At 71.6% G+C, this 440877-nt stretch carries 351 protein-coding genes, 3 tRNA genes, 2 pseudogenes and 2 riboswitches (1 of these 358 cut by a window edge); of the genes and pseudogenes, 208 read left to right on the top strand and 148 right to left on the bottom strand.

Annotated features, from left to right (window positions below; translation table 11 throughout):
- The first annotated feature begins 365 nt into the window (after nt 1-365).
- From ACIBO1_RS04560 to ACIBO1_RS04530, 7 genes are all read left to right on the top strand, one after another.
- A complete protein-coding gene (locus ACIBO1_RS04560; RefSeq protein WP_396741381.1) occupies nt 366-1739 on the top strand; it encodes an ABC transporter substrate-binding protein in 1374 nt (457 codons plus the stop codon).
- 86 nt (nt 1740-1825) lie between these two features.
- A complete protein-coding gene (locus tag ACIBO1_RS04555; protein ID WP_396741379.1) occupies nt 1826-2782 on the top strand; it encodes a carbohydrate ABC transporter permease in 957 nt (318 codons plus the stop codon).
- A 12-nt stretch (nt 2783-2794) separates the two neighbouring features.
- Nucleotides 2795-3682, top strand: coding sequence for a carbohydrate ABC transporter permease (locus tag ACIBO1_RS04550; RefSeq protein WP_396741377.1), 888 nt, complete (start codon nt 2795-2797; stop codon nt 3680-3682).
- A gap of 27 nt (nt 3683-3709) precedes the next feature.
- A complete protein-coding gene (locus ACIBO1_RS04545; RefSeq protein ID WP_396741375.1) occupies nt 3710-5347 on the top strand; it encodes a glycoside hydrolase family 13 protein in 1638 nt (545 codons plus the stop codon).
- 136 nt (nt 5348-5483) lie between these two features.
- A complete protein-coding gene (locus ACIBO1_RS04540; protein WP_396741373.1) occupies nt 5484-8345 on the top strand; it encodes a discoidin domain-containing protein in 2862 nt (953 codons plus the stop codon).
- A gap of 102 nt (nt 8346-8447) precedes the next feature.
- Nucleotides 8448-12734 (top strand): discoidin domain-containing protein, encoded by a 4287-nt coding sequence (locus ACIBO1_RS04535; RefSeq protein ID WP_396741371.1) that lies wholly within the window; start codon nt 8448-8450, stop codon nt 12732-12734.
- Nucleotides 12735-12930: 196 nt separating this feature from the next.
- Nucleotides 12931-13782 carry a Rieske 2Fe-2S domain-containing protein gene (locus tag ACIBO1_RS04530; protein ID WP_396741524.1) on the top strand — a complete coding sequence of 284 codons (852 nt, stop codon included), beginning with the start codon at nt 12931-12933 and terminating at the stop codon, nt 13780-13782.
- A 61-nt stretch (nt 13783-13843) separates the two neighbouring features.
- On the opposite strand, the gene ACIBO1_RS04525 is transcribed toward ACIBO1_RS04530, so the two are convergent.
- The 12 genes from ACIBO1_RS04525 to ACIBO1_RS04470 are packed head-to-tail and all read right to left on the bottom strand — an operon-like array spanning nt 13844 to nt 22830.
- Nucleotides 13844-14959 carry a LysM peptidoglycan-binding domain-containing protein gene (locus ACIBO1_RS04525; RefSeq protein WP_396741369.1) on the bottom strand — a complete coding sequence of 372 codons (1116 nt, stop codon included), beginning with the start codon at nt 14957-14959 and terminating at the stop codon, nt 13844-13846.
- 15 nt (nt 14960-14974) lie between these two features.
- Nucleotides 14975-15400, bottom strand: coding sequence for a pilus assembly protein TadG-related protein (locus ACIBO1_RS04520; RefSeq protein WP_396741367.1), 426 nt, complete (start codon nt 15398-15400; stop codon nt 14975-14977).
- The gene (locus tag ACIBO1_RS04515) at nt 15397-15861 is read right to left on the bottom strand and encodes a TadE/TadG family type IV pilus assembly protein (RefSeq protein WP_396741365.1); all 465 of its coding nucleotides are present in this window, start codon (nt 15859-15861) and stop codon (nt 15397-15399) included. Before ACIBO1_RS04515 ends, ACIBO1_RS04520 begins: the two co-directional genes overlap by 4 nt.
- Nucleotides 15846-16256 carry a TadE/TadG family type IV pilus assembly protein gene (locus tag ACIBO1_RS04510; RefSeq protein ID WP_396741522.1) on the bottom strand — a complete coding sequence of 137 codons (411 nt, stop codon included), beginning with the start codon at nt 16254-16256 and terminating at the stop codon, nt 15846-15848. The genes ACIBO1_RS04515 and ACIBO1_RS04510 overlap by 16 nt, the downstream gene beginning before the upstream one ends.
- 32 nt (nt 16257-16288) lie before the next feature.
- Nucleotides 16289-16516, bottom strand: coding sequence for a hypothetical protein (locus ACIBO1_RS04505; protein WP_396741363.1), 228 nt, complete (start codon nt 16514-16516; stop codon nt 16289-16291).
- Nucleotides 16517-16543: 27 nt separating this feature from the next.
- Nucleotides 16544-17407 carry a type II secretion system F family protein gene (locus tag ACIBO1_RS04500; protein WP_396741361.1) on the bottom strand — a complete coding sequence of 288 codons (864 nt, stop codon included), beginning with the start codon at nt 17405-17407 and terminating at the stop codon, nt 16544-16546.
- A complete protein-coding gene (locus tag ACIBO1_RS04495; protein ID WP_396741359.1) occupies nt 17404-18345 on the bottom strand; it encodes a type II secretion system F family protein in 942 nt (313 codons plus the stop codon). The genes ACIBO1_RS04500 and ACIBO1_RS04495 overlap by 4 nt, the downstream gene beginning before the upstream one ends.
- Nucleotides 18306-19835, bottom strand: coding sequence for a CpaF family protein (locus ACIBO1_RS04490; RefSeq protein ID WP_396741357.1), 1530 nt, complete (start codon nt 19833-19835; stop codon nt 18306-18308). The genes ACIBO1_RS04495 and ACIBO1_RS04490 overlap by 40 nt, the downstream gene beginning before the upstream one ends.
- On the bottom strand, nt 19825-20625 hold the full coding sequence (locus ACIBO1_RS04485; RefSeq protein WP_350697542.1) for a ParA family protein: 801 nt from the start codon (nt 20623-20625) through the stop codon (nt 19825-19827). The genes ACIBO1_RS04490 and ACIBO1_RS04485 overlap by 11 nt, the downstream gene beginning before the upstream one ends.
- 2 nt (nt 20626-20627) lie before the next feature.
- The gene (locus tag ACIBO1_RS04480; protein WP_350697541.1) at nt 20628-21296 is read right to left on the bottom strand and encodes an SAF domain-containing protein; all 669 of its coding nucleotides are present in this window, start codon (nt 21294-21296) and stop codon (nt 20628-20630) included.
- Nucleotides 21293-22228: a hypothetical protein gene (locus ACIBO1_RS04475; protein WP_396741520.1), complete on the bottom strand. Its 936-nt coding sequence runs from the start codon at nt 22226-22228 to the stop codon at nt 21293-21295. Before ACIBO1_RS04475 ends, ACIBO1_RS04480 begins: the two co-directional genes overlap by 4 nt.
- Nucleotides 22229-22257: 29 nt before the next feature.
- Nucleotides 22258-22830 (bottom strand): hypothetical protein, encoded by a 573-nt coding sequence (locus ACIBO1_RS04470; protein WP_396741355.1) that lies wholly within the window; start codon nt 22828-22830, stop codon nt 22258-22260.
- A gap of 706 nt (nt 22831-23536) precedes the next feature.
- On the opposite strand from ACIBO1_RS04470, the gene ACIBO1_RS04465 reads away from it, so the two are divergent.
- Both ACIBO1_RS04465 and ACIBO1_RS04460 read left to right on the top strand, forming a co-directional pair.
- Nucleotides 23537-24238: a prepilin peptidase gene (locus ACIBO1_RS04465; RefSeq protein WP_396741518.1), complete on the top strand. Its 702-nt coding sequence runs from the start codon at nt 23537-23539 to the stop codon at nt 24236-24238.
- 82 nt (nt 24239-24320) lie between these two features.
- Entirely contained in the window at nt 24321-26702 is a 2382-nt protein-coding gene (locus tag ACIBO1_RS04460; protein ID WP_396741353.1) for a glycoside hydrolase family 65 protein, read from the top strand.
- 95 nt (nt 26703-26797) lie between these two features.
- Here the strand turns inward: ACIBO1_RS04460 and ACIBO1_RS04455 are convergent, their stop codons facing one another.
- Both ACIBO1_RS04455 and ACIBO1_RS04450 read right to left on the bottom strand, forming a co-directional pair.
- Nucleotides 26798-27250 (bottom strand): hypothetical protein, encoded by a 453-nt coding sequence (locus ACIBO1_RS04455; protein WP_396741351.1) that lies wholly within the window; start codon nt 27248-27250, stop codon nt 26798-26800.
- Between the two features lie 235 nt (nt 27251-27485).
- Nucleotides 27486-28184 carry a DUF4386 domain-containing protein gene (locus tag ACIBO1_RS04450; protein WP_396741349.1) on the bottom strand — a complete coding sequence of 233 codons (699 nt, stop codon included), beginning with the start codon at nt 28182-28184 and terminating at the stop codon, nt 27486-27488.
- A gap of 229 nt (nt 28185-28413) precedes the next feature.
- Here ACIBO1_RS04450 and ACIBO1_RS04445 point away from each other — a divergent pair, with 229 nt between their 5' ends.
- A complete protein-coding gene (locus ACIBO1_RS04445) occupies nt 28414-29103 on the top strand; it encodes a TetR/AcrR family transcriptional regulator C-terminal domain-containing protein (protein WP_396741347.1) in 690 nt (229 codons plus the stop codon).
- Nucleotides 29104-29115: 12 nt separating this feature from the next.
- Here the strand turns inward: ACIBO1_RS04445 and ACIBO1_RS04440 are convergent, their stop codons facing one another.
- Nucleotides 29116-29874: a hypothetical protein gene (locus ACIBO1_RS04440; RefSeq protein WP_396741345.1), complete on the bottom strand. Its 759-nt coding sequence runs from the start codon at nt 29872-29874 to the stop codon at nt 29116-29118.
- Between the two features lie 500 nt (nt 29875-30374).
- Between ACIBO1_RS04440 and ACIBO1_RS04435 the strand changes: the two genes are divergently transcribed.
- Nucleotides 30375-31460 (top strand): sensor histidine kinase, encoded by a 1086-nt coding sequence (locus tag ACIBO1_RS04435; RefSeq protein WP_396741343.1) that lies wholly within the window; start codon nt 30375-30377, stop codon nt 31458-31460.
- Entirely contained in the window at nt 31457-32131 is a 675-nt protein-coding gene (locus tag ACIBO1_RS04430) for a response regulator (protein ID WP_396741341.1), read from the top strand. The genes ACIBO1_RS04435 and ACIBO1_RS04430 overlap by 4 nt, the downstream gene beginning before the upstream one ends.
- Nucleotides 32132-32157: 26 nt before the next feature.
- On the opposite strand, the gene ACIBO1_RS04425 is transcribed toward ACIBO1_RS04430, so the two are convergent.
- Nucleotides 32158-33069 (bottom strand): UbiA family prenyltransferase, encoded by a 912-nt coding sequence (locus ACIBO1_RS04425; RefSeq protein WP_396741339.1) that lies wholly within the window; start codon nt 33067-33069, stop codon nt 32158-32160.
- 281 nt (nt 33070-33350) lie between these two features.
- Here ACIBO1_RS04425 and ACIBO1_RS04420 point away from each other — a divergent pair, with 281 nt between their 5' ends.
- Nucleotides 33351-33965, top strand: coding sequence for a response regulator transcription factor (locus tag ACIBO1_RS04420; RefSeq protein ID WP_396741337.1), 615 nt, complete (start codon nt 33351-33353; stop codon nt 33963-33965).
- On the opposite strand, the gene ACIBO1_RS04415 is transcribed toward ACIBO1_RS04420, so the two are convergent.
- Genes ACIBO1_RS04415 through ACIBO1_RS04340 form a run of 16 tightly spaced genes read right to left on the bottom strand, consistent with a single transcriptional unit; the run spans nt 33897 to nt 50657 of the window.
- Complete coding sequence (locus ACIBO1_RS04415; protein WP_396741335.1) at nt 33897-34673, bottom strand: 4'-phosphopantetheinyl transferase family protein; 777 nt, start codon at nt 34671-34673, stop codon at nt 33897-33899. The genes ACIBO1_RS04420 and ACIBO1_RS04415 overlap by 69 nt on opposite strands.
- The gene (locus ACIBO1_RS04410; protein WP_396741333.1) at nt 34673-36028 is read right to left on the bottom strand and encodes a condensation domain-containing protein; all 1356 of its coding nucleotides are present in this window, start codon (nt 36026-36028) and stop codon (nt 34673-34675) included. The genes ACIBO1_RS04415 and ACIBO1_RS04410 overlap by 1 nt, the downstream gene beginning before the upstream one ends.
- The gene (locus ACIBO1_RS04405; protein WP_396741331.1) at nt 36016-37374 is read right to left on the bottom strand and encodes an MATE family efflux transporter; all 1359 of its coding nucleotides are present in this window, start codon (nt 37372-37374) and stop codon (nt 36016-36018) included. The genes ACIBO1_RS04410 and ACIBO1_RS04405 overlap by 13 nt, the downstream gene beginning before the upstream one ends.
- Nucleotides 37367-38518 carry an acyl-CoA dehydrogenase family protein gene (locus ACIBO1_RS04400; RefSeq protein WP_396741329.1) on the bottom strand — a complete coding sequence of 384 codons (1152 nt, stop codon included), beginning with the start codon at nt 38516-38518 and terminating at the stop codon, nt 37367-37369. Before ACIBO1_RS04400 ends, ACIBO1_RS04405 begins: the two co-directional genes overlap by 8 nt.
- Nucleotides 38496-39065, bottom strand: a complete 570-nt coding sequence (locus ACIBO1_RS04395; protein WP_396741327.1) for an acyl-CoA dehydrogenase family protein — start codon at nt 39063-39065, stop codon at nt 38496-38498. The genes ACIBO1_RS04400 and ACIBO1_RS04395 overlap by 23 nt, the downstream gene beginning before the upstream one ends.
- Nucleotides 39059-39931, bottom strand: coding sequence for a hypothetical protein (locus ACIBO1_RS04390; RefSeq protein WP_396741325.1), 873 nt, complete (start codon nt 39929-39931; stop codon nt 39059-39061). The genes ACIBO1_RS04395 and ACIBO1_RS04390 overlap by 7 nt, the downstream gene beginning before the upstream one ends.
- Nucleotides 39932-39933: 2 nt before the next feature.
- A complete protein-coding gene (locus ACIBO1_RS04385; protein WP_396741323.1) occupies nt 39934-40224 on the bottom strand; it encodes an acyl carrier protein in 291 nt (96 codons plus the stop codon).
- Nucleotides 40221-41558 (bottom strand): type III PLP-dependent enzyme, encoded by a 1338-nt coding sequence (locus ACIBO1_RS04380; protein WP_396741321.1) that lies wholly within the window; start codon nt 41556-41558, stop codon nt 40221-40223. Before ACIBO1_RS04380 ends, ACIBO1_RS04385 begins: the two co-directional genes overlap by 4 nt.
- Nucleotides 41555-42928, bottom strand: a complete 1374-nt coding sequence (locus ACIBO1_RS04375; RefSeq protein WP_396741319.1) for an ATP-grasp domain-containing protein — start codon at nt 42926-42928, stop codon at nt 41555-41557. Before ACIBO1_RS04375 ends, ACIBO1_RS04380 begins: the two co-directional genes overlap by 4 nt.
- A gap of 5 nt (nt 42929-42933) precedes the next feature.
- Nucleotides 42934-43866, bottom strand: a complete 933-nt coding sequence (locus tag ACIBO1_RS04370) for a 3-oxoacyl-[acyl-carrier-protein] synthase III C-terminal domain-containing protein (RefSeq protein ID WP_396741317.1) — start codon at nt 43864-43866, stop codon at nt 42934-42936.
- Nucleotides 43863-44141 (bottom strand): acyl carrier protein, encoded by a 279-nt coding sequence (locus ACIBO1_RS04365; RefSeq protein WP_350697522.1) that lies wholly within the window; start codon nt 44139-44141, stop codon nt 43863-43865. Before ACIBO1_RS04365 ends, ACIBO1_RS04370 begins: the two co-directional genes overlap by 4 nt.
- 47 nt (nt 44142-44188) lie before the next feature.
- Nucleotides 44189-45874: an acyl-CoA dehydrogenase gene (locus ACIBO1_RS04360; protein ID WP_396741315.1), complete on the bottom strand. Its 1686-nt coding sequence runs from the start codon at nt 45872-45874 to the stop codon at nt 44189-44191.
- Nucleotides 45871-47475 carry an acyl-CoA dehydrogenase family protein gene (locus tag ACIBO1_RS04355; RefSeq protein WP_396741313.1) on the bottom strand — a complete coding sequence of 535 codons (1605 nt, stop codon included), beginning with the start codon at nt 47473-47475 and terminating at the stop codon, nt 45871-45873. Before ACIBO1_RS04355 ends, ACIBO1_RS04360 begins: the two co-directional genes overlap by 4 nt.
- Nucleotides 47472-49244 (bottom strand): fatty acyl-AMP ligase, encoded by a 1773-nt coding sequence (locus tag ACIBO1_RS04350; RefSeq protein ID WP_396741311.1) that lies wholly within the window; start codon nt 49242-49244, stop codon nt 47472-47474. Before ACIBO1_RS04350 ends, ACIBO1_RS04355 begins: the two co-directional genes overlap by 4 nt.
- Entirely contained in the window at nt 49241-49459 is a 219-nt protein-coding gene (locus ACIBO1_RS04345) for a ferredoxin (RefSeq protein WP_396741309.1), read from the bottom strand. Before ACIBO1_RS04345 ends, ACIBO1_RS04350 begins: the two co-directional genes overlap by 4 nt.
- A 4-nt stretch (nt 49460-49463) precedes the next feature.
- Entirely contained in the window at nt 49464-50657 is a 1194-nt protein-coding gene (locus ACIBO1_RS04340; protein ID WP_396741307.1) for a cytochrome P450, read from the bottom strand.
- A 381-nt stretch (nt 50658-51038) separates the two neighbouring features.
- On the opposite strand from ACIBO1_RS04340, the gene ACIBO1_RS04335 reads away from it, so the two are divergent.
- The 8 genes from ACIBO1_RS04335 to ACIBO1_RS04300 all read left to right on the top strand — a co-directional run bounded on the left by ACIBO1_RS04335 (nt 51039) and on the right by ACIBO1_RS04300 (nt 58013).
- Nucleotides 51039-52043 (top strand): endonuclease domain-containing protein, encoded by a 1005-nt coding sequence (locus ACIBO1_RS04335; protein ID WP_396741305.1) that lies wholly within the window; start codon nt 51039-51041, stop codon nt 52041-52043.
- Nucleotides 52030-52722: a hypothetical protein gene (locus tag ACIBO1_RS04330; RefSeq protein WP_396741303.1), complete on the top strand. Its 693-nt coding sequence runs from the start codon at nt 52030-52032 to the stop codon at nt 52720-52722. Before ACIBO1_RS04335 ends, ACIBO1_RS04330 begins: the two co-directional genes overlap by 14 nt.
- On the top strand, nt 52722-55949 hold the full coding sequence (locus ACIBO1_RS04325) for a helicase HerA domain-containing protein (protein ID WP_396741301.1): 3228 nt from the start codon (nt 52722-52724) through the stop codon (nt 55947-55949). The genes ACIBO1_RS04330 and ACIBO1_RS04325 overlap by 1 nt, the downstream gene beginning before the upstream one ends.
- 50 nt (nt 55950-55999) lie before the next feature.
- The gene (locus ACIBO1_RS04320) at nt 56000-56524 is read left to right on the top strand and encodes an SMI1/KNR4 family protein (protein WP_396741299.1); all 525 of its coding nucleotides are present in this window, start codon (nt 56000-56002) and stop codon (nt 56522-56524) included.
- A gap of 78 nt (nt 56525-56602) precedes the next feature.
- Nucleotides 56603-56887: a type II toxin-antitoxin system Phd/YefM family antitoxin gene (locus ACIBO1_RS04315; protein ID WP_396741297.1), complete on the top strand. Its 285-nt coding sequence runs from the start codon at nt 56603-56605 to the stop codon at nt 56885-56887.
- A complete protein-coding gene (locus tag ACIBO1_RS04310) occupies nt 56884-57294 on the top strand; it encodes a type II toxin-antitoxin system VapC family toxin (RefSeq protein ID WP_396741295.1) in 411 nt (136 codons plus the stop codon). The genes ACIBO1_RS04315 and ACIBO1_RS04310 overlap by 4 nt, the downstream gene beginning before the upstream one ends.
- A 150-nt stretch (nt 57295-57444) precedes the next feature.
- Entirely contained in the window at nt 57445-57744 is a 300-nt protein-coding gene (locus ACIBO1_RS04305) for a type II toxin-antitoxin system Phd/YefM family antitoxin (protein ID WP_396741293.1), read from the top strand.
- Nucleotides 57741-58013 (top strand): Txe/YoeB family addiction module toxin, encoded by a 273-nt coding sequence (locus tag ACIBO1_RS04300; protein WP_396741291.1) that lies wholly within the window; start codon nt 57741-57743, stop codon nt 58011-58013. Before ACIBO1_RS04305 ends, ACIBO1_RS04300 begins: the two co-directional genes overlap by 4 nt.
- Nucleotides 58014-58273: 260 nt before the next feature.
- Here the strand turns inward: ACIBO1_RS04300 and ACIBO1_RS04295 are convergent, their stop codons facing one another.
- The 3 genes from ACIBO1_RS04295 to ACIBO1_RS04285 all read right to left on the bottom strand — a co-directional run bounded on the left by ACIBO1_RS04295 (nt 58274) and on the right by ACIBO1_RS04285 (nt 59112).
- On the bottom strand, nt 58274-58585 hold the full coding sequence (locus tag ACIBO1_RS04295; protein ID WP_396741289.1) for a type II toxin-antitoxin system RelE/ParE family toxin: 312 nt from the start codon (nt 58583-58585) through the stop codon (nt 58274-58276).
- Complete coding sequence (locus ACIBO1_RS04290; RefSeq protein WP_396741287.1) at nt 58585-58869, bottom strand: type II toxin-antitoxin system Phd/YefM family antitoxin; 285 nt, start codon at nt 58867-58869, stop codon at nt 58585-58587. Before ACIBO1_RS04290 ends, ACIBO1_RS04295 begins: the two co-directional genes overlap by 1 nt.
- A gap of 171 nt (nt 58870-59040) precedes the next feature.
- A tRNA-Lys gene (locus tag ACIBO1_RS04285) sits at nt 59041-59112 on the bottom strand.
- A gap of 134 nt (nt 59113-59246) precedes the next feature.
- Between ACIBO1_RS04285 and ACIBO1_RS04280 the strand changes: the two genes are divergently transcribed.
- Both ACIBO1_RS04280 and ACIBO1_RS04275 read left to right on the top strand, forming a co-directional pair.
- On the top strand, nt 59247-59732 hold the full coding sequence (locus ACIBO1_RS04280; protein ID WP_396741285.1) for a DUF1772 domain-containing protein: 486 nt from the start codon (nt 59247-59249) through the stop codon (nt 59730-59732).
- A gap of 82 nt (nt 59733-59814) precedes the next feature.
- Entirely contained in the window at nt 59815-60897 is a 1083-nt protein-coding gene (locus ACIBO1_RS04275; protein ID WP_396741283.1) for an NAD-dependent epimerase/dehydratase family protein, read from the top strand.
- A gap of 1 nt (nt 60898) precedes the next feature.
- On the opposite strand, the gene ACIBO1_RS04270 is transcribed toward ACIBO1_RS04275, so the two are convergent.
- From ACIBO1_RS04270 to ACIBO1_RS04250, 5 genes are all read right to left on the bottom strand, one after another.
- A complete protein-coding gene (locus ACIBO1_RS04270; protein ID WP_396741281.1) occupies nt 60899-62128 on the bottom strand; it encodes a hypothetical protein in 1230 nt (409 codons plus the stop codon).
- A gap of 59 nt (nt 62129-62187) precedes the next feature.
- A complete protein-coding gene (locus tag ACIBO1_RS04265; RefSeq protein WP_396741279.1) occupies nt 62188-62880 on the bottom strand; it encodes an ABC transporter permease in 693 nt (230 codons plus the stop codon).
- Nucleotides 62877-63695 (bottom strand): ATP-binding cassette domain-containing protein, encoded by an 819-nt coding sequence (locus ACIBO1_RS04260; RefSeq protein WP_396741277.1) that lies wholly within the window; start codon nt 63693-63695, stop codon nt 62877-62879. The genes ACIBO1_RS04265 and ACIBO1_RS04260 overlap by 4 nt, the downstream gene beginning before the upstream one ends.
- Complete coding sequence (locus ACIBO1_RS04255) at nt 63692-64030, bottom strand: PadR family transcriptional regulator (protein ID WP_117229357.1); 339 nt, start codon at nt 64028-64030, stop codon at nt 63692-63694. Before ACIBO1_RS04255 ends, ACIBO1_RS04260 begins: the two co-directional genes overlap by 4 nt.
- Nucleotides 64031-64124: 94 nt before the next feature.
- A complete protein-coding gene (locus ACIBO1_RS04250; RefSeq protein ID WP_396741275.1) occupies nt 64125-64844 on the bottom strand; it encodes a PP2C family protein-serine/threonine phosphatase in 720 nt (239 codons plus the stop codon).
- Nucleotides 64845-64915: 71 nt separating this feature from the next.
- Between ACIBO1_RS04250 and ACIBO1_RS04245 the strand changes: the two genes are divergently transcribed.
- On the top strand, nt 64916-66049 hold the full coding sequence (locus tag ACIBO1_RS04245; protein ID WP_396741273.1) for an AAA family ATPase: 1134 nt from the start codon (nt 64916-64918) through the stop codon (nt 66047-66049).
- Nucleotides 66050-66095: 46 nt separating this feature from the next.
- Here ACIBO1_RS04245 and ACIBO1_RS04240 read toward each other — a convergent pair whose 3' ends face one another.
- Nucleotides 66096-66638, bottom strand: a complete 543-nt coding sequence (locus tag ACIBO1_RS04240) for a helix-turn-helix domain-containing protein (protein ID WP_396741271.1) — start codon at nt 66636-66638, stop codon at nt 66096-66098.
- A gap of 60 nt (nt 66639-66698) precedes the next feature.
- Here ACIBO1_RS04240 and ACIBO1_RS04235 point away from each other — a divergent pair, with 60 nt between their 5' ends.
- Nucleotides 66699-68123 (top strand): benzoate/H(+) symporter BenE family transporter, encoded by a 1425-nt coding sequence (locus ACIBO1_RS04235; RefSeq protein WP_396741269.1) that lies wholly within the window; start codon nt 66699-66701, stop codon nt 68121-68123.
- A 24-nt stretch (nt 68124-68147) separates the two neighbouring features.
- Here the strand turns inward: ACIBO1_RS04235 and ACIBO1_RS04230 are convergent, their stop codons facing one another.
- The 4 genes from ACIBO1_RS04230 to ACIBO1_RS04215 form a co-directional block, all read right to left on the bottom strand.
- On the bottom strand, nt 68148-68522 hold the full coding sequence (locus ACIBO1_RS04230) for a hypothetical protein (RefSeq protein WP_396741267.1): 375 nt from the start codon (nt 68520-68522) through the stop codon (nt 68148-68150).
- Nucleotides 68523-68754: 232 nt separating this feature from the next.
- The gene (locus tag ACIBO1_RS04225; RefSeq protein WP_396741265.1) at nt 68755-69024 is read right to left on the bottom strand and encodes a hypothetical protein; all 270 of its coding nucleotides are present in this window, start codon (nt 69022-69024) and stop codon (nt 68755-68757) included.
- Nucleotides 69025-69105: 81 nt separating this feature from the next.
- Nucleotides 69106-69579 carry a large conductance mechanosensitive channel protein MscL gene (gene mscL / locus ACIBO1_RS04220; protein ID WP_396741263.1) on the bottom strand — a complete coding sequence of 158 codons (474 nt, stop codon included), beginning with the start codon at nt 69577-69579 and terminating at the stop codon, nt 69106-69108.
- Nucleotides 69580-69618: 39 nt separating this feature from the next.
- On the bottom strand, nt 69619-70299 hold the full coding sequence (locus ACIBO1_RS04215; RefSeq protein WP_396741261.1) for a FadR/GntR family transcriptional regulator: 681 nt from the start codon (nt 70297-70299) through the stop codon (nt 69619-69621).
- Between the two features lie 50 nt (nt 70300-70349).
- Here ACIBO1_RS04215 and ACIBO1_RS04210 point away from each other — a divergent pair, with 50 nt between their 5' ends.
- Nucleotides 70350-71654 carry an MFS transporter gene (locus tag ACIBO1_RS04210; protein ID WP_396741259.1) on the top strand — a complete coding sequence of 435 codons (1305 nt, stop codon included), beginning with the start codon at nt 70350-70352 and terminating at the stop codon, nt 71652-71654.
- A gap of 10 nt (nt 71655-71664) precedes the next feature.
- Here the strand turns inward: ACIBO1_RS04210 and ACIBO1_RS04205 are convergent, their stop codons facing one another.
- The gene (locus tag ACIBO1_RS04205; RefSeq protein ID WP_396741258.1) at nt 71665-72021 is read right to left on the bottom strand and encodes an STAS domain-containing protein; all 357 of its coding nucleotides are present in this window, start codon (nt 72019-72021) and stop codon (nt 71665-71667) included.
- Nucleotides 72022-72186: 165 nt separating this feature from the next.
- On the opposite strand from ACIBO1_RS04205, the gene ACIBO1_RS04200 reads away from it, so the two are divergent.
- From ACIBO1_RS04200 to ACIBO1_RS04175, 6 genes are read left to right on the top strand one after another with little or no spacing between them, the layout of a single operon-like run.
- Entirely contained in the window at nt 72187-73047 is an 861-nt protein-coding gene (locus ACIBO1_RS04200) for an STAS domain-containing protein (RefSeq protein WP_396741256.1), read from the top strand.
- Nucleotides 73047-73463 carry an STAS domain-containing protein gene (locus ACIBO1_RS04195; protein WP_396741254.1) on the top strand — a complete coding sequence of 139 codons (417 nt, stop codon included), beginning with the start codon at nt 73047-73049 and terminating at the stop codon, nt 73461-73463. Before ACIBO1_RS04200 ends, ACIBO1_RS04195 begins: the two co-directional genes overlap by 1 nt.
- Complete coding sequence (locus ACIBO1_RS04190) at nt 73460-73879, top strand: ATP-binding protein (RefSeq protein WP_396741252.1); 420 nt, start codon at nt 73460-73462, stop codon at nt 73877-73879. The genes ACIBO1_RS04195 and ACIBO1_RS04190 overlap by 4 nt, the downstream gene beginning before the upstream one ends.
- Entirely contained in the window at nt 73867-74889 is a 1023-nt protein-coding gene (locus tag ACIBO1_RS04185; RefSeq protein WP_396741250.1) for an ATP-binding SpoIIE family protein phosphatase, read from the top strand. Before ACIBO1_RS04190 ends, ACIBO1_RS04185 begins: the two co-directional genes overlap by 13 nt.
- Nucleotides 74886-76235: an ATP-binding protein gene (locus ACIBO1_RS04180; protein ID WP_396741248.1), complete on the top strand. Its 1350-nt coding sequence runs from the start codon at nt 74886-74888 to the stop codon at nt 76233-76235. Before ACIBO1_RS04185 ends, ACIBO1_RS04180 begins: the two co-directional genes overlap by 4 nt.
- Before the next feature lies 1 nt (nt 76236).
- Nucleotides 76237-77772 carry a SpoIIE family protein phosphatase gene (locus tag ACIBO1_RS04175; RefSeq protein WP_396741246.1) on the top strand — a complete coding sequence of 512 codons (1536 nt, stop codon included), beginning with the start codon at nt 76237-76239 and terminating at the stop codon, nt 77770-77772.
- A gap of 19 nt (nt 77773-77791) precedes the next feature.
- Here ACIBO1_RS04175 and ACIBO1_RS04170 read toward each other — a convergent pair whose 3' ends face one another.
- The gene (locus ACIBO1_RS04170) at nt 77792-78013 is read right to left on the bottom strand and encodes a helix-turn-helix transcriptional regulator (protein WP_396741244.1); all 222 of its coding nucleotides are present in this window, start codon (nt 78011-78013) and stop codon (nt 77792-77794) included.
- A 189-nt stretch (nt 78014-78202) separates the two neighbouring features.
- On the opposite strand from ACIBO1_RS04170, the gene ACIBO1_RS04165 reads away from it, so the two are divergent.
- The 5 genes from ACIBO1_RS04165 to ACIBO1_RS04145 all read left to right on the top strand — a co-directional run bounded on the left by ACIBO1_RS04165 (nt 78203) and on the right by ACIBO1_RS04145 (nt 83485).
- Nucleotides 78203-78475: a flavin reductase gene (locus ACIBO1_RS04165; RefSeq protein ID WP_396741242.1), complete on the top strand. Its 273-nt coding sequence runs from the start codon at nt 78203-78205 to the stop codon at nt 78473-78475.
- Nucleotides 78476-78507: 32 nt separating this feature from the next.
- Nucleotides 78508-79044, top strand: coding sequence for a PadR family transcriptional regulator (locus ACIBO1_RS04160; protein WP_350697485.1), 537 nt, complete (start codon nt 78508-78510; stop codon nt 79042-79044).
- The gene (locus tag ACIBO1_RS04155) at nt 79041-79742 is read left to right on the top strand and encodes an ABC transporter ATP-binding protein (RefSeq protein ID WP_396741240.1); all 702 of its coding nucleotides are present in this window, start codon (nt 79041-79043) and stop codon (nt 79740-79742) included. The genes ACIBO1_RS04160 and ACIBO1_RS04155 overlap by 4 nt, the downstream gene beginning before the upstream one ends.
- The gene (locus ACIBO1_RS04150; RefSeq protein WP_396741238.1) at nt 79739-81262 is read left to right on the top strand and encodes an FtsX-like permease family protein; all 1524 of its coding nucleotides are present in this window, start codon (nt 79739-79741) and stop codon (nt 81260-81262) included. The genes ACIBO1_RS04155 and ACIBO1_RS04150 overlap by 4 nt, the downstream gene beginning before the upstream one ends.
- Nucleotides 81263-81382: 120 nt before the next feature.
- Nucleotides 81383-83485, top strand: a complete 2103-nt coding sequence (locus ACIBO1_RS04145; RefSeq protein WP_396741236.1) for a hypothetical protein — start codon at nt 81383-81385, stop codon at nt 83483-83485.
- A gap of 93 nt (nt 83486-83578) precedes the next feature.
- On the opposite strand, the gene ACIBO1_RS04140 is transcribed toward ACIBO1_RS04145, so the two are convergent.
- Entirely contained in the window at nt 83579-85675 is a 2097-nt protein-coding gene (locus ACIBO1_RS04140) for a S9 family peptidase (protein WP_396741234.1), read from the bottom strand.
- Between the two features lie 83 nt (nt 85676-85758).
- Between ACIBO1_RS04140 and ACIBO1_RS04135 the strand changes: the two genes are divergently transcribed.
- Complete coding sequence (locus ACIBO1_RS04135; RefSeq protein WP_396741232.1) at nt 85759-87102, top strand: FAD-binding oxidoreductase; 1344 nt, start codon at nt 85759-85761, stop codon at nt 87100-87102.
- 10 nt (nt 87103-87112) lie between these two features.
- Here the strand turns inward: ACIBO1_RS04135 and ACIBO1_RS04130 are convergent, their stop codons facing one another.
- The gene (locus tag ACIBO1_RS04130; protein ID WP_396741230.1) at nt 87113-89170 is read right to left on the bottom strand and encodes a SpoIIE family protein phosphatase; all 2058 of its coding nucleotides are present in this window, start codon (nt 89168-89170) and stop codon (nt 87113-87115) included.
- A gap of 177 nt (nt 89171-89347) precedes the next feature.
- Between ACIBO1_RS04130 and ACIBO1_RS04125 the strand changes: the two genes are divergently transcribed.
- Together ACIBO1_RS04125 and ACIBO1_RS04120 are read left to right on the top strand one after the other, a co-directional pair.
- A complete protein-coding gene (locus tag ACIBO1_RS04125) occupies nt 89348-93718 on the top strand; it encodes a HAMP domain-containing protein (RefSeq protein ID WP_396741516.1) in 4371 nt (1456 codons plus the stop codon).
- Entirely contained in the window at nt 93715-94275 is a 561-nt protein-coding gene (locus ACIBO1_RS04120; RefSeq protein WP_396741228.1) for a two-component system response regulator, read from the top strand. Before ACIBO1_RS04125 ends, ACIBO1_RS04120 begins: the two co-directional genes overlap by 4 nt.
- A gap of 102 nt (nt 94276-94377) precedes the next feature.
- Here ACIBO1_RS04120 and ACIBO1_RS04115 read toward each other — a convergent pair whose 3' ends face one another.
- On the bottom strand, nt 94378-94713 hold the full coding sequence (locus tag ACIBO1_RS04115; protein ID WP_396741226.1) for an STAS domain-containing protein: 336 nt from the start codon (nt 94711-94713) through the stop codon (nt 94378-94380).
- Nucleotides 94714-94852: 139 nt separating this feature from the next.
- On the opposite strand from ACIBO1_RS04115, the gene hemL reads away from it, so the two are divergent.
- Genes hemL through ccsB form a run of 6 tightly spaced genes read left to right on the top strand, consistent with a single transcriptional unit; the run spans nt 94853 to nt 101019 of the window.
- The gene (gene hemL, locus ACIBO1_RS04110) at nt 94853-96187 is read left to right on the top strand and encodes a glutamate-1-semialdehyde 2,1-aminomutase (protein ID WP_396741224.1); all 1335 of its coding nucleotides are present in this window, start codon (nt 94853-94855) and stop codon (nt 96185-96187) included.
- A gap of 4 nt (nt 96188-96191) precedes the next feature.
- Complete coding sequence (locus ACIBO1_RS04105) at nt 96192-96839, top strand: histidine phosphatase family protein (RefSeq protein ID WP_131053678.1); 648 nt, start codon at nt 96192-96194, stop codon at nt 96837-96839.
- A gap of 1 nt (nt 96840) precedes the next feature.
- Nucleotides 96841-97419, top strand: a complete 579-nt coding sequence (locus ACIBO1_RS04100; RefSeq protein ID WP_396741222.1) for a TlpA family protein disulfide reductase — start codon at nt 96841-96843, stop codon at nt 97417-97419.
- The gene (locus ACIBO1_RS04095) at nt 97419-98279 is read left to right on the top strand and encodes a cytochrome c biogenesis CcdA family protein (protein ID WP_396741220.1); all 861 of its coding nucleotides are present in this window, start codon (nt 97419-97421) and stop codon (nt 98277-98279) included. Before ACIBO1_RS04100 ends, ACIBO1_RS04095 begins: the two co-directional genes overlap by 1 nt.
- Nucleotides 98279-99958, top strand: coding sequence for a cytochrome c biogenesis protein ResB (locus tag ACIBO1_RS04090; RefSeq protein ID WP_396741218.1), 1680 nt, complete (start codon nt 98279-98281; stop codon nt 99956-99958). Before ACIBO1_RS04095 ends, ACIBO1_RS04090 begins: the two co-directional genes overlap by 1 nt.
- Nucleotides 99958-101019: a c-type cytochrome biogenesis protein CcsB gene (gene ccsB, locus ACIBO1_RS04085; RefSeq protein WP_396741217.1), complete on the top strand. Its 1062-nt coding sequence runs from the start codon at nt 99958-99960 to the stop codon at nt 101017-101019. The genes ACIBO1_RS04090 and ccsB overlap by 1 nt, the downstream gene beginning before the upstream one ends.
- 65 nt (nt 101020-101084) lie before the next feature.
- Here the strand turns inward: ccsB and ACIBO1_RS04080 are convergent, their stop codons facing one another.
- Complete coding sequence (locus ACIBO1_RS04080; RefSeq protein ID WP_396741215.1) at nt 101085-101300, bottom strand: hypothetical protein; 216 nt, start codon at nt 101298-101300, stop codon at nt 101085-101087.
- Nucleotides 101301-101539: 239 nt separating this feature from the next.
- Between ACIBO1_RS04080 and ACIBO1_RS04075 the strand changes: the two genes are divergently transcribed.
- Together ACIBO1_RS04075 and ACIBO1_RS04070 are read left to right on the top strand one after the other, a co-directional pair.
- Complete coding sequence (locus tag ACIBO1_RS04075) at nt 101540-101932, top strand: DUF5753 domain-containing protein (protein WP_396741213.1); 393 nt, start codon at nt 101540-101542, stop codon at nt 101930-101932.
- A complete protein-coding gene (locus tag ACIBO1_RS04070) occupies nt 101920-102111 on the top strand; it encodes a DUF397 domain-containing protein (RefSeq protein ID WP_117229321.1) in 192 nt (63 codons plus the stop codon). Before ACIBO1_RS04075 ends, ACIBO1_RS04070 begins: the two co-directional genes overlap by 13 nt.
- A gap of 62 nt (nt 102112-102173) precedes the next feature.
- Here ACIBO1_RS04070 and ACIBO1_RS04065 read toward each other — a convergent pair whose 3' ends face one another.
- On the bottom strand, nt 102174-103058 hold the full coding sequence (locus ACIBO1_RS04065) for a transglutaminase-like domain-containing protein (protein ID WP_396741210.1): 885 nt from the start codon (nt 103056-103058) through the stop codon (nt 102174-102176).
- A gap of 167 nt (nt 103059-103225) precedes the next feature.
- A complete protein-coding gene (locus ACIBO1_RS04060; RefSeq protein ID WP_396741208.1) occupies nt 103226-104638 on the bottom strand; it encodes a hypothetical protein in 1413 nt (470 codons plus the stop codon).
- A gap of 223 nt (nt 104639-104861) precedes the next feature.
- Between ACIBO1_RS04060 and ACIBO1_RS04055 the strand changes: the two genes are divergently transcribed.
- Nucleotides 104862-106322, top strand: a complete 1461-nt coding sequence (locus tag ACIBO1_RS04055) for a menaquinone biosynthesis decarboxylase (protein WP_396741206.1) — start codon at nt 104862-104864, stop codon at nt 106320-106322.
- Nucleotides 106322-107236, top strand: a complete 915-nt coding sequence (mqnP, locus tag ACIBO1_RS04050; RefSeq protein WP_396741204.1) for a menaquinone biosynthesis prenyltransferase MqnP — start codon at nt 106322-106324, stop codon at nt 107234-107236. Before ACIBO1_RS04055 ends, mqnP begins: the two co-directional genes overlap by 1 nt.
- 84 nt (nt 107237-107320) lie before the next feature.
- Here mqnP and ACIBO1_RS04045 read toward each other — a convergent pair whose 3' ends face one another.
- Nucleotides 107321-108307 carry a terpene synthase gene (locus ACIBO1_RS04045; protein WP_396741202.1) on the bottom strand — a complete coding sequence of 329 codons (987 nt, stop codon included), beginning with the start codon at nt 108305-108307 and terminating at the stop codon, nt 107321-107323.
- 175 nt (nt 108308-108482) lie between these two features.
- On the opposite strand from ACIBO1_RS04045, the gene ACIBO1_RS04040 reads away from it, so the two are divergent.
- Entirely contained in the window at nt 108483-109112 is a 630-nt protein-coding gene (locus tag ACIBO1_RS04040; RefSeq protein WP_396741200.1) for a UbiX family flavin prenyltransferase, read from the top strand.
- A 29-nt stretch (nt 109113-109141) separates the two neighbouring features.
- Here ACIBO1_RS04040 and ACIBO1_RS04035 read toward each other — a convergent pair whose 3' ends face one another.
- A complete protein-coding gene (locus ACIBO1_RS04035; RefSeq protein ID WP_350697461.1) occupies nt 109142-109408 on the bottom strand; it encodes a BldC family transcriptional regulator in 267 nt (88 codons plus the stop codon).
- Nucleotides 109409-109676: 268 nt separating this feature from the next.
- Between ACIBO1_RS04035 and ACIBO1_RS04030 the strand changes: the two genes are divergently transcribed.
- Complete coding sequence (locus tag ACIBO1_RS04030) at nt 109677-110135, top strand: Lrp/AsnC family transcriptional regulator (protein WP_396741198.1); 459 nt, start codon at nt 109677-109679, stop codon at nt 110133-110135.
- A gap of 22 nt (nt 110136-110157) precedes the next feature.
- Nucleotides 110158-111249 (top strand): PLP-dependent cysteine synthase family protein, encoded by a 1092-nt coding sequence (locus ACIBO1_RS04025; protein ID WP_396741196.1) that lies wholly within the window; start codon nt 110158-110160, stop codon nt 111247-111249.
- Between the two features lie 12 nt (nt 111250-111261).
- Here the strand turns inward: ACIBO1_RS04025 and ACIBO1_RS04020 are convergent, their stop codons facing one another.
- The 3 genes from ACIBO1_RS04020 to ACIBO1_RS04010 all read right to left on the bottom strand — a co-directional run bounded on the left by ACIBO1_RS04020 (nt 111262) and on the right by ACIBO1_RS04010 (nt 114169).
- On the bottom strand, nt 111262-111891 hold the full coding sequence (locus ACIBO1_RS04020; protein WP_396741194.1) for a putative glycolipid-binding domain-containing protein: 630 nt from the start codon (nt 111889-111891) through the stop codon (nt 111262-111264).
- 55 nt (nt 111892-111946) lie between these two features.
- The gene (locus ACIBO1_RS04015; protein ID WP_396741192.1) at nt 111947-113575 is read right to left on the bottom strand and encodes a DEAD/DEAH box helicase; all 1629 of its coding nucleotides are present in this window, start codon (nt 113573-113575) and stop codon (nt 111947-111949) included.
- Nucleotides 113576-113761: 186 nt separating this feature from the next.
- Nucleotides 113762-114169 (bottom strand): hypothetical protein, encoded by a 408-nt coding sequence (locus tag ACIBO1_RS04010; RefSeq protein WP_396741190.1) that lies wholly within the window; start codon nt 114167-114169, stop codon nt 113762-113764.
- Nucleotides 114170-114191: 22 nt separating this feature from the next.
- Between ACIBO1_RS04010 and ACIBO1_RS04005 the strand changes: the two genes are divergently transcribed.
- Nucleotides 114192-114872, top strand: a complete 681-nt coding sequence (locus tag ACIBO1_RS04005; protein WP_396741188.1) for a hypothetical protein — start codon at nt 114192-114194, stop codon at nt 114870-114872.
- A 1060-nt stretch (nt 114873-115932) separates the two neighbouring features.
- Here ACIBO1_RS04005 and ACIBO1_RS04000 read toward each other — a convergent pair.
- On the bottom strand, nt 115933-117486 hold the full coding sequence (locus tag ACIBO1_RS04000; RefSeq protein ID WP_396741186.1) for an NlpC/P60 family protein: 1554 nt from the start codon (nt 117484-117486) through the stop codon (nt 115933-115935).
- Between the two features lie 293 nt (nt 117487-117779).
- On the opposite strand from ACIBO1_RS04000, the gene mqnE reads away from it, so the two are divergent.
- The 7 genes from mqnE (at nt 117780) to ACIBO1_RS03965 (ending at nt 125035) form a co-directional block, all read left to right on the top strand.
- Nucleotides 117780-118949 carry an aminofutalosine synthase MqnE gene (mqnE, locus tag ACIBO1_RS03995; protein ID WP_396741184.1) on the top strand — a complete coding sequence of 390 codons (1170 nt, stop codon included), beginning with the start codon at nt 117780-117782 and terminating at the stop codon, nt 118947-118949.
- A gap of 24 nt (nt 118950-118973) precedes the next feature.
- Nucleotides 118974-119396 (top strand): hypothetical protein, encoded by a 423-nt coding sequence (locus ACIBO1_RS03990; RefSeq protein WP_350697453.1) that lies wholly within the window; start codon nt 118974-118976, stop codon nt 119394-119396.
- 76 nt (nt 119397-119472) lie between these two features.
- Complete coding sequence (locus ACIBO1_RS03985; RefSeq protein ID WP_396741182.1) at nt 119473-119814, top strand: DUF4229 domain-containing protein; 342 nt, start codon at nt 119473-119475, stop codon at nt 119812-119814.
- A 142-nt stretch (nt 119815-119956) separates the two neighbouring features.
- Complete coding sequence (locus ACIBO1_RS03980; protein ID WP_396741180.1) at nt 119957-121834, top strand: M14 family zinc carboxypeptidase; 1878 nt, start codon at nt 119957-119959, stop codon at nt 121832-121834.
- 161 nt (nt 121835-121995) lie between these two features.
- A riboswitch (cobalamin riboswitch) is annotated at nt 121996-122056 on the top strand.
- Between the two features lie 107 nt (nt 122057-122163).
- Nucleotides 122164-123099 (top strand): ABC transporter substrate-binding protein, encoded by a 936-nt coding sequence (locus ACIBO1_RS03975; protein WP_396741178.1) that lies wholly within the window; start codon nt 122164-122166, stop codon nt 123097-123099.
- 32 nt (nt 123100-123131) lie between these two features.
- A complete protein-coding gene (locus ACIBO1_RS03970; protein ID WP_396741177.1) occupies nt 123132-124220 on the top strand; it encodes a FecCD family ABC transporter permease in 1089 nt (362 codons plus the stop codon).
- Between the two features lie 50 nt (nt 124221-124270).
- Nucleotides 124271-125035 carry an ABC transporter ATP-binding protein gene (locus tag ACIBO1_RS03965; protein WP_396741514.1) on the top strand — a complete coding sequence of 255 codons (765 nt, stop codon included), beginning with the start codon at nt 124271-124273 and terminating at the stop codon, nt 125033-125035.
- 13 nt (nt 125036-125048) lie between these two features.
- On the opposite strand, the gene ACIBO1_RS03960 is transcribed toward ACIBO1_RS03965, so the two are convergent.
- The 4 genes from ACIBO1_RS03960 to ACIBO1_RS03945 form a co-directional block, all read right to left on the bottom strand.
- Nucleotides 125049-125813, bottom strand: a complete 765-nt coding sequence (locus tag ACIBO1_RS03960; protein ID WP_396741175.1) for a VOC family protein — start codon at nt 125811-125813, stop codon at nt 125049-125051.
- A gap of 96 nt (nt 125814-125909) precedes the next feature.
- Nucleotides 125910-126647 carry an ABC transporter permease gene (locus tag ACIBO1_RS03955; RefSeq protein ID WP_396741173.1) on the bottom strand — a complete coding sequence of 246 codons (738 nt, stop codon included), beginning with the start codon at nt 126645-126647 and terminating at the stop codon, nt 125910-125912.
- 13 nt (nt 126648-126660) lie between these two features.
- Nucleotides 126661-127545 (bottom strand): ABC transporter ATP-binding protein, encoded by an 885-nt coding sequence (locus tag ACIBO1_RS03950; RefSeq protein ID WP_396741171.1) that lies wholly within the window; start codon nt 127543-127545, stop codon nt 126661-126663.
- Between the two features lie 61 nt (nt 127546-127606).
- Entirely contained in the window at nt 127607-129655 is a 2049-nt protein-coding gene (locus tag ACIBO1_RS03945; protein WP_396741169.1) for a HelD family protein, read from the bottom strand.
- Between the two features lie 347 nt (nt 129656-130002).
- Between ACIBO1_RS03945 and ACIBO1_RS03940 the strand changes: the two genes are divergently transcribed.
- Nucleotides 130003-130854 (top strand): menaquinone biosynthetic enzyme MqnA/MqnD family protein, encoded by an 852-nt coding sequence (locus ACIBO1_RS03940; protein ID WP_396741167.1) that lies wholly within the window; start codon nt 130003-130005, stop codon nt 130852-130854.
- Nucleotides 130855-130973: 119 nt separating this feature from the next.
- Here the strand turns inward: ACIBO1_RS03940 and ACIBO1_RS03935 are convergent, their stop codons facing one another.
- Together ACIBO1_RS03935 and ACIBO1_RS03930 are read right to left on the bottom strand one after the other, a co-directional pair.
- Nucleotides 130974-131912, bottom strand: a complete 939-nt coding sequence (locus tag ACIBO1_RS03935) for a serine hydrolase (RefSeq protein ID WP_396741165.1) — start codon at nt 131910-131912, stop codon at nt 130974-130976.
- Nucleotides 131912-132895 (bottom strand): hypothetical protein, encoded by a 984-nt coding sequence (locus ACIBO1_RS03930; RefSeq protein WP_396741163.1) that lies wholly within the window; start codon nt 132893-132895, stop codon nt 131912-131914. The genes ACIBO1_RS03935 and ACIBO1_RS03930 overlap by 1 nt, the downstream gene beginning before the upstream one ends.
- Nucleotides 132896-133255: 360 nt before the next feature.
- Between ACIBO1_RS03930 and paaA the strand changes: the two genes are divergently transcribed.
- The 6 genes from paaA to ACIBO1_RS03900 all read left to right on the top strand — a co-directional run bounded on the left by paaA (nt 133256) and on the right by ACIBO1_RS03900 (nt 137928).
- Nucleotides 133256-134311 carry a 1,2-phenylacetyl-CoA epoxidase subunit PaaA gene (gene paaA, locus ACIBO1_RS03925; protein WP_396741161.1) on the top strand — a complete coding sequence of 352 codons (1056 nt, stop codon included), beginning with the start codon at nt 133256-133258 and terminating at the stop codon, nt 134309-134311.
- The gene (gene paaB, locus ACIBO1_RS03920) at nt 134308-134592 is read left to right on the top strand and encodes a 1,2-phenylacetyl-CoA epoxidase subunit PaaB (RefSeq protein ID WP_396741159.1); all 285 of its coding nucleotides are present in this window, start codon (nt 134308-134310) and stop codon (nt 134590-134592) included. Before paaA ends, paaB begins: the two co-directional genes overlap by 4 nt.
- Entirely contained in the window at nt 134589-135314 is a 726-nt protein-coding gene (gene paaC, locus ACIBO1_RS03915) for a 1,2-phenylacetyl-CoA epoxidase subunit PaaC (RefSeq protein ID WP_396741157.1), read from the top strand. The genes paaB and paaC overlap by 4 nt, the downstream gene beginning before the upstream one ends.
- A 19-nt stretch (nt 135315-135333) precedes the next feature.
- Nucleotides 135334-135810 carry a 1,2-phenylacetyl-CoA epoxidase subunit PaaD gene (paaD, locus tag ACIBO1_RS03910; RefSeq protein WP_396741155.1) on the top strand — a complete coding sequence of 159 codons (477 nt, stop codon included), beginning with the start codon at nt 135334-135336 and terminating at the stop codon, nt 135808-135810.
- A complete protein-coding gene (gene paaE / locus ACIBO1_RS03905) occupies nt 135807-136928 on the top strand; it encodes a 1,2-phenylacetyl-CoA epoxidase subunit PaaE (protein ID WP_396741153.1) in 1122 nt (373 codons plus the stop codon). Before paaD ends, paaE begins: the two co-directional genes overlap by 4 nt.
- A 199-nt stretch (nt 136929-137127) precedes the next feature.
- The gene (locus ACIBO1_RS03900; protein ID WP_396741151.1) at nt 137128-137928 is read left to right on the top strand and encodes an SGNH/GDSL hydrolase family protein; all 801 of its coding nucleotides are present in this window, start codon (nt 137128-137130) and stop codon (nt 137926-137928) included.
- 72 nt (nt 137929-138000) lie between these two features.
- Here ACIBO1_RS03900 and ACIBO1_RS03895 read toward each other — a convergent pair whose 3' ends face one another.
- From ACIBO1_RS03895 to ACIBO1_RS03885, 3 genes are all read right to left on the bottom strand, one after another.
- Nucleotides 138001-138423, bottom strand: a complete 423-nt coding sequence (locus ACIBO1_RS03895) for a hypothetical protein (RefSeq protein WP_396741149.1) — start codon at nt 138421-138423, stop codon at nt 138001-138003.
- Between the two features lie 10 nt (nt 138424-138433).
- Nucleotides 138434-139075, bottom strand: coding sequence for an RloB family protein (locus tag ACIBO1_RS03890; RefSeq protein WP_396741147.1), 642 nt, complete (start codon nt 139073-139075; stop codon nt 138434-138436).
- Nucleotides 139076-139182: 107 nt separating this feature from the next.
- Nucleotides 139183-140415 (bottom strand): ATP/GTP-binding protein, encoded by a 1233-nt coding sequence (locus ACIBO1_RS03885; RefSeq protein WP_396741145.1) that lies wholly within the window; start codon nt 140413-140415, stop codon nt 139183-139185.
- A 176-nt stretch (nt 140416-140591) separates the two neighbouring features.
- On the opposite strand from ACIBO1_RS03885, the gene mqnC reads away from it, so the two are divergent.
- The 20 genes from mqnC (at nt 140592) to ACIBO1_RS03785 (ending at nt 163628) form a co-directional block, all read left to right on the top strand.
- Complete coding sequence (gene mqnC / locus ACIBO1_RS03880; protein WP_396741143.1) at nt 140592-141782, top strand: cyclic dehypoxanthinyl futalosine synthase; 1191 nt, start codon at nt 140592-140594, stop codon at nt 141780-141782.
- A 294-nt stretch (nt 141783-142076) separates the two neighbouring features.
- Entirely contained in the window at nt 142077-143252 is a 1176-nt protein-coding gene (locus ACIBO1_RS03875) for an LPXTG cell wall anchor domain-containing protein (RefSeq protein ID WP_396741141.1), read from the top strand.
- Between the two features lie 150 nt (nt 143253-143402).
- Nucleotides 143403-144110 carry a demethylmenaquinone methyltransferase gene (locus ACIBO1_RS03870; RefSeq protein ID WP_396741139.1) on the top strand — a complete coding sequence of 236 codons (708 nt, stop codon included), beginning with the start codon at nt 143403-143405 and terminating at the stop codon, nt 144108-144110.
- Between the two features lie 76 nt (nt 144111-144186).
- Nucleotides 144187-144393: a hypothetical protein gene (locus ACIBO1_RS03865; protein WP_396741137.1), complete on the top strand. Its 207-nt coding sequence runs from the start codon at nt 144187-144189 to the stop codon at nt 144391-144393.
- A gap of 167 nt (nt 144394-144560) precedes the next feature.
- Nucleotides 144561-145835, top strand: coding sequence for a geranylgeranyl reductase family protein (locus tag ACIBO1_RS03860; protein ID WP_396741135.1), 1275 nt, complete (start codon nt 144561-144563; stop codon nt 145833-145835).
- A gap of 109 nt (nt 145836-145944) precedes the next feature.
- A complete protein-coding gene (locus tag ACIBO1_RS03855; RefSeq protein WP_350697428.1) occupies nt 145945-146310 on the top strand; it encodes an NADH-quinone oxidoreductase subunit A in 366 nt (121 codons plus the stop codon).
- A 13-nt stretch (nt 146311-146323) separates the two neighbouring features.
- Nucleotides 146324-147001 carry an NADH-quinone oxidoreductase subunit B family protein gene (locus ACIBO1_RS03850; RefSeq protein WP_117229654.1) on the top strand — a complete coding sequence of 226 codons (678 nt, stop codon included), beginning with the start codon at nt 146324-146326 and terminating at the stop codon, nt 146999-147001.
- Complete coding sequence (locus ACIBO1_RS03845; RefSeq protein ID WP_396741133.1) at nt 146998-147732, top strand: NADH-quinone oxidoreductase subunit C; 735 nt, start codon at nt 146998-147000, stop codon at nt 147730-147732. Before ACIBO1_RS03850 ends, ACIBO1_RS03845 begins: the two co-directional genes overlap by 4 nt.
- 55 nt (nt 147733-147787) lie before the next feature.
- Nucleotides 147788-149113, top strand: a complete 1326-nt coding sequence (locus ACIBO1_RS03840; protein ID WP_131054079.1) for an NADH-quinone oxidoreductase subunit D — start codon at nt 147788-147790, stop codon at nt 149111-149113.
- Nucleotides 149110-150156, top strand: a complete 1047-nt coding sequence (gene nuoE / locus ACIBO1_RS03835) for an NADH-quinone oxidoreductase subunit NuoE (RefSeq protein ID WP_396741131.1) — start codon at nt 149110-149112, stop codon at nt 150154-150156. Before ACIBO1_RS03840 ends, nuoE begins: the two co-directional genes overlap by 4 nt.
- Nucleotides 150153-151469 (top strand): NADH-quinone oxidoreductase subunit NuoF, encoded by a 1317-nt coding sequence (nuoF, locus tag ACIBO1_RS03830; RefSeq protein WP_396741129.1) that lies wholly within the window; start codon nt 150153-150155, stop codon nt 151467-151469. Before nuoE ends, nuoF begins: the two co-directional genes overlap by 4 nt.
- The gene (locus ACIBO1_RS03825) at nt 151469-153964 is read left to right on the top strand and encodes an NADH-quinone oxidoreductase subunit G (RefSeq protein ID WP_396741127.1); all 2496 of its coding nucleotides are present in this window, start codon (nt 151469-151471) and stop codon (nt 153962-153964) included. The genes nuoF and ACIBO1_RS03825 overlap by 1 nt, the downstream gene beginning before the upstream one ends.
- A gap of 61 nt (nt 153965-154025) precedes the next feature.
- On the top strand, nt 154026-155378 hold the full coding sequence (gene nuoH, locus ACIBO1_RS03820; protein ID WP_396741125.1) for an NADH-quinone oxidoreductase subunit NuoH: 1353 nt from the start codon (nt 154026-154028) through the stop codon (nt 155376-155378).
- 1 nt (nt 155379) lies between these two features.
- On the top strand, nt 155380-156021 hold the full coding sequence (gene nuoI, locus ACIBO1_RS03815) for an NADH-quinone oxidoreductase subunit NuoI (RefSeq protein ID WP_350697422.1): 642 nt from the start codon (nt 155380-155382) through the stop codon (nt 156019-156021).
- Nucleotides 156018-156785, top strand: a complete 768-nt coding sequence (locus tag ACIBO1_RS03810; protein WP_396741123.1) for an NADH-quinone oxidoreductase subunit J — start codon at nt 156018-156020, stop codon at nt 156783-156785. The genes nuoI and ACIBO1_RS03810 overlap by 4 nt, the downstream gene beginning before the upstream one ends.
- A 52-nt stretch (nt 156786-156837) precedes the next feature.
- Entirely contained in the window at nt 156838-157155 is a 318-nt protein-coding gene (gene nuoK, locus ACIBO1_RS03805; RefSeq protein WP_013731028.1) for an NADH-quinone oxidoreductase subunit NuoK, read from the top strand.
- 12 nt (nt 157156-157167) lie between these two features.
- The gene (gene nuoL / locus ACIBO1_RS03800) at nt 157168-159126 is read left to right on the top strand and encodes an NADH-quinone oxidoreductase subunit L (protein WP_387258330.1); all 1959 of its coding nucleotides are present in this window, start codon (nt 157168-157170) and stop codon (nt 159124-159126) included.
- Nucleotides 159127-159205: 79 nt separating this feature from the next.
- Nucleotides 159206-160738, top strand: coding sequence for an NADH-quinone oxidoreductase subunit M (locus ACIBO1_RS03795; protein WP_350697419.1), 1533 nt, complete (start codon nt 159206-159208; stop codon nt 160736-160738).
- A 165-nt stretch (nt 160739-160903) separates the two neighbouring features.
- Nucleotides 160904-162454: an NADH-quinone oxidoreductase subunit NuoN gene (nuoN, locus tag ACIBO1_RS03790; protein ID WP_396741120.1), complete on the top strand. Its 1551-nt coding sequence runs from the start codon at nt 160904-160906 to the stop codon at nt 162452-162454.
- A 106-nt stretch (nt 162455-162560) separates the two neighbouring features.
- Complete coding sequence (locus ACIBO1_RS03785) at nt 162561-163628, top strand: polyprenyl synthetase family protein (protein ID WP_396741118.1); 1068 nt, start codon at nt 162561-162563, stop codon at nt 163626-163628.
- Between the two features lie 46 nt (nt 163629-163674).
- Here the strand turns inward: ACIBO1_RS03785 and ACIBO1_RS03780 are convergent, their stop codons facing one another.
- Nucleotides 163675-164862: an MFS transporter gene (locus tag ACIBO1_RS03780; protein WP_396741116.1), complete on the bottom strand. Its 1188-nt coding sequence runs from the start codon at nt 164860-164862 to the stop codon at nt 163675-163677.
- A gap of 154 nt (nt 164863-165016) precedes the next feature.
- On the opposite strand from ACIBO1_RS03780, the gene ACIBO1_RS03775 reads away from it, so the two are divergent.
- Entirely contained in the window at nt 165017-165799 is a 783-nt protein-coding gene (locus ACIBO1_RS03775; protein WP_350697416.1) for an IclR family transcriptional regulator C-terminal domain-containing protein, read from the top strand.
- Nucleotides 165800-165920: 121 nt separating this feature from the next.
- Here the strand turns inward: ACIBO1_RS03775 and ACIBO1_RS03770 are convergent, their stop codons facing one another.
- The gene (locus ACIBO1_RS03770; protein ID WP_396741114.1) at nt 165921-168044 is read right to left on the bottom strand and encodes a PhoX family protein; all 2124 of its coding nucleotides are present in this window, start codon (nt 168042-168044) and stop codon (nt 165921-165923) included.
- A 243-nt stretch (nt 168045-168287) separates the two neighbouring features.
- Between ACIBO1_RS03770 and ACIBO1_RS03765 the strand changes: the two genes are divergently transcribed.
- Together ACIBO1_RS03765 and ACIBO1_RS03760 are read left to right on the top strand one after the other, a co-directional pair.
- A complete protein-coding gene (locus ACIBO1_RS03765) occupies nt 168288-168782 on the top strand; it encodes a sigma-70 family RNA polymerase sigma factor (protein WP_233527450.1) in 495 nt (164 codons plus the stop codon).
- Nucleotides 168779-169474, top strand: a complete 696-nt coding sequence (locus tag ACIBO1_RS03760) for an anti-sigma factor family protein (protein ID WP_396741112.1) — start codon at nt 168779-168781, stop codon at nt 169472-169474. Before ACIBO1_RS03765 ends, ACIBO1_RS03760 begins: the two co-directional genes overlap by 4 nt.
- A gap of 47 nt (nt 169475-169521) precedes the next feature.
- On the opposite strand, the gene rarD is transcribed toward ACIBO1_RS03760, so the two are convergent.
- The 4 genes from rarD to ACIBO1_RS03740 form a co-directional block, all read right to left on the bottom strand.
- Entirely contained in the window at nt 169522-170457 is a 936-nt protein-coding gene (rarD, locus tag ACIBO1_RS03755) for an EamA family transporter RarD (RefSeq protein ID WP_396741110.1), read from the bottom strand.
- Nucleotides 170454-170951 carry a GNAT family N-acetyltransferase gene (locus ACIBO1_RS03750; RefSeq protein ID WP_396741108.1) on the bottom strand — a complete coding sequence of 166 codons (498 nt, stop codon included), beginning with the start codon at nt 170949-170951 and terminating at the stop codon, nt 170454-170456. Before ACIBO1_RS03750 ends, rarD begins: the two co-directional genes overlap by 4 nt.
- A gap of 126 nt (nt 170952-171077) precedes the next feature.
- Nucleotides 171078-171464, bottom strand: a complete 387-nt coding sequence (locus ACIBO1_RS03745; protein WP_396741106.1) for a phage holin family protein — start codon at nt 171462-171464, stop codon at nt 171078-171080.
- A 45-nt stretch (nt 171465-171509) separates the two neighbouring features.
- Nucleotides 171510-173372, bottom strand: coding sequence for a type VII secretion protein EccE (locus tag ACIBO1_RS03740; protein WP_396741104.1), 1863 nt, complete (start codon nt 173370-173372; stop codon nt 171510-171512).
- Nucleotides 173373-173566: 194 nt separating this feature from the next.
- Between ACIBO1_RS03740 and ACIBO1_RS03735 the strand changes: the two genes are divergently transcribed.
- Both ACIBO1_RS03735 and ACIBO1_RS03730 read left to right on the top strand, forming a co-directional pair.
- A complete protein-coding gene (locus ACIBO1_RS03735) occupies nt 173567-173890 on the top strand; it encodes a WXG100 family type VII secretion target (RefSeq protein WP_396741102.1) in 324 nt (107 codons plus the stop codon).
- A gap of 26 nt (nt 173891-173916) precedes the next feature.
- Complete coding sequence (locus ACIBO1_RS03730; protein WP_350697408.1) at nt 173917-174210, top strand: WXG100 family type VII secretion target; 294 nt, start codon at nt 173917-173919, stop codon at nt 174208-174210.
- Nucleotides 174211-174286: 76 nt separating this feature from the next.
- Here ACIBO1_RS03730 and mycP read toward each other — a convergent pair whose 3' ends face one another.
- The gene (mycP, locus tag ACIBO1_RS03725) at nt 174287-175519 is read right to left on the bottom strand and encodes a type VII secretion-associated serine protease mycosin (RefSeq protein WP_396741099.1); all 1233 of its coding nucleotides are present in this window, start codon (nt 175517-175519) and stop codon (nt 174287-174289) included.
- A gap of 151 nt (nt 175520-175670) precedes the next feature.
- Between mycP and ACIBO1_RS03720 the strand changes: the two genes are divergently transcribed.
- Nucleotides 175671-178973, top strand: a complete 3303-nt coding sequence (locus tag ACIBO1_RS03720; protein ID WP_396741097.1) for an SseB family protein — start codon at nt 175671-175673, stop codon at nt 178971-178973.
- Nucleotides 178970-179335 carry a hypothetical protein gene (locus ACIBO1_RS03715; protein WP_350697405.1) on the top strand — a complete coding sequence of 122 codons (366 nt, stop codon included), beginning with the start codon at nt 178970-178972 and terminating at the stop codon, nt 179333-179335. The genes ACIBO1_RS03720 and ACIBO1_RS03715 overlap by 4 nt, the downstream gene beginning before the upstream one ends.
- Nucleotides 179336-179342: 7 nt before the next feature.
- On the opposite strand, the gene ACIBO1_RS03710 is transcribed toward ACIBO1_RS03715, so the two are convergent.
- From ACIBO1_RS03710 to acs, 3 genes are all read right to left on the bottom strand, one after another.
- Complete coding sequence (locus tag ACIBO1_RS03710; protein ID WP_396741095.1) at nt 179343-180275, bottom strand: alpha/beta fold hydrolase; 933 nt, start codon at nt 180273-180275, stop codon at nt 179343-179345.
- Nucleotides 180276-180396: 121 nt separating this feature from the next.
- The gene (locus tag ACIBO1_RS03705) at nt 180397-182796 is read right to left on the bottom strand and encodes an immune inhibitor A domain-containing protein (protein ID WP_396741512.1); all 2400 of its coding nucleotides are present in this window, start codon (nt 182794-182796) and stop codon (nt 180397-180399) included.
- A 284-nt stretch (nt 182797-183080) separates the two neighbouring features.
- Nucleotides 183081-185075 carry an acetate--CoA ligase gene (acs, locus tag ACIBO1_RS03700; protein WP_396741093.1) on the bottom strand — a complete coding sequence of 665 codons (1995 nt, stop codon included), beginning with the start codon at nt 185073-185075 and terminating at the stop codon, nt 183081-183083.
- A 244-nt stretch (nt 185076-185319) separates the two neighbouring features.
- Between acs and ACIBO1_RS03695 the strand changes: the two genes are divergently transcribed.
- On the top strand, nt 185320-186066 hold the full coding sequence (locus tag ACIBO1_RS03695) for an oxidoreductase (protein WP_396741091.1): 747 nt from the start codon (nt 185320-185322) through the stop codon (nt 186064-186066).
- A gap of 13 nt (nt 186067-186079) precedes the next feature.
- On the opposite strand, the gene ACIBO1_RS03690 is transcribed toward ACIBO1_RS03695, so the two are convergent.
- Nucleotides 186080-186883 (bottom strand): HAD family hydrolase, encoded by an 804-nt coding sequence (locus tag ACIBO1_RS03690; RefSeq protein WP_350697401.1) that lies wholly within the window; start codon nt 186881-186883, stop codon nt 186080-186082.
- Between the two features lie 401 nt (nt 186884-187284).
- Here ACIBO1_RS03690 and ACIBO1_RS03685 point away from each other — a divergent pair, with 401 nt between their 5' ends.
- Nucleotides 187285-188124, top strand: a complete 840-nt coding sequence (locus ACIBO1_RS03685) for a nucleotidyltransferase domain-containing protein (protein WP_396741089.1) — start codon at nt 187285-187287, stop codon at nt 188122-188124.
- On the opposite strand, the gene ACIBO1_RS03680 is transcribed toward ACIBO1_RS03685, so the two are convergent.
- The gene (locus ACIBO1_RS03680; RefSeq protein WP_396741087.1) at nt 188121-189029 is read right to left on the bottom strand and encodes a hypothetical protein; all 909 of its coding nucleotides are present in this window, start codon (nt 189027-189029) and stop codon (nt 188121-188123) included. The two genes, ACIBO1_RS03685 and ACIBO1_RS03680, sit on opposite strands and share 4 nt — an antisense overlap.
- A gap of 309 nt (nt 189030-189338) precedes the next feature.
- On the opposite strand from ACIBO1_RS03680, the gene ssd reads away from it, so the two are divergent.
- From ssd to ACIBO1_RS03645, 7 genes are all read left to right on the top strand, one after another.
- Nucleotides 189339-190391, top strand: a complete 1053-nt coding sequence (ssd, locus tag ACIBO1_RS03675; RefSeq protein ID WP_350700605.1) for a septum site-determining protein Ssd — start codon at nt 189339-189341, stop codon at nt 190389-190391.
- Nucleotides 190388-191587 (top strand): TadA family conjugal transfer-associated ATPase, encoded by a 1200-nt coding sequence (locus ACIBO1_RS03670; protein ID WP_396741085.1) that lies wholly within the window; start codon nt 190388-190390, stop codon nt 191585-191587. Before ssd ends, ACIBO1_RS03670 begins: the two co-directional genes overlap by 4 nt.
- A complete protein-coding gene (locus ACIBO1_RS03665) occupies nt 191584-192786 on the top strand; it encodes a type II secretion system F family protein (protein WP_396741084.1) in 1203 nt (400 codons plus the stop codon). The genes ACIBO1_RS03670 and ACIBO1_RS03665 overlap by 4 nt, the downstream gene beginning before the upstream one ends.
- 23 nt (nt 192787-192809) lie before the next feature.
- Nucleotides 192810-193646 (top strand): type II secretion system F family protein, encoded by an 837-nt coding sequence (locus ACIBO1_RS03660; protein WP_396741509.1) that lies wholly within the window; start codon nt 192810-192812, stop codon nt 193644-193646.
- Nucleotides 193647-193708: 62 nt separating this feature from the next.
- Complete coding sequence (locus ACIBO1_RS03655) at nt 193709-193837, top strand: DUF4244 domain-containing protein (RefSeq protein ID WP_155217386.1); 129 nt, start codon at nt 193709-193711, stop codon at nt 193835-193837.
- Nucleotides 193834-194202 (top strand): TadE family type IV pilus minor pilin, encoded by a 369-nt coding sequence (locus tag ACIBO1_RS03650; RefSeq protein WP_396741083.1) that lies wholly within the window; start codon nt 193834-193836, stop codon nt 194200-194202. The genes ACIBO1_RS03655 and ACIBO1_RS03650 overlap by 4 nt, the downstream gene beginning before the upstream one ends.
- A complete protein-coding gene (locus tag ACIBO1_RS03645; RefSeq protein ID WP_396741082.1) occupies nt 194199-194609 on the top strand; it encodes an Rv3654c family TadE-like protein in 411 nt (136 codons plus the stop codon). The genes ACIBO1_RS03650 and ACIBO1_RS03645 overlap by 4 nt, the downstream gene beginning before the upstream one ends.
- A gap of 195 nt (nt 194610-194804) precedes the next feature.
- Here the strand turns inward: ACIBO1_RS03645 and ACIBO1_RS03640 are convergent, their stop codons facing one another.
- From ACIBO1_RS03640 to ACIBO1_RS03630, 3 genes are all read right to left on the bottom strand, one after another.
- The gene (locus ACIBO1_RS03640; RefSeq protein WP_396741081.1) at nt 194805-195383 is read right to left on the bottom strand and encodes a hypothetical protein; all 579 of its coding nucleotides are present in this window, start codon (nt 195381-195383) and stop codon (nt 194805-194807) included.
- Nucleotides 195384-195454: 71 nt separating this feature from the next.
- The gene (locus ACIBO1_RS03635) at nt 195455-195661 is read right to left on the bottom strand and encodes a hypothetical protein (protein WP_396741080.1); all 207 of its coding nucleotides are present in this window, start codon (nt 195659-195661) and stop codon (nt 195455-195457) included.
- A 109-nt stretch (nt 195662-195770) separates the two neighbouring features.
- Nucleotides 195771-198215 carry a DEAD/DEAH box helicase gene (locus ACIBO1_RS03630; protein WP_396741079.1) on the bottom strand — a complete coding sequence of 815 codons (2445 nt, stop codon included), beginning with the start codon at nt 198213-198215 and terminating at the stop codon, nt 195771-195773.
- A gap of 138 nt (nt 198216-198353) precedes the next feature.
- On the opposite strand from ACIBO1_RS03630, the gene ACIBO1_RS03625 reads away from it, so the two are divergent.
- The 6 genes from ACIBO1_RS03625 to topA all read left to right on the top strand — a co-directional run bounded on the left by ACIBO1_RS03625 (nt 198354) and on the right by topA (nt 206428).
- Entirely contained in the window at nt 198354-198695 is a 342-nt protein-coding gene (locus ACIBO1_RS03625; protein ID WP_396741078.1) for an STAS domain-containing protein, read from the top strand.
- On the top strand, nt 198692-199129 hold the full coding sequence (locus ACIBO1_RS03620; RefSeq protein ID WP_396741077.1) for an ATP-binding protein: 438 nt from the start codon (nt 198692-198694) through the stop codon (nt 199127-199129). The genes ACIBO1_RS03625 and ACIBO1_RS03620 overlap by 4 nt, the downstream gene beginning before the upstream one ends.
- A gap of 385 nt (nt 199130-199514) precedes the next feature.
- Complete coding sequence (locus ACIBO1_RS03615; RefSeq protein WP_396741076.1) at nt 199515-201896, top strand: sodium-translocating pyrophosphatase; 2382 nt, start codon at nt 199515-199517, stop codon at nt 201894-201896.
- A gap of 115 nt (nt 201897-202011) precedes the next feature.
- Nucleotides 202012-202557 carry a hypothetical protein gene (locus tag ACIBO1_RS03610; protein WP_396741075.1) on the top strand — a complete coding sequence of 182 codons (546 nt, stop codon included), beginning with the start codon at nt 202012-202014 and terminating at the stop codon, nt 202555-202557.
- Complete coding sequence (locus ACIBO1_RS03605; protein WP_396741074.1) at nt 202548-203270, top strand: hypothetical protein; 723 nt, start codon at nt 202548-202550, stop codon at nt 203268-203270. The genes ACIBO1_RS03610 and ACIBO1_RS03605 overlap by 10 nt, the downstream gene beginning before the upstream one ends.
- Nucleotides 203271-203572: 302 nt before the next feature.
- A complete protein-coding gene (topA, locus tag ACIBO1_RS03600; RefSeq protein ID WP_396741073.1) occupies nt 203573-206428 on the top strand; it encodes a type I DNA topoisomerase in 2856 nt (951 codons plus the stop codon).
- A 1028-nt stretch (nt 206429-207456) separates the two neighbouring features.
- On the opposite strand, the gene ACIBO1_RS03595 is transcribed toward topA, so the two are convergent.
- On the bottom strand, nt 207457-208785 hold the full coding sequence (locus ACIBO1_RS03595) for a D-arabinono-1,4-lactone oxidase (RefSeq protein ID WP_396741072.1): 1329 nt from the start codon (nt 208783-208785) through the stop codon (nt 207457-207459).
- A gap of 223 nt (nt 208786-209008) precedes the next feature.
- Between ACIBO1_RS03595 and ACIBO1_RS03590 the strand changes: the two genes are divergently transcribed.
- Nucleotides 209009-209656 (top strand): TetR family transcriptional regulator, encoded by a 648-nt coding sequence (locus tag ACIBO1_RS03590; RefSeq protein WP_396741507.1) that lies wholly within the window; start codon nt 209009-209011, stop codon nt 209654-209656.
- A gap of 121 nt (nt 209657-209777) precedes the next feature.
- Here ACIBO1_RS03590 and ACIBO1_RS03585 read toward each other — a convergent pair whose 3' ends face one another.
- Entirely contained in the window at nt 209778-210986 is a 1209-nt protein-coding gene (locus ACIBO1_RS03585; protein ID WP_396741071.1) for an amino acid deaminase/aldolase, read from the bottom strand.
- 400 nt (nt 210987-211386) lie between these two features.
- On the opposite strand from ACIBO1_RS03585, the gene tmk reads away from it, so the two are divergent.
- The 7 genes from tmk to ACIBO1_RS03550 all read left to right on the top strand — a co-directional run bounded on the left by tmk (nt 211387) and on the right by ACIBO1_RS03550 (nt 217944).
- Complete coding sequence (tmk, locus tag ACIBO1_RS03580) at nt 211387-213447, top strand: dTMP kinase (protein ID WP_396741505.1); 2061 nt, start codon at nt 211387-211389, stop codon at nt 213445-213447.
- Nucleotides 213447-214709: a DNA polymerase III subunit delta' gene (locus tag ACIBO1_RS03575; protein ID WP_396741070.1), complete on the top strand. Its 1263-nt coding sequence runs from the start codon at nt 213447-213449 to the stop codon at nt 214707-214709. Before tmk ends, ACIBO1_RS03575 begins: the two co-directional genes overlap by 1 nt.
- A gap of 155 nt (nt 214710-214864) precedes the next feature.
- Nucleotides 214865-215194, top strand: a complete 330-nt coding sequence (locus tag ACIBO1_RS03570) for a YbaB/EbfC family nucleoid-associated protein (RefSeq protein WP_350700299.1) — start codon at nt 214865-214867, stop codon at nt 215192-215194.
- A gap of 1 nt (nt 215195) precedes the next feature.
- A complete protein-coding gene (locus ACIBO1_RS03565; RefSeq protein ID WP_396741069.1) occupies nt 215196-215501 on the top strand; it encodes a hypothetical protein in 306 nt (101 codons plus the stop codon).
- Nucleotides 215501-216196 (top strand): hypothetical protein, encoded by a 696-nt coding sequence (locus ACIBO1_RS03560; protein WP_396741068.1) that lies wholly within the window; start codon nt 215501-215503, stop codon nt 216194-216196. The genes ACIBO1_RS03565 and ACIBO1_RS03560 overlap by 1 nt, the downstream gene beginning before the upstream one ends.
- 331 nt (nt 216197-216527) lie before the next feature.
- Entirely contained in the window at nt 216528-217394 is an 867-nt protein-coding gene (locus ACIBO1_RS03555) for a stage 0 sporulation family protein (protein WP_396741067.1), read from the top strand.
- Between the two features lie 46 nt (nt 217395-217440).
- The gene (locus tag ACIBO1_RS03550; RefSeq protein WP_396741066.1) at nt 217441-217944 is read left to right on the top strand and encodes an AAA family ATPase; all 504 of its coding nucleotides are present in this window, start codon (nt 217441-217443) and stop codon (nt 217942-217944) included.
- Between the two features lie 91 nt (nt 217945-218035).
- Here ACIBO1_RS03550 and ACIBO1_RS03545 read toward each other — a convergent pair whose 3' ends face one another.
- Complete coding sequence (locus tag ACIBO1_RS03545; RefSeq protein WP_396741503.1) at nt 218036-219751, bottom strand: metallophosphoesterase family protein; 1716 nt, start codon at nt 219749-219751, stop codon at nt 218036-218038.
- Nucleotides 219752-219999: 248 nt separating this feature from the next.
- On the opposite strand from ACIBO1_RS03545, the gene ACIBO1_RS03540 reads away from it, so the two are divergent.
- A tRNA-Thr gene (locus ACIBO1_RS03540) sits at nt 220000-220073 on the top strand.
- A 108-nt stretch (nt 220074-220181) separates the two neighbouring features.
- On the opposite strand, the gene ACIBO1_RS03535 is transcribed toward ACIBO1_RS03540, so the two are convergent.
- On the bottom strand, nt 220182-220448 hold the full coding sequence (locus tag ACIBO1_RS03535) for a hypothetical protein (RefSeq protein ID WP_396741065.1): 267 nt from the start codon (nt 220446-220448) through the stop codon (nt 220182-220184).
- Between the two features lie 240 nt (nt 220449-220688).
- Between ACIBO1_RS03535 and ACIBO1_RS03530 the strand changes: the two genes are divergently transcribed.
- The 3 genes from ACIBO1_RS03530 to ACIBO1_RS03520 all read left to right on the top strand — a co-directional run bounded on the left by ACIBO1_RS03530 (nt 220689) and on the right by ACIBO1_RS03520 (nt 222774).
- Nucleotides 220689-220940 carry a helix-turn-helix transcriptional regulator gene (locus ACIBO1_RS03530; protein ID WP_396741064.1) on the top strand — a complete coding sequence of 84 codons (252 nt, stop codon included), beginning with the start codon at nt 220689-220691 and terminating at the stop codon, nt 220938-220940.
- Nucleotides 220937-222163, top strand: coding sequence for a type II toxin-antitoxin system HipA family toxin (locus ACIBO1_RS03525; protein ID WP_396741063.1), 1227 nt, complete (start codon nt 220937-220939; stop codon nt 222161-222163). The genes ACIBO1_RS03530 and ACIBO1_RS03525 overlap by 4 nt, the downstream gene beginning before the upstream one ends.
- A 194-nt stretch (nt 222164-222357) precedes the next feature.
- Nucleotides 222358-222774 carry a VOC family protein gene (locus ACIBO1_RS03520; RefSeq protein ID WP_396741062.1) on the top strand — a complete coding sequence of 139 codons (417 nt, stop codon included), beginning with the start codon at nt 222358-222360 and terminating at the stop codon, nt 222772-222774.
- On the opposite strand, the gene ACIBO1_RS03515 is transcribed toward ACIBO1_RS03520, so the two are convergent.
- Nucleotides 222765-223382: a pyridoxamine 5'-phosphate oxidase family protein gene (locus tag ACIBO1_RS03515; RefSeq protein ID WP_396741061.1), complete on the bottom strand. Its 618-nt coding sequence runs from the start codon at nt 223380-223382 to the stop codon at nt 222765-222767. The genes ACIBO1_RS03520 and ACIBO1_RS03515 overlap by 10 nt on opposite strands.
- A gap of 170 nt (nt 223383-223552) precedes the next feature.
- Here ACIBO1_RS03515 and ACIBO1_RS03510 point away from each other — a divergent pair, with 170 nt between their 5' ends.
- The 3 genes from ACIBO1_RS03510 to ACIBO1_RS03500 are packed head-to-tail and all read left to right on the top strand — an operon-like array spanning nt 223553 to nt 225690.
- On the top strand, nt 223553-224059 hold the full coding sequence (locus ACIBO1_RS03510; RefSeq protein ID WP_396741060.1) for a DUF2231 domain-containing protein: 507 nt from the start codon (nt 223553-223555) through the stop codon (nt 224057-224059).
- Between the two features lie 38 nt (nt 224060-224097).
- The gene (locus ACIBO1_RS03505; RefSeq protein WP_396741501.1) at nt 224098-224574 is read left to right on the top strand and encodes an Hsp20/alpha crystallin family protein; all 477 of its coding nucleotides are present in this window, start codon (nt 224098-224100) and stop codon (nt 224572-224574) included.
- Nucleotides 224575-224583: 9 nt separating this feature from the next.
- On the top strand, nt 224584-225690 hold the full coding sequence (locus ACIBO1_RS03500) for a glycosyltransferase family 9 protein (protein ID WP_396741059.1): 1107 nt from the start codon (nt 224584-224586) through the stop codon (nt 225688-225690).
- 58 nt (nt 225691-225748) lie between these two features.
- Here the strand turns inward: ACIBO1_RS03500 and ACIBO1_RS03495 are convergent, their stop codons facing one another.
- Both ACIBO1_RS03495 and rfaE2 read right to left on the bottom strand, forming a co-directional pair.
- On the bottom strand, nt 225749-226600 hold the full coding sequence (locus ACIBO1_RS03495) for a glycosyltransferase family 2 protein (protein WP_396741058.1): 852 nt from the start codon (nt 226598-226600) through the stop codon (nt 225749-225751).
- Nucleotides 226597-228564, bottom strand: a complete 1968-nt coding sequence (gene rfaE2, locus ACIBO1_RS03490) for a D-glycero-beta-D-manno-heptose 1-phosphate adenylyltransferase (protein WP_396741057.1) — start codon at nt 228562-228564, stop codon at nt 226597-226599. The genes ACIBO1_RS03495 and rfaE2 overlap by 4 nt, the downstream gene beginning before the upstream one ends.
- A 137-nt stretch (nt 228565-228701) precedes the next feature.
- Here rfaE2 and ACIBO1_RS03485 point away from each other — a divergent pair, with 137 nt between their 5' ends.
- Both ACIBO1_RS03485 and ACIBO1_RS03480 read left to right on the top strand, forming a co-directional pair.
- Nucleotides 228702-229250: a type 1 glutamine amidotransferase domain-containing protein gene (locus tag ACIBO1_RS03485; protein ID WP_396741056.1), complete on the top strand. Its 549-nt coding sequence runs from the start codon at nt 228702-228704 to the stop codon at nt 229248-229250.
- Nucleotides 229251-229366: 116 nt separating this feature from the next.
- The gene (locus tag ACIBO1_RS03480) at nt 229367-231043 is read left to right on the top strand and encodes an MDR family MFS transporter (RefSeq protein WP_396741055.1); all 1677 of its coding nucleotides are present in this window, start codon (nt 229367-229369) and stop codon (nt 231041-231043) included.
- A gap of 85 nt (nt 231044-231128) precedes the next feature.
- Here the strand turns inward: ACIBO1_RS03480 and ACIBO1_RS03475 are convergent, their stop codons facing one another.
- From ACIBO1_RS03475 to ACIBO1_RS03450, 6 genes are all read right to left on the bottom strand, one after another.
- Nucleotides 231129-231620, bottom strand: coding sequence for an NUDIX domain-containing protein (locus ACIBO1_RS03475; protein ID WP_396741054.1), 492 nt, complete (start codon nt 231618-231620; stop codon nt 231129-231131).
- 240 nt (nt 231621-231860) lie between these two features.
- Nucleotides 231861-232871 carry an NADPH:quinone reductase gene (locus tag ACIBO1_RS03470; protein WP_396741053.1) on the bottom strand — a complete coding sequence of 337 codons (1011 nt, stop codon included), beginning with the start codon at nt 232869-232871 and terminating at the stop codon, nt 231861-231863.
- Nucleotides 232872-232998: 127 nt separating this feature from the next.
- Entirely contained in the window at nt 232999-233652 is a 654-nt protein-coding gene (locus tag ACIBO1_RS03465; RefSeq protein ID WP_176092394.1) for an HAD family phosphatase, read from the bottom strand.
- Between the two features lie 135 nt (nt 233653-233787).
- Entirely contained in the window at nt 233788-234606 is an 819-nt protein-coding gene (locus ACIBO1_RS03460) for a hypothetical protein (protein WP_176095630.1), read from the bottom strand.
- 48 nt (nt 234607-234654) lie between these two features.
- Nucleotides 234655-235302, bottom strand: coding sequence for an FKBP-type peptidyl-prolyl cis-trans isomerase (locus tag ACIBO1_RS03455; RefSeq protein ID WP_396741052.1), 648 nt, complete (start codon nt 235300-235302; stop codon nt 234655-234657).
- A gap of 189 nt (nt 235303-235491) precedes the next feature.
- Nucleotides 235492-236562: a Ku protein gene (locus ACIBO1_RS03450; protein ID WP_396741051.1), complete on the bottom strand. Its 1071-nt coding sequence runs from the start codon at nt 236560-236562 to the stop codon at nt 235492-235494.
- Between the two features lie 86 nt (nt 236563-236648).
- Between ACIBO1_RS03450 and ligD (ACIBO1_RS03445) the strand changes: the two genes are divergently transcribed.
- Nucleotides 236649-237590: a non-homologous end-joining DNA ligase gene (gene ligD / locus ACIBO1_RS03445; protein ID WP_396741050.1), complete on the top strand. Its 942-nt coding sequence runs from the start codon at nt 236649-236651 to the stop codon at nt 237588-237590.
- Nucleotides 237580-238494, top strand: a complete 915-nt coding sequence (gene ligD, locus ACIBO1_RS03440) for a non-homologous end-joining DNA ligase (protein ID WP_176092398.1) — start codon at nt 237580-237582, stop codon at nt 238492-238494. Before ligD (ACIBO1_RS03445) ends, ligD (ACIBO1_RS03440) begins: the two co-directional genes overlap by 11 nt.
- Before the next feature lie 83 nt (nt 238495-238577).
- Here the strand turns inward: ligD (ACIBO1_RS03440) and ACIBO1_RS03435 are convergent, their stop codons facing one another.
- Complete coding sequence (locus tag ACIBO1_RS03435; RefSeq protein WP_176092399.1) at nt 238578-239573, bottom strand: hypothetical protein; 996 nt, start codon at nt 239571-239573, stop codon at nt 238578-238580.
- Between the two features lie 96 nt (nt 239574-239669).
- Nucleotides 239670-240590, bottom strand: a complete 921-nt coding sequence (locus tag ACIBO1_RS03430; RefSeq protein ID WP_396741049.1) for an aminoglycoside phosphotransferase family protein — start codon at nt 240588-240590, stop codon at nt 239670-239672.
- 49 nt (nt 240591-240639) lie between these two features.
- Here ACIBO1_RS03430 and ACIBO1_RS03425 point away from each other — a divergent pair, with 49 nt between their 5' ends.
- Nucleotides 240640-241392 (top strand): TIGR03089 family protein, encoded by a 753-nt coding sequence (locus ACIBO1_RS03425; protein ID WP_396741048.1) that lies wholly within the window; start codon nt 240640-240642, stop codon nt 241390-241392.
- 27 nt (nt 241393-241419) lie between these two features.
- Here the strand turns inward: ACIBO1_RS03425 and ACIBO1_RS03420 are convergent, their stop codons facing one another.
- Both ACIBO1_RS03420 and ACIBO1_RS03415 read right to left on the bottom strand, forming a co-directional pair.
- Nucleotides 241420-241683, bottom strand: coding sequence for a hypothetical protein (locus ACIBO1_RS03420; protein ID WP_396741047.1), 264 nt, complete (start codon nt 241681-241683; stop codon nt 241420-241422).
- Complete coding sequence (locus ACIBO1_RS03415; protein ID WP_396741046.1) at nt 241680-241973, bottom strand: hypothetical protein; 294 nt, start codon at nt 241971-241973, stop codon at nt 241680-241682. The genes ACIBO1_RS03420 and ACIBO1_RS03415 overlap by 4 nt, the downstream gene beginning before the upstream one ends.
- Before the next feature lie 371 nt (nt 241974-242344).
- Between ACIBO1_RS03415 and ACIBO1_RS03410 the strand changes: the two genes are divergently transcribed.
- Nucleotides 242345-242554, top strand: coding sequence for a winged helix-turn-helix domain-containing protein (locus ACIBO1_RS03410; protein ID WP_396741498.1), 210 nt, complete (start codon nt 242345-242347; stop codon nt 242552-242554).
- A 262-nt stretch (nt 242555-242816) separates the two neighbouring features.
- The gene (gene tcmP / locus ACIBO1_RS03405) at nt 242817-243998 is read left to right on the top strand and encodes a three-Cys-motif partner protein TcmP (protein ID WP_396741045.1); all 1182 of its coding nucleotides are present in this window, start codon (nt 242817-242819) and stop codon (nt 243996-243998) included.
- 25 nt (nt 243999-244023) lie between these two features.
- On the opposite strand, the gene ACIBO1_RS03400 is transcribed toward tcmP, so the two are convergent.
- The gene (locus ACIBO1_RS03400; RefSeq protein ID WP_396741044.1) at nt 244024-244782 is read right to left on the bottom strand and encodes a DUF5131 family protein; all 759 of its coding nucleotides are present in this window, start codon (nt 244780-244782) and stop codon (nt 244024-244026) included.
- A gap of 343 nt (nt 244783-245125) precedes the next feature.
- Nucleotides 245126-246805, bottom strand: coding sequence for a DNA repair helicase XPB (locus ACIBO1_RS03395; RefSeq protein ID WP_396741043.1), 1680 nt, complete (start codon nt 246803-246805; stop codon nt 245126-245128).
- 445 nt (nt 246806-247250) lie between these two features.
- On the opposite strand from ACIBO1_RS03395, the gene ACIBO1_RS03390 reads away from it, so the two are divergent.
- Nucleotides 247251-247490 carry a hypothetical protein gene (locus ACIBO1_RS03390; protein WP_396741042.1) on the top strand — a complete coding sequence of 80 codons (240 nt, stop codon included), beginning with the start codon at nt 247251-247253 and terminating at the stop codon, nt 247488-247490.
- Between the two features lie 63 nt (nt 247491-247553).
- On the opposite strand, the gene ACIBO1_RS03385 is transcribed toward ACIBO1_RS03390, so the two are convergent.
- A complete protein-coding gene (locus tag ACIBO1_RS03385) occupies nt 247554-250025 on the bottom strand; it encodes a helicase-associated domain-containing protein (RefSeq protein WP_396741041.1) in 2472 nt (823 codons plus the stop codon).
- An 83-nt stretch (nt 250026-250108) separates the two neighbouring features.
- Between ACIBO1_RS03385 and ACIBO1_RS03380 the strand changes: the two genes are divergently transcribed.
- Together ACIBO1_RS03380 and ACIBO1_RS03375 are read left to right on the top strand one after the other, a co-directional pair.
- Nucleotides 250109-250732 carry an HAD family hydrolase gene (locus tag ACIBO1_RS03380; RefSeq protein ID WP_396741040.1) on the top strand — a complete coding sequence of 208 codons (624 nt, stop codon included), beginning with the start codon at nt 250109-250111 and terminating at the stop codon, nt 250730-250732.
- 28 nt (nt 250733-250760) lie between these two features.
- Complete coding sequence (locus ACIBO1_RS03375) at nt 250761-251147, top strand: cold shock domain-containing protein (protein WP_350700346.1); 387 nt, start codon at nt 250761-250763, stop codon at nt 251145-251147.
- Here ACIBO1_RS03375 and ACIBO1_RS03370 read toward each other — a convergent pair.
- On the bottom strand, nt 251108-251956 hold the full coding sequence (locus tag ACIBO1_RS03370) for a 1,4-dihydroxy-6-naphthoate synthase (RefSeq protein WP_396741039.1): 849 nt from the start codon (nt 251954-251956) through the stop codon (nt 251108-251110). The two genes, ACIBO1_RS03375 and ACIBO1_RS03370, sit on opposite strands and share 40 nt — an antisense overlap.
- Before the next feature lie 698 nt (nt 251957-252654).
- On the opposite strand from ACIBO1_RS03370, the pseudogene ACIBO1_RS03365 reads away from it, so the two are divergent.
- A pseudogene (locus tag ACIBO1_RS03365) lies at nt 252655-253515 on the top strand (GNAT family N-acetyltransferase); the annotation flags it as partial.
- Nucleotides 253516-253755: 240 nt separating this feature from the next.
- On the opposite strand, the gene ACIBO1_RS03360 reads toward ACIBO1_RS03365, so the two are convergent.
- Both ACIBO1_RS03360 and ACIBO1_RS03355 read right to left on the bottom strand, forming a co-directional pair.
- Nucleotides 253756-254406: a futalosine hydrolase gene (locus ACIBO1_RS03360; RefSeq protein WP_396741038.1), complete on the bottom strand. Its 651-nt coding sequence runs from the start codon at nt 254404-254406 to the stop codon at nt 253756-253758.
- A 257-nt stretch (nt 254407-254663) separates the two neighbouring features.
- Nucleotides 254664-256064: pseudogene (locus ACIBO1_RS03355) on the bottom strand (MFS transporter); the annotation flags it as partial.
- A gap of 87 nt (nt 256065-256151) precedes the next feature.
- Here ACIBO1_RS03355 and ACIBO1_RS03350 point away from each other — a divergent pair.
- Nucleotides 256152-256988: a DUF3027 domain-containing protein gene (locus ACIBO1_RS03350; RefSeq protein WP_396741037.1), complete on the top strand. Its 837-nt coding sequence runs from the start codon at nt 256152-256154 to the stop codon at nt 256986-256988.
- 43 nt (nt 256989-257031) lie between these two features.
- Here ACIBO1_RS03350 and ACIBO1_RS03345 read toward each other — a convergent pair whose 3' ends face one another.
- Nucleotides 257032-257274, bottom strand: coding sequence for a DUF2530 domain-containing protein (locus ACIBO1_RS03345; protein ID WP_396741036.1), 243 nt, complete (start codon nt 257272-257274; stop codon nt 257032-257034).
- A gap of 86 nt (nt 257275-257360) precedes the next feature.
- On the opposite strand from ACIBO1_RS03345, the gene ACIBO1_RS03340 reads away from it, so the two are divergent.
- The 5 genes from ACIBO1_RS03340 (at nt 257361) to thpR (ending at nt 261986) form a co-directional block, all read left to right on the top strand.
- Nucleotides 257361-258836 (top strand): NCS2 family permease, encoded by a 1476-nt coding sequence (locus tag ACIBO1_RS03340; RefSeq protein WP_396741035.1) that lies wholly within the window; start codon nt 257361-257363, stop codon nt 258834-258836.
- Nucleotides 258837-258965: 129 nt separating this feature from the next.
- A complete protein-coding gene (locus ACIBO1_RS03335; RefSeq protein WP_350700359.1) occupies nt 258966-259415 on the top strand; it encodes a MarR family transcriptional regulator in 450 nt (149 codons plus the stop codon).
- A 76-nt stretch (nt 259416-259491) separates the two neighbouring features.
- On the top strand, nt 259492-260769 hold the full coding sequence (locus ACIBO1_RS03330) for an MFS transporter (RefSeq protein ID WP_396741034.1): 1278 nt from the start codon (nt 259492-259494) through the stop codon (nt 260767-260769).
- A 114-nt stretch (nt 260770-260883) separates the two neighbouring features.
- Nucleotides 260884-261387: a hypothetical protein gene (locus ACIBO1_RS03325; RefSeq protein WP_396741033.1), complete on the top strand. Its 504-nt coding sequence runs from the start codon at nt 260884-260886 to the stop codon at nt 261385-261387.
- A 17-nt stretch (nt 261388-261404) separates the two neighbouring features.
- The gene (gene thpR, locus ACIBO1_RS03320; protein ID WP_396741032.1) at nt 261405-261986 is read left to right on the top strand and encodes an RNA 2',3'-cyclic phosphodiesterase; all 582 of its coding nucleotides are present in this window, start codon (nt 261405-261407) and stop codon (nt 261984-261986) included.
- Between the two features lie 42 nt (nt 261987-262028).
- Here thpR and sepH read toward each other — a convergent pair whose 3' ends face one another.
- The 3 genes from sepH to ACIBO1_RS03305 all read right to left on the bottom strand — a co-directional run bounded on the left by sepH (nt 262029) and on the right by ACIBO1_RS03305 (nt 265969).
- Nucleotides 262029-263108 (bottom strand): septation protein SepH, encoded by a 1080-nt coding sequence (gene sepH / locus ACIBO1_RS03315; protein WP_396741031.1) that lies wholly within the window; start codon nt 263106-263108, stop codon nt 262029-262031.
- Between the two features lie 260 nt (nt 263109-263368).
- A complete protein-coding gene (serC, locus tag ACIBO1_RS03310; RefSeq protein WP_396741030.1) occupies nt 263369-264496 on the bottom strand; it encodes a phosphoserine transaminase in 1128 nt (375 codons plus the stop codon).
- Nucleotides 264497-264862: 366 nt separating this feature from the next.
- On the bottom strand, nt 264863-265969 hold the full coding sequence (locus ACIBO1_RS03305; RefSeq protein ID WP_396692183.1) for a citrate synthase 2: 1107 nt from the start codon (nt 265967-265969) through the stop codon (nt 264863-264865).
- A 285-nt stretch (nt 265970-266254) separates the two neighbouring features.
- Between ACIBO1_RS03305 and pdxH the strand changes: the two genes are divergently transcribed.
- From pdxH to ACIBO1_RS03270, 7 genes are all read left to right on the top strand, one after another.
- Nucleotides 266255-266881 (top strand): pyridoxamine 5'-phosphate oxidase, encoded by a 627-nt coding sequence (gene pdxH / locus ACIBO1_RS03300; RefSeq protein WP_396741496.1) that lies wholly within the window; start codon nt 266255-266257, stop codon nt 266879-266881.
- Entirely contained in the window at nt 266878-268218 is a 1341-nt protein-coding gene (locus tag ACIBO1_RS03295) for an MFS transporter (protein WP_396741029.1), read from the top strand. The genes pdxH and ACIBO1_RS03295 overlap by 4 nt, the downstream gene beginning before the upstream one ends.
- 11 nt (nt 268219-268229) lie before the next feature.
- A complete protein-coding gene (locus tag ACIBO1_RS03290; protein ID WP_396741028.1) occupies nt 268230-269159 on the top strand; it encodes an aldose 1-epimerase family protein in 930 nt (309 codons plus the stop codon).
- Between the two features lie 19 nt (nt 269160-269178).
- Complete coding sequence (locus ACIBO1_RS03285) at nt 269179-269781, top strand: nitroreductase family protein (protein ID WP_396741027.1); 603 nt, start codon at nt 269179-269181, stop codon at nt 269779-269781.
- Nucleotides 269782-269972: 191 nt separating this feature from the next.
- The gene (locus ACIBO1_RS03280; protein WP_131055140.1) at nt 269973-270278 is read left to right on the top strand and encodes a type II toxin-antitoxin system VapB family antitoxin; all 306 of its coding nucleotides are present in this window, start codon (nt 269973-269975) and stop codon (nt 270276-270278) included.
- 30 nt (nt 270279-270308) lie between these two features.
- The gene (locus ACIBO1_RS03275) at nt 270309-271469 is read left to right on the top strand and encodes an acyl-CoA dehydrogenase family protein (protein ID WP_396741026.1); all 1161 of its coding nucleotides are present in this window, start codon (nt 270309-270311) and stop codon (nt 271467-271469) included.
- A 115-nt stretch (nt 271470-271584) separates the two neighbouring features.
- Nucleotides 271585-272337, top strand: coding sequence for a DUF4230 domain-containing protein (locus tag ACIBO1_RS03270; protein WP_396741025.1), 753 nt, complete (start codon nt 271585-271587; stop codon nt 272335-272337).
- A gap of 375 nt (nt 272338-272712) precedes the next feature.
- On the opposite strand, the gene ACIBO1_RS03265 is transcribed toward ACIBO1_RS03270, so the two are convergent.
- Complete coding sequence (locus tag ACIBO1_RS03265) at nt 272713-272919, bottom strand: PspC domain-containing protein (protein WP_117230305.1); 207 nt, start codon at nt 272917-272919, stop codon at nt 272713-272715.
- Nucleotides 272920-273489: 570 nt separating this feature from the next.
- On the opposite strand from ACIBO1_RS03265, the gene ACIBO1_RS03260 reads away from it, so the two are divergent.
- From ACIBO1_RS03260 to ACIBO1_RS03235, 6 genes are all read left to right on the top strand, one after another.
- A complete protein-coding gene (locus tag ACIBO1_RS03260) occupies nt 273490-274866 on the top strand; it encodes an L-serine ammonia-lyase (protein ID WP_396741024.1) in 1377 nt (458 codons plus the stop codon).
- Nucleotides 274867-274918: 52 nt separating this feature from the next.
- On the top strand, nt 274919-275746 hold the full coding sequence (locus ACIBO1_RS03255; protein WP_396741023.1) for an ABC transporter permease: 828 nt from the start codon (nt 274919-274921) through the stop codon (nt 275744-275746).
- The gene (locus ACIBO1_RS03250) at nt 275746-276492 is read left to right on the top strand and encodes an ABC transporter ATP-binding protein (RefSeq protein WP_396741022.1); all 747 of its coding nucleotides are present in this window, start codon (nt 275746-275748) and stop codon (nt 276490-276492) included. Before ACIBO1_RS03255 ends, ACIBO1_RS03250 begins: the two co-directional genes overlap by 1 nt.
- Nucleotides 276489-278468, top strand: a complete 1980-nt coding sequence (locus tag ACIBO1_RS03245; RefSeq protein WP_396741021.1) for a DUF5941 domain-containing protein — start codon at nt 276489-276491, stop codon at nt 278466-278468. Before ACIBO1_RS03250 ends, ACIBO1_RS03245 begins: the two co-directional genes overlap by 4 nt.
- 15 nt (nt 278469-278483) lie before the next feature.
- On the top strand, nt 278484-280673 hold the full coding sequence (locus ACIBO1_RS03240) for a CDP-glycerol glycerophosphotransferase family protein (protein WP_396741020.1): 2190 nt from the start codon (nt 278484-278486) through the stop codon (nt 280671-280673).
- A gap of 145 nt (nt 280674-280818) precedes the next feature.
- Entirely contained in the window at nt 280819-282126 is a 1308-nt protein-coding gene (locus ACIBO1_RS03235) for an ABC transporter ATP-binding protein (protein WP_396741019.1), read from the top strand.
- A gap of 98 nt (nt 282127-282224) precedes the next feature.
- On the opposite strand, the gene ACIBO1_RS03230 is transcribed toward ACIBO1_RS03235, so the two are convergent.
- Entirely contained in the window at nt 282225-282560 is a 336-nt protein-coding gene (locus ACIBO1_RS03230) for a hypothetical protein (protein ID WP_396741018.1), read from the bottom strand.
- Between the two features lie 233 nt (nt 282561-282793).
- On the opposite strand from ACIBO1_RS03230, the gene ACIBO1_RS03225 reads away from it, so the two are divergent.
- The 3 genes from ACIBO1_RS03225 to ACIBO1_RS03215 are packed head-to-tail and all read left to right on the top strand — an operon-like array spanning nt 282794 to nt 284293.
- On the top strand, nt 282794-283594 hold the full coding sequence (locus tag ACIBO1_RS03225) for a Scr1 family TA system antitoxin-like transcriptional regulator (protein ID WP_396741017.1): 801 nt from the start codon (nt 282794-282796) through the stop codon (nt 283592-283594).
- Entirely contained in the window at nt 283585-283773 is a 189-nt protein-coding gene (locus tag ACIBO1_RS03220; protein ID WP_396741016.1) for a DUF397 domain-containing protein, read from the top strand. Before ACIBO1_RS03225 ends, ACIBO1_RS03220 begins: the two co-directional genes overlap by 10 nt.
- A gap of 55 nt (nt 283774-283828) precedes the next feature.
- Nucleotides 283829-284293, top strand: a complete 465-nt coding sequence (locus ACIBO1_RS03215) for a DUF4442 domain-containing protein (protein ID WP_350696134.1) — start codon at nt 283829-283831, stop codon at nt 284291-284293.
- 98 nt (nt 284294-284391) lie between these two features.
- On the opposite strand, the gene ACIBO1_RS03210 is transcribed toward ACIBO1_RS03215, so the two are convergent.
- From ACIBO1_RS03210 to ACIBO1_RS03200, 3 genes are read right to left on the bottom strand one after another with little or no spacing between them, the layout of a single operon-like run.
- On the bottom strand, nt 284392-284868 hold the full coding sequence (locus ACIBO1_RS03210) for an SRPBCC domain-containing protein (RefSeq protein WP_396741015.1): 477 nt from the start codon (nt 284866-284868) through the stop codon (nt 284392-284394).
- 22 nt (nt 284869-284890) lie between these two features.
- Nucleotides 284891-285220, bottom strand: a complete 330-nt coding sequence (locus ACIBO1_RS03205; protein WP_131053173.1) for a helix-turn-helix transcriptional regulator — start codon at nt 285218-285220, stop codon at nt 284891-284893.
- Nucleotides 285213-285641, bottom strand: a complete 429-nt coding sequence (locus ACIBO1_RS03200) for an SRPBCC domain-containing protein (RefSeq protein ID WP_396741014.1) — start codon at nt 285639-285641, stop codon at nt 285213-285215. The genes ACIBO1_RS03205 and ACIBO1_RS03200 overlap by 8 nt, the downstream gene beginning before the upstream one ends.
- Before the next feature lie 365 nt (nt 285642-286006).
- On the opposite strand from ACIBO1_RS03200, the gene ACIBO1_RS03195 reads away from it, so the two are divergent.
- Nucleotides 286007-286759 carry a beta-phosphoglucomutase family hydrolase gene (locus ACIBO1_RS03195; RefSeq protein ID WP_396741013.1) on the top strand — a complete coding sequence of 251 codons (753 nt, stop codon included), beginning with the start codon at nt 286007-286009 and terminating at the stop codon, nt 286757-286759.
- Entirely contained in the window at nt 286756-289131 is a 2376-nt protein-coding gene (locus ACIBO1_RS03190; protein ID WP_396741012.1) for a glycoside hydrolase family 65 protein, read from the top strand. The genes ACIBO1_RS03195 and ACIBO1_RS03190 overlap by 4 nt, the downstream gene beginning before the upstream one ends.
- 92 nt (nt 289132-289223) lie before the next feature.
- On the opposite strand, the gene ACIBO1_RS03185 is transcribed toward ACIBO1_RS03190, so the two are convergent.
- On the bottom strand, nt 289224-289403 hold the full coding sequence (locus ACIBO1_RS03185; RefSeq protein WP_396741011.1) for a hypothetical protein: 180 nt from the start codon (nt 289401-289403) through the stop codon (nt 289224-289226).
- A 135-nt stretch (nt 289404-289538) separates the two neighbouring features.
- Here ACIBO1_RS03185 and ACIBO1_RS03180 point away from each other — a divergent pair, with 135 nt between their 5' ends.
- Nucleotides 289539-290210: a dienelactone hydrolase family protein gene (locus tag ACIBO1_RS03180; protein WP_396741010.1), complete on the top strand. Its 672-nt coding sequence runs from the start codon at nt 289539-289541 to the stop codon at nt 290208-290210.
- A gap of 2 nt (nt 290211-290212) precedes the next feature.
- Here ACIBO1_RS03180 and ACIBO1_RS03175 read toward each other — a convergent pair whose 3' ends face one another.
- The 4 genes from ACIBO1_RS03175 to ACIBO1_RS03160 form a co-directional block, all read right to left on the bottom strand.
- On the bottom strand, nt 290213-291391 hold the full coding sequence (locus ACIBO1_RS03175; protein WP_396741009.1) for an AI-2E family transporter: 1179 nt from the start codon (nt 291389-291391) through the stop codon (nt 290213-290215).
- Nucleotides 291392-291515: 124 nt separating this feature from the next.
- Nucleotides 291516-292307, bottom strand: a complete 792-nt coding sequence (locus tag ACIBO1_RS03170) for a hypothetical protein (RefSeq protein WP_396741008.1) — start codon at nt 292305-292307, stop codon at nt 291516-291518.
- A gap of 211 nt (nt 292308-292518) precedes the next feature.
- On the bottom strand, nt 292519-292941 hold the full coding sequence (locus ACIBO1_RS03165; protein WP_396741007.1) for a hypothetical protein: 423 nt from the start codon (nt 292939-292941) through the stop codon (nt 292519-292521).
- A 95-nt stretch (nt 292942-293036) separates the two neighbouring features.
- Nucleotides 293037-293345 carry a helix-turn-helix domain-containing protein gene (locus ACIBO1_RS03160; protein WP_350696112.1) on the bottom strand — a complete coding sequence of 103 codons (309 nt, stop codon included), beginning with the start codon at nt 293343-293345 and terminating at the stop codon, nt 293037-293039.
- 196 nt (nt 293346-293541) lie between these two features.
- Between ACIBO1_RS03160 and ACIBO1_RS03155 the strand changes: the two genes are divergently transcribed.
- Nucleotides 293542-294240: a carbonic anhydrase gene (locus ACIBO1_RS03155; RefSeq protein WP_396741006.1), complete on the top strand. Its 699-nt coding sequence runs from the start codon at nt 293542-293544 to the stop codon at nt 294238-294240.
- A gap of 81 nt (nt 294241-294321) precedes the next feature.
- Here the strand turns inward: ACIBO1_RS03155 and ACIBO1_RS03150 are convergent, their stop codons facing one another.
- The 3 genes from ACIBO1_RS03150 to ACIBO1_RS03140 all read right to left on the bottom strand — a co-directional run bounded on the left by ACIBO1_RS03150 (nt 294322) and on the right by ACIBO1_RS03140 (nt 297792).
- The gene (locus tag ACIBO1_RS03150) at nt 294322-295338 is read right to left on the bottom strand and encodes a coiled-coil domain-containing protein (protein WP_396741005.1); all 1017 of its coding nucleotides are present in this window, start codon (nt 295336-295338) and stop codon (nt 294322-294324) included.
- A 3-nt stretch (nt 295339-295341) separates the two neighbouring features.
- A riboswitch (cyclic di-AMP (ydaO/yuaA leader) is annotated at nt 295342-295473 on the bottom strand.
- Nucleotides 295474-295639: 166 nt separating this feature from the next.
- Nucleotides 295640-297019: a YibE/F family protein gene (locus ACIBO1_RS03145; protein WP_396741004.1), complete on the bottom strand. Its 1380-nt coding sequence runs from the start codon at nt 297017-297019 to the stop codon at nt 295640-295642.
- A gap of 476 nt (nt 297020-297495) precedes the next feature.
- Complete coding sequence (locus ACIBO1_RS03140) at nt 297496-297792, bottom strand: metal-sensitive transcriptional regulator (protein ID WP_117230386.1); 297 nt, start codon at nt 297790-297792, stop codon at nt 297496-297498.
- 118 nt (nt 297793-297910) lie between these two features.
- Between ACIBO1_RS03140 and ACIBO1_RS03135 the strand changes: the two genes are divergently transcribed.
- The 5 genes from ACIBO1_RS03135 to ACIBO1_RS03115 all read left to right on the top strand — a co-directional run bounded on the left by ACIBO1_RS03135 (nt 297911) and on the right by ACIBO1_RS03115 (nt 302346).
- Nucleotides 297911-298120, top strand: coding sequence for a heavy-metal-associated domain-containing protein (locus ACIBO1_RS03135; protein WP_396741003.1), 210 nt, complete (start codon nt 297911-297913; stop codon nt 298118-298120).
- Nucleotides 298121-298145: 25 nt separating this feature from the next.
- On the top strand, nt 298146-299135 hold the full coding sequence (locus ACIBO1_RS03130; protein ID WP_396741002.1) for a hypothetical protein: 990 nt from the start codon (nt 298146-298148) through the stop codon (nt 299133-299135).
- 10 nt (nt 299136-299145) lie between these two features.
- The gene (locus tag ACIBO1_RS03125) at nt 299146-301431 is read left to right on the top strand and encodes a heavy metal translocating P-type ATPase (protein ID WP_396741001.1); all 2286 of its coding nucleotides are present in this window, start codon (nt 299146-299148) and stop codon (nt 301429-301431) included.
- Between the two features lie 41 nt (nt 301432-301472).
- Nucleotides 301473-301646 (top strand): CsbD family protein, encoded by a 174-nt coding sequence (locus tag ACIBO1_RS03120; RefSeq protein ID WP_396692211.1) that lies wholly within the window; start codon nt 301473-301475, stop codon nt 301644-301646.
- A gap of 118 nt (nt 301647-301764) precedes the next feature.
- Nucleotides 301765-302346, top strand: coding sequence for a sigma-70 family RNA polymerase sigma factor (locus tag ACIBO1_RS03115; RefSeq protein WP_396741000.1), 582 nt, complete (start codon nt 301765-301767; stop codon nt 302344-302346).
- Nucleotides 302347-302425: 79 nt separating this feature from the next.
- Here ACIBO1_RS03115 and ACIBO1_RS03110 read toward each other — a convergent pair whose 3' ends face one another.
- The gene (locus tag ACIBO1_RS03110; protein ID WP_396740999.1) at nt 302426-303223 is read right to left on the bottom strand and encodes a zf-HC2 domain-containing protein; all 798 of its coding nucleotides are present in this window, start codon (nt 303221-303223) and stop codon (nt 302426-302428) included.
- Nucleotides 303224-303465: 242 nt separating this feature from the next.
- The gene (locus ACIBO1_RS03105) at nt 303466-305265 is read right to left on the bottom strand and encodes a glycoside hydrolase family 15 protein (protein WP_396740998.1); all 1800 of its coding nucleotides are present in this window, start codon (nt 305263-305265) and stop codon (nt 303466-303468) included.
- A 123-nt stretch (nt 305266-305388) separates the two neighbouring features.
- On the opposite strand from ACIBO1_RS03105, the gene ACIBO1_RS03100 reads away from it, so the two are divergent.
- From ACIBO1_RS03100 to ACIBO1_RS03075, 6 genes are all read left to right on the top strand, one after another.
- Nucleotides 305389-306606 carry a D-arabinono-1,4-lactone oxidase gene (locus ACIBO1_RS03100; RefSeq protein ID WP_396740997.1) on the top strand — a complete coding sequence of 406 codons (1218 nt, stop codon included), beginning with the start codon at nt 305389-305391 and terminating at the stop codon, nt 306604-306606.
- The gene (locus ACIBO1_RS03095) at nt 306606-306983 is read left to right on the top strand and encodes a sensory rhodopsin transducer (protein ID WP_396740996.1); all 378 of its coding nucleotides are present in this window, start codon (nt 306606-306608) and stop codon (nt 306981-306983) included. Before ACIBO1_RS03100 ends, ACIBO1_RS03095 begins: the two co-directional genes overlap by 1 nt.
- A gap of 82 nt (nt 306984-307065) precedes the next feature.
- The gene (locus ACIBO1_RS03090; RefSeq protein ID WP_350696092.1) at nt 307066-307401 is read left to right on the top strand and encodes a YnfA family protein; all 336 of its coding nucleotides are present in this window, start codon (nt 307066-307068) and stop codon (nt 307399-307401) included.
- 16 nt (nt 307402-307417) lie between these two features.
- Nucleotides 307418-308422, top strand: a complete 1005-nt coding sequence (locus tag ACIBO1_RS03085) for a glycosyltransferase (RefSeq protein ID WP_396740995.1) — start codon at nt 307418-307420, stop codon at nt 308420-308422.
- A gap of 207 nt (nt 308423-308629) precedes the next feature.
- Nucleotides 308630-310609, top strand: coding sequence for an ABC transporter ATP-binding protein (locus ACIBO1_RS03080; RefSeq protein WP_396740994.1), 1980 nt, complete (start codon nt 308630-308632; stop codon nt 310607-310609).
- Between the two features lie 91 nt (nt 310610-310700).
- On the top strand, nt 310701-313703 hold the full coding sequence (locus ACIBO1_RS03075) for a fibronectin type III domain-containing protein (RefSeq protein ID WP_396740993.1): 3003 nt from the start codon (nt 310701-310703) through the stop codon (nt 313701-313703).
- On the opposite strand, the gene ACIBO1_RS03070 is transcribed toward ACIBO1_RS03075, so the two are convergent.
- The 3 genes from ACIBO1_RS03070 to ACIBO1_RS03060 all read right to left on the bottom strand — a co-directional run bounded on the left by ACIBO1_RS03070 (nt 313696) and on the right by ACIBO1_RS03060 (nt 316247).
- Entirely contained in the window at nt 313696-314130 is a 435-nt protein-coding gene (locus ACIBO1_RS03070) for a hypothetical protein (protein WP_396740992.1), read from the bottom strand. The two genes, ACIBO1_RS03075 and ACIBO1_RS03070, sit on opposite strands and share 8 nt — an antisense overlap.
- Nucleotides 314131-314632: 502 nt before the next feature.
- Complete coding sequence (locus ACIBO1_RS03065) at nt 314633-315691, bottom strand: hypothetical protein (RefSeq protein ID WP_396740991.1); 1059 nt, start codon at nt 315689-315691, stop codon at nt 314633-314635.
- 16 nt (nt 315692-315707) lie between these two features.
- Nucleotides 315708-316247, bottom strand: coding sequence for a hypothetical protein (locus ACIBO1_RS03060; protein WP_396740990.1), 540 nt, complete (start codon nt 316245-316247; stop codon nt 315708-315710).
- A gap of 182 nt (nt 316248-316429) precedes the next feature.
- On the opposite strand from ACIBO1_RS03060, the gene ACIBO1_RS03055 reads away from it, so the two are divergent.
- Nucleotides 316430-317530, top strand: coding sequence for an L-dopachrome tautomerase-related protein (locus tag ACIBO1_RS03055; protein ID WP_396740989.1), 1101 nt, complete (start codon nt 316430-316432; stop codon nt 317528-317530).
- Nucleotides 317531-317537: 7 nt separating this feature from the next.
- Here ACIBO1_RS03055 and ACIBO1_RS03050 read toward each other — a convergent pair whose 3' ends face one another.
- The 3 genes from ACIBO1_RS03050 to ACIBO1_RS03040 are packed head-to-tail and all read right to left on the bottom strand — an operon-like array spanning nt 317538 to nt 319974.
- Nucleotides 317538-318152, bottom strand: a complete 615-nt coding sequence (locus ACIBO1_RS03050) for a copper resistance protein CopC (protein WP_396740988.1) — start codon at nt 318150-318152, stop codon at nt 317538-317540.
- A gap of 17 nt (nt 318153-318169) precedes the next feature.
- Nucleotides 318170-319387, bottom strand: coding sequence for a Dyp-type peroxidase (locus ACIBO1_RS03045; RefSeq protein ID WP_396740987.1), 1218 nt, complete (start codon nt 319385-319387; stop codon nt 318170-318172).
- Complete coding sequence (locus ACIBO1_RS03040) at nt 319384-319974, bottom strand: copper chaperone PCu(A)C (RefSeq protein ID WP_396740986.1); 591 nt, start codon at nt 319972-319974, stop codon at nt 319384-319386. The genes ACIBO1_RS03045 and ACIBO1_RS03040 overlap by 4 nt, the downstream gene beginning before the upstream one ends.
- A gap of 192 nt (nt 319975-320166) precedes the next feature.
- On the opposite strand from ACIBO1_RS03040, the gene ACIBO1_RS03035 reads away from it, so the two are divergent.
- The 4 genes from ACIBO1_RS03035 to ACIBO1_RS03020 are packed head-to-tail and all read left to right on the top strand — an operon-like array spanning nt 320167 to nt 323269.
- Nucleotides 320167-320592, top strand: a complete 426-nt coding sequence (locus tag ACIBO1_RS03035) for a molybdopterin-binding protein (protein ID WP_396740985.1) — start codon at nt 320167-320169, stop codon at nt 320590-320592.
- Nucleotides 320589-321362 carry a molybdate ABC transporter substrate-binding protein gene (modA, locus tag ACIBO1_RS03030; RefSeq protein WP_396740984.1) on the top strand — a complete coding sequence of 258 codons (774 nt, stop codon included), beginning with the start codon at nt 320589-320591 and terminating at the stop codon, nt 321360-321362. The genes ACIBO1_RS03035 and modA overlap by 4 nt, the downstream gene beginning before the upstream one ends.
- Before the next feature lie 12 nt (nt 321363-321374).
- Nucleotides 321375-322175 carry an ABC transporter permease gene (locus ACIBO1_RS03025; RefSeq protein ID WP_396740983.1) on the top strand — a complete coding sequence of 267 codons (801 nt, stop codon included), beginning with the start codon at nt 321375-321377 and terminating at the stop codon, nt 322173-322175.
- The gene (locus ACIBO1_RS03020) at nt 322172-323269 is read left to right on the top strand and encodes an ABC transporter ATP-binding protein (RefSeq protein ID WP_396740982.1); all 1098 of its coding nucleotides are present in this window, start codon (nt 322172-322174) and stop codon (nt 323267-323269) included. The genes ACIBO1_RS03025 and ACIBO1_RS03020 overlap by 4 nt, the downstream gene beginning before the upstream one ends.
- On the opposite strand, the gene ACIBO1_RS03015 is transcribed toward ACIBO1_RS03020, so the two are convergent.
- The 4 genes from ACIBO1_RS03015 to ACIBO1_RS03000 form a co-directional block, all read right to left on the bottom strand.
- Complete coding sequence (locus ACIBO1_RS03015) at nt 323248-325452, bottom strand: HAD-IC family P-type ATPase (RefSeq protein ID WP_396740981.1); 2205 nt, start codon at nt 325450-325452, stop codon at nt 323248-323250. The two genes, ACIBO1_RS03020 and ACIBO1_RS03015, sit on opposite strands and share 22 nt — an antisense overlap.
- Before the next feature lie 13 nt (nt 325453-325465).
- On the bottom strand, nt 325466-325702 hold the full coding sequence (locus ACIBO1_RS03010; protein WP_396740980.1) for a preprotein translocase YidC: 237 nt from the start codon (nt 325700-325702) through the stop codon (nt 325466-325468).
- A gap of 60 nt (nt 325703-325762) precedes the next feature.
- Nucleotides 325763-325885 carry a 50S ribosomal protein L36 gene (locus ACIBO1_RS03005; protein ID WP_131051346.1) on the bottom strand — a complete coding sequence of 41 codons (123 nt, stop codon included), beginning with the start codon at nt 325883-325885 and terminating at the stop codon, nt 325763-325765.
- A gap of 146 nt (nt 325886-326031) precedes the next feature.
- Nucleotides 326032-327054, bottom strand: coding sequence for an aldo/keto reductase (locus tag ACIBO1_RS03000; protein WP_396740979.1), 1023 nt, complete (start codon nt 327052-327054; stop codon nt 326032-326034).
- Nucleotides 327055-327142: 88 nt separating this feature from the next.
- On the opposite strand from ACIBO1_RS03000, the gene ACIBO1_RS02995 reads away from it, so the two are divergent.
- Nucleotides 327143-327748: a TetR/AcrR family transcriptional regulator gene (locus ACIBO1_RS02995; RefSeq protein ID WP_396740978.1), complete on the top strand. Its 606-nt coding sequence runs from the start codon at nt 327143-327145 to the stop codon at nt 327746-327748.
- 84 nt (nt 327749-327832) lie between these two features.
- On the opposite strand, the gene ACIBO1_RS02990 is transcribed toward ACIBO1_RS02995, so the two are convergent.
- Genes ACIBO1_RS02990 through ACIBO1_RS02975 form a run of 4 tightly spaced genes read right to left on the bottom strand, consistent with a single transcriptional unit; the run spans nt 327833 to nt 330188 of the window.
- Nucleotides 327833-328174 carry a hypothetical protein gene (locus ACIBO1_RS02990; RefSeq protein WP_396740977.1) on the bottom strand — a complete coding sequence of 114 codons (342 nt, stop codon included), beginning with the start codon at nt 328172-328174 and terminating at the stop codon, nt 327833-327835.
- Nucleotides 328171-328596, bottom strand: coding sequence for a DUF202 domain-containing protein (locus ACIBO1_RS02985; protein WP_350696070.1), 426 nt, complete (start codon nt 328594-328596; stop codon nt 328171-328173). Before ACIBO1_RS02985 ends, ACIBO1_RS02990 begins: the two co-directional genes overlap by 4 nt.
- The gene (locus tag ACIBO1_RS02980; protein ID WP_350696068.1) at nt 328593-329315 is read right to left on the bottom strand and encodes a sulfite exporter TauE/SafE family protein; all 723 of its coding nucleotides are present in this window, start codon (nt 329313-329315) and stop codon (nt 328593-328595) included. Before ACIBO1_RS02980 ends, ACIBO1_RS02985 begins: the two co-directional genes overlap by 4 nt.
- 3 nt (nt 329316-329318) lie before the next feature.
- On the bottom strand, nt 329319-330188 hold the full coding sequence (locus ACIBO1_RS02975) for a hypothetical protein (RefSeq protein WP_396740976.1): 870 nt from the start codon (nt 330186-330188) through the stop codon (nt 329319-329321).
- 123 nt (nt 330189-330311) lie between these two features.
- Here ACIBO1_RS02975 and ACIBO1_RS02970 point away from each other — a divergent pair, with 123 nt between their 5' ends.
- The 11 genes from ACIBO1_RS02970 (at nt 330312) to ACIBO1_RS02920 (ending at nt 342123) form a co-directional block, all read left to right on the top strand.
- Complete coding sequence (locus tag ACIBO1_RS02970) at nt 330312-331094, top strand: DeoR/GlpR family DNA-binding transcription regulator (protein ID WP_396740975.1); 783 nt, start codon at nt 330312-330314, stop codon at nt 331092-331094.
- A gap of 435 nt (nt 331095-331529) precedes the next feature.
- A complete protein-coding gene (locus ACIBO1_RS02965) occupies nt 331530-332732 on the top strand; it encodes a mandelate racemase/muconate lactonizing enzyme family protein (RefSeq protein ID WP_396740974.1) in 1203 nt (400 codons plus the stop codon).
- Nucleotides 332729-334189, top strand: coding sequence for an aldehyde dehydrogenase family protein (locus ACIBO1_RS02960; protein WP_396740973.1), 1461 nt, complete (start codon nt 332729-332731; stop codon nt 334187-334189). Before ACIBO1_RS02965 ends, ACIBO1_RS02960 begins: the two co-directional genes overlap by 4 nt.
- 2 nt (nt 334190-334191) lie before the next feature.
- A complete protein-coding gene (locus tag ACIBO1_RS02955; protein ID WP_396740972.1) occupies nt 334192-335298 on the top strand; it encodes a diphosphate--fructose-6-phosphate 1-phosphotransferase in 1107 nt (368 codons plus the stop codon).
- Between the two features lie 23 nt (nt 335299-335321).
- Nucleotides 335322-336617, top strand: coding sequence for an ABC transporter substrate-binding protein (locus ACIBO1_RS02950; protein WP_396740971.1), 1296 nt, complete (start codon nt 335322-335324; stop codon nt 336615-336617).
- Between the two features lie 4 nt (nt 336618-336621).
- Entirely contained in the window at nt 336622-337578 is a 957-nt protein-coding gene (locus ACIBO1_RS02945; protein WP_396692247.1) for a carbohydrate ABC transporter permease, read from the top strand.
- Nucleotides 337575-338426, top strand: coding sequence for a carbohydrate ABC transporter permease (locus ACIBO1_RS02940; RefSeq protein ID WP_396740970.1), 852 nt, complete (start codon nt 337575-337577; stop codon nt 338424-338426). The genes ACIBO1_RS02945 and ACIBO1_RS02940 overlap by 4 nt, the downstream gene beginning before the upstream one ends.
- Nucleotides 338423-339430 (top strand): alcohol dehydrogenase catalytic domain-containing protein, encoded by a 1008-nt coding sequence (locus ACIBO1_RS02935; RefSeq protein ID WP_396740969.1) that lies wholly within the window; start codon nt 338423-338425, stop codon nt 339428-339430. The genes ACIBO1_RS02940 and ACIBO1_RS02935 overlap by 4 nt, the downstream gene beginning before the upstream one ends.
- A complete protein-coding gene (locus tag ACIBO1_RS02930; protein ID WP_396740968.1) occupies nt 339427-340347 on the top strand; it encodes a 2-deoxy-5-keto-D-gluconate 6-phosphate aldolase domain-containing protein in 921 nt (306 codons plus the stop codon). The genes ACIBO1_RS02935 and ACIBO1_RS02930 overlap by 4 nt, the downstream gene beginning before the upstream one ends.
- A gap of 8 nt (nt 340348-340355) precedes the next feature.
- A complete protein-coding gene (locus ACIBO1_RS02925; RefSeq protein WP_396740967.1) occupies nt 340356-341054 on the top strand; it encodes a GntR family transcriptional regulator in 699 nt (232 codons plus the stop codon).
- Complete coding sequence (locus ACIBO1_RS02920; RefSeq protein WP_396740966.1) at nt 341041-342123, top strand: alcohol dehydrogenase catalytic domain-containing protein; 1083 nt, start codon at nt 341041-341043, stop codon at nt 342121-342123. The genes ACIBO1_RS02925 and ACIBO1_RS02920 overlap by 14 nt, the downstream gene beginning before the upstream one ends.
- A 61-nt stretch (nt 342124-342184) precedes the next feature.
- Here ACIBO1_RS02920 and ACIBO1_RS02915 read toward each other — a convergent pair whose 3' ends face one another.
- Both ACIBO1_RS02915 and ACIBO1_RS02910 read right to left on the bottom strand, forming a co-directional pair.
- Nucleotides 342185-342853, bottom strand: a complete 669-nt coding sequence (locus tag ACIBO1_RS02915) for a response regulator (protein ID WP_396740965.1) — start codon at nt 342851-342853, stop codon at nt 342185-342187.
- Nucleotides 342850-344106 carry a sensor histidine kinase gene (locus ACIBO1_RS02910; RefSeq protein WP_396740963.1) on the bottom strand — a complete coding sequence of 419 codons (1257 nt, stop codon included), beginning with the start codon at nt 344104-344106 and terminating at the stop codon, nt 342850-342852. Before ACIBO1_RS02910 ends, ACIBO1_RS02915 begins: the two co-directional genes overlap by 4 nt.
- 147 nt (nt 344107-344253) lie before the next feature.
- Between ACIBO1_RS02910 and ACIBO1_RS02905 the strand changes: the two genes are divergently transcribed.
- From ACIBO1_RS02905 to ACIBO1_RS02885, 5 genes are all read left to right on the top strand, one after another.
- On the top strand, nt 344254-345021 hold the full coding sequence (locus tag ACIBO1_RS02905; RefSeq protein ID WP_396740961.1) for an ABC transporter ATP-binding protein: 768 nt from the start codon (nt 344254-344256) through the stop codon (nt 345019-345021).
- On the top strand, nt 345018-346355 hold the full coding sequence (locus tag ACIBO1_RS02900) for a hypothetical protein (RefSeq protein WP_396740959.1): 1338 nt from the start codon (nt 345018-345020) through the stop codon (nt 346353-346355). Before ACIBO1_RS02905 ends, ACIBO1_RS02900 begins: the two co-directional genes overlap by 4 nt.
- Nucleotides 346352-346930, top strand: coding sequence for a hypothetical protein (locus tag ACIBO1_RS02895; protein ID WP_396740957.1), 579 nt, complete (start codon nt 346352-346354; stop codon nt 346928-346930). Before ACIBO1_RS02900 ends, ACIBO1_RS02895 begins: the two co-directional genes overlap by 4 nt.
- An 870-nt stretch (nt 346931-347800) precedes the next feature.
- A tRNA-Arg gene (locus ACIBO1_RS02890) sits at nt 347801-347873 on the top strand.
- Nucleotides 347874-348148: 275 nt separating this feature from the next.
- On the top strand, nt 348149-348370 hold the full coding sequence (locus tag ACIBO1_RS02885) for a hypothetical protein (protein WP_396741494.1): 222 nt from the start codon (nt 348149-348151) through the stop codon (nt 348368-348370).
- On the opposite strand, the gene ACIBO1_RS02880 is transcribed toward ACIBO1_RS02885, so the two are convergent.
- From ACIBO1_RS02880 to ACIBO1_RS02865, 4 genes are all read right to left on the bottom strand, one after another.
- Complete coding sequence (locus tag ACIBO1_RS02880; protein WP_396740955.1) at nt 348363-348776, bottom strand: hypothetical protein; 414 nt, start codon at nt 348774-348776, stop codon at nt 348363-348365. The genes ACIBO1_RS02885 and ACIBO1_RS02880 overlap by 8 nt on opposite strands.
- 53 nt (nt 348777-348829) lie before the next feature.
- A complete protein-coding gene (locus ACIBO1_RS02875) occupies nt 348830-348967 on the bottom strand; it encodes a hypothetical protein (protein WP_396740953.1) in 138 nt (45 codons plus the stop codon).
- 158 nt (nt 348968-349125) lie between these two features.
- Nucleotides 349126-351336, bottom strand: coding sequence for a hypothetical protein (locus tag ACIBO1_RS02870; protein ID WP_396740951.1), 2211 nt, complete (start codon nt 351334-351336; stop codon nt 349126-349128).
- A 925-nt stretch (nt 351337-352261) separates the two neighbouring features.
- On the bottom strand, nt 352262-367654 hold the full coding sequence (locus ACIBO1_RS02865) for a hypothetical protein (protein WP_396740949.1): 15393 nt from the start codon (nt 367652-367654) through the stop codon (nt 352262-352264).
- A gap of 284 nt (nt 367655-367938) precedes the next feature.
- Here ACIBO1_RS02865 and ACIBO1_RS02860 point away from each other — a divergent pair, with 284 nt between their 5' ends.
- Genes ACIBO1_RS02860 through ACIBO1_RS02850 form a run of 3 tightly spaced genes read left to right on the top strand, consistent with a single transcriptional unit; the run spans nt 367939 to nt 371395 of the window.
- On the top strand, nt 367939-368274 hold the full coding sequence (locus tag ACIBO1_RS02860) for a WXG100 family type VII secretion target (protein ID WP_117229463.1): 336 nt from the start codon (nt 367939-367941) through the stop codon (nt 368272-368274).
- Nucleotides 368275-368310: 36 nt separating this feature from the next.
- Nucleotides 368311-368622, top strand: coding sequence for a WXG100 family type VII secretion target (locus ACIBO1_RS02855; protein WP_147333516.1), 312 nt, complete (start codon nt 368311-368313; stop codon nt 368620-368622).
- Between the two features lie 58 nt (nt 368623-368680).
- Nucleotides 368681-371395, top strand: a complete 2715-nt coding sequence (locus tag ACIBO1_RS02850) for a discoidin domain-containing protein (RefSeq protein ID WP_396740947.1) — start codon at nt 368681-368683, stop codon at nt 371393-371395.
- 10 nt (nt 371396-371405) lie between these two features.
- On the opposite strand, the gene ACIBO1_RS02845 is transcribed toward ACIBO1_RS02850, so the two are convergent.
- Complete coding sequence (locus ACIBO1_RS02845) at nt 371406-373322, bottom strand: WXG100 family type VII secretion target (RefSeq protein WP_396740945.1); 1917 nt, start codon at nt 373320-373322, stop codon at nt 371406-371408.
- The gene (locus ACIBO1_RS02840; protein WP_396740943.1) at nt 373322-373939 is read right to left on the bottom strand and encodes a hypothetical protein; all 618 of its coding nucleotides are present in this window, start codon (nt 373937-373939) and stop codon (nt 373322-373324) included. The genes ACIBO1_RS02845 and ACIBO1_RS02840 overlap by 1 nt, the downstream gene beginning before the upstream one ends.
- Before the next feature lie 148 nt (nt 373940-374087).
- Here ACIBO1_RS02840 and ACIBO1_RS02835 point away from each other — a divergent pair, with 148 nt between their 5' ends.
- The 7 genes from ACIBO1_RS02835 to ACIBO1_RS02805 all read left to right on the top strand — a co-directional run bounded on the left by ACIBO1_RS02835 (nt 374088) and on the right by ACIBO1_RS02805 (nt 434370).
- Nucleotides 374088-374612 (top strand): hypothetical protein, encoded by a 525-nt coding sequence (locus ACIBO1_RS02835; RefSeq protein WP_396740941.1) that lies wholly within the window; start codon nt 374088-374090, stop codon nt 374610-374612.
- Between the two features lie 3 nt (nt 374613-374615).
- Nucleotides 374616-425060 carry a hypothetical protein gene (locus ACIBO1_RS02830; RefSeq protein WP_396740939.1) on the top strand — a complete coding sequence of 16815 codons (50445 nt, stop codon included), beginning with the start codon at nt 374616-374618 and terminating at the stop codon, nt 425058-425060.
- A 64-nt stretch (nt 425061-425124) separates the two neighbouring features.
- Nucleotides 425125-427221 carry a hypothetical protein gene (locus ACIBO1_RS02825; RefSeq protein ID WP_396740937.1) on the top strand — a complete coding sequence of 699 codons (2097 nt, stop codon included), beginning with the start codon at nt 425125-425127 and terminating at the stop codon, nt 427219-427221.
- A 73-nt stretch (nt 427222-427294) separates the two neighbouring features.
- The gene (gene eccCb, locus ACIBO1_RS02820) at nt 427295-431344 is read left to right on the top strand and encodes a type VII secretion protein EccCb (protein ID WP_396740935.1); all 4050 of its coding nucleotides are present in this window, start codon (nt 427295-427297) and stop codon (nt 431342-431344) included.
- Nucleotides 431345-431827: 483 nt separating this feature from the next.
- Nucleotides 431828-432145, top strand: a complete 318-nt coding sequence (locus ACIBO1_RS02815; RefSeq protein ID WP_396740934.1) for a YbaB/EbfC family nucleoid-associated protein — start codon at nt 431828-431830, stop codon at nt 432143-432145.
- Nucleotides 432146-432154: 9 nt separating this feature from the next.
- The gene (locus ACIBO1_RS02810; RefSeq protein ID WP_396740932.1) at nt 432155-432856 is read left to right on the top strand and encodes a hypothetical protein; all 702 of its coding nucleotides are present in this window, start codon (nt 432155-432157) and stop codon (nt 432854-432856) included.
- Between the two features lie 41 nt (nt 432857-432897).
- Nucleotides 432898-434370 carry a hypothetical protein gene (locus ACIBO1_RS02805; protein WP_396740930.1) on the top strand — a complete coding sequence of 491 codons (1473 nt, stop codon included), beginning with the start codon at nt 432898-432900 and terminating at the stop codon, nt 434368-434370.
- 10 nt (nt 434371-434380) lie between these two features.
- On the opposite strand, the gene ACIBO1_RS02800 is transcribed toward ACIBO1_RS02805, so the two are convergent.
- Nucleotides 434381-435079, bottom strand: a complete 699-nt coding sequence (locus ACIBO1_RS02800; RefSeq protein ID WP_396740929.1) for a LuxR C-terminal-related transcriptional regulator — start codon at nt 435077-435079, stop codon at nt 434381-434383.
- A gap of 163 nt (nt 435080-435242) precedes the next feature.
- Between ACIBO1_RS02800 and ACIBO1_RS02795 the strand changes: the two genes are divergently transcribed.
- The 3 genes from ACIBO1_RS02795 to ACIBO1_RS02785 all read left to right on the top strand — a co-directional run.
- Nucleotides 435243-438521, top strand: coding sequence for a hypothetical protein (locus tag ACIBO1_RS02795; RefSeq protein WP_396740927.1), 3279 nt, complete (start codon nt 435243-435245; stop codon nt 438519-438521).
- Nucleotides 438522-438673: 152 nt separating this feature from the next.
- Nucleotides 438674-439228 (top strand): sigma-70 family RNA polymerase sigma factor, encoded by a 555-nt coding sequence (locus ACIBO1_RS02790; RefSeq protein ID WP_396740925.1) that lies wholly within the window; start codon nt 438674-438676, stop codon nt 439226-439228.
- Between the two features lie 57 nt (nt 439229-439285).
- On the top strand, nt 439286-440877 hold the 5' portion of the coding sequence (locus ACIBO1_RS02785) for a S8 family serine peptidase (RefSeq protein WP_396740923.1). Its footprint extends 49 nt past the window's final position; 1592 of the gene's 1641 nt are visible here — the first part of the coding sequence; it begins with the start codon at nt 439286-439288; its stop codon lies off the right edge, out of view.

Below are 440877 nucleotides of genomic sequence, written 5' to 3'. Positions count from 1 at the left end.
CCCGCGCCGGCCGGCGCCCCCCCCCCGGGGGGGGGGGGGGGGCGCCCCGCCCCCCCCCCCCCGCCCGCCCCCCCCGCGCCCCCCGCGGGCCCCCCCCCGGCGGCGGGGGGGCGCCGGCCTCTGTCGTCGTGGTGCCAGCGAGCAGCTGTGTCAGCATCTCTCGACGCAGTGTCGCGGAATTTCATCATCAGATCGAAACCTTGCTGATATGAGTCGCCCTCGCTACAGTGACTCCACTCACACCCGGCCCCCGGTCAGTCACACGGGGTCAGGACACCGATCAGCAGCAGGCATCGCGGCGGTGGCGATCACCGCGGATCAGCGAACTTCACGGCGACACTTCGTTCCCCCGAAGGGATGGACAGATGTCCGTACCGCAGTACCGGAAGGCTGCGGCGTTGGCGCTCGTGGCCGGGCTCAGCCTCACGGCGTGCTCCACCAAGAGCGACGACGCCGGTGACGACGCGAGCGGCAAGGTCACCATCACCGTCGACTGTCAGCCGGTCGGCGCGCAGAAGGAACTGCTCCAGAACTGGAACGCGGACGTCGCCGAGTTCCAGCGGCAGAACCCCGACATCGTGGTCAAGAGCGTCAGCGTCGGCGAGCAGTGCAACAACCCGCCGGACTTCACCGCCCGCCTGGCCGGCGGCACGGTGACCGACGTGTTCTACGGGTACATGACCGACCTCCAGCAGGTGCTCGACTCCGGCCAGGCGATGGACGTCACCGAGTACGCCACCGCCGAGACGATCCCGACCTGGGACAGCGTCGACCCGGCGCTCAAGGAGGTCTTCACCGACGACGGGAAGCTCTACGCCGTCCCGGTGAAGAACTACTCGATGGGCCTGGTCTACAACAAGGCGCTGTTCCAGCAGGCCGGGCTGGACGTGAACAACCCGCCCAAGACGTGGGGCGAAGTCCGGGAGGCGGCCAAGAAGATCTCCGCGTTGGGCAGCGGGATCGCCGGCTACGCCGAGTACAGCGCCGGCAACACCGGCGGCTGGCACTTCACCGCCCTGCTCTATTCGCAGGGCGGCCAGGTGCTGACCGAGGACGGCACGAAGGCCGCCTTCAACAGCCCGCAGGGCCGCCAGGTCCTGCAGAACCTCAAGGACATGCGGTACGGCGACGACAGCATGGGCGACCGCCAGCTGCTCCAGTGGGGCGACCTGCTGACCAACGCCGGCGCGGGCAAGGTCGGCATGTTCGTCGGCGCACCCGACACCACCCAGGCGATCGTCAGCCAGTTCCAGGGCAAGTTCGAGGACTGGGCGATGGCACCGCTGCCCGGCCAGGACGGCACGGCACTGGGCACGCTCGGCGGCGGCGAAGGCTACTTCTTCAAGAAGGACCTCACCCCGGAGCAGGTCAGGGCCGGTCTCAAGTGGATCGCGTACCAGAAGCTGACGCCGGGCAAGGGCCAGCTCGACTACGCCCGGGCCAAGCCGCAGAACTACCCGGTCGGCCTGCCGCAGCCGCTGCTTTTCAGCAACGGCAGCGACGCCCAGAAGCAGGAACTCGAACTGCGCAAGGCGAACGCGAACGTGGACACCGCGAACTTCGCCATCTTCGAGGCGAACCCGGTCCCGATCAAGGGCGAGCCGCGCAACGCGCAGGCAATCTACGCGGTCCTGGACGCCGCGATGTCCGGGGTGCTCACCAACCGCAACGCCGACATCGACGCGCTGCTCAAGACGGCCGAGGAGAAGGTCAACCAACTCCTCGCCGCGCAGGGCTGACCCGCACGGGTGGGGGTCTGGCCCGCGGGCCCCCACCCGCACCACCGCCGTACCACCCAGGTCGTCCCACCCCACCAGGAGTTGCCTTGGCGATCACCGCTGCCCCGGCCGCCACCCGAGCCCCGCGGCGTACCCCCTCACCGGCCCCGGCCGGGCCGGCGCGATCGAGCCTCGGCCGCAAGGTCCGGGACAACCTCACCGGGCACGCGTTCCTGATCGGTGCGGTGCTCTGCTTCGCGGTCTTCTCCTGGCACCCGATGGTCCGGGGCGTGGTGATGAGCTTCCAGCGCACCCGGCGCGGCGAGACCACCTGGGTCGGCTGGGACAACTACCTGCGCATCCTCGACGACCCCAGCTTTTGGACGGCCTGGCAGAACACCTTCTATTTCACCGGCCTCGCGCTCGTCCTCGGGTACGCGGTGCCGTTCTTCGTAGCGATCCTGCTCAACGAGTTCCGGCACGCCCGGGGATACCTGCGGATCCTGGTCTACCTGCCGGTGATGCTGCCGCCCGCATCGGCCCTGTTCCTGTTCAAGTTCTACGCGTACGACCCCGGCGACGCCGGGCTGTTCAACGCGATCCTCAAGGGGCTGGGCCTGCCCACCTCGCAGTGGATGCAGTCCCCGGAGATGACCGTGCCCGCCATGGTCATCGCCTCGACCTGGATGAACATGGGCAGCGCGGTGCTGATCTATCTGGCCGCCCTGCAGAACATCCCGGGTGAGCTGTACGAGGCCGCCGAACTCGACGGCGCCGGGATCTGGCGACGCATCCGGCACGTCACCATCCCGCAGACCCGACTGATCCTCGCCCTGCTGGCGATGCTCCAGATCGTCGCCACCATGCAGCTCTTCATCGAGCCGCTGATCCTGGCCAACGGCGCGGGCGCGGAGGACTCGGCGACCTCGGTCGCGTACCTGATCTATCAGCACGGGTTCTTCCAGAACGACCTCAACGGTGCCGCCGCACTCGGCGTGATCATGCTCGTCGTGCTGGCCGGCTTCTCCGCCGTCTACCTGCGGCTGACCGCGAGACAGGACTAGGACACCGACGCCATGGCACAGGACTCCGGCACCCGTACCCTCATCTCGCAGGCGCAGCTCCGGCGCGGCCCCGGCCGGGCGATCTACTGGACGCTGCTCGCCGTCGTGGTCGTCGGCTTCACGCTGGTCTTCCTCGGCCCGCTCTACTGGATGGTCACCGGCGCGCTCAAGTCCGGCCAGGAGATCGCGCAGACCCCGCCGACGCTGGTCCCGCAGGACCCGCAGTGGCGCAACTACGTCGACGCGTGGCACCACCTGGCCCTGGCCAAGCTGCTGTTCAACACGTTCTACTACGCGGCCGGTGCGGTGCTGTTCCAGCTCGTCTTCGACACCGCCGCGGCGTACTCGCTGTCGAAGCTGCGGCCGGTGCTCGGCTCCGCGATCCTCGGCCTGATGCTGGCCACGCTGATGATCCCGGCGATGGTCCTGATCGTCCCGCAGTACGTGACCGTGATCGACCTGCCGATCCTGAACATCAGCCTGCTCGACTCGCCGTTCGCGATCTGGCTGCCACTGGTCGCCAACGCCTTCAACATCTTCCTACTCAAGCGGTTCTTCGACTCCATTCCGGAGGACCTGATGTCGGCGGCCCTGATGGACGGGGCGACGCCGCTGCGCACCCTGTGGTCGATCGTGCTGCCGATGTCCCGTCCGATCCTCGGCGTGGTCTCGATCTTCGCGGTGACCGCCGTCTGGAAGGACTTCCTCTGGCCGAAGCTGGTCATGCCCTCGCCGGAGACCCGGACGGTCAGTGTCGGCATCTATGCCTTCGCCGGCGGTACCCCGATGAACGTGGTGATCGCCGCCTCGGTGATCGCCGCGATACCGACGGTGGTCATCTTCCTGATCTTCCAACGGAACATCATGTCCGGCCTGACCACCGGCGGACTCAAGGGCTAGCCCCCCAAATGCAGAAAGCAGGTGCTCGTGTCCCCAGCAGACAGCGGTCCGTGGTGGCGAGGCGCGGTGATCTACCAGGTGTACCCCCGGAGCTTCGCCGACGGCAACGGTGACGGCATCGGCGACGTGGCCGGCATCCGATCCCGGCTGGGTCACCTCGCCGCGCTCGGTGTCGACGCGATCTGGTTCAGCCCCTGGTATCCCTCGCCGATGGCCGACGCCGGCTACGACGTGGCCGACTACCGCGACATCGACCCGGTCTTCGGCACGCTGGGTGAGGTGGAGGCGCTGATCGCCGAGGCGCACGCGGTCGGCATCCGGACCATCGTCGACGTGGTGCCGAACCACTGCTCCGACGCGCATCCCTGGTTCCGGGCCGCCCTGGCCGGCGGACCGGACGCCCCCGAGCGGGACCTGTTCTGGTTCCGCCCGGGACGAGGCCCCGACGGAGACCGGCCCCCGACCGACTGGGTCGGCGAGTTCGGCGGCCCCACCTGGACCCGGACCATCGACCCGGACGGCCGCCCCGGTGACTGGTACCTGCACCTGTTCGCCCCGGAGCAGCCGGACTTCAACTGGGACCATCCCCGGGTCCGCGCCGAGTTCGAAGACGTCCTGCGGTTCTGGTTCGACCGGGGGGTGGACGGCATCCGGATCGACTCTGCCGGGCTGCTGGTCAAGGACGCCACGCTGCCCGAGGTGACGGCGGACCGGCCGCACCCGTTCCACGACCTCGACGGGGTGCACGAGATCTACCGGGACTGGCGGCGGATCGCGGACGGGTACCCGGGGGAGCGGGCGCTGATCGGGGAGGTGTGGCTGCCGGACCGGCAGCGGTTCGCCGCCTACCTGCGGCCGGACGAACTGCACGCGGCGTTCAACTTCGACTTCCTCGGCTGCGCCTGGGACGCCGCCGCGCTGCGCGAGAGCATCGACGGCACGCTGCACGCCCACGCGCCGGTCGGCGCGCCGGCCACCTGGGTCCTCTCCAACCACGACGTCACCCGGCACGTCACCCGGTACGGCCGCGCGGACACCACGTTCAGCTTCGCCGCCAAACGCGAGGGCATCCCGACCGACCTGGAACTGGGCACCCGCCGGGCCCGCGCCGCCGCGCTGCTGTCCCTGTCGCTACCCGGCGCCGCCTACGTCTACCAGGGCGAGGAACTGGGGCTGTGGGAGGTCGAGGACATCCCGTACGAGCTGCGCCAGGACCCGATGTGGGAGCGGTCCGGGCGGATCGACCCGGGCCGGGACGGCTGTCGCGTACCCCTGCCGTGGTCCGGTGAGTCGCCGCCGTTCGGCTTCAGTCCGGACGGCGCGCAGGCCACGCCGTGGCTGCCGCAACCGGCCGACTGGAAGGACCGCACCGCCGAGGCGCAGGCCGGCGACGACCGGTCGATGCTGGAGCTGTACAGGGCCGCCATCGCCGTCCGCCGGGCCGAACTGGCGCTCGGCGACGGCCCGATGGCCTGGCTGCCCGCCCCGGACGGGGTGCTGGCGTTCCGGCGGGACCCCGGTTTCGCCTGCGTGGTGAACCTCTCCACGGTGGCGGTGCCGCTGCCGCCGCACACCGAGCGGCTGCTCGCCAGCGGGCCGCTCGACGACGACCTGCTGCCGCCGGACACCGCCGTCTGGCTGCGGACCGCGCCCGAATCCGCCTAGCCCCGCGCCCGGTGTCGGCGGTTCCGTCCCGCCGCCGACACCGGCCACGGGCCGACACCGACGAGGAGGTGACCGCGACACCGGCACCACCACCACGGGGGTACCTGGCCACCTGAGGAAAGGGAGAGCGCCGCTCATGGCCGACCACACCGTCCCGCACCACCCTCACCCACCCGGACACCGGTTCCGTACCGCGCTGGCCGCCCTCACCGGCACCGCCCTCGCCGCCGCGGCCATCACGGTCGTCACCGTCGCCGGGACCGCGACCCCGGCGCGGGCCGCCGGGCTCAGCCCGTTCGACATCGTCGGTCGGGGCGCTACCGTCGCGTTCGTCGAGCACGAGGCCGAGAACGCCGCGCACACCGGCACCCGGATCGGCCCGGACCGCCGCTACGGCACCCTGCCGTCGGAGGCCAGCGGCCGGGAGGCGGTCACTCTCGACGCGGTCGGGGAGTACGTCGAGTTCACCCTCACCGCACCCGCGAACGCGGTGACGTTCCGCTACAGCCTCCCGGACAACGCCGCCGGCACCGGCCGGGACGCCACGATCGACCTGCGGGCCAACGGCACCCTGGTCAAGCCGGTGCCGGTGACCTCGAAGTACGGCTGGTACTACGGCGGTTACCCGTTCAACAACAACCCCGGCGACGTCAACCCGCACCACTTCTACGACGAGGCCCGGACCCTGTTCGGCACCACCTACCCGACCGGCACGAAGATCAGACTCCAAGTCTCGTCGACCGCGCAGTCACCGACGTTCACCATCGACCTGGCCGACTTCGAACTGGTCGCCGCGCCGATCACCAAACCGGCGAACGTGCTCGACGTGGTCACCGACTTCGGTGCCGACCCGACCGGCGCGACCGACTCGACCGCCCGCTTCCAGGCCGCCGTCGACGCCGGAAAGGCCCAGGGGCGTACGGTCTGGATCCCGCCGGGCACCTTCACCCTCTGGGACCACGTGGTGGTCGACGGGGTGACCCTGCGCGGGGCGGGCCCGTGGCACTCGGTGCTCGGCGGCCGGCACCCCACCGACCGCAAGCGGGCCGCCGGCATCTACGGCAAGTACGTCACCGGCGGCGGATACCGGGGCGAGATCCGGCCGCACGAGGCCGGTGGACCCAGCCGCAACGTGGTGCTGCGTGACTTCGCCATCATCGGCGACATCCGGGAAAGGGTCGACGAGGACCAGGTCAACGCCATCGGCGGGGCGATGTCGGACTCGGTGGTGGACAACCTCTGGCTTCAGCACACCAAGGTCGGCGCGTGGATGGACGGGCCGATGGACAACTTCACCATCCGCAACAGCCGGATCCTGGACCAGACCGCCGACGGGGTGAACTTCCACTGGGGAGTCACCAACTCGACGGTGACCAACACCTTCGTCCGCAACACCGGCGACGACGCGCTGGCGATGTGGGCGGACACCGTGCCGAACGTGGGCAACTCGTTCACCCGCAACACCATCAGCGTGACCGTCCTCGCCAACCACCTGGTCACGTACGGCGGCCGGGACATCCGGATCACCGACAACGTGACCGCCGACTCGGTCACCAACGGTGGTGGCATCCACGTGGCCAACCGGTACACCGGGGTGCAGGGGCCGACCGCCGTGGCCGGCACGATCACCGTGGCGCGCAACACCCTGATCCGGAACGGCAACTCCGACTACAACTGGCGGTTCGGGGTCGGCGCGATCTGGTTCTCCGCGTTGAACGAGCCGCTCCAGGGCGCGTCGATCCAGGTCAGCGACACCGACATCCTGGACAGCTCGTACGCGGCGCTGCACTGGATCGAGGGTGCCAGCAGCGGCATCAGCTTCAGCAACGTCCGCATCGACGGCACCGGCACGTACGCGCTCCAGGTGCAGGCACCGAGCCAGGTCTCCTTCACCAACGTACGGGCCACCGGCGTCGCCCAGCCCAACCCGATCCACAACTGCGTGGGCAGCGGCTTCCAGATCACCCAGGGTGCCGGCAACTCCGGTTGGTACACCGCCAACCCTTACTGCGGTCCGTGGCCGGAGCCGCAGTGGGGTGGCGGCCCGACGAGCCCCCCGCCCACCACGCCGCCCCCGACCACCCCGCCGCCCACCACGCCGCCTCCGACCACCCCGCCTCCCGGCGGGAACCTGGCCCAGGGACGGCCGGTCGTCGCGTCCAGCCACAATCAGACCTACCAGGCGGGCAACGCGGTGGACGGCAACGCGGGCACGTACTGGGAGAGCGTCAACAACGCGTTCCCGCAGACGCTCACCGTCGACCTCGGCGCGGCCCGTTCCGTCGACCGGGTCGTGCTCAGGCTGCCGGTCGGCTGGGAACGCCGGACGCAGACGCTGTCCGTACTGGGCTCGACCGACGGCAACTCGTGGAGCACGCTCGCCGCTTCGGCGGGGCGCACCTTCGACCCGGCCACCGGCAACACGGTGTCGATCAACCTGCCCGCCGGTGACCGCCGGTTCGTCCGGCTCGGCGTCGGCGGCAACACCGGTTGGCCGGCGGCGCAGATCGCCGAGTTCGAGGTGTACGGCGGCAGCACCCCGCCGCCGACCACGCCACCGCCCACCACCGGGCCCCCGACCGGGAACCTGGCCCAGGGACGACCGGTCGTGGCGACCAGCCACGTCGACGTGTACGCGGCCGGCAACGCGGTGGACGGCAACGCGGGCACGTACTGGGAGAGCGTCAACAACGCGTTCCCGCAGACGCTCACCGTCGACCTCGGAACCGCCCGTCGGGTGGGTCGGGTGGTGCTCAAGCTGCCACCGTCGTCGGCCTGGCAGACGCGTACCCAGACGGTGTCGGTGCTCGGCTCGACCGACGGCACCACCTGGACCACGCTCGCCGCCTCGGCGGGCCGCACCTTCGACCCGGCCACCGGCAACACTGTGTCGATCGGCCTGTCCACCGGTGACCGCCGGTTCGTGCGGCTCAGCGTCACCGGCAACACCGGCTGGCCCGCGGCGCAGATCGCCGAGTTCGAGGTCCACGCCACCTGACCCGTGGGCGGGCCCCGCACGCCGAAGCGGGGCCCGCCCACGTCGCAAGAGCGCCACCCGGTAACGCCTCTCCACATCCCCGGAAGAAGGTGTCGATCCGCCATGTCCAGATTCCGTACCCGGCTGACCGCCGTGCTCGTCGCGGTCGGTCTCGTCCTCACCGCCGCGCCCGCCCCACCCGCCGCCGCAGCCGGTGGGCCCAACCTGGCCGCCGGTCGCGCGGCCACGGCCAGCAGCGTCAACGGCTCGTTCGTCGCGGCCAACGTCACCGATGGCAACGCCGGCACCTACTGGGAGAGCAGTGGCGCCCTCCCGCAGTGGGTGCAGGTCGACCTCGGCTCCGCCCACTCCGTCGACCAGGTCAAACTGAAGCTGCCGACCGGCTGGGAGGCCCGCACCCAGACGCTGTCGGTGCAGGGCAGCACCACCGGCAGCGCCTTCGCCGCGATCGTCGGTTCGGCGGGCCGTGCCTTCAGCCCGGCCGGCGGCAACACCGTCACCCTCGACTTCCCGGCCACCAGCACCCGGTACGTGCGAATCGCGATCACCGCGAACACCGGCTGGCCCGCCGCGCAGCTTGCCGAGTTGGAGGTGTACGGCGCGGTCGCGTCGTCGGCCAACCTGGCGGCCGGTCGGAGCATGTCCGCCAGCGGCCACGCCGACGTCTACGTCGCCGCCAACGCCAACGACGGCAACCAGGCCAGCTACTGGGAGAGCCCGAACAACGCCCTCCCGCAGTGGATCCAGGTGGACCTGGGCGCCACGGTCACCGTCGACCGGCTGGTGCTCAAGCTGCCCGCCGGGTGGGGCGCGCGCACCCAGACGGTGACCGTGCAGGGCAGCACCACCGGCACGAGCTTCACCACCCTGGTCGCCTCCGCCGGGTACGCCTTCAACCCCGCGGCCAACAACATGGTGACCGTCACCGTCGGCTCGGCCGCGACCCGCTACGTCCGGCTGCTGGTCACCGCGAACACCGGCTGGTCGGCGGGGCAACTGGCCGAGCTGGAGGTGTACGGCCCGGCCACCGGCGACACCCAACCGCCGTCCGCCCCGACGAACCTGGCGTTCACCCAGCCGGGGGGTGGGCAGGTGCGGTTGACGTGGTCGGCGTCGACGGACAACGTCGGGGTGACCGGGTACGACGTGTACGCCAACGGTGCCCTGCGGGCGAGTGTGTCGGGTACGACGCTGACGTACACGGACACGCAGTCGGCGGGTGCGACGGTCTCGTACTTCGTCCGGGCGAAGGATGCGGCGGGCAACGTCTCGGCGAACAGCAACACGGTGACCCGTACCGGCAGCTCCGGCGACACCCAGGCACCCACCGCGCCGACGAACCTGGCGTACACCGAGCCGGGGAGTGGGCAGATCCGGTTGACGTGGTCGGCGTCGACGGACAACGTCGGGGTGACCGGGTACGACGTGTACGCCAACGGTGCCCTGCGGGCGAGTGTGTCGGGTACGACGCTGACGTACACGGACACGCAGTCGGCGGGTGCCACGGTGTCGTACCACGTCCGGGCCAAGGACGCGGCGGGCAACGTCTCGGCCAACAGCAACACCGTGACCCGTGTCGGCAGCACGCCCGGCGGCACCGACCTGGCCGCCGGCAAGCCGGCCACCGCCTCGTCGATGGTGCACGTCTTCGCCGCGGCCAACGCCGTCGACGGCGACGTCACCACCTACTGGGAGGGCGCGCCGGGCGCGTACCCGAGCACGCTGACGGTCGCGCTCGGCGCCAACGCCAGCGTCAGCGCGATCGTGGTGAAGCTGAACCCGGACCCGGCGTGGGGTGCGCGTACCCAGACCTTCTCGGTGCTCGGCCGCGAGCAGTCCGCCACCGGTTTCAGCACGCTGGTCGGCTCGGCGAACTACTCGTTCAGCCCGGCGGGCAGCAACACGGTCACCATCCCGGTCTCGGCGACCGCCGCCGACGTGCGGCTCTCCTTCACCGCCAACACCGGGTCGTCCAACGGGCAGGTCGCCGAACTCCAGGTGATCGGCACCCCGGCACCGAACCCGGACCTCACCGTCACCACGGTGACCTCCGCCCCGGCCAACCCGGTGGAGACCGACCAGCTCACGCTCACCGCCACCGTCCGCAACGCGGGCACCCTGGCCTCCGGCGCGACCACGGTCGATTTCGCCCTGGACGGGACGAAGGTGGGCCAGGCGGCCGTCGGCGCGCTCGCCGCCGGTGCGTCGACGAGCGTGTCGACCACCGTCGCGGCCCGGAACGCGGGCAGTTACCAGCTCAGCGCCACGGTCGATCCGGCGAACACGGTGATCGAGCAGAACGAGGGCAACAACGCGTACACCAACCCGACCCGGCTGACGGTCAGCCCGGTCGCCAGCTCCGACCTGGTCGCCTCGGCGGTCACCTGGTCACCGGGTACGCCGAGCGCGGGCACCACCGTCCGCTTCACGGTGACCCTGCGCAACCAGGGCACCGTCGCCTCGGCGAGTGGGTCGCACGGCATCACGCTGACGGTACTGAACGACGCCGGCACGGTGGTGCGGACGCTCACCGGATCGGTGGGTGGCGGCCTCGGCGCGGGTGCCACGGCGAGCCCGGTCGACCTGGGCACCTGGACGGCGGCCAACGGCCGGTACACCGTCCGGGTGGTGATCACCGCCGATGCCAACGAACTGCCGGTGAAGCGGGCCAACAACACCAGCGAACGTCCGCTGTTCGTGGGACGCGGCGCCAACCTGCCGTACGACCACTACGAGGCCGAGGAGGGCTCGGTCGGCGGCGGTGCCCAGGTCATCGGGCCGAACCGGACCATCGGCGACCTGGCCGGCGAGGCGTCCGGCCGGCGGGCGGTGACCCTCAACACCACCGGCGCGTACGTCGAGTGGACCACCAAGGCACCCGCCAACGCCCTGGTCACCCGCTTCTCCATCCCGGACGCCCCGAACGGCGGCGGGATCACCTCGACGCTGAACATCTATGTCAACGGGGTGCTGCACAAGCCGATCAGCCTCACCTCGAAGCACATCTGGCTGTACGGCGCCGAGGCCAGCCCGAGCGACTCGCCGAGCGCCGGGCCGCCCCGGCACCTCTACGACGAGGCGAACGTGCTGCTCAACTCCACCATCCCGGCCGGCAGCCGGATCCGGTTGCAGAAGGACCCGGCGAACACCACCACGTACGCCGTCGACTTCGTCGACCTGGAGCAGGTGACTCCCCGGGAGAACCCGGACCCGGCGCGGTACCGGGTGCCGAACGGGTTCGGCCATGCCGACGTGCAGAGCGCGTTGGACGCGGTCCGGATGGACACCACCGGCAACCTGGTCGGTGTCTACCTGCCCGCCGGCACGTACGAGACCGCGCAGAAGTTCCAGGTGTACGGCAAGGCGGTGAGGGTCGTCGGGGCCGGCATGTGGTTCACCCGGTTCCAGACGCCGTCGTCGCAGCAGAACACCGACGCCGGGTTCCGGGTGGAGCCGAGCGCCAGCGGGTCGACCTTCTCCCACCTGGCGTTCTTCGGCAACTACACGGTCCGGCAGGACGGTCCGGGCAAGGTCTGGGGCGAACTCAAGGACGTCGACGACCTCACCCTGGACAACGTCTGGGTCGAGCACACGGTCTGCGCGTACTGGGGGGTGAGCGTCAGCGGCCTGAAGATCACCAACAGCCGGTTCCGGAACACCTTCGCCGACGCGGTGAACCTGACCAACGGCAGCACCGACAACCTGGTCAGCAACTCGGAGGGCCGCTCCAACGGCGACGACGCCTTCGCGCTGTTCTCCGCGACCGACCAGGGGGCGTCGACCGGCAACCACGGCAACGTGTTCGAGAACCTGACCGCCACGTTGACCTGGCGGGCGGCCGGGATCGCCGTGTACGGCGGCTACGACAACATGTTCCGCAACCTCTACATCGCGGACATGCTGACGTACTCGGGCATCACCATCAGTTCGCTGGACTTCGGATATCCGTTCGTCGGATTCGGGTCCAGCCCACCGACCCGGTTCGAGAACATCTCGTTGGTCCGGGCCGGTGGCCATTTCTGGGGCGCGCAGACCTTCCCGGCGATCTGGGTGTTCTCCGCGTCCAAGGAGTTCCGGGGCATCCGCGTCAGTGACGTGGACATCGTGGACCCGACCTATTCGGGAATCATGTTCCAGACCAAGTACACGGGCAGCCAACCGGAGAACCCGATCACCGACACGATCTTCACCAACGTGTCGATCAGCGGTGCCCGGCGCAGCGGTGACGCCTTCGACGCCAAGTCGGGCTTCGGGATCTGGGTCAACGAGATGCCCGAGGCGGGTCAGGGCCCGGCGGTCGGCTCGGTCACCTTCACCAACCTGCGGCTGAGCGACAACTGGCAGGACATCCGCAACACCACGTCCACCTTCACCATCAACCGCAACTGACCCATCCGCTCGTCGTCGATCATGGAGTTGTGGTGCAGCTGAATGCCCATAGAAGGGTCAGAACCACCACCACAACTCCATGATCGCCGGGCCGGGGCCGGGGGCGGGGCGGGGGCGGGAGGGCCTGCTACGCGGTCGTCGACGATTCGTCCCGGACGACCGGTTTGCGACCGCGTACGGCGGGAAGTCGGTACGGGTGCGAGCGTTGTTGACGAAAATCGAGCAAGCGTCCGGGCTGGACCGGTTCGGTGACCGGTTGCAGCGAGCGGTGCAGGGTACCCTGCGCGGACAGCGGGTCCGGGACCTGCTGCACGGGGTGTGGCTGGGTCATCCGCTGCATCCGGCGATGGTGCAGGTGCCGGTCGGCTCCTGGATGAGCGCGGCCGTCCTGGACCTGATGCCCGGTCAGCGGCGGGCGGCCACCGCGCTCACCACGATCGGCACGGTGAGCGCGTTGCCGGCGGCTGTCGCCGGGCTCAACGACTGGGCGGCGCTCTCCCGTGACCAGCGTCGGGTCGGCCTGGTGCACGCCGCGTCGAACACCGTCGCGCTGGTCCTCTACTCCGGCTCGGTGGCCGCGCGGTTCTCCGGTCGTCACCAGCTCGGTCGTACGCTCGGCTGGCTCGGGCTCGGTGCCGCCGGAGCCGGCGCGTACCTGGGGGGACATCTGGCGTACAAGCAGGGTGCCCAGGTGAACGTGAGCGTCTCCGACCTGCACCTGATCAGCGACGGCTGGCACTCGGTAGCCGAGATGGCCACGCTGCCGCAGCGGCAACTGGTGACCCGCAAGGTGGACGACGTCTCGGTGATCCTCTATCGGCACGGCGAGGACGTCACCGTGATGCTGGAACGCTGCCCGCACCAGAGCGGCCCGCTCGGCGAGGGCGAGGTCACCGAGATCGACGGCCACGCCTGCGTGGTGTGCCCGTGGCACGGCAGCACCTTCCGCCTCAACGGCGGTGAGGTGGTGCACGGCCCGTCCGGCAACGACCAGCAGACCCTGCCTACCCGGGTGGTCGAGGGACGGGTGGAGGCCCGGCTGCCGTGAGGCGGGCCCGACCGGCGACGGTCTGTCCGCACCGGCCGGACCACCCGGGGCGGTAGGCCCGTCAGTCCTTGCGGTGGCGGCCGACCGGCAGTTCACCGGGCGGACCGCTGCGGACCGGCTGCCGGACGGCGGCGACGGGCACCGGGCGACGCCGCAGGCCCAGCACCGCACCGATCTGCGCCCCGACGATGCTGGCCACGGCGAGCACGGCGGAGATGGCGAGCGGACGGTTCACCCGGTCCGGTTCACCGGCCCGCGCCGCACCCACCGTCACCACCGGCGGGTGCCCCTCCGGTGCCTCGTCGTGTGGTGCCGGTCGCCCCTGCCCAGTGGCGGCGGGAGGCGGCGGCGTGGGCGTGGCGGACTCCGGCTGCTCCGCGTTCGGCGTCGACGGCGTCGGTGTCGATGGCGTCGGCTTCGACGGTGTCGGACGCGACTGCTCGGGCGCGGGACGGGCCTGCGCACCGACCAGGCGGCCGGTGGCGTGCGGCCGGGCACCCTGGTCGTCCGCGTCGGTCGGCAGCGTGATCAGTTGGCCGGGGCGGATCCGGTCCGGGTCCTTCAGTTTGTTGAGCGCGGCCAGCTTCCGATAGTCGTCGAAGTCGTCCAGGTAGCGGTCGGCGACCTTGCCGAGGTAGTCGCCCTTCGCCACCTTGTAGACCGGCGCGTCGGCCGTCGTGCGTTCCGTTCGCGACGTCACCGTCTCGAATGCCGTCGCCGGCCCGGCGAACGACGCGGTGGCGGCCGGCGCGGAGTAGGCGGGGGCGGTGTATGCCGTGGTGGCGGCCGTGGCCGCCGGGCTGGCAGCGATGATCAACGCGACCGAGCCGACCAGGGCCGCCGCCGCCCGCTGCTGCCGACCCATCCCGGGCAGTCGGGGCGCCGGGCGGCGCAGCGACTGCGCGCCCAACTCCACGAGCACCGACAGCGCGAAGGTGGCCCAGCCGAACCAGCCGACGATCGCCAGCGCCCGCAGGAAGAGCTGCCCGTCGTCCCGGCTGGTCAGCGTGGTGCCGATCTCCGCGAGTGTGGGCACGTGGTCCGGAAGTGGGTTGCCGGCGAACGCCAGCAACGCGATCGGACCGCCGACCAGCAGGCCGATCAGCACCACCAGTGCGCCGAATCCGGTCAGCACCCGACCGACCCGCCGTACGGCGGTGCCACCCGATGCGGCCATGGCTACCTTCCTTCCCTAGGGAGCCCCGGTCAGCGCCCGCGCGGTCGCCTCACCGGAGACGGTGACGGTGTTGGAGAAGCCGAAGAGGCCGAGCATGGCCCGGCGGTAGGTGACGGACACCCGTACCCGGATGACGGTCTCGCCGTCGACCACCGGGAAGGTCACGGTGTGACCGGCGGCACCGGCGGCGGCGAGGTAGTCCGCGACGGCCGCTCGGGCCTCGGTCTGGTCGATGCGTTTCGGACCGCCCTCGATGGCGGTCGCCCGGTCGATGGCCTGGCCACCGGTCCGGGCCGCCTCGGCGGCCAGGTTCTCGGCACGTTGCAGCGTGCGGAGCTGACCGGCGCCGTCGAACGCCATGCCGATGATGCCGAGTACGCCGATCATCGCCACCGCGAGGAAGATGCTCACCCGCCCGGCGTCCCCCCGCCCGGCCGTCATCCCCGGCTCCGGTAACGGTCCAACGGCGAGGTGAACGAGGCGGTGATCCGATTCCCGCTCGGCATCCTCAGGGCGGAGATCCTGATGTCCTGGTAGGAAACCGTGCAGGCAATCTGCACGGTGACCGTGGCATCCTGCCCGACGGAACTGCTGAACGCCTGCCCCAAGGTGGTGGGCTGGCCGTCGACCGACCCGCTGAAGGTCACCTCCGGCTGGCCGGTGCAGGCCAAGCCCCGCCAGTCGAGCTGGCTGCGGACCGCGTCGCGGGCCTCGATGCGGGCGGTGCGGGCGTCGCGGGAAATGGAGGCCGCGCGGGCGGCGTCGTGTGCCGCCGCCTCCAGTGCCTCGCTGGCCACGGCGGTACGCCCGGCGACTCCGGCCAGCACCATCATGGCCAGGAACGCGGGCGCCAGGACGGCCACTTCGATCGACACCGAGCCCCGGCTCATGGTGCCGTCCATCGTTCCGCCGTCCCGTGTGCGGTCTGTCGAATGGAGAAGCTGACTCCCGGCACGATCGACAGCGACCGACCGGTCACCGTGCAGGTCACGTCGGTTGCCGTGACGGTGCAGTCCGGTCCCGGGTCGTCCCAGTCGACCAGCCAGTCACCGGCCTGGGTGAGGAAGCGTGCGGCGCGTTCCTCGCCGGCACCCGCCGGGGCCTGGTGGAGCCGCTGTGCGTTGACTCCGCTCTGTGCCGCGTTGAGCGCGGTGGACCTGGCGACGAAGACGGCGGCCACCTGGATCGAGCCGAACAGCAGGATCAGGATCGCCGGCAGCACCACAGCCAGTTCCACCGGGTTGCCGCCGCGTTCGCCGTCACCGGGCGGCCGAGGGTGCCGGATGACCGTGACCATCCGGCACTCGGCGTAGCGGCGGCGGCGCATCGTCATGGGGCCGGCGGTCCGGGGATGCGGCCCATCCAGTTGTTGGCGGCGGTCAGGGCCGCTGCCGTGACCGCCAACGCCACGGTCACCAGGCCGAAGATGATCACGGCGGTCGGTACCGGGCTGTCGCCACGGTCGCCCCGTAGGTGCACAAGCCGCGCCCGCAGCGCGGTCTGCACGTGGGTCAGCCGCACGCCCAGCGCGGCGTTCAGTTCGGTGAGGACGGACATCGGGGCTCCTTCGGTCGAGGTCGTGTGTCAGAGGCGGGCGAGGAACGGATAGATGGCGAAGCCGAGCAGGACGAAGACCAGCAGCGCGCCGGGAATGTCGAGTCGGCTGGTCACCCCCTCGGCCCGGGCCAGGTTGTCGGTGCGGATCTGGTCGCGCAGCGAGTCGGCGCGGCTGCGCAGGGTCTCGTGCACCTGGGCGCCCTCGCTGCCGGACGAACGCATGATCGCGCCGACGTCGCCCAGCTCCGGGATGCCGATCCGGTCGGAGAGGTCGCGGAGTTCGTCCCACGGCGAGTGCATCTGCATCTGGGCCATCCGCAGTGCCTCGGAGATCCGGTCGAAGACCCAGCCCTCGCAGATGGCGGCGGCCCGTTCCAACGACTGCACCGGGCCGTGCGCGGCGGAGAGCTGCAACGCGACCAGGTCCAGATAGGTGCAGACCGCCTGCCGGAACTCGTCCCGGGCCGTCTCGGCGCGGGCGATCAGCGACCGGTGCGCGACCAGCGCGCAGAGCACTGCCAGACCGATGCTGCCCAGCACCGGCACGGTCAGCGGCAGCGAGACGCCCACGGCGAACAGCGTGAAGCCGAGCAGGGCCGGTGCGGCGAGCCCGATCAACGCGGACAGCAGGAGGGAGAGGGCGTACTGCTCGGGAGTGCGGTCGAGCAGGGCCAGTTGCCGGTGCGGCGGACGCAGCCAGCGGGCCAGCCCGGTCAGCCAGTCCAGCCGGCGGTCGGCCGGGGCGAGCCGGGCCGTCCCCGGCGGCTGGTGCAGCCGACGCAGCGCCGGACCGAGCGCCGGGGTCGCCGGGACCAGTTCGCGCACGATCAGGAAGACGCCCAGCCCGACCACGGCACCGCTGAGCACCGCGATGGTGAGGTGCAGGTTCACGCCACCACCTCCCGGGGGTCGGGGGCGGGCAGGAAGCGGGCCGGTCGCGGCGGCTGGCTCATCGACCGTACCCAGGCCAGCAGGCCGACGAAGGCGGCACCGAGCACCGCCATCACCACCTGGCCGAACGGCGTGTCGTACGGCTGCACGTACTCGCGGTTGAGCAGCCCGTACCCGATGGTGGCCAGGGTCATCCCGGTCAGGAAGCGGACCGCGAACCGGGGTTGGGTGCGCTTGGCCTCGATCTCGCGTCGGGTGGCGACCTCGGCGGACGCCGCCGCGGCGATCGAGCCGAGCACGTCACCGAGGCGTTCGCCCCGGTCGGTCAGGTGCAGGATGAGCGCCGCCACCACCTGGTCGCAGACCGGGTCACCGATCTCGTCGGCGAACGCCAGCAGGGCGGAACGGGCCAGCCACCCGGCCTGGAGCCGGGCGGCGAGCAGGCGTACCTCCTCCTGGATCTCCTCCGGAGCGGTGCCGACGGTGCCGATGATCGCCTGTTGGAGACCCTGCCCAGTGGAGGAGACGTCCTTGAGCCGGCGGGTCCACTCGCCGACCGCCTCGATCCGGGCGATCGCCCGCCGTTCCGCCCGGCCGACCGAGAACAGCCAGGGCGTACCGGGTACCGCCACCGCGACCAGCAACCCGACCACCGGCAGCCCGGTCACCAGGAAGGCCAGCGCGCCCGCGACCACCGCGCCGATCAGCAACGCCTGGTGGGTCTGCTGTTCGCGCACGGTGCCGGAGCCGCGCCACAGCCGACTGAGCCCCGGACCCGCGCCGGGTGCCGGACCGGGCGGGCGGCGGGTGCCGACCAGCGCGACGACCGTGAGCACCAGCCCGGCCACGCAGGCCGCCCCGGAGACCACCGCGATGAGTTGGATGTTGTCGAGCACGGTCACCGCCGCCCGAGTCGGGTCTGCTTGGGGCGTCGCCACGCGCCCTGGCCCGCTTCGATCCAGCGGCTCAGCAGCCGGGCGTCGTAGCCCACCCGCAGCAGTTGGTCGCGGATCCGTTCCGGCAGGTGCCGGGGGACGGCCCGGCCGTCCGGGCCGGGCCCGAACACCTGGGTGGTGGTGATGCGGCTGGCCTCGCCGACGCCGAGGACCTCCTCGACGTGCGAGACGAACCGGTGCTTGCGGCCACCGATCCCGGTCTCGTCCTCCACGTTGACATAGACGATCAGGTCGAGGGCGTTGCCCGCCATCCGGCGGGCCTGGTCGACGGTCATCTCCCGGCCGTGCGCCAGCGCCAACTCGATGATCCGTTCGCTCACCCCGCCGGGGGTACGCGCGTGGATCGTGCACATCGACCCCCGGCTGGTGGTCATCGCCTGGAGCATCGGCACGATCTCCCGGGACCGCACCTCGCCGACGATGATCCGCAGCACGCCCATCCGCAGCGAGACGGGAATCAGGTCGGCGATGCTCACCTCACCGGCCGGGCGGCCGTCCGGCCCGCGTTCGCCGTGCCCCTCCCGCGCCTCGAAGCTCATCACCGCCCGGTGCCGCGCGCCGCGCCGAGCCGGCAGCAGCTCCCGGCTCTCCTCCAGCAGCACGTACGGCTCGTCCGGCGGGATCTCGCTCATCAGCGCCCGGATGACGGTGGTCTTACCGGCACCGGCCAGCCCGGCGACCATGATGTTCAGCCCGGCGCGCATCGACGCGCGGAGGAAGTCCCGCAGCAGCGGATCGACCATCTCGTCTAGGTCGCCGCGCGCCCCGGCCAGGTCGTCCAGGGTCACGTCGAGCGTGTTGTGCTTGCGGATCACCGCGTACGGGCGGTGGCTGACCAGGAACACGGCGGCCAACCGGCTGCCGTCGGGCAGTTGCAGGTCCAGGGTGGGCTTCGAGGTGGACAGCGACCGCTCGGTGGCGCCGGCCCGGCGGGCGGCTGCCTGGAGGATCTCCACCAGCTCGTCGTCGCTGTCCGCGATCGGGTCGGCCCAGTCCACGCCGCCGCCGTGCCGGGTGATGCGCACCTGGTCGCAGCCGAGGATGTGCACCTCCTCGATGCTGTCGTCGACGAGCAGCGTCTGGAGCCGCCCGAGACCGGCCAGCTCGGCGGTGACCTGGTCGAGCAGCAGTCGCTCCTCGCCTGCGGCCATCGGCGTACCGGCCCGGCGCACCGAGTCGGCGTACTCGGCGACCAGTTCGACCGCGAGCCGGGCCCGCTCGGTGTCCTCCTCGTCGACGGTGAACTCCCGGCCGCGCTGCCAGCGGGTGAGCCGCTCGCTCAACTCCCGGCGCAGCTCGCGGACGATCTGGAAGTCCACCCGGGGCCGGGGCGGCGGTTCGGGTGCCGTCGGTGCGACGGGGACCGGCATCGGCGGATGGTGCCGCCCGTTGACCGGTGGCAGCGGCGGCGCGGTCGAGGTCGCGCCGGGTGGCAACCGGCGGGGGTCCGACGAGACCGGCTCAAACCGCATCCGGCACCCCCTGGGTCACCGGCCAGGCCAGTCGGGCCCGTCGCCGTTCCAGCAGCGCGCCGACCGGTACCTCCAGGCCCCGGGCCGCGCGCAGCAGCGGTCGGGACGCCCGGACGGTGCCGCCCAGGCTGAGCACCTCGGCGGTACGCGGATCGTGCGGCAACCGGGCGATGACCGGTGTGTGCAACGCCTTGCTGACCTCGGTCTTGCCGTGGCCGCCGCCGACCAGCAGCAGCCGGAGCGTGCCGGGCTGCACCCGGTGCTCGGCGAAGTCCCGTTCGATGGTCTGGATCATGGCGCGGGTGCCGGAGAGGTCGGGCAGTTGTGCCCGGCTCACCACCAGCACCACCGACGCGGCACGCAGCAGCGGCCACGGCGTGCCGACCACGTGCAGCCGTCCACAGTCGACGAGCACGTCGTACGGCGGGTCGCCGTGCTCCAGCCCGCCGAAGTAGTCGGCGAACCGCTGCCAGAGCGGGATGACGCTGCCCGCCTGGGCCGGGTCGACGACGCCGGGCAGCAGCAGTCGCTCGCGCCGGGGCGCGTCCAGGTCGACCAGTTGCGACCAGAACGTCGACTCCAGGCTGCCGTCGCGCAGCTCGCCGACGGCCAGCTCGCCGATGCCCCGGGGGCCGTCGAGCGCACCGCCGAGGTAGCCGGCGAGCACCGAGCCGCCGGCCGGGTCGCACTCGGCGAGCACCAGCCGTCGATGCCAGCTCAACGCGCAGGCCAACGCCGTGGTGGTCACCCCCGGCGAGCCCTTGGCCGAGACCAGCGCGATGATCGCCATGCTCAGGCCGCCTTGGTCAGCACGACCGCGATCCGATCCTGGGCGGCCAGCGCCACCACGGCCGGTACGTCCCGAACGGCCAGGGCCAGATAGACCACGACCTCGTCACGGCCCTCGGTGCTGACCGCGTCGGTGACGGTCGCGGTGAACCGGGTGGCGCTCGACGAGCCACCGCCGCTGCTGTTGCCGTCGTTGTTCGGGGTGCTCACCAGCAGGACCTGGTCGCCGGGGCGGAGCTTCGGTGCGGGGACCTGGGCCGCGCGCAGCCCGAGGGCGAGCTGCTGCTGACCGGGGCCGAGCAGCGGGTCGTCGGTGAGCTGGGCCATGGTCAGCAGCGTCCCCGGGGCGAGCGAGACGGCCGCCCGCATCCCGATCACCTCGGCGAGCCGACCGGACGGCACCGGGTCGAGTCCCTGCCCGCCGGCCACCTGCACGGCCACCAGGTCGTCCGCGCCGATCACGCTGCCCACCTCGACGGTCTGCGCCACCGCCAGGTAGCTGCCGGTGGCGCGGACCGAGGTGATCGCGAACGCGGAGCCCAGGCCGCCGAGGGCGATCAGCAGGACGGCCAGGCCGAGCAGGCCGGGGCGTACCCGGCGCTGCCGGACCACCCGGGGTGGGGCGACCGGCGCGTCCACCGAAGGGTTGCCGTTGCGGGTCGCCACGCTCATCGGGTCACCACCTGAAGCTCGTTGATCTGGATCTCGACCACACCGGTGGTGCGGGTGACGCCGGGGATGGTGCCGCTCCGGTCGCCGCCCCGCCACGTCACGTCCCAGTGCGTCGTCGCCTGCACCTCGTACGTGTCGGCTCTCGGGTAGCCGCTGTGGTAGCCGCAGTCCGGGGACTTCTGGCCGGCGTGCCGACCATCCCGGTCGTACGCGGTGCCCGGGCCGTCGCAGGTGATCTTGACGTCGTTGCCCATGTCCCAGACGACCTCTTTGACCACGGCGCGGATACTGACCGTCAGGCCCCGGTCGGAGGCGGAGGCGGTCAGCGGGCCGAACTGGTTGGGCCCGCGTTCCGCCCACATCCAGACCGGCAGGCCGACCAGGCCGGGCCCGATGCTCTTCCTTGGGGCGACCCTGGCCCGGGGAGCGACGAGGCTGATCGAGGCGAAGGCCCGACGGGCCAACTCCTCCGGGTCCGGCGGGGCCCCGAAGCCCGGTGGTGCCTCGGGCAGTTGGACGACCTCCACCGAGCCGAGATCGCCGCCGTTGCAGGTGCGTGTGTACCACCGGTGACCCTCTTCGGCCTCCGGCTGTGGCTCGCGGAGCTTGTAGTAGCAGCCGTCGTTGCTGTTGAACCAGCCCAACGCCTCGCTGTAGCAGGGGATCGTGCGTCCGTTCCACTGGCAGACGCCACTGCCGCCGCCCCCGTTGTCACCGCCGTTGTTGCCGCCGCCGTTGTTGCCCCCGTTGCCGGGGGTCCCGGGGTCGTCGTCCCAGACGTTGCAGTTCGGCTGGGCGGGTGGGCACTCGGCGCCAGGGTCGGCGTGTGCCGGCACCGCCGGTCCGGTGGTCAGCAGCAGGGCCAGGGCGCTGCCGAGCAGCGCGCGCCGGACCAGCCGGCGAGCGGGACGTGAGCGCCCGGTGTCGTCCACGCACCGGATGGCTCGCGTCGCGTCCGCGGTCAGCACGGCTGGTCCCGGTGGGCGGCGCCGGTGCTGATCAGCCAGCGACCGTCGGGGTAGCGCATGGCGGTGGCGGTGGCCAGGTGTCGGGAGCCCCGGGTGCCGGGCACGGTCTTCTTCTCGTCGGAGCGGTAGACCAGCCGGTAGCCGGTCGCGTCGAGGCAGTCCTGGATCTCCACCGTGGGCGGTGAGGCGTCCAGGTTGATCGAGGTCACGGCGGGGTCGGAGCGGATCGTGCCGGCGCTGACGGCACCGTTGTCGCGGGCCTTGACCAGGCTGAGTCGGACCCGGGTCAGCAGCGGGTCACCGAGGAAGCGGGTCAACTCCGGATGTTGCGGGTCGCTGTGGCGGCTCGCCGTGCGGGAGGCGGTGAGATAGCCGGCGTAAGCCGCCAGCGCCGCCTTCTCGGCGGCCTTCTCCTCGGCGACCCGCTGCGTGTCGGTCGGTGTCCCGTGTCGCTCGGCCGCTGTCGTGGTGGCCGTTTCCTGAGCGCCGCCGCAGGCGGTGGTCGTGCCGACCGCCGCCACCGCGACCAGGCCGGCCGTCCAGCGGCTGAGCTGCCGTGCTCGCACCTTCGTGCCCTCCTCGGTGCTGATCCGGCGACCGCCGTCGCCGGCGTTTCCCAGGCGTGCGGTAGTGCGACCGGAGGGGCTTTCCCCGGTCCTGCCCGAATCGCAGCCGCATTTACCTGTTTAGATCTCTAGAAATGCACTGCCTGGCTGGTGATGCCCCCGTCGACATGGTTGCGCCACGTCCAAGGGGCGAGCATAAGCTGATGCCGGCCGATGCAACAGAGGCAATTCAACCGAACACGCTGGGTCATGAATGGTGGTGGTGTCGGGTGGTTACCGGTAGGTTGCGGGCGTCGGTCGCGACGCCCGGAGCGTCGGGCGGACGCGTACGGTCGGTCGTGCCGAGCCGTCGTTCGTGGAGCGGCCAATCAGCCGTTCGTCATGTGACGGGAAATGGCATGTGGTCCGATCTGTCCCCGGTCATATCGGGCTTGAGTTCGCGCCAATTGCATTCCATGGGAATTGCATCAGTCTCTCCGGCGCGTTTCGGCCGACACTGCGCGAGTGCCGGAGGAGCCCCGGCCCGACGTTCGTTCCACCACCCGCACCGAGCGGACACACTACGGTCCGTGGTGGGGTCGACTGCGGAGTCTGCCGCATGAGCCGGCGCGACCCGAGCCCGGCGCTGCGGGAGCGGGCACCGGCCGAGCACCCACCGCCGCCGGACGCCCCCGCCACCCGTCGGCCGGGTCGGCGCGCCCTGGCCATGCTGGCGATCACCCCGCTGATGCGGTACGCGATCGCGCGGTTCGCCGTACCCGCCGAGGTCGGCAACCGCTCCGGCTGCGACGCCTGCGGCGCTCCGATCAGCCTGGACCGGCCGTGGCCTGCGCTCGGGCCGACCGCCCGCTGCGCCGGATGCGGCGCGCGGGTCGGCGCGCCACCGGGCAGCGTCGAGCTGGTCGCCGTGGCCGTCCTCGCTGGGCTGCTGCTGACCCGCCCGCCGGTCGCCGAGTTCGCCGCTGCCGCGTGGTGGCTGGCCTTCGCGATTCCCCTGGTCTTCGTCGACCTCGCGGTGCATCGGCTGCCGGACCGGCTCACCTGGCCGGCCGCCGCCGGCACCTGGCTGCTGCTCGGCGTCGCCGCGCTGACCGGTGCCGGAGTCGCACCCTGGGGGCGCGCCACCGCCGCCGGGCTCGGGCTGGCCCTCTTCTTCGCGGTCACCACGCTGCTGCTCGGTGCGCGCGGGTTCGGCATCGGGGACGCCAAGCTCGCGCTCAGCGCGGGCGCGTTGCTCGGCTGGTACGGCTGGAGCCTGCTCGTGACGGGACTGCTGCTCGCGCTGGTCCTCTCCGGTCTGGTGGCGCTGGTCCTGCTGGTCACCGGCCGGGCCCGCTGGTCGAGCCACCTGCCGTTCGGGCCGTACCTGGTGCTCGGCACCCTGGGGGCGCTGCTGCTGGTGTGGTGAGCGGGGCGGCTCCTGGTGTGGTGCGGGGGCCGGCGGGGAAATGACGGTCCGCAGGGCTCGTCGTCGCACCCCAGGAGGCGCTGTGCAGAGCACCCCCGACCAGCCGTCACCGGCACCGGACGACCGGTGGCGGATCGTCCGTACCCAGGACGACCTGGACCGGCTCGGCGAGACCGAATCGATCTTCGCGCTGAGCAACGGTTGGGTGGGTTGGCGCGGGACCCTCGACGAAGGCGACCCCTGTGAGATGCCGGGCAGCTACCTCAACGGGTTCCACGAGCGGCGGAAGCTCGACTACCCCGAGGACGGGTACGCCTTCCCGCAGCTCAGCGACACGCTGATCAGCGCGCCGAACGCCGCCCTCGTCCGGCTCTGGGTCGGCGGGGAACCGCTGGACATCCGCACCGGAACGCTGCGCACCCACGAGCAGGTGCTCGACCTGCGGGCCGGGGTGGTGGAACGGGTCACCGAGTGGACCTCGCCCGCCGGGCACGGGGTGCGGATCCGCAGCACCCGGCTGGTGTCGCTGCCGCGTCGCCGGGTGGCCGTCCTGGACTGGACGGTGGAGCCCCTGGACGACGCGGTGGAGCTGCGGATCTGCGCGGACCTGCTGGCCAACGAGCGGGTCCCGGAACGCGCCGACGACCCCCGGGCCGCCTCGACCATCCACGATCCGCTGATCGCCGAGCGGCACCACGCCGACGGCACCGACGGCGTCCTGGTGCACCGCACCGAGCACAGTGACCAGCGGATCGCCGTCGCGGTGGCGCACCGGCTGTCGACCCCCGACGAGATCGCCACCAGCACCGACGCCACCGAGGACCGGATCCGACTCACCCTCACCGGGACGGTCGCGCCCGGCGAGCGGGTACGCCTCACCAAGTACGTGGCGTACGAGTGGACGCCGGTCGCCGGCACCGACACCGACGGACTCGCCGACCAGGTGACCGCCGAGGCGTACGCCGCCCGCGAGGCGGGTTTCGACACCCTGCTCGCCGACCAGCGGGCCGCCCTCGACACCGCCTGGCAGACCGCCGACGTGCTGCTCGACGGTGACGAGGAACTGCAACTGGCGATCCGGTTCGCCATGTTCCACCTGATCCAGGCGGGCCGGCCGGACGACGCGTTGAGCATCCCGGCCAAGGGACTGACCGGTAACGGGTACGACGGACACGTGCTCTGGGACACCGAGCAGTACGTGCTGCCGGTGCTGACGTACGTCGCTCCCGGAGTGGCCCGTTCCGCCCTGCGCTGGCGGTACGCGCACCTGCCCCAGGCGCGGGAACGCGCGGCGGAGCTGCGGCTGACCGGCGCGACCTTCCCGTGGCGGACCATCGGCGGCGAGGAGTGCTCCGGCTACTGGCCTGCCGGCACCGCCGGGCTGCACGTCAACGCCGACATCGCCGACGCGGTGCTGCGCTACGCCGCTGCCACCGGCGACGAGGAGTTCCGGGCCGGGGCCGGACTGGAACTGCTGGTGGAGAGCGCCCGGCTGTGGCACGGTTTCGGGCACTTCACCGACGACGGCGGCTTCCACATCTTCGGCGTCACCGGCCCGGACGAGTACGCCGCACTCGTCGACGACAACGCGTTCACCAACCTGATGGCCCGGCGGAACCTGCGCGGTGCGGCCGACGCCGTCGAGCGGTACCCGGAGGCGGCCGATCGGTTGGGTGTGGACCCGGCCGAGGTGGCCGGTTGGCGGGCGGCCGCCGAGGCGATGGTGCTGCCGTACGACGCCAAGCGCGGGGTGCACCAGCAGGCGGCCGGCTTCACCAGCCAACCGGAGTGGAACTTCGCCGACACCGGGGACGACGACTATCCGCTGCTGCTGAGCTTCCCCTACCTGGAGCTGTACCGCCGTCAGGTGGTCAAGCAGGCCGACCTGGTGCTGGCCATGCTGCGTTGTCCCGGGGAGTTCACCGCCGAGGAGAAGGCGGCCAACTTCGCCTACTACGAGGCGCGTACGGTCCGGGACTCGTCGCTGTCCGCCGCGCCGCAGGCGGTGCTCGCCGCCGAACTGGGTCACCTCGACCTGGCGTACGACCTGTTCGCCGAGTCGGTGTTGCAGGACCTGCTGGACATCGGCGACAAGACGGGCGACGGGCTGCACCTGGCCTCGCTGGGCGGCTCCTGGCTGGCGCTGGTGCAGGGCTTCGGTGGCATGCGCGACGACCGTGAGCTGCTCTCGTTCGATCCCCGGCTGCCGGACCGGATCGACCGGCTGGCGTTCAGCCTGTGCTGGCACGGCCACCGGCTGCTGGTCACCCTCACCGCCGACGAGGCCCGCTACGAACTGCCCGACGCCCCGGCCGACACCACCGTCGACCTGTGGCACCACGGCGAGCAGGTGCGGGTGGTCGCCGGCACCCCGACGCACCGCCCGATGCCGGCAGTGCCGGACTTCGGCGACGAGCCGACCGCACCCCCCGGCCGCCGCCCCACCCGCCGCGCCGCCGCCTGAGCCGGCGCCGCGCAGGGGGTGCGGTGCAGGGGGTGCTGTGTAAGGAAGGGCCCCCTACTAACGCCTCGTGTATAGGAGGGGTCCCTTCCTAACTTCTAGCCACCCGCCATCCGCTGCTGTACGGCGGCCAGGTCGTCGAAGGCGTACGCCCAGTTGTGGCACTTGAAGCTGCGTAGCCCGTCGATCGGCGAGCGGCAGTCGGTGCAGCGGACACCGGGGATGGCGGCGGGCAGCCCGGTGTTGACGTACCGACGGTCGCCGAGGATCACGGTGGCGATCATCGCGGGGTCGTGGACGCCCTTCAGCGCCGAGGCGACGATGTCGTACCAGGTGATCCGGCGACCGCACTTGGGACAGTCCGGCTGGTCACCGCTGACCCAGAGCGGTGCGCCGATGGTGCGCGGCGGCATGCCGAGCAGCTTCTCGATCCGCCGGACGTCGGCCTCCGGGGTGGTCCAGCGGTACCGGCCGGGCAGCGACGCGGGTGAGTCGTAGACGGCCTGGAACAGCGTGGGGTCGACCTCCACGGTCTCGCGTTCACTGGTCATCGGCGTCCCTTCCGGTGGTCGGCGCCCCCACCGTGGTGGCCGGCGGGCGGCGGGCACAACCGGATCAACGACACGGCGGCCCGGCCGGCCCGCGCAAGGGCGCGTCACCGGCCGGGCCGCCGCTCCCCACCCGGGGGCGTCGCGGTGACGGCCACACTCAGGGGGCCGTCGTGACAGCGGCGCTCAGGCGAATGTCGTGACGGCGGCACCCAGGCGGACATCGTGACAGCGGCGCTCAGGCCGGCGTCGTGGCGGCGGCCCGTGCCGGCCCGGTCAGCGCCGACCGCCGTACGCCCCGGATGATCAGGTAGCCGAGGATCCAGAACTCGCCCACGGTTGCCGGGACGACGAGCAGGTCGGCGAGGATCCCGGAACCGGGTACGAGGTACGTGACGAACGCGTTGAGCACGTAGCCGACGCCTCCGGCCACGAGGGTCCAGCCGAGGACGCGGGGCAGCCAGCCGGAGCGGAGCACGCACCAGCCCATCGGGATCAGCCAGAGCCCGAAGAAGATCCCGCCGACCGTCCAGAGGTGACCGCTGACCAGGTACAGCAGTTGCACGGTGGATGCGGCGTCGCCGAACGGTTCGCCGGCCACCTCGACGGCGGTCGCGAGAAGCGCCGCGCTGCCCAGGATGGCGACGGCGTTGACCATGCCGAAGACGGCGATGCTGCCGGCGGCGGTGGCGTCGACGGCGCGGAACAGACGGTAGAACCAGACGGCGGTGAACGTCTGGGCGAGCACCACGAGCAGTTCCAGGGCGATGCCGACGCGGGCGAGGGATTCGTTGCCGACCAGGTGGGCCAGGGTCGCGTCGGGGTCACCGGCGGCGAAGATCCGGGGCCGGACGGTCAGGAAACCCAGTGCGCCGGCGATGGCGAGGCTGAGGTAGAACAACCCGGTCGCGCGGGCGGTGCGGATCAGGGGGTGCATGGGAAGGCTCCTTCGGGATGCGCGTCGGCGCGGCCGGTGTCAGGCCGGCAAGGCGGCGTCGGGTCGGCAAGGCGGCGTCGGGTCGGCAAGGCGGCGTCGAGTCGGAAAGGGCGGCGTCGGGTCGAGCAAGGCAGTGCCGGTCGGGCAAGGCAGTGCCGGGTCGAGAAGGCAGCGGCCTTACGACGTAAGGCAACCATACGATGTAAGGTAGAGGGAAGATGGGGGTCGGATGGGAGCGAGAAGACCTCGGGAGCCGCTGAGCCGGGAGCGCGCCCTCGCGGCGGCGATCGAGCTGGTGGACGCGGAGGGACTGGCCGCGCTGACGATGCGCCGCCTGGCCGCCGGGCTCGGCGTCGAGGCGATGTCGCTCTACTACCACCTGCCGGGCAAGGAGGGACTGCTCGACGGCCTGGTAGAAGCGGTCATCGCCGAGATCGAGGCCGCGACGGAGGTCGCCGACGCGACGGCGGCCGGCGACGACTGGCGTACGCGTCTGCGACAGCGCTTCCTCGCCGCCCGCGCGGTGATGCTGCGCCATCCGTGGGCGCCCGGCCTGCTCGGCTCCCGTCCGACCGTGCCTTCCGGGGTCTACACCTACTACGACCAGATCATCGCCACGTTGCGCGACGGCGGTTTCTCCTACCGCATCGCCCACCGCGCCCTGCACGCGTTCGGCAGTCTCGCGCTCGGCTTCGCCCAGGAGGTGTTCCGCCCGGCGGCGGCCGGTGGGGCGACCGACGTCGAGGTCGCCGAGGCGGAGCTGGCCGCGATGGCCGAGAGGCTGCCCCACCTGACGGCGATGGTGGCCGCCGAGGCGCACGACGCGGACGATCCCACGCTCGGCTGGTGCGACAGCCAGATCGAGTTCGAGTTCACTCTCGACCTGCTCTTCGACGGCCTGGAGCGCGCCCGGGGGTGACGCGGGGAGCGGTCAGAGCGGGAGCAGGTCCTCGGCCAGGCCGCGCTTCACCTGCCACTCGCCCTCCGAGCCGGTCGGCCAGGGAAAGCCGCCGCTGCCGAAGACCTGGTTCAGGTAGGCGACGAACGAGGTGGTCGTCTCGCCGACGAAGAGCCCGTCCACGCACCCGTCGGGCAGCACGAAGCCGTACGGCCCGCCGCCGCTGGTGTTCTCCTTGTGCAGCCGGTCCGGCGCGACCGGCAGCACGAACACCCCGGGTTCCTCGTCGCTCGCCTGCGCCTCCTGCCAGTCGGTCCACTCCTCGTCGTGGTATTCGCGCAGGGACGGCCCGTCGGGGTGGCGGGATCCCTCCAGCTCGATCACCAGCGGGTCGGCCGACGCCGAGTCGGCCCACTCCGGGTGCGTGCCGACCAGCCACACGTCACCCACCAGCCGGACCCAGGAGCACACCGTCATCGGCACCGCGCCGAACCGGTCCCGGAGCCAGTCGGCGTACGCGTCGGCCTGCGCGGTCGGCGGGACGTACGGGCGCGGCACCGGTGTCTGCTCGTCGTCGTTCTCGTGGAACCGGTAGCCGGCGGCGGTCAGCCGCGCCACCACGACCTCGATGTTCTGCCGGGCCCGACGGGCCATCTCGTCGCAGACCGACTGCGCCTCCTCGGCCAGCTCGGGGCGGAGCCGGATGCCGCTGCCCCACTGGTGCAGCTCGTGCCAGACCTGGTCCCGTTGGCCCCTGCGGTAGCGGCTGAGCCACTGCGGCGACGAGTTCATTGCCGCAGCATGGCGTACGCCTCCGACAGTCCGTCGGCTCGGCGCGCCGCGTGGTGGCAGTCGATGTCCACAGGGGACGAAAGGCGGTCCGACGTCGGCATCGTCGGGTGCCTGGTTCCCCCTTTCGGTCAATTGTTGCTCGCCGTTCGACGTGGGGCGATCCGCGATTTGATCGATCCCTTCTCGGGTCGCACACATCGGTTTCCGAATATCTGCCGACCGGTCGGTCCAAAACGGTCTTATCGGCTGCTGCGACCGGTGCTCGACAATCGACGGCCCTGCCTGCGGTCGGCGGCGGTTTGCCGCGGTGGGACCGTCGCTCACTGCGCCCGGGCGGCGACAGTAAGCACGCACCTTGCTTGCTGTGATCCATGTCTCCTGTTAGAGTGAGGACCTCGGGAGCGCTCCCATGAAACAAGCCGGTAATCGGATCCACACGCGGGGACACGTAGTAGGAATATCTGTGGGCCTAATCAGTGGAATCGAATACAGGGAAGCACGTGGGTTATCAGACAAGTACGCACGACGGACTGGCCGAAGAGATCTTTCGGGAGCACCACAGGCGTCTGGAGTCCGCCTCGATCGCGCTGACCCGTAATGCGCCGGTGCTCGGTCAGTTGCGGCGCAACGTCCACGCGATCGTCACCGACGTGGCGGAGCAATTCGATCTGCCGGCGTCGGCGGTCGATCCGTCCGCCGAGGTCGACGACATCGACGAGGTGGTCGATCACGCGCTGCTGCCCACCGAGATCGGTGTGGACCGGGCGCTGCGCAACATCCATCCGATCGAGTCGTTACGGGCCGCCGCGCTGCTGTTCGAGGTCGCGCTGCCGATCATCCTGCGTCGATACGTCATCACCGATCCGGCCCGGGTCGCGGCCATCGCCCTCGCCCTGCACGACGCCATCTCCCGGCGGGTGTCGCTCTCCTCACTGGCGTACGTGAACTACCTGATCGAGAAGTTGCAGGCGTCGCGCCGCGAGGAGCGTCGTCGGATCGCCCGCGACCTGCACGACCGGCTCGGTCACTCGATCGGCCTCTCCCTGCAGAACCTCGACCTGTCCCGCCACTACGGCACGCACGACCGGCCCCGGTCCGACGCCAAGGTCGGCGCCGCGATGCACGAGATGCGGGAGGCGTTGCAGACCGTCCAGGAGTTGACCGCCGAACTGCGCCGCTCGTTCGGCGCGGACGGCATCGAGCCGGCCCTGCGGGGTTACCTCTCGGCCAGCGTGCCGGCCACCATCCGCACCGGACTGACCGTCACCGGCGACGTCAAGGTCATGCCCCGCGAGGTCGGTGAGGAGCTGTACCTCATCCTGCGCGAGGCCGCCCGCAACGCGGTACGGCACGGCGAGGCCACCGAGCTGCGGATCACGATCGTCGCCACGGAGGACGCCATCAACGCCGAGGTGATCGACGACGGTCGTGGCTTCGACCTGATCGACGCGCAGACCGCCGGTTTCGGGCTCCGGTCCATGGCCGAGCGCGCCGACCTGCTCAACGGCCGGTTCACCATCACCTCCGCACCCGGCAGCGGCACCGTTGTCGCGGTCGAGGTGCCGCTCTACGGCTCGGAAGGATGAACACCTCGGACACCATCCGCGTGGTGGTGGTGGACGACCACAACCTGTTCCGCGAGGGCCTCAAGGAGGTGCTCGGCACGGACCCGACCATCCGGATCGTCGGTGAGGGTGGCAGCGGCCCGGAGGCGGTCGAGTTGGTCGTCGCCCACCAGCCGGACGTGCTGTTGCTGGACGTGGAGATGCCCGGGGCGGGGGTCACGGAGACCATCCGGCAGGTGTTGCACCAGCGCCGGGAGGTGCAGATCATCGTGCTCACCATGCACGACGACGCCGAACTGGTCCGTGAGGTGCTGGAGGCGGGTGCCAGCGCGTACATGTTGAAGACGATCCTGCGGGACGAGTTGCTGGCGGCGGTCCGGTCGGTGCGTCGCCCGTCGGCGAACGTCCTGTTGGCGGTCTCGCGTGGCACGGTCGAGCAACTGGACCGCCGACCGCCCGGCTCGGGCGGGTCGGGTACGGCGCTGACCCAGCGGGAGCGGGAGGTCCTGGTCCTCGCCGCGAGCGCGCTGAGCAACCAGCAGATCGCCTCCCGGCTGCACATCACCGAGGCCACCGTGAAACGGCACCTGACCAACGCGTACGCCAAGCTGAACGCGGTGTCCCGGGTGGACGCGATCCGCAAGGCGGTGGCCCGCCGGATCATCTCCGACGGGCAACGGCTCTCCCGCTGACCCGGAGAGACCGGCGGGGTGGTCGCTCAGCTCGCGAGGCACTGGGCGATCACCGTCAGGTGCACCGCGTACTGGGTGACCATGAAGGCCCGGTAGGGACGGCGTCGGCGGCTGCGATCGCCGTGGCTGATCCGGGTCAGCACGCAGACGCCCAGCACCACCGCACCGGCCAGCAGCAGTCCGGCCGCCGGCACCAGGGTCGGCTCGGAGACGGCGACCGTGGCCAGTCCCGCCGCGACGAGCAGCGCGCCGGTGGCGAGCAGCCCCCGCGCGACGCGTTCGGGCAGCACGATCGGCAGGGTGTGCCGACCGGCCAGTCGGTCGCCGGCCACGTCCGGCAGATCCTTGGTCATGCCCACCAAGCCCATCCAGAACGACAGCGCCACGGCCACCGCCGCCGCCCGTGGGTCCGGTACGCCGCCGCCGGCCGCGTGCCAGCCCGCCAGATAGGTGACCAGGCCGCCGGCCACCACCACGCCGACGAAGCCGGGCAGGTTGGCCTTCTGCGGCCGGGGCGCGGCCGAGTAGAGCCAGCCGAGCGCCAGCATGGCCGCCACCAGGACGGCGAAGCCGGGGGAGACCATCAGGCCGAGGGTCATCGCGAGCAGGCTGAGGGCGGCCGCCGCCCCACCGGCGGAGGCGGCGGACAGCGCCCCGGTGGCGAGCGGCCGGGCCGAGCCGTTGTGCCGGTCCTCGGTGCGGTCGCAGAGGCCGTTGAGCAGATAGACCTGCCAGGTGGCGCAGAGCCAGGCCAGCGCGCCGACTGTCAGGTCCCGTACCGCGGTCGGATGAAATGGTGGTGCGGCCAGCAGCGCGCCGGTCAGGAAGCGGAGCTGGAAGACGGCCTGCACCACCGGACGGCTCTCCGAGAATGAGAGGCCGACGACGCGGGACAGCGAACCGCTCGACAGCGGATCCGCAATCGACTGAATAGACATCGGCGCACCTCGAATAGCGACACGGCATTGATGCGTCTATTCTCGGTCAGTCGGGTGGCAATTCGGCTCCGTCAACGACGGCAGATTCGTCTACTACTTTGGTCGTAGACCGTCTGCCACCTTCGCGCGGTGGAACCACCACCTCCGTAGCTACCACTACTGCGGCCATTGCCGGATGTTTATGGTGGCCCTGCGACGCTATTTCAACGAGCGGAAACGAGACGGGGGAAATGGTACAGAAGATGATCTGGCCGGTGATGTCCGCCGGGTACCGGCCGACAATGCCGACCGACGATCTGACGATCGCCGTGGTGGTCGACAACGAGGTGACGCGGCGCGGGGTGGCGGCCGTCGTGCAGCAGGTGCCGAAGGTGCGGTTACGGGCCGGACCGGACGGTGCGGACGTGGTCATCGCCTCGCCCCGGGCCCTCAGCCGTGCCGACACGCTGCGAGGGCACGACGACGGGCGGCAGCACAAACTCCTCGTGCTGCTCGACGAGCCGGACCAGGTCGACATCGTGCGATGGCTGACGCCGGACGGCTACCTCCTGGCCACGGACCTGACGCCGGAATCGCTGCACCGCACGCTGGCGCAGCTGGCCGACGGCCAGGTGGTGGTGCCCGCGGAACTGAGCCGCCACCTGCTCAAGCTGGCCACCGGCCGGACACGGCGGGACCGGGGCCGGGCACCGGTGCTCACCTCCCGGGAGCGGGAGACGTTGGCGCTGCTCGCCGAGGGACTGAGCAACCGGCAGATCGGCCGTCGACTCGGTGTCTCGGAACACGGCGCCAAGCGGCTGGTCGGCAGCATCATGACCAAACTGGACTCACCGAACCGCACGCTCGCCGTGGCGATCGCCCTGCGGGAACGGCTCATCCAGGCCGAACCGGCGTAGCCCCGGCCAGGTCCGCACCAGCACCCGGTAGTCGGCGGTCCCGGTCAACGCTACCGAGGCCAGGTGCCCGTCGCCGAGCGTGAGATCCCGCACCATCCACGGGCCGGGCAGGCCGGTCCCGCCCCGGCAGCGCAGACCGCGACCGTGCGACTGCGATCCGGCGACCCGTACCAGGAGTCCCTGCACCAGCCGCCCACCGCTGGCCTTCACGCAGGCTTCCTTGCGGGTCCAGTAGCGCAGGTACCACCAGTCCCGGGCCGGACCGCGAGCGCGACCGACCCGGGACGCCTCGCCCGGCGGATAGAACCGCGTTGCCAGCCGACCCGACGGAGACGGCGTACCGTCCGGGTCCGGTCGGGCCAGGCGCTCCACGTCGACCCCCACCTCCCGCCCGGTGGTGACCGCCAGCAGGGCCAGGTCGGCCGAGTGGGTCAGGTTGACCTTCGTCTCCGGCCGCCCGAGCAGCGCCGGCTTGCCGTGCCGACCCCGCTGCCAGACCACCTCCTCCGGCGGTACGCCGAGGTAGCCGCCGAGGATCAGTCGGCTGGTGGCGTGCGCGTGGACGTAGCGGCGGCGGTGGCGAGCGTCGCCGAGCCGGTCGGCCCGGCGACGCTCGTGCGGGTCCAGCAGACGGGCCGGATCCGGATCACCGGCGAGTGGACGGCCCAGCGGTATCCGCCAGACGTGGACGACGCCGTCGAGACGCATCACGGTGCTCCGGTGGCCGCCAGGACCCGTTCCTGCGCCGCCACCGTCACCAGCAACTCCTCGATCTCCCGCAGGATCTCGGCGGCGTCGCTGCGGCCGAGCCGGGTGGTGTCGGCCCGTACGGTCAGCTCCAGCCGGTCCGACCCGTCCTCGATCACCTTGAGGAAGAAGGTCAGCTCGTCCACCTCGTACCCGGGACCGAAGGTGAGCCGGCTGGTCGCCTGGGCGGTACGCAGCCGCTCGGCGGTCACCTCCTCGATCCGGCCGGTGTCCGGCCCGACCTGCCGCAGGTCGTTGAAGTAGCAGGACGGGTCGGCGGTGGCGGCCACGGTGCCCCGCAGTGCGCTGATCTCCTGCCGGTCGCTGATCCCGCTGCGGTACGCCTTCATGGCCGTGCCCCAGCAGCTCCGGACCAGCGCGGCGAAGTCCTCGGCGGAGACGTCGATCGTGGCCGGCACGTCCTGCACCAGGTTGCCGACGTAGCCCCGCAGCTCCGGCCGGTGCCGGTTGCCGGCGATCAGGATCATCGGCACCCGGTCGTGGCCGGTACGCCGACCGAGGACCTTCGCGGTGGCCGTGAGCAGCACGACCGAGCTGCCGGTGGCGTACCGGGTGGCGAGGGCGTCCAGGGCCAGCTTGATCGCGCTGGAGCTGAGCGTGGCGACGGCGTACCGGAGGTCCTCCGGCTCGCGGGGCGTGAAGATCGCCGACGGGGCGGTCGTCAACTGCTCCCGCCAGTAGGCCAACGCGCGTTCCTGGACCCGCCGCCCCGGCTCGCTCCGCTCGAACTCGGCCAGCTCGACCGGCTGCATCGCGGGCGGTGGCAGCTCCTCGCCGGCCAGCAGTCGGGCCAGTTCGCCGCCGATCACCCGGGTACCCAGGTAGTCGGTGGCCGCGTGCGACACGCAGGTGATCACCACCCGGGGTGCGCCGTCCAGCACGCCGACGGCGGGCCGGATCGGCCACTCGGTCGTGTGGTCGAAGCGGTGCCCCCGGACCCGTGCCTCAAGGTCGTCGACGAGCGCCCGTGGGTCGGGGTCCTCGGCGGTGGCCTCGCAGATCTCCACCGGCAGCTCACCGGCGGCCATCACCTGCTGCATCAGGTTCCCGTCCGGGTCCCGGTGGAAGAGGGTGCGCAGCGCCTCGTGCCGGCGGACCAGGGCGTCCAGCGCGGCGAGCACGTCGGGCAGGTCCACCCCCTCGGGCACCGGGGTGAAGACCGTCGAGTTGTAGAAGGAGGTGTCCGGCATCTGCCGGTCGATGTCCACCCAGATGCTGCGCTGGCCCAGGGTGGCGGGGGCGAGCACGCCCCGCTCACCGTCGATGCGTACCGCCTGCCGGGTCAGTCGCGCCATGCCGCCGCCTCCTTCTCTTCCTGGTCGTGCTCGGTGGTCTCCGGGGTCGCGGTGCCCGCTCGCCGACGGACGAAGAGGACGGTGGCGACGACGGCGGCGATGCCGAACAGGTTGGCGATCGCGATCGTCCAGTAGAGCGGCTCGGGCCCACCGGCGGACCGGGCCAGGTAGCCGCCGACCGCCACGATGCCGCCGAAGTAGACGACGTTCAGGGCGATCGCGAGCGGCCCGCCACCGACCTGCTCCAGCACCGTGAGCGCGGCGAGGACCAGGCCCATCAGCACGAAGGTGGGCGCGACGATGCCGAGGTAGCGGGACGCCTCGGCGGCCACCGCCGGGTCGGCGGCGGTCACCCGGGCCAGCCAGTCCCGGCCGGTCCAGACCACCAGGGCGCAGACCACGTAGAACGCGGCGGTCACCTGGAGACCGGCGCGCAGCACGCCGGGCATCCGGTGGCTCTCCCCGACGCCCCGGTACTGGTTGGCGACGATCGCGGTGGCCGCGCCGATCGCCACACCGGCGACGATCACCACGCTCTGCACCACGTACGCCACCGCGAAGCCGGACACCACGGTCGCGCCGAAGGCGCTCACCACCCAGGTCAGCGCGAAGTTGCTGGCGAAGATGGCCACGTACGACGCGAAGACCGGCAGGCCCACGCCGGCCAGCAGGCCGAGCAGGTCGGGTCGCCAGGCCAGGGACGTGCCGGGCCGCCACACGCCGGTACGCCACAGCAGGTAGCCACCGAGTGCGCTGCCGACCACGCCGGACGCGGCGATGGCGATCGGCACCGACCACAGGCCCAGGCCCAGCCCGCCGGGCAGGCCGAGCGCGGCCACGCCGACGATCTCCACGGCGGCGGCGGCGAGCAGCACCGCCGCGCCCTCCCGGGGGCGTCCCGCGCCCCGCAGGGTGGCTCCGCAGAGCACCGACCCGAGTCCGAGCAGTGCGGCCAGGCAGACCCATCGGACGAACCACACGAAGTCGCTCTGTGCCACCGCGTCGACCCCGAACAACCGGGCCATCCCGGGGGCGGCCAGACCGAGCAGCAGTAGCACCACGACCGATGCCACGGCACCGATGCGGGCGAACCCGGCCAGCGCCCGGATGCGGCTCTCGGCGTCGTCGCCGCTGAGCGCCGACGCGACCTGGTTCGGTACGGCGAGCCCGGCGTGCAGGGCGATGATCACGAACATGATCGGGGTGAACAACGAGCGGATGTAGAGCGAGTCGTCGCCCATCCGGCTCATCAGGGCGACCACCACGAGCGGGACCAGAACGCCCACCAGGTCGCCGAGAACCATCGGCGAGGCCTGGCGCAGCACCTGGCGGCGGTACTCAGTCATCGTCGAACCTGCCCTTGGTCAGTGCGTGACACACGGTGAGCCGCTGCACGTTGCGGGTGCCCTCCATGAACTCGACCCCCCGTGCGTCGCGGGCCAGCTTGTCCAGCCAGGGATGCGCGAACCGGGAGCCCGGGCCGAGGATCCGCAACGCCTGCTGGGTGGCCTCCTCGGCGAGCTGGGCGGCCTGCGCCTTCGCCGCCGAGGCGTAGTAGCCGTTGCGGGCGTCCCGGTCCACCTCGTGGGCGGCGCGCAGGATCAGTTGGCGTGTGGTGTGTACGCGATGACCCAGCCGGTCCAGCTCGTCCCGACCCCGTCCGGACTGCGATCGAGCATACTCGATGGCCGCACGCGCGATCCCCAACGCGATGGCGGCCACCCCGGGGCGCAGCAGGTTGAACGTCCGCAGGGCGCTCCACATGCCACGCGCCGAGGCCGGCAGGTGGGCGCCGAGGATCCGGCCGGGTGCCACCGGCACGCCGTCGAGGCGGATCGCGCTGATCTGCGCGCCGCGCAGACCGACGGTGTCCAGCGCCTGGGCGTGGTAGCCGGGGGCCGACGTCTCCACCAGCACCGCGACCACCCCGAGCGGCCCCGAGCCGGTACGCGCGAAGACCGTGCCCACCTCGGCGCGGGTCGCGTTGCCGACGTACCGCTTCTCGCCGTGCAGGGTCGCCGACCCGTCCGGCGCCTTGCGCAGCTGGGTGCTCAGCGACATCGCGTCCGAGCCGCGCGCCGGCTCGGTCAGGGCGAAGAACGTCCAGGTGGGACGCGACCGTACCCGCCCGAAGTACCACTCCTGCTGGGCCTCGTCGCCGAGCATCCCGACCAGGACGCCGGAGAGCGAGGCACCCGGTGAGGCGAGGAACATCCCGGCGTCGCCGAAGGCGATCTCCTCGGCGGCGACCACCCGCTCCACGGCGGTGCTGCCGTAGTACGTGTACCTGCCGATCCGCATCGGGTCCGGTTGCAGGTGCGCGGGGATCATCGTCTTGCCCACGTAGTTCACCGCGGGCAGGTCCAGGTGCCGATAGACGGTGTCCGGGTCGCGTTCCAGGTCGAAGGCGTACGGCCGCAGCTCGGCGGCCCACTCCCGGGCGTGCTCGCGCAGCACGCGCAGCCGGTCATCCGGCTCGATGATCGCCATGGTCAACTCCGTCGAGGTACGCGTCGGCCAGCAGTTCGGACAGGTGCGCGATCCCGCCCGGCCCGTCGGTGAGGAAGCCGCCGGCCCCGAGCAGCCGCAGCGACGCGCGGTCGGCGTCGGTGAGCTGCCGGTGCAGGTACGCGGCGAGGGACGGGTCCGGGTCGTGCTCCAGCGCGTCGAGGACCGCGGCGACGCCCTGCTGCTCGGTGACGATCTCGGCGAGACTGCCCTGGACCAGTTGCTGCTGGATCAGCGGCACACCGCCGGTGGTCCGGCCGGTCAGGTACTCCCGGGCCTGGTCGAGCAGCCACTGCGAGACGCCGAGCCGCATCCAGGTCAGGCCGAGCACCCACCCGGCGGGCCGGTTGTCCGTCCCACCGGAGAGATGCTGCCGCTCGGGCGGGCACAACCCGTGTCCGCGCGGCCCGTGCACCGTCTCCGGTGCGTCGGTCGCGGTCACCAGCGCCGTCCAGCCCGCCACCAGTCCGTCCCGGCGGGCGACCGTCCGGCAGTCGGCCAGCGCGACCACCGCCTGTGCGGTCACCACGTCGGGTCCCAGGCGAGCACGTTGAGGTAGCGCAGCACCGGGTCGTACTCGACCAGCACGGTCCGGCCGGTTAGCCGCTGGGCGGTGGTCCAGATGCCAGTGCAGAGCGCGCCCGGTGCGACCCGGTGCACCCGCTCGGCCCGCAACGCGACCTCGGCGGTGACCGGCACGTCGTACCCGGCCACCAGCTCGAACGGACGGCCGTCCCGGGCCGAGATCTCGTCCAGGATGTCGACCAGCAGCGCCGCTGCCGCCGCCGAATCGACCTGGGTGCGCTGGGCGAGCAGCACACCGGCCTCGCCGGGGGCGGTCGGCCGGAAGGCGTACGCCACCGCGACGTCCTCGGCCGGCACCCGCTCGGTCGCGTCCACCTCCCACGGGAGGTTGCGCTGGTCGAGGACGACGAGTGCGGTACGGGCGTCGGCTGCGGCGTCGCGCAGGTGGTCGGCGGCCAGCCGCAGTGCGGTGAACGGCGCGGTGGCGCCCTGGTCGCTGACGCAGAACACGGTCGGTCGTCCGGGTGCCGCCTCGACCAGGTAGCACCCGGCCGAGGCCCGGGAGTCGATGTCCGGCGTGGCGAACGCGAGCACGATCCGGCGCAGCGCGTCCACGCCGGGAGTCAGCTCGGCCACCACCGTCGACGCCATCGTCGTGTACGAGGTGACCTGGGCCTTGGCGAGGAACTCCGGGTCGTAGGAGCGGCCGTAGGCGCCCACCATGTCGGCGAGGTAGCGGTCCAGGCCGTCGTCCTCGATCGGCCCGTTGCCGCGAAAGGTGCGGGCGGCGGACGCCGCCGGCCGGACCGGCAGCTCCCGCAGGAGGCCGGTCCGGTCGGCGGCGAGCCGTGGTGCGACTGTGGTGAACACGGTCAGCGGCTCACGTGCTCGTTGACGTACTCGGAGAGGGTGGTGACGGTCTCGAAGTGCCGCTGCTCCAGGTCGTCCGGGTCGAACTCGGCGCCGAGCTCGTTCTCCAGCTCGAGCAGCAGCTCCAGCACGCTGGTCGAGTCGAGCCCGAGGTCGTCGAAGAGCCGGGTGTCCGGGGTGATGGTGGCGACGTCCCGCTTGAGGACGGCGGCGAGCGCGGTCCGGACGCTGGTCACCACGGCCTCGTCCACCACCGGAGCCTGGGGCTGCCCCTGCACAATCGTCTCGGTCATGACACGCGAATCCTTTCGTTCGAGGGGTGTCCGTTGCTGGTGACGGTCGACACGAGCCGGGCCGGTGCGGCCAGCTCGTCGTGTGTCGGCTGTCGGCTGAGCAGGTCCTCCGGGTCGTCCCGGTGCCGGACCAGGTAGGCGTGTCCCTCGTGGACCAGCACCTCGGCCGGGTAGCCGTGGCTGAGGAAGTGCACGGGGGAGGCGGTCGGCCCGTACGCCCCGGAGCGCAGCACTCCGATGAGGTCGCCGGGACGGACCGTCGGCAGCGGCACGTTCTTGCCGATGGTGTCGTTGGGCGTGCAGAGCGGGCCGGTGACCTGCCACTCCGCCACGGCCGGCTCGGCCGGACGGTTGAGCAGGACCATCGGGTAGTTGCGCTTGACGAAGGAGCCTGTCCCGACGGCCGCCATGTGGTGGTTGGTGCCACCGTCGGCGACGGCGAAGCGCTGGCCCATCGACTCCTTGACGTAGCGGACGCCCACCACGTACACGCCGGCGGGCGCGGTCAGGTACCGGCCCAGCTCCATGATCACGCGGGTGTCCGGGTGCCGGTCGCGGAACGCCGCGACCACCGGATTCACCCGCTCGGCCACCAGGGCCGGGTCGAGGTCGGTCTCGCCCTCGAAGTACGCCACGCCCAGCCCGCCGCCGATGTCGACCATCTCCAGCGGGAAACCGTGCCGCTGCGCCAGCCGCTCGGCGAGGTCCAGGATCCGCGCGGTGTTCTCGGCGATGACCTCCTCGCTGAGGATCCGGGTGCCGAGGTAGGCGTGCACGCCCATCACCCGGACGTTCGACAGGACGCCCAGGTCGGGCGCGGCGAAGAGCTGCGCCTCGTCGATGCCGAACTGACGCGGCTTGCCGCCCATGGTCAGTCCGCCGCCCTTGACCGCGAACTCCGGGTTGACCCGGAGCGCGACCGGCGCGACGACGTCGTGTTCGGCGGCCACCTCGTTGAGCAGTTCCAGCTCGCCGAAGGACTCGACGACCACCGCGTACACCTGCTCACGCAGGCAGGCGGCCAGCTCGTCGCGGCTCTTGCCGGGCCCGAGGAAGATGATGTCCCGGGGTGCCACCCCGGCCCGCCGCGCGGTGATGAGCTCGGTCAGCGACGACACCTCGGCGCACGCGCCGTAGCCGTGCAGCACCGCGCAGACCGACAGGTTGGGGTTGGCCTTCAGCGAGAAGAACATGTCCACGGCGGGGTGCAGCCGGTCCCGCAGGCCCTGGTACTGCCGCCGCAACTGCTCGCCGTCGTAGACGAACATCGGCGTGCCGAATCGCTCGGCCAACTCGGTGATGCCGATGCCCTGCACGTCGTGCTCGGCGGTCATGATCCGGTCCTTTCGGTCAGGCCGGCGACGACGCCGGCCACGTGTTCGTCGAGCTGGCGCACCCGCTCCTCGGTCGGCGCGATGACCAGCGCGTAGAGCCGGCCGTCGAAGCCGCCCTCGCCACCGGCCGCGGCGTTGACCGTGGCGAAGTTGTTCACCAGGACGCCCTCCTCGCCAGCCCGGGTGAGCAGGACGTCGCCGATCGCCCCGTGCAGCCGCTTGAACGGCAGCGGCTCGGGCAGCCGCAGCGGGTACTGCCGGGCCAGCGCCACCCAGCCGGCGGGGACGAAGCGCTCCTGCAACGGGAGCTGGTAGGTGGACATGTTGTTGCGGGCGTTGATCTCGGTGACCGGGAAGAGGCGCTCGTCGTCGCCGACCATCGCGTCCACGCCGACCACCCCGACGTAGCCGTCGGCGTGCAGCCGCTCGCCGAGCAGCCGGGCCGCCTCCCGGATCTCCGCCTCCTGGCGCGCGTCCAGCCGGGCCGGGATGCGGTGTCCCTTGTGCACGCCGGACTCGGTGATCGCCTCCTTGACGAAGTCGAACCGGACGTCGCCGTCGCGCCCCACGGTCATCTGGTAGTTGAGGTCGGCCCGCTTGGCCACGAACTCCTCCACCACCAGGGCGACCCGGTCGGAGCCGGTGGTGCGCGCCTTGCGGCTCACCATCCGGTCCATCTGGTCCAGCCGACGCGGGTCGTCGACCACGACGATGCCCTTGCCGGAGACCCCGTACGCGTCCTTCACCACCACCCGGCGGCCGGCCGCGAGGACCTCCTTGGCCCAGGCCACCGCCGCCGACCACTCGGCGATCGTGACGCAGCCCCGACCGGCCGGCTGCCGCAGGCCCACCTCGTCGGCGACCTGCCGGCTGTAGACCTTGCTGTTGACCGCCTTGCAGGTCTGCGCGGAGCTGCCGGCGATCCGGACGCCGGTGCGGGCGGCGATCTCCTCCTCCAGCACCGAGACGCCGTGCACCGACAGGTACGCGCCCTGCTCCGCCCACTGCGCCATCCGGCCGAGCAGGTCGGAGTCGGCGAGTACGTCCTGGCTGACGGTGTGCTGCGGGTTCTGCGCCGAGACGGTGTGGATCTCCGGGAGCTGGACCCCCAGGCCGGTGAGGAAGGCCAGGTAGTCGGGATCGGGGGCGGCCTTGAGCAGCACCCGGTCACCCGGTCCGGCCAGCAGCAGCGCGAACTCGTCCATCCGGTTCACCACCGCGCTGCCGGAGCCGAACGCCATCCGGGGCAGGCCCGGCTCGTCCTCGCCCCACACGTCCTCCACCTCGAAGTTGCCGAGGAAGACGAAACGCGCCTCCGGGTCGCCGGTCACCGCGGTCTTGAGCCGGGGTATGAACGGTGTGGTCAACATGCCTCCTAGTGCTCGAAGACCATGGCGGAGAAGGTCGCGCCGAGCCCGACGGCGACCATCAGGTAGCGGTCGCCCGGCGCGAGCCGCTCCAGTTCCAGGGCCGTCTGGTAGTTGATGAAGGAGTCGGCGCAGAAGCAGTGGCCGGTCGAGGCGACGTTGTCCAACAGCACCCGGTCCACCGGGTAGCCGAGCTGCTTGCACAGCCGCACCCAGGAGAGCCGGTTCACGTTGTGCGGCAGGATCAGGTCCACGTCGGAGAGCGCGACACCGGCCTGCGCCACCGCCGCCAGGACCACCTCGGCCAGACCGTCCTGATAGATCGCCTCGAACTCGGCGGCCCGCGCGGCGTCCATGCGCAGACCGGCGTTGAACTGCCCGTACGTGCGGGTGGCGTAGCCCAGCAGCCGGTCGTGGTCGCCGCCGAGGCCGACCAGGACGGCGGCCGAACCCTCACCCATGAAGGTGGTGTTCGGGATGAGCTGCGCGGTGGGGGTGAACGCCTTCTCCCCGGCGAAGACCAGGGCCAGCGCGTCCGGGTCGCCGTCGGCGGCCAGCAGCTCACCGGCGAGGTGCACGGCGAGCAGCCCCGACGCGCAGGCGTGCTGGGTGACCGCGAACGAGACCGCGTGCTCCAGGCCGAGCGCGGTGCGGACCTGGTGCAGCGGGTTCTCCGGGTACGGCGCCACGGTCTGCAACGTGCGGGCCTGGAGCACGTACCTGACCTGGCTCTCGCGTCCGGTCAGCGCGGTCAGCTTGCCGGCCGCGTTGATCATCATCTGGGCCAGGTCGCCGTCCGGGTCGTAGCGCACCTCGGACAACCCGTAGAAGCGGCGGAACGTCGCCACCTGCTTCGGGTCCATCGCCAGTTGGGCACCGATCTCCTCGATCGGCACGACCGTCGACGGGAGATAGGCGGAGACCGCCTCGATGGTGGTCACCGGGCACCCGCGGGTTCCTGCTCGGCGATCAGTTCGGTCAGGTGCGCGGTCAGTTCGTCGATGGTCGGGTGGTCCCAGACCAGGGTCTCGCTGAGCCGCATGTCCAGGTGCGTCTCGATGTCGCCGCAGAGGGCGAGCGCATAGACCGAGTCCAGGCCGTACTCGGCGAGGCGGACGGTGGGGTCGATCTCGTCCTCGGGCCGGCGCAGGTACTCCGCGACGCAGCGGGTCAACCAGGAACGCAGGTCGCCCGCGCCCTCGGCGTTGGATGCCATGTGGGTTTCCTTCCTCGGATGGTTGGCGGTGCGGACTGGCTCCCGGGTCACCCCGGCAACGCCCGGCGGGACAGGTCGAAGCTGCGTCGCTCCGCGTGCCGGGCGGCCAGTTCCTGATAGAGCGGCTCGCGGTGGTCGCCGGGGCGGTCGTCGCCCGGACGGCCGAGGCTGCGGGCCAGCCGGTCCAGCGCCGCGGTGACCCAGGCCGGGTCGTCGTCGCGGGCCAGCCAGACGTTCAGGCAGGCCGAGGCGGCGAGCACGGTGGCGTACCGGGCGGGCAGATCGAGCACCTCGACGCGGGCGTCCACGCCCAGGTCCGAGGGGTGCAGCGCGGCTCCCGCCTCGGCGAGGTCACCGAGTTCGGCCCGGAACTGCTCGGCCAGCCGACGGAGTCGCTGCTGCTCCGACCCGTCATCGAGCCGGTCGACGGCCGCGCCCAGCGACCCGGCCAGGCCGTCCAGCCCACCGGCGGAGACCCGCAGCCGCTCGAACGGCAGCTCGGGCAGTTCCTCGCCGATCCGGAACAGCGCCGGGTCGGCCGGCTCCGGGTGCACCCAGCCGCGTCGTGCCAGCAGCGGCACCTGGGGAAGCATGGTGCCCAGGCAGGCGACCCGGGCGGCGTGCCCGAACCCGGCCGGAGCCAGGTCGCGCAGCAGCTTCTGGAAGATCGCGTACCGGCCCTCGCGCAGGTAGAAGTGCGCCCCGAGCACCAGGGAGAGCTGGTGCATCGAGTCCATCAGCCGCTTGGCGACCAGGTACTTCACGGCGGAGGCGTACATGCTGGTCTGGCCGGGCAGCAGGTGCAGCGCGCGGGCCGCGACCAGGCCGAGGCTGTCGCAGATCAACAGATCCAGGTACGCGTCGACGAGCAGCCGCCGGACCTCGGGCTGGTCGGCGACGCGGTGCCCGTAGAGGCGTCGGTCGGCGGCGAAGTCCATCGTCGACCGCAGGCCCGAGTCGAGGACACCGGCGAGCATGCTCGGGATCGCGGTGCGGGTGAGCTGGAACGAGCGCAGCGCCGTCTCGATGCCCTGACCGGGCCGACCCACCACCGCCTCGTCGTCCACCGGGCAGTCGGTGAACTCGATGCCGCCCAACTGCACGCCGCGCATGCCCACGCTCGGGTAGCGGGCCAGGTCGCGCATCGCGCCGTCCGGCAGCGTGTGCTTGTCCACCAGGATCTGCGAGTGGCTGCGGCTGCCCGGTCGTTCGTCGGTGCGGGCCAGCAGCACCAGCCCGCGTGCCCGCTTGACGTTGGTGACCACCTCCTTGCGCCCGGTCAGCCGCCATCCGCCGGACGTGCCCGGCCGGGCCGCGAACTCGGCGCGGGAGAAGTCGTTGCCGTGCGCCAGCTCGTGGTACGCCGAGGCGATCTTCTGGTTGGAGAGCAGCGTGTCGGCGACCCAGCGGGTCTGCGTCGGCGAGCCGGAGGCCCACACGTTGACCGACGAGATGAACGAGCTGACGCCGTAGCCGAGGCCCAGCGACGGGTCCCGCCGGAACACCGTCCGCAGCACCTGGATCAGGTCGTCGGCACCGGCCAGCCGTCCGCCGTGGCGGCGCGGCACGAACTCGGCGTTGAGGCAGTACGCGTCGAGGGCCCGCTCGGCGGCGCCGAACACCTCGTCCTTCTCGTCGGCGGCCAGCGCGGCGGCGGCGCCGGTCGGGTTGCCGTCGTCGGACGGGTCGCCGAGCAGGCGTTCCAGCTCGTCCAGCCGGGCGGGGGCCGTCATGACAGCTCCTTGAGGTCGTCGGTGAGCCGGTCGAAGGCGGTGGGATCGGGCCGGAGACCACCGAGGCGGCCGACGATCAGGGCCAGCGTGGCGGCCAGTTCCGGCCGGGCCGGCTCGGCGGACCACCGGTGCAGTACGGCAGCGGCGGCCAGGCACCACTCGTACCGTCGGGCCAGCTCGAACGCCTCGACCCCGGCCGTCACGCCCTGCGGCGGCAGGGCGGCCATCTCGTCGTGCAGCCGCTCGGCGGAGTCCAGGACGTGCCCGGCGAGCCGGACCACGCTCTCCGGTGCCGACGTGCGGACCTGCTCCAGCAGGAACGGCAGGCTCTGCACCAGGCTGCATCCGGCGCGCGAGAACAGCTCCAGGCGGCTCGGGTCGGTGGGCGCGCCCACCTCGACGCCGCGCAGCCCGGCGACGTCCCGGACCCGCTGCCGCCAGCCGGCCACCAGACGCGGGAACTGGGTGATCAGCGAGTGCCGGTTGACGAAGGTGTTGCCGTCGAAGATGCCCACGATGCGGTGATCCCGTTCCAGCTTCTGGAACGCGCCGTCCGCGTACACGGTGGTGAGGAACGCGCGGGCGCCGAGCAGCTCGCCGCAGCGCGCGATCGCCTCGTCGACCAGGGTCGGCGCCAGCGCCTTCGCCACCGCCGAATAGACGCTCATCTCGCCGGTCAGCGCACCGGCCGCCCGCCCGGCGAACAGCACCACCGACTCGGCCACCAGCGCGGCGGCGGAGATCTCCCCGAAGCTGCGCCGCACGTGCGGCAACTCGATCAGCCGACGGCCGTACAGTTCCCGCTCCCGCACGTACCGCAGGGTCAGTTCCCGGGCGTGGTCGACCGCGCCGAGCGAGAGCCCGGCCGCCATCACCCGGGTGAGCTGGAGTGCCTTGAGCACGATCTCCAGGCCCGCACCGGGCCTGCCGACCAGCGCCCCGGTCGGCACCACCGCGCCGTCGAACGCGATGCCGCTGATGTCCGCGCCCCGGATGCCGTGCGTACGCGCCTTCGGCAACGTGCGGTAGCTGCCCGGGGCGAGCCGGTCCTTGTCGACCAGGAACAGGCTGTGGCCGCGTGCCCCGCCGTCGGCCGAGGTGCGGGCGAGCACGCAGATCGTCTCGGCCCGGGTGGCGTTGTTGATCGGCCACTTCTCGCCGTCCAACCGGTACCCGCCCGGGCACTCGGTGGCGGTCAGCTCCCCGGCCACCAGGTCGCTGCCGTGCCCCCGCTCGGTCAGCGCCCAGGAGACCACCGCACCGGCCCGGACCCGCGCGCCGAGCCGTTCGGCCTGCTCCGGGTCGCCGGCCACCCAGACGCAGACCGCGCCCAGGTAGGTCTTGGCGTGTGCGATCGCGGCGGTCAGGTCGTGCCGGGCGATCGTCCGGACCACCTCGACGAGCTGCGTGTGGTCCGTCGACGCGCCACCGAGCCGCGCCGGCACGTACCAGTCGGGCACTCCCGACTCGTCCAGCAGTCGTACGGCGTCGGTGGGGAACGTCTCGGTCCGGTCCAGCTCGGCGACCCGGTCCGGGCGGAACGCCTCGGCCGTGGCCAGGGCGGCGTCCAGCAGGCCCGGCGAGGTGGTGGGGACGCTCATCGGGCCACCCCGGCCAGCTCGCGGTCCCGGTCGGCGGCGTCGAGGTGGGCCCGGACCTCCGGCGTGAGGTCGGCGTACGTGCCGGCGAGCGAACCCTCCTGGAAGGCGCGACGGACCGCGACCCGCTGGATCTTGCCGCTGGTGGTCCGGGACACCCCGCCCGGGCGGACCAGCAGCACGCTTGCCTCCACCCCGAACTCGCGGGACAACCGGTGCCGCACCGCCGCCGAGATCCGGGCCAACTCCTCCGGCGTCGCCCGGCCGGCCCGTACCTCGTGCACCAGGACCACCTGCTCCTCGGGCACCGGCACGCTGAACGCGGCACCGACACCGAGCGCCAGCGCGGGATGCACGGTGCGCGCCTCGGCCTCCAGGTCCTGCGGGTACAGGTTGCGCCCCCGGATGATCAGCAGCTCCTTGATCCGCCCGGAGATGTACAGCTCGTCGTCGAGGCGTACCCCGAGGTCGCCGGTGCGCAGGAAACCGCGCTCGCCGCAGGCGGTCTCCGCGTCGAAGACGGCGGCCGTGGCCTCGGGGTTCTCCCAGTACCCGCGCGCGACGCTCGGGCCGCGCAACCAGATCTCGCCCACCTCGCCGTCGGGGAGCAGCACGTGGCGCTCCGGGTCGACGATCCGGATGTCCATCTCGGACGTCGTGCCGCAGCCGACCAGGTCACGGGTTGCCTCGTCGGCGTCCGGCCCGACCGGTCGGGCCTGCCCCCGGCCCAGGTGCTCGGCGTCGACCCGGGTGATCCGGGGGAGTCGGTACTGCCCGGCGCAGGAGACCGCAAGGGTCGCCTCGGCCAGCCCGTAACCCGGCCCGATCGCCTCCGGCCGCAGGCCGTAGGGCGCGAACCGGTCGCGGAAGCGGGCCAGCGTGCTCGCCTGGACCGGCTCGGCGCCGTTGACCGCCACCCGCCAGCGGGACAGGTCCAGGCCGGCGAGCCTCTCCTCGGCGATCCGGTTCAGGCACATCTCGTAGGCGAAGTTGGGTGCCGGGGAGATCTGCACGTCGAAGCGGTCGACCAGGAACAGCCAGCTCTGCGGGTGTCGCAGGAACACCGAGGCGGGCATGTGCACGGTGGTGCTGCCGACGTACAGCGGGGAGAGGAAGAGCCCGATCAGGCCGAAGTCGTGGTGCATCGGCAGCCAGCCGCCGTGCCGGGCGTCCGACGGCGCGCCGAGGATGCGCTGGTAGACCCCCGCGTTGTCGGCCAGGTTGCCGTGCGTCACCACCACGCCCCGGGGCTGGCTGGTGGAGCCGGACGTGTACTGGAGGAAGGCGATCCGGTCCGGATCGTCGGGCAGGGCGCGGAACTGCCCGACATCGGGCAGCGCGGTCGCGTCGGTCACCAGACGCGGCAGGTCGCCCACCCCGGCCGCCTCCGCCCAGGTGGTCACGTCACCGGCCACCCGCTCCTCGGTGAGCAGGGCGGCGGCCCGCGCGTTGCGGACGATCGCGGTCAGTCGCTGGCTGCGGTGCTGCTGCCCGTCCGGCACCGGCACCACGATCGGGATCACCCCGGAGTACAGGCAGCCGAGGACGGCGAGGGCCAACTGCGGACCCGGCGGGTAGAGCAGCATCGCCCGGTCACCGGCGTCCAGCCGGTCGGAGAGCAGCGCGCCGACCCGACGGGCCGCGTCGTGGATCTGGGCGTACGAGTAGCTGATCGGGGCGTCGTCGCGCATCGGGTCGGCCACGTAGGTGAACGCGGTCCGCTCGCCGAACTGCGCGGCGTTGACCTCCATCCGGGCACTGAAGCTGGTCACCGTTCACGCTCCTGCTGAGTCGTCTGAATCGAGATCGCTCGGTTGGGGCACAGTTGCGCGGCCTCCCGGACGGCCGGGACACGATCCGGCTCCGGCTCGGCCACCAGCAGCACGACCGTCCCGTGGTCGTCCTCGTCGAACACCTCCGGCGCGAGCCGGACGCAGTGCCCGGCACCGAGACAGCGCTCCGCCGCGACGGTGAGCAGGGGCGTCATCGGGTCACCACCGCACCGGCAGCCGACCGAGCCCGAACACCACGCCCTGCCGGACCGGGATCTGCTCGACCGGTACGGCCAGGTGCAGCCCGGGAAGCCGGGTGAACAGGGCCCGCAGCGCGATCAGCAGCTCCAGCCGTCCCAGGTGCTGGCCGACGCACTGGTGGATGCCGAAGCCGAAGGTCAGGTGGCCGCGCGCCGCCCGCCGTACGTCCAGCGCGTCGGGATCGGCGAACCGCTCCGCGTCCCGGTTGGCTCCGGGCAGCAGCAGCACGATGCCCTCACCGGCCCGGATCAGCTCGCCGTCCACCTCCAGGTCGGCGGTGGCGACGCGGACCGTGGCGCCGGTGAGCGACAGGTACCGCAGCAGCTCCTCGACCGCGTCCGGCCAGCGCTCCGGCTCGGCCCGCAGCAGGTCGAGCTGGGTACGCTCGGTGAGCAGCGTGAGTACGCTCATGCCCAGCGTGTTGACGGTGATGTCCTGCCCGGCCAGCACGATGGCGATGCCCAGCCCGGCCGCCTCCTCGACGGTCAGCTCACCCTCGTCGATCCGCTCGGCCAGATCCCGCAGTTGGCCGTCCCGCAGGTCGTCCCGACCGTCGGTGAGCAGGTGGGTCAGGTAGCCGGTCATCGACCGGACCGGGTTGAACCGCTTGTAGGTGACCGTCTGGAAGTGCTCGACGTCCGCCTCCGGCACCCCGAGCAGCCGGCCCAGGACCTCCGCGACCAGCGGCTTGGCGAACACGTCGAGCAGGTCCACCGGCGGCGACTCGGCCAGCATCCGGTCCAGGTAGGCGTCGGTGTACCGGACGATCTCCGGTTCCCAGGCGCTGATCCGCTTGAAGGTCAGGCTGGGCAGCACCGCCCGCCGCTGCCGCGAGTGCTCCGGCGGATCGGTCCGCAGCAACGCCTCGATGGTCGCCGAACCGCTCTGCCGCAGCCCCGCCATGCCGGGCACCGGCAGCGGCATGTTCGGCTGCCGTACGTCCACACTGGTGTCCGGGCTGGCCAGGATCGCCCGGGTCGCCGCGTACCCGGTGACCACCCAGACCGGCCGACCGTCGAACAGCCGCGCCCGGGTGACCGTTCCGCGTTCCCGCAGCTCCCGGTATTCCTCCGGCGGCTGGTACGGACATCTGCGTGCCAGGGGCAGCTCGGGTAGCTGCGTGATGTCTTCCGTGGCCACGGCTCTGCTCACCGGTACCGCCCCTCTCTCCCCCGCTTGTCTCATCGAGGACGAGTCTGCGGAGGTGAGAGAGTTTCGATAAGAGACCGCCGGGCGGCGGAAAGAGCGCCCGGCCGGGTATACCCGACCGGGTATGGGCCGTTCGGTCGACGGTCGGTCATACCCGCCGCCGAGGCGGTCTTGCGCCGGCCCTGAATGGTAATCGCATCGTTCGCGGCTATCGGAGAGCGGGAATTCTTCCGAAGTCCGGAAGGCGACACCTCACTGGCGCCGAGCGCTATAGCGCCTTCCGAAACGGATTCGTACTCTGTTCCCGGACGTCAGGGGCCGATGGTGGGAGGGGTCGATAACGCTGTTCACCACCCCGCTCGCTGATCTTTCGGACCCGACGCGATGAGCCGGAATCCGTTCGACCTCCCCTCGGATCGGGTGATCGCCCTGCCCGAGGCGCGCATCGACGCGTTGGCCACGATGATCGCCCGTGACCAGAGGGAACTGGTCGCCGTCGTGCACCGTCCCTCGGTACGCCACGCGATGCCGGCCGACGTCGTGCACGCGGCCGTGGACCGACTCGAACAGGTCGCGGTCGAGCTGCTGCCGGCCTGGCTGCCGGAAGCGGCGCAGACGACTCGGCCGGACACCGCCGGCCTGGCCGCAATCCGGGCCGCCGCCGGGGCACGGGCACGTCGTGACCACTACCCGGGCACCTTCCTGCCGGACCTGGCCGCCTTCGCGGTGAGCGCCCGACGAGCCCCCACCACGCTCCCGCTGCGTACCCGGGCCGCCGCGCTGACCCGCCTCGTCGCTGACGCGTTCGGTCGGCGCACGGTGGTGATGCTGGTCGAACCGGACGCCGCCGAGGCGGCCGTGGTCGCGGCCGGGGCCGGGTGGCTGGTGCACCACGGTGGCCCGGCCGTGTGGCTGACCGGAGGAGGTGCCGCCCGGGTCGAGGGACTCCCGGCCTACCGGGTCGAGCTGCCGCCGCCGCCACCCGCACCGGCCGGCCAGGCGGGCCCGGCGGTCGTCGGGAAGCCCCACCCCGCCAGCGACGTCGAGAAGCTGCTCGAAGCGGCCCTGGCCGCCGAGAGCTGGGCGGCCGGGCGGCGATGGAACCAGAGCCACCAGTCCCATCCGCTGAGCGCACCGGTCCGGCTCGACCTGCTGTGGCCGGACGAGCGGTGCGTGGTCGAGATCGACGGTCCGGAGCACTGTCGGCCCGATCGCTTCGAGGCCGACCGGCAACGGGACGTCCAGCTCCAACTGGACGGGTACGCCGTCCTGCGCTTCACCAACGCACGAGTAATCCACGACGTCGGCGCCGTGGTCCAGCAGATCGGTGAATATCTGCGGAACCGTCGCCGGGGCATACCGGAAGGACCTCTTCATGGCCGGCGATGACCTGACCGCATCCGAGAGCGCGATCCTCGTCGTGCTCATGGCCGAGGCGCGGGAGGTGCTGAACACCGAACTGCGTCAGCGGTACGGCCTGGACGTCCGCAAGCCGCAACGGGACAAGCTCACTCGCCTGCACTACGTGGCCAGCCGGAAGAGCGGCTCGACCTACGCCCTTCAGCTCGACGACAAGGGCTGGGTACGGGTGCAGACCGAGCTCGACTTCACGCTGCGCGGGGCGTCGGCGCTCGGTGCGGCGCTGACCGCCCTGCACGGCAACCTTCGTGACCGCGTGCTGGAGCGCAGCGGCTGCGCCACGCTGACCGAACTCTTCGCGCTCAGCGACGTTCGCGCGCCGGCACCCACCCCGTCGTCCGAGCCGGTCGGGTCAGCGCCCACCCCGGCCGGGCCAGCCGAGCCGGTCGGGCCGCTGCGGGCCCGCGTGGTCAGCGCCTACCGTGCGCTCGCCGCCGAGTCCGGTGCCTGGGTGAGCCTGCGTCGGCTGCGCCCGTTCTTCGCCGACGTGCACCGGGACGACCTGGACGACGCGCTGCGCCGGCTCATCCGCGAGGAGGGCGTCACCCTGGTCCCCGAGTCCAACCAGAAGACGCTCACCGAGGCGGACATCGCGGCGGCCCTGCGGGTCGGCGGGCAGGACAACCACCTCTTGGCGATCGGCGTGTGATGCGCGAGGCGGAGCACGCCGCGCTGGCGGCACTGCGGTTCAACTGGGCACCGGTTCCCGACGACGTGTGGCGGCCGCTGCCCTTCCACGTCGACGGGCTGCACGAACCGGTCCTCCGGGAGGTGCTCGCCGCCGTGGGCGAGGCCGGCAGCGGCACCGGCGGCAGTCCGGTCGGCCTGGTCGTGCAGGGCCAGCGCGGGTCCGGCAAGACCCACCTGCTCGGTTGGGTACGCCAGCAGGTGCAGGACGAGGGCGGCTACTTCTTCCTGGTCAGCCTGCTGGACGCCGGTACGTTCTGGGACAGCGTGCGGGACGCTATGATGGACGGCCTCCAGCGACCGGTGCCCCGCACCGGGGAGACCCAGCTCAAGCTGCTGCTGCGCCGCCTCTCGACGCTTGTGGGCGCACCTCGTGCGGCCCGCCGAGCCGTGATGGGGGAGACCGAGCTGACCCGGGCGGCGTTGGACGCCTTCCTCAACGGGCTCGGTGCCTTCGACCGGCACGTGGCCCGGACGTGCCAGGAGACCGCCCGAGCGTTGGCGCTGAACGCTTCCGAGGACATCAACCAGCGCGACATCGCGGAGAACTACTTCAACTGCGGCGAGGAGGTGGTGCCCGGTGAACGCGCGGCCTGGGGCATGCGCCGCGCCCCGCGTACCGCCCAGCAGATCGTGCAGGAACTCTCCTGGCTGCTGGCCCTCACCGGCCCGTCGGTGGTGGCGATCGACCAGGTCGACACGCTGATCGCCCAACTCGCGATCCAGAGCGACCCGAGCGTGGTGGGCGCCGCCGCGATGAGTCCCGAGCAGGCGCTGATGCTGGCCCGGATGGCGGACGGACTGATGTCGCTGCGCCAGACCACGCGGCGGACGCTGACGGTCCTGGCCTGCATCCCCAACTCGTGGACGATCATCAAGTCCACCGCCGCCGACACGGTGGCCGACCGGTTCCGGGAGATGCCGACGCTGCGCCGGATCGACGACGCCGACCTCGCCCGGGCGATCGTCGAGAAGCGCTTCACGCTCCGCTACCGGGAGGTCGGCTTCGTGCCGCCGTACCCTTCCTGGCCGGTGTCCCCGCGTGCCTTCGCCGAGGCGGGAACCTTCACGCCCCGACAGCTCCTCATCGAGATCGACCAGCACATCCGGGCCTGCCTCGCCGACGACGAGGTCCGGGAACTGGTCAGCCTCGGCGAGCCGCCCGCCGCGGAACCCCGCGCGCCCCGGCCCGCCCCGGTCACCGCCTATCCCGGGGAGACGGAACACTACGACGCCCGGTTCGCCGAACTGAGGGCCGCCGCCGACATCGCCGCCCCGCTGGCGCGTACGTCCGAGGACGCCGCGATGCCGCCGCTGCTCGCCGCCGGGCTGACCGCGTGGATCCTGGAACGGGGTGATGCCGGAGAGGCGTTCAGCGTCGACCCGCCCCCGAGCACCAACCCGCCGTTGCACGCCCGACTCCGGCTGACGCTCGACGAACGCACCGAGGACCAGGTGCACTGGTGCTTCCGGGCGATCAGCGACGAGCACCACGGCAACGCCGCGCTGGCCCGACTCCGCAAGGCGTGCGTCTCCGCCGCCCTCAGCGGCGGTCTGCCCAAACGCAGGCTGTTCCTGCTGCGCAACCGCGGATGGTCGACGAGCGCGGGCACCCGGAAGGCCACCACCGCCCTCACCGAGGCCGGTGGGCAGACCATCGGCATCGACGACGAGGACCTGCGTACCCTCTCGGCGCTACAGGTCATGCTCGGTGAGGCCACCATGGAGCTACAGGGATGGCTGGCCGACCGCCGACCCACCCGGGACCTCAAGTTCCTGCAACACGCGCTCGCCGACGTGGACAACTGGACCACGGACGGCTCGGACGGCTCGGACGGTGGGCCGACCTCGCCGCCCGCCGGCAGCGCCCAGCCGGTCGGCGGTGCCCCACCGGCGGACAGTGACCAGCGGGCCGCCGCCGGGTCGTCGGGTGAGCCGGCTTTCACCATCGGGTACGGGTACGACGACGACGCCCCCGCGCCGCTGGCGCTCGAAGCACTCCGCAAACACACGACGATCTTCGCCGGCTCGGGCTCGGGCAAGACCGTGCTCATCCGCCGCATCGTCGAGGAGTGTGCCCTCCAGGGCGTCTCCGCCATCGTCCTCGACCCCAACAACGACCTGGCCCGCCTCGGCGAAGGGTGGCCCACCCCACCGGCACAGTGGCGGCCCGGCGACGAGGCCAAGGCGCAGGACTACCTCGCCCACACCGACGTCGTCGTCTGGACGCCACGGCGTACCTCGGGCCGCCCACTCAGTTTCCAACCGCTGCCCGACTTCACCAGCGTGCGCGACGACCCGGACGAGTTCGGCGAGGCGGTGGAGGCGGCCGTCGCGTCCCTCGCGCCCCGCGCCCTGGTCACCGGCCGGGCCACCAAGGCACACCTGGGCCTGGCCGTGCTGCGTAAGGCCGTCGAACACTACGGCCGACGGGGCGGCTCCCGCCTGAAGGGCCTCATCGACACCCTGGCCGACCTGCCGGACGGCCTCATCGACCTTGACGACGCCGACAAGATCGGTCTCGGCCTCGCCCAGACGCTGACCGCCGCGATGGTCAACGATCCGCTCTTCGGCGGCGAGGGCACCCCGATGGACCCCGGCGTCCTGCTCACCCCCGAGCCCGGCAAGCGGGCCCGGATCTCCGTGATCAGCCTCGTCGGCCTGCCCTCCGACGACGTACGCCAGAGCTTCGTCAACCAACTCCAGATGGCGCTCTTCGCCTGGATCAAGCGGAACCCGGCCGGGGACCGGCCACTGCTGGGCCTGCTCATCATGGACGAGGCCCAGACGTTCGCACCGTCCAGCGCGATGACCGCCTGCACCCAGAGCACGCTGGCCCTGGTGGCCCAGGCGCGGAAGTACGGGCTGGGGCTGATCTTCGCGACCCAGGCACCGAAGAGTCTGCACAACCGCATCCCCGGCAACGCCGCAACGCAACTGTACGGACTGATGAACAGCCCGACCCAGATCGAGACGGCTCGCGAGATGGCCCGCGCCAAGGGCGGGGACGTACCCGACATCTCCCGGCTCACCGTCGGCGAGTTCTACCTCGCCGCCGAAGGCGCCGCACCGCGCAAGATCAGGACCCCGCTCGCGCTGAGCCACCACCCGCGCAGCCCGCTCACCGTCGAGGAGGTGCTGACCCGCGCACGCGGCACCGACCGCACCTCGCCCGAGCGCGACGAGTAGGTCCACCCCGCCACCTCGCCGGTGTCGGTGCTGCTCGCTAGGGTGCCGGCGTGGATGACGATCGTCGTACGTTGCCGGCCGCGCTGGCCGAAGCCCATGCCGGAGATTTCGACTACCGCGACGGAGCCGGCGTCGACTTCGAGCCGTACCCGCAGTTCCTGGACCGGGACGAGACCGCCGACTGGTGGCGGTCCTGGACCGGCAACACCGAGCTGGACGGGTCCGAGTTCCGCGTCTTCGGGCAGGACGGCACCGGCGGCCTCGCCGCATTCTGGCTGGTACGCGCCGGTGAGCCGATCGAACGGCAGCCGGTGGTGTTCCTCGGCTCCGAGGGCGAGACCGGGGTCGTGGCGCAGGACCTGGGGAGCTACCTGTGGCTGCTGGCGGACGGCTTCGGTCCGTGGGAGGCGGCGCAGCACCCGGAGCACGAGCACGAGCCGCAGCCGGACCCGCGTCTCACCGAGATCGCGCAGCGGTACGCACCCGAGCATCGCCGGTCGGCGAGTGAGGTGGTCGCGGCGGTACGGGCGGAGTTCCCCGACTTCGAGGCGCGGATCGACGCCCTCTGTCGATAGCGCGTGTGACCAGGCCATCGTCCGCTTGATCATGCGAGTAGCTGGAAAAGTAGAACATGCGGTTCTACACTTGTGTCCATGGAGCGCATCGGCGTGCGGGAACTGAACCAGAACACGAGCCAGGTGCTGGCTCGGGTGAGCGGCGGCGAGACCGTCGAGATCACCGACCGTGGACACCCGATCGCCCGACTTGTTCCTGTGAGTGACGACAGGTCGATGTTGGCCAAGCTGGTGGCTGCGGGACGGGCGGTCGCCCCGACCGGTGGCGGTCCGGTTCCGCTTCCGCTTCCGCCGAGGCTCGGCGACGAGAATGCAGATGTGGCCGCCAGCCTCGCCGCGATGCGAGACGAGGAGCGCTGGTGATCTACCTCGACTCCGCCGCTGTCGTCAAGCTGGTGCGCCAGGAGGCATGCAGCTCCGACCTGGTCTCCTGGCTCAACAGCCATGACGATGCGCCGCTGGTCTCATCCGCTCTCGTCGAGGTGGAAGTGCCCAGAGCGCTACGCCGGTCAGCTCCGCAAGCCCTGATCGGAGTGCCAGCGGCCATCGGCCGGCTCTTCCGGTTGGAAATCGACAGCACGATCCGCGCGACTGCGGCCGCATTCGCCGAATCGACGCTGCGCAGCCTCGACGCCATCCATCTCGCCACGGCCCAGGTCCTGACCAACGAGTCTGGAACGGCACTCATCGCCTTTGTCACCTACGACCGACGCCTGCTCGAATCCGCCAAGCAGGCGGGACTGCCCGTGGCGAGTCCCGGCCAGGACTGAGCTGCCGGTTCCCGGTATGCATTCGGCGATCCGCTACCGGCCCGTTTGACCGGTTCAAGGGAATGTTCGCTCGGCCAGGTAGTGGCACCCTCGGCGACGCCTGCAACCTTGACGTACCATTGAGCGTACGTTCGACCGTACGTTCTGCTCGTGGGGGCCAAGATGAAGGTGCTGACAATCAGCGACGTTCGCAAGAACCTCGCCGCGGTGGTCGATGCGGTGATCGACGATGCCGAGGAGTGCGTCATCCCACGCGGCGGCGGCAAGGCTGTCGTCATCGTGTCGCTCGACGAGTGGAACGCCATGAACGAGACGCTGCATGTTCTTGGTTCCGCCTCGAACGCCCGCCGACTACTGGAGAGCATCGCCCAGGCCGATGCCGGCCTACTCGAGGAGCATTCACTCGACTCGAAGTCTTCATCTCCGAAACCCGGCAAGGAAGCCGTGTGAGCCTGCGCATCGTGTTCACTCCCAACGCGTGGGAGGACTACGACGGCTGGTTGCGCCGGGACGTGAAGATGGCCCGCCGCATCAGCAAACTGATCCTCGACGTTCAACGTGATCCATACGGAACCGGTCTCGGCAAGCCCGAACTGCTCAAAGGCCCGCTCTCTGGATGGTCGTCCCGCCGTATCAACGACGAACACCGGCTCATCTACCGCGTCCGTGGCGGCGACCTGGAAATCGCCGCCTGCCACGGCCACTACCTCGACAAGTAGAAGCCGCTCACCCCAGCGTCCGCCGACACGGATCGGTGGGCGCGGCGTTCCGCCTATCCTGCCCGCGAACGAGCCCCTGTCCGCGAACGAGGGTGAACAGCATGCGAGCCGTCGCCCCTCATCAGGGCTCGGTGGTTCGCAGCAAGATCGAAGTGGGCCGGAGGTACCACCATGCGAGCCAGTCGGTGACCATCGCCGGTGGCCCACTACCGCTGCGCACGGGCAGGCCAGCCCAATGAAGCGCGATTCCAGACGTGGCCCTAGAAGCGGTAGGCGTCGCGTCGGTGGCGGATCGAGTGGATCTCCACGACGCGTTTGGATTCGTTGATCCGGTAGATGATTCGGTACGTGCCGCGGCGGGCGGAGTGAAAGCCGTCAAAGGGCTCGTCGAGTGGTTTGCCCGCCCGATAGGGGTTGACCGCTATCGCGTGCTGGATGGTCTCCGTCGCCGCGACCGCGACCTCCAGTGGCAGGTCCTCGTGCAGGTTGCGGCGGGCCTGCCGGGAGAACATCACCGTGTACGGGCTGGTCGCCTCGTGCGTGTCGTCCCGTCGCCCGCTTTGCGGGGGCATCAGGCTGCCCTACCGCGACGCCGTTCCAACTCGGCGCGAACCTCGTCCATCGAGAACGTGTCGCTGGCCGCGAAATCCTCCCGCGACTGGCGTAGATCCGCGAGGGCCTCGTCGTCGGAGAGCAGGTCGAGCGTCTCTCGCATCGACTCGTACTCGGCGACCGAGATCAGCATCACGTCGGCACGTCCGTTGCGGGTGATCGTGAAGTGGTCGTGTTCCCGAGCTACCCGGTCGGCAAGCTCGGCGATCCGGGCCTTGGCTTCCGTGATCGGAATGGTCTCCATGGCGACCATTCTAGCGACTGGTCAGAATTCTGGCCACGTTCTTCGCCCCGCCCTCGGAGGCAGCGAGCTGTCCGGGGTTGCGGCGTCGAGCCGCGATACGAGCACACGAGATATCGGCCGTGGCCTGCGGCTTCGCCGCACTGGCCCCTCCGTTTGGGTGTCCGTCTGAGGTGGGCCGCCAGGGACTCGAACCCTGAACCTATGGATTAAAAGTCCACAGCTCTGCCATTGAGCTAGCGGCCCGCGCGCTCAGGTTACCGGACACCGTGGGGATCGGGCTCGCGGCTGTCGAGCAGCCGTCGATGGCTGCCGGGTGGTCGGGTGGAGCGCGGCTGGAAGGATCGGCTCGGACGTCGGTTCGACAGGGGGAGGCGAGCGTGCCGGAAGGCGTACGGGTCGTGGTGCTGGCCGGGGGTGTGGCGGCCACGGGGCTGGTGGCGGGACTGTTCTTCGCGTACGCCTGCTCGGTGATGCCGGGGTTGGCGGCGACCGACGATCGGACGCTGGTCGGCACGATGCAGTCTATCAACCGGAAGATCGTCAACGGCTGGTTCATCTCGGTGTTCCTGGGTGGGCCGGTGCTGGTGGCGGTGGCGGTCGTCGGGCATTTCGGTGACGGCGGGGCGGTGCTGTGGTGGTTGGTCGCCGCGCTGGTCCTGCACCTGGTGACGTTTGGTGTAACGGCGCGGTGCAACGTGCCGCTCAATGATCAGTTGGACGCCGCCGGGTCGGTCGACGGGATCACCGACCTGGCGGCGGTCCGGCGTCGGTTCGAGGTGCCGTGGGTGCGCTGGAACCTGGTCCGGACGGGTAGCTCGGTCGGGGCCTTCGCCTGCCTGATCGGAGCGCTGCTGGCGCGGTAGCGCCGCCGGGCGCACGGGAGCGCCGCCGGTCCGGGTACCAGGTGGGACGCGTGGAAAGCGACTGACCGGGTACGGACCGGACATGCGGATCGTGGTGGTGGGCGCGAGCGGCAACATGGGTACGGCACTGCTGCGCCGGTTGTGGCGCGAGCGCGGCGTGGAGATCGTCGGAGTGGCGCGGCGGCTGCCGCACGCGGGGGCCGGTGAGCCGTACGAGGGGGTGCGGTGGCACTCGTGCGACATCGGGCGGGCCGGTGCCGCCGACGAGTTGACCGAGGTGTTCGCCGGAGCGGACGCGGTGGTGCACCTGGCCTGGCAGATCCAGCCCAGCCACGACCGTCAGGTGTTGCGGCGTACCAACGTGGGCGGCAGCCGGGCAGTGGTGGACGCGGTGCTGCGGGCGGGCGTACCGGCGCTGGTGTACGCGTCGTCGGTGGGGGCGTACGCGCCGGGGCCGAAGGACCTGCCGATCAGCGAGCGGTGGCCGGCGACCGGGGTGGCCGCGTCGTCGTACAGCCGGGACAAGGCGGCGGTGGAGGAGATGCTCGACGGGATCGAGCGGACCCACCCGGGGTTGCGGGTGGTTCGCCTGCGGCCGGGGCTGATCTTCCAGCGGGAGGCGGGTACGGAGATCAGCCGCTACTTCCTCGGGCCGCTGGTGCCGGTGCGGCTGCTCCGCTTCGGGCGGCTGCCGTTGGTGCCGGCCAACCGTCGGCTGCGGATGCAGGCGGTACACGCCGACGACGTGGCCGACGCGTACGCGCGGGCGATTCTGGGTGACGCTCGCGGCGCCTTCAACGTCGCCGCGGACCCGGTGTTGACGCCGGAGCTGGTGGCCCGGCACTTCCACGGCTGGACGGTGCCGGTGGCCGCCCCGGTGCTGCGGACGGCTGCCGCGCTGACCTGGCGGGCCCGGTTGCAACCGGTCGATGCGGGGTGGGTCGAGCTGGCGTTGAGCGCGCCGCTGATGTCCAGCGAGCGGGCCGCGACCGAGCTGGGCTGGCGGCCACGGGTGGACGCGGTCACCGCGCTCAAGGAGTTGGTGGCCGGTATGGCCGAGCGCGCCCACACGGCCAGCCCGCCGCTCTCCGCCACCCCCGACCTGCCCGGCCGCCCCGCCGCCCTCCTCAAGGCCCGCCCCGCCGGCCAGGGCAACCCCTACTGACTCAGCGGACGGTGGAGGTGGTGATGGTGGGGGCGGAGCCGGCGCCCTGGTAGAAGATGCCGGGTTGGGTCTGGAAGCCGTGGCTGGGGTTGCGGCGCAGGGTCGAGTTCTCGATGCGCAGGGTGCCGGTGCGGTTGTTGCTGACGAAGAAGATCGCCCCGCCGCCCTCCTTGGCGTCGTTCCCCTCGATCACGGTGCCGGCGACGCGTACCGAGAACTCGTTGCCGTCGGTGTAGATCGCGCCGCCGCTGCCGCCGCCGGGGGTGCCGGAGCGGGCCGGATTGGCGCCGGTGCCGACGGCGGCGTTGTCCCGCAGCACGCTGTTCAGGATGACCCAGGAGACGCCGATGCTGCTCAGTGCGCCGCCGTTGGCGCAGGAGCCGCCGGTGAAGGTGCTGTTGACCACGTACACGGGTTGGCCGTCGTGCTGGTCGAGGACGCGGATGGCGGCGCCGCCCACGTCGGGGCCGGTGCGGTCGCAGCGGTTGCCGACGAAGTGCGAGTCGACCACCTTGAGGCGGCCACCGCGTACGAAGATCGCGCCACCGCCGCCACCATCGACGCGCTGGCCGGTGGAGTCGCCGTCGGCGAAGGTCAGGTTCTGCACGGTGAGCTGCGGGTGGTCCTGGTTCTGGCAGCGTGCGGTGGTCCAGCCCTGGAGGACGTCGCAGGTGTTCATGTAGAGGATGCGGCGCTTGCCCTGCCCGCTGAGCGTGATCTTGCCGCCGCCGTCCAGCACCACCTTCGGGCCGTTGGCGTTGCGGACCTTCGCGGTCGCCGCCATCGTGATGGTCAGCGGGTCGGGGCCGCAGTCGAAGGTGATGATGCCGCCGGCCGCGACCGCCCGCACCACCGCTGCCGAGGTGCAACTGGCTGGGGTGCCGTCGCCGACGGTGCGGGTCGGGTTCGAGGTGTCGACCGCCTGGGCCACGGCGGGCACGGGTGCCGCGTCGGCCGGGGGCGCGCTGTCGCGTACGCCCGGACTGCCGGCCGCCGTGGTCGGGTCGGCCGCGGCGGCGGGGGTGCTGAGCGCGGCCTGGCCGGACGGGCTCGTCTCGGCGCTCTGGTGCTGTCCGGGCGGTACCTCGGAGGTCGGCTCGGCGGGGTCGCCGCCGGACGCCGGCTGTTGGACGCTTCGCGGGTCGACGCGGGGTACGGACGGGCCGCCGCAGCCGGTCAGACCGACGGCGACACCGAGCGCGACCACGGGAACAAGGGATCTGAGACGCACCAGGTGATGCTAGAGCCTGTGCCGGGGTCCGCGACCGGTCGCGGACCCCGGGACGATTTTCAGGCGGCCGGTACGTGGTGCAGGTGCCGGCGGCGACGCAGTCGGACACTGAACACGCCCGCCACGGTCACGGTCAGCAACAGGGTGACTGCCAGTCCGTGCAGGACGCCCCGGGCGAGGTAGCCGTCGTCGGCGTGGTCCACCGCCCAGGTGGCGATCTCCCGGCTGGACCAGAACGGGGTGAGTTTCGCGCCCTGACTGGCCGGGTCGAGCAGCATCTGCATCGCCACCACGGTGAGCAGCAGCAGGGTGCCCTCCAACTCGCGGGGCAGCAGAGCGCCGATCAGCATGCCGAACGGCGCGGCCACCATCACGCAGCAGAGCATCGCCACGGCGATCCCGGCGTACCGCAGGTTGGTCGTGTCGAGCACGGTGAGCAGGAAGAACGGCACCGCGACGGTCAGCCCGAGCGCCCACAGGCCGAGCATCCGGCCGAGGTACAGATGATGCGGCCGGTAACCGGCGAGCCGGAGCCGGGGTTCCAGCTCGCGGGCCGCGCTGGTGGCGAAGAGCGCGGCGGTGCTGACCGCCCAACTGATGCCGAGGAACAGCGCCCGGATCGACTGCCCGACGTGCGAGTCCCGCCGGATCATCCAGAAGACCAACGGCATCAACAACAGGAGCAGGAGTACGCCCCGACGACGCGCCAGTTCCCGCAACGTCATCTCGGCGACGGTGACCAGCCGCTTCACGCCCGACCTCCCTGCTCGGCGGAGGTCAGGTCGAGCACGATGTCGACCCGGTCGAGTTGGTTGAGCAGGTGGGTCACCACCACGATGGCCTTCCCCTCGTCGCGCAGCCGGGTCAACTGGTCCCAGAGGTTGACGTAACTGCCCTGGTCGAAGCCCTGGTACGGCTCGTCGAGCAGCAGCACGTCCGGTTGGGCGAGGGTGGACATGGTCAGGTTCAGCTTCTGGCGCGTACCGCCGGACAGGTGGCGGGCGAGCACGGCGCCCTCGGCGTCCCAGCCGAGGTTCCGGGCCGCCGCCCGACCGGCCCGCCGGGCCGGACCACGAGCCACACCCTGACCGGCGCCGACCAGCACGAAGTGCTCGTCGGGGAGCAGGAAGTCGGCGGTGCCGCCCTGCTGGGGGCAGTAGCCGAGCCGGCCGGAGACGGTCACGTCACCGCTGTCCGGCGAGATCAACCCGGCGCAGATCCGCAGGAAGGTGCTCTTGCCGCAGCCGTTCGCACCGACCACGGCGGCGATCTGTCCGGCCCGTACGGTCAGCGAGGCGTCCCGCAGCACCGGACGCCGCCCGTACCGCTTGGTGATGCCCTTGGCGGCCAGGCGCACCGGCCCGGGACGCGGGCCGGGTGCGGTGCCGATGCTCTCCACGATCGCGGCGGCGTACGCCTGCGGCGGCCCGAAGACCTGCCACGGGTCGCCGCCGCCCTCGCGCAGGTGTGTGGCGGCCTCGGCGACCACGTGCCGGGCGGCATCGGTCGCCACCCGGCGCTGGTACAACTCGGCCGCGAACGCCCGCAGCCAGTCGTCGGAGTTCACCTCTCGACCCCCTTCGAGACGATGCCGGTCACCGGCGCCACGAACGTCAGCCAGGCGTTACCGCCATTGTGTAGCGCCGCCCGCCCGTCGTCGGTGAGCTGGTAGTACTTGCGGGCCGGTCCCGACCCGCCCTCCCGCCACTGCGCGGTGACCAGGCCGGTGCGCTGCAATCGCAGCAGCACCGGATAGAGCGTGCCGCCCTGGATCGGCCCGACGCCCGCGGCGTCGAGCGACTGGGCGAGCTGGTAGCCGTAGGACTCGCCCTCGCGCAGCAGGGCCAGCACGCAGAGGTCGAGCACACCTCGCAGCCACTGCCCACGACGATCGGGATCCACCCGCCGAACCCTAGTGGCGCTACCTAGATGGCACAACTACCTAGTTGGCCACGGAGGTGCCCCGGGACCGCTGCGGTCCCGAGGCGACGGCGGCTCAGCTCGGCACGATGTCGGAGATCACCACGGTGACGTTGTCCGGCGCGCCGGCCTGGTGGGCCAGCTTCACCAACTGCTCACCGCACTGGTGGCGGTCGGTGTGCAGGCTCAGCGCGGCGGAGATCGCGTCGTCGGTCACGTAGTCGGAGAGACCGTCACTGCACAGCAGCAACCGGTCACCGGCGGCCACGGTCACCGAACCCATCGTCGGTGGCGCGTCCGCCCCCTGCACCGCACGCGTCACCAACGACCGCTGCGGATGGTGCCGGGCCTGCTCCGGGGTCAACGTCCCCTGGTCGACAAGCGCCTGCACGAACGTGTCGTCCCGGGTCAACTGCCGCAGCTTGCCCTCCCGCAGCAGGTAGCAGCGCGAGTCACCGACCTGCGCCAGCACCAGCGTGTCGCCCGCGAGCAGGGCGGCCGTGAGCGTGGTGCCCATGCCGTCCCGGGCGGGCTCGGCGGCGATCGCCGCGTGGATGCGTTGGTTGGCGGTGCTCACCACGGCCCGCAGCGCGTCGGTGGCGGCGTCCGGGACGGTGGGCGGGATCAGCTCGTCCAGGATCCGGATGACGATCTCGCTGGCGACCTCACCGGCGGGTAGCCCACCCATGCCGTCGGCCACCGCGACGAGGCGCTCACCAGCGAGCGCGGAGTCCTCGTTGTTGGTGCGGACCAGGCCGATGTCGTTGAGGATGGCCGAGCGGAGGATCAGCGTCATGGGTCAAGCTTGCCAAGAACACCCTTCCCGCGTCTCTACGCACTACTGCGTAGGGTTGAGGAATGTTGCCGATGTCCATGGTCGGGCGCGCCGACGAGCTGGCTGAGCTGGGCCGGACGTGGTCCACCGTGGCTGGTCGGAGGCGTCGAACACCGGCCGTCGTGGTCGTCACCGGCGGCGCGGGCGTCGGCAAGAGCCTGTTGGTCGCCGCCGCACTGGACGAACTCACCCCACGACCGGCGGTGGTGCTCAGCGGCGCCGCCCGGGTGCACAGTCCGGCGCCGTACGACTGGCTGGCCGCCGTGCTCAGCGGACGCGACCCGGACCGGCTCGACCTGCCGGCCGACACCGTGCCGCCCGACGCGCTGGCCTGGCTCGCCCAACAACCCACCGCACCCCGTGAGCGCTACGCCCCCGACACGCTGCTGCGTCTCGCCGTACGGGCCGTCCGGGTGCTGGTCGGCACCGGCCCGGCCGTCCTCGTGGTCGAGGATCTGCACGCGCTCGACCCGGCCAGCCTCAACCTGATCGGCGAACTGGCCACCGCCACCGGCCTTCCCGCCCTGTTGGTGGTGGCGACCCGACCCGCCGCGCACGCGGTCACCCCGGAACTCGCCGGGCGCACCCTGGCGCGCCTCTGCGGCGTACCCGGGGCGGTACGCCAGCACCTCGGGCCGCTGCGCCCGGTCGAGGTGGCCGAGGTGCTGACCCAGGTATACCCCGGCCACCCGCTGCCCGGTCGACTGGTACGCGGCGTCTGGCGGAGCACCGGCGGCAACCCGTACGCGCTCACCGAGCTGCTAGCCGCGTACTCCGGACAGCCGCCCGAGGCGTTGCTCTCCCCGGCCGACGTCCCGCCCGCGTTCGACATACGGCCCCGGTCTCGCGGTCGAGGTGTCCCGCCGGCCGAGCGTGGGTTCGGCGCGTCGACGGCCGCGCCGATGTCCGAGGCGTCGCCGGTCGGCGGTGGTCCGGCGACGTCGGGCCTGTCGGTCGAGTTGACCGGGCGGGAGGTGGAGGTGCTCGACTGCCTGGTCGCCGGGATGTCCAACAAGCAGGTGGCCCGCGCGCTGGGCATCTCGGTGCGGACGGTCACCGTGCACGTGTCCAACCTGCTGCGCAAGACCGGCTCCGCCTCGCGTACCGAGGTGGCGCTCTGGGCGGTACGCCAACGGCTCGCCGAACCCACTCCCGCCGAGATGTAAGGAGGGGACCCTTCCTATACACGAGGCGTTAGTAGGGGTCCCCTCCTTACACCCGGGGGTAGCGCAGGAGCAGGCTGGCGGCTACCTCCTCGTCGCCTACGGCGGCGTACAGGTGCGGTACGTCGGACGTCCAGCGCAGGTGACCACCGGCGGCGGCGGTCAGCGGCGCGTCGACCGGGCCGGCGCGTAGCACCCCGGCGAAGACGGTGATGTGCTCGGTCACCCCGGGTTGGTGCGCGGGGGAGAGCTGGCCGGGGCCGGGCGTCACCCGCATCCGGTACAGCTCGTACGTGGCGTCCGAGTCGTCGAAGACCTCCAGCAGCGTCGCGCTGACCGCCGCGCCGCGTACGGTCGGCCCGGCCGACGGCCCGGAGAGCACTGCGGTCAGCGGTACGCCGAGCTGCGCGGTGATCGCGTACAGCGTCTCCAGGGTGGGGTTGCGGACGCCGTTCTCCAGTCCGGAGAGCGTCGCCTTGCCCACCCCGGCCAGCCGGGACAGCGCGGAGAGCGAGATCCCGCGTGCCTCGCGGAGGGCGCGGACCCGGTGACCGATCGCGACGGTGTCCGAATCTGGTGGTGGCTGCGACACCCCGCTATGGTGCTACACGCCGCTGTTCCGTAAACGGAACGGTTGGGAAGGGGTGGGGTCATGGCGGGACGGACACAGCCGATCCTCGCGGGAGTGGTGACCGCGCTGGTCGGGTTCGCCAGCTCGTTCACGGTGGTGCTGGCCGGGCTGCGGGCGGCCGGCGCGAGCGAGGCGCAGGCCGCCTCCGGGCTGCTCGTCCTCTGCGTCGCCTCCGGGCTCTGCGCCGCCTGGCTCGGCCTGCGACACCGGATGCCGCTGAGCATCGCCTGGTCCACACCCGGTGCGGCGCTGCTCATCGCAACCGGCCCGATCCCCGGCGGTTGGCCGGTCGCCGTCAGCGCGTTCCTCGTCTCGGGCCTGCTCATCGTCGCCGCCGGCCTGTTCCCGGTGCTCGGCCGCGCCGTCGCCGCGATCCCCAAACCCATCGCCGGGGCCATGCTCGCCGGGGTGTTGCTGCCGCTCTGCACCGCACCGGTACGCGCCCTCGTCGACGTGCCGCACCTCGCCGCTCCGGTGCTGATCTCCTGGTTGGTGCTGCACCGCTTCGCCCGTCGCTGGGCGGTCCCCGGGGCGTTGGTGGTCGCGGCCGGTGCGATCGCGCTGACCACCTCCGGCGGCGGCACCGGCGGACTGCGCCCGGTGTTCGAGTTGACCGCACCGGCGTGGAGCCTGTCGGCGCTGATCGGTGTGGCGCTCCCGCTGTTCCTGGTGACCATGGCCGCGCAGAACGTGCCCGGCACCGCCGTCCTGGTCGGCTACGGCTACCGGCCCCCGCTCGGCTCGGCGCTTCGGACCACCGGGCTGGCCAGCATGGTCGTGGCACCCGCCGGTGGCCACGCGGTCAACCTTGCGGCGATCACGGCCGCACTGGCCGCCGGACCGGACGCACACCCCGACCCGGACCGCCGCTGGATCGCCTCGGTGACCGCCGGCATCGGGCTGGCGCTGCTCGGCCTGGGTGCCGGGGCGGTCACCACGCTCGTCGGTTGGGCGCCCCCCGTACTGATCGAGGCGGTCGCCGGACTGGCCCTGCTCGGCGCGCTGGCCACTGCCCTGACCGCCGCGCTGGCCGACCCCACGGCCCGGGAGGCGGCCGTGGTGACCCTTGTGGTCACCGCCTCCGGGGTGTCGCTGGTCGGCATCGGCGGAGCGTTCTGGGGCCTGGTGGCCGGTTGCATGATGCTGCTCCTCTTCCGCTCCCGCCGCCCCACGCCGACGCCGTCGACCCCGGCCGCCGAGCCCGTCGCATTAGCTTGCGCCGGGGAGCCCGCCGTGTCTGCTTCGACCGTGATGCCCGGGTCCGTTCCGGCCGGGGAGTTCGCGCCCGGGTCTGATCCGGCCGGGGAGCCCGTGCCCGGGTCGGTTGCGGCTGGGGAGTCCGTGCCTGGGTCTACTCCGGCTGGGGAGTTCGCGCCGGCGGCAGAGTCCGGCCCGGCTGCGGAATCCACGCCGGCCGCTGTTCCCGGCCAGAGTCGGAAGTCGTGAGCGGCGCCGGGGCGTAGGCGGGGGTCAGTCCTCCGGGGGGAGGTCGGCGGCGAGGACGTCGAGCCGGACCTCTCCGTCGACGACGGTGTTGATCTGGTCGGCCAGCACGTAGACGGCACCGGTGGGGACCAGTTCGGTGGAGACCTTCAGATAGCCGGTACGCAGCAGGCGGGCGGCCAGGTCCGCAGGTACGTCGGGTTCCTCGGTGGCAGCGGACTCGATCAGTTCGTCCAGGCTGCTGCCGGGGTCGGCGGTCGGCGCCTGCACGGTCACGGCGTTCGGGTCACCGCGCTGGACGAGGTCCACCGTGCCGACGTCGAGGCCGGCGGCGTCCACCACCCGCATGCCGGTGGTGACCCGCGAGACGGTGGCCTGTTGATCGATGCCCTGCTGCTCCATACCCCGCGCGGTTCCCGCCCCCCACTCCCCCTAAACCACCCACCCCCACCCCACCCACCCCACTCCACCCACTCCTCTGCTCCGTCTCTGCTCCGCCTCTGCTCCGTTGATCAAGAAGTTCGGGTCGCGTTCGCGGCGGTGGCAGCGCGAAAACTTCTTGATCAACGCGGGCTGGAGGCAGCAACGCGGGCCGGGGGCGGCAACGCGGGCCGGGGGACAGCGGGGCGGCGGGTCAGCGGGGTGGGGAGTGGTGGTCGGTGGGGGTGGTCCAGGGGGATGGGGGGCGGGGGGAGAGTTCGCGCCAGGTGTCGGGGCCCTGGAGCAGCGCGCGTACCGTTTCCTCGGCGTCGTCGACGGTGTCGTACTCGTAGAACCGGGATGCGCCCTCGGCTCCGCCGGCACGCTGTTCCACGTACCAGCGGTCGGCGTCCGCTCGGAGGAAGACATCCCGCCGGGCCAGCCGCCCCCATTTCCCGTTCCACCAGTGCTTTCGCTGCTCCATGGCGGGACTCTATCGAACATGTGTTCGACACGGAGCGGCCCCTGCGGGATTCCCACAGGGGCCGATGTGCGGGTGCCGGGTTCAGCGCCCGGTGGGCGGTTCCTCCCGGCGGCCGAGCACGTCGTCCAGGGCGCCGCGCTGCTGAGCCGGGGTGGTCCGGCCGGAGGCGACCAGGGCGTCCCGGATCTCGGTGAGCAGCTTGACCTCCTCGCTCGGTGCCGAGGGCGGCGGCTCCTCGCCCCGCTTGCGGCGCTCGGCCAGCTTGTTCATCGGAAAGACGACCAGGAAGTACAGCGCCGCCGCGGTGAGCAGGAACGTGATCAGCGCGTTGACGAAGGCGACCCAGTCGAACGGGATGCCCTGGATCGTCGGTGCGGTGCCCTCAAGGCCGTTCTTGTTGCCCGTGATCAGCACCACGAAGACGCGGATCAGTGGTTCCAGGAACGACTTGGTGAGCTGCGTGACCACGCCGGTGAACGCGGCACCGATGACGACGCCGACCGCGAGGTCGACGACGTTGCCGCGCATGATGAAGTCCTTGAAGCCCTTGAGCATCCGTACTCCTGAGGTGTCCGGGTTTTCGTCGAGGACAACCTATGCCTTGGGTGCGGACTCCAGGAAAGCGCCGGCCTCCCGGGCCGCCAGCTCCGGGTCACCGGCTCGGATGGCGGCCACCAGGCGGGCGTGGTCGACGTGCCGGTCCGGTGTCAGGGCGTCGCCCATGGCCTGCGTGACGGTGCTGCGCAGGGCGGTGGCGACCGAGGCGTACAGCTCGGCGAGCATGCCGTTGTGCGCCGCCGCGACGACGGCGGTGTGCAGCGCGACGTCGGCCTCCACGAACTCGGCGACCTCGCCGCCGCGCCAGGCCGCCTCGCGGGCCGCCAGCGCGGCGTCGAGGGCGGCCAGGTCCTCGGTGGTACGTCGGCGCGCGGCGAGCCGGGCGGCCTCCACCTCGAAGGCACGGCGTACCTCGATCACCTCGGTCATCCGGTCGTCGGTGAGGCGGCGGGCCACCACGGGTGCCAGTTCGTCGGTGGAGAGCACGTAGGTCCCGGAGCCCTGCCGGCACTCCAGCACCCCGGCGTGGGCCAGTGCCCGGACCGCCTCGCGGACCGTGTTGCGCCCCACGCCGAGATCCTCTACGAGTCGCGGCTCGGTCGGGATGCGGCTGCCCACCGGCCATTCGCCGGCCATGATCCGTCGGCGCAGTCGGGCGATGGTCTCGTTCGTCCGTCGGCCCCGAGGCGGGACGGCGGAATCAATCGCTGGTGGCACTGGTTACAGCCACTCGCCGAAATTCATCCCATGATTGTAGGTTCGAGGTCATGACTCCGCCAACCGCCGGCACCCCCGCCACCACTGCCCCCACCGCCGGCGCCGCACCCGCTGCGAGCGGGGACGACCCGACCGGGAACGGGTCGGGGCGGGCGCGCACCGGATGGCTGCTGCTGGTCGGGATGTTGCTGGTGGCGCTGAACCTGCGGGCTGCGATGACCAGCCTCGGCGCACTGCTCGACGAGGTACGCGTCGGATTGGCGCTCTCCGGCGCGATGGCGGGCGTCGTCACCACCCTGCCCGCCGTGGCGTTCGCCGGGCTGGGCGCGACCACGCCGTGGCTGGTCCGGCGACTCTCCGCACCGCGACTGCTGGTGCTGGCGATGATCGCGCTCACCGTCGGGCAGGTGCTGCGGGTGCTCACCGACTCCGCCGTGGTGTTCCTGGTCACCAGCGCGCTCGCGCTGGCCGGTATCGCGGTGGCGAACATCCTGCTGCCGATGCTGGTCAAGCAGTACTTCCCGCACCGGACCGGCCTGATCACCGGGGTGTACATGATGACGTTGACGGCGGGGGCGACGGCGGCGGCCGCGGCTGCGGTGCCGGTGGCGCACGCCTTCGGCTCGTGGCGCGCCGGGCTCGGTGTCTGGGCGGCGCTCGCGGCGGTGGCCGTACTCCCGTGGTTGCCGGCGGCGTTGCGGACCGGTGGGGCCGCGCGGCGGGTGGGTCGGCACGGCGGCCGGGCCCGCGCCCGGATCAGCCCCGGGCGGACCCGGCTCGGCTGGGCGATGGCGCTGTACTTCGGTGCGCAGTCGCTGAGCGCGTACGCGATCATGGGCTGGTTGGCCGTGCTGTTCCGGGACGCCGGTTTCCGGCCGCAGGACGCCGGCCTGCTGCTGGCCGGGGTGACCGCGCTCGGGGTGCCGATCGCGTTGCTGATGCCGACGCTGGCCGGCCGCCTGGGCGACCTGCGGCTGCTGGTGCTGGCGTTGACCGCCGCCTCCAGCGTGGCCTATCTGGGGCTGGCGTTCGCGCCGCGTGGCGGGGCGGTGCTGTGGGTGGTGCTGCTGGCGCTGGGGCAGGGCGCGTTCCCGCTCATCCTGGCCACCATCGGGCTGCGTGCCCGGACGGCCGACGGCACGGTCGCGTTGTCGGCCTTCACGCAGAGCGTCGGATACCTCATCGCGGCGCTCGGGCCGCTGCTGGTCGGGATCCTGCACGAGTCCACCGGCGGCTGGACGGCGCCACTGGGCTTCCTGCTGGTCGCACTCGCGGTGCAGACCGGGGCAGGAATCGTCATCGCTCGCCCTCGATACATCGAGGACGAGCGAGGCCCGGCCGTTGCCGGTGGGTAACGCGGTGAGGTCAGGAGGAGGTGGGGGTGGGTTCCCCCGCGACCGCCTGGTCGACCGTCGGATAGGTGTGCAGGACCTCCACGAGGCCACTCACCTCAAGGATGCGCAGCACGCCTCGTTGCGGCGCGGCCAGCCGGACCACTCCGCCGGCCTCGTCGGAGCTGTTCTTTGCGCGGACGAACACCGACAGACCGGTGGAATCGCAGAACGAGACCTCCGACAGGTCGAACACGAGGCGGCTGCGCCCCTTGTCGAGCAGGTCGGTGATCTGGTCCTGCAGTTGCGGTGCGGTGGCCATGTCCAGTTCGCCTGCGACCGCCACCACGACCACGTCACCGCGTTGCTCCGTGTGCACCGTCAGGGACATATGCCAGACCTCCTGTTTATCGGAGGAACGGTATCCCACACGGGGCCCGGTACGCAGAACGGGAGCACGATGAGGTGTCCACCGTCATTCCCTTGCTTCGCGACAAGTAGTTTGAGGGTCTGCGGTGATAGAGTCCGGCCGGTCCAGGTCCTAGGGGGTAGTGCGATGGCGTTGAGCGCTGACGAGAGTGGCCGCTTGGCCGACCTGCTCACCAGTCAGGCCGGACAGATCGTCCAGCGGTGGACCGAGGTCCTCGCCGCACAGTTGCGGGGCCGACTCAGTCAGGCCGAACTGGTCCGGCAGGTACAGGAACTACACCGGGCACTGGTGGACGCGCTCGGCAAGGGCGTGGGCGACCTCGCCGCCGAGGAGGCCACCGAGCTGCGGGCCGTGCTCGCCGAGGTCTCCCGTGGGCAGGCCCGACAGGGCTTCAGCGCCACCGAGACCGCCAGCGGCGTGTTCGCCCTCAAGGAGGCCCTGCTCGCGGTCATGGAGACCGATCAGGGCACCGGCACCCTGCGCGACTACGTCGCCTTCTCGGCGCTGGTCGACCAGATGGGCCTGTTCACCTTCGAGACCTTCGTCCGCACCCGCGAGAGCCTGATCGCCGACCAGGCGGAGCAGCTGCTGGAGCTGTCCACCCCGGTGGTCAAGCTCTGGGAGGGTGTGGTGGCGGTGCCGCTGGTCGGCACGCTCGACTCGGCCCGCGCCCAGGTGGTGATGGAGCGGCTGCTGCAAACCCTGGTCGACACCGGCTCGCCGTACGCGATCATCGACATCACCGGCGTACCGGCGGTGGACACCCAGGTCGCCCAGCACATCCTGAAGACCGTGGTGGCGGCCCGCCTGATGGGTGCCGACTGCATCATCTCCGGCATCCGGCCGCAGATCGCCCAGACCATCGTCGCGCTCGGCATCGAGTTCGGCGACATCGCCACCAAGGCGAGTCTCGCCGACGCGCTGCGGCACGTGCTGCGGCTCACCGGCGTCGAGGCGAACCGACGCCAGCCTCGCCGGGAGGCGTGATGGAGCGGGTGCCGATTCTCAAGATCGGCGACATCCTGCTGGTCTCCATTCAGCTCGACATGTCCGATCAGACGGCCGTGGCCCTCCAGGAGGACCTGGCCGAGCGGATCGTCGCCACCGGCTGTCACGGCGTGATCATCGACATCACCGCCCTGGACATCGTCGACTCCTTCGTCGGCCGGATGCTCTCCACCATCGCCTCCATCTCCCGGGTGCTCGACGCCGAGACGGTGGTGGTCGGGATGCGTCCGGCGGTAGCCATCACCCTGGTCGAGCTGGGCCTGTCGCTCAACGGCATCCGGACCGCCCTGAACGTCGAGCGCGGGATGGAACTCATCGCGGCCGACCGCGCCGACGACTTCGACGACGACGACTTCCACGACGGGCCGGATCCCGAGCCGACGGCGTCGTCATGACCAGCGGCGTCGACCTGGGGCGTCCCCAGGCGCAGACGGTCGGCAGTGACGAGGACGTGGTACGCGTCCGGCAACTGGTGCGTACCGTGGCGGTGGCGGTCAAGCTGTCGCTGGTCGACCAGACCAAGGTGGTCACCGCGGCCAGCGAGCTGGCCCGGAACACACTGGTGTACGGCGGTGGCGGCACGGTCGAGGTCTCCGCCGCCGACAACGGCCGCCGGTCCGGCATCACGATCGTCTTCGCGGACGACGGCCCGGGCATCGTCGACCTGGATCTCGCACTGACCGACGGCTACACCACCGGTGGCGGCCTCGGTCTCGGCCTCAGCGGTGCCCGGCGGCTGGTGGACGAGTTCGACATCCAGACCGCGCCGGGACAGGGCACTCGGATCACGATCACCAAGTGGTCCCGGTGACCGCCGCGCCGGTCTCCGACCGGGGCACCTGGTACCGCGTGGAGAACGGCAGCGCCGGCAGCGCCGTGCGGCGGGCGGCCGAGCGCCTGGGGGAGCAACTGGCGCTGCCCGAGGGCCGCATCGCCGACCTGGCCATCGTCGCCGCCGAGCTGACCAGCAACCTGATCAAACACGCCGACGACGGCGTACTGCTGCTCCGGCCGGTGCGTCGTGAGCTGGACGCCGGTGTCGAGATGATCGCCCTGGACTCCGGGCCCGGCATGGCCGACCTGGCGCACTCCGCGCGGGACGGACACTCCACCACCGGCACCCTCGGCATCGGCCTGGGCGCGATCGTGCGGCAGGCGAGCTGGTTCGACGCGTACTCCTGGCCGGGGCGGGGCACCGTCATCGCGGTACGCGTGTTCGACGGCGCGGACACCGACCCTTCCTGGATCGGCGGGCTGACCCGGCCGCTGACCGGCGAGACGGTCAGCGGGGACGGTTACGCCTGGCGGATCATCGGCGATCGCCGGCAGGTGTTGGTCAGCGACGGTCTCGGGCACGGTCCGCTGGCGGCTGCGGCCACCGACGCCGCGCTCGCCGCGTTCCGCAGCGCCCCGGCCGCCGCCCCGGCCGAGGTGGTCGGGCACCTGCACCGGACGCTGTCGCACACCCGTGGCGCCGCGCTCGCGGTGGCCGAGCCGGACCCGGCGGGCGCGGTGCTGCGGTACGCCGGGCTGGGCAACATCTCCGGCGTGCTCATCGACGCGGACGGCCGGCGGCGCGGCCTGGTCTCGCTGCCCGGCATCGCCGGGCACCAGCGACCCACGATCCGGCAGTACGACTACCCGTTCGGCCCGGACAGCCTGCTGGTGATGCACTCCGACGGAGTGGTGGACCGCTGGCGGATACTGGACTACCCCGGTCTCGTCGGGCGGTCGCCGCTGGTGACGGCCGCCACCCTGCTGCGTGACGCCGGCACCCGGCGCGACGACGCCGGGGTGCTGGTGGCGAGGTCCTGGTCATGAGCGTCGCCTCGCTGATGCAGATGGCGCTCCGGGTCGAACAGGACATCTTCGTGGTCCGGCAACGGGGCCGTGAGGTGGCCGGCGCAATCGGCCTGGAGCACCAGGACCAGGTCCGGATCGCCACCGCGATCAGCGAGGTGGCCCGGGACCTGCTGCGGGCCGTCGGTGGAGCGGACGTGTTCTTCGCCGTCGCCGACACCGTGGACGGCCGCCACCACCTGCGTATCGACCTCGTCCCGGTGGCGCCGCTGCCGGACGGGCGTTACCAGCCCGAGTCCGGTGCGGTGGCGCGTCTGGTGGACACACTCAGCGTGGTTGCCGAGAAGCAAGTTACGGTCGTGAGGATGTCGCGACGAATCCCGGCCACCGCGCAGGCGCTCACCTCCGAGCGTCTCGCCCAGTTGCGCGCCCAACTCGCTCAGAGCGCGCCGGGCACTGCGGAGGAGGAACTCGCCACCCAGAACACCCAGCTCATCGCCGCTCTCGACGAGGTACGCACCCAGCGCGACGAGCTGGCCCGGCTCAACGAGGAACTGGAACAGACCAACCGTGGCGTGATGGCGCTGTACCACCAGCTCACCGACGAGTTGGAGGCGACCAACCGGGGCGTGGTGGCGCTCTATGCGGAGTTGGACGAGAAGTCGGCGCAGTTGCGGGCCGCGAGCGAGTCCAAGACGCGGTTCCTGGCGAACGTCAGCCACGAGCTGCGGGCCCCGGTCACCGCCATCATCGGGCTGGGTCGGTTGCTGGACGATTCCGCCTCCGACCCGCTCACCAGTGAGCAGGAGCGCCAGGTCGGCCTGATCCGTGACTCTGCCTCGGATCTGCTGTCCCTGGTCAACGAACTGCTCGACCTGGCCAAGGCGGAGTCCGGCCGGATCGAGCCGGCCATCGCGGACGTGGACCTCAAGGCCCTCTTCGGGCAGTTGCGGGGCACCCTACGGGCGCTGCCCACCGCCGGTGACGTGGCGCTGGTGGTGGAGGAACCGCCGACACCGGCCACCGTGCGGACCGACGAGGTGCTGCTCGCTCAGGTGCTGCGCAACCTGCTGCACAACGGGTTGAAGTTCACCGCCGAGGGCGAAGTGCGGATGCGCGCCGAGCGGCACGACGGCGGCTGGCGACTCTCCGTATCGGACACCGGACCGGGGATCCCCGCAGAGCTGCACGAGCGGGTGTTCGAGGAGTTCTACCAGGCACCCGGCCCGACCCGGTTGGGCGGCACCGGCCTCGGCCTGCCGTACGCCCGGCGGCTGGTGGCCCTGCTGGGCGGCACCCTCGACCTGGCCAGCGAGCCCGGCCGGGGCAGCACCTTCACGGTCTCGCTGCCGGCAGACGGAGCCTGACGTGGACGGCGCCGCGACAGTGCTGGTGGTCGACGACAGTCGGACCAAGCGCTACCTGTTGGTGAGCTGGCTGACCCGGGCCGGTTTCACCGTGCTGGAGGCCGAGACGGGCGGCGAGGCGTTGAGCCGCGTCGGGGTGGAGTCGGTCGACCTGGTGGTGCTCGACGTCCGGCTGCCGGACATGAGCGGCTTCGAGGTCTGCGAGCAGCTCAAGTCGGCGCACCCGGCGCTACCGGTGATCCACGTGTCCGCGCACGCGATCGACACCGCCGACCGCACCCAGGGGCTGACCCGGGGCGCGGACGCCTACCTGGCGGAGCCGATCGAGCCGGAGGAACTGGTCGCCACCGCCCACGCCGTACTGCGCTACTACCAGGCGCGACAACGGGCCGAACTGCTCGCCGAACGTCTCACCGGGTTGGCCGACACCACCCTGGCGGTGCACTCCGCGCCGAACTTCGCCCGGCTGCTGGAGTCGGCGGCGACGGGTGCCGCCGAGATCTTCAAGAGCCCGGCCGCGGTCATCGCCGAGACCTTCGACGGTGACTGCCTGGCCGGTGTCTCCACCGGTCCCGGTGCCGAGGGCCTCATCGTGCCCTGGGTGGTCGACGACACCGGCGTACCGACCGGCACCGTCGTCACCGTGCAGGATCCCGCCGGCTGGGCGCTCGCCGACTGGCCGACCGACGACACGGTCACGGTGGCCGCCGCCCGGCTGCGCGAGGACCGCGCGCCGATCTACGTCGTGGTCCCCACCGCCACCCAGACCGCCCGTACGCCGGTGCTGGTCCAGCTCGCGCAGGCGGTGGCGTCGGCGGCGGAGGCGCAGCGCTCCTTCGACGAGGAGCACCGCATCGCGGTGACCCTGCAACGCAGCCTCCTGCCACGGCGCATCCCCGAGATCGCCGGGCTCGACCTGGCCGTCCGATACGAGCCGGCCAGCGCCCGGACCGAGGTGGGCGGCGACTTCTACGAGCTGGTGATGCTCGACGGCCACCTGCTGCTGGCCATCGGCGACGTGGCGGGCCACTCGCTGCACGCGGCGACGGTGATGGCCGAGCTGCGGCACGCGGTGCGGGCGTACGCGGTGGAGGGCCACCAGCCGGGCGAGATCCTGCACCGGGTCAACGAGTTGATGCGGACGCTGCTGCCCAACGAACTGGCGACCATCTGCGTGCTGCTGTTGGACCCGTCCACCGGACACGTCCGGCTGGCCAGTGCCGGGCACCTGCCGCCGTTGATCAATCAGGACGGCAAGGTCGAGTACGTGCAGCACTCCGCGCCACTGCTCGGCGTACGCGCGCCCCGCCCGGCGGACCTGGAGTTCGTCCTGCCGGCCGGCGCGACGATGGTCTTCTACACCGACGGGTTGATCGAACGGCGGGACGTCACCATCGACGACGGGTTGGCCGCCCTGTCGGTCAGTGCGTCCCGCGTCGACGACGACCTGGACCGCTTCTGTGAGCGCCTGCTCGTCGAACTCGCCCCGCACGAGATCCAGGACGACGTCGCCGTCGTCGTCCTCCGTCGTCGCTGAGACGTTCCTGAGGGGCGATCTACCCCTGCTCGTCGTCGTCCGTCTGACGTGGCTGCCGGTACTGGCGGATGTACTCCTCGACATCAGCGCGTAGCCAGATCTTGCCGACCGACAACACCTGGTAGGGCTGCGGGAAGTTCGGATGCGCGGCGATCTGGCGGAAGCGGGATCGCCCCACGCCGAGCATCGCCAGGATCTCGCCAGCGGCCACCAGAGGCCCTGGCCCACGGTCCTTGCCCATGCCAAGGAAGGTAGGCGCACGATTGCCTGCCAATAGGATCGCGCATGAGTGGGTCCGCCTTTAGAGGCGCGCCAACATTGACAGGGGGGCGCGTGTTGGGTTGGAATCGGGGTAGGCCCCTCGGCTGCTGGAGGCCGAGCCCGGCGGCCGAGGGCTTGCCACCCGTCGCATCCCCGGGAGGAGCCCCGAATGACGCAACGGCACGCCCCCGTCAAGCCCCTCTGGTTCTGTGCCGCCTGCGCGCACGGCTGGCCGTGTACGCAGGCCCGAGTCGAACTCGCGGCCGACTACGGTCCCGGTCGACTGCTCGCGCTGGACATGGCCGATCTGCTCCGGGAGGCAACCGCCGACCTGACCCGGCTCGGAGCGCCACCCGAACCGATGTACTTCCACGTCCGCTTCCTCGGCTGGATCCGCAAGCCGACCCGAGGACCGCTCCGCGCGGCGCGCGGGGCCGCTTGACGGGTGCTATTCGCTGAGTGAATAGTGGGCTCGTGTCCACGTCGCACGTCCTGCTCGGGCTGCTCGCCACCGGCACCATGCACGGGTACGAGCTGAAGCGGGCGTACGACGAGCGGTTGCCGCAGGCCCGCCCGTTGGCGTTCGGGCAGGTCTACGCGACGTTGAACCGGCTGCTCCGGGACGGCCTGGTGGTCCCGGCGGGACAGGAACGCCTCGCCGGGCCGGACCGCACCGCGTACGCGCTGACCGACGAGGGGCGGGCGGCACTGGACCAGTGGTTGGGCACCGTCGAGCCACCCATGCCGCACGTCAACAGCGCGCTGTTCGCCAAGGTGGTGGTGGCGCTGCTGGACGCCGACGCGGACCGGGCCCGGAGTTACCTCGTCGCGCAGCGGCGAGCCCACACCGATCGGCTGCGCGAGCTGACCGCGCTCAAGACGGCACCGGAGGCCACCGTCGACGACGTCGTGGCAGCCGACTACGCCATCGCCCATCTCGACGCCGACCTGCGCTGGCTGCGCACCACCCTGGAGCGGGTCGCCGACTGGCACCGGGAGGTGCACTCGTGACGCAACTTCAGGCGCGCGCACTGGTCAAGTCGTACGGGCCGACACCCGCACTTCGCGGCCTCACCCTCGACGTCGCCGAGGGCGAGATCGTCGCGGTGACCGGGCCGAGCGGCTGCGGCAAGTCCACCCTGCTGCACTGCCTGGCGGGCATCCTGCGGCCCGACGCCGGTGAGGTGACCTGGCGCGATCACCGCATCGACACCTGGTCCGAGGCAGCTCGGTCCCGCCTGCGGCGTACCGAGTTCGGGGTGTTGTTCCAGTTCGGTCAGCTCGTTCCGGAGCTGACGGCGGCGGAGAACGTCGCGCTTCCGCTGCTGCTCGCCGGCACGGGGCGGCGAGCAGCGCGGACGGCGGCGCTCACCTGGCTCGACCGGTTGGGCGTGGCGGACTGCGCCGACGTGCGGCCGGGCGAGATGTCCGGCGGGCAACAGCAGCGCTGCGCCACCGCCCGCGCCCTGGTCACCGAGCCACGGGTGCTCTTCGCCGACGAGCCGACCGGGGCGCTGGACTCGCTCACCGGCGAGCAGGTGCTCACCGCACTCGTCCGGCTCACCCGCGAGCAGGGCACGGCGGTGGTGCTGGTGACCCACGAGCCCCGGATCGCCGCGTACGCCGATCGCGAGATCGTGATGCGCGACGGCGTGATCGACCACACCGGCCTGGGACTGGACGCACCGCTGACCGGCGGCGCGCGGTGAGACCGGGGACGCTGGCCCGGCTGGCCCTGGCCGGCAACCGCACCGACGCCGCCCGGGTGGTCCTGACCGCGCTGAGCGCCACCCTGGCCGCGCTCGCCGGGCTGGCGGCGATGACCGTGCTGGCCATCGAGAAGCCGCCCGGCCACGACTGGGAGCAGTCGCAGCAGTACGCGAACGCGCTGCTGCGCGAGCCGGGACTGCGCGGCGGCACCGCCTTCGCATTGCTGCTGCTGGCCGTACCCGTGCTGGCCCTGGCCGGGCAGAGTGCCCGGCTCGGTGCCCCGGCACGGGACCGCCGCCTGGCCGCCCTACGGCTTGCCGGCGCGACTCCCGGCCAGGTCACCCGGGTCGCGATGCTGGAGACCGGCCTCGCCGCTCTGGTCGGGACGCTGGTCGGACTGGCGGTGTACCTCGGCGGGCGGGAGCTGCTGCACCGCCCGGACGCCCAGGGTCAGCTTGCCCTGCCCACCGACGTCCTGCCCTCGGTGCCGGCCATCGCGGCGGTGACGCTGGGGCTGCCGCTGCTCGCGGCGGCGGGCACCGCGCTGCTGCTGCGCCGGGTCACCACCACGCCGTTGGGCGTGTTCCGGCGGGCGGGGCGGAACCGGTCACCCCAGCCCTGGCCTGCCCTGCTGATCGGCGGTGGTGTGCTGGCGGCCGCGTTGGCCGAACCGCTGCGGAAGGCGTTCGAAGGCGTCGGCACGAACTGGGTCGCGATCGTGTTCACCCTCGGCCTATTCGCCGTCGTGATGGGGGTGGTGCTCGGCACCGGATGGCTGTCGTACGCTGCCGGGCGGCTGCTGCACCGACTCGCCCGAGGACCGGCGACACTGCTGGCCGCCCGCCGGTTGACCGACGACCCGTGGAGCAGCAGCCGTACCTTCGCGGCGCTGCTGGCCAGCGTCCTCATCGGTGCCGGTGCGGCGGGGTTCCGGGCCTACTTCCAGCTCATGCAGCGGATCGAACGGGAGGAGAACCAGGCGGCTGGATTCGGTGGCCCGGTCAGCGACGATCGGTCCTTCTATCTGAACACCATGGACCTGATCGACCTGGCCGTCCTCGTGGCGGTCGCCATCGCCACGGCGGGCCTGCTGGTCACGCTGGTGGAGGGCATCGTCTCCCGCCGTCGGGCGTACGCCGCGCTGGTGGCCACCGGGGTGCCCCGGGCCACCATCGGCGCCTCGATCCTCATCCAGGTGCTGGCACCGGTGGTGCCCGCCGTGCTGCTCGCGGTCGGCGTCGGGTACGGGATCGGGCGGCTGTTCAGCGGCGACGTGATCAGCGGCGGCTACACCCAGGAGGTGTGCCGGGCCGCCGTGGAGCTGTGCCAGGATCCGGCCACCCGCCCGTACCACGTCGAGTTCGTCGCACTCGAACGCGTGATCCGCACGCCGGACGTACCGCTCGAACAGCTCGCCCTGGTCGGTGGCGGCGCGCTGCTCGCGGTGCTGGTCACGGTCGGGCTGGGGATGCTGTTCCTGCGGGCCAACACGGCGATGGAGGAACTGCGCGCCACCTGAGACGCGGGCGGCCAGGCACTTCCGGCGTCCTAGGCACTTCCGCCTTGCCTGGCGGGATGACATCTGCCATTCTCACTCTCCCACCGGTGATGATCACCCGGTCGGTCCATGGGGGACAGAATGCTTACCCGCTCGCGCTCAATTCGACGGATCGTGGCGCTGCTGACCGTGACGGCACTCAGCGCCGTCGGTGCCGCCGTACCGATGTCCGCGCCGGCCCTCGCGGCCGACACCAACCTGCAATCCGAGCAGAGCACACGCCCACCGGCGGTGAGTTCGTCCGCGTATCCGGCCTACCACAACCCACCCAACCTCGACTACAACGTCGGGGTGGCAGGCCGGTTCACCTTCCTCTCGTGGCGCACCGACACGGTGGGATTCGCCTGGCGGCTCGGTGAGGACGGTCCCTCCGGCACCGTCCCGGTCGCTGCGCGCCAGGGAAGCGCGTCGATCACCCCGGACCGTGCGGGAAGGCAGACGCTCTACGTCCGGGACGTGATCGCCGACGGTACCCCACTGACCGAAACGGCCTACACGTTCGATGTGGACAACGGCCCACGGCTCGCCGATCCGGGCGAGGACGGTACGGAACTGGTGGTCGGCGAATCACGCACGATACGCCTGCGGCCGGGGGCGCCGGATGTCGTGTCCTACACGTACGAGTTGCGCGACACACGGATGCAGACGCTCGGCGCAGGTAGCGTGGCCGCGCGCCCGGACGGGACCGCGGATCTCACCTGGACGGCCGCGCACCACGAGATCAGATCCATGCTGGTCCAGAGTGTGAGTGCCGACGGGACGATCTCCGCGTCCCGCCGCATCGGGTACAGCGTCGACGGCGCGACGCCGACCGTGTCGCTAACCCACGGGATGGGCTGGGTGGAACCCGCCACCTTCACCGTTCGGACCCGGATGGCGAACCCGGTCGAGTACGTGGTCACCGTCAACTCCGACGAGGCGAGCCGCCAGACCCTGACGCCCGCAGCCGACGGCAGCGCCACCTTCCAGCTCCTGCCCACCGTCAAGGGCACCCACTTCATCGTCGTCTACGCCCGTGACGCCGCCGGTGTCCAGACGAGCGCCGCCACCATCCTCTGGTCGGTCTCCAACCGTCCCCGGGTCACCTCGACCGGGTTTCCGGCGAACGGCGTCGGCCGGGTGTGGCCCGGCTCCTTCACCTTCACCGCCGGGATGCCGGGCACGACCGCGTTCCGTTACCGCATCAACGGGGGGCCGGTGACCACCCTCCCGGCCGACCCGAACGGGACGGCGACCCTGTCCTGGACGCCACCCGAGGTCGGCGAGTACGAGCTGATCGCCTGGAGCACGACGGCGACGGGCAGCACCTCGTCGGTCACCGAACACCGGTTCCAGATCGCGCACCGCCCGGTCTCCCTCAGCTATCTGGTTCCGCAATCGGTGGTCACCGGCGAGGTGCACATGCTGGAGCTGACGGGCTTCGACCTGCAGAAGGACGACGTCGTCGAGGTCACGCCGGCCGGTGGCAAGCCGGTGCGGGCGCAGGTCCACCAGTTGAACGGGCAGCGTGTACGGATGTTGGCCTCCGTAGACCTGGCCGGTGCGGCCACCGGCCCCGCCACGGTGACGCTGACCCCGCACGACGAGCTCGGGTACTCGGTGACGATGCCGGTCACGCTGCAGATCGTCGCTCCGCCCCCGCCGAAGGCGACGAAGCCGCCGACGATCACCGGGACGGTCGCCGTGGGCAGCGTCGTGAAGGCCGGCGCCGGGACCTGGACGCCCAGCCCGACGTCGTACCGGTACCAGTGGGCGGCGAACGGCGCCGCGATCAAGGGTGCCACCGGAGCGTCGCTCACCATCCCCGCCACCCTGCTCGGTAAGAAGCTCACGGTCACCGTGACGGCGGTCCGGGCCGGTCACCCGAACGGCACGGCCACCTCGAAGTCCACCGTCGCGATCGCCAAGGGCAAGGCACCCAAGGCGACGAAGAAGCCCCGGGTCACCGGTACGGCCAAGGTCGGTCGGAAGGTGACCGCCTCCGTCGGCACCTGGTCGCCGAAGGTGGACTCCTACCGGTACGAGTGGCGGCTGAACGGAAAGGTGATCAAGGGTAAGACGGGCAAGACGTTGAAGCTCACGTCCTCGATGCGCAACAAGAAGCTCACCGTCACCGTGATCGCCCGCAAGACGGGGTACGCGGACGGCAGATCCACCAGCGCGTCGGTCACCGTACGCCGCTGAGGCTCGGCCCAGCTCACCTCGACCCGCCCCACGGTGCCGGCAGCACAAGGACTGCCGGCACCGTGGGGGATCGGGTGTCGCCCCGGCGGGCGGTCAGGCGCGGCCGAGTCGGTCCAGGGTCCAGGCGTTGACGAACGCCTCCTCGCGCCAGGCGTCGTAGCGCCCGCTGGGCCCGCCGTGGCCCGCCTCCATCTCGGTCTTGAGCAGGTATTCGCCCTGAGGTGCGACGGCCCGCAGCCGGGCGATCCACTTGGCCGGCTCGTGATAGAGCACCCGGGTGTCGTTGAGGCTGGTCATCGCCAGGATCGCCGGGTACTCGCGGTCGGCCACGTTCTCGTACGGGGTGTACGACTTCATGTACGCGTACACCTCCGGGTCGGCGAGCGGGTTGCCCCACTCCTCCCACTCGGTGACGGTCAACGGCAGTGACGGGTCGAGGATCGTGCTGAGCGCGTCCACGAACGGCACCTGCGCGACGATCGCGGTGAACGCGTCCGGCGCGAGGTTGGCCACCGCGCCCATCAGCAGCCCGCCGGCCGAGCCGCCCCGGGCGAGCAGCCGGTCCGACGACGTCCAGCCCGCCTTGGCCAGGTGCCGGGCGCAGGCGACGAAATCGGTGAAGGTGTTCTTCTTGGCCAGCAGCTTGCCCTGCTCGTACCAGCTCCGGCCCAGCTCGCCGCCGCCCCGGATGTGGGCCACCGCGAAGATCACCCCACGGTCCAGCAGGGACAGTCGGCCGACCGAGAACCAGGGGTCCATGCTGGCCTCGTACGAGCCGTACCCGTAGATGACGCACGGCGCGGAGCCGTCACGCGGGGTGTCCCGGCGGCAGACCAGCGAGATCGGCACCTTGGTGCCGTCGTCGGCCAGCGCCCAGTCCCGGTGCTGCTCGTAGTCCTCCGGCCGGTACTCCCGCCCGTCCGGGCCGGGTAGCACCGGTCGCCGCCGCAGCAGCGTCATCTCGCGGGTCACCAGGTCGTAGTCGTACACCGAGTCCGGGGTGACCAGCGAGGTGTAGCGCAGACGAACCCGCCCGGTGCGGTACTCCGGGTTCGAGTCCAGCCCGACGGTGTGCAGCGGCTCCGGGAACTCGATGTCGTGCCCGTCGCCGCCGCCGACCGGCAGCACCCGCAACCCGGTCAGCCCGTTGGCGCGCAGCGTCACGACCAGGTGGTCGGCGAAGGCGTCGACGGACTCCAGCCGGGTGCCGGGGGAGTGCGCGATCAGCGGCACCCAGTCGCCCGGCGCGTCGGCCGAGGTGTACGCCAGCGCGAAGTCCTCCGCGCCGTCGTTGTGCAGGATCAGGAACCGGTGCCCGTGGTGCTCCACCGAGTACTCGACGCCCTGCCGGCGGGGGGCGATCACGGCCGGCTCGCCGGTGGGGTTGCCGGCCGGGATGACGCGTACCTCGCTGGTGATCTTGCTGGCGATGTCGATCAGGATGAAGCGCTCCGAGCGGGTCAGCTCGACCCCGACCCAGAACCGCTCGTCGTCCTCGGAGTGCACCACCACGTCGTCGGCGGCGGCCGTGCCGAGCACGTGCCGCCAGACCCGGTGCGGACGCCAGGCGTCGTCCACGGTCACGTAGAACAGCACCGAGGCGTCGGCCGCCCAGGCGGTGCCGTAGAAGGTGTCCGGGATCTCGTCGGGCAGCAGCTCACCGGTGGCGAGGTCCTTGATCCGGAGGGTGAAGCGTTCCTTGCCGGAGAAGTCGGTCGAGTAGGCCAGGAAGCGGCCGTCCGGGCTGACGTCGAAGGCGCCCAGCGAGAAGAAGTCGTGCCCCTCGGCGAGCAGGTTGCCGTCGAGCAGCACCTCCTCGCCGTCCAACGGGGCGCCGTCGGGGCTGATCGGCGGCGTGGTCTCGCCGTCGCGGACCGCACGGCGGCAGTGCACGCCGTACTGCTTGCCCTCGACCGTCCGGGAGTAGTACCAGTGCCCGCCCTTGCGGGTCGGCACCGACAGGTCGGTCTCCTGGGTGCGCCGACGGATCTCCTCGAACAGGTCCGTGCGCAGGTCGGCGAGGTGCGCCGTACGCGATTCGGTCCAGGCGTTCTCGGCCTTGAGGTAGTGGATCGTCTCAGGGTCGTCCTTGGTGGCCAGCCAGGCGTACTCGTCGACGACGACGTCGCCGTGGTGGACGCGTTCGCTCGGCACCTGCCTGGCTACGGGTACGGGGGTCTCGGTGGTCACGGGCGCCACGTTACCGGCAGGCCGGGCGTCTCGGGCGGCGCAAATCCCCACTCGGTCGTTCGAACACATGTACGATCGCTGCCATGGTGCCAGCGCGTTCCACCGGCGGGTCCGGTGCCCTCGACATCGCCCGTCGCCTCACCGACATCTGCGGCTCACGCTTCGCCCGGTTCGCCGGCCCGGCCGACGAGGTGGCCGGACGACCGGCCCGCTGGGTCGCGGTGCCCGGCGGCGCTCACGCGGCGGCCGAGGTGCTGCGGCTCGCCGCGCGGCACGACCTGACGGTGGTGGCGCGCGGCGCCGGCACCAAGATCGACTGGGGTGCCGTGCCGGCACGGGTCGACATCATGCTCGACACCGGTCGGCTCGCCGGCATCGGTCACCAGTCCTCCGATCGGGGCACCGCCGAGGTCGGCGCCGGCACGCCGCTGCGCGCGGTGCAGGCCAGCCTGGAGCGCACCGGTCAGCGGCTCGCGCTGGACGCGCCCTCACCCGGCGCCACGGTCGGCGGCGTGCTCGCCGCAGACGAGGCCGGTCCGTTGCGACACCGGCACGGCACCGCCTGCGACCAGCTCGTCGGCCTGCGTTACCTGGCCGCCGACGGCGAGCTGGCGGAGGCCGGTGGCGGGGCGGCCGGGCTGGCCCAGGCCCGGCTGCTGTGCGGATCGGAGGGCGCGCTCGGCGTGCTGGTCAGCGCCACCCTGCGGGTGCAGCCCCTGCCGGCCAGCCGGGTCTGGGTGACCCGCCCGGTGTGGACGCCACTGGAGGTGCACGACCTGGTCCGGGCGGTGCTCGCCGCCCGGCTCGACCCGGCTGCCATCGAGGTGGACCTGCCGGCCGGTGCGGGACCCCGGCCGAGGGACCCCCGGGCCGAGTCGATGGCGCGCCACCCGTCCATGACGGGACGCCCGTCGACCGGCCCGGCGGGGGCCGGCTCGCTGGTGGTGCTGCTCGAAGGCGGGCCGTCGGACGTGGCGGAGCGCGCCGACCGGCTCCGGTCGATGCTCGGTTCCCGGGCCACCGTCGCCCGGTCCGCACCGTCCTGGTGGCGCAGCTACCCGTTCGCCCCCGGTGACACCGCGCTCCGGCTGGAGGTCCCGATCAGCGACCTGCACGCCGCCGTCTACGCGTTGCGGGACGCGGCCGGCTCGCCGGTGCCGGTCCGTGGCTCCGCCGGCCTCGGCGTGGTGCACGCCGCGCTGCCCGGCACGATGGCCCCCGACCGGGTGGCGTCGATCCTGGTCGCGGTGCGCAGCGTGCTGCTCGCCCGACGGGGTCGCTGCCTGGTGCTCTCCGCGCCGCCCGCCGTCCGGCGGGCCGTCGACCTATGGGGCGAGCTGACCGGCGTGGCCCGGATGCGCGCCGTCAAGCAGCACCTCGACCCGGGTCACCGGCTGGCCCCCGGCCGCCTACCCGGCGGCCTCTGAGCCCCGGCGGTCAGACCGCGTCGTTGCGCAGGACCAGGATGGCGATGTCGTCCCGGGGTGCCTCGACCGAGAAGTTGATCGCGGTGGCGCGCAGCCGGGCCGCCACCACGTCCGCCGAGTAGCCGGCGAGCGGCGCGGCGGCGTCCCGGAGCCGACCGGTGCCGAACAGCTCCCGGCCCCGGCGTCGCTCGGTCACCCCGTCGGTATAGAAGACCAGGCAGTCGCCCGGGTCGAGGGCGATGTCCAGGGTCGGCGAGGTGATCGCGTCGAGCAGGCCGAGCGCGGTGCCGCCGGTGCCGACGAAACTGGCCGGGCCGCCCGCCGCGCGTACCAGCACCGGCCGGTCGTGGCCGGCGAGGTGCAGCCCCACGTCGAGCTGCCCGTTCTCGCCCGGTCCGACCGCCGCCAGCGCCAGCGTGCAATACCGCCCGGCGCCCCGCTCGACAAGCGTCTCGTTGAGCCGGGACAGCACCTCGGGCAGGGGCTTGCCGTCCCCGGCCAGCACCCGGATCACGTCCCGGACCAGCCCGGTGACCGCCGCGGCCTGCACTCCCTTGCCGGAGACGTCGCCGATCACCACCAGCCAACGGCCGTCCGGCATCGGCACCACGTCGTAGAAGTCGCCGCCGACCTCGGCGTCGTCGCCGGTCGGCACGTACTCGGCGGCGAAGCCGATGCCCTCCACCACCGGCAGCACCGGCGGCAGCAGCGACTGTTGCAACGTCTGCGCCACCCGGCGACGCTCGGCGTGGATGCGGGCGTTCTCGATCGCCAGGGCGGCGCGCCGGGCCACGTCCTCCAGCACCGCGATCTCGTCCGGATCGTGCCGGTGCCGCTGGTGCCGCCCGACGGCCAGCGTGCCGAGGCGCTGACCCCGGGCGATCAGCGGCACGGCGAAGCCCTCCATCGGCGCGCCGAGTGGGGTCTGGGTGCCGTTGCGGCTCGCCTCGCGGAGCCGGGCCTGGACCGAGTCCGGTCCCGCCTCGCGCAGCGTGGCGTGCAGCTGCGGCAGCATCGACTCGTCGGCGTGACTGGCCGCGGCCAGCTTGAGTCGACCCCACTCGTCGGTGGTGTGCACGGCACACCACTGGCCGAGCCGGGGCACCACGAGCTGCGGGACGAGCGCCATGGTCAGCTCCACGTCCAGGGACTGGGCGAGCAGCTCACTGGCCTCGGCGAGGAAGGTCAGCCACGCCTGCCGCCGGACGTCGGCGCGGCGCAGCCGGTCGTTCTCCAGGTGCAGCGACAGCCGCTCGGCGGTCAGGAGGGCCAACGGCCGGGCGTACGCGGTGGGTGCCGCGTCGAGTTCCAGCTCACCGGCGTACGGGCGGTGCACCGCCAGCGGCACCCGGAGCAGGTCGTTGCCGGGGCGGGGCTGCCGACCGTACCGGGCGATCACCTGTGGGCCGTGCCCGTCGCCCCGGTCCAGGCGCACCACTCCACCGGCAGCGCCGACCATCTCCGCCACCCGGGTCAGCAGGCTGGTGGCGAAGTCCGGCAGCGGATCGTCCGCGTACGGGTCGGGGGTGGGCTGCATCAGGGCGCTCATCGCCCCGGCGCTCGGCACGGAGGTGTGATTGCCGTCCGAACGGTCGGTCGGCGGGGCGAAGTCGTCCGGGCCGGTGGGCTCCGAACCGTCGCGCTGTGGCCCGTCGCGCTCCAACCGGAACCACACGCCCTTGCCGCTGGGCAGATAGGTGGTGCCCCAACGGCTCGCGAAGTGGTCGACCAGCAGCAGGCCCCGCCCGCGCTCGGCGACCTCGGTGATGTCGGTCGCCACGTTCCGGACGCCGACGGTCAGCTCGTCGACCGGCCCGGAGGCGAAATCCGACACGGTCACGGTCAATCCGGACGAGTCCGCGCTGACCTCGATGTCGAGTTCGGTGCGGGCGTGCTCGACCGCGTTGGTGGACAGCTCCGTGGTGAGCAGGAGCGCCTCGTTGAGAAGTTCGTCCAGGTTCGCCTCGGCCAGTACAGACCGGACGACGGCCCGCGCGGCGGCCGGGGTACGTCGGTCGGCGGGCAGCCGGACCCGCCGGACGTGCTCCTCCGGGCCCCCGTCCGTCATTGGCCCCACCGCCGCTGACACCCTCGTATCCTGCCCCGGCACCCGCCTCGTGCCAAGCCGATCACCGGTCGGGTCCGTAATACGGACGGCGGTGCGCCGTGGCGGTTTCGAGGTCACGGGGACAATGATGGGGTGGCCGGCGCGAGCCGGTGTACCCCGATGCGAGTGCGAGGAATGATGACCACGGCGAAACAGTCGGCGATCGCGGACACCTCCGCCGCCGACCACGAGGCGGTCCTCACCGAGCTGGCCGAGGCGCTGCGACGGGTCCGCGGTGGCGATCTCAAGGTCAGGCTGCCCCGACGTTCGGGAGCGGCCGGCGAGGTGGCCGACGCCTTCAACGACGTGGTGTCGCTCCAGGAGCGGCAGCATCTGGACCTGCGCCGGATCAGCCGGGTCGTGGGTCGCGACGGTCGGCTGACCGAACGCCTGGACGAGGAGGGGCTGGACGGCTCCTGGGCGGAGGGGCAGCGCGCGGTCAACTCGTTGATCGACGACCTGGGTCGACCCACCACCGAGATCGCGCGGGTCATCGTGGCGGTCGCCGACGGCGATCTCTCCCAGCACATGGCGCTGGAGATCGACGGTCGCCCACTGCGCGGTGAGTACCTGCGCATCGGCCGCACGGTCAACACCATGGTCGACCAGCTCTCGTCCTTCTCCAACGAGGTGACCCGGGTCGCCCGGGAGGTGGGCACCGAGGGCAAGCTCGGCGGCCAGGCCGACGTACGCGGGGTGGCCGGCACCTGGAAGGACCTCACCGACTCGGTGAACACCATGGCCTCGAACCTGACCGGCCAGGTGCGGTCGATCTCCCAGGTCGCGACGGCGGTGGCGAAGGGTGATCTGTCGCAGAAGATCACGGTCAGCGCACGCGGCGAGGTGGCGGCGCTGGCCGACACGATGAACTCGCTCACCGACACGCTGCGCCTCTTCGCCGAGCAGGTGACCCGGGTGGCCCGTGAGGTGGGCACCGAGGGCAAGCTCGGCGGTCAGGCGGAGGTGCCCGGCGTGGCCGGCACCTGGAAGGACCTGACCGACAGCGTCAACTCGATGGCGTCGAACCTGACCGCCCAGGTCCGCAACATCGCCCAGGTCTCCACGGCGGTGGCCCGGGGCGACCTGTCGCAGAAGATCACGGTGGCCGCCCAGGGCGAGATCCTGGAACTCAAGGACACCGTCAACACGATGGTCGACCAGCTCTCGTCGTTCGCCGACGAGGTGACCCGGGTGGCCCGTGAGGTGGGTACGGAGGGCAAGCTCGGCGGTCAGGCCCAGGTACGCGGTGTCTCCGGCACCTGGCGCGACCTGACCGAGAACGTCAACCAGCTCGCCGGCAACCTGACCAGCCAGGTTCGCAACATCTCGCAGGTGTCCACGGCGGTGGCCAAGGGTGACCTGTCGCAGAAGATCACGGTGGATGCCCGGGGCGAGATCCTGGAGTTGAAGTCGACGGTCAACACGATGGTCGACCAGTTGTCGTCGTTCGCCGACGAGGTCACGCGGGTGGCCCGCGAGGTGGGCACCGAGGGCAAGCTCGGCGGTCAGGCCGAGGTGAAGGGCGTTTCCGGCACCTGGCGGGACCTGACGGACAACGTGAACTCGATGGCGTCGAACCTGACCGGTCAGGTGCGGAACATCGCGTCGGTGACGACGGCGGTGGCCAAGGGTGACCTATCGCAGAAGATCACGGTGGATGCCCGGGGCGAGATCCTGGAGTTGAAGTCGACGGTCAACACGATGGTCGACCAGTTGTCGTCGTTCGCCGACGAGGTGACCCGGGTGGCCCGTGAGGTGGGTACGGAGGGCAAGCTCGGCGGTCAGGCGCAGGTGAAGGGCGTCGCCGGCACCTGGCGCGACCTCACCGACAACGTCAACTCGATGGCGTCCAACCTGACCGCCCAGGTCCGCAACATCGCCCAGGTCTCCACCGCCGTCGCCAAGGGCGACCTGTCGCAGAAGATCACGGTCGACGCGCAGGGCGAGATCCTGGAGTTGAAGTCGACGGTCAACACGATGGTCGACCAGTTGTCGTCGTTCGCCGACGAGGTGACCCGGGTGGCCCGCGAGGTGGGCACCGAGGGCAAGCTCGGCGGTCAGGCCGAGGTGAAGGGTGTCTCGGGCACCTGGCGGGACCTGACGGACAACGTGAACTCGATGGCGTCGAACCTGACCGGTCAGGTGCGGAACATCGCGTCGGTGACGACGGCGGTGGCCAAGGGTGACCTGTCGCAGAAGATCACCGTCGACGCGCAGGGCGAGATCCTGGAGTTGAAGTCGACCGTCAACACGATGGTCGACCAGCTCTCGTCGTTCGCCGACGAGGTGACCCGGGTGGCCCGCGAGGTCGGCAGCGAGGGCAAGCTCGGTGGTCAGGCGCAGGTGAAGGGAGTCTCCGGCACCTGGCGGGACCTGACCGAGAACGTCAACCAGCTCGCCTCGACGCTGACCACCCAGCTGCGCGCCATCGCCCGGGTCTCCACCTCGGTGACCCGTGGCGACCTGACCCAGCGGATCACCGTCGAGGCACAGGGCGAGGTCGCCGAGCTCAAGGACAACATCAACCAGATGATCGTCACCCTGCGGGAGACCACCCACAAGAACGCGGAGCAGGGCTGGCTCGACTCCAACCTGGCCCGCATCGGTGGTCTGTTGCAGGGCCAGCGCGACCTCGGCGAGGTCTGCCGCATGATCATGCAGGAGGTGACCCCGCTGGTCGACGCGCAGCTCGGCGCGTTCTTCCTGGCGGACAACTCCGAAGGGGTGATGCGGCTGCGGCTGACCGCCTCGTACGGCTATGTGTCCCGGGGACACGACGTCACCTTCGGGCCCGGTGAGGGACTCGTCGGCCAGGCGGCGATCTCCCGGCGCACGATCCGGGTCGGCGCGGTGCCGGACGGCCGCATCACGCTCCGCTCCGGTCTGGCCGACACCCCGCCGGCCGACCTGGTCGTGCTGCCCGTCCTCTTCGAGGGCGAACTGCTCGGCGTGATCGAGTTCGCCACCGTCACCCCCTTCTCCGAACTGCACCTGGCGTTCCTGGAGCGGCTGGTCTCCACCATCGGCATCGCGGTCAACACCATCCAGGCGAACCGGCGTACCGAGGAGTTGCTGGCCCAGTCGCAGCGGCTGGCCCACGAGTTGCAGGAGCAGTCGGCGGAGTTGCAGCGCACCAACGCCGAGCTGGAGGAGAAGGCCACGCTGCTCTCCGAGCAGAAGGGCAACATCGAGACCAAGAACCGGGAGATCGAACTGGCCCGGCTCGGTCTGGAGGAGAAGGCGCAGCAGCTCACCCGGGCCTCGGCGTACAAGTCGGAGTTCCTGGCGAACATGAGCCACGAGCTGCGTACGCCGTTGAACTCGCTGCTGCTGCTGGCCCGGCTGCTCGCCGAGAACTCGGAGCAGAACCTCAGCCCGAAGCAGATCGAGTTCGCCCGGACCATCCACGGGGCCGGGTCCGACCTGCTCTCGCTGATCGACGACATCCTCGACCTGTCCAAGATCGAAGCGGGTCGGATGGACGTCGAGCCGACCGAGATCCGGTTCGCGGAGATCCGCAACTACGTGGAGCAGGCGTTCGCGCCGCAGGCCGACGAGAAGGGCCTGGACTTCCAGGTACGCGTCGGCAAGGACCTGCCGGCGGCGGTGGTCACCGACGCCCAGCGGCTCCAGCAGATCCTGCGCAACCTGCTCTCGAACGCGGTCAAGTTCACCGACAACGGCGCGGTGACGCTGCGCATCGCACGTGCCCCGGAGCACGCGGTGTTCGACGTGCCGGCGCTGACCAACGCCCGGCAGGTGCTCGCGTTCACGGTGATCGACACCGGCATCGGCATCTCCGACGACAAGCTGTCGCTGATCTTCGAGGCGTTCCAGCAGGCGGACGGCACCACCAGCCGTCGCTACGGCGGCACCGGCCTGGGGCTGTCGATCAGCCGGGACCTGGCCCGCCTGATCGGCGGCACGATCACCGTCACCTCGGCACCGGGCCAGGGCTCGACGTTCACGCTCTATCTACCCGACGTGCTGGCACCGGACGCGGTGGTGGCGCCGTCGCCACCCTCACCACAGCGGGCCGGCCTGCCGTCGTCGCTGCTGATGCCGCCGGTGGAGCTGCTGCCGCAGCGGCCGGAGGCACCCAAGACCCGTCAGCTCGACGGTGCCACCGTGCTGATCGTCGACGACGACGTCCGTAACGTCTTCGCCCTGACCAGCGCACTCGAACTGCACGGCATGACCGTCCTGTACGCCGACAACGGCACCGACGGGGTGCGCCTGTTGGCGGAGCACCCGGAGGTGGACATCGTCCTGATGGACGCGATGATGCCCGACCAGGACGGGTACGAGACGACCCGGCAGATCCGCCGGAACCACCGCTTCGTGGACCTGCCGATCGTCTTCCTGACGGCCAAGGCGATGCCCGGTGACCGGGAGTCGGCGATCGCGGCCGGGGCCAGCGACTACATCACCAAGCCGGTCGACCTGGACGAGCTGATCGAACTGATGACCAGCTGTATCAGTGGCAGCCGCACCGAGGAGGGCTCGTGACGCAGGTGGCGAAGGCGCTGCTGGTCGATGACCGCCGGGAGAACCTGATGGCCCTGGAGGCGATCCTCCAGGGTCTGCCGGTGCAGACGGTCGCGGTGGAGAGCGGCGAGGCGGCGCTGAAGCAGTTGTTGGTGGACGACTTCGCGGTGATCCTGCTGGACGCCCAGATGCCGGACATGGACGGCTTCGAGACGGCCAGTCACATCAAGCGGCGGGAACGGACCCGGCACGTACCGATCATCTTCCTGACCGCCGCGGACCGCGACGCCCAACTGGCGCTGCGCGGTTACGCGGTCGGCGCGGTGGACTACCTGACCAAGCCCTTCGACCCGTGGGTGCTGCGGGCCAAGGTCTCGGTCTTCGTGGAGCTGTGGACGAAGACCCGGCAGTTGGCCGCGCAGTCCGAGATGGTGCGGGAGCGCGACGCCCAGTGGCGGCTGCTGACCGACGCGGTGGACGAGGCGAGCACCCTGCTGCGGAGCGCGGACAAGGACCCGGACGCGGTGGCCCGCGCCGTCGCCGTCCTGGAACAGGCCCGCTGGGGGACCAGCTCCTGACACCGCCCGATCGTGACGTCGCCGTGGACTGCCGCCCGGTGGTCCACGACAGCGTCACGATCGACCCGGCGGCCCGTGGTCGGGACCGGGTTGAGCGGTGGCTCAGCTGGTCGGGGCGTCGTTACGGATCATCAGGGCGCTGCGCAGGCCCGTGATGTCGAGTACGCGTATCAGGAACTCGCCCACGTTGCTCAGCAGGAGCAGGCTCTGCGCGTGGCTGGCCTTGCGGCTGAGGACCACGAGCGTCCCCAACCCCTGCGAGTCGCAGAAGGTGACCCCGCCGAGATCGAGCACGATCCGAGGCGGGGGTTCGGTGAGCACTTCGTTGACGACGGTCGACAGCTGGGCGGCCGTGAGCATGTCGATCTCACCGGCTAGGCGAAGCACCGCTTCGTCGCCAGTCCGGTGTACGGTGATGGACAGTTCGGCACGATCCACCGGGTCAGCCTATCGCGATCTCGGGCACCCGGCCTGTCGAGGCGAACCGCCTCCGCCCAGCGTGCCGCAGGTGAGCCGGATAACCCTGATCCGGGGTGCCTGCCGATCCGCCGTCGGGCGCTGACACAATGGCGGCATCGTGACCGAGGTGTTTCCCGCCGGAACCGACCGCTATCCGGTCGACGCGCCGGCCTCAGAGGCCCTGTTCGACCGCGCCCGCGCCATCGTGCCGGGCGGGGTGAACTCCCCCGTGCGCGCCTTCCGAGCGGTCGGCGGCACACCACGCTTCATGGTCCGTGGCGAGGGACCGTGGCTCCACGACGCGGACGGGCGACGCTACGTCGACCTGGTCTGCTCCTGGGGCCCGCTGATCCTCGGCCACGCCCATCCCGAGGTGGTCGCGGCCGTGCAGGCCGCCGCCGCGCAGGGCACCAGCTTCGGCACCCCCACCCCGGGCGAGGTCGACCTGGCCGCCGAGATCGTCGCGCGGACGCCCGTCGAGCAGGTGCGCCTGGTCAACTCGGGCACCGAGGCGACCATGTCGGCGATCCGGCTGGCTCGGGGATACACCGGACGCTCCAAGATCATCAAGTTCGCCGGTTGCTACCACGGGCACGTGGACGCGCTGCTGGCTGCGGCCGGCTCCGGCGTGGCCACCCTCGGGCTGCCCGACTCGCCCGGTGTGACCGGCGCGGCGGCGAGCGAGACCATCGTGCTGCCGTACAACGACCTCGCCGCGGTGCAGGAGGCGTTCGCCGCCGAGGGCGAGCACATCGCCGCCGTGATCACCGAGGCGGCGCCGGGCAACATGGGTGTGGTGGCACCCCGGGACGACTTCAACGGCCAGTTGGCGCGTATCGCGCACGCCAACGGCGCGCTGCTCATCGTCGACGAGGTGATGACCGGGTTCCGGGTCTCCCGCTCCGGCTGGTACGGCCTCGATCCGGTCGACGCGGACCTGTGGACGTACGGCAAGGTCATGGGTGGTGGGCTGCCTGCGGCGGCGTTCGGCGGGCGCGCGGAGATCATGTCGCGACTGGCTCCGGCCGGGCCGGTCTACCAGGCGGGCACCCTCTCCGGTAACCCGCTGGCCTGCGCCGCCGGTCTGACCACGCTGCGGCTGGCCGACGACGCGCTGTACCGCCGGCTGGACGACACCGCCGCCGTGGTGGGCAAGCTCGCCGCCGACGCGCTGGCCGCCGCCGGGGTGCCGCACCGGCTGTCGTACGCGGGCAACATGTTCTCGATCTTCTTCACGGACGCCGACGTGGTGGACTACGACAGCGCCCGCACCCAGCAGGTGCCCGCGTTCAAGGCGTTCTTCCACGCGATGCTCGCGGCCGGGGTCTACCTGCCGCCGAGCGCGTTCGAGTCCTGGTTCGTGTCGGCGGCGATCGACGACGCCGCCCTGGAACAGATCGCCGCCGCCCTGCCGGTGGCGGCCAACGCGGCGGCAGCGACGACAGGGGTGTAAACCAGTGAGTAAGACGGTGGTCCACGTGCTTCGGCACGGCGAGGTGTACAACCCGGACGGCATCCTCTACGGCCGACTGCCCGGGTTCCGCCTCAGTGAGCTGGGTGTCCAGATGGCCAAGGCCGCCGCGCAGGGGCTCGCCGAACGCGAGGTCGTGCACGTGGTGGCCAGCCCCCTGGAACGGGCCCAGCAGACCGCCGAACCGATCGCCGCCCAGTTCGGGCTCCCCGTCGGAGTCGACGAACGGCTCATCGAGAGCGCCAACTGGTTCGAGGGCAAGAAGGTCTCTCCCGGTGACGGCTCCTTCCGTGACCCGCGCAACTGGTGGGTGCTGCGCGACCCGGTGACCCCCTCCTGGGGAGAGGCGTACCGGGTGATCGCCGAGCGGATGTTCGCCGCGCTGCACGCCGCCCGGGTCGCCGCCGAGGGGCGGGAGGCCGTCCTGGTCTCGCACCAGCTCCCGATCTGGACGCTGCGTCGGCACGTCGAGCGCAAGCGGCTCTGGCACGACCCGCGACGTCGGCAGTGCGGGCTGGCCTCGCTGACCACGTTCCACTTCGACGGCGCCAAGATCGTCGGGATCGGCTACTCCGAGCCGGCCGCGCACCTGGTGGCGATCTCACCGACCGCGCGGACGGCCAAGGGGGCCTGAGATGGGTGCCCGTAGGTGGGCCGTGGGCCTGCTCGCCGCCGTGACCGCCACGACGGTGCTGAGCGGCTGCACCAGCGGTGGCCGGGAGGCGGCCTGCGACAACACGGGCGGCATCGTGGAATGCGCCCCGGACCAACGTTCCGACGCGCCCCGTCTCGCCGGTGAGCTGCTCGACGGCGGTTCCTACGACGTGACGCAGCAGCGGGGCCAGGTCGTCGTGGTCAACTTCTGGGGCTCCTGGTGCGCGCCGTGCCGGGCCGAGGCCGACGACCTGGAGAACACCTACCAGGCGACCAAGGACTCCGGGGTGACCTTCCTCGGCATCAACGTGCAGGACAGCCGGGACAAGGCGGTCGCCTTCGAGGAGGGCTTCGGGATCACCTACCCGAGCATCTTCGACCCGGGCAGCCGCCTCGCCCTCGACCTGGACATCCCGCCGAACACCATCCCCGCGACCGTGGTCCTGGACCGGGAGGGCCGGATCGCGACCGTGATCCGGGCGGCGGTACGCCAGGAGGGCCTGCAACCCATCGTCGAGCGGATCGCCGCGGAGTCCGCTGCGGCGTCCGGCCCGCGCTGATGGGCGAGACGTTCGGTCAACTCGCCGTCTCGGGGCCGCTGCTGTTGGCGATCGGCGCGGCGGCACTGGCCGGGCTGGTCAGCTTCCTCTCCCCGTGCGTGCTGCCGCTGATGCCGGGCTACCTGTCGTACGTGACCGGCCTGGCCGGCGCCGACCTGGAGGGCCGGGATGTAAGGAAGGGCCCCGTACTAACGCCTGGTGTAGAGGAGGGGTCCCCTCCTAACACCTCGGGCGGGGGTACGGCGCTGCGGGAGCGCACCCGGGTCAGCCCGGCGGTCAAGGGGCGCGTACTCGCCGGGACCCTGCTCTTCATCGCCGGCTTCACCGTGGTCTTCACCGCCACCGCGATCCTGTTCAGCAGCATCGGCCGGGTCTTCTTCGACTACGAGCGGGCGCTGGAGATCGTCGTCGGCGCGTTGATCGTGGTGCTCGGGCTGGGCTACCTCGGAGCGCTGCCCGGCTTCCAACGCGAGTTCCGGATCAACCGCCTGCCGAACGCCGGCCTGCTCGGCGCACCCGTCCTCGGCGCGGTGTTCGCCCTGAGTTGGGTCCCGTGCACCGGCCCGACGCTGGCCGCGGTGCTCGGCATGGCCACCACCAGCGGACAGACCGACCGCGCGGTGGTGCTCGCGGTGGCGTACTGCCTCGGACTGGGCATACCGTTCATCGTCTTCGGGCTCGGCTTCAACCGCCTGCTCGGGGTCTTCCGCACGATCCGGCGGCACAGCCGCTGGGTCACCCGGATCGGCGGCGTACTGCTGATCCTGATCGGGCTGGCCCTGCTCACCGGCGGGTGGACCAACGTCGTGATCTGGTTGCAGACCACCGTCGGGGTGGGTGATTTCGAGGTGAGCATCTGATGACCGCGGTGGACGACCGGCCGGCCGCTCCGGCCGAGTCACCCCGGCGCCGCCCCCACGCGCTGCTCGCTCTGCTGCGCAACTCGTGGCGGCAGCTCACCAGCATGCGTACCGCGCTGGTGTTGCTCTTCCTGCTCGCGATCGCCGCCATTCCGGGTTCGGTGCTGCCGCAGCGCGGCGTCAACCCGGAGGACGTCCGGGACTTCTACACCGCGAACCCGCAGCTCGCCCCGGTGCTGGACCGGATCGGCGCGTTCGAGGCGTTCAGCTCGGTCTGGTTCTCGGCGATCTATCTGCTGCTGTTCACCTCGCTGATCGGGTGCATCACGCCCCGGCTGCGCGACCACGTCCGGGCGATGCGGGCCAGGCCGCCGGCCGTACCGAAGCGCCTGGAGCGGTTGCCCCAGCACGCGGTGGTGCCGGCGCCCGCCGGTGGCGCGGCCGCGGTCGCCGAGACCCTGCGCCGCCGCCGGTGGCGGGTGGCGGTACGCGGCGACGAGATCTCCGCCGAGAAGGGCTACCTCAAGGAGACCGGCAACCTGATCTTCCACAGCGCGATGGTGCTGCTGCTGGTCGGTGTCGCGCTCGGTTCCTGGTACGGCTGGCACGGCAACCGGCTGCTCGTCTCCGGCCCGGACGGTGTCTTCTGCAACACCCGCCAGCAGTACGCCGAGGCGAAACTCGGCCCGCGCGTCGGCGACGACCTGCCCCGGTTCTGCATGCAGCTCGACGAGTTCGAGGCCGAGTTCCTGCCCAGCGGCCAGCCCTCGCACTTCAACGCCAAGGTCACGGTGGACGAGGACGGCGGCGCACCCCGGGCGGCCGAGTTCTCGGTCAACTCGCCGCTGCGCCTGGACGGCGCGAACGTCTATCTGCTGGGCCACGGCTACGCTCCGGTGATCCGCTACACCGACCGGTTCGGCGGCACGCAGACCAGCGTGGTGCCGTTCCTCACCACCGGTGACATGGGTCTGACCGGCGAGGGGCTGGCGGCCTTCCCGGACGCCAACGTCGACCCGGCGACCGGCGAGCGGAACGCGAACCTCCAGATGGCCTTCTCCGGCCTGTACCTGCCGACCGCGCCGCAGGAGCCGCCGTTCACCCGCTCCGAGTACCCGACGGAGCAGAATCCGCTGCTCGGCCTGATCGCCTACCGGGGCAACCTGGGCCTCGACGGCGGCATCCCCGGCTCGGTCTACCAGCTCGACCAGCGGCAGATCCGCAACGGCCGGCTCACCGAGGTGGGCTCGAAGGACCTGCGCAAGGGCGAGAGCTGGACGCTCGACGACGGCACCACGGTCGAGTTCGTGGGCACCGAGCGTTACATCGTGCTGTCCGTACGGCACGACCCGGGCACGATGCTGCTGCTGGTCAGCTCCGTCGGGCTGGTGCTCGGGCTGATGGGTTCGCTGTTCGTCCGGCGACGCCGGATCTTCGTCCGGCTGTTGCCCGCCGGTGCTGTGCCCACCGGTGCCGCGCCCCCCGGTTCCGGCCCCCCCGACAGTGGATCTCCGACGGACGGTAGTAGCTTGGTCGAGGTGGCTGGCCTGCCCCGGACCGAACATCCGGGGTTCGCCGCCGAGTTCAGCCAACTGGTCGCCGCGATCGGCGACGACCGGCGGACCGGCGAGGCCATCGACCCGGACGAGCGGGCCGGGGCGCGAGAAGGAGCCGAGTGATGTCCGCACTCTCCGACCAGGTGGTGTCGATCGCCACCCTGGTGTACCTGCTGGCCATGATCAGCCACGCGGTCGAGTACGCCCTCGGTAACTCGCGCGCCAAGGTGGCGGCAGCCCCGGCCCGTGAGCTGGTCGGCGCGGCGGTCGGCGGCGGCTCCGGCGCTACGGGTGCGGCGGGCAGCGGCAGCGCGACGGGGGCGGCCGAGGACGGCGGTTCGACGGGTACGGCCGACGGTGTGGCCGGGACCGGTGGCGGAGCAGCCGGCGGCGGTGCGGCACGTACCCCTGCCGAACGCACCGCGCGGCGGGCCGCACTCGCCGGGTGGATCGCGGTGGCCCTCACCGCCGTGGGCGCGGCCCTGCACCTGGTCGGGCTGGTCACCCGGGGCATCGCCGCCGAGCGGATGCCCTGGGGCAACATGTACGAGTTCGTGCTCACGGTCTCGTTCATCGGCGTCTCCGCCTGGCTGGTGGTGCTCTGGAAGGTGCCGTCGCTGCGCCGCCTCGGGCTGTTCCTGACCCTGGTCATGGTGCTGCTGGTGGCCACCGCCGAGCTGGTGCTCTACACCCCGATCGTGCCGCTGGTGCCGGCGCTCAACTCGTACTGGTTCATCGTGCACGTGTCGACCGTCGTCTTCGCCTCGGGGCTGTTCCTGCTGGGCTCGGTGCCGGCCGCGACGTACCTGATGCGGGCCGGCTACGAACGCGGCAAGCGCAGTTTCCCGTACACGCTGGCGAAGAAGCTGCCGGCGGCGGCCAGCCTGGAGCGGCTCACCTTCGTGCTGCACGCCTTCGCGTTCCCGCTGTTCACCTTCGCGGTGATCGCCGGGGCGATCTGGGCCGAGGCGGCCTGGGGTCGGCCGTGGGGCTGGGACCCGAAGGAGACCTGGTCGTTCATCTCCTGGGTGATCTACGCCGGTTACCTGCACGCCCGCGCGACGCCGAGCGTGAAGCGCAACGTGGCCGCCTGGCTGGCCATCCTCGGCTTCCTGACGGTGATGATGAACCTCTTCGGCGTGAACATCTTCTTCGAGGGCCTGCACTCCTACGGCGGTCTGTGAGGACAGAACCCAGGATGTAGAACTACACTTCTTATAACTGTAGTTCTACATTTCGGGTGGACCGCTCAGATCTCGAACGGCTGCCAGTTCCTAGCGGGGCGGCTCAGGGTCTCGTCGACGCGCAGCGTGATCTGGTAGGCGATCTCCGGCACGTCGGCCAGTTCGATGCGCTCGGCACGCATCGCCAACTGCGCGTGCAGCTCCCGGGCGATCGCGTCGCGGAGACTGGTGAGCAGCGGCGACAACCCGTCCGGGTCACCGACGACGTACGCGTCCGACATGCGCCAATCCTGCCGTCCCCGACGCCCGCCGCCCCAGCACCTGTGAAGTATCCCGCCCGTGCTCTGCCTCCGCCGAGGAGATCTTGGAAATTTTCCGTTATCTATGAACGGCAACTGTCCAAGATCTCAAACGTCGACGCGTCGTGGGCTCAAGGGGCTGAGGTTTCGGGCGGACGGGGTGTGCGCGGGGCGGCCCAGCCGAGGAAGCGTTCGTGTAGCGACGCGGGCTTCGGCACGTTGTGTGGATCGAGTCGACCGGCGATCGACCGCCGCAACTCGTCGCAGTGCTGGACGAACACGTGCTGCGTCGCCCGGTCGGCGGCCCGCTGGTGATGCGGGAGCAGTTGCGCCGCCTGGTCAAGCTGGCCACCGAACAGCCCCGGGTGCGGCTGCACGTGGTGCCCGCCTCGGTCGGCGCGTATCCAGGTGTCGCCGGGGCCTTCGTGCTGGCTACCCTCCCCGGTGGGAAGGACGTCGCCTACCTGGATGACCAACTCAAGGGTCAGGTCATCGACGACACCGAGGACGTGCTGGCGATCCGGGCGTCCTGGGAGGCGATCCAGGGCGAGGCGCTGCCGCCCCGGCAGTCGATCGAGTTGTTGACGGAGGTGGCGGAGTCATGGCGGAGCTGACCGGCGCCCGGTGGCGCACCAGCACCCGGAGCAGCACCAACGGCGGCAACTGCGTCGAGGTGGCCGACAACCTGCCCGGCGTGGTCGCCGTACGCGACAGCAAGGACCGGGACGGCGAGGTGCTGATCTTCGGCCCGGCCGCCTGGCGAGCGTTCGTGGCGCTGGCCCGCCGCCACTGACCTGCCGTCCATCGCCCGTGGGGCGAATCGACCACCGCCCGCCCCCGGACATGTCGGAGCGGTCAGACCGGTTCGTCGCGGTGCCGCAGGTCGTTGCGGACGGTGGGCGGGACGCGTAGCCGCTGATCCGTGCAGAGTCGCCGCAACTCGTCCGCGTGCTCGTCGGGATCGAGGGTCAGTCGGGCCAGCTCGTCGAAGAGCGCCATCCGCTCCTCGTCGATCGTCTCCTCCGGCTCCGGCATCGCACCCCAGCTGTCCCAGGGCAGCAGTTCCACCGTGCCCAGCGCAGCGGCGTCCCGCATCAGGTTGCCGGCGATCCACCACCAGCCGGCCTCGTCGGTCACGCTGAGCCCGAAGGTGTCCGGGTCGGCGCGGCCCGCACGACACCGTGTCCACGCCTCACCGGCGACCAGGAACCGGTCACGCGGTACGTCCATGACGTCGAAGTCGATGCCGAACAGCTCTCGTTGGAGGTTGTCGAGCTGGGCGTCGACCATGATCCAACGACGCTGCTCCGAGTTCCAGTACTCGCCGACCCAGTGGTCCTCGTACCGCCCCTGCGCCAGGTAGTCGCCGAAGCCGCAGCGGGCGCGGGCCGGCACACCACGCTCCCGCAGCACGGTGACCAGCAGGACGCTGTAGTGCCGGCAGTTGCCCGCCACCCGGTGCTCGGGCTGCCGAGGGAGGTCCAGCGGACGGCCGTCCCGGCCCGCGATGCCCGCGAGCAGCTCGTCGGCGGGCCGCAGGTGCACGCTGGACCGGTCGGCGTCGGACAGGGTGACGTCGTACGCCCCGGCGATGTGCTCGTGGATCACCAGTCCCTGGATCGTCCGGGTGATCGCCGCCGGGTCCGTCGGCACCGCGTCGAGGAGTCCGGCGTACGCCCCGGCGGAGGTCAGCCGCCCCGGCCGCGCGTACCGGGAGAGAGCCGTCGGTTCGTGGTTCATCCGGCCTCCTGGGATGGGTGAGAGACAAGAGTGGCAAGATTCGCCGACTCGCGGTGACCCGTCACGATCCATTTTTGCGATCAGCTCGAAAAGGGCTCGACCAGGCAGAGGTGACCGGTCCGGGATGGGCGGGACCAGCCCCGGTCACCATCCCGAACCGGCCACGATCAGGACTGAACCTGGACGACGACCGTGACCTCGTCGTTGTCCCGGTCGTCGTCCCACCAGGAGGGGTACGGCCCGGGCATGTTGAGGCTCACCGCGCCGGCCGCACCACCCACGGAGGTGATCCGGACCCCGAAGTCGACCTGATGGGTCTCACCGGCGGCGAACACCGAGCCGGGTACCGCGCAGCGGTACCAGGAGGCACCGGGTTGCGGATCGCCGCTGTACCAGCCGTCCTCCGACTCGTAGAGCGCGACACAACGGTCGGGCACGGACTCCACGGTCACCCCGGACGGCACCCGGACGTGGAACGGTGCCACCTCGCCCGCGCCGCTGCGGAAGTCGTCGAGGTCTCCCGCGCCGTTGTTCCGGACCCCGGCGCGCAGGATGGTCGCACCGCCGACCGGACCGACGACCGGCTCCGCCAGGGCGGCCAGGTCCAGGCTGTTCGGCACGTTGTCGACGTAGAAGGAGGCCCAGTTGTCGCCCGGGTCGATCTCGGTCGTCAGGATGCGGGCCGCTGCGGACGCGGTCCGGCTGGGCCGCAGCCTCAGCTCGGTGCCGCCCGCCCGGCGCTGGTAGCCGAGTTGCGTCGGCAGCGCCGCAGCACCGGCAAGCGGCTCGACGAACTGGTCGATGCTCTCCCCGGCGTACGCCGAGCCGTCGATCGCGAACCCGAAGCCGCCGGACACCTCCATCGTTGCTCCCGGGCGGACCCGTCCGTTCAGGTCGCAGACGACCGAGGTGCGGTGACCGGTGAGCGGGGCGTACCAGCAGTTGGACCAGGTTGACGGCGTCAACCCCGAGGAGAGGGTGAAGGTGATCCGGACTCCTCTGCTGGTCCGGTTGCCGACGTTCGTGAGCCGGATCGGCGCGGACAACAGATCACCGACCGCAGCCGCGTCGACCCGCCCGCCGCCCAGGTTGACCAGGTCCGCGCCGTCACCGACGGACACCGTCGCCGTGGCGACGAAGGGATCGGCGTTGTCGGCCAACGCTCGGTACGACACTGTGGCGCTGTCGCCCCCGGAGGCGCCGGCCAGTGGCCGGAACAGCACCGGGATGCTGCCGATCTGGAGGCTCGAGTCCGGGTCGACGTCCGGTGGCAGCGGGCAGGTGACCTGGGATCCCGAAGTGGCGCACCAGGCGGGAAACTCGGCGGAAGCCACGCCGAGCAGGCCGGTCAGGTCGACGACGACCCGTGGATTCACCGCGTCCTGGGCGTACACGTAGAGCGGCTTGGCCTTGCCGGGGGCGCCGGCTGCGCCGATCACGACATCGTCGAGCTGGGCCTGGAACCAACCCGACGCGGTCTCGGCCTGGGCCGGAGCACCGAGCGCCACGAGTGAGGCGGTGACCGCCAACACCACGGCGGCTCGTCCCGCACGGGCGTGCGGGCGTTGCGCAGATCGCATGTGACTCCTTGCTTCGAGGGACCCGGAAGCAGGCCAACGCCACCGAGGGCGGGGCCGTTCGGGAACCATGAGCTTAGATGCGCGGTACGACACACGACGCCCCGTGCGACGTGATCTCCGCCCGAGAGCCGACCTGCTCGGACCGGCCGAGGGTGGGACGTGCCACAGCACGGGCGGGTACCCGGCGTGGGCACGACGACGGCGCGTAGGACAGACTTGCTGCATGGCGGCTCGTGGGTTCCCGTACACCGATCTGAAGGACTTCCTGGCGGCGCTGGAGCGCGCGGGCGAGCTACGGCGCGTCGGCGTACCCATCGACCCGACGCTGGAGATCAGCGAGGTCGTCACGCGGACCGTGCGGGCGGACGGGCCGGCGTTGCTCTTCGAGCGGCCCACCCGGGGCGAGATGCCGGTGGCGATTAACCTCTTCGGCACCGAGAAGCGCACCGCGATGGCGCTCGGCGTCGAGTCGCTGGACGAGATCGGCAACCGGATCGGCGAGATGCTCAAGCCGGAGCTGCCGATGGGCTTCTCCGGCATGATGGGCGGCCTGGGCAAGGTGATGCAGCTCAAGTCGATGCCGCCCAAGAAGGTCAAGACCGCCCCGTGTCAGCAGGTGGTCTACCGGGGTGACGACGTCGACCTGAACCGGCTGCCGGGCCTGCAGGTGTGGCCGGGCGACGGCGGGATCTTCCACAACTTCGGGCTGACCCACACCAAGCACCCGGAGACCGGCAAGCGAAACCTCGGCCTCTACCGGCTCCAGCAGCACAGCCACAACACGGTGGGCATGCACTGGCAGATCCACAAGAACTCCACCGCGCACCACGCCGTCGCCGAGCGGCTCGGCCAGCGGCTGCCGGTCGCCATCGCCATCGGCTGTGACCCGGTGGTCAGCTACGCGTCCAGCGCGCCGCTCCCCGCCGACATCGACGAATACCTGTTCGCCGGGTTCCTGCGCGGCGAGCGGGTGGAGATGGTCGACTGCCTGACCGTGCCGTTGCAGGTGCCGGCGCACGCCCAGGTGGTGCTGGAGGGCTACCTGGAGCCGGGCGAGCGCCTGCCGGAGGGGCCGTTCGGCGACCACACCGGCTTCTACACCCCGGTCGAGCCGTTCCCGGTGCTGCACGTCGAGGCGATGACCATGCAGCGCGACCCGGTCTACCACACGATCGTCACCTCGAAGCCGCCGCAGGAGGACCACGGTCTCGGCAAGGCCACCGAGCGGATCTTCGCGCCGCTGCTGCGCTTCCTCATCCCGGACATCGTCGACTACGACCTGCCGGCCGCCGGGGTCTTCCACAACTGCGCGATCGTGTCGATCCGCAAGCGGTACCCGAAGCACGCCCAGAAGGTGATGAACGCGATCTGGGGCGCGCACATGATGTCGCTGACCAAGCTGATCGTGATCGTGGACGAGGACTGCGACGTGCACGACTACCGCGAGGTCGCCTTCCGCGCCTTCGGCAACGTCGACTACGCCCGCGACCTGCTGCTCACCGAGGGGCCGGTGGACCACCTGGACCACTCCTCGTACCAGCAGTTCTGGGGCGGCAAGGCGGGCATCGACGCCACCCGCAAGCTGCCCACCGAGGGCTACACCCGGGGTTGGCCCGAGGAGATGACCATGTCGCCCGAGGTCGTCTCGCTGGTCGACAAGCGTTGGAAGGAGTACGGCATCTGATGGCGACCGCCGCCGTGGAGCCGGCCGAACGCCCGGGGCGCGTGAAGTCCTTCCTCAAGCTCGTGGCGATCGAGCACTCGGTGTTCGCGTTGCCGTTCGCGTACCTGTCGGCGTTGACCGCGATGCAGGTCAACGGTGGCCGGGTGCGCTGGCTCGACCTGCTGCTGATCACCGTGGCGATGGTCGGGGCACGGACGTTCGCGATGGCCGCGAACCGCATCCTGGACCGCCGGATCGACGCGCGGAACCCGCGTACCGCCAACCGGGAGCTGGTCACCGGGGCGGTGAGTCTGCGGACGGCCTGGACCGGTGCGGGCGTCGCCCTGGTGGTCTTCCTGGCCGCCGCCGCCCTGCTCAACCCGCTCTGCCTGGTGCTCGCGCCGCTGGCCGTGGTGCCGCTGGTGGTCTACCCGTACGGCAAGCGGTTCACCAACTGGCCGCACGCGATCCTGGCGGTGGCCCAGGCGGTCGGCCCGATCGGCGCGTGGCTGGCGGTCACCGGCACCTTCGCCGGCTCCGGACCGGCCTGGCTGCTCGGCGCGGCCGTCGGCCTGTGGATCGGCGGCTTCGACCTGATCTACGCCTGCCAGGACGCCGAGGTGGACCGCGAGATCGGCGTGCACAGCGTGCCGGCCCGGTACGGCCTGCGCTTCGCGTTGCACGCCTCCACGGTCTCGCACGTGGTGACGTTCGCGCTCTTCGGATGGTTCGGCGTGCTGGTCGGCTTCGGCTGGCTCTGGTGGATCGGTCTGCTGTTCACCGCGGTCGCCTTCGGCTACCAGCACCTGGTGGTCACGCCGACCGACCTGAGCCGGGTCAACCGGGCCTTCTTCACCGCCAACGGTTTCGTCGGCATCGCCCTGTTCGCCTTCGCCGTGCTCGACCTGGTCGTCCGGCTCGGCCTGCGTCCCTGACCCCGGCCGCGCGCCCTGCCGCCCTGCCGTGCGTGGGTGCCGGCGGGGTTCGGGTGAGGGCTCGGGGTGTTAGGAAGGGACCCTTTATCTACCGGAGGCGTTAGTAAGGGGCCCTTCCTTACCCGCGTAGCGGGCACTCTCCAGCGTCCAGTCGATGGTGCCGCGCACGGCCCGCGACACCCCGTCGAGATGGGCGGTGACGGCCTCGTCCAGCGCCGGACCGAACGACGGCACGGCGGCTCGCTGGTCGACGAACTCCCGCATGGTGGTGTGCCAGCGCCGGATCACCGACTCGATCGCGGCCTCCCGGGACAGCCGGTGTTCGGCGGCGGTCGCCAGCACCAGGTTGTGCCCACCGGCGGTGGCCTCGTCGCGCTCCAGCGAGGCGAGGTCGTTGTACCAGGACAGCAGGTCGTTGCCGAGGTCCCGGAATCGGCTCAGCGCCGGATGATGGTAGACCGCGTCGGGTAGCGGCCGACCGGTGACGAACTCGACCAGCGGATACGACACGTACGCGGCCGAGGTGGCGCGGCGCAGCTCGACGTACTCGGCGACGCCGGGCCGGTGACCGCCGGTCTTGTTGGCCGCCTCCTGCCAGGTCCCGTCGAGGTGGTGGGCGACCGCGTCGGCGAATCGTGCCCGCCAGGGGGCCGACATCCGGCGGCGCGGCTCCCGCCAGGCGGTCACCAGCAGCCGGCGCATCGGCCCGGCCAGCCCGGTCTGCGGTGAGCGGGCCTGCCCGCGCAGCACCGCGAGTACGCCGTCGCGCAGTCCACGAATCTCGGCGAGGGTGAACCGGTCGGGCTTGTCGCAGGCGTCGTCGACCAGGAAGAACCAGGTGAACAGTGCGGTGAGTACGCGCAGGTCGGGCTCGTCGGCGTCCGGATAGAGCCGGCCGGCGTAGCGGGCGAAGCGGGCCCCGGCCAGCAGCCTGGCGGTTGTCGGGTCCACCGTCAGCCCGGTCTGCGGCAACCAGTGGATCAACCACTCCTGCACGTCGTCGGAGTACGGCGACAGCCGGGACGGGATCGGACAGGCGTCCCGCAGTGAGGGCAGGACGTACTGGCCCATCCCGATCCCTCCCCCTGAGGTGCCGTACCGCGTGCGGCACCAGGCAGCATGCCAGGTCGCGATGGCCCCCGCACGCCGATCGGACATCGGTGGCGTAACGCCCCTCTACTGCCGGATCAGGGCAGGTCCCGGGGGTGCCGCACCGGCGTCGACGGTGACCAGGCAGGCTTGAGGGATGCGTGAACCATGGGTGGTCGGCGTCTCCGGGGCCTCCGGCACGCCGTACGCGGCCGCAGTCGTCCGCGGGCTGCTCGACGCCGGGGAGTCGGTGGACCTGATCGTCTCCCGGGCCGCCCGACTGACCGTGCTGGACGAGACCGGCAGGTCGTTCCGGGACGCCCACTGGGCCGACGACCTGAGCGCCTGGCTCGGTCGCGACCTGAACGGCGCGGACGTACGGCACTGGCCGGCCGGTGACCTGGCGGCCGGGCCGAGCAGCGGCTCGTACCCGGTGCGTGGCATGGCGGTGGTACCCGCCAGCACGGCCGCCTGCGCCGGCATCGCCATCGGGCTGTCCAAGGACCTGTTGCAGCGCGCCGCCGAGGTCAACCTCAAGGAGCGTCGACGGGTCGTGGTGGTGCCCCGGGAGACCCCGGTGACCCGTAGCCACCTGGAACACCTGATCGCGTTGCACGACGCCGGTGCGGTGGTGCTGCCGGCCAGTCCCGGCTTCTACGGCGCGGGAGCCGCCGCCTCGGCGGCCCAGCTCGTGGACTTCGTGGCCGGGAAGGTGCTCGACGCCCTCGGCGTACCGCACACCCTGTTCCGCAGGTGGGCGGGGAAGTTGAACGCGGACCGGACCTGACGACCGGTCCGCGTCCTGACCCGCACCACTCAGTACATGCCGGCGTTGGCCGGACCTGAGCCGGTCGAGGCGGCTGGGCCGTTGTTGCGTGGTCTGCCCATCTCGTCCGCCTCTTCCAGCATGCCCTCCCCTTCAAGCAGGGCCCGCACCTCGGATTCCCGAAACCGGCGGTGCCCTCCTGGAGTCCGGATACTGCCGATCCGGCCGGCTGCCGCCCATCGCGTCACAGTCTTCGGGTCAACCCGAAACAGCGCGGCGACCTCACCCGGTGTCAGCAGGCGATCTCCAGTGTCCACAGCCCCCTCCTCGCGTCGACGAAGCCCCCGGCTGAACACACTGCCCCCGGCCGGTGCGAGCCCAGAGCCGTCATGAGGGACGTATGGCAATTACAGCACCAGCGAACTGGCCTGTCCGCCAAACGCGAAAAACGCACTGAGTGAGAAGTTAGTAAATGCTACCGGCGGCACGCCCTTCGGACCCTGGGTATGCGAACTGTCACCCACTGCCATGCCCAACGGATGCCGGCGTCCCGGTGTCACCCGTCGCCGACTAGGGTCACAGTCCGTGGACGCCATCGACCGCAGCCTCGTGGACCTGCTCCGGAGCAACGCCCGCCTGTCGTACGCCGAACTGGCCCGCCAGGTCGGTCTATCCGCGCCGGCAGTGCACGAACGCGTCGGAAAGCTGGAGTCCGGCGGGGTAATCCGGGCGTACCGGGCCGACGTCGAGCCGGAGGCCGTCGGGCTGGGCGTCACCGCCCTGATCGGCATCGTCGAGGACTCCGGCGCGGACACCGACGACGTGCTGGAGGCGTTCCGGGCGATACCGGAGATCGAGTCCTGCTACTTCATGGCCGGAGTCGAGTCCTTCCTGCTCAAGGCACGGGTGAGCACCATCGCCGAGTTGGAGCGGCTGATCGTACGGCTGAACCGGACACCCGGCGTGGCCTCCACCCGGACCGGCATCGCCCTGTCGACCAAGTGGGAGAACCGGCCCCAGCCGGTGGCACAGACCTCGTCCTGAGCGGCTTGCTACCTTTCCGAGCGTGACTCATCTCGACCGGTGCGACGAGGCAAGCCGGCGGTGGGTGACCGAGGCGATCGCCGCCGTCGAGGCGGACGCCAACCGGTCCGCCGACACCCACCTGCTGCCCTTCCCCTTGCCCAGGTCGTGGGGGATCGACCTCTATCTCAAGGACGAGTCGGTGCACCCGACCGGCTCGCTCAAGCACCGGCTGGCCCGCTCGCTGTTCCTGTACGGCCTCTGCAACGGCCGGATCGGGCCGGAGACCACGATCGTCGAGGCGTCGTCGGGCTCCACGGCGGTCTCCGAGGCGTACTTCGCGCGGATGCTGGGGTTGCCGTTCATCGCGGTGATGCCCGCCTCGACGTCGCCGGAGAAGATCGCCCAGATCGAGTTCCAGGGCGGCCGGTGCCACCTGGTGCAGGATCCGGCCAAGGTGGTCATCGAGGCGCGCTGGCTCGCCGAGGACTCCGCCGGGCATTTCATGGACCAGTTCACCTACGCCGAACGGGCCACCGACTGGCGGGGCAACAACAACATCGCCGAGTCGATCTACGCGCAACTCGCTCTGGAACGCCATCCCGTACCCGCCTGGGTGGTGGTCGGCGCCGGCACCGGCGGCACCAGCGCCACCATCGGCCGGTACGCCCGCTACCGGCGGCTGCCCACCAAGCTCTGCGTGGTGGACCCGGAGAACTCCGCGTTCTACCCCGCCTGGCAGGCGGCCGACTGGTCGGTCCGCACCGGCCGGGGCTCCCGCATCGAGGGGATCGGTCGGCCGACCGTAGAAGCGTCGTTCCTGCCCGCCGTGGTGGACCGGATGGTGCAGGTGCCGGACGCCGCCTCCCTGGCCGCCATGCGGGCCGGGTCGGCGGTCCTCGGCCGACGCGTCGGCGGGTCGACCGGCACCAACCTGTGGGGCGCCTTCGGGCTGATCGCGGAGATGCGCGCCGCCGGGCGCACCGGCTCGGTGGTCACCCTGATCTGCGACGCCGGTGACCGGTACGCCGACACGTACTACGCCGACGAGTGGGTGGCTGGGCAGGGCCTCGACCTGGTCCCGCACCTGGCGACCGTGGAACGCTTCCTGGCCGACGGTTCCTGGCCGGGCTGAGTCGGCGGTGACTCAGCGGGGCGTGCCGCGCTCCGCCAGACCGGGGTAGTGCTGCACGTACCCGTCCTGGTCCACGTCCACCTCGGCGCTGAAGCCGTCGCTGGCGTACCGGAACCGGTGCGGGCCCAGCCCGGTGTAGACCTGCTCGGCGGGGAGCACGGTCAGACTCGGCAGCAACACCCAGGCCACGTCGATCCGGTGCGTGGTGTCGGCGGGCGCGGTGGTCAGCCCGAGCCGCCGCACCGGCAGCGTGTTGAACAGCGGCGAGCCGCCCAGGTCGACGTCGAGAGTGTCGGCCAGACGGTCCGGGTCCTCCAGGCCGGGCAGCCCGGCCGGGGGCCGTCCGGCGGCGGAGAGGACCGCGTCCAGGTCACCCTGCTCGGCGGCGGTCACCCGCCACCGCCCGGTCGCTCGTTCCAGGCGTACGCTCCGCCGCCACCCGGCACCCTCGACCTCGACCTCCAGGCGGACACTGACCCACCCGGAGTCGGTGGCCACCTGGTAGCGGCAGGTGTAGGGCACCGGGTCGGCGGCGATCTGGGTGCCGTGCGCGGTCAGCCCGGAGCTGTCGTCGACCACGGCGTGTTCGGCACCGGCCGTGTCGGACCGGGTCCACAGCAACGACTTCCGCGTGGTCGACATGTTGCGGACGTTACGCCACCGCGCCCGGCCCGGCAGGCCATGCGCCGAAGGACGATCAGTAGGTGTGCGCCCGGGGACGCCCGACCGACCCGCGCCGCTCGTCGCCCCGCACCTCCGAGCGCCCACCCCGGTCGGCGCCGAACCGGCGCTCCCCACGGGGCTGGTCGCCGTAGGCGCGGTCACCGAACCGGCGCTCGCCGCGTGGCTGGTCGCCGTAGCGGCCTTCCCCGCGCGGCTGGTCGCCGTAGCTGCGGTCACCGAACCGGCGCTCGCCGCGTGGCTGGTCGCCGTAGGCGCGGTCGCCGAAGCGGCGTTCCCCGGCCGGGCGGTCGCCGAAGCGACGGTCACCGCCGGGACGGTCGCCGAAGCGACGCGGTCCGCTGGCCGGACGACCGGGTCGACGCGGCTCCTCCCGCTCCTCGCGTACCGGCACCCCGCTCGGCTCGCGGGCTCCGGTCAGCTCGGCCAGGGCGGCGTCACCGACGCGTACCCGGGTCTGCTCCGGCTCGACACCGGCCTTCTCCATCATCGCCAGGGTGGTGCGGCGCTGCTTCGGCAGCACCAGGGTCGCCACCGCGCCCGTCTCGCCGGCCCGCGCGGTGCGCCCGGCCCGGTGCAGGTAGTCCTTCGGGTCCTTCGGCGGGTCGACGTGCAACACCAGCGAGACACCGTCCACGTGGATGCCCCGGGCCGCCACGTCGGTCGCCACCAACACGTTGGTGCGGCCCTCGCGGAACTCGGCCAGGGTGCGGGTACGCATCCGCTGGGTCTTGCCGCCGTGCAGCCCACCCGCGCGTACGCCGACCGCCGCGAGCTGCGTGACCAGCCGGTCCACGCCGAGCTGCGTACGGGCGAAGACGATGGTCCGACCGGACCGTGCCGCGATCGACGCGGTCACCGGGAACTTGTCCTGCGGCGGGATCAGCAGCATGTGGTGGTCCATGGTGGAGACCGCAGCGGTCGCAGGCGCGGTGGAGTGGGTCACCGGGTCGGTCATGAACCGCTTGACCAACGTGTCCACGTCGGTGTCCAGAGTGGCCGAGAAGAGCAGTCGCTGCGCGTTCGCAGGCGTCTTCGCCAGCAGCTCGGTGACCTCGGGGAGGAAGCCCATGTCGGCCATCTGGTCCGCTTCGTCGAGCACGGTGACCTCGACGTCGTCCAGGCGGCAGACGCCACGGTCGATCAGGTCGGCGAGTCGGCCCGGGGTGGCCACCACCACCTCGACGCCCCGGCGCAGCGCGTCGATCTGACGGTCGTAGGGCACTCCGCCGACGGCGGTCTTCAGGAAGACGCCGATCGACTTGCCCAGCGGCAGGAGTGCGTCGTTGACCTGCATGGCGAGTTCCCGGGTGGGCACCAGGACGAGGGCACGCGGGCGCATCGGGCGAGCCCGGCCCCCTTCGGCCACCCGGGCCAGCAGCGGCAGCCCGAACGCGAGCGTCTTGCCCGAGCCGGTCTGTCCCCGGCCGAGCACGTCGCGCCCGGCGAGGGCGTCCGGCACGGTCGCGCGCTGGATCTCGAAGGGTGTGGTGATGCCCTGCCGGGCGAGGGCGCGCACGAGCGGCTGGGGCAGCCCCAGTGCGCCGAAGTCGATCGACTGGTCAGGGCCGGCGGCGTCGGCTGGCAGATCGGTGGGAACGTCGGAGGCGGACAGGGGCATGCCAGAGGCAGCGGAGGTGGTCAAGAAATGCCTTTCGAGCGGGGCGCACCTTCGCGATGTCCCGCCACGGCACTGCGCCGCCGGATCCGTCCGCAAGAACGCCCATGGGCGCGCGGTCGCGCGCCAGGTCAGTGATCGCCCACAAGTGTACGGCGAGTGTCGTCCCCACGCGGGGACCGGATGGGGGTAGTGGGCGGACTCACCCGCTGTTCACCCCGGCAGAGCGCCGGTCAGACCACTCAGGGCGTCGTTGGTCAGCAGGACGACCAGCACGCTGAACGCCACCAGCAGGCCCAGCGCGACCGCCAGCACGATCGCCACCCGCAGGGTGCTGCCGGACCGCTCGGCCGGAGTGTCCGTCCAGCCCTGCGCCAGGATGTGACCGGTGAGTGACCCGGAGTTCTCCTCGCCGGCCGGGAAGGCCACGGTGTTGGCTCCCGACCCGTCCGCGTAGTAGGCGCTCAGATCGGACCCGCCGGGACGGTACGTCGCCGATCCGGCCTGGCCGGAGGCGTCCGACCGAGGTCCGGGACGGGCCGCTGTCGGTGGCCCGGCCGCCGCCGACGGCGGGTTCGGCCGGGGCACCGGCCTGGTGACGTCGGGGTCGTCCAGCGGCACCGCCTGGGTCCGGTCCGGGTCGGTGCCGCGCGGGACCGGCCGGGCCCGGTCGGTGTCGAGTGGGGCCGTCGGCGGCTCGGCCGGACGCAGCCCAGGCCGTGCCGAGACCCGAGGCGCGACCCCCGGTGAGCCGGAGACCGGCTCGTCCCGACGCCCGGCCGGAGTGGTCGGTGGCGGCCACGCCGGCAGCGCCGGAGCGGGCACCACCGGCGGTGCCGAGCCGGACACGGCCGACGGCGCGGTGATCGACGGCACCGCTGCCGACGCTGCCGCTGCCGACGTGGTCGAGGTAGCCGTGGTCGAGGTAGCAGCCGTGGCCGATGCTGCCGTCGCCGAGGCGGTGGTGGCCGGTGGCGGCGGGAACGGCGGTGCGGGCATCGGGCCGGGCGGCGGCGGGGGCGGCGGCACGGGCGGGCCGGGCGGAGGGGACGGCGGGCCCGGCATCGGCGGTGCCGGCCGGGGAGCGGGTGGCGGTGCGGGCACCGGTCCCGGCGGGTACGGCCCGGGCGTCGGCGGCGCGGGCACCGGGACGGGTGGCGTCGGCGACGGTGGATTGGGTCCCGGCACCGGCGCGGGCGGCGTCGGAGCGGGCTCCGCCGGTGCCGGATCCGGCACCGGCTGGGGATCCGGCGTCGTGGGCTGCGGTGGCTCGGCCGGTCCGGCGGGCTCGGCCGATTCCGGGGCGACCGGCGTCGACCGGTAGATCCCGGCGGCCCGGCCACCACCGGCGGCTGCGGCCTCGTCCGCGCTCACCTGGCCCAGGCCGGCGACCCGGACGCTGGCACGTGCCGCAGTGGGCGGCACCGGCTCCCGCTGCCCCGGCACGCTCGCCGTCCCGACCTTGGCGGCACCGCTCACGCCCGCGCTGCCGACGGCCCTGTTCATGCCCGTGCCACCGGTGAGGGCGCTGGTGCCCGTGCCGCTCGCGGCCCCACTCGTGCCCGTGGTGCCGGCGGTGCCGTTCGTGCCCGCGACGCTGGCGGTACCGGTGACACCGCTCCCGCCCGCAACGGCCGACGGTGCGCTCAAATCGGCGGGCTGGGTCGTGCCGGCACCCGCCGCGCCGGCCACACTGACCTGCGCTCGGGCGATCACCGGCGGTCGTTCGGCCTCGGGGGACACCGGGGAACCGGCACGGTACGTGGTACCGCCGCCCGTCGCGGGAGCGCCGGATCCGGGCCCGCCGGTGGCCGGGGCGGCTGGTCCGGTGCCGATGACCGCCGAACTCCCCGGGGCGGTTACGCGGGCGACCCCCGCCCGGCCGCGTGCCGGTGGCCGGTCCGTGTCGCTCGGTGCCGCCGGTGACGGCGCGGGGCCCGTGCCGACCAGGTCGGCAGCGGTGCCGATGACGGCCGCCGAGCCGGATGCGGAAGGCGTCGGCTCCGGGCCGGCCGGCGCGGGCTCAGGGGCCGTCGGAGCAGGCTGCGCAGCGGAAGCGGCAGGCTCGGAGGCGGAAGGTGCAGGCTCAGGGGCGGAGGGCGCAGGCCCGGGGTTGGAGAGTGCAGGCTCGGCGGTGGCCGGAGGCGGTTCGGCGGTGGTGCTCGGAGCGGCGGTGGACGCAGGGTCGGCCGGCTTCGCCGGAACCTCGTGCTCGGTCATCCTCGTCCTCCGTGCCACGCTCGCACCCGGATCCGTGCCCCGGACCGGCAGTGCCTGTGTGACACCGTGCCACATCCCGACCGGCTGGCACACCCGTAGCCCGCACAGTGTCCCTCGTGTACGCGCGGGTCGGGCCGAAGATCGCCTCGGCGGGCCCCGTTCGGTCAGCGACCGCCGACGGTGGACGGGGAGGCCGAGGCGCTCTCCTCGGGAGCCCTGCTGCTCGCCGCCGTGGTCGGGGCGAGGCTGCTGCTCGTCGGGGCGAGGCTGCTGCTCTCCGTGCTCGGGGTGGCCGGGGCCGACGGGCTCTGCGACGGCGAGGTGGTCGGCGACGGCGTCACCGACGGCGAGGGGGAGTCGGTCGGCTTCGGCGTGGGCGAGCCCGTGGGCGAGGGGGACGGCGACGTGGGTCGCGGCGTCGGCGTCGGCTTCGGAGTAATGGTGGGCTTCGGCGTCGGCTTCGGAGTGGGCTTGGGTGCCGGCGGCTGCGACGGGGTGGGAGGCGTGGCGGGGGCGGGCACCGCACCGACCACCCGGGTCGCGGCGTAAAACCGGGACCAGCGCACCGTCGAGATCTTCACCACGTCGCCGGTGGTCGGTGCGTGGATCATCTTGCCGCCGCCGACGTACATGCCCATGTGGTGGATGGTCCGCCAACTGCTGCCGGAGGCGAAGAAGATCAGATCGCCGGGGAGTAGCGCGTTGCGCGGCACGGTGCGGGACCGGGTCGCGTAGTACTGGTCGCGGGCGACCCGCGGCAGTTTGTAGTACCCGGCCGACCGGTACGCCGACCAGACCAGGCCGGAGCAGTCGAACGAGTTCGGCCCGGTGGCCCCCCAGACGTACGGGTCGCCGAGCTGGCGGCGGGCGTACGCGAGGGCGGCCAACGCGGTGGGGTGCGCGACCAGCCCATCGGCCGACTGGTCGCCGTAGTCGGTGCCGAGTCGCTGCTCGGCGGCCTCCTGCTGGCGGGCCAGGGTGATCAACTGCGCGGAGTTCTCCTCGCGCAGCTTGACCAGCTTGGCCTCTTCCTGCCGCAGCGACTGCTGGGTGGCGGCGTACTGCTGCTGGACCCCGCGCAGCCGCTGCTCGGCGGCGGTGTACGCCTGCGTGGCCACCTGCTCGTCGGCGCGGGCGCGGCTGACCTGGCCGGCGGCCGGGCCGGTGGCGCCCTCGCTGCGCTCACCCCGGTTGGCCCGGTGCAGCAGTTCCAGGTCCCGGAGGGTGGCCGCCCAGTCGCCGGGCGGTTGGGCGGCGTCGACCTTGATCGCCTCGGCGGCGACCTGGTCGGCGCGCTGCTCGGCCTGCGTGACCGCGGCCCGGGCGAACTCCAGGGTGCGTCCGGCGGCGGTGTGCTGGGACTCGGCCTCGGTGCGCTGCTGTTGCAGGTCGAGGAGTTGCGTGCCGAGCTCGCCGATCCGTGCCTCGACGGCGTTGATCTGAGTTTCGAGCGCGTTGCCGGCGGGGGTGACGATCGGAGCCACCACACCGGGGGTGCCGCCAGTCGGTGCGCCGGGCAACTGGAGCTGGCCGGCGACGGCCGGGCGGGAGCCGGTGTCGGGCACCGTGACCGGGACGCTCGGCTCGGCGTACGCGGGAGCCGCGAGGACGGCGGTGGCGACGGCGCTGAGCAGGGCGGACCAGAGCATCGGCCGCAGCACCGGCGAGACCACCGGACTCCGTCGCCGTCGCCGTCGTCCGTCCGTGCTGTCGACCATTGCGCTCCCGTCCGGACCTGCTACGCCGCGCCGGGGGTCGGACGCGGCGGTGGGGACGCTACCGCCAGGTGTCGCCAGATCGCCAGGTGTCACCGGTGTGAGGTGTGGCGTGCCCCATCCTGTCTTACCTCACCTGGTGCGTGGTGTCGATGTTTGGACGGGTTAAAGAAAACTGTGAGTTCGCGAGACGCCGGTCACCGATGGACCACGGTGTGAGCAGCCCGGGTGTGCGACGTAGGCTCTGACTGCGGCCGGTAACGGTCGCGGACGCAGGGGAAAGGGACGGGCTTTCGATGGACGCCGGACTCAAGCGCGAGCTCGAAGCGAAGGTGTACGCCGGGGAGCGGCTGACCCGTGAGGACGGCATCGCGCTCTACTCCAGCGACGACCTGACCTGGTTGGGGCGGCTGGCCCACCACGCGCGCACCGAGCGCAACGGCGACCGGGTGATGTTCAACGTCAACCGGCACCTCAACCTGACCAACGTCTGTTCCGCCTCCTGCGCGTACTGCTCCTTCCAGCGCAAGCCGGGCGAGAAGGACGCGTACACGATGCGCATCGACGAGGCGGTCCGCAAGGCCAAGGAGATGGAGGACGAGCAGCTCACCGAGTTGCACATCGTCAACGGCCTGCACCCGACGCTGCCCTGGCGCTACTACCCGAAGGTGCTGCGCGAGCTGAAGGCCGCGCTGCCGAAGGTCAAGCTCAAGGCGTTCACCGCCACCGAGGTCCAGTGGTTCGAGAAGATCAGCGGGCTGACCGCCGACGCGATCCTCGACGAGCTGATGGAGGCCGGTCTGGAGTCGCTGACCGGTGGCGGCGCGGAGATCTTCGACTGGGAGGTCCGCCAGCACATCGTCGACCACGCCTGCCACTGGGAGGACTGGTCGCGGATCCACCGGCTGGCGCACAGCAAGGGCATGAAGACGCCGTCGACCATGCTCTACGGCCACATCGAGGAGCCACGGCACCGGGTCGACCACGTGCTGCGGCTGCGTGAGCTGCAGGACGAGACCGGTGGCTTCATGGTCTTCATTCCGCTGCGCTACCAGCACGACTTCGTCGACTCGGCGGACGGCAAGATCCGTAACCGGATCCAGGCCCGCACCACGATGGCCTCGCCGGCCGAGTCGTTGAAGACCTTCGCGGTCTCCCGGCTGCTGTTCGACAATGTGCCGCACGTCAAGTGCTTCTGGGTGATGCACGGGCTCTCGGTGGCCCAACTCTCGCTCAACTTCGGCGTGGACGACCTGGACGGCTCGGTCGTCGAATACAAGATCACGCACGACGCGGACTCGTACGGGACGCCGAACACGATGCACCGGGACGACCTGCTGCACCTGATCTGGGACGCCGGCTTCCGCCCGGTCGAGCGGAACACCCGCTACGAGGTGGTCCGCGAGTACGACGCCGCGCCGAGCATGGCGGAGCGCCGTTCCGAGCCGCAGCAGGTCTGGGCCTGAGCCGACGCGTACCCTGGCACGACGATGAGCGAGCAGCAGGGCGCGTTTCCGCGCCGGGACGACGACGGGCGCATCCGGTTCCTGGGTGATCTGCTCGGCGTCAGCCTGGCCGGGGTGGTCATCGGGATGCTGGTGCTGGTGCTCTTCGACACCGCCTTCGCCTGGTTCGGTGCCGGTGACTTCGGCCAGGCCAACGGGTGGCTGGCGGTGATCCTGGCGGTCTGGTTGTTCTGGGAGGACTTCAGGGCCTGGGAATTCGGCGCGCCCCGGGTGGTGGCCGGGTTGGTGGCGCTGGCGATGGCGGTGGTCTCCGGCCTGCTGGTGGCGGGCGCGGTGACCGGGCTGCCGCCGCTGCTCTCCGGCGGTCTGGCGGCGGTGACGTTCACCGTCGTGTACGCGCTGGTCTGGTTCCCCGGCGTCCGCTGGCTGGTCGACCGGACGACCTGAGGTCGCCCTGCGTCGTGCGGCGGAGCCGCACGGAGGAGCTGAGAGACGCCGCCCCCGGCGGAGAATGGAGTACGACGTGAGCGCGGCGGCCAAGTACACCCTCGGCCGGATCGGCCTGTTCGTGGTCGTGATGCTGGCCCTCTGGCCGGTCGACATGGACATCTTCCTCAAGCTGATCCTGGCCCTGCTGTTCTCCGCTGCGGTCTCCTTCTTCCTGCTCAAGGGCGTACGCGACCAGATGGCCGAGGAGATGGCCGCCGCCGCCGAGCGGCGCCGCTCGGAGAAGGAGCGACTGCGGTCCGCTCTGGCCGGCGAGGACCAGGCCGAGACCGACACGGTCTCCGGCGGTCAGGCCGACGGCGGCACGTCCGACCAGTCCGGCTCGTCCACCGAGCCGGGACGCGGCCCGTCCTCCTGACCTGCGGCGACGGGACCATGTCGTCGGCATGAGGATCCGACTGGGATGGGCCGCACAGCGATCGATGTTGATATGACCATGGGGCCGGTGGTGGGCTGTCCGCTGCCGGGCGGGGAACCCCCGCGCCTCCAGGAGGTTGTCCATGGCCTTCCGTTCGATCCCCGTCCGCCGTGCCCTGGCGCTCATCGTCGCCGCCGGGCTCGGCCTGCTCACCATCTCCGCGCCACCGGTGTTCGCCGAACCGGCCCCGAACCGGGACGAGCAGCCGGCCGCCGTGCCCTACCGGGTGCTCGGCCCGAAGACGCTCGCCGACCGCAACGCGATCGCCGGCACCGGTGCCGCGATCGACTACTCCGAACACGGGGTGCTGCACGTCTCGGCCACCCGCGCCGAGGCCGCCGCGATCACCCGCCTCGGGTTCCGGCTGGAGGCGATCGCCGCCCTGCCCACCGATCGGGGCACCGCGGACGGGCAGGTCGGCGCGTTGGCCTTCCCGCCGGCCGACGCGAACTACCACGACTACGCGGAGATGACCGCCGTGGTCAACCAGGTCGTCGCGGACCACCCGTCGATCGCCCGCAAGATCAGCATCGGCAGCTCGTACGAGGGCCGGGACCTGGTGGCGGTGAAGATCTCCGACAACGTCGCCACCGACGAGAACGAGCCGGAGATCCTGTTCAACGCCCAGCAGCACGCCCGCGAGCACCTGACCGTCGAGATGGCGATCTATCTGCTCAACCTCTTCACCGACAACTACGGCTCCGACTCCCGGATCACCAGCCTGGTCAACAACCGGGAGATCTGGATCGTGCCGACCGTCAACCCCGACGGCAGCGAGTACGACATCGCCACCGGCTCCTACCGGTCCTGGCGGAAGAACCGGCAACCCAACAGCGGCTCGTCGTACGTCGGCACCGACCTGAACCGCAACTGGAGCTACAACTTCGGGTGCTGCGGTGGCTCGTCCGGCTCGACCTCCTCGGACACCTACCGGGGCCCGTCGGCGTTCTCCGCTCCGGAGACGCAGGCGCTGCGCAACTTCGTCAACAGTCGAGTGGTCGGCGGGGTGCAGCAGATCAAGGCCAACATCGACTTCCACACCTACTCCGAGCTGGTGCTCTGGCCGTACGGCTACACGACCAGCAACACCGCCACCGGGATGAACGCCGACCAGTACAACACCTTCGCGACCATCGGCCAGCAGATGGCGGCGACCAACGGCTTCACCCCGCAGCAGTCCAGCGACCTGTACATCACCGACGGCAGCAGCATCGACTGGATGTGGGCGACGCACGGCATCTGGGCGTACACCTTCGAGCTGTATCCGGGCTCGGCCTCCGGCGGCGGCTTCTATCCGCCCGACGAGGTCATCCCGGCGCAGACCTCGCGCAACCGGGAGGCGGTGCTGATCCTCTCCGAGTACGCCGACTGCCCCTACCGAGCCATCGGCAAGCAGTCGCAGTACTGCGGCGGTGGCAGCGGGACCACGGTCTGGTCGGACACCTTCGAGACCGCGACCGGCTGGACGATCAACCCCAACGGCACCGACACCGCGACCTCGGGGCAGTGGGAGCGGGGGGCCGCGCAGGCCACCAACTCCAGCGGCGCCAAGCAGCTCACCCCGTTCGCCGGTAGCAACGACCTGGTCACCGGCCGGTTGGCCGGCAGCGCCGCCGGAGACTACGACGTGGACGGCGGCGTGACCAGCGCCCGGTCCCCGGCGGTCACCCTGCCGTCCAGCGGTACGTTGACCCTGTCGCTGGCCTGGTACCTGGCACACGGATCCAACTCGTCGTCGGCCGACTACCTGCGGGTCAGCGTGGTGCACAACGGCGGCACCACGGCACTGCTGACCCAGGCCGGCGCGGCGAGCAACCGCAACGGCGCCTGGGCGCAGGCCAACCTCAACCTCACCCCGTACGCGGGACAGTCCGTCCGGATCCTGGTGGAGGCCGCCGACGCGTCGACGGCCAGCCTGGTCGAGGCGGCTGTGGACAACGTCACCATCACCGCCTCCTGAAATCGGCGGGGCCCCGCCACACCCCCTCGCGCGGGGCCCCGTCCCAGGGGCCAAACGGACAACAGCGAACTAGACGGGCTGCACGTGACCGGGACCGCGACCTGCTCAGCGGGGTCGCGGTCCCGCCGTGCGCTACCGTCGTACCGACCCGCCGCAGCGAAGCCGGTGCGAAACCGGCGCTGTCCCGCAACTGTGATGCCCCGAGAACGGGGACGAGTCAGGTCGCCTGGGGCGCGTCGCGATCCGCGCTCTCGAGGAAGGGCGCCTCGCGGACGGGTCGCTCCGGCTCCTGTCGGCGAAGCAGCACTCCTCGACCGACAGGAGGACCGATGTTCAGCCGTACCCCCCGGGTCTTCGCCGCCACTCTCGCGGTGGCCGCGCTCGCCCTCGGCGCCTGCGCCGAGACCAGCAGCGAGACACCCAGCACCGGCGAGAGCCGCAGTGGCGCCGCCTTCCCCGTCACCGTCGGGTCGTTGACCCTGGAGCAGCGTCCCGAGAAGATCGTCTCGCTCTCCGCGACGGCCACCGAGATGCTCTTCGCCATCGGTGCCGGGCCGCAGGTCACCGCCGTCGACGACCAGTCGAACCACCCGGCCGACGCGCCGAAGACGGACCTCTCCGGTTACCAGCCGAACGCCGAGGCGGTGGCCGCGAAGAACCCCGACCTGGTGGTGCTCAGCGACGACCGCAACAAGATCGTCGACCAGCTCACCACGCTCAAGATCCCGGTCTACCTGACCCCGGCGGCGCAGACCCTGGACGACTCGTACCGGCAGATCACCGAGCTGGGCACGCTCACCGGCAACGCCGACGCGGCGGGCGACGTGGTGCAGCGGATGAAGAACGACATCACGAAGATCGTCGCCGAGGTGCCGCAGCGGGTCCAGGCGCCCACCTACTTCCACGAGCTTGGACCGGAGCTGTACACCGCCACCAGCAAGACCTTCATCGGCTCGATCTATGCCCTCGCCGGGCTGGAGAACATCGCCGACGCGGCGGACGCCGACGGCAAGAACGGCGGCTACCCGCAGCTCTCCCAGGAAGTGATCGTCCAGGCCAACCCGGACTTCGTCTTCCTCTCCGACGTGAAGTGCTGCCAGCAGAGCGCCGCTACGGTCAAGGCGCGCAGCGGCTGGTCCGGCATCGAGGCGGTCAAGAACGACCAGATCGTCGAGCTGGACGACGACGTCGCCTCGCGCTGGGGCCCGCGTGTGGTGGACCTGCTCCGCACCATCGTGGACGCCACCAACAAGGTTGCCGAGTGACCGACGTCAGGCGTTAGCAGGGGACCCTTCCTATGCACCAGGCGTTAGCAAGGGACCCTTCCTTACCGGCGGCCGGCCGGCCGGCGGGCCTGCGGAAACGCTGGCTCGCCATCGGCGTGCTCGCCGTCTTCGTCGCCCTGGTGGCCGGCGTCTCGCTCGGGCCGGTCAGCCTGCCGCCCGGCAGTGTCGCGATCGAACTGCTCAACCTGCTGCCCGGGGTACGCCTGGAGAGTGGGCTGACCGAGCGCGAGATCGCCATCGTCACCGAGTTGCGGCTGCCCCGGGTGGTGCTGGGTCTGCTGGTCGGTGGACTGCTGGCCCTGGCCGGTGGCGCCTACCAGGGTGTGTTCCGCAACCCGCTGGCCGACCCGTACCTGCTCGGTGTGGCCGCCGGGGCGGGCCTCGCGGTCACCGTCGTGCTGACCCTGGGCACCGCGACCGGCGGTGCGCTCAGCGGACTCCCGCTCACCATCCCGCTGGCCGCCTTTGTCGGCTCGCTCGGTGCGGTCGCGATGACGTACCTGCTCGGGGTGGCCGGCGGACGCAGTCGTTCGCCGGCCACGCTGATCCTGGCCGGGGTGGCCGTCTCCGCGTTCCTCTCCGCCGGGCAGACGTACCTGCTGCAACGCAACGCGGACAGCATCCAGGAGGTGTACTCCTGGCTGCTTGGGCGGCTGGCCACCGCCGGTTGGCACGACGTCCGGCTGGTGCTGCCGTACTTCCTGCTCACCAGCCTGGTCATCCTGCTGCACCGGCGGGAACTGGACGTGCTCTCGGTGGGTGACGACGAGGCGGCCGGGCTCGGCCTGCACCCGCAGCGCTCCCGGTACCTGCTGATCGCCGCCGCCTCGCTGGGCACCGCCGCCGCGGTGTCCGCCTCTGGCCTGATCGGCTTCGTCGGGATCATCGTGCCGCACACCGTACGACTGCTCGCCGGATCGAGCTACCGCGTCATCCTGCCGCTGTCGTTGCTGTTCGGCGGCGCCTTCCTGGCCCTGACCGACGTGGCGGCCCGGACCGCCGCCGCGCCGCAGGAGATCCCGATCGGCGTGGTCACCGCGCTGCTCGGCGGTCCCTTCTTCGTCCTGATCCTGCGGACCGCCCGACGGGTGCTGACGTGACCGCGCCCGAGTCGTCAGGCGTCGACCGGACCGCGTCCGACGCCGCCGCCGTGCAGGTGCGTGACCTGCGGATCAGCCTGGACGGCACACCGATCCTGGCCGGTGTCGACCTGACCGTCCAGCCTGGCGAGTGGGTCACCGTGATCGGTCCCAACGGCGCCGGCAAGTCGACCCTGTTGCGGGCCGTCGGCGGCCTGCTCGCCGCGCCGGGCGCCATCCACCTCTTCGGTACGCCGCTGAGCGCCCTGCGCCGCCGCGAACGGGCCCGCGTGGTGGCGACCGTGGCCCAGTCCCCGGTCGTACCGCCCGGAATGGCGGTGCTGGACTACGTCCTGCTCGGGCGTACGCCGTACATCCCGCCGCTGGGCCGGGAGTCCGCCGCCGACCTGGCCGTGGTGCACGAGGTGCTCGGCCGGCTGGACCTGGCCGGCTTCCAGGGCCGGGAACTGGCCACCCTCTCCGGCGGTGAGCGGCAGCGGGTCTTCCTGGCCCGCGCGCTGGCACAGGGCGCCACCCTGCTGCTGCTCGACGAGCCGACCAGTGCGCTGGACATCGGTCACCAGCAGGAGGTGCTGGAACTCGTCGACCAGTTGCGCCGTACGCACGGCCTGACCGTGCTGGCGACCATGCACGACCTCTCCATCGCCGGCGAGTACGCCGACCGCATGGTGCTGCTGGCCGACGGCCGGATCGTCGCCGAGGGCACCCCGACCGAGGTGCTCACCGAGGAGATGCTCGCCCGCTACTACCGGGCCCACGTCACGGTCGTCCCCGGCCCCCACGGCCCCCTGGTCCTCCCCACCCGTCCCCGCTGACGGGTGGGGGCGGTCAGGAGGTCAGGGCGACGAGGGAGAAGAGGGCGCCGTGCGGGTCGCGTAGGGCGGTGACGCGGCCGGCGGGAATGTCCCGGGGCGGGACGAGGATGGTGCCGCCCAGCTCGGCGGCGCGGGCGGCAGTGGCGTCGGCGTCGGCGACGGAGAAGTACAGCGTCCAGTACGCCGGTGAGTCGGCCGGGAACTCCGCACCCAGCGGCGGCATCATCCCGGCCACCAGGCGGTCACCCAGCCGCCACCCGGTGTAGGCGACCTGCCCCATCGGCTCCTCCTCGGGCTGCCACCCGAAGACCAGCTCGTAGAAGACCCGTGCCCCGTCCGGGTCGGGGGTGACCAGCTCGGTCCAGCACATCGCGCCCGGCACGTCGAACACGTCGGCCCCGCCGAAGGTCATCGGCTGCCAGACGCTGAACGCGGCACCGGCCGGGTCGCTGAACACCGCCATCCGACCCCGGTCGAACACCTCGAACGGGGGTACCACCACCTGCCCGCCGGCCCGCTCCACCCGACCGGCGACCAGGTCGGCGTCGTCGGTGGCGACGTACGTCGACCAGATCGGCACCTGGTCCGGTACGGCCGGCGGCCCCACACCGGCCACCGGTCGCCCACGGAGCAGGAAGACCGTGTAGCCGCCCGCCTCCGGTTCGGGATCGACCCGACCGGTCCAGCCGAACAGCTCGGGATAGAACCGTCGGGCCGCGTCCAGCTCAGGGGTGGCCAGATCGGCCCAGCAGGGGGTGCCCGGCGCGACCTCGACCACTCCCCACCCCTCTCGGCTCGGGGCGCTCGCCGCTCGACCGCCCTCACCGGCATCGTGGCACCGCCCGGCCGCCGCCCGAGCGAAACGGCCGGAACGTCAACTGAACCGGCGACCCTCGTCCCGCCGGTACGCCCACGCACCGATCGCGGCCAGCGCCACCACCCAGACCCCGAGCATGACCAGCGACAACGTGCTGACCTGGAAGTCGCCGACGGCCGCCCACATCAGCTCCACCGCGCCCCGGGTGGGCAGGAACGGCGCGATCGCCTCGATGAAGCCGGGCGCGTCACCGGGGGAGGAGAGCAGCCCGCCGCCGAAGGCCATCGGGAAGAAGACGACCTGGGCCACCACGATCGCCGCCTTGCTCGGCAGTGAGTACCCGATGGCGAGCCCCAGCAGGGTGAACGGCACCGCGACCACGGCCACGGTGGCCAGCGCCAGCAGGAACCGGAGCAGGGTGATATCGGCCGCCGTCAACGTCGCGGCGATCACCACCAACGGGATCAGCGACAGGTAGGTGATCAGCAGACCGGCCAGCACGCGGCCGGCGAAGCGTGGTCCGGGCCCGACGGGCAGCGTCCGGGTGTACGGGTCCCAGGGCTGTTGGCGGTCCTCGGCGACGCCCATGCCGTACTGGAAGATGTTGGCGCTCATCACCGAGAAGGTGACCATCGAGGCGGTGGCGAAGGTGGCGCCGACCGGGTCGTCGCCGGCCCACGGCACGACGAAGAAGAGCATCGCGACGGCCGGGAAGAAGGCGCTGCCGAAGAGCGCGATCGGGATGCGGACCGTCTCCAGCAGTTGGTAACGCGCGTGGGTCAGGGCGAGTGGCACGGCAGGCACTTCCTCAGACGGGGGTCGGCTCGGTGTCGGCGGTGGTGATGGCGAGGAACGCCTCCTCCAGCGAGGTCGGCCGTACCTCCAGGTCGCGGAAGTCGACGCCGCTGGTGACCAAATCCCGGACGAGCTGGTCGGCGTCGGCGGTGAGCAGGTGCGTCCGGCCGTCGACGTGTTCGGTGCGGGCCACCCCGGGCAGCGTGGGCAGCGCGTCGGTGGTCAGGCTGACCCGGCGTACGCCGACCACGGCCCGGACGGCGTCGACGCTGTCGTCGGCGAGTACCCGACCGTGCCCGATCACCACGATCCGTCGCGCCAACGCCTCCACCTCCTCCAGGTAGTGGCTGCTCAGCAGCACCGTGCCGCCGTCGGCGTGGAAGGACCGGATGGCTTCCCACAGGGTGTGCCGGGCCTCCACGTCCAGCCCGGTGGTCGGCTCGTCGAGCACCACCAACCGGGGGCGGCCGACGAAGGCCAGTGCCACGGCCAGCCGGCGTTTCTGGCCACCGGACAACCCGCCGCTCTGCCGCTTGACCTGGGCGGTGAGGCCGAACCGGTCGAGCAGTTCACCCCGGGGCACCGGGTCCGGGTAGTGGGCGGAGACGAAGTCGATCACCTCGCCGACGCGCAGGGTGGCGGGCAGCCCGGTCTCCTGCGGCGTCATACCGATCCGTTGCCGGTTCGCCGCGTCCCGGGGGTCGCCGCCGAACAGCTCCACCCGGCCCGAGGTCGGCCGACGCAGCCCGACCAGCAGGTTGAGCAGGGTGCTCTTGCCGGCACCGTTCGGCCCGAGCAGGCCGACCAGTTCGCCCGCGCGAACCTCCAGGTCGACCCGGTCCAGCGCGAGGACTTCGCCGTAGCGGCGGCTGACCTGGTCGGCGCGGGCGAGAATCACGGGAGGCTCCTTCCACGTTGCTCCGTGTGCAACGGTCTATCGGCTCGGTGCCACCGCGCAATCAGCCGAGTGGGGCGGGAAGTGGCGCGACGTGCACCACCGAGAGCCGGGACACCGCCCGGGTGAGCACCACGTACAGGCGGTGCAGGCCGCGCGGTTCGGCGGCCACGATGGCGGCCGGTTCGGCGACGACCACGTGGTCGTACTCCAGACCCTTGACGGTGGTGGCCGGCATGACGGAGACCCGCGTACCCGCCGTCGGCTCGTCGACGGTCGCCGTCTCGATCCCCGCCGCGGCCAGCGCCGCGCGTAGCCCGGCCACCGCGTCGTCGGCGGCGATCACCGCGATCGACCCCTCGTGCGCGAGCGCCGCCCGCACCTCGGCCACCGTCGCCTCGGCCAGCTCGGTCACGGTACGCACCGCAAGCGTGCCGTCGTGGCGTAGCGACTCGGCCGGCGGTACGTCGACGGCGAGCGCCGGCAGCAGCCGGTTGGCGAACGCGAGCACCTCCGCCGGTACCCGGAAGCCGACCGTCAACGGCACCACCACCGCGTCCGGCTTGCCCAGGTGCCGCAGGGTCTCCCGCCAGTCGGTGGCGGCCCACGGGGCGGTCGCCTGGGCCAGGTCACCGAGGAGGGTGAGCGAACCGTGCTCGCTGCGCCGGGCGATCACCCGGCACTGCATCGCGGAGAGGTCCTGTGCCTCGTCCACCACCACGTGCCCGAAGCCGGTCGGCCGCTCGATCAGCCCGGCCGCCTCGTCGATCAGGACGGCGTCGGCGGCGGTCCACCGGGTGGCCTTCGGCGTACGGGCCAGCTTCCCGGCGGTGAGCAGGCCCTGCTCGTCGGCGGTGAGCAGGCCCTGCGCTGCCGCCGTGAGCCGGGCCGGGTCGCCGAGCAGGGCGTGCACCAGCCCTTCCGGGGTGAGCGCGGGCCAGACCGCGTCCAGGAACGTGGTGACCGGCCTCGAGCGGCCCGTCCGGCGCAGCCAGGCGTCGCTGGGCGACTCCGCCCGCCGGGCCTCGGCCTGCCGTTGCAGCAGCCCGACCACCCGGGCGCGGATGCGTTCCCGGCCGACGGCGTACGGCAGCCCTTCCGCGCGGGTCTCGTGGACCAGCCGGTGCAGCGGCTCCAACCCGATCCGCCAGCGGTAGGAGCCGTCGGAGACGGTCATCGCCTCGGTCGGCTCGCCCACGTACGCGTCGACGGCCCGGCGCAACACCTCGGCCATCCGGGCGTCGTGTTTGATCCTCGCCACCTCGGGCGGTTCCACCGCGCGCACCGCCACCCGGTCGACCAGGTCCTCGACGGTGGCCTGCGCGACCTCCACCTCACCGAGGGCGGGCAGCACCGCTGCGATGTACCCGAGGAAGGCCCGGTTCGGGCCGACGACCAGCACCTTCGACCGGCGCAGCCGCTCCCGGTGCAGATAGAGCAGGTACGCGGCGCGGTGCAACCCGACCGCCGTCTTCCCGGTGCCGGGCGCGCCCTGTACGCAGATCGAGTCGGCCAGGTCGGCACGGACCAGCTCGTCCTGCTCTGGCTGGATGGTGGCGACGATGTCGCGCATCGGCCCGATCCGGGGGCGTTCGATCTCGGCGGTGAGGATCCGGCTGGCGGTGCCGAGTTCCTCGCCACGGTCGAGGTGCTCGTCCTCGAAGCTGGTCAGCACGCCGTCGCCGAAACCGAACCTGCGGCGCACGGCGAGCCCCTGCGGGTCACGGGCGCTGGCCCGGTAGAACGACCGCGACACCGGGGCCCGCCAGTCCAGCACCAGCGGTTCGCCCTGCTCGTCGGTGACGTGCCGGCGGCCGACGTGGTAGCGCCGCCCGGCGTGCTCGGCGTCGGCGTCACCGAAGTCGAGCCGGCCGAAGAACAGCGGCGTCCGTGGGTCGTCGGCCAGTTCGGCCACCCTTCGGGCGAGGTGCCGCCCGAGCTGCTCGGCGGTGTACGAGTCACCGGCCACCGTGTCGCCGGTGGCGAAGAGCGCCTCGGCGCGTTCGCGCATCCGGTGCAGCGCGGCTCGGGACCGGGTCAGGTGCGCTCGCTCGGCGGTCAGCTCGTCGTCGAGGCCGGTCGGCGGCGGGGTCTGTGGGGCGTGCAGGCTCATCCACGTGCTCCTTGACGGGGAGGAAGGCTGCCGCTCGCGTGTCCGACCACGGGTCGGCGCGGGACGTCCGCTCCGGTGCTACTCACCTCGGCCGTCAGGCGGAAACGGAAATCCTACTCCCCGGCAAACGGCCGGCAACCGATTTACCGCGCCGCCGCGGTGCAAGGAAGGGTCCCCTACTAACGCCGCGTGTCGTACAGGGGACCCCTCCTAACAAACGGACGCATCTCGCATCCCGCGCCGGGGCAAGGGCCGCGGCCGGGGCCGGGCTGGTCGGGGGTGCGGGGTTGGCCACTTCCGGGGCGGCTCGCTGAGCCGATCGGGTCGGGCGGCGATACGGTCGGGGCATGGTCGAGCGCGTCGCCCGCCCCCGGGTCGGGCACATCCAGTTCCTCAACTGCCTTCCCATCTACTGGGGGCTGATGCGCTCGGGCGCGCTGCTCGACGTCGACCTGCACAAGGACTCGCCGGACCGGCTCAGCGCCGCGCTGGTCGCCGGTGACCTGGACATCGGGCCGATCACCCTGGTCGAGTACCTGCGGCACGCCGACGAACTGCTGCTCCTGCCGGATCTGGCGGTCGGCAGCGACGGCCCGGTGCTGTCGGTCAACCTGGTCAGCACCCGCCCGCTGGCCGACCTCGACGGGGCCCGGATCGCGCTCGGATCCACCTCGCGGACCGGTGTGCTGCTCGCCCGGCTGCTGCTGCGCGAGCGGTACGGCGTCGACCCGGAGTACTTCCGGTGCCCACCGGACCTGACCCAGATGCTGCTGGAGGCCGACGCGGCGGTGCTGATCGGTGACGTGGCGCTGCGGGCCATGTACGAAGCGCCCCGGCAGGGGTTGACCGTGACCGACCTGGGGTTGGCCTGGCGGGAGTGGACCGGGCTGCCGATGGTCTTCGCCGTCTGGGCGGTCCGTCGTGACTTCGCCGCCGCCCATCCCGGCCTGGTCAAGGAGGTGCACGAGGCGTTCCTGCGCTCGCGTGACCTGTGCCTGGCCGAGCTGGACCAGGTGGCCGAGTCGGCGGCCCGTTGGGAGCCCTTCGACGCGGCCACCCTCGCCGAGTACTTCCGGACCCTGGACTTCTCGCTCGGCGAGCGTCAGGTCGCCGGGCTCCGGGAGTTCGCCCGCCGGGCCGCCGAGATCGGCGAAGCCCCCGCGCTGCCGGCCGGCGGACCGGCCTTCTTCACCCGCTGACCGCACCCCGAACCGACGGCAGCGCGGCAGTCGAGCCACCGCCGCACGTCGCCGCCGGCACTGCGGTCGGCCGCTGACCGTCCCGCACCATCAGGTACGCGTCAGCCCGTCCCGCACCATCAGGTACGAGTCAGCAGCGCCTCGGTGATCTCCTGGCAGTTGTCCATGCCGTACTCGTAGCCCTTGCTGATGGGGTAACGGAGCATTACGCCCATGGTCCAGGTGTCGCCGACCGCCAGGCAGTTGACGTGGATCTCCTGCTCCTGGGTGCGGTCCACCCAGCCGTTCTTGATGGCGATCCGCTTCGCCTCGTCGGCCGGGAACGCCTTGCGGATGCCGAAGTCGCCGGCACCGCGTACCAGGCGCATCTCCTTGAGCAGCCACTTGGTCCACTCGGGGCCGGCGGCCCGACCGTCGGCGATGCAGTTGCCCAGCCGGGCGGTGTCGCGGGGAGACAGCTCGGTGCGGCTCCAGCCGAGGTCACTGGAGACCTTGCTGTCGGTCAGGTCGCAGACCGACAGCAGCCGCTTGATCGACGCGGACCGCCCGATCTGGGTGTAGAGCTGCTCGGTGCGGGTGTTGTCGCTGTCCCGGATGATCCTGGTCAGGTCGTCGAGCTTCGCGTCGCTCGGCGTCTGCCCCGCGTTCGCGGTGCGGCGCAGGTAGTCGGCGACGACCCAGGACTTGATCAGCGAGGCGGTGGTGTTGGTCTCGTCCATGTTGTCCGAGCCGATGATCTCGCCCGAGCGGCGGTCCAGCACGCTCCAGCCGTACCAGCCGTCGATGTCCAGGTCGAGCTGCTTCGCCGCGAACGGCAGCGGCTCGGGCTCCGGCGACGGGCTGGGCGAGGGCGACGGGCGGGTGTGGCGGTCGGTGAGCGAGCCGGCGCGGGACACCGGCGGCTCGGATCGACCCCACTCGGCGGCGGCGCGGGACTCGAAGGGCGAGCCGGGAAGCAGACGCAGGGAGACCAGGACCAGCCCGAGCAGGACGCAGGCGATCGCGACGAGCCGTAGCGGGGATGTTCCGCCCTCCCGGTCGCGCTTACGGGTGGCCATCAGAGCTTCCCGACCGGCTGCTGCGGGACCTTGAGCGCACCGCCGGGCTGTGGGGTCACCAACTGGGCGGCGACGCTGGCGCAGACGTCGGCCCCGTAGTCGAGCTTCTCGGCGATCGAATAGCGAAGCATGACGGCCAGACTCCACTTCTCCGTGACCGCGAGGCAGTTGACGTGCCAGTTGCGGTCGTAATAGAGGCGGGTCCAGCCGTTCTTCATGCCGACCGGGCCCTGACTGGTGATCGACTCAGGTAGACCGTCGATGATGCCCCACCGGCCGCCGCCCCAACCCTCTTCCTCGTGCTGGTCCTTGTCGGCGGTGGTGCCACGCACCTTGCTCATCTCGGAGAGCAGCCATTCGGTCCACTTCGGGCCGGCTGCCCGGCCGTCGGCGATGCAGTCGCCGAGTCGGACCGCGTCGCGCGGGGACATCCGGGTGAAGCTCCACCAGCCCTCGTACCCCTTGATGTTGCCCCGCTTGGTGTCGGTGAGGTCGCAGATGCTGATCGCGCGCTTGATCACCGGGCCGGGTTGGCCGCCGGCCGGCACCGCGTACGAGCCGCCGGCCATGCGGTAGACGTAGTTGGTCGACGAGTCGTCGCTGTCCCGGATGGCTTTGCTGGCCGCCTTCTTCTGCGCGGCCGTCGGCTCCTCGTCGCCGAGTTGGCGCAGGTAGTCGGCGACGATCCAGGCCTTGATCATCGACTCGGTGGAGCTGGTCGCGGCCATGTTCTTCGAGCCGGAGATCTTGCCCGACTCGCGATCCATGAGCGCCCACGAGAAGAACTCGCCCTCGAAGTCGACCGACACCGTGCCCGCAGCGAGGGTCGGCGGCGGCGGTGGCGCGGGCGGCGGGGCCGCGACGCTCTCCTGGGCGGCGTTCGCTTCGTCGCCGCTGAGTCGGGCGTACGCGGCCGGCACCAGCATGACGCCGCCGAGTAGCACCGCCGTGACGGCGAACACCATGATCACGCGAGATCGCATGAGCGGGTGAGCTCCAGATGTCAGGGCCGGGGGACCGGCTTCTTGCCAGGACTGACCGGTGTGGATCGCTTGCGGGGCGGGGGAGGTGCCCCATCGGCTCGCGATCGTCCTGCACCGATCGGTGTGACCTGCGAAGTCTACGTCCGGATTCGTGCGACGCCAGGATCCGACACCGGTCAACTCGCCGTGAAGGCGGGATAAGAACCCGCTACGCGGCTGTTGCGAGGATTTGCCGCTCGTTTGTGACCCAGTTCATAGCCGCGAGCGCTACCCGTGGCGTGTACCTGGTAACGCTCGGGTATCTCGTATTTCTATGACACCCCTCTGGTGTCGCAAGTTGCAAGCTGTAACACTGAGTCCATGTATGGCAATGACTTCCCGGGCGAGGACCCGCCCGGCGGCCTGCTCGGCGAGGTCGAGGCGGCGGAGGCGGCACTGCGGGCCGCGGCGGAACGGGGCCGGGCGGACGCCGATCCCGGAACGGACCTGGCGGCGTACTTCACCGCCGTGGTCGACGCCGACCAGAAGATCGAGCCGCGCGACTGGATGCCGGAGGCGTACCGGCGGACGCTGATCCGGCAGATCGCCCAGCACGCGCACTCCGAGATCATCGGCATGCAGCCGGAGGGCAACTGGATCAGCCGGGCCCCCTCGCTCAAGCGCAAGGCGATCCTGCTCGCCAAGGTGCAGGACGAGGCCGGTCACGGGCTCTACCTCTATGCCGCCGCCGAGACCCTCGGGGTGAGCCGGGACGAGCTGGTCCAGCTCCTGCTGGAGGGCCGGCAGAAGTACAGCTCGATCTTCAACTACCCGACTCTGACCTGGGCCGACGTCGGCGCCATCGGATGGCTGGTGGACGGCGCGGCGATCGTCAACCAGGTGCCGCTCTGCCGCTGCTCCTACGGCCCGTACGCCCGCGCCATGATCCGGGTCTGCAAGGAGGAGTCGTTCCACCAGCGCCAGGGCTACGAGATCCTGCACGTGCTGGCGCACGGCACCCCGGCCCAGCGGGCCATGGCGCAGGACGCGGTGGACCGCTGGTGGTACCCGTCGCTGGCCATGTTCGGCCCGCCGGACGGCGACTCCACCCACTCCGCCCAGTCGATGGCCTGGAAGATCAAGCGTTTCTCCAACGACGAGTTGCGGCAGCGCTTCGTGGACATGTGTGTCGGCCAGGCGGAGGCTCTCGGGCTCACCCTCCCCGACCCGGACCTGCGCTGGAACGAACAGCGCCAGGCGTACGACTACACCCAGCCCGACTACGCCGAGCTGATGCGAGTGATCAAGGGCAACGGGCCGTGCAACCGGGAGCGGATGGCGCACCGACGCCAGGCGCACACCGACGGCGCGTGGGTGCGCGAGGCAGCCGAGGCGTACGCGGCGAAGCGGCGCAACAAAGAAAAGGTGGCAGCGTGAGGGAATCCGCACCGCTCTGGGAGGTCTTCGTGCGGGCCCGGCGGGGGCTGTCGCACACGCACGTGGGCAGCCTGCACGCGCCCGACGCCGAGCTGGCCCTGCGTAACGCCCGGGACCTCTACACCCGCCGCCAGGAGGGGGTGTCGATCTGGGTGGTGCCGGCCGGGGCGATCACCGCCTCCAGCCCGGACGAGAAGGACGCCTTCTTCGACCCGGCGGCCGACAAGGTCTACCGCCACCCCACCTTCTACGAGGTGCCGGACGGGGTGGCGCACCTGTGAACGGTCCGTTCGCCTTCACCCTGGCGCTCGGCGACGACGCGTTGATCGCGGCGCAGCGGCTCGCCGAGTGGACCACCCGTGCTCCCGAGATGGAGGAGGACATCGCGCTGGCCAACATCGCCCTCGACCAGCTCGGCGCGGCCCGGCTGCTGCTGACGTACGCGGGCGAGCTGGAGGGCGCGGGCCGGGACGAGGACGCGCTGGCGTACCTGCGCGACGACCGGGAGTTCCGCAACTGTCTGCTGGTCGAGCTGCCGAACGGCGACTTCGCGGTGACCATGGCGAAGCTGCTCGTGCTGTCGGCGTACCAGCTTCCGCTCTACACCGCGTTGGCCGGCTGCTCCGACGAGCGGCTGGCCGCGATCGGCGGCAAGGCCCGCAAGGAGTCCGCCTACCACTTCGACCACGCCGCGCTCTGGGTGAAGCGGCTCGGTGACGGCACCGCCGAGTCGCACCGGCGGATGCAGGCCGGGATCGACCAGATCTGGCCGTACGCCGACGAGCTGTTCAGCCCCTGGCCGGACGCCCCGGTCGACCCGGCCACCCTGCGGGACGAGTTCGGCCGTACGGTCGCCGAGGTGCTCGCCGAGGCGACCCTCACCGTGCCGGAGTCGGCCTGGGCGCCGGCCGGTGGGCGGGACGGTGTGCACACCGAACACCTGTCGTACCTGCTCGCCGAGGCCCAGGTGTTGCACCGGGCCCACCCCGGGGCGCGCTGGTGAGCACGGACGGACCGTCGCGATGACCGATCCGCGCGTGGCCGTCGCGTCGGTGGTGGACCCCGAGATCCGGGTGGTCACCATCGACGACCTCGGCATCCTGCGCGCGGTGGAGGAGGATCCGGCGACCGGCCGCGTCGTGGTGACCATCACCCCCACGTACACCGGCTGCCCGGCGATGGACGTCATCCGGACCGACATCCGGCGGGCGCTGGCCGCCGCCGGACACCCGGACGCCGAGGTGCGTACGGTGCACAGCCCGGCCTGGAGCACCGACTGGATCAGCGACGCCGGACGGGCCAAGCTGGCCGCCGCCGGCATCGCCCCACCGCAGGCGGCATCCCGCGACGGCGTGGTCCCGCTGACTCTCGCCGTGCGCTGCCCGCGCTGCGGTTCACCGGAGACCGAGCAGCTCAGCCGCTTCGGCTCCACCGCGTGCAAGGCGCTGTGGCGCTGTCGCTCCTGTTCCGAACCCTTCGACCATGTGAAGGCGCTGTGACTGTCACCATCACCCGTCCGGTCCGCCGTCGCCCGGTGTTCCACCCGTTGCCCGTCGTCGCGGTGGACCGGCTCACCTCCGACGCCGTCGCGATCACCTTCGACGTACCCGAGGAGTTGCGCGAGACCTTCGCCTTCCAGGCCGGGCAGCACCTCACCGTACGGCTGCCCGCCGACGTGGGCGGGGACGCCGGCCAGGACGTGCGCCGGTCGTACTCGATCTGCTCCACGCCGCAGGACCTGGCCCGGCACGGGCGGCTGCGGATCGGCGTGCGGGAAATCCCCGGCGGTGCGTTCTCGGCGTACGCGTGCGGGGTGCTGCGGCGCGGCGACACCGTCGAGGTGCTGCCGCCGCTGGGGCACTTCGGCACCGCGTTCGCTCCGGACCGGGTCCGCCGCTACGGCGCGGTGGTCGCCGGGTCCGGCATCACGCCGGTGCTGTCGCTGGTCGCCACCGCCCTGGCCGTCGAGCCGGCCAGCACCTTCACCCTGGTGTACGGCAACCGCACGGCCAACTCGGTGATGTTCGCCGAGGAGTTGGCCGACCTGAAGGACCGCTACCCGACCCGGTTGCACCTGGTGCACGTGCTGTCCCGGGAGGAGACCGAGTCGCCGTTGCTCTCCGGGCGGATCGACGCCGCGCGGCTGGGCCGGCTGCTGGACACCGTGGTACCCGGCGACGCGATCGAGGAGTGGTTCCTCTGTGGCCCGTACGGGCTCGTGGTGGACGCCAAGGCGGTGCTCGTCGGGCGGGGCGTCGTCGAGTCGGCGGTGCACACCGAGTTGTTCCATGTCGACGCGCCACCGGATCCGGTCCGCCGCCCGGGCGACGAGCCGGGCACCGGCACCGAGGTCACGATCCTGCTCGACGGCCGGTCGTCGCGTTTCACCATGCGCCGTGACGAGCGGGTCCTGGACGCGGCGTTGAAGGTCCGCAGCGAGTTGCCGTACGCCTGCAAGGGCGGCGTCTGCTCGACCTGCCGCGCGAAGGTGGTCTCCGGCCGGGTCGAGATGGCCCGCAACTATGCGCTGGAGCCCGACGAGGTGGCCGCCGGTTACGTGCTGACCTGCCAGTCCAGCCCGGTCACCGACACCGTCACCGTCGACTACGACGCCTGACGCCCACCCGCGTCACCCGCTCGGTCGGAAGATCGCCGACCGGGATCTGAACATACGTGGGCTTCGCACCGTCTGTGGCGCCGAGGGATGAACGAGAGCATCGTCTGGTTCTCGATGGCTGGACCGACTTGGTCCGCTGTGGAGGAGCGCTGATGCGGCCATCCCGGCCAGTTCCGGCTTCACAGTCAGAAAGGAAGCCATGCGCAAATTCACCTCGGTGGTGGTTGCCGCAGCCATGGCGTTCATCGCCATGGAGGCGGTCGTCGGTGCACCCGCCCGCGCCGCAGCCCCCCAGGAGTACGTGGCACTCGGCGACTCGTACGCCTCCGGCGTCGGGGCCTTCCCGTACGACTCGGCAAGTGGCGCATGTCTGCGCAGTCCGAGGAGCTACCCGAGGTTGCTGGCCTCCAGCGTCGGCGGGTACACGCTCAAGGACGTCACCTGCAGCGGCGCCACCATGGCCGACGTGCGCAACAAGCAGCTCTCCGCGCTGAGCAGCAACACCGCGCTGGTCAGCATCACGGTGGGCGGCAACGACGCGCAGTTCTCCTCGGTGGCGACGGGCTGCCTCACCGAGAGCGAGTGGTACTGCGAGACCGCCACCATGTACTCCTCGTACTACGCCCGTAACCAGATGGTGGGCGAGCTCGCCGGCCTCTACGGCGAGATCAAGCGCCGGGCGCCCAAGGCGAAGGTGGTCGTGCTCGGCTACCCGAGGCTGGTCGCCCCGACCGGCTCCTGCGGCGCGATCAGCCCCAGTGCCGCCAAGCGCACCTTCATGAACGGCAACGCCGACGCGGTGGCCGAGGGCACCCGTGCGGCGGCGAGCCGGGCCGGCGTCACCTTCGTCGACATGCGTCCGGTGCTCGCCGGGTACGAGGCGTGCAGCCCCAAGCCGTTCATCCACGGGGTCAACCTGACCCGCCTCACCGAGACCTTCCACCCGAACGCGGAAGGGCACGCCGCGTACACCATGTTGCTGGCGGCGTACCGCTCCTGATCCGACCAGGTCGAGGCCCGACGGGGCCGTTCGTGTCCCGAGGGATGCGGGCGGCCCCGGTCTCGTGCGAGTTCAGTCTGCTTGCCGTTCCCGCAGCGCCTCACGCAGCGACTGGAGTGATTCGCGGCTCTGTGCATGGATCCACTGACCCCAGCCGTTGATGTCGTGCCCCACGCAGGCCTTGAGCGCGGGTGACGGCTTGGCATAGGTCGATCCATCAGGAAGTCGGATGTTGCCGTCGGCCGTGACCACCGCTCGGTGGGTCAGACCTTTCCGCGTCTGGATATGAACGAGTTCGTCGCCGGGTGCCAGGAGTTTGGCATCGATCAGCGCGCGAAGATCCCCACCACTTACCCGATTGGCGACGGCTGTCGGGCTGCCATCCAAACCCAACAATCGGCGGAGTACGTCGTTCTCCTGGTCGACGAAAGGCCGTGCATGCTGCTGAAGCAGGGCGTACACGTCGTCATCGACTTCGATCGGGTGCATCGGCATCTGCGGCTCCTCAATCCTTCGATGCTGCACGTGCTGCTGGCCCAGCGTCCGACTCGAGCGCCGTGACCAGGAGCGGCACCGACGTCGACGGGTTACGTTCGGGCAGACTCCTGCCGACCTGCTGGCGGTCCAGTTGACTGGCCCGTCGGATTGCCTCCGCTCGCCCCAACCGAAGGGCCTCGAAGTTCAATCCCTTGTCTCGCCTCCGGTATCCGCAGGGATGCCGTTCAAGCCTGCGGCACGCCTCATCGGTCGTGAGGTGGGGCAGGTTCTCGAAGTGCAACAGGAGCCAGACCTCGAAGCAGGGATTCGAGACGGCGCAGTGGATGCGGTGTTGCTTGGCCAATCCGAGTGCGGCGTCTAGTTGAGCATGGGGATCCGGTGCCTCCACGTCGAAGACGCACCACACCTCGTCATAGGGCTCTCCGCCGGCGGCGGCCCGTTCAGCCTCGGTGAGCGCTTTCTGGACGACGCCGTAGGGCTGGCCCTTGCCAGAGAAGACCTCGATCCGGACAGTTCCGGCTCGAAGTTCCCGGCGCAGACCCTTGAAGTAGAGAGTCTCCGTGTTCTCGCCCTCCGAGCAGATCAGATATGCCTTCCGCTCCTCCCGGCGCCCAGGCTGACGCCGCAAAGGCTTGTTGCGACGCCTCATCGCCTGGTCTGCCTGGAGGTGGCGCGGTCGAGTAACGGCATGGCCGAACTCTAGCCACTGAACTTGGAACTTCAATGCCCAAAGTGCTGGTGTCTAGAGTTGTTTGCTCACGCCGCGTGGTCCGGTGGCTGGAGAAGGTCGAGTATCTGATGATCGAGAAAGGGGACTGCTCCGTAGCGGCCCTTGAGGTACCTGCCCTCGACATCGTCGAGGCCGCCGCGGACTCGGAACTCAGTCAAGGGGTAGAGGCGGGTAGCGCCACTGGCGTCCTTCTCCGTGAGCCAGATCTGGTCTCGGTCAAGACGTGCGGACCGGTGGCGGCCGAGTAGGCCGACATCGTGACTGTTGAATACGAGCTGCGCACCGGATGGGTTGCTCTCCGGTCTGTGGAACATGCGGATCAGCTCGGAGGTGAGATGCGGGTGCAACTCGCTGCCGAGGTCGTCCACGGCCAGCAGTCCACCGGCGTCGAGAGCACGTATCGCCAGTTGCAGCAGGCTGAACCAGCTACGCGTGCCGGACGACTCCCACTGCCACGGCAGGGGCGCCTCGCCGGTCTCGACCGCAGATGAGTGAAGGAACTCGATCCGAGGAAGCTCCTGCGCGATGGCGGGTCGTGGATCGGGTCGGACGACCGTCGCGCCGACAATGCCGAGATCGGCGAAGCGGAGTAGCGCGAGCATCCGTTCGTCCGGGAGCGTTCCTGGAGGAAAGCGGCTCGACGTGCCCGCATCGTGGGTGATCATCCGTCGCGAACTGAACCAGCGGTAGATCCTGCTGAGCTGGGGGTGGTTGTGCGTGGCGGCCGCGGACAGGAAGAGGCTGTTCGGGCGCACGGTGTCCGCGATCAGCTCGCGCGGCCCAGCGAGGTTGTTTCCGAAATGCAGTGATCCACCCTGGCGTTCGAGGTAGACCTGCCGGCGTCCCTTGGGGAACGCGTACAGCCACTCCTGCTGGATCACCTCGTCGTCGAGCGAGAAGCCGAACTCGTACCGCACGTCGTCGACCACGAAGTCGAAGACGAACTCGCTGGGCCGACTCGCACTGGTCGGGTCGAGCCTGAACGGCCATCGACCGGGGATCGGTTCCTCCGGAAGCCACCTCTGATGGGAGAGTTGCACTGCGTTGCCGGCGAACTCCAGGGCCTTGATGATGTTGCTCTTACCCGACGCGTTCGGTCCGAAGATGCCGACGACGGGTAGGACGTCCAGCTTCTCGCGCGGGACTGGCCGAGTGGCGACACCGGGATGTTCATCGGTGGCGATGAGGCTCAGCTCGGCCTCGTCACGTAGTGACGCGAAGTTGGTCGCCCGGAAGCGCAGCAGCATCGACTGGCTCAACTCCAATCCCCATTCACACGTAATGTACCTCCTCTCAGGCTGCTATTCGTCAGAAAGTGACGGTCTGGGCCACCTGTGTGTGTCCGATCGCCTCATCGAGGCCGCGCTTGTGGTGTGCGGCATCTCCGGACGGGCCTGGGGGTGGTCGGTGGGAGTCGCGACGTAGGCTCGGTGGCGTGACGACGAGCCGGGAGATCGACGACATCCTGCAGCGTGGCGCGGACGGTGGGCGGATCACGCCCGAGGAGGCGCTGCTGCTCTACACCGAGGCGCCCTTCCACGCGCTGGGCGAGGCCGCGGACGCGGTACGCCGTCGGCGGTACCCGGACAACGTCGTCACGTACCTGATCGACCGCAACATCAACTACACCAACGTGTGCGTGACGGCGTGCAAGTTCTGCGCCTTCTATCGTGCTCCGAAGCACAGCGAAGGGTGGACCCACCCCACCGAGGAGATCCTGCGCCGCTGCGGCGAGGCGGTCGAGCTGGGCGCGACCCAGGTCATGCTCCAGGGCGGCCACCACCCGGACTACGGGGTGGAGTACTACGAGGAGCTGTTCTCCTCGGTCAAGAAGGCGTACCCGCAGCTCGCCATCCACTCGATCGGCCCGAGCGAGATCCTGCACATGGCCAAGGTCTCCGACGTCAGCCTGGACGAGGCCATCGCCCGGATCAAGGCCGCCGGGCTGGACTCGATCGCCGGTGCCGGCGCCGAGATGCTTCCGGAGCGCCCGCGGAAGGCGATCGCGCCGCTCAAGGAGTCGGGCGAGCGCTGGCTGGAGGTCATGGAGCTGGCGCACCGGCAGGGTGTCGAGTCGACCGCGACGATGATGATGGGCACCGGCGAGACGGCCGCCGAGCGGATCGAGCACCTGCGGATGATCCGCGACGTGCAGGACCGCACCCAGGGCTTCCGGTCCTTCATCCCGTGGACGTACCAGCCGGAGAACAACCACCTCAAGGGCCGGACCCAGGCGACCACGCTGGAGTACCTGCGCCTGGTGGCGGTGGCCCGGCTCTTCTTCGAGACCGTGCCGCACCTGCAGGCGTCCTGGTTGACCACCGGCAAGGACGTGGGGCAGCTCGCGCTGCACATGGGCGTGGATGACCTGGGCTCGATCATGCTGGAGGAGAACGTCATCTCCTCGGCGGGTGCCCGCCACCGGTCCAACCTGCACGAGCTGATCGGGATGATCCGCTCCGCCGACCGGATCCCGGCGCAACGGGACACGCTCTACCGGCGACTGGCCGTGCACCACACCCCCGCCGACGACCCCACCGACGAGCGGGTGGTGTCGCACTTCTCGTCGATCGCGCTGCCCGGCGGCGGTGCCGGTCGCTCCCTGCCGCTGGTCGAGGCGAACTGAGTCTCCCCAAGGTCACGAGTGGTCCCCGGAAAGGTCACGGTTCGCCAACGGTGCCGACGCTCGGCTGATCACCCGAACGGCTCGCCCCGCCCATCCAACCGGCTCGAAGCGTAGTGCCGGAGCGGCGCGGGGGCGCGCTCCCTCGGGCAACAAGAGCCATCAATCCGGACAAACCTTAAATGACCATTAGCTGAGCAGCTTGTGGCGGGTGTGATCCGGGGTGGCGCGTGTGATCGCCGACGGCTAACGTCCCCGGCCGTACGCTTCTCACCACTCCACGGGGGAGACCCTTTAATGATCTTCCGTACTCGTCGTGCCGCGAGCCTGGCCACGGCCGCGCTGCTCGCCTCCGGCGCGGTCGCCGCGTTCGGCGTACCGGCCCACGCCGCCGGCACCGAGACCGACCTGGCGATCACCTCGGCCGGCACCAAGGTCGCCGACGGTGCCTGGGGCAAGGTCGCCTGGGCCAAGGTCGCCAATCAGGGCAAGAACACCCCGAGCAAGGTTTCCCTCAAGGTCGACGCCTCCAAGGTGGACGACAGCAAGCTCTGGTTCGTGCCGGTCACCGAGGGCGGGTGCACGACCGACAGCGACCCGACCCTGTTCGTCTGCGAGCTGGGCAAGACCGAGATCCCCGGCCCCGGCGAGACCATCGAGCTGCCGCTCCTCATGATCAAGCCCGATGGAACGGCCACCGGGCCGTACAAGGCCCCGGTCACCATCACCGTCGAGTCGCCGGACGACACCGACGACAGCAACAACAGCGTCACCTTCGACGTCGAGGTGACCCCGGAGAGCGGCGTCGACCTGGGCGTCATCGTCCCGGACGTGAAGACCAGCTTCGACTTCGAGACCGGCAAGGAGGGCAAGAAGCTGCACCCCGGCGACACCGCCCTCGTCTACGGCGAGGTCGCCAACCAGGGCGACATGGCCGCACGGGGACTCAAGCTGACCTACAAGCTGCCCGAGCACGTCAGCCTGGCCTTCCCGATCGACGGCTGCAAGACCGGCGCCGAGCGCACCGTGGTCTGCGAGGACAAGGACTTCGTGCTCGAGCAGGACACCGTGCTGGTCCTCCCGCTGCCGGTCGTGGTGGACGAGGACGTGAAGGCACCGGTGGCCCTCAAGGGCGGCTCGCTGGAGGCCGTGGCGCACGGCGCGTTGAAGCCGGAGGCCCGGATCAGCAAGCAGGCGACCGTCCCGGACTTCGACCGGGCCGAGGTCCGGGAGATCGAGGAGTCCGAGTTCGTCGACATCGACCCGTCGGACAACAGCGACGACTTCGCCGTGATCGTGGCGGCCACCGGTAACGGTGGCGGTGGCGGTGGCCTGCCGGTCACCGGCGTGCAGGCCGGGGCGATCGGCGCCGTCGGCGCGGGCGTCGTGCTCGCCGGTGCGGCCATGTTCCTGGTGTCCCGTCGTCGCCGGGTGGTCCTGGTGGCTCCGGGGGACGAGAAGACCAACTCCTGAGGTAGGTCCTCAATCGGCCCGCGCGGGCCGTTCACATAACGCACGGCAGTAGGGGCGGGATGGGCGACCATCCCGCCCCTACTGTCTGTGCGGTGGGCACCGGCGACCCTGGCGGTGAACGGTCGGAGGTCGGGCTGGCAGAGTGGAGGGGTGAGCACCCCGCAGGGCCAGCGCGCCAGCCTGGACAAGCAGCCGCACGAGGTCGCCGCGATGTTCGACGGGGTCGCGGCCCGCTACGACCTGACCAACACCGTCCTCTCCTTCGGGCAGGACCGGTTCTGGCGGCGGGCCACCCGGGCCGCCCTGGACCTGCGTCCCGGGGACCGGGTGCTGGACGTGGGCGCGGGCACCGGGGTCTCGACCGAGGAGCTGTCCCGCTCCGGGGCGTACGCGGTCGGCGCCGACCTGTCGCTGGGCATGCTGTACGCGGGCAAGAAGGTCCGTCCACAGGTGTCGTTGCTGGCCGGTGACGCCCTCCGGCTGCCCTTCGCCGACGCGAGCTTCGACGCGGTGACCATCTCCTTCGCGCTGCGCAACGTCAGCGACACCGACGCGGCGCTGCGCGAACTGGCGCGGGTCACCCGGCCGGGCGGCCGGCTGGTGGTCTGCGAGTTCAGCACCCCGGTCAACCCGGCCTTCCGCACCGTCTACCTGTCGTACCTGATGCGGTCGCTGCCGGCGGTGGCGCGGACGGTGTCCAGCAACCCGGACGCCTACGTCTATCTCGCCGAGTCGATCCGGGCCTGGCCGGACCAGCCGGCGTTGGCCGCGCGGGTAGGGGCGGCCGGGTGGGGCAAGGTGGCGTGGCGGAACCTGAGCGGCGGCATCGTGGCGCTGCACCGGGCCATCCGCGACTGACCCGACTTGCCCCTTTCTCGCCGTCATTTAGGTGAATGGGGTCATTTGGTATTGCCTGCCCCTTAAGCTGGCCCGCATGACGGATGCGAACCACGTGGCCACCGATGATGCCGCCGAGCTGGTCGACCAGCTCAGGGATCTGGCCGGTGCGGATCCGGCGGACGTGCGTCAGGTGGTGTCCGAGGTGCTCGCCGCGCTGGACCGGGCCGCCGGTGGCGCGTTGCGGGAGCACCTGCCGGAGACGATCCGCGCGGGTCTGGACGCCGCCAGCCCCACCGCATAGGGCTGCTCCGATGTCCCGGATCGCATGGCCGCAGCGTCCGGGAGTTCCGTCAGTGTCCTGTTTCCGTGATGTTAGGTCGCCCTAACAAACCGAGCGTACGGCGTCGGTCATAGACTCGTCCCGGCTGGCTTGTGAAGCATTTCACGAGCACTCGGGAGGAGGCGCGAATGACCGCGGTGGAGAACGACGCCGACGTGATCGTCGTGGGCGCCGGTCCCGGTGGGTCGGCGACCGCGTACCACCTGGCCCGGCACGGCGTACGCGTGCTGCTGCTGGAGAAGACCGAGTTCCCGCGCGAGAAGGTCTGCGGCGACGGGCTGACCCCGCGCGCGGTGCGGCAGCTGATCCGGATGGGTGTGGACACCTCACCGGAGGCCGGCTGGCTGCACAACCGAGGTCTGCGGGTGATCGGCGGCGGCGTCCGGCTCGAACTCGACTGGCCGGACCTGGCCAGCTTCCCGAACTACGGGTTGGTCCGCACCCGGCTCGACTTCGACGACCTGCTCGCCCAGCGGGCGGTGGCCGCCGGCGCGACGCTGCGCACCAACGTGAACGTGACCGGCCCGGTGCTCGACGGCAACGGCCGGGTGATCGGCGTGGAGGCCGAGGACGGCCCGGACAAGGCCCCGGCCACCTTCCACGCGCCGCTGGTGGTCGCTGCGGACGGCGTCTCCGGCCGCTTCCCGCTCGCCCTCGGGCTGGCCAAGCGCGAGGACCGCCCGATCGGTGTGGCGGTCCGCCGCTACTACCGCTCCGAGGCCCGGCACGACGACGACTACCTGGAGTCGTGGCTGGAGCTGCGGGCCAAGGGCACCGGTGCCCTGCTGCCCGGGTACGGCTGGATCTTCGGCCTCGGCGACGGTCGGGTCAACGTCGGCCTCGGCATCCTCAACTCCTCGTCGGCATTCGGCAAGACCAACTACCGGCGGCTGCTCACCGACTGGCTGGCCAACACGCCGCCGGAGTGGGGGATGACCGACGAGGCCAACGCCGAGGGTTCGATCCTCGGCGCGGCGCTGCCCATGGGCTTCAACCGGGTGCCGCACTACACCCGGGGGGTCATGCTGGTCGGTGACTCCGGCGGCATGGTCAACCCGTTCAACGGCGAGGGCATCGCGTACGCCATGGAGTCCGGCGAGCTGGCCGCAGAGGTCGCGGTGCAGGCGCTGGCCCGTCCGGTCGGTGTCGAGCGGGAGCGTGCCCTGATGGCGTACCCGCAGGAGTTGAAGACCCGGTTCGGCGGCTACTACCGGCTGGGCGGGGTCTTCGTGAAGCTGATCGGCCGGCCCGAGATCATGCGCGTGGCGACCAAGCACGGCATGCCCCACCCGACCCTGATGCGCTTCGTGCTCAAGCTGCTGGCCAACCTCACCGACCCCCGTGGCGGTGACGCGATGGACCGGGTGATCAATGCGATGACCCGGGTCGCGCCCGCTGTGTAGGGGCGCGGACCAGGCAGGTCGACCCCCCGCCGACGGTCGCCGGGTGGGATGTGAATAGTGTGAATTTCGCCAACGAACGAGGGCAGGGAAGGACGAGCAGGAGAAGAAGATGTCACTCTCGCCTTACGTACCCATCATTGGGCTGTTCGCCCTCGCTGCCGCCTTCGCGCTGTTCTCGATAGGCGCTGCCCGGTTCGCCGGGCCCCGGCGTTACAACAAGGCCAAGCTCGAAGCCTACGAATGTGGGATCGAGCCCAGCCCGCAGCCGATCGGCGGCAGCCGGTTCCCGGTCAAGTTCTATCTGACGGCGATGCTCTTCATCGTCTTCGACGTGGAAATGATCTTCCTTTACCCGTGGGCTGTCTCCTTCGACCTCCTGCCGGTGTTCGGATTCGTCGCCATGTTGATTTTCATCGGTGCGGTCTTCGTCGCGTACGCCTACGAGTGGCGGCGCGGCGGTCTGGACTGGGACTGAGGGAGGAACGGCAATGGGTATCGAGGAGAAACTTCCCGCCGGCGTCCTGCTCACCTCGGTGGAGAAGCTCGTCAACTGGTCGCGCAAGTCGTCGGTCTGGGGTGCCACCTTCGGCCTGGCCTGCTGCGCGATCGAGATGATGGCCGCCGGTGGTCCGCACTACGACATGGGCCGCTGGGGCATGGAGGTCTTCCGGGCCTCGCCCCGGCAGGCCGACCTGATGATCGTCGCCGGCCGGGTCAGCCAGAAGATGGCCCCGGTGCTGCGCCAGATCTACGACCAGATGGCCGAGCCCCGCTGGGTGCTCTCCATGGGCGTCTGCGCCAGCAGCGGCGGCATGTTCAACAACTACGCCATCGTGCAGGGCGTGGACCACGTCGTGCCGGTCGACATGTACCTGCCGGGCTGCCCGCCCCGGCCGGAGATGCTCATCGACGCGATCCTCAAGCTGCGCGAGAAGATCGGCCACGAGCCGCTCGGCCCGAACGGTCGCAAGATGCTGGCGGCCCGCGAGGCGCGCGGTGACGTGCCGGTCGTGCCGTACGGCTCGATGCCGTCGTCGTACCGCAACGACAAGGCCCGCCGCGCCGAGTGGACGAAGGCCGTCCGGGAGGGCCGCGAGGAGCAGTTGCGGATCGAGAACTGGATGAAGGCCCAGAACCACCTCCACCCGTACGGGGGGATCAAGTGACTGACGACAAGCGAGCCGAGGGCGGCGGCGTACCGGTTCCGGTCACGCCGGCCGGGTCGACCAGCGGTGCGCCCGCCGAGTTCCCACCGGCCTCGCCCGCCGGTCGGGGCATGTTCGGCAACCAGGGCACCGGCGACGTCTCCGGCTTCGGCGGCCTGGTCCGCCCGCGCCCGCAGCTCGCCGACTCGCCTCGGCCGTTCGGCGGCTACTTCGACGACGTGTACGACGCGCTGGAGGAGGCGTACCCGGCCTTCGGCGACGCGATCGAGAACGTGGTGGTCGACCGGGGCGAGCTGACCCTGCACATCCGCCCGGAGCGGATCGCCGAGGTGTGCCAGGTGATGCGGGACGACGCGGGGCTGCGCTTCGAGCTGCTCTCCTCGCTCTCCGGCGTGGACTACCTGGGTGCCGACGAGCGCCGGCTGCACGTGGTCTACCAGCTCACCTCGATGACCTATCGGCGACTGGTGCGGTTGGAGGCGGCCGTCTCCGCCGAGAACCCGCATCTGCCCAGCGTCACCTCGGTCTACCCGACCGCGGACTGGCAGGAGCGGGAGGCGTACGACATGTTCGGCGTCATCTTCGACGGCCACCCGGCGCTGACCCGGATCCTCATGCCGGACGACTGGGAGGGCCACCCGCAGCGGAAGGACTACCCCCTCGGCGGCGTGCCCGTGGAGTACAAGGGCGCCGAGATCCCGCCGCCCGACAAGCGGAGGTCGTACCAGTGAACGCGAGGAGTGCAGCGAAGCGGAGCCCCGCAGTCGCGAACGAAAGGTCGGCACTGTGAGCGCGTCCAACTACGCCACCGAGCGCGAGACCACCGAAGGTCGGGTCTTCACCGTCACCGGCGGGGACTGGGACGATCTCGTCTCGGGAGTCGACCCGATCAACGAGGGTCGGATCGTCGTCAACATGGGCCCGCAGCACCCGTCCACGCACGGGGTGCTGCGGCTGGTCCTGGAGCTGGAGGGCGAGACGGTCCGGGAGGCCCGCTCGGTCGTCGGCTACCTGCACACCGGCATCGAGAAGAACCTGGAATACCGCAACTGGGTCCAGGGCTCGACGTTCGTGACCCGGATGGACTACCTCTCGCCGATCTTCAACGAGACGGCGTACTCGCTCGCGGTGGAGAAGCTGCTCGGCATCACCGACGACATCACCGAGCGGGCGAACACCATCCGGGTGCTCATGATGGAGCTGAACCGGATCTCCTCGCACCTGGTCTGGGTCGCCACCACGGCGATGGAGCTGGGCGCGATCAACATGATGCTCTACGGCTTCCGCGAGCGTGAGTACATCCTGGAGATCTTCGAGCTCATCACCGGGCTGCGGATGAACCACGCGTACGTCCGACCGGGCGGTGTCGCCCAGGACGTGCCGGACGAGGCGATCGTCAAGATCCGCGACTTCCTCAAGCTCCTGCCGAAGCGGCTCAAGGAGTACGAGGACCTGCTCTCCGGCCAGCCGATCTGGCTGGAGCGTACGAAGAACATCGCGGTGCTCGACGTGACCGGTTGTGTCGCGCTCGGTGTCACCGGCCCGGTGCTGCGCTCCGCCGGCCTGGCCTGGGACCTGCGCAAGACCATGCCGTACTGCGGCTACGAGGACTACGAGTTCGACGTGCCGACGCACCCCGACGGCGACGTCTGGGGCCGGTACCTGGTCCGGATGGCCGAGATGCGCGAGTCGCTCAAGATCGTCGAGCAGGCGCTGGACCGGCTTGAGCCGGGACCGGTGATGGTCGCCGACAAGAAGATCGCGTGGCCGGCGCAGTTGGCCATCGGCGTCGACGGCATGGGTAACTCTCTGGAGCACGTCGCCAAGATCATGGGGCAGTCGATGGAGTCCCTGATCCACCACTTCAAGCTGGTGACGGAGGGCTTCCGGGTGCCGCCGGGCCAGGTGTACGTCGGCATCGAGTCGCCGCGCGGCGAACTGGGCGTGCACGCGGTCTCCGACGGTGGCACCCGGCCGTACCGGGTGCACTACCGGGAGCCGAGCTTCGTCAACCTCCAGGCCCTGCCGGCGATGGCCGAGGGTGGCCTGATCGCCGACGTGATCGCCGGCGGCGCCTCGCTGGACCCCGTCATGGGAGGTTGTGACCGGTGACCACGACTGTTTTCACGGACCAGACGCGGGCCCGGGCGCGGGAGATCATCGCCCGTTACCCGGCCGACCGGTCCCGCTCGGCACTGCTGCCCCTGCTGCACCTGGTGCAGTCCGAGGAGGGTTACGTCTCCCCGGCCGGAGTGGCGTTCTGCGCCGAGGTGCTCGGCTTGAACAAGGCCCAAGTCGGCGCGGTGGCCAGCTTCTACACCATGTACAAGCGCCGCCCCACCGGTGACTGGCTGGTCAGCGTCTGCACCAACACCATGTGCAACGTCCTGGGCGGGCAGGAGGTCTACGACGCCCTCACCGAGCACCTGGGCGTCGGGCACGACGAGACCACCGAGGACGGCTCGATCACCCTCGAACACGCCGAGTGCCTCGCCGCCTGTGACTACGGCCCGGTGATGACGGTCAACTACGACTTCTTCGACGGGGTCGACCCGCAGAGCGCGGTCGGTCTGGTCGACGAGCTGCGCGCCGGTGGGCGGCCCACGCCGAGCCGGGGTGCCCGCCTCTGCACGCTCAAGGAGATGGCGGTGCAGCTCGCCGGCTTCGCCGACGAGCGCGAGGGCGCGGTCGCCGACGGCGTACCGGGTGAGCCGAGTCTGCGTGGCCTGCGACTGGCCGAGCAGCACGGCATCTCGGTGCCGGGCTTCGACCCGAACACCCCGATCCGCAGCGGCAAGGCCGGTGACAAGCCGGCCCCGGCCACCCCGGCCAAGGCCGCGCCGACCGGCACCACGGCACCCGACGTACCCGCGCCGGACCGCAAGTCGCCGCAGGTGCGTACCGCCGAGACCCGGCAGCCGGACGCCCAGACGGCCGTGCCGGACGCACCCGGCACCAAGGTGCCGGTCGACGGGGCGGCGCCCACGTCGAGCGACGCCCGGGCGGCGGAGGCCGCCGGTACGGCGGCCAACCGGCCCGCCGGTGACGGCAAGCCTGCCGGCGACGACGCCGAGGCTCAGGAGCGCAACCTCAGCGAGGCGGAGTCGTCCGGCGGTGGCCGGGGCTCCGCGAACGACAAGGGGGCTCAGAAGTGACCACGCCTCGGCCGGAGACCCTGGCCAAGCTGACGCCGGTACTCACCAAGCGCTGGCTGTCGCCGGACGCCTGGCGGATCGGCACCTACGAGAAGCTCGACGGGTACGCCGCGCTGCGTAAGGCGCTCAAGGCGCACCCGGACGACCTGATCCAGCTCGTCAAGGACTCCGGGCTGCGCGGTCGTGGCGGCGCCGGCTTCCCGACCGGGCTCAAGTGGGGCTTCATCCCGCAGGGCGACGGCAAGCCGCACTACCTCGTGGTCAACGCCGACGAGGGCGAGCCGGGCACCTGCAAGGACCTGCCGCTGATGACGCACGACCCGCACTCGCTGGTCGAGGGCGTGATCATCGCGTCGTACGCGATCCGGGCCAGCCGGGCCTACATCTACATCCGGGGCGAGGCCGTGCACGCGGCGCGCCGGCTGCGCAACGCGGTGAACGAGGCCTACGCCAAGGGCTACCTCGGGCGCGACATCCTCGGTTCCGGGTTCGACCTGGACCTGGTGGTGCACTCGGGCGCCGGCGCGTACATCTGCGGCGAGGAGACGGCGCTGCTGGACTCGCTGGAGGGCTTCCGGGGCCAGCCCCGGCTGCGCCCGCCGTTCCCGGCGACCCACGGCCTGTACGCCAGCCCCACCGTGGTCAACAACGTCGGCACCATCGCGAGCGTGCCGTACGTCGTGCTCGGTGGTGCCGAGTGGTGGAAGACCATGGGCACGGAGAAGTCCTCCGGGCCGATGATCTATTCGCTCTCCGGCCGGATCGCCAACCCGGGCCAGTTCGAGTGCTCGATGGGCATCACCCTGCGCGAGCTGCTGGAGCTGGCCGGCGGGATGCAGCCCGGACACAACCTCAAGTTCTGGACGCCGGGTGGCTCGTCCACCCCGCTGCTCACCGCCGAGCACCTGGACGTGCCGCTGGACTTCGAGGGGGTGGCCGGCGCCGGATCGATCCTCGGCACCACGGCCACGCAGATCTTCTCCGACCAGGACTGCCCGGTCTACGCGACCTACCGCTGGCTGGAGTTCTATCACCACGAGTCGTGCGGCAAGTGCACCCCGTGCCGGGAGGGCAACTACTGGATGGTCCGGGTCTACCGGCGCATCCTCGCCGGTCAGGGCACCCACGACGACCTGGACACCCTGCTCGACACCTGCGACAACATCCTGGGCCGTTCGTTCTGCGGCCTGGGTGACGGTGCCACCAGCTCGGTGACCTCGTCCCTGAAGTACTTCAAGCAGGACTACCTCGACTACATCGAGGGACGGACCGCTCCGAAGTTGTCCGACAAGCAGTTGGTGGGAGCCCACTAATGACGGACGTTGCCAAGTCGACCGAGACGGTCACGCTGACCATCGACGGCGTCGAGGTCACCGCCCCGAAGGGGGCGCTGCTGATCCGCGTCGCCGAGCAGATCGGCACGGAGATCCCCCGCTTCTGCGACCACCCGCTGCTGGCGCCGGCCGGTGCCTGCCGCCAGTGCCTCGTCGAGGTGGAGGGGCAGCGTAAGCCGGTCGCCTCCTGCACGCAGACGGTGGCCGAGGGCATGGTCGTCCGTACCCAGCTCAGCTCTCCGGTCGCCAAGAAGGCGCAGGAGGGGATCATGGAGCTGCTCCTGGTCAACCACCCTCTCGACTGCCCGATGTGCGACAAGGGCGGCGAGTGCCCGCTGCAGAACCAGGCGATGTCGACCGGCCGTACCGACTCGCGGTTCCACGAGCACAAGCGGGAGTACCCGAAGCCGCTGCCGATCAGCACGCAGGTGCTGCTCGACCGCGAGCGCTGCGTCCTCTGCCAGCGCTGCACCCGGTTCTCCGAGGAGATCGCCGGTGACAAGTTCATCGACCTGATGAACCGGTCGTCCGCCGAGGAGATCAACATCTACCGGGACGAGGAGTACGGCGAGGAGGGCGACGCAGGTGACGTGCCGTTCAACTCGTACTTCTCCGGCAACACCGTGCAGATCTGCCCGGTCGGCGCGCTGACCGGTACCCAGTACCGTTTCCGCGCCCGCCCGTTCGACCTGGTCTCCAGCCCGAGCGTCTGCGAGCACTGCTCGGCGGGCTGCGCGCAGCGCACCGACTGGCGTCGCGGCAAGGTGATGCGCCGGCTGGCCGGCGACGACCCGCAGGTCAACGAGGAGTGGAACTGCGACAAGGGCCGGTGGGGCTTCCAGTACGCCCGCGCCACCGACCGGCTGACCACTCCGCTGGTCCGCGACGAGCGCACCGGTGAGCTGCGCGAGGCGTCCTGGAGCGAGGCGCTCAGCGTCGCCGCCGAGGGGCTGCGTGCCGCTCGGGACGGCGGTCAGGGTTCGGCGGTGCTCACCGGCGGTCGGCTGACCGTCGAGGACGCCTACGCGTACGCGAAGTTCGCCCGGATCGCGCTGCACACCAACGACATCGACTTCCGGGCCCGCCCGGCCTCCCGCGAGGAGGCCGACTTCCTGGCCAGCAACGTTGCCGGCAGCACCGACGTCACCTACACCGACGTCGAGAACGCTCCCGCGGTGGTGCTGGTCGGCCTGGAGCCGGAGGAGGAGTGCCCGATCCTCTTCCTGCGGATGCGCAAGGCTTACCTCAAGAACAAGCTCAAGGTGTACGCGATCGCGCCGTTCGCCACCCGTGGCCTGGAGAAGCTCGGTGCCAAGCTGGCCCGGGTGGTGCCGGGTGAGGAGGCCGGGGTGCTCGCCGAGCACGCCACGGTCGCCGAGGCGCTGAGCGCCCCGGGCGCGATCCTGATCGTCGGCGAGCGACTGGCCTCGGTGCCCGGCGGGCTCTCCGCCGCCGCCGAGGTGGCCGCGCGTACCGGCGCGAAGCTGGCCTGGGTGCCGCGCCGCGCCGGCGACCGGGGCGCCGTCGACACCGGTTGCCTGCCCAACCTGCTGCCCGGTGGCCGGATGGTCACCGAGCCGACCGCGCGGGCCGAACTGGGCGAGGCGTGGGACATCCCGGCCGGGGTGATCCCGAGCCAGGCCGGGCGGGACACCGACGGCATCCTCGCCGCCGCCGCCGAAGGCCGGCTCGGCGCGCTGGTGGTGGCCGGCGTCGACCCGGCCGACCTGGCCGACCCGCGCCTGGCCGAGCAGGCCCTCGACGCGGTGCCGTTCCTGGTCAGCCTGGAGCTGCGGGCCAGCGCGGTGACCCGACGGGCGAACGTCGTCCTGCCAGTCGCCCCGGTGGTCGAGAAGGCCGGCAGCTTCCTGGACTGGGAGGGTCGGCTGCGTCCGTTCGACGCGGTCCTGAACACCGCCGCGATGACCGACGGTCGGGTGCTCGACGCGCTCGCCGCCCAGCTCGACGTGCGGCTGGGCACCGGAGACGTGCTCTCCGTACGGCGCGAGCTGGGCAGCCTGCCGACGACCCGGGTCGGTCGTCCTGCCGCCCCGAGTGTCGAGCCGGGCACCGTCCGGGACCTCGCGCCCGGCGAGGCGGTCCTGGCGACCTGGCACCAACTGCTCGACCTGGGCAGCCTCATCGACGGTGACGAGCACCTGGGCGGCACCGCCCGTCCGCCGGTGGTCCGGCTGGGCAAGGGCAGCGCGGAGGCGCTCGGCGTCGCCGACGGCGACCCGGTGACGGTGGGTACCGACCGTGGGGCGCTGACCCTGCCGGCAGCCATCACCGAGATGCCGGACGGCGTGGTCTGGCTGCCCACCAACTCGCCCGGCTCGACGGTACGGCGCAGCCTGGGCGCGACCTCCGGTTCGGTGGTCCGGGTCTCCGCACCTGGTACGGCCGAGCCGGTCGCCGCCGACGCGGCGGGTCGTTCGGGCCCGCTGCTCAACTCCGTCGGGGGTAACCAGTGAGTGCGAGGAGTGAACGAGCGGAGCGAGTGAGCCCCGCAGTCGGGAACGAAAGGTGGGCCCAGTGAGTCACTCGCTCCTCGCCCAGGCGCCGTCGCTGACCGACTTCGGTCACGACCCGTGGTGGCTGGTGCTTGGCAAGATCGTCTTTGCCTTCGTCGTCGCCCTGCTCGGCACGCTGCTGGGCGTCTGGTTCGAGCGGCGAGTGGTGGGGCGGATGGCGGTCCGGCCGGGCCCGAACCAGCTCGGCCCCTTCGGTCTGCTGCAGACGCTCGCCGACGGCCTGAAGATGGCCTTCAAGGAGGACATCCTCCCCAAGTCGGCAGACAAGGTCATCTACTTCTTCGCGCCGGCCATCTCGGTGATCTGCGCGGTCACCGCGCTGTCGGTGATCCCCTTCGGCCCGATGGTCAGCATCTTCGGCCACCAGACGCCGTTGCAGGTCACCGACGTGCCGGTGGCGGTGCTGGTGGTGCTCGCCTTCTCGTCGTTGGCGGTCTACGGCATCGTGCTCGCCGGTTGGGCCTCCGGCTCGACCTACCCGCTGCTCGGTGGTCTGCGGTCCACCGCCCAGCTGATCTCGTACGAGGTGTCGCTGGGGCTGTCCATCGTGGCGGTGTTCATGCTCGCCGGCACGATGTCCACCTCGGAGATCGTGGCCGCGCAGGGCACCGGCACGCAGGTGAACCTCTTCGGCTTCGACGTCCCGGCACCCGGCTGGTACGCGCTGCTGCTGTTCCCGAGCTTCATCGTCTTCTTCATTTCCATCGTCGGTGAGACGAACCGGCCGCCGTTCGACCTGCCGGAGGCGGAGTCGGAGCTGGTGGCCGGCTTCATGACCGAGTACAGCTCGCTGAAGTTCGCGCTGATCATGCTCAGCGAGTACGTGGCGATGGTGACCATGTCGGCCTTCACCGTCACCCTCTTCCTGGGCGGTTGGTACGCGCCGTGGCCGATCAGCCTCTGGTCGGGCGCCAACACCGGTTGGTGGCCGCTGCTCTGGTTCTTCGGCAAGGTCATCCTGCTGGTGTTCGTCTTCGTCTGGCTGCGGGGCACGCTGCCCCGGCTGCGCTACGACCAGCTCATGCGACTCGGCTGGAAGGTGCTGATCCCGATCAGCCTGGTCTGGATCGTGGTCCTGGGCTGGTACCGCACCATCGGCGACTGGGACACCACGGGTCGCCTGTGGGCCATCGGCATCCCGGCCGGGATCGTGCTGCTCGCCGCGATGTTCTGGCCGAGCCGCAAGCCGCAGCCGAAGCCGACCGTCGCCGAGCAGGTCGAGAACCGGCCGCAGGGCAGCTTCCCGCTGCCGCCAATGGATCTGCAGGTACCCCCGAGCCCGCGTACCCGGCGCATGGTCGCCGAGCGGGAGCCGGCCAACGTTCCCGCCGGCCAGGACTCTGAGGAGGTGTGACGTGGGCGCGATCACCGGAACGTTCAAGGGCTTCGGGGTCACCTTCTCGCACATGTTCAAGAAGGTCGTCACCACCGACTACCCCTTCACCCCGCCGAAGCCGGCGCCGCGCTACCACGGCCGGCACATCCTCAACCGGCACCCGGACGGCCTGGAGAAGTGCATCGGCTGTGAGCTGTGCGCCTGGGCCTGCCCGGCGGACGCGATCTTCGTCGAGGGTGGCGACAACACCGACGAGCAGCGCTTCTCGCCGGGTGAGCGGTACGCCAGCAACTACCAGATCAACTACGCCCGCTGCATCTTCTGCGGGCTGTGCATCGAGGCGTGCCCGACCCGCTCGTTGACCATGAGCAACGAGTACGAGCTGGCCCGGGACAACCGGCAGGACCTGATCTTCACCAAGGAGCAGCTGCTCGCGCCGCTGCTGCCGGGCATGGAGCAGCCGCCGCACCCGATGCGTCTGGGCGACAGCGAGAAGGACTACTACATCGGCAGCCTGACCAACCCGGGCACCTCGGCCGGCGCCGAGCGCTCGCCCATGGGGCCGGGGCGGTACCAGCTGGACGAGCACCCGGGCGTCACCTTCCCCGGTGCCGAGCAGGCCGCCCAGCGCGCCGCGGCGGACAAGGGAGAGACGGAATGACCACCTCGACGGTGCTCGCCGCGGGTGCGGTCTCCGGCGGCGAGGCGGTGGCCTTCTGGATCCTCGCCCCGCTCGCGCTGGCCGGCGCGATCGGCATGGTCGCGGCACGCAACGCGGTGCACTCGGCGCTCTGGCTGGTGCTCACCATGCTCAGCCTGGGCGTGTTCTATGTGCTCCAGGCCGGACCGTTCATCGGCATGGTGCAGATCATCGTCTACACCGGCGCGATCATGATGCTCTTCCTGTTCGTGCTGATGCTGGTCGGCCGGGACGCCTCGGACTCACTGATCGAAGTGCTGCGGGGTCAGCGGATCGCCGCGATCGGGCTCGGCGTCGGCTTCGCCGCCCTGCTCGGCAGTGGGGTCTACCGGGCCACCCAGGGCACCGAGGCGGTGGGCCTGGAGGCGGCCAACGCGGGCGGCAACGTGCAGGGCATCGCCCAGTTGCTCTTCACCGACTACATCTTCGCCTTCGAGCTGACCGCCGCGCTGCTGATCACCGCCACCATCGGCGGCATGATCCTGGCGCACATCGAGCGGCGCAAGGAGGACAAGCGCGACCAGGTGGCCACCATGAAGGCCCGCTTCGTGCCGGGCAACTACCCCGGTCCGAAGCCCGGCCCGGGTGTCTTCGCCACCTCCTCGTCGGTGGCCACCCCGGCGCGCCTGCCGGACGGCCGGCTGAGCGACCGGAGCACGCCGGACATCCTTCCGGTGCGTGAGCTGGCGGCCGAGGAAACCACCCTGAAGGGCACTGAGAAGTGAGTGCGAGGAGTGAGCTTGCGAGCCCCGCAGTCGCGAACGGAAGGCCGGTCCGGTGAGTGATTTCTTCTCCGTCGAACCGAACTACTACCTCGTCCTCGCCGCGGTGCTGTTCACCATCGGCGCGGCCGGGGTGCTGGTCCGGCGCAACGCGATCGTGCTGTTCATGTGCGTCGAGCTGATGCTCAACGCGGCCAACCTGGCGCTGGTCACCTTCAGCCGGATGAACGGTGACCTGAACGGCCAGATCATGGCGTTCTTCGTGATGGTGGTGGCGGCGGCCGAGGTCGTGGTCGGGTTGGCCATCATCATGGCGATCTTCCGCACCCGGCGCTCCGCCAGCGTCGACGACGCCAACCTGTTGAAGTACTAGAGGGGCCCACCGGTGGACGAAATTGTGACGTACGCCCAGGCTGCTCCGGCCGAGACCGTCTCGTACGCGACGGCCGACGGGCTGCTGAGCAGCGTCTGGCTGCTGGTGGCGATCCCGCTGGTCAGCGCGATGGTCCTGCTGCTGCTCGGCCGGCGCGCCGACCGGTGGGGGCACTGGCTCGGCGTGGCCGCCGTGGGTGCCGCCTTCCTGCTCGGTCTGACCTACTTCTTCAACCTGCGTGGGTTGGAGAACAAGTCGGTCGAACTGAGCCTCTGGGACTTCATCGCGGTCGGCAACCTCAACGTCGACTTCGGCCTGCTCTTCGATCCGCTGGCCGGGGTCTTCGTCCTGCTGATCACCGGCGTGGGTTTCCTGATCCACCTGTACGCGGTCGAGTACATGGCGCACGACCCGGGTCGTCGGCGGTTCTTCGCCTACTTCAACCTGTTCGTCGCCGCCATGCTGCTGCTGGTCCTCGGCAACAACTACGTGATGCTCTACTTCGGCTGGGAGGGCGTCGGTCTGGCGTCGTACCTGCTGATCTCCTTCTGGAACACCAAGCCGGCCGCAGCCACCGCCGGCAAGAAGGCGTTCCTGATGAACCGGGTCGGCGACGCCGGTCTGGCCATCGCCATCTTCATCATGTTCGCCACTCTGGGCACCACCCAGTACGACGAGGTGTTCAACGGCGTCGGCGCGCTGGCCGGCAGCACCGTGCTGGTGCTCGGCATCCTCCTGCTGCTCGGCGCGGCCGGCAAGTCCGGTCAGTTCCCGCTCCAGGCGTGGTTGCCGGACGCGATGGAGGGCCCGACCCCGGTGTCGGCGCTCATCCACGCCGCGACGATGGTCACCGCCGGCGTCTACCTGATCGCCCGGTCCAACATCATCTTCTCGGCCAACGCCACGCTGCAGTTGGTGGTGGTCAGCGTGGGTGCGCTGACGCTGCTGATCGGCGCGATCATCGGCTGCGCCAAGGACGACATCAAGCGGGTGCTGGCCTGGTCGACGGTGAGCCAGATCGGCTACATGTTCCTCGGTGTCGGCCTGGGCGGCGCGGCGTACGCGCTGGCCATCGTGCACCTGCTGGCGCACGGCTTCTTCAAGGCCAACATGTTCCTCGGCGCCGGCTCGGTCATGCACGGGATGAAGGACCAGGTGGACATCCGCCGCTTCGGCGGCCTGTCGAAGTACATGAAGATCACCTGGCTCACCTTCGGCGCGGGCTGGCTGGCGATCATCGGCATGATCCCGTTCTCCGGCTACTTCTCGAAGGAGCCGATCATCGCCGCCGCCTTCGAGCGGGACGGCTGGACGGCCTGGCTGTTCGGCGGGGCGGCGGTGCTCGGCGCCGCGCTGACCGCGTTCTACATGACGCGGCTGTTCGTGCTGACCTTCCACGGTCCGAAGCGCTGGACCACGGACATCGAGCACCCGCACGAGTCCCCGCCGCTGATGACCATCCCACTGATCCTGCTCGGCATCGGCTCGATCGGCGCGGGTTGGCTGCTGGCCACCTCCGTACCCGACTGGCTGACCGCCACCGCCGGCCTCGGCGCGGCCGAGGCGCACCACGACGCGGTGCTGCCGCACTGGGCGATCGTGGTGCTGTCGCTGGGTGTCACCGTGCTCGGTGCCGCGCTGGCCTGGTTCCTGTTCCGCAACGGCACGGCCAACGAGCCGCAGCCGGCCGGTGTGCTGGTCACCGCCGCCCGCAAGAACCTCTACACCGACGCGGTGAACGAGGCGGTCTTCGAGAAGCCCGGCATCTTCCTCACCCGGGCGCTCGTCTACCTGGACAACCGGGGCATCGACGGGCTGGTCAACGGGCTGGCAGCCGGTGTCGGCGGCGGTTCGGGTCGACTGCGGCGGCTGCAGACCGGCTTCGTCCGGTCGTACGCCACCTCGATCCTCGCCGGGGCGCTGCTGATCGTGGGCGCGTTCCTCGCCGTGCAGGCGGGGTGGTTCGCGTGATCGACCTCAAGAGGCCGACGGTCTCGCAGGCGGCCGTCGTCGGCGGACCGCGCATCGACGACGGAGGTAAGGCCGCATAATGTCCGACTTCCCGTTCCTCTCGGTGCTCACCGTGGCGCCGCTGGTCGGCGCCGTGGTGGTCGCCCTCCTGCCGCGCAGCCGGCCGACGCTGGCCAAGCAGGTCGCGTTCGGTTGGTCGCTGCTGGTGCTGGCGCTCTCCGTGGTCATGTGGGTGACCTGGCAGGTCGACGGCGACCGGTTCCAGTTCCGCGAGTCGTACCCGTGGATCCCGAACTGGGGTGTCAACTTCACCTTCGCCGCCGACGGCATCGCGCTGGTCATGCTGATGCTGATCGCGGTGCTGGTGCCGCTGGTGATCCTGGCGTCCTGGCACGACGCCGAGTCGTCGAAGCGGTCGGTGCCGGTCTACTTCGCGCTGCTGCTCGTCCTCGAATGCACGATGATCGGCGTCTTCGCCGCCGCCGACGTCTTCCTGTTCTATGTGTTCTTCGAGGTCATGCTGGTGCCGATGTACTTCCTCATCGGCAGCTACGGCGGTCACCAGCGCCAGTACGCGGCCGTCAAGTTCTTCCTGTACTCGTTGGTCGGCGGCCTGTTCATGCTGGCCGCGGTGATCGGCCTCTGGGTCGTCGGTGGGAAGACCTTCGACTGGGTGGCGCTGTCCCAGGTGGACATCTCCACCGGTGCCGAGCGCTGGCTCTTCCTCGGCTTCTTCATCGCCTTCGCGATCAAGGCACCGTTCTTCCCCTTCCACACCTGGCTGCCGGACGCCGGTGGCGCGGCCCCCGCCGGTGCCGCCGCACTGCTCGTCGGGGTGCTGGACAAGGTCGGCACCTTCGGCATCATCCGGTACGGCCTGCCGCTGTTCCCGGACGCCGCACAGTGGTTCGCGCCGTGGGCGATGGGCCTTGCGGTGATCGGCATCATCTACGCCGCACTGCTGGCGGTGGGGCAGAACGACCTGAAGCGGCTGGTGTCGTACACGTCGATCGCGCACTTCGGTTTCATCGGCGTGGGCCTCTTCGCCTTCACCACCCAGGCCGGCACCGGTGCGGTGCTCTACATGGTGAACCACGGGCTCGCCACCGGCCTGCTCTTCCTGGTGGTCGGCATGCTGGTCGCGCGCCGGGGCTCGGCGCTGGTCAGCGACTTCGGTGGTGCCGGCAAGCTGGTGCCGGTGCTGGCCGGGGTGCTGTTCTTCGCCGGTCTCGCCTCGCTGGCGCTGCCCGGCACCGCACCGTTCGTCTCCGAGTTCCTGGTGCTGATCGGCACCTTCACGGTGAACAAGCCGGTCGCGGTGATCGCCACGCTGGGCATCATCCTGGCCGCCGCGTACGTGCTCTGGATGGTGCAGCGGACCACGCAGGGCACGCTCAATCCGGCGCTGACCCAGATCGACGCGATGAAGCGCGACCTCAACCTGCGTGAGAAGTTCGTGGTCGCCCCGCTGATCGCGCTGATCGTGGTGCTCGGCTTCTACCCGAAGCCGGTCACCGACGTGATCAACCCGGCGGTGCAGGCGACCATGGAGGACGTCGGCCGGACCGATCCGGCGCCGACGGCAGGCAACGTCCAGGAGGCCAGCCGGTGAGCGCGAGGAGTGAGCTCGCGAGCCCCGCAGTCGCGAACGGAAGGTGGACTCGGTGAGCGCGAGGAGTGAGCTCGCGAACTCCAGTCGCCCGCGCGAGGAGAGAGCGAAGCGAGCCCCGCAGTCGCGGGCAATAGACAGCGCAGTCGCGAACGAAAGGTTGACTCGGTGAACGAGTTCGTACTGCCGCCGATCGACTACGCGGCACTCGCGCCGATCCTGATCATGCTGGGCGCGGCGGTGCTGGGGGTGCTGGTCGAGGCGTTCGTGCCGCGCCGGCTGCGGCACCCCGTCCAGCTCCCGCTGGCCCTGCTGGCGGTGCTCGCCGCGTTGACCATGGTGGTGTTCAACGCCGACAAGCGGGTGATCACCATCGGGGTGATCGCGATCGACGGGCCCACGCTGTTCCTCCAGGGTGCGATCCTGGCCCTGGCCGGCGTGGCGCTGCTGCTGATGGGCGAGCGGTCGGTGGAACGCGGCGGCGCATTCGTCGCCCAGGCCGCGATCACCGCCGACTCGCCCGACGACCGGCGGCAGGCGGCCAAGGCCGGTGGTGCCGGTGAGGTCTACCCGCTGACCACGTTCGCCATCGGCGGCATGCTGATCTTCGTGGCGGCGAACGACCTGCTGACCATGTTCATCGCGCTCGAGGTCTTCTCGCTGCCGCTCTACCTGCTCTGCGCGCTGGCCCGTCGCCGGCGGATCCTGAGCCAGGAAGCGGCGATGAAGTACTTCCTGCTCGGCGCGTACGCCTCGGCGTTCTTCCTGTTCGGTCTGGCGCTGCTCTACGGCTTCAGCGCCGGTCTGGGCGACCGTCAGGCGGGCGTGGACTTCGCCACCCTCAACGCCGCCGTGGCCAACTCGACGGCCAGCCCGGTGCTGCTCTTCGCCGGTATGGCGCTGGTCGCCATCGGCCTGCTCTTCAAGGCCGCCGCCGCGCCGTTCCACGTCTGGACGCCCGACGTCTACCAGGGCGCACCGACCCCGGTGACCGGCTTCATGGCCGCCTGCACGAAGGTCGCCGCGTTCGGTGCCCTGCTGCGGGTGTTCCACGTCGCCTTCGAGGGCGCACGGTGGGACTTCACCCCGGTGCTCGGCACGGTGGCGGTGCTCACCATGCTGGTCGGCGCGGTGCTCGCGGTCACCCAGACCGACATCAAGCGGCTGCTGGCGTACTCCTCCATCGCCAACGCCGGGTACCTGCTGGTCGGCGTGCTGTCTCCGGGCCGGGAGGGTCTTTCCGGCACGATGTTCTATCTGGTGGCGTACGGCTTCACCGTGCTGGCCGCGTTCGCCGTGGTGACCCTGGTCCGGGACGCCGACGGCGAGGCCACCCACCTGTCCCGCTGGGCCGGGCTGGGGCGCCGCTCGCCGGGGTACGCCTCGGTGTTCACCTTCATCCTGCTCGCCTTCGCGGGTATCCCGCTCACCAGCGGCTTCACCAGCAAGTTCGCCGTTTTCGCCCCGGCGCTCGACGGCGGTCAGGTGTGGCTGGTGATCGCCGGTGTGCTGACCAGCATGGTGCTCGCCTTCCCGTACCTGCGGGTCGTGGTGATGATGTGGCTCTCCGAGCCGGGCGACTCGACCCCGACCGTCACGGTGCCGGGGGCGATGACCTCGGCGGCGCTGGTGATCGGCGTACTCGCGACCCTGGTCCTCGGCATCGCACCGGGCCCGCTGCTCGACCTGACCACCGGCGCTGCGGACTTCATCCGGTAGCGGCGTCACCTTCCGTTTCGGGGGCCGGTCCACGGGTGTGGGCCGGCCCCCGCCGCGCCTCCCCGGTCCGCTGCAGGTAGAGCCCGTGTGGCATGGTGGAGTAGTGGTGATTAGGGGTGGCGAGCGTTCAGGTGGCACCGGCTCTGGTGGCCGCCGGAGCCGGCACGCGGGCCAGTTCGGCCCGCTCGGTCTGTATCTCGCCGACCCGCACACCGAGGCATCCGTGCTGGGCCTGCTGGACACCATCGAGGTGGAGTTGCGGGCCAGCGTGGCCAGCGCCGATCCGTTCGTGACCGAGGCGGCCCGGCACCTGGTGGAGGCGGGCGGGAAGCGCTTCCGGCCACTGCTGGTGGCCCTGGGCGCCCAGTTCGGCGAGCCGTCTCGGCCGGAGGTCGTCTCGGCCGCCGTGGTGGTGGAGTTGACCCACCTGGCCACGCTCTACCACGACGACGTGATGGACGAGGCCGCGGTGCGTCGGGGAGCGCCGAGCGCCAACTCCCGCTGGACCAACTCGGTCGCCATCCTGGTGGGTGACTACCTCTTCGCGCGGGCCGCGGACGTCGCCGCAGAGCTGGGCCCCGAGGCGGTACGCCTCCAGGCGCGCACCTTCGCCCGCCTGGTGCACGGCCAGATCGCCGAGACGGTCGGCCCCCGGGCCGACGCCGACCCGGTGCGGCACTACCTGGACGTGATCGCCGAGAAGACCGGTTCGTTGATCGCCACCAGCGCCCACTTCGGCGCGCTGTTCAGCGGCACCGCCCCGGAGCACGTGTCGGCGCTGGCCGGGTACGGCGAGATCATCGGTGTCGCATTCCAGCTTTCGGACGACCTGCTCGACATCGCCAGCGAGTCGGAGGAGTCCGGCAAGACGCCCGGCACCGACCTGCGGGAGGGTGTACCGACCCTGCCGGTGCTCTACGCCCTCGCCTCCGACGACGCGGACGCCTCCTCGGTCCGGCTGCGGGAGATCCTGGCCACCGGCCCGCTGACCGACGACGCCCTGCACGCCGAGGCGCTCGGACTGCTTCGGGAGAGCCCCGCGCTCAAGCGGGCGCGGGAGACGGTCCGCAGCTACGCCGAGGACGCTCGCGCCCGGCTCGCGCCGCTGCCGGACGTGCCGGCGCGCCGCGCCCTCGAATCGCTCTGCGACCACATCGCCGACCGCACGAGCTGAGCGACCCTTCGCAGCGCCCCACCGACGCCCTCGACCGGGTGTGCGGTCAGGCTGACGCGGGCCGGGTGGAGAGCAGCCGGGTCGCGGTGAGCATGAGACCGGCGGCGGTGAGCATGGCGGCGGCTGCGGTGAGCCACATCGCGGGGTAGCCGGCGGCGGCCGCGAGCGGTCCCAGGGCCAGCGGGCCGAGGCAGCCGCCCGCGTACACGCCGGTCTGGGTGATGGAGGTGGCGGCGGCCGGTGCCTGCGGGTGCAGCCGGACCACGGCGAAGTTCATCAGCCCCGGCCAGGACCAGCCCAGGCCGAAGCCGAGCAGGACACCGACCACCAGCGCCCCGGAGCCGGCCACCGCGAGCAGGCCCAGCCCCACCGCGCCGACCACCAGCAGGCCGGCGATCACGGTGACGTGCCCGCCGGAGCGGCGATCGGCCAGCCAGCCGATACCGATCCGCGCGGCGACGCAGACCGCGCTGCCGAGGGTCAGCATGAGTCCGGCGAGGGCGGGGCCGTGACCCCGGTCCACGGAGGCGTCCACCAGGAAGGTGCCCAGCGCGTTCGCCGCGCCCGCCGCGAGCGTCGCGGCCACGCCGATCACCACCAGACCGACGGTCGCGTTCCCTGCCGGCCGGTTCGACCGGTGGACCGGTTGCGGTCCGTGTGACGGCACGAGCGGCAGCGTGGCCAGCGCGGCACCGGCGGCGGCCACGAACGCCCACCGCCAGCCGACGGTGAGCGCGAGCGTGGGTACCGCCGCGCCGGCCAGCAGGGTGGAGACCGGGATGGCCGCCTGCTTGACGCCGAAGGACAGGCCCTGCCGCCGCGTCGGGACGTGCCGGGCGAGCAGCAGGTTGCTGGAGAGTTGACCCAGCGCGTTCGCGGTGCCGGCCACGGCCAGCAGGACGAGCAGCATCGGGTACGAGCGGGCCAGTACCGCCACGGCGAGCAGCGAACCGGCGGAGATCAGGATGCCGACCCGGGCGACCACACCGCCGCCCCAGCGTTCCACGAGCGTGCCGGAGGGGACCGAGGCGAGCGCGCCGACGCCGAAGTAGACCGCCACGGCGATGCCCAGGCCGGCCGGGTTGAAGCCCAACTCCTCGCGCATCTGCACGGCGAGCCCACCGACCAGGAAGACGGGCAGGACGCAGGCGATGGTGACGGCCACCGCGGTGGTGGCGGCCCGGACGGGTCGGGTGGCGGCCTCCGGAGCGGGGGACGGGGCGGTGTGGGTCATGGTGGGGCCAACCTACGCCTGCCGCATTCCGGCAACGGAAAGTGCGGTCAGCATCACATCGGGTATCCGACGAACGGTGATCCTCCACCCGATCAGGCGTTTCGCGCCGGGCTCCTTTTTCATATGGTGTAAGTCCCCGGTGGCGGAGGTGGTTGTGCGTGACCCCCTGGCGGAACCTTCGGACCTGATCCGAAGCGTCTCCCGCGCACTTCGAGTGCTCGAGTCGGTCGGCCGTGCCCCGCGGGGGCTGACGGTGAAGCAGATCGCCCGGCGATGCGAGCTGACCGTGGCCACGACGTACCACCTGGTCCGCACACTCGCGTACGAGGGTTACGTGATCCGCCGGGAGGACGGCACGTACATCGTGGGGCTGGAGGTGGCCGACCGCTACCGCGAGTTGGTCGCCGCGTTCCGGGGCTCGCCCGCAGTCGGGGAGAACCTGCGTCGGGCGGCCATCGAGACCGGGTGGAGCCACTACCTCGGCCGCTTCGTGGGCGGCCAGGTCGCCATCACCGCCGTCGCGGAGGGGAACCGCTCGCCGTACCTGGAGGATCTCGTCCCCGGGTTCGACGAGGGCGCGCATGCGACCGCGCTCGGAAAGGCGCTGCTCGCCACGCTCACCGCCGAGCAGCGGCACCGCTACCTGCGGGAGTACGGCATGCGGCCGTTCACCAGCGCCACCCTGACCACACCCGAGGCGTTCGAGGCCGATCTGGCGGCCGGCGAGCGGCGCGGTATGCAGCTCGAACTGGGTCAGTTCCGGCAGGGGGTGGCCTGCGCGGCCGTCCTGGTCACCCCGGACAAGGACATGGAACGGCGTACGGTGCTGGCCTGTGCGCTGCCGGCCAGCGAGATGATGACCTCCGCCCGGGTGGTCCGGACGAAGCTGATCGCCACCGCCCGCGCGATCGCCGAGTGCCTGGCCGCCGAGAACTGACCGGAGCCGACCGAGCCGCCGCCGAGAACCGAGCCGCCGAGGGCTGACCCGGCGCGAGACGGCCCCCTTCCTGGTGGGAAGAGGGCCGTCGGGAAGCGGCCGGCGCGAAGCCGGGGCGGGGTCAGCTACCGACCGGTCCGCCGTCCAGCCGCCAGGTCACCACCACGCCGGGTTTGGCGTAGTCGCCGTCCGGCCAGGTGGAGGCCGGGTTGTCGACCGAGGCACCGGTGACCTCGCCCGGGTGTTGCACGGCGACGAAGAGCGAGCGGTTGTCGCCGGTTATGAACGGCCCGCAGGTCTCCGCGCCACGCGGCACGGTGAGGAACTGCTTGAGGTGACCACGCTCCGGCCCTTCGGTCGGCGTGGCGAAGAGGCCGTCGTTGCTGCCCAGGGCGTTGCCGTCGGTGGAGATCCAGAGGTTGCCGGTGGCGTCGAAGGCCACGTTGTCCGGGCAGGAGATCGGCGACACCTTGGTCTTGTCGTACCCGGAGAAGTAGGTCGACGGGTCCGCCGGGTCGCCGCAGACGATCGGCAGCGACCAGGTGAACGTCTCGGCGGTGTTGTCGCCCCGGTGCTCGACCAGCTCCAGGATCTGCCCGTGCCGGTTGTTGCTGCGCGGGTTGGCCTCGTCCGGCCCGGGGTTGCTGCCGACACCCCGGTTGGTGTTGTTGGTCAGCGCCACATAGACCTTGCCGGTGAGCAGGCTCGGCTCGACGTCCTCCGGGCGGTCCATCTTGGTCGCGCCGACCTTGTCACCGGCGAAGCGGGTGAAGGTGAGCACCTCGGCGGCGGTCATCCCGTCCACGAAGGACCGGTTGCCGCTGACCAGCTTGATCCAGCGGCCCTTGCCGTCGAAGGCGCCGTCCGAGGGCAGCCGGCCGGACCCGTCGATCTCGGCGGCGCTGGTCTGGTCGAGCCGGGCGACATAGAGCGTGCCGGACTCCAGCAGCGTCAGGTTGTGCTTGCGGGCGACCCAGGAGTTGCCCTTCATGAACGTGCGGTCCGAGACGAACTTGTACAGGTAGTCGAAGCGCTCGTCGTCGCCCATGTACGCGACCACGTGCCCGCTGCGGGCCACGATGACGTTCGCGCCCTCGTGCTTGAAGCGGCCCAGCGCGGTGTGCTTGCGGGGACGGCTCTCCGGGTCGTACGGGTCGATCTCCACGATCCAGCCGTGCCGGTTCGCCTCGTTCGGGTGCTTGGCCAGGTCGAAGCGGTCGGCGGCGCGGTCCCACTTGCGGTTGCCGCTGGGGTATCGGGTGGTGGTGTTGATGCCGTACCGGGCCAGCCGGGGCTTGTCCGCCGCCGGTGCGGCGTCGCCGCCGACGAAGTACTGGTTGAAGTTCTCCTCGCCGGAGAGCACCGTGCCCCACGGGGTCACCCCGCCGGCACAGTTGTTCAGCGTGCCGACGACCGTACGCCCCTTGGGGTCGGCGGCGGTCTTCACGAAGGCCGAGCCGGCGGCCGGACCGGTCAGCTCGAAGGTGCTGCTCAACGCGTCGACCCGCCGGTTGTACGGGCGGCGGCCCGAGGTGACCGCACGCCACTGCCCGGTGCCGGCGACCCGCTCGATCTCCACCACCGACATGCCGTGCGCGGCCATCGACACCTTCACCTGCTCGACGGTGAGCGCGTCGAGGCTGGTGAAGCCGGGGAACATCAGGTCCTCGTTGGTGTACTCGTGGTTGACCACGAGCAGTGCCCGCCGTCCGCCCTTGTCCAGCGGCAGCACACCGACGAAGTCGTTGTTGTAGCCGAACTGCCGGGCCTGTGCGGCGGCGGTCTGCCGGCGCAGGTCGAAGGCGGGTGCGCCGGGCAGCACCGGGTCGCCCCAGCGGATGACGACCGCGTGGTCGTAGCCGTTCGGCACCACGAAGGTGTCCAGCGTGTTCGGCGGGATCGACGAGAAGGTCAGTGCCCCGCTGCCGACGCCCCGGCCGCCGGCGGCGAAGGTGGTGGTCTCGGGCACCACCGGGGAGCCCGGCGCCGCCGCGGCGGCACCGCCGCCGGCCAGCGCACCGGCGCCACCGCCGAAGCCGAGTACCAGCGCGCCGACCGCCCCGGCGCGGACCAGGCCACGGCGGGAGACCTCGGCGTCGACCAGGTCGCCGAAGTAGGCGTTGTCGGAGGTGTTGGGCACCGGGTGGTCGCAGGCGTTGCCGCAGCGGTAGAGACAGGTCATGGCGTCGCGGCTGCCGTGGCGGGGAGTGCCCAGCAGCGGGAGCAGCCGGGGACGGTCGCTCATGGGAGGAGCCTCCTGAGGGTCACGCACGCCGGTGCAGCTCACCGACGGGTACGCGCCGGACGCTAGGAGGGCGTGGTGAGCGGTAATCGGCGTCGATGTGAACCCGCGATGAACTCCCCCGTCGGGAATCCCAGGTCGCGCAGGCGGTGAACCGATCGGCGTGACCGCACGTATCCCTGGTCGTAACGCCGCGCCCGCTCGGTCGAGAGCGAGGAGAGGACCATCAGCGACCACGACGCCCACCTGCTGCGCGCCCTGCACGACGAGCATGCCGAGGCGCTGTACGCGCACGCGTTGCGGCTGGTCAACGGCGACCGGCAGCGCGCCGAGGACCTGGTGCAGGAGACGCTGCTGCGGGCCTGGCGGCACCCGGAGTCACTCGACCCCCGGCGCGGTTCGGTCCGCGCCTGGCTGTTCACCACCGCACGCAACCTCGCCATCGACGCCTGGCGGCGACGGTCGACCCGGGTCGGCGAGGTCTACACCGACGAGCTGCCCGAGCCCAGCGAGGTCGTCGACGAGACGGAACGCGCCGTGGAGGCGTGGACCGTGGCGGAGGCGCTCAACCGGCTCAGCCCGTCCCACCGTGACGTTCTCGTCGAGTGCTTCTACCAGGGCCGTTCGGTGTCCGAGGCAGCCTCCCGGCTCGGGGTGCCGCCGGGCACCGTGAAGTCCCGTACCCACTACGCGCTGCGCTCACTACGGTTGGTGCTGGCGGAGATGGGGGTGACCGGATGAGCCGCTGCGACTACGCCTTCGACGACGGCGCGTACGTGCTGGGTGCCCTCTCACCCGCCGACCGGGCCGCGTACGAACGGCACCTCGTCGGCTGCCCCGACTGCCAACAGTCGGTCTCCGAGATCGCCGTGCTCCCCGGCCTGCTCGGTCGGCTGGACCCGTCGAGCCTGGAGCAGTTCCTCCCACCGCCGGAGAACCCCCGGGTGCCCGAGCTGCTCAACGCCGCGCGGGACCGCCGGCGTCGGGAGCGGCAGGCCAACCGGCTGCGGTACGCGGTCACCGGCCTCGCGGCGGCGGCGTTCGCCCTGCTGGTCGGCTTCGGCGTGGCGACGATGCTGCCGAGCGAGCAGCCGGGCCGGCCACCGTTGGCACAGGTGCGTCTGGTCGCGATGGAGCCGGTGACCGGGTCGGTGCCGGTGCACGCCGAGATCGGCCTGCGGCACACCGACTGGGGCACCGAGGTGACCATGCACTGCGGGTACGACGAGCACACCGGTTACGGCAAGGCGCACGCCTTCCGGCTGGTGGCGTACGGCCCGGACGGCGCGCAGGAGCAGATCGGCTCGTGGCGTGCCGCGCCCGGCGACGACCTGCGGATCACCGGTGCGACCCGGTTCACCAACGCCGAACTGGTCCGGCTGGAACTCATCCGCGCCGACGGCACCCCCGTGCTCGCCTACGACGTCCGCTGAGCCACCCGGCGTCGAACAGCGGACCGGCCAGCGTGAGGGCAGACCGGTCAGCGTGGGGCGGGCACCGCCGCCGCCGCGCCGACCTCGCTGTCCGGGCGCGCGCGCCGGTTGCGCCGGGCGTTGCGGAGCGCGTCGGCGGTGAAGACGATCAGCGCGAGCCAGACCAGCCCGAAGCCGACCAGGCGGGCCGGCGGCATCGGCTCGTGGAAGATCAACACACCACAGGCCAGTTGGATGATCGGCGCCACGTACTGGAGCATGCCCAGGGCGGTCAGCGGCAGCCGGTTCGCGGCGCCCGCGAAGAGCAACAGCGGGATGGCGGTCAACGCGCCGGCCAGCACCAGCAGCAACGCGTGCCCGACCGAGACCTGGCCGAAGGTGGCGTCGCCGGTGGTCGCGAGCCAGCCGAGGAACACCAGCGCCGGCACGGCCAGCACGGCGGACTCGACGAAGAGGCCCTCCGCCGGGGGCAACCCCAGCCGCTTCTTCACCAGGCTGTACCCGCCGAACGTGAAGGCCAGCGTCAACGCGAGGTACGGCAGCCGGCCGTAGTCGACGGTGAGGACGGCCACCGCCAGCGCACCGACCCCGAGCGCCGCCCACTGCGCCGGGCGCAGCCGCTCCCGCAGCACCAGGACGCCGAGCAGCACCACCACCAGCGGGTTGATGAAGTACCCGAGGGCGGTCTCCACCACACGGTCGGAGTTCACGCCGTAGATGTAGGTGAACCAGTTCACCGCGATCAGGGCGGCGGCGGCACCGACCCCGGCCAGGGCGCGCGGCCGACGCAGCAGGGCACGCAGGAACCCGATGTTGCGCATCACGGCGAGCAGCAGGGCGACGAACACCACCGACCAGATGACCCGGTGGGCCAGGATCTCCAGCGGGCCGGTCGGGCGCAGCAGCTTGAAATACAGCGGGAAGAACCCCCACAGCAGGTACGCGGCCAGGCCGTAGAGGTATCCGAGGCGCAGCGGTGTCACGTGTTCACCGTAAGGGGCGGATCGCCCTGTGGATCCTTGCTGGTGAGCGGGGTCACGCTCGGCTCCCGGCGATCGAACTCCATCCACCGGTCCGCGCGTACGACGGTGAAGCCGAGTTTCGCGTACACCCCGTGCGCGTCGTTGGTGGCCAGCAGGATCCGGCGTACGCCGATCTCGGCGAGATGGTCGCGGACGGCACCGGCCAGCCAGGTGCCCAACCCGTGTCCGCGTTCGGCCCGGTCCACATAGACGTCGCAGAGATAGCCGAAGGTGGCCCGATCCGTGATCACCCGGGCGACGGCGACCTGTCGGCCGTCCGTCGGGCGGTACACGCCGAACCCGAGCGAGCCGGCGAACGCCGCACCCACCGTCGCGCGGTCCCGCCCGAGCGCCCAGTACGCGTCGGTGGAGAGCCAGGTGTGCACCAGATCCAGGTCGAGCAGATCGGGCGAGGTGCTGATCGTGTAACCGTCGTGACGGGTCCGGGTGAACATCCTCGGGATCCTAGGACCCGACCATTCACCCTTCGTGATCCGGGCGGTCACCGTCGGTGTCGACGGTGACCGCCCGGCGGACGGTCGGTCGAGCGGCCGACGAGGTCGAGCCGCCCGGTTCGGGAGTCAGTCGCGGTCGAGGATGGCGCCGAGGATCCAGGTGACGATGCCGACGAAGAGCGCACCCAGCACCGCGGCGGGCCAGAAGCCGTCCACGTCGAAGGGCAGCCCCACCTGGTCGGCGATCCAGCCGGTGAGCAGGAACAGCAGACCGTTGACCACCAGTGCGATCAGGCCGAGGGTGAGCAGGTAGAAGCCACACCCGACGGTCTTGATGATCGGCTGGAGCACCCCGTTCACCACGCCGAAGATCACCGCGACGAGGACCAGCGTCAACACCGTCTCACCGAACGACTCGGTGTTCAGGGAGATGCCGGGGATGATCACAGTGGCCAGCCAGAAGGCCACCGCCGTGGCGCCGACCCGGATCAGTAGACCTTTCAGAAAACCCATGGCGGGCATGGTGTCACGGCCTGCGTACCGGCGAAACCCGCGAGATCAACTCGGCCGGTGCCGGAGGGGTGCCCCGATGAGCTGCGCCTCGATCGGTGTGACGGCCAGCAGCGCCCAGCGCAGGGCGCGCCGGTTGACCACCGCCACCATGTCGGGCCGACTGCGTGCCAGCCACTGCGCGGCGTCGCCGAGGCCCAGCGCGGTGCCCGCGACCGCCGATCCGGCCCGGCTCAGCGGCGACAGCACCGCCAGGTCGGCGCGGGCCAGCGCGTCCGCGTCGGCCGGGGTCAGTTCGTCGCGTACCAGCAGGGTGGTCTGCCAGGGGGCACCCGGGCGCGGGCCCGGAGGCGGTGGCGGCGCGTCCCGCACCACGAGCACCGGGGACAGCGGGGTCGCGGGCGGAAGCTGCGCCGGGCGGTCCGGTGGCACCAGCGGGATCGTCCGACCGGGTACGCCGACACCACGCACGAAGGGTTCCCAGGCGTGTGGCCGGGTGGTCTGGACCACCACCCGGGCACCGAGCGCCATCGCCCGCACGGCGACCAGCTGGGCGGTGCGCACCCCGCCGACGAGCATCACCCGGGTGCTCTCCGGCCGGAACAGCCGGACGGCGACGGGTCCGCCGTGCCGGTTGGTGCCGAGCATCAACCCGGCCGAGCCGTACGGCAGCGTCGACTCCGGGGCGTCCGTACCGGGCGGTGTCGACGGGGCCCGGCGACGCGTGACCGGCTGACCTGGCAGCGCCAGCGGGAGCGTGCCGGCGAAGCCGTCCAGGTGGGCGCCGTCGTTGCGGACGAGCACCCCACCGGCGGCCGTCACGACCTGCTCCAGTGCTCGACCGGCGGCGGACAGCTCGGCCGGCGTCGCCGCGCTCAGACGGACGGTCAGGTCGGTCCGGCCCGGTGCCTCGGTGTCGGCGTGCAGCGACACCGTGGTGGCGGTCACCGGCAGCGCGGACAGCCGGGGCACCAGCCGACCCACCGGCTCCGTCGGCGAGTGCCGCAGCACGAAGGTGCTCTGGAGCAGTCCGCCGCAGCGGACGCCCTGCCAGGTCTCCCGGGGCACGCGGCCGTCGTGGTGCGCGAGCTCGGCGAGCATACGCAGGGTCGCCGGTGCGCCGAGCGGACGCACGGGCAGGGGCCGGAGCCGCCGCACCACCCGGCGTACGGTGCCGGCGAGCGCCCGCCGCAGCTCCTCCTCGGGCCAGCCCGCCACCCGTACCGCGCGCACGGCCAGCACCGCGCGCTCCCCGCCGGCCAGCCGCCCGTCGGTGAGCTGTCGGTACGAGGTGGCCAGCGGTCCGCCACCGGCCGCGACCGCCGGCGCCGCCGTGACGGTGAGCAGGAGTTGCACGCGTACCGGCGGCATGTCGGCGGTGCGGGCCGGCAGCAGCGCGGTGGGCGGCGGCAGCGAGCGGACGCCCGCGCCGAGCAGGTCGGCGGCGTCGCCGATGTCGAGCAGGGCCACCAGGCCACCCGGGTCGTCGATGGCGGCGGCCGGGGATCCGGCCAACTCGACGGGTCGGACGACGGCATCCGGGTCGACCAGGTCGAGCAGGGGCGTCGGGCGGTGCACCCGTCGACGGCGGGCCAGATAGCCCGTCCCGAGCCGTAGCCACTCGTGTAGCCACCGTCGGCGTACCCGACCCCAGGCGCCGACCAGCAGCGCGCCGGCGAGCAGGACGGCGGCGCTCGTCGGCAGCGTGCCCAGGCCCGGTGCGGCGACGAGCAGCGCCGCCGCCACCTGCGTGGTGACGACCTGACCGACCACCGGCCGGTACGCACGCAAGCTCCACTGTGGTCTGTTTCGGCCGTCGCCGGTGTCGGCTGGGCCGTCGACGGTACGGCGGGCGAGGGTGCCGGTGGTCGGCACTGCGGCCCGCCGGTCGATCACACCCCGCGACGTCATCGACGCCCATCGTAGTAGCCCGCCCGGCTGCCGCGTTGTCCACAGGGGAGCGCGGCGGGGTAGCAGAAATGCGATGGTGTCGCTACTGTCAGCGACGAGTTCTCGTTGGCCCGTCCCGCGTCGCGCCCGCCCTCCGGCGGCGCGGGTGGTGTGTCCATGGGCCAGCCACGATCGAGAGACGAGGTGACGTCGGGGTGTCCTCCCAGACCCAGGCAGAGGCTGCGGTGATGCAACAGACCGCGGCGAAGTTCGAGCAGACGGACCAGTCGTTGCAGTCGATGCTCAGTGGACTGCTGGCCCAGCTGGCGATTCTCCAGCAGGCCTGGCGCGGGGCGGGCGGCCGGTCGTTCGAGCAGGTCAAACAGCAGTGGGCGCAGGATCAGGCGAACCTGCAGCGGGCCCTTCGGGAGACCGCAGGCGCGATCCGCACCGCCGGCGTGAAGTACGACGCGTCGGACGCCGAGGCGGCCGGCCGGGTGTCCGCCACCAACCGCGGCGGCATCCAACTGCCGCTCTAGACCACGACCCAGGGGGAAGACTTCGGATGGAGAACGGTGTGCTGGTCGTCAACTTCGCCGCGCTGCAACAGGCCAGCGCGGACATCCAGCGGGCCTTGAACACGCTCGAATCACAGCTCGGTCAGCTTGAGCAGGATGCCGCTCCGCTGGTCGCGAGCTGGTCCGGCGAGGCGCAGCAGGCGTACGAGCAGCGTCAGGCCCGGTGGCGCAACGCCTCGCAGGACCTCCAGACGATGCTGCGCGACATCAAGGTGGCGGTGGACGAGTCCGCGACCGACTATCTCGACACCGAGAAGCGCAACGCCGGCCTGTTCCAGTGACGCAGGGCTGACGCCGACCGCCGCGCACGCGGCGGTCGGCGTCAGCCATCGACAATCGTCGGTCGGGGCGGTCGGCTCAGCGTGGGTCGGCGGGGCGCCACCGTCGCCGGACACCCTGCGGCACGAGGACGGCGGCCACCACGGTGACGGTCACCGCCAGCAGCCCGGCGGCGGTGAGCAGAGCGGCCCGTTCCCGCGCGGCGGCCCGCCGGGCCTGCTGTGCCACCAGCGCCGGGTCCGTCCGCTCCGCGTCCAGCCCGACCGCCGGTCGTGCGCGTGGCGTCGTGCCGTCCGCCTCGGTGACCGCCCGGTACGGATTGAGCACGCCCGCACCGTAGCCCTCGCCCGGAGCCGGATCGGCGGTCGCGAGGATCCGCCGGGCCACCTCCGCAGCGCTCAGGTCCGGGCGGTACTGGCGGACCAGAGCGGCGGTAGCGGCCACGAAGGGAGCGGCGTAACTGGTGCCCTCGGCCCGCTGGTGGCCGCGTCCGGGCGCGGCGATCAGCACGTCGGTGCCGGGTGCGACCAGGTCGACATAGGGGCCGGTCTGGGAGAACCCGGCCCGTGTCCCGTCGGCACCGATCGCGCCGACCCCGATCGCCGGCTCGTACGCGGCGGGGTAGGGGCGAGGGTCGCCCTCGCCGTGCAGGTTGCCGGCGGCGGCCACCACGACCACGTCCCGGGCTGCCGCGTAGGCGATCGCGGCGCGGACCGACGGCCGGTCGGCGTAGAGCACCACGGACAGGTTGATCACGTCGGCGCCGTTGTCGACCGCCCAGCGGATCGCCGTGGCGAACTCCTCCGGCGCGACCGCACGCCCCGCTCCCCGGCCGTCCACGACCTGCTGTTCGCTGACCCGGACCGGCAGGATCCGAGCGTTCGGCGCCAGACCGTGGAAGGCGACGCCGTCGTGCGGGGCGGCAGCGATGATGCTGGCCACGCCGGTGCCGTGGCCGACGCAGTCCCGGGTGCCGTCACCACCGGGGTCGAGCAGGTCGAGGCCGTCGAGCACCCGACCGGCGAGCTGCGGATGGCGGCGATCCACGCCCGAGTCGACCACCGCGACTGTCACCCCGGACCCGTCGGCCAGCGGCGACAGCCGCGTCGGGGCGTACCGCTGCTGCGGCCAGGGCTCGGTGACCACCGGCCGGGCCGGTGCCGGTGGCGAGGCACACTCCGGCGCGGCGGCAACCGCCGGGAAGCCGGCCGGCGCGGGCCGTGCGGTCGCGGCGGAGGCCGGTGTCGCGGGCCCGGCCAGCAGGGCGGCGGCCACCCCCGCGAGGAGCGGACGCGGGACGTTCCGGGACATCGACCGCCTCCGTATCGTGTCGACACCGGAACGGGATGTTAGCGCCCCTCGGCGAAGCGGGCGGACCGGCGACGGCCTGGCATTGTGATCTTGTGGACACCTTGTAGGTTGTAAGCGATACCTATGGCTGTGCCCGGGAGGAGGGGTGGCCGTGACCGACTGGGCGCCGGCCACCGAGGCCGAGGCGGCGATGCGGGACGCGCTGCGCGGCAACGACCAGCAGTTGTACTTCCGCACCCTGTCCCGGGTCGAGCTCCTGTTGCCGATCTCCGTCCAGCCCGTGCCAGGTCAGGTGCCGGCGGGTTGGGGCACCTGGACGACCGGTGGCCGCACGCACGTGTTGGCGTTCACCTCCGCCGAGGCGATGCGGTCCTGTCTCGGTGACCACGCCGGACCCAGCCGACGCTCCGGGTACGCCGAACTGGCCGCCGCTTGGCCCAACCACGAGTGGTGGCTGGCCGTCAATCCCGGCCTGCCGATCGAGGGCTACCTGCCGGCCTGGTACGTCTCCCAGTTGTCCCGGGGCGACGTCCGGCTGCCCGGGCGCACTGTTGGCGCACGAGCCCGGTTGGAACGGGTGGAGGCCCTGAACCGCGCGCGCGACGCCCGTACGCCGAGCACCCCGCCCGCCCCGGTCGGCACTCCACGGCCATCCGGCACCGGTCCGGGGCGCCCGGCCGCGCCCTCGCCGCAACCGGTGGCCCCGGCGGCTTTCCAGTTGCCCGAGTCACCGGTGGCGGCCCCCGGCACGGTGGCCGGTCCGCATCACCAGCAGCCCGGCGGAGCGTCGCCGGGTCGGCCCGATCCCGGTTGGGGTGCCCCTGCCCCGGACCGCGCCGCCGGTCAGGAGAGCCTGGGAAGCCGGCTCAGCGCCGTCGGCGGTGGCCGGGTGGAAGGGCAGGTCGGTCCGCCGCCGAGTCGGCCGATGCCGGCACCCGACGACGAGCCGACAGCCGCCGGTCCCGGCTGGCCGAGTACGCCGGACAGAGCGGCACCGCCGACCAACGGCCGGCCCGCCGACCCGGGTCAGGCACCTCGGAAGTCCTTCTTCGAGCCGGCGAACTCCCGCACCGGCCAGCGCGCCGACCGGCTGACCGACCGGGCGACCCCGCCGTCCCGACTGGCGGCCCGTGGTGCGCAGCCGTTCCCCCGGCGCGGCGCGGCCGGCGATTCGTCCGCTGAGGGAAAGACCCGCGCCTTCGACTTCACCGGTGCCGAGTCGGGCGCCCGTCCGGAGCCCGGTGGCGAGCCGACCCAGCGACTGCCGTCACCGGGTGGTGCGGTGCAGGAGCCGACCCGGCCGCTGCGGGTGTCCCCGCCGAACGGCTGGACGGCACCGGGTGGTCTCGCCGACGGCGGCGACCCCACCGAGGCGCTGCCTCCTCGCGGGCCGGCGGAGCCCACGGAGGAGTTGTCGGCCGCAGAGCCGGTCTCCAGCCCGCCCGCGCCCCGCCGTGGCTTCACCCCGATCGTCATCGAGGGCACCATCATCGAGGCCCGCGACCTCAGCTCGGTCGACGACGCCCCGCCCCGCCCGCACGAGCCCGCCCCCTTCCCGAGCACCGAGCCGACGGTGCGCGTCCCCCCGGTCGAGGCCGAGCCGACGGTGCGCGTCCCGGTTCCCGAGGCGGAGCCCACGATGCGGGTCCCGGTGTCGGAGGCGGAGCCGACCGTACGGGTCCCGGTGCCGGAAGCCGAGCCGACCGCGCAGGTTCCGTTGATGGAGGCCGAGCCGACCACGTGGGTGCCCACCGTCGGGGCCGAGCCGACCGCGCCGGTCCCGACGGTCGAGCCCGAGACGACGGCCTGGGTACCGACGGTGGAGCCCGAGACGACGGCCTGGGTGCCGACGGTGGAGCCCGAGACGACGGCGTGGGTGCCCACGGTCGAGGCCGAACCGACGGTCGAAGTGCCGTCTGCCGAGGCGCAGCCGACCGCGCCGGTTCCCTTGGTGGAGGCCGAACCGACCGCCTGGGTGCCCACGGTGGCGGATCCGACCGGGTGGATCCCGACGATCGGATCCGAGCCGACCGCCGAGGTGCCGACCGCCGGGGCCGAGCCGACCGCTGAGGTCCCGTCGGCCGAGGCCGAGACGACGGCGTGGGTGCCGACGGTCGAGGCCGAGCCGACCGCTGAAGTCCTGTCGCCGGGTTCCGAGCCGACTGCCGAGGTCACGTCGACCGGGTCCGAGGCGACGGCCGAGGTGCCGACGGTCGAGGCCGAGCCGACTGCTGACGTCCCGCTGGTTGGGGCCGAGCAGCAGACCGTCCTGCTTCGGGGAACGACGCCGGAGTCGGCGATCGAGACCGAGGTGATCACACCGCCGGTGTCGCCCACCCCCGGGCCGGCGGGGACAGACGGGTCGGGTGACGGGTCCGAGCCGACGGTGCAGAGTCCGGCGGCGACCACCTCGACCGCCGGACCGGAATCGCCAACCTCCGCCGCACCTACTGCCGCCCCGCCGCCGACCGTCGGTACCGACTTCACGCCGGCCAACGACGTCGAGGTGAACCTGCTGGAGGCGGCGGAGGCCGGCAGCACCGACACGTTCCTGTCCACGCTGCTGCTGGCCCGGGTCCTCATGCCGGTGGCGGCCGACTGCGTCGCGGGCACCCGGCCGGGCGACCCGGGCTTCGTCTGGCCCACCGTGCAACTGGACGGCCAGACCTTCGTGGTGGCGTACACCTCGCCGCAGCGGTTGGCCGACCACACCGACCCGGCCGCCGCCGAGACGCTCCAGGTCCGCTTCGTCCAGCTCATCCGCTGCTGGCCGGACACGTCGTGGTCGTTCGCGGTCAATCCCGGTACGCCGGTGGGGGCCAAGCTGCCCGGTGAACAGATCGTCGGGCTGGCCAACTGGGCCGCCGAACTCGGGCTCGGTGACGACCCGGAGCGGGAGACCGAGTCGACGGCCGAGCCGGCCGTGTCCTCCAGCAGCCCACGGGAGGCCGCACCGGTCGTCGACCCGGTGCGGCCGATCGTGATGCAGAAGGCGATCGCACCCAGCCAGCTCGGCTACTACCTGGAGCGTGGCTACGACCGGGTCTCCGGCTTCGTGCACCGGGCCGGTGAGCTGGCCCATCTCGACACCCCGGCAAAGCTGTACGGTGCGCTCGGCCTCAACCATCCCGAGTCGCCCTTCGCGGCCGACGCCGAACAGATCTACGTGCTGAGGTGGCCGGCGTACCGGCCCAGTCTCTACCGGATCCCGTACGGCGGGCAGAACGAGGCCGCCATGCGGGCGATGGAGGGCTGGGTGATCGAGCGTTCCCCGTTCCGGGGCAACGGCTTCGCCCCCGGCGAGAGTTCCGACGTGGTGGCCGAGTTCAAGGTGGACAGTGTCCGGCTGCCGCACGGTGCCCAACTGCTGCGGATCGGCGCGGACGGCACCGAACGGCTGGTCGCCGTGCTCGACACCGACACGCTCGCCTGGCGTCAGGTCGGTGAGCGGTGATGCGCGACGGCTACGTGGCCCGCTGGCGTGGCCGGGAGTACCAGGCCAGCCCGGACGGCGGCGAGATCCGGCTCTACCGGCCGGAGGCCGCCGACGGTTTCGAGGAGGTCCGCTCCGGCCGCTACGTCCGGGTCGTGCCGACCGCCGAGGTCGAGGAGTTGGCGTACGTCCGGACGACCTGCACCTGGCAGGGACAGCCGTTCATCGTGCTCGCCGTGCACGACGGGTGGCTGCGGGTCGAGTACACGGGCGGTCGGTGGCCGGTCGCCCAGGCCATGCGGCTGGAAGCCTTCGACTTCGGTGTCTACCAGGGCTGGGCGCCGGTCGGTGAGGTAACCGACGTCCGCGAACAGCGGATCTGAGCAGCGGTCAGGACTTCGTCCAGCGCAGGATCTCGCCCAGCACCAGCTCCGGCGTCTCCAGATGCGGGAAGTGCCCGACGTCGTCCAGCAGCCGCCACTCGTACGCCGCACTGACGTAACGCCCCGACCCCTGCGCGGTACGCGGCAACGAGGCCACGTCCAGCGCGCCGTGCAGTTGCAGGGTGGGCGTGACCAGGGGGCGCTGCATCAGCTTGACGAACCGGTACCCGTGCAGTCGCAGCACGGACCGGAACGCCCACCGGTAACCCTCCAGGGCGCAGAATGCGGCCTGTGGGATGCGCATCGCCTCCCGGTAGCGCTGGGCGTACCCGGCGAACTCCGGGCCGCCCACCCAGCGGGGCCCGCCCCAGCGGCGCAGGATCACCTCCACGGCCCGAGCGTCGTCCCGGGTGAGGACGTGCTCGTAGCGGGGAAGCTGGAACCTCAGCGCGGGCGTGGAGGCGGCGAACTGGCCACGCGGATCGGCGAAGATCGCGGCGCGCAGCCGTAGCGGGTGCGGTGCGCCGAGCACCACCAGCCGGCGAACCAGGTTGGGGTGGAACGAGGCCACCGTCCAGGCGATCATCCCGCCGGCACCGGCGCCGACCACGGTCGCCGAGCGTTCGCCGAGCGCGCGGATCAGACCGGCCACGTCGGCCGCGAGGGTGTAGCCGTCGTACCCCCGGGGTGGTTTGTCGCTGGCGCCGTAGCCGCGCAGGTCGACGGCGACGGCGCGGAAACCGGCGTCGGCGACCGCCGGCAGCATCTGCTGCCAGGCCCACCAGTGCTCGGGAAAGCCGTGCAGGAAGAGCACCATCGGACCGGTGCCCGCCTCCACGACGTGGAACCGGCTGCCGTTGGCGCCGACGAACCGGTGCGTCCACGGCCCCTCGGTGAGGACGCAGGATTCGTCGATGGCGTCGCCACGCTGCTCGGTCATGACCGACAGCCTATGACCCCGCCGCCGCCGGCCCGGGCGGGCCGACCGGACCACCGGGCCGGCAGGGGCGACGCCCCGGGCAGATGGGCTGCCCGGGGCGTCGTCGTGTCAGGTCGATGGCTCAGGAGAACCGGACCTTGGTGTAGATGCCGTCCTGCTCCAGCACCTTGATCTTGGTGCCGGTGGCCGGGAGCTTGACGCCGTGGTTGGGCAGCTCCGGGAACCAGTACTGCTTGGTGTCGTCGAACAGCGGCTGCGCGGCCTGACCCCGGATGTACTGGGGCTGGCTGTTGAGGTGCAGCGTGAACGAGTCCGCCTTCTTGAGGCTGAACGGCGCGTCGTACACCTGGATCCGAGCCCGCCAGGGCTGACCGGTCAGGTTGTAGATCGGCCGGGGCCGGGAGTCGATGATCAGGTTCCGGCCCTCGCCCGGGTGCGCGAACGTGTCGTTGTCCGACCACCGGGTGTTCCAGTACGAGATCAGCAGACCCTCCTGGTACGCGTAGTGGTCCACGAAGTCCGGCTTGGTGTTGGCGTACCCGAAGAAGTACGGGCCGGTCTTGAGGTACTTGTCGTACGAGATGTACTGCCGCGTCCCGGCGATGTAGTAGTTCGGGAAGCTGCGGGTGTACGTCTCCTCGACTACCTCGAACCCGCCGGCCAGCGTCCAGCCGGTGGCACCGTCCTCGGCACCGTCGACGAAGACCGTCTGCCCGTCGGCGGTCAGCGTGATCGCGTCACCGAAGAACCCGCCCTCGGCGACCGCGCCGTCCGTCTGGTAGCGCAGGCGGAACCCGACGCTGTTGCCGGCCACCGAGTCCAGCGGGACCTGGACGTCCACCCACTCGTCGTCGGTGCTGCCGTCCAGCGCGTACCGGCCGGGGGAGATCTCCTTGAACGGGCGGCCGTCGGCGGTGCCGGGCTGCGGCGTCCAGGTCTGCCCGCCGTCGGTGGAGGTCTCGAAGAACAGGTAGTCGAAGTCCGCCTCGATGCTGTAGCGGCCCTTCAGCGAGACGCTTGCCGATGACGCCCCACTCAGATCGAACGTCCTGGTCATGGTGCTGTTCAGGTCGTCGGCGTTGCCGGAGAAGAACTGCTTGTCGCCCTCGAACGGCGCACCGTTCTCGAACGTGTACTCCCGTTCGGGCAGCACCACCACGGCGGCCTGGGCCTCCTTGGTGTTGTATTCCTGTGGGCCGAGCACCAGCGTGCGCTTCTGCCCAGCCACGATCACCTCGTAGTCGAGCCAGCCGAGCTGGAGCTTGTTCCACGCACCGAGGTCACCGCCGCGCTCGCCGATACCGCCGTCGTTCTTGGCGCCGAGGCGGCTCTGGGCCATCAGGGTCCAGTGCTCGTTGTTGTTGTCGCCGCCGCTGATGACGTTGTAGTCGTCCGGCAGGCCGAGGTCGTGGGCGTACTCGTGGTAGAAGACGCTGCGACCGCCGTTCTCCGGCTGGATCGTGTAGTCACCGATCCAGATTCCGGTGTCGCCGATCTGGGTGCCGCCGGCCGGGAAGTTCGGCGGGCCGGTGCGTCCCTGGTCGGAGGCGTACGCGTACCAGCGGTGGCTCCAGATCGCGTCCTCGCCGTAGATCGGGTCGCCGTCGGCCATGTCACCACCGGCGTGCACGATCTGGAAGTGGTCGATGTAGCCGTCCGGCTCGTTGAAGTCGCCGTCACCGTCGTGGTCGTACCGGTCCCACTGGTCCATCGCCCGCACGTCGGCGGCGATCTCCGCGTCGGTCCGTCCGGCCGCCTTCTGGTCGGCGACCCACTTGTTGGCGGCGTCGCGCACCAGCGCCCACACGTTGTTGCAGACGATCCCGTCGCACGGGTAGCCGCTTGAGCGCCCGTACCGGGCCTGGTTGTAGTTGACCTTCACCCAGTCGGTGACGACACCGTCGACGCTGTAGCGCCCGGAGGACTGGGCCTCGTAGTACTGCTTCACCGACTCGTCGCCGGGGCCGGTGCCGAAGTACAGCTTCCGGAAGTGGTCGGCGTCGTAGTCCGGCTGCCAGACGGTGGAGTTGTCCACCCGGCGGTCCGGCTCCGGGATCTCGTTGTGCATCGGTCCGTCGAACCGAACCGGGCCGGGGGTGTCGGGGTCGGTGTCCTGGTCGGGGTAGTCCGGGTGTCGCTCGTTGCCGAACTCGGCGAGGATCACGAAGATCCGGTCGGTCTTCTCCCGCGACAGTTCGACGTACTGCTTCTCGGTCGGGCCCTTGCCGCCCTTGGTGGTCTTGGCGTTGCGGCCGGCCTTGCCACCCTTGGTGGCCCGCTCGCCGACCTTGACCACCGTGCTGCCGTTGATCCGCTCCGCCTCGGCCCGACCCGAGAGAACCTCGCTCAGACCCTGCTCGCGCAGGGCGCGGCGCTTGTCCTCCAGCGGGTTCGGCAGGTCGTGTTCGGCGTGGGCGGGCTCCGCGATCGACTGGGCCGACGGCACCGTGGCAGGCGCGGCGGCGGCGGAAGCGCCGACCGTCAACCCTGTCGCGGTCAGCGAGAGCCCGAGCAGACCCACTGCGACTTTCCGCACGTGGTACCTCCGGATTGAGGGAACCGGCCCGTCGGGGGTTGTGGACCGGTGAAATAGGCCCCTACGGATGGGGCCACTGGTGAACATAGGCACTCGTGGGGCTACAGGGGAAGGGGTATGCGTCGATTTTGTGGCACCGAGTTGTTGGCAGGCGTTTTCACTGTCACAGCCCTCGGCGGCGGCCACCCGACGTCCGCGCAGGTCCGGACAGACATCGACGGGTGGCGGTCCGCGTCGGACCGCCACCCGTCGAGTGGTACGCCTATCCGTCAGTCCTCGTCGGACTTGCCCCCGCCCATGCCGGAGGCGATCAGGTCCATCACCGACGAGTCCTGCAACGTGGTCACGTCGCCCAACGACCTGTTCTCCGCCACGTCCCGCAGCAGCCGGCGCATGATCTTGCCGGAGCGGGTCTTCGGCAGCTCCGGCACCAACATGATCTGGCGCGGCTTGGCGATCGGGCCGAGCGTCTTCGCCACGTGGTTGCGCAGGTCGGCGATGAGCTGCTCACCGGCCTCACCGGCGGTGTCGATGCTGCCGCGCGGGATCGCGAACGCCACGATCGCCTGACCGGTCGTCGGGTCGGTGGCGCCGACCACCGCCGCCTCCGCCACCGACGGGTGCGACACCAGCGCCGACTCCACCTCCGTGGTGGAGATGTTGTGCCCGGAGACCAGCATGACGTCGTCGACCCGGCCGAGCAGCCAGAGGTGCCCGTCGTCGTCCTTCTTTGCCCCGTCACCGGCGAAGTAGACCCACGGGTCGTCGGCGTTGCCGCTCACCCCCGCGCCGAACCGGGACCAGTACGTCTCGATGAACCGGTTGTCGTCGCCCCAGATGGTGCGCAGCATCGACGGCCACGGCTCCCGCAGCACCAGGTACCCGCCGCCGCCGTTCGGCACCGACTGACCCTGGTCGTCCACCACGTCGGCGCTGACACCCGGCAGCGGCGTCATCGCCGAACCCGGCTTCGCGGCGGTCACCCCGGGCAACGGCGAGATCATCATGGCGCCGGTCTCGGTCTGCCACCAGGTGTCCACGATCGGCAGTTCGCCCCGCCCGACGTGCTGCCTGTACCACATCCAGGCCTCGGGATTGATCGGTTCGCCGACGCTGCCGAGCAGGCGGAGCGTGGAGAGGCTGTACTCCGCGGGGATCTCGTCGCCCCACTTCATCATCGTGCGGATCAACGTCGGTGCCGTGTAGAGGATCGTGACGCCGTACTTGTCGACGATCTCCCAGAAGCGGCCCTTGTGCGGGGTGTCCGGGGTGCCCTCGTACATGACCTGGCTGACGCCGTTGGAGAGCGGGCCGTACACGATGTAGGAGTGGCCGGTCACCCAGCCGATGTCCGCCGTGCACCAGTAGACGTCGCTCTCCGGCTTCAGGTCGAAGACCGCGTGCGAGGTGTACGAGGTCTGGGTCAGGTACCCGCCGGTGGTGTGCAGGATGCCCTTCGGGCGGGCCGTGGTGCCGCTGGTGTACAGGATGAACAGCGGGTGCTCGGCGTCGAACGGCTGCGCGGCGTGCTCGGTCGACGCCTGCTCCACCGTCTCGTGCCACCAGTGGTCCCGCTCCGACCAGCCGACCTGCTCGCCGGTACGCCGTACCACCAGCACGTGCTCCACCGACGGGCAGTTCGCCACCGCGTCGTCCACGGTCGGCTTGAGCGCCGACGGCTTGCCCCGGCGGTAACCGCCGTCGGCGGTGATCACGACCTTGGCGGTGGCGTCCTGGATCCGGTTGGTCAGCGACTCGGCGGAGAAGCCGCCGAAGACCACGCTGTGCGTCGCGCCGATCCGGGCGCAGGCCAGCATCGCGACCGCCGCCTCCGGGATCATCGGCAGATAGATCGCCACCCGGTCACCGGCGACCACCCCGAGGTCGGTGAGGGCGTTCGCCGCCTGGCACGTCATCCGGTGCAGGTCGGCGTAGGTGATGGTCCGGGTGTCGCCCGGCTCGCCCTCCCAGTGGATCGCCACCTTGTCGCCCCGACCCGCCTCGACGTGCCGGTCCAGACAGTTGTACGCCACGTTGAGCTGCCCACCCACGAACCACTTCGCGAACGGCGGGGTCGACCAGTCCAACACCTGGTCCCACTGCTTCGCCCAGGTCAGCCGCCCGGCCTGGCGCTCCCAGAAGGCCAGCCGGTCGTTCTCGGCCTCGACGTACGCGTCCGCGGTGACGTTGGCGGCGGCGGCGAGTTCGGCCGGCGGCGGGAACTGGCGCGTCTCGTTCAGCAGATTGGCCAATGCCTCGCTCATGCGGTGACTCCTCGTCGCTCGGGGTGACCTGCCTCTCTTCCGGGCAGGTTAGCCGGGGCGGACGCGCCAGGCGACCGATCTCGTCCGCCCTCGTCGCCCAACGGCCCCTCCCACGCGCCGAGATGTAAGGAAGGGCACCTTATTAACGCCTCGTGCATAGGAAGGGTCCCTTCCTAACACCTGCGGCACCCCGCCACCGCCGACTCGTGCTCGGCGCGGACAGCCGGGTCGATAGCGTGACGGGATGACCGCCGACCCGCTCGCGCCCCTGCTCGACCTCGCCGACGTCGCCGACGCCGTCGCGCGCGCCCGCGCCCGCTTCGACCAGGCACTCGGCCACCGCGCGCTGCGCCGCCACGGCGGCCCGGTCGTGGCCGAGGTCGGCCTGCGGTCCGCGGTGGCCAGCGCCGGCCTGGAAGGCCGGCCCCACGACCGTGAGGCGGTACGCGCCGGCACCGTCACCGAACCGGTCCTCCAGGGCGCCCTGCGCGTCGCCGGTGCGCTCCCCGGGCTGATCGACCTCTGGCCCCGAGCGCCCCGACAGGCCCTCGCGAAGCTGCACGTACTCGCCGCCCGCGACATCGTCGACCAGCCCGACCTGGGCCGCCCGGTCGACGACCCGGTGGTGGCCGCCCGCCTCGACGCGCTGGCCGGGCTGGTGGCCGGCGGCACCAGGGTCACCCCGCTGGTGCTCGCCGCCGTGGTACACGGGGAACTGCTGAACCTGCGTCCCTTCGCCGGCCCCTCCGGCGTGGTGGCCCGGGGTGCGGCCCGCCTGGTGCTGCTGGCCAGCGGCGTCGACCCACGCGGCCTGCTGCCGGTCGACGTCGGGCACCGGGAACGCGAGCCGGAGTACGTCGGCGCGGCCGGAGCCTTCGCCACCGGGACACCCGACGGGCTCCGGTCGTGGCTACGCCACTACATGTCCGCCGTCGAGGTGGGCGCCGACCAGCTCACCGCCATCGGCGACGAGGTCCTGGCCGCCGCTTGACGAGGGGCGGGGATCAGGCCGAGCTGCCCGCGCGGGTCCGGCGGTGCCGCCCGTACCAGGCGATGCCGATCGCCACCCCGACACCCACGCCGAGCGCGGCCGCCGCCACCGGGACGCCCGGCCGCTCCCGCAGCCGCCGACCCAGCGGGATCGGGTGCCGGAACTCCAGCACCGGCCAGGCGTTCTCCACCGCGAGCTTGCGCAACTGCCGGTCCGGGTTGACCACGCTGGGATGCCCCACGCACTCCAACAACGGCCGATCGGTGTACGAGTCGGAGTACGCGAACGAGTCGGCCAGGTCGTACCCGCGCGCCTCGGCCAGCTCGCTGACCGCCTCGACCTTGCTCGGACCGGCCGCATAGAACTCGACCTCGCCGCTGTACCGCCCGTCCACCACACCCATCCGGGTGGCGATCACGTCGGTGACCCCGAGCAGCGCGCCGATCGGGCGGACCATCTCCTCGCCGGAGGCGGAGACCAGCACCACGTCCCGCCCCGCCGCCTGGTGCTCCTCGATGAGGGCGGCGGCCTCGGCGTACACGTAGGGGTTGATCAGCTCGTGCAGTGTCTCGGCGACGAGCTGGCGGACCTGCTCCACCTGCCACCCCTTGCACAGGGTGGCGAGGTAGTCCCTGGTTCTGGCCATGGTCTGCTCGTCGGTGCCGCCCAGCCGGAACATCAGCTGCGCGTACGCCGACTTGACGACGTCACGCCGAGTGATCAGCCCGTCCCGGTAGAACGGCCGACCGAACGCCAGGGCGCTCGACTTGGCGATGACGGTCTTGTCCAGATCGAAGAAAGCGGCACTTCGGCCCACGGCGCGAAAGTCTAGCCCGATGGTCTATCGTCGGCGGATGCCCGGGGGCCAAGGACCGTGCGGACCTGCGGGTCGGCCTCCCCGCCGCATGCGAAGGGTGACTGCAGTCACACTCTGCGAAAAGGAATCTGCGGGGAGTGGAGGCTACACCACTCGACGTACACAGGTCCGCTCAGGCAGACTTGTTCGTAGCACGAGTATTCACATCTCGTACAACCGGCAGACTCTCGGCGGTTGCACCCCCCGTGACCGCTGAGCGGGTTCGGCTCGACCCCCCCGGAGCCGAACCTCCGACGACCCCCGTCTCCCCCCGACGGGGGTCGTCCCTTTCCCGTTCCGTGTAGTCCTCGGGCCCATAAGTGAGCAGCGGCTGCTGACCGTGACGTGCTCCAATCCAGGCCATGGACCTTGAGGCGCTCTCTGCGCTGTCCCGCCGGCTGCAAGAGGTAGACGGGGTGGTGGCGGTGGCACTGGGTGGCAGTCGAGCACGCGGCACTCACCGTCCTGACTCGGACATCGACCTGGGCCTGTACTACCGAGACGGCCTCGACATCGACGCGTTGCGTGCCCTGGCGGCGGAGTTGGCAGACCGGCCGGTCGAGGTGACGGAGCCCGGCGGTTGGGGGCCGTGGGTCGACGGCGGTGGCTGGCTGACGGTCGGCCGATGGCGTGTGGATTGGATCTATCGTGACCTCGACCGCGTGAAACGGATCTGGGAAGACTGCCAGGTCGGCCGATATGAGGTCGGTGTTCAGCCGGGCCACCCCTTGGGCTTCTACTCACACGCCTATGCCGGTGAGGTGGCGTTGGGCCAGGTGTTAGCCGATCCCACTGGTGAAGTGACAGACCTACGGGCGCAGGCCCGCGAGTATCCGACCGCGCTCGGTGACGCTCTTGTGGGCGGACTGTGGGAGGCCGACTTCACCACCGGCTTAGCCGGCTACGGGGCGGCTGGCAACGATCCGACCTACGCGGCTGGATGCCTGTTCCGCGCCGTTGGCGTCGTGTGTCAGGCACTGCACGGCCATGCCCGCCAATGGTTGATCAACGAGAAGGGCATGGTCGCATCGACCGCAGCGCTGCCTGCGGCGCCTCCGGACTTCGCCGATCGCGTTCACGCGTTGCTGGCCTCGCCGGGCCGGTCCAAGCAGGAAATCGCCGACACGGTGTCCAGGGCGGAGGACCTGATCGCGGAGGTCCGTCGGGCCATCGACCGGTGGCGGGAGGACGTCCGCGGCTAGCCGATGAGAGCGCGGGCCGGCGCACGGACCGGCTCGAAACAGGCCAGGGCCCGGCCGCGTCGGTCGGTGACGACCCAGGGGTGTCCGACGTACGTGTGTTGCCGGTACGACGTGTTCGGTTGCAGGACTCGGTACTGCCTGCGCTGTCCCTGGTGATCCAGCCAGTGCACGGTCACCGTGCGGTTGGTGGAGTTGACGAACTCGATGCTGGTCTCGGGGCCGCCGCCGACCGAGCGTAGCCACCGTTCGTGTCCGCCGGGCAGCGGGGCGAGTCGGTGAGGTTGCGGCTCGGGTGGCCGGGTGGTCGGTGGAGGGCTCGGCGGGCGGCTCGGTGCGGACGTCGGTCGGCTGGTCGGCGTACCCGGGGTGCGGGGTGGATCGGTCCGTGGGGCCGACGTCGACGGCGACCGGGTCGGTGCGGACGCCGTGGTGGGCGGCAGGGGTCGGGTGGAGGAGACTCCGCCGACGGAGGACGAGGCCGACGGCGTGCCGGTGGCGGGACGCTGCGAGGTCCCGGCCGGGATCGGCGGCTGCGGTGCGACCCAGCCGGAGGGTCGCTCCGGCGCGGCGGTCGTCGGGGCTTCCGGCGCGGGCCAGAGCAGGGTGAGCATCAGGCCCAGTACGGCGGTGGCGACCCCGGCCAGCAGGAGCCGGTGGCTCGTCCGGCCGGTGCCGTGGCGTGCCGGTTCGGCGGGGACGACGACGGGTTCGGACGCGACGGTCAGCGGTGTCCATGGTTCGCCGTCGCGGGTGACCGGTGCGGCCGGCAACGCGAGCCGTGTCGGGCGCGCGGGCAACTCCGGTCGCGTGGGTGGCGCGGCGTGGGAGCGCGGGTCGAACAGCCAGGGGCCGACCCGGAGTCTCGGCTCGACGCGGGGTTGCTCGTGATCTGGCGACTGCTTCATGACCTCGATCCAGCGAGGGATGCCGTTCCGCCGACGGCGCAGACCGTCGATTATGCGTGCTTTCCATGACGCCCCGCTATGGCCGATCGAAGGCGATTTGAACGCGATGTGCGATCGTCCACATAGCAGATCGACTCTGACTATGGGCGTTGTCCACAGGAGACCTGGTTGTCCACAGGTTGACCCCACGGGGCGGCGTCGAGACTGCTTCGGGCGGCAGGGTTCGGCACAGCCAACCCCTGCCGACCGCTGGAGGCCACGATGCCCGCCCGTACCTCCGTCCCGCCGCACCCGCCTCCGCCGCTGGTCGTGACCGGGGACGGTGACCTGCTCGACGACCTGCTGCGGCTCGCCGCCGCCGGAGGTGTCGAGGTGGAGGTCGCCGCCGACCCGGCGGCCGCCCGGACCCGCTGGCGGTCCGCCCCGCTGGTGATCGTCGGCAGCGATCAGGCGCAGCCCTGCCTGCGGGCCCGGCTGCCGCGACGATCGCGGCTGGTTCTGGTGGGCCGGGGCGGGGACGTCGAGTCGAGCTGGCAGGTCGCGGACCTGCTCGGTGCCGAGCACGTCGCGGTGTTGCCGGCCGCCGAGCCGTGGCTGGTCGACCGGTTCGCCGAGAGCGGTGTCGGGGACGCACCGGGTGGCCGGGTGGTCGCCGTCCTGGGCGGCCGAGGTGGCGCCGGAGCCAGCATCCTGGCTGGTGGGCTCGCGGTCACCGCCGCCCGTACCCGGCTGCGGACCCTGCTGCTCGACGCCGATCCGCTCGGCGGCGGCCTCGACCTGGTGCTGGGCTGGGAGCAGTTGGAGGGCCTCCGTTGGCCGGCACTGACCGGGGCGGACGGCCGGGTGGACGCCCCCGCCCTGGTACGGGCGTTGCCCAGTCGGGGTGATCTGGTGGTCCTCTCCTGGGATCGCGGTGACCTGGTCGCGGTGCCGGCCGAGGCGATGGCGGCCACGCTGGACGCGGCCCGACGCGGCCGGGACTTCGTGGTGGTCGACCTGCCCCGGTATCTCGATGACGCGGCGGTCACCGCGCTCCAGGCCGCCGACCGGGTCTTCGTGGTCGTGCCCGCCGAGTTGCGGGCGACCGCTGCGGCGGCACGGGTGGTGGCGATGGCCGGTCCGCACTGCCACGACCTGTCGGTCGTCGTGCGTGGCCCGGCCCCCGGCCGGTTGCGGGCGACCGAGTTGGCCAAGGCGCTCGGGTTGCCGCTCGCCGGCAGTCTGCGGCCGGAGCCGGGCCTGTGCCGGGGCCTGGAGCGTGGTGAGGCGCCGGCGGCCACCGGGCGCGGTCCGCTGGCCGACCTCTGCCAGCGGATCGTCACCGACCTGACCGGTCGGAGCGCCACGGCGGGTGCGGCGTGAGCGGGGAGAGCCTCGCCGCCCGGGTACGGCAGCGGATCGCCGCCGCCACCACGCCGGTCACCCCGGCCGCGATCGTCTCTGCGGTACGCGCCGAGCCCGACGCCGCCGTACTCGGGGACACCGCCCTGCTGCGGATGGCCGACCGGGTGCGCGACGACCTGGTGGGCGCCGGTCCGCTCGCCCCGCTGTTGGTCGATCCGGAGGTGACAGACGTGCTGGTCAACGGCGTACGGGTGTGGGTCGACCGAGGTCAGGGGCTGCACCAGGTCCCGGTGCCGGTGGGCAGCGTGGACGACGTACGTAGGCTCGCGCAGCGGCTCGCCGCCGGAGCCGGTCGTCGCCTCGACGACGGTGCGCCGTGCGTCGACGCCCGACTGTCCGACGGCACCCGGATGCACGCCGTACTGCCGCCGGTGGCGACCGACGGGCCGTACCTGTCGTTGCGTACCTTCCGGCAGCGGCCGTTCACCCTGGACGAGCTGGTCGAGCAGGGTGCGGTGGCCCGGCCGGTCGCGCCGGTGCTCGCCGCCGTGGTGGCGGCCCGCCTCGCGTACCTGGTGATCGGGGGCACCGGGTCCGGCAAGACGACCCTGTTGAACACGCTGCTCTCGCTGGTGCCGGCCACCGAACGGATCGTGCTTGTCGAGGACGCCGCAGAGCTTCGGCCGGTGCACCCGCACGTGGTGGGGTTGCAAGCCCGTACCGCCAACGTGGAGGGCTCCGGCGCGGTCGGTCTGAGCGAGCTCGTGCGGCAGGCGCTACGGATGCGGCCCGATCGGCTGGTCGTCGGCGAGTGCCGGGGCGGCGAGGTGGTGGATCTGCTCGCCGCACTCAACACGGGTCACGACGGCGGTGCGGGAACACTGCACGCCAACACCCCGTCGGACGTACCGGCCCGGTTGGAGGCGCTGGGATTGCTCGGCGGGCTGCCCCGTCCGGCGTTGCACGCCCAGGTCGCAGCGGCCCTGCAGGTGGTGTTCCAGATCCGTCGTACGCCGCAGGGGCGGCTGCTGGAGTCGGTCTGCCTGCTCCTGCCGGAGGGACCGGAACGGCTGGTCACCGCAGTACCCGCCTGGATCCGAGGTCGCGGGCTCGGGTTCGCGGGCCGGGCACTCGGCACCATGATCAAAAATCGGGACGTCGCGGTGCCGCCGATCCTGTCCGAGCCGTGGCCCGGATCGGCAGGCCCGGCATGAGCGGCGGATACCTGTGGGTGGCCGGGATGCTGCTCGGGCTCGGTGTGGTCGTGATCCGGCCGGTCCGTACCCGGGTGTTCCCGGGCCGGTCGCGCGACGACCGGGCCGATGATCCGCTGATCGAGTGGGTGGCCACCCTGCGGTCGGTGGGCGAGCCGACCCAGTCCTGTGTGGTCCCGCCGCTGGCCGATCTGCGACCTGCGACGACGCGTCCTACCTCGCCGAACTCGACGGCGGGCTCGCACCCGCCGGGGCGCGGTGACGCGCGTCGACCGATTCGCGGCGGCCTTACCACCACACCACCGCCGGTCACGCGACCAGGCGTGACGCCGCTCGTGGCGACGGCCGGAGCGAAGCAGCGTCCGCTCGACGCGCCGACGATCCCGGAGGACGGGTCCGCGCCGACGCTGGACGCGACGCCTGCCCCGCACCGGGCGAGCGAGCGCCAGGAGCATCGGGCGCGCCACCTCCCGAACGCTCGGCTGGCCGGGATGCCACACGCGAGAGCCCTGTTGCTGATCATGCTGCTCGGCGCGACGGTGGGTGGACTGCTCGGCGGTCCGGTGGCGGCGGTCGCGCTGGCCGGGTACGGGGCCGTGGGCGTACGGGCCCTGCTGCGCGGTCGCGCGACGGCACGGGCGGCACAGGCGCAGCGGGAGCGGCTGGACCAACTCTGTGCCCTCGCCGCCGACCTCCGGGCCGGACTGCCGGTTCCGGTGGCTGTGGCGGCGCTGCGCTCCAGCGGCCCGGATCAGGTCGGTGTCGCCGCCGGGCGGGCGACGAGCCGCGACGACGGCACGCGCGCCGCCGACAGTGGTGCCGGCAGCCGAGCGACGAGGGGAACAGACGTACTCGACGATCGGCCGAGACGGTTGGCGGAGGCGGCGGTGCGGCTGGCCGACCGGACGGGTGCTCCGCTGGCCGAGCTGGTGGAGCGGATCGAAGCCGACGCCCGGTCGACGGATCGGGGACTGGGTGCGGCGGCAGCTCAGGCCGCCGGAGCCCGCGCCACCGCCTGGCTGTTGGCCGCCCTTCCGGTGGGTGGCATAGCTCTCGGCTACGGCATCGGGGTCGACCCGCTCCAGGTGCTGTTGCGCACCCCGATAGGTGGTGCCTGTGCGGTCGCGGCCGTCGTGCTTCAGGCGGTCGGACTGCTCTGGGCGGACCGGCTCGGTGCCACGCCCGCCGGAGCCGGCTGATGCTCCGCCCGATCGCTGCCGCCCTGACCGACGGCACGCTGGCTGCGGCGGTGCTGGTCGGCGTCGTCCTGATCGCCGTGGTCCTGGTCGGTCGGCGCCGACCTCGGCGGCGGTTGCGCCGGTTGGCAGGTGCGAGCCCGTCGACTGCCACCCGCCGTGGCAGCGGCGCCGACGGCCCGCCCGGACCAGCGAGCACCGCGAGTTCGTCGAGGTCCGGCGGGCGACAGAAGGCCGCGCCACCGGTTCCCGGTGCCGGGGCGGGTCGTCGAGTGGACCGGGTACGACTCGCCGCCGGACTGGCGGGCGTGGCCGTGGCCGTACTGGTCGGGGGATGGCCCGGCCTGGTGGCGGCGCTGCCCACCGCGCTCCTGCTCGACCGGCTGCTCCGGCGGATCGAGCCACCGGCGGACCGGAACCGGCGACTGCGGGCCATCGCCGATCTCCCGCTCGCCGCCGACCTGCTCGCCGCCGCGCTCCGGGCGGGCGCGCCGGTCGAACGCTCGGTGCTCGCGGTGGCGGACGCGCTGGGCGGTCCGCTCGCCGACCATCTCGGCCGGGTCGGACGCACGCTGCAACTGGGCGGTGGGCCGCAGGAAGCCTGGGCACACCTGGCGACGGTGCCGGGCGCACAGCGGATCGGCGCCGCCGCGATCCGGTCGGCCAGTAGCGGGGCCGCGCTGGCGGGCGCCCTCACCCGGCTCGCCGACGACCTGCGCGCCGACCGGGCCATCGCGATCGAGTCGGCGGCGCGCCGTGCGGGCGTGTTGATCGTGCTGCCCCTCGGCCTCTGCTTCCTCCCCGCCTTCATTCTCGCCGGTCTGGTGCCGGTGATCGTCGCCGTGCTCGGCGACGTGCTGTGAACACATCGAGAAGGGACGAACACGTGCGCAGAATCCTCGCCCGCCTTCGCGGGGACGCCGGGATGAACACCGCCGAGTACGCCGTCGGCACGCTCGCCGCGGTGGCCTTCGGAGGCGTCCTGCTCAAGGTGCTGACCTCCGACAGCGTGCAGTCCGCGTTGACCGCCGTCATCGACCGGGCCCTGAAGTGACCGGGCGCCGGCCGACCGGTCGTGACCGGGGTTCCTTCACCGCCGAGATGGCGGCCGGTCTGCCGGCGCTGCTGCTGCTCCTGCTCGTCGGGTTGACCGCGGTCAACGCGGTCAGCGCCAGGGCGGCCTGCCTGGACGCGGCCCGGGAGGCGGCGCTCGCCGCCTCCCGGGGCGAGCCGGGTGACAGCGCGGCCCACCGGCACGCACCTCCTGGTGCCGAGGTGGCCGTCGTGGTGGACGACGAGGTGGTTCGGGTGACCGTGCGCGCCCCGGTCCGTGCCCTCGGCACCGACCTGCCCGCGATCGTGGTCGTGGCCACGGCGGTGGCGGCCGTCGAGCCCGGAATCCCGGAGCCGAGGCCGTGACCCTCGCCCCGCCCCCGAACCGCCGGGCCGGGGCAGCGTCCCGGTCTCGGCGGCGAGTCGGCGGGCGTGACCGAGGTGGGGCGACGGTCTGCCTGCTGGCGGTCGGGCTGATCTTCGTGATCAGTGGGATCTTCGGTGCGGGGATCGGCGCCGCGCGGGTGGCGCGACACCAGGCGCGGGTCGCGGCCGACTTCGGTGCGCTCGCCGGAGCGGGCCGAGCGCTGCACGACGAGTCGCAGGCGTGTGCCGAAGCCGCCGAACTCGTCGACGCCAACGGCGCCAGGCTCGTCCGATGCCAGGTCGACGGGATCGACGTGGTGGTCACCGCCGAGGTGTCGGTGCGTCCGCTGCCCGGGATCTCCCGGGTCGCCACGGCGACCTCCCGAGCAGGCCCGATGCGCGGGTGAGCGGTTCCCGCGCGGACGGGAACACGTCGGGTGCGAGCTGGCCGGGTGGCTGGCCCGCACCCGACGAGCCAGCCATCCGACGAGCCAGCCATCCGACGAGCCCGCCACCCGACGAGCCCGCCACCCGCGACGACGCCGAGCGAGGACGCCGTATGACGACGCCGCGTGTGACGACGACGCCGAGCGACGCCTTGGTCAGCGGCCCTGGAGAGCGTCGAGTGCGATCGCCATGGCGATCACCAGGCGGCGGTCGATCTGCGGGTGCTGGATCTCGACGACGTAGCGGTCACGCAGGCCCCACTTCTTCACCACCGAGAAGACCGGCTGACCGTTGGCGACGAAGTCGAAGTGGTACGGCAGCCAGGACAACGACTCGGCGAACCGGCGCAGTACCGCCACCGGCATGCTGCGCTCCTGACCGACGACGTTCGGCAGGCCCGCCTGCTCGACGTGCCACGTCGAGCGGAGCAGCGACTGCGCGAAGTCCTTGCGGAACAGCCCGATCGGGGTGCCGGCGTGGTCGGTGACGTCGTACGTGGCACCGAGGTCGATGCGCTGACGGGCCTTGAACCCGAGCAGCGGCTGCTGCTTGGAGTCGTCGGCGTAGATGGTCACCTGCTCCTTGAAGGCGAGCCGCTTCTGCTGTGCGAACGCCAGCAGACCGCCCTCGGAGCCGTCCGGCGCGACGCTGTGCACCTCGTATTGGTTGACCATGAAACGTAACCGCTGGCGGATGTGGAACTGGTGCTGCGCCTGCAAGCTATCGAGCTGCATGAGAATCTCCTCGATCGTGGTGCGCCGGAGTGTCGCACAGCTCGGCAAGCGACCCGGCGCTGAGTGTCAGGTCAGCGGACACCGTCGACAGCCGACCGGTGGGACCAGGTGGTGAGGAGTTGGTGGATGGTACGGAGCCGCTCGTTGATCTGGTCCAGCCGTTCGGCCTGGGCCAGGGTGGCGAGCGCCGTACCGAGGGCGATCTGCTGGTCGATGTCGAGCTTCTCCTGGTCGATGGTGTAGAGCAGCTCGACGGTCTCGGCGATGGTGTCGGCCACGGCTCCTCCTCCATGTGACGGCGGCGACGACGGACTGATGGTCATGGCGCTCGATGGAAGCGCTCCCATCCATCAATGCCCGGAGCGACCGGATCTCATGCCTGCCCGCTCATTCCGGCAGGTTCGCCAGCACCACGTCCAACACCCTGATCGCGTCCGGCTTCGACAACGGGTTGTTGCCGTTGCCGCATTTCGGCGACTGGACGCAGGAGGGGCAGCCGTGCTCGCAGCCGCATTCGGCGATCGCGTCCCGGGTGGCGCGCAGCCAGGACGACGCCATGCCGTACGCCCGCTCGGCGAAGCCCGCGCCGCCGGGGTGACCGTCGTAGACGAAGACCGTCGGGGCCTCGGTGTCCGGGTGCACCGCCGTCGACAACCCGCCGATGTCCCACCGGTCACAGGTGGCCACCAGCGGCAGCAGCCCGATCGCGGCGTGTTCGGCGGCGTGCAGCCCGCCCGGCACGTCGGCCGGGTCTACCCCGGCTGCCGCCAGCGACTCGGGGGAGAGGGTGAACCAGACCGCGACCGTACGCAGCTCCCGCGCCGGCAGGTCCAACGGGCGGGTGTCGATCACCTCGCCGGTGGCGATCCGCCGCCGCTGGTACGACACCACCTGGCTCGTGACGTCCACCTCGCCGAGGAACAGTCCGACCGGTCCGGCGTCGACGTACGAGCGCACCGACACCACCGACAGTGAGGTGACGTCCCGCGCGTGGGTGGACCAGTCCGGCTCCTCGGGGTGCACCAGCGCGCATCCGTCGTCGAGGTCGAGCGTGTGGACCACGTACGACACGCCCTGGTGCAGATAAACCGCGCCGGAGTGCAGCAGGAAGTGCGCCGAACCGCCGTCGACGGTGCCGAGCAGCCGGCCGGTCGCCGCCTCCACCACGCAGACCGGTGCGCCGCCGTCGCCGCGCAGGTCCACCTCGGGTCGCTCCCGGTGCCGCCAGTACCAGCCGGTCGGCCGCTGCCGCAGCGCGCCCGCCTCGACCAACGCCGCGACCGTGTCCTTCGCGCCGTCACCGAACAGCGCCAGGTCGGCGTCGGTCAGCGGGGCCTCGGCCGCCGCGCAGGCCAGCTGCGGCCCGAGCACGTACGCGTTCGCCGGGTCGAGCACGGTGGCCTCCACCGGTGCCCCGAACACCGCCTCCGGATGGTGCACCAGGTAGGTGTCGAGTGGGTCGTCCCGGGCGATCAGCACGGCGAGCGCCTCCTGACCGGATCGCCCGGCCCGCCCCGCCTGCTGCCACAGCGAGGCCCGGGTGCCCGGGTAGCCGCAGATCAGCACCGCGTCCAGGCCGATCAGGTCGACGCCCAGCTCCAGTGCGTTGGTCGAGGCGAGCCCGAGCAGGTCCCCGTGCAGCAGTGCGCGTTCCAGTTCCCGGCGTTCCTCGCGCAGGTAGCCGCCCCGGTACGCGGCGACCCGGTCGCCCAGCCCGGGGACCGCCTCGTCGAGGCTGCGTCGGGTGCTGGTGGCGACCACCTCGGCGCCTCGGCGGGACCGGACGAAGGCCAGGGTGCGTACGCCCGAGGCGACGGTGTCGGCGAGCAGGTCGGCGGTCTCCCGTAACGCCGACCGCCGCACCTGGGTGAGGTCGGTCGCCTCGTGCGCGGGGCCGCCGGGAGGCGGGCCGGCGGGCGACGGGCCAGAGGGGGCGGAATCGGAGTCGGTGGGTGCCGGGCGGGGGGAGGGGATCGCGGCCGGGTCGGACGGGAGCAGGGGTGGCTCCCAGAGCGCGAAGGTCACCCCGGCTCTCGGTGAGGTGTCCTCGGTGACCGCCGTCACCGGCAGGCCGGTCAGTCGCCCGGCCGCGTCGGCGGGGTCGCCGGAGGTGGCCGAGGCGAGCACGAAGGTCGGGCCTGGGTCGCCCGTGGCGGGGCGGTAGCGGGCGCACTGCCGCCGCAGCCGTCGCAGCACGTGGGCCACGTGCGAGCCGAACACGCCCCGGTAGACGTGGCACTCGTCGACCACCACGTACGCCAGGCGGCGCAGGAACCCCGACCACTGGGCGTGGCCGGGCAGGATGCCGTGGTGCAGCATGTCCGGGTTGGTCAGCACGAACCGGGAGTGGCGACGGATCCACTCGCGTTCGGCGCGGGGGGTGTCACCGTCGTAGCAGGACGGTCGTACGCCCTCGATCTCCAGCGTGGCGATGGCGCGTAACTGGTCGGCGGCGAGCGCCTTGGTCGGTGCCAGGTAGAGCACCGTGGCGCGCGGGTCGGCCAGCAGGGTGGACAGGGCGGGCAGCTGGTACGCCAGCGACTTGCCGGACGCGGTGCCGGTGGCCACCACGACGTGCTGCCGGTCGTACGTGAGACCGGCCGCCTCGGCCTGGTGCCGCCAGGGCGCCGTCACCCCACGTCGGGCGTACGCGACTCGCAGGTCCTCCGGTGCCCAGGCCGGCCACGGCACCGCGATCCCGGAGCGGGGTGGCACCCGCTCGACGTGGGTGATCGGGTCGGTGGCGTGTCGCTGGCGCAGTCGGCGCAGCAGCTCGCCCGGCGGCGGTCGATCCGGGCCGCTGCCGGCGGAGACGGGAGCTGCCGGGGTCACGTTCTGCACTCTCGCACTGGTGTTCGGAAATGGGAAATCGTCGCGTCTGCAGGTCGGAAGCGGGTCCGTGAGTCGTCAGGCGCCTTCGGGGGTAATGGTTAGATGCCAGAGAGCTTACGGCTGCGCAAGGGAGGACCGATGGAGCTGTCGCTGGCGACCCGCACCGTGGGGGAGCACACGGTGCTCGAGGTCGGCGGTGAGGTGGATGTCTACACCGCCCCCCGGCTGCGTGAGCGGCTTCTGGAGTTGATCGACTCCGGGGCCCGGCACGTGGTGGTCGATCTCGGCCGGGTGGACTTCCTCGACTCCACCGGCCTGGGTGTGCTGGTCGGCGCGCTCAAGCGCCTGCGGACCGCCGACGGCTCCTTCTCGCTGGTCTGCGACAAGGAGCCGCTGCTCAAGATCTTCCGGATCACCGCGCTGGACCAGGTATTCCCGCTGCATCCCACGGTCGAAGCGGCGACCGGTACCGGCGCGTGATGGCGACGGTCCGGCTCTCCTTCTCCCCGGCGCCGGTGCACGTCCGCACCGCCCGCCTGGTCGGCGTGGCGGTGGCCCGACGGGCCGGTGTCCGCGAGGACCTGCTCGACGAGGTGCGCCTGGCCATCGGCGAGGCGTGTACCCGCGCGGTCGCCCTGCACCGCCAGTACGGCGTGCCCGATCCGGTGCTGGTCGAGATGTCCGACTCCGGGTCGTACGCGGTGCGGGTGGTGGACCGGGCGCCGATCGAGGCGAGCATCGGTCTCACCGCGCTCGACGCCGACCAACTGGCCAACGAGTCCCTGAACGAGGACGACCTCACCACCGGTGTCGGATTCGCCCTGCTCGCCGGTTTCGTCGAGGACCTTCAGGTGCGGCCGGTCGACGAGGGCGTCGGCACCGAGGTGCGGATGGTCTGGCCGGTCGGTCGCTGACCGGTCGGCACCGCCGGCCGCCCGCGCATCAGATCAGCGCCGCGGAATGCGGCATTCGTGGCGCGGTGTCGTCGAATCATCGGGCTCGTATTCCCTGGACTGGGAATACGAGCCCGTTCGCATGGACCCGTTCCTATATCAGATTTCGTTTCATAACACAGCGACGAAGATCATCGGCCGATGGTGCCACCTCGGTGTGACCTCGAACACTGCGGAGGGCTACAGTACCCGGGTTGTCAGCAAGTGATCCACCGGGCAGCCAGCGCAGATGGGCGTCCGTCGCCGGTTTCGCCGGGGTGGGTGGCGCGCACTTGCGAATTCGCATACAGGCACCGGCCGGTGCGTCTCCACCGGCCGGTGCGTTGTTCGGCACAGGAGGACACAGATGTCCGACACCTTGGCCGCCGAGGGCGGCGGGATCTCCCTAACCGGAGCCAATGTCACGTACGTCGTCATCGCCGCGGTGATCGCGTTGGTCGCGCTCGCCTTCGCCGCCGCGTTGACGAAGACCGTGTTGGCCGCCGGCAAGGGCACCACCAACATGCAGGAGATCTCCGGGGCCGTGCAGGAGGGCGCCTCGGCCTACCTGATCCGGCAGTTCCGGACGCTGGCGATCTTCGTGGTGATCGCCGTGGTCCTGCTGTTCCTGCTGCCGGTGCACAACACCGACGGCAGCGAGACCGCGGTGAAGATCGGGCGCTCGCTCTTCTTCGTGGTCGGCGCGCTGTTCAGTGCCTTCATCGGTGGCGCCGGCATGTGGCTGGCCACCCGGGCCAACCTGCGCGTGGCCGCCGCCGCCCGGGAACGCGAAGGCGGCCGGGAAGCGGCCATGAAGATCGCCTTCCGGACCGGTGGCGTGGTCGGCTTCCTCACCGTCGGCCTCGGCCTCTTCGGTGCCGCGCTGGTCGTGCTGATCTTCCGGGGCGACGCGCCGACGGTGCTGGAGGGCTTCGGCTTCGGTGCCGCCCTGCTGGCCATGTTCATGCGGGTCGGCGGTGGCATCTTCACCAAGGCGGCCGACGTCGGCGCGGACCTGGTCGGCAAGGTCGAGCAGGGCATTCCCGAGGACGACCCGCGCAACGCCGCGACCATCGCCGACAACGTGGGCGACAACGTCGGTGACTGCGCCGGCATGGCCGCCGACCTGTTCGAGTCGTACGCGGTCACCCTGGTCGCGGCGCTCATCCTGGGCCGCGCCGCGTTCGGGACCGACGGCCTGGTGCTCCCGTTGATCATCTCCACCATCGGTGTGCTGGTCGCCATCATCGGCGTCTTCATCACCCGGCTGCGCGCGTCCGACCGTAACGCGCTGACCGCGATCAACCGGGCCTTCTACCTCTCCGCGCTGATCTCGGCGGTGCTGGTCGCGGTCGCCACGGTCTTCTACCTCCAGCCCACCTGGGCCGCGCAGCTCGGCGACAACTGGCGGGAGAGCCTCGGCGTGGACGGCGGCGACCCGCCGTTCGGCCCGCGTGGCGTGGTGATCGGCGCGGTCGTCATCGGCATCGTGCTGGCCGCCGCGATCCAGGCGCTCACCGGCTACTTCACCGAGACCAACCGTCGGCCGGTGCAGGACATCGGCAAGAGCTCGCAGACCGGAGCGGCCACCGTCATCCTCGCCGGCATCAGCGTCGGCCTGGAGTCGGCGGTCTACTCGGCGCTGCTCATCGCCGCCGGTGTGTTCGGCGCCTTCCTCCTGGGCGGCGGCTCGATCACCCTCTCGCTGTTCGCCGTGGCGCTGGCCGGTACCGGTCTGCTCACCACCGTCGGCGTGATCGTCGCGATGGACACCTTCGGTCCGATCTCCGACAACGCCCAGGGCGTGGCCGAGATGTCCGGTGACATCGACGAGCACGGTGCCCGGACGCTGACCGAGCTGGACGCCGTCGGCAACACCACCAAGGCGATCACCAAGGGCATCGCGATCGCCACCGCCGTGCTGGCCGCGACCGCGCTGTTCGGTTCCTACACCGATTCACTGCGCAGCGCGTACGGCGACGCCGGAGTGGGCGACGTCGACGACATGATCCTCAACGCGCTGAACGTGGCCAACCCGCAGAACCTGGTTGGCCTGATCATCGGTGCGGCGGTGGTGTTCCTCTTCTCCGGCCTGGCCATCAACGCGGTCTCCCGCTCGGCCGGTGCCGTGGTGATGGAGGTGCGTCGGCAGTTCCGCGAGCTGCCCGGGATCATGGACCGGACCCAGCGGCCGGAGTACGGCAAGGTCGTCGACATCTGCACCCGGGACGCGCAGCGCGAGCTGCTGACCCCCGGTCTGCTGGCGATCCTGGCACCGATCGCGGTCGGTTTCGGCCTCGGGCCCGGCGCGCTGGCGTCGTACCTGGCCGGTGCGATCGGGGCGGGCACGCTGATGGCGGTCTTCCTGGCCAACTCCGGCGGCGCCTGGGACAACAGCAAGAAGATGGTCGAGGACGGCGCGTACGGCGGCAAGGGCTCCGAGGCGCACGCGGCGACCGTCATCGGCGACACCGTCGGTGACCCGTTCAAGGACACCGCCGGCCCCGCCATCAACCCGCTGCTCAAGGTGATGAACCTGGTCTCGCTGCTGATCGCGCCGGCCGTGGTGGCGTGGAGCGTCGGCGACGACCGCAATGTCGGCCTGCGGGTCGGAGTCGCGCTGGTGGCGACGCTGATCATCGTCGGGGCGGTGGTGTACAGCAAGCGCCAGAGCGTGGCGATGGACGAGGGCGACGACGCCGGTGGCACCGGCACCGCCGACCCGCGTCCGGAGGCGATCAAGGCCTGACGCCCGTCGGCACCGCGGTCCCCGGTCGGTTCGTCGCCGACCGGGGACCGCTCGCCTGTACGGCCCGTACACCTGACCGGTGCCGACTGCGAGGAGAAGCCGTACCCTGCAACGCATGCGTACCTGCCGGGCGGCGACCGCCGGAAAGCTCACGGTGGTCCTGGCTACGCTGGTCCTGCTGGCCGCCGCCTGCGGCTCCAGCGGTCCGAGTCCTCGGGCGTGGGCGGCGTCGGTGTGCACCGCGCTGAGCCCGTGGCGGGCCGAGATCAGCAAGTTGACCAGCAGCACCAACGAGCAGATGACCGCCCAGACCACCCCCGCGCAGGCCAAGGAGAACCTGGTTCGCCTCTTCGCCGGTGCCGAGGAGGCCAGCGAGACCGCGCGGCTCAAGGTGGAGCAGGCCGGTGTGCCCAAGGTCGAGCAGGGCGAGGAGGTCTCCGTCGGTTTCCGGGCCGCGCTCGCCTCGATGCGGGACGCCTACGGCCGGGCCCGCACCACCATCGACGGGCTCGGCATCGGGGAGGCCGGCGCCTTCTACGACGGCGTCCGGACCGCGGTGGAGACCCTCCAGCAGGAGTACGACGCCAGCGCGCTGGACACCAGCCGGCTCAACTCGGAGGAGTTGAAGCGCGCCTTCGACGAGGTACCTGAATGCCGTTGAGCGGTTCCGGAGAGACACCGGCGGCCACACCGCTGCCGGTGACCTTCCCGGTGCCCGACCCGGCCGGGTCCGCGACACGCCGACGCGGCGAGCCGGTCGAACGCCCTGCGGTGCCCGAGCGGGGCGTCACCGACGAGCGGCAACTGGTCTTCTTCGGCGCGGAGACCGGGGAGCCTGGCGTCGCCGACCTGGCCGGGCTGCTCGCCGGGCCGGGGGAGGTGCACCGGATGGGCGGGACCGCCCGCCTGTCGGTGGAGGTGGACGCCGCCTGGCGGGTGCACGTGCTCGTCACCGAGCTGGGTCGTCGGGGCGTACGGGCGACCTGGGAGCCGGCCGGGGACCGGCGGTACTCGGTGCGGACGGCGTACACCCGGACGATCGTGCCGCTGGCGGCGGCCTGGCTGCGCGGCCCGACCCAGTCTCCACCCCCCGGTTTCCAGCTCGACGGCCGTCGGCTGAGGCTCTGGCTGGCCGCGGCCGGGGTGGCCGAAACGCCCGACTTCGTCCTTCAGCTCGGCGGCACCGATCCGGATCGGTGGGCGGCGGTCGGCGCGGCGCTGCACGCGGTCGGACTGACCGGCGAACTGCTCGCGCCGGATGCGGGCGGACCGGCGTACCGGATCGCCGGTCGACGCCGGTCGGCGCGGCTCGCGGAGCTGGTCGGCGAACGTCCGGACGCGGCACCGCCCGGCACCTGGCCGACCCGCGACTGATCCGTCGCCGGCTGTCCGATCGAAGACAGCCGGGCGTCGGGGAACACAGGGAGAATCGGCCGGGTTGCACCTCCACCGAGGGGCCGCCCTGATCACAGTGACCCGTTCGATGCCCTACTCAGGGTGTACGGTGACGCCGTCCGGCGCGACCACAGATCGTCCCGAGCGAATTGCCGCCCGCGAAACCCGAAACACGGACGGCGCGTTACGTTGGACATCCGGACCGCTGGGTATCGGTGGGTCGAGTGCGCCCGGAACTGGGCGCTGGTGCGGCCCTGAGCAGGAAAGAGGTCGAAGCAGACGTGCCGAGCAAAGCTGGAACCACCCGTCTGGTCATCGTCGAGTCCCCGGCGAAGGCCAAGACGATCTCGGGCTATCTCGGCCCGGGGTACGTCGTGGAGGCCAGCTTCGGGCATGTCCGCGACCTGCCGCGTAACGCCGCCGACGTGCCCGCCCGGTACAAGGGCGAGTCCTGGGCCCGGCTCGGTGTCGACGTCGACAACGGCTTCCACGCCCTCTACGTCGTCTCCGCCGACCGCAAACAGCAGATCAGCAAGCTGACCAAGCTCGCCAAGGAGGTCGACGAGATCTTCCTGGCGACGGACGAGGACCGCGAGGGCGAAGCGATCGCCTGGCACCTGGTGGAGACGCTCAAGCCGAAGGTGCCGGTCCGGCGGATGGTCTTCCACGAGATCACCAAGCCGGCGATCCAGGCGGCGGTGGCCAACCCCCGGGAGATCGACCGCGACCTGGTCGACGCCCAGGAGGCCCGGCGGATCCTCGACCGCCTCTACGGCTACGAGGTCTCCCCGGTGCTGTGGAAGAAGGTCATGCCGAGGCTCTCGGCGGGCCGGGTGCAGTCCGTGGCGACCCGGATCGTGGTCGAGCGGGAGCGGCAGCGGATGGCCTTCCGCACCGCCGAGTACTGGGACATCCTGGCCACGCTCGCCGTGACGAACGCCGGTGAGGGGCCGCGCACCTTCAACGCCACCCTGGTCGCGCTCAACGGCGACCGGATCGCCACCGGCAAGGACTTCGAGCCCACCACCGGCCGGGTCAAGCCCGGTGCCGGCGTGGTGCACCTGGACGAGAGCGGCGCGCGGGGGCTCGCCGCCCGCCTCGACGGGCGGCCGTTCACCGTCACCCGGGTCGAGGAGAAGCCGTACCGTCGCCGCCCGTACGCGCCCTTCATCACCTCCACGCTCCAGCAGGAGGCAGCCCGCAAGCTGCGGTTCTCGTCGCAGCAGACGATGCGTACCGCGCAGCGGCTCTACGAGAACGGCTACATCACCTACATGCGTACCGACTCGGTGAGCCTGTCGGACACCGCCATCGCGGCGGCCCGCCGACAGATCGTCGAGCTGTACGGCGAGCGCAGCGTGCCGCCGGAGCCGCGCCGCTACACCGGCAAGGTGAAGAACGCGCAGGAGGCGCACGAGGCGATCCGCCCGGCCGGGGACAACTTCCGCACCCCGGGCGAGGTGGCCAAGGAGCTGTCGGCCGAGGAGTTCAAGCTCTACGAGCTGATCTGGCGGCGCACCATCGCCTCGCAGATGACCGACGCGGTCGGCTCCAGCGTCTCGGTCCGGATCCGGGCCACCACCACCGGTGGCGAGGAGGCCGACTTCGGCGCCACCGGCAAGACCATCACCGACCCGGGCTTCCTGCGCGCCTACGTCGAGTCCAGCGACGACGAGAACGCCGAGGCCGAGGACGCCGAGCGCCGGCTGCCCAACCTGGTCAAGGACCAGCCGCTGACCGCCGACCAGTTGGCGGCGCAGGGCCACCACACCCAGCCGCCCGCCCGCTACACCGAGGCGTCGCTGGTCAAGGCGCTGGAGGAGCTGGGCATCGGCCGCCCCTCCACGTACGCGTCGATCATGCAGACCATCCAGGACCGCGGGTACGTGGTGAAGCGCGGGCAGGCGATGATCCCGTCGTTCCTCGCGTTCGCGGTGATCGGGCTGATGGAGCGGCACTACCCGCGCCTGATCGACTACGACTTCACGGCCAGCATGGAGAACGAGCTGGACGAGATCGCCGGTGGTGACCACGCGGCCGTCGACTTCCTCACCGCGTTCTACTTCGGCACCACCAACGGTGCCGGCGACCAGGACATCGCCCGCTCCGGTGGGCTCAAGAAGCTGGTCACCGAGAACCTCAGCGACATCGACGCGCGCAGCGTCAACTCGATCCCGCTCTTCAGCGACGACGAGGGACGCGAGGTCGTGGTGCGGGTCGGCCGGTACGGGCCGTACCTCCAGCGTCGGGTGCCCGGCGAGGAGCAGGCACCGGTCGCCGAGGGCGAGGAGGGCGCGGCCCCGGGCGACCGGGCACCGATCCCCGAGGGCATCGCGCCGGACGAGCTGACCCCGGAGAAGGTCCACGAGCTGTTCCTCGGCGGCGGGGGCGAGCGCAAGCTCGGCGACGACCCGGCGACCGGCGAGCCGATCCTGCTCAAGTCCGGCCGCTTCGGCCCGTACGTGGCCAGTGGCGACCGCAAGTCCTCGCTGCTGCGCTCGCAGTCCCCGGACTCGCTCACCTTCGACGAGGCGCTCAAGCTGCTCAGCCTGCCCCGGGTGATCGGGGTGGCGCCGGACGGCGCCGAGGTGGTGGCCAACAACGGCCGCTACGGCCCGTACGTCAAGCAGGGCGACGAGTTCCGTTCGCTGGACTCCGAAGACAAAATGTTCACCGTCACGCTGGACGAGGCGCTGGCCCTGCTGGCCGCCCCGAAGAACCGGCAACGGCGGGCCGCCGCGCCGCCACTGCGCGAGATGGGCGCCGACCCGCTGACCGAGAAGCCGCTGGTCATCAAGGACGGCCGGTTCGGCCCGTACGTCACCGACGGGGAGACGAACGCCTCGCTGCGACGCGGCCAGACCCCGGAGGCACTGACCCTGGAGGAAGCCTCCGAGATGCTCGCCGAGAAGCGAGCGAAGGGTCCGGCGCCGAAGAAGAAGGCCGCCGCCAAGAAGGCGCCCGCCAAGAAGGTGCCCGCAAAGGCCGGTGCCACCAAGGCCGCTGCCTCGAAGTCCGCCGCCACCAAGGCCGCCGCCTCGAAGACGGCGTCGAAGGCGGCAGCCTCGAAGGCCGCACCGAGGAAGGCGGCACCGAAGAAGGCCACCGCCGCCAAGAAGGCACCCGCCGCCGACTGACGTCGTCCCGCGACTGGCGTCGTCCCGTGACTGACGTCGTCCCGTCGCTGATGGAGTGCTGGTCGAAGGAGCGGGGCTGCGGAGGACCTACGGCTGACCAGCCCGCTTCAGACATCGCTGCCCTACCCATCCCGGCCACTACCTTGCCTGCCACCGCCACTCCAGCTCGACCCCTGTGGACAACCACGAGATCTTGGGGTCCGGTTCGGTGGTGTGCTTGTGATCCCGGGGAGGGTGGGTAGATCTGTTGTCGCTCCGACGACAACAGATCTACCCACCGCCCTAAAATCGGGGGCGACAGACCTCGATCCGCTAGCCATGAACTGAACGAGTGCTGGCACAGAGCTGGACAGGACTGGCTCAGAGTTGGCCGATGCGGACGCTGGGCAGGCGCAGGGCCGGGCTGGGCCGAAAAGCTGCGACACGGGCAGACGACCCGACGCTCTCCCCACGGCCCGTCCCCAGTCAGGGCGGCACTCCCCACAGACCCTCCCCGTTCAGGCGACGCCCCCCCGAACGACGGGCTGGGCCCACCGGAGTTGATCAAGGAGTTTGCGCCCTCAGACCTGCCCCTCCGAGACCAAAACTCCTTGATCAACGCGGGCGTCAGCGTGTGGGTGGTGTGCTTGCGCGTGCGCGGGCAAGATCCGCGCAACTTCAGCGATATTGCTGTCTCCGAGGTGCCTGAGGCAGCAGTATCCATGAAGTTGTGCGGATCATGATGAGCCGCGAGGGGGGTGCGGACACGGTGGACGCCGTCGGACCGTCCCCAGGCAACACGCACGCTCCCCGGGCGACGCGCATGGTCCCGATCCTCGGACGGAAGTGCTCTTCCGGGGGCGCTTTCGTTCCTGATCGGTTTCGGCGAGATCGCAATCGACCAAGTCCCGTCCCGTGTAGATCGTACCTCTTCAGCATCGCGAACTGTCAGGATCGGTCGCGATCTTGGTGCGAGAGCGCCCTCCGAGGAAGGACGTTGACGCACCAAGATCGCTCAGCCTGCCGGGATCGGTCGATGGGTGGGTCGTTCAGGTCGTGGGGTGGCGGCCCAGCAGGGTGTCCAGGTAGGGGGTGGTGAAGGTCCGGTGTGGGTCGAGTCGGGCGCGGACCTGCTGGAACTCCGACCAGCGCGGATAGGCGTCGGCCAGCGAGTCGGCGTCGCGCCAGTGCAGCTTGCCCCAGTGTGGGCGGCCGGTCAGGGCGATCGCCACCTGCTCGAAGGCCCGGAAGTACGGCTCGTACGGCATCCCGACGTACTGGTGCACCGCGATGTACGCCGACTCGCGGCCGTACGAGTGCGACAGCCAGATGTCGTCGGCGGCGGTGAAGCGAACCTCGATCGGGAACAGCACCTTGAACGGCAGATCGTCGATGATCCGGCGTAGCGCGTCCAGTGCCTCGGGAAGGGCGTCGCGCGGGAGTGCGTACTCCATCTCGGTGAAGCGGACCCGGCGCGGGGTGCAGAAGACCGTGTCGGAGCGGCCGGTGTAAGCCCGTTCGCTGAGTACCCGCGCGCTGACGGCGCTGATCGGTGGGGCCAGGGCCGGTGCGGCGCGGCCGAGCCGGCAGGCGGCGGCGAAGACGCTGTTGGCCATGAGGTCGTCGTCCAGCCAGCTGCGCCAGCGGGGCAACGGTCGGTCGTCGGTGGTGGTCCGGTCGTTCGTCTTGAGCTGCACCCGGGTGGTGTACGGGAACCAGAAGAACTCGACGTGGTCGTGCCGCTCGATCAGGTCGGGTAGTCCGGTGAGCACGGTGTCCAGGTGTCCGGGTCGTTCGTGGGCCCGCAGCACGAAGGCGTCCACGCAGCGCAGGGTGACCTCGACCAGGACGCCGAGGGCGCCGAGCGAGATCCGGGCCGCGTCGAACACGTCGGGGTGCTGCTCGGAGGAGCAGTGCAGGATCTCGCCGGTGCCGGTGACCAGGGTCAGCGCCTCGACGAAGGTGGCCAGTCCGCCGTATCCGGCGCCGGTGCCGTGGGTGCCGGTGGAGATCGCGCCGGCCACGGTCTGCGCGTCGACGTCGCCGAGGTTCGGCAGCGCCAGGTGGTGCGTGGCGAGCAGTGAGTTCAGTTCCCGCAGCGTCATTCCGGCCGGTACGGTGACCTGGCGTCGATCGGTGTTCACGCGTACGTCGACGGCTAGTCGGCTCAGGTCCATCCGCCGGCCGTCGGCGACCGCGACGGGGGTGAAGGAGTGTCCACTGCCGACCGGCCGGATCCGTTCACCGGCGGCGGTGGCGGCGCGCACCTGCTCGGCGACCTCGGCGACGGATGCCGGGCGCAGGACGGCGGTCGCCACGCTGTGCTGGTTGCCGCCCCAGTTGGACCAGGCGGTGGGGGTGCGTCCGGTGCCGACCATGGCGTGCTCCTCAAGATGAATATGAACCGAGTTCATATCAGGAACGTTCTTCCTGGTAAATACCGCAATCGAGGTCCGCTCGTTGTACCGGTAGTCACGAACTCGTGACGTGCAGATATGTTCATCCGTCGAAGGGGGGTGGCGAGTGTCAACTTCAGCCGCCACGACCGGCCCATTGCGTCGCGTACCAGTGCAGGGCCGTAGTGTCGCGCGCGTCCAGCGGATGCTGGACGCCTGCGCCGAGCTCGTCGACGAGGTGGGGTACGAAGGGCTGACCACCACCTTGCTCGCCGAGCGGGCCGAGGTGGCGATCGGATCGGTCTACCAGTTCTTTCCGGACAAGCGGGCGATCGTGCAGGCGCTCACGCTGCGCACGATGGAGTCCTACCTCCAGCGGCTCGACGAACGCTTCGCCTCGGACGACCTGACGCACTGGTGGGACGGGGTCGACGCGGGCATCGACGAGTACATCACGATGCACCGCACCGTTCCCGGCTTCCGTACCTTGCACTTCGGCGACGTGGTCGACCTGCATCTGCTCGATGAGCAGCGCGACAACAACGGGGTGATCGCCGACCAGCTGGCCCGGGTGCTCACCGAGCGGTTCGGGCTCGCCGACGTTCCCGACCTGCGTTTCCACCTGGAGATCGCGGTGGAGGCGGCGGACTCCCTGATCAAGCTGGCGTTCCGGCGCAAGTCGGACGGTGACGACCGGGTGCTGACCGAGGCCAAGGCGCTGATCCGGGAGTACCTGCACCGTCAGATGGAGGCGCGGGGCGACACCGGCCGCCGGCCGGTCGGGCAGCCCGCCAAGCCGGGCGACGACCAGATCGCCGAGTCCGCCGAGTCGTCGGCAAAGCTGCCCGCCTGACCCCATCCGACCCGGCGACGCAGCCCGCGGGGAACCCGCCCGGCCCGCCGGATCGGCAGCTCCGAGCACACCTCGCCACGACTGCGGCGGAGAACCTCGCCGTGGTCCCGGTGTGGCCTGCTCAGAGGAAGGCGTGTCCCTCGCCCCGGTAGGTCGGTACGGTGCCCACCACGTGATCGCCGTCGACCAGGTGCAGCTCGTTCACCCGTTCGCACAGCTCGCCGGACTTGGCGTGGCGGAACCAGACCCGGTCCCCGACGCGCAGGGTGGCGGCCGGCGCGCCGGTCAGCGGGGTCTGCACCTCACCGGCACCCTCGGCGCCGAGCAGCTTGAGGCCGGTCGGCAGCCACGGGCGGGGCAGCCGGCTGTCGGCGGCGGAACCGGAGGCGATCCAGCCGCCGCCGAGCACGGTGGCCAGGTCGGGTGCCGGTCGGCGGACCACCGCGCAGGCGAAGAACGCCGCCGGGGTGGGCCGCCAGGTGCGGTACGCGTCGAACAGCGTCGGCCCGTACAGGCCCGATCCCGCGGTGACCTCGGTGACCGCGGGATCGGCGCTGGTGGCGGCCACGCTGCCGGTCCCGCCGCCGTTGACGAACTCCAGGTCGGCGTGTTCGCGTACCGCGGCCACCGCCGCACCCCGGCGGGCCAGCAACTCGCGGTACGACCCGCGCTGGGCCACCCGGATCGCGGCGCCGAGCACCGCCTGCCCCGGCGGTGCGTCGCCCAGGCCGGCGATCTGTGCCTCGTACGACATCAGGCCGACCAGCCGGAATCCGGTTCGTCGGGCGACGGTGGCGGCGAGTCGGCCGGCCGCCCGGGCGGTGTGCACCGGTGAGCGGCGGACCCCGACGTGCACCCGGCCGCCCAGCAGTCGCCACGAGGCGTCCAGATCGAGGCAGACGCGCAGCTCCGGGCGGTGGCCCGGGGCGGTCACCCTGTCATAGAAGTCGAGCTGGTCGGCGTCGTCGACCATCAGCGTGATCGCCGCAGCCAGCGCCGGATCGGCGGCCAACTCGGCGAGTGCCCCCCGGTCGGCGGTCGGGTACGCCACCAGCACGTCGGCGGTGACCCCGGTCCGGACCAGCCAGATCGCCTCGGGCAGCGTGAACGCCATCACCGACCGCCAGCCCGGGCGGGCCAGCGCGCGGGCGATCAGGTCCCGGCAGCGCAGCGACTTGCTGGCGATCCGCAGCGGCTTGCCGGCGACCCGCGAGGTCAACGCGGCGGCGTTGTCGTCGTAGGCCGTGAGATCCACCACCGCGTACGGGGGGTCGAGGTGCGCGGTCGCCCGGTCCAGCCGGTGGCGCAGGTTATCGCTGTCGGTGGCCACGTGTGCACGCTAACTGTGAAACGGTGAATGCGAAACACCCTCGCATCTGACCGGCCGGGATCGGGTTGGCAACCGCGTCCTAGGCTCGGCGAGCAGGTGATGCGCGACGGGGAGAGGTCCCCGTCGGGACTAGAGTGTTCCACCGGGGGTGCCCAGCGATGGGCCGGCACGTGGAGGTACGGCCATCGAAAGCCAGTTCAACGGCGAGTCGTCCGGCGTGTCGCCGTCCACGGACCAGCCCGCCGGGACATCCGGCCGGGACACGACCGGCTTACCCGGCGGCGGTGCCGCCGGCCAGACCGCCGACTCGAAGAGTGCACCCGCCGCCCAGGCCGACCTGTCCGGCTACGGCGCGATCCGCTCGGTGCTGCGCATCCGCCCGTTCCGCCGGCTCTGGATCGTGCTCGGTGCCGCCTCGTTCGGCGACTGGCTCGGCCTGCTCGCCACCAGTGTCTTCGCCGCCGCGCAGGTGGAGGGGAGCACCGCCAAGGGAGCGGCGTTCGGTGGCGTGATCGCCATCCGGCTGCTGCCCGCACTGCTGCTCGGCCCGTTCGCCGGGGTGCTCGCGGACCGGTTCGACCGCCGCTGGACCATGGTCATCTGCGACGTGCTGCGATTCGTGCTGTTCGCCTCCATCCCGCTGTACGCACTCACCGGTGCCAGCGGCGCGCGGGTGGTGAGCTGGGCGGCGATCGCCACGTTCCTGATCGAGACGGTCACCCTGCTCTGGATCCCGGCCAAGGAAGCCGCGGTCCCCAACCTCATCCCTCGGGCCCGGCTGGAGACCGCCAACCAGCTCACCCTGATCACCACGTACGGCCTCACCCCGGTCTTCGCCGCGATCGTGCTCTCCTCGCTCGACGGCGTCATCCGGGCGGCCACCGGGGGCGAGATGCCGTCCTGGGCCGAGCCGGCCCAACTCGCGCTCTGGTTCAACGCGTTCTCCCGGCTCGCCACCGCCCTGGTGGTGGCGTTCGGCATCAAGGAGATCAGTCAGGGCCAGACCGACGAGCAGGACCGCACCGAGCAGAGCATGCTGCGCCAGTTCGCCGAGGGCTGGCGGTTCATCGGGCAGACCCCGTTGGTACGCGGGCTGGTCCTGGGCATCCTCGGCGCCTTCGCCGGCGGCGGCATCGTGATCGGCACCGCCCGGTTCTTCGCCGCCTCGCTCGGTGCCGGTGACGCCGCGTTCTACCTGCTGTTCGGCGCGATCTTCGTGGGCCTCGCCCTGGGCATCGGGCTCGGCCCGATGATCGTCCGGGACATGTCCCGGCGGCGCTGGTTCGGCATGAGCATCGTGCTGGCCAGCGCGTCGGTGATGACGCTGGCCTTCGCCCTCCACCTGTCCATGGCGCTGGTCGGCGCGATCCTGGTCGGCGCCGGGGCCGGCATGGCCTTTCTCTCCGGCACCACGCTGCTCGGCGGCGAGGTCGCCGACGAGGTACGCGGCCGGGTCTTCGCCGTGGTGCAGATCGGTACCCGGCTGGTGCTGATCCTGGCCATCGCGCTGGGCAGCCTGCTCGCCGGAGTCGGCGGCTCCCGCACGTTCGAGATCGCCGACCTGGGCATCTCGGTCTCCTCGACGCGGCTGCTGCTGCTCGTCGCCGGTGCCGCCGGGATCTTCGCCGGGATCAGCGCGTTCGGGCAGATGGACGACAAGAAGGGCGTACCGGTCCTGGCCGACCTGTGGGGGTCGATCCGGGGCCGCCCGCTGATGCCGGCCGAGCCGTTCGTCTCGGCCGGGCTCTTCGTGGTCTTCGAGGGCGGCGAGGGCGCGGGCAAGTCGACCCAGCTCGCCCAGCTCGCCGAGCGGCTGCGCGGCGACGGGCGGGACGTGGTGGTGACCCGGGAACCGGGCGCGACCGCCGTCGGCTCCCGGATCCGGTCGATGGTGCTGGACACCACCGGCGACGAGGCGCCCTCACCGCGCGCCGAGGCCCTGCTCTACGCCGCCGACCGGGCCCACCACGTGGCCACCGTGGTCCGTCCCGCCCTGGTCCGGGGCGCGGTGGTGATCAGTGACCGGTACGTCGACTCGTCCCTGGCATACCAGGGCGCCGGTCGTACCCTGCCGGTCGACGAGGTCTCCTGGCTCTCCTCCTGGGCCACCGGTGGGCTCAAGCCCGACCTGGTGGTGCTGCTCGACGTCGACCCGCGGACCGGGCTGTCCCGGGTGGCCGCGCGGAGCCAGGCCGCCGACCGGCTGGAGGCCGAGTCGGTCACCTTCCACGAGCGGGTCCGGTACGCCTTCCTCGACCTGGCCGCCGCCGACCCCAAGCGGTACCTGGTGCTCGACGGCTCCCGTCCGGCCGAGGAGATCGCCGAGCGGGTGGCCCGCCGGGTGGAGGAGCTGCTCGGTGCCCCCGGCGGCATCAACCACCCGGACCCGGCGAGCGGCCCGGACACCTCGGTCCAGCCCGAGTTATCCCCATCGGAGCTGGTGACGACGGAGCGAAGTTGATGCCGGACGCCTTCGCCGACCTGGTCGGGCAGGACGAGGCGGTGGAGACGCTGCGACGTGCGGCGTCGGCCGCCGCCGCGGTGCTGCGCGCCGCCGAGGGCCCGGACACCACCGAGCCGACGGTGTCCCCGGACGGCCCGGACGAGGGCGACGGTACGGCCCCGGGGACCGACCCGGGCGCGGGGATGACCCATGCGTGGATCTTCACCGGGCCGCCGGGATCGGGGCGGTCGGTGGCGGCACGCGCCTTCGCCGCCGCGTTGCAGTGCGTCCACGGCACCGGCTGCGGCACCTGCCCGGGGTGCCACACCACGCTCGCCGGCACCCACGCCGACGTGCGGCTGGTGGTACCCGAGGGACTTTCCATCGGCGTCAACGACATGCGGGCGCTGGTGCTCCGGGCGGCCAGCACCCCGTCCGGCGGGCGCTGGCAGGTGGTGATCATCGAGGACGCCGACCGGTTGACCGAGGCGGCCGGCAACGCGCTGCTCAAGGCCGTGGAGGAACCGCCGCCCCGGACGGTCTTCCTGCTCTGCGCGCCGTCCACCCACCCGGACGACATCTCGGTGACCATCCGGTCGCGCTGCCGGGTCGTACCGCTGCGACAGCCGTCCGCCGAGGCGGTCGCCGAGGTGCTGGTACGCCGCGACGGCATCGCGCCCGACGTGGCCCGGTGGGCGGCGGCGGCCACCCAGGGGCACGTGGGGCGGGCCCGGCGGCTGGCCGGCGATCCGCAGGCCCGGTCGCGGCGGGACGCGGTGCTCGCGGTGCCGCGTCGGCTGACCGGGGTGGGTGCCGCGTTCGACGCGGCGTCCGCGCTGATCGAGGCGGCCGAGGCGGAGGCCGGGGCGTCCGTGGCCGAGCTGGACGCGGCGGAGCGTGCCGCCCTGGAGACCGCGCTCGGCGCGGGCGGCACCGGCCGGGGTGCGGCGGGCGCCGCCCGGGGTTCCGCAGGCCAGTTGAAGGAGCTGGAACGGCGCCAGAAGTCCCGGGCGACCCGGGCCCAGCGGGACGCGCTGGACCGGGCCCTGGTCGACCTGGCCGCCTTCTATCGGGACGCACTCGCCGTCGCCTGGGCGGCGCCGGTGGCGCCGGTGCACACCGACACCACCGACCTGGCAGACGCCGGTGCCCGCAAGTGGCAGGCGGAGGGGGCGCTGCGCCGTCTGGAGGCGGTGCTCGCCTGCCGGTCCGCGATCGAGGCCAACGTCAAGCCCCGGATCGCGGTCGAGTCGATGATGCTCGCCCTCTGGAAGGGCTGACCCCCGCGCACCACCGGATGCCGAGTCCTGACGGAGCGGTCAGCTCCGGGATCCGCGCAGGCATCGACACGCCCAATTCTGGTGCGGTACGGTCCGGTGTGCCGTGGTGACGGCGGCGGTACGCACAGTGAGGACGGCTGGGGAGGAGTCCGCTGATGCCGCGGGGCGAGATCGACGAGGCGTGGATCGAGGAGGCGGTCCGACGCTACCGCCGGATCGAGTCCCTCCAGGCCGAGTTCGACCAGGCCGTGGCGACGGTCGAGGTCACCGTCCGGTCGCCGGACGGACTGGTCGAGGTGGTGGTGACCGCCGGTGGCCGGATCACCGACGTGCGTTTCCTCGGTCCGCTGCACACCCGCCAGCCGCGCGACGTCGCGGGTTCGGTGCGGGCCGCGGTGACCGCTGCGGCGGACGCCGCCCAGTGGGCCCGGGAGAAGCTGCACAACGAGACGTTCACCGCGTACCGGCCACTGACGGGGGCGTGAGATGGACACCCTTCGGGCCCTGGCCGCACGCCTCGACGAGGCGAGCGCCACGCTGACCGCGCTGTCCCGCTCGGTCACCGCCGCCGACCCCGCGCAGGTCTCCTTCGGCGCGGACGCGCCCGGGCGGCCCGGTGAGATCGGGCGGGCGCTGCACCGGCAGTGGGTCAACGCCACCGGTGACCGGGCCCGCGAGGCGCACGCCGCCGCCGCGCAGTTGACCGCCACGGCGACCGCGCTGCGCCAGGCCGCCGACCGGTATTCCGACACCGACTCCGCCGCCTCCCGCCGGTTGGCCGGGGAGAGGTGATGGACGCCCTGGACCGGCTCGCCGAGCCCGGGATCGACCTGCTGCGCCGGGTCGACACCCTGCTCGCCGCCGGGGCTCCGGAGGGCCACCGGGTCTGGCCGCTGCTGCGCCGGATGCAGGTGCTGCCCGGCGACGCCCTGCGCAGCTTCCTCGACCTGCGGGCGGCACCGTTGGCCGGTGCCGGGCACACGGTGCGCCGGCACGTGCACGGGTACGACCACGCCTGCGCCACGCTGACCGATCCGCTGCTCTGGTCCGGGCCGGCCGCCGCCGCGTACGGGCAGTCCCGGACGATGCTGCTGCGTCACCTCGACGACGGCCCGGAGAGCCTGGTGGGGCGGCTGGAAGCCACCGCCGGGTACGCCGACGCCCTCGCCGACTGGGTGGAGGGCAGCCGGCTCGCCGTCGCCCGCACCCTGGCCGAGGTGATCGGCTCGGCCGAGGCGGTCTCGGTGGTCGCGGCCACCACGATTACCCGCGAGTCGCCGCATTCCGGGCCCTCGTCACCGGGCACGCCTGCCGCCGCCGAGATCGCGGCCCGGGTGCTGGCCGTGCTCTGCGTCGCGTACGACGGGGCGGAGACGCTGCTGCGGCAGTGGGCCCCGAGCCTGGCCGAGTCCCCAATGCGCGCGGCGTCGCCCCGGTTCCGCCCCGGCACCGCCCCGGGCGGGTCGACCACCCGCGTCGGCTGGTAGCAGCCCGGGCGGCCGGACTACCCAAGTGCGCGGCCGTCGGTTGGCCTCCGCCGGTGGGCGGGGTGCGCCGGCACGCAGCACGGCGCCGCACGCGGGTACCCGGTGAGGCCCTCGCGGCGGCGCCGTGACTTCCCTGCACCCCCCGCAGGTCTGTCCCCACACTCAACGCTGTCGAGCCTCGTTTGTCCCGTCCGTGACGGAGGATTCAGCCGTCCGGTCCACCATCGTCGTACCGGTAGGTGGCACGGGATCGGTCGAGTCGACAGTCATGGATGATCACCCCTCACTTCGGCCCGACGGAAATCCGGCGGCGCGTCGTAGGGTGAGGAGCATGGGCATGCTCTGCGCAGTCAGCTTCCAGCGGTACGGGCGTCTCTACTACCTCGACCCGGGTGACTTCCGACCGCAGGTCGGCGACAAGGTGCTGGTGCCCACCGACGACGGGCCCGAGGTGGCGGAGTGCGTCTGGGCCGCGCAGTGGGTCAGCGACGACACCGAGGGCTTTCCCCGAATGGCCGGGCTGGCGCAGGAGGAGGACCTGCGCCGGGACGAGACGCTGCGGCGTCGCAAGGCGGAGGCGAAGGTCGCGGCGAAGCGGCTGATCCGGGAGCACGGCCTGCCGATGAAGGTGGTGGCGATCGACCACGTGCTCGGCAGCGCCGACGGCGGCGGCGAGCGCAGCACCATCTATTTTACCGCGCCGCACCGGGTGGACTTCCGTTCCCTGGTCCGCGACCTCGGGGCGACCCTGCACTGCCGGGTGGAGCTGCGCCAGTTGTCGGCCCGCGACTCGGCCCGGGTGCAGGGCGGCATCGGCTCCTGCGGGCGTGACCTGTGCTGCGCCACGTTCCTGAACGACTTCGAGCCGGTGACCATCCGGATGGCCAAGGACCAGGATCTGCCGCTCAACCCGCTGCGCATCTCCGGTGCCTGCGGTCGGCTGATGTGTTGTCTCAAATACGAACATCCCCTGTACTCGAAATTCCAGGAGTCCGCGCCCGAGGTCGGCAGTCGCGTCTCCACCCCCAAGGGTGAGGGCCGGGTGGTGGGCCACAGCGTTCCCCGCGACGCCGTCACCGTGCGCCTGGACGCCGACGGCTCGCGCTCCCTGTGCTCCCGCGCCGACGTGTGCGGTTCGCGCCGCGCCTACGACAGCCGCGACCAGTCCGGCCCGGAGGGTGTGGCGCCCCGGCGGTGACCGTGCGGGACGGCGCGTGCCGTGCCCCGCTCGGTAACCTGCCGCGATGGGTGTGCGGAACTATCTGATCGAGGGCGTCTCCGGCACCGGGAAGACCTCGGTCTGCAAGGAACTGCAACGACGTGGCCATCACGCCGTCAACGGCGACCGGGAGCTGGCGTACCAGGGCGACCCGGAGACCGGTGAGCCGGTGGACGGTTTCGGGCACGAGCACCACCTCTGGCGGATCGAGGACGTGCGGGCCCTGGTCGCCCGGGACGACGAGCCGCTGACCTTCTTCTGCGGCGGATCCCGGAACTTCTCCACGTTCATCGACCTGTTCGACGGCGTCTTCGTCCTCGACGTCGACCTGGAGACCCTGCGGCGGCGGCTCGACGCGCGGCCGTCCGAGGAGTGGGGCGGACGACCGGCGGAACGCGCGCTCATCGAACGGTTGCACCGGACGAGGGAGGACATCCCGAGCAGCGGCGTCCTGATCGATGCCACCGCGCCGTTGAGCAGCGTCGTCGACGACATCCTCCGGCGCGTGACGGGTTCGCCGGGAACCTGAGCACAGTGCCCGCCGAGTCTCCCGTACCGACCTCGTCCCGGATCACCGATGAGGGCGGCGGACGCGCCCGCCGCCCTCGTCGGGGGTGTGGTCAGCGCAGGGTGACGGGAGGCTCGGCCAGGCGGGGACGTAGCGGACGGGCCGGGACGAGCCAGGAGGCTTCGGGGGAGTCGTCGGAATTGACGCGCCACCGGCGGCCCACCCGGTCGACCGCGATCGGATAGAGGGTGAGCGTGCCGTCCGGCTCGATGCGCATCCGCACGAAGCCCTTGGCGTCCTCGATGCCCTGCCCGGCGAAGAGTTCGTTGACGTTCACCCCGAACGCGCTCGCGACCAGCAGGTACCCGGCCACCAGTTGACTGGCCACCAGGCCGATCACCGGCAGATAGAGCGTGGCGGCGGCCACTGCGGGCAGCGGCCAGGGCCAGTCGTGGAAGGGCAGCGACAGCCACGCCCAGGTGCCGGCGGCGCCCAACCCGACGTGGGCCAGCCCGTGCCCGACACCCAGCAGCCAGTGTCGGACGTGCCGTTTGCCGCTGGAACTGGGCGGCTTGGCGAACATGGCCGCCGCGAGCACGGTCACCAGCACCATCGCCACCAGCGGCACGCTGAACAGCCGCTGCTCGGAGGCCTCCGCACGGAAGTCGGTCACCCCGGCCATGGAGAGCATCAGGAGGGTGTGCAGGATGCCCAGCAGGGTGGAGAAGCCGGGATTGCGCAGCGGCAACCGGCCGAAGATCCCCCAGCCGTACCGGCGGGAGCGGGCCGCGTCGGGGTAGCGGGCGGCCAGCTCGTACGCGCGAGAGGGGCTGGACCGGCGGGCCAGGGTGTCCCGGGGCGGCACCTCGATCTTCTCGGGCAGTTTGTGCGTCGGGTACAGGTACGCCCCGCCACTGCCCGAGGTGACCAGTTGTCGGCCGTCCGGCCCGGTGTAGCGGGCGTAGTGGTGCAGGTCGCCGGAGATCAGCAGGCGTACCCGGGCGCCGGTGGGCGCGACGATGGTCCGGATGAAATAGTCGATCGAGTCGTACGCGGTGGGCTGGTCGACGGCCTTCACCCAGGCCGGAGCCGGCACCGCCAGGATCACCTTGCTCTGCGGGCCCAGCTTCTCCGCCACCGCGTCGAAGTAGGTGAGCTGCGGATCGTCGACGTACGAGCCGGACTGGTCGTCGAGCCCGAGCAGCCACCAGTCGGCGGGCAGCTCGGCGGCGAAGTACGAGCGGGACTGGCCGGTCCGCCACCCGCCGAAGTGGCGGTCCCGGGTGCGGACGAACAACCGCAGGAACGCGGTCAGCCCGTCGTACCAGTCGTGGTTGCCCGGCACCGCGAAGATCGTCGGCTGCTCCGGCGGCGTGGTCGGCAGCGCCGCCTGGTAGGGCCCCTTGCACCGATCCTCGTACGCCTCGTACGCGGCCGACGGGTAGACCTGGTCGCCCCCCATCACCAGGGTCTGCGCCCGGGGCAGTCGGTGCCCGTCCACCTCCAGCTCCCGCTGCGCGAGCAGGTACGCCACCGAGTACGTGGCGTTGAACCCGTCGCCCAGGTCGGCCACGTAGTCGAGCCAGAGCCCGCCGTCCGGCCCGACCTCACGGGCGACCTCCGCGTCCAGCGCCTTCTGGAGTTCCCGCTTGTCCAGGTACGCCCCGAACAGCACCGCCAACAACGTCCGCAGACCGGTGCTGATCAGCAGGAACGGCGCGAGCCACGGCACCGGCTTACGCGGCGTGAAGCCCAGCTCCAGCGGATCGGTGCTACGCGGCCGTCGCGCCGCCCGCCCTCCGGACGCCTCCTCGGCGTACGGCCCCAGCGGCGCCGCCCGACCGCTGGCCGGCTCCGGCTCGGTCGCATGCTCGGTGTGGGCTTCGGGACGCGTACCGTCACCGGGCGGAGGGTCGACCGGTTCGTCTCGGGGGATGTGGTCGTCGGTCACCCGCCGGAGCGTAGCGCCGCACGGTGGGGCGTGCCGACCCCGAACGTGCCCGTTGTCCGGTCCGCCGAGTCCGGGGAATCCCGCTCCGCCCCGGCGTGGTGCGTGCCGTACACTTGGCGATCGTTGCCGCCTTAGCTCAGTCGGCTAGAGCGACGCACTCGTAATGCGTAGGTCGACGGTTCGATTCCGTCAGGCGGCTCGGTTGGAAGGGCCTCTGGCCTCGGGAGGAATCCCGGGTGCCAGAGGCCCTTTCCTATGCCTTCACGCAGAGGTCACCGGTTCGAACCCGGGAGTCGCCACCACAGCACTACGGATTCGACACGCCCTCGTTGAAGCCCTCGTTGAAACCCTCCATGAACGCCGAGAAAGACCCGGTCAGCAGGCACCCCGCACAGCACAGCGCGATCAGAATCGCCGGTACCGCGATCCACAGGACGATCGCCCACCCACCCAGCCCAGCTTTGTTCGGCGGCTGCTGGGCGTACATCCCCGGCGGCGGCTGAGGCGGGTACTGGTGTGGCGGGTAGTACGGCTGCTGGTGCGGCTGCTGCTGGTACGGGTCGTGAGGATGCATCCGGCCATCGTGACCACGCACGGACTCGCGCGGTACCACCCGATCGGTATATCCCGGACCACCGAAGAGGGGAGTCAAGAACCCGCACGAGCGTGCGGGATGTGGCACTGAGGGTGGCGGTGGAAAGGCTGGCGGGCCCAAAACCGCACGATCGCGCTGCTTTGGTGGACCTGTGGGCTCTCGTCGCGCTAGTCTTGTGCCGAACCGCACGTTCGTGCGGCGTCGATGGGGGCCTGCATCATGCTCGAACTCGATCCTGGCGCCGCTTTCGCCGGTGCGGTGAGAAAGCGCCGGCGGCAGCTCGGTCTAGGGCAGGGCGAACTAGCCGACCTTGCCGGAGTGTCGGAGCGCTTCGTGTATGCGCTGGAGCGAGGAAAGCCCTCCGTCCAGTTGGACAAGGTCATAGCCGTGCTGTCGGCGCTGGGGCTCCACCTGGAGCTTCGTCGCGGTGGCGTGCCCGCCGTCACGCTCGGTGAAGGAATCCCCCGATGAGCGCACCGTCGGAGGGTGCCCTTGAAGGGCTCCGCTCGGTCGACGAGGCGGACGTATTCAAGGCGGGCCGGCATGCGGGCACGCTTGCCCGTACCCAGGACGGCATTGAATTCCGTTACCTGGTTGCGTGGATCGAAGCCGGAGGGGCGCCCGTCGCCACCACCATGCCGGTGACGACTGAGCCGCTCGTCCGTGCCGGGGGCGCACTTCCCGCCTACTTCACTGGACTACTGCCAGAGGGGCGTCGACTCGGTGCCCTTCGCCGCGCGGTGAAGACGTCGGCCGACGACGAGTTGTCCCTCTTGCTCGCGGTCGGGTCCGACGCGGTGGGCGACGTGCAGATCGTGCCGGCAGGTACGCGGCCGGCAATGGTGCCGCCGCGGGTGGTGATCGACGAGGTCTCCTCCATGAGCTTCGCCGACCTGCTGATCGAACTGGGCATTCGTGCGCAGCGAGAGGCCCTTCCCGGCGTCCAGGACAAGACGAGTGCCGCGATGATCAGCCTGCCGGTCGCCCGTGCCGGCGAACGTCACATCCTCAAGCTGAACCCCGCTGAATATCCACATCTTGTGGAGAACGAGAAGTTCTTTCTCGACGCTGCTCGCAGGTCAGGTCTGAAGGTGCCGTCTAGTCGACTGGTCTTCGACGCTCGTGGGATACCGGGTTTGCTGGTCGCCCGCTTCGATCGCGTCACTGTGGATGGCCTGCCGCTGTCGCTGGCTGTCGAAGACGGCTGTCAAGTGTTGGACCGCCCGCCTGCCGACAAGTATCGAGTCGGTGCCGACCGCACTTTCGCGGGCCTGGCCGATCTCTGCGATGCCCGTGCCGTCGCCGGTCAGGATCTGATTCGACAGTTGGCCTTCGCCTACCTCACCGGCAACGGCGACGCACATGCAAAGAACTTCTCGGTGCTTCAGGGCCCCGACGGTGAGTGGCGGATCTCTCCCGCCTACGACCTGCCAAGCTCATACCTCTACGGCGACAAGACCATGGCTCTGTCGATCGGAGGCCGCAGCGGGGGCGACTTCAGGGCTGCCGACTTCGTCGGCCTGGGAAAGACACTTGGCGTGCCGGAGCGTGCGGTTCGGCGGGTCCTGACCGGCATCACCGAACGGGCTGACGCCTGGCTGGATGAACTGCTCTCCTTGCCGTTCGACAAGGGCAGACTCACCAAGCTCGGACGCGTGATCAGATTTCGGCGCGGCCAACTTGCCCTGAAGTGAGCCGTGGGCACCAGGGTTGGAGCCGCCCAGGGGCCCGGCCTTCTCGGTGCGGGCGCTCCGGTCACCCGGCGCTGGCTGCTGCCCGTAACGGCGGGTCAGCGGTCCGACTCCCCGGCGGCGGATCCCGCCCCGTGTCACAGGTGGCACCCATACTCGACGGCACCATGCTCGCGAAGACAGTCGGAGGTCCTGCCGTGTCGTACGCACCAGTCGTTGTCAGCCTGCCGATCGCCGACCGGCAGGTCTCGCACGACTTCTACCGGGACGCCCTCGGTCTGCCCGCGATCGGTGAGCCGGCCGAGGACGGTCTGCCCGAGCCGTTGCAGTTCGAGGTCAACGCCGGGTTGCGCCTGATGCTGGTGCCGACCGGTGGCTTCGGCTGGGTGCTCGGCGGGCGGGAGGTGGCCGACCGCCGGCACAGCGAGTGCGTACTCGGGTTGACCGTGGACGGTCCGGCCGAGGTCGGCAGCCTGGTCTCCCGCGCGCGTGACGCCGGTGCGGAGGTGGTCACCGAGCCGGGCCCGCAGCCCTGGGGCTACACGGGCACCTTCGCGGACCCGGACGGTCACCTGTGGATGATCACCGCAGCCGGTGGGGTCGGTCAGGCGTAGAGCTTCCGGACGTACTCCGGTCCGTAGTAGCGCTCCAGGTCGTCCAGGGTCTCCACCGGGTTCTGCACCTCCTTGATCAGGCGGGCCGTGCTGGGCAGGGGGTCCGCCGGCCAGCTCTCCGGCTGCCACAGCCCGGAGCGGAGGAACGCCTTCGCGCAGTGGAAGAAGATCTGCTCGATCTCCACCACCACGGCGAGCACCGGGCGGTGCCCCTTGACCACCATCTGGTCGAACCAGGGCGCGTCGCGCAGCAGCCGGGCCCGCCCGTTGATCCGCAGGGTGTCGCCACGCCCCGGGATCAGGAAGATCAGCCCGACGTGCGGGTTCTCCAGGATGTTGCGGTAGCCGTCGGCGCGCTTGTTGCCGGGGCGCTCCGGGATGGCGATGGTCCGGTCGTCCAGCACGAGGGTGAAGCCCGGCGGGTCGCCCTTGGGCGAGACGTCGCAGGCGCCGTCCGCCCCGGCCGTGGCCACCAGACAGAACGGCGACGCGGCGAGCCACTGCCGGTCGCGCTCGTGCAACGTGGTGCGTTCCTTCTCGGCGGCGCGGGGTGTCGGGGTGCCGAGCAGCTCCCGTAACTCCGCCAGCGAGGTGATCTCTGCCGTCACTGTGTGCCTCCCCGTGAAGTTGAACCCGGTGGCGGCATCCAGGCGAGAAACCGCCACGGTCAGTGTAGGCGCGCCTACTGTGATGAGCTGTCCCCCCTGATGGGCGGGGGTGTGGCCGTGACACGAGCCGTCGACGGCGAAACGACACCCGAGCAGTGGAGGCCCGGAGCATGGAGAGTCGACTCAAGGTACTCGGTCACCCGGTGCATCCGATGCTGGTGATGTTCCCGGTGGCCCTGCTGGTCACCGCCGTGTTGTTCGACCTGGTCGACATGCTCGGCGGACCACGGTTCCTCGGCGAGGTGGCGTACTGGAACATCACCGTCGGGTTGGTCGGCGGCCTGCTGGCCGCGGTGGCTGGGGCCTTCGACCTGCTGGCCATCCCCGCCGGGACCCGCGCGAAGCGGGTGGGCATCACCCACGCCGTGGCGAACCTCGCGGTGGTCCTGCTCTTCGCCGCCGTCTGGGTGGTACGCCTCAACGCCGACTCGCGGGCCGCCGGTGGCGCGCTGATCGCCATCGAGGTGGTGGCGCTGGGCATCCTCGGCGTCAGCGCCTGGCTGGGCGGGGAACTCGTCGACCGGCTCGGCGTCGGGGTCGACCGGGACGCTCACCTCGACGCGCCGAGTTCGCTGCGTTCGGCACCGGCCGGCCAGCCGGCAGGTGGTGTGCGGTGACCCGGGGCTGGCGCGGCGGTCAGCAGGGCTGGGATCCGATGGGCGAGTTGCAGTCGCTGCGCGCCGAGCTGAGTCGGCTGCTCGGTGGCCGCCCGGGGCCGCCCGAGGTCGAGTTGGGCGAGATCCCCGACGGCTGGGAGGTGCTGGTCCGGCTGCCCGGCGTCGCGCCCGAAGAGGTGGCGGTCGAGTTGGACGACCGCGAACTGTGCGTACGGGCCCGGACCGAGGCCGAGGTCAACGCCGATCACGGCATCCCCGGCGGATTCGAGACGCGGGGCTTCGAGTACCGGATACCGCTGCCGTCGCGGGTGGACCCGGAGGGCATCGACGCGGTGATGGACCACGGCCTGCTGCGGGTACGGCTGCCCCGGGCCACCCGGCCCGCGCCCCGCACCATCACCGTCGGTCGCACCGGCCCGTACCCGACCGCCCCGGGTGCGTCGCGGGGTGTCGACCCGGCGGCGGACCGGGAACTCCATCAGCCGGATGTCGCCCCCGGCGAGTACGACCGGTAACCCCCTGCCGTGGCCGCTCCGGATCTGCTCGCCCCGGCCACCGGGCTGGTGCCCGACGTGGCCCGGATCGCCGTGTTGCGGGCCAACGCGCTCGGCGACTTCATCTTCGTGCTGCCGGCGCTGGACGCGTTGCGGGCCGCGTACCCGAAGGCGGAGATCGTGCTGCTGGGCGCGCCGTGGCACGCGGAGCTGTGGACCGACCGGCCGGGCCCGGTGGACCGGGTGGAGGTGGTGCCGCCGGCACCGGGCATCCGGGCGGCGGGCCCCGGCGAACCCGAGTCGAGCATGGTCGACTTCCTGGCCGCCGCCCGCGAGCAGCGCTTCGACCTGGCGCTGCAACTGCACGGCGGCGGTGCGAACTCGAATCCGCTGGTCGCCGCGCTCGGTGCCCGGGTCACCGCCGGACTGCGCGCCGAGGACGCCCCACCGCTGGACCGGTGGCTGCGGTACGTCTACTACCAGCCGGAGGTGATCCGCTACCTCGAAGCGGTGGCGCTGGTGGGTGCCCCGGCGACCACGATCACCCCGACGCTGGCGGTCACCGAGGCGGACCGCGCCGAGGCCCGCGACGTGCTCGGCGAACCGGCCCGTCCCCGGGTGGCACTGCACCCCGGGGCCACCGACACCCGGCGCCGCTGGCCCACCGACCGGTTCGCCCGGGTGGCCCGGATGCTGCACGCCGACGGGTACGAGGTGTTGGTCACCGGCACCCCGGCCGAGCAGGACGTGGTGGACCAGGTGGTGGCGGCGGCCGGGGTGCCGGTCCGTCCCCAGGTGGGCACGCTCAGCCTGGGCGGGCTCGCCGGCTGCTACGCCGACTGCGAGCTGGTGATCTCCAACGACACCGGCCCGCTGCATCTCGCCGGTGCGGTCGGCACCGCCACGGTCGGCATCTTCTGGGTCGGCAACCTGATCACCACCGCCACCGGGCTGCGCGGGCGACACCGGCCGATCACCTCGTGGACGGTGCACTGCCCGGTCTGCGGGGTGGACTGCACGCCCGGCATCTATCCGCACCGCCCCGGCGACGGCGACTGCCCGCACCGGGACTCCTTCGTCACCGACGTACCGGTCGTCGAAGTCCTCGAAGCCGCCCGCGAACTGCTGTTCCGCTGAGCCCGGATGTAAGGAGGGGACCCCTACTAACGCCTCGTGTATAGGAAGGGTCCCTTCCTTACATCAGCACCTCCCAGGCCTCGACGTCGCGTTCGGTGACGGTGGTCGGTGACTCCAGGTGGTAGGCCCCGCTGGGCAGGACTCCGGCGCCGCCGTACCGCGCCATCACGGTGATCTGGGCGGCGACGTCCTCGCCCTGGTGGCGCTCCGGCACCCGCCGCCAGAACTCGAAACCGCCGCACTCGACCAGCTTGGCCCGGTCGTACAGGACGCAGCCGCCGATCCAGGAGACCTGGTACGCCCGCCAGCTCCCCGCCGGCACCTCCAGCGCCTCGGTGACGTGCAGCAGGTTCGCCGCCGAGTGGATCTGCGCCCGGTCCCACTCCGGGGTGCCCGGACGGATGCGCTCGGGCACCGGCCGGCCGCTCCACTCCCGGTAGTGCCGGTGCGTCTGCGGGCGTACGTCGTCCAGGTACGACAGTCCGTGCACGCCGTTGCCGACGAATCCGCAGCCCAGTTCCTGAATCGCGGTGACCAGCCGGGACAGGGCGCCGGGTTCCAGCCAGACGTCGTCGTCGAGGAAGAGCACGTACCGGGCGGCGGACGCGGCGAGCAGGGCGGCCCGGTGTTCGGCCAGCCCACGCCGGGGCAGCCGACGGGTCAGCAGCACCGGATGCCCGCGATACCGCAACGCACGGACCATGGTGGCCGCTGCCGGGTGGGCGTACCCGGGGTCGCCGTCGGACTGGTCGCTGACCACCACCCCGAACCCCGGCACCCCCTCCTGGGCGGCGAGCCCGGAGAGGGTGACGGCGAGTTCGGCGGGCCGGTCCCGGGTCGGGACCAGGACGTCGAGCAGACGGTCGGCACGGAAGTCCGCGTGGTCGCCGGTGTCGAGCGGTCGGTTCACGGCGCCTTGCCGGTGGTCGGCGGGACGCCCGCACGGGACACCGCCACACCATCCGGGCCGGCGGCGGCCTCCTGACCGGCAGCGACAGTGTCGCCCGCAACGACCGCCCGGCCCGCACCCATCTCGTCCACCGAGCCGACCGAGCCGTCCGAGCCGACCGAGCCGTCCGAACCGACCGAGCCGGTCGTGCCGGTCGTGCCGACCGAATCGGCCGTGTCGGTTACCCCGCTCTGGCCGTGGGCGCGGATCCGGTCGATGATCGCGGAGGTGGAGCGGTCCGGCACGTACCCGAGCGTGCGGACCTGCCCGCCCAGCCGCTGCACCAGCGGTGCCTCGGGTACCAGGTCGGGCGGGTAGTCGCCGCCCTTGACGTAGACGTCGGGGCGGACGGCCTCGATCAGACCGGCCGGCGAGTCCTCCTCGAAGACGACCACGTGGTCGACACAGGAGAGCGCGGCGAGCAGGGCGGTACGGTCCTCCACCGGGTTGACCGGCCGGTCGGCGCCCTTGAGCCGGCGGACGCTGTCGTCGGAGTTGACCGCCACCACGAGCAGGTCACCGAGGGCGCTCGCCTGTTCCAGATACCGCACGTGGCCCCGGTGCAGCACGTCGAAGCAGCCGTTGGTGAACACGATCGAGCGCCCGTTCCGCCGATGTTCCGCGATGATCCCGGTCAGGCCCTCGGCGCCGACCAGCGCCGAGCCGCCGGGCGTCGGGCGGCCGAGCGCGGCCAGCAGGTCGTCGCGGCGGCACACACAGGTGCCGGTACCGGCGACGGTGCTGGTCGCGGCGAGTTGGGCGAGCTGCGCGGCGGTCGGCAGCGGCGCACCGGCGGCCAGCGCGAGCGTCATGGTCGCCAGGTACGCGTCACCGGCGCCGACCGCGTGGCTGGCCGGTACGGGTGTGCTGTGGCTGCGGGCGGGTCGTCCCTCGGCACCGCCCACCACCGCACCGTCGGTGTCCAGGGTCACCGCGACCACGTCCGCGCCGGTGTGCGCCCGCAACTCCGCGAGCCGGGACTCGGCCAGGACGGCCCGGTCGACACCGGCTCCGGCGTCGGCGTTCACGGTCACCCCGGTGCCGGTCACGCTGAGCCCGTCGCGGGTCATCGCGACCCGGTCCTCACCGGGCGTGGGCTCACCGGTCGGCCCGTCGGTACGCCGCAACCCGCCCGGCGCGGTGCCCATGGTCAGCTCCGACGGTCCGTCGGTCGGGTCCACCTCGGGGTGTTCCAGGTGCAGGTCGGTCGGAGCGTCGGCGGTGGTCAGCCCGGCGGTGCCGGCGCGGGCGAGCAGTCGGCTCGCCTCGGCGAAGCTCGGCGTCACCACGGTCGGGGCGAGGCCACGCCAGTCGGCGAGGTCGTGCGCGTCAAGCGCGACGGTGGCGTACCGGCTGCGGTGGGCGACCAGCCAGGCGCGTACCGGTGCCGGCAGCGCGCCCAGGCCGTAGTCGCAGATCACCAGCGTGGGAGCCGCGCCACCGGCGGCGGCCCGCAGCTCCTCGGTCGCGCAGTCGAGGGCGGTGAGCAGGCAGTCCACGCCCACGTCGGTGAGCGGGTCGTCCGGGTCGCCGGAGTCCTCGCGGAGCAGGATCTGGTCACCGGCCAGCATCCGGCGCTTGACCGGGGTGGGACGTCCCGGCTGGCTGACGGTCCGGTCCCAGACGCCCGCCCGGTCCAGACAGTCGTGCAACTCGTCGCCGGCCACGTCGGCACCGACCGGCGCCACCAGCACCGAACGACCGCCCAGGGCGGCGACGTTGACCGCGGTGTTGGCCGCGCCGCCCGCCGCCGAGATGCGTCGCCGCAGGGTGAGGACCGGGGCCGGGGCCTCCCGACACAGCCGGTCGGAGTCGGCGAACCGCCATTCGTCGAGCATGGCGTCGCCGATCACCAGGACCGGGCGCCCGAGCCAGCTCTGCACGACGTCGGCGAGCCGGAGCTGTTCCGCTGCTGCTCGTGCCATGCCGGCGGATCCCCTTGCCGCTCCGGGTCAAACCTGCCCGACCGGCGGCCGGTGCGGGCGGGGTCACGCACCTCGGGGCGTTTCGGGCGTTCGGGGCCGGGAAGGGTTCGGTTGACCCCCTGGAGAGGAGATGCAGCATGGCAGCCACGTTGCAGGGCAAGCGAATCGCCTTCCTGGCCACCGACGGTGTGGAGGAGGTCGAGTACGTCCAGCCGCGCGAGGCGGTCGAGCAGGCCGGCGCCACCGCCGAGCTGGTGTCGATCAAGCCGGACCAGATCCGCGCCTTCGACCACCTGGACCCGTCAAAGACGTACGACGTCGACGTCAGCGTCTCCGACGCGGACCCCGACCGGTACGACGCGTTGGTGCTGCCCGGTGGGGTCGCCAACCCGGACTTCCTGCGGGCCGACCCGGAGGCGGTGCGGTTCGTGCGGTCGTTCTTCGACGCCGGCAAGCCGGTCGGGGTGATCTGCCACGGCCCGTGGACGCTGGTCGAGGCGGACGTGGTGCGGGGCCGTCGGCTGACGAGTTGGCCGAGTCTGCGTACCGATCTGACCAACGCCGGCGCGACCTGGGTGGACGAGCAGGTGGTGACCGACAACGGCCTGGTCAGCAGCCGTAAGCCGGACGACCTGCCGGCCTTCTGCGCCAAGATCGTCGAGGAGTTCGCCGAGGGCCGGCGCTGACCCGACCACCGGCACCACCCGTGGCCGGTCCGTCCGACACGCCCCGCCGGGCCTGACGGACGGACCGGCTTCGTCCGTCCCGGGCATGTTTCCGGTGGTACGGGAAAACGGGCGCAATGACCACGGAGAGCCACCCGGAGCCGGTGCTGAGCAAGGGGCAGCTCCGGCTGCTGATGTTCGGCCTGATGACCGGCATGCTGCTGGCCGCCCTCGACCAGACCATCGTCGGGACCGCCCTGCCCACCATCGTCGGCGAGCTGGGCGGCATCAGTCACTACTCCTGGGTGGTGACCGCGTACCTGCTCGCCTCCACCGCCTCGACCCCGCTGTACGGCAAGATGGCCGACCTGTACGGACGCCGCCCGGTGTTCCTGTTCTCGATCGGGACGTTCCTGCTCGGCTCGTTGCTGGCCGGCCTCTCCCAGGACATGACCCAACTGATCGTCACCCGAGGTGTGCAGGGTCTGGGCGCGGGCGGTCTGATCACGCTCGCCTTCACCATCATCTCGGACGTGGTCTCGCCTCGGGAGCGTGGCCGCTACCAGGGTGTCTTCGGCGCGGTGTTCGGTATCGCGTCGGTGGCCGGGCCGCTGGTCGGCGGCTACTTCGCGGAGACCAACTGGCGCTGGATCTTCTATCTCAACGTGCCGCTGGCGATCCTCGCCATCGTGGTCTGCTCGCGGGTGATCCGGCTGGTGCCCTTCACCCGGCGGAAGCACTCGATCGACTGGCTCGGCGCGCTGCTGCTGGTCGCCGGGGTGAGCAGCCTGCTGCTGGCGCTGAGCTGGGGCGGCAACACCTATCCGTGGGGTTCCGCCGCGATCATCGGCCTCTTCGTCGTCGGTGCCGTGCTGGCCGTCGCCTTCGTGCTCCAGGAGCGTCGGGTGGCCGAGCCGATCCTGCCGCTGCGACTCTTCCGCAGCGCCACCTTCACCCTGGCCAACGGTGCCGGGTTCGTGCTCGGTCTGGTGATGTTCGGGTCGATCATCTTCATCCCGCTCTATCTCCAGATCGTCAAGGGCGCATCACCGACCCGCAGCGGTCTGCTGATGCTGCCGATGATGGCCGGCATCATCATCACCTCGGTGTTGACCGGCCGGGCGATGAGCCGGATCGGCCGGTACAAGTGGTTCCCGGTGACCGGCTCGGTGGTGCTGCTGGTCGGGATGCTGCTGTTCACCCGGTTGCAGGTGGGCACCTCGCTGTGGGTGGCGTTCGGGTTCATGGCGGTGATCGGCGTCGGGCTGGGACTCTGCATGCAGTCGCTGGTCCTCGCCGTACAGAACTCCGTCTCACTGCGGGACCTGGGCGCCGGCACCTCGTCGGCGACGTTCTTCCGGTCGCTCGGCGGATCCTTCGGGGTGGCCATCCTCGGCGCGGTGCTCTCCGCCCGGCTGGCCGCCGAGATGTCCGACCGGTTGCCGGCGGCGGTCGCCCAGCTGTCCCCGGAGCAGCGGGCGGCCGTGGGCCCGTCCGGTGGCGCCGGAGTGTCGGTCGAGGACCCGGCGACGATCCTGGCCCTGCCCGCCCCGGTACGCGCGGCCGTCCAGGTGGCCTTCGTCGAGTCCCTGCACCTGGTCTTCCTGACCACCGGGCTGATCGCGATCGTGGCGGTGCTGCTCACCCTGGCCCTGCCGAACGAGCGGCTGCGCGGCGCTGGCCCCGAGGGCGCCACCGGCGGCACCGACGGCCTCGGCGGCGAGGGCCCGGCCCCCGGCGGCAAGCCCCTGGACCGTTCCTCGAAGCCGGAGGCCGCCGCCGAGATGGAGGCGAAGTCCCAGACGATGCTCTGACCGGCCCCTGATCGTGGCGGTGTGGCTGTTCGACACGCCGACACGGCAACAGCCACACCGCCACGATGAAGCGCTCACCATGTGGTCACTTCAGGATCAGGCGGTTGGTCTGCTCGAAGACGTCCAGGTCGGCAAGGGTCTCCAGGACGCTCGTGGAGAGCGGCTGCGGCAGCGCCTCGCGGTGGAAGAAGGCGGCGTCGGTGGTCTCCTCGGTGACCCGGGCCAGCCGCCCGTCCCACTCCTCGACCCGGAACGCGGTGGTGAAGATCTGGTACGTGTGGCCGTACATGTTGGTGTGGGTGCGGTCGGGTCCGGTGTAGAGGGCGAACGCGCTGACCCGCAGCGCGCGTAGTCCGGTCTCTTCGCGTACCTCTCGCACGGCGCAGTCGGCGATGGACTCGCCCAGCTCCATGGCACCGGCAGGCATCGCCCACTGCCCGTTGTCGGAGCGTCGGATCAGCAGGATCCGTGCGGAGCTGTCGCGGACCACGGCCCGCGCGCCGACGAACATCAGTGTCCGGTCGCCGGCCAGGGCGCGGAGCTGCCCGACGTACGAATCAGCCCAGGAGATGCTCACCCGGACAAAGTACGGGGGTTCTCGCGGCGGATGTGCCGGAACCGGCCACGCCGTAACGTTTCTCGGCGCATCATCGCCGTTAGGAGTGGGCGGCTCTCGAAGACCTCACTCCCGGTGGGTGGCCCCGGCGTTCGCACCGCGCCGGGGCCACCCGTTCCTTGCGGGGCGACCCGCACCGTCAGTATTGCGAAACTTGTTCGCGTCTGTCCCGGTGATGGGGAAATAATCCCAGCTCAGGCGCTATTCGCTGGTGTCGACCAGGACCTTCCCGACGACCGAGTCCTCCACCGCGCGATGCGCGTCGGCGGTCGCCGACAGGGGAAAGCGGTGCAGCGGCAGACCCGCCTCCTCGCCCACCCGGATCCCGCCCTGCGCGGCAGCCGCCGCCACGTCCACCACCGCCTGCGCCTTCGCCGCCTTCGGCACGGTGTAGACCATCACGAACTGCCACCGGGCGTTCGGCACCAGCAGCGGCCCGACCGGCAGGGTCACCTCGCCACCGCCGTCGTCGGCGTAGACGCAGACCACGCCGCCGGGCCGCAGCAGGCGTACGTCGGTGGCGGCGTTGCGGGCCGGGGCCACCTCGACGATGCCGTGGACCCCGTCGGGCGCGACCTTGCGGACCTCCTCCACCACGTCCTGCTCCCGATAGTTGATCACTACCGAGGCTCCGGCCGCTGCGGCGAGCTGGGCCTTCTCCGCGCTGCTGACCGTGGCGATCACGCAGGCGTCGGCCCAGGACGCGAGTTGGATCGCCGCGTTGCCGACCGCACCCGCCCCGCCCTGCACCAGCACCGTGTGATCGCTCAACGCGCCCGGACCCAGGCTGTCCGGCAGGTACTCGCCGGAGGTCAGGCAGCGGTGCGCGGTCAGGAACGGGATACCCAGGCAGGCACCCAGCTCGAACGAGGCGTCGCCGATCCGTACCGCCTGCCGCACCGGCACCACCGTGTACTCGGCGGCGGTGCCCCAGGGCCGCTGCCAGGCGGCCTCCCAGACCCACACCCGCTCGCCCACCAGCTCCCGGTCGACGCCCTCGCCGACCGCCTCGACCACCCCGGCGCCGTCCTGCCCGGGCGTCTGCCAGCCCGCCGGCAACGGGCCCTGGCGGCGGGCCTTCCAGTCGGTCGGGTTCACCCCGGCGCAGGCGATCCGGACCAGCACCTCGCCCCGCCCGGGTTCCGGCACCGGCCGATCCACCACCTGGAGCACCGTCGGGTCGCCGGTGCGCTCGTACACGACCGTCCTCATCGCGCCCTCCTCGACTCGGCGTGGGCGCCGTTGGCGTTACCCGACCCGGCGGCACCCATGCCGACGGAGGTCAAGCAGCCGTTCCGAGCACGACCTTCGCGTAGGCCGGAGAGCGGTCGGTGCCGGTTCAGCCGAGCCGGTCGACGAACTCCGGGGTCAGCTCGCCGACGGAGTCGAGCACCGCCGCCGCCATCCGCTGCGCGTCCGGATCCAGCGGGTACGACCCGTGCGGCACCGCCACCACGATCATCCCGGCGGCGGCGGCCGACCGGATGCCGTTGGAGGAGTCCTCCACCGCGACGCACCGGCTCGGATCCACACCGAGGCGTTCCGCCACAGTGAGGTACACGTCCGGCGCCGGTTTACCGCGGGCCGTCTCCTCGGTGGACAACGTGCTGCCGAACTCGTCGGTCAGGCCGGTGGCCGTCAGCGCCGCCGCGATCAGCCGGGTCGGCGACGAACTCGCCAGCCCCAGCGGCCATCGCGCGGCCACCCGGCGCACCACGTCGTCCGCTCCGTCGATCAGCGGTACGCGTTCGGCGTACCGCCGGCTCATCTCCTCGACCACCTCGGTGGCGACCTGCGCGGCGGTGCGCCGTACGCCCAGTTCACCGCTGAGGTACTCGGCCCACTCGCCGGTGCTCATCCCCATCAGCCGACGTTGGGTGTCCGGCTGCCAGGTCCCGCCGTGCGTCGCCACGTACGCGCGGCGGACCTCCTCCCAGACCGGCTCGGAGTCCACGATCACGCCGTCCAGGTCGAAGACCACCGCATCCACCACACGAACCATCCTGCCGCACACGGGGATGCATGAAAGGAAGGGCCCCCTGCTAACGCCTCGTGTATAGCAAGGGACCCCTCCTAACATCCGAGCCGCAACGCACCCGGCGGCGTCGGTCGGTCGGCGCGCTGCCGCCTACCGGGCGGGCAGGCCGATCGGGCTGTCCGGCGGGATGACCCGGTGGGCGGCCACGGCGATCGGGTCGAGCAGTTCGCGCAGTCGTTCCGTGAGCGTCGGGCCCAGCGCCTGCCAGGGGCGGGCGGCAGCGTGGTCGGTGGCCTCCTCGACGGCCCGGAAACCGGCGCGACCACGGTCGGTGGGCTTGCCGTCGGACGTCAGCCAACCCCGGTCGGCCAGCCGCTTCCGCGCCTGCGCCCACTCCTGCTCCGACCAGCCCCGGCCGAGCAGGTTGGCGGGCGGCATGTCGACCGCGACCCGCCAGGCCAGCGCCTCCACCGGATCGAGGTCGGCGGCGACGAGGGCCGCCACATGCCCGTCACCGCGATGCTCGCGCAGGGTGGTGGCGGCCTGCCAGAGCCGGGCCAGCGGGTACTCACCGCGCGGCAGCGCGGCGTTGGCCGCGCCGAGCACCCGACCGGCGGTCCCGGCCTCGTCGGCGGCGGCCGACAACAACTCGGCGGCCTCGGCCAGGTGTTGCTCGGGCAGCTCGTAGACCAGTTCGGCGAGGGCCTGCACCGCCCCGGTCAGGCGGGACCGCAGTGCCTCCTCGGGCGCGGCCAACTGCCAGACGGCGGGCAGGGCACGCGCCACCATGTGCGGGGCGAAGGTGAAGAAGGCCGCGACCACCGGGGCGGGACCGGTCGGCCCGAGCGGGGCGGCCCGACCGGCGAAGTACCCCCGCCAGTACCCGCGTAGCCCGGCCGCCTCGTAGGCGGCGCGGGCGCGCGGGTGGAAGTAGGTGACGGCGTGTACCGGCTCGTAGTGCGTCCACATCAACCGGGCTGTCCGCCCGGGCTCGTCCGCCGTCGACACCGTCATCTCCTACTGGGCGGCGAGGACGTCCACCACGAAACGCAGCGGACCGGCCGGACGGCCACCTGCGCCATCGGTGCCGTACGCCTGCTCGGCCGGGATGTCGAGCTGCACCCGGCTGCCGACCTTCACACCGACCAGGCCCTTGTCCCAGCCCTCGATGACCTGTCCGACGCCGATCGGGAAGGTGGCCGGCTGCCCCCGCTCCCAGGAGGAGTCGAACTGCTCGCCGTTGGCGAAGAGCACGCCCACGTAGTTCGTGGTGATCGACTGCCCGGCGGTCACGGCCGGTCCGGTCCCCTCGATCAGCGGGGTGACGGTGAGCTTGGTCAGCTCGCCCTCACCGGCGCTCACGGTCGGCTTGCTGCCGAGCGCGGGGTCCGCGCCCTCGGGCAGTTGCGGGGCGGGCGGTGCACCCGGCGCACCCGGCTCGGCCGGTGCGTCCGCGGGGGCCGACGGCGAGCTTGCGAACTCGTCGGGAGCGTCGTCACCGCCGCGCTGGCCGACGATCACGAAGACGGTGACCAGCACCGCGACCACGGCGATCCCGGCGAAACCACCGGCCCATGCCTGCCGCCGCCGCTTGGCCTCGGCCGCCTTCTGGGCCGCCAACTGTTCGGCCAGTCGCCGTCGTGCCTTGGTCTCCTGCTCGCTCACGTCCTCGACTCCCCTGCTGAGAGGTGTGGGTGCGTCCGGCTACAGATGCCGTCGCCGACACACGGTACCTGGTGGCGGACGCAGTACCGACCGTCGATCGTGACCCGTGGGAATTGTGCGGCAACTGGGACACGGGGCACGGGTGCGACAGGGGCGAGCTCGCCCCGACAGGGCCGAGGAGACCGCCGGTCAGGCGGACTTGCGGGGAGTCGTCTTCTTCGCCGGGGCCTTCGCGGCCTTGGTCGTCTTCTTCTCGGCGGTCTTCTTGGCCGGCTCGGCCTTCTTCGCCGGGGCCTTCTTCGCGCCGCCGGCCGCCGTGCCGCCGGCCTTCGTACCGTTGGCCTTCGTACCGTTGGCCTTCTTCTCGGCGGTCTTCTTGGCCGGTGCCTTCTTCGCCTCGGTCTTCTTCTGTGCCGAGCGGGCGGAGGTGATCGGGGTGGGCGCACCGGCGCCACCGCCGGCGGCCGCGCCGCCTCCCTCGCCACGGGCCGCACGGGCCCGCTCCACCGAGGCCTTCAGCGCCGCCATCAGGTCGACGGCGGCGGGCGGCGCCTCCTCGACCTCCTCCGGCTGTACGACCTCACGGCCCTCCACCTTCGCGTCGATGACCTCCTGCAGCGCCGCCCGGTAGTCGTCGGTGAACTCGTCCGGGTGGAAGTCACCGGCCATCGAGTCGACGAGCGAGGTGGCCATCGCCAGCTCCGGCGGCCGGACCTTGAGGTCCTCGTCCAGGAAGCCGAAGGCCGGCTTACGGATCTCGTCGGGCCAGAGCATGGTGTTCAGCAGCAGCACGCCCTCGCGTACCCGCAGGGTGGCCAACTGCTCGCGCTGGCGCAGCGCCACCTTGACGATCGCCACCCGCTCGGAGTCGGTCAGGGCGTCCCGCAACAGCAGGTACGGCTTGGTGGCCGTGCCCTCCGGCTCCAGGAAGTACGCCTTGTTGTAGAGGATCGGGTCGACCTGCTCGGCCGGCACGAACTCCAGCACGTCGATCGCGTGGGAGGTGCTCAACGGCAGTTCCGCGAAATCCTCGTCGGTGAGGATCACCATCTCCCCGCCGCCGATGTCGTAGCCCTTGGCGATGTCGTCGTAACTGACCTCCTCGCCGCAGACCTGACAGGTGCGCTTGTACCGGATCCGCCCGCCGTCTTCCCGGTGCACCTGGTGGAACCGGATGTCCTTCTCCTCGGTCGCGGAGTACAGCTTCACCGCGATCGAGACGAGGCCGAACGACACGGCCCCCTTCCAGATGGCGCGCATCCTGCACCCCCTTCCCCGATATCGACCATGCTCGCATCAGACGGAACCGGGCGCGAGGTGTTCGGCCTGCTACTACAGTCGGTTTCGTGCCCGGCGCGCCACTGAGGCCGATGCTCGCGGTGACCGGGCAACTGCCTGCCGGCGCCGGATGGGCGTACGAGTTCAAGTGGGACGGCGTACGCGCACTGGCCGACATCGCCGCCGGGCGGCAGCGCCTGTACGCGCGCTCCGGCGTGGAGATCACCACCGCCTACCCGGAGCTGATCCCGCTCGGCGAACAGGTCGACGACGCGCTTCTCGACGGCGAGGTGGTCCTCTTCGACCGGGCCGGTCGACCGTCGTTCACCGCCCTGGCCGAGCGGATGCACGTACGGGACCCGGCCAAGGCGGCCCGGCTGGCGGCGAGCGCCCCGGTCACGTACATGATCTTCGACTTGTTGCGGCTGCGCGGCACGGACCTCACCGGCTGGCCGTACGCCCGGCGTCGGGAAGCCCTCGACGAACTCGGACTGGGCGCGGCGCGGTGGACGGTCCCACCGGTCTTCCCGGACGGCCCGGCCACCTACGACGCGGCCGGTGAGCACGGCCTGGAAGGGGTGATGGCCAAGCGGGCCGACTCGACCTACCGGCCCGGCGTGCGGTCGCCGGACTGGGTGAAGGTCAAGTTGGAGGTGACCGGGGACTTCGTGATCGGCGGCTGGCGACCCGGTGCCCGTCGGATCGGTGGTCTGCTGGTCGGGGTGCCCGGCACCGGTGGACGGCTGGTCTATCGGGGGCGGGTCGGCGGCGGGATCGGGGCGGCCCTGGAACGCGAACTGTTGCGGGAGTTGGAGCCGCTGCGCACCACCACCTCGCCGTTCGGCGGCGACGTGCCCCGGGAGGATGCGCGGGGCGCGATCTGGGTAACCCCCCAGATGGTGGTGGAGGTCAAGTACGGCCAGCGCACGCCGGACGGGCGACTGCGGTTCCCCCGGGTCCTGCGGCTGCGGCCGGACAAGGCGGCCGAGGAGGTGGCGGATGCCGAGTGAGCGGCTCCGGGTCGACGTCGCCGGACGCACCCTGGAGCTGTCGAACCTGGACAAGCTCCTCTACCCGAAGGCCGGCTTCACCAAGGGCGAGGTGATCGACTACTACACCCGGATCTCGCCGGTGCTGCTGCCGCACCTGCACGACCGGGCGCTGACCCGGATCCGCTACCCGAACGGGGTGGAGGGCAACTCCTTCTTCGAGAAGAACGCCCCCGCTGCCACGCCCTCCTGGGTGCACGTCGAGACGTTGCCCGCGCCCGGTTCGACGAAGGGCCGGGAGACCATCGACTACGTGGTCGCCGACGACCTGCCCACCCTGGTCTGGCTGGCCAACCTCGCCGCCCTGGAACTGCACACCCCGCAGTGGAAGGTCGGCGAGCATCCGGACCTGATGGTGGTCGACCTGGACCCCGGGCCACCGGCCACCCTGCGGCAGTGCTGCCGGGTGGCGCTGCTGCTGCGCGAACGGCTGGCCGCTGACGGGGTGGACTGCTATCCGAAGACCTCCGGCAAGAAGGGCATGCAGCTCTGCTGCCCGATCGCCGGCACCCAGTCCGCCGACGACGTGTCCGGGTACGCCCGACGGATCGCCCAGGAGTTGGAACGCGAGCACCCGAAGCTGATCGTGTCGAAGATGGCGAGGAACCTCCGGCCCGGCAAGGTGTTCATCGACTGGAGTCAGAACAGCGCGGCGAAGACGACGGTGGCCCCGTACTCGCTGCGGGCACAGCCGGTGCCGGCGGTGTCGACGCCGTTGACCTGGGACGAGGTGGAGGCGGGCGCGGCGGGCAGGCGACCGTCGACGAAGCCGTACACGGCCTCGGAGGTGCTGGAGCGGGTCGAGGAGTACGGCGACCTCCTTGCGCCGTTGCTCACACCCGGCCGCGCGCTGCCTTCGGCGTAAGGAAGGGCACCTTATTAACGCCTGCGGTATAGCAGGGGACCCCTGCTATACCGCAGGGCGTCGACGCACGCCCGTGCCGGCGCTCACTCGCCGTGCCGGCGTAGCCGCGCGGACGCCCCGGTGAGCAGGACGACCACGATGAGGCTGACGAGCACGTCGCTGGCCAGTGCCTGGGCGGGCGACGCCGGCGAGTACGGAGGCACCAGGTACGCCAGGACAGCCGCTCCCACGAGCGGCCCTGATGCGCAGGCCAGCACGTGGCTCTGCCCCCATCCGTGGCGCTCGGACCAGCGGACGAGAACCGCCACCAGTGCAGCGGCGGCAACGACCGATACCGCGACACGAATCCAGCCGGAGAGCACACTCGATCCCAGGTAGACGACGAGGACCAGTAGCCCGGCAAGGATCGGGCGAGGCGTGCTGGCCGTTCTCGGGGCCGGTCGGCGCCGCCACCGGGGCAGGGCCGCCACCACGACCAGGCAGAGAACCAGGACCGCCGCCCCGATGAGCTGCCCCGGGCTGGCCAGGAACCCCTTGCGTCCGCTGTCGTCGACGAAGATGAGCAGGCTGCCCAGCAGATAGAGAAGCGTCACCGCGATCAGTCCGGGCGCTCGCAGCCATGGGCGCAGGCGGCGGGCCGGAGAGAGGTACGACTCGACGAGGGCGATCGGGGCGCAGATGGTCAGCGCCACATGGTTGCCAAGGAAGCTGATCGCCTCCTGCGCGCTCACGCCCAGCACCGGAATGCGGGTGTTGTCCGCCGCGCTGATGTCGGCGAACTCGGTGTCCGCCAAGAAGCCGGGGTTGAACAGAGACTGATCGACCAGTCCCGCCTGCACCACCCCGAACCCCGCCGCCAGCAGGACGATCATGGGCCAGCCCCCGCCCGTACGCCGGGCCGCTTCACGAATCAGGATCGCCGCCCCGCCGTACATGGGGGCGAGAACGACCACGACCATCAGCATGTCGCTGCCGGCGAAGCCACCCCAGGAGCATTCGGCCACCCAGGGGGCGAGCAGCAGGAGCGCTGTCACCGGAACGAGTCGTCGCCACATCGGTTCCCACGTGGTGTCGCTCATGTCCGCGCCTCCCGTGTGGCGTCATGGCCTCTACTGTCGCGGCTACGTGGGGAACGCCGCCAGTGCCGTTGGTCGAGTCTTCGCCCCGAGCGAGGACTAGCAGCCGCCGACCGAGAGGCGGTCGTGGTCGTCGAGGACCTCGGTGATCACGCGGTGGTCGTCAGCGGTCAGGGCAGGATCGGAGTCGAGATGCTGCGCCAACAGCAGCATCGCCTTCCACAACGCCCAGCCCCGCGCCCGTGCCCAGGTGCCCTCGTCCTGCCCGACCGTCTCCCGGAAGGCGTGCCGGCTGCTGCCGGAGAACAACGTCCAGGCGATCACCAGGTCGCAGGCCGGGTCACCGACGCCGGACGTGCCGAAGTCGATCACCGCGGCCAGCTTTCCGTCCACCACCAGCAGGTTGCCCACCGCGATGTCCCCGTGGAACCACACCGGACTGCCGCGCCACTCGGCGGCCAGGGCGGCCTCCCACACCGCAGCGGCCCGCACCACATCGATTTGTCCGGTCAGGGCGCTCAGCAGATGCCGGGTCTCCTGGTCGTAGTGCGCGGGCGAGGCACCCCGGAAGAAGCTGTGCTCCCCGGCAGCCGGGCCGCCGGTCGGGTCGCAGGACTGTAGGGCCAGCACGAACCCACCCACTGCGACGGCGAACCGCACCGTGTCGTCGACGCCGGCCAGGTCCGCCGTCTCGCCCGGCAGCCAGCCCCGTACCGACCAGGGAAAGGGATAACCCTCGCCGGGGATCCCGGTGCCCAGGATCGACGGGACGGCGACCGGCAACTCCGGCGTGAGCCGGGGCAGCCACTCGTTCTCCTTCGCCACCGCCGGGACGTACCCGGCCGCCGTCGGCAGACGTACGGTCATCGTCTCGCCCAGTCGGTACGTCCGGTTGTCGTGGCCGTCGCGTTCCACCGGTGACACCGGCAGGTCCGCCCAGTGCGGGAACTGTCGGGCGATCAGACGTCGGACCAGTCCGGCGTCGATTCCGGCACGGCCGTCGGGAGCGGTCGAAGGCATCCCGCGATCCTCGTTTCGTCACCGTGCGTCGGCAAGGGATTATCGACGGATGGAGACCGCCCTGCCCGTACTGTCCGCCACCGGCCTCGCCGAACGGGACCGGCCGTTGATCACCTGCCTCGACCACCGGACCGGTGTCCGGCACGATCTGACCGCCGCTGAGCTGGGCGAATGGTCGGCGCGCGCGGCCGGCCTGCTGCGGGACGGATGTGGGTTGACGCCGGGCAGCCGGGTGGCGGTGCTGTTGCCGCCGCACTGGCGTACCGCTGCGGTGTTGCTCGGGGCCTGGTCGGTGGGGCTGGCGGTGTCGTTCCGGCCGTGGGCCACCGCCGGGTTGCCGGTGCTGGAGCCCGGCGGCGACCGGCCGTGCGACGCCGTGCTGGTCACGCCGGAACGGCTCGACGACTGGCTGGAGGACGTGCCGGAGGGGCTGCACCGCTACCTCGTCGGCACCGGGTCGGAGCCGCTGGCCGAGGTGCCGGCCGGTTGGCTCGACTGGTCCGTGGAGGTGCTGCGGCACGGCGCGGCCCCGGCCGACCGTCCTGTGCTGCACGCCGGTGACGCCGCCAGCCCGGACGGCACCAGCTACGCCGAGTGGGGCTCGGTCGCGAAGGTGGTCGCCGAACAGCTCGACCTGCGGGTCGGTGACCGTCTGCTGGTCGACGTCACCGAGCACGACCAGCCGCTGAAGTGGCTGCTCGCGCCGCTCTCCGCCGGTGCCTCCGTGGTGCTCTGCACCAACCTCGACCCGGCGAGCCGGGACGTGGTCGTCGCCGCCGAGCAGATCACCCGAGTCCTCTGACCTGCACAGCGGAACAATCCTCGCTGTTCACCGGTGCAGCCCAGGCACGCGCCGCGAGCAGGACGCGGTGTGGTCGACCGGCAGGGCACACCGCGCGCCGCCGGGCAGTGGGCGGTCGCAGAACACCCAGTGGCGTACGTCCTGCTGGTCTTCGATCGAGACGGTCACCCCGCCCGGCTCGATGCGTACGCTGAGTCGGGCCAACACGCGGGCCGCGGTCCGGGCGAAGATCCGGGCCCGGAGCAGGTCGGGAGCGGTGATCGGCAGATGGATCACCCAGCGCTCGGTCATCGGTAATGACGGTTCGCCGACTGGGCGCTCTGCCACGCACGCAGGGCGTTCTTGATCCGTACGTTCTCCTCCTGTACCGCGACCAGGGCGGTCTGCGCGGTGGCGAGTTCGTCAGCCACCCGATGCAGGAAAGAGTGGATCTCGACGGGGTCGAGCCCACGCCGCCGGACACTGAAGCACCACTCGCGGATTTGCCAGGGCCGCAGCGGAAGCTGAGTCGGACGTGGTGGGACCGGCACGTCGGGACTCGTCGCGGGTCGGCGTAAGAGCCGGCGGATCAGGCTACGCACGTGACCACCCTTCGTCGGGATCGCAGGAAGGTGGAGGGGCGGTCTCCGCCAATTGCGGTCGGCGGAGACCGCCCGCGCCCTGCCACCGCAGCTCTCAATCGGCGGTACGACAGCAGGGCCGCGCTGAGGTAGCGCGGAGATGGGTCTCGACGGCGATGCGAGACCGGCACGAGAGGCGCCAACCGACCGCAGCGGCACCGCATCACCGAGAGCGACGCTATTGCCACTGAGTCACCTATGTCAAGCATGTCTCCGAGTCATCTACCCACTTATGTCATCAGTGCTACATGCGTTGCCTATGGCGCGAGAGTTGATCGATACTGAGCGGGCCAACCGACTGCAAGGGGCCTGACGTGCCTATCCCGCCCACGATGGACGAGTTGCTCGATGAACTGCTAGGCAAGATCAAGGACGGGACGTATCCGCCCGGCTCTCAGTTGCCCTCCGGGCGAGTGTTGGCGGACAAGTACGACGTTTCGCAGTCCACGATCAGTCGAGCGGTGGCACGGCTGCGGCAGCGGGGCGTGCTGGTCGGTCGCCCGGGTCGCGGTGTCTTCGTCGCTGACTCCGGCCGGAACTGACTTCGTCAACGACGGCAGCGCTGTCGATTGATGTGGTTCGCAGCTTTAGGTGCGCGTCCTCAATGTGGCCCTGAGCGCCTGCCCCTACGGTCAGATTCAAGACACTTGACGTCGATGCTGTCATGTGTCGATCGCTGCTAGAGGTGCGGAAACCCGTATCGGATGGATATCGGGACCATGGAGCGCGGGTTCCTGTGCATCTTCCGGCAGTCATGACCTTCCGCTAGCGTGACGCTACCTTAGGTAGCCGTGGGGAGGGCTAATGGCCGGGGCTGACTTCTTCGCTTCCAGAAAATCGGCAGCAGTCTTCAAGCACGGGATCTTGAGTAGGTACCCGGTGGTATTTGCGTCTAAGACCGGTCGCAGCGTTGCGGGTAACCGAGTTGTCTTCCTAGACGGCTACGCAGGGCGCGGAGAGTATGACGACGGACAGCCGGGCTCACCGCTACTCCTGTCGCAGTGTGCCGATTTCGTGAAGAGCTACCGTAGCGTGCTGGCGTTTTTTGTTGAGCAGAACCCGGACAACTTCGCCAACCTCGCGCGCGTACTCGATCAGAAAGGCGGCGATGCAGAGCGGATTGTCCGGATGGGCTCCGTCGACGAGCATCTTCCTGAAGTCCTGAGACGGGCTCAGGGAGCGTCGTTGTTCGCTTTCCTCGACCCCTTCGGCCCTGCGTTGGACTTCGACGTGCTCAAGGCCGCTCTGCTCGGCCGGCCGTCATGGCCGCCAACTGAGGTTCTGCTGCACTTCAGCGTGCTGACCGTCGCTCGGATGGGTCGTGCCGTACACGCGTCTCGTTCGAGGCACGGTGCGCTTTCGGCGGCAGATCAGAAAACAGCGGACCGGCTGGACTGCTTTCTCGGCGGCGACTGGTGGCAGGAACACTTTGCTGGCGTCCGGGATGAAGGTGATGAGCAGCGGGCTACCGAGATCGCCTTGGAGGTCTGCGACACGTACGAGAAGCTTCTGACGACCGGAACGAGATACCGAGCGGTCAAGATGCCAGTACGGCCCAGGCCCGATTTGCTGCCGAAGTACGTGCTGGCGCTCTTCACGGCCAGCAATGAGGGAGCTTGGCACTTCGCAGACTCGCTGGGTAAGGCAGGAGTGGAGTGGTCGGTGGCGTGGCAGACGGATTTGCTGCGCAAGGGAGAGAGATACGGGCAGGGCTCGCTGTTCGGTGACAATGAGTTGCCAACGCCCGAGACTCACAGCAGCAGTCACGGCCCAGAGTGGACGAGAATCATCGCCGGGAACTTGGAACGGCTGCTAGACCGGATAGGTCCCTTTTGTCCTGCCGACTACGTGCCCGAGGTCTACGGCACGACGCTAGGCCAAGCGAGCGTGCCTCATGTCCGGGCGGCCGTCAGGCTGCTGAGCGGAACGTCAGTGGTCAACACGGGTAAGGGTGACTTCTGGAAGGAACACCTGAGGCGCCCATAGGGCGGTAACCCTCCGTCGGTGACCGTCACCCGATCGACGTGAGTTCCCGTGTCGCCGGCATCTCGTCCCACGTTTGCCCGTCGAGTTCCCGGCCGCCAGCCTTCGGCGTTCTACCGCCCCACTGCTTGAAAAAGAAGGCCGTCCCGCCGTCGACGCACTGGTCCCGCAGGGACCGCACCCAGTCAGGATGGACCGGCCGGCAGCCGGGACCGGACTCGCCACCGGCAATCAGCCAGCTTATGCCATCGAGGTTCAGTTCGTTCAGCGGGCCAAGGAGTGGCTCGGCTGAAACAAACCGAACGGCTGCGGGCACCTGGCGGAGATGATCGATCCGCTCCGTCTGTTCATCGTCCTCAACAGAGACACCCATCCAGACGTTGGTCGGCCAGGTGAGTTGAGGAGCGAGTTTCGCAAGCCTCGCGGCTCGCTTTGTGAGTACCTGGTAGGTGTGCTGCGGGGTCGCCGCCATGACCTCAAAGACCTGCTTGACGAAGTCGAAGGGAACCTTCGCATGGAACAGGTCGCTCATCGAGTTGACGAACACGATCCGAGGCTCTCGCCACCGAAGCGGCAGCGTCAGCTCATTGGGGTGTACTGCGACTCCGAATCCCGGTCCGGATGTGCGCGCGTCGCCGTCCGTCTGATACTTCGCCGACCTCATCGCCTTCAGGCGTTTAGCCAAGGTCAACGCGTAGCAGTGATCGCAACCACGCGAGATGCGGTCGCACCCAGTTGTCGGGTTCCACGTGGCTTCGGTCCACTCGATCGAACTCTTGTCTGCCATCGCCACACTCCCCAGCCGGTTGGGTCGATTCTGTCGAACGTGCGTACGGATTGAAAGGTATGGAGGCGATCTTTCTTGCGGACGAGCAACAAGCACAGCAGAAGCCCGTCCTTCCGCTCGACCAACGGGCAGGAGGCAGAGTTGGACGCGGCCGTCACCCACCAGGCAGCGCCGCTGTTCTCTTGAGGCCACTGACAGCACGGGAACGGGTTCAGGAATAGACACAAGGCCAGCAGACCGGGCGCGGCGCCCGAGCCGGGTACGGCGGCTAGCACGATCGAGGCACCCCGAAGCGGCCGGCGATCGGGCTCAGCATTCGTAGTCGGGCGGGCAGGCGATGAGGTCAGTCGAAAGAGGGGAGTGACGGGCCGAGGACGTCGTCGGCGTCGACGATGGTGTACGCGTACCCCTGCTCGGCGAGGAAGCGCTGCCGGTGGGCGGCGTACTCGGTGTCGATCGTGTCCCGGGACACGACGGTGTAGAAGTGCGCCTGCCGGCCGTCGGCCTTCGGGCGCAGCACCCGGCCCAACCGTTGCGCCTCCTCCTGACGCGAGCCGAAGGTGCCGGACACCTGGATCGCGACCGCCGCCTCCGGCAGGTCGATCGAGAAGTTGCCGACCTTGGAGATCACCAGCGTGCGGATCTCACCGGAGCGGAACGCGTCGAAGAGCCGCTCGCGTTCCTTGTTCGTGGTCGAGCCCTGCACGATCGGGGCGTCCAGGTATTCACCGAGCTGGTGCAACTGGTCGATGTACGCGCCGATCACCAGCGTCTGCTCATCCGGGTGCCGCTCGACCAGAGCGCGAACCACCGGCAGCTTGGTGCGGGCGGTGGCCGCCATCCGGTAGCGCTCCTCGGCCTCCGCCGTCGCGTACGCCATCCGCTCGGCGTCGGTCAGGGTGACCCTGACCTCGGTGCAGTGCGCCGGGGCGATCCAGCCCTGCGACTCGATGTCCTTCCACGGCGCGTCGTACCGCTTCGGGCCGATCAGGCTGAACACGTCGCCCTCCCGGCCGTCCTCGCGGACCAGGGTGGCGGTCAGCCCGAGGCGGCGGCGGGCCTGGAGGTCGGCGGTGAAGCGGAAGATCGGCGCGGGCAGCAGGTACACCTCGTCGTAGACGACCAGACCCCAGTCGCGGGCCCCGAACAGGTCCAGGTGGGTGAAGGCGCCGCCGCGCCGCGAGGTGAGCACCTGGTACGTGGCGATGGTGACCGGCCGGATCTCCTTGCGCTCGCCGGAGTACTCGCCGATCTCCTCCTCGGTCAGCGAGGTCCGGGCGATCAGCTCTCGCTTCCACTGCCGGCCGGCGACCGTGTTGGTGACCAGGATCAGCGTGGTCGCCTTCGCCTCGGCCATCGCCGCCGCGCCGACCAGCGTCTTGCCGGCGCCGCAGGGCAGCACCACCACGCCCGAGCCGCCCGCCCAGAACGCCTCGACGGCCTCCCGTTGGTACGACCGCAGCGTCCACGGCTTGCCGCCGTCCTCGCCGTCCTGGGTCAGCGCGATCGGGTGGGCCTCGCCGTCGACGTACCCGGCCAGGTCCTCCGCCGGCCAGCCGAGCTTGAGCAGGGCCTGCTTGAGTCGGCCGCGCTCGGACGGGTGCACCGCGATGGTGTCGTCGTCGAGCTTGTTGCCGAGCATCCCGGCGAGCTTCTTGCTCTTGGCCACCTCGACCAGCACCATCCGGTCGAGGGCACGCAGGACGAGTCCGTGCGCCGGGTCGTTGGCGAGCTGGAGCCGGCCGTACCGGTCCATGGTCTCGGCGACGTCCACCAGCAGGGCGTGCGGCACCGGATAGCGGGAGTACTTGATCAGGGCGTCCACCACGCCCTCGGCGTCGTGGCCGGCGGCCCGGGCGTTCCAGAGCCCGAGCGGCGTCAACCGATAGGTGTGCACGTGCTCGGGGGAACGCTCCAACTCCGCGAACGGCGCGATGGCCATTCGGCAGGCCTGGGCGTCGGGGTGGTCGATCTCCAGCAGCAGCGTCTTGTCGGACTGCACGATCAGTGGTCCACCGCTCACGCGGAACCCCCTCCTCGGTACGGCTGATCGGCCCGCTCCGGCAGGTGGCTGACCTGCGGGCGGGCGACCATCCAGTGTTGCACGCGCGGCCGGGTGGCAAGAAAACCGTCGACCAGCTGCAACCCAGTGGGTACCTCGGTGCGTCTTGCACTGGGGGAGACGATCGTCGAGGCCACGCGTGCCCACGGCGACCGTCACGCCGGTCGGCGTCGGCGCGCGTTCGCGCCGCGACGAGAGGGGCCACCGAGCGGGGGCCGGGTCCCGTCGTCGCGGATGCCAGCGGGGGCGAGCGCGTGTCCGGGCCGCACCGGCGACCCCCGCCCACCGTTTCACCGTCGCCTCGGCCGGGGTATGAACCCGCCGGATCGTCACGTGATGGTGCTGGTCGGTTGCGCTCCGGGGTGTCACCCTGGACGGCAGGGCCGGACCGTACGGGGGAGGGCGCATGACCGTTGACCAGGAAGTGATCTTCGACCGCGAGCAGGCGCAGTCCGCAGAACCCGTCTCCACCGCCACGGTGATCGCGTACGCGGTCCTCGGGGTGGCGCTGTTCGGCTGGTTCCTCTTCGGCTGGCTCGTCCTCCAGCAGGGCTTCGTGGACTCGGTCGGCGAGGCGCTCGGCACCGGCTTCGCGCTGCTGCTGGTCGTGGCGATCGTCGGATCGGTCCGGCGCAGCCTGCGCTGACCGGCCACCGCCCGAGCAGCGCGTCACCCCGGCAGCGCCCACGTCACGTCAGCCGGCGCCGGGTCACCTCTCCAGCACGGCTGCGGTGATCCGGTGCAGGGCGAAGGTGTGCAGCATCTCGGTGCGCTCGTCCTCGGCGCGCAGGTAGCCGGCGCCCAACGAGACGGGCCGGACCAGCCGGGACGCTGTCGCCCCGTGCGCGTCGACGTAGCCCACCCAGACCAGCGCCTTGTCGCGTACCGCCTGTTGCAGCACGGCCAGGGCCTCGCTGTGGCCGGTCGCCGGGGCGGGGCCGTCCGGCGTACCACCGCGCACCGCCGCCGGTGCCCGCCGGGCCGCCCGCGCCGCCGCGTCACCTCGACGGATCTGCTCCACCACACCCAGCAGGCGCGGCAGGGGCAGACGCGGGGTGGCCAGCGGATCGAGGGCCCGGGTGGCGACCGAGACCCGGGCGGGTGCCCGTCGGGCCTTCGGCCGGGTCAGCACCGCTGAGCCGGTGGCGTCCTCGGCCACCGGGGCGTAGCCCGCCTCCCGGAGTACGACAAGCATCCGCCCCGCCTGGTAAGGCGTCACCAGCACGGTGGGCGCGAGCCGACGCAGCGCCAACGCCTCCAGCCGCCGGTCCGCGAGCACCTCGGCCAGCAGCGCCTCGTCGTCGCTGCGCAGGTACGCCCCGGCGGAACCGACCCGCAGCCCGCCGTGCTTGCGGGCCACGTCGTCCACCAGGTACGTCAGGCCCTGCGGCACCGGGGTGCGGGACCGGCGCCGGAACAGGTCGTGCAGGTCGTCGGCGGAGTACCCGGCGTCGAGCGCCCGGCGGACGCTGGCGGTGGTGATCCGGTGCACGCTCGCCCCACCGGCGGACTCCGGTTCGGCGACCACCTCCAGTTCGGCGGCGAGCGCCGGCTCGGGCGGCCCCGGAACCACCACGGTCAGGTCGGCCTGCACCAGGAAGTGGTCCACCGGGGCGGGCAGCAGCGCGTCAAGTGCCCGCACGGCGGTACCCGTACCGTCCTCGGCGTCGGCCCGGAGCCCGAGCGGGTCGTCCGCGTCCCGGTCCTCGCTCGCGGTCGCCTCGGCCAGCAGCAGCCGCCCGTACGAGGTGAGTGCCCCCAGCCCTGTCACGCCCAGCGTGGCCGCCTCGGTCAGCACCTCCCGGTGCGCCGCCTCCCGCCCTCGACTGCGGCGCGGTGCCCGCCAGTCGAGCAGTGTCAACACCTCGTCGGCGGTGGGCGCGCTGGCCCGTTCCAGGTCGGCGAGTACGCCGAGCACCGCCCTGCGCGCGGCGGGCGCCCCGGCGCGTTCCGCCTCGGCGGAGAGCACCGTGATCGGGCGGTCCCGGTCGTCCCGCTGCCCGACTAGCCCGACCTGCCGGGTCATGGTCAGCCAGGCCCGGGCCACCTGCTCCCAGCGCTGGGCCAGTGAGCCGGCTCGCCACATCTCGTACCCGGCGGTGGGCATCACCTGCTGGTCGGCGCCGTATCGGCCGGCGGAGCCGGGCAGCTCCACCTCACCGGTCAGCCCGGCCGCGTACGCCACCTCCAGCAGCAGCGCGGCGGTCGGCTCGTCCAGGCCGGTGGCGCGGGCCAACCGGCGCAGGTCGCGTACGCCCAGGCCACCCGAGCGGAGCACCGGCGCGGGTTCGGCGGCCAACTGTTCCAGCAGCGCCTCGGTGTGGCGTACCACCTCCATGGTCTGCCCGGCTCCGGCGGAGTCGGCGGCCTTCGGCTCGCGTGGGGTGCTGGCGACCGCCGGTGGGCTGGTGCGCAGCGGACCGAGCGGCCCGGTGTCGCGGCGCAGCAGCAGCCCGACCTCCCGGGGCAGCTCGACCATGCCTGCGGTGCCGCCCTTGCCGCCGGCGACCCGCACCAGCAGCCGGTGGTCGATCAGCCAGCGGACCGGCGAACCGGTCGCCGCCCCGCCGTTGGTGTCGTCGGGCGGCAGGTCGTCGTCGGTGCCGACCGCCGGGGCCCGCAACGCGCCGGCCGGCACGCTGCCGACCGGTGGCCCGGCCGCCAGCCGGTCCAGGATCGCCCGCGCGGACGGCGGCGCGGAGAGCAGCGTGCGGCGCAGCTTCGCCGGGTCCGCGCAGAGTGCGGCCGTGCGCGGGTCCAGCTCGGTGACGGGTCGGCCGAGTCCCGCCGGGTACGGGGAGATCTCGTCGACGCCACCGACCAGGCGCAGCTCGTGGTCGGGGCCGTAGAGCAGGAAGAGGGCGCGCAGCCGGTCGACGGCGGCGCGGACGGCGGACGGTGCGGGCGGGTGCGGGCCGGTGGTGGCCATCGCGAGGACCCCGTCGACCGAGGTGGTGCCGTCGGCCGGGTCACGGGTCAACCGGGCGGCATCCAAGATCAGCAGGGTGAACTGGTCCAGCCCGTCCAGCGCGCGTGACACCGAGACCCGGGACTGGGCCCGGATGGCGAGGGCGGCGACGTCGGCGGGCACCGGCACGACGAGGTCGGGCCGCGCCTGGAGCAGCGCGGCGAGCGACTCGTCGGGCAGCGCCCGCAGGTGGTCGGCGAGTGAGGTGCTCATCGTCGTTCCACGCTAGCCCGGCCGGGGTCGCTCCCGCCCATCGGACGTCCCGGCTGGTCTGAGTGGCCGGGTAGCTTCGCAGCATGCGCCAACTGACGGTCGGTTTCGACCTCGACATGACCCTGGTCGACTCGCGTCCCGGCATCGCCGCCACCTACCGGGCGTTGACCGAGCGGACCGGCGTACCCGTCGACGCCGAGGTCGCCGTGTCGCGGCTGGGTCCGCCGCTGCGGACCGAGATCGCCCACTGGTTCCCGCCGGAGCGGATCGACGAGGGGGTGCACGCCTTCCGCGAGCTCTATCCCGCGTACGCGATCACGCCGACCGTGCCGCTGCCCGGCGCCGTCGCCGCCCTCGACGCGGTACGGCAGCGGGGCGGTCGTGTGCTGGTGGTCACCTCGAAGCTGGGCCGGCTGGCCCGACTGCACCTGGAACACCTGGGGCTGACGGTCGACGAGGTGGCCGGTGACCTGTTCGCCGAGGGGAAGGCGACGGCGTTGCGGGAGCACGCCGCGACCCACTACGTCGGTGATCACGTGGCCGACATGGTGGCGGCACAGGCGGCCGAGGTGCCCGGGATCGCGGTGGCGACGGGCCCGTGTTCGGCCGACGAACTGAGGGCCGCCGGGGCGGCGACCGTGCTGGCGGATCTCACCGGATTCCCGGCGGCGCTCGACGACATGATCCGGCTAGCCTTGAGGCAGTAGACGTCTCAAGCGAAGCAGGGGTTCTCAGGTGCCTACGGGTCGAGTGAAGTGGTACGACGCGGCCAAGGGATACGGGTTCGTCACCAGTGACGAGGGTGGCGACGTGTTCCTGCCGAAGACCGCGCTACCGGCGGGTGTCACCGACCTCAAGGGCGGCCAGCGGATCGACTTCAGCGTGGTGGACAGCCGACGGGGTGTGCAGGCCATGGGGGTGAAGCTGCTCGACGCCCCGCCCTCCGTGGCGGAGCTGCGGCGCCGACCCGCCGAGGAGCTGCACGGGCTGGTCGAGGACATGATCAAGGTGCTGGAGGCGAAGGTCCAGCCGGACCTGCGCCGGGGCCGATTCCCGGATCGCAAGACCGCCCAGAAGGTCGCTCAGTTGGTCCACGCGGTCGCCCGCGAGCTGGAGGTCTGAGGCACGAGCCCGGCGTCGGCGGCCCGGCCCAGCAGCGCCTCCACGGCAGCGAACCCCGCGTCCCCCAGGTCGGCGGTGAACTCGTTGACGTAGAGGCCGATGTGCCGGTCCACCACGTCGGGCTCCATCTCCTGCGCGTGCGCCACCACGTACGCCCGACTGGCCGCCGGGTCAGCCCAGGCCCGCTGGACGGAGTCCCAGATCCACCCGGCGGCCTGCTGCGGGTCGACCACACCGCGCCGGGCCAGGATCGCGCCGAGCGGGATCGGGAGTCCGGTGTCGGACTCCCACCACTCGCCGAGGTCGACCAGGGCGGTCAGCCCGTGGCGCGGGTAGGTGAATCGGGCCTCGTGGATCACCAGCCCGGCGTCGTACCGTCCGGCGGCCACGCCCGGCATGATCTCGTGGAACGGCACCACCTCGATGCGGCGCGGCGTCCGACCGGCGGCCCAGAGCCGGAACAGCAGGTACGCGGTGGTCCGGTCGCCCGGCACCGCCACCGTCGCGTCACTGAGGTCGGTCCGGTCCGGCCCACCGTCCCGGTCGGCCCGGGTGAGCACCAACGGCCCGCACCCGCGCCCCAGCGCACCTCCACAGGGCAGCAGGTGGTAGTCCGCCAGCAGCCAGGGCAACGCGGCATAGCTCACCTTGACCAGGTCGAACGCGCCGCGCTCGGCGGCCGTGTTGGTGACGTCGACGTCGGCGTACGTCACCTCGACCGGAGGTGCCCCGGGCACCTGCCCGTGCACCAGCGCGTGGAAGACGAACGTGTCGTTGGGGCAGGGCGAGATCGCCAGCGAGAGCGCCACCACCCCACCGTAACCCCGCCTCGACCGCCCGCCACCCGCCGGTACCGCCACCGTCAGCCAGCCCACACCCGCCCCCACGCTTTCGTCGCTGCTCCGGTCGGGCGTCACCAGTCGGTCTCACGCTGGGCCGGAGGACGTGGCGCGGGACTCGACGCGGGACCCGACGCAGGACCTGGCGTGTGGTCCCGAGAGTGGCCCAGTGCGGGGGCCCGGGAGTGGTCCGGGAGTGGTCCGGGAGTGGTCCGGGAGTGGTCCGGGGGCCGGCGCACTTGGCGACGTGACGACACAGTCGCCGGGCCTCGCTCGGCCCCGACACCTTGTCCACCACGGCCACTATCGAGCTGACTGCAGCGACGGATCGGACCTCGCCACCAAAGTGCACCTGCTTCGAAGTCGTGGGCGCGATAGCACCAACGGTTCAGCTCGATAGGCGGCTAGGAGGAGTACGGGAAGCCTGGTCCGTCGGAGCCAGAACACCTGCCGCCAGCAGTGCGGAAGCCTGCCCACAGAGTTATCCACAGGCGTTGTCCACAGGTTTGCCGTGCGGGTTGAGCTGGTCGCCCGGTTCGGTCAGCATCGATGGGAACGGGAGGCGGCGACGGCGCTTAGGCCGACAGGGCCAGCCCGGCACACCCGCAGGGCAGGAACGGTATGGGCGACAGCGACGGTGTGGGGATGACGCGGCATGGGGGACAGCGATGGCACGGGGGGACGACGCTGGTGGTGGCGAGCGGTTGGTCGACGTGGGTGCGATGTTGCGCGCGTTGCGTCGACGGGCCGACCTGAGCCAGCGGGAGCTGGCCGCGCTGTCCGGGGTGCCGCAGTCGACCGTGGCCCGGATCGAGTCGGGGCGGGGCGCTGACCCGCGCTTCCGGACCGTGCAGCGGCTCGTCCGCGCGGCAGGGAGCACGCTGGGCCTCGTCGAGGGCGACGCGATCGCGGCGGAGAAATCCATCGGGGCGGGAAAGGCCATTGCGGCGGGGGAAGCCCTCGCCACCGGGGACGCGAGCGCCACCGGGGACGCGAGCGCCACCGGGGACGCGTGCGCCAGCAGCGACAGCCCAGGCCCGGCAGGGGCGAGCGATGCGGCCTCCGACGACACCTGGCGGGACGCCGCAGGGCGTCGCTATCCGGCCCATCTCGACGCGCGGCGGGTACGCACGCTCAAGGACTGGCCGGGGGCCTGGTGGGCGAACTGGTACTCGTTGCCGCCCGAGCGGTGGCCGTTACGAGTGCCTGAGGTGACCTTCGACCTGAATCGGCGGTACCGGGACGAGCGGCGTCTGCGCGAGCGGTTGCTTGCCGAGGTGCGGATCCGTCGCGTCACCGACGGCGTGCCGGAGACGTGCTGGTGCCTGGTCGCCGAGCTGTCGGACGGTGATCTGGTCGGCGAGTTGCGTGCCCATGAGCGCAGCCTCGACCTGTTGTACGCCGAGGACCTGGGTGACCAGCGCGAGGTGGTGCTCGACGGAGTGCTGGTCGCTCCCGAGTTGCGGCGACTCGGCATCGGCCGGCGACTGGTGGGTCGGCTCGTCGAGGAGACGCGTCGGACGGGTCTGCGCGCGGTGCGCGCCACCGCGGAGTCGGGTGGAGTGCGGTTCCTGATGGCTTGCGGCTTCCGGATCGAGTCGAGCAGAGCCGTGTCGCTCCGTCTGGAACACCGGCGACCGCTGGAACCGAGGCCAGTCCGTCACCCCGGTGTGCAGCAACCCGCGCGGAAACGGGCTGGCGAGATCAGCGCGGGAGCGGCCGGAGCGGCGAGATCAGCGCGAGCGCGGGCGGCTAGCGCAGGGCGGTGGCTAGCGCAGCGCGGTGGCGGCGGCGGTGAGGGCGACGAGCGCCTCGCGCATCCGCCAGGCTCCGCGGTCGCGGGGACCGATCGGGTTGGAGACGGTACGCAGCTCCGCGAAGGGCACGCCGGCGTGGATGGCGGCGACGGCCACGCCGTACCCCTCCATGGCCTCGGCCACGGCGTCCGGGTGACGTCTGCTCAGCGCCTCGGTGCTGGCGGCGGTGCCGGTCACGGTGCTGACGGTCAGCACCGGCCCGACGGTGGCGTCCGGTAGCGCGGCGCGCAGGGCGGCCAACAGGGCGGGGTCGACGGCGACGGAGGTGCCGCCGCCGAGCAGTTCCGCCGGCATGCCGAGGTCGTCGAGGGGGATGAAGCCGTCGGGCGACTCGGCGCCCAGGTCGGCGGCGACGGCCCGAGTGCCGAGCACGGTGCCGCCGACCGGTACGCGGCCCGGGAAGCCTCCGGCCACGCCCGCGCTGACCACCCCTCGGTACGGCCGGCCGGCGCCCTCGGCGAGGGCGAGCAGACGGGCGGTCGCGGCCCCGGCGACGGCCGGTCCCACGCCGACCGGCACCACCGCCACGGCGGGGTCGGCGAGACCGGCCTGGATCGCCTCCGCCTCGGCTGGCACTGCGGTGACCACGAGCAGTCCGGTCACGGGACCGGTCCCGGTGAGCTGCGTCGGGTCTCGTCGTCGCTGCCGCCGGTGACCGCCGACGACGGGCGGTAGATGTGGAAGCCGGGCGGTGCCAGGTCGCTCTCGTCGGCCGTACCGCCCTGGTAGGGCGCTGGTGAGGTCGGGGCGGCCTCGGTGGCCTTCGCCTGCTCGGCGGCTTCGGCCTCCTCGGCCGCCTTCTTGTCCCGGGCGGCCTGCTCCGTGGCGGCCTGTTCGTCGGCGGCCCGTTCCTCGGTGGCCAACTCGTCGTCGGTCAGCGGTCGGCCGCGCAACCGTTCGGCCCGCAGCCGGCGGGCCATCACCACTCCGCGCATGGCGGCGAGCGTGCCGGCACCGGCGGCGACCGCGATGCCGATGCGGCCCTCGAAGGGTACGAGCCCCAGCCCGCCGCCGGCCACGAAGGCGAGCATCAGGGCCGTCTCGGAGTGCGCGAAGGAACTCGCCCGCAGTCGTTCCGGGATGCGTTCCTGGATCGAGGCGTCCACGGCCAACTTGGCGATGCCGCTCATCATGGCCGTGACCACGCAGAGCAGGGCCACCATCGGCAGGGAGAAGTTCAGGACGGTGAGTACGCCCACTCCGGCCACGATGATCATGCCGCTGGACTGGAGCGCGGCCGGCCGGTGGATGCGTAGTCGGGTGCCGATCGCGGTGGCCAGGAAGGTGCCGACGGCCAGGGCACCGCCGACCAGGCCGAGTGCTCCCTCGTCGCCCAGGTCGCGGCCGAACACGACGGTGGTCAGGTCGCCCGCCTTGATGGTGAAGGCGAGGAAGAGCAGCAGGAAGCCGTAGGTCGCGCGTAACGTGGCCGCGCCGACGAGGGTGGAGATCACCAGCCGTCCGGCGGGTCGGCCCCGGCCGAGTGGACGGTCACCAGTGCGGCGCAGCAGCGCGCGCAGCGGGCGGGGGACCCGTTCCGGTGGCTCGGAGTCGGCCTTCGGCGGCAGCCGGAGCGCCACCACCATGCCGACCAGGAAGATGACCGAGGCGACCCGGAGCGGCCACTGCGGCCCGAACCAGAACGCGGCCAGTCCGATCGGGGCGACGAGGGCACCGGCGACCGTGCCGTAGACGCTGGCGCGTGCGCCGACCTGGGACAGCCCGAGCCCTTCGGGCAGGAGTCTGGGCACGGCGGCGGACCGCGCCACGCCGTACGCCCGGGAGAGCGCGAGTACGCCGAACGCCGCCGGGTAGAGCCCGAATCCGTGGATGTAGTCGGAGATCAGCCAGGCCAGGAAGGCCCGACCCAGCATGGTCGTGGCCAACGCGTACCGCCGGCCGTGCCGGAAGTGGTCGAGCAGCGGGCCGACCACCGGGGCGAGCATGGCGAACGGGACCATGGTCACCAGCAGGTAGAGCGCGACCTTGCTACGCGCCTCGCCGAGCGGCACGTTGAAGAAGATCGTCCCGGCCAGGCCGATGGCGATCAGCGTGTCACCGGCGCAGGAGACGGCGTGCAGGTCGAACATGCGGACCATGCCGGTCTCGCCGCCGGCACCCCGGGACCGGGCCCGGGCGGCACTGCGCGTCACCCAGCGTCCGCTGCTCAGCGAGCCGCGCAGCAGCAGCCGGACTGCCCGGATTCCGGTGCCGACGGTCCGCCCGAGGAAGGACCTCTCGGGGCGGGAGGACAGCGGCATGGCACCCATCCTGAACCATCGAGCCGACACTTGGCGCGTCACCGCCGCAGAACACCTCTGGGGAGTGCCTCGCAGTCGGCCCCGCGCATGGGTGACAATGGTTGGGTGACCAGGCCCGCCTCCGCCCGCGCCGCTCGTCTCGACCAGGTATGCGCCGCCGCCGTCGAGGTGGCCCGCGCCGGCATCACCGAGGTGGATCCCGACGACGTCGGCGACCACCTGCAAGCCGTAGCTGAGGGTGACCGCCTCGTCACCCACTACTTCGAGTGCCGTCAGGCCGGTTACCGCGGTTGGCGGTGGGCGGTCACCGTCACCCGGGTGCCGCGCAGCCGGACCGTGACGATCTGCGAGACGGTGCTGCTGCCCGGGCCGGACGCGCTGCTCGCGCCCGGCTGGCTGCCCTGGCAGGAGCGGCTCAAGCCGGGCGATCTCGGCCCCGGTGACCTGCTGCCGACGCCGCCGGACGACGAGCGGCTCCAGCCCGGCTACCTGCTCTCCGACGACCCGGCGGTCGAGGAGACCGCGTGGGAGTTGGGGCTCGGTCGGCCTCGGGTGTTGTCGCGGGAGGGCCGGGCCGAGGCGGCGCAGCGCTGGTACGACGGCGACCATGGTCCGACGGCGCCCATCTCGACCGCCGCGCCCGCCGCCGCCCGGTGCGGCACCTGCGGCTTCTATCTGCCGCTCGCCGGCAACCTGCGGCTCTGCTTCGGTGTGTGCGGCAACTTCTACGCTCCGGACGACGGCCGGGTGGTCAGCGCCGACCACGGATGTGGTGCCCACTCGGAGACCCTGGTCGACGCCGAGACGCCGGTGGACGAGATGCCCACGGTGTACGACGACAGCGCGATGGAGCCGATGACGGTCAGCCGTGCGCCCGGGTCCGTGGAGTCCGGCGAGCCGGCGGAGCCGTACGGCCATTCCTGACCGGTAGGAGGCGGACCGCCCCGGCGACGCCCGGGCGGTTCGCTCAGCCGGCGGCGCGTCGTCGCCGGCGGTGGGCGTCGTGGCGCATCATCACCGCGAGACCGGGGAAGCCCCACAGAAAACCGGCCAGGCAGATCCACAGCCAGTTCTCGTGACCGCTGTCGATCAGCCGGTCCCGGAACAGCAGCAGCACCAGGCCGGCGACCGCCCAGGCTGCGATCCCGGCCAGCGCGAACGGCACCATCGGCGGGTCGAGCGGCTCGGGGCGGGGCTGCTGCTTCGGCACCCGGTCAGGGTACGTGACGCTTTTCCACCGCCTCGGGTTCTGCGACGATGCGCGCGACAACCCGATGATCTGCTGTGAGGTTCCTGATGGCAGTAGCGCCGCCCGACGAGGGCACCCCACTCGATCCCGGCCGTCCCCGCAACGGCTTCGATCGGTACTTCGAGATCTCGGCCCGCGGCTCGACGATGAGCCGTGAGGTACGCGGTGGCCTGGCGACCTTCTTCACGATGGCGTACATCGTGGTGCTCAACCCGCTCATCCTCGGCAGTGCCGTCGACGGCGACGGCAACACGCTGCCGATCCCGGCGATCGCGGCGGCCACCGCCCTGCTCGCCGGTCTGCTGACCATCCTGATGGGCGTGGTCGGCCGCTTCCCGCTGGCGGTGGCGGCCGGTCTCGGCGTCAACGCGCTGGTGGCGTACGAGATCGCTCCGGAGATGACCTGGGCCGACGCGATGGGCCTGGTGGTGATCGAGGGTGTGATCATCGCGGTGCTGGTGCTGACCGGGCTGCGTACCGCGGTGTTCCGCGCGGTGCCGACCCAGATGAAGACGGCGATCGGCGTCGGCATCGGACTGTTCCTGACCATCATCGGGTTGGTCGACTCCGGTTTCGTCCGGCGTCTCCCCGACGAGGCGAACACCACCGTGCCGGTCGGGCTGGGCATCGGCGGCAAGCTGGTCAGTTGGCCGATGCTGGTGTTCGTGGTCGGTCTGCTGCTGACCCTGGTGCTGGTGGTGCGCCGGGTACGCGGAGCCATCCTGATCGGCATCTTCGCCTCGACGCTGCTGGCGATGGTGGTCGAGGCGCTCGGCAACATCGGACCGTCCGTGGTCAACGGGGTGCCGAACCCGAAGGGCTGGTCGCTGAACGTCCCGACGCTGCCCAGCAACCCGTTCGACGTGCCGGACCTGTCGCTGCTCGGCAAGTTCAACGTGCTCGGGTCGTGGGAACGGGCCGGCTGGCTGGTCGTGCTGATGTTCATCTTCACGCTGTTGATCACCGACTTCTTCGACACGATGGGCACGATGGTGGCCGTCGGTCAGGAGGGCGGCATGCTCGACGACCAGGGCACCCCGCCCCGGACCAAGGAGATCCTGCTGGTCGACTCGATCGCCGCGGCCAGCGGTGGCGCGGCCAGCGTCTCCAGCAACACGTCGTTCGTCGAGAGTGCCGCCGGTGTGGCGGAGGGCGCCCGCACCGGCGTGGCCAACCTGGTCACCGGTGTGCTGTTCCTGCTGGCGATGTTCCTCGCGCCGCTGGTCGTGGTGGTGCCGTTCGAGGCGGCGTCGGTCGCGCTGGTGGTGGTCGGCTTCCTGATGATGACCGCGGTACGCACCATCGACTGGTCCGACCATGAGATCGCCATCCCGGCGTTCCTCACCATCGTGCTGATGCCGTTCACGTACTCCATCTCCAACGGCATCGGTGCCGGCCTCATCGCGTACGTGGTGATGAAGCTGGCCAAGGGCAAGGCCCGCGAGATCCACCCGCTGCTGTACGGGGTGGCGGCGCTGTTCGTGGTGTACTTCCTGCGCGGCCCGATCGAGTCGCTGTTCTGACACCGGCCCGGGCCGGGCGTGCGTGCCGCGCACAACGCGAGCGCACCCCGGCCCGGGATCGGTGATCACCCGGGTGAGCGTGGTCATATTCGCTGCCGACTCCGGGTCTCATTAGCTAGGCTAACTAACGTGACGGAGCGGACGGTGACGGCTCAGAGCATGCCACCGGCGCAGCTGGCCCATCAGCTGCGAGATGCGATCACCCGGCTCAACCGGCGGGTCCGCCAGGCCCGGCCGGTCGGTGACCTGACGGTCACCCAGTTGTCCGCGCTCACCAGCCTCAAGCTGGCGGGCGCGCTCACGCCGCGGGAACTCGCCGACGTCGAACGGGTGCAGCCACCGACGATGACCAAGATCGTCGCGAAGCTGGAGGAGCGCGGCCTCGTGCAGCGCACGCCCCACCCGACCGACGGCCGGCAGGTCATCCTCGCGACGACCGAGGGAGGCCGGGCCGTGCTCGACCAGTTCGAGCGGGTACGGGACGAATGGCTGGCCCACCGGCTGGCCGAGCTGAGCGATGCCGACCGGGAGACCCTGCACCACGCAGCGGAGATTCTGCAGCGAGTTTCCCGAGCCTGACACCGCACACCGGGTGTGCGCCGTGCCGTGACGTCCGTCGTTGATGACGCGTACGACGCGAGGAGGCGCACCAAGCGTGCAGGCGAGGCTCAGCACGATGTTCCAGTCCCTACAGGTCCGCAACTACCGGCTATTCGCCTCCGGGCAACTGGTCAAACTGATCGGTGTCTGGATGATGTTCATCGCCCAGGACTGGCTGGTTCTCGAGCTTTCCGGCGATTCGGCCACCGCGCTCGGCGTGGTCGTCGCCCTTCAGTTCACCCCGGTGCTCCTGCTCACGCTGATCTCCGGGCGGTTGGCCGACCGGTACGACAAGCGGATGCTCCTCTTCGTCGCCAATGCCTTCTGGACGGTGTTGTCGCTGGCGATGGCGCTGCTGGTGCTCACCGGTCTGGTCCAGCTCTGGCACGTCTTCGTCTTCGCCGCCCTGCTGGGCGTGGCCAACGCGGTGGAGACCCCGGTACGCCAGGCGTTCGTCTCCGAGCTGGTCGGCACCCCGTTGCTGCCGAACGCGCTCTCGCTCAACGCGGCCGTGTTCAACTCAGCCCGGATCGTCGGCCCGGCCGTCGCCGGTGTCGCCATCGCCCTCTTCGGCGTCGGTCCGGTCTTCCTGTTCACCGCGCTCAGCTCGATCGGCCCGCTGGTCACCGTGATCCAGATGCGTACCGCCGAGCTGCACCGGGAGCCGTTGCCGCCGCGCAACGAGCGGGCCGCGGCGACCGTGCTGGACGGACTGCGTTACGTCAGTCGGCGCGCCGACCTGGTGCTGCCGATGGTCGTGATGTCCGTGATCGGCATGTCGCTGTTCAACTTCCAGCTCACCCTCGCGGCACTGGCCAAGACCGTGTTCGAGACCGGGGCGGCCTCGTTCGGCCTGTTCAGCACCACACTCGCGGTGGGTGCGCTGGTGGGCGCGCTGGCCGGCACCGGGCGGCGCAGCCGTCCCTCGGTCTGGCTGGTGCTGGGTGCCGCCATCGCCTGTGCCGCCTTCGGGACGCTCGTCGGCCTCGCGCCCACGTACTGGATGGTCGTGGTGTTGCTGCTGCCGACCGGCTTCTTCATGGTCTATTTCGCCCAGGCGGCCAACCAGCGGGTCCAGCTCGGCACCGATGCGGCCTTCCGGGGCCGGGTGATGGCCCTGTGGGTGCTGGTGTTCCTGGGCACCAACCCGGTCGGTGCGCCGCTGATCGGCTGGATCGCGGAGACCTTCGGGGCCGGGGTCAGCATCTGGGCCGGCGGGCTGGTCTCCCTGGCCACCGCCCTGCTCGCGCTGGCCTGGCAGCTTCGCCGCGACGGTGCCCGGCTGCGGTTCCGGATCCTGCCGATGCCGCGCTTCTACGTCACCGAGGTCTGAGACCACGGTGCCGGGTGCCCCGACGTGGTCGGGGTGCCCGGATCTGAAGGGGTGAGCGGCGCGGATACCGGAAAATCGGTTACGTCACGCTGGGTGTCGGCATAGCTTCTTTGCGTGGAGGTTCTGCGTGCGCTGCTGCTCGCCCTGTCGCTGGCCGGCGTGGTCCTCCTGCCGGTGCTGATCGTCCTGGTGGTCGGTGCCGACGACATGGTCGGCCGGGTCACCTACGGCTACTCGCAGTGGCGTGCCCGGCGTCGGGACCGACGAGTGATCGCCCGGCTGCACCGGACGCTGGCGGCCGACAGGTTCGCCGTCCGGGCCGATCTCGCCGCCCTCGACCGGCGCGACCGACATCCGTTGGAGCAGATCGCGGCCGACCTGAGGTGCCTGCGGCGGGAACGGGTCGGCGGGGCGGCGGTGGTGTGGCACAGCGCCGTCCTCGACGCGTACGACGACCGCCTCCGGTTGGCCTGCCGGGCACTGGGTGTCACCGAGCACCTGGCCGAGTTGACCGGCGTCGACCGGCAGATCGAACGGGTCAGAGTGGAGGGCGAGCTGGATGCCGCCGGGCTGCGCCTGCCGGCGACCCGCCCCGGGCAGCGCGAGCGGCACCGCTAGCTGCGATCCTTCACGAGGTGCGACTCTTCACCGCGATCCATCCGTCGACCGAGGCGGTCGCGCACCTGACCGACCGGGTGGTGCGGCTCCGGCTCGGTGCCGCCGCTGCCGCCGGGACGAACGTCCGACTGTTCGATCCGGCGCGGGCCCACCTCACCCTCGCGTTCCTCGGTGACGTCGACGCGGGGCGGCTGGTCGAGGTGGAGAGCGCCCTCGGGCTCGCCGCCGAGTGGGCGCGGGAAGGGCGTACCGCCGCTCCTCGGCTTCGGTTGGCCGGCGGCGGGCGGTTCGGTCGGGGACGTTTCACCGTGCTCTGGGTCGGGGTGGGCGGCGAGGTCGAGGCACTGCACGTGTTGGGGCGACTGGTCCGCTCCCGGCTGCGTCACGCCCGGCTGCCGTACGACGAGAAGCCGCTGCGTCCGCACCTGACCGTGGCCCGGCCTGGCGACCGGCTATCACCGGCTGACGTGGACGCCGATCTCGCCGCCCTGACGGACTACCAGGGCCCCGAATGGTCGGCCGGGGAACTCGTGCTCACCCGCAGTGAACTGGGGCCGCACCCGGCCCACCACCGCCTCGCGGCGTGGCCGCTGTCCTAGCTCAGCGCCCTCGGCGGGCACCGGCGCGTGGCCGATGCCCGGTCAGGAGGACTCGCGGGCCGCGGGACCGCTGCCGAACAGGACGTCGTCCCAGCTCGGCAGCCGCTTGCGCGGCTTGGCGCCGGCCTCGGTCGACTCGTTGCTCGTGGCGGCCGGGGCACCCGTGCGGCGCGGTCGCAGCACCGCCAGCGACGGCACGGCCGGGACCTCCTTTGGCGCGTCCGCGTCGTCGTCGAAGGCGGAACCCTGACCGCCGCCGAGCAGGGCGGCTGCCCCGCCACCGACGGCCCGGCGCTGCGTGTCCTGGCCACCGGCGAGCGCGGCCGGCGAGCGGGGCTCAAGGCCACGGCCCGAGGTGGAGCCGAGCGGACGGTCCAGCGAGGCGAGCAACGCGTCCCGGCCGGCCCGGATCGGATCCCGGCCGGATCGGTTCTGATCGGTCGGCGCAGGCAGCCCGTGCCCACCCCGGCTCGGCTCACCGCGCGACGGGCCGGGCAGGGCGTGACCGCCCCGCTCCGGTGCCGGTTCCTGGCCGAGGAGCGGCGCGGGCCGCTCGGCGCAGAGGTATTGCGCCATGTCGTCGTGTGGGGCCACCGACTGCCGGGTCTTGTCCAGATCCCAGACTGCCTGGGCAGTGGCCTTGCCGGACGGCCAGGTGGCGACGATCCGCCAGGTGCCGTCGTCGCGACGCCACGCGTCCCAGGAGATCTTCTCGGTGTCGATCCCGTGCTGGGCGAGCCGGCCGTTGACCACCTCGGCGAGGGGCGTGGGCTTCTCGGCGCCCTTGAGCCGGGTACGGCGGGCGTGCTGGGCGAGCATCGCCCGCTCCTGGAGCACCGGCCCGGCGTAGCGGAGCACTCGGTCGACCGGCACACCGGCGATCCGGGCGACGTCCTCGGCGGACTCACCGGAGCGGATCCGGGCCTGGATGTCCCGAGGGGACAGCGACGGCACCGGGTCGGCGGTGGACGGTGCCACCGCGAGCGTGGGCGCACCCGGCTCGGCGTGCATCGCTCCGGCGATACGCTCGTCGATGGGCAGGGCGAGCAGGCGCCCGACCTCGTCGGCGAGCACCAGGGCCTGGCCGTCCTCGGAGAGGGCGACGAAGCGTACTGGGCGCATCGCGTTGCCTCCGTCCCGCTTCGCTGGCCGTTACGCCACGAGCCGGCCACCCGGGGCGTTGCGCTCCACGGTACGCCCATCCGGAGCCTGGTGGGAGACGCCACGCCCGGGCAAGTCGAGCTGAGCAGCCTAATTCCCCGCTGCTGAGCGCTGTGCGGCGGGTCAGTGCCGCGAGCGCGACAGTGGCGTTTGTCGCAGTACGACACGGGCCCGGCGACCACGGTGGGTCGACCGGGCCCGCAGGGTCACCGCGAGTTCACTCAGAGTCGCTCGACCACGTAGTCGATCGAGGCGGTCAGCGCCTCCACGTCGGCCGGCTCGACGGCCGGGAAGAGGGCCACCCGGAGCTGGTTGCGGCCCAGCTTCCGGTACGGCTCGGTGTCCACGATGCCGTTGGCGCGCAGTGCCTTGGCGATCGCGGTGGCGTCCACCCCGTCGGCGAAGTCGATGGTGGCGACCACGTTGGAACGCAGCGCCGGGTCGGTGACGAACGGGGTGGCGACGGTCGAGCGCTCGGCCCAGCCGTACACCGCCGCGGCGCTCTCGGCCGTGCGCTTGGCCGCCCAGGCCAGCCCACCCTGGGAATTCATCCAGTCGGTCTGCTCGGCGGCGAGGAAGATCGTCGCCAGCGCCGGAGTGTTGTAGGTCTGCTCCAGCCGCGAGTTGTCGATCGCGGTGACCAGGTCGAGGAAGGCCGGGATGTACCGGCCGGAAGCCTTGATCTCGGCCGCCCGCTCCAGCGCAGCCGGCGACATCAGGGCCAGCCAGAGCCCGCCGTCGGAGCCGAAGCACTTCTGCGGGGCGAAGTAGTAGACGTCGGTCTCGCCGACGTTGACCTCCAGGCCACCGGCGCCGGAGGTGGCGTCGACCAGCAGCAGCGAGCCCGGGTCGGCACCGGCGACCCGGCTGATCGGCACCGCCACACCGGTCGAGGTCTCGTTGTGCGGGGTGGCGTAGACGTCCACGCCGGCCTCGGCGGTCAGGGTCGGCGCGCTGCCCGCATCCGACTTGCGGATCGTCGGCTCGCCCAGGAACGGCGCGTCCTTGACGGACTTGGCGAACTTGGCGCCGAACTCGCCGAAGCTGGCGAACTGGGCCCGGTCGCGGACCAGGCCGAACGTGGCGACCTCCCAGAACGCGGTGGTGCCGCCGTTGCCGATCACCACCTCGTACCCCTCGGGCAGCGAGAAGAACTCGGCGATGCCGGAGCGCAGCCGGGCCACCTGGTCGCGGACGGTCTTCTGCCGGTGCGAGGTGCCCAGGTAGCTGGTCGCCACCTCGGCGAGCGCGGAGACCGCAGCCGGACGGACCTTGGACGGCCCGCAGCCGAAGCGGCCGTCGGCGGGCTTGATCTCGTCGGGAATCCGGATGGTCGGTGCGTCAGCCACGGTCGTAAAGATCCTTCCGCATGGGTCGGGGCCCGGGTGAGCAGGTGGGGCGGACCGACGGCGGGCGCGTGCGGGTGCACGGTCGAAGCCGGGGTCTAGCCCATCGGGCGGCGCTGCCGGAATTCATCCTTGCACCCGTCGACGCCCCGCCGGGTGCTGGTCCCAGCCCCAACCGTGAGGCGTCCGCCACAGCCCGTGGCGTCGCCCACACCCCCGCCGCGCGCCCGCCCGCTGCTGCCCGCCCGCCGCGCAGCGCTCGCTGCGCGGGGTGCCGCGCCTGAATGTTAGGAAGGGACCCCTGTACTACCGGAGACGGTAGAAAGGGTCCCTTCCTTACACCTACAGACGTCGGGCGACGCCGACGCCTCAGACGTCGTGCGGGACGGCGTCCCAGCCCTCCACCTCGTTGGGCTTGCGCGGGCCGTGGCCCACGTACCGGGCGGAGGGGCGGACCAGCCGCTGGAGCCGCTTCTGCTCCAGGATGTGCGCGCTCCACCCGCCCATCCGGGCGCAGGTGAACATCGAGGTGAACATGTGCGCCGGCACCTCGGCGAAGTCGAGCACCACGGCGGACCAGAACTCGACGTTGGTGGCGAGCACCCGGTCCGGGCGGCGGGCCTGCAACTCGGCCAGCGCGGCCCGCTCCAGCGCCTCGGCGACCTCGAAGCGCGGCGCGCCCAGCTCCTTGGCGGTGCGACGCAGCACCCGGGCGCGCGGGTCCTCGGCCCGATAGACGCGGTGGCCGAAGCCCATCAGCCGCTCGCCCCGGTCGAGCACGCCCTTGACGTAGCTCTCCGCGTCGCCGCTGCGCTCGACCGCCTCCAGCATGCTGAGCACCCGCGACGGGGCACCGCCGTGCAGCGGGCCGGAGAGTGCGCCGATGCCCGAGGAGATGCAGGCGGCGGCGTCGGCGCCGGTGGAGGCGACGATCCGGGCGGTGAAGGTGGAGGCGTTCAGGCCGTGCTCGGCGGCCGAGATGAAGTACGCGTCGACGGCCTTGACGTGTCGGGGGTCGGGCTCGCCGCGCCACCGCTTCATGAAGCGCTCGACGATCGTCTCCGCCTTGTCGATCTCCTTCTGTGGCACCGCCGGCAGCCCGAGGCCACGGGCGGACTGGGCGACGAAGGAGAGCGCGGTCACCGACACCCGGGCGAGGTCCTCGCGTGCCTGCTCGTCCGAGATGTCCAGCATCTGCTGCAGGCCCCAGTACGGGGCGAGCATCGCCACCGCGGACTGCACGTCGACCCGGATGTCGCCGGAGTGCACCGGCACCGGGAACGGCTCGGCCGGCGGCAGGCCCGGGCCGAACCGGCCGTCGACCAGCAGCGCCCAGACGTTGCCGAAGGAGACCTGGCCGATCAGATCCTCGATGTCGACGCCGCGGTAGCGCAGCGCGCCACCCTCGCGGTCCGGTTCGGCGATCTTGGTCTCGAACGCTACGACGCCCTCAAGTCCGGGTTTGAAGTCGGCCATCTCACTACTCCTGGTGTGTGGTCGGTGCGCCCGCCCGCCCGGCTCGGTGCCCCGGCCCCGGCCGGGTGAGCGCCTTCAGGCGACCCTGCTCCGGATGGTGTTCGTGACATCTTGCCTGCTGGTGATCGGGTATGCGACCCGCTGCGGATGTGCTGCTGACGACATCCCCGGCCGCAGGCGCCGTGGGGCCCTCGGTAAGACTGGCCCCGACGGGCTGGTCGCGGGGGCGAGCGGCCCGATCCAGAGGGAGGAAACGTGACGGGCGACACACCGCCACCCGCGGGGATGCGTCACGAGTACGCCGCAGACTCCGGCCTGATCGAGGCCGACCTGGCGGCGCAGTGGCACACGCAGTTCGACAGGTGGTTCGCCGACGCGGTCGCCGCCGGGCTGCCCGAGCCGAACGCCATGGTGGTCGGCACCGCCGACGCCGAGGGTCGACCGAGCGCGCGGACCGTGCTGCTCAAGGGCTACGACCCGACGGGCTTCGTCTTCTTCACCAACTACCTCTCGCGCAAGGGTGTAGAGGCGGAGGTGAACCCGTACGCCAGCCTGGTCTTCCCGTGGTTTCCGGTGCAACGGCAGGTGATCGTCGCCGGCCGGCTGGAACGGGTCGACCGGGCGGAGACCGAGGCGTACTTCGCCAGCCGGCCGCGTGGCTCCCGACTGGGTGCCTGGGCGAGCGCCCAGTCGTCGGTCCTGCCCGACCGGGCGGCGCTGGACGAGGCGTACCGGGTGGCGGCGGAGCGCTTCGCCGACGCGGACCCGATCCCCACCCCGCCACATTGGGGCGGCCTACGGGTCCGGCCCGATTCGGTGGAGTTCTGGCAGGGTCGGGCGAGCCGGCTGCACGACCGACTGCGGTTCCGCCGCGACGCCGACGACTGGGTCGTGGAGCGGCTGGCGCCGTGACCTCGACCGACACGGACCGGCCCCGCGAACGGCGGCGCTGGGCCATCGACCTGCGCCCGCTGCGGGTGGTCGCGTACCGGCGGCTCTGGCTCGGCAGCGGCATCGCCATGTTCGGCTTCCAGTTCACCGCGGTCGCCGTGCCGGTGGAGATGTACGCCCTCACCCAGGACTCGCTCTGGGTCGGGCTGCTGGGCATCGCCGCCTTCGTGCCGCTGCTCGTGTTCGGGCTCTGGGGCGGGGCGGTGGCGGACGCCATCGACCGTCGGCTGGTGCTGACCGCCGGCTCGGTGCTGCTCTGGGTCTCGGTGGCCGGGCTGTTGGCGCAGGCGTTGCTGGGGGTGGGCAGCCCGCTGCTGCTGCTCGGGCTGGTGGCGCTCAGCTCGGTCGCGTACGCGATCAGCGGGCCGGCGCGCAGCGCGCTGGTGGCCCGGCTGGTCCCGGCCGAGCTGGTGCCCGCCGCGACCACGCTGAACTTCACCACCGCGATGGCCACCTCGGTGCTCGGGCCGCTGGCTGCCGGCCTGATCCTGGCCACCTGGCACCTCGACGTGGCGCTGCCGATCGCGTACGCGGTGGACGCCGTGCTGCTGGTCGCCCTGGTCTGGGCGGCGCTGCGGCTGCCCGCGATGCCGCCCGAGCCGGACCCGGACGGTACGCCCCGACAGGTCGGGCTGCGCAGCGTCGTCGACGGGTTCCGCTACCTGCTCGCCAGCCGGGTGCTGATGCTCTCCTTCGGCATCGACCTGATCGCGATGGTGTTCGCCTTCCCCCGGGCGCTGTTCCCCGAGGTCGCCGCCGAGCGGTTCGGCGGAGGCGCGGCGGTGGGCTGGCTGTACAGCTCGATCGCGATCGGCTCGCTGCTCGCCGGGCTGGTCTCCGGCTGGATCGGCCGGGTACGCCGGCAGGGGCTGGTGCTGGTGCTCGCCGTGGTGGGCTGGGGCATGGCGGTGGCGCTGGCCGGGTTGGCCCGGCAGCTCTGGCTGGTCATCGCCCTGCTGGTGCTGGCCGGTGCGGCCGACCTGATCAGCTCGGTGGTGCGGCAGTCGATCCTGCTGATCTATGCGCCGGACCGGATGCGCGGTCGGCTCCAGGGCGTCAACACCGTGGTGGTGGCCGGTGGGCCGCGGCTGGGCGACCTGCGGGCGGGTGCCATGGCGACCGGCTTCGGCAGCGGCGTGGCCTGGGTCGGCGGCGGTCTCGTGGCGGCGGGGTTGGCGGTCGTCCTCGCGGTGGCGTTCCCGGCATTGCGGCGTTACCAGCCGCCGGTGACGTCGACCACCGAGGGCGCTTCCGAGGACCACCCGGCACGGCGAGCGCAGAGCGGTCCCGGGGGCTAGGGTCTGGCGACATGAGCAGCAGTGAGCCCCGTCCCCTGTCCGGGGCACAGTGGACCATTTCCGCCGCCGGTCACGAGGCGGTCATCGTCGAGGTGGGCGGCGGGGTCCGCACCTACCGGCAGGACGGGGTGGAGCACCTCGACGGGTACGCCGCCGACGAGTTGTGCCCCGGCTCGGCCGGACAGGTGTTGGCTCCCTGGCCGAACCGGATCCGTGACGGCGTGTACCCCTTCGACGGGCAGTCGTACCAGCTCCACCTGACCGAGCCGGAGCGGCACAACGCCATCCACGGCCTGGTCAACTGGGCCCGCTGGGAGCTGATCGAGCAGCGGCCGGACGAGGTCGTCGTCGGGCTCGACATGCCGGCGCAGCCGGGCTACCCCTGGCCGTTGCGGCTGCGTACCCGGTGGAGCGTGGGGGCGGACGGGCTGCGGGCCGCGCACGAGGTGACCAACATCGGCGTGGAGTCGGTGCCGTTCGGCTTCTCCGTGCACCCGTACCTGCGACTGCCCGGGGTGGCGGTGGACGACGTGGTGATGCGGGTGCCGGGGGAGACCCGGCTGCTGCTGGACGGGCGGCTGCTGCCGGTGGGCGTGGCCAAGGTCGCCGGCACCGAGTACGACTACACCGAGCCGCGCCGGATCGGCGACGCGGTGCTGGACCTGGCCTTCGGGCAGGTGATCCGGGACGCCGACGGCGGCTCCGCGGTGACGCTGAGCGCACCGGACCGGTCGCACGGCCTCCAGATCTGGGCCGACGCCCAGTTCGGTTGGTGGCAGGTGTACACCGGTGACACGCTGACCGGGGAGCGTTTCCGCCGGTCGGTGGCGGTGGAGCCGATGACCTGCCCGCCGGACGCCTTCCGTTCCGGTCGGGATCTGATCACGCTGGCGCCGGGCGACACCTGGCGCGGCGACTGGGGTATCCGGCCGGGCAACTGAGCCGGCGAGGAGGAACGACGTGGAGTTCGCAGAGGTCGTCCGGGGACGCCGCATGGTGCGCAACTACGACCCGGACCGTCCGGTCCCGCCGGAGGTCGTGGAGCGGCTGCTGGACCATGCGGTCCGCGCGCCGTCGGCCGGCTTCTCCCAGGGCTGGGGTTTCCTGGTGCTGGAGGAGCCGGCGGACCGGGAGCGGTTCTGGGCGGCCAGCACCCCGGAGGACGCCGGTACGGGACGCTGGCTGACCGGGATGCGGCGGGCTCCGCTGATCGTCGTGCCGCACGCGAACCGCTCCGTCTACCTCGAACGGTACGCCGAGCCGGACAAGGGCTGGGCGGACCGGTCGACGGACCGCTGGCCGGTGCCGTACTGGTACGTCGACACCGGGTTCGCCGCGTTGCTGATGATGCTGACCGCCGTGGACGAGGGGCTCGGTTCGTGCTTCTTCGGCATTCCGCCGCAGCGGTTGTCGTCCTACCGGGAGGCGTTCGGCGTGCCTGAGGCGTACCACCCGATCGGGGTGCTCACGATCGGTTACCGTGCCCCCGACCACCGGTCACCGTCACTGCGTCGGGGGCGCCGTCCGGTCGACGAGGTCGTCCGCCGAGGCCGGTGGAGCTGACCGAAACCGGAGGTTCGTCCGGTGCAGAACCGGACGACCGATAGCGAAACTGGCAACAAGGAGCAGAACGTGGGGTGCGTGCTGCGGCTACGCTGGCACGGTCACGGGCGCCGCGGTACGCGGCGCCCCGCCGCGACCCGGCCCGGCTCGGCGTCGTGGTTCGGCCCGACCAGGGGGAGGAGCGTGCCGTCGTGATCTTCAGAGCGGTCCGGGACGGGTGTCCCTACCCGCAACACAATCTGACCCTCAAGCAGTGGGCGGAGATCCCGCCCCGGCCGCTGCGGCTGGATCAGCTCATCACCACCAAGCGCGAGCTGGCGCTGGACAAGCTGCTCGCCGAGGACTCCACCTTCTACGGTGACCTGTTCCCGCACGTGGTGCAGTGGAACGGCGGCCTCTACCTGGAGGACGGCCTGCACCGCGCGTTGCGCGCCGCCCTGCAACAGCGCAACCAGATCCACGCCCGGGTGTTCGTGCTCGCCGAAGCGATCGAGTGACCCGACACCTCCTGCTGAACCGTCGTTAGGGTGGTGGGCGTGGACCTGCTCGACCTGGACTCGTCGCTGACCGAGGAGGAGCGGCAGATCCGCGCCGTCGTGCGCCGGGTGGTGGACGAGCGGGTCCGCCCGCACGTCGCCGGCTGGTACGAGGCCGGTGAGGTGCCGGCCCGCGAATTGGCCCGCGAGTTCGGCGCGCTCGGCCTGCTCGGCATGCACCTGACCGGGTACGGCTGCACCGGCTCGACGGCCGTCGCGTACGGGCTGGCCTGCCTGGAGTTGGAGGCCGGCGACTCCGGCGTCCGCTCCCTGGTCTCGGTGCAGGGTTCGTTGGCCATGTACGCCATCTGGCGCTACGGCAGCGAGGAGCAGAAGCAGCGCTGGCTGCCGGCGATGGCGACCGGCGAGGCGATCGGCTGTTTCGGACTGACCGAGCCGGACCACGGCTCCGACCCCGGATCGATGACCACCCGGGCCCGCCGCGACGGCGACGACTGGATCCTGCACGGTACCAAGATGTGGATCACCAACGCCCCGATCGCCGACGTCGCGGTGATCTGGGCGCGCACCGACGAGGGCGTGCGCGGCTTCGCCGTACCCATGGACACGCCGGGGGTCACGGCGCGCGAGATCGGCCGGAAGATGTCCCTGCGCGCCTCGGTGACCGGGGAGATCGCGCTCGACGACGTCCGGCTGCCGGCGGACGCCCGGCTGCCCGAGGCGATCGGGTTGAAGGCGCCGCTGGGCTGCCTGACCGAGGCCCGGCACGGCATCGTCTGGGGTGCGCTCGGCGCGGCCCGGGACTGCCTGGAGACCGCCCTGACGTACGCGACCACCCGCACCCAGTTCGGTCGCCCGCTGGCCGGCTTCCAGCTCACCCAGGCCAAGCTCGCCGACATGGCGGTCGAGTGGCACAAGGGCTACCTGCTGGCGCTGCACCTCGGGCGGCTCGCCGACGCCGGCCGGTTGCGCCCCGAGCAGGTCAGCGTGGGCAAACTCAACAACGTCCGCGAGGCGCTGGCCATCGCCCGTGAGTGTCGGACCATCCTCGGTGCCAACGGTGTCTCCGGCGACTACCCGGTGATGCGGCACGCCAACAACCTGGAGAGCGTCCTGACGTACGAGGGCACCTCCGAGATCCATCAGTTGGTGATCGGGCAGCGGCTCACCGGCGTCTCCGCGTTCACCTGATCTTTCACGCCTCTGACCTGCGAAAACACACGTTCGGGCGACTCGACGAGCGGCTGTCGTACCGGGGGCTTACCGTCATCAACAGACAACGCGTCTGACAAGGACGGTGAGGGCGATGGCACGCGACAGCGACATCAACGAGCCCACCAGCACGTTTGCCGACCACGAGCCCGGTGACGACAGCACGGGCCGGCCGGATGCCCCGCCCGTGCCACCGGGCGGCGGTGGCGGTGCCGCGAGGGCCCTGCTCTGGGTGCTCGGCGCCGCGGCGATGGCGGTGGTGGTGCTGCTCGGCGTGCAGACCACCGGGCTCCTGCCGGAGTTCCGCAACCCGTTCAGCAAGGAGCAGACCGACCGCACCCAGCCCGCGCTGCTGGAGTCGATGCAGGACCTCAGCCGCTACGTGGCCGCCGAGGGCAACTTCCAGGTCGTGGTCGACCTGGAGAACGACCGGCGCAACGTGCCGGACTGGCTGCTCAACCAGCGCACCCTGTTCGTCGGGTCCGGCAGCGTCGAGGCGTACGTGGACTTCGGGGCCCTCAGCGAAGGCGCGATCGTGCAGTCCGCCGACGGCAAGTCCGTCGAGGTCAAACTGCCCGCACCGCAGCTCGCCGAGACCAACCTCGACCTCGACAAGAGCTACGTCTTCGCGGAGGAGCGCGGGCTGCTCAACCGCGTCGGCGACCTGATCGGCGGCGACCCGAACCGGCAGCAGCAGGTCTATCAGCTCGCCGAGGACCGGATCACCGCCGCCGCCCGGGACAGCGGCCTGAACGCCCGTGCCGAGGAGAACACCCGCAAGATGCTGACCGGCCTGCTCGGTTCGCTCGGCTTCGAGCAGGTCACGATCACCTACACCGCTCCCTGACCCCCCGCACTGCCCCGCCCCTGCACTGCCCCGCCCCGCCGGCTGTCGCTCGACCTGCTGGCGGGGCGGTCGGTCGTCCACCCCGACGGGGGTCGAGGCAGCAACTTCATGGTTGTTGCTGCCTCACGCCGCTCTGGAGGCAGCAACAACCATGAAGTTGCGTGGCCTGGGCCTGAGTGCGGTGGTGTGGAAAGCCGAGGACCGCCGACGTGAGCCGGCGGCCCGGGTGGCCTTGGTGGGATGTCGTTGGCCTGTGTGGCAGCCTGCGCGACGGCACCTCCGGTGACCGGGGTGGCCTCGCCTGCGGAGGACGGAGGAATCCCATGTTGACCGCTGCTCAGGTGCGGGGTGGCCTCGCGTGCGGAGGACGGCCGGTCAGTGGCCTGCGACGAGGTAGCGGTCCTCGTTGGGCATGATGATCCAGAGTGCCAGGTAGATGACGACCTGAGTGCCGGGCAGCAGCAGCGACAGCAGGAACAACAGCCGGATGAGCCCGGCGGAGGTGCCGAAGCGCTGGGCCAGACCGGCGCAGACTCCGGCGAACATGCGCCCCTGCCGGGGCCGGACCAGTTTGCGACTCATGGTGGTACTTCCCCTCTGCGGCGATCCGCCGCTCCATGCCCTCAACGCTAGGAGCGGGTGGGCCCCGCGCCCTCGCCCGCGAGAACGAACCTCAGCGCGCGCACCCGTAGGTACTTACCCGCGTCCCCACCGAGCCACCCATCCCCGAGCAACCCCGACCCCGCGCGTCGATCGAGGAGCCGGGATTGGCCCCACCGCCGTGGCGAGGTCCGTCGATCAAGGAGTCGTGGCTGGGCCTCGCCGATCATGGACCCGTGGTGGTAGCTGCCGCCGTGGTGAGGACTCGTCGATCAAGGAGTCGTGGCGGGCGCAAAAGGTGCATACTCTGCCGAAACCTCGACCACAAGTCCATGATCGCGCCGGCGGGGCGGGGCGGGGCGGGGGCAGGGCGGGGGCGGGGGCGGGGGCGGCGCAGGGCGGGCGGGGCGGGGTGTGGGTGGGGCGGGGTAGGGTCGGCGGGTTGGGCGCTCTTACCAGGGCGTATGGCGGGCCGCGTCCGGATGGGGGGCGGCCACCTCTTTCGGCGGGCTGCTGACCGGTGATCCCGGGGCAGGGCGAGGAAGTGCAGTCATGATCAGTGTGTTCGACCTTTTCAGTGTGGGCATCGGGCCGTCCAGCTCGCACACGGTGGGACCGATGCGGGCGGCGCGTACGTTCGTCGCGGGGCTCAAGGCCGACGGGCTGCTCGCGGACGTGGTCCGGGTGCGGGCGGAACTGTTCGGGTCGCTCGGTGCCACCGGGCACGGGCACGGCAGTGATCAGGCGGTGCTGCTCGGGCTGGGCGGTGCTGCGCCGGAGACGGTCGACACCGACAGCGTCGACGCGCGGGTGGCCCGGATCCGGGCGGAGGGCCGGCTGGCGCTGCTCGACACGCACGAGATCGAGTTCGAGCCGGACCGGGATCTCACGTTGCACCGGCGGCGGTCGTTGCCGTACCACCCGAACGGGATGATCTTCGCGGCCTTCGACGCGAGCGGTGCCGAGGTCAGGGCGCGGACCTACTACTCGGTCGGCGGCGGGTTCGTGGTGGACGAGGCGGCGGCCGGTGCGGACCGGATCAAGCCGGACGCCACGACGGTGCGGTATCCCTTCCTTACCGGCGCGCAACTGCTCGACGTGACCACCTCGACCGGCCTGTCGATCAGCGAGGTGATGCTCGCCAACGAGGTGTCCTGGCGGGCCGAGTCGGACGTACGGGCCGGTCTGCTGGACATCTGGCGGGTGATGCGCGAGTGCGTGGAGCGCGGCTGTTCCCGGGACGGCACGTTGCCGGGCGGGTTGAAGGTGCGCCGCCGCGCGGCCGAGCTGCGCCGCAGCCTGGAGACCGACACGGTGGTGCCGGACGGGGATCCGCTGCACGTGATGGACTGGGTGACGCTGTTCGCCCTGGCGGTCAACGAGGAGAACGCGGCCGGCGGCCGGGTGGTGACCGCGCCGACCAACGGTGCGGCGGGGATCATCCCGGCGGTGCTGCACTACTACACGCGGTTCGTGCCGGGGGCCTCCGACGAGGGGGTGCTGCGGTTCCTGCTGGCGGCCGGTGCGATCGGGGTGCTGTTCAAGGAGAACGCGTCGATCTCCGGGGCTGAGGTGGGCTGCCAGGGCGAGGTCGGTTCGGCGTGTTCGATGGCCGCCGCCGGGTTGGCCGAGGCGCTGGGCGGTACACCGGCCCAGGTGGAGAACGCCGCGGAGATCGGCATGGAGCACAACCTCGGGTTGACCTGCGACCCGGTCGGGGGCCTGGTGCAGATCCCGTGCATCGAACGCAACGCGGTGGCTAGCATCAAGGCGATCACCGCCGCCCGGCTCGCGTTGCGCGGTGACGGAGTGCACGCCGTGTCGCTCGACAAGGTCATCAAGACCATGCGTGAGACCGGTGCCGACATGAAGGTCAAGTACAAGGAGACGGCGCGCGGCGGCCTCGCGGTCAACGTGATCGAGTGCTGAGCGCATTCACCGGCTGCTAACCTGTCGTCCGTTCAGCAGGCGGGAGACGGCGGTGACCTCTGGCGTGGGGGCGTTGTGGTCGCACCGCAATTCGCTGCGCATCCTGGTCCGACGTGATCTCGCGGTCAAGTACCAGCAGTCCGTGCTGGGGTATCTCTGGTCGCTGATCGAGCCGCTGGGCATGGGGGCGATCTATTGGTTCGTCTTCGGCGTCCTGTACTCCCGGGACACCAATCGGCACCTCGGCGAGGCCGCCGGGTCGTACCCGCTGTTCCTGATCACCGGGATCTTCGCCTGGATGTGGACCAGCTCGGCGTTGAGCGAGGCGACCAACGCGCTGACCGGTCAGTCCCGGTTGATCACCACGATGAACGTGCCCCGGCAGGTCTTCCCGATCGGTCGGGTCACCGGGCGTTTCGCCGAGTACGCCGCCGGCCTGCCGATCCTGGGCGCCATCGCGATCTGGTACGCGTCCGACGGCAGGATCGACCCGGGGTGGTCGCTGCTCGCCCTGCCGCTGGCGGTGCTGGTGCAGGCCACCCTGCTGGTCGGGCTGGCGCTGCTGCTGTCGGCGGCGAACGTGCTGATGCGTGACGTGGAGCGGTTCATGCGTCTGGTCATCCGGGTGCTGTTCTATGCCACGCCGATCATCTATCCACTGAGCCTGGTCCGCGACTCCGGCCTGCCCGGGTGGCTCAAGCTGGGCTACGAGCTCAACCCGCTGGTCGGGATATTCCAGCTCCACCACTCGGTCTGGTATCCGGACGAGTTCCCGGACGCCCGGATGCTCGCCACCACCGTCGGCATCAGCCTGCTGGTCCTGGTGGTCGGCTGGTGGACGTTCCGCCGGCTCGAACCCGCCGTGCTCAAGGAACTCTGATGGCCGACGCGATCATCGAGGCGGAGGGCCTCGGCATCCGGTTCGTCCGCAACCGCCGCCGGCAGTTGCGGCTGCGCGAGCTGTTCATCCACCGGGGTACGCGCGGCGCCTCCGACGGCCGCTTCTGGCCGCTGCGGGACGTCTCCTTCTCGCTCGCGCCCGGCGAAACGCTCGGAGTGATCGGCCGCAACGGCACCGGCAAGAGCACCCTGCTGCGTCTGATCGCCGGGGTGCTGATCCCCGACGAGGGGCGGATCCGGGTCCGGGGCGACGTCGCGCCGCTGCTGGAACTCTCCGCCGGCTTCTCCAACGACCTGACCGGGCGGGAGAACCTGTACCTGGTGGGTGGCCTGCACGGGCTGTCGTCGAAGTACCTGAAGCGGCACTTCGACGAGATCGTCTCGTTCGCGGGCGAGCAGGTGCAGGGTGCCATCGACACCTCGGTACGCCACTACTCGTCCGGGATGAAGGTCCGGCTCGGGTTTGCGATCATCTCTCACCTGCCGCACCCCATCCTGTTGATGGACGAGGTGACGGCGGTGGGCGACGCCGAGTTCCGCGACAAGTGCTACACGACCATCGATCGTCTGCTCGGGGAGGGGCGCACTCTGGTGCTGGTCTCACACAACGAAAAGGACCTGACCCGGTTCTGTCGTCGAGGACTCTTCCTCGACGGCGGCCGGTTGAGCGTCGACGGCACCATCGCCGAGGCGCTGGCCGCGTACCACGACGCGGTTCCCCGGTGACCCTCGCGATCGTGTTCGCCGCCGGTTCGCCGGCCGCGAGCCGGCCGACGGGTACGGTGCCGGGCGGCGCCCTGACGGAGGGGCTGGCTGCGCAGTGGCGCCGGGCCGGGGTTGCCGACGTGCGGTTCGCCGCGACCCTGGACGAGGTGGCGGACCTGGCTGCCACGGCGGGTGGTCCGGTGGTGCTCAGCGGCGCGGACCTGGTGGCGCACACCGCCGTACTGCGGCATCTGGTGACCAGCCCGGTCGGACCGACCGTGGCGCTGGTGCTCACCGACCCGCCCGGCGGTGGCCGGACCGTGGTCCGCGAGGAGCGCGGCCAGGTGGTCGACGCCGGTCCGGTCGAGCGGCTCGACGGCGAGGCCACCGGCGTCTTCGGGGGCGCGGTGCGGGTCGGTCGCGACGACGTACCGGCACTCGTCGCCGCCGCCCGCGCGGCCGGCACCGACCGGCAGGCCCCGGGCCCGGCGGTGGACCGGGTCTTCGCGGGCCTCGCCGGGCAGGGGACGCTGGTCTTCGCCCACCGGGTACGCCTGCTGGTCGCGCACCGGGTCGACGATGCGCCCGGACTGGCCGCCGCCGAGGCGGCGGTGGCCGCCGTCGACGAGGACCGGGCCGAGTTGCGGCTCTCGGTGAAGGAGAAGGACGACTTCTTCACCACGTACTTCGTCAGCACCTGGTCGCCGCAGGTCACCAAGCTCTGCGCCCGGTTGGGGCTGAGCCCGACGGCGGTCACCATGATCTCGGTGGCCTTCGCGGTCGCCGCCGCCGCGCTGTTCGCCGCCGGTGGCCGACCGGCGCTGGTCGGCGGTGCGGTCCTGCTCTATCTCGGCTTCGTGCTCGACTGTGTGGACGGTCAGCTCGCCCGCTACACGCGCAACTTCAGCGCCTGGGGCGGCTGGCTGGACACCATGGCCGACCGGGCCAAGGAGTACCTGGTTTACGCGGGTCTCGGGTGGGGTGCCACGGCGGCCGGGTTCCGGTACGGCTGGGCGTTGGCCATCGCCGCGATGACCCTCCAGACGGTGCGACACATGACCGACGCCTGGTACGGCGTGCTGCACGACGAGGCGGCCCGTCGACCGAAGTCGGAGGGCACCGGGGGCGGCGGCATCGGTGACCGGCTGAACGCCGCGTCCAACCGGGTGCAGGCCGACTCGGGGTCGCTGTCGTACTGGCTCAAGCGCACGGTGGTCTTCCCGATCGGGGAACGGTGGGCGCTGATCGCGCTAGCCGCCGCGCTGTTCGACCAGCGGGTCGCCCTGTTCGCGGTGCTGACCTGGGGAGTGCTGGCGTTCGGCTACACCGGTGCGCTGCGTACCCTGCGGGCGCGCTGGATGTGGGTGCCGGTGCTGGACACGGTCGACGCGACCCTGCACCGTGACGACGGTCCGCTGGCCACCCGGCTGCCGGTGCTGCGCCGACCGGGGCCGCTGGTGCTCGCGGTGGTCGCGGCGCTGGCTGCGGCGGGGTTGGTGCTGGTGACGCTGCTGGGGGACGGCGGCGATCCGGCGGCCTGGCTGCGCTGGGCGGCGGTGCCGGTGGTGCTGATGGTGCTGCTGGCCGCTGCGGCGGGGACCGGGGCGGCGCACAACGGGCCGCTGGACTGGCTGGTGCCGGCCGCGTTGCGGGCCGCCGAGTTCCTCTTCGCCGTCGCGGTCGGGGTGATCGGCGGCGCGCCCGCGTGGCTGATCTTCGGGTACGTCTTCGTGCTCACCCTGCACCACTACGACCTGGTCGCCCGGCTGGAGAAGCGGCAACCCGCGCCGCCGCTGCACTCGGCCACGCTGGGCTGGGAGGGGCGGTCGGTGCTGCTGGCGCTGACGGCGATCGCCGGAATCGTGAGTATTGGTCTGGCTACACTCGGTATCTACCTTCTGGTGCTGTTCGTGGCAAGTGTGGTGCTGGCCTGGTTCGTCCGGCCGAGCCGTCCCACCCGGGCGCCGGCGGGTACGCGACAAGGCGCGACGCTCTGACGGGAGGCCGGGACGATGACGCTGATCAGCTTCGTCGTCCCGGCCTTCCGGGTGCAGGGCTACCTGCGGGAGTGCCTGGACTCGATCCTCGGTCAGCCGATCGCCGACATCGAGGTGATCGGGATCGACGACTGCTCTCCCGACGCGGTCGGCGACATCCTCGACGAGTACGCCGCCCGCGACGACCGGGTCCGGGCGGTCCGGTTGGACCACAACGTCGGGCTCGGTCCAGCCCGTAACGTCGGGCTGGACCTGGCCGTCGGCGAGTACGTCTGGTTCGTCGACGGTGACGATTGGCTCGCGCCGGGCTGCCTGGTCGAGGTGGCCGCCCGGCTCCGCGAGACCCGCCCCGACGTGCTGCTGGTCGACCACGTCCGCATCTACTGGGACGACCGGGCCAGCGCCAGCGCGATGGCGGAGGTCTTCCCGGAGCCGCCGGGGCCGGAGACGTTCCGGCTGGCCGAGCGACCGGAGACGCTGGAACTGCTGCACACCGCCTGGAACCGGCTGCTGCGTCGGCAGTTCCTCGTCGACGCCAAGCTGCGCTTCGCCCCCGGCTGGTACGAGGACGTGTCGTTCAGCTACCCGGCGCTGCTGGCCGCCGACCGGATCGGCGTGCTCGACGTGGTCTGCGTCAACTACCGGCAGCGGCGGGCCGGGGCGATCACGAAGACCCAGGGCGAGCGGCACTTCGAGGTGTTCCACCAGTGGCACCGGGTGTTCCGGGACCTGGACCGGTTCGGCGCCGAGGAACTGCGGTCGGCGATGTTCGGGCGGATGATGTGGCACTACCTGACCGTGCTCGGCACCGACGAGCGGATTCCGGCAGAGCTGCGGCCGACCTTCTTCGCCCGGATCACCATCGAACACGCCCGTTTCCGCCCGCCCGGGGGCCATCAGGTTCCGGACGGGATCGAAGGGCTCAAGCACCGGCTGGTCGCGGCCGGTCGGTGGCAGACGTTCAGCGCTCTGCGCGCGACCGGCCGCGTCGGCGAGACGGCCCGCCGGTTCGCCCGCCGGGCCCGACACCGCCTGGGCCCGCCGGCCCGTCGGGGCGTACGCCTGGCCCGGGACGTCGCGCTGGGCGGGTACCAGAGGGTCGAGCGCCGTCGGCCGGTCGACGAGAACCTGGCCGTGTACGCGGCGTACTGGTATCGCGGGTACGCCTGCAACCCGGCCGCCGTGTACGAGGCGGCGCGGCGGCTGGCGCCGCATGTGCGGGGCGTGTGGATCGTCCGGCCGGACCGGGTGCACACCCTGCCCGACGGGGTCGAGTACGTGGTGGCTGGTACGCCCGCGTACCACCGGGTGCTGGCCCGCGCCCGGTGGCTGATCAACAACGTCAACTTCCCGGACTCGGTCCGCAAGCGGCCGGGCACGGTGCATGTGCAGACCCACCACGGCACCCCGGTCAAGGTGATGGGGCTGGACCAGCAGCGGTACCCGCTGGGCGCGACCGGCATGGACTTCGCCGGGCTGCTGCGTCGGGTGGACCGGTGGGACTACTCGGTCAGCGCGAACAGCTTCTCCACCCAGATGTGGGAACGGGCCTATCCGGCCGCGTACACCACTCTGGAGGTGGGGTATCCACGCAACGACCGGTTGGTGACCGCGACCGCCGAGGAGGTCCTGCGGCTGCGCGCGGAGCTGGACGCCGGTCTCGGCGAGCGGGTGGTGCTGTACGCCCCGACGCACCGCGAGCACCTGCCCGGCTACCGGCCACCGTTCGACCCGGAGCGGTTCCTCGACGCGCTCGGCCCAACCGGCCTGCTGCTGATGCGCAGTCACTACTTCCATGACCGGGACCGCCGCACGCCCGGCCCGAGCAGCCGGGCCCGGATCGTCGACGTCAGCGACCATCCCCGGGTCGAGGACCTCTATCTCGCGGCGGACGTGCTGGTCACCGACTACTCGTCGGCGATGTTCGACTACGCCGTCCTGGACCGACCGATCGTCGTCTACGCGCCGGACTGGGACGCGTACCGGTTGACCCGGGGGGTGTACTTCGACGTCACCGCCGAGGCGCCCGGTGCGGTGGCGCGTACCTTCCCGGACCTGCTCGACGTGTTCCGCTCCGGCGCGCTGGAGACGCCGGAGGCCGACCGGGCGCGGGCCGCGTTCCGGGAACGCTTCTGCTCACTGGAGGACGGGCACGCCGCCGAGCGGGTGGCCCGACGGGTCTTCCTGGGCGAGACGGCCGACTGAGTTCCTCTTTCCGTGCAATCGCCGTCATTCGATGGACCGTAATAGGTCTGTCACGATTCGAACATGGCACGTTTACCCGATGTGCTCGCCGCGTGATCCTGGCGACAGTCATTCCGGGTTCGCCGACGAGCTGGGGGAGGAGACGGTGACAACCGTCGCGCTCAAGGATGTGACAAAGGTCTTCCGGGACGGCACCGTCGCTGTCGACACCATCAATCTCGACGTCAACGACGGCGAGTTCCTGGTGTTGCTGGGGCCGTCCGGCTGTGGCAAGTCCACCGTGCTGCGGATGATCGCCGGGCTGGAGGAACCGACCTCGGGCGCGGTGATGCTCGACGGCGAGCTGGCGAACGAGCTGCCGCCCCGGGAACGGCGGATCGCGATGGTCTTCCAGGACTTCGCCCTCTATCCGCACATGAGCGTCAACGACAACATCGCCTTCCCGCTCAAGCTGGCCGGCGTCGAACCGGCCCCGCGCGGCGAGCGGGTCACCGACGTGGCCAGCGCCCTCGGCATCGGTGACGTGCTGGCCCGACGCCCCGGTCAGCTCTCCGGCGGACAGCGGCAGCGGGTCGCGATGGGCCGGGCGATCGTCCGTCGGCCCGGCCTGTTCCTGATGGACGAGCCACTGTCGAACCTGGACAGTGGGCTCCGTGCCGAGCTGCGCGCGGAGATCTCCGGTCTGACCCGCGAACTGGGCGTCACCACCGTGTACGTGACCCACGACCAGGCCGAGGCGCTGACCATGGCCGACCGGGTCGCCATCATGCGCAAGGGCGTCCTCCAGGACGTCGGCACCCCCACCCAGGTGTACGGCCGCCCGGCCACCCTCTATGTCGCCGCGTTCCTCGGCAGCCCCCGGATGAACCTGCTGGAGGCGTCGGTCTACGTCCACCTCGACCGGTACATCACCCTCACCCTCGGCGAGCAGGCGCTCTATCTGCCGTGGAACGACATCCGTAGTCGGGCCGTGGCGCATTACCACGGTGAGCGGATCGTGGTCGGCATGCGCGCGGAGGCGCTCACCCCGGTCGCTCCGGACACCTCCGGAGACGTGCTCCAGGGCCGGATCCGCTACCTCGAACACCACGGCCACGAGTCCCTGGCCTTCCTCGACATCGGGGCCTCCGCGATCGTGGTCGACGAGGTCGGCGCCCCGGTCGACGGCGACGTCCCGCTCGGTCAGCGTGGCCTGCGCCGGTTCGGCCAGATGATGCAGCGGTTCACCGGCCGGGTCGCGGTCGACCAGGGCGAGCAGGGCGCGAACAGCGGCAGCAACACCAGCGTCCTGAACGATCCGGGCCGCCACCATCGTCGCCCGGCCGAACTGGCCGTCCGGCTGGCGCCCTACCCGGCGGTCTCCGCAGGGCACCCGCTCAGCGTCAAGGTCCGCATGGACGCCCTGCACTTCTTCGACGACCGGGGCGACCGCATCGACGTCGGCTGGCGCTGACGGCACCGATGTAAGGAAGGGCACCTTATTAACGCCTGCGGTATAGCACGGGTCCCCTGCTAACGCGCCTCCACGAGCGGCTCGCAGACGATCGGCCGCTAGCACGGTTCGATGAGCGGGCGGCGGTAGGGGGACCAGGCGACGAAGCGGGTGAACAGGTCACGTGGCGTGGGGCCGTCGTCGGGGTTGAGGCGGTAGAGATCCCGGGTGGCCTCGTAGAACAGGCCCGACAGATAGATCGACAGGCCGATCTCGTTGCGGCCGTACTCGGTCTTCAGCAGGATGCGCGCGGTGGCGCACGGCCACGGGTGCCCGCAGGCCCGGCAACACCACATGGGCCGCAGCGGGGTGTGGGGTTTCTCGTGCAACGGGTACGCCCGCGGCCGGTCCGGTGCCGGCCCGTCACCCGGTTGCGGCAACTGGTGAGTGATCATCAAAAACTCCTCTGCGCGGATGCCGTGCTCCGGGCGGAGCGCCTGACCTGGGTCGGGGCCCGTCCAAGCGGGGGACGAGCGGACGGGCCCCGACAGAAACCCCCACGATCTGCCGCAATCGGGGAACTTTCTACGTGACAGTCTGGTGAGGACACCACTACTTTCGGAAGGGAATCACCCCCCACCAGCCCGGCCGTACGAGCCGGTCGTCACCGAAGTGCAGAGGTGTGCAGATGGATCGGTTACCCATGTTGGAGCTGTTCGCCGGTGAGTTACGCCGGCTGCGGACCAAGGCCGGACTCTCCCAGGAGGCGCTCGGCCAGCAGATCAGCTACTCGGCTTCGCTCGTCGCCTCGGTCGAGCAGTGTCGGCGGGCTCCCCGGGAGGAGTTCACCGTGCGCTGCGACGACGTCCTGCACGGCGAGGGGCTGTTGGTGCGGGTCCGGGAGGCGATCCTCAAGGAGAGCCTGATGCCGTGGTTCCGCGAGTGGGTCACGATCGAGCAGGAGGCGACCTCGCTGTGCAGCTTCCAGCCGTTGGTGGTGCCGGGCCTGCTCCAGACCGAGGGGTACGCCCGCGCGCTCTACGAGGGCGCGAGCCATCTCGTCGGCGACCAGGTCGAGGCGCCGCTGGCCGCCCGGCTCGCCCGGCAGAAGGTGCTCGCCCGGCCCAATCCGCCGCTGCTGGTGGCGGTGCTCGACCACACGGTGCTGGAGCGCCCGGTCGGCGGGCCGAAGGTGATGCGGGAGCAGTTGCTGCACCTGGTGGAGGTGGGGCGTCGGATCAAGGTGCACCTGCACATCGTGCCCAAGGGGGTGGGCGCCTATCCGGGGCTCAACGGTGCCTTCGTGATCGCCACCCCGCCGGAGGGCGACGACATCGCCTACCTCGACAACCAGATGCGCGGCAGCATCGTGGAGCGCACTGTGGACGTAAACTCCCTTCGGCAGAACTGGGAGGCCGTTCGGGCCGAGGCGTTGCCCCAGGGAGCCACCCTCAAGATGATCTCGGAGGCGGCGGAAGCATGGACCTGACCGGCGCGATCTGGCGCAAGAGCACCCGCAGCAGTGGCAACCAGGGCGACTGCGTCGAGGTGGCCGACAACCTGGCGCAGGTCGTCGGGGTGCGCGACAGCAAGGACCGGCAGGGGCCGGTGCTCACCTTCACGCCCGAGACCTGGCGAGCCTTCGTGCAGTCCACCAAGAGGCGCTGACCCCGCTCCGTCGCGTGGCCTTGTCGGTCAAGTTACTTGCCGGTAGCGTTCGGGCATGACCATCGACTCGCGGCAGGTGGCCGCTGGCATGCTCCAGGCGGTGCCCTTCGCCCGTACGCTCGGCTTCGAATTCGTCGAGGTGGCACCGGAGGCGGAAGGCTCGGTGCGGGCCGTGGTCCGGCTGCCCGACTCGCCGGCCACCCACAACCACGTCGGCGGCCCGCACGCCGGGGCCGTGTTCACGCTCGGCGAGACCGCCTCCGGCGCGGTGGTGATGGCCGCGTTCGGTCACCTGCTCGACCGGGCCACGCCGCTCGCGGTGCGCGCCGAGATCGCGTACCGCAAGCTCGCCATGGGCGCGGTGCTGGCGACGGCGCGGCTCGGTCGCCCGCCGGCCGAGGTGATCGCGGAGCTGGAGGCCGGCGAGCGACCGGAGTTCCCGGTACGCGTGGAGATCGTCACCGAGGAGGGCAAGCCGACCTCGGAGATGACCGTCGTCTGGACGCTGCGCCCGAACTGACGCGACGGCCCTCGGCCGGTGCTGGCCGACAGGCCTGCGGCCCGAGTCGACGAAAGCGCCTGGCCGGACTGACGAACAGAGTCGACTGACGCACAGGGTCAGCGGCGCTGCTGTAGCGCCTCGGCGTTGCGTACCTCGTTGTCGCGGTCGCCGCTGCCGGTGGCGATCAGGGTCTGGAGGCTGCTGCCCACGTAGCCGCCCCAGGCATTCGCGCAGACGTCGTAGCACTCGTGGTGCCGGGTCAGGCCGACGTGGGTGAAGCGCAGCCGGGTGCCCTCGCCCTCCGGCGAGATGTCGAATCGGATCCGGGTGTCGGTCCACTCCTGCGGGTCGGCGGTGAAGTTGAAGTAACCCTCCACGCAGAGCCACTCGACCGTCTCGCCGGGCACGAACTCCACGATTCGGAAGCGGCACCGGTGGATGTCCTTGTAGTGGTAGGAGAACTCGGCACCGGCGACGTCGGTCGGCCCGTCGATGTCCGTCGACCACCAGCCGCGTACGTCGTTGACGGCGTCGAACACCTCCATCGGGGTCTGGTCGACCACGAACGTGGTGGTGTAACTCTGCTCGGTCATGGTTCCTGTCCTTCGATCGGTGTCATTCGAGGTGCGTACGGAGGGCGGCGAGCGGGCCGTCCCAGTCGCGGGCCAGGGCGGCCAGGAACTGCTGGGCGACCTGCATCGGTGCGGATCGCAGGCGGTAGCGCACGCGGCGGCGCTCGCCCGGCTCGGCGCTCACCAGGCCCGCCTCGGCGAGCAGGGCGAGGTGCTTGGCGATCCCCTGGCGGGTGATCGGCAGCCGGGCTGCGAGGTCGGTGGCGGTGGCCGGGCCGCCCTCGGCCAGGGCGGCGAGGATGGCGCGCCGGTTCGGGTCGGCCAGGGCGACGAACACCGCCTCCGCGACGGCCTCGGACGCGGGGTCAGTCATGGAGATAGGCGACCAGCTCGTCCAGCTCGCTCGCCCAGCCACGGGTGTTGCCCGCGAACGCCACGTCGTGTTCGTCGGGGCCGAGCTGGGCGAACCCGGTCTCGACCACGGTGAGGCTGGTGCCGTCGCCGTCGGCGGTCAGGGTGAACTCGACGTACGTGCGGCGCGGGTCGTCGGCGGGCAGGCCGTGCACGGGCCAGGTGTAACCGAAGACGGTCTTCGGTTCGAGCCGTTCGATCCGCAGTTGCGACCGTTCGCCGCTGTCCCAGGAGACGGTCGCGATGCCGCCGACGCGCAGGTCCACCTCGGCGCGCTGGCCGAACCAGGTGCCGAGCCCTTCCGCGCTGGTGATCGCCGCCCACACGTCGTCCACCGGGCGGGCTATCCGCACGGTGCGTTCGATCCGGTCGGGAAATCCCATCGTCGCGCCCCTTCTGTAGCAACCAGCCGGTTGCTACAGAAGCTATGGCAACTCAATGGTTGCGTCAACTGTTGTGGTGAACCTCGTCGGTCAGGCGACCCTGAGAAGGAGCGCGACCGGAAAGGACACGATGCGCCGTCTCATTGCGACCGCCTCAGGGCGACTCGACCGGTGACGGTCATCAGGACGGAGCAGACCGCCATGAGTGCCAGCGTGATCCAGGGAACCGTCCGCGATGAACGTATGAGCGAGTTTCACTTTCGGCAACTCGAGGCGCGGCGTGCCGAGCAGAGGACCCACTGCACGGCACGCCGGGGTCGGTCGAAGTGCGTTTGCGGGCCGGTGACCGTGGATAGATTGGTACGGTGCTCGGCCTGCCTGATCATGTGACCGCTTGTCTCTTCGACCTGGACGGTGTGCTGACGCAGACCGCCCGGCTGCACAACGCCGCCTGGACCGAGACCTTCGACGACTTCCTGCGGCGGCACGCGGCCACCACCGGTGAGCCCTACCGCCCGTTCGATCCGGGTCCGGACTACCACCGGTACGTCGACGGGCGGCCCCGCCTGGACGGCGTACGCACCTTCCTGGCCTCACGGAACATCACGCTGCCGGAGGGTACGCCGGAAGACCCGCCGGGCGCGCAGACCGTGTACGGCCTGGGAAACCGGAAGAACACGCTGGTGCTGGAACGGATGCGCAGCGCCGGAGTGGACGTCTATCCGGGCTCGGTGGCGTACCTCAAGGCGGTCCGCGACGCGGGGCTGCGTCGGGCGGTGGTCACCGCCAGCGCCAACGGCCGGGACGTGCTGGCCGTGGCCGGGCTGGAATCGCTGCTGGAGGCCCGGGTGGACGGGCTGACGGCACGGGCCGAAGGGCTGCGTGGCAAGCCCGCGCCGGACACCTTCCTCGCCGGGGCGAAGCTGCTCGGCGTCGATCCCGCGAACGCGGTGGTGTTCGAGGACGCGCTGGCCGGTGTCGCCGCCGGGAAGGCCGGTGGGTTCGGGTACGTGGTGGGGGTGGACCGGGCCGGTCAGGCCGACGAGTTGCGGAAACACGGTGCAGACGTGGTGGTCGACGATCTCGCCGACCTGCTCACCGCCGGAGGGCACGCGTGATCCGGGAGCGGGCGTATCCGGTCGAGCCGTGGCACGTGCGGGAGACCCGGCTCGACATGGACGTGCTCGCCCAGTCTGAGTCGGTCTTCGCCCTCTCCAACGGCCACGTCGGGCTGCGCGGCAACCTGGACGAGGGCGAGCCGCACGGGTTGCCCGGCACGTACCTGAACTCGTTCTACGAGTTGCGCCCGCTGCCGTACGCGGAGGCGGGTTTCGGTTTTCCGGAGTCCGGTCAGACGATCGTCAACGTCACCAACGGCAAGCTGATCCGACTGCTGGTCGACGACGAGCCGCTCGACGTGCGGTACGGCGAGGTGCTCGCCCACGAGCGGGTGCTCGACATGCGCGCCGGCACGTTGCACCGCTCCCTGCACTGGCGCTCACCGGCCGGGCGCGAGGTGCGGGTGAACACCACCCGGCTGGTCTCGTTCCGGCAGCGCTCGGTCGCCGCCATCCGGTACGAGGTGGAGGTGGCCGACGGTAAGCCGCTGCGGCTGATCGTCCAGTCCGAGCTGGTGGCCAACGAGACGCTGCCGCCGCAGAGCCGCGACCCCCGGGTGGCCGCCGTGCTGGAGTCGCCGTTGGAGGCGGAGGAGGAGCTGACCACGGAGGACGGTGGACTGCTGATCCACCGGACCAAGGTGTCCGGCCTGCGGGTCGCCGCCGCGATGGAGCACGAGGTCACCTCGCCCGCACGGACCACGGTGGAGTCCGAGGGGTACGAGGACTGGGTGCGGACCACCATCGGCTGCGTGCTGGAGCCGGGGCAGACGCTCTGCGTGGTGAAGTACCTGACCTACGGCTGGTCCAGTCGCCGCTCGCTGCCGGCCCTGCGCGACCAGGTCGGCGCCGCGCTCGCCGCCGCGCGACTGGACGGCTGGGACGGGTTGGTCCGCGAGCAGCGGGAGTATCTGGACGAGTTCTGGGACGCCGCCGACGTGGAGGTCGAGGGCGACCCGGAGGTGCAGCAGGCGGTCCGGTTCGGGCTGTTCCACGTGCTCCAGGCCGGTGCCCGCGCGGAACGTCGGCCGATCAGCGCCAAGGGGCTCACCGGCCCCGGGTACGACGGCCACGCGTTCTGGGACACCGAGATGTTCGTGCTGCCGGTGCTCACGTACACCCATCCGGCTGCGGTGCGGGACGCGCTGTACTGGCGTTTCTCCACACTGGAGCAGGCACACGAGCGGGCCCGGACACTCAACCTCAAGGGTGCGGCCTTCCCGTGGCGCACCATCGAGGGGCCGGAGTCGTCCGGTTACTGGCCGGCGGGCACGGCGGCGTTCCACATCGCCGCCGGTGTCGCCGACGCGATGCGCCGGTACGTGCTGATCAGCGGTGACCGCGAACTGGAGCGGGAGATCGGACTGACCCTGCTGGTGGAGACCGCCCGGCTGTGGCGGTCGCTCGGGCACCACGACCGCAACGGCCAGTTCCACATCGACGGGGTGACCGGCCCGGACGAGTACACCGCCGTGAAGAACGACAACATCTACACGAACCTGATGGCGCAGCGGAACCTCCAGACCGCTGCCGAGGTGGCGATGCGCTACCGCGACGAGGCGTACCACCTGGGGGTCACCGACGAGGAGGCCGCCGCCTGGCGGGACGCCGCCTCGGCCATGCACATCCCGTACGACGACGAGATCGACGTGCATCAGCAGGTGGAGGGCTTCACCCGGCTCCAGGAGTGGGACTTCGTCGACACACCGTCGGACAAGTACCCGTTGCTGCTGCATTACCCGTACTTCGACCTGTACCGCAAGCAGGTGGTCAAGCAGGCTGACCTGGTGTTGGCGATGCACTGGCGCGGGGACGCGTTCACGCCCGAGGAGAAGCTGCGCAACTTCCTCTACTACGAGCGGCGTACCGTCCGGGACTCCTCGCTCTCCGCCTGCACCCAGGCGGTGCTGGCAGCCGAGGTGGGCTACACCGAGTTGGCGCACAGCTATCTGCGCGAGGCCGCGCTGATGGACCTGCACGACCTGAACGAGAACACCCGCGACGGGGTGCACATGGCCTCCCTCGCCGGGGCGTGGATCGCGTTGGTCGCCGGCTTCGGGGGCCTGCGGGACCACGACGGGGTGCCGTCGTTCGCGCCGCACCTGTCGAGCGGGTTGAGCCGGTTGGCCTTCTCGCTCCAGTGGTGCGGGATGCGGCTACGCGTCGACGTGCGTCCGCACGAGACGACGTACTCGCTGCACCACGCCGCGCACGACGCGGTCATGGAGGTCCGCCACTACGGCAAGTCGATCCGCGTCACCTGCGACGAGTCGGTCACCGTACCGATCCCGCCGCTCCCCGAGGACCTGCCGACGCCGGAGCAGGCCCCGGGCCGGGCACCGATGCTCCGGCTCCCGGAGACCACCAGCTGAGTCGCGTCGCGGCGGCCCGCCGATCCGGTGACGCCGTCAGCTCGACAGGGCCCGCCGACCTGCTCGATCGGCGGCCCGCTGGTCGACGCCGCTCAGATCGGCTCGCCCTGAGAGGGACGGCCGGTGGCGTCGTGCGGCGTCCTCGCCCGGGGATCGTCGGCGTCACGTGCCTGGGCCGCCTCGTCCGCCCAGTCCCGTCCGCGCCGGGTGTCCTGTTCGCGCCGCTCGCGATCGGCGGCCTTCTGCACGGGCTCACGCTGGTGATGCGGCATGACGGTCCTCGCGATCTGCTCGCCGACGCCCCAGGCGCCGGTCCGTCTGCGGTCTTCCGTCGGCTACCCACCGCCCCCGGCGACAAACGCGCGTGCGATGCACCGGGCGGGGTATGCGGCAGACCGGGAGGCGAGATGGACGTACGCGGTGGCGAGGTGACGATCCCGGTGGGTCAGGTAGACCTGTCGGCCGACCTGTCGGTGCCGACCGGCGCGTCCGGTGCAGTGTTGTTCGCGCACGGCAGCGGCAGTTCCCGGCACAGCCCCCGCAACGTCTCGGTGGCCCACCGGCTCACCTCCGACGGCCTCGGCACCGTGCTGGTGGACCTGCTCACCCCGGCTGAGGACGAGGTGGACGCGGTCACCGCCGAGCTGCGTTTCGACATCGGGCTGCTGGCCGACCGGCTGGTCGCGACCCTGGACTGGTTGGCCGTCGAGCGGCCCTTCGGTGCAGTGCCGATCGGTCTCTTCGGTGCCAGTACGGGTGCCGCCGCCGCCCTGATCGCGGCGGCGCGGCGGCCCGACGTGGTGCGCGCCGTGGTGTCCCGGGGCGGCCGACCCGACCTGGCCGGAGCCGCCCTGGGCGAGGTGCGCGCCGCCACCCTGCTGCTCGTCGGTGGCCTCGACGAGCAGGTCATCACGCTCAACGAGCAGGCCCGGGAGCGGATGACCGCGCCGACCGAGCTGCGGGTGGTCCCCGGAGCCACGCACCTCTTCGCCGAACCCGGGACGCTGGAACAGGTGGCCGACGCGGCGGCCGGCTGGTTCGGCGACCACCTGCATCCCCGGGTACGCGCGCGGAGCTGAGGTCAGACCTTGCGGATCGTCCTGCGGGTACGGGCCTTCGCCGTACGCCCCCGGATGATCCTCGACCACCGCCTTTTCGCCGCGGCGGTCTGGCGCTGCTGCTGCACGCTGTCGATGACCCGCCAGACGACGGCGGCGATCGGAACCGCGACGAAGGCGCCCGCGATGCCGGCGATGAGCGTGCCGGCGGTGACCGCGAGCAGGATCACCACCGGATGCAGCCGCACCTGTCGCTTCATGATCAGCGGTTCGAGCAGGTTGCCCTCGATCTGCTGGACGGCGATCACCGCGCCCAGGGTGAGCAGGGCGGTGGTGGGGCCGTTGGCGGCCAGCGCCACCAGCACCGCGACCGCCCCGGCCACGGTGGCGCCGATGATCGGGACGAAGCCGCCGAAGAACGTGATCAATGCCAGCGGGAAGGCCAACGGCACACCGAGCAGCACCAGCGCCAGACCGATGCCGATGGCGTCGATCGCCGCGATCAGCATGGTGCCCCGGCTGTACGAGCCGAGCGTGCGCCAGCCGACCCGACCCGCCTCGGCGGCGATCTCCCGGTTGGGCCCGCCCGCCCGACGCAACGTCCAGTGCCACATCGACCGCCCGTCCTTGAGCAGGAAGAAGAGCAGCACCAGGGCGAGCAGGATGGAGCCGAACACCTCGGCCACCGTCTGCGCGCTGGCGACCGGGTCGACCTCCTGCTGACTGAGCGCCTGACGGAGCTGGTCGACGAGGCCGTCGAGCTGCTCGTCGGTGACCGGCAGGGTGGAGGTGACGAAGTCGCGGCTGCGTTCCAGGCCCTCCCGCAGCTCGTCGCCCAGCTCGCTGAACTGGCCCGCGGTCATGTTCCAGACCAGTACGCCCACGCCGGACAGGACACCGAGCAGGAGCAGGACGGTGAGCAGGGCGGCCAGCGCGGCGGGCAGTCGCAGCCGGCGCAACGCGAGCTGGACCGGGTCGAGCAGCGCGGCCAGGAAGAAGGTGGCGGCCAACGCGATGGCCAGCGGGGTCACCAGCATCGTGATCCGGGCCAAGAGATAGAGCCCGGCGGCGATCACCACCAGGCAGGCACTCCAGACCACCGCCGTACGCACCAGCCAGGGCAGGGCCGCCCAGGTCTGTCTCGGCCCGGCCCCCCGCCGCGTCGACTCCTCGGGCCTGCGCCCGTCACCCCGTGCGACCACGTCGGCCTCCTCTTCCCGGCGAGGTCGTACCCGGCCGGTGTCCGTCCGACACCGGTCCCACGCTAGGTTCCCGCCCGACGGGCCGGAGGAGGTTCGCGCTATCTGCCTGTCGCGGCAGAACCGGTCAGTACGCGGGCGCCGCCCGCCCGGGAACCACGGTGGGCATCTCGCGGGTCTGCTCGACGCCACCCAACGCGGTCAACGGCAGCACCGACTCACGCTCCTCGACCTGCGGTAGCAGTGCCGAAAGCGCCTCGTCGCGCAGGCTGCGTGCTGCCGCGGCGGCCAGCTCGGCGGCCCGCCAGCGCTCCTGCTCCTGCGCGTGGGCCGCCTGCTGGCGCGCGAAGAGGTTGTCGCGTACCGCCCGACGCAGCGTCAGCTCCTGCTCGACCGGGTGCAGTCGCGGGTCCCAACCCCGGTGGGCGAAGACGTCGCTGAGCTGTTCCACCGACAGCTCCCGCCGCCAGTACGCCTCCATGGCCGACCGGTGCAGCCACCGCTCCCGGTCGGCGTACTCGGCGGGGGTGCGCGAGGTCTGCGGCAGCGGCATCCCGGTGGCCGCGGACAGCCGGCGGACGTCCGCCTCCGCCGTCTCGTACGCCTGCCACGCCCGCTCGGCCTCGTCCTGCGCGGTGAGCCACTCCTCGCGACGTCGCCGGGCCGTGGCGTCGGCCCGGTCGGCGGCCACGGCCACCTCCTCCGCCCAGCGGTCCTGGTCCCGCTGTTCCTCGGTGTGCTCGGTGCGGCTCGGCAGTGCCGCCTCGCGGATCCGGGCGCCCGCGTCGAACCGGAGGAGGTGTCGGGGGCGCAGCAGCAGGGCGGCGATGGCGAGGATCACCACGCCGAGCAGGCTCAGCCAGATCACGGCGGCCATGGGGACGTCGGGCATGACGTAGGAGAGAGCGGTTCGCATCATCAACACCTCTCGCGGTCGGATGAGGGTCGTCGACTGGGGGAAGGTCTGTGGTCGCCGAGGTCGGCGACAGGACGTCGGGCCGGGCCGGACGGGTCCGCGACGGCGGTGTGCCCCCGGGACGCGCGACGACGGTCGGTGGCCGTGTCCGGGGTCGGGCCGGGGCGGCGGACGGTCGCGTGGGCCGGTGGGGCGTCCTGAGGCGGGCCGTCGGTCAGGCGGCCGGTGGACCGCGACGGGTCGGCTCACCGTTGCCCACGGTGCGGCGCGGCACGGTGAGCTGGTAGACCGTGGTGATGGCCGCGCCGGACTCGACGGCGGGCTCGGGGCGAGCCGGCGGCGAGGTCGGGACCGTGGGCTGCGTCGGTGACGTCGCCAGCGTGCCGGAGGCCCGCACCTGCGCGGCGGCCGGTGCGACGGTGCCCGGCCAGGTCGGCAGGTCGGCCGTGACGGACCAGGCGCGATGATCGGCGACGCCGTGGATCGGCTGGTCGCCCGCCGGGCGCAGTGGCAGGTTGGCGGCGGCCGTGCCGAGGCCGACCGCCAGCACGAGGGCGGCCAGCGCCAGTCGGGTCAGCTCACGCAGCGTGCGCAGCGTCGCCGGCCACAAGGGACGGGCGAGCGCGACAGACGACACGTGTTCAACCTATCGCCCCCGTGCCGATAACGCATGGGCGCGAGTGGGATGGGATCGGTGAACCACGCCACGTGGTCGACTGTGGACGGTGCGGGCTAGTCGGTGAACAGGGCGAGCAGGTCGCCGACCTGGCGGTCGGCCTCGGCCGGGTGGCGGAACCGGCCGGCCGGGTTGAGGGTGTACTCGTTGCGGCGGCCCACCCGGGTGCGATGCAGATAGCCGCCCGCCTCCAGGTCGGCGACGATGGCCTGGGCGGCGCGTTCGGTGACCCCCACCTCGCTGGCGACGTCGCGCAGCCGGGCGGTGGGGTTGCGGGCGATGGCGAGCAGTACGTGTGCGTGGTTTGTCAGGAAAGTCCAGTTGCGGGTGCTTTCTCGCTCGTCTGAGGTCGCCATGCCCGCCATCGTATGGCCTGCCCTGTCGTGTTCCGGAGCTGCGCTCGCGCCCGCTCGGCTCGATTGGCAAGCGTTCTGGAATACATGAAATGCAGATCACGCATAGCTTGACGTGCCTTGCGCTGCGTGTGACGGTTGGTGGCAGCCCGTGGCCAGCGCCGGCCGGGATGACCAGGCATTCCACCGAGAGGCGAGGTGACGCCGGATGAGTCGACCCGGAACGATCGGAGCGCAGCCCGGTCCCGAACGCGAGTACCTGACCGCAGACCTTCCCGGTTCGCGGGAGCGCGCCCTCGCCGAGCTGGTCGCCGGCAACCGCCGCTTCGTCACCGACACGCTCCGGCACCCCAACCAGAACGCCAGCCACCGGGCCGCCGTCGCCGCCGAGCAGCACCCCTTCGCGGTGATCGTGGGCTGCTCCGACTCACGGCTCGCTGCGGAGATCATCTTCGACCGTGGGCTGGGTGATCTCTTCGTGGTCCGTACCGCCGGGCACACCATCGGCCCGGAGGTGCTGGGCAGCGTCGAGTACGCGGTGAGCGTGCTGCGTACGCCGCTGGTGGTGGTGCTCGGGCACGACTCGTGCGGTGCCGTCCAGGCGGCCCGGGCCGCGGCGGCCACCGGCACCGCTCCGTCGGGGCACCTGCGGGCCGTGGTGGACGCGGTGGTGCCCAGCCTGCGCCGGGCCGAGCAGGCGGGAGTCGACGACCTGGACGCGATCGTCGACATCCACATCGCGCAGACCGTCGAGGCGATGCTGGAGTCCTCCGAGGCGCTGGCCGCCGAGGTGGCCGCAGGCGGGTGCGCGGTGGTGGGCATGTCGTACCGGCTGGCCGCCGGTGAGGTGCGGACCGTCGCGGCGGAACCTGCCGAGATGTCGGGTGTGGTCACGCCCGTGGGCTGATCCGCCGGATTGCCCGACACGGACGACGAGGGCCGCTCCGCCAGACGGCGGAGCGGCCCTCGCATGTCACCCGGACGGTGCTCAGAGCAGCGACACGTGCACGTGGTCCGTGTGGTTGGACGGGCCGCTGTAGGACCGCCACCTGTTCTCGGTCGGGAACCAGATCTGCCGGTTCCAGATCACGTAGTAGATGCCGAGCCGGTCGGCGTTGCGGACCAGGAAGGCCGCCAGGTTGTTGCCGTAGATCCGGGTGTCGTTGTTGTGCCAGGGGCTGAACCCGCTGTTCTGCAACGACCAGTCACAGGCCCGGCCCTTGGGGTGCTCGAACTTGTCACCGGGCCGCCAGCAACCGACGAAGCGGTCGAAGCCGGCCCGCTTGACCTCCTTGTACATGTGCAGGGTGCGCGGCGTGATGCAGCCCGACGTGGTCGGGTCCTTCTGGCTGCACGACTCCGGCTTCCAACTGCCGTCGGACGCGCGGTTCGGCGCCACCCGGGCGACCGGCGAGGTGGCGGCCACCAGGCCACCGGTCAGGCTCTCGCCACCGACCAGGCGGAGTGACTTCTCCGCCTCGGTCTTCTTGCGCGCCATGTCGTTGGTCAGCTTCTGCTGCTCACGGACCTCGGCGTCGGAGGCGAGCTTGGCCTGGTCGGCGCGCTCCCGGATCGTGTTGACCTCGCCCAACTTCTTGTCGTTGAACAGGTTCAACTCGTCCAGGGCGGACGCGCGGTCCATGAACGAGTCCGGCGCGTTGCTCTGCAACAACATCGCTATCGCACCCACCCGGCCGGTGCGGTACGACTGCGTCGCGATCTCGGCGACCTGCGGCCGGAGCGCGTCGAGGTCGGCTTGTGCGCGGCGCAGCTCGACGTCGAGCTTGAGCTGGCGCTTCTTGGACCGCTCCAGCTGGTTCTTGGCCTTGGAGAAGTCGCGGTTCGCCGACTCGATCAGGTCGTTGAGCATCGGTGGGTCGTCGTCGTGCTCGGCTGGCGCGGGTGGGTTCGGCGCGGCCATGGCCGGCAGGGGCCCGGCGAACACGGCGAACGCGGCGAACACGGCCACCACAGGGGTCATCCAGCGGCGTAGGGGTGCCGTCACTTCTTTCCCTTCCATCGACCGCCGACCGGGTTAGCTGACGGGTTCGGAACGGAAGTGGCCCCTACCGCTGACGCGGATTCACCCCACCTACCTGGGTCCCCGGCTCGCCTCGCGGCGATTGGGCGGTGGCACCGCAGGCGCCGCTGCGCGCCTTCGTCGGTGACCGGCTGTGAGGTTACCCGACGGTCCATGTCGGTCTCTACGCCCCGAACCCGGCTAGATGCGTCATTTCGTAATCGCGATGGGTGACCAACGACACGGGCACGAACCGTGTCGGCAGGGGCGGTCACGCTGCGGGGTGTCACCATGTGGTGTCCGTGCTCCTGTCCGGGTCGGGCCACCGCGATCCGGTGGCGGGGGGTGTGTCACGCGCACGCGCGGTGCTGAGCGCGTGCAGGGCCTCGGTCCGGTCCGTACCGGGCCGGGGAGTCGGGGGAGTGGGGCCGCCGCCGTCCGGCCCGTCGTCGTGGCCGCCGGACCCGCCGGGCTCCGGCGTGTCCCGCCGTCCGGCGGTGACCACCAGCGCGGCCAGTGCGGTCGTCAGCGGTACGGCGGCGACCAGCCCCAGCGTGGCCACCACGCTGCGGACGATCTCCTGGGTGAGGAACTCGCTGGTCACGATCTGGCCGAGCGCGCGGGTGTCGGCGGTGAGCAGGAGCAGCAACGGCAGCGACGCGCCCGCGTACGCCAGCACGATGGTGTTCACCACCGAGGCGATGTGGGCCCGGCCGACCCGGGTCGCCGAGCGGTACAGCTCCCGGCGGGTGAAGCTCGGGTTGGCGTGACGCAGTTCGGTCACGGCGGCGGCCTGGGTCACCGTGACGTCGTCGAGCACGCCGAGCGAGCCGATGATGATGCCCGCGAGCAGCAGGCCGTGCAGGTCGACGTCGCCCCGGAACATGGACAGCGTGGTGGCGTCCTCGCTGCCGAAGCCGGTCAGGTGGGTGGCCCGGGTGGCGGCCAGCCCGAGCAGGCCGGTGAGCACCAGGCTGCCGAGCGTGCCGAGGACGGCCACCGAGGTCTGTGCCGAGATGCCGTGTGTCAGGTACAGCACCACGAACATGATCAGCGCCGCGCCGACGATGGCGACCACCAACGGCGGCTGGCCGGCACTGATGCCGGGCAGCACGAAGGTGATCAGGATGGCGAAACTGGCTGCCAGACCGCCGAGCGCGGCCAGGCCGCGAAGCCGCCCGAAGGCCACGATGGCGGCGGCGAACAGCACCGCGAGCCAGATCAGCGGCTTACCCCGCTGGTGCTCGGCGATGTTGTAGTAGCTGAGCGAGGGGTCCTCGGGATCGGTCAGGGAGACCAGGATGATCTCGTCGCCGACGCTGACCCGTGGCGCTCCCGGGCCGTCCGGCAGCGGCGTCTGCACGTCCTGACCTTCGTCCGGGCCGTTGTCGACCCGTACGGTCACCGTGCCGCACTGCTGCCCGGCGGTGGTCGGGGTGCCCTCGGGCACGACCGGGTTCGGTGGGCAGGGCTCGTTCACCACCCGGGTGACCGTGCCGTGGTAACGAGGCGTGTCGTCGGCGGCCTCGGGTCGCGGCGGGTCCGAGGGCCAGAGGATGAGCGCGGCGACCAGGGTGACGAGGAAGAGGGGGACCACCGTCACGATGAGGATCCGCCGCACCCGGGGTGGGGTGGGCGGAGCGGAACGGGTGTGGTCGGCGCCCATTCATTGTCTCCCAACGATTCCAAGGCGAACTACGTACCGGCGGGCGAGAAGGTTCAGCGCCGCCGGTCGGCCGCTGCGGCGGGCATCCGGAATGGCCCGAGCGTGGCAGGATGGCTGCGTACCGTGAGGGCAGGGCCGGCTCTCGGCAACCGCAGCAGGGCTGCGGCCCGGGTGCGCAACCGCGGCAGGGCTGCGGCCGTGTCACACCGCCACACGCGGGCGGCGGCAGTGCGGCGCGACCGTGTCGGGGGTACGGCGACGGGCCGCCGAAGGTCTGCTGCGGCGGTGGTGCGTGCCCGACGGCGGGCGGGGGCCGGGAGGCTTCCGGGTCGGCTGGCCATCGTGGCGAATGGTAGCCAGGTCGGCATCGGAACGCAGGTCGCGAGCGTGTGTCGGGGGCGGGCGTCGGAGACGACACTCCCGGCCGGGCGTGCGGGTGGGGCGGGTCAGCCGCGCCTCATCAGGCGACGGGCGGGTCAGCCGCGCTTCATCAAGCGGCCGACGGCGGCCATCATCTCGGAGGCCATCTCGTCGGCGCGGCCCTCGGCGGCGCCCTCGTGCATGCAGTGCCGGGCGTGCCCGTCGAGCAGGCCGAGAGCGACCTTGTCCAGCGCGGCCTGGATCGCGGAGATCTGGGTGAGCACGTCGATGCAGTAGCGATCCTCGTCGACCATCTTCTCGACGCCGCGTACCTGCCCCTCGACACGACGTAGCCGGGCGAGCAGTTGGTCCTTGCTGGCGGTGTAGCCGCGGATCGGCGCGGGTGTGCTCATGAACACGAGGATAACGTACCCCTGGGGGGTATGGTACGGTCACAGTTGTGGATACCCCCCGAGGGTATTCGACGGGGTGCCCGGCCCGGGTGGACGGGCCCTGGAGAGGAGAGTTGCCATGGTCACCACGGCGTACCAGGTGCAGGGCATGACCTGCGGCCACTGCGTCAGCGCGGTCAGCGCCGAGGTCGGCGCGATCCCCGGCGTCGAGGACGTCCAGGTCGACCTGGCCAGCGGTCAGGTCACCGTCACCAGCGCGCAGCCGCTGGACCCGGCCGCCGTCCGGGCCGCAGTCGACGAGGCCGGTTACGAGTTGGTCGCCGCCTGAGGCGACCGGAGACCGAGGTGTCCCGATGAACACGGCGACGAAGGTGAGCGGCTTCGCGCTCGGCCTCGCGGCGGTGTTCGCCGCCGCGTACGGAGTCGGCCAGGTGACCGGCCCGACGGCCCCGGTCACCGCGACCGGCCACGACGGCGCGACCGGCCACGGCGACGGCCCGGACCAGGGCGGGCACGACGAGAACGCCGGACATGACGACAAGGCCGGGCACGACGCGGGCGCGGCCGGGCACCTGCCCGGCGGGCTCCTCGTCTCCGAGCGCGGCTACACCCTCGTGCCGGTCGAGGCCCCGGCGGGCGAGTTCGCCTTCCGGATCACGGGCCCGGACAGCCGGCCGGTGACCGGTTACGACGTGGTGCACGACAAGCCGATGCACCTGATCGTCGCCCGGCGTGACCTCTCCGGCTTCCGCCACGTGCACCCCGAGCTGACGCCGGACGGCACCTGGCGGGTCGCCACGCCGCTCACCGCGCCCGGAGTGTGGCGGGCGTTCGCCGACTTCACCCCGACCGGTGGCGAGCCGTTGACGCTCGGCGTCGACGTGACCGTCCCCGGCACGCTGACCGAACGGCCGCTGCCCGCCCCGGCACCCACCGCCACGGTCGACGACTACACGGTCACCCTGGACGGCACGCCGCAGCCGGGCCGCTCGTCCACGCTGACGCTGACCGTCGAGCGCGACGGCGTACCCGTCACCGACCTGGAGCCGTATCTCGGGGCGTACGGGCACCTGGTCGCGCTGCGGCAGGGTGACCTGGCGTACCTGCACGTCCACCCGGAGGGGGTGCCGGACGACGGGCGCACCGAGCCCGGACCCCGGGTGAGCTTCGCCACCGAGTTCCCGTCCGCCGGTGCCTACCGGCTCTATCTCGACTTCCGCCACGGCGGGGTGGTACGCACCGCCGAGTTCACCGTGCACGTCGGGGACCCGGTGCACGTCCCGGTCGGCCCCACCGCCGCGCCGGACGACGGGCACGGTACGCCCGGACACGGGCACGACTGAGGGACCAGCCATGACCACGAGTCGACCCCTGCCCACGGCAGCGAACCTGATCGAGTTGTCCATCGGCGGCATGACCTGCGCGTCCTGTGCCGCCCGCATCGAGAAGAAGCTGAACCGCCTGGACGGCGTGCAGGCCAGCGTCAACTACGCCACCGAGAAGGCCACCGTCTCCTACGCCGACCCGGTCACCCCACAGGAGCTGATCGCCACGGTCGAGAAGACCGGCTACACGGCGGCGGTGCCACCACCCAGGCAGGACACGCCGGAAGTCGCCGAGCCGGTGGACGAGCTCCGTGTGCTGCGTACCCGTCTGTGGGTCTCGGTGGTGCTCAGCGTGCCGGTGATCGCGCTGGCCATGGTGCCGGCCTGGCAGTTCACCTATTGGCAGTGGCTGTCGCTGACGCTGGCCGCCCCGGTGGTGGTCTACGGCGGACTGCCGTTCCACCGGGCCGCCCTAGTCAACCTGCGGCACGGCGCGGCGACCATGGACACCCTGGTCTCGGTGGGCACGCTCGCCGCGTTCGGCTGGTCGATCTGGGCGCTGTTCCTGGGCACCGCCGGCACGCCCGGCATGACCCACCCGTTCAGCTTCGCGATCAGCCGGACCGACGGCACCGGCCACATCTATCTGGAGGCGGCGGCCGGGGTCACCGCGTTCATCCTCGCCGGGCGATACTTCGAGGCCCGCGCGAAGCGGACCGCGGGCACGGCCCTGCGAGCGTTGCTGGAGCTGGGTGCCAAGGACGTCGCCGTGCTACGCGGCGGCGTGGAGACCCGGATCCCGGTCGACGAGCTCGCGGTGGGAGACCGGTTCGTGGTGCGGCCCGGCGAGAAGATCGCCACCGACGGCACGGTGCACGAGGGCTCCTCGGCGGTCGACGTCAGCATGGTCACCGGTGAGTCGGTGCCGGTCGAGGTGGGCGTGGGCGACACCGTGGTCGGTGGCTGCGTCAACGCGGGCGGCCGGCTGGTGGTCACCGCCACCCGGGTCGGTGCCGACACCCAACTGGCCCAGATGGCGCGGCTGGTCGAGCAGGCACAGACCGGCAAGGCCGCCGCACAGCGGCTCGCCGACCGCATCTCGGGGATCTTCGTCCCCATCGTGATCGCCCTGGCCGCCGGCACGCTGGGCTGGTGGCTGGGCTCCGGCGCCGGGTCGACGGCGGCCTTCACCGCCGCCGTGGCGGTGCTGATCATCGCTTGCCCGTGCGCCCTCGGCCTGGCCACGCCCACCGCCCTGCTGGTCGGCACGGGGCGGGGTGCGGAGTTCGGCGTACTGATCAAGGGGCCGGAGGCGCTGGAATCCACCCGGCGGGTGGAGACCGTGGTGCTGGACAAGACCGGCACCGTCACCACCGGCCGGATGACGCTGCTCGACGTCCACCCCGGTGCGGGCGAGCAGCGGGCCGAGGTGCTGCGGCTGGCCGCAGCGCTGGAGTCCGGCTCCGAGCACCCGGTCGCCCGGGCGGTCGTGGCCGGTGCCGCCGAGCTGGGCGAGCTGCCGCCGGTCACCGGTTTCGCCAACGTCGAGGGGCTGGGCGTGACCGGCACGGTGGACGGCCGTGAGGTGCTGCTCGGACGGACCCGACTGCTGCGCGAGCGGGGGATCGACGTACCCGAGGACCTGGTGCGGGCGGCGGTCGAGGCGGAGGCGGCCGGACGTACCGCCGTGCTGGTCGGTTGGGCGGGGCGGGCGCGCGGCATGCTCGCGGTGGCCGACCAGGTCAGGCCGACCAGCCGAGAGGCGGTCCGCCGGCTACGCACGCTCGGCCTGACCCCGGTGCTGCTCACCGGCGACAACACCACCGTCGCCCGGGCGGTCGCCGCCGAGGTCGGCATCGACGAGGTGATCGCCGAGGTGCTGCCGACCGAGAAGGTCGCGGTGGTCGCGCGGTTACAGGCCGAGGGGCGGGCGGTGGCGATGGTCGGCGACGGGGTCAACGACGCCGCCGCGCTCGCCCAGGCCGACCTGGGGCTGGCCATGGGCGCCGGCACGGACGTGGCGATCGAGGCCTCCGACCTGACCCTGGTCCGCGACGACCTGCTGGCCGCGGTGGACGCCATCCGGCTCGCCCGCAGCACCCTCGGCACGATCAAGGGGAACCTGTTCTGGGCGTTCGCCTACAACGTGGCGGCCCTGCCGCTGGCCGCCGCCGGGCTGCTCAACCCGATGATCGCCGGTGCGGCGATGGCCTTCTCCTCGGTCTTCGTGGTCGCCAACAGTCTGCGGCTGCGGCGCTTCCGACCGATTTCTTCGAACCGGGATGGTTCCGGTGCGGTTCGGCTGGGTACCTGATCCGCGTAGCAAGAGCTAAGCCGATACCCCGGGAGGCTGACATGGGCTTCGAGGACAAGTTCAACAACACCACCGAGAACACCACCGGCAAGGTGAAGGAAGGCGTCGGCCGCGCCACCGACAACGAGCAGTTGGAGGCCGAGGGTCGCGGCGACCAGATGCGCGCCAACATCAAGCAGGCGGGCGAGAAGATCAAGGACGCCTTCCGGAGCTGACCGGAGCGCGTCACACGACACCGCCGGGCCGTATGTCGGCCCGGCGGTGTCGTGTGCGTCGATGATTTTTCGGATGTCGCCGGGAACCAACCCGGGTGCCGGAGCGACCAATACGGCGATGACTGCCGTGACCGACGACATCAGCGGGTACGCGTTCGCCGCGGGGCAGGGCGACCAGGCTGCCGCCGCCGCGTTCGTGCGCGCGACGCAGCACGACGTACGGCGGTTCCTGGCCCACCTGCCCGGGGTGCGCGAGGTCGACGACCTGGTCCAGGAGACGTACCTGCGGGCCTGGCGCGCGTTGCCCTCGTTCGCCGGCCGCTCCAGTGCCCGGACCTGGCTGCTCTCCATCGCCCGACGGGTCGCCGTCGACCAGGTGCGGGCGGCCGTGTCGCGGCCCCGCACCGCCAACCTCGTCGACTGGCAGTCCGCCGCCGAGGCGACCTCGGCCGGCGTCGAGGCCGCCGTGGACGAGCAGGTGGTGCTGCGCGGGCTGCTGGACGGGCTCGTGCACGAGCGGCGGGAGGCGTTCGTCGCCACCCAACTGCTGGGGCTCTCCTACGCCGAGGCGGCCCAGGTGTGTGACGTACCGGTCGGCACGATCCGGTCCCGGGTGGCCCGCGCCCGTGAGGACCTCGTCGCGGCGATGGACACCGCGACCCCGCATCGACGGCGGGGCCGGGACGGCACCGCCGGCTGACGCGGTGCCGTCCCGGCCCCGTGGGGGCCGCGCCGTCAGGCGGCGCGGCGGTCGTCCCGGCCCCTGTGGAGACGCGCGGTCAGGCGGCGCGGCGGTGGTCGCGGCCGTGCCGGGCCTGGGCCGAGTGCGGCGGCAGCAGTCGCAGCGGCGCGGGCTCGTCGATCTCGTCGAGACGCAGCCGCCAGCGGGAGCGCTCGGGTCGCTGCCGGTCAGTGGGGTCACCGGGTCGGCGCAGGCTGCGGGCCAGCAACACGGTGATCAGGTAACCGACCACCAGGAACCCGTGGCTGACCAGCCGTTCCACGGCGACCTGCGAGGCGACCAGGTCGTTGACCGAGAGCAGGACCAGGGTGGCCACGAAGGCGCTGAGCATCGGCAGCAGCCCGGACGGTGCGGTCCGGCGCAACGCGACGAAGAGGAACCCGGCGCCGACCGCCACGTTCCAGGCGGCGGACTCGTGCCACAGGTGCTGGCCGGTGGCGTGCACGTGCTCGGCCACCTCGGCCCGGCCGATCTGCGCCAGCCCGAGCACCAGTTGCACCGCGCCCAGCAGACCCAGCGACACCCGCAGCGCGGTGATCGTCCGGGCACGTCCGGCCAGCGACGTGAACAGGTCGCCACGCGGCGTGACGGCGGCGAGCCGGACGCGCCAACCCCGGCGCGGCGGCGGTGCGGCGGCGAGGATCGTCGCGGTCAGGTCCGGCAACGCGGACACCACCTGGGTACGCGCCCGCCGGGTCACCGTCGCCGCCGTGTTCAACCACCGGCGGCAGCCGGCGCACCTGCTCAGGTGCAGATCCACCCCGTGCTGCTCATCCGCCGTCGCCTCGCCGTCCAACTGCGCCGAGAGAATCTCCCGCCACTGCTCACACCCCATGTATTCGTAGTCGCTCCCGGACCCTGCATGGTTCCCGCCGGAACGGAAAGCGCCGAGGTCAGGACTCCGACACCGGCTGCGGCTCCGGCTCCGGCGGTGCTGCGGCTCCGGCTGCGGCTCCGGCTCCGGCGGTGCTGCGGCTCCGGCTGCGGCTCCGGCTCCGGCGGTTAGGAGGGGTCCCCTGCTATGCACGAGGCGTTAGTAGGGGACCCCTCCTTACATGCCGGGCCGCCGCCTACGGGTCAGGAGCCGCCCCGGGCGGCCCAGGCGTGCAGAGCGTCCCGGTCACCGGCCTCGTCGAGGTTGATCGCCGCCTCGATCAGGGCCAGGTGGGTGAACGCCTGCGGGTAGTTGCCCAGCGCCGTCCCGTCGGGGTCGAGCTGTTCGGCGTACAGGCCGAGCGGGCCGGCGTAGCTGAGGAGCTGGTCGAACGCCTTGCGGGCCTCGTCCCGTCGGCCGGCCAGCACCAGCGCCGAGACCAGCTCGAACGAGCAGAGCAGGAACGCGCCCTCCTCGCCGGGCAGCCCGTCGTCGGCCCGGTAGCGGCGCACCAGGGCGGGGCCGACCTCCAGCTCCTGCCGGATCCGGTCGATGGTGGACTGCATCCGGGGGTCGTCGCCGGGCAGGAAACCGACCAGCGGGATGCGCAGCAGGGAGGCGTCCAGCTCGGTGGAGCCGTACGCCATCACGAAGCTGCCGACCTCCGGGTCGTAGCCGCGTTCGAGCACCTCGGCGTGGACCGCGTCGCGAGCCGAACGCCAGTGTTCGACGTCCGCCGTCCGGTCGTCGAGCAGCTCGGCCAGCCGGATGCCCCGGTCCAGGCAGACCCAGGTCATCACCTTCGCGTTGACGTAGTGCTGGAGCGGTCCACGGATCTCCCAGATGCCGTGGTCCGGCTCGTTCCACCGGTCGGCCATCACCTCGACGTGCTTGCGCAGCAACGCCCACTGCTCCCGGGTCAGCTCGCCGGTCAGCTCGTGGTACACCAGCGCGGCGTCCAGGATGTGCCCGTACGTGTCGAACTGCACCTGCTCGACGGCCTCGTTGCCGACCCGGACCGGCCGGGAGCCGGCGTACCCCTCCAGGTGTTCCAGCTCGCGTTCCTCGTCGATGTGGCCGTGGATGCCGATCAGTGGGGTGAGCAGGTCGCCGGAGCAGACGGAGATCAGGAAGTGCAGGTAGCGCCGACCCTCCTCGGCGTGCCCGAGGCGGAACAACGCGAGCAGCAGCAGCGCCGAGTCCCGGTGCCAGGCGTACCGGTAGTCCCAGTTGCGTACCCCGCCGATGTGCTCCGGCAGGCTGGTGGTCGGCGCGGCGATCAACGCGCCGGTCTCGTCGAACGCGAGCCCGCGCAGCACCAGCGCGCTGTGCCGCACCTCGTCCGCGCCGAAGCCGGCGTAGTCGCTGCGGGTGGACCAGTCCTGCCAGGTCCGGCAGGTACGCGCCAGCATCTCGTCGACGTCGACGTCCCGGGTGGCGTCCTCGTCGTAGCCGACCAGCACGGCCGCCTGCTGACCGGCGGAGAGCTCCGCCTCGATCCGCAGCATCCCGTCGCCGTGCTCGGCCGGCAGGTCGGTGTCGACCCAGAGCGGGGTGCCGGCGGCCCGCCAGCGCCCGTCGACGTGCTCCCAGGTGGTGTCCCGGGCGCCGTGGTCGGGTCGGGGCCGGATCCGCAGGGCCAGCCGGACCGTGCCCTCCTCCACCGTCACCCGGCGCACCAGCACCTTGTCGGCGCGCAGCGGCTGGGCGGCGTCCCCCGGCGCCACCGCGAGGAAGTCCTTGACGACCGCCACTCCGTCGGGCGTCGACCACCGGCTCTCCAGCACCAGCGTGTCGGGCAGGTACCGCCGGGTCGGGGTGTCGCAGCCGACCACGGAGAGGTCGAGCGCACCGCCGACCTCGCGATCCAACAGGCGGGCGAAGACGGCGTCACCGGCGAAGTGCGGCACGCAGAACCATTCGACCGCGCCGTCGGCGGCGACCAGCGCGGCGGTGTGGGTGTCGGAGAGAAAGGCGTACGAGTCGATCGGGGGATAGGTCATCGCAGCTCCGGAAGGACGTAGTTGCCGAAATGCTCGTGAAAGCTCGTGCAGTACGGGTTTGAAACATGAATACCCAGCTCGCGGCCGGGTAAGCGTCTCGTTCACCACCGAGAAGAGGTCGTGATGCCCCGTCCGTTCGTGAACTGGTCCGGCAGCCTCTCCTTCACCCCCGGTGGCAACGCCGAGCCGGCCGACGAGGACGAGGTCCGCGAGCTGGTGTTGCGGGCCCGCGAGTCCGGCACCCACCTGCGTCCGGTCGGCTCGGGGCACTCGTCGAGTCCGTTGGTCCGCACCAACGGGACGCTGGTCAGCCTGGATCGGCTCAGCGGGGTCGTCCACCAGGACGGTGACCAGTTCACGGTCTGGGGCGGCACCCGGTTGAAGGCGCTCGGTGAGAGCCTCTATGACGCCGGTCTGGCGATGGAGAACCTCGGTGACGTCGACTACCAGTCGATCGCAGGTGCCACCGCCACCGGTACGCACGGCACCGGCGTCCGGTTCGGCAACCTCTCCACGCAGGTCGCCGGGGTGCGGCTGGTGACCGGCACCGGCGAGACGCTGGACATCTCGCCGAACAGCAACGCCGACCTGCTGCCCGCCGCGCGGCTCTCACTCGGTGCCCTGGGCGTGGTCACCAAGATCACCATTGACGCGCAGCCCCGTTACGAGCTGCGCCGACGGGCCTGGTGCGCGCCGGTCGACTGGACCCTGGACCACCTGGCCGAGTTGCAGCACACCAACCGCAACATGGACTTCTACTGGTATCCGCGCAGCGACCTGACCCAGATCCGCACCATGAACCGCGCCGACGACCTGCCCGAGGGGCAGATGTGGGTGGCCCGCCAGGCGTTGGAGTCGACCCCGTGGACCGAGCCCCGCGAGCTGGAGATCGGCCCGACCCACCGGACCATCCCACAGGACCGGGACCTGCGCTTCGAGGAGATCGAGTACATGCTGCCGGCCGAGGCGTTCACGGCCTGCTTCACCGAGGTCCGCAAGCGGATCCTGAGCCGGCACCGACGCATCGTGGGGTGGCGGGTGCTGGTGCGGACCATCGCCGCCGACGACATCTGGCTCAGCAACGCGTACGACCGTCCGACCACCACCATCGCCTGCCTGCAGAACACCTCGCTGCCGTACGAGGAGTACTTCCGCGACATGGAGGCGATCTTCCGGCAGTACGGTGGCCGACCGCACTGGGGCAAGAAACACTGGCTGACCGCACGGGAACTGCGCCCGCTCTTCCCGCACTGGGACGACTTCCGGGAGGCGCGACGCCGCCTCGACCCGGACGGGGTGTTCCTCACCCCCGATCTGGCCCGACTGCTCGAGGAGGCGTGATGGGACAGCTCGGCGGACTCGTCTGGGTGGTGCCGGGCGGGCACATCCCGCTCGGCAGCAACGGGTCGGAACCGGAGTTCACCAGCTTCGACAAGATCTGCGTACTCAACACCTCCGACGCCGAGGCCCGGCTCACGCTCACCTTCTACTACGAGGACGCCGAACCGGTCGGGCCGTACCGCTTCGTCGTCGGCGCCCGACGGATCCGGCACGTACGCGTCAACGACCTGATCGATCCGGAGGCCGTCCGTCTGGACCGCCCGTACGGCTGCGTGGTGCACTCCGCGGTGCCGGTGGTGGTGCAGTTCCTGCGGCAGGACTCCCGGCTGCCGGGCACCGTCACGCTCACCGGCACCATGGCCCATCCGGCCGGGTAGTCCGGGATGTAAGGAAGGGACCCGTACTAACGCCTGGTGCATAGCAGGGGTCCCCTGCTTACATCCGGGTAGGGTGCGGGCCGTGACCGTGCTGCGTTCCGTGCTGCTGTTCGTGCTCGCCGCCGTCGCCGAGATCGGCGGGGCGTGGTTGGTGTGGCAGGGCTGGCGGGAGCACCGTGGACTGTGGTTCGTCGCCGCCGGGGTGCTCGCCCTCGGGGCGTACGGCTTCGTGGCCACGTTCCAGCCGGACCCGAACTTCGGGCGCATCCTGGCCGCGTACGGCGGGGTGTTCGTCGCCGGTTCACTGGCCTGGGGCATGATCTTCGATGGGTTCCGGCCGGACCGCTGGGACGTCACCGGCGCGGCGATCTGCCTGCTCGGCGTGGCCGTGATCATGTACGCCCCGCGCGGCGCCTGACGGGTAGGAGCCCTCGATGCGTCTGATCTTCGCCAGCCTGGCCTCGGTCGGTCACGCCTATCCGATGATCCCGCTGGCCGTCGCCGCCCGACAGGCCGGGCACGAGGTGCACTTCGCCGCCGGGGAGGCGGTGCACACGCCGCTCGCCGCGAACGGGCTGCGGCCGTTCCGCCCCGCCGACACGTTCTACGAGATGTACGCCGAGGACCTGGCACCGGATCTGGAGCGGTTGGCCCCGGACCTGGTGGTGCACGGTTGGGGCGTACCCGGAGCGGCCGTCGCCGCCGCGCAGGCCGGCGTCCCCGGACTCTGGCACGGCTTCGGCCGGATGTTCCCGCCGCACATCGGCCTGGAGTCGCCGACCGCGATCGCTGCCGCACCCGGACGACCGCACCTGGACATCTGCCCACCGTCGTTGCAGGATGCGACGTTCGCCGCGACGGCCGAGCGGATCGCGCTGCGGCCCGTCCCGTTCTCGGCACCGGGACCGACGCCGACCTGGGACGACGACGGGTCGGGGCCGCTGGTCTATCTGACCTTCGGGACCGCCTTCGGCTCCGCTGACCTGGTGACCACCACCGTCGCGGGGCTGGCCCGGCTGGGGGCCCGGGTGGTGGTGGCCGCCGGGCGGGTACCGGTGGAGGAGATCGGCGTCGTACCGGCCGACGTGGTCGTGCGGGAGTGGGTGCCGCAGGCGGAGGTGCTGCCCCGGGCGGACCTGGTGGTGCACCACGGCGGCAGCGGCACCACGCTCGGTGCGCTCGCCGCCGGTCTGCCGCAACTGATCCTTCCGCAGGGCGCCGACCAGTTCGCCAACGCCGACGCCGTGGTGGCCGCCGGTGCGGGGCTGCGGTTGCGGCCCGACGAGGTCACCGCCGAGGCGGTCGCCGAGCACGCCGCGCGCCTGCTGCCGCGTCGGTCGGACCACCGCGACGCGGCGTCCGCGCTGGCCCGGGAGATCGCCGCGATGCCGGGCCCGGACGAGGTGGCCCGTCGGCTCCCGGAGTACGCCGGGTCCTGACGCGATCGCGCGTCGCGTCGCCGATCCGGCCGGACGCCGCATCGGTCGACATCGTGGGTCGGCACGCCGACAGGGGCTGGACCGACGACACCTCCGCAGTGACTATAGGTAGCGGTCCGAACGCCTTCAGCGACGAAGCCGGTGGCCATCGTCCGGTGTGCCTGACACCGGGCGCCGCGCCGTCCACCCGCCCCAGGAGGTACGCCCATGGCCGTCACCCCGACCCGACGACGGGCCCGCGTCCCGCGCTCAGAGCCGGTGGCCACCGAGTCGGTGCTGCCCGAGCTGCGGTCGACGTGGTGGGAGACCGGGATGCGAGCCCGGACAGAGGCAGGACTGTTCGCCGTCTTCGCCGAACTGCCCACGCTGGTCTGGGCGGCACTGCGCATCAGTTGGCGGGCCGACCGGGTGCGTACCTCGGTGGTGGCGGTGGCGACGGTCGGCGCGGGGGTGATGTCGGCGTTCGGGCTGCTGGCGACGCAGCGGGTGCTGGTGGAGCTGTTCGCCGGTGGGCCGACCGGGGACAAGGTGGTGGCGGCGCTGCCGGCGCTCGCGGTGCTGGCGGCGGCGACCGCGGTGCGGTCCGGCATGGCGATCGCCACCGGGTACGCGTTGAACGGGCTGACGCCCCGGGTCAGCCGGGAGGTGGAGCGGGGCCTGTTCGAGGTGACCACGGCGGTGCGGTTGGAGGCGTTCGACGCGGACGCGTTCGCCGACGACATGGAGCGGGCGTCGAGGGGCACCGATTCGGCGGTGAGTCTGGTGCCGGCCTCGATGAACCTGCTCGCCGGGTTGGTCGGCGTGGTGGCGGTGGCGGTGGCCGTGGTGCTGGTCCACCCGTTGTTGCTGCTGGCGTTGCTGGTCGCCACCGTGCCGAACGCCTGGGCGTCGCTGCGCGCCGGACACCTGCACTACCGGACCTACATCGCCGGTTCGGTGCGGCGACGGCGGATGTGGTTGCTGCACCGGTTGATGGCCGAACGGGACTCGGCACCGGAGCTGCGCTCGTACGGGCTGCGCCGGTTCCTGCTCGACCAGCACGACCGGGTGATGGGGGTGGAGACCGACATTCAGCTCGCGTTGGCCCGCCGGGTCACCACGACCACCACGGTGGGGTCGCTCATCGGCGGTGTCGCCACCGGCCTGGTCTACGTCCTGCTCGGCCTGTTGCTCATCGACGGGCAGATCCCGCTCGCCGCTGCGGCGACCTGTGTGATCGCGGTGCAGGCGGCGCAGCGTTCGCTCTCGGTGGTCACCTTTCAGATGGACCGGGTCTACACCGAGGGTCAGCACTTCCGCGACTACACCGGCTTCATGACCCGGGCCGCCGGGTATCTGCCGGAGGCGGTGGACGCCGTGCCGCCGGAGCGGTTGCGGGAGTTGACCGTCGACGGGGTGAGCCTGCGTTACCCCGACCGGGACGACCTGGCCGTCGACGGGGTGACGCTGACCGTCCAGGCGGGGCAGACCGTGGCGTTCGTCGGGGAGAACGGTTCCGGCAAGAGCACTCTCGCCGCGCTGATCGCCTCCCTGCGTACCCCCACCGAGGGGGCGATCCGATGGAACGGGCGGGCCCTGACCGAGCTGGACCGCGACGGCCTGCGGGACCGCATCGCGGTGGTCACGCAGGAGTACCACAAGTGGCCGTTCACCGCCGCCACGAACATCGCGATCGGTGACATCGAGGGCGAGGTGCGGCAGGACCGGATCGAGGCGGCGGCGGCCCGCGCGGTCGCGGACGAGATGATCCGCGAGTTGCCGTACGGGTACGAGACGCTGCTCGACCGGACCTTCGCCAACGGGCAGGACCTCTCCGGCGGCCAGTGGCAGCGGATCACGGCCGCCCGTGGGTTTCTCCGCGACGCGGAACTGCTGGTGATGGACGAGCCCTCCTCGGCGCTCGACCCGAGGGCGGAGGACGCGTTGTTCCAGGCGATCCGCGACCGGCAGGGGCGGGCGACCACGATTCTCATCACGCACCGCCTGGCCAACGTCCGGCACGCCGACCGGATCTTCGTGCTGCATCACGGTCGCCTGGTCGAGGCCGGTACCCACGACGAACTGATGGCCGCCGCCGGCCGCTACGCCGACCTGTTCACCCTCCAGGCGGCCGGGTACGCCCCGGTCGACCACGTGCCGGCCCCGCGACCCCGTGCCACGTCGACCCCGGACAGAGCCGACGCCTGACACCCCGAATGTCTGGTTTGGCCATTTTTGTCCTTTAGGGCACCGTAGGGTCCCTGTGAGGTCGGCGAGGTGGATGAGTCCGGAGGGGTGCATGTCGTTCGCGCACTGGGGACGTCCGGCGGTCGCCACGGCGATGTCGGCCGCGCTGACCATCGGACTGCTGGTCGCCGTACCCGGCCCGGCGGCGGCGGACGGTACCGTGCTGTTCGACCAGCCCTTCCGCAACAACACCGCGAACGGCATCGGCGCGGTGGCGGTGCCGGGTGTGCCCTTGGGCACCAGCAGCAACAGCGCCTGCCTCAGCGCGTCCGGCAACACCACCACCGGTCCGCTGCTGAGCTGCCCGAGCAGCACCGACCCGCAGGGCAGCGGCAAGCTCCGGCTGACACCGGCGTCGTTGACCCGGCAGGGCGGCGTGTTCGGCGCGGTGAGCGTGCCGACGTCGCAGGGACTGCACGTCACGTTCAACTCCTACCAGTACGGCGGCACCAGCCCGGGGGCCGACGGCCTGGCCTTCGTGCTCGCCGCCGTCGACCCGGCCGACCCACGCTCGCCGTCGATCATCGGTCAGCCGGGCGGATCGCTCGGCTACTCGGCCGCCTTCAACGGCGGCTCCGTCGGCCTCTCCAACGGCTACCTGGGCATCGGATTCGACGTCTTCGGCAACTACAGCAACAGCGTCTACCAGGGCACCGGCTGCACCAACCCGCCGTACATCTCCACCACCGGCGGGCGGGTGCCGGGCCAGGTGGTGATCCGTGGACCGGGCCGCAACGGCGTCGGCTACTGCGCGGTCAACAGCACCGCCACCAGCACCTCGTCCTCGGCCCTCGCGTTGCGGGCGAGCACCCGCGCGGCCTCGGTGGTGCCGGTCGAGGTGGTCGCCAACACCACCGGGTCGACGTACACCACCAGCACCGGGATCACCGTGCCCGCCGGGCAGTACGCGGTCCGGTTCACCCCCGTCGGCGGGACGGCCCGGACTCTGTCCGGCGCGTTGCCGGTGGTGTCGTCGACCCTGTACCCGTCGCCGAACTGGCTGAACGCCAACGGCTTCCCCCGGCAACTCGCCTTCGGCTGGGTCGGTTCCACCGGCGCGGTCACCGACTTCCACGAGATCGACAACGCCCGCGCGGTCAGCTTCAACCAGGTGCCCGACCTGACCGTGACACAGACCAGTTCGGTCGGGGCCAGCCCGCAGCCCGGTGACCCGGTCACGTACACGATCACACCCCGGGTGGAGAGCGGCACCAGCGAGCCGGCGCCGATCCTGGTCACCCAGACCATGCCGACCGGCGTGGTGCCGCGCGGCGCGTACGGCACGGGATGGTCCTGTGGCACGCCCTCCGGACAGAGCATCACCTGCACGAACTCCAACGTGCCGTTCCCCGGTGGCAGCAACCTCTCGCCGATCACCGTGGCCGCCACCGTGACCGGGACCTCGGTGACACCGACACTGATCCAGACCGGCACGGTCGCCACCGCGTCGTCGATCGACGCGAGCCCCGGCTACACCTCGACCACCACCGCGGTCACCCCGCTGACCGCGCCGACCGGCCTCACCGTCAGCCCGGCCATCAGCGCCATCGCGGGCGGCGTCGCGGTCACCGTACGCGGCAGCAACCTCGCCGGTGCCACCGCGATCACCATCGGCACCGCCGACGAGCAGCGCACCGCTGCCTCGGTGGTGCTGCTGCCCTGCACCTCCGGCCCGGCCGCCGGCTGCTTCACCACCAACAGCGACGGCAGCCTGGCGATCTCCTCGCTGCCGGCCCGCAGCAGCGCCGCACCGGTGACCATCTCCGTGGCCACCCGAGGGGTCGCCGGCGCGGTCAACTTCGTCTACGCCTCCGCGCCGGCCGCCCCGGCCACGCCGACGGCGGTCGCCGGCATCACCAGCGCCACCGTGTCGTGGGCTGCCCCGGCCGACAACGGCAGCCCGATCACCGGGTACGTGCTCACCCCGACCCGGGACGGCGTGACGCAGCCGACGATCACCTTCGACGCCTCCACCACCACCCGTACGCTGACCGGGCTGACCGCCTCGGCCCAGTACACCTTCCGGGTCGCGGCGATCAACGCCTACGGCATCGGTACGGCCAGCGCAGCGTCGGCGCCGGTGGTGCCGTACACGCTGCCCGGCGCGCCCACCATCACCTCGGTCGCCGCCGGCACCAACGCCGCCGCGATCACCTGGAACGCGCCTTCCAACGGCGGTGCGGAGATCACCGGCTACCGCCTGACCCCGTACGTCGGTGGGGTGGCCCAGGCACCGATCACCCTGCCGGCGTCGCCGACCTCCCGGACCGTGACCGGGCTGACCGCCGGCACCACGTACACCTTCCGGATCGCCGCGATCAACGCCGCCGGCACCGGCCCCGACTCGGCGCAGTCCGCAGCGGTGACGGTCAACGCCTCGCCGACCCTGACCTTCCCGGCCCCGCCCAACGGCAAGGTGTCCGAGCCGTACTCGCAGCAGTTGACCGTGAACGGCGGGACCGCGCCGTTCACCTGGTCGGTGAGCAGCGGCTCGCTGCCGCCCGGGTTGACCCTCGCCGCCGGCACCGGACTGCTCTCCGGTACGCCGACCCAGGCGGGCACGTTCTCCTTCACGGTCCGGGTCACCGACTCGTACGACCAGTCCGCCACCCGCCCGGTGAGCCTGGTGATCTCGCCGCTGGCCGGGCTTCGGATCAGCGTCCCGTCCGTCGCGTCGATCGGTCGGGGTGTCCCCGGCACGTCGCTGGCGAACCAGCTCGGCCTGGTCACGGTCGTCGACGACCGGGGACTGAGCGCTGGCTCCTGGACGGCGACGGTGTCGGTGACCGCCTTCACCACGGGATCCGGTACACCGGGGGAGACCATCCCGCGCTCCGCCGTCCGGTACGCCTCGGGCACGGCGGTGAGCACCACCGGCCTCGGCGTCTTCCTGCCGCAGCCCGGGGCGGTGCTGGACGTGCCGCGTACCGCCGCGGCGTGGTCCGGCCTGACCGGCGCCAACTCGGCGAGTTGGAATCCCACCCTGTCGGTGACGCTGCCGACGAGCGCGGTGACCGGCGGCTACCGCGCCACCGTGACCCACTCGGTCATCTGACCCGCCGCCGCCCGAGGACGCCGAGGATCCCGCCGCCGACGATCAACACGGCGGCCAGCGCCAGCAGCGGTCCCGGGCCGGAGTCCGACCCGGTGACCGGCAGCGGCTGCCGGGACGGGTGCGGCGTCGGCTGCCAGGTCGGATGCGGTTGCTCGGTCGGGTGCGGCGTGGGCTGCCCGGTCGGGTGCGGTGTCGGCTGCGGGTCGGGCGTCGGGCTTCCGGTCGGCGACGGCAGCACCTCGAAGTAGACGCCGGTCGAGCCGGGCGGCGGGGTGGCGGCCGAAGCCCCTGCCGCAGCGGCCGGCGCGGCTCGTCCCGCCACGGCCGACGCCGCCGGCGCGGCGGTGAGCACGCCGATCGCGACCAGGCCCGCGACGACCGTTCGGCCGGGACGTGTCGAGCGTGCAGTGCGGCCCCGGACCATCATCACGACCTCCCTGCGGCGTACGCGCCGGTCCCGGCCCCGGGCCGGAGCACGTACATCGTCGGCAAATGTGAGTCTGATCCTATATGACCGTTTGTGGAGTATTCTCGGTTTCCTGACGGTGGCACGACGAGGCCCGGCCGTCCGATGAACGGTCGGGCCTCGTCGCCACGCCGCTGCCAGGTCGCCCGCACCCGCCCCGCCCCCGCCGCCGTGCCCGCCGTCCCACCGCCGCGCCATGCCACCGCCTCGCCGCGCCGATCATGGAGTTGTGGCCCTCATATAAGTAGCGAAAGCTGACGAATCAAGAGCCGCAACTCCATGATCGACGGCCACAACTCCATGATCGCGGAGGGCTCGGCGGTTTCGCGCAGGGCCCGGGAGCACGGAGGTCGGGGACATCGTGTGGGCCGGGACAGGGTGTGGGCCGGGGACACCATGGAGGGCTTGGCGGGCTCGTGCCGTGTCGGGTGTCGGGTGGCGGGGCGGCTCGGGTCGCGGGTGGTCAGTCGAACGGGCCTACCTGGCGGGTCGGGACCGCGAGGGCTCGGCGGCGGCGGGATACGTGCCAGGCACCGAGTGCGCCGACGGCGGCCACCGCGACCAGCGTGCCGAGCGTGTAGGGCAGCCAGGCGGGCGAGTTGTCCATGGTGGCGCGGGTGCCGACCGGCAGGGTGATCCGTCCGTCGGCGGTACGCTCCACCACGCCGCTGACCAGGGCCAGTCTCGCGGTCCAGACGCCGGCCGGCAGGGACTCGTTCACCTCGATGCGGACCTGTCCGCTCTGTCCGGGCAGGATGGTCACCCCGTTGGTCACCTTGAACGGCCCTGCCCGGATCGAGTCCTTGGTCAGGCGCAGTGTGCCGGTCATGTCCAACGCCCGGCCGCCGGTGTTGGTCACCCGCGCGGTCACCACCGGGAACTCGCCGGTGCCGGGCTCGGCGGCCACCTCGTCGATGCGGAAGTCGGTCGGCGGTTCGCCGCCCGGGCCGACGTCGAGATAGAGCCGGATGCCCACCCGGTGCACCTGGATGACGTTGTCGCCCTGTCGCGGTTCGCTGGAGACCTGTGCCCAGATGGCCGCGTACCGCTCGCCCTTGGACGCGGTCCGGGGCACCTCGACGTCGACCTCGACCGGCGCGCGTTCGCCCGGAGCGAGGTCGAGAACGGTGGCGCCGAGGCTGATCCAGTCGCTCAGCTCGTTGCTCTCGCGTCCCTCCGGGACGGCGAAGGCGTTGTTCTCGATGGCCGCGGCCCCGGCGTACAGCTCGATCTGCTGTCGCTCGGGCGAGTCGTTGCTGACCTCGACCCGGCGGCTGATCGTGGCGCCGGGCTTCAGGTGGTCGATGATGTAGACCCGGGCCCGGGGGTCCTCGGCCCGCTTGGCGGGGATGTCCATCAGGCGGATGCCGATGCCGTCCCGCGAGGCGGCCTGCGCGTGCTGCGGCACGGTGACGGCCTGTACGTGCTGCGGCACAGTGATGGCCTGTACGTGCTCCTGCGCGGCAACGGCCGGAGCCGCCGGCACTCCGAGCGCCACGAGGGCGACGGAGGCCAGCGGCACCAGCCGGCCGAGGAGCCTAGGCCACCGAATGTGTCACCGTCCCGCGGTAGGTGCCCTGCACCGTGCCGGGCGGGATATTCACCACCAGGGTGGGGTTCCAGGTGGCGAAGTTGTTGCCGGTGCCGCCGGTCTTGCTGAACGCGGTACGCGGCACGTTGATGATCTGTTGGGCGGCCGAGTTCGGCTGGCCGGGCGTGAAGGTGCCGCTGCCGGCCGTGGCCGTGGCCGGACCTGACCAGTAGCTGACGTTGATGTTCGGGATCGTCTCGCCGGAGCTGCCGCCGCCGGTGACGAAGTCGCTGGAGATGACGGTGGCGGTCCAGTTCGGGGTGAGCGATCCGCGCTGGTCGAGCACCGTGACCGGCCCGAGCAGGCCGGAGACGGAGCTGCCCTCGATGCCGTGGCCGATGTTCGCCGTCGCGGGCACGGTGATCGACAGGCCGCCGGCGGCGTCGACGGTCAGCGTGACGATGGTGTCCTCCGCGAGGGCGGGTGCGGCGAACGCGGTGGACGCGGCCACACCCGCCAGGGCGGCGGCGAGGAATCTCTTTCGCATCAAGGCTCCTTCGGTACTGCGGTGACTGGTGGAGGCGGCATGTGAAGGCTATGAGGCGAATAATCCCGTAACAGGCAAGTTGAGGAGTAGAGACCCTAATGGGTTAGAAGTCCGTTTGGTTGGCGCGTTTGCCCCCGTCGGCCCCGGGAACGGGAACGGGCACCGACAGTCAGGAGCAGGGCATGAGTCAACCGGTGACGGACGAGCCCGTCGGCGAACTGGAACTGGTCCACGCGTTCACCGGGCCGATGCCGACCGGGGTGAGCGTGTCGCACACCGGCCGGATCTTCGTCAACTTTCCCCGCTGGGGCGACGAGGTCCCCGCCACGGTGGTCGAGCTGCGCGACGGTGCGGAGGTGCCGTACCCGGACCCGGAATGGAACCGGCCGGGCGGCGACGACGACGCGGAGGCGTTCGTCTCGGTGCAGAGCATCGTGGTCGATCCGGCCGACCGGCTCTGGGTGCTCGACACCGGCAGCCCGATGTTCCAGCCGACCCGTCCCGGCGGCCCCAAACTCGTCCGCGTCGACCTGGCCACCGACACGGTCGCCCAGGTGATCACCTTTCCGCCGGACGTGGCGCTGCCCACCACCTACCTCAACGACGTACGGTTCGACCTGCGGCGCGGTGCCGCCGGGATCGCGTACGTCACCGACTCGGCGGTCGCCGGGGCGAACGGGATCATCGTGGTGGACCTCGACACGGGCGCCTCGTGGCGGCGACTGCACGAGCACCCGTCCACCAAACCGGAGCCGCTGTCCCGCTTCCGGCCGGTGGTGGAGGGCCGCCCGTTCCTGGAGCGGTCGGCGGACGGGCCGCCGAAACCGGTCACCATCGGTTCGGACGGCATCGCCATCTCCGCCGACGGGACCCGGCTCTACTACTGCGCCCTCGCCTCACGCCAGTGGTACAGCGTGGCCACCGACGCCCTCGTGGACGTCTCCCTCGGCGAGGACGAGGTGGCCGCCACGGTGCGGCACGAGGGCGACAAGGGCACCGGGTCGGACGGCCTGGAGAGCGACGACGCCGGCCGGATCTACCTGACCTCGTACGAGCACAACGCGGTGCTCCGCCGCCGCCGGGACGGCGGCTACGAGACGGTGGTGCACGATCCCCGCCTGCTCTGGCCCGACACCATGTCGGTGGCCGTCGACGGGCACCTCTACGTGACCGCGAACCAACTTCACCGGCAGGCCACCTACCACCGAGGCGAGGACCTGCGCCGCAAGCCGTATGCGTTGTTCCGTACCCGGATCGACGCCGGACCGGTGCTGTTGCGCTGAGCCGGGCTCACTGCCCGACGGCGCGACGGCGGCGCAGCAGGAACACCGCCGCACCGACCGCCAGGATGACCAGCACCCCGGCACCGACCAGCAGCCCCACCGGGGCCGAGTCGTCGTCGGTGCCGCTCGCGGCGGGGCTGGCGGAGACGGTCGGCTCCGCCGATGGCGTCGTCTCGGTCGGCTCCGGGCTGGGAGTGGGGCTCGGGGTCGGGGTCGGCTCGGCGGTGGCGGTCGGGTCGGCCACGGTGAACTCGTACGACCCCTGCACCGGGTGCCCGTCGGCGGAGACGATCCGGTACGCCACCGTGTAGACGCCGTTGACCAGCGGCTCGTCGATGGTGATCGTGCCCTTGGTGCCGTCCACCTCCGGCTCGCTGGTGGCCACCTTCTCCTTGTCCGCGTCACTGAGCGTGATCGTGGTGTAGTCCGGGTTCAGTCGCTGGAGGAACTGGAGGGTGACCTTGGTCGGCGCCTTTTTGACCTCGGCGTCCTGCGCCGGGGTGGCCTTGGTCAGCACGTTGTGCGCGTACGCGGGGGAGGCGGGCGTGGCCAGCAGCGTCGTGGCGGCCAGCAACGAGGCGGCCAGTGCGGCGGTGACCCGGTGGCGGAGGCGGGTGGACATGCGGGTGATTCTCCTCGTCAGTCGAGCAGTTGCCGGCCGATCCAGCCGTTCTCCGGGCACCCCGGCGGGACGGCGAAGACGGCGGAACCGATCGGGGTGACCCACTCGTTGAGCAGGTCCCGCTCGGCGAGCCGCCGCTGGATGGGCAGGAACTGGCGGTCGATGTCGGCCTGGTAGGAGGCGAAGATCAGTCCGCTGTCGGCGGTGCCGTCGGCGGCCGGTGTTCCATCGTAGTTGTAGGGGCGGCGGAGGATCCGGAACCGGTCGTCGGTGACGTGTGCCCGGGTGACGTGGGAGAAGTCCGGCATCACGGTGAGCCCGTCCGGGCCGAGGGCGGCGAAGTCCGGCTCGTCGTGCTCGTCTGCCCCGGTCAGCGGCGCGCCGTCGCCCAGTCGCCGGCCGACGGCCAGTTCCCGGTCGACGCGTCCGAGCAGGTCCCAGGTCTCCAGGTCCATGCTGATCCGCCGCACCACCAGCGTGGTGCCGTGCCGCAGCCAGTCCGGGCCGTCGGGCACCCAGACCGCAGTCTCGACGGGGACGCCCGGCTTCGGGTTGGCGGTGCCGTCGAGCTGGCCGAACAGGTTGCGTTGGGTCCGGCCCGGCTCGGCACCGGCGGCCCGCCGGAAACCCTGCTGGACCCAGCGGACAGTGGCGAACGGACGGCTGTCCTTGACCAGCACCCGCTGGGCGTGCGCGACCGTGATCGGGTCGTCGGCGCACACCTGGATCAGCAGGTCCCCGCCGGACCAGCGGGGTTGCAGCCGGTCGACCCGGAACGCGGGCAGGTCGGCGACCGAGGGCGGGCGGCGGTCGTCGAGGCCGGCGGCGGTGAACAGGCCCGGGCCGAAGCCGAAGGTGACGGTGAGCCGGGCGGGCAGCAGGCCCAGTTCCGGCTCGGTGTCGGCCAGCGCTGGACGGCCCTGGGTGAGCCGGGCGGCGTCGTCGGAGAGTAGCCGCAGCATCCGGCCGAGGGCGGCCCGGTCGGTGCCGGGGCGCAGGGTGAAGGCGACGAACGCCGCGTGCGCCTGGGGCTCGGTGGTGATCCCGGACTGGTGTACGCCGTGGAACGGCTCGGTCGCCGCGCCGACGGTGACCGCCACCGGCTCGGGACGTACCGCCGGTGGGTCGTCCCGGCCGGCGGCGACGGCGGCGGCACCGGCCAGCGTGCCCCCGGCGGCCAGGGCGCCGCCGGTGAGCAGTCCGCGCCGGCTCACCGGCCGACGGGTCGGGGTCACGACGCCGGGCTGGGGGAGGTGTGCGGCATCGGCTCGCCGTGCCCCGGGGCGTAGCTCTCCTGCGCGCCGGTGAACGGCTTGGCCACGGCGGTGAACGTCTGGGTCCGGCCGTCGGCGAAGGTGAGCGTGATACTCAGCTCGTCCCCGGCCTTGACCGGTGCGGTCAGGTTCATCAGCATCAGGTGGTCGCCGCCGGGCTCCAGCTTGTGCTCGCCACCGGCCTTGATCACCACACCGCCGGTCTTGGCCTGCATGACCATCTTGCCGTCCCGCATGGCCATCTCGTGCACCTCCATCGGGGAGACCTCGGTGCTGGCGCCGGTCAGGGTGACGTCGGTGTCGCCGTCGTTGACCAGCGTGGCGAACGCCGCGGTCATGCCGTCGTCGGCGGCCTTGACCCACGGGTCGCGTACGCCCAGCACGCTGGCGGCCTCGCTCGGCGCGGCGGCGGCCGGGGTGGCCGACGGGCCGGGGGCGGCGGTCGACGCGTCGTCGGACGAGCCACAGCCCGCGACGACGGCGGCCAGGACGACGCCGGTAAGCAGGAGTGCCGGGCGGACGAGCCGGCGGGAGGCGGTGCTGGGCATGGGCTTCCCCTCGATGAGCGATCTCGTGAGCTTGGTCGGCTCCGACGCCTCGGAAGTTCCGGACCGCGAGGTAACCCGGATCACGGTCGGCCACCGGGCGCCGCAGGTTCGGCCGGGATCGGGCAACAGCCGTCGTGGATGCGGCCTCGATCTGGTCTATCGAGCCGCACCTGCGGCCGTTACGATCCGTCCGTGACGATGTTCCGGATGGGTGAGGCGGCCGAGTTGCTCGGGGTCAGCGTCGACACCATGCGCCGCTGGGTGGACGGCGGTCGGCTCACCGCGAGCCGCGACGAGCACGGACACCGGGTGATCGACGGGGTCGAGCTGGCCGCGTTCGTCCGCGCCCAGGCCACCGAACCCGGCGGGCGGGCCGACGAGTCCTCGGCGCGCAACCGGCTGCGCGGCATCGTCACCGCCGTGGTCAAGGACGCGGTGATGGCCCAGGTCGACATCCAGGCCGGTCCGTTCCGGCTGGTCTCGCTGATGAGCCGGGAAGCGGTCGACCACCTCGGCCTGGAGGTCGGGTCGGTGGCGGAAGCAGTGATCAAGTCGACCACCGTCGTGGTGGAGAAGCCCGCCGTGCCGGCCGGCAGCAGAGGAAGGGCCCACTCGTGAGAGCAGTACGTCTCCTGGCCGCGGTCACCGCACTCGCACTGCTGGGCGGATGCGCCGAGGACGCCGCGGACCCGCCGGCCGGCGGGAACGGGATCGGCGGTGAGCTGACCGTCTTCGCCGCCGCGTCACTGACCGAGTCGTTCACCCGGATCGGGCGGGACTTCGAGGCGGCCCACGAGGGTGTGAAGGTCACGTTCAGCTTCGCCGGCAGCTCCGCGCTGGCCACCCAGATCAACCAGGGCGCACCCGCCGACGTGTTCGCCTCCGCCGCCCCCGCCCCGATGGCCACCGTCACCGAGGCGGGCAACGGCGACGGTGAGCCGGTCACCTTCGTCCGCAACCAGCTCGTCATCGCCGTACCCGAGGGCAACCCCGACCGGGTGACCGGGCTGAGCGACCTGACCAGACCCGGCGCGAAGGTGGCCCTCTGCGCCGAGCAGGTGCCGTGTGGGGCGGCGGCGCGGACGGTGCTGGACGCGGCGGGCGTGGCGCTCACCCCGGTCACTCTGGAGCAGGACGTGAAGGCCGCGTTGTCCAAGGTGCGGCTGGGCGAGGTGGACGCCGCGCTGGTCTACCGGACCGACGCGCGGGCCGCCGACGCGGACGTCGACGGCGTCGAGTTCCCCGAGTCGGCCGGGGCGATCAACGACTACCCGATCCTGGTGCTCAAGGAGGCCCGCAACGCGACGACCGCGCGGGCCTTCGTGGAGTACGTCCGCTCCGACACCGGGCAGGCCGTGCTCACCGAGGCCGGATTCCAGGCGCCGTAGTCGGTGACCAGCGTGCCCACCCGTACCCGGCGCACCGGGCGGATTCCGATCGCCCTGCTGGTGCCCGCGACGCTCGGGATGGTCTTCCTGGTGCTGCCGCTGGTCGGGCTGCTGGCCCGGACACCGTGGAGCACGCTGCCGCAGCGACTCACCGAACCGGGCGTGCTGACCGCGTTGCGGCTGTCGGTGCAGACCGCCTCGCTGGCCACCCTGCTCTGTCTGGTCCTCGGCATCCCGCTGGCCTGGCTGCTGGCCCGGGTGTCGTTCCCCGGCCGCCGGGTGGTGCGCGCCCTGATCACCGTGCCGCTGGTGCTGCCTCCGGTGGTCGGCGGTGTGGCGCTGCTGCTGGTCTTCGGTCGGCGCGGGCTGGTCGGCTCCTGGTTGGACAGCACGTTCGGCATCACGCTGCCGTTCACCACCACGGCGGTGGTGCTCGCCGAGGCGTTCGTGGCCATGCCCTTCCTGATCATCGCGGTGGAGGGGGCGTTACGTGGCGCGGACACCCGGTACGAGGAGGCCGCCGCCACGCTCGGTGCCGGCCGGTGGACCACCTTCACCCACGTCACGTTGCCGCTCGTCGCGCCCGGCGTCGCGGCCGGGGCGGTGCTCTGCTGGGCCCGTGCGCTGGGCGAGTTCGGTGCCACCATCACCTTCGCCGGCAACTATCCCGGCCGGACACAGACCATGCCGTTGGCCGTCTATCTGGCGCTGGAGACCGACCTGGAGGCCGCGATCGTGCTCAGCCTCATCCTGCTCACCGTCTCCGTCGTGATCCTGGCCTGCCTGCGCGACCGGTGGATCAGCTCGCCATGACCGCCTCGCCACCGACACCGGCCGCCGGGTCGCCGCTGCTCGACGCCCACCTGACCGTGGCACGGGGCGAGTTCCGGCTGGACCTGCCGCTGGCCATCGGCCCCGGCGAGGTGGTCGCGCTGCTCGGGCCCAACGGGGCCGGCAAGACCACCGCGTTGCGTACCCTCGCCGGGCTGCTCCCGCTCTCGGCCGGACACCTCACTCTGGACGGCCGCGACCTCGACGACCCGGAGCGGCGGATCTGGACCCCACCCGAGCGCCGGTCCGTCGGCGTGGTGTTCCAGGACTACCTGCTCTTTCCACACCTCACCGCCTTGGACAACGTCGCGTTCGGCCCGCGCCGACAGGGCCTGAACCGTCGGCAGGCGCGCAGCCTGGCCGCCGACTGGCTGGCCCGGATGGGGTTGACCGCACACGCCGGGCACAAGCCCCGGCAGCTCTCCGGCGGGCAGGCCCAGCGGGTCGCCCTGGCCCGGGCGCTGGCGGTGGAACCGGCGCTGTTGCTCCTCGACGAGCCGTTGGCCGCGCTCGACGCCGGGACCCGGCTCGACACCCGCGCCCAGTTGCAGCGGCACCTCGCCGCGCACACCGGAGCCACCCTCCTGGTGACGCACGACCCGCTCGACGCGCTGGTGCTCGCCGACCGCTTGGTCATCGTCGAGCACGGTAAGGTCGTGCAGGAGGGCAGCGCCGCCACCATCACCGCCCGACCGCGCACCGACTACGTGGCCCGCCTGGTCGGGCTCAACCTGTACCGGGGGCAGGCCAGCGGGCATCAGGTCCGGCTCGCCGACGGGTTCCGGCTGACCGCCGGGGACCCACAGGACGGCGACGTGTTCGTGGCGTTCCCACCGTCCGCGGTGGCGCTGCATCCACGGCAGCCCGACGGCAGCCCGCGCAACACCTGGCCGGCCACCATCACCGGGGTGCAGCGGCACGGCGACAACCTGCGTATCCAGCTCGCCGGCCCGATCGAGGTGGCCGCCGACGTCACGCCGGCCGCCGCCGCGCAGCTCGCGCTCACCCCGGGCCAACCGGTCTGGGCGGCCGTCAAGGCCGCCGAGACCCGCGCCTACCCGGCCGCACCGGTCTGATCCCGTGTACCCGTCTGGTCCTGCGGCCGGAGCCGGACCCGGCGCAGCAGTTGGGCGTTGAGCGCGACCACGATGGTCGAGGCGGACATCAGCACCGCCGCGACCGCCGGGCTCAGCGCCACTCCGGCCCCGGCCAGCACCCCGGCGGCGAGCGGCAGCGCGACCACGTTGTAGCCGGCGGCCCAGACCAGATTCTGGATCATCTTCCGGTACGCGGCGCGGGACAGCCGGATCACTCCGGTCACGCCGCGCGGGTCGGAGGAGGCGAGCACCACCCCGGCCGACTCGATCGCCACGTCGGTACCCGCGCCGATCGCGATGCCCACGGTGGCGCGGGCCAGCGCCGGGGCGTCGTTCACCCCGTCACCGACCATCGCCACCCGCAGCCCACGTCGGTGCAGGTCCGCCACCGTGTCGTCCTTGTCGGCCGGCAGCACCTCGGCGAAGACCTCGTCCTCGCCGGGCCGGAACCCGAGGTCGGCGGCGACCGCCTCGGCCACCGGACGGGCGTCACCCGTGATCATCACGATCTTCCGGATGCCCTGGGCGCGGAGGTCGGCGACCGCCTGCCGGGCCTCGGGGCGTACCTCGTCCTCCAGGGCCAGCGCGCCCAGCACCCGTGCCCCGTCGTCCTGCAGCCGCAGCAGGTGCAGCACCGCCGCGCCGCGATCGGACCAGTCCCGCTGTCGTCGGGCGAGATCGTCGGGCACGGTGACCCCGAACTCGCGCAGCAGCGCCGGCCCGCCGACCGCGTACGTCACGCCGTCCACCTCGGCGCGCACGCCCCGGCCGGTCAGCGACCGGAATCCGGTCGCCGTCCGCCGGTCCGCCTGCCGCTCGGCAGCGACCACGATGGCCCGGGCCAGCGGATGCTCGCTGTCCGCCTCCACCGCCGCCGCGATGGCGAGTACGTCCCGCTCACCGTCACCGGTCCCGTCCGACCGGTCGCTTCCGGCGTCGCCCGGCCGGCGGCTTTCGACGTCGTCCGGGCGGTCGCTTCCGGCGTGGTCCGCCGCCGGGTGGTGTTCGTAAGTGGCGGCGACGTCGGTGACCACGTGTTCGCCCCGGGTCAGCGTGCCGGTCTTGTCGAACAGCACGGTGTCCACCGTCCGCATCCGCTCCAGCGCCAGCCGGTCCTTGACCAGGATGCCGCCCTTCGCGGCGACCGCCGTGGAGAGTGCGATCACCAGCGGGATGGCCAGGCCGAGCGCGTGCGGGCAGGCGATGACCAGCACCGTCACCGTACGGACGACCGCCTGGTCGAGGTTGCCGAGCACCGTCCACACCAGCAGGGTGACCAGGGCGGTGGCGGTGGCGATGTAGAACAACCACGCGGCGAACCGGTCGGCGAGCACCTGCGCCCGTCCGCTGGACTGCTGTGCCTGCGCCACCAGCCGTTGGATGCCGGCCAGCGCGGTGTCGTCGCCGACCGCGTCGACCCGTACCCGTAGTGCCGCGTCGGTGGCGACCGTGCCGGCCACGACCCGGTCGCCGGGCGAGCGGGACACCGGCCGCGACTCCCCGGTGATCATGGATTCGTTCAGCTCGGCCGCGCCGTCGACGATCTGCCCGTCCGCCGGCACCCGGCCGCCCGGCCGGACCAGGACCAGGTCGCCGACGCGCAGGTCGGCCACGGTGACCGCCTGCGGTCGGCCGTCCGGGGCGAGGCGTTCCGCGTCGTCGGGCAGCAACGCGGCCAGCGCCGACAGGGCGCCTCGGGCCTGGCCGATGGCCTTCATCTCCTGCCAGTGTCCGAGCAGCATGATGGTGACCAGTGCGGCCAGTTCCCACCAGAAGTCCAGGTCGAACGCGCCGATCGCGGTGGCCAGCGACGCCGCGTACGCGACCGTGATCGCCATCGCGATCAACAGCATCATCCCGGGGGCGCGGTCCCGGAGCTCGCGTACCGCGCCCTGGAGGAAGGGCCAGCCGCCGTAGCCGAAGACCACCGTGCCGAGCACCGGACCCACCAGGTCGACGCCGGGGAAGTCCAGTCGGTAGCCGAACCAGTCCATCACCATCGGGCTGGTGAGTACGACGGGCACGGTCAGCGCCAGGCTCAGCCAGAACTTGCGGCGGAACGCCTCCGGATCATGCCCGGCGTGCGTGTCGTGCTCGCGGTGCCCGGCGTGCTTGTCGGGTGCGGCGTGCCCGGTGTCGTGGTGACGGCCGTGCTGAGGCATCCGCCGGCCCGCGTCAGTGGGAGGCGTCGGGGTGTCCGGGCATGCTGGAGCCGCCGCCACTGCTGCCCGAGGAGCCGCCGGTCATCCCCGACCCGTTGTCCTCGGTCACCAGGTCCGGCCGTACGTCGGTGTCGGCTGGCGCGGGCACCTCGGTGTCCGCCTCGACCTGGACGAGGGGTACCTGACCGGCCTCGTCCTCGGCGTGGTCCGGATCGACCGGCTGCTCGCCGTCCCGCGCTCGGTAGCTCACGGTCGCCTCCTGTCGTACGGTGTCTGCCCCGCCATGTCGCTTTCGGGATGGCGGGGAATGTCAGCCCTGTCGGGCCTTCTGGCGCGGATCCTTCTTGTTGACCACGACGACCTTGCCCCGACGGCGGACCACGATCGAGTTCATCTTCCGCGTCAACGACCGCAACGAACTCCTGACCTTCATCGCCCCTCCCGTCCCCAGCGGGTGACCGCACGCGGTGCCGCCTGCCGTGCGACCCGTCTACCCGTACCTGCGGACACCACACGCGGCACGCGGGCCAGGCGGGGCCGTAGCCCTGCCTGACTCGCGCGGCGCGCGCTCTGCCCGGCTCACGCGGCGCGGCGCTCGCTGACCGGCCGGCGGCGTAGCGCGGGTTCGGTCAGGGCCGGAGGCAGGTATGCCTGGTCGAGTCGGGTGACGTCGGTGCCGGGCGGGACGATCTCGTCGATCCGGTCGAGGACGTCGTCGGAGAGCGCGACGTCGACGCCGTCGAGCAGGCCGTCGAGCTGGTCCAGGGTGCGGGCACCCAGCAGCGCGCTGGTCACGCCCGGGTGCGCGATGGCGAAGGCCATGGCGAGGTGGGTCAGCGGCACGCCGACCTCCTCGGCGAGCGGGACGAGCCGTTCGACGACGTCGATCCGGCGCTCGTCGGTGAGGTGGCGGAAGAGGTGGGCCCGCCGCAGGTCGTTCTGCTGGCCCTTGCGGACCCGGCCGGTGAGCATCCCCTGGCCGAGCGGGCCCCACACCAGCGTGCCCATCCCGTAGCGCTGCGCGGTCGGCAGCACCTCGTTCTCGATGCCCCGGTTGAGGATCGAGTAGGGCGCCTGCTCGGCGCGGAAACGTGCCAACCCGCGTCGTTCGGCGACCGACTGCGCCTCGACGATGTCGCCCGCCGGGGTGTTGGACGAGCCGATCGCGCGTACCTTCCCGGTGCGGATCAGGTCGGTGAGCGCGGAGAGCGTCTCCTCGATGTCGGTGTCCGGGTCCAGCCGGTGCACCTGGTACAGGTCGATGTGGTCGGTACGCAGGCGGCGCAGGGAGTCCTCGACCGCAGTCATGATCCAACGTCGGGAGGTGCCCTGCTGGTTGGGGTCGGTACCCGTCGGGCGGCTGAACTTGGTGGCCAGGACGACGGTGTCCCGCCGTCCCACGAGCGCCCGCCCGACGACCTCCTCCGAGTCGCCGTACGCGTCGGAGGTGTCGATGAGGTTGATGCCGACGTCGAGCGCCTTGTGGATCACCCGGACCGAGTCCTGCGGGTCGGGGTTGCCGACCTGGGTGGCGAACATCAGCGCGCCGAGAGCGTACGGGCTGACCTTGATGCCGGTCCGGCCCAGGGAGCGGTACTGCATGATCGTCTCCTCGCGGTATCGTCAGATGAAGCGGAATGTCTTTCCGGAATTATACGGAAAGGCTTTCCGGAACAGCAAGGGGGTTGGAGTGTCGGACGAGACGACAGGTTCGAGGGCGGGCGCACAGGCGTCCCGCCGAAAGCGCACCGACGCGCAGCGCAACGTCGACTCGTTGCTCGACGCGGCGAAGACGGTCTTCGGCACCTCGGGCGTGGACGCACCCGCGAAACAGATCACCGACCTGGCCGGCGTCGGGGTCGGCACGCTCTACCGGCACTTTCCCCAGCGCTCCGACCTGATCAAAGCGGTGATCGAGCGGGAGATCGACGCCTGCGCCGAGGCGGGCCCGGCGCTGGCCGCCGCACACGAGCCGCTGGCCGCCCTCGCTGGGTGGCTCGACCGGCTCGCCGCGCTCGTCGCGACGAAACGGGGGTTCGCTGCGGCGTTGCACTCCGGCAATCCGGCGTACGACGGCCTCTCCGGCTACCTGATGGAGAAGCTGGGCCCGCCCCTCGGAGCCCTGCTCGACAGCGCGACAGCGGCCGGCGAGATCCGGGCCGAGGTCAGCCCGCAGGACCTGATCTATGCGGTCGCGAAGCTGTGCGCGCCGATGCCGGACGAGGAGCCCGACTACGCGCGCCGCATGGTCGCGCTTCTCGTCAACGGACTACGGTCCGGCGAGGTCCCGCGCTGACACCGGGACGGGCGTCCGTCGCGTGCGCGGGACGGTCAGGTCTCCCGTGGCCACGACTCGGGTGACGACGGTCGACGTGTTCGGTCATGCCAGGAGCACGGCGATCGCCCCGCCCAGCCCCGCGAGGGCGGTCATCGCGGCTACCAGCGCGAGCAACGCGGGCGCCGGTGCGGTCGGCGGTGCGGCCCCGGCCGGCAGAGCGGTCGAGGCGCGGCGGGGGACCCGGGCCGCAGAGGCCCGACGAGGCAGCGGTCCGATCATCACCAGCAGCGCCACCGCGGCGAACGGGGCCGCGAACGCCAATGCGGCGTGCCCCAGGTCGAACGCCAGGATCCGACCGACCACGAGCGCGGCCAGCGCATAGGCGGCGGCGGTACGACGCCACGCCAGTCGGGTCCGCTCGACGTGCAGGCCCGCGCTGCTCACCGCAGCAGACCAACGGTGAGCAGGACTCCGACGGTCAGCAGCCCGGTGGCGAGCGGCACCGCCATGCTGGTCGGCGGCGGCAGTCCCCGGCTCAGTCGCAGTGCCCGCTCGGTGCGCAGCCAGCCGAACCAGGCGTGGGCCGGGGTGAGCGTGCCGAGTGCGATCAGGAGCACGGCGGCGGCGAGCCGGTAGCCCGGGTGGATGGGCAGGTTCAGGCCCTCCAGGGCGATGCCGGCCGCGAAGAGCGCCAGTGACGTACGGATCCAGGCGAGGAAGGTGCGCTCGTTCGCCAACGTGAACCGGGGATCGGGGTCGGTGCCGACGGCGAAGAGTCGCCCGGGTCGGCGGACCGCGTCGGCGCGGGGTACGTCGTCCGGGTCGGCGGGCGCGAGGGTGGATTCGGTGCCCTGGCGTCCGGTCACAGCGAGGTCACCCCCTTGCCGACGGCGAGCAGGCTGCCGCCGAGGGCCAGCAGAAGCATCACCCGGCGTGCCTGGGCCTCACTGACCCGTCGGGTGAGGAACTGCCCGCCGAGCAACCCGGCCGCCATCGCCACCCCACAGATGGCGATGAAAGGCAGGGAGACCGCCGGCGGTCCCTTCGCGGCCACCGAGAGCCCGTTGCTCACCAGTCCGACGAGTTGCACGCTGGGCACGAAGGCGCGCTGCGGCCAGCCGGTGCTGGCGGCGTAGACCGCCAACGGGGGGCCGCCGGTGGCGGCGGTGGTGTTGCAGAAGCCCGAGGCCAGACCGGCGACGACAGCTCCACCGCGACGGCGGAGCAGCCGCAGTTCCCGCCCGGCGACCACCCAGAGCACCGAGCCGGCGGTCAGCGTGCCCACCCCGATCAGCAGCACCGGGGTGGGCAGGGTGCGGACCACCAGCGCGCCCAGCGGCACGGCGATGACGGCACCGGCGGCGAGGGTCGCGGCGAGGCGCCGTTCCAGGTGTCGAAAGGTCCCGGCGAGCACGATCAGGCAGATCGCGATGGAGAGGACGTTGGCGAGGGTGACCCCGGTGTGCGGCCCGAGCAGGACCACCAGGAAGGGGGCCGCCACCAGCGCGAATCCCAGACCGGTGAGGCGCTGCGCCGTGGCGCCGAGCGCCACGGCGACCACCGCGAGCAGATCGCCGACCGGCACGGCTCAGCGGGTTACGGCGTCGTCGACGAGGTCGGCGAGTCGGCGCAGCCGGTCGGCGGAGACGGTGGAGAGGTCCGACTCCAGGGTGGGGCTGCCGATCACCGAGGCCCAGACGGCACGTCCGGCCAGGAAGCCGGAGGCTCCGCCCCGGCAGGCCGTCCGCACGGCCGTACCGAAGCGCTCCGCCGGTACGCCGGACGAGAGGACGACCCAGGGGCTGTCGATGACCTCGGTGAGCCGTTGGGAGCCGGCGAGGATCTCCGCCTCGGTGCCCTTGCCGTGGGTGGGGACCTCGGCCTTGTACAGGTCGGCCCCGAGAGCGCCGAGTTCCCGGGCGGCGGCGTGGATGCCGGCCTCGTGGTCGTACTCGCCGCCGTCGCGTGGGCCCCGGCTGACCGGCTCGATGATGCTGACCAGGCCGTGCTTGCGACACCGCTCGATGAAGTCGGTGGCGAGCGCGATCCGACCCTCGGGGTCTTCGTCCGGACGCCAGAGCAGGAGCAGTTTGAGGGCCTTGGCGCCCTCGGCGCGGACGGTGGCCGGGACGACGGCGGGGTCGATCGCCACGTCGGCGACGAACTCGGTGGCGCTGCCGGTGAAGGCGTCCGCAGCGGCGATCAGGGCGCAGTCGGGGGCGACGGCGCCGCTGGCCACCACGGCGTCCCAGCCGAACTGCTTGTCCACCAGCAGGGCCGAGGCGTACGGACTGAGCACCCGGGCGACGGTCACCTTGAAATCGGTCAGTTGCTGGTCGGTGACGGGGGTGGACTGGTGGGCGGCGAACATGGCCCGCAGGGCCTCGCGCTGGTCGACGGCGAGCATCGCGTAACCGCCTGAGGGGCGGGCCAGGCTTGAGGTGGGGAAGTCGGTCACAGCTCATCCTCCCGGGAAGGCAGAACAACAACGGATGGTAAAACTAACATCCGTTGTTAGAAATCAACCAGATGGGCTGGTGCTCTAGACTTCACCCATTCGCCCGAGAGGAAGGCGCCCGGCGTGACCTTGGAGTCCCTGCGCTACGACGGTGCGCCGCAGCGCCGGACCCAGATCATGGCGGCGCTGCGCCGTTCGGGCTTCCTCTCCGTGACCGACCTCGCCGAGCACCTCGGCGTCTCCCCGATGACCGTCCGTCGTGACCTGCGCAGGCTCGCCGAGCGGGGCGAGGCGGTGCTGGTGCACGGCGGGGTCAGCCTGCCTCCCGGGGGCGCCGCAGGCCCCAGCTATCTGCACCGTGCGCAGGTCAACCCCGAGGCCAAGCTCGTCGTCGGTCGCGCCGCCGCAGCGCTGGTCACTCCCGGTGACACGATCGGCGTGGACAGCGGTACGACCGCGGCCGCCGTGGCGCACTGCCTTCCCGACGACTTCGACGGTTGCCTGGTCACCCACTCGGTTCCGGTGCTGGCACAGATGTTGGGTCGACCTCGGGTCCGGGTGATCGGCCTCGGTGGCGAGGTGCTGCACGAGAACCAGGCGATGGTCGGCTTCGCCGCACTGGATCTGCTGCAGCGGATGCGGGTGCGGATGCTCTTCCTGGGGGCAAGCGCGGTGGACGCCCGTGGCGTCTACGTGCGTTCCGAGGTGGAGCTGACCGCGAAGCACGCGGTGATGGAGATCGCCGACGAGGTGGTCCTGGTCGCCGACGGCAGCAAATTCGACGCCAGCGCCCCGGTCCGGGTCTGCGCCTTCGACCGGATCGACACCCTGGTCACCGACGTGGAGCTGCCGCCGGCCGTGGCCGACGCCGCCCGGCGCGCCGGGACCCGATTCGTCCGCGCCTGACCACCGACGCCCCGACCCGCGTCGCCCCGACCCGCGCCGCCCGGCCCAGGCTCCGGCGTGCGCTGCCCCGGCCCGCGCCGCCCCGACCCGCGCTTCGGCTTGCGTTACCCCGACCCGCGCTTCGACCTGCGCCGCGCCGGCCCGGGCTTTGACCTGCGCTGCGACGACTCGCGCTCGGGGTCCGCTTCGCACCGCCCCGCGCTGATTCGCGGCCGGTGACCTGCGCCGGATGGTGACCACCGGCCGGCTGCACTCGACCGACGGGCCGTGACCGCAGGCCGCACCCGACCGCCGTCTGCTGCGCCGGGTCGACGCGTGGCGGAACCCCGGCTCTGCCCGCTCGGCAGGCAACACATTTGTTACGGGCCCTTGACGTGGACTTCACGTGCCTCCAAGATTGCATGCACCTTGGTGGCAGTTGTGAGAGAGGGAACAATGACCCGAACGTCCGCAGCCGTGGGGCAGCCCGCCTCCGTACCGGCGGCCACCGTGCCGTCACCGGCGGCGCTGCCGGACGTCGCCGTGGCCGCCGTGCGCTGCCGGGTGCTGCGGGCCCGCCCCGACGAGAAGATCGCCATGTCCTTCGCCCCGCTGACCCACCGGGTGATGATCCTGGTCGAGGTCGAGCTCGCGGACGGTTCGGTGGGCGTGGGCGAGACCTGGGCCAACTATCCCTCCTGGGCCTGGCGGGAACGGATCGCCACGATCCACGAAGGCGTCGCCCCGCTCCTGGTCGGTCGGCGTTTCACCGACACCGCCGAGGCCCACCGGACGCTGCTGCGGCGACTGCGCCCGCTGGGCCGGCAGTGGGGCGCGCCCGGCCCGATCCACCAGGCCGTCAGCGGCGTCGACCTGGCCCTGTGGGACCTCGCCGCCCGGCACGCCGGGGTGAGTCTGACCCGGCTGCTCGCCGACCACCCCGAGCCGCCCACCGAAGTGCCGGTCTACGGCTCCAGCCTCGGCCCGACCGGGGTCGTCGAGACCGCCGAACGCTGCGCCGCCCTCGGCCTGACCGCCGTGAAGGTGAAGGTCGGCTTCGGTGCCGAGACCGACCTGGCCAATGTCCGCGCCGCCCGCCGGATCCTTGGTGACGACGCGCAGATCTTCGCCGACGCCAACCAGGCGTGGTCGCTCGACGAGGCGCTGGACGTCACGCCCGCCCTGGGCGACCTCGGGGTGGCCTGGTTGGAGGAGCCGCTCGCCGGTGACCGCCCGGAGCAGTTGGCCGAGCTGACCCGCCGCACCGGTATGCCCCTGGCCACCGGGGAGAACCTCTACGGCGCGGCTGCCTTCACGCCGTACCTGCGTGACGACGCGGTGCGGATCGTCCAGCCGGACCTGAGCAAGGTCGGCGGTATCACCGAGTTCCTCGCCGTCCGGACGGCCGCCACCGCCACCGGGCACACCGTCAATCCGCACCTGTACAACGGCGCCGTCGCCACCGCCGCGACGATCTGCGCCGCCGCCGCCAGCCGGGCCACCCGACTCGTCGAGTGGGACGTCCGCTCCAACCCGCTGCGCGCTGCCGCCGACGCGCTGCTCACCGACCGCGGCACCGTCCGGGTGCCGGACCAGCCCGGCCTCGGCATCGACCTCGACCCTGACCAGCTCGACCGCTACGAGGAGCAGCTACCGTGACCGACCCCATCGTCTCGCAGGTCCTCGCCTCCGACACCGCCGTGCGGATCGCCGGCCACGCCGACGCCGGTGGCGCGCGGTTGGCCGTGCACGACCCGGCCAGCGGCGTCGCGTTCGCCGAGGTGACCCTCGGTGCGGCGGCCGAGGCCGCCGCCGCCCTCGATGCCGCCAAGCGGTCCGCCGCCGGCTGGGCGGACAGCCCAATCGCCGAACGGGCCGCCGCGCTGCGGGCCATCGCCGACGCCGTCGAGCAGCTCGCGGCGGAGGACGAGTGGCCTTCCCTGATCACCCGGGAGACCGGCAAACGACTCGCCGAGGCCCGCGCCGAGCTGGGGCTCACGGTGGCGTACTTCCGGATCACCGCCGAACTGCTCGAAGGGCAGTCGGCCGAGCGGTTCGACGTGGTGCCGGGCATCCGGCACGAGGTGCGGACCAAGCCGCTCGGGGTGGCCGCCGTACTCACCCCGTGGAACTTCCCGGTCTCCATCCCGGCCCGCAAGATCGCCCCGGCGGTGGCGGCCGGAGCGCCAGTGCTGTTCAAGCCGAGCGAACTCGCCCCGTTGTCGTCGTTGGTGCTGGCCGAGGTCTGCGCCGGGCACCTGCCCGAGGGGCTGCTCTCCACCGTCCTCGGCACCCCCGAGGACGTGGTGACCCCCTGGCTGGCCGACCCGGCGGTGCGCGTGGTGTCGTTCACCGGCTCCACCCGGGTCGGGCGGCTGGTCGCCGCCCAGGCCGCCCCGCACTTCCTGCGTACCGTGCTGGAGCTGGGTGGATGCGCGCCGTTCGTGGTGCTCCCCGACGCCGATCCGGCGGCGGCGGCCGATACCCTGGTGGTCGCCAAGTACCGCAACAACGGCCAGTCCTGCATCGCCGCCAACCAGGTCTTCGTCGCCGCCGAGGTGGCCGGGGAGTTCACCGAGGCCTTCGTCGCCGCCACCCGGGCGCTGCGCGTCGGTGATCCCGCCGACCCGGCCACCGACCTGGGGCCGCTGGCCCCGGCCGACGACCCCGCCCGGATGGCCGCGATCGTCGCCGAGGCGGTCGCCCGGGGCGCCCGTGCCGTCACCACCGACGCCGGTCTGCCCACGACGGGGCACTTCGCCGCCCCCACCGTGCTGCTGGACGCCCCGGCCGACTGCCGCGCGATGACCGAGGAGATCTTCGGGCCGGTCGCGCCGGTGCACGTCTACCGGGATCTCGCCGAGGCGCTGCGCCTGCACCACGCCACCGGGTACGGGCTGGCCGGCTACGTCTGCGGCACCGACCTCGACGCCGCCCGCGCCGTGGCCGGTCGGCTGCGAGCCGGGATCGTCGGCGTCAACACCGGCACGCCGAACACTCCGTGGGTGCCCTTCGGCGGGCTCGGCAACTCCGGCCTCGGTTACGAGGGCGGACGTCCCGGCCTCGAAGCGTTCCAGAGCTTCCAGAGCGTGGCGACCCGGCCGGTCGAGGGCTGACCATGCGCCTGCTGATCGGACAGACCGGAGCGCCGACCGCCGTGGTCAACGCCAGCCTCCGTGGCTTCCTGGAGGCTGCCGACGGGCACTCGGTGCTGGCCCTGCGCGGTGGGCCGGACGCCCTGGTGAGCGGAGCGTTCACCGAGGTCACCCGGGCGGACGTGCCGGTGGCGGCTACCCGCCGGGGTGGGTCCTGGCTCGGCGCGGGCCGCCGGGCGGTGACCGTCGCCGACCTCGACGCCGCACTGGACTCGCTCGACCGGCACCAGGTCGACGGGGTGTCGCTGATCGGCGGCAACGGCACCATGGCCCTGCTGCACGCCCTCGCCGAGCGGGCCTCCGAGCGGGGACGACCCCTGGTCACCGTCGGCATCCCGAAGACGGTCGACAACGACCTGGTCGGCGTCGACCACAGCCCCGGGTACGCCTCGGCCGCCCGGTACCTCACCCGCATCGTCCCGGACCTGGCCCGCGACCACGCGGCGATGGCCGGGGTGGAGCAGGTCCGGATCGTGGAGACCCTGGGTCGCTCCGTGGGCTGGCTGGCGCTGGCCGCGACCTGGCACGGCGACGACCCGGCACACGCACCCCACCTGGTGCTGCTGCCGGAGGTCCCGTTCGACACGACCGTCTTCCTGGACCGGGTCGCCGACGCCCTGGCCACCCACGGTCGGGCCTTCGTCGTGGTCAGCGAGGGCGCCGCGCCGGAGCTGACCGACGAGCCGTTCGAGGCGGCCAACCACACCCGCATCCTGCTCGGCGGCGTCTCCCGGGTGCTCGCCCGCACCGTCGGCGAGCGACTCGGCGTCGCCGCGCGGGGCGAGGTGCTCGGGATGGCGCAGCGCAGTGCCGCCTCGCTCGCCTCCGAGACCGACCGACGCGAGGCCGCCGAGGTCGGGCGGCGTGCGGCCCGGCTGCTGTCGGAGGGCATCGGCGGGGTCATGGTCGGGCTGCACCGCCGACCCGGCGATTCGTACGACGTCGGGTACGACCCGGTGCCGCTGGCCGAGGTGGCCGGGCGGACCCGGGCCGTGCCCGAGCAGTGGCGCACCACCCACCCCACCGAGCTCGACTCCTTCCACCGCTGGCTGGAACCCCTGCTCGGCTGACACGAGAACACGGAAGGGAAGACATGCGCAGATACCTCACCGCCGGGGTCGCTCTGGTCATGACCGGCGGGCTCCTCGTCGGCTGTGGCGGGGGCGACTCCGCCGGAGCGTCCGACGAGATCAACCTCATCATGTCCAACCACCCCTGGCAGCGGGCGATCGAGCCGCTGATCGGCGACTTCGAGCGCGAGTCGGGGATGAAGGTGCGGGTGCAGACCTTCGCCGAGCAGCAGATGCGCGACAAGGTGCAGCTCAACCTCCAGTCGCGCAGCTCCGCCATGGACGTGTTCATGGCACTGCCCTCCCGGGAGGGGCCGCAGTTTGCCCGGTCGAACTACTACGAGCCGCTGGACTCGTACGTCTCCGGTGCCGCCGACTACAACGTCGAGGACTTTCCCGAGGCGGTACGGGCCGGCATGACCGTCGACGGCAAGCAGATCGCCGCGCCGATCAACGTCGAGGCCGTGGTGCTCTACTACCGCAAGGACCTGTTCCAGCAGTACAACCTCACTCCGCCGACCACGTTGGCGGAGCTGACCAGTACTGCGGCGGCGATCAAGGACCGCTCGAACGGCGCGGTCACTCCGATCGCGTTGCGGGGGCAGTCGACGGCGCTGCCGTTCACCTTCGGTCCGTTCCTGCACGCGCGTGGGGTGGAGTGGACCAAGGAGGACAAGGTCACGCCCAACTTCGACGACCCGCGGGCGGTCGAGGCGATCGACCAGTACGCCACCCTGGCCCGCGAGTACGGCCCGGACGGAGTGGTCAACAACACCTTCACCCAGTCGTCGGCGCTGATGGCCGCCGGCAACGCGGCGATGATGCTGGAGTCGAGCAACGAGGTCAGCAGCATCACCGACCCGGGCAGCTCGAAGGTCGCCGACGACCTGGGCGTGGTGGCGTTCCCCGCCGGGGAGGCCGGTTCCCGCACCACGATCCTCTCCTGGGGGCTGGCGGTCTCGTCGTTCTCGCAGAAGAAGGACGCCGCCTGGAAGTTCGTCGAGTGGGCGACCAGCGCCGAGGTCCAGCAGAAGCTGACCGAGTCGGGCATCGCTCCGCCGCGCACCTCGGTGGCGGCTTCGGAGGCGTACACCGCCTCGCTCGACACCGATCTGCTCAAGGAGTGGAACGAGGTGCTGACCTCGGCGCAGACCACCGGCTCCACCGAGGTCGGTCCGGTCGGGGTGGCGGCGCCGGAGATGCGCAAGATCATCGGCGACGCGGTCGGCCTGGCGATCCTGGATCGGGCCTCGGCCGCCGAGGCGGCCAAGCAGATCCAGGACGGTCTCGCCCCGCAGTTGGCCAAGAACGAGGGATGACGTAGTGGTCACCACAAGTCCGTCGGACGTCTCCCGCTCCGGTAAGCCGGAGCGGGGGGCGTCGCCTCCAGCACCACGGCAGCGCCGTCGGCGGCGGGTCGATCCGACCGCGCGGGGCATCATGCCGTTCGTCCTGCCGGCGCTGCTCGCCACCGGCGCCCTGGTGCTGGTGCCGATCGTCTACACCCTGTGGTTGTCGATCACCGACCGGCGGCCCGACGGCACCAATGCCGGGCTGCTCGGCTTCGGCAACTACCGGGAGATGCTGGCCACCCCCGAGTTCTGGAACTCGCTGCGGGTGACGATCTTCCTCTTCGTCGTCTGTCTCCTCGTCGAGACGCTGCTCGGCCTGGTGCTCGGGTACGTGATGAGCCTCGACGTGCCCGGCCGGCGGATCTTCCAGGGGATGATGCTCATCCCGGCGATCACCGCGAGTGTGGCGGTCGGTCTGCTGTGGCTGCTGATCATGGATCCTACGCTCGGTGCGGCCAACCAGATCCTCGGCGCGGTCGGTATCGACCCGGTGATCTGGCTCGGTGACCCGAGCATCGCGCCGTGGTCCATCGCGCTTGTCGACATCTGGCAGTGGACGCCGTTCATGGCGCTGATCATCTCGGCGGGGATCCGGGCGCTGCCGGAGGAGCCGTTCGAGGCCGCCGCGATCGACGGGGCGAGCGCGTGGCGGACCGCCTGGCACATCGGCCTGCCGCTGTTGCGCCCGGTGCTGACCGTGGCGATCCTGCTGCGCACCGTGGACCTGGTCCGGTTCTTCGACACCGTCTACATCATGACCCAGGGAGGTCCGGTGAACTCGACGAACACCCTGAACGTCTACGGCTACCGGGCCGCCTTCATCGACCAGGCTCCCAGCTACGCGGCGGCGTTGCAGATCACGCTGCTCGTCCTGGTGATCGGCATCGCCGGGCTCTTCACCTGGCTGCGTTCCCGGGAGGCGAAGTGAGCACCGTGGCCAACGCCGACACCGCACGTCAGTCCCGCCGCCGTCGCCTCGGTGTCTACGCGGCGTACGCCGTCTTCACCGTGATCTTCTTCGGTCCGGTGCTGTTCATGCTCTGGTCCTCGCTGCGGCGCAACATCGACATCACCGGCTCGATCTTCGCCATCGGGTCGGCCTTGACCCTGGAGAACTACACCGCCCTGTTCGAGCGGTTCGACTTCGGTCGCTACATCGTCAACAGCTTCATCGTCGCCGGTGGCTCGACCCTGCTCGGCCTGCTGCTGGGGGTGCCCGCGGCCTACGTCGTGGTCCGCCGCAACCTGCCCGGTCTGGGATTCCTCACCCTGCTGGCCCGGATGGCCCCCGGCGTGTTGTTCGTGCTGCCGCTCTTCGTCCTGTCGGTACGCATCGACGCGCCGTCGAACACGGTGCTGAACTACGGGCTGCTGATCGTCGCGCACCTGATCATCACGATGCCGCTCTGCATCTGGCTGCTGATCCCCTTCTTCGAGGAGATCCCGATCAGCATCGAGGAGTCGACGCTCATCGACGGCGCGAACGCCTGGCAGCGGTTCACCCGGATCGCCCTGCCGCTGGCCCTGCCGGGGCTGTCAGTGGCGCTGACGCTCAGCTTCGTCTTCTCCTGGAACTACTTCCTGTTCGCGCTGGCCCTGGCGAACAACGAGACGCTGCCGCTGACCGTCATCGCGTTCAACTTCATCGGCCAGGGATCGAACGACTTCGGTGGCCTGATGGCCGCCAGCACACTGATCTCGGCCCCCGCGCTGCTGCTCACCATCTTCGCGCAGCGCTGGCTGGTCCGGGGCATCACCGGAGGTGCGGTCAAGTGAGCACGACCAGTTCCCGGGCCCGGTTCACCGGTGACGGGCGGATCGACTTCGAGCAGGTGTCGCTCGGCCCGGTCGCACCGGGCGAGGTGCGGCTGCGGGTCGACGTCTGCGCGCTCTGCGGGTCGGACAAGCGGCTGCTCGCCGCGGGCTCGCCGGTGGTGCCCGGCCACGAGATCGGCGGCACGGTCGTCGAGGTGGGCGAGGGCGCGGACGTGCCGACCGGCACCCGGGCCATCGTCTACATCCCCGTGTACTGCGGCGAGTGCGTCCGCTGCCGGGCCGGGGCGACCAACCAGTGCCTGGCCCTGGGGGAGCTGATCGGGTGGCAACGCGACGGCGGGTTCGCCGAGCACGTGGACGTGCCGGCCCGCTGCGTGCTGCCGGTCCCCGACGACGTCGCGTTGGACGTCGCCGTGCTCGGCCTGGACACCGTCGGCACCGCCGCGCACGCGCTGAGGCTGGCCCGGCGTACCCGGGTCGTTGACGTCGACCGGGCTCTGGTGGTGGGGGCCGGCCCGCTGGGGCTGGGTGTGGTCGCCGTGGCACCGCTGCTGGGCGTCGGCGAGGTGCACGCGTACGACCCGCACCCCGGCCGGCTGGCCACCGCCGAGCGGCTCGGCGCCGTCCCCACCACCGCCGAGGAGCTGAGCCGGGAGAACCAGTACGACCTCGTGGTCGAGGTCTCCGGGGCGGCTGCCGCCCGGGAGACCGCTCAGCGGGTGGTGACCCCCGGCGGCACGGTGGTGGCGCTCGGCGAGTCGAACGAGCCGTACACCATGCCGGCGACGCCCCGGTGGCGGCGCACGGACTGCTTCACGGTGCGTTCGTTCTACTTCCCGGTCAGCGAGGTCGAGGAGAACTGGGCGCTGCTGCGGGCGGTCGGCGGCACCCTGCGCGACACCCTGACCCACCCGCTGCCCCTCGCCGAACTGCCCGGGGCGTTCGCCCAGTTCGTCGCCGGCGACTACGTCAAGCCCTGCATCGTCACGGAGGAAGCCCGATGAGTCTGCTGATCCTCGCCATGGACCAGCGCCCCTGGTTGACCAAGGCCCTTTACGGGCACACCGGTGTCGCCACCGTCACCGAGCGGGCCACCATCGCCGACGGCAAGCACATGGTCCTCGACGGACTGCTCTCCGCTCTGGCCGATGCACCCGAGCTGCGGGAACACGCTGCGGTGCTGGTCGACGACCTGCTCGGGCCGGGTGTGCCGGAACGGGCCCACGCCAACCGGGTCGCCCTGAGCATGCCGGTGGAGCGCGGTGGCCTCGACGTCTACGAGACCGAGCCGGCGGACCTGCCCGCGTTCCTGCGTCACCACTCGCCCACGCTGCCCAAGGTGCTCATCCGGTACAACGTGGACGGCGACCGCGAGGGCAACGCCGTGCAGCGGGACCGGTTGGCCGAGGTGGCCACGGCGGTCCACGACGCGGGTGGCCGGTTCCTGGTCGAACTCCTGGTGCCGCCGACGTCCGAGCAGCTCGCGGCGGTCGACGGCGACACTGCCGCCTTCGACCGTAAGCTGCGCCCCGAGCTGATCCTGCGTGGGATGACGGAGCTGTCGCAGGCGTTCCCGGTCGACGTGTGGAAGTTGGAGCATCTCGCCGAGGTCGGGCACTACCGCGCCGCCGCCGACCTGGCCGCCGCCACCGGCGGCGAGTGCATCCTGTTGGGCGCCAACGCTCCGGTGGAGACGGTGGACGGGTGGCTGCGTGAGGCGGCGGCGGGCGGCTTCACCGGTTTCGCCATCGGCCGTAGCATCTGGTGGGACGCGATGCGCGGACTGCTCTCCGGCGCGGTCGCCCGCCCGGACGCCGTCGCTGCGGTGGCGGCCACCTACCACCGTTTCGCCACGGGTTTCCTGGCCGCCGCGTCCACCGCCACGGCCGGCACCGGGTCGGTCGGGACGTCCACCGAGTGAGGTCACCTGTGCCGTCCACGTCGATCCCCGCGCAGCAGCGCACCGCCGCCGAGGCGCCGGCCCGGCCACCCGCCGAGGAGGCGGTGCGAGCCGGGGAGGTCATCTATCGGACGGTCCGCGACCGGATCATCTCCGGTGAGCTGCGGCCCGGGGCCCGGCTCAGTGTCCCGGCGTTGGCCGAGGAGTTCTCGGTCAGCCGCAGCCCGGTGCGCGACGCCGTCGTCCGGCTGGTCCAGGAAGGCCTGGCCAGCGAGACCATGAACCGGGGCGCGGTCGTCGCCCGGATCGGCGGGGCCGAGCTGGTCAGCCTCTACGAGGCGCGGGAGGCCCTGGAGTGGGCGGCGGCCCGGCTCGCCGCCGAGCGGTACACCCCGGCACTGCGGCGTACGCTGCTCGGTCTGCTGACCGCGCATCGGGCTGCCGCCGAGGCCGGTGACCTGGCCCAGCACCTGGAGTTGGACGCGGCGTTCCACCGGGAGATCCGGCTGGCCGCGCAGAGTCCGGTGCTCGCCCAGATGCTCGACGGGGTGCAGGGCCGGGTCCGGCTGGCGATGCGTTCCACCAGCGTCCAGGGCGGCATGCTGCTCGCCGTCGACGAGCACCAGGCCATCTTCGAGGCGATCTGCGCCGGTGACGCGGACGGCGCGGCCGAGGCCGCGTTGGCGCACATCCGCCGGCTCAAGGAGCTGTTGCATGACAGTCTCTGACACCGTGTCGACGACCGGTCGCGGCAGTACGGCGGCGGTGCGGTTCCACGGTCCGGGTGACGTGCGGCTGGACCAGGTGCCCGCCCGTGACCTGCTGCCGGACGAGGTGGCGCTCGCCCCGCTGGCGGTCGGGGTCTGCGGCACCGACGGCCACATCGTGGCGGGCTCCTTCCCCGCCGCCCGGCCGGTCGTGCTCGGTCACGAGGTCTGCGGTCGGGTCACCGAGCTCGGGGCCGACGTCGACGGGATCGACGTCGGTGACCTGGTGACCGTCGAGCCGCACCGCTACTGCACCGCCTGTGCGTACTGTCGGCTCGGCCAGGAGCACCTCTGCGACCACCGTCGTGGCTACGGGGTGCGGTTGGACGGCGGGATGACCCGACGGCAGATCGTGCCGGCGCGGATCGCGTACCGGCTGCCGGCGGGGACGCTGCCATGGATCGGTGCCCTGACCGAGCCGCTGGCCTGCTGCGTACACGGGATGGACCGGCTGGCGCCGGTCTCCGGCCTGCCGGTGCTGGTCTACGGCGCCGGTCCGGCCGGAGCGATGATGGTGGCGCTGGCCCGATCCGCCGGCTGCGCGCCGGTGGTGGCGATGGACCCCCGGGCGGATCGGCGCAGGTTGGCGTTGGCGATGGGGGCACACGCGGCGTTCGACCCGACCGACCCGGAGACGGAGACGGCGGCCCGGGCGTTGACCGGGGGGTTCGGATTCCCGTACGTCGTCGACGCCGTCGGGTCGTCGCGGATCCTGCGCGACGCGATGGCGATGGCGTCGCGGGGCGGGCGGATCCTGGTCTTCGGGGTCGCCCATCCCGAGGACGAGGCGCGCATCCGACCGAACGAGATCTTCTCCCGCGAGTTGACGATCATCGGCGCGTTGATCAACCCGTACACCCACCAGCGGGCGGTGGGGCTGCTCTCCGCGTTGCCGCTGGAACGCCTGAACCCGGCCTTCTTCGGGCTGGACGAGCTGCCGGCGGCCCTGGCCGAGCAGCGGTCCGGCACCGCCGACAAGGTCTTCCTCGCACCGTACGGGCAGCAGGCCGCCATCAGCGCGGTCGGCTGACCGGGCGTTCGCCCGGCCGGTGCGGACGTTTCGCCGCATCGACGTCAGAGAGTGGACGCGGTCAGAGCGGGGAGCAGACGTCGTTGCGCCACGCCCAGGCGGCGATCTCGACGCGGTTGCGGACGGCGAGTTTGCGCTGCACGTTGGCCAGGTGCGTCTTGACCGTCGACAGCGTCACGAAGAGCCGTCCGGCGATCTCGTCGTTGGTGTTCCCGTGCGCCACGAGTCGGACCACCGCCAGTTCGCGTTCGGTGAGCGGCTCGGTGGGCGGCGCCTCGGGTGTCTCGGGTTCGTCCCCCCGGCGCGGCGCCAGGTGCGACAGCAGACGCACGGTCACTGCCGGCGAGATCAGCGAGGTCCCGGCGGCGGCCGCGCGGACCGCCTCCACCAGCAGGTTGGGTGAGGTGTCCTTGAGCAGGAATCCGCAGGCGCCGTTGCGGAGCGCCCGGTACACGTACTCGTCGAGGTCGAAGGTGGTGACGATGAGGACGTTGAGCGGGTTCCGGACGGCCGGCCCGGCCAGCAGCCGGGTCGCTTCCAGGCCGTCGAGCTTCGGCATCCGGATGTCGAGCAGGCACACGTCGGGGCGCAACCGGCGGGCCTGGTCCACGGCGGCCTCGCCGTCCGCCGCCTCGGCCACCACCTCGATATCCGGCTGGGTGGTCAGGATCATGCGGAACGCCGTACGGATCATGTCCTGGTCGTCGGCGAGCAGGAGCCGGATGGTCATGCGATCTCCTTCGCTTCGGCCCCGGCCTCGGGCCTGAACGGGCGGAACCGGCGTCGGCTGCCCGAAGGCCGGTCGTCGATCGGGAGGGTCGCGGTGACCTGCCATTCTGACTCGACCGGCCCGGCCGAGAGTTCGCCTCCCGCAGCCCGTACCCGCTCGCCGAGGCCGGTCAGGCCGAAGCCACCGGCCGGCAACGGCGAACCGGCCGGCTTTCCGTCGTTACGGATCGACACCTCGGCGAGATCGGGCCGGTCGGCCTGGACTCGGATCCGGATGTCGATTCGCGTCGCCTCGGTGGTGTGGCGCAGCACGTTGGTCAGCGCTTCCAACACGGTGTGATGTGCCGCATCGAGGGTGGCGTCCGGCAAGGCCCGGTGCGCCAGCGCCTCGTCGACGGAGACGGTCGGCGTGGGGTGTCCGGGCGGCAGAGTGCTGGTGACAGCGGTGAGCATCTCGTCAAGTGTGCCGTGGGCGGGCGCGGGCGCCGACGTCTCGTCGCGCAGGATGCCGACGAGCGTACGCATCGAGGTGAGCGCCTGACCGCCGGCCTGTTCGACACCGGCCAGCAGTTCGTCGAGATCCTCGGCGGACGGCGCGGCACCGGAACTCGTGACGAATCGGATGGCGCGCGTCTGCGCGACGATCGCGGTCACGTGATGGGCGACGTAGTCGTGCAGGTCGCGGGCGTGGTCCATGCGTTCCGCCTGCCGGGCCAGCCGGTCCAGGTCGGCCCGGCGGCGCTCCAGCAGGCGCAGATAGAGGCCGAGCAGCGCCAGGAACAGCACCCAGGCGGTCAGCGCGACGACGAGCACGTCACCGTACTGCGACATCGTTCCCGCGTTGACCGGATGGAGCAGGACCCGGGTCGGCAGCACGGCGATCGCGAGGATCGCTAGGGCGGCCGGACCTGCCGCGCGCCGGATCGGATGTTGCATGACCAGGCGGATCACCGCCACCGAGAGCACGGCGAGTTCCACGATGCCGAACGTGTGCTCCGGGCGCAGGGTCGGCACGAGCCCGAAGGCGGCCGAGACCGTGAGAGACACCACCGCCGCCACGGCGAGTGCGATCGGGCGGGCCTCGGCCAATAGCACCACGGCGACCGCGAGCAGCCCGCTGACGATCAGGCCGAGCGTGGCGGGCAGGGTGGGGCCGTCCAGCCCTTCGAGCACGACGAGGGCAGCCGCCACGACGGCGAGCAGACCCGCCGTCACCCGCTGTGACCTGCGAGGACCAGGGAAGATGACCAGCACGGAAGGCCACGGTACGACACCGGCGTCCGGGCGGCGTAGTTCTTTCGGCCGACTCCCCGCAGGGTCGCTCGGTAGCACGGCCGAGGTATGTCCCCGCCTTGCCGTCGCACGATCGAAACCGCACCGAACAGACGAGCGGAGAAGATCGTGGCAACGACAGTGCAGGCCGAGAGCTTGCGAGTGAGAACGGGCCGGTACGTGGCCGTCGACGGCGTCGACCTGGACCTGGGTCCCGGCGTCCACGGGCTGCTCGGCCCGAACGGCGCCGGCAAGACCACCCTGATCCGGGCGCTGGCCACCGTGCTGCCCCCGTACGCGGGTCGGCTCCGGTTGCAAGGCCAGTCGATGGATGCGCGGCCCGACCTGCGAGCGGTGCGGCGCGGCCTGGGCTACCTGCCCCAGGAGTTCGGCTACTACCCGCGCTTCACCGTGTCGGAGTTCGTCGAGTACATGGCGTGGATCAAGGACGTACCCGGCGGCCGACGTCGCCGTGCCGTACGCCACGCGATCGAGCGGGTCGGTCTGACCGACCGGGCCGACTCACGGATGAAGGCGCTCTCCGGTGGCATGCTGCGACGGGCCGGCATCGCCCAGGCGATCGTGAACGAGCCGGACCTGCTGCTGCTCGACGAGCCGACCGTGGGCCTCGACCCACAGCAGCGGCTCGACTTCCGGGCCCTGCTGCGTGACCTCGGCGAACGCTCCTGCGTCGTCGTCTCGACCCACCTCGTCGAGGACGTCGCCGCCGCCTGCACCAGCGTCGTACTCGCCGACGCCGGCCGGATCGTGTTCCACGGCACGCCGGACGACATCGCGGCGGCCGGCGGTCCCGACGACGCCGGGGACAGCCCGATCGAACGCGGCTACTCGGCGCTGATCGGGCGGCACCGCGCCGGACTGGTGGTGGCGCCGTGAACCGCATCCTCCGGATCGAGCTGCGCCGTTCCGACGCGCTTCTCGCGGGTGCCGTGACCGCCGCGCTCGGCGTGGCCGGACTCTACGTGCTCGCGTTCACCGGGCAGACCGCCCTCTGGGACCAGCAGTGGAACCTCCTCGCCGTCTTCCAGCGCATCATGCTGGTGATCCTCTGGCCGCTGGCGCTGGCGGCCGGTGCCTGGCAGGCCGGTCGGGACCGACGCCACCGGATCGAGGAACTGCTCGGCACCACACCGGCTCCCCGCTGGCGGCGCACCGGCCCGTTCGCCGTGGTCACGGCGGCCTGCCTAGCTGTCGGTTTCCTGCTCGTGCTGCTCGGCGGGGCACCGAAGGTCGCGGCCACCGCCGGGTACCCGGGCACCGGCTGGCCGGCGGTGACGCTGGTCGGCGTACTGGCCCTGGTCGCCGCCGGCTGGCTCGGCCTCGGCGTGGGCCGGCTGCTGCCGTACGCGTACACCCCTGCGGTCCTGGGTGTGGGTGGTCTCGCCGCACTTCTCGCGGCGATCGAGCTGACCCGGCCCAGCGAGGCCACGGACCCCAGGGCAGCCCTCCTGCTGCCCTTCTTCACCACCACGATCTCCGAGTTCGAGATGGTCGCCGGCGTGGTGAGCGCGGGCCAGGCCTGGTGGTTCGGCGGGCTGGCCGCCGGGGGACTGGTGCTGTTCCTCGCGAGGAACCCGCTGGTACGGCTGCTCGCCGTCGCCCCACCGGCACTCGGACTGGCACTCGCCGCACCGATGCTGACTGTTCCCCTGGAAGAGGCGTTCCCGGTCGACCCGGCCGCCGTCGTCGAGGTCTGCACCACCGACGACGGGCCACGGGTCTGTGTCACCGCAGCCCACAGCCGGGAGCTACCCGCTCTCGTCGCACCGGCCCGGGAAGCATTGGGCCTGCTGGCCAAGCTGCCGGACGCGCCGACCTCGGTCCACGAGGCCGCACCCGGCCTCGGCCGTGCACAGCCGGCCTCCGAGGCGTGGGTGGACACCGACAACCTCGGTGCCACCGACGATCCCGCCGAGCTGACCGCCCGCATCCTGGCCGGTGCCGGTACACCGCTCTGCGTCCGCGCCGACGACGACGCGTACCTCGACGTGCTGCGCGCCCGATCCGTGGCAGCCGCCTGGCTCCACGGCAGTCACCCGGTGCCCGGTCAGAGCCTCTTCGGGGAGGAACAGGCCGTTCGCGAGCAGATGTGGCAGACCTTCACCGCGTTGCCCGCCGACGAGCAGGTACGCCGGGTCGCCGCCGTACGCGCTGCCGGCCTGACCTGCGGTGACCAGGCCGCCGCCCTCGGCGTCGGAGCCGACCGGTGACGCCCGCGCTGCTGTTCCTGCGCTCGCGTGAGGTGCCGGGAGGGTTGCTGTTCGCGGTGCCGGCGATGGCCCTCCTCGCCTGGTTCGGCGCCGCACAGACCCACCCCAGCCACGCCGTGACGACCGCCGCTCTCGCCCTGGCACTGGGCACGGCCGTTCTCGGGTACGGCCTCGGCGGGCCGGACGGCACCCTGGACGCGACCGCGGCGATCCGGTGGGCCCCACGCCGAGCGCTGCACCTGGCCGCGATCTTCGTGGTCGCATCCGCCGTGGTGACGGCCGTGACGACGGCGCCGGTCGGCATCGTCCTGCGGGACGCGGCCGGTTTCGTCGGGCTCGCCGCCGCGGCGGTGGTGTTGTTCGGGCGGCGACTGGTCTGGACGCTGCCGGTGGTCGTGGGTTGCGTGTCGGCCGCCATCCCGGCCGTCCCGGAGCCGTTCGCGCTGTACCTGCTCACCTGGGCGGGCCAACCGGCGGACAGCGTCGCGGCCCTGGTGACCGCAGGGATACTCGCGGTGACCGGTGTGAGCGCCTATGTGATCCGTGGTCCCCGCCGGATCAGCCCGGTCAGCTGATCCTGTTCCGTCGGTCGTTCGTCGTCCGTGGTCCGTGGTCCGTCGCTCGCCGGTCGGTGGGCTGTTCGCTGGGGGACTCGCGATGCAGCGCATACTCGACGCGTGTCCTCCCAGCAGTACGAGAAGATGCGGCAGCGGTATGCAAGTATCGGCAGCGGGGAACTCGTTTCCGTTGTGGTCTTCGCCGTAGTGGCATGGCGGGTCACATCACGATTTGCAGACCCGACAGATGTACGCGCTCTGTGGTCCGCGCTCGTTCCGCTCCTGCTGATCCTGATTCAAGGCGGGGCGTACTGGCTGCTCGCGCGTCGCTGGATCGGGACGGGCCACATGCCGCGCGGGCTCGCGGCCGTGTATCGCGTGTTTCGCGTGGTCGATGTGGCCATCCTGGCCGGCGGTCTGGTCGGGGTGCTCGTATGGTTCCCGGACTCCCTCGCCATAAGTGCCCTGGTGGTCGGAATCTGGCTGTTCGGTGTGCTTGAGTATGTGAACTACTTCGTGGTGAGGCTGAGCTACCCGCTGTTCGCAGGTCGCTCGGGGCCGATCACCACGGCTTGTCCAGGACCTGCACCGCAGCCGGCGGCAGCCGCCCATGGCGCATCGTCACCATCGAGGCAGCGCCGACTGAGGACGCGCCCTGCGGTTGTGATCCCCTCCGGCCCGTCTCGACTCCGCGACGCCAACCGGGTCCGCCGGGGCTCGTCAAGATCAACGATCTTCGGGCCAGCGCGGCGTGCGTGCCAGCCACAGGGCGGCGCTGACGTGCGCGGCGGCGCGGTGTCAGTCCGACCGGCCAGGGTGGCGCAGGTCAACGCGGGCCACTCCCTGCCATCCAGTGGTGCCCCGCAGGTCGCTAGACTGGCCACTCGCGCCCTCGTAGCTCAGGGGATAGAGCATCGGTTTCCTAAACCGTGTGTCGCAGGTTCGAATCCTGCCGGGGGCACCTCGAAGATCAGCCCAAATGCCTTCTTGCCTGCGGATACGCTTCCCCGTCGATTCGCCGAGGTGTGCAGCCGGGCACCACCCGAAGCCGCCGTTTGCCGCCCTCCGGGCAAAATACGTGCAATGATCTTGGATGCATCAGCAAGGCTGTCTGCCCAGCTCAGCGGTTCTTCCGAGGGTGCCAGCAAGCGCGGGCTGTTTGGCAGGATCATGGTCCTGATGATCGGCTAGCCGACACCGCCCAGCCGCGCCGACGTTGAGGCCCGGTTTACAGCCATCCTCGACGGCAGCCAGTCGCGCGACGAGGTTGACCGTTGGGCAACCCGGGCTATGCAGAGCCTGGAGTACGCAGAGGTTGATGAGACGATCTGGTGGGCACTCGGGATGCTTTCCGGCATCGATCTGCGCCACGGGCCGGGTGAAACGTACCTGCATGACGATGAACAGGTGCGCGGCTGGCTCGCAGAGTTCCGGGTACGTTGCGGCGTCATCAGTTGAGCGCCTTCTTGATGCGCTCGTTCATCCGGCTGCGGTCCCCGTCGAGGCACTTGGCGTAGACCTTGAGCAGCACGTAGACCGAGTGGCCGGCTCGCTCTGCGGCCTCCGGAGCTGGCAGACCGGCGTTAAGCCACAGTGAGACCCGGCGTGCCGCAGGTCGTACGGCCGACCACCCAGGGAAGAAGCCACCCGCTCCGGTGGCAGGCTGAATCGCCGCGCCTCCTCCCACACTCGGGAGTACGTCGAGGACGCCACCACGTTGCCCCGCCCGCTGCGGACAGCGCCCGTCGGCGTCCACGCCGAAGCGGTCGATGTGTGTCCGCAGGATCGCCACCAGCTCCGGCGGGATCGGCACTTCCCGCGCCTCTGCCTCGCCGCGATGCTTGAATCCCCGGTCGTCGTGCACCTCGCCACTGTCGGTGTACCGCTTCCCTGCCGCATGCCGGGACTTCTCCAGCGTCAGCAGTCCCAGCCCTTCTCCTGAAGGTGGCAGTCCCGCTCCCGCAGGCCCAGCGCCTCACTCGGTCGTAGCGCCGCAAAGTACAGGCAGGCGTAGAAGGCGACCAGGCGCTCACCGCGCCGTCCTTGAGGTAACACAGGTCAAGTCCCCTCCGCGGAGGGGACTTGATTCGTTTCCGCCGATCATCCCTCCGGCACAGAGGCAGCGAGAAGGCAGCCCTTCCGAGACCGTGAGTTTCACCGCGGGAAATCCCGGGGCTTGGGCTGTCGCCCAAGCCCCGGGACACCGGTCGCGGTTAGAAGTCCTCCTCGCCTCCCGCGTACTCGTCTTCGTCGTCGGCGTTTTCAGCGACGAGGTCGTCTTCCGGGTGCGGTTCGTTCATGGTGATGATTGCGCTGATCTTCTGGGCGCGTCGCTGGAGCTCTGCCCAGTCGTCACGATTACCCAGCGCTGGACCCATGGCTCCGACGCTCTCAGCCGGTTGGAGGAGCCGCCTGAGGATCTCCTGGGCGGATCCGAGAGTCGAGATGAGGCTCTCCCGCAGCTTCTGCGCGTTTGCCTCTTCACTCTGTGGCATGGTGAAGCCGCTGTCGGCCTGCCCCGCCTCGGCCGCAGCCTTGGCGGCCCGTTCCGGGTCGGAAAGGCGGACGACTTCATACTGGGTGAGCTTTACCGGCTGGCCGGTACCGTCCTCGCGGATCTGGCTGGGGTTGCCCGGGTCGACGGCCGGGACGGTGTAGGCGTCGATCACATCCTGGACGTCCTTGAAGTCACGCTCGCTGAAGGCGTTGACGGCCGGCCGCCCTGCGTCGAAGGTCTGCGCGGCGTAGGCGAGCTGGTACAGGCCGACTTCGTTGCCGTGAGCGCCCAGACTGTCCACGATGTCGTTGGGGTTGGCTCGGAACGGAACGACACCGGACTGCAGGGCGCTGCCGATGTTGCTGGCGAGGAGGCGGTCGGCGACCAGAGCGATGCCCCCGGCGACCTGCAGGGTGCGCCGAGCGTTGATGTCGCCATTCATGGCCTTCGGCACCAGGGACAGGAAGTGGTCCGTGGGGATCGGTTCCCACTCGGCGCCGAGGAGCCTGTGCGGGATGGGGCCGCCGCCGGACCAGGCCTTGCGGGCCTGCTGCAGGCTGCGGGCCTTGGCGGTGCGCCAGGGTACATCGACTAGGGGCCCAAGGTAGCTGACGAAGCGCTTGCCCTGGATGTTGGTCAGGCCCAGCAGGGAGCGGAGCTGCTCCTTGATCCCGGCGAAGGCCTCCGGCTGGGTGAGCGCGTGTACTAGATACACGGCGCGCCACAGCGCCGTGTCCGGGATGCGGGCATCCCCGAAGATCCGGCTGACCTGCTCGGGGCCGAGGCGGCCCATGGCGAGCTTCACCACGTCGGGATCGAGCTTGCCGGCATGCTGGGCCCGCATGAGCGCGCGTTCCCCGACGTCGACGGCTTGGGCGGCGGGGTCCCAGCTACGGAATTCGGTGTGGATGGAACCCACGACGGCCCGGATCGCCTCGGAGAACACCTCGTCGGCGGGCAGCATGACGGTCGCCGTGGCCTGCACGTCGACGTAGATCTGCGCAGGCATAGTGAAGGTCTGCCCGATGCGCACGGAATCTTCCGTGGGCATGTCACCAACAACACCAGCCGCGAACCGGGCCCGCAGCTCACTCGCGATCCGATCGCGCCCTCGGGCGTGATCTTGAGAGGCGTCACTCGCCTTACCCGCCCGCGGGGGTGCCTCCGCCATGAGTTCACTGATCATGTGCTGGGCCACGTCGTCCGGCGTCGCCTTGGAGCCGATCCTGGCGGCGGCAGCCGACACCAGCCGGGTGAGCCCGTCCCGCACGGCGAGCACGGTGAACGGCTGGGAGCCGTCCTCGAACTCGAGCCGGACCACATGGGCGAGCACCGGCCGGCCAACCCGGCGCGCCAGGATCGAGGGCGCGTAGTCGTTACCGGTGCGCCGGGTATGCGTGATGGTCTGGTACATGTAGTTGGCCAGATGCTGCCGATCCTCGAAGGTCAGCACCAGCTCGGCGAGCGGCTCCTTGTTCTCATCGAGCACGCCGCTGATGTGCGGACGCTTGACCGTGAGCGACTCGGCCTCGGTGCGCGGCTGCAGCAGCGGCCATAGCTCGCTGGTCCACACGTGGCCAGTGACCTGTGACAGCGTCGCCGTCTCGACCGTCTCGGTGACCAGCAAACCGCCCTTGATGAGCTGACCGGCCGTCTCCGGGCTGACTAGGGCGCGGGCGACGGCATGCCGTCCGTCCTCATCCAGCAGCCCAGCGCCCTCGGCGGCACGAACAAAGACCCCGCGAGTCCTCGCCGAGGTCGCTTCGGGCAGCTCCTTGCGGAAGTTGACGATCGTCAGCGGCTCTTCCCCGCCGACGCTCAGCTTGACCGGAGTGATCTCGGCTGCAGCGCTATCGGGCTGCTCATCGCCAGTCTGCTGCAGCGCCCCGTCCTCAACGTCGGACGAGTCGACGGGGGCAGAAAACACAGGAGTAACCACAGGGGTCTCCGATCTTGCACGCCCTGAAAGCCCTCCCGGAACGTCCGGGGGCCCTGCCCGGCTCAACTCCGGGACGCGGGGGATCGTGCTACGGTCCGCGCTGCGTCTCACCGTTCACTTGGGCACGACACACGTCGACCAGTCAGGATCACGGCATCTGGCCGCTCGGCCTGGCTGTCTTCGAGGCCCCGGAGGGCCACCCAGACGGTTCCGGATGAGCAGTGCCTCGCCAACAGTGGGCGCGACGAGGTCAAGTTATCCACAGCCGCTGCGTTGCTGTCAAGTCCCAAACGCTGCCATGCGGAGCGCTTGCCACTTAGTCGGTAAAGCGGGAGAGCCGGGCTCTCCGACTCAGGTGGCTTCGCTGGAGGCAGCAAGGAGACATCGGAACTCCTGGCAACCGGCAGTAAAAGACGGCACAGAGCAGCGGAGAAGGCTTACCCGGCTAAGCACGACAGTGAACGACGACATCCAACGATGCTCCGGTTCAGCGTTCGGGACGAGGAGGTCTCGGCTGTACAGCCATGCATACAGCCAAGCCGACCGACGGCCACGGTCCGAGGTCGACTTCAGGCGACACGGCGAGCAGGCCAACGACGGTCACCGACATCAGCCGACAGGAGTCTCAATCTTTGCAAGGCAGGGGTAGTGCGCTTGCGGCTCGCCCTGGGGGGCGGCCTCCGGCCGTCCTCGGGCGCCCGCAGCGCTGTGCAGAGCGCCTGCAATGATCTTGGATCGCTGCGACAAGGCTCCCGGACGCGCAGGTGACGGCCACAGTGGATGGCTTACCTCAGTCGCCTTCCTAAACCGTGTGTCGCAGGTTCGAATCCTGCCGGGGGCACCTCGAAGATCAGCCTAAACGCCATCTCAGCTGCGGACACGCTTCTGTGTCGGTGGCTTGGGGCGTCGCCGGCTAGCAGCTCACCAGCCTTTCGATCAGCAGTTTCAGCAGTCCTGCGTGCTCGGGCGCCGGGCTCCCGCTGCGCTCAGGGTGGCCGGGAATGCCGGAGCTGCGCACCTGACGACGTAGCTCGTCCATCCGGGGAATCCAGAACGACTTGTCGAACGGGTCGAGTACGCATGCGTCCACCGCATCGATCTCTGGCCAGCTTCCGGTCGGCCCGGGGGTGCCTGCCCTCGTGACCGACATTCTGAGCACGTGGTGGACGGCGGTGAAGGCCATCGCGTTGCCCTGTCCGTAGTCGAGACCGACGCGCCGGCCCTGCGTCGGGCTATCCGCGCGTTCCACGACGCCCCACGCCAGCATCACTGCCAGTTCCCGGAACGCCGCTCGTTCGTACATCATCTGGAGGAGTTGGTCGTTCCACGGTTTCCGGGCCTGCCGGTCGGGTCTCGCCTGCAGGTAGTCGAAGGCGAACGCCGTCGGCACCGGCCCCGGCGGCACGAGCCATGGTTGCGCACCGTCGGCAGCCGCCATCGGTCCGGCGACGCCTCCCGCTAGGTCCACCAGGTCGAGGGCGGCGCGGTAGGGGGCCGCCACCCGGTTGTCCGGATCGAGTCGAGTGAGGGCGTGCATCGCCTCGATGCTGTCCCGCTGCGACAACTCGGTGATGTGCTGGTGCAGGTAGTGCTGGGCGTCCGACCAGTCTGCCTGCCCGAGCCATCCGGTCAGCACCTCCGGCAGGGCGGGCAGGGCGGTGGTCGGCCCCGGCGTCTCGGCCATGCTGAAGATTCCCGCTGTGCCGCGAATCGACCACAGCTCGTCTGCGAATCGCTGTGCCGCGCGGCGGTCGGGCTCGGGATGACCCGTGGCCGCCGACGGGGAGAGGGTCAGCGACAGTTTCGCGTCGACCGGTACGCCTGCGGCGGTGAGTTCCTGGTGGAACCTTTCCGGTCCGAATCGGCGGGTGCCGGCGACCAGTTCTGTCGTGGCGGGGTCCAGGGTCGCGAAGGCCGAGACGTAGCTCTGGTAACGGGGCATGCCGTCGATCACGGACGGGCGAGCGATGTCGTGGTCGACCGGTGGCAGGTACACCCCGGCCTGGACCGGCAACAGCGCCGGCTGCCGGGTCTGCGCGGTTCCGGTAAGACCCGGTTGACCGTCGTCGTCGGTCACGGGGTGTCCGGCCTCTGCCGGGTCGGGGTCGGGTGCTCGCACCACGACCGGCGCCTCGGCCGGTTCGGGAGGGCTGGCGGTGAGCTCCACGACGTCAGGTGGTGAGGGGATCGCGGCCAGCAACCCGGCGACGCCTGCCTCGCTGAGCCTGTCCCGCGCCCACTTCAGCAACGCATACCGTGCGCGTTGCGCGCCGTTCGGCGTCGTGTCGTCCCGCACGATGCCCTGCTGCTCTGCCAACTGGTCCAACCGACCGAGCAGAACCTGGATGTCGCTTTCGTCGGGATCGGCCCCGGCGAGGTCCAACAGGATGTCGACCACATGGCCAAGGGCCAGGGTCTCCTGGGGGGCTTCGGGACCGGTGCCCACCGGCACGACGAATTCGTTACTCGGGTGGCCGCGGCCGAACGCCTGCTGATGAAACCGCCGGTCCTGGTCGTTAACGGGATTTATGACACTCCGGTTGAGGCGTGGTGGCCTCGGCGGCATCGGATCGGTCCGTCCGAGTGTATGGACGAAACCCTGGAGTGCGAGATCGGCACCGATGGTGACGGTCGATGCGATCCTCCGGCCGAACTGCTCCACGATCCATGGTATCGGTTGTCCTGGTGCACCGATGACGATCCGAGCGCCACCGGAATAGGACAGCTCCCCCCGGTGGTCGGTCGGTCGGATCCAGAGGCGATCCTCGACTGTGACGACGTCCCATCCGGCCAGGAATTGGTACCTGCCGTCGCTGATGTATGGCAGACCAAGGCCTGCGATCTCGACCACATGATTGCGTGGGTTGGGATTGACGGCGTAGTACGCCGCAAACGGGCCGAAGGTCGGCATGAGCGAGTGTGAGTAGGCATCGAAGTGTTCGGAGAGGTCACCGGAAACGTCCACCAGATTCGAGGCCAGCATTAGCCTTCGGCCCTCCCCGACCAGTCGGGCGAGCTCAACGGCCTGCGGTGCGCTCACCTGACCAGAGATCATCAGCTCTATGAGTGTCGTGTCGGGCAGATCGTCAAGGATCTGCCTCAACACGTGGGGTGCCCTGATCGCGTCGCCGACCTCCACCACGACGAGCCGGTGCCTCCCGCTCGACATCCGCGTGGGCGGTGCGGTGTGCGAACCTGCCGGGCGTAGGAACGTTCCTGCCGGCCCCAGGTCAATCGATTCGAAGCCGTCGATCTCCCGCATCTGCGTGTGCGGTGTCATTCGCCAGTCTCGCGTCGAACCGGCCTTCCGGAGCTGCTGCTGAAGTTCGAACTGCGCCTGGGCTACCGAATCGCCGTACTCGGTTATGGTCAGCGCGTTGGCGTACTGCCATCGCGCAGCCTCCCGGCCCCGCATGAGTCGGCGTTGTAGCCGGGGCAGTCTGCTGATTCGTCGAATCATCCCACGGCGCCGTACTGCCTCCCAGAGCAGATCTGCCGCGCGCTTGACGTCGTCCCGCTGCAACCGCGCCTGGTGGTAGTATCGGAGCCACTCCGAATGCCGTTCGTCGCCCGGGTTGCGGGTGTTCCACATGTGTTCCACGGCGTTCTCGTTCGCCGTGTGCCGCGACATCTGCGACTTGTGGATTTCTGCCTGAGCCTGCATCGTGACCACCTCTGCCACGAGCAGTTCTGGCAACAGTTCGACGAGGGTTTCATCGACCGATCTGACGGTGAGATCCATCCTCCACGGCATCGGGTCGAAAGTGGCCTGAGCCCGGTCTTCGCCGGTAGCGATGAACGTCGCCATCATCGGCACGTCGATCCACTGAGCAAGCAGTTCCACCAGCCGGTACCACGCTATCCGCTGCTCGTTCCAGCCTCGACTACCGTCGAGGAGCGAGTAGCGTTCGCGCACCCAGTCCAGGGCGAAGCGCCACAGTCGCGGGTCCATGGTGTCGGCGAGACGCCCCGTCGACGAGGGGGCCGGCCCCGCGCTGACTGCGGACGGGTATGGCTGGTACCTGTCGAACACCTCGGCCGAGCCGCGATCGACGCGGGAGAGGTGCAGCACCGGACGGGGGCCGGGGTACGTCTGCACGGTCGAGCTCTGGTCGCTGTGCACGACGATGTTGACGTCCAGTGCTCTGGCGATGGCCTCGGGGAGGTGTCGGCCCAGCGCCGTCGCGTGCAGGTCGACCTGTGCCAAGCCCTCCTGCAGATGACGCGTGCTGGTCGCGGTGGCGTCGACGAGAAGGTGCACCAGCCGTACGCGGTGCGGATCCAGAGCGGTCAGTGCCCGCATGAGCTGTGCTTTGAACCGGGGAGTCGGCCGTTCGACCCGTCGGGCGAACTCCGCCCGCCACTGGCTACGTCGGTGTTCTCGTACCCGTGCTCCGCGTGCGGCCAGCACCGCCTCCCGGATGGTGTGGCCGTCCGCGTCGGGCAGCCGACGTCGTACCGCAGCCGATGCCTCGGCCTGCCACCGGTCGAGTTGCTCCGGCGTCGGCTCGGGAGTGCGGAAACCGGCCAGGAGCGCGGCCAACGTGCTGAACGGCAACTCCTCGGCCAGCAGGGCGCCCCGCCCACCGCCCACGTCGGCGAACCGTGCCGGCTCGGCCGCCACGAGCGATGTCACGAAGTCCCGCAGATGGCGGGGGGTGTGGATCTCGGGCGGCAGGGGGAAACCCTGCCACGCCGCGGCGTCGAGGACCGCACCCAGCAACCCCCGGTGGGCCCACTGCCTTTCCCCGGCCGAGGTCGCAGCGGCGAGGAGAGGTGCGGGCGTACCCGCGTGCAGCCGGTCCGCGATCTCGTGACGCAGCAGCTCGACCTCGCGTTCGCCCGTCACATCCATCCTGGGTCTTGTCGGCGAGGTCAGCCAGGAGGCCACCGAACCCAGCACGGCCATGTCCTCGTCGGTGGCACCGCTTGTGGGAACGGTGTCCAGGAGACTTCGGACCTCTGCCGCGAGGCTCGGGATCGGGCCGGGCGGAGACCCGCCGTCTTCGGCCAGATCGCCCAGCCCGACCTGCTCACGCTGGAACCGTTCGTGCCAGGCGCCGATCGTCGCGCCGCTGCGCCCCAGCTCCTCCCAGAGCCCCGCCACGCTGGCCTCTCGCAGCGTCAACGCGGTGTCCGTATTGGCGACCGGTGGGGCCGAGCGCAGGTACGCATCAGCTCGCCGCTGGACACCCCGCAGATAGTCCAGCGGAAGGCGGAGCGTCTCAAGGCTGGTGACGGCGTCTCGAGCTGCCATTTCCGGGGTCGTCCCGGCGACTGCGGCGACGAACGCGGCGGGATGCTCCGATCTGGTGGAGACCGGCCACACGGCACGGTCGCCCATACCCCGCACCCTAGCGGGCGGAGAGTCCGGCGGCGGATACCACGAGTTGAGGTGGAACAGGGCGGCGACCTGTGCGCGTCCGGCCTGGTCCAACCCCAGGGCGGCCAGCAATGCCGTTATCTGCGGTCCCCCCGACGGGTCGAGGAACCACCCGGCCACCTGCTGCGGCTCAGACCTGGTCGTGGCGAAATTCGTGCCGACCGGATCAGCACCGGAGTCGGGCAGATCCGAGGCGGCCACGGAGGCGCGTGCCGTGGCGGCCAGGAGCGCCAACACCACGAGTACCCCGCCCTGCAATCCGCCCAGGCCGGTCGCGAGGATGCCGGGATAGGTGAGGCCGACCTCGACCGCGTGGGGTCTCGATCCGGCCGCGCCCACCTCCGGCGGGACGACGGGATTCAGCCACGGCAGTTCCGGTGAACCGAACAGCCGGGTCAGCGCGTCCTCGTGGGCACGAACGAGACGGTCCAGCGCCGCCGTACGGTCGACCGACTGCCCGGTCCTCGTGGTCGGCAGCGGCGCCTGGTCCGCCGTGATCGCCATCCGCTGGACGAACACGCCGTACCGTCGCATGGCCTCGATTACGGCGCCGAGTGCGCGCCACACCGGTGGGCTGTCCACGAGTTCCTCGGCGTGGATGACGAACTGGTCGACTTCTTCCGGGTCCGGCTCGATCCTCAGCCGGGACCTGCGGCTATCCGGAATGGTCGCGGGCTGTGCCGTGTCCAGCGCAGACTGTGCGGCGGCCAGCGCGTCGGCGAACGGGTCCCGACGGTCCTCGGCGGCCACCCACGTCCACGGCTCACCTGGTACGTCGTCACTCCACATGCCGTCGATGGTGAGAGCGAACGTCCGGCCGGACCCGGGATCGCCCAGGCGGCCCCACGCGTTCGCCAGGAAGTACGGCACCGGTGGTCGTCCGGCGCCGATCCGATGCCGGAGCCAGTCCACGGTCTGCGACGGATCGGGCCACCTCCCGCGTCTGTCCGAGGCGTTCGCCTCGAACGTCGCCGGCAGCGTGTCGCGCCACACCCGGGGCCGATTCAGGCGCGCATCGACGGTGGTCGGGTCGAGGATCAGTACGTCCCAACCATCCCGGTCCAGGAGATCCCGCAGAGCTGCGGTGTCGGGCGTCTGCCACACCGCACGATACGCCGCCCGTATCGCCTCGTCCGGCAACCCGAGCTGCCCGCTGATCAACTGTCGGAGCACATCCGAGACGGGTTGATCTCCCGGCACCCGGCCGGGTACGAACACGTGACGGCCACCGGCCGCCCGCACCACCGCAGCCCGATAGGACATCCCCAGTTCCGGATCGGTCAACCGGGACGTGACCTCGGCGGCGGCAGCCAGCCCCGCCGTCGACCGGCCGGCGGGCAGGATCTCGGCCAGCAGGCCGGCGTCGGGCACCTCGTGCGTCTGCGGCAGCGTCTCCGGGATCGTCGGATCGTCCCGGACCGGACCCAAACCCCGCGCCATCGGGTGATCCGAGGCCTTCCGCTCCGGACGGAAGATCGTCAACAGCGCGGCAGCCTGGGCGCGGGTCGACTCGTCGGCGAGCAAACCCACCAGCCGCCACCCGTCGAGGCCCAGTTCGAAGGCGTCGTCCGCGTGATCGCCGGGTGGCCGGAACGTCCAGTCCCACCATTGCGGGTCGGGGAACGGCCGGCGGGCCAGCTCCACCATCTCCGCGATGATCCGGAGGCCGGCCTGGGGTATGCCGGGCAACAGGAGTTCCTTTCGGGCATCCAGTCGAAGCCGGACGACATCCTCGGATCTCCAGGCCACCCTGACGGAAAGACCACTGGCCTCGCGGTGGGCCCGGAGGAACCCGGCGAAGCTCGAATAGCCGTACTGCGGCGGTGGGTCCTTCCTGTTCGCGAGGCCGATCTGGCTCAACGCGTTGAGATGTGCGTAGTAGAGGTGGGCCAGCCGGAGGTAGGCGGCGGCGTCCGCGCCGTACCCCGTCCTGACCTCGACCGTTGCCTCGTTGATCGTGAAACTCAGGTCTCTGAGCGTGTCGAGCACGTCCGCGAGACCGGCCCAACCGCCCCACCCCGAGCCGAACGTGAACACCAACGAGTACCGGCCGTCCGTGGGGCGCCCGACACGCACACCGGCTATGTCCGAGAGGTTGGCGAACGCCCTCTCCGCCTGCTGGGAATCGTCGCTGAGTGACGACAGGAGACTGATCGACATGCCGTCCGGCACGGGTGCGTCCCGGAGCAGCGGGCTCAACCATTCGTGCGGTGCGGAGTCGGGTCCCGCAGCCGCGCCCATCGCCCGGATCAGACCGGCGACGTTCTGCGGGGCTTCCTGCCGACCGGCATGGGCGGTGATCCGGCGGAACACCTCGGCGCGCTCATACGGCTCGGCGTATCGCAGGGCTGCGGCGCTGACCTCGGCGACGTCGCCTCGGGTCAGGGTCGCCGAGCCGTCGTGGTTCCACACCGGCCACAGGTCCGACGTGTCGAGTCCGTACGTTTCCTCGTCGGACCGCTGCCGCCTCTGATACGCCTCGGTCACCTGGCTCGGCCCGGCTGCGCCGCCACCGGCCCCCTTCGGTGGTCGACTCAGGTTGGCGTACACCGCCAGCGACTCGGCCGGGACGTCCGCCCTCGCGGCGCCTTCCAACAGACCGCGGAGACCGAGCCAACTGCCGTCGTCGTTGAGTTGATGGACAAGCCTCGGTGGCACTTTCCCCTGGTTGAACACGATGTCGTAGAGGTGGTCGGTGGGCGTGTCAGTCAATTGCCGCGACTGCCAGTCCGGGCGGCTCCGGATCGAGTCGGCGACCGCGCCCACCACGGCGAACCTCATCACACCGGCTTCGTCGGCGTCGTTGAGCCGTGTGAGGTCGTCCTCTGGGCCGAGGACTGCCGGATCGACACCTAGTACGGAGGCCAGCGCGAACAGTTTGTCCGAGGGGACGCCCAGCCGTGACGCGTGGTGTTCGACGTCGGGCACCTGCCCGATCCGGACGCTGAAACCGGTGACCCACCAGACGCTGACCCGTAGCGCTGCGGACAACTCGTATCGCCGGTGCAGGTCGAGGCCGAGATGGTCGGCCATCTCTGACAGGGTCGTCAGGTACTGCACACGGTGGTGATCGGGCAGGTCATCCCACAGGTGCTCGACGAGGCTCTCGATCGGATCGACATGCGACACACTGGACGTCTCGTCATCCGACTCGTCCGCCATCTCGACATCCGACTCGCTGCCCCTGCCGGCGTCCGAGTCGACGTCCATCGCTGAGCCTGGTCTGCTGGTGTTCGTCGCGGACGGCAGACCCAGCACACTGGTCAGCCACCACCCGAGATCGACCTGATCACCCGGCCAGTCGGTCGGGGCCAGTCGCCAGTCGGTGAGGAACGCCAGCGGCACCTGCGCGGCCCAGAACGTGTCCGTCTCACCGAAGCTGACGGTGTCGGGCCACAGTCGTCGTAGCACGTGGTCGGCGAGCGCCGGGATATCCGTGGGTGGCTCCTGGTGGCGTGGCAACGCCGCCGCGATCGGCCCGAGCTGGACCAGCGGCACGTCCCACCGTGCGGCCATGCCGAACAGCCACGTCGCGGTGTCGGGATGTGCGTCCGGTGGCAGCGGCGGGACGTCGGCGGCCTTCAGCCCGCCCCACCGGCGGGCGTAGGCCAGGGCCGTCGGCACCGGCACCGCCAGATCACGGGCGGCGTCGAGTACGGCGACATGGTCCAGCCACGGACGGTCGATCAGGTCGCTCTCGACCTCGTGGCGCGGAATGCCCACCTGTTCGGCGAGCCACTGGGCGAGCCACAGGTCCGCATCACGTGTCGCCGCTAGCTGCGGGCGGACCGGAGGAGGCTCGTCCTCGTCGAACCGGCGCGCCGAGTCGTCCATCGCCTGCTCCAGCAGCCCGATCCAGTCCAGGCCCATCAGACGCTGGTGATACTCCGTGACGCTGGCGTGGCCCACCCGGAACCTGCTGAACATCAGGTCGTGCAACTCGTTCGGGGTCAGCCCGTCGGCCCCTGACCCGGTGGGCAGGCGTGCCCCGACCCAGAAGGTCCACGCCGGAGGTGGCACCGGCTCACCGTTCGGCCCCTGCGAGAGCAGGCGAACCAGGTGTTCGACGGTCAGTCGGTCGTCCGACCGCTCGGGCGCGTGTACCGCCAGTCGGTGCAGAATCGACCGCATCGGCAGGAGATCCAGGATGTTCACGGACAACCGCCAGGACAGCTCCAGCGCGACCTCCGGCTCGACCCCGGCCCGATAGGCGAACCAGTCCAGCCGGTCCGGCACTTGGCCGGTCGTCGCGATCACGTCGAGCAGTCGCGCGATCTGCTCCTTCGGCAGGTGCAGTTTGTCGATCATCCGGGCCACCCGCGGCAGGTCGACCAAGGGGAGCGCGGCCACCGCCCGTACCTGCTCCTCGGGCACCTCCCACCGGTCGGCCCAGCCGGCGGCCTCCCGCACGCTCACCCTCGTCGACGGCATCGGCGCAGGTTCCAGATCGGCCGATTGCCGAATCGGCCGGGCGGGAGCCACCTCGTCCAGGAACCGCGTGATCTGAGGCGCCGGCACGTTGCCGACCATCTGGTATACCAGCGAGGGCAGGTGGCCGGACGGCAGGAGGTCGCTCAACTCGGTGACCGGGAACCCGAGCCCGCCGCTCAACTCCGCGTACCGCGTGACGTGTTGCAGCGACTTGAACCCGAGTTCTTCGGCGGTGAGTCGGACCTGATCCACCACCCGCTCGACCAGCGTCCCGACCTCAGCGGGCTGCACACGGTCCGCCCTCATGCCGACCACCCGCGCCGCGGTCCGGATCACTTCTCGGATGGCCAACAGGCCGGCGAGATCGATCTTGCCGGTCGTCTCCAGTCGATCGGACGGCCGCCCGCCCGGCGGCTCCTCCGCTCCGTCGACAGGAGGGACGCCCGGCGCCGCCGTCGGGTGCTCGCCCTCGGTGCCCGATGCGGTGCTCGGCCCGAGGCCGAGCTGCCCGGCCAGCGCGGTGAGCGCCAGCAATCGCAACGTGCTCCGCACCTTTCGCGCGGACTCGTCCGGCCCGACCGAGCCGAGGAACAGACCCAGGTCCGCCGCCACACCGTCGACGTCGTCGCTCCGGTGGGCCTGCTCGGCGGCCCAGGCCACGGACCGTCCGGCCAACCTGTCCGGAAGAGTGTGCACCAGTTCCAGCGGCACCCCCCGCTCACTCAGCCAGCGGAACGATGCAAGATCATCCGGGCCCAGTCCGAGCCGGGCGCTCAGCTCGGCCAGATACACCACCTCGACATCGGTCGACACCCCGAACGGCCCCAACCGCTCGCGCAGCCCGGTCAGCAGCACGTCCGCCGTAGCCACCCTGGTGCCGGTGGCACGCGTCCGCACCACGGTGACCAGTTCCGCACCGAGGATCCGTAGGGCGCCCGGCGGCAGACCGAGATCCTGGGCGACCGCGTACCACGCCCGTCGGACCGGCTCCACGAGATCCGCCGCAGCCCGCTCGGCCGCGTCGGTCGGAAGTGGCCCGTGCCCCGCCGAGATCGCCTCGACCGTGAGGTCGGTGACCTCGTCCGGGTCCGGCACGCTCTCGATCAGACGTACCCACTGCCGGGTCCTGGCCTCGTCCGGGCCCGTCACACCCAGGTCGCTGACCAGTCGGGTCCACTCGTCGCCGTGGAAGAGGTCGTCGGTCTGCGGCTGCCGACCCGCCGTCGGGGTGACCGCCGGCACCGTCGGGGACGCCTCCGACACCGGCTCGTCCGGCTCCCACACCAGTTGGTACGCCGGGGGTGGCGTCTCCTGCCTGAACCTTTCTGCGGTGGGCGGGTCCAGCGCCAGCTCCAGTGCGCCGTCGAGCCGGAAGACGAGCTCCGGCAAACCGCGATTCTCTGCCGGCTCCACCTGCACCAGTAGCCCGACCCGGACCCGTTGGGAGACCACGTCGTCTCTGTTGAGCGTGCCCAGGGGCAGCGCGTCGACCATCGCCATCCGGATCCTGAGCGGACCCGCCGCTGTGCCCTGGGGGCGTAGGGCGACGCCGAGCAATCCGGACAACCCGGGCCCGGACAACACCTGGTGCACCGTGTCGGCCTGCGTCAACTGCCGTCCAGCCGTTCGCCAGCGGCCCACCTCGACCTCCGCGACGACGGCGTCGTGCAGCGTCCGTACCGACACTGGATCGATGGCAGCCACTCGCGCCAGGCCCCGCCGCAGCGTCTCCGGTGGAAGATCCAGCACTGCGGGATTGAGTCGGTCCACCGTCGCGGCCAACTTCTCATCCACGCCGACGAGTTCGGCCCCGCGCCGCGCCACCCGCGACTGCGGCCCGGACAACACCTCGTCCGACACCAACGCCCGCAACTGCACCAGCGCCGCGCGGACCACCGGCAGGTCAACCGTCGGCGGATGCCCGGAGTGCTCCCATCGCACCGTCACCAGGAACGGTGCGGCATACCACTGCGCGGACTCCGCCGTGTCCACGTGCTGGTAGGCGTCGGCCGGGTCCGCGCGCACCACAAGCCGGACCCCCTGGTCGTCCGGTCTGCTCCCGCGCGCCGGGCGCAGCACCACACCGCTGTCGAACAGGCCGGAGGTACGCCATCTCGTCAGTTGCTCGCCGCTCAACAGGTCACGCAGCACGACCCGCTGGTTGGTGACCGCAGTATCGAAGGCCGTCGCCTCCCAGCGGGCGTTCAGCAGATGCGGCGCGTGATCCCGCACCAGGCTCGCCGCCAGCCCCTCGACACGCTCGCTCGGTGCGTCGTCGGCTTCGGACCGCGCATCGACGGCCATCGCGTCCGAACCGGTCTCGTCGGCCTCGGACGACGTGTCGATGTCCATCGGGTCCGACGGCGCTTCGTCGGCGGCGTCCTCGGCGTCTGGCTCCGAGACGAACACCACCTCGTCGACGAGCAGTGGGAACCGGCCCGGCACCAGCACGGCGGGTGGCCGCGGGCCGACCGCGACGGGTTCCTCGGCGGGTTCGGGCGGACTGGCGTCGAGTTCCAGACGGTCGTCCGGGTGTGCGGCGGTGCTGCCCGGCGGTGCTTGCGGGTCGAACTCGGCAAGGATCCGGTAGTACATGCCTTCGTCGCGCCACAGTCGCCGGAGCAACTCCCGCCGGGCTGCCATCGGGCTCGCCGTCGTACGTGGCAGGCGCAACCGCTCGGCGTACCGGTCGAGATGGGCCATCAGCGCTGCCGGGTCCCGCTCGGCCGGATCGGCACCGGCCTGGTCCAGCAACGCGTCCAGCAGGTAGTGACCGACTCGCGCCGGGACGCTCCCCGACGTGGGCAGGGCCCCCTGCCACTGCGCACCGAACGCCAGGTCGAGTAGCCGCCGGTCGTGCGCGGTCTCCGCGTGCAGCGACGCGTTCGACGGCCACGGTCGCGGCGACACCGGAGGCTCGGGTCGGTGCACCCGGACGAAGTCCGCGTCGGCGACGGCCCCGGTGTGGCTGGCCAGCGCCCGGGCGACCCACATGCCGTACTGCCAGACCGTCCACGGGACGGGGCGGTCAGGGGTGCCGATCACCACGCGCGGGTCGTCGTCGGCGATCCGTGGTGAGGCGTCCGCAGAGCCGATCCACACCCGGTCGCCGACCGTGACGACGTGCCAGCCCGGCAGCATCTCGAATCTGCCGTCGTCGCGGGCGCTGAGGGTGAACATGTCACCGACAGGAATGTCCCGTTGTGGGAAGGCATGGCCGGTGTAGTAGGCGGCGAACGGCGTGATGGTCGGTTGGTGTGCCCGGGTGTGTGCGACAAGCTGACCGGCGGCGGGATCCACCAGGTCCCGACCGACCGCCAGGACATGCTCGTCGCCCAGCACCTCGGCCAACAAGACGACGTCGGCCGCCGAGAGTCGAGCGGCGGGCAGCAACTCCACGAGTGCGCCGGTCGGAAGCACCGTCCGCAGGTCGGTGAGCCGTCGACGCGCGTCTGCCACGTCCCCGACCTCGACGACCACCAGCGGCCGATCCGGATGAGGCAGCCGCTGCGGCGGTGACGCCGTCGGTGTCCTCGGCAGGAAGACGCCCGCCGGGCCGAGGCTCAGAGCCCCCAACTCCGCGAGTACGGCCACCAACCCGTCGATCTCGACGTGCCAGTCCCGCACCGAACCGTCGGCGGCGAGAGTCAACTCCAGACGGAACGCCTGGGCCTCGGTCGGATCGTTCCGGTACACGGAATGCACACTGGCCTCGGCCAGCCGGGCCCGATCGCGGCCGGTCTCGATCCGGCGCAACACCCGTGGGCCGAACCGGTCGAGCCGGCGTGCCGAACCGAGTCGCATCTCTGCACGGCCCACCAGGTCGCCGACGGCGTCGAGGGCGACGTTCACCCACTGCCCCCGGGGTCGGCTCCGGCTGTCGTGCCACATCCGTTCGGCGGCCGGATACCTCGGGTCGTCGTCAGCGGGTCGCCCGTCCCTGAGGATCTCCTGGACCTCGGGGCTGGTGGTGCTCTGCGCGTACACCTCCGGTCCCTTCCGCCCGGCGCGCCACCAGGCGATCATGGCGGCGTGCTCGACGTGGAGCATCTCGTGGGCGAGGGTCCGCAGGGTGCTGTCGAGCGACAGACCGAGGTCGAGATGGACGTTCCACACGTCGGCGGAGAACGAGCCGTGGCCCAGGTGCGACGGCTGGCTCAGTTGGTCCCGTCCGACGAGTGTGGGCGAGCTGGTCTGTCGACCGATGACCCGGGCGACGCCCTTCCACGCCTGCCACTGGCTCTCGACGCCGTACCGCCCGATCAACCGTGGGTACGTCTGACGGACCCGAGCGCGTACCGCCTCACGCAGGTCGGGGTGGGCGGACCGGAACAGGTGGACGTCCTCTATGTCGGCGGTGCCGAGCAGCGCCCGGTGCGCCTGCTGCACCACCGGCCAGGACCGGTCGTCGAACGGATCGACGTGGAGCTCCGGCGTCGCGACCCCGGCGGACGAGGCCACGAACCGGCTCTCGTGGCTGATGCGTATCGGCCAGCCGAAGCGACGCAGGTCCGCCAGCATCTCCTCGCCGCCAAACCGCTCCAACATCCGGTCCAGCGGCATCGGCCGGCGTGCCGCCACCACCCGTCGTCCGTCCGTCCCGGACGGCAGCACCCGGGCGCGTGCCGTGACGGTCTTCCCGTTCACCGTGGTCCGGTACACCCGGTAGCCGTCGAGCAAGAGGTCCGGTCGGATCTCCTGACCGGTGTCGACGACGTACTGCACGAACTCGCGTGCCTTGTCCGCCTCCGTACGCAGACCGCCCGCCCGTTGCACCCGGTGCCAGGCCTGCCCGAGCGCATCGGACGCCGACTCCCAGCGGACGCTCTTGGCGAGCCGATAGAAGTAGCCCGCCTCGGACGACGACAGGATCGGCTCCGCAGCAGCCGGAGCCCGCAGCCGTCCGTCGGCATCCCGTGCCGGGCCGAACGGCGGCGTCGCAGCGGTACCGCCGTCCGGTGCCAGGCTCCAGCCCGAGGAGCTCAGCCGCTGTCGCGCGATCCGGTTGATCGTCTCCCGTGCGGCCCGGTAGTCGCGCGACCCCGCCTTCGATCCCGGCAGCAGCGCCATCCCGTAGTCGTCGCTGCTGAGCTGCTGCAACTTCGCGTTGATGACGCTGACCAACTGGAAGTACGGCTTGCTGCTGTGCGCGGTGACGTAGAAGGCGGCCAGGTCCAGGGCGCCCGGGATGTCCGAGTGGTTGTGCAGCTGCGACATGGCCACATGGTCGTTTTCCTCGAACGTGTGGATGTCGTAGCGACCGCGCGGCCTGCCGTCCGGGCCGAAGATCAGGAATCCGGTGGAGCCGTACCTTCCGTCGACGCCGTCCGGCGGGGGCTTCGCCACCGCGTACGAGCCGTCGGCGAAGACACCCACCGTGTGGGGCGGCGGCCACGTCGCCGGTGCGGTCTCGGTGCCGGCTGCCGGAAGGACGTGGTCCCCGGGCCGCAGCGGCGGCGTCACCACGCTGTCCACCCCGCCGGGCGCCGGCATCTCGACCACGTCGCGCAGCAGGGCGTCCAGGGTGGTCGCCCCTCCGTCCGCGTCGACCACCACCATGCGCGTCTCGGGTTCACGAATCGCGGCGGCCAGCCATCCTTCGCCCACCGGCACGGCGATCGGCCCCGCGCCGCCACCGGGCGCAGGCGACGCACCGAACCACCACACCACCCCATCGCGCGGGACCAACCAGCCCAGTCCACCCGTGCCCGCACCGGGCCGCAGACGCACCAACGCCGTCGAGTCGGGGACCCGCAACAGGCCGTCGAACAGCGCGTCGACGTCGCCTGTGGGCACCGGTTCGCCACCCGTCGCCGACAGCACGTCGGCCACCGACGCCGGCATGACCTTGCCCCTCAGCGCCGCCTCGTCCACCGTCGGCGGCAGTCCGTGACGCACCAGGCGGAACGCCATCGCGACGGCCGCCGTCGGCACCGGGACCCGCAACCGCTGGTGCGACTCCGCCAACCACCCGGCCAACGTCTCGATCCGGGTCCAGGGGGGTCCGGTCCGGTCGGACGCGATCTCGACCGCCGTGCGGACCGCCTCTCGCGCGGCGACGTGCGACCACGGCAGGCTCCGCACCGCCACGGCGTCGTCCCACGACGTCTCCCGACCCTGCGGGTCCACCGGCACCAGCCGCGCCGAGCGCGCCGACCCGACCGGTACCTGCACCTGCACCCGGTACAGATCCGCGAGCTTCTCCACCACTTCCGCGTCGTCCACCAGGCGACGCCCGTCGACTCCCCAGCGCTCGACCTCCCACGGCACCAGCACCAACTGGTCGGAGAACGGCTGCCCGTGGAGGAAGTCCGCGCCGACCGCCGAACGGGGCTTCTCCTCCGCCAGGAAGACCAGGGCCGCGTCGACCGGCCGCACCGCGGCGAGCGAGGCCGCCAACGCCGCCGAATGCCCGGTCTGCGTCAGCTCACCGGTGAGTACCAGCCGGCCCGCCACCACGAGAATCTCCCGGCAACCATGAGCGACCGGCACACCATCACCTCCCGGTCGTTCCTCCGGCACCGCCAGCCTCGGATGGTTTCCGCCGTTCGGTGCTCCGAGTCGGCCTCCGTGCCCAGGACACTCCCGCCGCACGGTGGCACGACTCGCCGTATCGCCGGTAGTCCCTTTATGTCCGCGCCGGGTGTCCTCACCGTCCGGTGCGGCGGGTGTCCCTGGAACTGGTGACTGTGCCGGTCCCGCAGCGGCAGGGCAGGCTGGGACGGGACCGCCGTCCGGACGGCCAGGGGGCCGAGCGGCATCGACCGGGAGGGCCTATGAAGCTAGTCGACATCACTCCGCAGATGCTGCTGGACGGGTCACAGTCCTGCACCGACACGGCTGCACAACTACAGGCGCGGCTCGCGACACTGCGACGGGACGTGGACGACCTGGCGTCGTACTGGTTGGGGCCGGGCTCCAAGGCCTACAAGCAGACCATGGAGGAGTACGACTCCTGCGGCCGGATGCTCAACGACGCCCTGAACGGGATCTCCAGGGGCCTGCAGCGCAACGCCGGGAACTACGTCACGGCCGACGAGGCGACGGTGCGCACCATGCCCGAGATCAACGGTATTCCGGCGGCCCGCCTCGGGCCCGAGCCCGGCGCCTGACCGGAACCGTCAGCCCGCCCGAGTAGAGGAGTTCGCGTGACCGACAGTATGGGTAGTCGCATCCGGGTCCCCCCGGAGTTGGAGTTCGCCGGCGCCAGGCTCAAGAGCACCGCCGACGAGCTGGTCGAGATGCTCGCCACCCTGAAGAGCAAGCTCGTCCCGCTGGAGGAGAGCTGGGTCGGCGAGGCACGCGAGGAGTACGTCGGACTCCAGGGGCAGTGGAACGCCGGAGCGAACGGTCTGTTCGGCGTGGACGGTGCGCTCGGCGACATCGCCAACGCCGCCAACCTCGCGTGGAACAACTACTCGGAAGCGGAGTTCTCTAACCTGCGTACCTGGCGGGGCTGACGATCATCGCAGGCCGGGGGTCTTGAACATCCGAGACCTCCGGCTCGTAGTATTCGGCATGATCCGTGATCAGCGAGGCCGTACCTCCGACGCGCAGTCGCCGCCGGAAACGGCCGAACCGGGTACCGAGTCGAACCCGGATTCGCTCGCGGACAGTAGTCGGTTCCGCAAGCTCGGCTCGGCCCTGAACTGGGTCGGTGACCGGGTGGCCGTGGTCGGCGCCGACCCGGCGGGAGTGATCGCCGAGGCGGCGACCGGGCTGGTGGCGGAGCGCGACGTCGTGACTGTCATCGGACCGCTGGACACCCCCGAGGACTGGTCGTTCGTCGAGACGGTGCTGCCCATCGCGGTGCCGCCCGGCAGCCGTGGCCGCGTCGCCGTTGCCGGTGCGGCCGGCCGCGGTCTGGTCGGTCGGTTGGCCCGGGAGCTGACCGCGACGCTCGACGTACCCCGTGCCGAGGTGCTGCTGGTACCCGGTGGGTCACTGTTCGCAGTGGACGGGTGGGTACGGCACACCCCGGACGGCGTGACCGCCCCGGCCGGGCATCGCAGCCCGCAGCCGTCCTGGGAGAACGACGTCGACGAACTGTGCGCCACGACGTGCCCGGGAGACCTGGCACTGCTTCCGGTACCGGCCGGGATGTGGCTGTTCCGCCGGCTGCCCGGCACGCCGATGCCGGACTATGACGACCCCGCGTACGGGGTGCCGATGGACGCTGACCGGCCGGTGCTGCTGATCGGGCGGCCCGGGCAGCCGGAGCCGGAGGCGGACGCCATCGCGGAGTTCCTCGACCGCCTCCCGTCCCACCTACGCCAGCAACTCGTGCTGGCCTCCTACGGATCGGTGACCACGACTGCGGCGGCGGCGACGAGCCTGGCCCGCGAAACCGGTGTCCCGGTGCAGGTGCACACCGGCCTGCCGGCGCTCACGCCCGAGGGCCGACCGACGAGTCTCGCCGTCGACCACTCGGCGGCCACCTGGGAACCGATCGCGACCGTCCTCAGCTTCCCGGCCGACGGCCCGGCCCGGCCCGTCGGACCGGTACGCGGACTCGACGGCTACCCGGAGCTGGCGGAGAACGTCTTCCGGCTCGGCGAACGGTGGGTGGCCGAGGTGACGCAGTCCGGCCTGTGGGTGCGGCCACCCGAGCAGGAACACGGCGCGCGCCTGGTGCGCTCGCATCCGTGGACTTCCGGCAAGGTGCGGATCTTCGTTGGCGTACCCGGCAAACCGCCCCGGTACCACGTGTTGCCGGTGCTCGGCGCACTGCTGGGCCGGATGCCCGCCGAGACCCGTCGGCGGGTCGAGTTGTCGCCGGCCCGGTTCGCGGTGGCGGCCGGGGACGACGCGGTCTCGACGCCGGACTCGGAGCAGGGCGCGCTGGAGGCCCCGGTGGTGCAGCGCACCGTCGTGCTGCGTGCCCCGCAGGGCGGCGCGGCGATCTCCGGCCCGGCCGCTGCGGTCCCTGGCCTGGGCACGCCGAGCCCCGGCCGGGACACGCCGATCGCCGACCCGGTCACTCCGGGAGCCGGCCCGGCGAGGCCGATCACCGGCGGAGTCCCGCCGATGTACGGCCCGCCGGCGTCAACCGGCGGCCCGGTCACCTCGAAGCCCGACCAGGTCGCGCCGACCGGTGGACGGATTCCCGAACGCGGAAGGGAGATCGAGTCGGGCTCCCGGGCGGACGAGACGACCGCGCCGCTCGTGGGCGGCCACGCCGGTGGGAACGCCCCGGCCGGGCCCGACCCGGTGGCCGAGCCGACGACGCAGTATCCGATCCGTCCGGTGGCGCGGCACGAGGCCGTCCGTCCGGTCCGCCGCGACGAGCCGGGCCCGAAGCAGAGTGCGCAGGCCGAGCGCCCACCGCGTACCGAGGTGGCAGCGCCACCGGCCGGTCCGGACGACGAGCGGCGACACCCGTCCGGGTCGGGTCCGGTCGGACCGGACGCGCGGCGTCGGCGCAGGCCCCGGTTGTCGGCCCAGATCCTGACCGCCGTCGCGGTCCTGACGGTGGCGGTCGCCAGCGGGTACGTGCTGAATCCGAACGGGCAGCCGTCCGGGGCCGACACACCGCCGGGGTACGCCGTACCGCCGCCGCCGGGTCTTCCGGAGTTCCCCGCCGGGACGCCGGTCGCCTCCGACCCGTCCGGCACCCCGGCCGACGATCCGTCCACCTCGGTCAGTCCCGCCTCAGGCAGCAGTGGCCAGACCAGTGCGGCCCCCGGCCCGAGCTTTCCCGGGCGGAGCCCGGCGTCATCGGGCGGCACCGACCGGGTGCCCGCACCGGTGGCCCCGCCCCGGCCCACCGGGTCTCCGTCGTCTGCGCCGAGTGCCAGCCCCCAGCCGGCGGCGTCGTCGGCGATGCCCGGTCGGGTGAACAGCTCGGGACGGAACCTGGCACTCTCCGGGACTGCCAGCGCGTCGAGCTTCGAGACCATCTATCGCCCGTCGAGCGCGATCGACGGGGACCGGGAGTCCCGGTGGGGCAGTGCATTCACCCCGGACACCCAGTGGCTCGCCGTCGACCTGGGCGAACTCTGGCAGGTCACCGAGGTCCGGCTGCGGTGGGAGCGGGCTTACGCGACCGCGTACCGGGTCGAGGTGTCCGCCGACGGCGGGACGTGGCGGACGGTCTACCAGACCGCTAGCGGTGCGGGCGGGACCGTCGACATCGCCGTCACCCGCACTCCGGTCCGCTATGTCCGTATGGTTGGCACGGCCAAGGTGATGACCGGGTACGGGTACTCGATCCACGAGTTCGAGGTGCGCTGAGGCCGGCGGCTCACCGGTTGTTGTTGGTGAGGTTCTTGGTGTTCTGCTCTTCGACGTCGGTGTACATCGCGTGGGTGTGCTTCATCCGTCGGATCGCCTCGTTGAGGACATCGCGCATCTGCCCGCTCAGACCGTCGACCTGATCGAGCAACAGCGCGAAGTTCTTGCCGGCCGGGCTCATCCAGTAGTCGCGCAGTGTGCGGAACTCCTTGTTGATCTCGTTCAGCTTGCCTTCCAGCGTGTCCCGCTCGGTGGCGACCTTCTTGGCGGCGTCGGCCAGCTTGTCGAGCTCGACGGCGAAGGTGAACTGGGTGCCGTCCGGGTTGATCTGGGTGATCGGCGTACCGTCCGCGTTGGTGATCACGGTGATCGAGGGCTTGCCGTTGTCGGTGTACGCCCACTTGATGTCGCTGCCGCTGGTGCCGTACTCGATGGTGACCGTCTTGGTGCCCTGGGTGCCGTACGTCGGCCGACCCTCGGAGTCGAAGGTGGTGAACGTCCAGCCGTTCTGCTCCATGCTGGTGACCGCACCGTCCGAGTTGCGGAAGATGGTCGTGCCGCCGGAGTAGGTCCACTGGAAACCACCGCCGGCCGTCGGCGTGATGGTCACCGTCTCCCGGGTCTCCGAGTTGACGCCGGACGTCGGCGCCCCGTCCTTGTACGTGATGACCCACCCGTCGCCACGGTCCTCGGTGAGGATCTGGCCCTCCGAGTCGTACGTCACGACGCTCTCGTCGTCGTACGTGTAGACGGTGTTGCCGTCCCGGTAGCTGATGGTGGCGGTGACGCCGGGGCGTTCCTCGGTGGCGGGGATGTCGACGTAGTGCGGGCGGTTGTCGGCGTCGAACTGGCTGTAGGTGGTGCCGTCGGCACGTTCCTCGGTCAGGATCTTGCCGCCGGCGTTGTACGTGATGACGGTGTCGTCGGCGTACGTGTAGAGGGTGTTGCCGCCTTCGTAGGTGATGTCGGCGCTGGTGGCGGGTCGTTCTTCGGTGGCGGGGACGTCGATGTGACCGGGCCGGTTGTCGGCGTCGAAGTCGCTGTAGGTGGTGCCGTCGGGGCGTTGCTCCTTGAGCATCTTGCCGTCGGCGTTGTACGTGATGACGGTGTCGTCGGCGTACGTGTAGAGGGTGTTGCCGCCTTCGTAGCTGATGTCGGCGCTGGTGGCGGGTCGTTCTTCGGTGGCGGGGACGTCGATGTGACCGGGCCGGTTGCTGGCGTCGAAGTCGCTGTACGTCGTGCCGTCCGGGCGTTGCTCGCTGAGGATCTTGCCGTCGGCGTTGTACGTGACGACGCTGTCGTCGGCGTACGTGTAGACGGTGTTGCCGCCCTGATAGTCGATCTCGGCGCTGGTGGCGGGGCGGCCCTCGGTGGCGGGGACGTCGATGTGGCCCGGCCGGTTGTCGGCGTCGAAGTCGCTGTACGTCGTGCCGTCGGCGCGTTGCTCTTTGAGGATCTTGCCGTCGGCGTTGTACGTGACGACGCTGTCGTCGGCGTACGTGTAGACGGTGTTGCCGTTGACGTAGCTGATCTCGGCACTGGTCGCCGGCTGGCCGCTGCGGGCCGGGATCTCGACGTACTGCGGCTGGTCGTTCGCGTTGAAGTCGGTGTACAGGGTGCCGTCGGGCAGCCGCTGGCTGACCAGGTCCTGGCTGTGACTGTCGAAGGTCAGCACCGACTTGTCGGAGTACCGGAAGATCGTCAGGTTGTCCTGGTAGCCGATGTGCGCGTACGTCGCCGCCTGCCCGTCCGACGGCGGGATCTCCACGTACCGGGCGCGTCCCGCGTCGTCGAAGGAGCTGTAGACCCGCCCGTCCGGCATCACCTGCTGGACCGGCTGACCGTTGGCGTCGTACGTCACCACTGAGCCGTCGCTCTGCCGCTCGAACGTGTGCCCCTTGGTCGGCGTCAGCTCCGGCCCGGTCATCAGGCGGATTCCTCGGGGCCGCCGACCCGGGGAAGCGACTCGGGTGCCGTCGGCACCGTCTCGCCGAAGGACTGCTTGTCAGCCTCGGCGTAGAACTGGGCGGCGTTGTTGACCCGGACGACGTACTGCGCCACCGCCTGGATCGAGCCGCCGACCGCCTTGAGCAGCGAGAGCTGGGCGTCCACGAGCATCTGCGTCTGATCCGGGTTGGGATCCTCGACCGGCGGGAGGTCCTCGCCCTTCACCGTCCAGTGTGAGACGTGGCTACCGCCGTCATGGCTTCTCATCTTGCGATCGTTCTGCACGCCGCCCTCGTTCTCGGCGTAGAAAATCCAGCCACCCTTGCTGAGCACGTCCGCCTTGAACGACTCGAACTCGTCGACCTGGGTGTTGAGTTCATTCAGCATGTGGTTCTGCGCCCCGCGAAGGTCGGCGGGCGTGACCCCGAACGCGCGGACGGTCGGCTCGACGAGTTCCTTCGTCTCGTCGCCCGCGTCCTTGGGCGGGTTGAACAGATTGTCGCCGGTGACCGATCGCGCCGTGCGCTCTTCCATGTGCAGTTCGGGTACGTGTTTAATCGACGCCTGTACGTAGGTGTCCAGCTCAGGGTCGGCCATCTTAGACATGTACCACGTGGGCCCCCGCGGACGGATGTCCCTCTTCGGGGGACGCCCACCGTCACCAACATTGAGATGGTTCGGTTGAGCTGGGCCGATGCTAGCGTCTCCGGCACGGAACGATTGGTGCGCGGGCGGGGGGCTGAACATGGGGAGCGGTGCGCCCGCACACTACGACGACGGCCAGAGCATCAATGTGGACCCGCAGGGAATGTGGACGATCGGGTCGGAGCGGGTCGTCAAGCTCATGGGCGACGTGGTCGATTCGTGGGAACGTATCGGTAGCACCTGGAAGAACCTCGAACTCAGTTGGGCCGGCGAGACCGCCGAAGAGGTCCAGCAGTTCAACTATCGGTTGCAGAAATTGCAGTGGGATCTGTTCGGGTCGCAGGAACAGGAGACGCACGGGCTGATTTCGCAGGTGTGCGGGATCGCGGCGAGCGCGGCGTCGAACTACGGCGAGGCCGAGAAGACGGTCATCAAGATGTTCGACGAGTTCACCGCCGCCATCCCCGCTGATGACCTGCCGCCCGAGGATGACGGCGAAGGCGACGGTGGCAACCCTCCGCCCGTCGATCTCGGCGATGCCTACAACACGACCGAGTCGCCGGTGCACACCCTCTACCCCAACAATCCCGACGCGAACAAGCCACCGCCGCCGGATAACGAGTGACGGATGGCGAGCGACACCCATCCGGATCCTGACAAACTCGATGCGCTCGCCGCGCAGTGGGATGCCAAGGCCGAGGACCTCGATCGGTTGCGCCTCGTACCGTCGAAGGCTCTGAATCAGGTCGGGAACTGGCAGGGCAGCGGGCGGGCGGCGGCCACGCGCACGCTGCCCAGTCTCGAGAAGAACCTCCGCAACACCGCCGAGTTGTGCCGCCGCTGGGCCCGGCGATTGCGCAAGATGGCGGACGAGATCCGCAAGAAGCTCGAAGAGATCCGGAAACAGACCCTCGCCACGATCCTGAGCGTCATCTTCGGACTGCTCTTCGGTTTCCTGGTCGGTTTCGCGATCGGCCCGGCACTCGCCGCAACCATCGCCGCGATGGCACGCGCGGTCGCCGGTCTCGCTACGGCGCTACGGGCCATCATCAACATGTCGTTCCAGTTCGGCCTCGGCGCGGCCGTGTTCGGTTCCACCCAACTCGCCGCCGAGGTCTTCGCTCAGGCGATCGCGTCGCACGTCGACGGCAAGTTCGAGATCACCAACGAGAGTTGGATCAACGTCGGTGCCGCCGCCGGTCTGGGCGGTCTGTTCGGACTCTCCACCCGGGGACTCGGCAGGGTCGGCGGCGGCGGGCCGAAGTCGACCGACGTGCCGACGGTCAAGGGCCTGGACGGCACGGGCTCCGCTGGGCGGCCCGGCGACACCCCCACCCCGGACGTACGGACCGGTCGCGGAGACGTGCCGGGTGTCGGCTCGCCGGACGGCCCTCCGCTCGGCGCACCACCCCCGTACGGTGCCGTCGGTGGCCGGCCCCCGACGCCGGGCCCGGTCAGTGCCAGTTCGACGCCGCCACCGGTCCGCCCGGTCGGCGGGCGGGGAAACGCCGGTGGTGCCGCGCCGACCCGGACCACCCGACCCACCACGGTCGACCAGCCTCCACCCTCGGCGCTCGGCGGCGCACCGGCGCGGACCACACCGCCACCGGCCCGCCTCGACGGTCCGGTGAACACGCCACCACCAGCCCAACCGCAACCCCGGGCCGGGGTGCCGCAGCCCGACGGTCGGCCACCGGCGGCGGTCGGCAACGGCAACGCGGCCAGCAGCCTGCCACCGCCCGCCCGCACCACCCCACCGCCGAAGGCCGACGCGGGTGTTCCACCCGTCGGTACGCGGACGCCGGGTGGACCGGCGATGGCCGGAGTGGACGCGCCCGCGCCGCCTCCGCGCGCCGTCGCCGCCGATCCTCGGCCGCCGTCGGCGCTGACGCCCGAGCCGGCGCCCGGCGGAGGACGGCCGCCCGCCGCCAGCCCGGACCTGCCCGCGACGCCCGGCGGAGGACGGCCGCCGGTCGCCAGCCCCGACCTGCCCGCCACTCCTGCTGGAGGACGGCCGCCCGCCGCCAGCCCGGACCTGCCCGCGACCCCGGGCGCGGGTCGGGACGTACCCGTCAACGGCCCTGCCCGGGACGTGTCACCGATCGCCCCCGAACCGGTCCGGCACGGCACTCCGCCGCCGGGCCAGGGCCTGACGGTCGATCCGCCCGTGGTGCGGCCCGGTGGCGTCGGCACGGTGACGGACGTTCCCCCGCCGAGTGGCAGACCTGCCGGCACCACTCCGGATGCCACGGTGTCGGTGCCACCGCCCGGCCGCCCGGTCCAGCCGGGTGTCGAGGGGAACCCGGTGAACACGCCCGGCGGCGGCACCATCGGCGGGGCCCCGCGTCCAGGGCGTCCCGTCGAGGGAATCCCGGCCAACCAGGTGGTCGACGTCCCCACGTCCACCCCGAGACCGGCCACCCCCGAGCCGTCCACACCGGCGCCACCCGCCGGGCAGCCCGGCCCACGGGGCAACCTCGCCGCCACCGACCTGCCGGCCGACGTCAGGACCCCGGTCACCACGAGACCACCTCTCGACCGGGCACCCGTCTCCGGCGAACCGCCGGCCGTCCGGCCGGACACCCCGGTCACGTCACCCCGACCCACCTCGACCGCGACGACCCGGCCGGACACACCCGAACAGGTCCCGGCCGACGTCCCGCCCGGTTCCCGTCCCGGCGGCACCAACAGCGACCAGCCGCCGGTCGTCGGGCAGGGCAAGCCGACCACGGACACCGCCCCGGTGGGCGCGTCCTCGAAGGGCGCGCCGGAGCCGGGCAAGACCAACCCGGTGCAGGCCAACCTCGACGCGCGGATCCGCGACCTCATCACCGAGGGAGGCGGCGGCAAGGGTCAACCCGGGGTGTCGCAGTCCAGCCGGCCGGGCACGCTGACCGAGATGCGCGCGCTGCGCGAACGGATCCTCGCCGACAGCCCCGGCGGGCAGCCCACCGGTGGCAACGCCCTCGTCGTGCAGCGCCTGGACGATCACATCGCCGACCTGACCCCACGGCGGCCCGTCGGCGGCGACGCGCAGGGTGGCGCGGTTCGGCAGTTCAGCGGTCAGCCGGGGGTCGAGACTCCGCTCAAGCAGGTCCCGGTGCCGACGAAGCCCATGCCCGGTGGTCCGCGACACACCGGACCCGAGGGCATCGACGCGCGGGCGCCCTATCCGGACCAGACGTCCGTACCCGTGGCGGGGCCGAAGGGGCCCGGCGGTCCGCGACCCGACCCGGAGGTGAAAGGTCCGGTCCCGCCGCCTGGCGAGGCGCCACCCCCCAAGACCTCGGGCCGTGACCAGTACACCGGCGAGTGGGACTGGCACATCCGTCGGGACAAGTTCGGCACCGAGTTCCTGTTGTTGCAACGTGGACCGGACCAACCGCCGGGTGTGCGGCTCGGCGGATCCAGCGGCGAGCCGCACGGCCCGGGAGGGCTCGGCCGACCGTCCCGGACCGATCCGGTGGACCCCCCCGACCCCGGTGCCGGGCGTCGCCTGGGCGACGGCAAGGCGGTCCGGGACGACCAGTTCGGTGTCTCGTCCAGACCGACCGGAGACGGCCGGGTCACCGAGCGTCCCGCCCAGGTCCGGGAGATCAACGGGGAGAAGTGGGTCCGTCTGCCGGACGAGGCGGTGCAGGGCCGGTCGGGCACCGGCAACCAGCAGCCGACGGACCGCTGGATGCGGATGCCCGACCGGGACAACCGCGTCCTGCCGGACTCCGGTGGGCGCGCCCCGGAGGGCAGTTACTACTCCTGGCAGGAGCACACCCCCGGCAAGTCCGCCGTCTCCGCCCTGGACCGGGGCCGGGGGCAGATGGTCGACATCAAGGGCCGCCCCGGCTGGCAACTCAACCCTCCGGAGCCCGCGCCGCTCGCGGCGACCTCCCGACCGACCCCGGACATGCCCGGTCCCGGTCAACGGCTCGGCGGCGGGGCGACCGACCGACTGATCAACTCGCTGAAGGACTTCGGGGGCATGTTCCGCCGGGGCGGTGACGCACCGGCCCCACAGCCGCCCTCCGTCGTCATCAAGTCGGCGGGACCGGGCGGCAACACCGGCGGCGGAATCGCACCGGGGGGCAGGGGCGCCACCCCGGATGCGCCGGCCTCCGGCGGAAGCTGGAAGGGGTACGGCGAGGGCCAGCAGCTCGGCGGTCGACCGGCCCGGCCGGACGTCGACGGCAGCCCGGTCCGGCCGGGACAACGGGGCCCGGACGGCGGCGGGACGGGACCGGGCCGAACCGGGGACGTCACCACGCCGCCCCGGTCGCCCGACGCCCCGACGCCGAGGACCGACACCGGCAGCCCGCAACCGGGGCGCTCGACCGGGGCGGAGGGCGGCGGCTCGTCGCGTACCGGTGGGTCGCAGGGCCCGATGGGGATGCGGGAGCCGCGCACGGGCAGCCGTACCGAGACGGTGACCCCGGACCGGTACATCGAGCCGACGGTGGACAACCCGGCCTGGGCCACCCGTGGCGCCCGGGATGTCGGTGACACGCCCCGGGGCGTCGGGGGCGAGACCCGGGCACCAGCCGGGCAGGGCGGCCAACGTTCGCCCTCCGGCACCGAGGGGGCACCGCCGAGCGGTGCCAAGCGTGTCCCGGACCGCATCACGACCGCCGACACCCGGACGCCGGCCGGGTCGCAGCCGGGCGAGGTCTTCGGGGCGCGGTCCGGCCCGACTGCCGCGCCGGGCCCGAGGTCGGCCGGACAGCCCGTTGCGGCCCGCGACAGTCTGCACGGGCAGATGGCGGACCTGGTGGAGGGTGCGGCCAAGCGCGCAGAGGTCAAGCCCGGTGGCGGACCCAAGCCGGGTGATGACGCCAACCTGGGCACGGGGACGCGGGCGGGCGAGAGTTCCCGTACGCCCGGAGACGCCACCACGCCGCCGGGGCAGTCGCGGCCGGGTGAGGCGTTCGGACAGCGTCCGGAGTCGGGCACTCGTCGGTTGGAGTCGTCCCCGGAGCCGGAGCAGGTCACGTCTGGGAAGTTGCGCAAGGATCGGCCCGTCGGTGACACGGGACGGCCGGGCGAGACTTTCGGTCAGCGTCCGGAGTCGGGCACCCGGCGGTTGGAGTCGTCGCCGGAGTCGGGATCGGCCGGGCTCGGGAAGTTGCGCAAGGACCGGCCGACGGGCGACGCGGGGCGGCCGGGCGAGGCGTTCGGGCAGCGTCCGGAGTCGGCGAACCGGCGGTTGGAGTCTCCGTCGGAGTCCGGGCCGATCAAGCCCGGCACGTTGCGCAAGGACCCGCCGCCCGGTGACCCGGCACCGCGACCTGGTGAGCCGTTCGGGCAGCGTCCGGAGTCGGGCACGAAGCGTCTGGAGTCCGCTCCGGGGCCCGGAACGGGACGGACGGACGCGTCGGCAGGGTCGGCGACGCCGCGTACCGGAACGCACGAGCCGTCGACGCCGATCCGGGATGGGCAGTCTGCGCCGACGACCGAACGACCGGCCGGGACGACGCCATCCCAGGTCACGCCGACCGAGGGCACGCCTGCCGCGACGGTGAAGCCGGAGTCGAGTCCTCGGCCCGAGCCGGGCACCAGACCTGCGTCGACGACCAGCCAGGAACCCGCGCCGGCCAGTGGCAAGGCGCCCGCGCCCGGATCGGCAGCTGACCGGCGGGCGCAGGCGTGGGCGAACGCGTCCCCTGCCGAGATCGAGGTGCTGCGGGGCGGGGGTGCGGGCGCCGGGCTGCGCCCCGACCAGCGGGTGAACGTGGTGCTCAACGATCGGATCTCGGCCGAGTACGCGAAAGCGGCGCAGGACGCGTTGCGGGCCGAGCTGGCGGATCTGCGGGGGCGACGGCGGACTCCGGGCGAGCCGATCTCGGATTGGGTGGCGCGGGAACAGCGGATCTCGGAGATCGAGTCGAGGTTGGGCGGACGCGCTCCGGAGCCGGTGGACGTGCCGGTGCCGAAGGCGCCTGCGGGTGAGTCGGCTGCTGACCGACGGGCGCGGGCGTGGGCGGACGCGTCTCCTGCGGAGTTGACGGTGTTGCAGGGCGGGGGCGCCGGCGCCGGGCTGCGCCCCGACCAGCGGATCAACCAGGTGCTCAACGAGCGGAACTGGGCACGGCAGGCGGCTGAGGTCGAGGAGGGTCTGCGGGCGGAGCTGGCGGATCTGCGGGCACGGGAGCAGTGGGGGCAGAACCCGTCCGAGGCGGAGCAGCGGATCCTCGATGGTGCGGGGCTGGGCGCAGGCGTGCGGCCGGATCAGCGGGTGCTGGTGGTGGAGGCGCTGCGGTCGTTCGCGCAGGGCGCCGAGACCTGGCTGGAGGGGCCGAGGGCGGCTGCGGCCGGGGCGGCGCGGACCGCTGAGTTGCGGCGGCAGGTGGAGTTGGCGAGGCAGGGCCTCAACCCGTACGGGGACGGCGGAGTCCGGGTCGTGCTGCACCGGCGTGGCAGACCGGAACTGCGGGTGCTGGAGGTCGACATGCCTGGCGTCCCCGCCACCACGCGGGTGGAGCCGAACGGGCTGGAGTGGTTGTGGCGGGATCAGCGGATCGCGGAACTCGAGTCGGCGTTGGGCGGGCGTTCCGAGGTGGCGTTGCCGAGGCCGCCCGCGGGTGAGTCCGCTGCGCAGCGCAGTACGCGGGCCTGGAAGGACGCGTCGCCTGCCGAGTTGGAGATCCTGCGGGGTGGTGGTGCGGGGTTCGGGTTGCGGCCGGATCAGCGCGTCAACCTGGTGCTCAACGAGCGGAACTGGGCGCGGCGGGCGGCTGAGGTCGAGGCGGGTCTGCGGGCGGAGTTGGCGGATCTGCGCGCTCGGGTGCGGACGCCGGGCGAACCCATCTCGGAGTGGGTGTGGCGGTCCCAGCGGATCGCGGAGATCAGGTCGGCGCTTGGTGAGCAACCGGTCGAGGTGTCGGTGCCCAGGCCGTCTGCGGGTGAGTCGGCTGCGGAGCGGACCGCCCGGGCGTGGGAGAACGCGACTCCCGCCGAGACCGAGATCCTGCAGGGTGGTGGTGCGGGGTTCGGGTTGCGGCCGGACCAGCGGGTGAACCTGGTGCTCAACGAGCGGGCCTGGGCGCGGCAGTCCGAGCAGCGGTTGCGGGCGGAGTTGGCGGACCTGCGGCGGCAGGTGCGCACACCGGGTGAGCCGATCTCGGAGTGGGTGTGGCGGTCCCAGCGGATGTACGACATCCAGGTCGCGCTGGGTGACCGTACGTCGGAGCCGGCACCAGCGTCGAGGCCGTCCGGTGCCGGTCCGCGTCGAGTGGAGAACCCGACGCCCGCCGAGCAGGAGGTGTTGGCCGGGCGGGGTGCCGGCTTCGGGTTGCGGCCGGACCAGCGGGTGAACCTGGTGCTCAACGAGCGGGCCTGGGCGCGGCAGTCCGAGCAGCGGTTGCGGGCGGAGTTGGCGGACCTGCGGCGGCAGGTGCGCACGCCCGGTGAGCCGATCTCGGAGTGGGTGAACCGGTCGCAGCGGATCGCCGAGATCCAGTCGACGCTGGCCGGGCGTACGCCGGAGCCGATCGTCGTACCGGTGCCGAGGCCGCCGGCGGGAGCGTCGAGCGTCGACCGCACTGCACGGGCGTGGGAGAACGCGACGCCTGCGGAGCGGGAGGTCTTGCAGGGCAGGGGTGCCGGCTTCGGGCTGCGTCCCGACCAGCGGGTCAACCTGGTGCTCAACGAGCGGGCCGGGGCACGGCAGTCCGGGGCGACCGGGGTCGAGACGCCGACGACGCTGCCGCCGGAGCTGGCCCACCTACAGGCGCGTACGCGGCGGATCACCGATCCGTCCGAAGGGGAACAGCGGATCCTCGACGGTGCGGGTCTGGGCGCGGGGCTGTCGCCGGGACACCGGGTGCTGACGGTCGAGGCGCTACGGGCGTTCGCGCGGGGCGCCGAGACCTGGATGGAGGGGCCGACGGCCGCTGCGGCCAGTGCGGCCCGCATCGCCGAGCTACGGCGGCAGGTCGAGCTGGCGAGGCAGGGCCTCAGCCCGTACGGCGACGGCGGATTCCGGGTCGTCCTGGACCAGCAGGGCCGCCCGAGCATCCAGTCACGTGACATCGGGACGTCCGGTACTTCCGCCACGCGGGTGGAGTGGGAGGTCCTGGAGCAGGGTCGCGAGCCGGCCCCTCCGCGCCCGGAGACCGTGGTGGTCGGCGAGCACGACGCGTTGCCGCCGGTGACCGAGCAAATGGTGCGGCCGGTCGAGCGCCCGCCGGTGACACGCGAGCGCCCCGGCAGCGGCGACTCGGCACCCCCGGTGCAGACGGTGGAGCGTCCGCCGCTTCCGACCGTGGAGCGTCCGTCGGTGCCGGAGCGGCGGATCCTGGCGGGTCAGCGCCTCGGCGAAGGGTTGTCGCCGACGCGGCGGGTGCAGACCGTGGAGGCGCTGCGATCGTTCGTGCAGCAGACGCGGACCCGCATCGACGACCTAACGGCGGCAGGCGGTCCAGCAGACCGGCGACAGGCCACCCGGCTACGGCAGCAGGTGGAGGCGGCCGAGCAGGGCCTCAGCCCGTACGGGGATCGGGGCGTGCGGGTGGTGACCGGCCGGGACGGCCGACCGGAGCTGCTGCCACCGCGTGACGTACGCGGCCTGCCGCTGACCCGGGCCGAACGGTGGGTGCTGGCCGGACAGGGTGCGGGCGAGGGCCTGTCGTACGAGCAGCGGATCGACCTGGTGGTCGCCGAGCGCAACGCGGCCTGGCAGACCGAGCAGTTGCGGGTCGAGTTGGCGCAGTTGCGGGACCGGCAGCCGCTGCCGGACGAGCCGACGTCGGATCAGGCGTGGCGGACGCAGCACATCGCCGACCTGGAAGCCCTGGTGGGCGCCGCAGCCGGTGACCGGACGGCCCCGCCGGTGCGGACGGTTGCCCCGGTCCGGCAGCCACCGCAGGCCGGGGTGTTGACCGAGGCCGAGCGGGAGGTGCTGGCCGGTCGGGGCGAGGGCCGGGGGCTGCCGTTCGACCAGCGCATCGACCTGGTCGTCGGTGAGCGCAACTGGGCCTGGCAGACCGCGCAGGTGCAGGCGGAGTTGGCGGAGCTGCGCGCATGGGACGCCCTGCCGGGCGGCTCGGTCTCACAACGGTTGTGGCGCGCGGACCGGATCGCCCATCTCGAAGCCGTGGTGACCGGCGAGGTCACGCACTCCCACGACGAGCAGCCCGCGCCACCGGTCCCGGCGTCGGACGGCCCCCCGCCGGTGGTCGGCCCGTCCGCAGGGGAGCAGCGGATCCTCGACGGCGAAGGGCTCGGCGCGGGTCTGTCGCCGCTGCGGCGGCGGGACGTGGTGGAGGCACTGCGGTCGTTCGCGCAGCGCGGCCGGGCGGAGCTGGACGAACTGGTCGCGGTCGGCGCGGACGACGCCCGGGCCGGACAGCTCCGGCAGCAGGTGGAGGCGGCCGAGCAGGGGCGCAGCCCGTACGGTGACCGTGGGGTCCGGATCGTGCTGGACCGCGACCGGCAACCGGTGCTGCTGCCCCCGCGTGAGCTGCCCGGCCCGCTGACCGAGGCTGAGTGGACGGTGCTGCGGGGCCGGGGCGAGGGCCGGGGCCTGACGTACGAGCAGCGCGTCACGCTCGTCATCCACGAGCGGGAGGCGGCGCGGCAGGCCGAGGAGGTCCGGCAGGCCGAGGAGGTCCGGCGGCGGCGCGAGCTCGACCAGGCGGTGCGGACGTGGCAGGCCGAGCAGGAGCGGAAAGCCCGCGAGGAACAGACCGCGGTGCGCGCGGCTGCCGTCCCCGAGGGATACCAGATCCGGCACGAGCAGGCCGACACCTACCGCCTCTATCGGGGCGCGGCCCCGATGTCGGCGGAGGACGCGGGTGCGCCGCCGGTGGCGGGCCGGGAGGTGTTGCGGGTCGACCGGTCGGTGACCGACATGAGGGTGGTGGGCCGGTACCTCCGCGCCCTGGACCCGGCGATCGCGGGCCGGCAGCAGGTCGAGATGCCGCGCACCCGGCGGCGGGTAACGCCGCAGAAGCTGCGGTCGCTCGTGGACCGGCACCTGCCGGCGGGGGCGGTCATGGTCGTACCGGTCGGTCAGGTGACCGCCGGAGCGCCGGTGCCGTTCCGCCGGTTGCCCGGGGGCACGTCGGCGGACGACGGCTGGTATCTGGTCGACCAGGACACCACCCTGGGCGACGGGGCACGGACCCGGCCGATGGCCGCCGGGTACACCCTGGTGGAGTACCCGAACCTGATCTGGGTCCGGCCGCCGGGCGCCCCGGAGTCGGTGATCACCGGGTTCCTGGCCCGCCCCGATAACGGGAACACCCTGGTGCTGGTCGGTGCGCCCGGGGTCAACCCACCCGGCGAGGTGTGGGACGAGCTGGGCACGCATCTGCGCGGCCTGCCGGAGCAGCAGTTGGCCCGGCTGGAGGCAAAGGACCTCGTCACCGAGCGACCCGACCGCCACCTGCCGGAGGACCGCCGGTTGGTCGAGTACCACGAGGCGGCGCGCCGGATCGGGCACGGTCTCACCGGTAGGCCCACCCGCCAGGCCAAGGAGGAGCTCTGGGCGTACCTGTCGGACACGCTCAATCCGGCCGGACCGGGACACGTGCCGGTGCCGGAGTTCGACCCGACACTCAACGCCCCCGGCCGTACTGGCGGTGTTCAGGGCCATGATCTGCACGGCGGCTTCGATCATCGCCACTGGCGTCTGCTGCTCTCGGACAAGCGGGACACCTGGCAGGCCGTGGTCACCACGATGCGCCACGAGTGGGAGCACGTCGAGCAGTACTTCCTGATGGCCCGCTACCTGGCCGCCACCCACCGGACGGTGGCGGACCTGCGGCGGCACCTCGCCGTCGAGGACGACCGGGTGCTCCAGGCCGCGCTGGACGACCCGGCCGTGCCGGGCAGCGACGACCACGAGTACGGCGAGCAGTTGTACCGGGGTCGGCTCGGTGCCGACCGAACGGCGGGCGAGGCGGTAGAGGCGCGGCGGCGTGCGGCGTACCGGGCGTACACCGACGCGGTGCAGCGTATGCGGACCCTCGGCGCAGACCGGGCCCGCAGCCTGCGCGACCGGGCCGACCTGGCGCTCCAGGTGGTCCGCACCAACGCCGCGTACGCCGCCTCACTCGTCGAGTACGCCGCGCTGCCTCTGGAAGGCCCGGCGATCGAGCGGGAACGGCAACTGGACCGGCTGTTCGCCTGGGACACCATGCCGGATGAGGCGCCGGTCGTCGTCGCCACCGAACCCCGGACCGGCAGTGTGGCAGGTCGTGCCGGCGCGGCTGGGGTCGGACCGGCAGCGGACGAGTCCGCCGAGGTCATCGCCAGCCCACCCGATCCGGCCGACGCTGCCGTGGCACTCGCGCCGACGAATTCGCTGCTCGACCACCGGCTCCTCGTGACCGCCGACCGCGAGTTGCACGAGGCGGTACGCGAGCGGGTCCGTGCCGACTACGGGCGGTTCTCCGGCAGGTCGGGAGAAGCCGCGCAGCAGGACGGCTGGCGGGCCCTGGCGAACCTCGTCCTGCGGCACGCCGGATTGCCGGAGCTGGGACCCGACGGCCTCCACATCGGTCAACCGATCGAGGGACACCTGGGCGGATTCGACCGGCGGTCGTGGACGATCGGGCTCGCCGACGGCTCCGTCGAACACCTGCTCCGTACGCTGATGCACGAGCTGGTCCATGTCGAGCAGGTCACGCTCGTGGGCCGGCTGACGGCGGGCCGCCGGGACGGCGACGAACTGGGGTCACTCGTCCAGAACGACCGGGTCCGTGCCGAACTCGCCGCGACCGCGGTGGATGCCGGCAGTCCGGGGCACAGCATCGCCGGGCAGATGCGGCCGGAACTGGAACCGCAGGGCGAAGCTCGGGCGACAGCGATCATCGCCGCGGTGGGTGCCGCGCAGTCCCGCATCGACGTGACGGCGACACTCCTGCACGACGTCGACCGCCTCGGCGGGTTCAACGCCGGGGTCCGTGGCCGGTTGGCGCGGGGCCACGACGGTGTGCTCCGACACTTCGCCGAGGCGATGACCCGATACCTGAACCTGCCGCTGGAGGCTCAGGCACACCTCGTGCAGTTCGACTTCGACTCCGGCGGTGTGGCGCGGGACTGGCGACGGGATCCGCAGGCACAGGTACCGCCACTTCCGGGGTACGTCGTCGAGGCAACTGTGGCGGGCAGCTTCGTCCGTCCGCAGGGCGCGACGGTGACGCCGCCGCCTCGGCTCGCCCATCCCGACCGTCCACTGGTGCTGATCCATCTGACCGACCTCGCCGACGCCGAGCGGGTGGTGTCCGAGGTGGCGTCGTCCCTGCCCGCGCACGCGCTGGTGGAACTGCACAGCCCACCGGGAGGCGGGCTGTTCACCGTCGAGGAGTTGGCGGTGCTCTCCTCGGCGCTCGACGACGACCAGCTTCTGATCGTCGCCCCGGACCTGGTGGCACCCGCCGGTGAGTTCGCCCGTCACCTGCTGCCGTACTCCCGGACGCATGCGCCGACACTGGCTCCGTTCGCCGCCTACTACCGGCTCTATGGGAGTTCGCGGCCACCGTTCCTGCCGATGTCCTTCCCGTACCTCATGCGGAATGTGGGCGTGGGGACCTTCGAGCTGTATCCGGGTTGGCATGTGGTCGCGGTGGGCGACCGGGCCTGGATCGGCCCGGCCGGCGGGCAGCCGGACCTGACCGGTGTGCCACACGCGCGCGTGGTGATCGGCAGCCCCGGCCAGGAGACGCCGTGGGCGGTGGTCAGCGCCGGACTCTGGCTGGCCCGGATCCTGGCCGGCCAGGTCGGTGCCGCCGTCGACGAGGGCTTCGTCCACGTGTTCCGGCCGGCGAGCACCCCCGCCGACACTCCGGCGGCCGTCACCGACGACGTGCTCCACGCGGTCGAGGACCGCGACCGTGAGCTGGTACGCCTCGCCTTCGGCGCGGAGTACGTCCCGGCAACCGGGGGGCCTGCCCAGGTCCCGCACCCCGACGGGAACCCGCTCGGGTTGGTGGAGTCCGCCGACTACGAGCTGTACTACGTGCTGGACGCCCTGCTTCACCTGAGCGGCGTCGGACCGGTCGACTCGCTCGTGGCGCCGCCGCGCGCGGTCGACGCGCTGACCGGGTTGGCGGACCGGCTGCGAGCGCTCGATCCGGCCGTACCCGACTCCGGCGCGCTCGCCGCACGGCGTGCCCTGCTGGCAGCGGGACGACTGGCGGCCGTCGCCTACGGGCCGGGTGGCCTGACCATGCCGAGACTGCGCGCGGCATGGCACGTGCACACGATGGCGGGAGATCCGACGCATCCTGCCGTCACCCGGGCGAGGACGCTGGTCCAGCGGGTCGTTCCCGCGCGCCACGTCCAGGACCTGGACCGGGAGCTCCCGCTGCTCGTGATGCGGGTGCTGGAGCCGGTGGCGATCTCGCAGGGCGCCCGGTCGGCGCTCGGCCCGTCCTACGATCGCTCGCACAAGTGGCTGGTTGGGGTACTCGAAGGCACGAGGCCGGCCGATGGCGAGGCGGCGACCCTCTGGTGGCCCGGCGCGGACCTGAGCCGGATTCCACTCGACGTCTGGGCGGCACTTCCCCTGCTAGCCGCGATCGACGACGTCGTGGTGGTGGGTTACCAGGCAGGGCCGGACGGGCTGCCGCTGCTCGACGGCCGACCGGCCGGTGACCACGAGGTCATCGGTGGTGCCGCCCTGCTGGCCCAGCTCGGTGACACGCTGCGTACCGAGCTGAACGGCGGCGAGCCGAGTCGGCAGCGGGTCTTCCTGACGCCGCTCGTCGACGACCCGGCGGTCGAGGAGTCGCTCGACGTGCTGCGGGCCGACCTCGCCGTGCTGGACAAGCGGCTGGGCTGGGGGGTCCGACTGGCGGCGTCGGTGTCGACCGGGACCCGCGACGCGGAACCGACCGGTGACGACCCGGACGACATGCAGCTCGACGCCAGCCCGCCCGATCCGGTCGAGACACCGGTGGCGGTCGGGACGTGGCCACCCGAACTCCTGCCCGCCGCAGCGCTTCCCCTCCAGCACGAGCAGCGGTCCCTCTCGGCACCGGACCCGGCCGTTCCGAATCCCGTGTCGGATGCCGCCAGGGACCTGGTCGGTGCGTACGCGTCGAGACTCGCGCGGAGCCGCTGGAGCGTGATCGGTGAGTCGGGGCGGTCGACGGGGCGGTTGACCGAGCTGCTCGCCACCGAGCGCCTCGGGGCCGTCCCGGCCGTACGACTTCAGGCCGGTGTGATCATCCGCCCGGCGCGGTCCGGAAGGTCCGGGGACGATCGGTTCCGGTTGGTCGTGCGGGCCGAGTCGGCCGGCCCCTACCGGCACGTCGAATCGGCTGACGGTGCGCATCTCTACGGAACTTCGCTACTGGTGACGGTGCGGTTGGAGCACACCGGTCCAGTCCCGGCGGGACTCCCGAGCCTCGAACCGGTCACGGATCTGCCACAGACCCGTGCGGTGCTGCTCGATCAGCAGGTGACGGTGGCGGACCAGATCCTGACGCAGCCGAAGCTGCGGATCGATCGCGACGGCGTCGCGCCGGTGCCGGCACTGCCCGGCGGTCCTCAGGAGACGCTCGGGGCGCTCGGCCTGCGGTCGCTGTCGGTGAGCCCGGACGCCGTGCGGAACGGGCAGATCCAGGTCAGCGCGGTCGTCCCGACGTCGGTGCGGGCGCTCCACGACGCGGTGACGGCGGAACTCCACTCGGGCCGCTGGACCGGCCGCCGGTCGGCGAGTGCCCGGGGCGGTGTCCGGCCCCACCCGGCGGTGGCCGACCCGGTCACGGTGGACGAGATCCACCACGCGCTCTCCGCGCCGGGGCTGATCGCGCTGGTGCCCGACGCGCTGAGTGGGTCGGGTGTGGTGGCGGGTCCGATCCGGATCGAGCTGGCACTGTTCGGCGGAGTGCGCCTCGGGCGGTCGGATCAGGACGGCAGCACCCGCGAGCGGATCCGGGTGGGGCTGCTGGCCCAGGTGACTCCGACGGGTTCGGCGGCAGCACCGCCACTGGCGGTCCGGCTGGACGGTGCGGTCGAGCTGTCGGTGTCGCCCGACGACGCCATCCGGATCATGCACGATGCCGACCCGCTCCGCGACGAGCTGCCCGCCTACGAGCGGGAGGCGTCGACGCTGAGCGCCGAGCAGCGGAGATCACCGTCGGCCTCGGGGCTGAGCGCCGACCAGCACCGGACGCTCACCGACGCGGTGGGTGGCCCCGACGGCTGGGACCGGTTGCTGAGGAGTCAGCCGAACGGGTTCGACGGTGCGGGGTTCTGGCGTCTGGCGAAGCTGCTGGGGGTCGTCGGTGAAGACGGCCTGGTCATCGAGGCGGCCCGGCTGACCCGGTTGTTGCGGTGGGTGCAGCTCATCGAGCGGGTGCCGGAGCCGGGCCGGATCGAGCCGTTGGTGGTGGCGGCGGTGCTGACCCACACGCGCGGCGGGTTGGCACACGCGGAAGCCGAGCTCAACCGGGCGAAGCAGGCGCACTGGGCGGCCCAGTACCACCACGGCTACTGGCAGACCAAGGCGACCGGACTCGACTCTGCGGCGGAACGCCTCCAAGCCGTCGCGGACGACCTCCGGCGTCGGATGGCGCACGACCGGGAGCGGTTGACCGACCACGCGGCCCTGGTCACGGAACTCGCCGAGACGCAGGAGAAGCTGGACAGGGTGACGGCAGACGTCGACAGGATCCGCGACGCGCGGACTGTCGCCGCCGCCCGCGTACGTTCTGCCGCGCGGGAGATCGCCTCGCAGCATGTCGAGATCGAAGGTCGTCGTCGGGAACTGTCGTCGCTCGGCGCGAACCCGGCCGGTGCGGCGCCGGTGCCGGGACTGCTGCGGGCCTGGTACCTGCTCGCCGTGGAACTCGGGGTGGATCCGTACGCGCTGGAGGTGTTCGGCGGCGAGCTGGCCGCGACGGTGGCCGGCCGCGACGACGTCACGCCCGACGAACTGCTGGCCGACCTGCGGTGGCGGCTGCGGCCGTACGGGGTGTACACCGACCACGATCTGGGCCTGCTGGCCGACATCGGCCGCCGGCTGATTCTGGACCCGGCCGACCTGCCGGCACTGCGGTGGCTCACCGCCCGGGGCGTGTCGTTGGAGTTGCTGGACGCGCTGCCGGCGCACCTGATGTCGCGGTCGTTCCACTGGGCCTGGGAGCAGCACCATCGGGGTGACGATCCGATGTCCGTGGTGGCGGAACTCGGTATTCCCAAGGCCGACAATCCGGAGAAACTGGTCGATGAGCTGAATCGACTGGTCGACGAGCTCCGGTCAGCGGCGAAGGACACCGGGGCCGCACCGCCGCAGTACACTGCCGAGCCGCAGTCCCCGGCGCCCGCAGTGCCCACGGACGCCGACACGCCCGAAAGGGCACAGTGGACGGATTCGGCAACGGACAGTTGGTCTGCGCTGTTGATGATCGGTGACGTGGTGCGGGAGGGCGTACGGCGGGCGACCGCGTCCGCGCAGGGCGGTTCGCATCGCTCGCTGGGGGAGGCGGTCCTCGACGTCGCCCGGGAACACGGGTTCCGTACGCCGAAGCAGCTCGTCCGGTACGCGTCACTGAGTGGCCGACTCGGCTTCCCGGCCACCGCGCTGCTCGCGGAGCTGTCGTCCCGGCACCTGCGGCTACAGCTCTACCGCATGCTCGGTGACCGGCCGCTGGACGACATCGCAGGCTTCCTCCGCGCGTTGACGCCGTACGACGCCGCAGGCTCCTTCGGTGCGTTGACGCCGTCCGGCCTGCATCGGCAGGTGCCTGTCGTCACCGAGGCGCAGGCGACCAGGTGGGCGTCCCGTTTCGGGGTGTCCGCCGACGAGGTGCGGGCACTGGCCGCCAACGCCTGGGCCGACCTGCCCCGCCTGGTCGGTCTGGCCGAGCGATTGGAACTGGACGGCGGCGAGGCGCACTGGCTGTTCGACCTGACCCGGAAGACCGGTCAGGTGCCCACCTACCTGCCGAGGCTGGCATATCGGGCGGAGGTGCAGCCACCGGTCCTGATCGAGTGGGGTTGGCGGATGGACGCCGCCCCGACGGACCTCATGCCCTTCCGGTCGGCGGCGCGTCTGCTGTCGGCATCTCCTCCGCCGGTGCCGGAACCGGACCGGCTCTCCGTCGCGGAGCTGGTGACGCACCTTCGGAACAGCTTCGACGACGTGACCACCGCGCCGTGGTGGGCGTTGTGGGTCGGCACGCACACCCCGTCGACCTCGGGCACCGACGGCCTGACGCCTGGCGAGCTGTTCGACCTGATGGGTGTCGACACGCAGGATGTCCTCACGCATCCGGGAGCGCTGAGCGCCGCTGAGCTCCTCGACCGCGTCAGGGACCCGGACGAAGAGCCCACAGACGCGGCGTCGATCAGCCGGCTACCCGCCGAGCGCGCCGCTGACCGGTGGTTCGCCCCGTGGTTCAGCGAGCGGTTCGACGTTGGCGAACTGGACATCGTCCAGGACATCAGGACGAAACCGTGGTTGGACCATCTCGCGGTGCTCGACGAGGCACGCCGGATGAAGGCGCCGCCGGAAACCGTCCTCGACTACGCGCGATGGTCGGGCGGCCGGGACCTGCCGGCGACGCGGACCTATCGGGTGCCGTCCGGTGCGGCGCAGGTCGGGCTGATCGAGTTGGCCATCCAGTGGGACGTGCACCTGCACCAGTTCGCTCCGATCGCCGACCTGTTGCCGCGAGAGACCGACTTCTGGACACAGGATCTGGACTCGATCGCCGCCAGTCTGACGGCCCGGATCTGGGGCGATCCGGACCAGGTACCCGCCGATGTCTATGAGGCGGCCACGTTACCGCTGACGCTCCTGACCGATCTGGGACTGGGCGCGAGCGCCTGGCAGTCGACGATCGACCGGAGCCGACTCGTCGGCCGGTGGCTCACCTGGCAGTGGGGACTGGACTCCCGCGCGCAGACGCGGGTCGTCGGGCTCCTCACCGACGACCACTTCCCGGATCCGGCCGGCTACCTCGAACTGCTGGACGCGCTGGCCAAGCGGATGAACCTGTCGACGCCGGCGCAGGCGGCCCTGGCCAGCCAGTTGAGTGTCAGCGCCGCCTGGGTGACCGCGTTCAGTCTCCGGATCGGGAAGGTTCCCGACCGGGTCGTCGATCAGGCCCACCGCCTCGGGGTGCAGGATCCGGCGCGGCTGTTCGCGCTCGCATCGGTCCTCGGTGTCGACCCGGCGGTGCTCGGACCCGACGACGACCTCGACCGGCTCAACCAGACGCCCGACAGCGACCGCTTCGACGTCGCGTACGACGTCGCCCAGTCGATCCGGGCCCGGCCCGGCTGGGCGCAGCGATCGTCGGGCGACACGATCACCGACCGACTGTTCCGGCTGGCTGAGCGGTCGGGGACCGTCCCGTCGAATCTTCCGACGCTGCTCGACGACGGCAGTTGGCTCGGTATCGACCGGTTGTTGGAGATCGCGGAGCTCCTGCACCATGCACCGGAGTCGGTGGCGCTGTACGCGAACACCCGACGGCCACCGGCAGGATCGGGCGGGCGGCTCACGATCCAGCAGGTGGTCACGGACTACCAGGCATGGGCCGAGTCCATGTACCAGGAGTACGCACTCGGGCCGAAGCAGCTCTGGCGGGTGTGGAACCGTGAGGGCTCAGCCTCGCTCATCCGTTACAGCGATCGTGCCGTTCAGGCCGCCGCGCTGGCCTCCGCAGAGTCCGGCGAGGCCGCCGAACTGTTCCACCGGTTCATCGGCGGCTCTGATCCTCTCGGGGCGATCGAGGCACTGGCACGAGCACGCCAGCCCGGCGCGTGGCTGGTGCCGGTCCTGCCGGAGGCCCCTGCGCCGACCGGTGTGACGATCCAACTCTCGCTGACCGGGCTTGGTGAGCTGGCAGAACAGATCGCAGAAGTGCCTGGTGCCCACCTGCTGGGCAGCGACCTGGTCTACGAGTTCGGGACCGACCGCCGTGGCTGGGACGGATTCGCCCGGTTGGCGGACAGCGTGCCACCCAACGCCGCCGCCACGCACGTGGCGATCTCCGTCCGGACCGAGTTCGGCACGGACGCAGCCGCCTATCTCCGGCTGGCTCACCTCTACTACGCGCTGGCTGACGTATTGACGACTGCCGGACTGACTCCCTTCGCCGACGGAGACGAGTACCGGTCCGCAGACCTGATGCAGGAGTTCGACTCCTTCGAGGATTTCCTGAAGCATCACCGCACCGGCCCCCTCGTCGTTCGCGCGAACTGGCGCTCGGGCGACCACGTCTCGTTCACCATGGCTCCCGGTCAGGTCTGGCCCGGTGTCCTGCAGGCCCGCGTGCGGATCGCGGCGGAACTCGTCCGGGTCGCCCGGCGCCCCCTGTCGCAGGAGCAGTGGAGCTGGCGTTTCACCAGCCCAGGCTTGCGCGACCCGTCGCAGGTGGGTGGCCCGCACCGGCTGGGAGATCGGGCACACCGACTGATCGGGCTGCTCGCCGATCCGGCGCTTCGCGCCCAAGCGGCCGGACTCGTGCTCGGCGGGCGGCAGGTCCACCACCAGACCGAGCCACCGGCGTCAGGACTGGGCGGGGTACTCGACGATCCCACCGTCGCCCATACGTCGTTCGAGGCGCCGCAGACGCCGATCGCTGCCCACGTGCGGGAGATCCTCGCCGTCGACACGTCGACGTCCGGCCTCGACGCCGAAGTCCTCACCGATCGGCTGAGCACCTCCACCGACCTGCGGGGCGAGCGTGTGAGCTGGCAGGAGACGGTGTTGCGGGCAGCGGTGCACGGGAGCCCGGACTCCTTCGGTCGGCTGGCCGAGCAGCCCTGGCCGGCCCTGGCACGTCAATTCATCACCGGACGGATGGCCCTACCCGACGAGGTGATCCGGGCGGCGTACCGCTTCGTCGTCGGGACCTCGGACGCGGACTGGACGAACCTGCTCTCCGCTCCGATGCCACGGCCACCGATCAACCTGGAGATACCGAACTGGGTGGACGACGGCGCTGCGGACGGGCTGGACGACTGGCCCGACCTCGGTGTCCCCGGCCGGCGGCCGCCGGCGCAGGAACTTGTGGATTGGCTGCGTGAGCGCGTCTCAGCCGGCGTGAGCCCCTTGCCGTACCTCGTCGAGAACGCCCTGGGCGGCCTGGCCGGGCCCGACAGCGGCACCACCTTCGGACTGCACCTCGCCCTCGGGCCGAGGGGAGATTCCGAGGACGCGGAGTTCACCCGGACGTTCCAGCAGATCAGCCACGACATGGTGCCGGTGTGGCAGGGGCTCCGGAAAGCCGTGCCGAGCATGGACCGCGAGCACCAGGTGGTGCACCCGGCGGGGTACCAGTCCGCGGTACATGGTCTGGTGGACAGCCCTGCGGTCTGGCGCGCTCTCGGTCTGCTGGTCGACGAGTTGCGGCAGTGGGACGGCCGGGCAGAGGTGACGCTCTCCATCGAGGTGCGGACACCCGGCACGATGATGGGCTCCGTCTCGCTCGATCCGCTGAACGAGGCCGCCGCCACGTACTCGGATCTCCTGACCCGGATGTCGTCCGGCCCGGAGCGCGCCGCCGTCAGCACTCGACCCGATTCGGACGGCACGTTCGAGAGCACCGGCGACGGTGTACGCACCTGGTCGATGCCGTTGCATCTCGGGTTCGGTCTGGCGGGACTACAGGCCCGACTGCGCATCGTCCTCGCGCTGGTCCGGGCGGCGGAACGAGGCGCCGTCGGCACGGCCGACGGCGGCCCGTCGCAGGGCGACGGCTTCGGCCGGTTCGATCCCGACCTGGTCTGGCTGGACGACTGGCTGCTCGACCTGTCCGGCTGGGAGGAACTCCATCCCCTGCTCGACGTGCTGGACCTGGACCCACCGGGAGCCGCGCAGGTCGCGACCCTGTTCCAGGTGACGTCGTGGTATCCGCCCGGCACGGATTCGGTAGATCTGCCGCGAGGTGTCCGGTGGAGGCCGGACCTGGCGCCACTCGCTCCTGACGACGAACACCCGGCCGCGTTCCTGGCCGAGGTCGTCGAGAGCAACCCGGGGGCCCTCGTCCGAGACGCCGTACGGCAGAGGGATTCGCGTCACCTGCCGCTGCGGTACTGGCACGGGCTCTACGCCCGGTTCCACGCCTTCGCCAGCGCACTACCGCCCGGCACGGACCTCGGCCGGGCACGGAGCGGCTGGCGTCGAGCCGCTGCGGCGCTGTGGCACCAACTGGACAACAGCGACGAGTCGGTGCGTGTCTGGCACGAGCGTTTCCAGGCGCAGGCCCCGCTGCCCGAGTGGACCTCACCCACCTCCGCCCCGCGCGTCCCCGACCCGTACGAGACGGCCCGCTCGGTCTGGCTGGCCACCCCTACCCGCCCGGAGGCCGCCACCGAAGAGGACGTCGCGATCCTGCGGACCGCAGCCGGCTGGCTGAACGGCGTGCGATCCGATCCCGCCACGAGCCTGCAGCGCCGGATCGGCACGTGGCTGGCGCAACGGGACCCGGGTCGATTCTCCATGTCGACGCCGGAGTTGCACCTGCGGCCCGGGCGGTGGGCGCAACACGGTCTGCTGGGCGCCGTCATCGACGCCGCCGGGTGGCAGGGTGTTCGTCTGCCGTCCGGTATCAGCGCCCCGGGAGGACTGCGCCGCCACGTGTTGGGGCAGATCGAGCAGCGCGGCGACCTCGTTCGCGACCTCGTCGGCGCGGAACCGGTCCAGCGTGTCGAAGAGGTGCCGCCCGGTGAACTGCTCGCACTGGAGTCGAGGCACCCGGCGCTGGCCGCAGTGCACGAACCGACCGAGCACCGGCGGGCGATCACCGAGGACAACGTCCGGCGCGAGTATCCAGGGGCCAGCGACCAGGAGTTCTCACGTCGGGTCCGGGCAGCGCTCGACGGCTGGGCAGGGGAGAGCCGGCGGCGTCATCTGCGCACAGAGCTGGCGCGTTCGCTCCGGCCGCAGGAGTTCCCCGCCGCAACCGGTCGGCCGGTCCTGAATGTCGCTGGGCCACGTCCGGTGCTCGCCGCCGCGCTGGGCAGCGCCCTCGACGGCCGGCCGGACGCCGTGGTGGAGCACCTGGGACCGCAGGAATCCCGCGACCCGGCGGCGAGCCGTGACCTGGCCGTGGTGCTGGCTCGGGCACTCGACGTCGACATCGTGATCCGCAGTGGTGTGCTCGCCGAGCACACCAATCCGGGCGAGCGCCCGGTCCTGTATCTCGACCGGTCCGCCGACATGGCCTACCGACCGCTGTCACCGGTCGCGACCACCGACTCCGAGATCCCGATCCTGCCGCCTCTCGACGCTCTCGATCACGAGTTGGCCGCGACGGTGCGCACCTGGGCTCGTGACCACTACGCGACGCTCAACGCAGGCGGCGACGCACGGGACCAGGCATGGACGGAGCTGACGAACCTGCTGACCGACTGGGTCGGCCTGCCGCAACTCCGCGTCGAGCTGGCACCGGGAACGCCCACCGCACTGAGCTATGCAGAGTGGTCGTTGACCATCAGCACGGATTCGGTCGACCGCAGCCTCGGCACACTGTTCGCCGAGATTCTGCGCGCCGAGCAGCGGATGCTCGTGGAACAGGCGCGGTATGACGCAGGGGCTCCCGGCGAGTCGGCCGACAGTCCCTTCACCGCCCCGCACGTCATCCGTCACCTCCGGCGGACGTTCGTGCCCGGCGATCGTCGGTTCGGCTTTGCCCGAACTTTGCGGCAGCCGGAGGCCAATGGCTGGTGGGGACCGTTGCAGGACGCCGTGCTGGCTGCCGACAGGTGGCTGAGCACCGAAGCGGACGTGCGTTCCGCCGAGGACGGCGTGCTTTCGGCGCGACTGGACCGACGCCTCACGCATGACGAGCGCAGGGTCGCACGGTTCCGCGCCGACATGCTTGCCCTGCTGCACAGCCAGGTGGTCGAGAGGCAAGCGCGGGGCATCCAGGATCGTCTGCTCGCCGGCGGATCGGTCCGCGACTGGGGTGCGGAGATCAACATTCGGGTCGATCCGGACTCGGGCGTCGAGGTGGCATGGTCGGGGCCGGCGGGTGTCCAACTCCGAGCGACGAACGGTGCGGACGTCCCACTACCGAGGCATCTCGTGCACCCCGAGCGCCCGATCGTGGTGGTGCACGTGGCCGCTGCCGAGGAGGCCGGGCAGATCCTCCGTCGGGTGGCGGCCGACCTACCGGCGAACGCCCTCGTCGAGCTGGTGGTGCCCCATCAGGTACACGCGACAGCGGCGATGGCCCTGGCTGGTCTGCTGCGAGACGAGCAGGACCTGGCGCTGCGGGCGGATCTGATCGTCCGAGACGATCGGGCCGACCATCTCGTCGGATACTCACGCGCACACATTCGGGCGGTCGGGCCGTTCGTCTCCTACTACACGGTGCACACCGAACCGCAGAGCGAACCGTTGTCGGTGTCGCACGTGACGCAGTTGGCCGACCTGGGCGGCGACCGGTTCGAACTGATGCCGGGCTGGACGGTACAGGCCGAACCGCACCGGATCTGGATCCGACCCGAACCGGCCATCGACATCGTGCCCACCTTTGGGAACGAGTCGGTCGCGATCAGTGCGCCAGGGGTAGCGACACCGCTGTCGGTCGTCCGTCTCGGGATCTGGCTCACCGATTCATTGGCTGCGCAGAACGGCATGATCCCGGGGGCCGATCTGTGGAAGGTGTACGGAGACGTCGGTCCGTCACCAGCGATCCGCCAGATCCGCGACGTGATCGCCGCCGATCCCCGTGACGGGTTGTTGTGGAGCTACGCCTTCGGTGGCGGCGATCGCGGCACCACTGACATGAGGATGGGTGGCTTCGACGGCTACCTGCCGTTCATGCTGCTCGACCAGTTGGTCGGCCTCGCGGGTGGGGACGCGGAGGCCGATCCGGACCGGGTCGTCGATCTGTTGACCGAGTTGGCGCGTCGGGTCGGCCTGCACACCGGTGGTCAGGGCGACGTCGTCGACGAGAGCGCCCGAGTGGCCCTGCTGCATGTCGCGGTGGATGTGTACGACCGTTACGGACTGCCGGGTGTGACGGAGGACCGCCTCCAGGCCACCGCCGAGGAGGACCGCCTGGCGGACAGCGAGACGGACTCGGATCTCGGCTCGGTGGACGCCAGTCCTCCTGATCCGGTGGAGGCTCTGGTGTCGATCGCCGGTGCCGCAGGTGCGGCGGCCTCCGAGGGCGGCCCGGACGGCGGTCACACCTGGTCGAGGGGGGTGCTGTCGCCGGAGGACGCGCGGCACTTCCACGCACTCGCCAGGGACCTCGGCTGGACGTCCGCCCAGGGCGCCGTCGAGCGGATGCGGCATCGGGTGGAGCGGACGCTGGGCTCGCGTACGCCGGAGGACAAGGCGCGGGACTTCGTCACGTACGTCGTCCGCAACGGCGAGCCCGTCGCCGGGAGCGTGGACCTCGATGCGGCCGGTCACCAGCTCTACCGGCATCGGATGGGTGGGCGCACCGTGCTGGTCCGGGCCAGGGTGGTCGACGGCGAGGTGTTCTCGGCGCGTCGACCGCTGCCACTGGACCGGCTGCTGGACCGCTTCGCCGCGTACGACACCGTGACGGCGCTGCGCGACGCCGGATGGACCCTGCGCCCCGGTCACACCAGTGCCCTCGACCCGGCCGAGCGGCGCGTCGACCTGAACGCCTTCGACGACACCGCTTGGCCGGTCCTCCAGGAGGCCGCAGCGCTGCTCCGGCCGGTGGCGCTGGCTCCGGACGGCTCGTACGTGCGGCTGCGGGAGCCGCTGGCGGGCACCGTGGAGGAGGGTGGCTGGATCATCCTCGACGTCTTCGGTCCGCGGGGAGAGGCTCGCGGCAGTCACACCGTCAACACCATGCGGGCGGACGCCGACCACGTGACGACGATGGGGCTGTACAACAACTCCGACGTGCCCGGCCTCGTGCACCTGGCCGCATACCTGGTCACCGAGAACAGCGGCAGGGAGTACTACCAGTCGAGGTTCGTCACGAACGACCGGATCCGGCGGGTACTCGTCGACGAGTACGGCATGCAGCCCACGCCGGGCGACGGGTTCTTCGCCGGGTTGTCGGTGGCCTCGCCCGGCTTCGACGCGGAGGACTACCGCGTGTCCCGGCTGACCGCCAACCGGGTGGCCCGCGAGCGGCTGGACCAGTTGGGGTGGACGCTGCCGCAGTCGGGCGGCACCCCGTCGGCCCGCGTGCTCCGCACGTCGTGGGTGGGTGAGGCGGGCGGATGGGAGCCGACCGGTCCGGACGGCACCCCGCTCGACGTGGTCACCGAGACGCTGGCGGACGGCGCAACCCGGCCGGTGTCGGGCCGCCGGACCGATCCGGACACCTTCCAGATCGTCAGTCCGGAGACGGGACGCGACATCTACCGCCTCCGCGCGGTGGCCGACGCGGACGGCGGCCGGCGGTGGCGGGCCCCCCTCATGTCCCCGTCCGACGAGAGGTACTTCGCCCGGTACGCCGAGGCCGCCGGGCTGGACTCGGCGATCGACCACGTCCGACACGTCGTCGGTGCCGGTACGCGGATCCGTGATCATCTGACGCTGCCTGGCGTCGGGCTGTACCGGCTCGTCACCGGACGACGCAGTGCCCTCGTCTACGCGCGGGTGGACGAGACCGGCACGGTGACGAGCGCACACCGTCCCACTCCGCTCGACGAGATTCTGGAGCGCTATCACGACCAGCAGGTCCTGACCGAGTTGGCCGACGACGGGTGGACGGTGCGGCCGGGCCACACCACCATCGTCGATCCGGCTGCGCGCCGGATCCAGGTGGACGCCTTCCAGGAGCAGGAGGCCTGGCGTACGTTGCGGCAGGCCCGGCCGCTGCCCGTCACGGTCGTCGGGCCGTCCGATCCGCTGCTGGACCACCGGCTGCTGGCGACCTCGGACCCGGCACTGCACGACGCCGTGCGTGCGCACGTACGTGATCATCACGCCCTTCTTGCGAATGAGGACAGGGAGGCGTGGCGGAGCCTGGCGAATGTGATCGCGGCTCACATCGGTGGCCCGCTGCTCCTGCCGCAGAATCTCACCGTCGGTGGAAACCAGATGGCCGGGGCCGCCGGTCTCTTCTCCCGCCAGCGGTGGCGGGTCAACGTCGACCCGAGTTCCTTCGACGACATGCTCTCCACCCTCGTGCACGAGATGGTGCACTATGAGCAGGCGGTGGTGGCCGGCCAGGCGGTGGCTGGACTGGCCGGTGCCTTCGCCATCATGCCGCTGACCAACGACGCCCGGGTCCGCGACGAACTGGCCGCCGGTCACGTGGCCGGCGACCTGCGCACCGGCTCGGGTGAGCGGTTGTGGGCGGCGATCACAGTCGACGGCGAGCACAGCCGCCGGGTCATCGATGCGGTCGCGGCCGCCGGTGCGCCCTACCGTGAGGCGACGCACCTGCTCGACGTGGTGGATCGCATCGACGGATTCAGCCCCCGGCTCCGCCGCTGGTTGGGCCAGCGGCAGGCCGTGGCGATGCGGGAGATGGCCGACACGGCCATCCTCTACATGGCTCTGCCGCTCGAGACGCAGGCGCACCTCATCCAGGTCGACTTCGAGGCCGACGGCTCGGTGCAGGACTGGCGGACGGACCCGCACGCCCAGGTCGTGCCACCGGCGGGATACACCGCGCTGGCCATCCCCGCCGGCAGCTTCGTGTCTCCGTCGTCGTCGGTGGAAGCGGTGCCACCGGCCCGCCTGGCGAGCCCGGACCGGCCGCTGGTGCTGGTGCGTCTCGATGATCTGACCGATGCCGGGCCGGTGCTGGCGGCACTGGCCGACGGCCTGCGGCGGCCGTCCCTGGTGGAACTGGTGGGCACGCCCACCCGACGGCTGACCGTGCCGGAGGCGGTGGGTCTGGCCGAGATCCTCGGCGGCTGGCACCTGCTGGCACTCGCCCCGGACCTGCTGGACGTATCCGGACCGCACACCGACCATCTCGTACCGCACGCCCGGAACCATGCCCTCACGCTGCCGCCCTTCGCCGGCTACTACACGGTCCACCGCGACCCACAGCGGCAGACGCTGACCCTCGCCAAGCCCTACCTCCTGCGCAACCTCGGGAGCGGTGCCTTCGAGCTCTATCCGGGCTGGCAGGTGACGACCGTGGACGACCGGGTGTGGATCGGCCCGGTCGACGCCTCGCCGGACCTGACCGGTGCCGGTAGCGCCCGCGTGGTCCTCGGCACCCCGGAGCGGGAGACACCCTGGACGGTCGCGGGCGCCGGGATCTGGGTGGCCCGAGTCCTGGCGAGTCACATCGGTGCCGGCTTCGACGACGGCTTCGTCCACGTGCACCGGCCGTCCAGTACACCGCCGGTGGTCGACGAGCACGGCTTCACCACGACCGACGACGTCGCGGCGGCCGACGGGGACCTGGTACGCCGCGCGCTCGGAACCGGCTACTCGTCGGGCGACTTCCGGGTCAGGTTGAGTGCGTACGCCAACCCGAGCCAGGACGTCGACTCCCTTCGTCTCCTGCTCCATGCCCTGTTGGAGCAGGCCGAGGAGGCCGGGCTCACCGAGCCCACCGGTGTACCGGTCGACCCGGCGGTCGGCGTGCGTGCACTGACCGCGCTGGCGGGACAACTCGGCATGCCGACGTCCGACGAGGACGCGCTCCACTCCCGCCAGGACCTGGTGCACGTGGCCGAGTTGGCGGCGATCGCGTACGGCGTGCACGGTCTCACCCTGCCGAGGCTGAGTGCGGCGCACCGGCTGTGGCTGACCGGGCCCGATCGGGGTGGATCCGTGATCGACTTCGCGGAGAGCCTGCTCAGCCGCTTCGGGTCGTTCTACGAGGATGCCGACGCACGGGATCCCGACTTCCCGCTACGCCTGCGGCGCGTGCTGGAGCCGCTGCAGTCCCCAGAGGTGGACACGGCGGCGGCATCAGACCGCTACCTGACCGCCAACGACTGGCTCGACCAGGTGTTCGCCACGACCTGGACCGTCGACTGGCAGGAACAGATCTTCGGCTGGGGCGGGGTACGGCCGGAGCCTCTGCTGCCCTTCGCCGGAGGCGGGATCGTCGTCGGCTACCTGTCCGGTCCGGACGGCCTGCCGATGGTCGACGGCCGGTCGGCGGCCGAGCAGGGGGTGACCGGCGGCGCTGCGTTGCTGGCGCAGCTCGGCGACCGGGTCCGCGCGGGGGTCGCGCCGCAGGCGCCCCGGCACGAACTGTCGGTGTGGTTGATCCCGTTGGTCGGCGACCAGGCTCCCGGCCCGAACCTGGCCTCGCTGCGAGCCGAGCTGCACGCGATGCACGAATGGTTGGCCTGGGGGGTGCGCCTCGGCGACGCGGTGACGGTCGACGAGCCTCAGCCGACCATCACGACAGGCGACCGTGAGTACCTCGACGAGACCACGGAGCTGGACGCAAGTCCGCCTGATCCGGCCGAGGAACCGGTGTCGGTCACCGCCCCTGCGGACGACCTCGGGTGGCGGCGTGCCGCCGACGGCACGTACACGCATCCCGAGGGGAGCGCCGACGATCTCCCTGAAGCGCTGCGCGAGAACCGGTCACGGCCACTCAGCAACGTGGAGTTCCTCGCTGCCCTGCTGCGTGTGGTGATCGCCCGGACCGCGCCGGAGCGGGTCCCGACGGAGAGCGAGTGGGTCGACTACCTGCTGCGGTGGACATCCCGGAACAGCGGGGGGCCCATGGACCTCATGGATGGCGTGAGCGAGGCGTCGCGGGACCTGATGGACCGCGAGCCGGGGTTCCGGCTGCAGGCATTCCTGCGACCGCCGGAGAGCCATCTGGTCCATGTCCTGCCGATGACAGGCGACGGCGACGAGCTCATCCACATGTTCCTCGACGTGGAGAACGAGTCGATCGTCCACCGTCATTTCCTGGGTCGGGACGCTGCACGACTGGCCGGAGACACCGGGCGTCCCGAACCGGTGCCCGGACTCGTGCGCCGGATCCGGCAGGCGCGACTGGGTATTCCCGACGCGGTGACGCCGGGTGGTCGGTACGCGTCCGACTCCGCCACCGGCGTCGACGCGACCCCGGTCGTCGCGACGGCCTCGCAGTGGCGTCGGAGCGTGCTCTGGCTGCGGTCGCTCGCCGTGGACGGGACACCCCTGGTCGAACGGGAGATCATCGACCAGATCGACGAATTGCACGGCGAATCGCGGACCGTGATGGAAGCCGGCTGGTCCGTGCTGCGGCGGCGCATCGGTCAGGCGTGGCAGTGGGCGACCCGCCCGGGTGTCGAGCGACATGACCCCGGGCCGGGCCAGCGGGAGCGCGCCGGCCGGTTGGCCGGCGGCCTGCACGCGGACCTCGCCACCTTCCGGGCCGAGCTGGCGGAGGCGGTCGAGGCGGCCGCGCAGGAGGTCTCGCAGAGCCATCCGAGTGATCGTCGTGCGTCGGTGATCAGCGTGGTGGCGCAGCCGCCGTCGATCGACATGTCGTCGGCCCTGGTGAATCCGGTGCGCAACACCGGCGGCTGGGACGTTCGCCCCGACGGTGCGTACCCGGAAGGGGAGGCTACTGGGCTGCCCACGGGATTGTGGTTCGACGACTCCGGCGTCGCCGAGCAGGAGGACGACGACGTCCTTCGGGTGGTGCAGGACCTGCTGGCTGCCGGGGCCCGACCGGCTCGGCTGCCCACATTGCGCCAGTTGCGGGACATGCCCCCGGTGGCCTCGGCGACGCCCACCGAACCGGAGCGGTGGGACGAGCAGTTGTACACCTGGCTCCGGGCGGCAGCGGCCGATGCGGGCGGCGTCCCGTTCCGGCTGCAGGGCTTCGAACGGCTGGAGTCGGGCGCCATCCGGGCGTACCCGGTGCAGGGCGACTCGGGCGAGGTGGTGCGCGCGTACCTGGCGGGGCAGACGCTGCACCGGCTGCGCGGATGGCCGGTCACGTCGACCGGCGGCTACCAGGAGACGACCGCCGCCGAACTTCCGCCGGGCCTGTCGACATCCGAGATCCGGGTGGGCGGTCGGGCGGACCAGATCGTGCTCACGGTGGAGATGCTCCTGAGGGAGGCGATGGGCACGCGGCGGTTGCCACCGCGCTCGGACCTGGAGGCGAAGTCGACGCTCTATGCGGACCTCGCCTGGCCCCGGCGGATCTTCCGGCTTCTGCACTGGGCGGCGAAACGATCTGCGGGCGCCGCACAGTCCGAGGAAACGGTCCCGTTCCGTCTGCAGGCGTTCGAGGACGTCGGGCAGGGCAGGTATCGGGCGCACCCGATCGAGGGTGACTCCGGGCCGCTGATCTTCGTCTACGAGTCGGCATACGATGGCATCGCGCCGCTACACAGGCGGGAGTGGGCGAGATCCGGGCGCGACGGATTCGCTCCGGTGCCCGGCGTGCGGGCTGTTCGCCTGCCCGACGGGCTGAACGTGAGACCCGCCGACCGCGCCGACGCGATCGGACTGGCCGACGCGGTGGCCCGGTTGATGACCGTGCACGGACACCCGGCGACCGCCGAGGGACTGTGGCAGCACCTGAGCGAGGCGGAGGCCCTGCCCGCCGGGACGGTGCCGGAGCAACCCGCCGACGCAGCTCTGCTCACCGTGATGGGACAGGAGTTCGGCTTCCGCGCACAGGTTTTCGTGACCGACGGTGAGACCGTGGTCGGTGAGCCGGTCCGGGGCGAGCTCGGTCCGCTGTTCCACCTGGTCCACGACTCCCGCGACGGCAGCTACGCCCCGGCCTGGACCGGACCGGCCGAGGACCTGCTGCCGGCGACGGCACGGCCACCGTCGGAGGACGGCTGGGAGGTGACCGCCGACGGCGAGTACCAGCGGGAGGGGACCGCCCCCAGGCTGCCGGGGGCACTGTCACCGGGCCTGGGCGGGTCGTCCGTGCCAGCGGTGTTGCGGGCGGTGCGGGAGCTGGTCGTGGCCGCCGGCGTACGGCGGGTACCGACCTCCGCGCAACTGCTGCGGTTCACCGAGGCGGTGCCGGCCGGACTGGACTGGGATCGGGAGATCTTCGAGTGGCTGCACGGCGCCGTCCGTGGCTTCGGCGGCACCGGAGCGTTCCGGTTCCAGGCCTTCGACGAGGTGGAGCCCGGACACATCCGGTCCTACCCGGCATGGGGCGAGTCCGGCCCGATGCTGTACCTGCTCCGCACCGACGACAACCGGCACCACGCGCTCTGGAGCGACCGACCGGGGCAACTCGCCGCGTCGCTCGACGCTCTCGTACACCGCGACCGCCCGGTGGCGACGGACGAGGTGCGGGCCCGGCTGGCCCGCCTGGGCGGCGCGGACAGCAGCCGGTTCGGTCGCCGATGGACGCAACTCAGCGACCGGATCGAGCGGGCACGGCGGAGCATGGGCGCACGCCAGGAGTTGGCCTTCGGCGGCCAGGACGAATGGGCACCCCTCGCCGGACAGGCGATCGCTTTGCTCCGCGCGGACCTGGGCCGGTTCGACGTCGACCTGGACCGGGCGGTGGCCGACGCGGAGCTGACCTCCTGGTTCGGGTTCGGGACGGAACTGTCCGACTGGCACCGGCAGATGTGGGAACTGATCAGTCGGTTGGTCGGTGTCGGCGGCGGCTTCGGGTCCTGGTTGCGGGAGACCGCGCAGGCGGTCGGGTTGTACCACCAATCGAGCACCGCGCAGTGGGGACAGGAGATGTCCCGGTTGCGCCCCTGGGCGCGGCGCCCGGACATCCCGATCTGGGCCCGGCGAAGGCTGTTCCACATCGTCGGTCTCACCGAGGCGTTGTACCCGGGAGAACTCGCCGAGAGCGACGAGGCGCGGCGGGCCACGCTGTTGCGGCGGGTACGGCGTCTGGTGGACGCGGTCCGACGCGACCCGTTGTGGCGGCATACGCCTGGCGTGCAGGATCGGATGCGTCCGGAGCTGCTGACCGACCTGCTGCGGGGATGGCGGGGCGCGTCCGCCGACCGGCCGATCACCAACGACGACCTCCGCGCGCTCGTGGACCTGGTCGACGAGATCAAACAGCCGGGGCACAAGGTTCGGCTGCACCGAGTGCTGAGCGCCTGGCAGGAGCGGTACCGGTCCGCTCCGGCAGGAGCGGTGCCGCCCTCCGCCGACGAGGCGCTCGCCCTGCCCGTCAACCGGGCGGTGGATCGTTGGGAGTTGCCGAGGCACCTGGTCGAGGGCCAGCTCCTCGGCCCGGCCGACGCGGCCCTGCTCCCGGCCGAGGCCGCCCAGGTGTTGGCGCTGGTCCAGGAAGCCGTCGGGCACGGCGTTCCCGACCACGACCCCGGCATGGTACGGCTGCGGTACGACCTCGAACACCGGTACCGCGGCTTCCTCGTCAACGGCAACCGGTACTTCATGCGCCGCGACGGCATCCCGATCGAGCTGCACGTCGGCTCGAAACTGGTCAACGCCCTGGTCGAGGAGAAGTTCCCGGGAATACCGAGTTCCCGGCGGCTGGACAGCGCCACCATCTCCGCCCGCAAGCAGAAGTACCTCAAGAAATTCCTCCGTCCGCGTACCGTCCACCTCCCGTTCTCGGCGCTGTTCGGCGCACTGACGGCCGGCTTCGTCGCCGTGCACATCGCGATCACCCGCAACGAGCCGGCGAGCACCATGAGCAGGTCCAGAGGGGTCCTGCACACCCGGATGCTGCGCAGCGGCACCACCGCGACCGCCTTCCGCGCGGACAGCAGATGGACGGTGACGAGTATCGCCCCCGGTGCCGAACCGGGACAGGCGGTACGCGGTGAACCGCACAGCCGGCTGCTGTCGAAGTCGGTGCTGCTCGACGTGCCGGTCTACATGACGCGTCCGTCGGCGAACGCGAAGGGCAAGGCCCGAGCCACCACCCTCTCGGCAACTGAATCGATCAGGTCGTCGAACGACGCCGACTCCGTCATCTCCGAGTCGAGCCACCCGTCGCCACAGTTCCGGCAGGACATCTGGGGTAGCGAACCAAGCGGTGACAGGTCACCGCCGACCGTCACCCGCCGCAGTTCCACCGACTCGTCCGCGTCGTCGGTCATCCGCCAGCCGAGTAGCTTGAGCAGGATCGAGTCGGGGCCGAAGCGCCTGATCCGGTGGATGAAGTCCCGAAAGAAGAGTCACGAGCAGTCCGGCCTCGATCTGAAGCAACTGCGGCGTACGCCCTCGGGCCGGCTGGTCCCGCAGCCGGGCGAGCGTCCGATCGCCCGGGAACCGGTGACCGCCGGCGATCTTCCGCCGACGATCGACTTCCACGGTGAACTGCCACGGGCGTACGTCGTCGACGATGTCGGCGACACGACCGCGTTGGTCGACGCGATGGCCGCGGCGGCGGGCCGACCCCTCGGGGTGGGTGGGTCGGCCCGGGCCATCCTGTACGAGTTCTCCGACCGGGGCGAGGTCGGCAACGCGATCGACGAGATGGTGGACACCTACCAGTACGCCCCGGTCCTGGCCGACGACCGGAACGCCAAGCCCATCGCGGCGGAGCGGGTACGCGCCGAGTTCGGTGTCGCCCAGTTGCTCTCCGTCACCGAGATGGACGACGACGTAGCGATGCGGCACATCTTCGCCAGGACGATCGAGGTGGCCGCCGAGACCGGCGTCATCGACGGCCTCAGCGGCACGGTGGGCGCCGGACCCGGATCGCGTTACCGAGGGTTCGGAATCACCGTGTCCGGCGGTCTGCGGTGGCTGTTCGGCAAGTCGTTCCGACGGACTCGCGGCGGTGCCGCCGGCAGCGGTGCGGTGAGCCAGAAGTTCGCCGAGACCGTCGGGCAGACCGCGCTGTACGCGGTCGACGTCACCTTCGACGTCGAACCGATGGGTGACCAGCCGGCCCAGCACGCCGTGGTGACCCTGCTCGTGCGGATGCAGGTGGAAGAGGTCCGGCGGCTGGCCGACGCCGACCGGGTGGTCAACCCACAGCGGGTGACCGATCTGACGTTCCGCTACCCGGGCAGGTCCAGCGCGCGAAGGGGAGTGGGCCGCACGCCCACCAACGGCGATGGGATCCAGCCGCCGCGGTATCTGTCGAGGGAGCATCCGACCACGATCGGCAGTTCGGTGGTGGCCGACCTCACCGGCCTGCGTGACCTGCACGACCGGTTGCTCGGCGAACTCGAATCGAGCAAACAGGAACTGTTCCCCGGTTGGCGCACGGTGCAGCCGTCCGACCGGCGCCTGAGGGACGTCTACGACATCGTGCAGAACTACCGCACGCTGGCAGCCGGCCTGGCGCGGACCTCGTCGATCAGCGGCGGCCTGTCCCCGCTGATCGGCGGCGGCACGCGGATGAACTTCCGGCAGTTCGGCGTGCTGCACTCCGACTACTACGAACTCGTGGTGAAGGGGACGTTGAGCAACCGGCGCCACGCCGGGACCACCGGCCTGATCAAGCCGGTGGACGTCGCGGTCCTGACCGACCTGGTGAACTCCACCCACTCCCGTGAGCAGGCGTACTCCACCGGGCCCGAACTCGCGGTGGCGGTGAAGTCGTTGGCCACCGAGATCGGTGGGCGCTTCGGTGTCGTCGGCAGGGTGAGCTGGCCACGGGTCAGATCCGGCGGTTTCGGTGCACCGGTGCTGACGTATCGCTGGGCCAACCGGGCGACCGGGGTGGAGGTGTTCGACTTCGACCTCGACTTCGACGCGCTCTGGCTGCACCACCGGCGGCCCGCACGGTGGCGGCGTTCGGCGCTCGTGGCGTGGGCCAACAGCGGCTGGCGGATGCAGGTGAGTCCGCCTGAGCGGCTGCTGACCGGGGGCGCGCCGCCGCAGGGGACGGTGAGTCTGTGGACCCCGTCGGACCTGTCCTGGCGAGTCGAGTCCGGCGTCACGCCGGTCACGGTCGCGGCGGCGACGCACACCCCACCGATCGAGATCGCCCCTGCGGAGGCCCGGACGACGCTGGACAGCGTCCGCCCGCAACTGCTGACCCGCGCCACCCACATCGACGCGATGGACGTGCAGCCGGGGGTGTTGACGACCCTCGCCGAACTGGCGATACGCGACGTCAGCAACGGTTCGCCGATCATGACCACCTCGGGCACCCCGGTCAACGACGCGCTGAACGACGCGCTTGAGGAGTCGGTGCAGAAGGGGCACTTCAGCACACTCACCGCGCCGGGCGGGTTCCAACTGGGCGGTCTGTTCGGAGACGGCAGCTACGCCGACTGGCACGCCGGGGTGGCGACGCGGGTCGTACCGGTCAACTGGCGGCTGGAGCAGTACATCGACGCGCTGTCCGTGGAGGACTACTACCGGGGCACCAGCGGCGCGTTCGTCTCGCGAGGCGGGGGAACCAAGTGGACCGGCGGCGTGGTGACCGGACCCGGCTGGACTCCCGACCATCCCGCGGGGCGCTTCGCCGGCCGTCTCTTCGGGAGCTACTACTACGACCGGGAGCGGATCCGGGCCATGCGCCGGGAGGTCACCGGCGCCCAGGAGCGCAACCGGTCGCACACCGGCCGCTACCTGGTGCTGAAGGCGGATCTGCAGTACCTCGCCCTGGCCACCGCGCGGTGGGGCAACGTGCTCACCGAACTGCCCGTCGCCCGGGATCTGCTGGCGTTGCTGCCCGCCCGCCGTGGTCCGCTGCTGCGGTCGTCGGCCTGGCAGGCGACGGTCCCCGACTCGCTGTACGTCTACGTCGCCGAGTCGGACCTCCAGGATCTGGCTCTGCTGATCGACCGTGAGGATCCGGCGACGGCTCGGCTGCTGGCGGGGCTGATGCCGCCACCGCCGCTGGGGCGGGAACGTGCCTGGCGGGCGCCAGAGCCGATGCGGATCGGACAGGGTCTGACGATCAACGTTCTCGAGGACAAGATCGACCTGGACGAGCTGAGGGCGTTGCTCCACGACCGGCTCGCCGAGCAGATCAGTGGAGCGCTGCCCGACGATCTCGCCGACGACGTGCTCGGTGGTCTGCGTCACCTGCTGGCCGGGGTCCGCGCCGACGGGGTCAACGCCTTCCTCGACGACCTGCTCGAAGGCGGGATCCCGTTGGTGCTGCGCCGACGGACCTATCTCGGGCGGCGGGTCGTCGAGGTGTCCGTGCGGCTGCGGCAGAAGGGCGAACCCGTCTTCCGGGACCTGCGACACGACGTCAGCATCGAGCACCATCACATCGCCCACATCCGCCAGGAGGAGAACGACACGGTCTCCCGTCGCCACCTGGGCACGCTGCAGGGACTGGCCGGCGACGGCACCACGCACGGCCCGGTCTTCGCGCTGATGCCGGGGGCGGCGGTGGGTGGCGCTCGGGGCCGGTCCACGTACCGTCACCAGGCGCGCCTGCTGCGCGTGCACACCACGGTGACCTCCACCGGGCCGACGGTGCGGTTCGCGGTGAACCTCCTACCGGAGGCCGTCGTCGAGTACGGGGACGGCACCGTCGAGATCATCTCCGGTGTGCCGACACGGCCGCTGGTCCGGGTGCCAGAGACGATGAGCACGCCGGAGCATCCGGGTGGCAGCGAGGTGGCGGACGTCTCGCCGGGGCCGGCGACGATCCGCTTGTTGGCGTCCTGGGAGGTGGAGCCGGCCCGGCTGGTGCGGTGGAAGAACGATCCGCTCGCGGTCCGCCTGCCCGCGTTCTTCGGGCCCGGCCAGGTCCGGGGCACCGTGTCGCTGCGGCTCGCGGCGCAGCGCCTGCTCACCTTGATGGTCACCGGCGGCGCCGGTCTGCCGGGCAGCGATCTCACGGCGATGGACCGGATGGGCTCGTCCTATCAGGTGGCCGGATCGGACGCGAGCGCCACCCTGAAATCCCTGTTCACGCGAACCGTCCTGAGCAGCACCTTCTTCCAGATCAACGATGCGAGTGACCGGGACTCTGCCGGCCGTCTGCCGGACGTGGACGGCGAACAGGCCGGGTTGGCCCTGCCGACGGTGTCGGTGCTCTCGGTCCGGAGCGTGGCGGCGGGCACGTGGCGGGACGTGGACGTACGGCTTCTCGCCAACCTGCGCAACGTGCGCCTGCACTCGGTGTCCGGGGCCACCGGTGAGGTCGTCCGGATCGAGCGGCGCAAGGTGACGTTCACCCCCTCGGGCGTCGATCACCAGCACGCGGACAGCGGGATCCAGGATCTGCTCTTCCAGACCTCGTTCGACCATCGGAACCAGCGCGACGGCGAGATCAACGAAACCGACCTGTTCGCGCTCACCGGGGTGAACGAGACGTCGAACACCGAGGACGACGCCGTCGGTGGCGAGGGTGAACCGGGCGGCTACCGCAGCATCCGCGACATCGGGCGCACCTACGAGTACCGGGCCGACGTCGTGTACCGGCTCGTCGCGACGCTCGACGGGCGAGCGGAAGGCGTCGAGGTGCTCGTCCCCGACGGCTTCTGGTTCCGGCTGCGCGAACGGGAGGCGTTCACCACCCACCTGATCACGGTGCCCGTGGCCGCGAAGTTGACGCCGCCGATCGACTTGGTCGACACGGCTGCCACCACTTACCGTGGGGCCTCCCAGGAGGCAGAGGACGCCTGGCACCGGATGGTCGTCGCCGGGCAGGAGCTCACCCAGCGCATCGAGGCCGAGCAGCAGGCATGGCAACGGCTTTCCGATGCGGTCGAGGCAGCCCGCACGAACGAGGAATCTCCACTGCCCAGCGGTGTCGAGAGCGTGGTCGCGCAATGGACGAAGCATCGCGACGAGGGGTACGGGCCGCAGATCGAGAAGTTCCAGGAGGCCCGCGAGGAGTACGTCGAAGCCCTCCGAGAGGCATCCGCGGCCAACCGGTGGTTCCGCGAGGAACGGGCGGCGAAGATGTTCGACCACTTCACTGCCGAGCCGAGTGCCGCGGGTGACCTGCCGCCCGGGCGGGCGGCGGTGGAGACGGCCGACGACGACGAGATGTTCCGGCGGGAGAGTCTCGGCAGCGCCTTGACGTCGTTGTCCGAGCGGGTCGACCTCCCGGGGTTGCCAGGGCGGTGGGCGAACGACGCAGCCGAGTGGGGGCCGCTCGCCGCGGCCTGGCTCACGGCGATCGATCGGGTACGCGTGGCGGCCGGCGAGGCGGATGACCGTCTCGATGAGTACCCGAGGTTGCGCAAGAAGGCCGATGAGTCCGCGAAGCAACTGCGGAACCTGCGGCTCTCGCTCAAGCACCAGGTCGAGCGCCTGGTGCCGGGCAACGTCTGGCCGGCCGAGTCGGGACCCCGATCGGTCGACGACAGCGGCCTGCCGTCCGCGCCGGCCGTCGTCGATCTGGACGTACCGGTCGGCGCAGAGTTCGCGGACGTCGGTCTCCGGTTCCCCGGTGGTCGGTACTGGCCGCCGGAGGCGGGTGGGGCCGAGTCGGGGGTGCCTGCGTCGTTGCCGGTCATCGCGGGTGCGTTCGTGGCCGCGCTGCACGGCGACCGCCGGGGTGTCCGGATCGACGGTCGGCACGTCTCGGTGGCCGGGTTCGCCGAGGTGGTGCGTCGGACGCCGGGATGGGCGGGGCAGCCGCTGGTGCTGGCGATCTGCGACTGCGCCACCGACTCCTGGTCCACCCGGTTCGCCGACAGGTTGCGGCGGATCCTGCGGGTGGACGTGTACGCCAGCGACGGCTGGGTGGAGACCGACGGCGAGCGGCTGCGGGCGTTCCGCGTGGGCTTCACGCCGACCGACAGGCCAGCCTCCGGCGAAGCGGCCCCGGTCGTCGACGACGAGATCGTGGTGCGGCGTGACCTGGCGGTGTTCTGGCGGTACCCAGCCGGCGGTGGTGATCCGGTGCGGGTCGGGTCGGACCTGGTCGCCGTAGAGGTGGGCAAGTCCTCCCCGGCGCTGTCGTGGTCGCTCGATCCGGACCCGGTGGGCGTGCTCGCCATGGAGAGCCCGGAGACGCAGCGGGCCTCGCACGATCTGGCCCGGACCCACTTCGAGGCGCTGACCCGCGCCTGGCAGAGCACGGCCGTCGCGGGGGCGGCCGATGCACCTGCCGGGTCGGTGTCGATCTCTGACCGGTCCGATCAGGGTGACACCGATGCGGCCAGGTCCGCCGCCGAGGAGGCGCTCCAGGAACTCGCCGACCACCTCGCCGCTGCCGAGCAGATGCCGCCACCCTCGGTCGAGCTGTCGCCGCACACCGGCACGGCCGGCGGCCTCGACCCGCTCACCTGGACGGCACGGGTGGCGGTGGGCGAGCCCGACCGCATGCTGACGGAGTTGCGGCGGGCCCTCCTGGCGGCGGCACAACACTTCCTGGCGCACCGCCTGACGGCAGGCATCGGTGACGAGGAGACCGGCCGGGACGCGGTCGGTCGGCTGGCTCTGGACGCGGCCCGGCGACACCCGTTGTCCGCCGAGGACACCCGGTGGAACCTGGCCGTCGCACTCCGGCGGGATCTGTACCACCCCGAGTACGGCGACGCCGTCCGTCGGCCGGTGCGGGAGCGACTGCACCGGGCCGCCCGCGACGCCGACCGACGGCTCGACCGTGCCCAGCGCATTCCCGGGTTCAGTTCGCAGGTACGCCAGCGGCTGGCCGGGGCACGGGACGAGGCGTGGCAGCGGTACACGTCCGCCGTCCAGTCGCACCGCAACTCCCTGACGCAGACCCGGGCCGACGCGCTCGAACTCGCCGCGTCGCAACTCGGTTCGGCCCGGGACTGGCGCACGGACCTGCTCGGTGCCGACCTCGACGCACCGCCCGGCCAGTGGCTGCTGCCCCGGCCCGGCGGGCTGTACGTCGGCCCCGACACGCAGCGGCTGGGTGAGCTACCGGACCGCCCGGCGCATCCGTCGCGGCTGCGCCTGGTGGTGGACGCCCGGGATTCCGGGTCGTTCCGCAGGGCACGGCGGCAGGTCCGGGCGGCGGTGCAGGCACTGCCCGGTCACCTCGCGGACCGCGTGATGGTGGAACTGCTACCGCCCGCACCGCTGGACACCACCGGGGCGATCAAGCTTGCGGACCGGCTCGGCGGCTCCGGCCGGTCCCTGCTGCTCGGCCGGGACGCGGTGACCGGGGTACCGGCCCGGTCAGAGCAGGTCCGGCCGCTGCGCGCTGGAGGCTGGGACAGCCTCGTGGCGACCGCCACCGAGTTCGAGTTCCGCCCGAGGGACGCCGCACCGCCATCGACGCTGCGCCTCAGCCCGTCCCTGCACCTGCCCCGTCGGTCGGACGGGACCTACCGGCTCGCCGGTGAGCGCGACCGCTGGCTGATCCTGGACGAGGAACTGTCGCTGGACGGCGCCGTGCCCGGCCCGGTCCCGTGGGCTGCGCTGGCGCAGACACGCCGCGTGGCGTGGGCACTGGCCGGGGGCGACGACCTCCACCCGGCACCGCTCCGGACGCCGGACGAGGTGGCTGCACCGCCGCCGCTGCCCACGTCGTCCGCACCGGACGCCGTCGGGCCGGACCTGCTCGGCCCGGTCGACCCGGCGCGCTACGTCTGGTCCGGCGATGCCGGCGATCTCGGGTTCGCGCTGCCGGACCTGGTGTACGCGCTCGGTGATCTGGCCGGTGTCGCGTCGGATGCGCCGCCGGACAGGGCCCGCGAGGCGTGGCGGCGACTGGCCGAGTCCGTGGGCATCGACTCCGACGATCCGCTGGCGCTGCTCGACGTCGGTTTCGTGGCCGCACTCGCGTACGGCATCGGTGGCCTGACCTCGGCCCGGTTGACCGCTGCCCGGCAACTCGTCGCCCTCGACCAGGCAATCTCCGCCGGTCCGGTGGACGCCTGGTATCGCAGCCCGGTCCAGCTCACCGCTCTGCTGCACGAGCTGTGGGGACTGTCCGACCCGGCCCCGGACGCGCCGCTGGCCCGGGACTGGCTGATGGTCGCCGTCGAACTGGCGCCGGGCGCCACCGACCTCGCCGAGCTGACCCACCGTCGACGGCAGCTCTACGCGACGGTCGACGCCTGGATCGACTCGGCGCGGCCCCTGTTCGGCGGCCGGGTGTGGTCGGTCGGCGATGCCGGCCCCGAGGACCCGTGGCCGGACGCGGTGGTGATCGCCTACCCGGCCCACGACGACGGTCGGCCGCGGCCCCTGGACCCGGCGATGGGTGTGCCCGCTGGGGCGGGCTGGCTGACGGTCCTGCTCGACCGGGCTCGCGCCGCCGATCCCGACCTCTTCGGCGGCACGGTGGTGGTCCGACCGGTCGGCATCGACGCCCGGTGGCTTCCGGAACTGCGTCGGCAGGCCGCCGCACTCGACCACCGGCTGTCGCAGGGCCTCCTGGTGCAGCCACCCCGCGCCCATGCCGAGCCGATCCTGCGGCTGCGGGGCGGACGGGGAGCCCGGGAACTGGAGTTGCCGGTATTCCTCAAACGCACCGACCCGGGCCGGGGGAGGGGCCGCCGGGACATCGCCCGCTCACCGCATGGACTCCGGCTGGACGCCGACGGTGACGCCGGAGGCCGCCTGGAGGTGGTCGAGCCGCCGACGCTCGTCCTCGACGACGAGGTTGTCGGCGCCGACCCCACCGTGGTCGCGTCCGCCACGGCCGAGGCGTCCCGGCGGGTCAACTGGCCGGGCCGGCTCGGCTCCGTCTTCGACGACTACACGGTCGACCCCGACATGCGGGAGACACCGCTCGCCCCGCTGACCGAGCTGCCGTACGTGCAACACAACTACGGCTTCCCGGTCGAGGACATGCACGAGTTCCTCGGGGACCTGGTCGACTACCGCGACCAGGCCAGGAACGAGGCGTTCGGACAGGCCGCCGCGCTGACCACGCAGGGCCTCGTCTTCGCTGAGTACGTCGTCACCGCGTTCAACGGTGGCGTGAAGCCGGACCTGACCCGGCCGTCGCCCGCCACCACCCTGGCCGGTTACCTGGCGCACGAGTACACCCGGGTGGGCGCGGTCGCATCGGCGTACCACACCAAGGAACACCGGCCGAAGAACCTGCTGCTCTGGGCCACCCGGGAGACCTGGCGGGCCGCGCTCGCCGCGCTCCCGGCCGAGCTGCGGCGCTACCTGCACACCCATGCCGAGTGGGTGCAGGAGCAGTTCGTCACGCGATACCGGATCCACCACGCCGAACAGCTCTCGCAGGCCGGACGTGGCGCGGACCTGCTGGACGTCGAGGTGCCGGGCAAGTCGTTCACCCTGCGCCAGGTGCTCGACAACGTGGTCCGCCCCAACCCCGACCGCGTGATCACGCCGGCCGAGGCGCTGAACATCCGGACCTACACCGACGAGATCGACTCCAACGAGGGCCACCTGCGCCATGTCGGGTTGCGCATCGGCGAGGGACGCAACTTCGGGCTGACGCACTCGATGTTCTCCTCGGTCCTCGAACGGGACGGCCAATGGCTGTGGCGGCGGGTACGCCGGGGATACCAGAAGGTCGCCTTCGCGCGTACGGCGTCGGCCGCCCCGCCCACCGTCGAGCTGGCCGACCTGGTGGCGGACCTGCGCCGCCAGGTGGCCTCCGGTGAACCGGCTCCGGGCGGCCCGGCCGGACCGGGACCGGTCTGGCAGGGCGCACTCCGGCTGCTGACCGGGCTGCTGGAGCACCCGGAGCGGCTCGACCTCTCGGCGGCCGGCGACGTGCTGGACCGGGTGCCGCCACAGCGGCGCGTCGACGTGGCGACGGCAGTGCTGGAGAGCGTGCACCTGCGGCTCGACCCCGCGTTGCGCCGCCGGATCCAGATCGTCGACCTGCGCGCGGTCGACCTGCCCGAGCGTTCGTGGCCGAAGATCCACCAGTGGTTCCCGAAGGCGGAACTGCGCGTCGTCGACGAGCCGGTCCAGTTCCCACCTACCTGGACGCAGGTCAGTGACCGGTTCGCGGGGGCCAACAGCGCGCCGGTCCGGGTGCCCGTGCGCGAGGTGACCCGGCGCCTGGACGAGTTGGCCGGGGACCGACACCGGCTGACCGGGTTCGCGCACGGTCTGGAGCTGACCGACGACCCGGCCACCGGCGCGGACGCCCGGGAGGCGCTGCACGATCTGGCGTACCTGACCGCGGCGGTCTTCGGGCCCACGTTCGACCGGGCCGACCTGGCGCGCCTCGCCGGGCTGCTGACGGCGCTGCGTCCGGAGCACCGCGTGGTGACCTGGGGTGACCTCGAAGCGGCGGTCGGCCGGCTCTCCGCCGACCAGCCGTGGACCGTGACGCTGTCCGTGCCGGACGTTCGCTGGCTGCTGAAGGTGCTGGCCGACGGCGACCGGCGGGCCGCGGACGCACTCCTGCGTGCGGCGGCGGCGCTGGCCCGCTGGGTGTACGGCGCCGAGCCGCGCGAGGGCAGCCTGGCCCGGTTGGGTCGAACCATCGAGGTCTTCACCGGGCGGACCTTCGTCGGGGAGACCGACCTGCGACAGGCCGTCAGCGCCGTCACCGGCGGCGACCCGGCGCAGCTTCGCGGAACCAACGTCGCCCTGACGGCCACGCTCATCACCGACCTGGACAAGCGCGAACCGGTGACGGTCGACCTGCTGCGCGAGGTGCAGGCACTTGCCGCGCGGCTCTTCGACGGCGAGGCCAAGGCGGCGGACCTCGTCGGTACGGCCCGGCTGGTCTCCGTGCTGCCGGACCGGCCGAGACTCGACGATCCGGCCGCGCTGATCGCACCGTTCCGCCGACTGGTCTTCGAGCATCTGCGGATCTCCGAGGTGGAGCCGCGACACCTGCGCTGGCTGGCCCGGACCCTTCATCACTTCCGTGACGAAGCGGTGGAGATGCTCCACATGCTGGCCCGGGACACCAGCGTCCTGTTCGGCCCGACGGCCACCGCAGACGACATGGTCGGGCTGGGACGCCTGATCGGCCTCCTGGCCGGCCCTCGCCGATGGAACATCCGGCTGGACGACGTCGTCGATCTGCTGCGTTACCTGGAGGCGCCGGCCGGCCGCGGGCCGCTCCAACTGGCCTACGTCGACGTTCAGGCGTTGACCCGGGTGGTCCGGCAGGCTGCCGGCAGCGATGTCGTCGCCGCCGTGCGTGACGCCCTCCGGTCCGTCTGGTCCGTGTTCGGCTCGTCGGACGAGCCGCAGCCGACGGCGGGGGACCTGGCGGGCCTGGTGCACCTGGTCCGAGCGCTGGGGATCGGCCGATCGTCGGTGGACCGGGATGACATTGTCGCCGCCGTGCGGCGGGAGATCTTCGCCGACGACCCGCTCTGGACGGGCAGCGTCGCCGAGATCAGGGCGGTGGCTGGCGCTCTGCTCGGATACAGCGCAACCGACGGGGCCGCACGGCAACTCCGGCGTCAGGTGTGGGCGTTCGAGCCGCCCGGCAACCCGGCCACCCGCGAACTGGTGCAGAACTGGCGGCGGACGCTCCGTGACTGGCTGACGGGTCTCGCTCCGTTGGACGCCGGGCCGGGCTGGTTGGCACAACCGACCGGTCTGCGACACGGGACCAGCCTGCGGAAGCGGTTCGGCCGGCTGCTGAACGACGGCCTGCCGGCGGACGGCGACGAGCAGGAGTCGTTGCTCACCCTGGGCGTGTGGGCGCGGGCACTGTTCGGCGCGCGGACCACCGTCACGCAGGTCGCCTCGGTGCGCCGGCTGTCGGCCGTGCTGGCGGCTGAGGACCGGAGCCCGGTCCAGTGGGGCAACCGCTTCGACCTGGCGGTGTGGGCGCTGCGCGGTGGCGACTCCGCAACGGTCACCGACGGCGAGCTGAGGCAGCTGCTGGCGGCCGTGGAGCACGCCAAGAACGCCCGAGGCGACCGGCCGGTCCGGGTGGCGGATCTGCCGGCGGCCTGGGCGGCGGTGGGCGGCGCGCCGGAGACGGCCGGGGACTCCACTGCGACATCGCGCGGCAGCCGCAAGGACCGGGTCGGTGGCCAGGTGTCCGGCGACGTGTGGGCGGTCGACGACGCGTCGCGCGCCTCGGACGACGGCGACCTGCCGGCCCCGCCCACGCCCGCACCGTACGGCGGCGTCGGCGGAGAGTTCGCTGACGCGGGAGTCGGCTTCCCCGGTGGGCGGTACTGGTCACCCGAGGCGAGCGGCCCGGGAACCGCCGTGCCGCAGTCGTTGTCGACGATCCCCGGCGCCTTCGTGGCCGCCCTGCACGGCGACGCCCGAGGCGTACGCGTCAACGGTCGGCACGTCTCGGTGGCCCGCTTCGCCGAGATCATCCGGGTGACGCCGGGGTGGCGGGGACAGCCGCTGGCACTGGCGATCTGCGACTGCGCGACGGACTCCTGGTCGACCCGCCTCGCCGACACGCTCCGCCGCATCCTGGGCGTCGACGTGTACGCCAGCGACGGTTGGGTGCAGAGCGAGCCGGGGCGGCTGCGGGCGCTGCACGTCGGGTTCGACCCGACCGGCGAGTACGCGCTGCGGCGCGACCTGGCGGCGTTCTGGCGGTACCCGGCCGACGGCGGCGATCCGGCGCGGATCGGGCCGGAGCTGACCGAGGTGCCGGAGCTGACCGAGGTGCCGGCGGTCGGGAAGCCGTCGGCGACGCCCACGTCGGTCGACCCGCACCCGGCGAGCGGGTTCGCCATGGCCGCCCCCGAGGTGCAGCGGGCCTCCCACGAGCTGGCCCGGACCCACTTCGACACGCTGCTCCGCGCCGGGTTGGCGGCCGGCCCACAGGTCAACGGCTACCCGACTGACATCGCGATCGCTGCCGCCGAGGACGTCCTGCGAGAACTGGCCGACCACCTCGCCACCACCGAGCAGATGCCATCCCCTTCGGTGGACCTCCGGCTGCCGGAGGCCGAGGGCGTTGCCAGCGCGTCGTTCGACCGTGCCTCCTGGACCGTGCGGGTGGTCCTGGACGAGCCGGACCGGATGCTCGTCGGCCTGCGGCGGGAGGTGCTGGTCGCCGCGCAGCACTTCCTCGTGTACCGCCTGGTCGCGGGCACCGGCGACGACCACTCCTGGCAGCAGGTCACGCGGGGGATGACCGACGAAACGGTGCTGGACGCGGCCCGCACCGACCCGCTGCCCGTCGACGACGTTCGGCACGGCCTGGCCACGGCGCTCCGGCAGGACCTGTACGACCCCGAGCACGGCGACTCGGTCCGTCGACCGGCCCGGGAGCGGTTGCACCAGGACGCCCATGACGCCGACCGGCGACTGGCCGACGCGACGGAGACCCCCGGCTTCAGCCCCCGGACGCTGGCCTGGCTCGGTGTCGCCCGCGAGCAGATCTGGGAGCGTGCGACGACCGCCTCCGCCCTGCACCTCGCGTCGCTGGCCCAGGCGCAGGCGGACGAGCTGGAACTGACCTCGTCGGCCTTCGGCTCGGCGCGGGACTGGCGGGTGGACCTGGCCGACGTGAACCTCACCCCACCGCCCGGAGGACACCTGCTGGCCCGCCCCGACGGCCTCTACGTCGGCCCCGACCGCCAGGCCCTCGGTGACCTGCCGGAAGGTCCGGCGCACCCGAGCCGCCTGCGGGTGGTGGTGGACGCCCAGGCGGCTGCCGCCGCATCGGCGGTGCAGGCGGCGCTGGACGTGCTTCCCGATCACCTCAGGGCTCACGCGATGGTGGAGGTGCTGCCGGCGGCACCGCTGACGACCGATCAGGCCGTGGAGCTGGCCGACCAACTCGGCGGGAACCGGACGCTGCTGCTGGGCCGCGACGCGCTGGCCGAGGTGCCGGTGCGGTCGGGATGGATCCGTCCGCTGCGTGCCGGCGGGTGGGACAGCCTCGGTGCGACGGCCACCGAGTTCGAGTTCCGGCCGTTCCGCGCGGCGGCGTACTCGGAGTTGCGGCCCGGTCCGGGCCTGACACTGCCGTCCACCAGGGGTGACGGCTACGCGCTCGTCGACCACGACGACTGGTGGCTGACGTTCGACGACGAGCTGACCCTGCGCGCGGGGCCGACGCACGAGCTCGCACCCTGGGCTGCGGTGGTGCTCGCCCGCCGGGTCAGCCGGGCCCTGACCGGAGGCGACAGCGTCCACCCGCACCCGCTGCGCGTCCCGAACACAGTGGCCGGTCGACCGGCCTTCCCCAACCGACTCGCACCGACGACGGACACCTCGGAGCTGGTCGACGCGCTACTCGGCCCGATCGACCCGGACCGCTACCAGTGGTCCGGCGACGCCGAGGGAGTCGCCTTCGGCCTGCCCGACCTGGTACGCGCCATCGGTGACCAGGCGGCCACCACGTCGAGCGAGCCACCTGCGGTCCGACTGGCCTGGTCACACCTGGCCGAAGCGGTCGGTGTCGACCCGGGCCGCCCGTCGGCCCTGCTCGACGCCGGTTTCGTCGCCGCGCTCGCGTACGGCATCGGTGGGTTGAGCTGGCCCCGGCTGGCCGCAGCCGGTCGGCTCCTCGCCCTGGGCGGACCGACCGACGGTGTGGATCCGGCCCGCCTCGCCGCCCTCGTACACCGGCTGTGGGGCCTGCCCGCACCGCCACCGGACGAGCCGTTGGCGCTGGACTGGCTGGTGACGGCGCTGGAGTTGGCCACCGGGGCGGTCGACGCCGACGACCTGGCACGGCGGGTGACGCAGACGCACGCGACGATCGACGAATGGATCGGCTCGGCGCGATCGTCGTCCGAGGGACGGGTGTGGTCGCTCGGCGGTGTCCGTGCCGAGGAGCCGTCGCCGGACGGGGTGGTGGTCGGCTACCCGGCGCGCGAGGACGGCAGGCCCCGGCAGCAGGACTCGGCGGTGGGCGTACCCGGTGGTGCGGCCTGGCTGACGGTGCTGCTCGACCGGCTGCGGGCCGCCGACCCGGACGCGTTCGACGGGCCGGTGGTGTTCCGGCCGGTCGGCGTGGGCACCCGATGGTTCCCGAAGCTGTCGGCCCGGGCCGAGGAACTCGACCACCGGTTCGGCCTGGACTTCCAGGTGCAGCCGCCGCGCTCGTTGACGGCCGGCGACGGCGAGCAGGCCGACGCGGCCACTCCGCCGACCGGTACGGCACCGACGTCCGCCCTTGCGCGCCATCGTGCCCTGGCCGGGCTGGCGGGGGTCGCGTCGGGAACGAACGCGCTGGCCGACGTCGCCCGGCGGGAGGCCGTCCGGCTCCGGCGGAGGATGGCGGCGCACGCGGAGACATCGCCGCAGACCTCCGCCGTCATTCACGTCGCCGAGGCGGGCCGGGGCGGCACGACCTTCCGGTCGGTGCGGGTGCTCGTCGACGAGCACGGTCTGCACGGCCTCGATCCGGAGACCGGGCTGCCGGACCGGGACTACCGGTGGGCGGGCGACGGTCGGTGGGAGACCGTGGGCCGGCTGCGCGGCGGGCGGGGCGGCAAGGAACTGGAGGTGGCCAGGCTCATGTGGCCTGGTGACACGTCGCCTGGCAACGCCCGCCGGATCGCGACGTCGAGAGACGGGTTCCGTCTCGACGCGGACGGACGATGGGGCACGCTTCTGGAGATCGTCGAACCGGCGACACTCGTGCTGGACGACGAGGAGGTGGGTGCAGACCCGCACTCCGTGGCCCGGACGACCGCTGACGCGATTCGGCGAGCATCGCGGCGTGCCACGCTCGGCGAGGCCTTCTCGGACTGGGCGGTCGACTCCTACTTCCGGCAGATGCCGATCGTTCCCCGCAGGCGCTACGCCATGGATGCTCAGCACAATTACGGTCTGCCGGTCGAGGACATGTACCTCTTCCTGAAGGACCTCGTCGACCATCAACGACGGCACCATCCCGAAACGCCCGTCGCCAGGCTGGCTCTGATTGACGAAGGTCTGGACTTCGGTGGGCTGATCGCTACGGAGTTCAACGGCGGCCTGCGCCCCGATCTGGACCTGCCCTCCCTGGCCACGACCCTCGCGGGTTACCTGGCCCACGAGTACATGCGGGTCGGTGCCATGGCATCGAAGTTCTATCAGGTCAGAAACTTGTCGAAGAACCTGCTGCTCTGGTCCACCCGGGAGACGTTCCATGCCGCGCTGATGGCGCTTCCTGAGGAGTTGCGGCAGTACCTGGTGGCGAACGCCGCACGGATCCAGCGCCTGTTCGCCGACCACTATCGTCGGCACTACGGCACCAAGCTGGACCTGAACGTTCGCCCGGGTGAGTTGCGGAACCTGCTGGACGACCGGATAGCGGGCAGAAGGTTCACGGTGCGGGATCTGCTGGACAACGTTCTTCGCCCCAACCCCGGCCGGATCATCGGAGTGGCCGAGGCGCTCGGCATCACCACGGAATTCACTGCGGTCGACACCAACGAAGGGCATCTGACCCACGTCGCGTTGCGGGTCGGGGAGGGGCGGGGCTTCGGCCATGCCAGTCCATGGTTCCGCGCCGAGGTCGAACAGGACGAGGAGTGGCTCCGTGCGAGGGTGCGTAGGGGCTACCGGCGGGTCGTCCTCGAACGCTCGGTGCAGAAGTTGGCCAGCGCGGTCAATCTCGTCGAGGTGGAGAGCGATCTCCTTCGTCAACTGGCGTCGCTCGACGGTTCGGCCGAGGGGGCGGGCCGAGAGGCGACCGACCTGCGCCGCATCTGGCAGGGCACGTTGCGGTTGGTGGTCGGCCTTCAGGACATTCCCAGCCGGCTCTCCCTGTCGACGGTCGCACCGTTGTTGGCGCAGGTCCCCGAGGGGCACCGACCGGTTCTGGCGATGGGCCTGCTGGAAAGTGTGAACCTGCGACTGGACCCGGCGCTGCGACGGCAGATCACCATGGTGGACGTGCGCGGAGCAGGCCTGGCCGGACCGGTCTTGCTCAAGATCCAGCGGTGGTTCCCGAAGGCCTGGCTCCGGAGGACGAACGACCAACTGTTCCCACCACTACGGTGGGCGCAGCTCAGTGACCGGTTCCGTGGGGCGAACACCGCACCGGAGCGGGTGTCGGTCCGGCAGGTCGCCGATCGGTTGGCGGACGTGGCCGGGGGCGCGCACCGGATCACGGAGTTGGCCCGGAACCTGGGGGTGGAGGCCGATCCGCCCGGCGACGCGGATGCGGAACAGGTGCTGTACGACATCGCCTACGTCACCGTTCCCACTTTCGGGCCTACGTTCACCGAGAACGACCTGGTGCGGATGAGCCGGCTCCTGCTGGTGCTGGGCGGCGATCGTCGTCCGTACACGTGGGAACAGATCGAAGTCTCGGTCGGTCGGCTGCTCGGTGCACCGACGCCTTCGGTCACCTTGTCGTTTGGCGACATGGCGGCACTGGCGGCATTGATCAGGCCCACCGACTCGCCGGAACGGAATCGGGCAGCGCTCCGCAACCACGTGACCAGAGCCGAAATGATCTTCGGTGGCGAGTTCAAGGCGGGAGACATCTCGCGACTCAGCCGTGCCGTGCCGGTCCTGTTGGCGCAGGGACTTCTGGTCGGAGACCTGAATGCGGCCGAGGTCAGCCGAGCGAGGGTCGCCATCGACGTCGTCGCGACGTTCCGCACACCCATGGCGCCCACCGAGGTGAAGAGCCGATTCCTGCAGATGCAGCGGCTGGGTCAGGCCGTCTTCGGGGCGTATCTCCGAGAGCCGGACCTGGTCGGTCTGGCGCGGTTGTTCACCGCCCTGCCGCAGGGGCTGCCGCTGGACCAGCCCTCCGCGTTGCAGCGAGCGGTCGCCGCCCTGCTGCGGCGTCGTCTGCCGATGCTCGGCGAGATCGGGCCGATACACCTCCGCTCGCTGAGTCGTCTTCTCATCCAGCCGTGGGGTGATGTCGCGGAGGAGATCGACTCCCTCGCCGATGACACCATCTTCGTCTTTGGCCGCCGGGCGAATGCGGAGGACGTGTTCGGGGTGAGCCGCCTCACCCAGGTTCTCCGCCCCGTTGCCACCGAACGCCGGCCCGAGCTGGTGGACATGACCACACTGTGGGCACGGGCGAACGGTCTCGCCCTGCCGGCGAACTACGTCGATCTGGAGGCACTCACGGACGTGGTACGTGATGCCGACGAGCGCGATGTGGACGCCTATCCCGAACTGGTCGACCTCATCACCTTCGCCCGGCAGGCACTGGGGAGGTCGGCGCGTGGCGGGGACCTCGCGACGCTGGTAGCCCTCCGGGCAGCTCCGCCGGGCCGGCGTCCCATGCCCCCGACAGCCACGGCGGGAGCAGTCGCGCCCGTTCCCCGGCCCGGTTCCCCCGGGTCACAAGATGCCGCCGACACCCGCGCCAATCTGCTGGTCCGCTCCATCGCTGGTGGTGACACCGCGACGATCCGGATGCTCTCCGACCGGGTCTACGATGCGGGACCGACGAGCGTCGAACGTGCAGCGGTCGCGTTGCTGGATCGGGTACGTGCCATCCTCGACGGTCGGCCGGGCCCCCACGTCATGCCGTCCACTCTCGTCATCGCTATCGAACCGCACAAGCTGGACGCGAGTCGATCATCTGGTGCGCTGGCACAACGCAGGCCGGAGCACCAAGAACAGTTGGCCGCGCTCAGTCGATCGCTCTTCGTCTGCCCGCCGGGGACGTCCCGGCGGCCATAACGGGGACTGTCGCGCGTCCCGTTCGGGATGCCACGGTCACGGGGAGACGATGAGGAGCCGTGGCGTGGTCACCCACCTTCCCTTGATCACCCGTCCGACGGCGGAGCTGTGCGCCGACAGACGTACGGTGTTCCTGCCCAGCCGGGGGATGGCCGTCGGGACCGACGCCATGCCCACGGCCGACGACCCGTTCGTCCGGCGGGCCGACGCTGCCGCCAGGTTCTCCGGCCCGGTGGCCACGCCACTGTTTCCGCAGGTCGACTCGGATCTGTTGCGTCGCATGCTGGACCGGCAGTCGGCCGAGCAACTCGACCTGATGCCGGTGCACTGGCCGGACTCGGCCGGCCCGGCGTCCCTGCCAGGGCTGGCACAGTGGGCGGACGACCTGCGATTGTCGGCGCAGGTGCTGCGTACCCAACTCGACGGCGCGACGGGCGGCGCGGTGCCGTTCGGAGCGCACCGCGTCGTCGACCTGGATGCCGAGGGCCGGATCACCGCCGCCGGCACGGGCGTCACGGTCCGGGTGGTGCCGTCGGACCACCGGGCGTCGAAGCCGTGGGCGGAGGCACCCGCCGACGTGCTGGAGATCCTGTCCGGGAAGCCGTACCTCTCCGGGCGGATCGTCTTCTCCGCCGACGGGGTCGAGGTCGGCCTGCCGGCGGCGCTGACGAACCACCGGTACCGCGCGGCACTGCGTACCCACGGCCTGCGCTTCACCTCCGGCGACGACGCCCTCGCGGCGACCGGCGCCGAGCGGGTGGACGAGCCGACCGGGTACGTCGACCTGGCGTACCGGATGGACCAGGCCGGTGCCGGGGCACACGCCGTGGCCGTCGCCGACGGCCCGGACGGCGAGTCGATCCATCTGGCGGTCAACGACGAGGCGCGCAATCTCTCGCTGCTCGGCCCGGACGGGTCGGTGCTGCTGCCTGCCACCGAACCCGACCGGATCCGACTCGCCCTGTACCCCGGGGAGCCGATGAGCGTCGAGGAGCGACTGATCCAGATCGCTGCGGCTTCGACTGGTAGCTCGGCCGCTGCGTCCGCCGGCCCCTCCTGGGCGGAGACCACCCGCAACGAGGTCGCGCTCCACACCTGGCAGGCGGCCGACGGCACGGGCCGGGTCATGGAGATCATCGGCCCGGCGGCGGCGGTGTCCACGCACGACCTGGGCGTGCTGGCGGAGGCGGCCGAGTACCTCGACCAGCCGATCATCGTGCTGGCCACCGAACGGCCCGGTCGGCGTCCCGCCCCGGAGCAGGTGTCGCTGCTGAACCGGCGTCTCTTCGTGCACCTGGGGGAGTCGGTCCTGGCCGGCGGTCACGACCCGGTGCCGGTCGTCTACACCCGCGCGTCCGCGTCGCCGGAACTCACCCGGGTGCTCGACGAGTACGGCGCGCCACTGGTGTACGAGGCTCCTGGGCTGTCTGCCTCCGGCAGCGGCGGGATGCCGATGCTGAACCTGGGCAGCGCGTGGACGGCGCGGCGACCGGGTGGCTCCCCGGGCGGGGGTGGCCAGGCGGCGCCGCCCGTCGTGGACGCGCTCAGCGTGGACCTGATCGAGGCGGCCACCGGTCTGCGCCGGGCTCCCGCGTTCACACCGCCGACCGTCCCGGTGGTGTCGTTCCTGTCCGCCTCGCTGACCGATGCGCAGGCCATCGTGTCCGGGCTGGACCGTGCCGGCCCGGCCCTGCCCGACCAGCACTCCCAGTTGCGCGATGCGGTGCACCGGGTTCCGTCGCTCGCCGGCTACCACGCGGTGCTCAGCCTGGCCAAGCCCCTGCTCCTCGACGGCCCGGCCCGGCCCGGCGGCGCGGCGGGCACCCGTGGTGCGGTTGGTGCCGGTGGCGCGGCCGGCTCCGCAGCGCAACTCGGCGCGATGGCGCCGATGCTCGCCGACCTGGCCGGGGTGTCGTTCGACGACCGGGCCAGCCACGCGATCCTGGCCGCGATCGGCGATCTGATCGAGGGCAACCGGTCGGCCGACGAGGTGACGACCGCCATCTGGGCGTTCAAGGACGACCTGCCGCGCGGCGGTGCGGTCCGGGCGAACTGGATCCGCAAGATCAATGCGCTGGTGCCGTTGGTGGCGGAGGGCCACCGGGAACCCCTCACACAGATCCAGGAGGCGATCATGACCTGTCCCGACCCGGACAGATGAGCCCGTCCCGGCGACTGAACGGGAGGTCACCCCGGCCCGTCGTGGAGGACATGAACGAGCGGAGCGTGGCCGGATGAGCCGGGTCGCCTTCCACCGTCCGGCCCGTCACATCCTTCCGGCGCTGCCGACGGACCGGATCGTGCTGCCCGTACCCCCCGAGGTGCCGGACGCCTCGACCGGTTCGCACGCCTGGAACCTGGTCCTGCCGCTGATCAGCAGCGTCGGCATGGCCGCGTACATGGTCAGCTTCGGGCAGCCGGCGACCATCATCCTCGGCTCGGTCTTCTTCTTCTCCTCGATCGCCGCCGTCGTCTTCCTCTTCCTCGGACAGCGGCGTACCCGAGGGGTCACGGCCCGCAAACAGCGCCGCCGGTACCGCAGCCACCTGCGGCTCGTGCGGGACCAGGCGCGGCAGAGCGCCAACGCGCAACGCGCCGCCTCCGCGCTCGCCAACCCCGAACCGGCCCGGCTCTGGTCGATCGGCGTCGGCGGCCACCGCGTCTGGGAACGCCGTCGCGACGACGCCGACTTCCTCCAGGTCCGGCTCGGCCGGGGTACGGTCCGACTGACCACCCCGATCGAACTCGACGCGAAGATCGACCCGCTGACCGACTACGACTGGGAGTCGCAGGAGGCCGCCGAACGACTGGTGGAACGACTCGGCGTGGTACCCGAGCAGCCGATGGTGGTCGACATCGGCCGGGCCGGGGTGATCAGCCTGCTCGGCCCACCGCCGGCCACCGCCGAGGTCGCCCGCGCTCTGCTCTGCCAGGTCAGCGTCTTCCACGCGCCGGACGACGTGCTCGTCGCGGTGGAGGCCGGCGGGGACGACCAGTGGCAGTGGGCGAAGTGGCTGCCGCACACCATCGACCCGGAACTGCGCGGCGAGGCGGGGGAGCTGTCGCTGGTCGGGGAGAGCCCCGCCGCGCTCACCGACTACCTGGAGGCCGAACTCCGACGCCGCCTCGACCAGCAGGGCAACCGGCGCCCGACCACCGGCGGACCGACCCTGCCCCGGCTGATCCTGGTGTTCACCAGCTTCGACCCGTTCTCCGAGTGGGGCCGCGGCGAGCTGATGGCGGCGCTGCTGGCCGGCGCCGGGCTGCACCTCGGCATCACGCTCGTGTTCCTGGTCGAGCGCGAGTCCGACGAACCGAGCCGGGTCAACCTGCGGCTGCGGTGCGGAGCGGACGGTCGGCTCATCACGGAAGGCAGGGCGGAACTGGTCGTCACACCCGCCACCGACTGCCACGTCGACCAGGTGAGTCTGTCCATGGCCGAGCTGGTCGCCCGGACCCTGGCGCCGCTACGGCTCAGCGACGAACGGGAGCAGGTCCTCGCCCGGACCGTCTCGCTGACCGAGATGGTGCTCGGCGGCGACCCGATGAACTCCGAGATCACCAGCCGCTGGATCGGCGCCGGTGATCCACGGCTGCTGCGCGCGCCGATCGGCACCGACGGGGACGGCCACCCGCTGGTGCTGGACATCAAGGAGTCGGCGCAGGGCGGATCCGGCCCGCACGGCCTGATCGTCGGTGCCACCGGCTCCGGCAAGAGCGAGTTGCTGCGTACGCTCGTCACCGGCCTGGCCCTCACCCACCCGCCGGAGCTGCTCAGCTTCGTGCTGATCGACTTCAAGGGCGGCGCCGCGTTCGCCCCGTTGACCGGGCTTCCGCACGTCGCCGGTCTGATCACCAACCTGGCCGACGACGCCGCGATGATCGACCGGGTGCTCGCCGCGCTCATGGGCGAGCAGCAACGCCGGCAACGCATGCTGCGCGACGCCGGCAACATCGACTCGGTACGCGAGTACCAGAGCCGCCGCGCGGAGGGTGCCGTCGGCACCGACGGCCGTCCGCTCGACCCGCTGCCGTACCTGCTGATCGTGGTGGACGAGTTCGGTGAACTGCTCTCCGGTCGGCCGGACTTCGCCGAGCTGTTCGTGCAGATCGGCCGGGTCGGTCGAAGCCTCGGCATGCACCTGCTGATGGCCACCCAGCGGCTGGAGGAGGGGCGACTGCGGGGCCTGGACTCCCACCTGTCCTACCGCATCTGCCTGCGTACGTTCAGCGCCAGCGAGAGCCGTACGGTGATCGGCACCACCGACGCGTACAACCTGCCGCCGATCCCGGGATCCGCCTACCTCAAGGTGGACGAGTCGATCTACCAGCGGTTCCGGGTCGCGCACGTGTCGGCCGGGTACGTCTCGCCCGAGGAACGCGAACGGGTCAGGGGTGCGAAGCCCCGTAACGCCGTCGCGCAGTTCCCGCTGCGCGGGATCAGCCGGATGACCGAGGAAGAGCTGGACGAGCCGCCACCGGCAGCGGAGCGGGGCGGCCAGACCGAGCTGGGCATCGTGGTGGACCGGCTCACCTCGGTCATCAGCCCGGTCCACCAGGTCTGGCTGCCGCCGCTGCCGAAGGCGCTCGCCCTGGACCACCTGCTCGGCCCGGTCGCCCACCACCCCGGCCGGGGCTACAGCGCGAAGCACTGGCCGATGACCGGCTCGCTGTCCGTGCCCATCGGCCTGCTCGACCTGCCGTTGAAGCAGGAGCAGGAAACGCTGATGATGGACTTCGGCGGGGCACACGGCAACATCGCGATCGTCGGCGCACCGCAGACCGGGCGCAGCACGCTGCTGCGGACCCTGATGCTCGCCGGGATGCTCACCCACAGCCCCGACGAGATGCAGTTCTACTGCGTGGACTTCGGCGGCGGCACGCTGCACACGATGGCCGAGGCGCCGCACGTCGGCTCGGTGGCCGGTCGTAGCGATCGTGACCTGGTCAGCCGGATGATCGTCGAGGTCCGGTCGCTGATCAGCGAACGGGAGCAACTGCTCCGCTCCCTCGGCCTGGACTCCATCGCCGACCTGCGGGACCTTCGCCGCGCCGGCAAACTGCCCGAGGGCGTACGCGCCGCCGACGTGTTCCTCTTCGTCGACAACTGGGGCGCGCTACGGACCGAGTTCGACTGGGCCGACCCGGTGATCAACGAGATCGCGGCCCGTGGACTCGGCGTGGGCGTACACCTGATCATCACCACCGGCCGGTGGAACGACATCCGACCCGCCCTGCGGGACAGCATCGGCACCCGGATCGAGTTGCGCCTCAACGACCCCGCCGAGTCGGAGGTGAACCGTCGGCTCGCCGCCCGGGTGCCGGCGAAGGTGCCCGGCCGGGGGCTGAGCCTGCCGGGCGTCTACTTCCAGCTCGTCCTGCCCCGGATGGACGGCCAGGACAGCATCGACGGTCTACGCGCGGCCCAGCAGGACGTACTCGGAAAGATCGCCGCCGGGTGGTCCGGCCCCCCGGCCCCACCGGTACGTTTGCTCCCGGCTCGGATCGACGCCGCCGAGGTGCCCGCGCCACCGGACGCCGCGCCGACCGCCGTACCCCTCGGCATCGGCGAGTCCGACCTGAAACCGGTGACCATCGACCTGATCCGCGACGACCCGCACTTCCTCGTCTTCGGCGACGCCGGTTCCGGCAAGTCGTCGGCCCTGCGTACCTGGCTGGCGGCGCTCTGCGCGCGACAGTCCGCCTGGGACGCGCGGGTGGTGCTGCTCGACACGCGTCTCTCGCTGCTCGACGCCGTGCCGCCGGACCATCTGGCCGCCTACGCCGGTGACCCGGACACCGCGAGCGCCTACGTCCAGCAGGTGGTCGCGAAGCTCACCGAACGGCTACCACCGGCCGGCATCAGCCCGCAGCGGCTACGCCAGCGAGACTGGTGGGAGGGGCCGGACATCTATGTGGTGGCCGACGACTACGACCTGCTGCCCACCGGCTCCGCAGCCCCGCTCGCGCCGCTGTCCCGCTTCCTGCCGCAGGCCCGCGACATCGGCCTGCACCTGGTATTGGCCCGCCGGGTCAGCGGCATGGCCCGCGCCATGGCCGACCCGCTGCTCAACCGGGTCAAGGAGATGGGCTGTAGCGGCCTGATCCTCTCCGGCGACAGCCGCGAGGGCGTTGTGCTGGGCAACGAACGCGCCGCCGCCCGCCCACCCGGCCGAGGAAGCCTCGTCGAGCGGGCCCAACCGGGCCGCCTGATCCAGGTCGCGCTCCCGCCGCCGGTCCCCGAGACACCCGAACAGGACGAACCCGACACCACCCCGGCGTGACCGCCCCGGAGCGCCCAGCCTGTGTTGCTCGACCGGCGGTGGCTGGACGCGTTGGCCAACGAGGAGCAGGGGGGGCGGACGGTCCGTCTCTCGCCCTGTCGAGCTGATAGCGGCAACGAATCACCCTGCCCGACGGCGTAAACGGTTCAGCTCGACAGGGCGACACCCGAAGTAGCCGTGGCGCGGCGGTAGCCGAATCTCTGCTTTGAAGGCGGGCAATTCGCCGGGGTGTGTTGCGTGGAGTGAAGCAGAGCAGAGGCGGCACACCGGTGGGTGCGGACGGGAGCCGGGGAAGGGGAGGGGTGGCGTCCCCATTCCGGGACGTCGGCATAGCCCCCGTATGAGCCTGCAGTGCCACGCCTTGCCGGGGTGGGTGCCGGATGAGGGACTACCGGCTGCTCCGTACGGCCTGCCAGGCTGGGGCCATCGTCGCCGACGGCCGTGCGCGGTCGTCTGGGGCGGATCGGCGAGGAGGGGGTTGCTGTGGTCAGCGGGCAGGCGGATTTCAGCGGGCTGTTGGCTCGGACCCAGGCGCTTGAGCACGAGGTCGCCGAGCTGGCGCAGTCGATGAGCAACGCCGAGGTGGTCGGGTCCGCGGCCGGTGGGGGCGTGACGGTCACGCTGGCCGACAGCCAGTTCCAGGCGGTGTACATCGACCCTCGGGTGATGGAGACCTGTGACGCGGAGGAACTGGCCGACCTGGTGTTGGCGGCGTTGCAGGACGGGACCGAGCAGTTGCGCGTGCAGGCCGCCGAGCGGATGACGCTGCTGACCGAGTCGATCAACAGGCTGGCCGGGTAGCAACCGATCGTGGACCCCACCGAGGCGACGCAGACGCCGGCCCGGCGGGCGGTGCGGTGGCGCTCGGACTTCGTCGCCGCGTTCGTCGAGCACGCCGGGTCGAAGCCGGCCAGTGACCGGTTGTCGGTCAGGCTGCCGACGCTGATCACGGTCACCGCGGTGTGTGTGCTGCTCTCCCTGGTGGTGGGGATCTTCTGGCAGCTCATCAGTCCACGGTCCAGGGCCGGGGCGGCGGACCCGGGCTACGTCGCGACTGCGGGCTGGGGCTGCGACACCACCAACGACCACGGGTTCGACGTGCAGGGGCGGACCGACCAGTGGCGTACGGTGGCCGACGGCGGATGGTCCGAGGACGGCTGCCGGGGCACCTTCCAGACCCTGCCGATCAGCAACGACGCCGACCAGTCGGTCCAGTGGTGGTTCGTACCGTCCACCGGCGGGCAGTGTCGCGTCGAGGTGTACGTGCCTCGTGACCCGTCCGGCGCCGGCAGTTGGGTGACCAGCGTCCGCTACGAGGTGCTGGCCGGTCGCGGCGGCGCCGCGTACGCCGAGTTCGAGATGAACCAGGCGCAGAACACCGGGCGGTGGGTGGACGTGGGCGCGTTCCCGCTGCGCACCAGCGAGTTGGCGGTACGGGTCACGGCGCGGGCGGCGGGAGAGGCCGACGCCCGACTGGCGGTCTCCGCCGTACGTGCCACCTGCGGCCGGTGACGGTCGCCGGCAGGCAGTGAGCCGGAAGAGGGAGGGGAACAGTGCGAGGGCTGCGCCGGATCGTCGTGGTGTGCCTGACCGCCCTGGCCGTGCTCGGGCCGGTCGGTCCGGTCCACGCTGCCCCGGCCGACCCGCCGCCCGCCCCGGTCGGGTCCAAGTACTACGTCGTCGGTGAACCGGTCGCCGGTCAGCGCGAGTCGCTGTACGAGATCGCGGCCCGTACCCTCGGCACCGGCCGGCGGCACCTGGAGATCTTCGAGCTGACCAGGGGCCGTCCGCAGCCGGACGGTGGACAGCTCAGCGACCCGATGGTCCTGAAGCCGGGCTGGATCCTGACGCTGCCCGCCGACGCCAGCGGCCCCGGCGTCTACGACGAGTACCCGGTGGTGAACCAGGCGGCACCGCCACCGACCCGGGATCTCGCGACTCCCGGGCGGCAGGGTGCGCCCATCTTCGAGGCCATCGGGGTGTTCGCGGCCGTCATGCTGTTCGCGGTGGCGGTGGCGGTGCTGCGCGGGGGCCGTGGCACGAGAGGGGCCGGCGCGCAGACGGTGTCCGCTGCACCGCCGCCGTTGTCGGACCCGCCGCCGCTGTCCGACCCGCCCGCGCCGTCGGACGCACCACCCGTGCAAGGCCACCCGGCCCGGTCCGCCCCACCAGCGGCCGACGCCGAGCGCGAGCTCGTGCTGGCCGGGGCCCACTCCTCCGCGACGCCGGTCGTCGACCCGTACCCGGCGACCGCCACCTCACGTGCACCGCACCTCCCGCCGACGGCCCCCGAGCGACCGGCGGCACCCGAGCGACCGGCGGCGCCGGAACGGCCGACGGCGCCCGAACGCCCCGCACGGCCGTCGCTGGGCGGTCGCCTGCGGCCGGTGGGACCGCCCTCTCCCGAGCTGCCGCGCCGGACGCCGACGCCGGCTCCGGTGCCGCCGCTGGTGGAGCCGCCCGCCGGGCCGCGCCGGCCGGAGGTCGGCGACGCCACCGAGCTGAGCGCCGACCTGCGCGTCGAGGGACTCAACCTGAGCGTCTCCCTGAACGGGGCACGGGACGCGGCGGCAGCGCCGTTCGGCTGGTACGGCCCGGGTGAGGCACCGCCGGCCGCCACCCTGCCGCTGCTGCTCGGCGACCGTGACGGCTGGCGGCTCTATGTCGACCTGGTTCGCTGCCCGGACGTCCTCACCGTCGCCGGGAGCATGCCCGACGGGCAGCGGTACGCACGTCGGCTGATCCGGCAGGCCCTGGCCGACGGCAACGAGGTGACCGTGGTCGGGGACGTCCTCGGCGAGTCGCTGCCGAACGGCTGCAACCGGGCGGCACAACTGTCCGACGTGGAGCCGTCACCGACCCCGGGCATCGTGGTCTGCGCCCGGCTCGGCAACGGCGACGGGCGGGTGGCCCGCGAGTTGCGGACGGCCGGAGTGCAGGTGCCGGTGGTCCTCGGTGAGGTGACGCCGTCCCGCTGGTCGATCACGGTGCGGCCGACGAGGGAGCCCGATGCCGAGCTGTCCTGAGCGGAGTGGGCTAGGAGGCGGCGCGCCAACCGTGGCTCAGGTGACCGTGGGTCAACCGGCCGTGCGCCACGCGTCCCTGGGTCACGTGGCCCAGCTCGATCGCCATCCGGGTCAGCTCCGCCTTGTTGGTCACGTTGAGCTTGGCCCGGATCCGCTTGGCGTACGTGTTGACGGTCGCCTGGGACAGCCCCATCCGGGTGGCGATCTGCGCGTGGGTGAGCCCGAGCGCGATCCAGCGCAGCGTCTCCACCTCGCGCGGGGCGAGACCGTTCTCGTCGGCGTCCGCCGGGCGCGACAGATCGGCCGCGAACCGGTCGGCCAGCTCCGCGCCGATGTGCAGCCCACCGGTCGCCACGACGCGCAACGCCAGGCGTACGTCGGGTTGTTCGGCGTACCGGGTGATCACGCCTCGGGCCCCGGCCCGGACGGCGGAGAGCAGGCCCGGTGGCTGCTCCCAGGTGGCGCAGACCAGCGGGGCGCCACGGGTGGCGAGCTTCCCGATCAGCTCCAGCACGCTCGCGCCGGGCAGCGCCGGCAGGTCGATGAAGATCACCCGGTAGTCGGCCGGTCCGGCCTGCTCCAACTCGCCGACCGAGCCGACCGAGGGGCCGAGCGCGAGCCCCGGCTCGTCCTGCACCAGACGTTCCATCCCGACCCGCGACAACGGCTGGTCGCAGACGATCGCGACCGTACCCAGATCCTGTTCCATCGCCGTACCCCTTCTCTGCCCGGTGCATCACACGACGGACGCGGGACCCGCCGTGTTCAGTGCGGTGATGGCACGGACTCGCCGACGTCGGATTGAGAAAACCGGGTACCGCCGTCCGTTGAGAGGACGTGCAAGGGGGGACATCGAGGAACGGACGAGCGTCATGACCGGCAGGCTGCCGCCGACACCGGCTACCCGGGCGCGCCCGGAGCACCGGCGTATCGACGGGCTCTACGACATCTGGCTGCGTACCGGCCCGGACGGTCTGCCGGTCGCGCTGCGGGGCAACGGGACGCCGCTCGACGCCGTACAACTCGCCGACCTGGTCCGCCGGGGCGGTGGGGCGGGCGACGACGTCCGGATCATGATGGACGGCGGCGCGGAGCACGCGGGGATCTTCGCCGAACTGGCCGGGATCCTCGGGCGGGACGTGCTGATCAGCCCGGCCGGCAGCATGCTGCGGTACGACGGGGACCGCGAGCCGGAGCCCAGCCTGGTGGACGCCCAGACCGGGCGACCGGCGGAGTGGCTCGTCGTCCAGCCCCCGGCGATGGCCACCGACCTGCCCGGCTGGTACGAGACGACCGGCGGCGTGCTGCGGCCCCGGTCCGGTGTCGTCGCCGCACCGCTGCCCGGTGGGCTGACGCTGGCCACCCGGGCCGACTTCGTGGCTCGCCGGGCCGCTGCGGTGGACCTGGCCCCGGGGCACCCGGAGCTCACCACCATCGGGGTGTCCGTCCGGGGCGGCGGCTTCGTGGTCGGCGACTACACCGGCTCCTACCGAGTGACCGGTGGGCGTCAGCTCGCCGCCGCCCTGTCCGAGGTGCCGCTCTACGGCAGTGAGATCCGGATGTGGCTGCACTGGCCCTCCGACCCGGACGAGCGGCAGCGTCTGCACGCCAACCTGGCCGCGTTCGCGGACAACACCGGCGCGATCGTGTGGGCGCCGGAGCGTACCGCCGCCCTGGAGGTCCTGGAGAGCTGCCAGGACCTGAGCGCCGTGGACCGCGCCGGGGGCCCGGCCGAGTGGCGTACGTACCTGCCGCCGATGGCCGGCTCGCCGCGCTTCGAACCGGACCAGGACGGCCGGCTGTCCCCGGCCGGGCGGATGGTCGTCACCCCCTATCCGGGCGCGCCCCTGGTCAGCGTCGCGCCCGCCCGCCAGCGGGCGATGAACTCGCGGTACAGCAGCCTGCGGGCCCAGCATGGGTTGTTCCGGATCGACCTGACCATCCTCAACGACGGCCGGTGGGCGGTGCAGTACGCCGACTCCGGGCCGCACGCGCTCGGACCACGGGTGCTGCAACGGATGCTGCGTACGGCCGGGTGGCAGGGGGAGGACCTGCTGCTGCTGGCGAGCTATCCGGCCTCCGCCGAGGCGGGGGTGCGCCGCTACGGCAGCCGGCTGGTGGAGGGACTCCGCGCCGAGGTGTGGGTGCTGCCGCCGGAGGCCGCCTTCGACAGCGTCGACGGTACGGCCCGTGCGGTCGACGAGCGGGGCCGCCCGGTCGACTGGCAGCGCCTCGACCTGACCGACTCGCAGCGACGCTGGCAGAGCGACGACGGTGTGCTGGTGACGGCCGAGAGCAGCAGCCGTCCGATGGGCACCGGTCGCGGCGCCGGCATCGGCCGCCCGACCGAGGCAGCTCTCCGCGCGCCGGAGAAGATCGCCCCTGCCCCGGACAGCGCTGAGCGGAGCACCGCGTCCGAGGCGACGCCCTCGATCGACCGGCAGCAGGCGGGTGAGCCCGGCCTGTCGACCTCGCCCTCGGTGTCCGACGTCCGGGCGTACCCGGGGCCGCCGTCGACGGGACGCCCTGCGGCGGTGACGTCCGGCCCGGTGTCCCCGGTCCCGGTGCACGCGGTCCTGCCGCTGCCCGCACCGACGTCCCCGGCCTCGCCCCCGGCCCCGGCGGTGCCACCGTTCCGACCGGCACCGCCGCGACCGGCCCCGGGTGCGCCGGATGCGACGTCCGTGGCCCCCTCGTCGCCCGCCGCACCCTCTGCGGCCCCCGCGTCGCCTGCCGCGCCGACGGTGGCCCCCCGGTCCCCGGCCGCCCGGACCGGTGCCCCTTCGCCGCCTGCCGTGCCCGCCGGGGCGGACTCCTATGGGGAGCTGTCCTCGCCCGTGCCGCCACTTCCGCCGCAGGCGCGGGCGAGCGGCTGGGCAGCCCAGCCCAACCGGACCGAGCCGAGGCGCGTCGAGCGGCAGGTCGGGCCGCCGCGACCGGTGGTCGGGCCGGTGGCGGGCCCGCGCGCGATCGCCGGGCCGTCGTCGACCAGCCGACCGGAGGAGAGCGCCACTCCCGCTCCGAATTCCGAACCTGTGGTCGGCTACGAGCAGGAGCTGCCCTCCGCCGCCGGTCCGGCGCGGGAACCTGCTCCGCGAACGGTGCGACACCCCGGCACCGGGCCAGCCGTAGAGCCGGGGCCAGCCGTAGAGCCCGGGTCGCCGCGGCGTCCGGGTTTCGGGCCGAGCGTGGCGGCGGAAGCAGGGCGTCCCCACCGCCCTGCCCCGCCGGGTGGGCCCGAGCTTCCGGTCAGTGCCGCACCTCGGCTCGGCACCGTGCGGCGGCCGGTCGCGCACGCGATCTACTGGATCGCCGAGCGACCGACCGTGAACGCCGAACCGGTCGAGCTGTACCTGGTGGCCGGTTGCTCGCCGACCGACGCCACCGGCACCGGCGTACCCACCTCGAACCTGTTCCTGGTCGGCACGCTCCGCCCGCCGGTGCCCGCCGCGCTGCGGGCGGACGAGTACCTGCTGCGGGTACGCATCCTCGCCGGTGGTGCGGTGGACATGTCCTCGATCACCGTGCACGAGCCACCGGCCCTGCACGAGCTGCTCGTCGACCGGGACGAGTCGTACCTGCTCCCGGGGGGTCTGCTGGACCGTACCCAGCTCGTCGCCGGCTACGGCGTCGACGCGTCCGGGCGGTACGTGGAGCAGCCGGTCGCCTCGTCCACGCCGCCGCTGGCGTTGCGCTGCACCGGGGCCGGGCACGGTATCGAGGGGTTGCCGGCCGACCTGCCCCGCTGGCCGTACGAGGCCGATGCGCTCGCCTACGCGTTGGTGCGCGACCCCGGGACCACGACCCGCAGCCAGGGTCTGGTGCTGCTGCGCAACCGGCCGCGTGCCCGTCGGGGGCGGCTGCTGGTGCAGGTGCGGGTGCCGTGGCGGTGCGCCGTCGACGTACGGGCGACCGTGGCGCAGATCGGCGACCTGCCGCAGATCCGGTCGGCGGCCGGTCCGATGTTGGAGGCCGGCGCGGGCCTGCTGCTGCCCCGCGAGGCGAACGAGCAGGTCGAGGTCGTCCGGCTGCTCTCCGCGGGCCGACTCGGCTGGCGCACGGTGGGCGAGCCGGAGATGTCGCTGGCCGACTTCCTCGCCAGTCGGGCCGATGCCACGACCCGGCCGGGCAGCACCGCACCGACCCGGTAGGGCAGCACCGCCCCGACCCGGCCGGACTGTGCTGCCGGGACCAGACCTGGGCCCCACTGAGTCCTTCGGCTCACGCCGCCCGCAGCCCGGATCACTAGCGTCCCGTCTGAGCGGTGCTGGGGAAAGGTCCGGTCCTGGGGAGGGCTGCAACGATGGGTGCCAACGTGGGTGTGCAGGAGCGGGTCGAGGCGGATGCCGACCTCGATCACCGGATGCGTCGCGTCTTCGCGGACAACGCCCAACCGTTGTACTACTACCTTCTCCGACTGACCCGGGGACAGGGCCAGCTCGCCGAGGACCTGTTGCAGGAGACCATGCTGCGGGCCTGGTCCCGGTTGGGCGAACTGCCCGCCGACGACGCCACCATCCGCCGGTGGCTGTTCATCGTGGCGCGGAACCTCTCGATCGACGTGGCCCGGGCGCGGGCCGCCCGGCCGACGGAGGTCTACGGGATGGACGTGAGCTGGGCCCACTCGCCGGACGACGAGTTCGACGGCCTGCTCGACCGGGCCGCCCTGGCCGACGTGCTGCGCAAGCTCACTCCGGAGCACCGGGCGGTGCTGGTCGAGCTCTACTACGGCGACGTGTCGGTGGCCGAGGCGGCGGCCCGGATCGGCATCCCGGAGGGGACCGTCCGGTCGCGGTCGTTCTATGCGCTGCGGGCCGCCCGGGGCATCATCGGCGGGCCCGGCGCACTGGCGGCCTGAACGGAAACTCCCGACGCGACGGCTGAACGTCGCGGCGAGCGGGACCGTCGTGGAGTCGTGAGTCCGCACCGGGACGGGCACGACGAGGGGGCGAGGGAGATGTTGGTCAGCCGGTACCCGTCACGGGTGGGACGGTACGTGGTGGTGGTGCTCGGCGTGCTGCTGGCCGCGCTGCCCGTCCTCCCGGCCCGCGCCCAGGCGGCACCGTACGTCAAGTACTACACGGTGGAGTCCGCGTACGCGGGCAAGCCGGAGGGCCTGCGCGACATCGCCGAGCGTTTCCTCGGCGCCCGGGACCGGGCCGAGGAGATCTTCAACCTGAACGTCGGCCGGGCCCAGCCGGGCGGCGGCGCCCTCACCGACCCGAGTCAACTGCGCGCCGGCTGGCACCTGGTGCTGCCGTGGGACGCGGTCGGTAACGGCGTCGAACGCGGCTCGCTGCCGTCCCCGACGTCGCCGACCCCCCGTCCACCGTCGCCCGGGGCGTCCGCCGCACCACCTGCGGCCAACCCGCTGCCCCGACCCTCCATCCCCAGCCCCACCCCTACCCCGAGTCCGAGCGGCACCAAGAAGCCCGGCTCGGGAGGTGCCAAGTGCGGCACTGCGGCGCGCGGCGACAAGGGAGGCGCGGACTGGGCGGAGCGGCGCATGTCACCGGAGCGGGCGTGGTCCCGTAGCCGGGGCGAGGGTCAGATGATCGCGATCGTGGACTCCGGCGTGGACGGCAGCCTGTCCGAACTGCGCGGCCGGGTCACCCAGGGCATGGACGTGGTGGCCGGCAGCGGCCGGGGCGACGTCGACTGCCTCGGCACCGGCACCGCGATGGCCGGTATCGCCATTGCGCAGTCCGGCTCCAAGGGCAAGGTGACGGGAGTGGCTCCGGAGGCGACCGTGATGCCGGTCCGGGTGGTCACCACCAAGGCCGAGGCGCAGCCGGCGGACCAGGCGGCCGGTATCGAGGTGGCGGTGGCCGCCGGTGCCACCGTGATCGCGCTCGGGTCGTACGTGGACCCGAACGTCCCGGCGGTCGCCGAGGCGATCGCCACCGCCGTCAAGCACGACATCGTGGTGGTCTCCGCCGCCGACCTGGAGTCGAGCGACCCGGAGTCGGGCCTGCCGAACCAGGGCATGTTGCGGGTCGGCGGCATCGGCGGCGACGGCAAGATGGCGGCCAGTTACCGCGCCGGTGGGGTGGACGTGGTCGCGCCCGGCGTGGACGTGGCCAGCCTGGGCATCGGCGGTGCGGGTGACTTCGTCGGCAGCGGCACCCAGTACGCGGTGGCCTACGCGGCCGGCCAGGCCGCCCTGGTGCGGTCCGCGTACCCGAACCTGTCGGCCGGTCAGGTGACCGAACGGATCCGGAACACGGCCAGCCGGACCGCCGACACCCCGGAGGACCCCGCCTCCTACGGTGACGGCGTCATCGACCCGTTCACCTCGGTCAACGCGGCGCTGGAGAACGACGGCGGGGTGGCCGCGCCGAACGGCCCGCCCGCCGGTGACAGCGGATCGTCGACCAGCGGCGGCCAGGTACTCATCTTCGTGCTCATCGGGTTGGTGCTGGTGGCCGTGACGGTGCTGTCGGTGTTCCGGCTGCGTACCGTGCTCCGCTCCGACGACCGCAAGGATTCCGAACCGGAGTTCGACCC

This window comes from Micromonospora sp. NPDC049903 (assembly GCF_044460945.1).
Lineage (GTDB): Bacteria > Actinomycetota > Actinomycetes > Mycobacteriales > Micromonosporaceae > Micromonospora.
This window is presented reverse-complemented; position numbering and strand designations above follow the sequence as displayed.

Excerpts from the sequence above, each read along its gene's own strand:
- ACIBO1_RS03680 (WP_396741087.1), bottom strand. The coding sequence starts at position 189,029 with ATGAAGCAGTCGCCAGATCACGAGCAACCCCGCGTCGAGCCGAGACTC.
- tcmP (WP_396741045.1), top strand. The coding sequence starts at position 242,817 with ATGGCCGGGGCTGACTTCTTCGCTTCCAGAAAATCGGCAGCAGTCTTC.
- ACIBO1_RS03070 (WP_396740992.1), bottom strand. The coding sequence starts at position 314,130 with ATGATGGTCCGGGGCCGCACTGCACGCTCGACACGTCCCGGCCGAACG.
- ACIBO1_RS04360 (WP_396741315.1), bottom strand. The coding sequence starts at position 45,874 with ATGACGGCCCCCGCCCGGCTGGACGAGCTGGAACGCCTGCTCGGCGAC.
- ACIBO1_RS03140 (WP_117230386.1), bottom strand. The coding sequence starts at position 297,792 with ATGAGCACACCCGCGCCGATCCGCGGCTACACCGCCAGCAAGGACCAA.
- ACIBO1_RS03340 (WP_396741035.1), top strand. The coding sequence starts at position 257,361 with ATGGCAGTAGCGCCGCCCGACGAGGGCACCCCACTCGATCCCGGCCGT.
- ACIBO1_RS03810 (WP_396741123.1), top strand. The coding sequence starts at position 156,018 with ATGACCACCTCGACGGTGCTCGCCGCGGGTGCGGTCTCCGGCGGCGAG.
- ACIBO1_RS04060 (WP_396741208.1), bottom strand. The coding sequence starts at position 104,638 with ATGCGATCTGCGCAACGCCCGCACGCCCGTGCGGGACGAGCCGCCGTG.
- ACIBO1_RS03230 (WP_396741018.1), bottom strand. The coding sequence starts at position 282,560 with ATGATCACTCACCAGTTGCCGCAACCGGGTGACGGGCCGGCACCGGAC.
- ACIBO1_RS03145 (WP_396741004.1), bottom strand. The coding sequence starts at position 297,019 with ATGGGCGCCGACCACACCCGTTCCGCTCCGCCCACCCCACCCCGGGTG.
- ACIBO1_RS04380 (WP_396741321.1), bottom strand. The coding sequence starts at position 41,558 with ATGACCGCCGAGCACGACGTGCAGGGCATCGGCATCACCGAGTTGGCC.
- ACIBO1_RS02965 (WP_396740974.1), top strand. The coding sequence starts at position 331,530 with ATGACCCGAACGTCCGCAGCCGTGGGGCAGCCCGCCTCCGTACCGGCG.
- ACIBO1_RS03570 (WP_350700299.1), top strand. The coding sequence starts at position 214,865 with ATGCCGCGGGGCGAGATCGACGAGGCGTGGATCGAGGAGGCGGTCCGA.
- mycP (WP_396741099.1), bottom strand. The coding sequence starts at position 175,519 with ATGTCCCGGAACGTCCCGCGTCCGCTCCTCGCGGGGGTGGCCGCCGCC.
- ACIBO1_RS04450 (WP_396741349.1), bottom strand. The coding sequence starts at position 28,184 with ATGCACCCCCTGATCCGCACCGCCCGCGCGACCGGGTTGTTCTACCTC.
- ACIBO1_RS03760 (WP_396741112.1), top strand. The coding sequence starts at position 168,779 with ATGAGCCGCTGCGACTACGCCTTCGACGACGGCGCGTACGTGCTGGGT.
- ACIBO1_RS04205 (WP_396741258.1), bottom strand. The coding sequence starts at position 72,021 with ATGTCCCTGACGGTGCACACGGAGCAACGCGGTGACGTGGTCGTGGTG.
- ACIBO1_RS02835 (WP_396740941.1), top strand. The coding sequence starts at position 374,088 with ATGGGGAGCGGTGCGCCCGCACACTACGACGACGGCCAGAGCATCAAT.
- ACIBO1_RS03380 (WP_396741040.1), top strand. The coding sequence starts at position 250,109 with ATGCGCCAACTGACGGTCGGTTTCGACCTCGACATGACCCTGGTCGAC.
- ACIBO1_RS04535 (WP_396741371.1), top strand. The coding sequence starts at position 8,448 with ATGTCCAGATTCCGTACCCGGCTGACCGCCGTGCTCGTCGCGGTCGGT.
- ACIBO1_RS03855 (WP_350697428.1), top strand. The coding sequence starts at position 145,945 with ATGTCACTCTCGCCTTACGTACCCATCATTGGGCTGTTCGCCCTCGCT.
- ACIBO1_RS03625 (WP_396741078.1), top strand. The coding sequence starts at position 198,354 with ATGGAGCTGTCGCTGGCGACCCGCACCGTGGGGGAGCACACGGTGCTC.
- ACIBO1_RS04415 (WP_396741335.1), bottom strand. The coding sequence starts at position 34,673 with ATGCGTCTCGACGGCGTCGTCCACGTCTGGCGGATACCGCTGGGCCGT.
- ACIBO1_RS02920 (WP_396740966.1), top strand. The coding sequence starts at position 341,041 with ATGACAGTCTCTGACACCGTGTCGACGACCGGTCGCGGCAGTACGGCG.
- ACIBO1_RS03610 (WP_396741075.1), top strand. The coding sequence starts at position 202,012 with ATGCGTACCTGCCGGGCGGCGACCGCCGGAAAGCTCACGGTGGTCCTG.
- ACIBO1_RS04170 (WP_396741244.1), bottom strand. The coding sequence starts at position 78,013 with ATGGGCAAGGACCGTGGGCCAGGGCCTCTGGTGGCCGCTGGCGAGATC.
- ACIBO1_RS03510 (WP_396741060.1), top strand. The coding sequence starts at position 223,553 with ATGGAGAGTCGACTCAAGGTACTCGGTCACCCGGTGCATCCGATGCTG.
- ACIBO1_RS03750 (WP_396741108.1), bottom strand. The coding sequence starts at position 170,951 with ATGTTCACCCGGACCCGTCACGACGGTTACACGATCAGCACCTCGCCC.
- ACIBO1_RS04040 (WP_396741200.1), top strand. The coding sequence starts at position 108,483 with ATGCGTGAACCATGGGTGGTCGGCGTCTCCGGGGCCTCCGGCACGCCG.
- ACIBO1_RS03250 (WP_396741022.1), top strand. The coding sequence starts at position 275,746 with ATGGCCGACGCGATCATCGAGGCGGAGGGCCTCGGCATCCGGTTCGTC.
- ACIBO1_RS03480 (WP_396741055.1), top strand. The coding sequence starts at position 229,367 with ATGACCACGGAGAGCCACCCGGAGCCGGTGCTGAGCAAGGGGCAGCTC.
- ACIBO1_RS04405 (WP_396741331.1), bottom strand. The coding sequence starts at position 37,374 with ATGACTGAGTACCGCCGCCAGGTGCTGCGCCAGGCCTCGCCGATGGTT.
- ACIBO1_RS03240 (WP_396741020.1), top strand. The coding sequence starts at position 278,484 with ATGACGCTGATCAGCTTCGTCGTCCCGGCCTTCCGGGTGCAGGGCTAC.
- ACIBO1_RS02930 (WP_396740968.1), top strand. The coding sequence starts at position 339,427 with ATGAGTCTGCTGATCCTCGCCATGGACCAGCGCCCCTGGTTGACCAAG.
- ACIBO1_RS04365 (WP_350697522.1), bottom strand. The coding sequence starts at position 44,141 with ATGGCATCCAACGCCGAGGGCGCGGGCGACCTGCGTTCCTGGTTGACC.
- ACIBO1_RS03185 (WP_396741011.1), bottom strand. The coding sequence starts at position 289,403 with ATGCCGCATCACCAGCGTGAGCCCGTGCAGAAGGCCGCCGATCGCGAG.
- ACIBO1_RS03940 (WP_396741167.1), top strand. The coding sequence starts at position 130,003 with ATGGTCGAGCGCGTCGCCCGCCCCCGGGTCGGGCACATCCAGTTCCTC.
- ACIBO1_RS03105 (WP_396740998.1), bottom strand. The coding sequence starts at position 305,265 with ATGACCTATCCCCCGATCGACTCGTACGCCTTTCTCTCCGACACCCAC.
- ACIBO1_RS03095 (WP_396740996.1), top strand. The coding sequence starts at position 306,606 with ATGGGACAGCTCGGCGGACTCGTCTGGGTGGTGCCGGGCGGGCACATC.
- ACIBO1_RS03390 (WP_396741042.1), top strand. The coding sequence starts at position 247,251 with ATGACCGTTGACCAGGAAGTGATCTTCGACCGCGAGCAGGCGCAGTCC.
- ACIBO1_RS03115 (WP_396741000.1), top strand. The coding sequence starts at position 301,765 with ATGACTGCCGTGACCGACGACATCAGCGGGTACGCGTTCGCCGCGGGG.
- ACIBO1_RS03410 (WP_396741498.1), top strand. The coding sequence starts at position 242,345 with ATGGACGAGTTGCTCGATGAACTGCTAGGCAAGATCAAGGACGGGACG.
- ACIBO1_RS03935 (WP_396741165.1), bottom strand. The coding sequence starts at position 131,912 with ATGGCCACCCGTAAGCGCGACCGGGAGGGCGGAACATCCCCGCTACGG.
- ACIBO1_RS03860 (WP_396741135.1), top strand. The coding sequence starts at position 144,561 with ATGACCGCGGTGGAGAACGACGCCGACGTGATCGTCGTGGGCGCCGGT.
- ACIBO1_RS03125 (WP_396741001.1), top strand. The coding sequence starts at position 299,146 with ATGACCACGAGTCGACCCCTGCCCACGGCAGCGAACCTGATCGAGTTG.
- ACIBO1_RS03695 (WP_396741091.1), top strand. The coding sequence starts at position 185,320 with ATGACCGCCGACCCGCTCGCGCCCCTGCTCGACCTCGCCGACGTCGCC.
- ACIBO1_RS03210 (WP_396741015.1), bottom strand. The coding sequence starts at position 284,868 with ATGACCGAGCAGAGTTACACCACCACGTTCGTGGTCGACCAGACCCCG.
- ACIBO1_RS03980 (WP_396741180.1), top strand. The coding sequence starts at position 119,957 with ATGGCCTTCCGTTCGATCCCCGTCCGCCGTGCCCTGGCGCTCATCGTC.
- ccsB (WP_396741217.1), top strand. The coding sequence starts at position 99,958 with ATGTCCGCACTCTCCGACCAGGTGGTGTCGATCGCCACCCTGGTGTAC.
- rfaE2 (WP_396741057.1), bottom strand. The coding sequence starts at position 228,564 with ATGGCACGAGCAGCAGCGGAACAGCTCCGGCTCGCCGACGTCGTGCAG.
- acs (WP_396741093.1), bottom strand. The coding sequence starts at position 185,075 with ATGAGCGAGGCATTGGCCAATCTGCTGAACGAGACGCGCCAGTTCCCG.
- ACIBO1_RS04355 (WP_396741313.1), bottom strand. The coding sequence starts at position 47,475 with ATGAGCGTCCCCACCACCTCGCCGGGCCTGCTGGACGCCGCCCTGGCC.
- ACIBO1_RS03170 (WP_396741008.1), bottom strand. The coding sequence starts at position 292,307 with ATGATGCGAACCGCTCTCTCCTACGTCATGCCCGACGTCCCCATGGCC.
- ACIBO1_RS03050 (WP_396740988.1), bottom strand. The coding sequence starts at position 318,152 with ATGTCCACCCGCCTCCGCCACCGGGTCACCGCCGCACTGGCCGCCTCG.
- ACIBO1_RS03305 (WP_396692183.1), bottom strand. The coding sequence starts at position 265,969 with ATGGCCGACTTCAAACCCGGACTTGAGGGCGTCGTAGCGTTCGAGACC.
- ACIBO1_RS04480 (WP_350697541.1), bottom strand. The coding sequence starts at position 21,296 with ATGAGCGTGGCGACCCGCAACGGCAACCCTTCGGTGGACGCGCCGGTC.
- ACIBO1_RS04145 (WP_396741236.1), top strand. The coding sequence starts at position 81,383 with ATGCTTACCCGCTCGCGCTCAATTCGACGGATCGTGGCGCTGCTGACC.
- ACIBO1_RS03605 (WP_396741074.1), top strand. The coding sequence starts at position 202,548 with ATGCCGTTGAGCGGTTCCGGAGAGACACCGGCGGCCACACCGCTGCCG.
- ACIBO1_RS03505 (WP_396741501.1), top strand. The coding sequence starts at position 224,098 with ATGGGCGAGTTGCAGTCGCTGCGCGCCGAGCTGAGTCGGCTGCTCGGT.
- ACIBO1_RS03470 (WP_396741053.1), bottom strand. The coding sequence starts at position 232,871 with ATGAGGACGGTCGTGTACGAGCGCACCGGCGACCCGACGGTGCTCCAG.
- ACIBO1_RS02860 (WP_117229463.1), top strand. The coding sequence starts at position 367,939 with ATGAAGCTAGTCGACATCACTCCGCAGATGCTGCTGGACGGGTCACAG.
- ACIBO1_RS04225 (WP_396741265.1), bottom strand. The coding sequence starts at position 69,024 with ATGGAGCAGCGAAAGCACTGGTGGAACGGGAAATGGGGGCGGCTGGCC.
- ACIBO1_RS03485 (WP_396741056.1), top strand. The coding sequence starts at position 228,702 with ATGGCAGCCACGTTGCAGGGCAAGCGAATCGCCTTCCTGGCCACCGAC.
- ACIBO1_RS03160 (WP_350696112.1), bottom strand. The coding sequence starts at position 293,345 with ATGGCGGGCATGGCGACCTCAGACGAGCGAGAAAGCACCCGCAACTGG.
- ACIBO1_RS03575 (WP_396741070.1), top strand. The coding sequence starts at position 213,447 with ATGCCGGACGCCTTCGCCGACCTGGTCGGGCAGGACGAGGCGGTGGAG.
- ACIBO1_RS04560 (WP_396741381.1), top strand. The coding sequence starts at position 366 with ATGTCCGTACCGCAGTACCGGAAGGCTGCGGCGTTGGCGCTCGTGGCC.
- ACIBO1_RS04095 (WP_396741220.1), top strand. The coding sequence starts at position 97,419 with ATGGGCGAGACGTTCGGTCAACTCGCCGTCTCGGGGCCGCTGCTGTTG.
- mqnE (WP_396741184.1), top strand. The coding sequence starts at position 117,780 with ATGGACGCCGGACTCAAGCGCGAGCTCGAAGCGAAGGTGTACGCCGGG.
- ACIBO1_RS03990 (WP_350697453.1), top strand. The coding sequence starts at position 118,974 with ATGAGCGAGCAGCAGGGCGCGTTTCCGCGCCGGGACGACGACGGGCGC.
- mscL (WP_396741263.1), bottom strand. The coding sequence starts at position 69,579 with ATGCTCAAGGGCTTCAAGGACTTCATCATGCGCGGCAACGTCGTCGAC.
- ACIBO1_RS03080 (WP_396740994.1), top strand. The coding sequence starts at position 308,630 with ATGGCCGTCACCCCGACCCGACGACGGGCCCGCGTCCCGCGCTCAGAG.
- ACIBO1_RS03000 (WP_396740979.1), bottom strand. The coding sequence starts at position 327,054 with ATGCAGTACCGCTCCCTGGGCCGGACCGGCATCAAGGTCAGCCCGTAC.
- ACIBO1_RS03100 (WP_396740997.1), top strand. The coding sequence starts at position 305,389 with ATGCCCCGTCCGTTCGTGAACTGGTCCGGCAGCCTCTCCTTCACCCCC.
- ACIBO1_RS04090 (WP_396741218.1), top strand. The coding sequence starts at position 98,279 with ATGACCGCGGTGGACGACCGGCCGGCCGCTCCGGCCGAGTCACCCCGG.
- ACIBO1_RS04465 (WP_396741518.1), top strand. The coding sequence starts at position 23,537 with ATGCTGGCGATCACCCCGCTGATGCGGTACGCGATCGCGCGGTTCGCC.
- ACIBO1_RS03450 (WP_396741051.1), bottom strand. The coding sequence starts at position 236,562 with ATGCGCGCCATCTGGAAGGGGGCCGTGTCGTTCGGCCTCGTCTCGATC.
- ACIBO1_RS03085 (WP_396740995.1), top strand. The coding sequence starts at position 307,418 with ATGCGTCTGATCTTCGCCAGCCTGGCCTCGGTCGGTCACGCCTATCCG.
- ACIBO1_RS03595 (WP_396741072.1), bottom strand. The coding sequence starts at position 208,785 with ATGGTCGGCACCGGACGCACCCCCACCGCCTGGTCCAACTGGGGCGGC.
- ACIBO1_RS03745 (WP_396741106.1), bottom strand. The coding sequence starts at position 171,464 with ATGGGTTTTCTGAAAGGTCTACTGATCCGGGTCGGCGCCACGGCGGTG.
- ACIBO1_RS03265 (WP_117230305.1), bottom strand. The coding sequence starts at position 272,919 with ATGAGTCGCAAACTGGTCCGGCCCCGGCAGGGGCGCATGTTCGCCGGA.
- ACIBO1_RS03970 (WP_396741177.1), top strand. The coding sequence starts at position 123,132 with ATGCACCAGGCGTTAGCAAGGGACCCTTCCTTACCGGCGGCCGGCCGG.
- ACIBO1_RS03975 (WP_396741178.1), top strand. The coding sequence starts at position 122,164 with ATGTTCAGCCGTACCCCCCGGGTCTTCGCCGCCACTCTCGCGGTGGCC.
- ACIBO1_RS04130 (WP_396741230.1), bottom strand. The coding sequence starts at position 89,170 with ATGACGGACGGGGGCCCGGAGGAGCACGTCCGGCGGGTCCGGCTGCCC.
- ACIBO1_RS04550 (WP_396741377.1), top strand. The coding sequence starts at position 2,795 with ATGGCACAGGACTCCGGCACCCGTACCCTCATCTCGCAGGCGCAGCTC.
- ACIBO1_RS04245 (WP_396741273.1), top strand. The coding sequence starts at position 64,916 with ATGTCCATGGTCGGGCGCGCCGACGAGCTGGCTGAGCTGGGCCGGACG.
- ACIBO1_RS03665 (WP_396741084.1), top strand. The coding sequence starts at position 191,584 with ATGAGCGGCGGATACCTGTGGGTGGCCGGGATGCTGCTCGGGCTCGGT.
- ACIBO1_RS03075 (WP_396740993.1), top strand. The coding sequence starts at position 310,701 with ATGTCGTTCGCGCACTGGGGACGTCCGGCGGTCGCCACGGCGATGTCG.
- ACIBO1_RS03710 (WP_396741095.1), bottom strand. The coding sequence starts at position 180,275 with ATGACCGAGCAGCGTGGCGACGCCATCGACGAATCCTGCGTCCTCACC.
- ACIBO1_RS04275 (WP_396741283.1), top strand. The coding sequence starts at position 59,815 with ATGCGGATCGTGGTGGTGGGCGCGAGCGGCAACATGGGTACGGCACTG.
- ACIBO1_RS03055 (WP_396740989.1), top strand. The coding sequence starts at position 316,430 with ATGAGTCAACCGGTGACGGACGAGCCCGTCGGCGAACTGGAACTGGTC.
- ACIBO1_RS04065 (WP_396741210.1), bottom strand. The coding sequence starts at position 103,058 with ATGAACCACGAACCGACGGCTCTCTCCCGGTACGCGCGGCCGGGGCGG.
- ACIBO1_RS02795 (WP_396740927.1), top strand. The coding sequence starts at position 435,243 with ATGACCGGCAGGCTGCCGCCGACACCGGCTACCCGGGCGCGCCCGGAG.
- ACIBO1_RS04190 (WP_396741252.1), top strand. The coding sequence starts at position 73,460 with ATGACCAGCGGCGTCGACCTGGGGCGTCCCCAGGCGCAGACGGTCGGC.
- ACIBO1_RS03875 (WP_396741141.1), top strand. The coding sequence starts at position 142,077 with ATGATCTTCCGTACTCGTCGTGCCGCGAGCCTGGCCACGGCCGCGCTG.
- ACIBO1_RS04335 (WP_396741305.1), top strand. The coding sequence starts at position 51,039 with ATGAGCCGGAATCCGTTCGACCTCCCCTCGGATCGGGTGATCGCCCTG.
- ACIBO1_RS03795 (WP_350697419.1), top strand. The coding sequence starts at position 159,206 with ATGTCCGACTTCCCGTTCCTCTCGGTGCTCACCGTGGCGCCGCTGGTC.
- ACIBO1_RS04345 (WP_396741309.1), bottom strand. The coding sequence starts at position 49,459 with ATGACGCCCCTGCTCACCGTCGCGGCGGAGCGCTGTCTCGGTGCCGGG.
- ACIBO1_RS02850 (WP_396740947.1), top strand. The coding sequence starts at position 368,681 with ATGATCCGTGATCAGCGAGGCCGTACCTCCGACGCGCAGTCGCCGCCG.
- ACIBO1_RS03060 (WP_396740990.1), bottom strand. The coding sequence starts at position 316,247 with ATGCGAAAGAGATTCCTCGCCGCCGCCCTGGCGGGTGTGGCCGCGTCC.
- ACIBO1_RS03005 (WP_131051346.1), bottom strand. The coding sequence starts at position 325,885 with ATGAAGGTCAGGAGTTCGTTGCGGTCGTTGACGCGGAAGATGAACTCG.
- ACIBO1_RS02840 (WP_396740943.1), bottom strand. The coding sequence starts at position 373,939 with ATGGCCGACCCTGAGCTGGACACCTACGTACAGGCGTCGATTAAACAC.
- sepH (WP_396741031.1), bottom strand. The coding sequence starts at position 263,108 with ATGCGCCCAGTACGCTTCGTCGCCCTCTCCGAGGACGGCCAGGCCCTG.
- ACIBO1_RS04180 (WP_396741248.1), top strand. The coding sequence starts at position 74,886 with ATGAGCGTCGCCTCGCTGATGCAGATGGCGCTCCGGGTCGAACAGGAC.
- ACIBO1_RS04515 (WP_396741365.1), bottom strand. The coding sequence starts at position 15,861 with ATGGACGGCACCATGAGCCGGGGCTCGGTGTCGATCGAAGTGGCCGTC.
- ACIBO1_RS03850 (WP_117229654.1), top strand. The coding sequence starts at position 146,324 with ATGGGTATCGAGGAGAAACTTCCCGCCGGCGTCCTGCTCACCTCGGTG.
- ACIBO1_RS04295 (WP_396741289.1), bottom strand. The coding sequence starts at position 58,585 with ATGCCCCCGCAAAGCGGGCGACGGGACGACACGCACGAGGCGACCAGC.
- ACIBO1_RS02830 (WP_396740939.1), top strand. The coding sequence starts at position 374,616 with ATGGCGAGCGACACCCATCCGGATCCTGACAAACTCGATGCGCTCGCC.
- paaD (WP_396741155.1), top strand. The coding sequence starts at position 135,334 with ATGACCGATCCGCGCGTGGCCGTCGCGTCGGTGGTGGACCCCGAGATC.
- pdxH (WP_396741496.1), top strand. The coding sequence starts at position 266,255 with ATGCGTCACGAGTACGCCGCAGACTCCGGCCTGATCGAGGCCGACCTG.
- ACIBO1_RS04055 (WP_396741206.1), top strand. The coding sequence starts at position 104,862 with ATGGCGGCTCGTGGGTTCCCGTACACCGATCTGAAGGACTTCCTGGCG.
- ACIBO1_RS04195 (WP_396741254.1), top strand. The coding sequence starts at position 73,047 with ATGGAGCGGGTGCCGATTCTCAAGATCGGCGACATCCTGCTGGTCTCC.
- ACIBO1_RS03900 (WP_396741151.1), top strand. The coding sequence starts at position 137,128 with ATGCGCAAATTCACCTCGGTGGTGGTTGCCGCAGCCATGGCGTTCATC.
- ACIBO1_RS03225 (WP_396741017.1), top strand. The coding sequence starts at position 282,794 with ATGGATCGGTTACCCATGTTGGAGCTGTTCGCCGGTGAGTTACGCCGG.
- ACIBO1_RS04200 (WP_396741256.1), top strand. The coding sequence starts at position 72,187 with ATGGCGTTGAGCGCTGACGAGAGTGGCCGCTTGGCCGACCTGCTCACC.
- ACIBO1_RS03770 (WP_396741114.1), bottom strand. The coding sequence starts at position 168,044 with ATGAGCGACCGTCCCCGGCTGCTCCCGCTGCTGGGCACTCCCCGCCAC.
- ACIBO1_RS04375 (WP_396741319.1), bottom strand. The coding sequence starts at position 42,928 with ATGTTGACCACACCGTTCATACCCCGGCTCAAGACCGCGGTGACCGGC.
- ACIBO1_RS03525 (WP_396741063.1), top strand. The coding sequence starts at position 220,937 with ATGAGCGCACCGTCGGAGGGTGCCCTTGAAGGGCTCCGCTCGGTCGAC.
- ACIBO1_RS03270 (WP_396741025.1), top strand. The coding sequence starts at position 271,585 with ATGGCACGCGACAGCGACATCAACGAGCCCACCAGCACGTTTGCCGAC.
- ACIBO1_RS03895 (WP_396741149.1), bottom strand. The coding sequence starts at position 138,423 with ATGCCGATGCACCCGATCGAAGTCGATGACGACGTGTACGCCCTGCTT.
- ACIBO1_RS04210 (WP_396741259.1), top strand. The coding sequence starts at position 70,350 with ATGACTCCGCCAACCGCCGGCACCCCCGCCACCACTGCCCCCACCGCC.
- ACIBO1_RS03740 (WP_396741104.1), bottom strand. The coding sequence starts at position 173,372 with ATGACGTCGCGGGGTGTGATCGACCGGCGGGCCGCAGTGCCGACCACC.
- ACIBO1_RS02790 (WP_396740925.1), top strand. The coding sequence starts at position 438,674 with ATGGGTGCCAACGTGGGTGTGCAGGAGCGGGTCGAGGCGGATGCCGAC.
- ACIBO1_RS04325 (WP_396741301.1), top strand. The coding sequence starts at position 52,722 with ATGCGCGAGGCGGAGCACGCCGCGCTGGCGGCACTGCGGTTCAACTGG.
- ACIBO1_RS03550 (WP_396741066.1), top strand. The coding sequence starts at position 217,441 with ATGGGTGTGCGGAACTATCTGATCGAGGGCGTCTCCGGCACCGGGAAG.
- ACIBO1_RS04425 (WP_396741339.1), bottom strand. The coding sequence starts at position 33,069 with ATGTCTATTCAGTCGATTGCGGATCCGCTGTCGAGCGGTTCGCTGTCC.
- ACIBO1_RS02800 (WP_396740929.1), bottom strand. The coding sequence starts at position 435,079 with ATGGAACAGGATCTGGGTACGGTCGCGATCGTCTGCGACCAGCCGTTG.
- ACIBO1_RS04045 (WP_396741202.1), bottom strand. The coding sequence starts at position 108,307 with ATGGGCCAGTACGTCCTGCCCTCACTGCGGGACGCCTGTCCGATCCCG.
- ACIBO1_RS04385 (WP_396741323.1), bottom strand. The coding sequence starts at position 40,224 with ATGACCGAGACGATTGTGCAGGGGCAGCCCCAGGCTCCGGTGGTGGAC.
- ACIBO1_RS03040 (WP_396740986.1), bottom strand. The coding sequence starts at position 319,974 with ATGCCCAGCACCGCCTCCCGCCGGCTCGTCCGCCCGGCACTCCTGCTT.
- ACIBO1_RS03460 (WP_176095630.1), bottom strand. The coding sequence starts at position 234,606 with ATGTGGACGCACTACGAGCCGGTACACGCCGTCACCTACTTCCACCCG.
- ACIBO1_RS03930 (WP_396741163.1), bottom strand. The coding sequence starts at position 132,895 with ATGCGATCTCGCGTGATCATGGTGTTCGCCGTCACGGCGGTGCTACTC.
- ACIBO1_RS03180 (WP_396741010.1), top strand. The coding sequence starts at position 289,539 with ATGGACGTACGCGGTGGCGAGGTGACGATCCCGGTGGGTCAGGTAGAC.
- ACIBO1_RS04400 (WP_396741329.1), bottom strand. The coding sequence starts at position 38,518 with ATGGCGATCATCGAGCCGGATGACCGGCTGCGCGTGCTGCGCGAGCAC.
- ACIBO1_RS04430 (WP_396741341.1), top strand. The coding sequence starts at position 31,457 with ATGAACACCTCGGACACCATCCGCGTGGTGGTGGTGGACGACCACAAC.
- ACIBO1_RS03110 (WP_396740999.1), bottom strand. The coding sequence starts at position 303,223 with ATGGGGTGTGAGCAGTGGCGGGAGATTCTCTCGGCGCAGTTGGACGGC.
- ACIBO1_RS02955 (WP_396740972.1), top strand. The coding sequence starts at position 334,192 with ATGCGCCTGCTGATCGGACAGACCGGAGCGCCGACCGCCGTGGTCAAC.
- ACIBO1_RS03825 (WP_396741127.1), top strand. The coding sequence starts at position 151,469 with ATGACGGACGTTGCCAAGTCGACCGAGACGGTCACGCTGACCATCGAC.
- ACIBO1_RS03400 (WP_396741044.1), bottom strand. The coding sequence starts at position 244,782 with ATGGCAGACAAGAGTTCGATCGAGTGGACCGAAGCCACGTGGAACCCG.
- ACIBO1_RS03220 (WP_396741016.1), top strand. The coding sequence starts at position 283,585 with ATGGACCTGACCGGCGCGATCTGGCGCAAGAGCACCCGCAGCAGTGGC.
- ACIBO1_RS04080 (WP_396741215.1), bottom strand. The coding sequence starts at position 101,300 with ATGTCGGACGCGTACGTCGTCGGTGACCCGGACGGGTTGTCGCCGCTG.
- paaA (WP_396741161.1), top strand. The coding sequence starts at position 133,256 with ATGTATGGCAATGACTTCCCGGGCGAGGACCCGCCCGGCGGCCTGCTC.
- ACIBO1_RS03215 (WP_350696134.1), top strand. The coding sequence starts at position 283,829 with ATGACCATCGACTCGCGGCAGGTGGCCGCTGGCATGCTCCAGGCGGTG.
- ACIBO1_RS04100 (WP_396741222.1), top strand. The coding sequence starts at position 96,841 with ATGGGTGCCCGTAGGTGGGCCGTGGGCCTGCTCGCCGCCGTGACCGCC.
- ACIBO1_RS03120 (WP_396692211.1), top strand. The coding sequence starts at position 301,473 with ATGGGCTTCGAGGACAAGTTCAACAACACCACCGAGAACACCACCGGC.
- mqnP (WP_396741204.1), top strand. The coding sequence starts at position 106,322 with ATGGCGACCGCCGCCGTGGAGCCGGCCGAACGCCCGGGGCGCGTGAAG.
- ACIBO1_RS04235 (WP_396741269.1), top strand. The coding sequence starts at position 66,699 with ATGGCGGGACGGACACAGCCGATCCTCGCGGGAGTGGTGACCGCGCTG.
- ACIBO1_RS03155 (WP_396741006.1), top strand. The coding sequence starts at position 293,542 with ATGAGTCGACCCGGAACGATCGGAGCGCAGCCCGGTCCCGAACGCGAG.
- ACIBO1_RS04000 (WP_396741186.1), bottom strand. The coding sequence starts at position 117,486 with ATGGTCGACAGCACGGACGGACGACGGCGACGGCGACGGAGTCCGGTG.
- ACIBO1_RS04540 (WP_396741373.1), top strand. The coding sequence starts at position 5,484 with ATGGCCGACCACACCGTCCCGCACCACCCTCACCCACCCGGACACCGG.
- ACIBO1_RS03615 (WP_396741076.1), top strand. The coding sequence starts at position 199,515 with ATGTCCGACACCTTGGCCGCCGAGGGCGGCGGGATCTCCCTAACCGGA.
- ACIBO1_RS03430 (WP_396741049.1), bottom strand. The coding sequence starts at position 240,590 with ATGCCTTCGACCGCTCCCGACGGCCGTGCCGGAATCGACGCCGGACTG.
- ACIBO1_RS03555 (WP_396741067.1), top strand. The coding sequence starts at position 216,528 with ATGGGCATGCTCTGCGCAGTCAGCTTCCAGCGGTACGGGCGTCTCTAC.
- ACIBO1_RS03865 (WP_396741137.1), top strand. The coding sequence starts at position 144,187 with ATGACGGATGCGAACCACGTGGCCACCGATGATGCCGCCGAGCTGGTC.
- ACIBO1_RS03945 (WP_396741169.1), bottom strand. The coding sequence starts at position 129,655 with ATGAGCCTGCACGCCCCACAGACCCCGCCGCCGACCGGCCTCGACGAC.
- eccCb (WP_396740935.1), top strand. The coding sequence starts at position 427,295 with ATGAGCCGGGTCGCCTTCCACCGTCCGGCCCGTCACATCCTTCCGGCG.
- ACIBO1_RS03590 (WP_396741507.1), top strand. The coding sequence starts at position 209,009 with ATGCTGGACGCCTGCGCCGAGCTCGTCGACGAGGTGGGGTACGAAGGG.
- ACIBO1_RS04520 (WP_396741367.1), bottom strand. The coding sequence starts at position 15,400 with ATGACGGCCGGGCGGGGGGACGCCGGGCGGGTGAGCATCTTCCTCGCG.
- ACIBO1_RS04485 (WP_350697542.1), bottom strand. The coding sequence starts at position 20,625 with ATGGCGATCATCGCGCTGGTCTCGGCCAAGGGCTCGCCGGGGGTGACC.
- ACIBO1_RS03535 (WP_396741065.1), bottom strand. The coding sequence starts at position 220,448 with ATGCATCCTCACGACCCGTACCAGCAGCAGCCGCACCAGCAGCCGTAC.
- ACIBO1_RS03290 (WP_396741028.1), top strand. The coding sequence starts at position 268,230 with ATGAGCAGCAGTGAGCCCCGTCCCCTGTCCGGGGCACAGTGGACCATT.
- ACIBO1_RS03435 (WP_176092399.1), bottom strand. The coding sequence starts at position 239,573 with ATGAGCGACACCACGTGGGAACCGATGTGGCGACGACTCGTTCCGGTG.
- ACIBO1_RS04020 (WP_396741194.1), bottom strand. The coding sequence starts at position 111,891 with ATGTCGACCACGCGGAAGTCGTTGCTGTGGACCCGGTCCGACACGGCC.
- ACIBO1_RS04490 (WP_396741357.1), bottom strand. The coding sequence starts at position 19,835 with ATGCGGTTTGAGCCGGTCTCGTCGGACCCCCGCCGGTTGCCACCCGGC.
- ACIBO1_RS04230 (WP_396741267.1), bottom strand. The coding sequence starts at position 68,522 with ATGGAGCAGCAGGGCATCGATCAACAGGCCACCGTCTCGCGGGTCACC.
- ACIBO1_RS03135 (WP_396741003.1), top strand. The coding sequence starts at position 297,911 with ATGGTCACCACGGCGTACCAGGTGCAGGGCATGACCTGCGGCCACTGC.
- ACIBO1_RS04525 (WP_396741369.1), bottom strand. The coding sequence starts at position 14,959 with ATGGCCGCATCGGGTGGCACCGCCGTACGGCGGGTCGGTCGGGTGCTG.
- ACIBO1_RS03130 (WP_396741002.1), top strand. The coding sequence starts at position 298,146 with ATGAACACGGCGACGAAGGTGAGCGGCTTCGCGCTCGGCCTCGCGGCG.
- ACIBO1_RS02845 (WP_396740945.1), bottom strand. The coding sequence starts at position 373,322 with ATGACCGGGCCGGAGCTGACGCCGACCAAGGGGCACACGTTCGAGCGG.
- ACIBO1_RS04505 (WP_396741363.1), bottom strand. The coding sequence starts at position 16,516 with ATGTCCGTCCTCACCGAACTGAACGCCGCGCTGGGCGTGCGGCTGACC.
- ACIBO1_RS03780 (WP_396741116.1), bottom strand. The coding sequence starts at position 164,862 with ATGACCCACACCGCCCCGTCCCCCGCTCCGGAGGCCGCCACCCGACCC.
- ACIBO1_RS04070 (WP_117229321.1), top strand. The coding sequence starts at position 101,920 with ATGGCGGAGCTGACCGGCGCCCGGTGGCGCACCAGCACCCGGAGCAGC.
- ACIBO1_RS03260 (WP_396741024.1), top strand. The coding sequence starts at position 273,490 with ATGATCAGTGTGTTCGACCTTTTCAGTGTGGGCATCGGGCCGTCCAGC.
- ACIBO1_RS03015 (WP_396740981.1), bottom strand. The coding sequence starts at position 325,452 with ATGCCTCAGCACGGCCGTCACCACGACACCGGGCACGCCGCACCCGAC.
- ACIBO1_RS04250 (WP_396741275.1), bottom strand. The coding sequence starts at position 64,844 with ATGACGCTGATCCTCCGCTCGGCCATCCTCAACGACATCGGCCTGGTC.
- ACIBO1_RS03385 (WP_396741041.1), bottom strand. The coding sequence starts at position 250,025 with ATGAGCACCTCACTCGCCGACCACCTGCGGGCGCTGCCCGACGAGTCG.
- ACIBO1_RS04165 (WP_396741242.1), top strand. The coding sequence starts at position 78,203 with ATGACGCAACGGCACGCCCCCGTCAAGCCCCTCTGGTTCTGTGCCGCC.
- ACIBO1_RS03530 (WP_396741064.1), top strand. The coding sequence starts at position 220,689 with ATGCTCGAACTCGATCCTGGCGCCGCTTTCGCCGGTGCGGTGAGAAAG.
- ACIBO1_RS03640 (WP_396741081.1), bottom strand. The coding sequence starts at position 195,383 with ATGCAGCTCGATAGCTTGCAGGCGCAGCACCAGTTCCACATCCGCCAG.
- ACIBO1_RS04410 (WP_396741333.1), bottom strand. The coding sequence starts at position 36,028 with ATGGCGCGACTGACCCGGCAGGCGGTACGCATCGACGGTGAGCGGGGC.
- ACIBO1_RS04290 (WP_396741287.1), bottom strand. The coding sequence starts at position 58,869 with ATGGAGACCATTCCGATCACGGAAGCCAAGGCCCGGATCGCCGAGCTT.
- ACIBO1_RS04445 (WP_396741347.1), top strand. The coding sequence starts at position 28,414 with ATGGGAGCGAGAAGACCTCGGGAGCCGCTGAGCCGGGAGCGCGCCCTC.
- ACIBO1_RS04440 (WP_396741345.1), bottom strand. The coding sequence starts at position 29,874 with ATGAACTCGTCGCCGCAGTGGCTCAGCCGCTACCGCAGGGGCCAACGG.
- ACIBO1_RS03565 (WP_396741069.1), top strand. The coding sequence starts at position 215,196 with ATGGACACCCTTCGGGCCCTGGCCGCACGCCTCGACGAGGCGAGCGCC.
- ACIBO1_RS03425 (WP_396741048.1), top strand. The coding sequence starts at position 240,640 with ATGGAGACCGCCCTGCCCGTACTGTCCGCCACCGGCCTCGCCGAACGG.
- ACIBO1_RS03560 (WP_396741068.1), top strand. The coding sequence starts at position 215,501 with ATGGACGCCCTGGACCGGCTCGCCGAGCCCGGGATCGACCTGCTGCGC.
- ACIBO1_RS03890 (WP_396741147.1), bottom strand. The coding sequence starts at position 139,075 with ATGAGGCGTCGCAACAAGCCTTTGCGGCGTCAGCCTGGGCGCCGGGAG.
- ACIBO1_RS03205 (WP_131053173.1), bottom strand. The coding sequence starts at position 285,220 with ATGACTGACCCCGCGTCCGAGGCCGTCGCGGAGGCGGTGTTCGTCGCC.
- ligD (WP_176092398.1), top strand. The coding sequence starts at position 237,580 with ATGCCGAGTGAGCGGCTCCGGGTCGACGTCGCCGGACGCACCCTGGAG.
- ACIBO1_RS03350 (WP_396741037.1), top strand. The coding sequence starts at position 256,152 with ATGGGTGACAATGGTTGGGTGACCAGGCCCGCCTCCGCCCGCGCCGCT.
- ACIBO1_RS03685 (WP_396741089.1), top strand. The coding sequence starts at position 187,285 with ATGGACCTTGAGGCGCTCTCTGCGCTGTCCCGCCGGCTGCAAGAGGTA.
- ACIBO1_RS04330 (WP_396741303.1), top strand. The coding sequence starts at position 52,030 with ATGGCCGGCGATGACCTGACCGCATCCGAGAGCGCGATCCTCGTCGTG.
- ACIBO1_RS03200 (WP_396741014.1), bottom strand. The coding sequence starts at position 285,641 with ATGGGATTTCCCGACCGGATCGAACGCACCGTGCGGATAGCCCGCCCG.
- ACIBO1_RS04420 (WP_396741337.1), top strand. The coding sequence starts at position 33,351 with ATGCCGACCGACGATCTGACGATCGCCGTGGTGGTCGACAACGAGGTG.
- ACIBO1_RS04315 (WP_396741297.1), top strand. The coding sequence starts at position 56,603 with ATGGAGCGCATCGGCGTGCGGGAACTGAACCAGAACACGAGCCAGGTG.
- ACIBO1_RS04455 (WP_396741351.1), bottom strand. The coding sequence starts at position 27,250 with ATGACCAGTGAACGCGAGACCGTGGAGGTCGACCCCACGCTGTTCCAG.
- ACIBO1_RS02915 (WP_396740965.1), bottom strand. The coding sequence starts at position 342,853 with ATGACCATCCGGCTCCTGCTCGCCGACGACCAGGACATGATCCGTACG.
- ACIBO1_RS03730 (WP_350697408.1), top strand. The coding sequence starts at position 173,917 with ATGGAGAACGGTGTGCTGGTCGTCAACTTCGCCGCGCTGCAACAGGCC.
- ACIBO1_RS04135 (WP_396741232.1), top strand. The coding sequence starts at position 85,759 with ATGGTGCCAGCGCGTTCCACCGGCGGGTCCGGTGCCCTCGACATCGCC.
- ACIBO1_RS03655 (WP_155217386.1), top strand. The coding sequence starts at position 193,709 with ATGAACACCGCCGAGTACGCCGTCGGCACGCTCGCCGCGGTGGCCTTC.
- ACIBO1_RS03420 (WP_396741047.1), bottom strand. The coding sequence starts at position 241,683 with ATGACCGAGCGCTGGGTGATCCATCTGCCGATCACCGCTCCCGACCTG.
- ACIBO1_RS04125 (WP_396741516.1), top strand. The coding sequence starts at position 89,348 with ATGACCACGGCGAAACAGTCGGCGATCGCGGACACCTCCGCCGCCGAC.
- ACIBO1_RS03020 (WP_396740982.1), top strand. The coding sequence starts at position 322,172 with ATGACCGCCTCGCCACCGACACCGGCCGCCGGGTCGCCGCTGCTCGAC.
- ACIBO1_RS02950 (WP_396740971.1), top strand. The coding sequence starts at position 335,322 with ATGCGCAGATACCTCACCGCCGGGGTCGCTCTGGTCATGACCGGCGGG.
- ACIBO1_RS04510 (WP_396741522.1), bottom strand. The coding sequence starts at position 16,256 with ATGGTCACGGTCATCCGGCACCCTCGGCCGCCCGGTGACGGCGAACGC.